We start from the raw sequence: 454,521 nt of genomic DNA, 5'->3' as shown, positions 1-454,521 counted from the left end.
GGCGCATCGCGGATCGTCGCGGGGGTGTCGATCAGGTCGAACATCGCCGCCATGTCGAGCGCACCCTGGCGGATGGTGCGGTACACCATCCCGAGCAGGTCGAGCGGGCGGAACAACTGTGCGAGCAGCGTGGAGACGAACACGACGTCGCCGGCGGACGCCAGCCCGCGGCTCCACCGCCACACCACAAATGACATGCCGCCCGCCAGCATCAGGTTGGTGATCGCGGCCTGGCCAAGGTTCAGCCAGGCAAGCGAATTCTCGCTCTTCACCGCAGCCTCGGCATAGGCGGCGATCGCGCCGTCATAGCGTTTCGCCTCGCGTTCCTCGGCGCCGAAATACTTCACGGTCTCGAAATTGAGCAGTGAATCGACCGCGTGCGCGACCGCGCCGGTATCGAGGTCGTTCATCCGTGCGCGCAGGGCGTTGCGCCAGTCGGTCACCATCCGCGTGAAGAGGATGTACCCGACCACCATCACCATTGTCGCGACGACCAGCGGCCAGCCGAACTTGGTCCAGAACAGGCCGAGCACCAGCGCGAGTTCGAATACCGTCGGGGCAATGTTGAACAGGAGGAAATACAGCATCGTGTCGATGCTCTTGGTGCCGCGCTCGACCACTTTGGTGACCGCGCCGGTGCGGCGCGAGAGGTGGAAGTCGAGGCTGAGCGCGTGGAGGTGGCGGAACACCTGCGCCGCCAGCCGCCGCGTCGCATCCTGCCCGACACGCTCGAACACCGCGTTGCGGAGGTTGTCGAACAGCGTGGTGCCGAACCGCGATGCCGCATAGCCGACCACCAGCAGCACGACGAGCGTCAGCGCGCTGCGATCGGTTCCCGCCATCCGGTCGACCGCGTATTTCAACGTGAACGCGGCGCCGAACACCTGGATCAGCTTCGACGCGATCACGAGCAGCATCGCGACGACGATGCGCGCCTTCAGCTTCGGCTGCCCCGCCGGCCACAGGAATGGCAGGAAGCGGCGCAGCGTCGGCAGCAGGGGCTGGTCGGCGCGGGTGGGGGTGAAGGTTTCGGGAGGCATCGGTTCACCCGATGTAGGCGCGGTCAAGCCCGGGCGAAAGCATTTGGGGGAACAATCCTGCCGTTTCGTCGCTTTTACAGGCAAGGGAGACGATCATGGAACCGCTGTTCTACGTCATGGCTATCATGGGTTGCGGCGACGGCAACGTCCAGTGCACCGAGGCCCGGATCGTCCCCGCGCGCTATGAGACGATGGCGCAATGTCGCGCAGCCCTGCCCGACCAGTTGGCGCAGAATACCGATGTTCCGTATCCAATGATCGGTGCGAACTGCCGGACCGCCGGGTCGCAGATTGCGAAGTCGGGTAAGGGCAAGACGCAGGGCTAACCTCCACGTCCGTCATGCCGGGCTTGTCCCGGCATCCAGAGCCGCGAGCGCTGCGTTCCGTAACCCTGGATCCCGGGACGAGCCCGGGATGACGGCGGTTATCTAGGACGGGTCCACAATTCAGGATCGCGCGGCGTCCGCGGATAGAGTTTTTCCCGCTGCGCAGCTTCGCGCGCCGCCGTCGCGATGAACACCAGTTTCTGCCACCCCGACGTCGTGACGCGGTGGTCCCACGCGTGTTCGCCGCGCGCGGCAACCTCTCGCCCGATCGCGCCGTAGATCCCCGCCGCCGACAGCACCGCCCAGGCCGAGCGGAACGACAGCGCCGGCGTACCCTGTCGTGCGCTCGCCTCGAACGCAGCGCCGCGTGCCGCCATGCGCTTGGTGAGCACCGCGAGCCGCGACCGGAACGGCGGTTTCATGTGCTGGCCGGGCGGAAAATCCATCTCGACCAGCCAGTCCTCGGGGACGTAGCATCGCCCGACGCGGTCGTCCTCCTCGATATCGCGCGCGATGTTGGCGAGCTGGAACGCCATCCCCAGGTCGCAGGCGCGATCGAGCGTGTCCTCGTCGTCGGGGTCGACGCCCATCACCACCGCCATCATGCAGCCGACGACGCCGGCGACATGGTAGCAATATTTGTAGAGGTCGTCTTCCGATCGCGGCCGCCATTCGCGCGCGTCGAGCGCGAAGCCCGCGATCAGGTCGCGCGCGAAGCGATGCGGCATGCGCGTCTCGGCGGCGACGATGCGCAGCGCGTCGAATGCGGGCTCGCCGACGATCTCGCCCGCCAGCGCCGCCTCGGTCATCGCCGACAGTCGCGCCAGACGCTCGGGCGCATCGTCGACGACGGTCATGCCGTGGCCGTGATCCTGGCCATCGGCGATGTCGTCGCACGCCCGGCACCAGGCGTAGAGCAGCCAGGCGCGTTCGCGGGTGGGCTTGTCGAACAGCCGGCTGGCGGCGGCGAAGCTCTTCGACCCGCGTGCGATCGATTCCTGCGCGGCGGCGACGATCGCGTCGCGCGAGGGGAGGGCGGTCACAGGTCCGACGCGTTCATCCGGATGATCGGCTGGGTCGGCACGTGCGCCCCCATGCGGTCGAGCAGCACATCGAGCGTGTCCGCGACGATCAGCAGGTCGCGGTGCTGCGCGCGGAGGAAGCCGACCTCGCCCATCTTTTCCCAGAACGCGATCAGGTGATCGTAATAACCCGCGGTGTTGAGCAGCCCGACCGGATCGGTGTGATAGCCAAGCTGTGCCCAGCTCAGCGCCTCCCACAATTCGTCCATCGTGCCGGTGCCGCCGGGGATCGTGACGAAGCCGTCGGCGAGTTCGGTGAACTTGGCCTTCCGGGTGTGCATGCCGTCGACGACGTGGAGTTCGGTGAGCCCGCGATGCGCGACCTCGGCATCGACCAGCGCCTGGGGGATCACGCCGATGACTTCACCGCCGGCCGCCAGCGCGCTGTCGGCGATCGCACCCATCAGCCCGAGCCGGCCGCCGCCATAGACCACGCCGATCCCGCGTTCGGCGAGCGTCCGCCCGATCTCCCGGGCGGCGTCGATATAGGTGGTATCGGCCGGCGTCGCCGACCCGCAATAAATGGCAAGTCTCTTCATGGCGTCAGCGCTACGCGACTGGGATAGCCTGCATCAAGGAAGAACTGGGTTCACGCGGAGACGCGGAGACGCGGAGGATGTTCCGCCCGGAACGGGCTGTACTCGTCCCAACGTTGGTTGGTGTGACGGTCGCTTCGCGACGAACGCAACACCTCCGCGTCTCCGCGCCTCCGCGTGAAAACCCTATCGTTCTTCCTCGAGCATAAGCCGAGCGGTCGCCTTCGCGCTGCCGACGACGCCGGGGATACCTGCGCCGGGGTGGGTGCCGGCGCCGACGAAATAGAGGTTCGGGATCGCCTCGTCGCGGTTGTGGACGCGGAAATAGGCACTCTGGGTCAGGACCGGTTCTAGCGAAAACGCCGACCCCAGATGCGCGTTCAGGTCCTGCGCGAAGTCGCTCGGCGCGTAGCTGAACTTGGTCACGATCCGCTCGTGGATGTCGGGGATCAGCCGGCGCCCAATCTCGTCGAGGATGCGCTTTTCGAGGATCGGGGCGATCTCGTCCCAGTCGACCGGGAATTTCCCCATGTGTGGCACCGGCGCCAGCGCATAGAAGGTCGAATGCCCCTCGGGCGCCAGGCTCGGGTCGGTCACGGTCGGGTGGTGCAGGTACAGCGAGAAATCCTCCGCCAGCACACCGTGGTCGTAGATGTCCTCGAGCAGCCCCTTATAGCGCGGGCCGAACAGGATCATGTGGTGCGGGATGCCGGGCCAGGTGCCCTTGATCCCGAAATGCACGACGAACAGCGACGGGCTGTACTTCTTGCGCTCCAGCGACGCCTTCTTGCGCTGCGAGCTGCGCGAGGTGGCGAGCAGGTCGCGATAGGTGTGCATGATGTCGCTGTTCGCGGCGATCGCATCGGCGGTTCCCGACCAGCCGCTCGCGCAGGTGACGCCGGTGGCGCGGTCGCCCAGCGTCTCGATCGAGGTCACCGGATCGTCGAGCCGCAGCACGCCGCCCAGCCGTTCGAACTGGGTGACCAGCGCCGCCACCAGCCGGTTGGTGCCGCCGCGCGCGAACCACACCCCGCCGTCGCGCTCCAGCTTGTGGATCAGCGCATAGATCGCGCTGGTCGTCATCGGGTTGCCGCCGACCAGCAGCGTATGGAACGACAGCGCCTCGCGCAGCTTCTCCGACTTCACATAGCTCGACACGATCGAATAGACCGACCGCCATGCCTGGTATTTGGCGAGGCTCGGCGCCGCCTTGATCATCGACCCGAAGTCGAGGAACGCGACATGGCCGAGCTTCTCATACCCCTCGCGGAATACGCCGGCGGAGTAATCGAGGAACTTCAGATACCCTTCCCAGTCGCCCGGATGCAGCTTCTCGATCTCCGAGCGCATCAGCGTGTCGTCGTTGGTGTAATCGAAATTGGTCCCATCGGGCCAGTTGAGCCGGTAGAACGGCAGCACCGGATCGAGCGTTACGTCCTCGGCCATGTCGCGCCCGCTCAGCGCCCAGAGTTCGCGCAGGCAGTCAGGATCGGTGATCACGGTGGGGCCGGCGTCGAAGGTGAACTTGCCTTCCTCGGTGTCGCGCTCCCAATAATATCCCCGCCCGCCGGGCTTGTCGCGGCTCTCGACGATGGTGGTCTGGACCCCGGCGGATTGCAGCCGAATCGCGAGCGCCAGCCCGCCGAACCCTGCACCGATGACGATGGCTGTCTTCATGATTGCATACTGCCTGCGATGGCGCGGAGCGCGCGCGAGATGGGGACGGGGGGCTTGCCGGTAAGGATTCGCGCCTTGTCCATCAGGGTCGACTCTCCGGCATAGAAGCGACCGATCAGACGGGGCGATAGCGTGTAGAAGCGTTCGAGCACCCGGTAGCGTTCCGCCGGTTCTGCCGCGCGGAACAACATCGTGTCGAGCATCCGGTAGAAGCCGCGTGCCGCCCATGTTTTCCGTGCCAGGTCGTGCGTCGCTTCGTATAGCGCGGCGCCCGAAAAATCGCGCCGATCGGCCAGTAGCGCGGCGGTTCGCACCGCATCGGGCAGCGAATAGCCGGTGGTCGGATGGAACAGCCCCGCGCGCATCCCGACCTTGGCGATCCGCGCGCCGCTCGACCGCCAATAGGCATCGAAATCGCCGCCCCAGACGACCGGCAGCACGCCCGCTTCGATCCGGCCTTCGCGCTCGACGCTCCAGCCGCGCGCGGCGGCATAGGCATCGATCCGGGCGGTCAGCGTCGCGACGTCGAGATCGGGCGTATCGCTATAGTAGGTGTCCTCGACGAACATCAGGTCGTCGGCGAACGGCAGGCAATAGACGAAGCGATAGCCGTCGATCTGTTCGACGGTCGCATCCATCACCCGCGGCAGTAGTGCCTGATGGGGGGCAGAGAGGGCCAGTTCGCGCCCGACGAACTTCTGCCAGCCGAGCGACAGCGTCGACAGGTCGCCCGGGCCGCGCGCGTCGATCACGCCTTTGGCCTCGATCCGGCCACCGTCCGCCAGCACCACCGCGGTCGCGCTTACCCCGAGCACCTTGCGCCCGAGCATCAGCGCGTGGTCGGGCAACGCCCGTCGCACCGCGGCGTCGAGTTTCTCGCTGCGGATCGAATAATAGGTCTCGTCGATCGTCCGCGCGTGAAGCGGGAAGGCGATGTCGTATCCGGTCCACGCATGCGCGACGAGCGGCGCGACGATCCAGCGGTCGGCGGCGGCGACGTCGCTGCCGAAGAACGACCAGATATGGTTGCCGCCGACGACCTCGCCCGCATCGACGATCCGCACGTCGAGGTCCGGGTGCTTGCCCTTCAGCGCCAGCGCGACCAGTCCGCCCGCAAGGCCGCCGCCGACGATCGCAACGTCGCAGGTGATCGTCGTTCCCATGCCTTCGACTATCGCAATCCGCGAACGTCGAGAAGACGTGCTTTTGCACCCTGGGACGTTTCGTCCAGGGGCGGATCTAGCCCTTCGGTTTCCAGGTGAGCACGCGCCAGCCATAGCCAACGACGATCACCACCATGATCGCGACCGCGACCGGGCCGACATAGCGATCGAGGTCGCCGAAATGCGCGCCCATAGCGATGCCGGCATAGGCGAGGATGGTGTTCCAGATCGCGGTGCCGGCCGCGGTCCACAGCAGGAATTTCCAGACCGGCATTCGAGTCATTCCCGCGGGCAGCGAGATCACGGTGCGGAAGGTCGGCATGAAGCGGAACACGAACACCACCCAGATGCCGTGCCGCACGAAGAACGCGTGGAGCCGCTCGACGTCGCGCCACTCCAGCGTCAGCCAGCGACCGTGGCGCGCGATGAACGGGCGGAAGCGTTCGTAGCCGATGTGCCGGCCGAGATAATACCAGAAGTAGTTGCCCGCGACCGAACCCGCGGTGCCCCAGGCGACCAGCGGTAGCAGCGCCATGTCGCCGCGCGCGACCGCCATGCCGCCAAGGCCCATGATGACTTCCGAGGGCACCGGCGGGACGATGTTCTCGAGCGCCATCAGCAGGAAGATGCCGATGTAGCCGCCCCAGGCGATCAGGTTGAGGATGAACTCGGTCATGTCGTCTTTTCCCCTCCCGCTTGCGGGAGGGGGCAGGGGGTGGGCTCGCGGTCTCGGCGGTAGCTGGTGTGGATGGCGCAAGCCCACCCCCTGCCCCTCCCGCGAGCGGGAGGGGGGAAGTTAGCCACGCACCTTCGCCTCGATCGCGTCCCAGATCATTCCCGCGACATCCGTCCCATCGAACTTCTCGATCGCGACGATTCCGGTCGGCGAAGTCACGTTGATCTCGGTCAGCCACTTGCCGCCGATCACGTCGATGCCGACGAACAACAGCCCGCGACGCTTGAGCTCCGGCCCGAGCACCCGGCAGATCTCGATCTCGGTCGCGGTCAGCACGGTCTTCTCGGCCGAGCCACCGACCGCGAGGTTCGATCGGATCTCGCCTTCGCCGGGCAGCCGGTTGATCGCGCCGGCGATCTCGCCGTCGATCAGGACGATGCGCTTGTCGCCCTTGGCGACGTCGGGAAGGAACGCCTGGACCATGTGCGGCTCGCGCCAGGTCATGTTGAAGACCTCGATCAGCGCGGACAGGTTGGCGCCGTCGGATTCGACCTTGAAGATCGCCTTGCCGCCATTGCCGTGCAGCGGCTTGACCACGATCGCGCCGTGCTCGGCGAGGAACGCACGCGCCTCGTCGAGGCTGCGGGTGACCAGCGTCGGCGGCATGAACTGCGGATAATCGAGCACGAACACCTTTTCGGGCGCGTTCCGGACCTGTGCGGGATCGTTGACGACCAGCGTCTTGCCGGCGATCCGCTCGAGCAGGTGGGTGGCGGTGATGTAGCCGAGGTCGAACGGCGGATCCTGGCGCATCAGCACGACATCGGCGTCGTCGCCGAGGTCGAGCTGGACCGGTTCGCCGAAGCTGTAGTGATCGCCGTCGACGCGCTGCACGGTGACCGGATGCGCCTTCGCCCAGACCCGGCCGTCGCGGTAGTTGAGGTCCTCGGCGCCGTAATGGAACAGCGCATGGCCGCGGGCCTGCGCGGACAGCATCAGCGCGAAGGTCGAATCGCCGACGATGTTGATGTCGGCGATCGGGTCCATCTGGACGGCGACGTTGAGGGGCATGGGCGTTCCTGTTCCTGCGTCGTCACCCCCGCCTTCGCTGCGGTGACGGAGATTTACGAGGGGGATGTAGGGTTGGTCGGTGTCGCTGTCACCCAGTCCTCACGGCTGCCACGCATTCTCGATATGTCGCGGCCGCGTGCCGGGCGCGAGCAGGATGACGTCGACGCGGATGTCGTCGCCGGGCCCGGCATAGGTCGGCATCAGATATTCCGCGGCAGCGGCAACGCGCGCGAGCCGGCGCTCGTCGATCGCGAAGTTGAGTTCGGCGGCGGTCGCGCGGGTCTTCACTTCGACGAACGCGACCAGATTGCCTTTGCGCGCGACGATATCGACCTCGCCTGCGGGCGTGCGCACGCGCCGGTCGAGGATCCGCCAGCCTTTGAGGCGTAGCCACCAGCCAGCGAGTCGCTCCCCACGCCGCCCCGCCGCCTCCGCCCTTTGGCGCGCGTCCGTACTTCGGGCGGGGCGGGGGCGCTGCATGCTGGGAGTGTGACGGGGCGGACGGTGATCGACAAGCGAGGTGTTCGGAACGGCGTACGTCCGCTATCGCCCAAAAGCGAACATTCACACCGCCCTTGCGGCATTCTACAACGGACGCTCATTCGTTATCCAAACCATCCGACTCGGAGTTGGTTCAAAGGGAGAGCCTCGGTGGCCAAGACGATCTTCGTGAACCTGCCCGTTGCTAACGTCGCCAAAGCGACGGCGTTCTACGAGGCGATCGGCATGACCCGGAACGAGCAGTTCTCGAACGAACAGGCGTCGGCAATGCGTTGGTCCGACGAGATCAGCTTCATGCTGCTCGCGCACGACTTCTATGCGACCTTCACGTCCAAGCGGATCGCCGACGCGCAAACCACCAGCGAGGTGCTGCTCTGCCTGTCACGTGATAGCCGAGCCGATGTCGATGCGATCGTCGAGGCGGCGTTGGCCGCCGGCGGCACTGAACCACGCCCGGTGCAGGACATGGGCTTCATGTACGGCCGCGCTTTCGAGGATCTAGACGGCCACGTCTTCGAGCCGATGTGGATGGACCCTGCCGCAACGGCGACGCCGAGCGAGCAGACGCAGCCAGCTGCGGTCTGATATTGTCGCCGCTGACCGCTAATCACCACTTTCGGCCGTTCGCTGACGTGGCCGGTTGAGCTCTGGCGGTGCGCAGCGGCACCAGCTCATCCCTTCATCTCAAGCGCCCGCGCGTAGAGCGTCTTGCGGTCTAGGCCGAGTTTCTTGGCGACTTCGCTGGCGGCCTGACCTGTCGAGAGCCGCGTCAGGGCTTCGGCGAGCGCGGTGTCGCCGTCTTCCTGGCTGGCGGGGGGGGCTTCGCCGGGGGGGGCGATGACGATGACGATTTCGCCGCGTGGCGGGATGTCGGCGTAGCGGGCGGCTAGCTGGGTAAGGGTGCCCGTCACCGCTTCCTCGAACTTCTTGGTGATCTCGCGCGTCACGGCGGCTTCGCGGTCGCCCAGGCCTTCGGCGAGGGCCAAGAGGCAGGCGGAGAGGCGGGGGCCGGATTCGTAGAGGACCAGCGTCGCGCGGATGGGGGCGATCTCGGCGATCGCTTCGGCGCGGGCGTGGGCCTTGGAGGGGAGGAAGCCGACGAACAGGAAGCGATCGGTGGGCAGGCCTGCGAGCGTGAGGGCTGCTACCGCGGCGCACGGGCCCGGGATCGTCACCACCAGATGCCCAGCGGCGCGGGCGTCGCGGACCAGCTTGAAGCCGGGATCGGAAATCAACGGCGTGCCGGCGTCGGAGACCAGCGCCACCGCCTCGGTCGCCATCCGTGCGATCAGGCCGGGGCGGACGCCTTCCGCGCTGTGGTCGTGGTACGGCGTCATCGGGCGCTTGATGCCGATATGGTGCAGGAGCTTTGCGGTGACGCGGCTGTCCTCGACCGCGATGACGTCGGCGCGCGACAGGATGTCGGCGGCGCGCGCGGTCAGATCACCGAGATTGCCGATCGGCGTCGCGACGATGTAAAGGCCGGGTTCGAGAGGATTTTGGGGGATGGTCATGGCAGAGGCATCGATATCGCAACGCGGGCGGGCCGTCACGTTCGGGGTCGCCACGTTGGGGATCGGGCGCTGGATGGTGATCGCAGCGGGCGGCCTGCTGGCGGCGTGCCAGACGATCGTGCCCAAGGGCCCGGTGTCGTCGTCGCAGCAGCGCCCGACGACGCGCCCCGCGGCGGACCGGCCGATCGGCGTCGAGGCCGGAATCCCGCGCGATGCCGAGCGTAACCGCGTCGCGCTGCTGGTGCCGCTGTCGGGTGGCAATGCCGGCGTCGGCACCTCGATCGCCAATGCGACGATGCTGGCGCTGATGGATACCCAGAACCAGCGCGTCCGGATCACCAACTACGATACCGCGACCGGGGCGGCGGCGGCGGCGCAGCGCGCGATCGCGGACGGTGCACAGCTGATCCTGGGTCCGTTGCTGGCCGACGACGTCCGTGCGGTCGCGCCGATCGCGCAGGCGGCGAAGGTGCCGGTGATCAGCTTCTCCAACGATACCGGGGTGGCGGGCAACGGCACGTTCCTGATGGGCTATGCGCCGACCCAGTCGATCTCGCGCGTGGTCGATTTCGCCAAGAGCCGCGGCGTCACCAACTTCGCCGGGCTGGTCCCGAACGGGCTGTACGGCGAGCGCGCGTCGACGGCGTTCCTGCGCGCGGTCGAGGGCGCGGGCGGGCAGGTGGTGTCGCTGCAGACCTATGCGCGCACCGCTGGTGGCGTTACCGGCGCGGCGACGCGGCTGGCGGCTAAGGCGCCCTACGATGCGGTGCTGATCGCCGACAGCGGCGCCACCGCGGCGCAGGCGGCGGGGCTGGTCAAGCGCGGCGCGGGTGCGTCGACGCGGGTGCTGGGCACCGAGCTGTGGAATTCGGAGAGCGGGCTTGCCGGCAAGCCGTCGCTGGCGGGGGCGTGGTATGCCGCGGTGTCGGACACGCTGTACCGACAATATGCCGCCAAATACCGCGCGCGGTTCGGCGCCGGGCCGTACCGGCTGTCGAGCATCGGCTATGATTCGGTGCTGCTGACGGTGCGGATCGCGCGCGACTGGCGGCCGGGGACGGCGTTCCCGGTCGGTCGGCTGCGCGATGGCGACGGGTTCTCGGGGATCGACGGCGCGTTCCGGTTCGGGCGCGACAGCATCGCCGAGCGCGCGCTGGAGGTGAAGGAGATTCGTGGGGGGACGACGACGGTGGTGTCGCCGGCGCCGAGCGGGTTTGGGGGGTAATCCTCTCTTTCGTCATCCCAGCGAAGGCTGGGATCTCGTGCGGCAGGGGCGCCGTTTGAACCGCAAGAGACTCCAGCCTTTGCTGGGGTGACGGGCGGGGGTAGCGCTTACCGGTCGCACCGTGGTCGGTTCTCCTGCGAAAGCAGGAGCCCAGGATCACGGGCGATGACGTTCGTTACCCTGGGCTCCTGCTTTCGCAGGAGAACGGCGCCCGTTAGGCGGTCACGATCTCCGGCAGGATCGCGTCCAGTAATAGCGCGCCGGCTTCGGTGACGCGGAGGCGGCCGGGGGTGTGGGCGATCAGGCCGAGCGCTTCCAGCCGCGCGATTGCGGCTAGGTCGACGGGCACCACGCCTTTGTTCAATCGCGTGATGCGGTCGAGGTCGACGCCTTCGGTCAGGCGCAGGCCCATCAGCAGCGCTTCGGTGGCGCGTGTCGCGGGGGTCAGCGGGTCCTCGACCTCGAGGCCGTGGCCGTTGCGCTCGACCGCGCCCAGCCAGTTTTCCGGCTTTTTCCGACGGACCGTGGCGAGCCCGCCGCGGCGGCCGTGCGCGCCGGGGCCGATGCCGGCATAATCCTGATAGCGCCAGTAAGCGAGGTTGTGCCGGCTCTCCGATCCCGGCCGGGCGTGGTTCGAGGTTTCGTACGCCGGCAGCCCGGCGGCGGCGGTTTCGGCGCGGGTCGCTTCGAACAGGTCGGCGGCGCTGTCGCCGTCGGGGATGGTGATGCGCCCGGCCAGCGCCTCGGTCGCGAAGCGCGTGCCGGGTTCGATGGTGAGCTGGTAGAGCGACAGATGCTCGGTGCCGAAGCCAATCGCGCGCGCCAGTTGCGCGCGCCAGTCGGCGATGCGCTGGCCGGGCAGCGCATAGATCAGGTCGAAGCTGACGCGCGGGAACACGCTCTGCGCGACGGCGAGCGCGGCCTGGCCCTCGTTCACGTCATGCGCGCGACCGAGGAACGCCAGGGCCTCGTCGTCGAGCGACTGCAGCCCGAGCGAGACGCGGTTGACCCCGGCGCGCGCGAGATCGGCGAAGCGCGCCGCCTCGACCGAGGACGGGTTCGCCTCCAGCGTGATCTCGATTCCGTCCGCGAACCCCCACGCCTTCTCCGCCGCGTCGAGTACCGCGGCAACCGTCTCGGGCGGCATCAGCGACGGCGTGCCGCCGCCGAAGAAGATCGACTGGAGTTTGCGGCCGGGCAGCACGTCGGCTTCATGCGCGAGGTCGGCGAGCATCGCGGTGCGCCATGCGGCCTGGTCGACGCTGTCCCGGACATGGCTGTTGAAGTCGCAATACGGGCATTTCGATACGCAGAACGGCCAGTGGACGTAGAGCGCCAGATCGGAGCGGGCGGGGTCGGAGCTTGGCGTTTGGGTGGAGACCATTATCTCGGGCATATGGTCGCGGTGGCCGGCGGAGGGAAGCGTGAAGGCTCTGGGACTGGTATTGGCCGCGGTGGCGTTGTCACTTGCGGGATGTGCGCAAGGGCCGGCGCGCGTGGTCGAGCCGCGCACGACGCAGGGTCCGGCGCCACGCGGGGCCGGGTTGCTGAAGGCCGCGATGATGCAGGGCCACAACGGCGCGCGGGCGGCAGTCGGCGTGGCGCCGCTGGTGTGGAGCGATACGCTGGCGGCGAGCGCGCTGGCCTATGCCGAGACGATGGCGCGAAGCGGGCGGTTCGAACATGCGGTGCAGCCGCTCGGCGCGGGGCGCGAGGGCGAGAATCTGTGGACCGGCACGCGCTATGCCTATGCGTACCCCGAAATGATCGGGCATTGGCTCGCCGAGCGGAAGGACTTCGTCAACGGCGTGACGCCCGCGTTCAGCCGAACCGGCAAATGGGAGGACGTCGCGCATTACACGCAGATCGTATGGCGCGACTCGACGCAGGTCGGGTGTGCGGTGGCGAGCAGCTTGACCGACGATTACCTGGTGTGCCGGTACTCACCGCCGGGGAATGTGGTGGGCGAGCGGACGTACTGATGCGTCGCGACGCGTAACGTGGTCCCCCCGTCATGCCAGCGAAGGCTGGCATCTCCCGCCTGAGCCGGGTGGGCTGCAGCGGGAGACCCCAGCCTTCGCTGGGGTGACGGGTAGAGTTCGCGGGCGAGGCTCTAGAACACTGCGGCTTCCATCAGCTTGAACGCGGCGTTGCGGTGGCTGATCTCATTCTTGGTCTCGTGCGGCAGCTCGGCATAGGTCTGGTCGTAGCCGAGCGGCTGGAACACCGGGTCGTAGCCGAACCCGACTTTCCCGCGTGGGGGCCAGACCAAAGTGCCGTCGGCGCGGCCTTCGAACCATTCGACATGGCCGTCGGGCCAGGCGAGCGCGAGCACGCTGACGAAATGCGCGCTGCGGCTCGCATCGGGGCCCTTGGCCTGGACCGCGTCCTCCACCTTCTGCATCGCCATCACCCAGTCGCGGCCGGTCGGCGTTTCGGCCCAGTCGGCGGTATAGACGCCGGGATCGCCGCCCAGCGCCTCGACGCACAGCCCGCTGTCGTCGGCGAGCGCGGGATAGCCCGACAGGTCGGCGGCGGCGCGGGCCTTCAGCTCGGCGTTGGCGAAGAAGGTGGTGCCGGTCTCGGCCGGCTCGGGCAGGTCGAGTTCGGCAGCCGAGACGACGTCGAGGCCGCGACCTTCGAGCAGCGCCGCGATCTCGCGGACCTTGCCCTGGTTGTGGCTGGCGATGACCAGCTTGCCGGGTTTCAGCTTGCGGATCGCCTGTGGCACGGCACCTTCGCCGCTCATGCCTTTACGGCCTTCTCCTGCGCGGCGAAGATGTCCGCACAACCGATGCGGGCGAGGCGGAGCAGGCGGAGCAGCGCTTCCTCGTCATAGGTCGCGCCCTCGGCTGTCGCCTGCGCCTCGGCGATGTTGCCGTTTTCGAGGAGCACGAAGTTCGCATCCGCATCAGCGCCCGAATCCTCGATATAGTCGAGGTCGAGCACCGGATTGCCCTTGTAGATCCCGCAGCTGATCGCCGCGACCTTTTGCGTCAGCGGGTCGGCGGTCAGCTTGCCGCTCGCCATCAACCCGTCGATCGCCAGCCGCAGTGCGACCCAGCCACCCGAGATCGACGCGGTGCGCGTGCCGCCGTCGGCCTGGATCACGTCGCAGTCGATCACGATCTGGCGCTCGCCGAGCAGCTTGAGGTCGACGACGGCGCGAAGGCTGCGGCCGATCAGCCGCTGGATTTCCTGGGTGCGGCCCGACTGCTTGCCCTTGGCGGCCTCGCGGTTGTTGCGGGTGTTGGTCGCGCGCGGCAGCATGCCGTATTCGGCGGTGACCCAACCCTCGCCCTTGCCGCGCATGAACGGCGGCACCTTTTCCTCGACGCTGGCGGTGACCAGCACCTTGGTATCGCCGAAGCCGATCAGGACGGAGCCCTCGGCATGCTTGGTGAAGCGCGGCTCGATCGTGATCGCACGCATCTGGTCTGGGGCGCGGCCGGATGGGCGCATAGTCTTATCCTAACGGGAGTGAGTGGTTGCCCGCTGCCTAGCCTTTCGTTTGGTCGCTCGCCAGCCTTCGCCCAGGATATCTCCGTCATCCTGACGAAAGTCAGGACCCAGGGTAACCGCAGACTGTCCTTTGTGGCTCTGGGTCCTGACTTTCGTCAGGATGACGGAGTGGGTGAGGTGACGCGGGATTCGGATTATCTCTTTTTGCGACGGTTGATCCGCCCTAGATCAAACGCATGGCCGCTCCCGTCACCGAACTGACCGACCGTGCGCGCGACATTTTTCGCGCGGTGGTCGACAGCTATCTCGCGAGCGGGACGCCGGTGGGATCGAAGACGATCGCGCAACTGACCGGGCTCAGCCTGTCGCCGGCATCGATCCGCGGCGTGATGGGCGAGCTGGAGGGGCTGGGTTTGCTCGCGAGCCCGCATACCAGCGCGGGGCGGATGCCGACCGACCGGGGCCTGCGGCTGTTCGTCGACGGGATGATGCAGGCGATGGAGCCCTCGATCGAGGAGCGCCAGACGATCGAAGCGCGCGCCGGTGCTGGCGGCCCGGTCGAGGAGGCGCTGGCGGCGACCACGCTGGCGCTGTCGGGGCTGTCGGCATGTGCCGGGCTGGTGATGGTGCCGAAGCGCGAATCGACGCTGCGGCAGATCGCATTCGTGCCGCTGTCGGCGGCGCAGGCGCTGGCGGTGCTGGTGAGCGAGGACGGCTCGGTCGAGAACCGCGTGATCGATCTGCCGCCGGGGATGAGCCCGTCGGCGTTGGTCGAGGCGGGGAATTTCATGACCGCGACGCTCGGCGGGCTGACGCTGGCGGAGGCGCGGGGACGGATCGAGCGCGAACTGGCGGACGGGCAGGCGGCGATCGACGGCGCGGCGCGGACGCTGGTCGAGCGCGGCCTCGCGGTGTGGAGCGAGGATGCCAACCGGCGCCCGGTGCTGATCGTGCGCGGGCAGGGGCGGCTGATCGATGCGGCGGCGTCGGCCGATCTCGACCGCGTCCGCGACCTGATGGACGACCTGGAGGGCAAGCAGGAAGTGGCGTCGCTGCTCGACAGTGCGCGGGCCGGCAATGCGACCCGGATTTTCATCGGCGCGGAGACCAAATTGTTCGCGCTTTCAGGGTCTTCGGTGATCGCGCGGCCGTTTCGCGGGCTCGACGGGCGAGTGGTCGGCGTGGTGGGCGTGATCGGCCCCACGCGGTTGAACTATGCGCGCGTCGTGCCCATGGTGGATTTCACGGCTGCAACGCTCGCCCGTTTGATGGGTTGAGCCGGCCAAGAGCATAGGGAAAACAATGTCCGATATCGACCAGAACGCGCCTGCCGACCTGCGTGACGAAACCGCGGAAGCCGCCCCCGAAGTGGCCGAACACGACCGCGTCGGCGAGCTCGAGAACCAGCTCGCCGAGGCCAAGCAGAACGTCCTCTACGCGCAGGCCGAGGTCCAGAACGTCCGCCGCCGCGCCGAGAAGGAAGCGCAGGACGCCCGCGCCTATGCCGCGACCGCGTTCGCCCGCGACATCCTGTCGGTCGCCGACAATTTGTCGCGCGGGCTGGCGGCTATCCCGGCCGAGCTACGCGGCGACGACAAGATGAAGGGCCTCGTGACCGGGCTCGAGGCGACCGGGCGCGAGCTCGACAGCGTGTTCCAGCGCCACGGCCTGACCAAGATCGCGGCGATGGGCGAGATGCTCGATCCCAACAAGCACCAGGCGATGCTCGAAATGCCGAGCGACCAGCCGCCGGGCACGATCGTCCAGGAAATGCAGACCGGCTACATGATCAAGGACCGCCTGCTGCGGCCGGCGCTGGTAGCGGTCGCCAAGGCGGGGTGAATGGCGGTGCGGCGTGCATGATCTGGTCGCGGCGCTAAGCGAGGCGCTGATCGAAGGCATGGGCGACGTCATGCCCGAGACACGCAAGTGGTTCTGGATCTGGTTGGCTGTGCTGGCGGTGGCGGTAGCGGGTATTGTCATCTTTCTCTGACGTTATCGATGCGACCGCCCACAGCCAGCTGGGAGGTTCGCGACCTGATGGTCTCCTGGAAGTCCGGGGTGACGAGGCGGTCGGGGCGGGGTAAGTCGAACCCATGAACCCCAACCTCACCGCCGACCGCGCGACGTTCGTCACGCATCTCGAATGCTCGATCACCGGCGAGCGGTACGAGGCGGACCAGTTGCACGGGCTGTCGCGCGCCGGGCGGCCGTTGCTGGTGCGCTATGACCTCGATGCGGTGCGCGGTGCGTTGCCGCGGCGGATGCTGGAGACGCGGCCGACCGATCTGTGGCGGTGGCGCGAAGTGCTGCCGGTGCGGCATACCGCGAGCATCGTCAGCCTCGGCGAGATCGAGACGCCGCTTGTCGCCATCCCCAGATCCGGCGGGCCGAACGTGCTGGTCAAGGACGAGGGGCGGCTGCCGACCGGCAGCTTCAAGGCGCGCGGGCTGGTGATGGCGGTGGCGATGGCCAAGGAGCTGGGTGTCACGAAGATCGCGATGCCGACCAACGGCAATGCGGGGGCGGCGCTGGCTGCTTATGCGACGCGGTGCGGGATCGAGACGATCGTGTTCTGCCCCGACGATACGCCCGAGATCAACGTCCGCGAGATCGCCATGCAGGGCGCCCGCGTGTGGCGCGTCAACGGCCTGATCGACGATTGCGGCGCGATCGTCGGCAAGGGCGCCGCGGAAGGGCGCTGGTTCGATTTCTCGACGTTGAAGGAGCCCTATCGGATCGAGGGCAAGAAGACGATGGGGCTGGAACTGGCCGCACAGTTCGGCTGGAAGCTGCCGGACGCGATCTTCTATCCGACCGGTGGCGGCACCGGGCTGATCGGAATGTGGAAGGCGTTCGACGAGCTGGAGCAGCTCGGCTGGATCGGGTCCGAACGGCCGAAGATGTTCGCGGTGCAGGCGAGTGGCTGTGCGCCGATCGTCAAGGCGTTCGAAGAGGGCAAGGACCATGCCGAGCGCTGGGAGGATGCGGCGACGGTCGCGGCGGGCATCCGCGTGCCGAAAGCGGTCGGCGACTTCCTGATTTTACGCGCGGTGCGGGAATCGGGGGGGCAGGCGCTGGCGGTCGGCGATCCGGCGATCCTGGCGGCGGTGGAGGGGTGCGCCAAGAAGGACGGGTTGCTGCTGTGTCCCGAGGGCGGTGCGACGCTGGCGGCCTATCATCAGGCGCTGAATGCCGGGCTGGTCGAGGAAGAGGACAGCGTCGTGCTGTTCAACTGCGCGACCGGGTTGAAATATCCGATGCCCGAAGCACCGCAGGCGCTCGACCGGACCCAGCCGATCGATTTCGACCTGCTATAGGTCAGGCTTCGGTTGGCCGCATCGGCGGTTGAATTCGACCCGCGTTGTCGGCAACGGGCGCCCTTCTTTACAAAAAGGGTATCCATGCAAAAACTCATCCAGGTCGTTTGTGTCGTTCTCATCGCCGCCGCGGTCATGTTCGGTGGCCGTTGGTACATGTACGTCGCGCGTGGCGAGAGCCCGTATGACGAGGTCGGGATCGCGCTCAACGGCTATGCGCCGGGGCCGATGCGGACATGGGGCTGCCACAAGATGCAGGCGCGCTTCCCGGGCCAGTTGCCGCCTTATGGCTGCGGCGGCGCGGATGGTCGGAGCTGGCTCTGACACACTGCCGTCATCCTGACGGAAGTCAGGATCCAGGGTAACTGGCGGTAACGTTCGTGGCTCTGGGTCCTGACTTTCGTCAGGATGACGGAGAAGGAGGGCGGAACGGGAGCAGCGTTTCGTATTGCGCCAGTGGCGGGGCGCCTGGCACCGTCGCACCCTGCCGCAGCAGGAAGGCGTGGCGCACGATCTCGCCCTGCTGCTCGATCCCGTAGCGGTGCAGCGCCACTCCAGGCCGGAACGCATAGTCGTACCGGCACCAGGGATGCCGGGCTAGCGGCAGGAATATTCCGCGCTGGTGCTGCCAGATGTGCACCATCTCATGGATGAACAGCCCCTGCAGCGTCAGGTTCGCGTGCGCGAAGTCTTCGCACCAAAGATCGCCCTTGGGGTGGAAATGGATACAGCCGCGCGGCGCCATTACAGTGTCGCGGGGCTGGAAGAACGCCCATTTGCGGCGCGCGAGACGGACCGGCGCATAGTCGATCGCGTCGCCGAAGACCGCAGCCGCGAGCGCGGTCTCGCCTTCGGTCAGCGCGCGGTTCACTTGGGCCCCGGGTCGCCCGCTTCGATCACGTCCGCGTTGCGCAGAATGCGCGTGCCGTCGGCGAACGAGAAGGTGAAGGTGAATTCGCTGCCACGCTTGATGCCCGGATTGACGCTGAACAGCATCACGTGGCGGCCACCGGGCTTGAACGCGATGTCGGTATTGGCGGGGATCTCGACGCGCTGCAGCGGCGTCATCTGGGACATACTGCCCTTGGTCATGGTCTCGTGCATCTCGGACTTGATCGCGACGTCGGTGGTGACCGAGATCAGCGTCGCCGGTGCGGGGCCGCCATGGACCGTGAAATAGCCCGCCGCGGGGCGTCCGGGGACTGCGGCGAGGCGGACCCAGGCGCCATCGACGGACAGCTCCCTCGGCTTCTCGCATCCGCCAAGAAGCGGCGCGAGTGCGGCCATGAGACCCAGTGCCAGAACGATACGCATAATCTGCTCCGCATTGCCTCTTGCGGTCCTTACGTGCGGTACAATCTTGCGACAAGCGCGACGCCACCTATATCGCGCCCATCACCGTCAATTGGTTCCGTCGCCGTAACGGGCTGGAACCAAGATTTTTTTCGTTTGCGAGGGGCTAGTTAGAACTCATGGCTAAAGTAATCGGCATCGACCTCGGGACCACCAACAGCTGCGTCTCGGTGATGGAGGGCGGCAAGCCCAAGGTCATCGAGAATGCCGAGGGCGCGCGCACGACGCCGTCGATCGTCGCGTTCGCCAAGGATGGCGAGCGGCTGGTCGGCCAGCCGGCAAAGCGCCAGGCGGTCACCAACGGCGACAACACCATCTTCGCAGTGAAGCGCCTCATCGGCCGCCGCTTCGACGATCCGATCACCAAGAAGGACACCGAGCTGGTCCCGTACAAGATCGCGCGCGGCCCGAATGGCGACGCGTGGGTCTCGGCCGGCGGCAAGGACTATTCCCCTTCGCAGATCTCGGCGTTCACGCTGCAGAAGATGAAGGAAACCGCCGAGTCGTATCTCGGCGAAACGGTCACGCAGGCGGTCATCACCGTGCCCGCGTACTTCAACGACGCACAGCGCCAGGCGACCAAGGACGCCGGCCAGATCGCCGGCCTCGAAGTGCTGCGCATCATCAACGAGCCGACTGCGGCTGCTCTGGCCTATGGCCTGGAGAAGCAGGACGGCAAGACCATCGCGGTCTACGATCTGGGCGGCGGCACGTTCGACGTCTCGATTCTCGAGATCGGCGACGGCGTGTTCGAGGTGAAGGCGACCAACGGCGACACCTTCCTGGGTGGCGAGGATTTCGACAACAAGCTGGTCGAATATCTGGTCGAGGGCTTCAAGAAGGACGAAGGCATCGACCTGTCCAAGGACAAGTTGGCGCTGCAGCGTCTTAAGGAATCGGCCGAGAAGGCGAAGATCGAGCTCAGCTCGGCGGCGTCGACCGAGGTCAACCTGCCCTTCATCACCGCCGACCAGAACGGCCCGAAGCATCTGGTCCGCAACATTACGCGTACCGATCTCGAGAAGCTGGTCGACGACCTGATCAAGCGCACCATCGAGCCGATGAAGAAGGCGCTCGCCGATGCGGGGCTCAAGACCGCCGACATCAGCGAAGTCGTGCTGGTCGGCGGCATGACCCGCATGCCCAAGGTGCGTGAAGCCGTGAAGGCGTTCTTCGGCAAGGAGCCGCACACCGGCGTCAACCCGGATGAAGTCGTCGCAATGGGCGCCGCGATCCAGGCCGGCGTGCTGCAGGGCGACGTCAAGGACGTGCTGCTGCTCGACGTGACGCCGCTGTCGCTCGGCATCGAGACGCTGGGCGGGGTGTTCACCCGGATGATCGATCGCAACACGACGATCCCGACCAAGAAGTCGCAGACCTATTCGACCGCCGACGACAACCAGGGCGCGGTGACGATCCGCGTGTTCCAGGGCGAGCGCGAGATGGCGGCCGACAACAAGATGCTCGGCAATTTCGATCTCGTCGGCATCCCGCCGGCGCCGCGCGGCGTGCCGCAGATCGAGGTCACGTTCGACATCGACGCCAACGGCCTGGTCAACGTGTCGGCCAAGGACAAGGGCACCGGCAAGGAGCAGCAGATCCGCATCCAGGCGTCTGGTGGTCTTTCGGACAGCGACATCGACCAGATGGTCCGCGATGCCGAGCAGTTCGCCGAGGAGGACAAGAAGCGTCGTGCGGGCGCCGAGGCGAAGAACAACGCCGAGAGCCTGATCCACACCACCGAGCGCCAGCTTGCCGATAACGGCGACAAGGTCGACGAGTCTCTGAAGACCGAGATCCAGACCGCGATCGATGCGGCGAAGGCTGCGGTCGAGGGTGGCGATCCGGATGCGATGACCGAGAAGAGCAACGCGCTCGCACAGGTCGCGATGAAGCTCGGCCAGGCGATCTACGAGAAGCAGGCGCAGGCCGATGCGTCGCCGGAGGCTGGTGCCGAGGCCAAGAAGGACGACGATGTGGTCGACGCCGAGTTCTCGGAAGTCGACGACCACAAGGCGTAACACTCAACTCCCTCTCCCCGTTGGGGAGAGGGCCGGGGTGAGGGGCCGCCACGAACGATAGCGCGTGTGGCTGCCCCTCACCCAACCCTCTCCCCGGAGGGGAGAGGGCTAAGAGGGCCGCTGATGAGTACCCAGACCGATTATTACGAACTGCTCGAATGCGAGCGGACCGCGGATGCGGGGACGATCAAGTCGTCCTATCGCAAGCTCGCGATGAAGTATCACCCGGACAAGAATTCGGGCTGCAAGGATTCCGAGGCGCAGTTCAAGGCGGTCAGCGAGGCGTATGAATGCCTCAAGGACCCGCAGAAGCGCGCCGCCTATGATCGTTTCGGCCATGCTGCGTTCCAGAACGGCGGCGGTGGCCAGCAGGGCGGCGGCCAGGGCTTCGGCGATTTCGGCGATATCTTCGAGAGCGTGTTCGGCGAATTCATGGGCGGGCAGCGCGGCGGTGGCCGTGCAGCGGCGCGACGCGGCGCGGACCTGCGCTACGACATGGAGGTCACGCTCGACGAGGCGTATCACGGCAAGGCGACCGAGATCACGGTCGACGTGTCGGCGCAGTGCGACACCTGCGACGGGTCGGGCGCGCGTGCCGGCACCCGTGCGAAAACCTGCCAGCATTGCGGCGGCCACGGCAAGGTCCGCGCGCAGCAGGGCTTCTTCGTGGTCGAGCGCGCCTGCCCGGTCTGCGGTGGCGCCGGCCAGGTTATCGCCGACCCCTGTCCCGATTGCCGCGGCGAGGGCCGTGTCGAGAAGACCAAGACGCTCAGCGTCAACGTGCCGCCCGGTGTCGACGAAGGCACGCGGATTCGTCTGTCGGGCGAAGGCGAAGCGGGTGCGCGGGGTGCACCGGCGGGCGATCTCTACATCTTCCTGCACATCGCCAAGCACCACCTGTTCGAACGCGAGGGCACGACGTTGTTCGCGCGCGCGCCGATCAGCTTCACGGTCGCGGCGCTGGGCGGATCGATGTCGATCCCCGGGCTCGACGGACGCAGCCACGAGATCAAGATCCCGGCGGGGATCCAGTCGGGCAAGCAGCTCCGCCAGCGCGGCGCCGGCATGCCGGTGCTGCAGGGCCGCGGACACGGCGACCTGGTGATCCAGATCGACGTCGAGACGCCGACGAAACTGTCGCTGCGCCAGAAGGAATTGCTCGAAGCGTTCCGCGAGACCGAGACGGGTGACGAGTGCCCGGCGAGCCAGGGGTTCTTCGCGAAGCTGAAGGGTGTGTTCGCGGGGGAATGATCAGGCGCGCGCCGCTGTAAGCAGGGCGCGCCCGTGTTGGTCACGTGATCGGTATTATCGGCACGCTGATCAGTTCTACGGTGCCCTTCTGACCCCGGGCGCCGTCCAGCCCGTCCGTCGCTGCGGCAGGCTGCGATCCTGCAGGTCCGCCATGACCACCGCCGCAATGGACGCTGCCATGTCCGCCGGGCCCGCCGCCCCCCGAACGTCCACCGCGGCCCGCGGTGCCGTTGCCGCCGCCCGAACCGCCCTGGTTGAGGATCGAGACATAGCCGAACTGGTTGATGCCAAGCGGCGTCGAGACGAAGGTGAGCGCTGCCCCGTCGCCACCCGTGCCACCGGAGCCGCCCGGTCCCCCGACGCCACCGTCGCCGCCGCGTCCGCCATCGCCGCCGCTATGCTTGCAGTCGAACAACCCATCGGATCCCTTGTGGCCCTCTGCGCCATCTCCGCCGTCGCCGCCCGCGCCGCCGCGACCACCATCGCCCCCGGTGATGCCGCGTAACTTCATCGACAGGCTGATCGACCGCGGCTTGGGGTCACTGGCGACCGAGAAGTGATCCACGACAAAATATACGTGCGGCAGCGTACGAGTTGTTCCGGTCCCGCCGGGTTGGCTCGGCGCTCCGGTGGCGCCTGGTCGCCCGGTGAAGTTCTCCTCGCCCTGACCGTTGGCACCACGCGCGCCATCCGGTCCGTCGCTGCCGTCGACTGCCTGCACGGCGGCGAAGCGGATCCGATAGCTTGACTGTGCGTCGGGGAACTTCACATCCCGGGCGGCGATGACGATGAAGGGCGCGCCGGTATCCTGCAGCACAAGTTCGCTGCCGGTCGCGAAGCTGATCACGTCGGCCTTGAGTACCGATCCCGCGAACGGTTCGGACCCATTGACCGGGAACAGCGACTGGACACTGGTTGCGCCAGCCAGCAATTGTCGCACTTCGGGAGGCAAGGCGGAGTCGAGCGACGGTCGCGATACCGGAACCTCGTCCTGCGCGTGTACCGGTAATACATAGAATGCCGATGTGAGCACGAGATGGCGCAGGCGCATATCCGTTCCTCCTGATGTCGCGGAGTTCGTCTCCGCGAACCGGGGAACAGTGCAGTCACACCGGGCGCGCGACCATCGGGATCGCGACCGTTTCAACCAGGGTAGGGAATGGACTGATCCAGTTCGGACCTGCCGGGATTAGCGTGGATGTGATCGCCAGCCTTGCCGCGCCCCCCGGTTAGAGGGGCGGGCGGGCGGGTAGATCAGAGGGTGGAAATGACCACTCCGACCACCAGCGCCTGGGCCGCGATTGCCAGCATGGTGCTGGACACGGTTTCGAACATGCGCATGGGTAGGTCTCCGATGCCGGCGACATATCCGGCAAGCGCTATGTGGGCATAGTTGCGGTTTGACGCAATTTTGTAACATGCTATCGCGATTGCACCAAATGCACGCAGAGGGGTGTGAGGCACCATTCCAGGTGCCTTGGCGGCGCGCGGAAGCGGCGCGGACTGCCTGAGCTTGACCCGGTGCTGCGACCGTGTTGATACCGCAGCCATGACCGATCGTATCGACCGCAAGCTCGAAGAGCTTGGCCTCACCCTGCCGCAGGCAGCCGCTCCCGTCGCCGCATACGTGCCGACCGTGCTCGCGGGCAATCTGCTCCACATCTCGGGCCAGCTGCCGTTCAAGGACGGCCAGCTCGTCACCGGACGCCTTGGCGACGGTGTCAGCATCGAGGACGGCCAGGAGGCCGCCAAGCTCTGCGCGATGATGGTCGTCGCGCAGGTCAAGGCGGCGCTGGGCGGCTCGCTCGGGCGGGTCGAGCGGATCGTCAAGCTCGGCGTGTTCGTCAATTCGACGGGCGACTTCACCGATCAGCCCAAGGTCGCCAACGGCGCATCCGAGTTCATGGTCGCGCTGTTCGGCGATGCCGGCAAGCATGCGCGCTCGGCGGTCGGCGTGCCGGTCCTGCCGCTCGGCGCCGCGGTCGAGATCGACGCGATCGTGCAGGTTTCGGCGTAACCCTCGACGACGGCTATTTTGAGCGACTCCCCGGCGGAGGCCGGGGCCCAGGTGGGAAGCCTCATTTGACTGTGGACCGCGCTTCGATACCGAAGCTTGCCAACTGGGCCCCGGCCTCCGCCGGGGAACGAAGTGCGCGGAAAGCTTTGCCTCGATGACACGTCACCCCATCTACGCCGCATGACCGCGCTCACCGCCCGCATCGCCCAGGGTGTCACCACCCTTTCTGCCGACGACTGGGACGCGTGCGCCGGCGCTGGCAACCCGTTCGTCGCCCACGCCTTCCTTGCGGCGCTGGAGGAGTCCTCCAGCGTCAATGGCCGATCCGGGTGGCAGGCGTTGCCGATCGTCATCGACGGCGACGACGGCCGCCCTGCGGGGATCGCGCCCGCCTATGCCAAGAGCCACAGCCAGGGCGAATATGTCTTCGACCAGGGCTGGGCTGACGCGTGGGAGCGGGCGGGGGGGCAATATTACCCCAAGCTGCAGATTGCGGCGCCGTTCAGCCCGGTTCCGGGGCCGCGCCTGCTGCTTCGCGACCCGGCCCTCGCGCCTGCGCTGATCGCGGCGCTGGAGGCGGTGACCGACCAGAGCGGGCTGTCGTCCGCGCATGCGACCTTCATCGCGCCCGCCGAGGTACCGCTGTTCGAAGCCGCAGGATGGCTGATCCGGCAGGGCACGCAGTTCCACTGGCACAATGACGGCTATGCCGGGTTCGACGATTTCCTCGCCGCGCTGTCATCGCGGAAACGCAAAGCGATCCGCAAGGAGCGTGCGGCGGCGGTCGAGGGGCTGACGATTCGCCATCTGACCGGCGCGGAGATCACGGCGGCGCACTGGGATGCGTTCTGGGTATTCTACCAGGATACCGGGGCGCGCAAATGGGGGCGGCCGTATCTGACGCGGCGGTTCTTCGACCTGCTGGGCGAGGCGATGGCGGACCGCATCCTGCTGATCTTCGCCGAGCGCGACGGCGTGCCGATCGCGGGTGCGCTCAACCTGATCGGCGACGATACGCTGTACGGTCGCTATTGGGGATCGACCGAGGAGGTGCCGTTCCTGCATTTCGAGCTGTGCTATTATCAGGCGATCGATGCCGCGATCGCGCGGGGGCTGAAGACCGTGGAGGCGGGGGCGCAGGGCGAACACAAGCTCGCGCGGGGGTATGCGCCGGTCGCGACCTACTCGGCGCACTACATCCCCGATGCGGGCTTCCGCAGGGCGATCGCCGACTATCTGGAGCGCGAGCGCGAGGCCGTCGCGGCGGACCGCGACTGCCTGCAGGAACTCACTCCGTTCCGGCGGGGCGATCCTCAACCCGGTTGACGCGGAACAGCGTGCTGGTGCCGTCGCGCCAGATCGGCGTGAGGTCGCGGACCAGCGCGGGATCGTAGGCGGGCGGCGTGATCAGCCAGACATAGTCGAACGCATCACGCGGAAACTGCCCCAGCGCCTTCGAGATCGGCCGCCACCACTGCCCGCGACAGGGGCGGTCGGTGACGATCTCCGACGGATCGTGCGCGAACCCGCCGGCGTCGTGATAGCGCGTCGTCATCAGCTGCGCGCCGGCCATCGACCATTGGTCGTTGGTGAACGCCATGCGCCGCTCGAGCAGCAGCGCCGGAACGTGCTCCAGCCGTGAATAGGCCCAGTCGTCGCGGCACCGCCGGCCGACGAACGAGACGACGCGGGCACGCTTCGGCACCTGGTCGATCGCCGCCAGCGCCTGGGTATAGGCGCGGTCGTAGATCAGGTAGCTGACCGTGGTCGCGGTCAACCGCGCCGCGAAGAAGCTGAACCCGATCGCGGCGATCACCGAGGCACCGCGCAGCGATACGCCCGGTCGTGGTCTCAGCGCGATCAATGCGAACGCCAGCATGAACGGCGCGAGCCGCATATCGGCATAGGCCGACCCGAACACGATCCGCGGCAACAGGATGTAGACGACCAGCAGGAAGGCGGCGGAGAGGCCCAGGTTGCGCGAATATTCGATCCGCTGATCGCGCACGCCGCGCAGCAGGATGACGAACAGCAACGTGACCGACGCGATGTCGAACGGCATCCAGCGATCGCGCAGGATCATCGTGATCCAGTTCATCTTCCAGCGCCAGTCGAACCAGTCCTGGGTCTTGCCGGTGACATGGTCGCCCGACCGCCACAGCACCATCAACACCATCGGCAACGCCAGCGGCAGGCAGTTGAGCCCGGCGCGGACGAACGCGTTGATCCAGCCGTGACGCGCGCCATTTCGACGAATGTCGTACTGGCGGATCAGCTCGGCCGAGAAGGCGAGGATGCCGAGCACGCCCCAGCCGAAGGTGTGGCAGAGCCAGAGCAGGCACGACAGCGGCACGAATACCGCGGCACGCAACCGCAACCGGTCGAGCCGCCCGAGCCGCAGCCACAGCGCGAACATGTTGAGCGCCAGCGCCATCCCCAACGCGAAATTCACGAAGCCGAACTGGAACGGATAGCTGTACGCCAGCGGCAGCGCGAACAGCGCGGTCGCCGGGATCCGGCCATGCACCTCGCGTGCGATCCAGAGCAGGCCGGATACGGTCAATGCGGGGATCGCCATCACGATCAGCTTGACCGCGAGTTCCAGCCCGAAAATCGGCGCCAGCGGTTCGATCAGCAGATCGACGCCCAGATTGCCGATCAGCGACCAGCGGAAATCATACCACTGCGACAGCCACGGATTGTCGCCGATCGCCAGCTGGACGCGGTAGCGACCCATATGCCCAGGCAGGTCGACCAGCGGCGGGATCTGCGGCCAGAGCAACGGTATGATCGACGCGAGCGCGACCGCGATCACGAAGCCCCGTGTCTGCCACCAGCGCAAATGCGCGCCGCCCGTCGTGTCCCCCTGTGTCGTCATGTCGCGGCGACCCTAGGGGCGGCGGGGCGGTCTAGACAAGGGCTGGTGCGACAAGTCGGTAACGTTCACTGCCATTGCCGGTCTGCGATTACGCCGCCTTCAGGCGTCCCGGCACGTCGCGGACCGACGCAAGCGCGGCCTGTGCGCCTTCTTCGCCCGCCTCGTGATATTCGGCGTCCTCGTTGACGGTCCAGATATCGTGGATGCGCGCGCCCGCCTGGATGTTGCGGACGGTCAGCATCGCCGTCATCATCGCATGATCCTGGTTGTTGTAGCGATGCATGCCGTTGCGCCCGACGCAGTGCAACGTCGGATGGCGCGCCTCGATCTCCTGGCGCAGCGCATCGACGTTGTCGCGGTAGTCCTCGTCATAGACGGGGTACGCCTTTTCCTGGCGCACGACGACGCCGCCGGTGACGTGCGCGCGGTCGCACAGCCCGAGGATCGCCATCTCCTGCGTCGCCAGCGCGACCAGGTCGGCATCGCTCGACGCCCACAGCCCGTCGCCCTCGAAGCAGAAATATTCGAGACCGACACAGGCGATGTCGGCGTCGGGGACCATTTCCGGGCTCCAGCTGCGGAAATTCTGGACGCGGCCGACCTTCACCTTCGAATCGTGGATGTAGATCCAGTTGTCGGGGAACAGATCGGGCGACTTGATCATCAGCGCGACGGTCAGGAAATCGCGGTAGCGCAGGGCGGCGGCCTGCGGCAGCGTCTGCGGCAGCGGGTGCAGCCGCCCGGCCAGCTCGCGCATCGGCGCGCTGCTGATCACGTGCGCCGCGTCGATCGTCACGATCTCGCCGTCCCGATCGGTCGCGGTGACGCGCCAGCGACCGGCGGAATCCTCGGCAAGCTGCTTCAGCGCATGGCCCATCAGGATGGTGTTGCCCTGGGCCAGCACCTTGTCGCGCGCGGCGTCCCACATCATTCCGGGGCCGAGCCGCGGGTAGCGGAAGCTTTCGAGCAGCGTCTTGGTCTGCATCCCGTCATTGGGCTTGCGATTGAGGCCGAGCGACCGCTTGAGCCCGTCGATCACCGCGCCGCCAAGGCTCAGGCCCTTGATGCGCTGCGCCGCCCAGTCCGCCGACATTGTGTCGCACGGCATGCCCCAGACCTTCTCGGTGTAGGTCTTGAAGAAGATCGAATACAGCTTGTGGCCGAACTGGTTGACGACCCAGTCCTCGAAGCTGCGGACGGTGTTCCGGGGTTGCAGCTTCGCTTTGGCGTAGCTCGCCATGCACAAGGTCGAGCGCCAGAGCCCGAGATTGCCGAGCGCCTCGAACGCGCGCAGCGGATAGCTGTAGAATTTGCCCTCGTAATAGATCCGGCTCATCCGCGGGCGTTCGATGAAGTCGTCGGGCAGGATCTCGTTCCAGAGGTCGACTACCGCCTGCGACTTCGAGAAGAACCGGTGACCGCCGATGTCGAAGCGGAAGCCGTCATGCTCGACCGTGCGGCTGATCCCGCCGACATAGGTCGGATCCTTCTCGATCACCGTGACGCTATAGCCGGCCTTGCCCAGCAGATAGGCGGCGGTGAGCCCGGCGGGGCCGGCGCCGATGATCGCTACGTCTACGGTGTCCGGCATTAGGAAATTCCCACAAGGTGCGGGATTTATGCGCGAAGATGCCTAAGGCGCGGTTAACGGGAGGGGGCACGATTTAATCCTCCCCTTTGAGGGGAGGTGGCGGGCCACAGGCCCGACGGAGGAGTAGCGCGCTATCGGCAGGACGATACCCCTCCGTCTGGCAAGCGCCAGCCACCTCCCCTTACAGGGGAGGATCGGCCGTCTCCGACCGCCCCTGCGAAGTAAAAGCCCTCAGATCTGGTCTCGCCGTCCGAGCAGGCGCAGGCGCAGGGCGTTGAGCTTGATGAAGCCGGCCGCGTCGCGCTGGTCGTAGGCGCCCTGGTCGTCCTCGAACGTCACGACCTTTTCCGAGTACAACGAGTTCGGCGATTTGCGGCCGACGACGTAGACGCCGCCCTTGTAGAGCTTCAGCCGGACGGTGCCCGACACCTTCAGCTGGCTGTGGTCGATCGCGGCCTGCAGCATCTCGCGCTCAGGGCTGAACCAGAAGCCGTTGTAGAGCAGCTCGGCATAGCGCGGCGCGAGCTCGTCTTTCAGATGTGCGGCGCCGCGGTCGAGCGTCAGCTGTTCGATACCGCGGTGCGCGAGGTGATAGATCGTGCCGCCCGGCGTCTCGTACATGCCGCGGCTCTTCATGCCGACGAAGCGGTTCTCGACGAGGTCGAGACGGCCGATACCGTGGCGGCGGCCGTAGCCGTTGAGGGTCTCCAGCAAGGTCGCCGGCGACATGCCCTCACCGTTGATCGCGACGCCGTCGCCGCGCTCGAAATCGATCGTGATGTATTCGGGGACGTCAGGCGCGTCCTCGGGGTTCACGGTGCGCGAATAGACGTAGTCGGGGACCTCGTCCCACGGGTTCTCGAGCACGAGACCCTCCGACGAGGTGTGCAACATGTTGGCGTCGGTCGAGAACGGCGCCTCGCCGCGCTTGTCCTTGCTGACCGGGATCTGGTGCTGTTCGGCGAACTCGATCAGCTTGGTGCGGCTGGTCAGGTCCCATTCGCGCCACGGTGCGATCACCTTGATATCGGGCGACAGCGCGTAATAGCCGAGTTCGAAGCGAACCTGGTCGTTGCCCTTGCCGGTGGCGCCGTGGCTGACCGCGTCGGCATTGACCATGCGGGCGATCTCGATCTGGCGCTTGGCGATCAGCGGCCGCGCGATCGACGTGCCGAGCAGGTAGAGCCCCTCGTACAGCGCGTTCGAGCGCATCATCGGGAACACGTAGTCGCGGACGAATTCCTCGCGCAGATCGTCGACGAAGATGTGCTCGGGCTTGACGCCCATCATCTCGGCCTTCGCGCGCGCCGGCTCCAACTCTTCGCCCTGGCCGAGATCGGCGGTGAAGGTGACGACCTCGCAGTTATAGGTCTGCTGGAGCCATTTCAGGATGACGCTGGTATCGAGACCGCCCGAATAGGCGAGCACGACGCGGTTGATGGAATCGCTCATGGTGCAGTCCTCGGGACAGTGAATTACGCCCGCGCCCCTATGCGCATGGGACCGCGCGTGCAACCGCGCGCGTTCATTGGGCGTACAAGCCGGCCGCGCTAGGCCCGCGCGCAGACCAATTGGAGACTATCGTGTTCCGTCAGACTTTCGCCATTCTCGCGCTCGCCGGCCTGGCGACTCCGGCACTCGCACAGGAAACCCGCGCGTCGGCTGCCGCCAAGTTCCAGAAGGAGTTCGCCGCGTCGGACACCAACAAGGACGGCGTCCTGACGCGCGCGGAAGTGCAGGCGCGGATCGGCCAGATGAAGAGCGGGCAGGGCCGCGTCGATCCGGTCCACGCCAAGCGGATGGCGGACCTGTGGTTCGCGTCGGCGGACAGGAACAAGGACGGTAAGGTCAGCCAGGCCGAGGCGCAGGCGCTGCTGGCGGCGACGTTCGCGAAATATGACGCGAATGGCGATGGCAAGATCGGCGGCGACGAGCGGGCCGCGGCGGAGAAGGGCGGGCGGTAAGGCCTCCACGTCATCCCGGGCTTGTCCCGGGATCCAGGGTTACAGGCGGTGTGCTCCGTAACCCTGGATCCCGGGACGAGCCCGGGATGACGGACTAGCCGCGAAACGCCTGCTCGGTTTCGCCGATATAGTCCCGCGTGAGGGGGACGGCGTAGCGGCTCTTCGCCAGCTGGACCTGGTAATTGACCATCCCCCCGGTCCGGAACGCCGCCGCCGCGCCGGCGAGGTAGAACGTCCACATCCGGTAGAAGCGCTCGTCATACAGCGCGACGATCGCGTCCTTGGCGGCGACGGTGCGGTCGTACCAGAGGTCGATCGTCATCGCGTAATGGACGCGCAGCACCTCGATATCGGTCGGGAACAGCTTGGTCCCCTCATACCCGCGGACGATCTCTGATAGCGCGGGGTTGTAGCCGCCCGGGAAGATGTACTTGGTCGTGAAGGTGTCGGTGACGCCCGGCACGCCCATCCGCCCGATGGTGTGGAGCAGCATCACGCCGTCGTCGCTCAGCAGTTCGCGGCATTTGCGGAAGAATGCCTTGTAGTGCGCCGGGCCGACATGCTCGAACATCCCGACCGAGACGATGCGGTCGAACTGGCCGGTCACGGCGCGGTAGTCGATCAGCTCGAACTTGACCTTGTCGGCGACCCCGGCCTCCTCCGCGCGGCGGCGGGCGACCTTCAGCTGTTCCTCGCTCAGCGTCACGCCCAGCACCTCGGCGCCGGTCTTGGCGTGCAGGTACAGCGCCATCCCGCCCCAGCCGCAGCCGATGTCGAGCACGCGCATGCCGGGTTTCAGCAGCAGCTTGGCGGCGATATGCGCCTTCTTGTCGTCCTGCGCCTGTTCGAGGCTGTTGTCCGGATCGGTGAAGTAGGCGCAGCTATACTGGCGGTCGGCGTCGAGGAAGAGGTCGTACAGCCGGTCCGACAGGTCGTAGTGATGCGCGACGTTCTTCTTCGACCGGCGGGCCATGTTGACGCGGTCGACGCGGTGGACGACCTTGTCGAGCAGCTTGATCGGCAGCGACGGCTTCAGCGCGTCGCCCTTTTCCCACGGCGTGTTGCCCTTCAGCAGCCGGACCAGATCGCGAATGTCGCCCTGGTCGATGACGAGGCGCCCGTCCATGAACGCCTCCGCCGCGCCGAGCGCTGGGTTGCGGACGATCGCGCCGGGAACGCCCTTGTCGGTGAAGCGCACCGCGACATCCGGCAGCGTCGCGTCGGGCGTCCCGAAGGTCTTGGTGGTGCCGTCAGCATAGGTGACGGTGATCTGTCCGCGCTTGACGAACCGGGCGAAGAAACGATCGATAAGGGCCATGCCGCGGGTGCTAACGACTGGTACGGAATTGCGCTAGCCTCGTGTGACGAGTGCGCGGCTAGATCCCGGCATACCAGTCGTAATCGACGTTATCCTCCCAATAGCCGCCCTTGCCCTTGCCGATCGCATCGAGGCTCCCGACCGCGTCGATCGCCATGACGTATTTGGCGTGCTTGTAGCCGAGCTGCCGTTCGACCCGCAGCCGGACGGGGGCGCCGTGCGCGACATCGAGGACCTGGTCGTTGAGCGCCCAGGCGAGGATGGTCTGCGGGTGGAAGGCGTCGATCAGGTCGATCGATTCGTAATAGGGCGTGCCGCGGTACAGGTCGGCGCAGGTGAACACGATGTAGCGTGCGCTATCGCGAATCTGCGCGGCCTTGAGCAGCGCACCGAGCTTTGGGCCCTGCCATTTGCCGATCGCCGACCAGCCTTCGACGCAATCGTGCCGCGTGATCTGCGCGCGCGCGGGCATCTGGCGGAGTTGGAGCAACGTCAGCGACAGCGGCCGGTCGACCAGCCCGCCGACCTTCAGCCGGTAATCGGCGAAGTTGTTGGCGACCATCGCGGTGTAGTCCGGCGTACCCGGATTGCTCGTGCCGTTCGACCGGAAGATCGGCGACATCTGCGCGGGGCTGAACTCGGGCGCGAGCGCGCTGCGGTTGGTCAGCGCACGCTGCAACCCGCGGTTCATGTCCTCGCCCATGAACAGGATTTTTCGCGCCGCCGGGGCCTGGGCGATCTTGTCGCAGCCGCTCAGCAGCAGGCCAGCACTGGCGGCCGCACCGCCGACCAGCGTGCGTCTGGTGACGATCATGCCGCGTCCTCCTCCGCTTGGGCAGGTACCGTCCAGCGCCCGGTGATCATCGACCGCACCTCGTTCCAGGCACCGGCCAGAATCACAAGCGCGAGATGGACGATGATGAACAGCACCAGCGCGGTCGCGGCGATGAAGTGGATCGACCGCGCCGACTGCCGGCCGCCGAACAGCTCGAGCAGCCACGGCCACGCCGCATCCATCCCCGGCGACATCGTCAGCCCGGTCAGGATCATTGCCGGGATCAGCACGAAGATCGTCGCGACATAGGAGAGCTTCTGCAGGATGTTGTACGCGCCGGGCTTGCGCGGATCGTGGAAGCGGAAGGCGAGATGTTCCTTGATGTCGTGCGCGACTTCGCGTGGTGCGAGGTCGGCGGCACGGACGCGGAGGTCGCGCTGGAAATGCTTGTTGATCAGGCTGACGATCATGAACCCGAGCAGCGCGAACGCGAGCACCAGCGCGAACAGCAGATGCCAGCGCCGCGAGATCGCGAGGTTGTAGCTCGCGGGGATCGTCAGCAGGTTGAGCAGGGTGATCACCCAGCCCGGCCACTGGTCCAGCGTGGTCCAGGCGGTGTCGAAATTCGCGCCGTACGTCCCCCAATACAGCCGCGGATGCGCTTTGAGGATGCCGATGCCGCTGCCGATCATGATGAACATCGTCACCACGGTCACCCAGTGCCAGACGCGGGTCGCCACGCGGTGGCGCTTGACGATAATGGGGGATCCGGGATCGTTCATGCTCGACCTTCGCTCTAGGCAGTCGACGCGTTCCATAGCAGGGATCAGTGCATGACCGAATGGCATTCTTACGACCCGGCGGACGGCCACCGGCTGCCGCACGATCCCCTCAACGCGATCGTCGCGCCGCGGCCGATCGGCTGGGTCAGTTCGCTGTCCGCGGACGGCGTCGCCAACCTGGCGCCGTACAGCTTCTTCAACCTGTTCAACTATCGCCCGCCACTGATCGGCTTCTCGTCGATGGGCTGGAAGGACAGCGTCGCCAACATTGCGGCGACCGGCGAGTTCGTCTGGAACCTCGTCACCCGCGACCTGGGCGACGCGATGAACGCGACGGCGGCGAACGTAGCCGCCGATGTGGACGAATTCGCGCTGGCGGGGATCGAGACGCTGCCGTCGCTGCACGTCAAGCCGCCGCGAGTCGCCGCCAGCCGTGCGCAGTTCGAATGCAAGGTGACGCAGATCGTCCGGCTGCAGACCAAGGAGGGGACCGAACTCGACCAGTGGCTGGTACTGGGCGAAGCGGTCGCGATCCATATCGATGCGGCGACGCTGGAGGACGGCGTGTACCAGACCGCGCGCGCACAGCCGATTTTGCGCGGCGGCGGGCCGGCGGATTATTTCGCGATCACCGAGGACGCGTTGTTCCAGATGCGGCGGCCTGGCTGAAGCCGGCCACTCCGTCACCCCAGCGCAGGCTCGGGTCTCGTGCGGCAAGCGCGCGCTGTGTAACGAGAGACCCCAGCCTTCGCTGGGGTGACGGGTTTGGCGGCGGGGTGCCGAGAACAAGTTCAGCCGTACGCCCGCCAGAAGAACACGATCGTCGTCGCGATCGTGACCAGCAGCGTCCACACCCGGATCACCCGCGCAGGCAGCACCAGCCCCAGTTTCGCGCCGAAATGTCCCCCGACGATCCCCCCGAGCAGCATCGGCACGCACAACGCCCAATAGACCATGCCGGTGGCGATGAAGATGATCGTCGCGGCGAGGTTGGCGACCGCGAGCATCAGCGTCCGCGGCGCGGCGAGTTCGGCGGGGCTGGCGCCCGACAACAGCCCCCAGGCGGCGGTCAGCATCAGCCCGACGCCGCCCCCGAAATAGCCGCCATAGACACCGAGCAGCGCCTGTACGCCGACCAGCGACTTTGGCCCGATCGCAACCCGCGACCGCAGCCACAACGACGCCTGCGTGCTGAACGCGATCGCCAGCGTCGCGAACAGCAGCAGCCACGGCACGATCAGGTCGAACGCGTGCGCGGACGTCGCGACCAGCAACAGGCTGCCGACCAGTCCGCCGATAAAGGTAACCCCCGCCATCGTCCGCATCCCGACGCCGGAGACCGGTGCGAGCCCGTGGCGATAGGCCCAGGCGCTCGCCATCGCGCCGGGCTGCAGCGAGACGTTGCTGGTGGCGTTGGCAAGCGGTGAGGGCAGGCCGAGCCCGATCAGCGCGGGCATCGTTGCAAAGCTGCCGCCGCCCGCCAGCGCGTTCATCGCGCCGCCGAACACGCCCGCTCCTGCTGCCAGCGCGATCGCGCCGAGATCAGGCAAGCGCGGCTTCGCGATCCAGCTGCGCGCGGCTCTTCTTCTCGGACGCGGTCTTCAGCTGCCCGCACGCCGCGTCGATGTCGCGGCCGCGCGGGGTGCGCACCGGCGCGGAGATGCCGGCGCCGAACACGATGCTGGAGAACGACTTGATCCGTTCCGGCGTCGAACACTCATAGTCCGCGCCGGGCCAGGGGTTGAAGGGGATCAAATTCACCTTCGCCGGCAGTTCGTATTTGCGCAGCAGCCGGACCAGCTCGCGAGCATCGTCGTCGGAGTCGTTCTTGTCCTTGAGCATCACATATTCGAACGTGATGCGGCGCGCGTTGTTGGTGCCGGGATAGTCGGCGCACGCCTGGAGCAATTCCTCGATGCCGTATTTGCGGTTGAGCGGCACCAGTTCGTCGCGCACCTCCTTGGTCACCGCGTGCAGCGACACCGCCAGATTGACGCCGATCTCGGCCCCGGCGCGCGCCATCATCGGCACCACGCCCGACGTCGACAACGTGATCCGGCGGCGGCTGAGCGCGAGGCCCGCACCGTCCATCACCAGCTTCAATGCGTCGCGGACGTTCTCGAAATTATACAGCGGCTCGCCCATCCCCATCATCACGATGTTGGTGAGCATGCGGCCCTCGGGCTGGCTCGGCCACTCGCCCAGCGAATCGCGCGCGAGCATCACCTGGCCGACGATTTCCGCTGGAGTCAGGTTCCGCACCAGCCGCATCGTGCCGGTGTGGCAGAACGTGCAGTTCAGCGTGCAGCCGACCTGGCTCGACACGCACAACGTGCCGCGATCCGCGTCCGGGATGAACACCATCTCGTAATCCTGCGCGTCGTCCGACCGCAGCAGCCACTTCCGCGTCCCGTCGGTCGACACCTGCGCCTCGACCACGTTGGGGCGGCTGATGACGAAGCGCTGCTCCAGCCATGGGTGCATCGTCTTCGAGATATCGGTCATCGCCGAGAACTCGGTCGCGCCGCGATTGTAGATCCAGTGCCACAGCTGTTTCGCTCGCAGCTTGGCCTGCTTCTCCTCGAGCTGCGACGTCTCCAGCGCCATACGCAGATCGGCGAGCGACAGCCCGAGCAGGTCGATGCGCCCATCGCTGCGCGGCACGAAGCTGCGGGGAACGGGCACGGGATCGATGTGCCCGGGGATGGGCATCAAATTGGCGGCGGACTGCATGGCGGCGGCCCTTAGCGGAATTTTCGTGATTTTTCTACTGGCTGCGGGATCGGGGTGTCGAGACACCGCAAACACGCCACCGCAAAATCCAGAACCAGCACCACCCCGGCGGAGGCCGGGGCCCAGTTTGGGGACGGAAGTAACGAAGCTCCGTCCGCCGTTACGACCACCTTTCCAACTGGGCCCCGGCCTTCGCCGGGGTGGTGGCCAACGGAAAGCGCTGCGCTGGAGAAACGTCAGCCTCCGCTACACGCTAGCATCGCCGCATCGATCGCCGTCGCGGCGCCGGCCAGCGCATAGACGTCGGCGAATGGGCGGCCACCGAGGCCGACCGCCTCGACGCTCATGCTGCGCGCGGATCGCATCGCGGCGACGATGGCGCGGTCGCTGGGGGCGTCGGCGGCCCAGGCGTCGAGGCCGGTGGCGACGAGCGCGAAGCGGCGCTCGCCGATGGTCAGCGTCACGCCGGCCGAGCGATCGCGTTCGCGGCTGAGGCGGATATGCAGCGAGCCGCGCAGCCCGCGCTTCGGCCAGTTCGCGACGCTGGCGAATCCGGTCGGTCTTCCGCCGGCCATAAGCGGTCGCGCGATCGCGTAGCAGCGCGTCGGCGTTGCATCGCGGAACGTGCCCCAGCGCTTGTAGATGCCGATCTGCTCGCGCGCCGCAGCCGGCGTCGCGATCAGCAGCAGCACCAACAGCGCCTTCATGCCGGTGCGATGCCGGTGCCGCGATGCGGAATGCTGGCGCGGCCGTTTTCGACCAGCGTCACCGACCCCTGCGGCAGGCTTTCGGCGATCGGCGCGCCGAGCAACGGATTTACCGGTGCGTCGGTCATCACGCCGAGCATCACCCGGCTCGAGATGCCGTGCATGATCACCAGCCGGTCGCCAGGATCGTCCGCGGTATCCGCCAGCCAGCCGCCGACCCGCGCCGCGATCTGCGGATAGGTCTCGCCGTCGGGCGCGCATTTCAATGCACCGCCGGGCAGGAGGATCGACCCGGACTCCGCCGCGATGTCGGCATAGGAGCGGCCGCCCCAGGATCCCATGCCGATCTCGACCAGTCGCGGATCGGTGCGGGCGCCGTGCCAGTCGAGCGCCAGATGCTCGGCGATGATCGCCAGCGTCTGCAGCGCGCGCCCGGTCGGCGATGCCCATAATGTCAGCGCGGGTCGGGCGCCGAGCAGCTGTCGCAACGCCCGGCCCATCTCGTCGGCCTGGGCGAATCCGGCGCGGGTCAGCGGGGTATGCGGCGCGTCACCCTGCAGCCGGCCGGCGGCGTTGAAGACGGTTTCGCCGTGCCGCGCGACGAAATCGCGACCATGGCGGCGGCCCGCGGAGGAGCCCGTGGACTCGGTTGGGCCGACCTCCGTTTCGGCTCGGCGCGGGCTTGGAATCATGGCCGTCGTTTCAACCCCCTGTGGCGCAAACGCAACGGATTTCGCTGTTTATCTGGGGTTCATGCAACGCCGGTGCGACTGGTCCATTGGGCCTGCGCGCTCCGCGTTAGGGGGCGCAGTCAACGAGTGGAGTATCCCATGCGTAAGCGTATCGCCCTGTTCCTGGTCGCCACCTCGGCAGTCGCCACCCCCGTGCTGGCGCAGAGCGCGCCGACCTTCACCGGCCCCCGCGTCGAAGCCACGCTCGGCTATGACCACACCGGCGCCGGCAGCAGCGTGTCGAACAACAACGGACGCGACGACCAGAAGATCGACGGGCTGCTCTATGGCGGCGGCATCGGCTACGACATCGCGACGTCGAGCAACGTCGTGCTGGGCGCCGAGGCCGAACTGACCGGTTCGACCGCGAAGAGCGACCGTAACGACTATACCAGCGATTTCGGCTTCGGCCGCGTTAAGCAGGGCCGCGACATCTATGTCGGCGCGCGTGCCGGCTATATCGTCGCCCCCGCGACCATGCTGTACGTCAAGGGCGGCTACACCAACGCCAAGCTGAACGTGCTGGCCGGCAGCACCAGCCAGACCACCGACACCAAGTTCAACCTCGACGGCTGGCGCGTCGGCGCGGGTGCCGAGCATGCGGTCGGTCCGAACAGCTACGCCAAGCTCGAATACCGCTATTCGAAGTACGAGCGCAGCAACATCGACTATGCGACCGGCGGCACCAGCAGCCGGTTCGACGTCGACACCGATCGCCATCAGGTCGTCGCGAGCTACGGCTTCCGCTTCTGAGCGGCCACTGATCGCCACTCATCGAGCGCGTTAACCACGCATTTACTGTGACACGCGAAGGGTCGGGGCGCTTGCTCCGACCCTTTGTTGTTGGGTAGGCTGTACGCGGATTGCCCCCAGCCCGAATCCGGCTGCGGTGGCGGGGGGAATTTTCATGAAGGCGACGATCGAACGCGCAACGCTCCTGAAGGGGCTGAGCCACGTCCAGTCCGTGGTGGAACGGCGCAACACCATTCCCATCCTTTCCAACGTGTTGCTCGAGGCGACGGCGGAGGGGACGTTGAAGCTGATGGCGACCGACCTCGACCTGCAGATCAACGAATCGGTCGCGGCCGCGGTCGACCAGCCCGGCGCCACGACGGTGTCGGCGCACACGCTGTTCGATATCGCGCGGAAACTGCCCGAGGGTAGCCAGGTCCAGCTTGCCGCCGCCGAGGGTCGCATGACGATCGTCGCAGGCCGTGCGCGCTTTTCGCTCGGCACGCTGCCGCGCGATGATTTCCCGGTGATCGCTGAGGGTGAGCTGCCGACCCAGTTCGAACTGCCCGCCGAGACGCTCAAGCAGATCATCGACAAGACGCGGTTCGCGATCTCGACCGAGGAAACGCGCTATTACCTCAACGGCATCTTCCTGCACGTCGCCGATGGCGACGGTTCGCCGGTGCTGAAGGCCGCCGCGACCGACGGCCACCGCCTCGCGCGCGTCACCTTGCCGCGTCCCGAGGGTGCCGAATCGATGCCCGACGTGATCGTGCCGCGGAAGTGCATCGGCGAATTGCGCAAACTGCTCGACGAGGTCGACGGCTCGGTCGGCGTGTCGCTGTCGCCGACCAAGATCCGCTTCGACCTGGGCAGCGCAATCCTGACCTCGAAGCTGATCGACGGCACCTTCCCGGATTACAGCCGGGTGATCCCGACCGGGAACGACAAGATCCTCCGGATCGACCCGAAAAGCTTCATGGAAGGCGTCGACCGCGTCTCGACGATCGCCACCGAAAAGACCCGTGCGGTCAAGATGGCGCTCGACCGCGACAAGATCACGCTGTCGGTGACCTCGCCCGAGAACGGCACCGCGGCCGAGGAAGTGCCCGGCGAATATGTCTCGCTGCCGTTCGAGATCGGCTTCAACAGCCGGTATTTGATGGACATCCTGGCGCAGGTCGACGGTGATATGGTCGAGGTCCACCTCGCCGACGCCGCCGCGCCGACGCTGATCCGCGAGAACGACAAGGCGCCGGCGCTGTACGTCCTGATGCCGATGCGGGTCTGATCGCGTCGGCAAGGTTGCCGACGTTCGAGGGGACTGTTTCGAGGGGACTGGGCGGGCGACCGGAACTTGGGGTAAAGGCCCCCGGTCGGCCCGCCATTTAACCTTTGGCTCGTCACCAAGGCGGGCCGGCACCGGTTGCAAATCAAGACCGGGATACTATCTAGGATTCAGAGCCGGACCCTCCCAAGTCGTCCTGGTTCGGCGCCCCGCTCAGCCGCACCCCCCCGTGCAGAGCGGGCGGGGCGTTTTCCCCTTTTACAACTGACCCTGCGCTACGACGCCTCGGCGATCAGCTTGGCCGCCGCTGGCGTGTTCCATTCATAGCCGCCGGTCATCCGCCACACTTCCTTGCCGGCCGAATCGTACAGGATCGTGGTCGGCAGATTGGCCTGATAGGCGAGGCTCAGGCCCAGCTTCGGGTCGAGATACGGCTTCAGGTTCGCGAACTTCTTGGCGGCGAAGAACGGCGTGACCTTGGCCGCGCCCTGAAGATCCTGGCTGACCGCGATCACCTGCACCTTTGGGGAGAGCGTGCCTGCGGCTGCATCAAGCGTCGGCATCTCGGCGACGCAGGGCGCGCACCAGGTCGCCCACATGTTGAGCAGCAGCGGCTTGCCCTTGAAGCTGGCGAGCGTCACCGACTTGCCGTCGGGCGCGGTGAACGCGACCGTTGGGCCGGTTTCGCCCTTGTGGCTGCGGTCGAGCTTGTCGACGGGGGTGGCCGGACCGGCGGTGACTTCGTCCGGCGCGGCTGCGACCTCGTCGGTGGCAACCACGTTGGCAGGCTGGGGTGCTTGCTCGGGAGCCGGCGATTTCCTATCGCAGCCCGTGACGGCGAGACCCAGGAGACAGACGATCAGCACGCGCGATACCATGGACGGGTCCAATGCGATGTGGGGTGGGCGCTTCGCCGAGGGGCCGGCCGCGGTCATGCGCGAGATAAACGCGTCGATCCCCTTCGACAAGCGGCTGTGGCGGCAGGATATCGCGGGATCCAAGGCGCATGTCGCGATGCTCGGTGCGCGCGGGATCGTCTCCGCGGAAGACGCCGCGACGATCGCAGCGGGGCTCGACCAGGTCGCTGCGCATTACGAAGCCAACGGTGTCGCCGAGGACATGGTCCTCGAGGATATCCACATGCAGACCGAGGCGCGGCTGGCCGAGGCGATCGGGCCGGTCGCCGGGCGGCTGCACACCGCACGCTCGCGCAACGACCAGGTCGCGACGGATTTCCGGCTGTGGGTGCGCGACGCGATCGACGAGATTCTGGCGGCGCTGCGCAATTTCCAGGCCGCGCTGCTGACCCGCGCCGACGAGCATGCCGCCAGCGTGATGCCGGGGTTCACCCATCTGCAGTCCGCACAGCCGGTGACGCTGGGGCATCACATGATGGCGTATCATGCGATGATCGCGCGCGACGTCGGGCGATTTGTCGATGCCCGTGCGCGGATGAACCGCTCGCCGCTGGGCTCGGCTGCGCTGGCGGGCACGGGTTTCCCGATCGACCGCGAGATGACCGCGACGGCGCTCGGCTTCGACGGGCCGATGACCAACTCGCTCGACGGGGTCAGCGACCGCGACTTCGCGATCGAGTTCCTGACCGCCGCGACGCAGGTATCGCTGCACCTGTCGCGGCTCGCCGAGGAGTTCGTGCTGTGGGCGTCGCAGCCGTTCGGCTTCGTCGCGCTGAGCGATCAATGGTCGACCGGCAGCTCGATCATGCCGCAGAAGCGCAATCCCGACGCGGCCGAGCTGGTGCGCGGGCATAGCGGCCGTATCCTCGGCTGCATGACCGCGCTGATGGTGACGATGAAGGGCCTGCCGCTCGCCTATTCGAAGGACATGCAGGACGACAAGCCGCCGGTGTTCGAGGCGCACGACCTGCTCGCGCTGTCGATCGCGGCGATGACCGGGATGGTCGAGAGCGCGACGTTCCGCACCGATCGGATGCGCGGGCTGGCCGAGAGCGGCTTTGCGACCGCGACCGATCTGGCCGACTGGTTGGTGCGCGAGGCGGGGCTGCCGTTCCGCGAGGCGCATCACGTCACCGGGCGCGCGGTCAAGCTGGCGGAGGAGCGGAAGGTCGCGCTCGACGTGCTGCAGATCGAGGACCTGAAGGCAATCGATGCGCGGATCGACGAACGCGTGTACGGCGTGCTTTCGGTCGACGCGTCGGTCGCCAGCCGGACCAGCTTCGGTGGTACCGCGCCGGACAATGTGCGTGCCGCGATCCGCGTTGCACGGGGAGACAAGGCATGAAGCGGCTGATCCTGATGGCGACCCTGGCGCTTGGCGGCTGCGGTGCGGCGGCTGGCCTGAAACCCGTCGAGGGCAAGGCGCTGCCGGTCGCGCCGTACGGGGCACGGACGACGCCGACGCCAACGCAGTTGCTGACCCCGACGACGCAGCAGCGGCCCGAACGCAGCGACGAGCTGCTCAAATCCTCGGTCCCGCGGCGCAGCGACGAATTCGACCTGCCGCCCCCCAATTGATGGCGGGTTTGATGGCCGATTGATCCTCCTTCAGAAGACACATCCATGAACCATTTCGACTACCGCGACGGTGTCCTCCACGTCGAGGACGTGCCGTTGCCGGTGATTGCCGAGGCGGTGGGTACGCCGGTCTATGTCTATTCGACCGCGACCTTCCGCCGTCATGCGCAGGTGTTCCGCGAGGCGCTGTCGGGCGCGGGCCGCGTCCACCTGGCCTATGCGATCAAGGCCAATCCCAACCTCGCGGTGCTGCGCGTGCTGGCCGAGGAAGGCTATGGTGCCGACGTGGTGTCCACCGGCGAAATGATGCGCGCGCTGGCTGCCGGGATCCCGGCGAAGGACATCGTGTTCTCGGGTGTCGGCAAGACCCGCGACGAACTGACGCGCGCGCTCGACGCCGGGATCGGCCAGTTCAACCTCGAGCTCGAGGAAGAGGGCGAAGTGCTCGCGGCGCTGGCGCATGCGCGTGGGCTGACCGCGCCGGCAGTGCTGCGGGTGAACCCCGACGTCGATGCCGGCACGCATGCGAAAATCTCGACCGGGCGCAAGGAGAACAAGTTCGGCGTCGCGATCGACCAGGCCCCGGCGATGTTCGACCGGCTGTCGAAGCATCCGGGGCTGAACCTGCGCGGCGTCGCGATCCATATCGGCAGCCAGCTGGCCGATCTCGCGCCGCTGGAGGCGGCGTATGCGCGGGTCGGCGAACTGGTCGCTGAGCTGCGCGCCGCGGGACATACGATCAGCCATGTCGATCTCGGCGGTGGCCTGGGCGTACCGTACAAGCCGGGCGACGTGCTGCCGAGCCCCGCCGACTATGGCGCGATGGTGGCGCGCGCGACGAAGGGGTGGGACGTCGAGCTGATGTTCGAACCGGGCCGCGTGATCGCGGGCAATGCCGGCGTGCTGCTGACCAAGGTCGTGTGGGTCAAGCCCGGGGTCGTGAACCCCTATGTGATCGTCGATGCGGCGATGAACGACCTGATGCGGCCGGCGATGTACGACGCCTGGCATGATTTCGTCGCGGTCGAACCGACCGGCGAACGCATGACCGCGAACATCGCCGGGCCGGTGTGCGAGACCGGGGATACCTTCGCGATGGGCCGCGACATCGACGTCGTGGCGAGCGACGACCTCGCGGTGTTCCGCACCGCCGGCGCGTACGGCGCGACGATGGCATCGATGTACAACAGCCGCGCGCTGGTGCCCGAAGTGCTGGTCGACGGCGACCGGTTCGCGGTGGTCGCCGATCGCATCGAGCCCGAGACGATCATGGCCGCCGAACGCATGCCGGAATGGCTGACGCGCCCCGATACCGACGCATGACGTTCCAGAGCCTGCCGCTGTTCGTGCGGCTGGCAGGCCGTCCGGTGATCCTGCTCGGCGAGGGCGAGGCGGCGGACGCCAAGCGACGGTTGCTGGAGCGGGCGGGGGCGACGATCGTCGGCGAGGATGCGCAGGCGGCGCTGGCGATCGTGGCGATCGACGACGAGGACGACGCGGTCGCGGCGGTCGCGCGGCTGAAGGCGCGCGGCGTGCTGGTCAACGCGGTCGACCGTTCGGCGCTGTGTGACTTCACCGTGCCGGCGATCGTCGACCGCGCACCGGTGCTGATCGCGATCGGGACCAGTGGGGTTTCGGCGGGACTCGCGGCGGCGTTGCGCCAGCGGCTGGAGGCGATCGTGCCGGCTAGGTTGGGCGCGCTGGCGACGGCGTTGCAGGATGCGCGGGGGCGGTTGCGCGCGGTGTTTCCGGAGGCTGCGTCCCGCCGCCGTGCGTTGGCGGATGCTATGGCTGAAAATGGCCCGCTCGACCTGCTCAGGGGTGATCCCGACGTCGACGCGTGGCTCTCCCCTCCCTGGAAGGGAGGGGCCGGGTTTGCTCTTGGTGGAACGACGGCCTTGCCCCAAGCCGACCCACCCCCGACCCCTCCCTTCCAGGGAGGGGAGCGCGTTAGCATTGGCCTGACGTCCCGTGATCCCGACGACCTGACGCTGCGCCAGGCGCGGACGCTCGCTTCGGCCGATCGCGTCTATCACCGCCCCGACGTGCCGGCGGCGATCCTCGATCGTGCGCGTGCCGATGCGGCGCGGATCGTTTGCGCTGTCATGCCCGTTGAGCCCGGCACCGGCCTGTCGGTCGACCTGGAGATGCGTGCATGAGTGGGTTCGGGTTTCGTATCACCGACGCCAAGGCGACCCGGATCGAAGTCAAGGAAGCGCTGACCTGCGATGCCGATCTGGTCTGGGTCCATCTGTCGACCACGGCCGAGCATGCGCAGAGCTGGCTGCGCGACGAGGCGAAGCTGCAGGACTATGTCGTCGATGCGCTGACCGCGACCGAGACGCGGCCGCGGTGCGAAGGCGTGGGGGACGGCGCGTTCCTCAACCTGCGCGGGCGATCGGACGAGACGCTCGACACCTCCGACCTGCTCGCGTCGGTGCGGATCTGGGCGGTGAAGGGGCATGTGTTCTCGGTCACGCGCAAGCCGCTGATCGCCGTCGCCGAGGTCGAAAAGATGGTCGAGCGCGGCGAGATACGCGATCCCGGCGACCTGATCGCGGCGTTCGCGACCGCGATCACGTCCGATCTCGATCCCGATGTCGCGGGGCTCGGCGACCAGCTCGACGATTGCGAGGAGCAGCTCGACGCCGAGCGCGTCTTCGAACTGCGCCGCACCGTCAGCAAGGTGCGGGTGGCGGCGATCGGCTACAAGCGCTTCCTCAACCCGCAACGCGCCGCACTCGAGAAGCTGGCGGCACTGCCCGGCGACTGGCTGGCCGACGACGACCGGCTGCACCTCGCGGCGGCGGCGGACCGGGCGGCACGGATGGCGGAGGAGCTGGAATCGATCCGCGAACGCTCCGCGCTGATCCACGAGACGCTGACCGACCTGCGCGCCGAACAGCTCGATACCCGCGGGCTGGTGATCTCGATCGCGGCGATGGTGTTCCTGCCGCTGACCTTCATCACCGGGCTGTACGGCATGAACGTCGCCAACTTGCCCTATTCTCAGGAGCCCTGGGCGTTCGACGCGATCTGCGGGATCTGCGCGCTGCTGTCGGCGGGCGTGGTGGTGTATTTCGTCCAGCGGCACTGGTTTAGGCGGTAGCCGACCCCCGCTCCGTCATCCTGACGAAAGTCAGGACCCAGAGCCCCAGACGTTTGCGTTCGTTACCCTGGGTACTGACTTTCGTCAGGATGACGGGCGAAGGGTAGCAGCCGCTAGTTGCTGATGCTGCGCCAAGCCTTGGCGATCTCGTCGAGATTGTCCGCGGTGTCGCGGAACGGTGCGGGGTCGTGGCCTAGCGAGGCGTTGATGATCGTGGTGCGGGCACCGGCGTACAACCGCGCCAGCGTGATCGCGACATCGCCGCCCTTGTCGAAATCCAGCCCCGCCTCGAGCGCGAACAGGATCGCGGTCGCGCGCGTGATTCGGTCGCTCTTGATCGCGTATTTGCGGTGCTCGGCGGCCCAGGCACTCGCGCGCAATGCGGCGACCAGTTCCTCGTAGAGCAGCTGGACCAGGCCCGCCGCGCTCGCGGTCGCGGACCGGCCGACGACGTCGATCTGACGATAGGTGGCGGCCGGATCGCGCGACAGGGTAGAGGCGTACTGCATCAGTTCTTGCCTGCGTTGTTCCAGGCGTCGATCTGCTGCGTCAGGAACGCCTGGGTCGACTTGTAGGCGGCGACAGCGGAATCCATCTTCGAGAATTGCGCGGTCATCCGCGTCTTGGTGACGGTGGCGAGATCGGCGGCCTTGCTCTGCGCATCGACGATGGCGGCCTGCGCGTCGGTCAGTCGCTTGGTCGATGCGTTGAGGCTCAGATCCTGGTCCGATACCGCGCTGGCGACCGTCGCCTGCCTGACGATCGCCGACAATGCGCCGGAAATGCCGTCATTGGCGGCACCGCCCTTGCCGAACGCGAACAGCGCCTCGACCGCGTCGGGATATTTGGTGATCGCGGCGGCGAGCTTGGTCGAATCGACCGACAGCGATCCGTCGCGGTTGGTGGTGACGCCGAGGTCGGCGAGCGTGTGCGGCGCCCCCGGTGCGGCCGGCGTCGCGAGGTTCGCGGTGGTGAGCTTGGCCAGACTGCGCGAGATCGCGGTCACGGTCGTATCGGTACGCAACACGCCGGTGAACGGATCGACATCGGTCGCGACGATCTTTTGCAGCTGGTTGAAGGTCGCGACGAAATCGTTGACCGCACCGCTGAGCGCGGTGGTCGGGGCGGTCGCGCCGAGCGTCACCGGCGTCGTCGATACCGCGTTGAGCTCCAGCTTCACGCCGGTGATCAGGTCGGTGACGGTGTTCGACGACCGGTGGAACGTCGCGCCGTCCAGCGTCACGCTGGCATCGGCTGCGCTGGTGCCGATCGTGGTGCCGGTCGCGCCGCGGCCGACGTCGAGCGTCGACAGGCTGGCGCCGGTCGCGGCGGGATCGGTGTCGGCGCCGGTCAGCGAGAACGCCTGCAACGCGCCGCTCGCACCCTTGATGGTCAGGCGCGCGCCGATGCCGTCGGTGACGACGGTCGCGGTGATACCCTTGTTCGCGGCGTTGATCTTGGCTGCGATGCCGTCGAGCGTCGCGTCGCCCGCACCGATCGCGATGTCGATCGGCGCGCCGCCACCGGGGTTGAAGGCCGTCACCGGCGGGGTTCCCGTCGTGGTGTCGGTGCCGAACCGCAGCGTCAGCGTACCGGCGTTGAACGCGGTGGTGCGCGGGATCGCGGTATTGGTGGTCGCGGCCTGAGCCGAGGCGAGCTGGTTGACGGTCAGCTGGCCCGATAGTCCGGCGAGCCGGGCGCCCGCGGTCGCGGTGACGTTGACGACGCCGGTGTTCGAACTGGTCGGCTGGGTGGTCAGCGACCCGCTCGTCACCAGCGACTTCAGCGCGCCGTCGAAATTGGTCAGTTCGCTCTTCAGCGCGGAAACCGCGGAGATCTGCGCGGTCAGCGTATCGGCCTTGGCGGCGAGCTGGCTGTTCTTGACCGCGAACTGCGCGTCGACCAGCTGCTGGACCAGCGTGACGGTGTCGACGCCCGATCCGCTGCCCAGCGTCTTGACGATCGACGCGACCGCCGACGTGGCTGCCGTCGCCGTCGTCGATGAGGTGGTGGCGGTCGTCGTGGTCATGCCGGGGCCCTTTGCGCGTTACGAGTCTTAACGACCGGTAAGGACCGATGTTTAGGGCGGGACGCATCATTTCCCCCGTCATCCCGGGCTCGTCCTGGGATCCAGGGCCGCAAGCGCCGTACTCTGTAACCCTGGATCCCGGGACGAGCCCGGGATGACGTGGTGTTTGGAATCACCCGACCTTCACCCCGTTCTCGTCGAAGCGGGCGCCCGGCGGCACTTCGATCGCGGGTAGCGGGGTGGTCCCGCCCATCTTCGCGTTGAGGCCGAATACGAAGGCGAGCACGGCGGCGATCGCGACGTACAGGTCGTCGCGGACCTCCTGGTCCTCGCGGCTGGTGTAATAGACCGCGCGGGCGAGCTGGGGGTATTCGAGCACCGGCACCGCATATTCGGCGGCGATCTCGCGGATCGCCAGCGCGGTCGCGCCGCGACCCTTGGCGACCACCACCGGCACCTGGTCGCGACCGCGATCGTAGCGCAGCGCGACCGCGAAATGCGTCGGGTTGGTCAGCACGACATGCGCCTCGGCGATCGCTTTGCGCGACCCGCGCCGCAACACCTCGCGCTGGCGCTGGCGGATCTGCCCCTTGGCCTCGGGCGAGCCTTCGCTCTCCTTGTGCTCGTCCTTCACCTCCTGCTTGGTCATCCGCAGCTTGCCGAGCAGGCGGAAGATCTGAACCGGCAGGTCGACGCCGGCGATCACGACGAGACCCAGCGACATCGCGACGAGGATGCCGATGAACGTCCCGCTCAGCGCCTTCATCGCCGATGGCAGGTCGGTTGCGACCAGCCCGATCGCCATGTGCTGCGCCTTCCAGAGCGCCCAGGCGCCGATCGCGGTGAGCAGCACGACCTTCAGCAGCGACTTGCCGAGCTCGATCCAGCCGGTCGGGCCGAGGATGCGCTTGAGGCCCGAGGCCGGGTTCAGCCGGTTGGGTTTCGGCGCCATCAGCTTGGCGTTGAAGGTCGGCGAGCCGAGCGTGACCTGGCTGAAGATCGCCGCAGCCATGCTGACGACGAGCAGCGTGATGATCGAGGGGGCGAGCTTCCACCCGGCTTCGGCGAGCGGGCGGAACGGCGAGAAGTCCTCGACGTCGGCGCGGCCGAAGCTGAAGCTCGCCGCCATCACCGCCTTGCACGCCGCGAGCAGCGAGGGGCCCGCGAAGATCAGCCAGCCGACCCCCGCCAGCACGACGAACGCGGTGGAAAAGTCCTTGGAGCGCAGGACATTGCCGTCCTCGGCCGCTTTCTTGCGCTTCTTGGGAGTTGGGGCTTCCGTCTTTTCGCCGAACTCGTCCGCCATCAGCCGAACACCAGCCGTTCGGTCGCAGCGAGGCTCTCGCGGACGATGACGAGCATGTAATCGCCCATCGCCGGGAACGCGATCGCGAGCGCGAGGACGCCGACCGCGAGGCTGGCGGGCAGGCCGATCGCGAACAGGTTGAGCGCGGGCGCGGCGCGGCTGATCATGCCGACGACGATGTTGAGCAAAAGCAGCAGGAACCCGACCGGCAGCGCGAGGAGTAGCCCGGCAAGGAAGGTGTAGCCGCCGAAGAACGCGATAGCACGCAGGCGATCCGCGCCGAGCCACGCATTGCCGACCGGCATCGCATCATAGCTGCGCACGATCATGTCGACGAGCATCAGATGGCCGTCGACCGACAGGAACAGCAGGGTCAGCATCACCGAGAAGAACTGGCCGAGCGCGGGCGTCGAGCGGCCGTTCTGCGGGTCGATCGCGCTAGCGAAGCCGAGGCCCATCGATCCGCCGATGATTTCCGCGGCGACCATCGGCGCGGCGAATCCAATCTGCAGGACGAAGCCTAGCGCCGCACCGACCAGCGCTTCGGCAGCGACCGCGAGCATGGTCGCGGTGCTGAAGATCTGTGCCGGCGGGGTGACGGGATGCGCGGCGAGCACGAGGAAGCCGATCGCACCGGCCAGCGTCACGCGCACGGTGACGGGCACGCCAACCGCGCCGAACACCGGGGCGGCCGCGAACGCGGCGCCGACGCGGATCATGACGAAGATCAGCGCCCACAGCTGCGGTTCGATCGAGAGGCCGAAGCCTAGCATTATTCTGCTCCCCTCCCGCCTGCGGGAGGGGTTGGGGGTGGGCTCGCGTTCTCGGCGGTAGCTGACGTGGATAGCGCGAGCCCACCCCCGGCCCCTCCCGCTTGCGGGAGGGGGGAAGAAGGAAGCTCATTTCACGAGATCCGGGATGCGTTCGAAGATGCTGATCGTGAAGTCGCTGAGCAACCCCAGGATCAGGCTCCCGAAGATCAAAATCGACACCGCCACCACGATTAGTTTCGGCACGAACGACAAGGTCGCCTCGTTGATCGAGGTCGCCGCCTGGATCATCCCGACGATCAGCCCCGAGACCAGCACCGGGATCAGGATCGGTGCGGAGGCCAGCGCCAGCACCCACATCGTCTGGTTGGCGATCGACAGGAAATATTGCGCGTCCACCGGCTTAGGTCCCGAAACTGCTGGCGAGGCTGCCCATCGTCAGTGCCCAGCCGTCGACCAGCACGAACAGTAGCAGCTTGAACGGCAGCGAGATGATCGTCGGGCTGAGCATCATCATGCCCAGGGCCATCAGCACCGTCGCGACCACCAGATCGATGACGATGAACGGCAGGAAGATCAGGAAACCGATCTGGAATGCGGTCTTCAGCTCGCTGGTGACGAACGCGGGCAGCAGCACCGAGAAGGGGATGTCGTTCGGCGACGCATAGGGGCCCGATTTCGCCATCTGCGCGAACATCGTGACATCCTTGATGCGGGTCTGCTTGATCATGAAGTTGTGCAGCGGCACGCCCGCCGTCGTGATCATCTGCGTGCCGGCGAGCTTGCCTTGCGCATAGGGCTGGATCGCCTGCGCGTTGATCTGGTTGATCGTCGGCGCCATCACGAAGAACGACAGGAACAGCGACAGGCCGATCAGCACCTGGTTCGGCGGCGTCTGTTGCAGCCCGAGCGCCTGGCGCAGGATCGACAGCACGATGATGATCCGCGTGAAGCTGGTCATCATCAGCAGGATCCCCGGCAGGATCGTCAGCAGCCCCATGATGATGAGGACCTGCAGCGACAGCGACAGCGAGCCGCTCTGCCCGGTGTTGCCCGACGCCTGGCCACCGAGCTGGCCGATCGCGCGGTCGACCGCATCGCCGACGCCGGGCGCGGGTGCCGCGGCGGGGGCGGCCTGCGCGAAGGCAGGCATCGCGATCAGCAGCGCGATCAGCACGGCTAGCAGGATCCATACGATCTTGGGCCACACGATCTTGGCGGGTCCGACACGCGGCCGGGTGGCGACCGCGTGGATCAGCGACGGGCCGGTACCGCGACGTGTCACGGTAATGCTCATGCGCCGACCCGGTCGACCAGGGTGACGCCGCTGCGTGCGACCGACACCAGCAGGCGCCGACCCTCGAACTCGATCACCGCGAGCTTCACGCCGGGCGAGATCATCATCGTTTCCTTGACCGCGATCAGCCGCGTGGTCGGCTTGCCGGGCATCCGCGTCTCGAACTTGCGCCACAGCAGCAGGCACCCGATCATCAGCCCGCACACCAGCGGCAGCATGATCGCGAGCTTCAGGATATAGGACCACATCATCGCTGGTCAGCCGCGCTTGTCGGGGGTGACGAGCTCGGTCATCCGCACGCCGAAGCGCTCGCCGACGGTGACGACCTCGCCGCGGCCGATCAGCGTGCCGTTGACGAACACGTCGAGCAGTTCGTTGGCATCGCGGTCGAGCTCGATCACGCTCGATTCGCCCAGCGCCAGCAGCTCGCGCAGCGTCAGGCTGGTCGAGCCGATCTCGACCGTCAGCTTGACGTCGACATCCTGGAGCAGCCGGAAATTGGCGGCGACTGCGCCGTCGACGGGGAATCCGCCGGTCATGTCGTTCATTGCATCTGTCCTTCGTCGATACGCGCGAATTGGGTGATCTGGATGGCGGCCCGGCCGTTGGAGGTGCCGACGGTGCCCGAGCCGAGCCGGTCGTTGCCGACCATGATCGGCACTTCGGTGCCGAAGCTGACCGGGATGACGTCGCCGGGCTTCAGGTTGAGCAGCAGCGACAGCGGGACGACCGGCTCGGCCAGCACCGACCGGATCTCGAACCGCACGTTCATCGCGGCGCGGGTCAGTGCGGTCTGCCAGACCGGATCGGGTTCGGCGGGCTTGCCGACGACCTTGCCGGTGAGCGAGGCGCCGTGCGGCTTCAGTGCCGCGACCGAATAGAGCAGGTCGACGAATACCGGCGCTGCCGTTCCCGCGACGATCCCGAAGCGGGTCACGATCACCGCATCCTCGCCGTCGATGTCCGCAAGCATCGCGGCGCTCGATTCGACATGGCCGGGTGCGAAGTCGATCTTCGCCAGCGGTTCCCACGTCGCTTTCAGCGGACCCTCGATCATCGATCCGATCCGCGCGACCATCGCTTCGCCTGCGGGCGAGAACTCGGTCGGCAGCGTCTGTGGCGCGGTACCGGTGCCGCCGAAGAACAGGTCGAGCAGTTCGAGGACGAACTTGCCGTCCATCACGCACAGCGCCTGGCCGTGCGCGACCGATCCCGCGGTGGTCATCGCCATCGGCAGCCACGCGGTCAGCCCCTCGGCGCGTTCGGCGCGGTAATCGGCAAAGCGCTGCACCACCAACGGCTCCGCCCAGCAGCGGATCTCGTCGCGCAGCAACGTTTCGAACACCCCGCGGACGCCGCGAGCCAGGCGTGCGGAAAGGTGCTGCAGCGTGTGGAGGTCGCCGAACGGATTGAGCTTGGCCGGACCCAGCACACCCTGATGGGATGCGCCGCTTCGCGATCGCGTACGCCGTTCGGGCGCCCTGGTGGTTGCGGGGTCGTTAACCATGCCTCATTGAACGACGAAACTGGTAAAGTAGACGTTACTAACCCCGCCGAATCCTTCCTTTTGCAGCAATGTATCGTTGATTGCCTTCACCAGGCGCGCCTGCAGCTTCTTTTTGCCCTCGCCGGTGAACACCTCGTCCTCGTTGGTGTCGCCCAGCGCGAGCAGGATCGCCGAACGAATCGCGATGTCGTTGGTCTTGAGGCCCGCGATCACCGAATCGTCGTACGGCGTCGACACCGCGACCCCGACCTGCACGAAATGCGTCGAGTTCTGCAGGTTGGCGGTGAAGTCCTTTTCCATCGGGTAGTAATTCGACGCGTATTTGTCGCCGCCGGGTCCGGTCGCGGGCGCGACGCTCGATCCACCCTCATGCCCCTCGCCGCTGCTGGCGTGCTTCTGCTCGCTCTTGGGGACGAGCTTCGGGCCGGTGTCGATCTTGGCATGGCCGCCGCCGATCAGCCCCGAATTGGCGGCGTACAGCCCGCCGCCGATCCCGCCGCCGATCAGCACGATCGCGCCCACGCCGATCACGATCAGCTTGCCCATCTTGCCCTTCTTCTTGGGCGTGTCTTCGGTCTTGTCGCTCATGGTCGGTCCTTATGCGATGCGGATGTCGTCGGGGGCGGCAGCGGCAGCGGCGGCGGTCGGCGTTGCGGCACGCTGCGGCTGCATTGTATGTATCGGGGTCTGGGGTCGTTGCTGCGAACCGCTATCGGACCCGACCGAGGTCTGGCCGAGGTTGATCCCGCGCGCGGCGGCGAGGTCCACCAGTTGCGGGCGGGCATCCTCGAGCAGCGCGCGCGTCGCGCCCTGTTCGGCGGCGAAATGCACGTGCACCGCCTCGCCGTCACGGCGCATCGTCACGTCGATCTGACCGAGCGCATCGGGGATCAGCCGGATCCGGGTGTCGTTGGCGTTGGCGTCGTCGCGCAGCTGCTCGATCCGGTCGATCATCTGGTGCGGGAAATTGCCATGACGCGTGTCGAGCGGCGCCTGCTGGACGTCGCCGGTCGCGAGCACGGCGTGACGCTGCGGCTCCAGTCCGACCGCGCCGATCGGCAGCGGACCGGTGTCGGCGGTGTCGCGGCGCGTCGTGGCATCGTCGTCCTTGCCGGTCGCCGCGCGGATCGCGGCGCCGAACACTTCGGCCGCCGGCGCTGCACCGCGCGGGGCAGGATCGGGGACCGCGGGAAGGACAAACGTATCGACCTTGGGCTCGACACTCTTCGACTCGGACGGTGGCGCATCGGCGACCGGCGTGCCGGTGGCTTCGATCGATGCGGCTTTCATGGTGGGCGGCGCGTCGGACACTAGCGCGAGCATCGGCGCAACCAGGGCCGGAGCGGCCGGTGGCAGGATCGCCGCTAGCGCGACCGGCGGTTGCGGCCGGGCATCGGCAACGGGCGGCGCAGTCGTGGCGGCCGGCGCGAGCTGCGCAAGCCAGGCGAGCGGCGGGGTCGGGGGTGCGGCGGGCTGATCCGGCAACGGCTTGCCGTCGGCGGCAGGATCGTCGTTGCCGGGCCTGGCCGCGACGGGCGGCGCATCGTCGCCGTCGCGCGCATCCAGGAAGGCCGCGAGCGACTGCCGGAACGTGCCCGCAGCGTCGCTACGCCGGGAATCGGTGCTGCGATCGGTAGGGGACGGGGGCCGGGGTGCAGTCGCGGACTGGATCATGCTTGGGGTCTCGACAGGGAACGCCCTCAACCTAGCAAGGATCGTGCCGGATTTTCCGTAGCGGTGGCGCTTCCTCCAGGCTGCGGATCGCCTTCAGCACCGCCTCGGCATCGGCGCGCGCCATCAGCTTCTCGACCGCGCTCTGGTCGCGCTTGGCCGAGCGGGTCGCTTCGGTCGCGCGGTTGGCCTGGTATTCGGCGGATTGCAGCCGGTCGCGCGCGGCCGCAGCGGACTGGTGCAGGCGCCCGCGGTAGTGCGCGGCGGCGGCTAGCGAGACGCCGGCGCCGGTCTCTTCGGTCGGCGCGATCGCGTCGGCGAGTTCGGCGATGCGGCGCCCGAGTTCGGTCTCGCTGGCGAATTTGTCGTGCGCGCGGGCTTCGTCGGCGCGGACCAGTCCCAGCTGCAAGGTGCGCACGCGATGAATGCGTGCGAGAACCTTCTTATCCATCGCCGAACACGCCGGTCAGTTCGGCGACCGCGTCGTGCAGCGGCACGATCGCGTCGGCGTCCTGGCGGATGAACTCCATCACCGCGGGGTGGCAGGCGATCGCGGCGTCGATCGCGGGGTCGGCGCCGGGACGATAGGCGCCCATCAGCACGAGGTCGCGATTCTGCTCATAGGTCGCAAGATGGCGTCGCAGCACACGCGCCGCGCGGGCATGCTCGGGGCCGACGATGTCGGTCATCACGCGGCTGACCGAGGGGCCGATGTCGATCGCGGGATACACGCCCTGTTCGGCGAGTGCGCGGCTCAGCACGATATGCCCGTCGAGGATCGAGCGCGCCGAATCGACCACCGGATCGTTGCCGTCGTCGCCGTCCGCCAGCACGGTGTAGATCGCGGTGATCGATCCGCCGGTGTGGACGTCGACGCCCGCGCGTTCGATGATGTTGGGCAGCATCGCGATCGCCGACGGCGGATAGCCGCGGGCCGAGGCCGGCTCGCCGAGCGCCAGCCCGATCTCGCGACCGGCGTGTGCGACGCGCGTGAGGCTGTCCATGATCAGCAGGACCTGCTTGCCCTCGGCGCGGAACGCTTCCGCGATCGCCGTGGCACGAAGCGCGCCGCGGATGCGGAGGACGGGCGAGTGGTTGGCGGGCACCGCGACGACGACGGCACGCTTGCGCGCTTCGCCTGCGACCTTGGTCTCGAGGAAATCGGCGACTTCGCGGCTACGCTCGCCGATCAGGCCGATGACGATGACGTCGGCCTGCGCGGCGCGGACGATCATGCCCAGCAGCACCGACTTGCCGACGCCGGATCCTGCCATGATGCCGATGCGCTGGCCCTGACCCACGGTCAGCAGGCCGTTGATCGCGCGGACGCCGACGTCGAGCGGCAGGCGGACGCGGCCACGATCGAGCGGGCTTTGCAGTTTGCCGGCGAGCGGCCAGCGACCGGCGCCGCGGATCGGACCGAGTCCGTCGATCGGCTTGCCCGCGCCATCGACGACGCGACCAAGCAGGCTTGCACCGACTTCCGCCTCGCCAGGCGCGCCGATCGGGCGCACCGGTGCGCGCGGCAGCAGCGCGGCGGGGCCGCCGAGGTTCATCAGCAGCGTGCGGCCGTTACGAAAGCCGATGACCTCCGCCTCGACCTTGGCGTCGTTGACGCCGCCGACCATGCAGACGGTACCGACCGGCAGGGTGAGGCCGACCGCCTCCATCAACAGCCCGTCGAACGAGGCGAGCCGCCCCGACACCTTTGGTGCGGGGGTGAAATCGGCCATGCCCAGGGTTTCAAGATAGTCGGTCGTGAACCGATTCAGCATGGGGTCGGCACCGAAATCCGGTCGATCGCCAGCGCCATCTGTTCGAGCCACAATTCGGGGCCGTCCTCGACGATCGTCGATGCCGATTCAAGGACGAAGCTGCCGCGCGCGAGGGTAGGGTCGCCGACCGGGAAGATCGCCTTGGGCAGATGCCCTTCGAGCAACGTCACGTCGTCGGGATGGACGCGTAGCAACGCCGATTCGGTCTTGTCGGCGAGCAGGTCGCTCGCGGTCTCGATCCGGGCGGCGAGCAGTTCGGGCGCGATGCCGATCTCGCCGACCAACTTGCCGACCAGATGCATCACGGTCTGGCGCAATTGCTGCGCGACGCGTTCGCGGTCGATGCGGTCGCCCGAACCCAGCGCTGCCGCAAGCGCGGTGCCGAAAGCCTGATCGCGCGCAGTCTCAGCAAGCGCGGCGGCTGCGGCCGCGGCAAGCCCCTCGGCATAGCCATTGGCGTGCGCGGCCGCGAGCGGGTCGATGAAGCTCGACTGCTCGGCGGCGGCATCCATCGGATCCCAGCCGGCGGTCGGGTTGAAATCGGGATCGGCCGGGCTGAAATGCCTCGGCCCGCTGCCCTGCGACTTGAACGGCACCGGGCCGCGCGTCGCGGCACGCAGCCGCAGGTCGGCCGGCGCAAAGGTCGCTGCGATCGGAAACGCCGTGCGCATCGCCAGCGCGGCGGCATCGTGACGCGCGGCGATACCCGCCACGAAATCAGACATAATCGTCGTCGCCCCCGCCCATCTGGATCGTACCGTCCTTGGCCAGCGCACGGGCGATCTGGATGATCGTCTTCTGCGCTTCCAGCACTTCGGCCAGCTTCATCGGCCCACGGGATTCCATTTCGTCGCGGATGCCGTCCGCGGCGCGTGCCGACATGCAGCCCAGGAAGCGTGCGCGTGCCGATTCGTCGACGCCCTTCAGCGCCTTGGTCAGGATCTCGCCATCGACGTTGCGGATCAGCATGCCCAGGTTCTTGTCGTCGAGCGACAGCAGGTTGTCGAAGACGAACATCGCCTCTTCGATCGCTTTCGCGACGTCCTTGTCGATCTTGAACAGCTTGGGCATCACCCGTTGCTCGGTCGCTTTCCGGGCGCCCTGCAGGATCTTCGCCGCTTCGCGCGTACCGCCTAGCGTAACACCGGCGCCGCCCGACGGGGTGGCGCTGCGGTTGGCGAGCAGGGTCTTCAGCGTGTCTACCGCCTCGGGGGTGATCGGTCCAAGCCGTGCGATGCGGTGGAGAATGTCGGGTTGCATCGCATCCGGCATCAGTTCGAGCACCTGGCCGGCGACCGCGGGGTCGAGATTGGCGATCAGCACGGCAGCGATCTGCGGATGTTCCTTCTCGATCATCGCCGCGATCTCCGAGGTGTCGAGCCAGTCGAGCAGTTCGAGTTCGCACGCGGCTTCGGGCGGGGTGATCCGCGCGAGCACGCTCTCGGCCTTTTCGCGACCCAGCGCGCGGTTCATCACCGCCTCGATCTTGGGACGCGGATCGAACCCGATCGCGGTGCGCTCGCGGGCGTGGGCGACGAAATCGTCGAGCACGTCCTCGACTTCCAGTTCGCTGACGTCGGCGACGGCGAACATCGCCTTGCCGAGCTGGCGGACTTCCTCGGGATCGAGCTTCTGGAGGATCGCCGCGGCTTCCTCCTCGCCGACCAGCATCATCAGCACGGCTGCGCGCTCGACCCCGGTATAGCTGCGTTGCGGTTCGGCCAAAGCGAGCGTCACTTGGCGTCCGCCTTGATCATGTCGCGGACCGCCAGTGCGGCGCGGGTCGGGTTGTCGCGCGTGAAGCCGCGCACCGCGCCGATGCGGTCGTCATAGCCACGGCTGTTCTCGAGCTGGTCGAGGCTGACGACGGGCGCGGTGGTGATCGCCTCCTCGCCGACGATCGGCACGCCGAGTGCGGGTCGATCGGTGGCGGCATCGTCGCGCTTCTTCATCAGTGCCTTTGCCAGCGGACGGACGCCGAGCAGTAGCACCAGCAGCGCGATCAGGATCGCGGTGACGTTGCGCGCGACGATCGGCAGCCAGCCGGCATCGTACCAGGGAGCCTTGTCGGCGACGACATCGGCGCCAGCGAACTTGCGGCTGATCACGGTGACGTTGTCGTTGCGTGCGGCGTCGAACCCGACCGCGCTCTTCACCAGATCGGTGACCTGGTTGATCTCCATCGCGGTGCGGCGGCCCTTGTCCGGATCGCGCAGCAGCACGGCGACCGAAAGCCGCTTGACGCCGCCGGGGGCTGCACGCGTGACCGATACTTCCTTGCCGAGGTCATAGGCGCGCTGGAAGCTGTCGGACTGCTTCATCGGGTCGGGTGCCGCGGCACCGGCGGCGGGCGCGGGCGATCCCGAGGTGCCGTTGGCGGCCTGCGGCGACTGCATCGTGCTGGACGCAGGCGGGGTGTTCGACAGCGCACCGGGGATGCCGCCGGTGGTGGCGCCGCCATCCTTCTGGTTGCCGGTCCACGATCCGGTTTCCGCGCGCAGTACGCCCGGCGCGTCGTATTTCTCGCGCGTCGCCTGGGTCTCGTTCAGGTCGACATCGGCCTGAACCTCGGCGGTGAAGTTGCCTGCACCGATCAGCGGGGTCAGCAGCTGGATCAGCTGGGTGCGATACTTGTCCTCGACGCGGCGCTGGAACTCGATGCGCTGGTCGTTGCCGGTATCGCTTGCGCCGCCGCCCGACTTGGTCAGCAGCGCGCCCATCTGGTCGACGATCGTGACGCTGTCGGGCTTCATCCCCGGTACCGACGACGCGGTCAGGTTGATGATCGAATTGACCTGCGCGTCGGACAGCGAACGGCCGCCCTGCAACTTCAGAATCACCGATGCGCTGGGACTGGCGTTGTCGCGCACGAACACCGATGCTTCGGGGACGGCAAGGTGGACACGCGCTTCGGCAACCGCGTCGATCTCCTCGATCGACTTGGCCAGCTCGGTCTCGCGTGCCTGGCGCAGGCGTTCGCCTTCGACCGCACGGCTGACGCCCATCGGCAACTGATCGAGGATCGCATAGCCGCCGGGTGCCGCCTTGGGCAGGCCCTGGCCCGCCAGCAACAGACGCGCCTTGCTGTAATCCTCTTCGTTGACCGTCAGTGCACCCGACCCGTCATCGATATGGCTCTTGATGTTTGCCTGCGTCAGCGCGGCGGTCACCGATGCCTTGTCCGAATCGGGCAGGCCGGTGAACAGCGTCTTCTGCGTCGGCGTCGACATCGTCGCCCAGGCCAGCGCGGCGGCGCCGATCAGGCCGATCATCATCGTCATCGGCAGCGACCGGCGCACGATCGGCTGGTCGAGCACGCCCTTGATCTGGCGCAGCGGGTTGGCGAAACGGTCCGGCAGAACCGGTGTGGTGGTCAGCGCATTGTTCATGTCATTACACCGGCATGCTCATGATGTCCTTGTAGGCGGACAGCAGTTTGTTGCGGACCTGCAGCGTCGCCTCGAAGCCGACACTGGCTTGCTGACGGGCCAGCATCACCTTGGCGATGTCGACGGTTTCACCGCGCTCGTAGCTTTCACTGATCTTGGCGGCCTGGGTCTGGCCCTCGTTCACCGACTTCAGCGCATCACCCAGCGTATCGGCAAAGCTGGTCGGCTGCGTCGATGCGGGGGCTGCGGCGCCGGCCGAAGCAGACGCATTGGCGCGGGTCAGCGCCTCGTTGCGTTCCAGGATCTGCGCGCGAAGCTGCATCACCCGGTCGACGCTCATGGCGCCGCCCACTCCGCCAATACTCATGCGGACACGGCCCGCGTGATATCCTCACCCTGCTCGCGCGCCTTGGCGAGCCGATAGCGCAGCGTGCGTTCCGAAATGCCGAGACGCCGCGCGGTCTCGATCCGGCTGCCGCCGCACGCCTGCAGCGTCTCGCGGATCGCGGCGAATTCGCTCATCTGGACGATGTTGCCCAGGGTCTCGGGCAGCGCCTCGGCGTCGTTGGTGTCGACGATGCGCAGGATCGGGGCAGGGGTGACGGCGCGGTCGAACACGATGTGCGCGGCGTCGATGGTGTCGCCGGCCGCGAACAGCAGCGCGCGCTGAATGACGTTTTCCAGCTCGCGGACGTTGCCCGGCCAGTCGTGGCGGCCGAGTGCGTCGATCGCCTCTGCGGTCGGCCAGGGAATCGTGGTGCGGTTGCCGGCATGCCGCAGGATCATCGTCGCGGCGAGCGCGGGAATGTCCTGGCGACGCTCGGCGAGTCGCTTGGTGGTCAGCGGGAACACCGCGAGACGGTAATAGAGATCCGAGCGGAAGCGGCCCGCGGCGACTTCGTCCTGCAGGTCGCGGTTGGCGCAGGCGATGATGCGGACGTCGATCCGCTGCGGCACCGACGCGCCGATCGGCACGACCTCGCGCTCCTGCAGCACGCGAAGCAGCTTGGCCTGCAGCTGGATCGGCATCTCGGCGATCTCGTCGAGCAGGATCGTGCCGCCGTCGGCGGCACGGAAGAAGCCCTCGCCGCCGGAAGACGCACCGGTGAACGCACCCTTCTGGTGACCGAACAGCAATGCTTCGAGCATCGTCTCGGGCAGCGCGGCGCAGTTGATCGCGATGAACGGCTTGCCGGCGCGGGCGGAGTTGTTGTGGATCGTGCGCGCCAGCACTTCCTTGCCGGTGCCGGTCGGGCCGTTGATCAGCACGGTGATGTCGGAGGCGGCGACTCGCTCGGCCAGCGCCAGCAGCGCCAGGCTCTCGGGGTCGGCAGCGGTCGGCAGATCCGGACCGGCAAGCATCGCGCGGGCAAAGCCGTTGCCGACCGCCGAATCGGCGGGACCATAGGACAGGCGTGCCGGCTGGCCATCGCGCGCTGGCACCACGATGCAGCCGGATTCGCCGACGATCATCGTCCGATTCGGCTCCGTCACCTCTTCGCCCTCGGCAACCAGCAGGTAATCGGTCGGTAGGGAAGAACTGTTGTCCAATCTAACCGTCACACCTTGGGCTCGCAAAGAAGAGAGCAGCGCATATTTGCGCTTGGTGATGGAATGGGACGGGTGGATCGAACGCATTTCTTGCTCCCTTGTTCCTCACCCAAATAGAGTTTGGTGGTAAACGCCGAGTTAAGTCGGCAGCCGGACCGGCAATATTTTTCCGGGCGCGCGTGCCGCCGCGTCACCCGCGCGCGAGGGCCTGCCCGTACACGCATGAGGGGCGGCAAAACCGGCAACGACCGGCAAGAAATGTCACCTTGCCGGCTAAATCCTGCCGGTTGCCGGCCGTTACTGCATTCAGCGGCTCGGTTCCAAAGCGGAAACGGGGGGACCGCAAAGAGCTAGATGGAGATCTGACATGACCGTTATCGCAAGCAATATCAGCGCACTGCGCTCGTCCAACGCCTCGACCAGCGCACAGATGGCGCTGTCGACCTCGATGCAGCGCCTCTCGACCGGCATGCGCATCAACAGCGCGAAGGACGATGCCGCCGGTCTCGCGATCAGCGCGTCGATGACTTCGCAGATCAAGGGCATGAACCAGGGTATCCGCAACGCCAACGACGGCATCTCGATGGCGCAGACGGCAGAAGGCGCACTCGACGAAGTCACCAACAACCTGCAGCGGATGCGCGAACTCGAAGTCCAGAAGTCGAACGGCACCTATTCGACCGACGACAAGGCGAACATCACCGCCGAGCAGGACGCACTGGCCGCACAGATCACCAACGTGCTGACCAACACCAAGTTCAACGGCACCCCGCTGTTCGCCGGCAGTGCGGGCACGAGCGGCAAGGTCTCGGTCCAGGCCGGCGCCAACACCGTCGACAAGATCGACCTCGACCTGGGCGGCAACCTGCTGACCACCTCCGGCGTCGAAGACGTGGTTGCTACCGGTGCGGCAAAGACCGGTGCGACGATCGAGAACTACGACACCGCGATCGGCAACATCTCGACGCGCCGTGCCAGCCTGGGTGCCAGCCAGAACCAGCTGCAGTCGGCGGTCAACAACCTGACGAGCAACGCGACCAACCTGTCGGACGCTCGCAGCCGCATCCAGGATACGGATTACTCGGCAGAGACGACCGCGCTCGCCAAGGCACAGATCCTGTCGCAGGCATCGACCGCGATGCTGAGCCAGGCCAACCAGAGCACGCAGAGCGTCCTAAAGCTGCTCCAGTAATCCGACGAGTTAGGCTCCGGCACCGGTTTCCCCCCGTGGGCGCCGGAGCCGCCCTTCCCACCGAAAGGAACGGTGGGCGAGCGGTGAAATCCCCGGCGGTCATGCGCCGGGGATTTTTCCCGTCGACCGGTCGCGTCGATTTTTCTTCTAAATGTCTGTCCCGCCCGGCCGTTATGGCTGGTGGCGGCTTGTCCTTTGCCTTGGGGGCGCCGGAGAGCTAGCCGAAATGGAGACCGGACATGACGGTAATTAATAGCAACATCAGTGCACTACGTGCGTCCAATGCCTCGACCAGCGCGCAGTCCGCGCTGTCGACCTCGATGCAGCGGCTGTCGACCGGCAAGCGCATCAACAGCGCCCGCGACGACGCCGCCGGCCTCGCGATCAGCGCGTCGATGACCTCGCAGGTCGCCGGCATGAACCAGGGCATCCGCAACGCCAATGACGGCATCTCGATGGCGCAGACCGCAGAAGGTGCGCTCGACGAGGTGACCAACAACCTGCAGCGGATGCGCGAGCTCGAAGTGCAGAAGTCGAACGGCACCTATTCGGCGACCGACATCCTGAACATCGCCGCCGAACAGAACGCGCTCGCGACCCAGATCACCAATGTGCTCACGAACACCAAGTTCAACGGCCAGGCGCTGTTCAACGGCACCGCAGGCGTCGCCAACGACGGCAAGGTGACGATCCAGGCGGGCGCCAACACGACCGATGCGATCGAAATGAATCTCGGCGGCGACCTGCTGACGACGGGCGGCGTCGAAGGCGTGCTGAGCGGTACCCCGCCCACCGCGACCGCGACCACGCTCGAGGCGTACGACACCGCGATCGCCAACGTCGTCAACCGCCGCTCCAGCCTCGGCGCGACGCAGAACCAGCTGCAGTCCGCGGTCAACAACCTGACCAGCAACGCGACCAACCTGTCGGACGCGCGCAGCCGGATCGAGGATACCGACTATTCGGCCGAGACCACCGCGCTCGCCAAAGCCCAGATCCTGTCGCAGGCATCGACCGCGATGCTGAGCCAGGCGAACCAGAGCACGCAGAGCGTGCTCAAGCTGCTCGGCCAGTAATTCCCGAATAAGTCCCGGCACCGCGCCCCCAAATTGGGGTGCCGGGCCGACCGGACCTGGTTTGGTCGAAACGAACCCTCGGTAGCGACATGCTGCCGGGGGTTCGGTGCGTTTCTACATATCGGCGCTGGGGGCGATGTCGGCGTAACGGTGCGTCAGCTTCGCCCGGGACGAGCGGGCGCCGCTGGCTTGGCCGCCTTCCGATCGATGAGCACCGCCTGCTGCCACTTGCTCGGCGGCTTGTCGGTGCGGTGGATGCAGCCCGCCCAGCAGCACGGCCGCGTCTTGCCATCGAGCAGTTGCTCGCGCGTTCGGCGAATGCGTCGCTCGCGCGTCGGCGCCTGTTTGGCGTCGTCCACCCAGCAGATGAATTCGTTGCGACTGAGGGGGGTAATGCTGTTCCACAGGTCGAGCGCGGCTGGATCGGCGCGCAACGCGGTCTGAAGATCCGCGGCCGCCTGATGGACGGTGCCGTGCTGGAACGCGTTCGTCATCGGACCTCCGCACCGTGCCTGCATCGTGACGATGGGCGGGGGACGGGGGGATGTCCAGCGTGGGGGGAACCGTCCCCGGATTCCGGGGAACGCCGCGGCACCAAGCCGCGGGAGATTTTACGTCGAAGGCGTCGCTGGCTCAGCGCTGGCCGGCGAGCGCCTTCTTCAACGCGTCATAGCCCTGTTTCTTGATCTGGCAGACGCGCGCCGCGCCGACGCCGAGGACCTGGCCGATTTCCTCGAGGTTCAGTTCGTCGACGTAATACATCTGGATCACCTGCGCGGCGCGGGTCGGCAGCGCGGCGATCGCGGCGATCAGCGCGTCGCGCATTTCGGAATCGGCGAGCTGGTCGAACGCGCTGGGGGTGTCGTCGGCGAACCAGGGCAGGTCGTCGGCGTAGAGATCGTCGACCGATTCGAACTTGATCGCATCGGCGGTCGCATAGTCGGCGCGCAGTTTCTCAACCGAGATGTCGAGCTTTTGCGCGAGCATCGCCTCGGTCGGCTTCTGCCCGCTCGGCCCGGTCAGCGCCTTGACCGCGGCGGCATAGGCGCGGCGTCGGCGCATCGCGCCGCGCGTCGTCGTCGCCTGGCGGCGGAGTTCGTCGATCATCGCGCCGCGCAACCGCTGCGAGACATATTGGCGGAAGGTCGCGCCGCCGCGATCCTCGAACGTTGCCGCCGCCTCGACCAGCGCGACCAGCCCGACCTGGACCAGATCGTCGACCTCGACCAGATTGCTCATGCTGCCGTGGACGTGCCATGCGATCCGGCGGACCAGCGGCAGATGCTCGCGGATAAGCGCGTTGGGATCGCCGCCGGCACGCTGGCCCGGGCGATAGGTGAGCGGTTGCCCGACGAGCTCCGGCACAAGTACGGGAGGCGGCGTCGCCAGCGGCTGGGCGTTCGCGAACGCGGACTGCATCGGCATCGCGCTCATGCCGCCAGCGCCATCGGCGTGCCGATAACGGCGACGACTTCGACGGCCTTTTCTTCGGGCACCTCGAAGAAGCTCATTACCGGCGTGTCCGGCAGGCAGGTCTTGACCAGCTTGCGGATCGCGACGCGGATCGCGGGCTGGACGACGAGCGCGAACGGCTTGGCGTCGGCGATCAGCGGTTGGGCTGCGCGCTGCAGCGCCTCGACGATGCGGCGGCCGAGATCGGGTTCGATGACGTGGCGGCGCGAGGTGTCGGCGCGCGCGGCCTGACCGAGCAGCCCTTCGAGCTGACCCTCCAGCGTCATCACGCGGAGCGGCTCGCGCACGCCGCACAGCTTCTGGATGATCAGCGCGCCGAGCTGCGGACGGATCAGCTCGACGATCTCGTCGGCATCCATCGTCTTTTGCGCGGCCACCGCGATCGCGGATGCGATCCGGCGGAACTCCTTCAGGGGAACATTCTCCACGAGCAGGCCCTTCAAGACTTGGGTGAGAGTGGTGAGCGGCAGGGGGGCGAGCGCGGCGACGAGCTGCGCGGCGCGTTCCTTGAGGCCGTCGAGCAGCGCCTGGACCTCGTCGGATCCGAGCAGATCGGCGGCGTTCTGGCCGAGCGCATGGTTGAGATGCGTCGCGACCACGGTGCCGGGATCGACCACCAGGAAGCCTGCACCGGTGGCGGCATCGGCATCGCCGGGCGCGATCCAGGTGGCGTCGAGCCCGAAGGTCGGGTCCTTCGCCTTCTTGCCGTAGAGTTCGCCGAACGCGGTGCCGGTATCGAGCGCGAGCATTTCGTCGGGCGAGACCACGTCCTCGCCGACGACGACGCCGTTGACGAGGATGCGGTAGAGGTGCGGCGGCAGGTTGATGTCGTCACGGATCCGCACCTGCGGTACGACGAAGCCGAGTTCCTTCGACAGCTGACGGCGCACGCCGGTGACGCGTCCCATCAACGGTGCGCCGCGGCGCTCGTCGACCAGCGGCACCAGGCCATAGCCGATGTCGATGTTGATCTGCATCGCGTCGCTGACCTCGTCCCAGCCGATCCGCGAGGGATCGACCGGCTCTGCGACGACGACCGGCGCGAGCACCGGGCGGGCGGCGATCTGGCGCAGCTTCCACGCGGCGAACCCGGCCAGCGCGGCCATCGGCAGGATCACGATATGCGGCATGCCGGGCATCAGCCCGAGCAGCCCGAGGATCACGGCGACCGGGGTCCAGGTGCGGGGCGAGCCGAACTGGCTGCCGATCTGGCCGGCGAGGTCGTGCGTCGAGGTGACCCGGGTGACGATCGCGGCGGCGGCGATCGAGAGCATCAGCGATGGCAGCTGGGCAACCAGCGCATCACCAATCGCCAGCAGCACGTAGTTATGCGCGGCGTCGCCGATCGACATGCCGTGGCTGACCGGACCGAGGATCAGGCCGCCGACGATGTTGGTCGCCAGGATCAGCAGGCCGGCGACCGCATCGCCCTTCACGAACTTCGACGAACCGTCCATCGAGCCGTAGAATTCGGCCTCGGTCGCGGTGTCGATGCGGCGCTGCTTGGCTTCGTCGGGGGTGATGAGGCCGGCGTTGAGATCGGCGTCGATCGCCATCTGCTTGCCCGGCAGCGCGTCGAGGGTAAAGCGCGCAGACACTTCGGAGACGCGGCCGGCGCCCTTGGTGACGACGATCAGGTTGATGATGATCAGGATCGAGAAGACGAACAGCCCGACGATATAGTCGCCGCCGATCAGGAAGGTCCCGAACGCCTCGATCACATGGCCCGCCGCTGCCTCACCCTCGTGGCCGTGGACCAGAACGACGCGGGTCGAGGCGACGTTGAGGCCGAGGCGGAACAGCGTCGCGAACAGCAGCACGGTCGGGAAGGCCGAGAAGTCGAGCGGCTTCTGCGCGTTCAGCGACACCATCAGTACCGCGAGGCTGATCGCGATGTTGGCGATGAAGAAGACGTCGAGCATCGCCGCCGGGATCGGCACGACCATCAGTACGACGAGCAGCAGGATCGCGATCGGCAGAGCCGCGGCGCGGAGATGGGAGAGAATGTTCACCGCCTCAGCCCCCCATGCTCGCGAGCATCATATAAGCGAGCCGCGCGGTGTCGGGGGTCGGGCGCATCAGGTTGGCGGCAGTCTGCTGCGGCGTCGCACTGGTCTTGAACCGGCCGATCGCGGCGCTGGCCCACGCCATCGCGTCCTGCGTGCTTTCGTTGCCGCCGGTGATCACGGTCGAATTGCCCATGTCGAAGCTGCGTGCGGCGAGTGCCGTCGCGGTGCCGGTGCCGGTGCCGCTATCGGCGGCGCCCGCGCCGAGCTTGGCGGCGAAGCGGCCATAGACGTCGGAGAGCGAACGCGGCTGGCCGTTGGAGGCGTAGAAGACGTTGCGGTTGGCGCCGGCGGCGGCGGGGAACAGCGCGGCGGCGGACTGGCCGGGCGACGACTGCAGCGCGCCGAGGAACTTCTTCGCGCCGCCAAGACCCAGGAAGTGCGCCATGTACAGATCGGTGCCGGTCGCGGTGCGGCCCAGCGTGTTCTCCAGCGCGACCTTGTTGTCGGCGGCGTGCTCGGCGGCCATCAGCGACGCCGCGTTGGGATCGTTGCGCAGCGCCAGGATCGCCTGCCGGGTGGCGGGATCGCTGACCGAGAGGCGGCCGTTGGTGCTGGTGATCGCGTTCGCCGCCCAGCCGAGACCGTGTTCGGCGCCGTGCTGCTTGACCACCGAGAGCCAGCTGCGCTCGATGAACTGGTACAGCCCCGATGCGGACGATGTCGCGGCCTTCGCGTTCGCCTGCAGCCCGGATTCGAGCTTCGCCTGGCCGAGCAGGTACGAGAAATCGATTCCCGTCTTGCTGCTCGCGGCGGCGATCGCCGACTGGACGCGGCTGGTAGTGATCGAGGAAACGGTCATGGTCGCGGATTGAGCCCCTGTTCGGAGCATCATTCAGCAAGGACCGTGCCAACTCCCGGTCGGGCGTGCCTTGCTCTTAGGCGTAGGCCCCGGCGGCACTGCGGCCATAGCCGGCACCGGCAGCGCCGGTCAGCATTTGCAGGCGGCGGCGGACATTTGCCGCCATCAGGTTGGTATAGATCCGGCAGGTCTCGTTGAGCCGGTTGGCCTCGTCGGCGAGCTCGCGGATATCGGGACCGGCAGGGCCGTCGCCGGCGGCGGCGATCATTTCGATCGCGGTCAACTTCTCACACGTCGCACGCTCCAGCGCGGCGACGTCGTTCGACTTCAGCGCAGCGATCTCGGCGTGGAGCAGGTCGATCACGCGGATCAGGGCGTCACGCCGGTTCATTGTTCGACTTCCATTCGAGGCGAAGGGCGATCAGGCTGTCGGCGATCCGCGCTGGCATGATCGGATACCGACCGTCCTTGATCGCCTGCTTGATCTGCGCGACGCGGTCGACGTCGACCGGCGGCGCCGCGGCCATGCCGGCGGCGAGTGTCGCACCGGTCTTGGCGGGAGCGGTTGCGGGTGCGGCAGCGGCGACGGCTGGCGTCTCGGACGTGGCGCGCACGGTCCGGACGGGTCCCGTCGTCAGCCTTGTCCCAATCGATTCTACCATGACCACACCCCTCGGATGACCCCGACATGGGTAGAAACGGCAGGGGGGGCGATTAGTTTAGCGGTTATTGACCCCAGCCGGGCAGCGTCGCGCGGCCATCAGCCATAGCGATCGCCTGCACCGGCGTGCGGGCGTCGCCGACCTTGACCAGGAACCGCGCGCCGACCGCGGCGTCGCCCATCGCAATGCCCTCGCGTGAGATCTGGAAGCCGTCGGCGGCAGCCTCGATCACCACCGGATCGCCGCGCTTGATCACCGGCGGACCCTTGGCGACCGGCATCGTCACGACGGTCGGTTCGCCCACCGCCACCGCAGGCGCGCGCATCGGCACATAGATCTTCCAGTCGGGCCCCGAGCAGGCGATCACGACGGCATCGTGCGCCGGCGTCCGCCACGACAGCGCGACCGTCGGACACTGCGCGAGCTTCAGCCGCGAATCGACCGGCGCACGCGCGCCGCCTTCCTCGCCGATCGGGTGGCCGGCAAAGGCGGATACCGCACGGTCGAGCCCGGCGGTGTCCTGAAACCCCGCGGCGAGCGCAGGTGTCGCCAGCAGCAGCAGCGGAAGCGCGCGAATCATCGGTTTCTCCATCATGGATTTGGCTCGGGGGGCGCACCGGCGAACCCCTGGTTGACCATCGCAGCGCGGCGGCCGGCATGCGTGGTGGTCGTGATCATCATCCGGCCCGCAGGCACTGCATCGGCGAGCGCGGCAGCGACGACGCGCGCGCGATCGGCGGCGAGCACCGCGCCGCTGCCGGTGGTGGGATCGACATCGCCGGACGATCCGTCGACCGAGCCGGTCACCGTCAGCATCACGCGCGGATCACGCGCCGCCTCGCGTGCCCAGGCGACGAGCCCCGCGGTGTCGCCCGGCAAGCTCGCCGATCCGGCGGCGAAGTTCATCATGCCCGCGGCGGCGACCGGGATCACCTGTTCGGTCTGCGCATCGGCGCCGAACCCGGCACGAAACCCGTCGGCGAGCGCACGGCGGTCGACATGCTGCGTCGCCTGCACCAGCACGAAGAAGCCGACCAGCAGGAGCGCGAGATCGGCGAGCGTGATCAGCCATAGCGGCCGTCCGGCCGGCGCGGCGGGAAAGTCGAATTCGGTCATGCGACGCTGGCCAGTGGTTGTGGGATGACCGGCGCGCGCGGCACCTCGCGGTTGGCCAGCGCCACCAGCGGCGCGACGATCCGCGCGCGCTCGAACGCTTCGGCGCGGGCGTTGGTCCTGAGCCGGTGCGCGATCGGCGCCGCGACCAGGTTCGCGATCAGCGCGCCGTACAACGTCGCGAGCAGCGCGATCGCCATCGCGCCCCCGATCGCCGACGGATCGCTCATCGTCGCGAACATCCGGGCCAGCCCGATCAGCGTGCCGACCATCCCCATCGCCGGGGCGACGTCGGCGGCGCCGGACCAGATGTCGGCGATCGCGAGGTGGCGTTCGACCCGCGCGCGGCGGCGATGGTCGATCAGGGTCTGCACCGCATCGCCGCCCGCGCCATCGACGATCGCGGCGATTCCCGCCTTGACGTCGGGATCGGTGATCACCGAGCGGTCGAGCGCCAGCGCGCCGTGGCGCTTGGCGATGCGGTCGAGCGCGGTGATCTGATGCAGCAGCGGTTCGGCATCGAAGCGACTGCGGCCGAGCGTTCGCAACGCGCCGACCGCGCGGGTCAGTTCGCCGAGCGGGCTACGCAACACGACCGCCAGGACGGTGCCGCCGCAGACGAGCGCGAGCGCGGTGGGATCGAGAAGTTCGCCGATCAACGCGAGAGAATCTGTGCTCATGCGTAGCGTTCAGCAAGATGCGGGCCAAACTTCGATCGGGGTTTCGTTCTCCTGCGAACGCAGGAGCCCAGGGTTCCTGGCGGTATCGTTCGTGACCCTGGGCTCCTGCGTCCGCAGGAGAACGGCGCCCCGCGTATTCGGCAACACCGGCAAGACCCGCGCTGCAACCGGCAATCGCTTGCCGCTGCTCCCTGCCGCCCGCCGCGCGCCCACCTTCCCCACGCCGCCGGCCGAAACTGGCACGACCATTGCTTATACCCCGGCAGGACATTCACGTAAGGAGCCACCCCGTGGCAGGAGACACGCTTTTCGGAGTTCATGGCGCAGCGCTCGAAGTGCGTTCGCAGCGCATGGGGCTGCTCGCGTCGAACATCGCGAACGCGTCGACGCCGGGGTTCAAGGCGAAGGATGTCGACTTCTCGACCGCGCTCGCCGCGATGGAAGGTAGCGACGACGGTTTCGCCAGCGCCGTGAAATACCGGGTTCCCAACCAGACCTCGATGGATGGCAACACCGTCGAGCTGAACCAGGAACAGACCGCGTTCGCCGAGAATGCGGTGCAGTACCAGACGACGCTGTCGTTCCTCAAAGGGCGCATCGGCACGATCACCCGCGCGCTGAAGGGCGAATAAGATGGCCGACCAGCCGATGACGATCTTCCAGGTCGCGGGGCGCGCGATGTCCGCGCAGCTCGTGCGGATGAACACCACCGCCTCCAACCTTGCCAACGCCGGCAGCTCGGCAGGTACCGAGGCCGCCGCGTACCGCACGATGAAGCCGGTGTTCCGCACCAGCTTCGACAAGGCGACGGGGATGTCGACGGTCGATGTCGAGCGGATCGTCAGCGCGGGCGAGGGTCCGGTCAAGCGCTACGACCCCGCCAACCCGATGTCGGACAAGGACGGCAACGTCTTCGACGCCGCGGTCGACCAGTCGCGCGAGCTCGTCGACATGATGGAGACCGCGCGCACCTACCAGAACAACGTCGAAGTCATGCAGACCGCGAAGTCGCTGATCATCGACACGCTGAAGATGGGCAACTGATAGATGAGCGATTTCGACTCCACCCTGGCCGGCCTGGGCATCTCGCGCAGTACGCCGACGCCGACGCCGGCCGCGGGCAACTCGCAGGGCCTGAACCAGTCCGACTTCCTCAAGCTGATGACCGCGCAGCTGAAGAACCAGGACCCGTTCAGCCCGGTCGACAACACCCAGATGGTTGCGCAGATGGCGCAGATGTCGGCGACCTCCGGGATCGCCGACATGAATTCTACGCTAAAGGCGATCGCCGCCAAGCTCAACGCGACCTCGTCGTCGGATGCGATGGGCTATGTCGGCAAGACCGTGCTGACCGAGGGTGGCACCGCCTATCCGCGGTCGAGCGGCGGGATCGCCGGTGCGGTCGAACTCGGCGCCGCGGCGACCGACGTCGTCGTCAACATCTCGGACGCCAACGGCGCGGTGCTGCGGACGCTGTCCCTCGGCGCGCAGACCGGCGGCACCGTCAACTACGACTGGGACGGCAAGACCGCGGCGGGCACCGATGCCGGCGCGGGCCCGTTCAAGGTGGAGGTCGCCGCCGCCAACAACGGCGCGACCGTCGCCGCCAAGTCACTGGTGTGGGCACCGGTCGAATCGGTTTCGACCCCCGCGACGGGCAACCCCGTTCTTTCCGTGACCGGCCTCGGCACGATCCAACTCTCCGCCGTTCGCTCGATCGGCTAAGCAGGAGCACGCTTCCATGACTTTCTACACTTCGCTGAGCGGGCTCCAGGCTGCACAGACCGACATGTCGGTGATCTCGCACAACATCGCCAACGTCGCGACCAACGGCTTCAAGAAGAGCCAGGCGACGTTCGCCGACGTCATCGCGTCGAACGTCGCGCTCGATCCGCGCCACATGGTCGGGTCCGGCGTCGTCGTGCAGGCCAACCGCCAGCAGTTCGGCGAAGGCTCGCTGACCGCGACCTCGTCCGCGCTCGATCTCGCCATCTCGGGCGACAGCTTCTTCACGGTCCGCTCGAACGGCGCCGGCGGCAACGTCAACTACACGCGCAACGGTGCGTTCCAGGTCGACCTGTCGCGCAACATCACCGACGCATCGGGCAATTACCTGCAGGCGTTTCCGGTCGATGCATCGGGCGGCGTCACCGGCACCACGCTGACCAACGTCCAACTGCCCGAGACCAGCGGGATGCCGGTGCCGACCAAGGCGATCACGCTCGCGACCAACCTGACCTCGGCCGCGAAAGCGCCGGCGACGACGACATTCAGCCGCCTCGACGCATCGAGCTATAACAACAGCACCGCGACGACGATCTACGACGCGGCGGGCAATGCAAAGACGATGACGAGCTATTTCGTCCGCGACCCCGCGACCGCGAATGCCGACGGCACCAGCACGCAGGTCAACGCCTGGACGATGTACAATTATGTCGGCGACACCGCATTGAAGGCCGGTGGCGCGGCCGGCGTGCCGGTCACCTTCGACGGCGCCGGCAAGATCGCCACGCCTGCCGCGGCGGTCGCGTTCGATCCGTTCACGCCGCTCGGCGGCACCGCGCAGACGATGTCGCTGAACCTCGCCGGCACGACCCAGCTGTCGTCGGCCTTCTCGGTCGCCAGCCGCAGCCAGGACGGCGCCAGCGTCGGCAAGCTGCAGAGCGTCGCGGTCGACGATGCCGGGGTGATCACCGCGAGCTTCTCGAACGGCGACAACCAGGCGCTCGGCAAGGTCGCGCTGGCGAACTTCACCGATCCGACCGGCCTGCGCCAGCAGGGCGACAATTACTGGACCGCGACCGGCATCTCGGGCGCGCCGACGATGGGCGGTTCGGGCGACAGCGGCTTCGGCAAGCTGCAGTCGAGCATGTTGGAGGGGTCGAACGTCGACATCACCGCGGAACTCGTCGCGCTGATCTCGGCGCAGCGCAACTTCCAGGCGAACAGCAAGGCGCTCGATACGCAGAACAAGATCACCGACACGATCTTCAACATCCAGGGCTGATAGAGCGGGGACGGGGGCTTTAAATGGACAAGCTGGTCTATACCGCGGCGACGGGTCTGAAGGCGTTGATGGCCGCGCAGGCCGTCACCGCCAACAACATGGCGAACGTGTCGACCACCGGATATCGCGCCGATCGCGTGGTGTTCGACCGGGTCGAGCTGAAGGGCGGCGGTGCGCTGGAGACACGCTCGCCGACCGCGGAGGAAGTGACCTCGTCCGACACCTCGCCGGGGGCGATCCAGCAGACCGGGCGTCCGCTCGATGTCGCGGTGAACGGCACCGACACCTGGCTCGCGGTGCAGGCTCCCGAAGGCGGCGAAGCCTATACCCGTCGCGGCGACCTCGAGGTCGCGCCGTCGGGCGTGCTGCAGACCGGCGACGGCCATCCGGTGATCGGATCGTCGGGCCCGATCACGATCCCGCCCTATACCTCGATCGCGATCTCGGGCGACGGCACGATCTCGATCGTTCCCGAGGGCGGCGACGCCAAGTCGCCGCAGATCCTCGACAAGCTGAAACTCGCCAGCACCAAGGGGTCGCTGACCTCGAAGGGGCTCGACAATCTGCTCCACGTCCAGGGCGGCGGTGCGCTGCCCGAGGATGCCGAGGGCAAGGTCGTCGGTGGCGCGCTCGAGGGATCGAACGTCAACATCACGCAGGCGCTGGTCGACATGATCCAGAACCAGCGGAATTATGAAGTCCAGGCCAATTTGTTGAAGTCGGCCAAGGACATGGACGAGGGCGGTGCATCGTTGATGCGCCTGCCGAGCTAGGGGATTTAGGTCATGAGCAGCGCAGCAATGCACATCGCACGTACCGGGCTCGACGCCCAGGACATGCGGATGCGCGTCATCTCGAACAACCTCGCGAACGTGAACACCACCGGGTACAAGAAGGACCGGGCGGCGTTCGAGACGCTCGCCTATCAGGTCGTCACCACGCCCGGCGCGCCGAGCACCGCCGAGACCAAATACGCCACCGGCCTGAACCTCGGCACCGGCGTCCGCGTCCAGGGCACCGAGCGGATCGACACCCAGGGGTCGCTGTCGACCACCGGCAACTCGCTCGACCTAGCGCTGGACGGCAACGGCTATTTCCAGGTCCAGCTGCCCGGCGGCGAGCTCGGCTATACCCGCGCCGGCAATTTCTCGCGCTCCGCCGAGGGCCTGATGGTGACGTCGGAGGGCTATCAGGTCCAGCCCGGCATCACCGTTCCCGAAGGCGCGACCGCGATCACGGTCGGCACCGACGGCACCGTGTCGGCGACCGTCGCCGGCCAGACCGAGCCTTCGCAGCTCGGCCAGATCCAGGTCGCGAGCTTCCCCAACGCGGCCGGGCTGCTGGCGAAGGGCGACAACTATCTGACCGAGACCGCAGCCAGCGGCGCGGCCAATCTGGGCATCGCCGGGCAGGAAGGCCGCGGCAACATCCGCCAGGGCATGCTCGAGGCGTCGAACGTCAACGTCGTCGAGGAACTGGTCGACATGATCGAGACGCAGCGCGCCTACGAGGTCAATTCGAAGATGATCTCGGCGAGCGACGACATGCTCAAGTACATCAACCAGAACATCTGATGGCCATTCGCACCCTCTCTTTCGCGCTTGCAGCCGGTACGCTGGTCGCCGTCGTCGTGTCGCCGGCCGATGCCGGGCTGTTCGGCAAAAAGGCACCTCCGGTCGATTTCTCGGCCGCGCACGCGCCGCTGGTCGCGCCGGCGCCGCCGCCCGCCAACGGGTCGATCTTCCAGGTCTCCGATGGCTATGCGCCGCTGTACGAAGGCTGGCGCGCGCGCCGGGTCGGCGATCCGCTGACGATCGTGCTGGTCGAGCGGACCGCCGCGAGCAAGTCGTCGGCGTCGAAGCTCAACTCGGACGGCAGCATCGGCGTGACTCCGCCGGTCTCGGGTCCGTTGTCGTTCCTGAAATCGGGTGCGCTGTCGGGCGGTGCGACGCGCGGCTTCACCGGGCAGGGCGCGGCCGACCAGTCCAATTCGCTGTCGGGCGAGATCACCGTGACGGTGGCGGCGAGCTATCCCAACGGTACCATGCTGGTGCAGGGGCAGAAGCGCGTGACGCTCAACCGCGGCGACGAATTCGTCCAAATCAAAGGGCTGGTCCGCACCGCCGACATCGACGCCAATAACCGCATCCTGTCGACCCGGGTCGCCGACGCGCAGATCGCCTATACCGGCAAGGGCGACGTCGCACGCGCCGGTCGCCAGGGGTGGCTCGGCCGCTTCTTCTCCGTCGTGAGCCCGTTTTGATGATTCGCTTTATTCTCGCGCTGCTCGCCACGCTGGCGCTCGCCGCGCCCGCGCAGGCCGACCGGATCAAGGATCTCGGCGGCTTCCAGGGCATCCGCGCCAACCAGCTGACCGGCTATGGCATCGTCGTCGGCCTGCCCGGCACCGGCGACGACAACCTCGAATACACCGTGCAGTCGCTGAAGGCCGTCGCCTCGCGCTTCGGGCTGCAATTGCCGCCCGGCGCCAATCCGTCGATGAAGAACGCCGCCGTGGTGCTCGTCACCGCGGAGCTGCCGCCGTTCGCTAAGCCCGGTCAGCGCCTCGACATCACCGTCGCGTCGATGGGGAAGGCGAAGTCGCTGCGTGGCGGCAGCCTGATCATGACGCCGCTGCTCGGCGCGGATAACCAGGTCTACGCGATGGCGCAGGGCAACCTCGCGGTCGGCGGGCTCGGTGCCGAGGGTGCCGACGGCTCCAAGATCGTCATCAACATCCCTTCAACCGGCCGCATCCCCGAGGGCGCGACGGTCGAGCGTGCGGTCGCCACCGGGTTCGACACGTCGCCGATGCTGACCTTCAACCTGCAGCGCGCCGATTTCACCACCGCGCAGAACGTCGCCGCGGCGATCAACCAGCGGCTCGGCTTCGGCACCGCGCAGGCGATCGACGCGGTCTCGGTCGCGGTCCGCGCACCGGCCGGCGCCGATGTCCGCGCGACGCTGATGAGCGAGATCGAGAATCTCGATGCCACGTCCGCCGAGGCATCCGCGAAGGTGATCGTCAACGCGCGCACCGGTACCGTCGTGATCAACTCGGCGGTGCGCGTCAGCCCGGCCGCGGTGACGCACGGCAAGCTGACTGTGCGGATCGACGAGAGCCAGCAGATCGTCCAGCCGGCGCCGTTCAGCCAGGGCCAGACCGCGGTGCAGCGCAAGTCCGGTGTCGCCGTCGAGGAGGAGAAGCGTCCGATGTTCCTGATCAATCCCGGCCCGAAGCTGTCCGACATCGTCAAGGCAGTGAACGCGATCGGCGCGTCGCCGGCCGATCTGGTCGCGATCCTCGAGGCGCTCAAGGTAGCCGGTGCGCTGCGTGCCGAGTTGATCGTCCTGTGAGCGGCGTGATCGGCGCCACCGGCGGGACCTCGGTCGACACGAGTCGCCTGAAGTCTTCGGAGAACCTGAAAAAGGCCGGGGAAAAGTTCGAGGCGGTGTTCGACGGCATGATGCTGAAGTCGATGCGTCAGGCGAAGCTCAGCGATCCGCTGTTCGATTCGAAGGCGATCGACACCTTTACCGAGATGCAGGATGCGCAGGTCGCGCAGTCGATGGCCGAGCATGCGCCGATGGGAATCGGCGAGGCGATGACCGCCTTCCTCGCGAAATCTCAATCCGATCTTAACGCTGTTCCGGCAAAGCCTGAACAATGAGCGACCTGCTGTCGATTGGAGCGAGCGGCGTCAACGCGTATCAGAACGCGCTGTCGACCGTGTCGGAGAACATCGCGAATACCGGCGTTGCCGGCTATTCGCGCCGTACGGTCTCGTTGAAGGAGGTCGCCGCATCCGGGACCAGCCTGACGTCGACCGCGCGTTCCAGCGGCAGCGGCGTCAACGCCACCAGCATCAACCGAGCCGCAGACGCTTTCCGCAATGCCGCGGTGCGGTCGTCGGGTTCCGACTTGGCGCGGACTGAGGCGGGATCGACCTGGCTCGACGGTATCCAGAACGCGCTGACCGGAAACCGGGTCGGCACGCAGCTCACCAGCTTCTTTAACTCGGCGACCGCGCTTGCCGCGGACCCTACCTCGACCGCGTCACGCGCGACGATGCTGGAGGGCGCGACCTCGCTCGCCGCGGCGTTCGGTGCGACCGGCGCGGCGCTCGGCGCGGTGGCGAGCAACCTCGATGCGACCGCCACGCAGGCGACGCAGAGCCTCGGTTCGCTGGGTGCCGCGCTCGCCAAGGTCAATGACGGGCTGGCGCGGACGCAGGCCGGGTCGGGCGCGGCGGCGGGACTTGCCGACCAGCGCGACCAGTTGCTCGAACAGATGAGCGCGATCGTCGATGTCAGCGTCACGACCGATGCGGCCGGGCGCGCGACCGTCAAGATCGGTGGCGATTCGGGCCCGGTGCTGGTCGCCGGCAGCGAAGCGGGCAGCGTCGCCTATGAACGCAGCAGTTCGGGCCAGGCCTCGTTCGCGGTGATCCGCGCGGGGACGGTTACGTCGATGACGCCCGGTGGCGGTGCGCTCGCCGGGATCGCGGACGGGGCGCAGCGGATCGCCGATGCGACCGCAGCCCTCGGCGATATCGCCACCAGTTTCACCAGCCAGGTCAACGCCGTGCAGACGCAGGGGCGCGACCTGGACGGCAATCCGGGGACCGCGCTGTTCGCGACCGGCGGCTCGCCGACCGATATCCGCGTCGCGCTGACCGACCCGCGCGGGATCGCCGCCGCCAGCGCGACCGGCAGCGCACGCGATGCATCCAACCTGACCGCATTGCAGGCGGTACGCACCAGCGGCGGGTTCGAGACCGGCACCACCGCGCTGGTCGCGACCAACGCCGCGGCGCTGTCGCAGCGCAAGACCGTCGCCGATGCGCAGAGTTCGATCCGCGACGGCGCGGTGAGTGCGCGCGACGCGGTGTCGGGCGTGTCGCTCGATACCGAAGCGGTCGACCTGATGCGCTTCCAGCAGGCGTATCAGGCGTCGAGCCGGATTATCCAGGTCGCGCGCGAGACCTTCCAGTCGATCCTCCAGATCCAGTGATGTTCCAGTCATGACCATGCAGATTTCGACCAGTATCTTCTATGACCGCGCCGCCAACGCGATCGGATCGACCGGTGGCAAGACCGACACGATCAACACGCAGATCGCGTCGGGGAAGAAGTTCCAGGCGCCGTCCGACGATTCGGTCGCGTATCAGCGGCTCGCAGGCCTGGCCCGCAGCACCGCCGACGGCAAGGCGTACGACGCCAACCTGACGATGGCGGGATCGTTGCTGCAACAGGCCGATACCACGCTGTCCGCAATCACGGTTCAGATGCAGAAGGCGTCCGAGCTTGCGATCCAGGCGAACAACGGCACGCTCAACGCGTCGCAGCGCGCGGTCATCGGCCAGCAACTGGCCGGCATCGCCGACACCATCGCCGGACTTGCCAACATTAAGGACCTGCGCGGCCAACCGCTGTTCGGGGGTGCCAATGGCGCCGCGGCGGTCACCAAGAATGCCGATGGCAGCTATGCCTATGCCGAGACCACGCCCTCGCCGATTCCGATCGGCGACGGGCAGACCGTGCAGGCGGGGGAGACCGCGTCGCGCGTGTTGAAGGTCGGCAACAAGGATACGCTGGGCGTCATCGCCGGGCTGGCGGCCGCGCTGCAGTCGGGCGCGGATCTCGGCACCACCGGTTCGACCGCGATCGACGACCTGTCGGCGGCGGGGACTCAGGTGACCGCGATGCAGGCTTCACTCGGGGCTCGTGCCGCGCGCGTCGATCTGCAGCAGGCGGCGCAAAAGGACATCGCCACCGATCGCGAGGATACCCGGGTCTCGATCGAGGACACCGATGTGGTCGCCGCGACCGTCGAGCTGCAGAAGCAGATGACGATCCTCAACGCCACCTCGGCGAGCTTCACCAAGCTCTCGTCGCTGTCGCTGTTCAATTATCTGAAGTGAGCCCGATTTTCTGAATCGAGGGGCTTGGTAACCGATTGGCTACCAAATCCGGTTAACGTCGCGCGTACCAGCCGATACCGCGCAGGGGGAATTCTGAACCATGTTTGCCGCGATCGGCCTCGTCGTCCTGCTCGTTATGGTGTTCGGCGGGTTCGCCTTCACCGGCGGTGCGCTCGGCCCCGTCATGGAGGCCATCCCGCACGAAATGCTGATCATCGGCGGCGCCGCGGTCGGCGCGCTGATCATCGGCAACTCGGCAAAGGAACTGAAGGCCGTCGGCGGCGGGCTCGCAAAGGTCTTCAAGGGCCCCAAATACACCAAGCAGGATTATCTCGACGTCATCTTCCTGGTGTCAAAGCTGATGAAGATGCTGCGGATGGACGGCCCGATGGCGCTGGAACCGCATGTCGAGGATCCGAACTCGTCGGCGATGTTCGCGGAATATCCGAAGCTGCTGAAGGACCATTCGCTGGTCAACCTGATCGCCGACACGCTGCGCCTGGTCGTGGTGTCGTCGGGCACGCTCGACGTGCACGCGGTCGAGGAAGTCATGGATAATGCGATCAAGACGCACCACCACGAGGTCGAGGGGCCGCACGGTACGCTGACCAGCCTGGCGGACGCACTGCCGGCGCTCGGCATCGTCGCCGCGGTGCTGGGTATCGTCAAGACGATGGGGTCGATCGACAAGCCGCCGTCGATCCTCGGCGCGATGATCGGATCGGCGCTGGTCGGCACGTTCATGGGCGTGCTGCTGGCGTACGGCATCGTCGGACCGCTCGCCAACCGGCTGAAGCAGGTGATCGATGCCGACGCCGCGATCTACGGCGTGGTCAAGCAGATCATCATCGCCTCGTTGCACGGCCACCCGCAGCCGCTGGTGATCGAGGCCGCGCGCTCGGGCATCGCGCACAGCAACCAGCCCGGCTTCGCCGAGGTGTTCGACGGGCTGAGGGGCCGCTGAGATGGCGCGCGCGCCGCACGGGGCGAACGTGCCGCCCAAGATCATCGTCAAGAAGATCTATATCGAAGGCCATGGCGGCCATCACGGCGGTGCATGGAAGGTCGCGTATGCCGACTTCGTGACCGCGATGATGGCGTTCTTCCTGCTGTTGTGGTTGCTGGGCGCGACCACCGAGAAGCAGCGCAAGGGTATCGCCGATTACTTCGCGCCGACGTTGCTCGACACCCGGTCGCTGGGTGTCGGCGGCGGCGGACTGTTCGGCGGCGAATCCGTCCTGAGCCAGAACAAGCTCGGTCCCAATGCCGGCCAGACCACGATGCAGTCGATCGCGCTGCCGGTGGCCGGGCAGGGCGGCGCCAAGAACGGCACCGGGGACAAGGGTTCGCTCAACAACCAGGCGCTCGCGGCCGAGGATCGCCAGAACTTCGAGACGATGCGGCGCAAGGTCCTGTCCGAGATCGCCAAGTCGCCGAAACTGGCGCGGCTATCGAGCCATGTCCGCTTCGTGCCGACGCAGGACGGCATGCGCATCGATCTGGTCGACGACGCGGACTATTCGATGTTCGCGATCGGCACCACGGCGCTCGACCCGCAGGCCAGCGAACTGATCGGGATGATCGCCGAGACGATCCGCAGCTCCGCCAACCCGATCATGATCCGCGGGCATACCGATGCGGTGCCGTACGGCGATCCGCGCGCGATGAACAACTGGATGCTGTCCTCGGGTCGTGCCGAGGCGACGCGGCGGCGGCTGTTGCAGGGCGGCACGCCCGAACAGCGGTTCGAGCGCATCGAAGGGGTGGCCGACCGCGAGCCGCTGATCACGGACAGCCCGACCGATCCGCGGAATCGGCGCGTGGCGATCACCTTGCTGTACCGACGGGGCAGTTTTCGCAGCTGAGCAGAGGCTGAGTTGGGGCGCGATCGGCGCGTAAATGTCGGACAAACAAAAAGGCCGGCGGGGAGTCCCCGCCGGCCCTTTTCGTCCGTTACGGATCAACGCGCTTATTCGGCGGTCGCCGCGGCCTTGCGCTTGCGTGGGGTCGGCGCGGCGGCTGCAGGGGCGTTTGCGGGGGCCGTATCTGCCTTGCGGGCGCCCGGCTTGCGACCGAGGCCGATCTTCTTGGCCATCGCGCGGCGGCTTTCCGAATAGTTCTCTGCGACCATCGGGTAGTCCGGCTTGAGGCCATAGCGTTCGCGGTACTCGGCGGGCGTCATGCCGTGCGTCGCCAGGTGGCGGCGCAAGGTCTTGTAGGACTTACCGTCGATCATCGAGATGATGTGATCCTTCGACGCCAGCGATTTGCGCGCGGTGACCGCAGGCGTGTACTCGGTCGGCGCTTCGACCGGTTCCGCTTCGACCGAAGTGTCGAGCAGCGACGACAGCGTGTCATGCATCTTGCCGAGGAACACCGGAACCTCTTCCGCCGAAATGCGGGTATTGGGGTTGCCCAGCCAAGCAATCGTCAGTTCGGTAGCGAGTTCGACGGCGCTGAGATCGGTGTTATCTTCGGACATGAGTCACTCCATTGGTTAGCCGAGCCCTAACCTCAAGAGAGTTGTCGTTCAACCAACAACTGGACTTGAAAAGCATTTTAAATGTAAAAAATTTGTCACAACCGCTACTAGTTAATTAAGCCACGGAAATTTAAGCAGATTATATCGATTTTGAATGTAGTTACGTTTCGACCACGCAGACGAAGCCATTCCGGATGAAGGTCGGAGGTAACAACGATGACCGAATAGGCTGGCGGCGGGAACCGTTGCGCGGCGACCCGCCGATCTTGGCCGTGACAGCTGCGAATTCGTCCTGATTTGCAGCAAGCGCCGTACCTATTTCCCGCGTGCGGCGTTCAACCGCGGTGCCTCCGTTCCCGAAAGCATAGTGATGAAGATGCCGTCGCCCGAGCAGCGTGCAGACCTGCTCGACCGTACCCGTGCGCTGAAGATGGCGCGGTCGGCGCATGCCTATGTGCGCGGCAATACCCGCAAATTCTACGAATGGCTGGCAGAGGAAAAGGCGTCGAAACGGATCCCCGCGGGGCCGGCGGTGTGGATCTGCGGCGACTGCCATCTCGGCAATTTGGGCCCGATCGTCGACCGTGACGGCAAGGTCGCGGTGCAGATCCGCGATCTCGACCAGGCGGTGATCGGCAATCCCGCGCACGACCTGATCCGGCTCGGCCTGTCGCTGGCGACCGCGGCGCGCGGCTCCGACCTGCCCGGCATCACGACGGCGCACATGGTCGAGGAAATGGTCGACGGTTATGGCGCGGCGATGCGCGATCCCGGCGACGATGCCGGCCCCGAGCCCGATGCGGTGCGCAGCGTGCGGCGGCGGGCGCTCGGCCGGCGCTGGCGGCATCTGGCGCGCGAACGGCTCGAAGACGTCGCGGCGACCATCCCGCTGGGCGCGAAGTTCTGGCCGCTCGAGGCGCGCGAGCGCGACGGCGTAGCGCGGCTGGTCGAGGACCGGCAGGTCGCGGACATGATCGTCGGTCTCGACGGCCGCTCGGGCGATCGGAAAGTCGGTCTGGTCGACGCGGCCTATTGGATGAAGGGGTGCAGCTCGCTCGGGCTGTTGCGGGTCGCCGCGATCGCGTCGCTGCGCGAGGGCAAGCGCGTCGACCATGCGCTGATCGACGTGAAGCAGGCGATCGCGCCGCTGGCACCGTCGGCGAAGGGCGCGGTGATGCCCGACGAGCCGGCGGAGCGCGTCGTCGCTGCCGCCCGCGCGCTGTCGCCGTATCTCGGTGGACGAATGGTCGCGGCGCGGCTGCTCGATCATTCGGTGTTCGTCCGCGAACTCGCGCCGCAGGATTTGAAGCTCGAAGTCGAACAGTTCAGCCGTGGCCAGGCGGTGAAGGCCGCGCGATATCTGTCGTTCGTCGTGGGCAAGGCGCATGCGCGGCAGATGGACGATGCGACGCGGCACGAATGGGCCGCCGCGCTCGATCGCGGTCGCAGCAGCTCGATCGATGCGCCGTCGTGGTTGTGGGACAGCATCGTCGCGCTCGCCGGGCGGCACGAGACCGGATATCTCGAACATTGTCGGCGCTATGCCGAGAGCAAGGTCAGCCGCTGATGGCACGCATACCCGAGCCGTTGCCGGTCGCACCTCTTGCCGCGCTGCTGATCGAACAGGCGGCGAACGGCGACGTGCTGTTCGCGAGCGTCGACGAACAGCGCGCGACCGCAGTGGCCGCGATCGCCGCGGCACTGGCGCCTGCGCTGACCGTCATACACCTGCCGTCGAGCGATGCGCTGCCTGGCGACGAGACGCCGGCGTCGCCCGGCAATATCGGTCGCCGGGTCGCGGCGCTGCGCCGGTTGCGCGCGGCGGTCGGTACCGCTACGGTGCTGCTGGTCACGACCGCAGAGGCCACCGCGGTCGCCTATGCCGAGCCCTCGGCGTTCGACACCGTGCCGCCGGGTATCCGCGTCGGTGACGGCATCGACCTGTCCGCCTTTGCCGAAACCGCGGCCGCGGTCGGCTATGTCGAGGACGACCGCGTCGACGAACCCGGCGAGGTCGCGATCCTCGGCAGCGTGATCGACATCTTTCCCGCCGACCATGATGAACCGGTGCGCATTTCGGTGGCGGACGGGCTGGTCACCGCGATCAACGCCTATGATCCGGTCACGCAGCTGACTACCGGACCGGTCGAGCGGATCGAGATCGGCCGCGCCAGCGAACCCGAGATCACCGCGGGCGTGTCGATCCTCGCACATCTGCCGGGCGCGGCGCTGGTATCCGATCCTGGTGCCGAGCTGCGGCGGACGCGGTTCCTGACGATTTCCGAGGAGGCGCGGCGGCTGCGCCAGGGCGGTGTGGCGATGCCGGTCATCGACGATGCGGCCTGGACCAAGGCTGGCGCTGCGCATGCGACGGTCACGCTGGACGCCCCGCCGCCACCGCCGCCGCGGTTCGCCGAGCGTCGCGATCCCGCGCGCGCCTTTGGCCGGTTCGCCAAGGGCGTGGTCGAGGATGGCCGGCTGCTGCTGGTCGGGTCGCCGCGCGACCTGCGCTTCATCGCGGCGCGGCTTGAGCGGGCGACAGGGATCGTCGCCGAGTCCGTCGCCAGCTTCACCGATGCGATCGCGGCACCCGTCGGTCGCGCGATGCTGCTGTGCGCACCGGCCGATCGCGGCTTCGTTCACCGCGACCTGACCGTCGTCGCGGGTGGCGACCTGCTCGGCGGACGGGCCGGCGAGGACGAGCGCGGCAGCGCGACCAGCGACGCGATGTTCGGCGAATTCGGCGAACTGCGGATCGGCGACGTCATCGTCCACGAGGATTTCGGCATCGGCGTCATCGCCGGGCTGGAGGCGCTGGCCGAGGGCGACGCGATCGCGCTCGATTACGCCAAGGGCGGTCGGCGGCTAGTGCCCGTGACCGAGGCGGATCGGATCTGGCGCTACGGTGCGGATGCCGACGCGGTGACTCTGGATGCGCTCGACGGATCGAGCTGGCAGAAGCGCCGCGGCGCGATCGACGCGGCGATCGCCGAAAGCGCGCGCGAACTGGCGGCGATCGCGGCAACGCGCGACGCCCGGACCACCGATCGGATCGAGCCCGACCCGTCGGTCTATGAGCGTTTCGCCAATGGCTTCGCGTTCACCGAGACACCGGATCAGGCGCGCGCGATCGCTGCTGTGCGCGACGACCTGGCCAGCGGCAAGCCGATGGACCGGCTGGTCGTCGGCGATGTCGGCTACGGCAAGACCGAGGTCGCGTTGCGCGCCGCGGCGCTGGTCGCGCTGGCCGGACGGCAGGTCGTGATCGCCGCGCCGACCACCGTGCTGGTCCGCCAGCACCTCGAAGTCTTCACGCGCCGGTTCGAGGCGACCGGCGTCGCGGTGGCCGGCTTGTCGCGGCTTTCGAGCCCGGCCGAGAAGAAGCGGGTCAAGGCGGGTCTCGCCGACGGGTCGATCGGTGTCGTCGTCGGTACCGGCGCGGTCGCGGGCAAGGGGGTCGAGTATCACGACCTCGCGCTGGTCGTGATCGACGAGGAGCAAAGGTTCGGGGCCGCCGACAAGGCAAAGCTGCACGGGCTGGGCGCGGGACATGTCCTGACGCTCAGCGCGACACCGATCCCGCGCACGCTGCAATCCGCGATGGTCGGGCTGCAGACGATATCGGTGATCGCGACGCCGCCCGCGCGCCGCCAGCCGATCCGGACGTCGGTCGCGACGTTCGACGATGCGACGGTGCGTACCGCGTTGCTGCGCGAACGCGGGCGCAGCGGCCAAAGCTTCGTCGTGGTGCCGCGGATCGAGGATATGGACCCGCTCGCCGAGACGCTGGCGCGGCTGGTCCCCGAACTCCGCATCGTCACCGCGCACGGAAAGATGCCGGCGGGCGAGCTCGACGATGCGATGGTCGCGTTCGCGGGCGGCCGCGGCGACGTGCTGCTCGCGACCAACATCATCGAGGCCGGGCTGGACGTCCCGCGCGCCAACACCATGATCGTCCACCATGCCGATCGCTTCGGGCTGTCGCAGCTGCACCAGTTGCGCGGGCGGGTGGGGCGCAGCGGAAGGCGCGGGCAGGTGTTGCTGACCACCGAGGCCGGCGCGACGATCGCCGACGCGACGCTGAAGCGGCTGCGTACGCTGCAGGCGTTCGACCGGCTGGGCGCGGGGTTCGCGATCAGCGCGCGCGACCTTGACCTGCGCGGCGCTGGCGACTTGGTTGGCGAAGCGCAGGCCGGGCACATGAAGCTGATCGGTACCGATCTGTACCAGCATTTGATGGCGCACGCGCTGCGGGCGGCACGGGGCGAGGCGGTCGACCTGTGGGTGCCCGAACTGCATCTCGAACTGTCGGGGTGCCTGCCGGAGACGTGGATTCCCGATCTGGGCGTGCGGCTGGCGCTGTACGCGCGGCTGGCGCGGTTGCCGGACGGGTCCGCGCTCGATGCGTTCGAGGCGGAACTGGAGGATCGGTTCGGTTTGGTCCCGGCGGCGGCGCGTGATCTGCTGGACGTCGCCCGCATCCGCGCAATGGCCCGCGCGATCGGCATCCGTCGGATCGACGCGGGGCAGGCGGCGATCGCGCTGACGCCGCGGACGCCGGGTGCTGCGGCGCCGACCGGGCTGGTCGAGAAGAACGGTCGCTGGCTGCTGACGGAGGCGATCGCCGATCCCGCCGAACGCGTCCGGCGGGTGCGGGACGTCCTGGAAGAGATCGAATAAACGGCAGCGTGGTCCCGGTGTTCATCAGAATTTAGCGACAAGCACCTGAAATAGAGTGCATGCTTTTGCGTGACGCGAACATCTATCCTATGTCCGTCTAGGCGCGGACGTAAATCGAACCTGCGGCCAATACGGATCAAGGAAACGATAGTGTCGCACGACCCATTGCCCGCGCTGGCGCTGACCGGCATCGCCGGGCTGGACGATATTCTCAACGGTGGGCTTACACCGGATCGGATGTACCTGATCGAGGGGACGCCCGGCACCGGCAAGACCACGCTCGGCCTTGGCTTCCTGCTCGCGGGCGCCGCGATCGGCGAGACCGGATTGTACATCACGCTGGCGGAGACCGAGGTCGAGCTGCGCGCGGTCGGCAAGACGCATGGCTGGTCGCTCGACAGCCTGACCCTGTTCGAGATGGTGCCCGCCGACGGCTTCGGTGAAGACCAGGAACAGACGCTGCTCCACCCCAGCGAAGTCGAGCTGGGCGAGACCGTGCGCGACATCATGGCCAAGGTCGACGAGGTCCGGCCCACGCGCGTGGTGCTCGACAGCCTGTCCGAACTCCGCCTGCTCGCGCAGAGCCCGATCCGCTATCGCCGCCAGATCCTCGCGTTGAAGCACTTCTTCTCGACCCGGCACTGCACCGTGCTGTTCCTCGACGACAAGACGACCACCGGCAACGACCTGCAGCTGCACAGCATCGCGCACGGCGTGATCTCGCTGGAACAGACGCTGGCTGGGTTCGGCGCGCAGCGTCGCCGCCTCCACGTCGTCAAGATGCGCGGCGTGCGGTTCCGCGGCGGCTATCATGATTTCGAGATCGAGCGCGGCGGGCTGTGCGTCTATCCGCGGCTGGTCGCGTCGGACCACGGCGTCGCCGATGGCGGGGGGCCGGTGACGAGCGGCTCGGTCGAGCTGGACGCGCTGCTCGGCGGCGGGCTGGTGCCCGGCACTGCGACGTTGCTGACCGGACCCGCCGGCGTCGGCAAGACCACAGCCTCGGTGCAGTGCATGGTCGCGGCGCTCAAGCGCGGCGAGCGGGCGACGTATTTCCTGTTCGACGAACGCCTGCCGACGCTGCTGAAGCGCAGCGCGGCGCTCGGCATGGACCTGAAGCCGTTTCTGGACACCGGCGATCTCGAACTGCGCGCGATCGACCCGGCGGAAATGTCGCCCGGCGAGTTCGCGAACGCGATCCGCAACGCGGTCGAGGATCACGGGTCCACGCTCGTCGTGGTCGACAGCCTCAACGCCTATCTGCAGGCGATGCCCAACGAACAGTTCCTGATCCTGCAGATGCACGAGATGCTGACCTATCTCGGTCAAAAGGGCATCGTCAGCCTGCTGATCCTGGGATTGCACGGCGTGATGGGCGATATCCGCTCCGACGTCGACCTCAGCTATCTGTCCGATACCGTCGTCCAGCTGCGCTATTTTGAGGCGCACGGCGAGGTGCGGCAGTCGATATCGGTGATCAAGACGCGCACCGCACGGCACGAAAGGACGATCCGGGAGTTTCAGATTGGTAGCAACGGGTTGCAGGTCGGCGAACCGCTTCGGCAGTTCCAGGGCGTGCTGACCGGCGCGCCGACCTTTTTGGGCGAGGGAACGACGTTGATGATCAGGCAGACGGACCGATGACGTCGCACGTTTAGAATGAAGGACCGGGTTCTCATTCTCGCACCGCGCGGTCGCGACGCCGCGATCGCATCCGACCTGCTGGCCCGCAACGCGATCCGGGCCGATATCTGCGACGACCTGCCCGCGCTGGTACGAGAGTTGGACGAAGCCGCTGGCGTCGTGATGCTTACCGAGGAATCGCTGGCGACCGTCGGCGTGACCGCACTGACCGACTGGGTCGCGAATCAGCCCGCATGGTCCGACGTTCCGTTCGTGGTGCTGGCCAATGGTTCGCGCGCGCCGCGTACCGTGGTCGCCTCGAACCGGCTCGCCGAACTCGGCAACGTCGTGCTGCTCGAACGGCCGCTCCATGCCGAGGCGATGCTGGGTGCGGTGCGATCGGCGGTGAAGGCGCGAAACCGGCAGTACGAGGTGCGGGATTCGGCGGTGACGCTGGAACGCGCTGTCGTCGAGCGGACCGCCGAACTCGAGGATGCGCGCGACAGCCTGGAGGTCGCGCTGGATGCGGCCGGCATGGGAAGCTGGGACATCGACTTCGCCAGCGGCGATGCCCGCCGTACGTCGCGCCACGACGAAATCTTCGGCTATGATGGCCCGCTCGATCACTGGGACGTCGACACGTTCCTGGAGCATGTCGATGCGGGCCAGCGCGACGAGGTCGCGGACGCCTTTGCCGCCGCGCTGAAGAGCGGCGCGCTCGACGTCGAATGCGGCATCACCGCGGCCGACGGCAGCCATCGCTGGATCGTCGCCAAAGGGCGCGTGCGTTACGACGGCGACGGAATACCCGCGCGGATGACCGGTGTCGTCTCCGATGTCACCGACCGCAAGGACGCCGACGCGCAACTCGCACAGGCGCAGAAGATGGATGCGATTGGCCAGCTGACCGGCGGTGTCGCGCACGATTTCAACAACCTCCTGACCCCGATCGTCGGCAGCCTCGACATGCTGCGCCGTCGCTACAAGGAGGATGAGCGCACCCAGCGGATGATCGCGGGTGCGTTGCAGGCGGCAGACCGCGCCGCGACACTGACGCAGCGGCTGTTGTCGTTCGCCCGCCGCCAGTCGCTGCAGCCGCGCGCGGTCGATATCGGCGCGCTGATCGACGGCATCGTCGACCTGGTCAGGCGCTCGCTGGGGCCGTCGATCGACGTGGTGCTCGACCTGCCCCGCGACCTGTCATCGGCGCGGGTCGATCCCAACCAGCTCGAACTCGCGCTGCTCAACCTGGCGATCAACGCGCGCGATGCGATGCCATCGGGCGGGCGACTGACGCTGGGTGTCAGCGAAGTCGCGGTCGATGCGCGCAATGCGGTGGGGCTTAAGGCGGGCCGCTATATCCGGTTGCTCGCCGCCGATACCGGGACCGGGATGGACCAGGAAACGCTGGCGCGCGCGACCGAGCCGTTCTTCTCGACCAAGGGCGTCGGCAAGGGCACCGGGCTGGGCCTGTCGATGGTCCACGGGCTTGCCGCGCAATCGGGCGGTACGCTGACGCTGACCAGCACGCCGGGAGCGGGAACCTCGGTCGAACTGTGGCTGCCCGCGACCGAGGAAGCGCCCGCCGAGACCGGCGAGCTGGTCGCCGAACCCGTCGTCGCGCGCCGCGCCGCGACCGTGTTGCTGGTCGACGACGAGGAACTGGTCCGCGCAGCCACGGCCGACATGCTGCGCGACATCGGCTATACCGTGATCGAGATGGGATCGGCGACGCAGGCGCTGGCGGCGGTTCGGTCTGGGCTCGACGCCGATGTGCTGGTCAGCGATTACCTGATGCCGGGCATGACCGGGGGCCAGTTGATCCACGAACTGCGCGCGACCGGGGTGCGGATCCCGGCGTTGTTGGTGACCGGCTACGCCGCCGCCGGCGAGGACGTTCCGGTCGACGTCCAGCGCCTAGCCAAGCCGTTCCGCCAGGTCGACCTGGCCTCCCGCGTCGACGACCTGCTCCGGCCGTCGCCGCAGGAGCGACCGCGGATGCCGCCTTCGCCGTGAGCCGGACAGAGGCAGGCAAGGGCCTTACGTCCGGCGCGAGACCCTGCCGATAAACCCTAGCGTCAGGATCGCGCCGGCAATCGCCACGCTGGTTCCGGGACGCGTCCGCATCGCCGTATACAGGCTGGGCCTGGCGATATGGCCGTGGGTGTCGCCCGTCGTCGTTGCAGGCGTGCCGGGCGTGTAGAGATTGTCGGGCCGATCGGCGGGGGCTTTGCGCGTCTTGAAGATCTGCCGCGCGAACAACGCCGCGCCCGCATCGGCGAGACCCGGCAGCATCTGCCCGAACACGCTGCCGAACCGCGCGGCGCCGCCGACGAACAGGTCGCGGACCGGATGTTCGGCGGCATACAGGATCGTCCGTGCGACATCCTCGGGCCGGTAGAACGGCGGCGGCATCGTCGCCTGACGGTCAAGCAGATTGCGCTGGTGCTGCAACACCGGCGTGGCGATCGGCGCGGGCTTGATCAGCGTCACCGAGATCGGGCGCGCATCCATCTTCAGTTCGATCCGGAGCGCGTCGGTATAGCCCTTGATCGCCGCCTTCGACGCCGAATACATCCCCATATAGGGCGCGGCGACATCCGACGTGAAGCTGCCCAAATTGATCAGCGCGCCACCCTGCCGTTCGAGATGCGGCAGCGCCGCGAGGCTGCCGTTGACGACGCCCCAGAAATTGACGTCGAACAACCGCCGCGCGTCGGCGAGCGGCAGGTCCTCGAGCCGGGCTGCGATCGCGACGCCGGCATTGTTGACCCAGGTATCGATCCGGCCGCAGCGTGACACCGCTTCCGTCGCCAGATGGGCGATCGATTCCGGGTCGGACACTTCACAAGCGATGACGACCGCATGGCCGCCGCTCGCCGCGATCTCTGCGGCGAGCGTATCAAGCGCATCCCGGCCGCGCGCGGCGAGCACCACGGTGGCACCGCAGGAGGCGGCCATCAGCGCGGTCGCGCGACCGATACCGCTCGACGCACCGGTGATGACCACGACCTGATCGCGGATCGGCTTCAGTTTCACAGCTATGGTCAGCCCGAACCGGGGTGCTTTTGTTCGTCGTCGTACGCCGCGTCGGTGCCGACTTTGCCGGTCGCCTCCGCGGCGGCGGTGCCGGACGTCTCCTCGACCGCGACGGTGCCGCCGTCGGTCTGCACGTCGCGATCAGCGGGTTCGGGCTGCGCAACGCCCGTGCTGCCGTCCACATCGCCGTCGCCGTTCGATCCGGTCACGGCGTTGGGCGCGCTGCCGCCGTCGTCTCCGGCCTGTCCGCCGCCATGATAGGCCATCTCGGTCTGCCCGCCATGGCCCATGAAGCCGCCGCCCTCGGGCGCCTTGCCGGTGTGCGGATTGGGATAGGCGCCGCCTTCGCTCTCCCCGCCACCCTTGCGGCCATCGATATCGCGGTCGGTGCCGCGCGGAGAGCCGGAGACGCCGTCCGGCGCCCCCTTGCTGTCCGGATTGCCGCTGACGGGGGTCGGAACCTTGTCTGTCATCGTGTCACTCCTCGGTTTGCAAGTCGGTTCAGGGACGCAGCACGACCTTGATCACGCCGTCTTCCTTGTCGCGGAATTTCCGATACATCTCCGGCGCATCCTCGAGGCTGGCGGGGTGCGTGACGACGAAGCTCGGGTCGATATCGCCCGCCTCGATCCGTGCGAGCAGCGGCTTGGTATAGGCCTGGACGTGCGTCTGCCCGGTCTTGATCGTCAGCCCTTTGTTCATCATCGCGCCGATCGGGATCTTGTCGCCCATCCCGACATAGACGCCGGGGATCGACACCGTGCCACCCATCCGGCAGCTCATGATCGCCTCGCGCAGCACGTGGACGCGGTCGGTCGCGAGGAAGGTCGCCGCCTTCACCTTGTCGATCACCGCATCGACCGCGCCGTGGCCCGATGCTTCGGCACCGACCGCATCGATGCAGCTGTCGGGACCGCGACCCTTGGTGCGGAACTGCAGTTCGTCATAGACGCTGTCGACTTCGGCGAAGTTGATCGTCTCGGCACCGCCAGCCTCGGCCATCGCCAGCCGCTCGGGCAGCTCGTCGATCGCGATGACGCGGCCGGCACCCAGCATCAGCGCCGAGCGAATCGCGAACTGGCCGACCGGTCCGCAACCCCAGATCGCGACGGTGTCGCCTTCCTCGATCTGTGCATTCTCGGCGGCCATGTAGCCGGTCGGAAAGATGTCCGACAGGAACAGCGCCTGTTCGTCGCTGACGTTGTCGGGCACCTTGATCGGGCCGATATCGGCCATCGGCACGCGCAGATATTCGGCCTGGCCGCCGCAATAGCCGCCCAGCATGTGGCTGAACCCGAACAGCCCGGCGGGCGAATGGCCCATCGCCTTGATCGCCAGTTCGGCGTTCGGGTTGGTACGCTCGCAGGCCGAGAACAGCCCCTTGCGGCAGAAGAAGCAGTCGCCGCAGCTGATCGTGAACGGCACCACGACGCGGTCGCCGATCTTCAGATTGGTGACTTCCGACCCCAGCGCGACGACTTCGCCCATGTTCTCGTGGCCGAGAATGTCGCCGGCCTTCATCGTCGGCTGATACCCGTCGAGCAGGTGAAGATCGGAGCCGCAGATTGCGCAGGCTGTGACCTTGATGATCGCATCGCGCGGATGCTGGATCTCGGGATCCTTGACGGTGTCCACGCGAACATCGCCTTTTCCATGCCAAACAAGTGCGCGCATCGGTTCGTCTCCGGAAGTCGGGGGCGGCGTGGGCGGTATGCGCCAGGCCTCTGCCACCCCGAACGTTCACGTGAGCGGAAAGTACCCGTCCGTTGACCTAAATTAACCAGTTAGCCGTGCCGCGGCCCGGTCAGTTGCCGGTCTTGACCCGCTCATACGGCACGAACGGCCCGAGGATGACGAAGCCGCGCTGGAAACGCGAGCCTCGGTCGATCAGGTTGACGGTATCGATGCTGCACAGTTGCGAGCCGATCGTGCGGGTGACGAGGATATCGTCGTCGTTCAGCGACTCCGCACCCGATCGGGGCGTGTTGACGTAGAGCCGGCTGCCGACGCGGTACACGATCGCCTTGCCGTCGATGATCTGGCTGGACTGGGTGCCGGACAGCGTGATGCAGTTGGTCGGCTTGCCGGCGACGCGACCCGCGAGCAGCTTGGTCAGTTGCTGGTCGGGCGTATCGCGCTTGGCGGCGATGGCGGGCGCTGCGACCATGATCGCCGCTAAGAACAGAGTACGTATCATGTCGTGTCCGTACCTTATCCGATGTGAACGCATCCTGACATAACAGTCGGTTACGCCGAACGATCCGGAACTCTGCGACCGACTCGCTCGCTGGTGGTGGCATCATCATGCGCGCACGCCGCCAACAAGGGAACGACCATGCCGATCACCGCGATACTCTACGACATCGACGGCACGCTGGTCGACAGCAACGAGATGCACGTGCTGGCCTGGGAAGAGGCGTTCGCGGGGATCGGCGCCAGCTTCGACCGACAGACGATCCACGACCAGATCGGCAAGGGCACCGATATGCTGGTCCCGACGCTGTTGCCCGACCTGGATGACGACGCGGTGGAGTCGCTCGGCGATGCGCATGGCGCGATCTTCAAGGCCAAGTATCTGAAGACCGCGAAACCCTTTCCCGGTGCGCACGACTTGCTCGCCCGCTCGCACGCCACCGGACAGCGCGTCGTTCTCGCCTCGTCGGCCTCCGCGGAAGAACTCGAGCATTATCTCGAATTGCTCGACGCGAACGCGCTGGTCGAGAAGACCACGAGCAGCGACGATGTCGAGAACACCAAGCCGGCACCCGATATCTTCGCCACTGCGCTGAAAAAGCTCGGCGACATCGATCCGGCCGAGGTGATGGTGGTCGGCGACACGCCGTACGATATCGAGGCTGCGGGCAAATGCGGGGTCGCGGCGATCGGCCTGCGATCGGGCAAGTTCGCCGACGACGTGCTGCGCGGTGCGGGTGCGGTCGCGCTCTACGACGATGTCGCGGCGTTGCTGGCGGACTACGACGCGTCGCCGCTGGGTAGCGCCGCGTAACGCGCGCCTACGTCCAGTACAGCACCCGCGCCGTCGGCATCGCCTCGCCGATCCGCCGTTCGAAGAAACCACGCAGCGCACGCATCGTGTCGGCGTCGTAGACCTGCTTCTCGGTGCCGAACTTGGTCCGCTTGGTCACCCGGTTGGCCCCGCTCATGTCGAGCGCCGAGCCGGGGTACCAGCTGTCGAGCACCGCTTTCGACCCCGGATTGTAGCGGTGGGTGATCAGCTCGATCGTCAGATCGAGCCCCGGCATATCCAGCATCGCCGCCGCATCGTCGATCAGCGCGCCATACGCCTGCTGCCATCCGTCTGCCGCAATGATCGGCGCGATCGTCAGCCCGATCGGATAGCCCGCCTCCGCCATCCGCCGCAACGCGCGCAGCCGCTCGGCAACCGGCGCGGTGCCCCCTTCGAACCGGGCAAAGGCGCGCGGGTTGATCGATGCGCGCATCCGCGTGCGCCCCTTGTGGTCGATCGCCAGCAACGGTTCGACGTTCGCGAACTTGGTCGTGAAGCGCAGCTGCGCCTCGGCCTCCCAGCGCCCGAACCACGCGATCGCCGCGGAGAGCGATCCGGTCACCGGCTCCAGCGCGAGCGGATCGGTGTAGCAGGAGGCCTCGAACGTCGTGCCCTCATGCGCCCGCGCCGCGCTGCGCGAGGTGATCGTGCCCTGGCCGAGATAGGCGGGCAGGGCGTCGAAGATCTCGTCGAGATTGGCATAGACGCGGGTGATCGGCGGCCCCTTCAGCGAGCCGGCGAGGTAGCAATAGCTGCAATGCGCGGGACACCCTTCGGCCAGGTCCATCCGCCAGTCCGCGCTGGGCGCGATCGGCTGGAACCGGCGTTTCGAAGGCGGCGCGACGACCACCGCCAGCGTCGCCTTGGCGTCGACATAGGCACGGCGCGGATCGTCCGCGGTCGGCAGGTTGAGCCGGTCGCCGCTGAGTTCGACGATCTCGACCCCGAGCGTCGCCGCCCGGTCGAGGATCGCGCGGCCGTGCGCGAAGCCCCGCGCCGACCGCGTTACCAGCAGGCGTTTCGGTGTCCAGCCGGCGGCACGCGGATCGGGAGTAATATCGAGCACAGCGACCGAACGACCGGCGCGTCTGCTTGTTCAGTGACCGCCTTCGACCCACGGCACCCCGGCGTCGCGAAATGCCTCGGCCAGCGCCGCCTCCAGGTCGAGCGACTCCCATTGCCGCAGCGGGTTCAGGTGCGCGACCAGATCGGGGAGCAACCGTATTCCGAACCGGGTCACCGCACGGCTCGCCCTGTACCCGGCCTTGTGCTGGTCGAACCGCCAGTCGGGATCGCGCGCGGTCTGGCCGACATACAGGCCGTCGGGCGTGCGCCGTCGCGGATCGTGCAACAGGATGACGTAGACGCAGTGTCGCGCGCCCGCCTCGCCCAACGTGGTCGCGCGCAGGGTCCGCGCCGCGCGGACCGCGTTCGACATCCAGGCGGGGTCGCTCATGCCGACAGAACGCGCAGCGACCGCGCCGCGTTGCGGTGGGCTGGCAAAAGCGCTAGGACGCTCGCATTCGCATGGACCCGGTGCAATTCCGGGTGGCTATTCCGGCCGCCGATCCGCCGGACAACGCAATTCGCATCCGCCACGCGCCGCCGAACGGCCCGCCTTTGCGAACTTCGCGGACTATCACCCCTATGACAAATACAGCGTTCGCTCGGTATCGTGCCGAGTGGTTCAGCGGCGCCGGGCCAGCGCGCCGCGACATCCTTGCCGGCATGGTCGGCACCTTCGCGTTGATCCCGGAGGTCATCGCCTTCTCCTTCGTCGCTGGCATCGATCCCGAAGTCGGTCTGTTCGCCTCGTTCGTGATCGGCATCGTCATCGCCTTTGCGGGCGGCCGCCCGGCGATGATCTCGGGTGCGGCGGGATCGGTCGCACTCGTCGTCGCCGCGCTCGTCCACGCGCACGGCCTGCAATACCTGCTTGCCGCGACGCTGCTCGCCGGCGTCTTCCAGATCGCGTTCGGGCTCGCCAGGCTCGACGTGCTGCTCCGCTTCGTCTCGCGGTCGGTGCGTACCGGCTTCGTCAACGCGCTCGCGATCCTGATCTTCTCGGCGCAGGTTCCGCAGATGCTCGGCGTGTCGTGGCACACCTATGCGATGATCGCCGGCGGGCTCGCGATCATCTATCTGGTGCCGCGGATCACCACCGCGATCCCGTCGCCGCTGATCTGCATCGTCGTGCTGACCGGAATCAGCATCGCGTTTCCGATGCCGATCCACACCGTCGCCGATCTCGGCCGGTTGCCGGCGTCGCTGCCGTCGTTCGCTTGGCCGGCGGTGCCGTTCGACTGGCAGACGCTGCGCATCGTCGCGCCCTATGCGTTCGCGATGGCGGCGGTCGGCCTGCTCGAATCGATGATGACCGCCAGCGTCGTCGACGAGATGACCGAGACCAGCAGTTCGAAGGCGCGCGAGTGCACAGGCCTTGGCCTCGCCAATTTCGCCGCCGGGCTGTTCGGCGGTATCGCGGGTTGCGGGATGATCGGCCAGACCGTCGGCAACGTCCGCTATGGCGGCCGCGGCAGGCTGTCGACTCTGGTCGCGGGCGTGTTCCTGCTCGTCGTCATGGTGCCGCTCCGGCCCTGGGTCGCACAGGTGCCGGTCGCCGCATTGGTCGCGATCATGATCATGGTGTCGGTCAGCACCTTCTCGTGGGGCTCTCTGCGCGATCTGGGGCGCCATCCGAAGGTGTCGGGCGTGGTCATGCTGGCGACGGTCGCGGTGACGGTCGCGACGCACGACCTGTCCGCCGGCGTCGCGGTCGGCGTGCTGCTCAGCGGGGTGTTCTTCGCCTACAAGGTCACGCGGCTGATGACCGTTGCCTCCACCTATGACGCGGCCAGCGACACGCGCACCTATACCGTCGCGGGGCAGGTGTTCTTCGCCAGTGCCGACATCTTCGCCGACCAGTTCGAGTTGCGCGACACCGCCGCCCGGGTCCGCATCGACCTGACCGCCGCGCATCTGTGGGACGTCACCGCCGTCGGTGCGCTGGAGGATGTGGTGGGCAAGATGCGCCGCCACGGCACCAGTGTCGACGTCATCGGCCTCAACGAAGCCAGCGCGATCCTGGTCGACCGCCACGCGCCGCTGCTTGCCCGTTAGGCCGAAACCTTGCGCGGGCTACGAGGCTTGGGAAGCGGCAAGGCCGCAGCGGTAATCCGCACCAGCTCCGACAGCCAATCATTGTCGTCCCAGCGATCGGGATCCACCACCAGGCACGGCTTCGCCCCGGGATAGGGCGGAGCCTCCTCGACGGTGCCTGCAAAGGCACGTCCGGGGACGGTCGGTTTCACGAACAGTCGATCGTCGCAGATCAGCGCGACCATCCTGCCATCGCAGTACAGGCCGTATTCGCCGAACATCGGTTTCGCCGACACGTCCGCCGCGGCCAGTTGGTCGACGATGAAGCCGACGGTTTTCGGGTCAGATGCCATGCCGCGGTATGGCGATGATCGGGGGGTGCCGCCAGCCCTGCAGTTCCCTGGCGGATTGGCCGCAACCTGCGCGGCATCGGTCGCAAGACCGTGTTTCGTCTGGGGAAAGGCCGTGCCTGTCCCCTGACGAAAAATGGTGCCCGGAAGAGGATTTAGCCCATACCTCCGTAAGCACATGAGAAACAACGATTAATTTATAGCGTCGGAACCGTTGTGTTAAGCCTTTGTACTAGCTGAGGCAAGGCAGGTAGCCCTAAGAATTGTGGACTACCGGAGTTGCAGGCACTTCCTCTTGCCACAAGATTTCCATAGGGGTCGCTGATCCGTTCTGACCTACTAGCATAAGGAATGCGGCTTTAATTTGGTCGGTCTTCACAGCCATACCCACCAGCCGGGCTGCTTCACGCGGAACACGACCGGGAAGTAGAGTCACTAGCTCTTGGCCCAGCGGAGTTAAAGAAATGATCTCGACTTTAACAGGGGTTTCGGGCATTCCAGTAAACATAACAATCAAGGGCTTTTCAATTAAGAATGCTCGTCCAGCTGAATCGGGAGTGAGGGTAACTTGTAATCCCATACCACTGGCACCTTGGATCAGGCCTGATGCCTCCATGGCCAAGAGATTACTTATATCCTTATCCGTCTTTATAAGCGCTTTAGGGGCAAGGCCGCCGAAGCTGTTCTGACAAAAGGCAGAAAACTCAAGCGCATCGGCTTGAGAAAATTCTGATAGAAAGCGAAGTGTTCGCATCCCATACTTGCCGGGTTTCCGTACCTCGCCCGCTAAAACTCGTCCCCATAGCTTCTGCATGCGCTCCGTCGATGCGTCCTCAGCATAACGCTCGAATACGTTAAGCCAGTCATCATCAATTACGGCAGATTCTTTGTTCTGTTCCGCTGAAATGTCCGGTTCGACGGGATTATCTCGCAAGTCATCGAGCATCGCGGCGCTAACCGCCTCTTTGTTGTCGAGCTGGCGATACGACTTGCGGACCAGATTATCTAAAGCTCTATCCGCAAATTGCTCATTGGCTTCGGCCTTAGTTGCCGCGGTTTTTGTTATTGCTCCGTCGATAGTCTTAAACGCTTCCGTCTTGCTAACGATTTTGGCCTTCTGGTATTCAAGCCAAGCGACCGGGATATCTACTGTCGCTCCGATTAACCGGTCTAGAGCTTTTACGCTGGCAGGGACAAGGGCAGCGGGGATGCCCGCTATCGCCGCCACGATTGGCGCGGGAAGGTTGCTGGCATCATCAGGTTTGCTCATCGGGTGAGGTTGGCATCTGCTACAGTGGCTGACAACTGCCTTACGGCCTGAAAATGGTGGAGACATGCGCGAGGGTAATTCTGACAAGAGTGAGCGGCTTTTACCCCGTATGCCCGGTCCGGCCCTCAGGCGATTATGACACGCCTAGCGCGACCTGCATTATCGCGCGTAGTCTCCATCCCTGCATGACGTGTCACAATCGCCATAGGACCGACCATGAAGAACCTAGCCCTAGCCGTCCTGCTAGCCATGGTCGTTTGGTTTGGCTTAGCCATCATCCGACTAGAGCGGTATCATTACGCGTCGATGCTCGGCATCTGCGAACGCAAGGCAAAGCCGGGGCAGCTAGAGCAACAGCGTTGCCTCAACACGATAGAGACTAGGACCAACCCACTATGGCATCTGGCCTATGGATTGCGGCTAATCTGAACTGTCCAGTATAACCTAACGAGCGTTTGACAATTATGGACATCGTTCGTATCTAGGGTTGGCAACAGGGAAGCCAGCCAATGCGAACCGTCACTTACTACCGTGTCTCGACTGCCAAGCAGGGCCGCAGCGGCTTGGGCCTAGATGCTCAGAAAGCTGCAATCGCCTCGTTCTTTCAGTCGCGGGATTGTCAGCCCCTTGCCGAGTATGTCGAGGTAGAGAGCGGCAAGCGGGATGATCGACCCGAGCTTATCAAGGCATTGCATCATGCCAAGGTGACAGGGGCTACCCTCGTGATTGCAAAGCTGGATCGGCTTAGCCGTAACCTTGCCTTCCTCGCCAAGCTACAGGATGCAGGAACCCGGTTCATTGCGGCCGACATGCCTGAGGCTAACGAGCTTACTATCCACATCATGGCGGCAATGGCCCAGGCCGAACGCAAGGCTATCAGCAAGCGGACGATCGAAGCCCTCGCCGCTGCTAAGGCCCGAGGCACCAAGCTAGGTAATCCATTGGGCGCGAAGGCGTTCGGGGAGAGCAAGGGCAACGGGGCAGCGGTAGAGGCGATCAAGGCTAAGGCTCAGGCGTTCGCTGGCGACGTTGCCCCGATCATTGAGGCGATCAAGGCTGACGGCCATACGAGCCTGAGAGCTATTGCCGGGGAGCTTAATGCTCGCGGGATCATCACAGCCCGAGGCGGCAAATGGGCGGCTCAGTCCGTTAGTGACGTGATGCGGTGTCACTCCCCAAGCTGATACCGGGCAGGCGATGGGAAGGGCCACGCATCCGCCATAGGAGGCCGCCAGACTCGATTAGGCCCTCCGGGTACTTGCCCAGCCTGATTGCCGTGGCAATTCTGAGAGGGGCTTATTCGGGGGCGGCAAAGTTTCGGATTACCTGTCCGGGTATTTCGGGACCGTATGGCAATGGAGCATTCTCCATATCTGTCGGCCCCGGTAATACTAAGGCCCAGATATAGCCGATCCTAAATCAGTACCGTTCTTGATATAGAAACTTTGAAATTGCCTAAGCTAGGAAGCCCTAGGACGTCTGACAGTACGATGACTGTAGATACCATAGCCAGCAATGGTTAGCCGGAAGGCGACGAGCGTGACGACTTTTAGGGTCAATGTCATGGGTATCGGACACCGGCAATGCAAGCGACGTATGATCTAACTCAAGATGATATCGCTGTAGTTGCTCCCCTAAAGTGCCTAATATATGGATATCTATCTGTAGAAGGAAGGACGAGGGGACGACCGGATACAGCTCAGTATTCACTAATCTAAGATGATAGTGGATAATATTATATCTATGTATGTATAATTGGTAATCTACGGTCATGACTCGTATTTGCCATAAGCATCCTTCAGATTGATCCAGTAAGCCATACCAAGGCAACCCCGAGTCTTCGTATTGCAACGGAATAGGCTACTCTGGTTATCGTCATTGGTCATCCAGACCCCTATCCGCTACTGGATCAATCCGAGGAATGTAGAAGCGTTGAACCTTGATAGGTCCGCTTCATGGCTAGCAGTATGTACGGCGCACTAGCTAGCCGCTCCTCCCCATATGCATTGCTCATAATCTGATGCCCATCGGCCTGAGCAATGCCAGCCTGTCATCTATTGCGTTGCCCCTGTTGGTAGATGGCAGGCTAACCCTTTTTCAGAACCAATATACCCTGTTCCGTTTTGCTTATGAGCAAGCGGGGCCTCTGTCTGTAATTTTTGCCAAAGTTACTCCATCCATTTGAAGGATCACCTATGAACCCCGTACCTGTTGACCTTAGTCGCCTCGATGATCCTCGCGTTGCTGCCCACATCGAACGGGTTGATAGCCGTATCACTGGCGGCTTCCGCCTAGCCCTTGAAGTCCTTGGCATCCCATTGCCGGAGTACGCCAAGCGTAAGCCCGCAGGCCGTCCGTCGATCGCCAAACTGATGGCTGCTGCCGATGCAGATACCGGCACAATCCATACCCGTCGCCACGAAAAGCTAAAGATCGGCGCATTCGCCCCTCGCTCCTAACCGACACAAATCTAACAAGGAAAACCAATGACACAAAATACCACGCTTGCAGATATCGCTACCGAAATTGAAGCTCTTGGGGCTGATCTATTGAAGGTCAACGCTACTATTGATCTGATCGGGAAGCCTGCCATTGATGCAGCCACTAAGATCGAAAAGGCGCTAGACGATGCAAAGGATCGCTTTACTACCGCTCTGGCGAACCAAGCTACCGAGGAACGGAACAAACGGCTTGGCCGCTTCTCCGATATCCGCGTTACCGTTAAGCCCGGTGAGAACTTGATTAGTACCGGATTTGTGATCCGTTATATTCAGGATGCGTGGGACGTTGCCCTAGGTCAGACTGTTCCAAAGCAGCATGAATGCAATGGCTTTGCTGCCCTTGCCGACGATGCCTACGAGTATCTGGTAGCTGAGAAGCCCGAGAACATTCCTGCTGTCATCATGGCGCTGGCACCGGGTAGGCCGTACGAGGCTATGTCGATCTACCTGCAAGCCAAGGCGCGGGGATACTTCAAGGGTCTGGCGGTCGCTTCCTAATGGGTGGCCTAGACGATCGGGGAACAGGGGAGGCACCAAAGCCGCCCCGTCCCGATTACGAACCCAAGTGGCACACCGAGCCGCAAACCCTAGTTGATCTGATGAAGCGAGCAGGTCCCTACGCCGATGCCACCAAGGAGTTTGTGGAATGGGGCGCTGTATCATTATGGCTGATGAAGGTTTGGCCTAACCCAGCCCTTGCTGCCGCCTTCATACCCGAGGAAACTGCTGGCCTGTCCGTACTTCTGACACGACAAGCTGTAGAGCGGGAAGCCGGATGGCCCCAGCTGTCAGACCGGGCCGTAACTCCCGCACTCTACGACCTCCCCGACGACGCCCAAGCAATCGCACGCCGTATGGCCGCTGAGGTTCACGCACTTTGGGAGGCCGCAGGCCGTCCGTATCTCGATAGCCGCCGCTTCAAAGACGCTCACCGCTTCCTCGTCGCCTGCATTCGCTCAGGCTCGATCCCGCCAGTCCCAACGATTGGCGATGTCCCCCAGCATACTTCTTAAAGGTAAGACCAATGACCGCACTAACTCCCCGTCAGGCCATCAAGGTCAAGGCGGCTCTTTCGCTGATCGCAGTACATGGGCACAATCCCCGCGCTGTCCAAAAGCAAGCTCAGGACGCAATGGCTAAGGGCCACCCCGCCAACATTGCTTACAAGAATGCGCTTGATGCCTTTACCGCTAGCGTCCCGGCATTGAAGGACACGCTAGAGATTGCTGTCGATCTAATACATAACAGCGACGATGCTACGGTATCTCTGTATGATAAGGCGTTGACGGCTTACAACAATAGCGGCGATGAAAGCCATCTAGATAACCTAGCCCCGATGATCCTAGAGGATGCGAAGGCTTTGGCTATCAGCAAGGGCGAAGTGACCGAGGCCGATGCCGCCAACTGGACCATTGATGACGCGCTTGGCAGTAGCAGCGAAGCCTATGCAGAAACGCCTGATGTTCCAGAGGCGTCTTCGATCCCACCCGGTGAAACCGTTAGAAGCTCATTCGCGTTCAACGGCCTTGGCCCGAAACCTACACAGCCCGCCCAGCAGTCCGCTCAGGCACCGCAGACGGGTCCGCAATGGATTATGGGTCCGACCGGCTACACCCTCGTAGCGCAGGCTCCCAGCGGCCCTATGACCGGGCAGAGCATGACCGGCTACGATCCCTACCGGGGCGGACAGGATGCGACCGGCATCCGGGTAGCTCAGACCGGGGACGCGGCGCGGCGCTCGCATGGTACCCCAGTGGGCGACGTGGCCTATATCCAGACCGGCATGGGATACCGCATCGCCCCGACCGGGGAGCAGGCCCGCCGAGAGGCTGGCGTCCCGCTTGGTCCCGATGCCTGACAGGCCGGTTAAGAGAGTCGCTGAGGGGCGCTAGCTAATCCGGCCACACAGATACCCGAACGCACACAATTGGCTCTGACAGGGCTGGCATGGGGTGCAATTCGGGTATCTGTGTGTTTGGCTTTATTGGTTCCCGATTTTCAGCCCCGGCACCCGATAGGATGCAATAGCGGCAACCATCACAGACATAGCCGGGGCGCTACCGTACTTGTCTGCAATGTCCTTACCGGCATGGCCTTGGAACTGGCGAGCTACACGCTCTGCCATTCCGACATTCACGGCATGAGTCTTCCACGTATGGCGTAGGCCATGAAAGACTTGCTTGTCAGATATCCCAAGCTCGCGCCTGTAAACCGTGAACCATTGGCCCCATTTATCGGTAAGGCGTTGCTTGATACCTACTCGCTTTAGTAACGGGAACACCTGTCCGGCTTGATCGGGTAGATTGGTAACGTACTCGACAAAGCCTAGCTCGATTAGCTTGGGATGCAGTGGCACAAGGCGACGACTATATGCGTTCTTAACGCGGTTCCCCGTATCGCCTTCATCGGTGATATCGAGGCACCAGACTTTATGCGGAATGCTATCAGTATCGAAATACTGTTCTTCCCTTACATCCTGAACCCGTAGCTGGCCTAGCTCTTCCCGACGCGCTCCCATGAACACAGCGAGTAGCGGCAACCAATATGCAGCTTCACCGCTAGCAAAGCCCTTAGGCCGCTTACCCTTGGCATGAACTGGCCCAGCGAACAGGAGGTTGAGGTCATTAACGCTCCAATCCTCCCGCTTAACCTGCTGATCCGTAAGCCGCATCCGCACGTCTCTTGCCGGATTATCGGGGATTACATCGTTTTGTGCGGCCCATTCGAGCAGGGTGCGGAGGTTCGCTAGCCGGTCTCTGACATTCACCTGAGAACGGGTCGGATCGTCTATCAGCTTGCGCTTGTAGGCCATCACATCGGCCTTGGTGAGTAGCCCCACGGACTTTCGACCCATGATCGTATGAAAGAGCTTCGCGTCTCGCTTGTACATATCGAGGGCGCTAGCTTCCGGCTCCCGCTCTGCTGCCCAGCCGTTTAAGATATCAGTATCTAGGAAGATGCCTTTGCCCTTGTCGGCGGCAGGCTGGCATTCAACGGCTTGATTTCGATCTTTCAACGGGCGGGCATTCTGTCCGTATCGGGCATGTAATTTCGATAGCAGGGCATCTCGATCTAGTGCGGCCTTGTCTCGTTCATGGATCAATTGCAGCCTAGCGGCCCTCGCTATGTCAGGGGCGGCGGCATCCGTTTCGATCCCTTCCGCTAGAGCATCCATGATCGGTTCTAGGCGCTCAATCTCCATGTCGGACGCGAGCAGATCGTTAGCGGCATGCTCGGCTTGCTCTTGCTCATGCTCCCATTGCTGCCGGTCCCGCTCGATTTGAGCAGCCGACCTTGGCGGCATTGCCTTGGGGGCGGGTTTTGCAGCGGTAGCCCTATCCCGCTTCGCTTGGTCGAGCAGGGCATGAGCGGCCTTGGTCATGTCCGGTATGACGGCCTTTGCAGCCTCCCGATCCTTTAGACCTAGAGAATGCTTTATCTCGCGCTTGCCAGACATGAATGCGCGCAGGTCCGCAGGGATGCCCATGCGAAAATAATAAACCCCGTTGGGCGCTCTATGGAGATAGGAACACATAGGCCTTCGTCCTCGTACCTTTGTACTAGACGCTTGTAAAAAGCCTTGTTTCTCAACATGTTCTAGGGTTTTCAAGCCCTTAGAACAAATGGTGCCCGGAAGAGGACTCGAACCTCCACGACCTTGCGATCGCCAGCACCTGAAGCTGGTGCGTCTACCAATTCCGCCATCCGGGCACGGGGTAGGAGGGCGCCTCTAGGGTAGGGTCTCGATGCTTGTCAACACGCCGTTCGCTCGGCAAGGGAGCGAAACGGTCATGGGACGGCCAAAAGGACGAAAACGATGAACGACAAGCTGGTGACGCTGATTGGTGGCGGGGGCTTTCTCGGCCGCTACGTCGCGCAAGGATTGTTGAAGGCGGGCGCCCGTGTCCGCATCGCGCAGCGCGATCCGCGACAGGCGTTTTTTCTCAAGACGCAGGGCGGCATCGGCCAGACCCAGTTCGTCGGCGCCGACATCACCAAGCCCGATACCATCGCCCATGCGGTGCAGGGCTGCGATGCGGTCGTGAACCTGGTCGGCGTGCTCGCGGGTAATTTTCACGGCGTCCATGTCGATGGCGCCGCCACCGTCGCAAGGGCGGCGGCTGCGGCCGGTGTCGAATCGCTGATCCATGTCTCCGCGATCGGCGCCGATACCGGCTCCGCATCCGCCTATGGCCGGTCGAAGGGCGAGGGCGAGGTCGCGGTCCGCGACGCGTTCCCCGCCGCGATCGTCCTGCGCCCGTCGATCGTGTTCGGGCAGGAGGATGCATTCCTCAACCGATTCGCCGGGATGATCGCCAAATCGCCGGTGGTCCCGGTGCTGCGGGCCTCGGCCAGGTTCCAGCCGATCTTCGCCGCCGACGTCGCCGATGCGATCGCCGCCGCGATCCGCACGCCGGAAGTATTCGCCGGCCGGACCTTCGAACTCGGCGGCCCCGACGTGATCACGATGGGCGCGCTCAACCGCTGGCTGGCCAAGACGATCGGCCGCAAGGTCTCGATCGTCGAGATCCCCGATGCGCTGGGCGCGCTGATCGCCCGCGGCGGCGCGCTGCCCGGTGCGCCGATCACCTGGGACCAGTGGCAGATGCTCCAGAGCGACAACGTCGTCTCGCCCGGCGCGGCGGGGCTGGAGGCGTTCGGCGTGGTCGGCACGCCGCTCGACGCGGTGGCACCGGGCTGGCTGGTTCGGTTCCGCAAGTCGGGGCGGTTTGGCCGTCGCGCCGAAACGCACGCCGCCTGATGAGCGATTTCCTCACCGTCATCCTGCTCGGCATCGTCGAGGGGATCACCGAATTCCTGCCGGTCTCGTCGACCGGGCACCTGATCCTCGCGACCCGGCTGCTCGGTTACGACGCCGGGCGCTGGGAGGTGTTCAACGTCGTCATCCAGCTCGGCGCGATCCTGGCGATCGTCGTGCTGTACTGGCGGACCTTCTGGGCGGTCGCGAGCGGACTGGTGAAGCGCGAGCCCAAATCCTGGCTGTTCCTGCGCAACCTGATCGTCGCGTTCATTCCGGCAGCAGTCATCGGGCTGGCGCTGCACAAGCATATCGAGGCGTTGCTGGGCAATGCGGAGGTGGTCGCGATCGCGCTGGTCGTCGGCGGCTTCGCGATCCTGGCGGTCGAACGCTTCGCCCCCCGCAGTACTGTCAGCGGGGTCGCCGACCTGCCGCTGAAGACCGTGATCGGCATCGGCTTCCTGCAATGCCTGGCGATGGTCCCGGGGGTCAGCCGATCGGGCGCGACCATTCTCGGTGCGCTCGCGCTGGGCGTCGAACGGCGCACCGCGGCGGAGTTCAGCTTCTTCCTCGCGATCCCGACCATGCTCGGCGCCAGCGCGCTCGAACTGGTCAAGAACCGTGCGGTGCTCGCCAGCGGGCAGGGCGTCGGGTTCGTCGCCATCGCGATCGGCTTCGCGGTCGCGTTCGTGGTCGCGCTGCTCGTCGTGAAATGGTTCGTCGGCATCGTCACGAAACACGGGTTCGTGCCGTTCGCTTGGTACCGGATCATCGCCGGATCTGCGGCGTTCCTCTGGCTCATTACTAAATAGGACCGTTTCAAACCTATTATTTGCGACTGCTGAAGTGCCTGCCCGAATCCACGAGAAATCTACCGAATAACGGGTAAGCAATACTGACATAACCGTCGATTTAGCAGTGACACAGGTGGTCTTGCGCAATAATGCCGGCTTCGGAGGGCATTATGGCGAACGATTCTATGCTGAAATTCGTGGATCGGGCGCAGTCCTATCCCGGCAAGCGCGATGCGGAGGCGCGGGCAGAGGATTTCCAGGAGATCGCCGATCGCTATGCGGTCCAGCCGGCCGAGGAGCAGGCTGGGCGCTGCTCGCAATGCGGGGTGCCCTATTGCTCGGTCCATTGCCCGCTCCACAACCATATTCCCGACTGGCTGCGACTGACCGCCGAGGGGCGGTTGCGCGAAGCCTATGAACTCAGCAACGCGACGTCGACGATGCCCGAGATCTGCGGCCGGATCTGCCCGCAGGATCGGCTGTGCGAGGGCAATTGCGTGATCGAGTTCACCGGCCACGGCGCGGTCACGATCGGTTCGGTCGAGAAGTTCATCACCGATACCGCCTGGGAGCAGGGCTGGGTCGAGCCGCTGGTCCCCGGGCGCGCACGTGGCCAGTCGGTCGCGGTGATCGGCGCAGGACCGGCCGGCCTCACCGCCGCCGAATACCTTCGTGGGCACGGCTATGACGTCCATGTCTACGACCGCCACGACCGCGCCGGCGGGTTGCTGACCTATGGCATCCCCGGCTTCAAGCTCGAGAAGCCGATCGTCATGCGCCGCGTCGATCGGCTGAAGGCCGCCGGCATCGTTTTCCACGAAGGCTTTGCGGTGGGCGCGGATGCGAGCCTCGACGAATTGCGCCGCCGCCATGATGCAGTGTTGATCGCGACCGGCGTGTACAAGGCGCGCAGCGTCGATGTCCCCGGCGGCGAGGCGAACGGCGTGGTCGGCGCGCTCGATTATCTGACCGCATCGAACCGCAAGGGATTCGGCGACGTCGTCCCCGCGTTCGACGACGGACGGCTCAACGCGGAAGGCCGCAACGTCGTCGTGATCGGCGGCGGCGACACCGCGATGGACTGCGTCCGCACCGCCATCCGCCAGGGCGCGACCTCGGTGAAGTGCCTGTACCGCCGCGACCGCGCCAACATGCCCGGCTCGCAGCGCGAAGTCGCCAATGCCGAGGAGGAAGGCGTCGAGTTCGTCTGGTTGTCTGGCCCGCAGAGTTTCGAAGGCGGCGATACGGTATCGAGCGTCAAGGTGCGGAAGATGCGACTAGGCGCCCCCGACGCCAGCGGCCGCCGCGCGCCCGAGCCTGATCCGGCCGGCGACTATGCGGTCGACGCCGATCTGGTCATTAAGGCGCTGGGCTTCGATGCGGAGGACCTGCCGACGCTGTTCGAGACGCCCGAGCTGGGGGTCAGCCGTTGGGGCACCGTGCTGGTCGACGGCAAGACGCTCATGACCTCGCTCGACGGCGTGTTCGCAGCGGGAGACATCGTCCGCGGTGCCAGCCTGGTCGTCTGGGCCATCCGCGACGGCCGCGACGTCGCCGCGACGATGCACAAATGGCTGAAGGCGAAGGCGGCAAGCGCGAAGGTGGCAGCATGAAATACGCCTATCTCGCCGCGGCCGCGCTCGCGCTGAATGCACCATCGGTCTTCGCGCAAACCGCGGCGGCGCCCGCCAGGCCATCTATCGCGCCACCCGCCGCCGCCATCGATCCGGCCCGGATCGCGGCGGCACGCGAGTTGATCGACCTGCTCATGCCGCCTGCGTCGCGCGCGCAGATGGTGGAGGGCATGATGACGCCGATGCTCATCAACATGCGGCGCGGTATGACGCAAAACCCCGATTTCGCGGCGGCGATGAACAGCAATCCGCGCGTGAAGGCGCTGTTCGACGCGTTCATGGAGCGTCAGCAGCAGCGCACGATGACGCTGTTGCGCGCCAGCCTGCCCGGCATGTCGGACGCGATGACCCGCGCGTATGCCCGTCGCTTCGATGTCGCGCAGATGCATGAGATCAAAGCGTTCTTCATGACGCCGACCGGCCGCATCTACATGCAGCAAGCCGCCACGATCATGGCCGATCCCGATGTCGGTCTCTGGCAGCAAACCATGATGACCAACGCGATGGGCAATGTGCAGGCCGACGTCGCCGAATTCGCCAAGCAAGTCGACGCGCTCGAACCGAAGAAGAAGTGACGATGGCTGAAATGGACACCGCCCATATGGACGCCGAACGCGCCCGCCTCGCCGAGCACGGCATGTATCGCCCCGAGTTCGAGGGCGATGCGTGCGGCGTCGGGCTCGTCGCCGCCACCGACGGCCGCGCCTCGCGCCGCGTGGTGCAGTCCGCGGTCGATGCGCTCAAAGCCGTGTGGCACCGCGGTGCAGTCGACGCAGACGGCAAGACCGGCGATGGCGCAGGCCTCCACATCGACCTCCCCGTCCGGTTCTTCGACGATGCGATCGCGTCGTCGGGGCACAAGGTCCGTCCGAACCGGCTCGCCGTCGGCATGATCTTCCTGCCGCGGACCGATCTCGGCGCGCAGGAGGCGTGCCGGACGATCGTCGAGAGCGCGATCATCGAGGAGGGCTACACCATCTATGGCTGGCGCCAGGTGCCGGTCGACGTCTCGGTGATCGGCATCAAGGCGCAGGCGACGCGTCCCGAGATCGAGCAGATCATGATCGCCGGGCCGATGCCCGAGGACCAGGACGCCGCCGAGTTCGAGAAGACGCTGTATCTCGTCCGCCGCCGCATCGAGAAGCGCGTGATCGCCGCGCAGATCCAGGGCTTCTACGTCTGTTCGCTGTCGTGCCGCTCGATCGTCTACAAGGGGCTGTTCCTCGCGGAGTCGCTGTCGGTGTTCTTCCCCGACCTGACCGACCAGCGCTTCGAGAGCCGCGTCGCGATCTTTCACCAGCGCTATTCGACCAACACCTTCCCGCAATGGTGGCTGGCGCAACCGTTCCGCTGCCTCGCGCACAACGGCGAGATCAACACGATCCGCGGCAACAAGAACTGGATGCTCTCCCACGAGATCCGGATGGCGAGCCTCGCGTTCGGCGACAATTCGGAGGACATCAAGCCGGTGATCCCCGCCGGCGCATCCGACACCGCCGCGCTCGACGCCGTGTTCGAGGCGATCTGCCGGTCGGGCCGCGACGCCCCCACCGCCAAGCTGATGCTGGTGCCCGAGGCGGTCCAGCCCGGCGGCGACGCGCAGCACGCTGCGATGTACCAGTATCTCGCCTCCGTGATGGAGCCGTGGGACGGCCCCGCCGCGCTGGCGATGACCGATGGGCGCTGGGCGGTCGCCGGCATGGACCGCAACGCGCTGCGCCCGCTGCGCTATACGCTGACGTCGGACAAGCTGCTGATCGTCGGCTCCGAGAGCGGCATGGTCGTGGTCCCCGAATCGACGATCGTCGCCAAGGGACGGTTGGGACCCGGCGAGATGATCGCGGTCGACCTAGACGAAGGCATCCTGCTCCAGGATCGTGCGGTCAAGGATCGCATCGCCGGTGAGGCCGACTATGCCGCGATGATCGGCGAATTCCACACGCTCGCCGACCTGCCCTCGGTCGACGACGCGATCGTCCGCTACGACCGCGCCGAACTCGCGCGCCGCCAGGTCGCGGCCGGGCAGACGATGGAGGACATGGAGCTGATCCTGTCGCCGATGGTCGAATCCGCCAAGGAAGCGATCGGGTCGATGGGCGACGACACCCCGCTCGCGGTGATCTCGGACAAGCCGCGGCTGATCAGCCAGTTCTTCCGCCAGAATTTCAGCCAGGTCACCAACCCGCCGATCGATCCGCTCCGCGAACGCCACGTGATGTCGCTGCGTACGCGGTTCGGCAATCTCGCCAACATCCTCGACGTCCGCGACCAGCGCGAGCGCGTGCTGGTGCTCGATTCACCGGTGCTTACCGGCGAGCATTGGTCGCGGCTGAAGGCGCATTTCGGTAACGCGGTCGCCGAGATCGACTGCACGTTCGACACCGGCGGCGGTCCCGAAAAACTCCGCGCCGCGATCCAGCGGATCCGCAACGAGGCGGAGCAGGCGGTCCGCCAGGGTAAGAGCGAGATTTTCCTCACCGACGAGGCGATCAGCGAAGACCGCGTCGGCATCGCCGGCGTGCTCGCGGTTGCCGCGGTCCACACGCATCTGGTCCGCCGCGGCCTGCGCTCCTACGCGTCGATCAACGTCCGCACCGCCGAATGCCTCGACACGCATTATTACGCGGTGCTGATCGGCGTCGGCGCGACCACGGTGAACGCCTATCTGACCGAAGCCGCGATCGTCGAGCGCCAGTCGCGCGGATTGTTCGGCGATCTGGAACTCGCCGAATGCCTCCGCCGCCACCGCGTCGCGGTCGAGGAGGGGCTGCTCAAGATCATGTCCAAGATGGGCATCGCGGTGATCTCATCCTACCGCGGCGGCTATAATTTCGAAGCCGTCGGGCTGTCGCGCAGCCTGGTCAACGACCTGTTCCCCGGCATGCCCGCGAAGATCAGCGGCGAAGGCTATGCCTCGCTCCACGTCAACGCGGTCGAACGCCACGACGCGGCGTTCGATGCCGGGATCGTCACGCTGCCGATCGGCGGCTTCTATCGCCAGCGCCACACCGGCGAGACGCACGCCTATTCCGCGCAGCTGATGCATCTGCTCCAGACCGCGGTCGCGACCGACAGCTACACCAGCTATCTGCAGTTCTCGCGCGGGGTGGCCGACCTGCCGCCGGTGTATCTGCGCGATCTGCTCCAGTTCAACTTCCCCGCGGAGGGCGTCGCAGTCGATCAGGTCGAGGCGATCACCGAGATCCGCAAGCGCTTCGTCACCCCCGGCATGTCGCTCGGTGCGCTGTCGCCGGAAGCACACGAGACGTTGGCGATCGCGATGAACCGGATCGGCGCGAAGGCCGTCTCGGGCGAGGGCGGCGAGGACAAGTCGCGCTTCGTACCCTACGCGAACGGCGACAACGCCAACTCGTCGATCAAGCAGGTCGCGAGCGGACGCTTCGGCGTCACCGCCGAATATCTGAACGCGTGCGAGGAGATCGAGGTCAAGGTCGCACAGGGCGCCAAGCCCGGCGAAGGCGGCCAGCTGCCCGGCTTCAAGGTCACCGAGTTCATCGCCAAGCTGCGCCATGCGACGCCCGGCGTGACGCTGATCTCGCCGCCGCCGCATCACGACATCTACTCGATCGAGGATCTGGCGCAGCTGATCTACGACCTCAAGCAGATCAATCCGCGCGCCCGTGTCTGCGTGAAGCTGGTCAGCTCGGCAGGCATCGGCACGGTCGCGGCGGGCGTCGCGAAGGCGCATGCCGATGTGATCCTGATCGCCGGGCATGTCGGCGGCACCGGCGCGTCGCCGCAAACCAGCATCAAATATGCCGGCACCCCGTGGGAAATGGGGCTGAGCGAGGTCAACCAGACGCTGACGCTCAACGGCCTGCGCGGGCGGATCAAGCTGCGCACCGACGGTGGCCTCAAGACCGGCCGCGACATCGTCATCGCCGCGATCCTTGGCGCCGAGGAGTTCGGCATCGGCACGCTCAGCCTGGTCGCGATGGGCTGCATCATGGTGCGGCAATGCCATTCGAACACCTGCCCGGTCGGCATCTGCACGCAGAACGACGCGCTGCGCCAGAAATTCGTCGGCACGCCGGAAAAGGTCATCAACCTGATGACATTCATCGCCGAGGAAGTTCGCGACATCCTCGCGCGGCTGGGGGTGAAGAGCCTCGACGACGTCATCGGGCGGACCGAGCTGCTGCGCCAGGTCAGCCGCGGCGCGGAGCATCTCGACGATCTCGATCTCAACCCGATCCTGGCCAAGGTCGACGCCGACGATTCGCAGCGCCGGTTCAGCCTGTCGACGTTCCGCAACGAGGTTCCCGACAGCCTCGACGCGCAGATCATCAAGGATGCCGCAGCGGTGTTCAGCCGCGGCGAGAAGATGCAGCTGACCTATTCGGTGCGTAACACCCACCGCGCGGTCGGGACGCGGCTGTCGAGCGAGATCACCCGGAAATTCGGCATGTCGACGCTGGCCGACGGCCATGTCACGATCCGCCTGCGCGGGTCGGCGGGGCAGAGTCTCGGCGCGTTCCTGTGCAAGGGCATCACGCTCGAGGTATTCGGCGACGCCAACGACTATGTCGGCAAGGGGTTGTCGGGCGGTACCATCATCGTCCGTCCCGCAGTCTCCTCGCCGCTCGCGAGCCAGGACAACACGATCATCGGCAACACCGTGCTGTACGGCGCGACCTCGGGCAAATTGTTCGCCGCGGGGCAGGCCGGCGAGCGCTTCGCGGTCCGAAATTCGGGCGCGACCGTGGTCGTCGAAGGCTGCGGCGCGAACGGCTGCGAATACATGACCAACGGCGTCGCGGTGGTGCTGGGCGAGGTCGGCGCCAATTTCGGTGCAGGGATGACCGGCGGCATGGCGTTCGTCTACGACCCCGCCGGCGTCTTCCCGACCAAGGCCAACCCGGAGAACATCACCTGGGCGCGGCTGCGGTCGCTGCACTGGGCCGACACGCTGCTCGACCTGGTACGCGACCATGCCGATGCCACCGACAGCAAATGGTCGAAGGGCCTGCTCCAGGATTGGGACCGCGTCGCGGGGCATTTCTGGCAGATCGTCCCGAAGGAAATGCTGACCCGGCTGCCCCACCCGCTCGACGACAGCGCGGAACTGGTCGCGGCGGAGTAAGCGGCGTCATACCCGCACCACCCCGGCGAAGGCCGGGGCCCAGTTGGCAAGGTCGCAGTAACGAAACGCCGCCCTTCGTTGACGCCGCCCCCAACTGGGCCCCGGCCTTCGCCGGGGTGGTGCTTGTGCGGGCGCCTGCTGCCTGCCTCTTGTTCTCCCGCGAAGGCGGGAGCCCAGTCTGGGTCCCCGCCTTCGCGGGGAAACATGCTTTGAACGGCGTTCGACCCGATACGCGCTAGTGACACGCCCCGTCCCCTCCGCCTAAACGGGGCCGATGTGGCAGCTGTATCAATTCCCCCTGTGTCCGTTTTCCCGGAAGGTCCGGTTGCTGCTCGGCGAGAAGGGCGTGGGGTATGAACTCGTCCGCGAATCGCCCTGGGATCACCGCGACGAATTCCTCGACATGAACCCCGCCGGCCAGACCCCGGTGATGGTCGACAAGGCGCGCGGCGTCGCGCCGCTGATCGATTCGATGGCGATCTGCGAATTCTTCGAGGAAACCGTCGAAAAGGCGGCGATGATCAACGGCACCGCGACCAACCGCGCCGAGACCCGCCGGCTGGTCACCTGGTTCGACACCCATTTCTACCGCGACGTGACCGGCCCGCTGCTCCATGAACGCATGGTCAAGCGCTTGGCCCACCGGACCGCGCCCGATGCCAAGGGCTTGCGCGAGGCGATGAAGGCCGCGGTCGGGCATCTTGACTACACCGATTACCTGCTCGACCACCGCAACTGGCTGGGCGGCGCGACGATGAGCCTCGCCGACCTCGCGGCGGCCGCGCAGATCTCGGTCACCGACTATCTCGGCGGGATCGACTGGAAGGGCCATGAGCAGACCGCGCGCTGGTATCGCGGCTTGAAGAGCCGTCCGAGCTTCCGCCCGCTGCTCAGCGAGCGGATGGAGATGATCAACCCGCCGGCGCATTACGACAATGTCGATTTCTGACCGAATCGTCTTCGACGACTTCGCCAAGGTCGACATCCGCGTCGGCACGATCGTCGAGGCCGAGCCGTTCCCCGAAGCGCGCAAACCCGCGATCAAGCTGCGGATCGATTTTGGGCCGGGGATCGGCGTGAAGCGATCGTCCGCGCAGATCACCGAGCATTACACGCCGGCAACGCTGCTCGGCCGCCAGGTCGCGGCGGTGGTCAACTTCCCGCCGCGGCAGATCGGGCCGGTGATGTCCGAGGTGCTGACGCTCGGCTTTCCGGATGCGGACGGCAAGGTCGTACTGATCGGCCCGAGTGAGCCGGTCCCCAACGGCGGCAGATTGTTCTAAACCCCCTCTCCCATCGGGGAGAGGGAAGGGGCCCGCGCCGCAGGCGTGGGAAGGGTGAGGGCACGGATGGTGGGCAAAACATGCCCTCACCCTCCCACCGCTTTGCGGCGGGCCCCTCCCTCTCCTCAAGGGGAGAGGGGATTACCCCTCCAAGCTCTTCGACGCCTGTTCGAACACGTCCTTCGACAGCCCCGGCGTCGCCACGATCCGCTCCAGCTCCGCACGCATCAGCCCCGACCGCGCCGCATCGAACCGCCGCCAGCGCCCCAGCGGCGGCAACAGCTTCGCCGCGGTCTGCGGATTGAGCCGGTCGAGCGCGATCAGCTGGTCCGCCAGCAACCGGTACCCGCTGCCGTCGGCGGCATGGAAGGCGCGCTGGTTCGCCGAGAACGCGCCGATCAGCGACCGCGCGCGGTTCGGATTGGTCAGCGTGAAGTCCGGATGCCGCGTCAGCTCGGCGACCACGGCGGCGGTATCGTCGCGCGGCGACAGCGCCTGTGCCTGGAACCATTTGTCGAGCACCAGCGCATTGTCGCTGTAGCGGTTGTAGAAGATGTCGAGCGCCGCGATCCGCTTGTCCGACGCGCCCGCGAGCAACGTCGTCAGCGCACCCTGGCGATCGGTCATGTTGTCCGCCGCCTCGAACTGCGCGAACGCCAGGTCGGCCGCATCCGCCTCGCCGCTCGCCGCGATATACCCGAGCGCCACGCTGCGCAGCCGCCGCAGGCCCTTCGCCTCGGGGGTGTACGCATAGGGTGCGCCGCCGCGCGCATAGAGCCGCCGCCATTGTGCATCGAGCCGCGTGCCCAGATCGCGCCGCAACGCCTCGCGCGCGCGGAAAATGGCGTCGGGGTCGACCACCGCCATCTGGTCGCCGATGAAGCTGTCAGACGGCAGCATCACCGCCTCGGCAATGAACGCCAGGTCGAGCGCATCGTCGTCCAGTGTGTTCGCGACCGCCGCGATCACGCCCTCATGGTCGGCGCGGCCGTTGACCGCACTCGCGACCAGCGTGTCGAGCATCAGCTGCTGCATCGCCTCGTACCGCGCGAACGGATCGTCGTCATGCGCGCTGAGGAAGGCGAGGTCGGCCGCCGAGCGGTCGCTCTCGACGACCACCGGCGCGGAGAACCCGCGATTGATCGACAGCAGCGGGCGTTCGTCGAGGCCTTCGAAGGTCATTGTGTCGGTCGCGCGATCGAACAGCACCAGCCGTTCCTCGGTCAGCGCCTTGCCGGTCTCCGCGCCGAACAGCTTGATCCGAAGCGGCAATACCATCGGCGCCTTGTGGCTCTGCCCCGGAGTCGGCGGCACCTGTTGCGCCAGCTTCAGCGTCGCGCGGCCGTTGGCATGGTCGAGCGTCGCGGACACCCGCGGCGTCCCCGCCTGCGCATACCACAGCCGGAACTGCGTCAGGTCGACGCCGCCCGCTTCCTCCATGCACGCGACATAATCCTCGCAGGTCGCGGCGGTGCCATCGAACCGGTCGAAATACAGGTCGGTCGCGGCGCGGAATTTCTCCGGCCCCAGGATCGCCGCCATCATCCGGATCAGCTCGGCGCCCTTGTTGTAGATCGTCGCGGTGTAGAAGTTTGAGATCTCCTGATACGCCTCGGGCCGCACCGGATGCGCGAGCGGGCCGGCATCCTCGGGGAACTGCGCTGCGCGCAAGCCCCGGACATCCTCGATCCGCTTGACCGCGCGACTGCCCTGGTCGGCGGAAAAGCCTTGGTCGCGGTAGACCGTGAAGCCTTCCTTCAACGACAGCTGGAACCAGTCGCGGCAGGTGATCCGGTTGCCCGTCCAGTTGTGGAAATATTCGTGCGCGACCACCGCGGCGATCGCGTCGTAATCGTAATCGGTCGCTGTATCCGGGTCGGCCAGGATATAGCGAGAGTTGAAGATATTAAGTCCCTTGTTCTCCATCGCCCCGAAATTGAAATCGTCGACCGCGACGATGTTGAACACATTCAGGTCGTATTCGCGCCCATAGACGCGCTCGTCCCATTCCATCGCCAGCTTCAGTGCGTGGAGCGCATGATCGGTCTTCGCCAGGTCGCGTTCGCGTACCCAGATCCCGAGCGTGACCTCTCGCCCCGACATCGTCGTGAAGCTGCCGCGGTTGACCGCCAGATTGCCCGCGACCAGCGCGAACAGGTAGCACGGCTTGGGGAACGGATCATGCCACTCCGCCCAGTGCCGCCCGTCCGCCAGATCACCCTGCGCGACCGGATCGCCGTTCGCGAGCAGCACGGGATACACGGCCTTGTCGGCGCTCATCCGCACCGAATAGATGCTGAGCACGTCGGGCCGGTCGGGGAAGAAGGTGATCCGGCGAAAGCCCTCCGCCTCGCACTGCGTGCACAGGTTCCCGCCCGAGGCGTAGAGCCCCATCAGCTGGGTGTTGCGGTCGGGCGCGATCTCGACCTCAGTCTCGACGACATGCGCGTCGCTCTTCAGCGGCACGACGAGCTGTTCGCCCTCGATCCGCCAGTCGTTGATCGCGACGCCGTCGACCCGCACCGACAGCGGCTGCTGGCCCGCGCCGTCGAGCCGCAGCGGCCGGCCGTGCGCGCCATTGCGCGTGATCTTCAGCGTCGCGCGAACTCGCGTCGCGGCGGCGGCGAGGGCGAAATCGAGCGCGATCTCCGGGACCAGCCAGTCGGGCGCGGCATAGTCCTCGCGGCGAATGACGGTGGGCTGGGCGAGGCTGGTATGGATATCGAGCATAGACCCCGAATATAGGCGCCGCGTCCGCGACCGCCAGCCAAAGCTTGCGGGCCCCTTCGTGTCTGCTAGTCCGATCCAAATTCCGTCATCCTGACGAACGTCAGGATCCAGGGTCGCAAGCGCTGCGCTCCGTAACTCTGGATCCTGGGTCGAGCCCAGGATGACGGGAAGAAGAGGATCCGAATGTACCGACCCTTAGGCGCACTCGCCGCGCTGGCAGTCGCAACCGCAGCTGTCGCCCAGAGTCTTCCAGCCGACCAGGCGGCGATGAAGGCGCACGTGATGTTCCTCGCGTCCGACGCGATGAAAGGCCGCGAAGCCGGCAGTCCCGAATTCGACATCGCCGCGCAATATGTCGCCGCGCAGTTCTTTGCCGCGGGTCTGCAACCGGGTGGCGAGGCGGGCGGCTATCTGCAGCGCGTGCCGCTGGTCCGCTACAAGGCCGCCGACCGGGGCGAGTTCGTCCTGACCGACGGTGCCGGCGCCAGACCGCTGGTCTTCGGTACCGATTACGTCCCCGCCGCCAACCCCGGCGTGGCCGAGACCCGCGTGTCCGCACCGGTCGTCTTCGTCGGCTATGGCATCGACGCGGCGCAGTATGGCCAGACCGATTACGCGGGTGTCGACGTCCGCGGCAAGATCGTCGCCGTTTTCGGCGGCGCGCCCGCACGGCTGGGCGGCGAGGAGCGCGCGTTTTTCGGCTCGCCGGGGACCAAGGCGCGCGCAGCCGCCGCGCATGGCGCAATCGCGACGATCACGCTCGAAAGCCCGGCCACGGCAAAGGCGCGTCCGTTTGCCCGGATCGCGGACTCCTTTGCACGTGAGCGCATGACCTGGGCGAAACCCGATGGCACCGGGACCGCGGACCCGATTCCGTCGCTCGGCACGCTCAGCCAGGCTGGCGCGGCCAAGCTGTTCGGTGCCGCCTGGCCGAAGGTCGCAAAGCTCGCCGGGAGTGCCAACGCCAAGTTCACGAGCCGCGCGCTGGCGGGCACGCTGACCGCAACGACCCACACCGGCTTCACCGCCGCCGCCAGCAGCAACGTCATCGGCCTGATCCCCGGCAGCGATCCCGTGCTCGCCGGACAGGTGGTCGTGCTCTCCGCGCATCTCGATCATATCGGCGTCACCGCACCGGTGAAGGGCGACGCGATCAACAACGGCGCGCTCGACAACGCAATCGGCATCGCCAGCCTGATCGAGGAGGCGAAGCGCTTCGCCGCGAGCGGCCAGCGCCCGAAGCGGACGATCCTGTTCCTGGCGGTCACCGGCGAGGAAAAGGGGCTGGTCGGCAGCGACTATTTCACCAACCACCCGACCGTCCCGCTGGCCGATATCGTCGCCGACGTGAACCTCGACATGCCGATCCTGACGTACAGGTTCGAGGACATGGTCGTGTTCGGCGCCGAACGCTCGTCGCTTGGTCCCGTGGTCCGCGAGGCGATCGCCACGCTGGGTGTCTCGCTGTCGCCCGATCCTACGCCGGAGGAGGGCATCTTCGTACGCTCCGACCATTTCCGCTTCGTGCAGAAGGGCATTCCCTCGGTGTTCCTGTGGCCGGGACCCAAGGGGCCGGGTCGGGCGGCCTCGGTCGCCTTCATGACGCGGTGCTATCACCGGCCGTGCGACGATCTGACCCAGCCGATCCTGTGGGACCAGGGCATCCGCTTCGTCGACGCCAACTACCGCATCGCGCGCGCGATCGCCGACGGCCCGGCGCGTCCCACCTGGAACGCGGGCGACTATTTCGGCACGCTCTACAACGGGCCGATGGCGCGATGAGCCGGCTGCTGGTGCTCGGCCTGGGCTATACCGCAGAGCGTATCGCCGCGCGCTTGGCGGGGGAGGGCTGGCACGTCGTCGGCACCACCCGCGACGGTCGCGAAGGCACCCTGCCGTTCGACGACACCCCCGCCGTGCTGGCGGAAATCGCCGCGGCATCGCACATCCTGTCCTCGGTCCCGCCCGCGGACGATGCCGACCCCGTGCTCGTCCGTTACGGCTCAACCCTGCAGCGCAGCCGGGCATGGCGCGGCTACCTGTCCTCGACCGGGGTCTACGGCGATGCCGGCGGCGCCTGGATCGACGAGACCGCGCCCACCGGTGGCCGTCGCCCGGCACGCACCCGCGCCGATGCCGACTGGCTGACGCTCGGTGCGCACGTCTTCCGCCTGCCCGGCATCTACGGCCCCGGCCGCTCCGCACTCGACCGCGTGGCGGAAGGCAAGGCGCACCGCATCGACCTGCCCGACCAGGTGTTCAGCCGCGTCCATGTCGACGATATCATTGCAGGCGTAGTCGCGGCATTCGACGCGCCCGCGGGCGCCTACAATCTCGCCGACGATCATCCGACGTCGCAGAACGATGTTGCCGCCTTCGCCGCGTCGCTGCTGAACCTGCCGCCGCCGCCGTTCGTCGCGCTCGACACGCTGTCGCCGATGGCGCGCAGTTTCTATGCCGAGAACCGCCGGGTCGCCAACGGCAAGGCGAAGCGCGTGCTGGGCTGGACCCCGGCCTTTGCCGACTACCGCGCCGGCCTGCGCGCCCTCAACGCGATGACCAGCCCGATCCCCGCCAGCACCGCCCCCGCGACCGCCAGCGTCGACCAGCGATAGCCCTCGAACACCGTCGACAGCAGCATCGCGATAACCGGCGTCAGCACGCCCGAATAGGCCGCCTTGGCCGGCCCGATCACGCGGATCACGCTGAAATACAGCGTGAACGCGATCGCCGACGCGAACACGCCGAGATACAGGATGCCGGCGATATAGCCGATCCGCATTTCGAACACCGGCGGTCCGGTCGTCGCGAACGCGAACCCCGCGTCCATCGCCGCGCCGATCAGCATCGCCACCGCCAGCATCGTCGCCATCGGATAGCGCCGCGCGCTGGCGGTGCCCTGCATGACGTTGGCGGTCGATGCCGACAGCACCGCGCACAGCGTGAAGCCGATCCCGATCAGCGCCGAGGTCGAGCCATGCGGATCGACCCGCGCCTCGTTGACGAACAGCAGCGCGACACCCGCCATCGCCACCGCGGATCCTGCGATGAACTGTCGCCCGACCTTCTGCGCCAGGAAGATGCGCCCGAAGATTGCGTTGGGCACTACCAGCAGCGCGAACACCACCGCCACCAGCCCCGATGTCACATAGGCCTCGGCGCGGTAGACGAAGTTGAAGTTGCACACGAACTGCGCGACCGCGAGGATCGCGGCGAAGCGCCAGCCGCGCGCATCCATCCGCAACCGTTCGCCCTTTGCCAGCGCGAACGCGGTCATCGTGATCCCGGCGACCAGGAAGCGATAGCTGACCGACCAGCTGATCGGCACCACCCCGATCTGGTCGCGGATAACCAGCCAGGTCGACCCCCAGATCAGCGTCACGATCCCGAGCGGAATCAGGATCGCCGGGCGCGTCGAATTGGGCGCGCCGTAAGTAGCGGGACCTGGGTTCAAAGCGCCGCTATCGCATCCGCGAGCAGGGCCACCGCGTCCGGCGCGCTGTCCCACGCCGTCACCAGCCGGATTTCGCCGTCCGCCCAGTCGTAGAAATCGAAACCTTTCGCCCGCAGTGCCGCAGCCTCGGCAGGCGTTGCGCGGAGGAACACCTCGTTCGCTTCGACCGGATGGATGACGCGGTCGCCACCCGCGGCGCCCAACGTCGTCGCCGCCGCATTCGCCGCGCGCGCGTTGTCGATCCACAGGTCGTCGTCGAGCATCGCGAGGATCTGCGCGGCCAGATAGCGCCCCTTCGACAGCAGCAGGCCGGCGCGCTTGCGGCGATACTGCGTCACCGCGGCAAGTTCGGGCTTGAAGAACACCAGTGCCTCCGCGCTCATCGCGCCGTTCTTGACGAACCCGAAGCTGAGCGCGTCGACGCCCGCGCGCCAGGTGATGTCTGCGGGCGAGCACCCCAGATGCGCGACCGCGTTGGCGAAGCGCGCGCCGTCCATGTGCAGCCCAAGCCCGCGGTCCCGCGCCAGCGTACCGATCGCGGCGACCTCTTCTACCGTGTAGACGCGGCCATATTCGGTCGCGTTGGTGATCGAGATTGCATGCGGCTGGACGCGGTGGACGTCGTTGGCGATCGCATCGATGACCGCCCGGATGGTGTCCGGCGTCATCTTCGCGCCCTCCCCCTCGGCCAGGAACAGCTTGGCGCCATGCGTGTAGAATTCGGGTGCGCCGCCCTCGTCGTTCTGGATATGCGCGTCGCGGTGGCAGACGATCCCGCCATGCGGCGGGCACAAAGCCGCCAGCGCGAGGCAGTTCGCCGCGGTCCCGGTCGGTACCCACAGCACCGCCACCTCGGTTTCGAACAGCGCCGACAGCCGCCCGCCGAGCTGCGCGCTCCAGCGATCGCCGGCATAGGCGGTATCGAGGACATCGGCGGCACCCATCGCGGCCATCACCTGCGGATGGACGCGCGCGGCATTGTCGGAGAAAAATCGCATGGACGATCAATGCTGCGACGCGGTGTGCGCGTCAACCGGACCCATACGCGGGTGGCAATTCTTACGAACTCCCCTCCCTGAAAGGGAGGGGCCGGGGGTGGGTAGGCCGGTGGTGTGCGCAGCGTTTCCTCTCGGGGCGACCCACCCCCGACCCCTCCCTTCCAGGGAGGGGAGACGCTTACCCAAATCCGTCACCCCAGCGGAGGCTGGGGTCTCCCGTTGGGAAGCGCGACGCCTGCCACAAGTAGATCCCAGCCTACGCTGGGATAACGAACGGGCGAGGTTAGAGAATCCGCTTTAATTCTCCTCGATCGGCCCGTCCTCTTCGGGCGGCCGTCGATCCTCGCGCTCGGTCGCCCGCCGGTCCTCCCGCTCGATGGGCCGCTCGTCGCGGTCGCGCGACGGGCCCACCGAGATCGTCCCATCAGGTCCCATCTTCAGGTTCAGCCCCATCCCCTCGATTTCGCCCTGTGGCAGCGCGAAATTACCCAGGTCGTCTGCGGGCAACGCATCGGGGTCGGCATCCTCGACCACCGGCTCGGGCGCCACCACCGGTGCGATGCCCAGCGCCGACTGCATGAAATCGCGCCAGATCCGTGCCGGGATGCCGCCGCCGGAAAGTCCGGGGTTGGAGGTGTTGTCGTCGTTGCCGACCCACACGCCGACCACCAGGTCCTTGGCGAAGCCGACGAACAGGGCATCCTTATTGTTAGATGTCGTCCCGGTCTTGCCATACGCGTCGACGGTGATCCCGGCGCCGCGCCCGGTGCCGTGGATCGAGGCGGAGAGCAGGTCGAGCATCTCGTCGTGCACGCTGTCGGGCAGCTTACTCGCGCCCCCGGTCAGCGACTGGTACCAGCCCTTTTCGCGGACATCGGCCAGCCCGCGCGGCTGCACCGGATATTGCGCGCGCGAAATCGCCGCATAGGCCGCGGTCAGTTCGAGCAGCGACACCGTCGACGTCCCCAGCCCGATCGTCGCCTCGTTCGCGATCGGCGTCGAGATGCCGAGGTCGCGCGCCGCCTTGATCACCGCCTTCACCCCGACCTTTTGCGTCAGCCGGGCGGCGGCGACGTTCGACGACCGCGCGAACGCCTGGCGCAGCGTGATCGTCCCCTGATAACGCCCGTCGCTGTTCTTCGGCGTCCAGTCGCCGATCGTCACCGGCTTGTCCTCGATCATCGAATCGGGCGTCATCCCGGCGCGCATCGCCGCCAGATAGACGAACAGTTTGAAGGTCGATCCCGGCTGGCGCCGCGCCTGCGTCGCGCGGTTGAACGGGCTCTTCGCATAATCCTTGCCGCCGACCATCGCGACGACGCGGCCGTCGGGCCGCATCGCCACCAGCGCAACCTGCGCCTGGCGCAGCCCGGCGCGGGCGACGACGCGTTCGGCGGCGCGCTGCAGGCGGCGGTCGAGCGTGGTCTGCACGGTGGTCTCGGTCTTGACCTCACCGGCCTGGTCGCGCGCCTCGGGCAGCACCCAGTCGGCGAAATAGGTGCCGTTCGGCAGTTGCGCCGGTGCGCTCGACAGCACGCGCTGCGGCTTGACCATGTCGCCCTCGCGCGGGGTCAGGAATCCGGCGGCGACCATCGCGCCCACCACCACCGCCTCGCGCCGCCGTGCGCCGTCGAGGTTGCTCGTCGGGGCAAGCCGCGACGGCGCCTTGACCAGCCCCGCCAGCATCGCCGCCTGACCGATGCTCAAATCCTGCGGCTTGCGCCCGAAATAATGCTTCGACGCCGCGGTGATGCCGTAGCAATTGTCGCCGAAATAGACGTTCGACAGATAGCGCGAGAGGATCTCGTCCTTCGACAGCCACGCCTCCAGCCACAGCGCGATCATCGCCTCGCGGATCTTCCGCGCCGCGGTGCGGTCCGAATCGAGGAAGGCATTCTTCGCGAGCTGTTGCGTGATCGTGCTGCCGCCCTGGCGCACGCCGCCCGATCCCATATTGGCCCAGGCCGCGCGCGCGATCCCGCGCGGGTCGATCCCCCAATGCGAATAGAATCGCCGGTCCTCGATCGCCAGGAACGCCTGCGTCACGTGGGGTGGCAGCTTCGCCGCATCGACCGGCGCGCCGATGATCGCGCCGCGCCGCGCGATCGGCGTGCCGTCGTCGGCGGTCAGCGTGATCGACGGCGGGGTCGGGGGCAGCAGCGATTTCGACAGCGGCGCGGTGATCGCCAGCCAGATGATCGCGACCACCAGCAGGACGATGCCGATCCCCAGGCCGCGCACGATCCAGCGCCCGACCGGCGTTTTCCGACGCGACGTCGTGACGGGATCGGGCGCAAGATCGTCGAGGTCCTGCGACACCAGCCGCTCGACCCGATCCTCGTCATACGCCGCACGAAGCCGTTCGCGCTCGCCCGCCGAACGCGAGGAGGGTGCCGGATCGGAAGAGGGGCGGGGGGTCCAGCGGTCGGCCATCAGCTGTGTTACTTCACTATAACAGTCGGTACAACACTGCGATAGCGCATCTTTGGGCCAGCTTCACAATCTTTCGCGCCGCACCCGGTTGTCTTCGCGGTCCGAAACGGGGAAGAGCAGGTGCGCAGCAACCAGGGTGATCGTGTGGCACTTCCTCTCGTCGTCGGCATCGGCGGCACCATCGGCGGCGTATCCTCGACCGAGCGCGCGTTGCGGATCGCGCTCGATGCGGTCGAGCGCGAAGGCTATCGGACGCGGATGTTCGGCGGCGCCGACATGGCCCGGCTGCCGCTCTACGATCCAAAAGCGACGACCCGGACTCCCGACGAGCGTGCGTTCGTCGACGCGGTCCGCGAAGCCTCCGCGGTGATCATCGCCAGCCCGGGCTATCACGGCAGCATCTCGGGCGTGGTCAAGAACGCGCTCGACCTGCTCGAGGAGACCGCACGCGACGAAGGCCGCGCCTATCTGGCGGACATGCCGGTCGGGCTGATCGCCACCGCGTATGGCTGGCAGGCGACCGGCAGCACGATCGCCGCGCTGCGATCCATCGTCCACGCGCTGCGCGGCTGGCCGACGCCGTTCGCCGCCGCGATCAATACGCAGATCACCAAGTTCGACGGCGAGGGCGGCGCGAACGACCCCGCGGTGCTCGAACAGCTGTGCCTGGTCGGACGGCAAGTCGCCCGCTTCGCTCCGCTGTCGGAACCGTCGAACTAACCGTCCAACGCGCCGTCATCCCGGGCTCGTCCCGGGATCCAGGGTTCCAAACGTTACCGCTCGTGGCCCTGGATCCCGGGACAAGCCCGGGATGACGGAAGGTTTGGGAACGACGGGTTACTTAAGCCCGCCGCCCATCGTGCTGCTCGGCGAGCTGTCGAACTAATGGTCCGTCATCCTGACGAACGTCAGGACCCAGGGTAACCCGCGCTGCGCTGCTTGGCTCTGGATCCTGACGTTCGTCACGATGACGGGGAGGGGGCGTTACTTCAGCCCGCCACCCAACGCCCGGTACAGCTCCACCGCATTGGTATCGTGCGTCAGCCGCGTCGCGAGCAGGCTCTGCTGCGCGGTATACAGCGCGCGCTGCGAATCGAGCGTGTTGAGGAACGGGTCGATCCCCGCCCGGAAACGCAGCTGCGAGAGGTTGAACGCGCCCGCTGCGTTGTCGCGCAACGACGTCTGTGCGCTCAGCTGCGCACCGATCGTGCCGCGTCGCGCCAACGCATCGGCGACTTCGCGAAACCCGGTCTGCACCGTCCGCTCATAGGTCGCGACCAGTTCGTCGCGCTGCGCCTGGGCGTAGCGCAGATTGCCTTTGTTGCGGCCGAAGTCGAACAGCGTCTGGCTGACGGTCGGTGCGACGGACCAGCTCTGGCTGCCGCTGCCGAACAGGTTCGAAAGCCCCAGGCTGAGCGTCCCGAACGCCGCGGTCAGCGAGATGTTCGGGAAGAACGCTGCGCGCGCCGCGCCGATATTGGCGTTGGCGCCGATCAGCTGGTGCTCGGCGGCGGCGATGTCGGGCCGACGCAGCAGCACCTCGGACGGCAGGTTCGCCGGCAGCGTGTCGAGCGTCGCCGGGCGGTCGAGCGCCGCCGGCAGCACCGCGTCGTCCAGCGTCGTGCCCGCAAGCAGGTTGAGCGCATTGCGGTCCTGCGCGATCAGCGTGGTCGCCTGCGCAATGTCCGACCGTGCCTGGTCGTAGGTCGTGCGCGCCTGGCGGACTTCCAGTTCGGACGCGATGCCGACGCGGAAGCGCTGCGCCGTCAGGTCGACGGTCTGGCCGAACGCCGCGGCGGTATCGCGGGCGATCTTCAGCCGGTCCTGATCCGCCGCCATCGTCAGCCACGCGGTCGCGACCTCCGCGATCAGCGCGACCTGCGCCGCGTTGCGGTTCTCTTCGGCTGCGAAGTAGAGTTCCTGCTGTGCTTGGGTCAGGTTGCGGACGCGACCGAACAGGTCGATCTCCCACGCCGAGATGCCCAGGTTCGCCGAATAGATATCGGTACGGCCGCTGCCGACCGCCGCGCCAGCGCCGCCACCCGTTCCGGTGCCGCCACCAACGCCACCGCCAACGCCGCCGCCAACGCCGCCGGTCCCCGTGCCGGTACCCGTCCCGCCGGTGACCTGCCCGAACGGCGACTTCTGATAGCTGGCGCTACCGGTAGCGCCCAATGTCGGGAACAGGTCGGCGCGCTGCACGCGGTACTGCGCGCGGGCCTGGGCCACGCGGGCGACCGAGATACGCAGGTCGCGGTTGTTGACCAGCGTGGTGCGGATCACGCCGCGCAGGCGGTCGTCGGTGAAGAACGTCTCCCACGCGGTGTCGGCGGGGATGATCGCCCCCACCGCGTCGGTGGCCGCATAGGCCGGACCCGACGGGGTCGCCGGTGGCACCGGCAGCTCGGGGCGGACGTATTTCGGTGCGAGGTTGCAACCGGCGAGCGTCAGCCCGGCGGCAAAGGTCAGGGCGATTTTGCGGGGGAACATCTTAAGCCTCCTGCGGCCGCTGCGGGCCGGGCACGTCGCCATTTACGGTTGGGTCGACGGCACGATTGGGGTCGGACGGCTTGTGCGCCTTGTCCTGCTTGAACGCGCGCTTCACCAGCAGGAAGAACATCGGCACGAAGAAGATCGCGAAGATCGTCGCCGTGAACATTCCGCCGACCACCGCGCGGCCGATCGCGTTCTGGCCACCGGCGCCTGCGCCGGTCGAGATCGCGAGCGGGAACACGCCGAAGATGAACGCCAGCGACGTCATCAGGATCGGTCGCAACCGCAGCTTGGCCGCCGCGATCGCCGCGTCGAACGCGCTCATGCCCTCGTTCATGCGCTCCTCGGCGAACTCGACGATCAGGATCGCGTTCTTTGCCGACACGCCGATCGTCGTGATCAGCCCGACCTGCAGGTAGATGTCGTTGCCAAGCCCGGTGAGCAGCGCTGCAAGCAACGCCCCGACCACGCCCAGCGGCACCACCAGCAGCACCGAGACCGGGATCGACCAGCTTTCGTACAGTGCTGCAAGGCACAGGAAGACGATCATCAGCGACAGGCCGTACAAGGCAGGCGCCTGGCCACCCGACAACCGCTCCTCATAGCTGAGGCCGGTCCATTCGAGCTCGGTACCCGGCGGCAGCTTGGCGTGGATCGCCTCCATCGCCGCCATCGCCGCGCCCGACGACACGCCCGGCGCCGGCGTACCCAGGATTTCCATCGAGGGCAGGCCGTTATAGCGGGTCAGCTGCACCGGAGCCTGCGCCCAGGTGGTCGTGGCGAACGAGCTGAACGGTGCCATCGTGCCGGATGCGCCGCGGACGTAGAAGTCGCTGAGGTTCTCCGGCGTCAGGCGATATTGCTGGTCCGCCTGGATATAGACGCGCTTGACGCGACCGCGGTCGATGAAGTCGTTGATGTACGAACCACCCCACGCGGTGCTGATCGTCTGGTTGATGTTGGCGAGGTCGAGCCCGAGGGCACGCGCCTTGTCGTGATCGACGTCGATTTTCAGCTGCGGCGCATCGTCGAGCGCGTTGGGACGCACGCCGACCATCGACTTGTCCTGCGATGCCATCCCCAGCATCATGTTGCGCGCCTCGAGCAGCTTGGCGTGCCCGATGCCGGTGGTATCGACGAGCTGCAGATCGAAGCCCGTCGCGTTGCCGAGTTCCTGGACCGCTGGCGGGACCACCGCGAAGATCAGTGCGTCCTTGAACTGCGACAGCGGACCCATCGCACGACCGGCGAGCGCAGGCGCCTTGTTCTCGGCACCCTTGCGGTCTTCCCAGCCCTTGAGCGGGATGAAGGCGATGCCGCTGTTCTGCCCGGCGCCGGCGAAGCTGAAGCCGTTGATCGTGTAGACGCCCTGGATGTTCTTCCCCTCGGTCTGGAGGAAGTGGTCGCGGACTGCGTTCAGGCCCTTCTGGGTGCGCGCGGTGGTCGAGCCCGACGGGCCCTGCACCAGCGCGATCATGATCCCCTGGTCCTCGTCGGGCAGGAACCCGGTCGGCAGGCGGACGAACATCACCACCATGCCGGCGACGATCAGCAGATAGACCAGCACCGACCGCTTCCAACCGTTGACGGTACCGCGCACGCCGCGCTCGTACTTGGCCTGGCCGCGGTCGAACTTGTCGTTGAACCAGCGGAAGAACCGCGCCAGCGGGCCGTTGCCCTCGGCCTTGCCGGGGTCGTGCGGCTTCAGGATGGTGGCGCACAGGGCCGGGGTCAGGATCAGCGCGACCGTGACCGACAACACCATCGCCGAGACGATCGTGATCGAGAACTGGCGATAGATCACGCCGGTCGAACCACCGAAGAACGCCATCGGCAGGAACACCGCGGACAGCACCAGGCCGATGCCGACCAGCGCGCCGCTGATCTCGGACATCGATTTCCGTGCGGCGTCCTTGGGACTGAGATGTTCGGTCTGGATCAGGCGTTCGACGTTCTCGACGACGACGATCGCGTCATCGACCAGCAACCCGATCGCCAGCACCATGCCGAACAGCGTCAGCGTGTTGATCGAATAGCCCGCGATCGACAGCACCGCGAAGGTGCCGAGCAGCACCACCGGCACCGCGATCGTCGGGATCAGGGTGGCACGGAAGTTCTGCAGGAACAGGAACATCACGAGGAAGACGAGCACGACGGCCTCGACCAGCGTCTCGATCACCTGGGTGATCGACAGCTTGACGAACGGCGAGGTGTCGTACGGGAAGATGACCTTGACGTCGGGCGGGAACTGCTTGGCGATTTCGTTCACGCGCGCCTTGACCGCGGTGACGGTATCGAGCGCGTTGGAGCCCGGCGCCAGCTTGATGCCGATGCCCGATGCCGGCTTGCCGTTCCATTCGGACGAGAAGCCGTAGTTCTCGGCGCCGATCTCGACCCGCGCGACGTCGCCCAGCCGGACGATCGAGCCGTCGGCGTTGCTCTTCAGGCTGATCTTGGCGAACTGGTCGGGGGTGTTCAGACGCGACGAGACCGAGACGGTCGCGTTGAGCATCTGCTCCTTGGGGGCCGGCTGCGCGCCGATCTGCCCGGCCGAAACCTGGGCGTTCTGCGCGACCACGGCGGCGGTGATGTCCGCCATCGTCAGCGCGTAATTGTTGAGCTTCAGCGGATCGACCCAGATGCGCATCGCATATTGCGACCCGAACACCTGCGTGTCGCCGACGCCGTTCACGCGGCTGATCGGATCCTGCAGCTTCGACACGATGTAATCGGCGAGATCGTCGGCGTTATGCGCGCCGTTCTCGGAATAGACGCCGACGAACAGCAGGAAGTTCTGCGTCGCCTTGGCGACCTGCAGCCCCTGTTGCTGGACCTCCTGCGGCAGCAGCGGGGTCGCCGCCTGCAGCTTGTTCTGGACCTGGACCTGCGCGATGTCGGGGTCGGTGCCCTGCTCGAAGGTCAGCGTGATCGTGACGGTGCCGGCCGAACTCGACGAGGACGAAAAGTAGCGAAGGTGGTCTAGCCCCTTCATCTGCTGCTCGATCACCTGCGTCGTGGTGTTCTCCAGCGTCGCCGCATCGGCACCCGGATAGGTCGCGATGATCGACACCGCGGGCGGTGCGATCGCCGGGAACTGCGCGATCGGCAGCGACCGGATCGCCAGGATGCCCGCGAGCATCAGGATGATCGCGATCACCCAGGCAAAGATCGGGCGTTCGATGAAATAGCGTGACATGAGCGGTTACTTACCCTGTGCCGGGGCGCCGGCGGCTGCCGGCTTCGCATTGGGGTTCCACGGGGTCGCCTTCACCTCCATGCCCGGGCGCAGCATCATGCCGCCTTCGACGATGATCTTGTCGCCCGGCTTGACGCCGCTCGTGACCAGCCAGTTGTCGCCCTGCGTCTGCGTGGTCTGCAGCGTGCGCGGTGCGATCTTGTTGTCGGCGCCGACGACCATCACGGTCGGGTTGCCGCGCTCGTCACGGCTGACCGCGCGCTGCGGGACCAGCATCGCCTTGGCCTGCGTGCCCTGCACCAGCTTCGCGCGGACATACATGCCCGGCAACAGCATCCCGGTGGGGTTGGGGAATTTCGCGCGCAGCGTCACCGCGCCGCTCGACTGGTCGACGGTGACTTCGGCGAACTGCAGGCGACCCTCGATCGGATAGGTCTGGCCGTTGGGCAGGATCAGCTGGACGCGTGCGCCCTCGCCGCCGCCGGTGATCTGGCCCGACTGCATCGCCGCCTTCAGGTCGAGCAGCTGCGCTGCCGACTGGGTGACGTCGACATAAACGGTGTCGGTGCGCTGGATCGTCGCGAGCGGATCGGCTTGGCCGGTCTGCACCAGCGCGCCGGCGGTAAACAGTGAGCGGCCGATGCGGCCCGAGATCGGCGCCTTGATCCGCGTGAAGTTCAGATTGACGCGGGCTGACTCGACCGCGCTACGCTGCGCTGCAACATTGGCGCGAGCCTGTGCGGCGGAGCCGGTGGCGTTGTCCGCCTCCTGCTTCGACACCGCGTTCAACTTGACCAGTTCGCCGTAGCGCTGGGCCTGCAGGCGGGTCGCGTTGATCTGGGCCTGCGCGGCGCCGAGCTGGCCCTGTGCGGTGCCGAGCGCGGCGCGGTACGGCGCGTCCTCGATCTCGTAGAGGGTCTGTCCGGCCTTCACCATCGAGCCCTCGGCGAACAGCCGGCGGCGGATCACGCCACTGATCTGCGGCCGTACTTCCGACGTCTCAACCGCGGTGATACGCCCCGGCAGCTCTGTCGACAGCGTCACCGACTGCTCGGTGACCTGCACGACGCCGACCTGCGGGGTCTGCGGCGGCGGCGCAGCCGGCTTGCTGCACGCGGCGACCAGGACGAGCGCGCCCAGAGCCATGGATCCTGTGATGTCCGATCGACGCATAGTTCGCTTTCCAACGTCCCCGCGACCATAAAGGTCGCGCGGAATGAACGTTCATTCCGCTTGCACCGCCGCTACGAACGTGCGACCGGCCCGTCAACACAAAACGTGTTTGGAGGTGTATTTTGGCTGCAGTGCAGCATGACATGTGTAGCCGCGATCGAATCGTGGCCGCTGCGCGCAAGCTGTTCTCTGCACGGGGCTTTCACCAGACCGCGATGTCCGAACTCGCACACGCCGCCGAAGTCAGCGTGGGCCAGATCTATCGCCTGTTCACCGGCAAGGAGGCGATCATCCAGGCGATCGTGAACCATGACGCCGAAAGCAAACGACTCGAACTCGCCAAGATCTGCGAAGAGGCGACGGCAGGACGCACGACGATCGAAGCGGCGTTCGTCGAACTGGCGAAACGCGCCTTGTCGAAGGGCGACGAGGCGCTGTCGTTCGAGATCATGGCCGAGGCGCATCGAAACGCCGTCGTCGCCGACGCGATCGGCGGGCTGTGCCAGGGTTTTCGCGACGTCATCAGCGAACTCGCCTGCGTCGCCAACCCGGCGCTGACCACGATCGAACTGGAGGGGGCCGAGGAACTCGTCCTCGCCTTCATGTTCGGCCTCGGCCACCGCACCCTGTCGCGCCCGCAACTGTCGGAAGACGAGACCGCGCGCCTGACCGGCCGGATGATGGTGGCGGCGGTGCGGGCGCTCTGACCGCGTCCGCCGCCCCATCCACTCCGTCATCGCACCCGCTCCGTCATCCTGACGAAAGTCAGGACCCAGGGTTACAGGCGTAGCGCTTGGGGCTCTGGGTCCTGACTTTCGTCAGGATGACGAGCCGAGAGAGGATATCCTCAAGCCGCCTTTCGCAACTCCAACCGGCCCCAGATCTCCACCAGCGCATCGGTCAGCTCGCGCATCATCTCTTCGGTATGCGCCGGCCCCGGCGTGAACCGCAGCCGTTCGGTCCCGCGAGGCACGGTCGGGTAGTTGATCGGCTGGACGTACACGCCGTATTCGGCGAGCAGCACGTCGGAAATCTTCTTCGCCTTGACCGGATCGCCGACCATCACAGGCACGATATGCGTGTCGCCGATCATCACCGGCAGCCCGGCCTCCTTCAGCATCGCCTTCAGCATCGCAGCGGACGCCTGCTGGCCCTCGCGCTCGACGCTCGACGCCTTCAGGTGGCGGACGCTCGCCAGCACGCCGGCGACCAGCACCGGCGACAGCGAGGTCGTGAAGATGAACCCCGGCGCGTACGACCGGATCACGTCGACGATGGTACGATCCGCGGCGATATACCCGCCCATCACGCCGAACGCCTTGCCCAGCGTGCCCTCGAGGATGGTGATCCGGTGCGCGACCTCGTCGCGCTCCGAAATGCCGCCGCCGCGCGCGCCGTACATCCCGACCGCATGGACTTCGTCGCAATAGGTCAGCGCGTTGTAGCGGTCGGCGAGATCGCACACCGCCGCGATCGGCGCGATGTCGCCTTCCATCGAATACACGCTCTCGAACGCGATCAGTTTCGGTGCAGCGGGGTCTTCCGCCGCCAGCAACTCTTCGAGATGCGCGAGGTCGTTGTGGCGGAACACGCGCTTTTCACAGCCCGAGTTACGGATACCCGCGATCATCGACGCGTGGTTCAGTTCGTCGGAAAAGATGATGCAGCCCGGCAGCACCTTGGCCAGCGTCGCCAGCGTCGCCTCGTTCGAGACGTACCCGCTGGTGAACAGCAAAGCCGCTTCCTTGCCGTGCAGGTCGGCGAGTTCGCCTTCCAGGTCGACATGGTAATGCGTGTTGCCGCCGATGTTGCGCGTGCCGCCCGAGCCCGCGCCGACGTCGTGCAGCGCTTCCTCCATCGCCGCGATCACCTTGGGGTGCTGGCCCATCGCGAGATAGTCGTTCGAGCACCACACCGTGATCGGCTTGGGTCCGTTATGCCCCGCAAAGCAGCGCGCGTTGGGAAACGCACCCTTGTTGCGCAGGATGTCGATGAAGACGCGGTAGCGCCCCTCGGCATGCAGCCGGTCGATCGCCTGCGTGAAGACGCGGGAGTAATCGACTCGGGGTCCAATGATCTGGGATCCGATGGTGTCCGTGCCGTGCACGGGCATGAGGCCGTCCGTATTCATGACTTGGGGCACTACGCCTCGCTTCCACTTCATTCCAGCGCAATCCCGTGGTTACGGTGATCGCTTCCCTCATCCCAGGTGCACATTGCCACAGCGCGCGCCGCGTTCAAGCGGACAGATTGTCCTGGGGTATCAAAGCTGTTCAAGCCGCGAGAAACCGCGGGCGGCCAGCGCGGGGGTCAGCGAGCGCTCGTCCTCGCCGAGTCGCGTGAACACCGCGGTGCCCGGCCCCGGCGCGTCGGGCCAGGCTTGTCCGGCGGTCAGATACGCGATCCGCCGCGCGATCCCGGGACCGCCATCGACGAACCGCACGCCCGGCGCCGCGGCGGCGAGCTGCGCCTCGACCAGCGGGAAATGCGTGCAGGCGTTGACGATCACGTCGATCCGCTCGCCGCCCGGCTGGCCGAACAGCCCGGCCAGCACCGCCGCGTAGCGATCGGCCTCGACCGGGCGGCCGTGCAGCGCCGCCTCCGCGATCTCGACCAGTTCGGCCGAGCCGTAGCGCAGCACCGTGCAGTCGCCCGCGAACCGCGCCGCGAGGTCGTCGACATAGGCCTGCCGCACCGTCGCCTGCGTCCCCAGCACGCCGATCGTCCGGGTGCGCGACAACGCGGCAGCCGGCTTGATCGCAGGCACGGTGCCGACCACCGGCAGGTCCAGCGCCGCGCGCACCACCGGCAGCGCGATCGTCGACGCGGTGTTGCACGCGATCACGATCAGCCGTGGGCGATAGCGTTCGGCAAGCCGCCCGAGCAGCACCGGCACCCGCGCCGCGATCTCCGCCTCGGACTTGGTGCCGTAAGGAAACCCCGCCGAGTCCGCGGCATAGACGAACTCCGCGGTCGGCAGCATCGCACGCGCCGGTGCGACGATCGACAATCCGCCCACGCCGGAATCGAAGAACAGGATCGGGCCGGTCGTCATCGGAGGAGGCCTTAGCGCCATCGCGGCCCTTCGTCATCCGGCTCCCCCGTCATCCCTCTTCTCCGTCATCCTGACGAAAGTCAGGACCCAGAGCCAAGCAGCGCAACGCCCGCGACCCTGGGTCCTGACTTTCGTCAGGATGACGCCAGGAGAGGTGGTGGCCGACACGGGGTGTTGGCGCGCGTACCCCGACGTCGTATATCGAACCCGAACGGGGGTATCTTGAAGACCGAAATTCTCTGGCTCGCGCCGACGCTGTCGCTCGTCCTCGGCTATCTGCCGGGGGCGATCCCGTTCGGCGTGATCCTGACGCGGCTCGCCGGCGCAGGCGATCTGCGGACGATCGGGTCGGGCAATATCGGTGCCACCAACGTGCTGCGTACCGGCCGCAAGGGCTTGGCGGCGGCCACCCTGCTGCTCGACATGGCGAAGGGTGCGGTCGCGGTGCTGCTGGTCGATCATCTGTTTCCCGGCAACGCGCTGCTGGCGGCTGCCGGGGCGTTCGTCGGCCATTGCTATCCGGTCTGGCTCGGGTTTCGCGGCGGCAAGGGGGTGGCGACGCTGATGGGCATCGTCGTCGCGCTCTACTGGCCGCTGGGGCTCGTCTATGCGGTCGCCTGGCTCGGATTGCTCGCGGTGCTCAGGATCTCGTCGGTCGCCGGCATGGTCGCGGCGATCAGCGCACCGGTCGCAGCCGCAGCGTTCGGGCGGTTCGACCTCGTGCTGCTATTGCTCGCGCTGGCGGCGATCGTGGTGTGGAAACACCGCGATAACATCGCGCGACTGTTGTCCGGCACCGAACCGCGCCTCGGCAAACCGCGTGGCTGACGCGGTCGCGCGGCTCCGTCTGCTGCGCACCACCGGCGTCGGCCCGGTCACCTATCGTCAATTGATCGCGCGCTTCGGCGATGCGGACGCCGCGATCGCTGCGTTGCCGATGCTGGCAGCGCGCGGTGGCGGGCTTGCGGCGCAGATCGCTGACCGCGCGACCATCGACCGCGAGATCGCCGCCACGACCAAGGCCGGAGGGCGCTATCTGTTCATCGACGACCCCGACTATCCGCGGCTTCTGGCCGAAACCGACACCGCTCCGCCTGCGTTGATTCTGCGGGGGGACGCTGCATTGATGGGCCGAACCTGCATCGCAGTGGTAGGCGCGCGCAACGCCTCTGCCGCCGCCTGTCGCTTCGCCCGCCAGTTGGGCCATGAACTGGCGGACGCCGGCGCGACCGTGGTCTCGGGGCTTGCCCGCGGGATCGATACCGCCGCGCACGTCGGCGCCATTGCCGGCGGCACCATCGGCGTGATCGCCAGCGGCATCGATATCGCCTTCCCGCCGGAGAACGCCGCGCTGCAAGAGGACGTCGCCACCCGCGGCCTGCTGATCGCCGAGCAACCTCCGGGCACCGAACCCCGCGCGCGCAATTTCCCGTCGCGCAACCGGATCATCGCCGGGCTCGCGATCGGTACTGTGGTGGTCGAGGCCGCACCGCGCTCGGGCTCGCTGATCACCGCCCGGATCGCGGCGGAGGCGGGGCGCGAGGTGATGGCGGTGCCCGGCAGCCCGCTCGACCCGCGTGCGCAGGGCTGCAATCTGCTGATCCGCGAGGGCGCGACGCTGGTGCAGAGCGCGGCCGATATCCTCGAACAGATCCGGCCGTTCGACCTGCGTTCGGTCCGCTCCCCGATCGATCCCTTCGATGCGGCGCCGCCGGAGGACGCCAGCGACGGCCAGCGCCGCAGCATCGTCGGCTTGCTGGGACCGGTGCCGGTCGGCATCGACGAACTCGTCCGCCAGTCGCATCTGTCGCCGGCGATCGTCCAGACGGTGTTGCTCGAACTGGAACTCGCCGGCCGCCTCGAACGTCATGCCGGCGGCCGCGTCGCGCTCGCCTGACTGTCCTACAGCGGGGGATCGTGGCATGGCCCCGGCAACGACCGACCACCGAGTCTCTGGTTGAAAACCGCGTTCCCGGTCTCAACGTTCTCAACATTCGCGGCCGCTTGACGAGTGGGGCGACACCCCGCCACCCTCGTACGCGTACACGTAAGGACCGACTTTCCCCATGCAGCTTGTCATCGTCGAATCGCCCGCCAAGGCGAAGACCATCGAGAAATATCTCGGCAGCGATTACCGCGTGCTGGCCAGCTACGGCCATGTCCGCGATCTGCCGCCCAAGGACGGCTCGGTCGATCCCGACGATGCGTTCGCGATGACGTGGGAGAATTACGCCGACAAGTCGAAGCAGCTGAAAGCGATCACCGACCTCGCCAAGACCGCCGACCGCCTGATCCTCGCGACCGATCCGGATCGCGAGGGCGAAGCGATTTCTTGGCACGTCCGTGAGGTTCTGCGTGCGCGGAAGGCGCTCCCCAAGGAGGTCGAGCGAGTCACCTTCAACGCGATCACCAAGGCGACGGTGACCGAGGCGATGAAGAACCCGCGCGAGCTCGACGACGACCTGATCGACGCCTATCGCGCCCGCCGCGCGCTCGATTACCTGGTCGGCTTCACGCTCTCGCCGGTGCTGTGGCGCAAGTTGCCCGGCGCCAAGTCGGCCGGCCGCGTCCAGTCGGTGTCGCTCCGCCTGATCGTCCAACGCGAGCGCGAGATCGACGTCTTCAAGCCGCAGGAATACTGGTCCGTCACCGCCGAGATGGAGCATGACGGCACCGCGTTCCAGTCGCGCCTGACGCAGTTCGAGGGCGCCAAGCTCGACCGCCTCTCGATCGGCAACGAAGGCGATGCCCTGCGCGCGAAACAGGCGGTCCTCGAAGGCAATTTCTCGGTCCAGTCGGTCGAGACCAAGCCCGCCACGCGCAACCCGCCGCCGCCGTTCACCACCTCGACCTTGCAGCAGGAAGCCTCGCGCAAACTCGGCTTCTCGGCGGATCACACGATGCGGATCGCGCAGGGCCTCTACGAGGACGGCGCGATCACCTACATGCGTACCGACGGCGTGCAGATGGACGGCAGCGCGATTTCGGCCGCACGGCTGGCGGTCGCGAACCGCTTCGACGCGAGCTATGTCCCCGACAAGCCGCGCCAATATCAGTCGAAGGCGAAGAACGCACAGGAAGCGCACGAAGCGATCCGCCCGACCGATTTCGGCAAGGACAAGGCTGGCGGCGGTGATCATGCGCGCCTCTACGACCTGATCTTCAAGCGCGCACTTGCCAGCCAGATGGCGTCCGCCCGCATGGAGCGCACCACGGTCGAGATGGCCGACGGCACCGGCCGCAACATCCTCCGCGCCACCGGGCAGGTCGTGCTCTTCCCGGGCTATCTGGCCTTGTACGAGGAGGGGTCGGACGACTCAGCCGACGAGGATGCCCGTCGCCTGCCACGGATGAAAGAAGGCGATTCGCCCGCCAAGAAGAAGGTCGATGCCGAGCAGCATTTCACGCAGCCGCCGCCGCGCTTTTCCGAAGCCTCGCTGGTCAAGCGGATGGAGGAACTCGGCATCGGCCGCCCGTCCACCTACGCGTCGATCATCAAGACGCTGAAGGATCGCGCCTATGTCCGGATCGAGAAGAACCGCTTCTTCGCCGAGGAATCCGGGCGTCTGGTGACGGCATTCCTCGAGCGCTTCTTCGAGAAATACGTCGGCTACGACTACACCGCCGAGCTCGAGGAAGAACTCGACGACGTCTCGGGCGGCCGCGCGCAGTGGCAGTCGGTGCTCGAAGCGTTCTGGCGCGACTTCAAGCCGCGCACCTCCGAGGTGATGGAGCAGCAGCCGTCGGCGATCACCGCCGAGCTCGACATCTTCCTAGCGCCCTATCTGTTCCCGGCGCAGGCGGACGGCGGCGATCCGCGGCTGTGCCCGAATTGCGGCGAGGGCCAGCTCGCGCTCCGCGGCGGCAAGTTCGGTGCGTTCATCGCCTGCTCGAACTATCCCGAGTGCAAATACACCCGCCGGTTCGCGCAGCCGGGCGGCGAGGCGGAGGCGGATGCCGGCCCGTCGACGCTGGGCGTCGATCCGGAAACCAACCTGCCGGTCGAGCGCAAGTCGGGACGGTTCGGCCCGTACATCCAGATCGGCGAGGGTGAGGCGCGGAAAATGGCGTCGATCCCGAAGGACATCGGCGAACTCGATCTCGAATGGGCGCTGAAGCTGCTGTCGCTGCCGCGCACCGTCGGCACGCATCCCGAGACCGGCGAACCGATCACCGCTGCGATCGGCCGCTATGGTCCGTATCTGAAGCACGCCAACAAATACGCCCGGCTGACCTCGACCGCGGACGTGTTCGAAACGGGCATGAATGCCGCGGTGGTGAAGCTCGCCGAGGCGGCAGCCGGCGGTGGTCGCCAGCAGCGCGGTACGCAGGCGCCGCTGAAGATACTCGGCAACCATCCGCGTACCGAAGCGGAGATCAAGCTGATGGAAGGGCGCTACGGCGCCTATGTCACGGATGGCACCACCAACGCGACGCTGCCGAAATCGATCGAGAAGGACAAGCTGACACTGGAGGAAGCGGCATCCTTGATCGACGCGCGGGCTGCGGCGGCGCCTGCGCCGAAGAAGAAGAAGGCGGCCGCTAAGAAGCCGGCAGCGAAGAAGGCGCCGGCCAAGGATGCGGCGGAGAAGACGGCGCCCGTTAAGAAGGCTCCGGTGAAGAAGGCTGCGGCAAAGAAGCCGGCGGCGAAGAAGGCGCCCGCCAAGAAGGTCGAAGCCTGAATCCCCCTCCCGCTTGCGGGAGGGGCTAGGGGAGGGCGCGACATAGCCGCGAGCAGGGCACATGAGGGCCAGGCCCTCCCCCAACCCCTCCCGTAAACGGGAGGGCAGTTACGCCGCCTTGCGCTGGGTCATGCCCAGCCAGTCGCGCGCGGCGCGCTGCGCCACCGAAATCTCGCGCGCGGTCATGTCCTCGGCGATCTCCGCGCGGCATTCCTGCGCCGCGACGTTGCCGGCGACCGCCGCCAGGTTGAACCATTTATGCGCCTCGATCATGTCGACGCAGATCCCCGAGGCGCCGGTCGAATAGACCATGCCGAGATCATAATAGGCCCGGTCGTCGCCCCGCGCTGCGGCGGCGAGCCTGCTTTCGATGACGAAATTCGCGGTCTTCGGTGTGCTTGCCATGGTCTGCCCCCAAGTTCGTGGACAGAACCTGCACCGAGTCGTGCTACGAAATGGTTAATGGGTTAACGGCGCTATCCGCCCGGCTCGATCGCGATGTTGTCGATCAGCCGCGTGCCGCCCATCCGTACCGCCGCAAGCAACCGCCGCGGGCGATCCTCCGCGGGGTTCTCGGCCAGCGTCTCGGCATCGGCGAGCGCGACATAGTCGATCCCGAACCCCGCGCCGGTCAGCATCGTCCGCGCATCGTCGAGCACCGCGTCGGCATCCTCTCCGCGGGTGATCGCGCGCGCCGCGACGCCCAGCGCGCGGGGCAGCGCGATCGCCTGGCGACGCTGTTCGTCGTCGAGATAGATGTTGCGCGACGACATCGCGAGCCCGTCGTCGTCGCGCTGCGTCGGCACCCCGACGATGTCGATCGGGAAGTCCAGATCGGCGACGAAGCGGCGGATGACCGCCAGCTGCTGATAGTCCTTCTCGCCGAAATAGGCTGCGTCGGGCGCGACCTGGTTGAACAGCTTCGACACGACCGTGGCGACGCCGTCGAAATGCCCGGGCCGCGACGCACCGTCGAAGCCGTCGCTGGCGCCGGTGACCTTGACCGTCGTCGCGAAGCCGGCCGGATACATCGTCTCGACCGACGGCAGCCAGAGCAGGTCGCAGCCCGCTTCGGTCAGCATGCGGATATCGGCCATCTCGCGCCGGGGATAGCGCGACAGGTCCTCGTTGGCGCCGAACTGGGTCGGGTTGACGAAGATCGACGCGACCACCTTGGTGCCGGGCCGTTTTGCTGCCTCGATCAGCGCGACATGGCCGGCGTGCAACGCGCCCATCGTCGGCACCAGCGCCACGCGCGTGCCCTCGCCGCGCAGGGCGGCGACGCTCTCGCGCAACGCATTAAGGTCCCGGACGACGTCCACGGCAAACTCCTACTCGATAAGTGCGGTCGCGGCTTCTATGAAGGGGGCCACGGACTATCAACCCATCATCGTCGCATAAGGAACCACGCGTTGGCCACGGGCCCCGATCAGACCTCAGCCCAGACCCCGCCGCAGACGCACGTGATCGTGTTCGCCAACGAAAAGGGCGGCACGGGCAAGTCGACCACCGCGGTGCATGTCGCGATCGCGCTCGCCGCGCGGGGCGCGCGCGTCGCCTGCCTCGACCTCGATCACCGCCAGCGCACCGTCGGCCGCTATCTCGACAATCGCGCGCAGACCGTGAAGCGGATCGGCGCCGCGTTGCCGATGCCGGTCCATGCGACGCTGTCGGAGCAGAGCGAGGATCAGTTCGAGGAGCTGTGGCACGGGCTGTCGGAGCAGGCGGATTTCCTGGTGGTGGATACGCCGGGTCGCGACGACCCGTTCGCGCGCACGGCGGCCGCACTGGCGAACACGCTGGTGACGCCAATGAACGACAGCTTCGTCGATTTCGATCTGATTGGACAGGTCGATCCCGAAACCTATCAGGTGACGCGCCCAAGCTTTTATTCCGAGCTGATCTGGGATGCGCGAAAACAGCGCGCGCGCGCCGACGGCACCACGATCGACTGGGTCGTGCTGCGCAACCGCCTCCAGCATATCGAGGCACGCAACATGCGCCGCGTGTCGGATGCGCTGGCGCAACTGGCGAAACGCGTCGGTTTCCGGATCATTCCGGGCCTCGGCGAGCGCGTGATCTACCGCGAGATGTTTCCCGCCGGGCTGACGATGATCGATTCGAAGGAGTTCGGGTCGATGGGTCTCGGCCACGTCGCCGCCCGCCAGGAACTGCGCGAGATGATGGCCGCGCTGCAACTGCCCGATATCGCGGTCGACCAGCCCGGCGTCGCGGCGTGAAGTTCATCGTCGCCGGCCTCTTCATCTGGCTGGCCTGGTATTATCTGCGCCCGAAACCGAAGGCGCGTCCGGTCGCGGACGAGGCGGAGGCGCGCGCGGTGCTGGGTCTCGAACGCGGCGCCGACGCGGAGGCGATCCGCACCGCGCACCGGCGGCTGGTGGCGAGCGTGCATCCCGACCGCGGCGGCTCGGCGGACCTGACGCGGCGAGTGAATGCGGCGCGGGACCTGCTGCTCAAGCGGCTCTGATCCCGTCGATATACGCCACCCCGGCGGAGGCCGGGGCCCAGTTGGGGGACAGGCGTGACGGTGCACAGCCTTTCGTTACATTGACCTTTCCAACTGGGCCCCGGCCTTCGCCGGGGTGGTATTGGAGTTGAGAGCGGCGCTCGCATGACCCATCATTTCGACCCCGAAATCCTTCGCGAATACGACGTCCGCGGTATCGTCGGGCCCGCACTTGGCAGCGCCGACGCGCACGCGATCGGCCGCGGCTTCGCTACCCGGGTCCGCCGCGCCGGCGGCACCCGCGTCGCGGTCGGCTATGACGGCCGCCTGTCGTCCCCCGCGCTCGAAGCCGCACTGGTCGCGGGCCTGACCGCGAGCGGCGTCGATGTCGTCCGGATCGGCCTGGGCCCCACGCCGATGCTCTATTTCGCCGAGGCGACGCTAGAAGTGGATGGCGGCATCCAGGTAACCGGCAGCCATAATCCCCGCGACTATAACGGCTTCAAGCTCGTCCACGCGCATGCGCCCTTTGCCGGCGACGACATCCAGGACCTCGCGCGCTTGGCCGCGATCGGTGACTGGGAGGACGGGGCCGGGGCCGTCACCACCGCCGATGTGCAGGATGCCTATGTCGACCGGCTGATGCTCGGCTATGCCGGCGGCAGCTACCGGATCGGCTGGGACCCCGGCAACGGCGCATCGGGCGCGGTCGTCGAGCAGCTGGTCCAGCGCCTGCCGGGTGAGCATCATGTGATCTTCGCCGATATCGACGGCAATTTCCCGAACCATCATCCCGATCCCAGCGTCGAAGCCAATCTGGCCGACCTCAAGCGCCTCGTCGCGGACAAGAACCTCCATTTCGGCCTCGCCTTCGACGGCGACGGCGACCGCATCGGCGCCGTCGACGCGCAGGGCCGCGTCCTGTGGGGCGACCAGATCCTCTCCATTCTGGTCGAACCGCAGCTGCGCGAGACGCCCGGCGCGACGATCGTCGCCGACGTCAAGTCGAGCCAGGGGCTGTTCGACCGGATCACCGCGCTCGGCGGTACGGCCAGCATGGCGCCGACCGGCCACAGCCTGATGAAGCGGCGGATGGTCGAGACCGGCGCGCCGCTGGGGGGCGAGCTCAGCGGCCACCTGTTCTTCGCCGGCGACTATTACGGGTTCGATGACGCGCACTACGCCGCGATCCGGCTGATCCGCGCGATCCATCTGTCGGGCCTGTCGCTGACCGCGCTGCTCGACGCGATGCCGCAGTTCGTCAACACGCCCGACCTGCGCTTCGCGGTCGAGGATGCGCGCAAATTCGCGGTGGTGGACGAGGTACTGGCGCGGCTCGAAGCCGAGGGTGCCATCGTCGACCGCACCGATGGCGCGCGGGTCACGACGCCCGACGGCTGGTGGCTGCTCCGCGCGTCGAACACGCAGGCGATGCTGACCGCGCGGGCCGAGGCGCGCGACCAGGCCGGGATCGACGCGCTGATCGGGCAGATCGACGCGCAACTCGCGCAGAGCGGCGTCGTCCGGACCGATTGACAGCCCGACGCGCTCGGCTACCGTCGCTGCTTTCCCAGGGAGTTACGCGTGGAGCGTTCGGTCGACGAATTCAGGTCCAGTACCACGCGCTGGCTGGTCGGCAGTTTCGCCGGATGGGGGACGCTGCTGACCTGCCTGGTGGGGGTCGGATTCGTGCTGATCGGCGTGCGCTGGCTGAAGAACCGCGCCGCGACCTACGAGATCACCGACCAGCGCCTGATCGTGAAGCGCGGCATCCTGTTCAAGACGATCGACGAGATCGAACTCTACCGGATCAAGGATGTCCGGCTCGGCTATTCGCTGCTCAACCAGATGGTCGACATCGGCACGATCATACTGACCTCGACCGACCGCACCACCGCGGGCGGCGAGTTCACCTTGCGCGACGTTCCGATGGCACGCGACCGCCGCGAAGGCATCCGCAAGCTGGTCGACCGCGCCCGCCAACGCCGCGGCGTGCGCGAGATCGATGTCGATCACGAGGGCGGGTATCTGGACTGACCTGAGCCGACATCACTCACCACACCCCCCCCGCGCCGTCACCCCAGCGAAGGCTGGGGTCTCCCTGTTGGAGAGCGCAGCACCCGCCCCGAGGAGATCCCAGCCTTCGCTGGGATGACGGAATATGGCGGTTATCGCTGGTAGATTGCTGGCATTTCTTCCCCCGAACGCCCACCTAGCCCTCGATGCCTCCAAAGCCCCAGCCCCAGATCATTCGCGTCGTCGACCTAGAGACGACCGGTGCCGCTCCTCCCGCGCACGGCGTGTGCGAGATCGGCTGGCAGGACGTCGCGCTGGGCGAGGACGGCCGTTGGGAGCTGTCGGGCGAGGGGGGCAGCATCCTGGTCAATCCGGGGCGTCCGATCCCGCCGGTCACGCAGGCGATCCACCACATCCTCGACGAACAGGTCGCAGACGCGCCGTTCTGGCACGACGTCGCGCGCCGGGTGCTCGATCCGTGGCCGCGGCGCATCGCGCTTGCCGCGCACCGGGCGGATTTCGAACAGCAGTTCTGCACCGCAACGCTGACCAAGGGGGCGGACTGGATCTGCACGTGGAAGTGCGCGCTGCGGCTGTGGCCCGATTCGCCGAGCTTCTCGAACCAGGTGCTGCGCTACTGGCGGCGGCCGCACGGCATCGACCACGAACGCGGGCTGCCGGCGCATCGGGCGTTCCCCGACGCGTACGTCACCGCGTTCCACCTGCGCGACCAGCTCAACGAGGCGAGCGTGGCGCAGTTGATCGAATGGTCGACCAACCCCGGGCTGATCCCGCGGGTCCGCTATGGCCCCGATCGCGGCAAGGACTGGCGCGAGATCGACCACGAATCGCTGATGGGGTTCCTGACCGATCGCGACCCCGACATCCGCTTCACCGCGAACGCCGAGATGGACCGTCGTACCGGCGGCGGCGCGGTCGGCCGGCCGAGCGCGCAGGACCTGTTGCTATAGTCCGTGCGCACCTATTCCAGGCGCCTGTGGAAGAACATTTAGTATACACCGTCGCTGGCGTTCCGGTCCTTGGAGCGCTAGCAGGCGGCGATGCCGCAGACCCGGACCAAGCTCGTCACGAACAACCGGCCGATCGGTCGCGTGCTGCTGACCTGCATGGTCCTCGGGTTCGCCAGCCTGATCGCCGCGGGGGTGGCCGCCGGCTGGCTGACCGGGCGTAACCAGGAGCATGTCCGCTGGGTCAACCACACCTATGAGGTCGAACTGGCGATCGCCAACGCCAGCATCGCGATCGAGCAGGGCGAGACCCCGCGGCGCGGCTATCTGATCACCCGCGCGCCGGTCTATCTCGAAACCTATCTGGCCAACCGCGCCAGGCAGCCGGCAATCCTGGCGCGCGTCGGGCAGCTGACCGCGGACAATCCTAGGCAGCGCGCCAATTATGCACGGCTGGTCACGCTCGTCGCAGACCTGCAGCGCCAGCGCGACCTGACCGTGTCGATGGTCCGGCAGGGCCGTGGGCGCGAGGCGATTGCCGCGTTCTTCGGCGAGACCGGGGCCAAGCGGATGAAGACGATCCGCAGCCTCGCCGCGCAGATGGCGGACGAGGAACGCCGCCTGCTGAAGATCCGCGACGCCGACCAGATGCGCAGCGTGCGCGCCTTCTACGGCGTGCTGGGGATCGCCGGGCTGATCCTGCTGGTCGTTGCGATCCTCTCGGTCGCGACGGTGATGCGCTACACCCGCGACCTGACGCGATCGCGCGACAGCCTCAACATGCTCAACGAGACGCTCGAGGACCAGGTCGCGACCCGCACCGCCGACCTCAGCCTCGCGAACGACGAGATCCAGCGCTTCGCCTATATCGTCAGCCACGACCTGCGCTCGCCGCTGGTCAACGTGATGGGGTTCACCGCCGAGCTTGCCGCCACGATCACACCGCTGGAGGAGCTGCTCGAACGCGCCGAGGCGATCGCGCCCGATATCGTCACCGAGGAGGCCCGGCTCGCGGTGCGCGAGGACCTGCCCGAGGCGGTCGGTTTCATCCGCACCTCGACGCAGAAGATGGACCGGCTGATCAACGCGATCCTGAAATTGTCGCGCGAAGGACGCCGCGTCATCACCCCGGAACCGCTCGACATCGCCGAGATCGTCGGTGCGATCCACGGGTCGATGCAGCACATCATCGAGGACCGCGGCGCGACCGTTTCCGTCGAGGGCGTCATTCCCGGGGTCGTCAGCGACCGCCTCGCGATCGAGCAGATCCTGTCCAACCTGATCGAGAACGCGACCAAATACCTGAAACCCGGTCGGCCCGGCGTCATCGTCGTATCGGGGCACGAGGAGCGCGGGCGGGTGATGGTGTCGGTGGCCGATAACGGCCGCGGCATCGATGCGCGCGATCATGCCCGGGTGTTCGACCTGTTCCGCCGATCGGGTGCGCAGGACCAGCCCGGCGAAGGGATCGGGCTCGCGCATGTCCGCGCGCTAGCCTATCGTCTGGGCGGCACCATCGACCTTAGCTCGGAACTCGGCGAAGGCGCGACGTTCCGTCTCAACCTGCCAAAGACACTGACCGTCCAGGATATAAAAGCATGAACGCACCGCAGACCGTCGGCATCGTGATGATCGAGGACGACGAGGGCCATGCCCGCCTGATCGAGAAGAACATTCGCCGCGCCGGTATCTCGAACGGGATTCGCCACTTCACCGACGGCACCACCGCGCTCGACTTCCTGTTCAACGCACCCGAAGGGCCGGCGCTGAACGGCCCCGCGCTGATCCTGCTCGATCTCAACCTGCCCGACATGAGCGGCACCGACATCCTGGTGCGGATCAAGGCGGAAGGCAGCCCGCTGCGCCGCACCCCGGTCGTCGTGCTGACCACCACCGACGACAAGATCGAGATCCAACGCTGCTATGATCTCGGCTGCAACGTCTACATCACCAAGCCGGTGAACTATGAGAGCTTCGCGACCGCGATCCGCCAGCTCGGGCTGTTCCTGTCGGTGATCCAGGTTCCCGAGATCGAGGCGTAGCAAAGGCGTGACGCGGGTCCTCTACATAGACGACGACGCAGGGATCCGCCGGCTGGCCGCGCGTGCGCTCGGCCGGCGCGGCTATGAGGTGACGGTTGCAGAGGGTGGCGCCGAAGGGTGCGTGCGCGCCGCCGCCGACCGCTACGACCTGATCGCGGTCGATCACTACATGCCCGGCATGGATGGGCTGGAGACGCTCGCCGAGCTCCAAAAGCTGCCCGATACCCCACCGATCGTCTATGTGACCGGATCGGAAGAAGGCCGCATCGCCGTCGCCGCGCTGAAGGCGGGCGCCGCCGATTACGTGGTGAAGACTGTCGGCAACGATTTCTTCGACCTGCTCGCCGCGACCTTCGAGCAGGTGCATGCGCGTGCGCTTCTCGAACAGGCCAAGACCGCGGCGGAAGCCGAACTGCGCGCCACCAACGCGCGGCTCGAGGCGCTGCTGGGCGAGGTCAACCACCGCGTCGCCAACTCGCTGCAACTCGTCTCGGCGATGGTCCGGCTGCAGTCGACCGCGCTGACCGATCCGTCCGCGCGCGAAGCGCTGGAGGATACCCAGCGCCGGATCCAGGCGATCGCGCAGGTCCATCGCAGGCTGTACACCACCAACGACGTCGAGAGCGTCGACATGCGCGAATATCTCGGCGCGCTGGTCGACGAACTTGCGGAGACATGGTCGACCGACGCGTTGCCGCGCGCGCTCAGCATCGCCGCCGAGCCGATCCGCCTGCCGACTGATCGCGCGGTGTCGCTGGGCATCATCGTCACCGAACTGGTCACCAACGCGTGCAAATACGCCTATCCGTCCGGCGGCGGCGAAGTCCGCGTCGCGCTTCGGGCGGATGGCGACGCGTTCTTGCTCGCGGTCGAGGACGATGGCTGCGGGATGCCCGCCGACGCCACCCCGCGTGGGACTGGCCTCGGCACCAAGCTGATCCGCGCGATGGCGCAGAGCCTGCAGTCGATCGTCGAATACGACCCGACCCATACCGGCGTCCGCGCCACGTTGCGCGCGGCGGTTCGATAGCGTCGACCCTGTTCGTCATCCCGGCGAAAGCCGGGACCCAGAGTAACACTGTGCAGCATCTGTAACCTTGGGTCCCGGCTTTCGCCGGGATGACGGAAAGAGCGGCGATGCGGGGGATCAGACCCGCGAGAGCACACCCTTCGCGATCACCGGCCCGGTCGGAAGCCCGGTCGGCGACCCGCCGGTCGGCTCCACCGAAATCGCCAGCACCGCGCCAGCGACGATCCGCGCGCGATTCGCCGCGGTCAGCCGCAGCGTCGCTGGCGCGGCTGCCAGCAGCGCCAGCGGATGCGGCACGCCGTCGCCGCCGATCGCCCACAACTGCGCGACCTTGCCCGAATCGACTGCCGGTGCCGCCGCGATCCGCAGCGACCCTGCGGCTGCATCGAATGCCGCCGCGACCGGTCCGGCTTCGCCCGCATCCAGCGTCGCGACCAGCAGGCTGGTCGGCCGTGCAGCGGGTACTGGCTGAGACACCGGTACGCTCGGTCGCGGATCGACGATGATAAACAGCAACAGGCACGCCGCGATCGCGCTGCTGACGATGGCCAGCACCGGCCACGCCAGTCGCCGCACCGGTGCGACGACGGCACCGTCGAGGGTCGCTGCGATCCGTGCCGCGACATGCGGTCCGGCTGCGACCTCGGGCCACAGGTCGAACAGCGCCGCGAACCGCTCACGCCACCATTCGACATCGGCGGCGAATCCCGGTTCGGCGAGGACGCGGCGCAGCGCGGCGGCGCGCTCGTCGCCTTCCAGCAAGCCGAGCGCCAGTTCGGCGGCCGTCAGATCGGCATGAAGTTCGGGGTCAGCCACGCAGGCAATCCTTCAGCCGCGCAAGGCCGCGGCGAACCCAGCTTTTCATCGTCCCGAGCGGCACCGCACGGGCTATCGCGAGCTCGGCATAGGTCACGCCGTCGAAGAATGCGGTACGGATCGCGTCGCGCTGTTGCCCGTCTAGCCCGTCCAGGCAATCGAGCAGACGCTGCGCATCCTCGTTGGCCAGCATCATGCGCTCGGCACCCTCGCCGGGGTCGGCGATGTCGGGGACGTCGTCGATCGGGCTGGTCCGCCGCACGCCCTGCGCACGCCGCCAGTCGATGGCGCGGTTGCGTGCGATCGTCGCCAGCCAGGTAATGGGGCTCGCCCGCCCCGGCTCCCAGCCGCTCGCGCGTCTCCATATCGTGATATAGACGTCATGCAGCACGTCCTCCGCGGCCTGTCGCTCACCACAGATACGCAGGGTGATCCCGAAAAGCTTCGCGTTGGTCAGCCGGTACAGTTCGTCGAACGCCGCACGGTCCTCCGTGCCGGTTCGCAACAGCATGTCCGCCAGATAGGCACGGGCGGTATCGGCGGTGGAGGAAGAGGGCGTCACAGGCACCAGCCTAGCGGCTGGATCATTTGCGGCAATAGCCTTCGCCGGGCTTCACCGTCAGGCATGTCGTCTTGCCCGCCAGATATTTGAGCCCGGTCGCATCGCCATCGGTCGGGCGCAGCGTTTCGCCGACGCCGTTGCGCTCGAACACGATCGTATCGCCCTTCGCCGTACCCTCGAACGTGCCTTTGTTGTCGAGGTCCCATTGCATGGCGAGACGGAAGCGTCCCGGTGTGCCGGCGGCCGTGATGTCGAGATACATGCCCTCCACGCCGACCCAGCGCCCGGCATAGTCGACCGGTGCGGCCGCAGCCTGCGCGACGTTCGCCGCGGGGCCCGGTTCGGGTAGCACGCTGTTGTCGATCGCGCCGGCCGAGGTCATGTTGCCGTCGCTGCGCGTCTCGGGCGCGGGGCCCGAACACGCTGCGAGCGCAAGCAGCAGGAGGACCGCCCCGTGTGCCCGTCCGCAATGACGGAAGATCTTTCGGCTATGCTCGGTACTTGCGGGAATTTGGGGCATGAAGCGGGTCCGCCTTAACCTGGGATGCCTCGACAACGGCTCGTCCCCTGACCGCGTTCCCCCGGCCCGAACGAACCGCGCGAACAGGTGTGGCATTCCCAGCCGCCTGCCGGTAAAGCCGCGAAGGTCCCGTCCGCCACAGGAACCCGCCCGATGCGCATCGCCATCGCGTCCGACCACGCCGCCTATTCGCTCAAAGCCACGCTTGCCGCCTGGCTGCGCGAGAGCGGTCACGACGTGCTTGACCTCGGCACCGACGGTACCGCCAGCGTGAACTATCCCGATTATGGTTTTGCCGTCGCCGCCGCGCTCGCGGACGGTCGCGTCGAACGCGGGATCGCGCTGTGTGGCTCGGGGGTCGGCATCGCGATCGCCGCCAACCGCAACCCGGCGTGCCGCTGCGCGCTGGTCTCCGAACCGTTGTCCGCAGCTCTGGCGCGCACGCACAACGACGCCAACGCCATCGCGCTCGGCGCCCGCCTGATCGGCGAGGAAATGGCGAAGGCCTGTATCGACGCTTTTCTCACCACCGACTTCGCCGGTGGCCGCCACCAACACCGAGTCGACATGCTAAGGGAATTCGCATGAGCACCCAGCCCCAGACCCTCACCGACGTCCAGCCGGACGGCTTCTTCACCCGCGACCTCGCCGACGCGGACCCCGCCGTCTTCGCGGGAATCGAACATGAACTCGATCGCGAGCAGACCCAGATCGAGCTGATCGCGTCCGAGAACATCGTCTCGAAGGCGGTGCTGCAGGCGCAAGGCTCGGTCTTCACCAACAAATACGCCGAGGGCTATCCCGGCAAGCGCTATTATCAGGGCTGCGCGCCGTCGGACGAGGTCGAGACGCTCGCGATCGAGCGCGCAAAGCAGATTTTCGGCTGCGGTTTCGCCAACGTCCAGCCGCATTCGGGGGCGCAGGCCAACGGCGCGGTGATGCTCGCGCTGGTCAAGCCCGGCGAGACGATCCTGGGCATGAGCCTCGACGCCGGCGGCCACCTGACCCACGGCGCGCGCGCGGCGATGTCGGGCAAGTGGTTCAATGCGATCCAGTACGGCGTCGACCCGGTCACGCACCTGATCGATTACGACCAGGTCGAGGCACTGGCCGTCGAACACCAGCCCAAACTGATCATCGCCGGCGGCTCCGCCTATCCCCGCACGATCGACTTCGCCCGCTTCCGCGCGATCGCGGACAAGGTCGGCGCGTATTTCATGGTCGACATGGCGCATTTCGCCGGGATCGTCGCGGCGGGCCTTCACCCGACCCCGTTCGGCCACGCGCATGTCGTGACCACGACCACGCACAAGACGCTGCGGGGCCCGCGCGGCGGCATGATCATGACCAATGACGAGGCGCTGGCGAAGAAGTTCAACTCGGCGGTGTTCCCGGGGCTGCAGGGCGGTCCGCTGATGCACGTCATCGCCGCCAAGGCGGTCGCGTTCGGCGAAGCGCTCCAGCCCGACTTCAAGAGCTACATCGCCGCCGTCGTCGAGAACGCCAAGGTGCTGGCAGCAACCCTCAAGGAGCGCGGTGCCGACCTCGTCTCGGGCGGCACCGACACGCATCTGGCGCTGGTCGATCTGACCCCGCTGGGGATCACCGGCAAGGATGCCGACGAAGCGCTCGAGCGCGCCGGCATCACCTGCAACAAGAACGGCATCCCCAACGATCCGCTCCCGCCGGTCAAGACCAGCGGCATCCGCGTCGGTTCGCCCGCGGGCACCACCCGCGGCTTCGGCCCCGCCGAGTTCCGCGAGATCGGCCACATGGTCGCCGACGTGCTCGAGGGGCTGCGTCAAAACGGCGAGCACGGGGACCCAGAGGTCGAGGCGGACGTTCGGACCCGTGTGCGTGCCCTGTGCGCACGCTTCCCCATCTACGAAGGATAATCCATGTCGAAGTTCGATGAGATCCAGAACGACGTGAAGAGCACCCCCGGGCTCGGCAAGAGCATGGCCAAGTGGAGCGCGCTGGGCGCGGTCGTGGCGATTCCGATCCCGGTGATCGGCCCGATCTTCGGCGCGCTCGCAGGCGCCGGTTACGCCTATTACAAGGGTAAGAAGTCGGTCTGAATGCGCTGCCCATTTTGCGGACATGAAGACAGCCAGGTAAAGGACAGCCGCCCCACCGAAGACGGGGCGGCTATCCGGCGCCGGCGCCAGTGCGAGGGGTGCGCCGCGCGGTTCACGACGTTCGAACGCATCCAGCTGCGCGACCTGTTCGTGCTGAAGAGCGAGGGCCGCCGCGAGGCGTTCGATCGCGAGAAACTGCTGCGTTCGCTGGCGATCGCGACGCGGAAACGCGCGATCGAGCCGGTACGGATCGAGAAGCTGGTGAGCGGCATCCAGCGCCAGCTCGAGACGCTGGGCGAGAACGAGGTGACGTCGAAGCGGATCGGCGAGATGGTGATGGACGGGCTCAAGGGGCTCGACTCGGTCGCGTACATCCGCTTCGCCAGCGTCTATCGCGACTTCAGCGAAGCGAAGGATTTCGAGGCGTTCGCCGGCAGCGTCGAAGAGGTCGGCCGCGAGTGACAACCGACACCCCCGCGTCGGACATGAGCGGCGCCGCAACTCTACCCCCCATCATCGTCATGGTCCGCCCGCAACTCGGCGAGAACATCGGCAAGGCGGCGCGCGCGATGCTCAATTTCGGGCTGGTCGAGATGCGTCTGGTCAGCCCGCGCGACGGCTGGCCCAACCCGTCGGCCGGCCCTGCCGCCAGCGGTGCCGACATCGTGCTCCAGAATGCGCAGGTCTATGACAGCGTCGCCGATGCGGTCGCCGATTGCGAACACGTCTATGCGACCACGGTCCGGAAACGCGGCGTCACCAAGCCCGTCGTCACGCCCGAAGTCGCCGGCACTGCGATCCATGCCGGCCCCGGCCGCTCTGCGATCCTGTTCGGGCCCGAGCGATCGGGGCTGGAGACCGACGACGTCGCGGTCGCGCGGACGATCATCACGGTGCCGATCAACCCCGAGTTCGGCAGCTTGAATCTCGCCCAGGCGGTGATCCTGGTCGCGTATGAATGGTCGAAGGGCGTCGCGCTGGCGCAACCACCCGAAGTCGAGATGCCGGTGCCGTCATCGCAGGACGAGCTGGACGGCATGATCGCGCAGCTCGACGGCATGCTGGAGGGGGCAGGCTATTTCTTCCCGACCGATCGCGGCCCTGCGCTGCGGCGGACGCTCAGAACCCTGCTCACCAAGCCCGCCTGGTCGTCGTTCGAGATCCGCACGCTGCGCGGCGTGCTCTCGGCGCTGGCTGGCAAGCGGCCGCGGCCTGCCCCCGTTCGTCAGCCTGACGAAAGTCAGGGCTCGGAGTAACAGGTCGCAACGACAAACAAGCCGCGCGCTACCGCCGGTCGAACGCCGCCAGTTCGTACGCGATCGATGCCTCGACCAGCGTCTCCCACAGGTCGCCGACTACGGCCTCGGGCACGCCAAGCGCCACGGCTTCGGCACGCGCATTCTCTATAACCTGCGCCTTGCGGTCTTCGTCGCGGACGGCGTCGCGGCCAGGCTTGATGCGTGCGGCCGCGTCCATGTACGAGAACCGACGCGCGAGCAGTGCGACCAGTTCGCGGTCGAGCGTGTCGACGCCGACGCGGACCTCGATCATCGTGGTGCAGGCGGGGCCGGGAAGGGGCGTTTCGGACATGGCGTTCCATAGCCCGGTGCTGCGTCATGTCCAGACCGGCGGCCTTTCGCAAAACCCCCGTTCTAAACCCACGCCCAAAACCACCCAGCCTGAAATTGAGCTGGGCATATCGAAATCAGTCAGTAGTATTTACTGATAAACCGGCGCGGTCGTCGCGCCGACATGATGAAAGTGCGCCCTTATGCTGATGCTGCTTGCTCTCGCGCTTCAGACCGCAACGCCGACGCCCGCTGTATCGTCCCCGGCGAAACCCGTGGTCGAAAAGCCGAAATGCCGACGACTGGACACCACCGGCAGCATCATGGGCGAGCGGACCTGCCACACTGCCGCCGAATGGAAGGCGATCGACGCCGCCAACGCCGCCAATGCCGACCGCTATCGTAACGATCGCGCGCACTGACCTTGACCTGCGCGCGCCTCTCTGCCAGAGGCCGCGGCTTCGCGACAGGCCCCGCACCCCGGTGAAGCGGCGGCCCTGCCGATCTTCGGATCCAAGCAGGCGATACCGGGAATGATCCGTGCCAGCGATGGCGCGGGTCCGTCGTTAGCTATTGCCAAGGATTATCTATGTCGAAGCGTCAAAGCGCGAAGTACAAACTCGACCGTCGCATGGGCGAGAACATCTGGGGTCGTCCCAAGAGCCCGGTCAACAAGCGTGAATACGGCCCCGGCCAGCACGGCCAGCGCCGCAAGGGCAAGGTCAGCGACTTCGGCATCCAGCTGCGCGCCAAGCAGAAGCTCAAGGGCTATTACGGCGACGTCACCGAGAAGCAGTTCCGCGCCTGCTACACCGAAGCCGCACGCATGAAGGGCGACACCGGCCAGAACCTGATCGGCCTGCTCGAGCAGCGTCTCGACATGATCGTCTATCGCGCCAAGTTCGCGCCGACGGTGTGGGCCGCGCGTCAGCTGGTCAGCCACGGCCACGTCCGCGTAAACGGCGTGAAGTGCAACATCGCATCGCGCCGCTGCTTCGTCGGCGACGAGATCACGCTGGGTTCGAAGGCGCAGGAAATGGCGCTGGTGATGGAAGCACAGAGCCTCGCCGAGCGCGAAATCCCCGATTACGTTGCTCCGGACGGCGCCGCGAAGATCACCTTCACGCGCGTCCCGACGCTCGACGAAGTGCCCTATCCGGTGAAGATGGAACCGAACCTGGTCGTCGAATTCTACTCGCGATAAGCGAGTAGAATTCGACGACCGGCCGGCGGTGCCCAGGCACCGTCCGACGACGCGGCTTAGCCGCGGCGCGGTCCAGAGATAGAAAAAGGGCGGTCCCGCGAGGGGCCGCCCTTTTTCGTGTCACATCTTCATCGCGGTGCGGAGGAAGTTGTCCGCCTTGTCGAGCAGGTCGGTCCGCGCGACATCGTCGTCGAGCTGGTGGTCGAGCCCCTTATATTCGACGAGTTGCACCGACTTGCCCGCGCCCTTCAAACGCGACGCCATCAACTGGCTTTCGCGGATCGAGACGTTCTGGTCGCGGTCGCCGTGGAATAGCAGCACGGGCGCCGCGAACCGGTCGGCATGGCGTGCTGGCGACCCCTCCTCAGCGGTGATGCGCGTCCCGAACGTCTGGTCGAGCGAGGCCGGCGTCGAGTCGCCCTTCCACTCTTCGCGCAGCATCTCGAAATCGGTGACCGGCGCGACCGCGACGATCGCCTTGAACAGAGTCGGGTCGACCGCGCCCGACTGCAGCGCGGCATAGCCGCCATAGGACCAGCCGACGATCGCCATCTTGGCGGGGTCGGCGATCCCCTGCTTTACCAGCCAGCGACCGCCATCGTCGATGTCGCCGACCGCGGTCTTCCAGGAGCGGAAGCCGTTCTGCTGGAACCAGCTGTCGCCGTAACCGGTCGATCCGCGGTAATTGGGCTGCAGCACGGCATAGCCGCGATTGGCGAAGAACTGCGGCAGCCAGTCGAAATTCCACTCGTCCCGCGCCCAGGGGCCGCCATGCGGCAGTACGACCGTGGGCAGGTTGCGCCCATCGCTGCCCGGCGGCAGCGTCAGATAGCCCGGGACCATCGTGCCGTCGGCGGCGGGAAAGCTGATCGGCTTGACCGTCGCCAGCTTCAAGCTCGCCAACTGCGGACGGATCGGCAGGATCTCCGCCAGCTTCTTGCTTGCCTTGTCGAACAGATAGAAGCGTCCCGGATCGGTATCGGCGCCGGCGAACATCACCAACTTCTGCTCGTCTGCGCTCGCATCGACGAAGCTCGTCAGCGGCGCGCCGGGCAACGCCTTGGACAGCGAGGTGGCGAATTGCTTGAGCGGGGGATCGAACATCGCGGTCTCGCGCTTGTCGGTGATCCAGCTGGCGCCGACGACGCGGCCCTGCCGGCCGACCTGGACCAGTTGATCGACGTCGGCGTCGGGGCGTTCGAACACCAGATTCTTGGTCATGCTGCCGTCGAGCGCGATGCTGTATACGCCGATGCGACCGCCGGACGAATCCAGCCCGTAGACGACGTCAAGATCGGGATCGACCGCCTCGGGCTCGAATCCCTTGGCGCGGCCGCCCGATATCGTCACCGTCGTCAGCGGCAGCCATTCGCGGCTGCCCTTGCGGCGATAGAGGAAATCATACCGGTCCTTGCTCTGCCCGAGCGTGGTGGTCGGGCGTCGCGCCATGATCCGCACCACGCCGCGACCATCCGTGATATACCCCGCGACGCCGCCGCGCGGCTGCTCGACGATCGTGCGGTCGAGCGTACGGGTGTCGACGCGTTCGACCGCCAGGCCTTCGCTAGTCTGCGCGGTCAGGTGCCCGGTCGTCATCTCGGGTACGACATAGCGCTGCATCAGCGCGCTGCCGTCGCCCTTCTCGCCCAGCCAGTCGATCACGCCGCCGCCGCCCAGCGCGATGCCGAGCGAATATTGGTTGGCGCGTGCGCTCAGCAGCTTCTGGTCGCTGCCGTCCGAATTGAGCGAGAACAGCCGGGTAAAGCCGTAGAACGACGTCCCGATCTGGTCGATGACGTACAGTCCGCACACCAGCCGCGTGTTGGTCGACCAGCGACAATATTGCAGCCGTTCCGGATTGCCGCTCGATCGCAGGATTGGTTTAAGCCCGGTGCTGCCGTCCATCGCGACGACCGACAGCACCGCGCCGCGCCCCGCGGTCGGCTGGATCACCGCCAGCGACTTGCCGTCGGGGGATATCGTCACCCCGATCACATTGTCGCGCGCGCCGAACCGCTTCGCCGCGTCGCTCGGCTCCGCGGCCTGCAGGCTGCCCGTCACTGTCGTCGTCATCGCGGTCGCCAGCAGCAACGCAGCCGGCGCCAACCAAGATTTAACCCTCACTGAATCCCCCTATTTTCAATCCCCTGCGAACAGTATCGCAGCCGGCCGCGCTTGCAATCGCTTGGATCGATTCTCGTGCCGGTTCGTGGACAAGTCCGAATCCCGATGCGAAAAGAGCGCACTCGTCCGACCGGAGACCGCCCGATGCGTTGCCTCATCCCCGCCTTGCTCATCTTGCCGATGCCGCTCGCGGCCCAGACCCGATCGGCGCCAGCTCCTGCCATTTCCGTCGAGACGCTGAAGGCGGTCACGCAGGAACTGTCGTCCGACGCCTATGAGGGCCGTGCGCCGACTACGCCTGCCGAGGACAAGACGGTCGCGTACATCGTCAAGCGCTTCCAGGCGGCGGGGTTGAAGCCCGGCAACAAGGGTGGATGGACGCAGGACGTGCCGATGGTCGAGCTCACCGCCGCCAACGTCGCGCCCTATGTCTTCACCGGCGGCAAGGCGCCCGTCAGCCTCGCCTATCGCACCGACATGGTCGCCGGCACCTACCGCGTCGCGCCCCGATCGGCGGTCGCGAACAGCGACGTCGTGTTCGTCGGCTACGGCGTCACCGCGCCCGAAAAGGGCTGGGACGATTATGCCGGCGTCGACGTGAAGGGGAAGACCGTCGTCATCCTGATCAACGACCCCGACTGGCAGACGATGTCGCGCGATGGCCCGTTCGAGGGTCGCGCGATGACGTGGTACGGGCGCTGGCCCTACAAGTTCGAGAATGCGGCGAAGCATGGCGCGGCCGCCGCGATCATCGTCCACGACACCGAACCCGCCGCCTATCCCTGGGCAGTGGTGCAGTCGTCCTGGACCGGGCCTCAGCTGGAGCTCGACGAAAAGGGCGACCATCTGGACCAGAGCCAGGTGATCGGCTGGATCCAGAAGGGCGCCGCCGAACGCGTCTTCGCCAGCGCCGGCAAGGACTATGCGGCCCTTGCTGCCGCCGCCAGGGTCAAGGGGTTCAAGGCGGTCCCGCTGGGCCTGAAGATGAGCGCATCGTTCGATACCGCGATCCGCCGCCAGGCGTCGAAGAACGTCATCGGCGTCCTTCCCGGCACCACCGCGCCCGGCGATACCGTATTGTACACCGCGCACTGGGATCACCTCGGCCGCTGCGACGCGGTCGATGGCGACGACATCTGCAACGGCGCGCTCGACAACGCGAGCGGCGTCGCCGGATTGGTCGCGCTCGCCGAGGCACAGGCCAAAGCCGGTCCCGCCAAGCGCTCGATCGCGTTCATGGCGGTGACCGCCGAGGAATCCGGGCTGCTCGGGTCGCGCTACTATGCCGAGCACCCGATTTACCCGCTCGCGCGCACCGTCGGCGGGGTCAACATGGACGGCCTCAACATCAACGGCCGTGCCAAGGACTTCGTGCTGGTCGGCGCGGGCAAGTCCGAGATCGAGGATCTGGTGAAGCCCTTCGTCACCGCCCAGGGCCGCGTGATCGGGACCGAGGCGAACCCCGAGCGCGGCAGCTATTACCGCTCCGATCATTTCAGCTTCGCCAAGCTCGGCGTGCCGATGCTCGACGGCGGCAGCGGCGAGGATCTGGTGGTCGGCGGCACCGCGGCGGGCCATGCCGCGCGCGAGGATTATGTCGCGCACCGCTATCACAAGCCGCAGGACCAGTATGACGCCAGCTGGAACTGGTCCGGCGCGATCGAGGACCTGACGATCTATTACGGCTTGGGTCGCACGCTCGCCGACGATACGACGCTCTGGCCGAACTGGTACAAGACCGCGGAATTCCGCACTATTCGCGACCGCGATCGCGCAGGAGCCAAATAAGTGACGATACCCCCCCCGGCCGAATGGGCGCACCACGAAGCCGTCTGGATCGGCTTTCCCAGCCACCCCGAATTGTGGCGCGAAGACCTCGACCCAGCGCGCGAGGAAGTCGTCGCGTTCGCGCGCGCCGTCCACGCTGATGGCGCGGGCGAGACCGTGATCCTCGTCGCCGCCGATGACGAAGCCGGCGAGGTCGCCGCGCGGCTCGCGCCGTTCGCGCAGGTGGTGGTCGAGCCGTTCGGCGATATCTGGCTGCGCGACACCGCGCCGATCATCGCCGGCGACGGCAGCGCGCGCGATTTCGAGTTCAACGGCTGGGGCGGCAAATACGACCTGCCCGGCGACGACAGCATCGGCCACCGACTGGCCACCACCCGCGACCTGTCGGTGCATGCCTGCGACTGGGTGCTCGAGGGCGGCGCGATCGACGGCGACGGCACCGGAGTGATGGTGACGACCCGGCAATGCCTGCTCAACGACAACCGCAACCCGACCCTGACCGAGGCCGAGATCAGCGCCCGCCTGCGCGACGACCTGGGGTTCACCACGGTCGTTTGGCTGGGCGAAGGGCTGCTCAACGATCATACCGACGGTCATGTCGACAATCTCGCGCGCTTCGTCGGCGAGGGCCGCGTCGCAATCCCGCAGGCGACCGAGAACGACCCGAACTGGCTGGTCTATCAGCACGCCAAGCGCGATGCAGAGGCCGCCGGGCTCGAAGTGGTGACGATCCCGTCGCCCGGCCGCGTGCTGCGCGACGACGAGATCGTGCCGGCCAGCTACATGAACTTCTACATCGGCAACGCCGCAGTCGTCGTGCCGCTTTACGGTGCGGAGAACGACGCCGCCGCGGTGGCGGCGATCCAGGCGCTGTTCCTCGATCGCACCGTCGTCGGCCAGCGCGCCGACCACATCCTGACCGGCGGCGGCAGCTTCCACTGCATCTCCCAGCAGATTCCGGGATGATGCTGCAGTTCGCGGTCCGTGCGATCCTGTCGGGGATCGTCGTCGCGCTGATCGCCCTCGTCGCGCGTCGCAATCCGGCATTCGGCGCGCTGGTCGCGTCGCTGCCGCTGCTGTCGGTGCTGGGCATGATCTGGCTGTGGCACGACACCGGCGACCGCGTCCGCCTGGCCGCGCATGCCGAGGCGACGTTCTGGTACGTGCTGCCGTCGCTGCCGATGTTTCTGCTGATCCCGGCGCTGCTGCGGCACGGCGTCGGCTTCGCGCTGTCGCTGGCTGCCGGTTGCGTCCTGACGATCGCACTCTATTTCGCGAGCGTTACCATCGCCGCGCGCTTCGGCGTGACATTGTAGGACCCGCATGACCCAGATCACCGTCGCCGCCATCCAAGCCGGCTTCACCCCCGACATCGACCGCAACATCGCGCACGTCTCGCGGCTGATCCGCGAGGCGGCGTCGCGCGGCGCGCAGGTGATCTTGCCGCCCGAACTGTTCGAGGGCGAATATTTCTGCCGTGTCGAGGACGAGGGGCTGTTCGCCAACGCCGCACCGGTCGGCGAGCACAAGGCGGTGCTCGCGATGCAGGCGCTGGCGGAAGCGCTGAAGGTCACGATCCCGACCAGTTTCTTCGAAGCCGACGGCCCGCATCACTACAACAGCCTGGCGATGATCGGCCCCGACGGCGAAGTGCAGGGCGTCTACCGCAAGAGCCACATCCCCGACGGCCCGGGATACGAAGAGAAATTCTACTTCCGCCCCGGCAACACCGGCTTCAAGGTCTGGCCGCATGCCTCCGCAACCGGCGCGGCCAAGCTCGGCGTCGGCGTCTGCTGGGACCAATGGTATCCGGAAACCGCGCGCGCGATGATGCTGATGGGTGCCGAGGTCCTGTTCTACCCGACCGCGATCGGCAGCGAACCGCACGACACCTCACTGGATACCGCCCGCCTGTGGCGCCGCGCGATGGTCGGCCACGCGGTCTCCAACGTCGTGCCTGTCGTCGCGGCGAACCGCGTCGGCGTCGAGCACGGCCAGACCTTCTACGGCACCAGCTTCATCACCGACGAGCGCGGCGACATCCTGGCCGAGCTAGGCCGCGAGGACGAAGGCGTGATCACCGCGACGATCGACCTCGACATCGTCAAGCGCCACCGCGCCGCCTTCGGCTTCTTCCGCGATCGCCGCCCGGACCTGTACGGCCGGCTGGTCCAGGACGTCTGACCGCACCGCCGGTCATCCGCTGCCCGTCATCCTGACGAAAGTCAGGACCCAGAGCCCCAAGCGCCGCGGCCTGTAACCCTGGGTCCTGACTTTCGTCAGGATGACGAAGAGGGGTGAAACGCCCCTAAACCGTCCCGCGCAACTCCACCGCCCGCGCGAACACCGCCGCAAACATCTCGGGCGTCAGTATCCCGGTGTTCTGATTATACCGCGAGCAGTGAAAGCTATCGATCAGCACCCGCCCATCGGGCATCCGGTGCTCCGCGCCATGCGCGAACCGCGCCTTGGGCAGCCGCCCGCCGAGCATCTTCACCGCCGACTGGTGCGCGACCTGGCCCAGCGCGATCCACACGCGCGCCGTCGGCAACGCGTCCGCCTGCGTCTCGAGGAACGGGCGGCACGTCCGGATTTCCTCCGGCGTCGGCTTGTTGAGCGGCGGCAGGCAGCGCACCGCGTTGACGATGATCGCGCCGTGCAGTGCCAGATCGTCCGGCGGGGTGTTGGCATAGGTCCCGCTCGCCAGCCCGAACGCGGTCAGCGTATCGTACAGCAGCGGCCCGCTGGCATCGCCGGTGAACGGCCGCCCGGTGCGGTTGGCGCCGTGCTTTCCCGGCGCAAGCCCGACGATGCCCAGCCAGGCCTCGGGATCGCCGAACGCGGGGACGGGCGCGTTCCACCAGTGCGGGAACTCAGCGCGCATCTCCTCGCGTACCGCGACCAGGCGCGGGCAGCGTGGGCAATCGCGTGGCGGCTCGCTGTCGGGCAAGGGAAGGGGCTGCGGAACGGGCAGTGCGACGTCCGGCGAAGAGAGTGTCAAATCCATCGTGGTGCGGTAGTCCGCCGGCATGCGCCCCGCAACCTGTGCCACGACCTACGCGATCGCGCTCGGATCGAACCGCTGGAGCCGCCACGGCGCACCCGCCGCGACGATCCGCTCTGCGCTGGTGGCGGTCGGCGGCATCGTCGCGGTTTCGCCGATCATCGCCAGCGCACCGCTCGGCCCCTCGATCCGCCGCTACGCCAACGCCGTCGCAATGATCGAGAGCACCGAAGACCCGGCCGCGCTGCTCGTCCGCCTGAAACGAATCGAACGCGCCTTCGGTCGCCGCAGAGGGCGGCGCTGGGGCAGCCGCGTGATCGATCTCGACATCGTGCTGTGGTCGGGCGGCGCGTGGATATCGCCCGGCCTGGCCGTGCCACACGCCGCGTATCGCGACCGTAACTTCGTCCTGGGCCCGCTGGTGACGATCGCCCCCGACTGGCGCGACCCGCGAACCGGCGAAACGATGCGTCACCTGGCCGCGAAGGTTGACCGACCGCGACCGCGCACCTAGGTGCGGCGCACGGTGGGGCCCATAGCTCAGTTGGTAGAGCAACGGACTTTTAATCTGTAGGTCTCGGGTTCGAGTCCCGATGGGCCCACCATTCACTCGATCGATAAGATTGGCGCGTCGGCGGCGGCGACGCTAACCGACCGCGATGCGTTCGCCCCCGTCGATCCTCGTCGTGCTGCACGATTTCGCGCTGGGCGGCACCGAGCGCGTCGCGGTCCGGCTCGCCACCGCGATGGCGGGCCAGGGCGCGGCGGTGACGATTTTTGCCGGGGCTGGATCGGGCCCGTTGCGCGCGATGGTCGGGCCGGACGTTGAGGTCGTCGTTGCCGATCCACCGATACCCCGGACGCGCGGTTCGCGTCGCAAACTGGCCCGTGCGGCGCGCGCGTTCGTCGACCGGCGGCGGTTCGACGGGGTGTTCGTCCCCGGCAATTTCCACTGGCCGGTCGCCGCGGCATTGGGCGGCAGCGGCATCCCCGTCGTCGCGCAGGTCAGCGCGGCGCTCGACAAGCCGCAGCGCGGCCGGGTGCGCCAATGGGCGTTCGAGACGCGAATGCGGCACCTGCTGCGCCGCGCCGATGCGGTGGTCGCGCTGTCGGATATCGCGCGTGATCAGGCGAACCGGATCCTCCGCCGTCCGGTCGCCAGCGTGATCGCGCTGCCCGCACTCGACGACGACCTCGCGCCACCGCTTGCCGTTCCCGACAGCCATCCCCCGATCGTCCTCGCAGCCGGGCGGCTGGTTCCTGAAAAGGGCTTTGCCCGGCTGGTCGAGGCGTTTGCCGATCTGCCCCCCGCTGCCGCACGCCTCGTGATCGTCGGCGATGGTCCGCAGGCCGGCGGGTTGCAGTGGCTGATCGAGGAGCTGGGCATAACCGACCGCGTCACGCTGGCCGGCTATGTCCCCGATATCCGCCCCTGGCTCGACTCCGCGCGGCTGCTGGTGCTGGCGTCCGATTTCGAGGGATTCCCCGCGGTGCTGGTCGAAGCGCTCGCAGCTGGGCGCCCGGTGGTCGCGACCGATTGTACCCCGGCGACACGATTACTGGTCGACGGCGCGGGGATCGTCGTTCCGCTGAACGACAGCGTGGCGCTCTCGCAGGCGATCGCGAACATCTTCGCGCAGCCGGCGCCCGATCCGGCCCTGCTGGCGGCGTCGGTCGCGCATCACCGGATCGGCGCGGTCGCGGGCGCCTATCTCGACCTGTTCGACCGGCTGCGGCGATGACCGCGCGCCCGATGCGGATCGCCTATGTGATCAACTCGGTCGAGGGTGGCGGCGCGGCGTCGCCGGTGCCCGCGATCCTCGACGTGCTGCGGCAAGGCGGCGCCGAGGTCGCGGTGTTCGCGCTCACCGCGCGTGACCGTCGCGGCGAACCGGCGATGCGCGCTGCGGGGATCGACGTCCGGGTCCGCGATGGCGGCGAGACCGACCACGTCGCCGCGATGCGCTGGCTCGATGCGACGCTGCGCGACTGGGCGCCGACGCATCTGTGGACCTCGCTGACGCGCGCCACGTTGCTTGGCCAGCTGGTCGGTCTCCGCCGCGGCTGGCCGGTCGTCAGCTGGCAGCACGCCGCGTTCCTGAAGCCCGCCAACCAGATCCTCCTGCGCGCGATGCAGCGGCTCTCGCGGCTCTGGGTGGGCGACTCGACGACCGTGACCCGCCTGACCGCGGATCGGCTCCACGTGCCACCCGAGCGCCTGACCCTATGGTCGATCTTCCGCGCCGATCCGGACGCCCCCCAGTCAATGCCCTGGCAGCCCGGCCAGCCGGTCCGGATCGGCAGCCTCGGGCGCCTGCATCCGGTGAAAGGCTATGACGTCCTGGTCGCGGCGCTCGCGTTGGTCGACACCGTCACGCCGTACGAGGTGGTGATCGCTGGCGACGGTGCCGAGCGCCTCGCGCTGCAGGCGCGCGCGGAAACGCTCGGTGTCGATCTGCGCCTGGCGGGCTATGCCGACGATCCCGCTACCTTCCTCGCGGGCTGCCACCTGTATGTGCAGCCGTCGCGTTCCGAAGGGCTCTGCGTCGCGGCGCACGAGGCGATGCAGGCGGGGCTGCCGGTGATCGCATCGGCGGTCGGCGAGCTGCCGGCGAGTATCGTCCCAGGCGAGACCGGCGCGACCGTGCCGCCCGGCGATCCGGTGGCGCTGGCGGCGGCGTTGTCGGCGGTGCTGGCCGATCCGGCGTCGCTAGCCGTCATGGGCCAGGCGGCGCGCGCCCGCGTGCTGGCGCTGTTCGGGCCCGACCGGTTCGCGGCGACGGGCCTGGCTATCCTCGCCCGGATGCGCGCGTTCGGATCCAGCGACCCAGCTTCCTGAGCTCGCGCACCGCTTCGATCGACAGCCCGTGCAGCGACAATTCGGTCCGCTTCATGTCGACCAGCGTCACCGGCCCCGCGGCCGACAGCGTGTGCAGCCCCTCCACGAACGGCGCCGCCGTGTCGGGTGCGGTCAGCCGCGCACCGGTCTCCGCCGCGAATGCCGTGCGGGTCAGCGTCGTCACGGTCAGCAGCCGGATCGCGCCGCCATAGGTCCGGGTGCAATCCTGCATCGGCAGCACGATCCGCCCGTCGACGATAACCGGCATGCCGCCGGGTCGCGCGCTGGCGACATCGACGCGGACCGGATTTGCCGGATGCGGCGTCCACGGCCCGGCCAGCCGCTCGGCATAGGCGACATGCAGCGAGCTCATCTTGTCGGCCTCGCGGTCCGCCGAGGTGTAGAACAGCCACCACAGTCCGTCCTTGAACACCGGCGTTGCATCGACCGCGACATGATCGAGATCGATCACGTGGTGCGCCTCCCACCGGTCCGGGAACGCGACCGCGCGGTACAGCGTCAGCCGCTTCGACCGGTGCGCCTCGGGCAGCATCCACGTCTCGCCCTCTGCCTCGAACACCAGCGGATAGGACAGATGCCACGGCTCGTTCAGGACCGGGCGGCGGTCGACCAGCTGGAACTCGGCGTCATAGACCAGCACCTCGATCGCGCCGATCCGGACGCGGTAGTCATAGGTCTCGACGAACACGTACAGCCGTCCGTCGCGCCACAACCCGAACGGGTCGGCGAGAAACCGGAAGCTGTCCATCGGCGGCAGCCAGACGCGCGCGAACCCGTCGATCGATCCGCGGGCGACGATCGCCTCGGCGGTCGCCATCACGATGGCGGGGCGCCAGATATCCTTGCGTAGAGCCACTGCTGCGTGTCGATCCTAGGGCGACGCCGTGCGGTGGCGCCTTGATGACCGGCCTTCTCGCGTCGCTTCAGGCTACGCGCAACCCTTCCGTGCCGGTGACGGCGTCCAGCTCGCGGTCGGGAAGGACGTGCGGGGTGGCCGTGCCGAGCACGCTCATCACCGCGCGCGCGGCGCGGACTGCGGAGCGTTCGGCGGTCAGTTCGAAGCTGCGCTGGAACAACGCGCGCTGCACCGGGCGATAGCGGTCGTGCAGCGCTGCCGCGCGGTCGATCGCGTCGCCGAGCTGTTCGGTCCCGGTCACGACCTCACCGGCCTGCCAATGCGCATAGTTGGCATCGCCTTCCCACTTGGTCGCATGCGCATCCAGGAACACGCAAGGCCGCGGCTGGTGGAGGAACTCGTACACCTGGCTGCTGACGTCGCCGAGGTAGATGTCCGCCGCCGCGGTGTAGGTCATGTCGGTCGATGCCGCGCTGCCCAGGTCGATATGGATGTTGGGCGCGTCGCGGAAACGCCGGTCGATCGTCCCGGCGCGGTCGACGCGGAACTTGTCGATCGTCAGCACGAACTTGCGGTGGAACAGCATGACGTGCGGCGCGAAGATCAGATTGTAGCGATCGTCGTGGAGGAAATGCTCGAGCACCGCGCGGCCCTGCGCGTACCACGATGACAGATGCGGCGACGGGTGCGGGTTGTAGAGCACCGTGGGTTTGCCGTTCGCCTGGAACGGCAGCCGCGGTGCGGGCTCGGGCATAAGGTCGAACTTGGGATAGCCGATCAGGCTCATCCGTTCGGGCGCCACGCCTGCTTCGGTCATCAGCCGCTGGCGGATCTTGCTGCCGGACACCAGCACATGGTCGAACATCGCGCTGTGCTTGTTGAAGCCGATCGCGCGGTCGCCGGCGCCGTGGCGGGTGTGGATGATCTTGAGATCGTCGAGCCCGTAGCGCGTCTTGAGTAGCAGCGAGGTCTTCTCGGCGACGACGAGTGCATCGAGCGAGCGGAAGAAATCGAGGTTGTCACGGTACACGCCGATCTTGGTGACCGGCACGCCCCATTCCAGCGCCCCCGCCAGCATCCGCGTCAGCGGCCGGCGCAGCCCGAGCTGGACCAGTGGTACCTCGACGTTCAGCCGCGCGCACAAGCGCCGCACCTCGGCGGTCAGCCGGTCGTTGGTGGTCGCGACGACGATCTCTGCCTGAGGATAGCCCTGCGCCATCGCCAGCGCGGTGGGCAGGGCGTGGGCGACCTGGTGGACCTGGTCGTGGTTGAACAGAAAGCCGATCTTCATGGCCGGTAGACGTCGAGCCCGGCGGCGATCCCCACTAATATTTCATCCTTGGAAGGAATTGCGGGAACTTTCCGGTCGTCGGCGATCCGGCGGGTGCGTAAGGGGCAGCGATGCGATCGTTCCTTCGCCGTTTCTCGTTGCCGCGGGACCCTCGCGCCGCGCCCGGCCGCTCGGGCTTGCGATTGGTGCTGGCCAATCTCGGGCACCTGCTCGGCGGCAAGGCGGCGGCCGGGCTGATGAGCCTGGTCTATCTCGTCATGGTGACCCACCGGCTCGGCGCCGCCGACTACGGCGTGCTGGTGCTGGTCAACGCCTATGCGGTGCTGGTCGGCAGCGTGGTCGCGTTTTCCGGGTTCCACGGCGTCGTCCGGTTCGGCGGATTGGCGCTGGAAAGGGGCGACCGCGCCGGGTTCGCGCGGATCGTGCGATCGATGGCGGTCGTCGAACTGGCGTGCGGCGTCGTCGCGGTGATCGTCGCGGCGGCCTGCGTCCCGCTGGTCGGCGCGCGGCTGGGCTGGTCGCCCGCCACCATTCGCCTCGCCGTTCCCTACAGCCTCGCGATTATCGCGACCGTTCGCGCGACGCCGCAGGGGCTGTTGCAGATCGCCGGCCGGTTCGACCTTATCGGGCTCCACCATGCGGTGTCGCCGCTGATCCGCCTGCTCGGCGCGACCGGGGTCTGGTTCGCAGGGGGCGGCCTGACCGGGTTCATCACGGTCTGGCTGGTCGCCGCGGTGGCCGAGGGGCTGGCGATGTGGGGCCTCGGGCTGATCGCGTGGCGGCGACTTGCGCAGGACCAGCCGTTGCGCGGGCCGTGGCGCGGCGCGATGCGCGATACCGACGGCATGACCCGGTTCGTGCTGATCACCAATTTCGACATCACGGTGCGCGAACTCGCGCCCAATCTGGCGCCGCTGACGGTCGGCTGGCTGCTCGGGCCGGCGGCGGCGGGGCTGCTGGCGCTGACGCAGCGCGCCACCGCGCTGCTCGCACAGCCGACCGCGCTGCTCAGCCAGGCGAGCTATGCCGTCCTTGCAGCTCAAGTGGCGCGCGGCGATCTGGCGGGATTGCGCCACACCGTCTGGCGCAGCGCCGGTGTCGCGCTGGCGGTGGCGATCCCGATCGTCCTCGCACTGGCAATCGGCGGTGAGCGGCTGCTCGTGCTGGTCGGGGGCGCGAGCTTTGCCGGCGGCACGGTGTTGCTGATCCTGGTCGCAGCCGCGCGTGCTGCCGGGCTGGCCAGCGCACCGCTCGCCGCCGGCCTCACCGCGCTCGGCCTGCCCGGCCGCTCGATGACGGTCGGCCTCGTTACCAGCCTGGCGCTCTACCCGGTGCTGCCGCTGCTGCTGTGGCTGGTCGGTACCGACGGCGCCGGATGGCATGCGCTGTTGCAGAGCGGCGTCGCGATCGTCGCGCTGGCGGCGATGGTCCGCACCGACGCGCGTGATCGCCCGGCATGACCGTCGGCGGCCTGCGCGCGGTCTTTCTCGCCGAACGGGCGATGTTGCTGCGGCTGCTGGTCGCGCGGCTCGGCAGCGTCGAGGAGGCCGAGGACGCGTTGCAGGACCTGTGGCTCAGGCTGGAGACGGTGACCGGCGGCCCGATCGCCGAACCGATCGGCTATATCTGCCGGATGGCGTCGAACATCGCGGTCGATCGCCGACGCCGCGGCACGCGCCGCGCCGATCGCGATGGCGGCTGGCTGCAGGCACAGGCCGGCGCCGCCGAACAGCCCGATGCCGAACGCGCGCTGATCGCCCGCGAACGGCTCGCACGGGTCGAGAAGACGCTCGCGGCACTGCCCGAACGCGTCGCCACCGCGTTCCGGCTCTACCGGTTCGAGGACCTGCCGCAAAAGGCGATCGCCGAGCGGATGGGCATCAGCGTCAGCGGCGTCGAGAAGCTGTTGCACCGCGCCTATTTGAGAATACACCTCCATCGACCGGTTTCGAGTGCGGAAAAGGTACAGGCAGGACGTCTCAGTCCTGAGGAGGACCAGCGCGATGGTCGATGAAGGGGCCGGCAAGGCGAGGAACGAGACCGGAAACGGGTCGGGGCGGGGCAACCGTGCGGCGGTGCAGGCGGTCGCCTGGCATCTCCGCATGCCCACCGCCGACGCGGCCGACTGGCGCGCGTTCACCGCCTGGCTCGAGGCCGATCCAGAGCATGCGCAAGCCTATGACGCGCTCGCCGTCGCCGATGCCGAGCTCGACGATGCGCTGACCCCGCCGACCTGGTCGAACGCCGCATTGCCGGTCGCCGCCAACGACGACCGACCCGCAATGCGCGGCCGGCGCGTCGCGATCGGCGCGGCGGTCGTGCTGGCCGCAGCGGGGATCGCCGGCGTGCTGCTGCCGATGGGCGACCGCGCCACCGCCGCGGTGCGGATCGTCGAGACGCCGGCGGGTGCACGCCGTGCGGTGGTGCTCGCCGACGGCAGCCGGATCGACCTGAACGGCGGCACCCGGCTGACGATCAACGACGGCGCGTCGCGGATGGTGACGCTGGAGCGCGGCGAGGCGGTGTTCCGCGTCACGCACGATTCCGCGCATCCGTTCGTGGTCCAGTCGGGGACGATGCGGTTGCAGGACGTCGGCACGGTCTTCAACGTCGCCCGCGTCGGATCGCATCTCGGCGTCCAGGTCGCGGAGGGTGCGGTACTGTTCCAGCCCGACCATGACCGCATCATGCTGACCGCCGGCGCGGCGCTGTCGCACGTCGATGGCGAACCGCCGCGGATGGCGGGCGTCGCGGTCGGCGACGTCGGCAGCTGGCGCAGCGGGCGGCTGGTGTTCCGCCAGGCGCCGGTGCAACTGGTCGCCGCCGCGCTCGAACGCAGCACCGGGACGGCCGTGGCGGTCGCGCCCGGGCTTGCCGACACCCCGTTCACGGGATCGATCGCGGTGACCGGCGGTGCCGACCGCATGATCCCGCATGTCGCCGCGCTGATCGGCGCGCGGGCCGAGCATGCCGGCGGGCGCTGGACGCTCGTGGGAGGTCATGCCGGTCCGTAACGCCCGCATCGCCGTATCGCTGTTCGCCGCCTCCTCGTTCGCGCTGTCGCTGCCCGCCCCCGCCCGGGCGGGCGAGCAACGGCCAATCGCGGTGCTGGCGGCGCCGCTCGATCGCGCGATCGCGGTCCTGGCGCAGCAGGCCGGGGTCGATATCGGCAGCGCGGAGCCGGGGCTCGCGCGTGTCATGGCGCGCGGTGTGCAGGGCCGGATGACCGCCGCCGCCGCGCTCGACCGGTTGCTGGCCGGAACGCCGTTCGTCGCGCAGCGGATCGACGCCGGGACCTTCCGTATCGTCCGCCGCGCGGTGGTGCGTCCCGTCCGCCACCCGGTCGAGCACGCCGCGCCGCCTCCGCCATCGACCGAAGCGCCACCCGAGGTCGTCGTGACCGCGACCAAGCGCAACACCTCGCAGCTTCGCTTTCCCGGCGCGTTCACCATCCTGCGGCCCGGCGCACCGCGCGGCGCGGGTGGCGCCGTCGCGGGCACGATGGACCAGGCGATCGCCGCCACCCCGATCCTGCAAGGCACCGCGCTGGGCGCGGGGCGCAACAAGCTGTTCATCCGCGGTGTCGCGGACAGCAGCTTCACCGGCCCGACCCAGTCGACCGCAGCGGTCTATTACGGCGAAGTCCCGGTCGCGTATAACGGCCCCGATCCCGGGCTGAACCTTTACGACATGCAGCAGGTCGAAGTCCTCGAAGGACCGCAGGGCACGCTATACGGCGCGGGGGCGATCGGCGGCATCGTGCGGCTCGTCCCGAACCCGGTCGATGTGTCGAGGGTCGCGGCGACCGCCGCCGTCGGCGCCAGCGCGACCCAGTCTGGCGGCCTCGGCGGCGACCTCGCCGGGATGATCAACCTGCCCGTCCTGGCCGGCGTCGTCGGGATGCGCGCGGTCGGTTATCATGTCGTCGAGGGCGGCTATATCGACGATGTCCGGCGCGGGGAGACCGACGTCAACCGGGTGACGACCACCGGCGGCCGCCTGGATCTTCGCGCCGAGCCGATCGACGGCTGGACGATCGACGCCGGGATCGTCGCCCAGTCGATCAAGGCCCCTGATTTGCAATATGCCGAACGCGGGATGCGCGGCCTGTCGCGCGCCTCGTTCCTGGCGCAGCCGTTCGACCAGCAATATCTGCTCGGCCGAATCGTCATCGACCGACGCTGGGACGACGGCCTGCATCTCGTCTCCGCGACCGGACTCGTGCGCCGCGACGCCGCCAGCCGGTTCGACGCCACCCGGCTGGCCGTGGCACCCGTGACGATCGCTTACGATACCGACGAGCGCAGCCGGCTGTTCTCGCACGAGACCCGGCTGTCGAGGAGCGGTGCGAACGGGGCGGGGTGGCTGGTCGGGATCGCGCTGGTCCACGCCCGCGACGCCTATGCGCGCCGCTATGGCCAACCCGACCGGCTGCGCGATATCGTCGGGGTGACCAACCGGACGCGCGATGTCGCGCTGTTCGGGGAGGCCGGGGTCGCGTTCGGCCCGGCGCTGACGATCACTGCCGGGGGGCGGCTCACCCACCAGCGCACCGATGGCGATCCGATCGCCAGCCTGCGCACGACCAATTATATCCGCGGGCGCAGCACGACGCAGTTCGATCCCACGCTCGGTGCGTCATGGCTGGTGGCGCCGGGGGTGGCGGCCTATGCGCGCTACCAGTCCGCGTTCCGGACCGGCGGGATCACGGTCGCGCCGGGCATCGGGCGGGTCGCCGATCTGGTCCCCGATACCATCCGCGTGGCGGAAATCGGCATCCGCAAGGATCGCCACGGTGCGTTGGGGGTTGCCGCGTCGGCGGGGCTGTCGCTGACCGATTGGCACCATGTCCAGGCGGACGTCATCGATCGCTTCGGCTTTCCCTACACCACCAATCTCGGCGACACCCAGTTTCACGGGGTCGAGGGCAATATCGACTGGGTGCCGGTACGCGGCCTGCGAATCGCCGCGGCGATGTTCCTGAACGATACCCAGCCGCCCGATCAGGATCCGGCGCGCCGCCGGCCGGGCGCCAGCGTGCCCAACACGCCGCGCGTCGCGGGATCGGGCAGCGTCGGCTATGACTGGAGCATCGGCGCCACCGCCACCGCCGGGATCGATACCGGGTTGCGGTACGTCGGTCGCTCGACGGTCGGCACGCAGGCGCCGCTGGACCTCTCGCAGGGCAATTACGCCGTCGCGCATCTCGGCGGGTACTGGACCCGCGGGTCGGTCCGGCTGACCACGACGATCGAGAATCTGTTCGACGGCAAGGGCGATCGCTTCGCCGGCGGCAACCCGTTCGCGCTCGCCACCCGCGACGAATACACGCCGTTGCGCCCGCGGACGATCAGGCTGGGCGCCGCGATCGCCTGGTAAAGCGCCGGATGTCGGTCGCCGCTAGCGACCGATCTCAGTGTACCGAATGGATCGGCGAAGCTGTCGTCGCCGCCGTCGCCGAAGACTGGCTCGCACCGCTGACGAAGGCCATCAGCAACAATCCGGTCACCAGCACAGACGCGCTGATCAGTCCGGTCAATCTATGCTTGTCCGACGCAACTCGATTTAGGTTTGCCATGCATCTCTCTCCTCATCGGCAGGTCATCCTGCTCGACGATTCTCAGTACATCATGGATCGGCGACGCTGCAAAGAGGAAACCGCCGCGCGCACCGATCAGGCATTCGATCAATAGGGATCCCAGTCATCGATCGCCCGGGTACGTCGCAAATAGCGCAGGCCCGGTGGGACCGCAGCAATCAGGACGAGTAGGAAATCCAGCACCAAATGCATCACGCTCTCCAGCGGCTCTAACGGCCGTTTGTTGGACAATACGCAGTCGAAACACGAGCGCAATGTAATTGTAAGAAATCTGCAACGGATGCGGAAAACGGCCAGGCGACGCTGCGGTCGAGCCTTGGCGACCCGCTCCCGCCGGGGGGGCGGGAGCGGGCCGGACTGCGGAAAATAAGGAAAAACCGCAGCCGGGACACAGATACGTCGACCGACCGGCTACGGCTTCAAATTGTACGAAAAAACATACCGTTATGGTTGGATCGGGCTGGTCTACCAAAAGCGGTCCGTGCGTTGGGCGCGGATGGACGAACGCACGCTATCGATCGTCGGGATCGACTTTCCCAATCCCGACAAGAGCGGGTCGAGCCGGCGGATGGAGTTCATGATGTGCCATCCGGGCAATTCGATCGAACTGCGCCCCGCGAACCCTTCTATCCCGACGAAGAGGGGTCGGAATGGGGAGCGTAGGCGATCGATCAGTATCGCGTTGCATCGGCCCCGATGGCATGACGCGGGCATGAAAGCATTCCGGTCATGACCGCCCATCCCGCATCATGGTCGCCGCTCGGCATCGGCGTCGGCACCTACGCCAATGGCGGGGGCAGGGGAGTCTGTGCGGTCGCGGACGGCTGGACGCTCGGCGACGTCTATCCCGGCGCGGTCAACGCATCCTTCGGGGTGTATGCGCACCGCTTCGACCTGCATTACCTGGTCGACGAACGCGATGATGGCGCGGTCGGGGTTCACCGCCACGGTCCGTCGGGGTGGCAATGCCTGGCGCACGTGAAAGTCGGTGGCTCCGCGCCCTGCCACGCCGCACTGAACCACGCGGAAACCTTGCTTGCGGTCGCCAACTACATGAGCGGCAGCGTGTCGCTGTTCCGGCTCGGCGCGGATGGCCTGCCGATCGCGCCATCCCAGGTCCACGCCAACACCGGCCACGGCCCCAATGCCGAACGCCAGGAGGCGCCGCATGCGCATTGGGTCGGGTTCAGCCCTGACGATCGCTGGCTGTTCCAGACCGATCTCGGCACCGACCAGATCCTTGCTTATCCAGTCGACAACGACCGCCTCGGGCCCGCGCGGGAAGCTTATGCCGCGCGGCCGGGATCGGGGCCGCGGCATCTGCTGCTCGATCCGCGCCACACCGGCCGCGCCTGGCTGGTCAGCGAACTGGCCAACACGCTGACCGTCCTCGACCGCAGCGACGCGAGATTCACCGCCGTTCGCACGCTGTCGACGCTGCCCGACGGGTGGCAGGGCGACAGCATCGTCGCGCACCTCGCCGCGAACCGTGCCGGCGACCGGCTCTACGTCTCCAACCGCGGCCATGACAGCATCGCCGTCTTCGCGCTCGACCCGGACGGTGATGCGACTCTGCTCCAGCACGCACCGACCGGCGGCCTGTCGCCGCGCTTCTTCCTGCTCCGTGAGGACGAACGCCGCGTCGTGGTCACGCACGAGAAGAGCCAGACCGTGACCGTGCTCGAAATCCGCGAGGATGGCCGCCTCGACGCCACCGGGATCAGCCTGGCGGTACCCGGCGCGGCGTTCGCATTCGATATGGACCCCGTCGCATGACGCAGCGGCGCGTTCCCCCGGTTCTCGCCGGCGCCTCGGTCGCGGCGATCGGCATCGTCCTGATCCTGCTCGTCGGCCTCGCGGTCGATCACTGGCCGTTCGCGTTCGATCGCTCGATCATCCTCGGGCTGCGCGCCTGGGGCGGTCCGTCATGGCTACCCAAGGTCGCAGCCGACGTTACCGCGCTGGGCGGTGGCATCGTCCTGACGATCGTCGTGGTGATCGTCGCCGGCCTGCTGATCGTTCAGCGGCTCTGGCTGACAGCGGCGGCGATCGTCGCGGCCAGCGTCAGCGGCAACATCGTCGTCGAACTGGTCAAGACGCACGTCGCGCGGCCCCGCCCCGACATCGTGCAGCACCTCGTCACGGTCACGCATATGAGCTTCCCCAGCGGGCATTCGGCGAACAGCGCGATCGTCTACCTGACGCTCGCCGGCCTCGCCTCGCAGGTGACCGACGACGGCGCGACCCGACGCTACATGCTGGTCGTCGCGATCCTGCTGGTCGGCGCGATCGGGTGCAGCCGGGTCTATCTGGGCGTCCACTGGCCCAGCGACGTGCTCGCCGGGTGGAGCTTCGGGACGCTGTGGGCACTCGCCTGGTGGCTGGCGACCGCCCGCGTGCGAACCTCAATCGGCGGCGAGCGCTAGCACCGCACGTGCCGCCTTCAAATGCGGCGCGTCGACCATCCTGCCGTCCATCTGCAGCGCGCCCGCGCCCGGGTTGGCGGCGAACAGCTCGACGATCCGCTGCGCATGATCGCGCTCCTCCGCCGAGGGCGTGAACGCGGCGTTGATCACGGGAACCTGGCTTGGATGGATCGCCATCATCCCCGTGAAGCCGTCGCGCCGCCCGCGCGCCGCATAGGCGGCGAGCCCGTCCAGGTCGCGGAAATCGGGGTACACCGTCTCGATCGCCGGCACGCCCGCGGCATGCGCGCCGAACAGCGTCAGCGACCGCGCGAGCTGGTACGGCGCGGTGTACGACCCATCCGCCTCGCGCGAGGTCGCCGCACCGATCGCGGCGGGCAGATCCTCCGCCCCCCAGGTCAGCCCGCACAACCGCGGCGTCACCCCGCCATAGCTGCCGAGCGCAAAGATCGCCGCCGGCGTCTCGGTCGCGATCGGCAGGATGCGGATGTCGCCACTGAGCATCGCGTCCAGCGCCGCCAGGCTCGCCGCCCCTTCGGCCTTGGGCAGCACGATCCCGTCCGGCCGACCCGGCAGCACCGCGGCAAGATCGTCAGCCGCGAGGCCCGAATCGAGCGGATTGATCCGCACGAACAAGGCGCGCGGGCGTGGCTCACTTAGGAACGCCGCAATCGCTTCCCGCGCCGCCGCCTTGGCGCCCGGCGCGACCGAGTCCTCGAGGTCGAGGATCAGCGCGTCGGCGTCGAGCGCCGCCGCCTTGACCATCCGCTCCGGCCGATCGCCCGGCACGAACAATAGCGACCGCAACCTCACCGCCCGCGCTCGGCCAGCACGCGCTCCCAGCCGAGCGCATCGCGCACGATCCCGTCGAGATCGGCATGTTTCGGCGTCCAGTCGAGCGTCGCCAGGATCGCGCGATTGTCGGCGACCAGCGCGGCGGGGTCGCCCGCGCGCCGCCCCTCGAGGCGTCGCTCGATTGTCCGGTTGGTGATCCGGTCGACCGCGTCCAGCACCTCGAGCACCGAGAATCCGCGGCCATAGCCCGCGTTGAGGATATGGCTCTTGCCGGGCTCCGCGACCAGCAGGTCGAGCGCGGCGACATGCGCGGCGGCCAGGTCGGTGACGTGGATATAGTCGCGCACCCCGGTCCCATCGGGGGTATCGAAGTCGGTACCGTAGACGCCGACCGCGTCGCGCTTGCCGGTCGCCGCCTCGACCGCGATCTTGATCAGATGCGTCGCGCCGATCGTCGACTGTCCGCTGCGTCCCTGCGGATCGGCGCCGGCGACGTTGAAGTAGCGCAGGGCGGCATAGTTGATCGGGTGCGCCGCGGCGACGTCGCGCAGCATCGCCTCGGTCATCAGCTTCGACATGCCGTACGGGTTGATCGGCACGGTCGGGTCGCCTTCCGCCACCGGGACCCGCTCGGGCGTGCCATAGGTCGCAGCGGTCGACGAGAAGATGAAATGCGCGACGCCCTCGGCTACCGCGCTCTCGATCAGGGATCGGCTCGCGGCGGTGTTGTTGCGGTAATATTTGAGCGGGTCGCTGACCGATTCGGGCACCACCACCGAGCCTGCGAAATGCAGGATCGCGCGCACGCCGTGCTCGCGGATCGCCCCGCGCACCGCGTCGTCGTCGGCGACGTTCGCCTGTACCAGCGCCGCGCGGCGGTCGACCGCCCAGTCGAATCCGGTCACCAGATTGTCGACCACCACCACCTGATGCCCAGCGTCGAGCAGCGCCAATACCGCATGGCTGCCGATATAACCGGCCCCGCCCGTCACCATCACCTTGCCGTCGATCACGCCCGTCTCCTCTTTGTCTCGCGGTAGCGGCTTCCTATCTTGGCGGAAAGGAGATCGTGATGACGGATTATGTAACGTTGGCCGGTGGCTGTTTCTGGTGCACCGAGGCGGTGTTCAAGGATGTGATCGGCGTGCAGTCGGTCGAAAGCGGCTATATCGGCGGGCATGTCCCCGACCCGACCTACAAGCAGGTCTGCGGCGGCGACACCGGCCATGCCGAGGCGATCCGGATCGGCTATGATGCAGATCAGCTCGCGCTCGGCGACCTGCTCGACATCTTCTTCGCGACGCACGACGCGACGACGTTGAACCGCCAGGGCAACGACGTCGGCACGCAGTATCGCTCGGCGATGTTCCCGGCCGACGACGCGCAACAGGCCGAGATGCAGGCCGCGCTCGACCGTGCTCAGGCGGGTAGCGACAAGCCGATCGTGACCACCATCGAGCCGATGGCGACCTGGTACCCGGCGGAAATCTACCACCAGGATTACTGGGAAACCTCGGGCCGCTCGAACCCGTATTGCATGGCGGTGATTCCCCCCAAGCTGCAGAAACTCCGCAAGAGTTTCGCCGCTCGGTCGAAAGCGGCGGTGAACGCTTAACGCCGACCGATAGCCGTTCCCCCGCGGACGCGGGGGCCCAGCTAAATACCGTAATCGGACCTGACTCCTGGACCCCCGCCTTCGCGGGGGAACAGGGGCTTAACGGTGCGCGGCGCGGCGGAGGCGATCGTTGATCGCTACGCCGATGCCGTCGGCTGGTATCGGAGCGACCGCGATCCGAGCCGACGCATTCGCATCCGCCTGATGCAGCAGGTCGAACAACTTCGCCGCGGCTTCGATCAGGTCTCCCGATGCTGACAGCGACACATCCCCGGCAATCGCGCCGAACCCGATCAGCCATTCGTCCGCCTCTGCTGCTACCGCATTCAACCGCAACAACTTCTTCGGCGCATAATGGCTGTCGAGTTGCCCCGGCGCCGTCACCCCAATCCCCCCCGGCGAAGGCCGGGGCCCAGTTGAGGGACGGTCATGATCGGCGTTGCGCGCAGTTACATCAGACGTTCCAACTGGGCCCCGGCCTCCGCCGGGGAACCGCATAGCCAGCGCCTCCCCCGTAACCGGCCCCGGCCGCAACACCGTCCGCCCCATCACGATCGTCGACTCCAGCCCCGCCTCGGTAGCCCCATCGTCGATGATCAGCGGCACGTTCCCGCCCAAACTCGCCGCAACATGCGCCGCGGTGGTCGGTGAAATCCCCCCGCTCGCATTCGCCGAAGGCGCCGCCAGTGGTCGCCCCGACGCCGCGATCAGGTCCTGCATCGCGCGGTGCCGCGGCACCCGGATCGCGATCGTGTCCAGCCCCGCCGTCACCAGCGAAGCGATCCCCGAATCCGCCCGCAGCGGCAGTACCAGCGTCAGCGGCCCCGGCCAGAACGCCGCCGCCAGCGCGCGCGCATCCGCATCGAACACCGCGATCCGTTCCGCCGCCGCCATATCCGCCACATGCACGATCAGCGGATTGAAGCTTGGCCGCCCCTTCGCCGCATAAATCCCCGCCACCGCCGCCGCATCGGTCGCATCCGCGGCGAGTCCGTACACCGTCTCGGTCGGCACCGCGACGAGTCCGCCGGCACGAATCACCGCGGCCGCCTGCGCGATCGCGGCCGTGCCGTAGGGTAAAATCAGGGGGTGTGGACGGGCCATTTCGAAGGCCTATAGCGGGCGCAAAGCGTAGCGATAAGAGGATGCGATGGCCTTCACCCCAGCGACCACCGAACAGCGTTTCCTGCTCGACCATGTCGTCCGGATCGACCAGCTCGCGGCGACCGAGCGGTACGCCGCCGCCAGCGACGATGTCGTCGACGCCGTGCTCGAAGGGGTTGGCCAGTTCGCCGCGGGCGAATGGGCGCCGCTCAACCGCGCCGGCGACACCGTCGGCGCGAAATGGACCCCCGACGGCGTCGTCATGCCCGACGGCTTCGCGCAGGCGTACAAGGATTATGTCGAGGGCGGTTGGGGCACGATTGGCGTCGAGGAAGAATGGGGCGGGCAGGGGCTTCCGTTCGCGATCCAGACCGCGGTGCTCGACACGCTCGGCAGCGCCAACATGGGCTTCGCACTCTGCCCGACGCTGACCGTCGGCGCGATCGAGGCGCTGGCGCACCACGGCTCACCCGAGCAGCAGGCGCTCTACTTGCCCCATCTCGCGACCGGCGAATGGACCGGCACGATGAACCTCACCGAGCCGCAGGCCGGCTCCGACGTCGGTGCCCTCCGCGCGACGGCGACCCCCCTCGGCGACGGCAAATGGTCGATCAAGGGCACGAAGATCTACATCTCGTTCGGCGATCACGACATGGCGCCGAACATCGTCCACCTCGTCCTCGCCCGCACCCCCGGCGCGCCCGCGGGGACCAAGGGCATCTCGCTGTTCCTCGTCCCCAAGTTCCGCCTCAACGAAGACGGCACGCCCGGCGCCTTCAACGACGTCCGCGTCGTCTCGATCGAGCACAAGATGGGGCTTCACGCGTCCCCCACCTGCGTGCTGAGCTTCGGCGACACCGACGATTGCGTCGGCGAACTGATCGGCGCCGAACTCGGTGGCATCCGCGCGATGTTCACGATGATGAACAACGCACGCCTCAACGTGGGACTGCAGGGCGTCCAGGTCGCGGAGGGCGCGACGCAGGCCGCTGTCGCCTACGCGCTCGACCGCGTCCAGTCGGCGCGCGCGGGCTCGGCCAGCCGCGATTCGGTCAAGATCGTCGAGCATCCCGACGTCCGCCGCATGCTGATGCGGATGAAGGCGCAGACCCAGGCGGCACGCGCGCTGGTTTATTACGCCGCCGGCCAGGTCGACCGCGCCAATCTCGGCGATGCCGCCGCGCGCAACCGGCTCGAACTCGTCACCCCGCTGGCAAAGGCGCACGGCACCGATCTCGGCAACGAAGTCGCCAGCCTCGGCATCCAGGTCCACGGCGGCATGGGCTATGTCGAGGAAACCGGCGCCGCGCAGTATTTCCGCGATGCCCGCATCACGCCGATCTACGAGGGCACCAACGGCATCCAGGCCGCCGATCTGGTCGGCCGCAAACTCGCGCTGGATAATGGCGGCGCGTTCGCCACGCTGATCGCCGACATCCGTGCCGAAGCGACCGACGCCAACCTGATCGCGCTGGTCGACGCCTGCGAAGACATCGGCCGCCGCCTCGCGACCTCGGACGCCGACGACAAGCTGGCGGCAAGCTACCCCTTCCTCACCATGCTCTCGGTCGCGACCTGTGGCTGGCTGATGGAACGCCAGGGCCGCATCGCCGCGAACGGTTCGGACGACTTCTCGCGTATGAAGACCGCCGCTGCGCGCTTCTATCTCGAACAGATCGTCCCCGAAGCGATGGGGCTGAAGGCGGCAGCGACGGCGAGTGCCGCGGTACTCTACTCGATATCGCCCGAAGCGTTCGCCGCCTGACCCCCACCACCCCCGTCATCCTGACGAAAGTCAGGACCCAGAGCCCACGAGCGCCACCGCCCGTAACCCTGGGTCCCGGCTTCCGCCGGGATGAGGGAGGGGGCGGTCCTCCATCGTTCCCGATCAGTCAGCCTTCCGCGCCCACCTCGAAAATTTCCTCGATCCGGCACCCGAACAGCGCCGCGATCTTGAACGCCAGCGGCAGCGACGGATCGTACCGCCCGGTCTCGATCGCATTTACGCTCTGCCGCGACACCTCGAGCCGTTCCGCCAGATCCCCCTGGCTCCAGTCGCGCTCGGCGCGCAGCACCTTCAGCCGGTTCTTCACGCCGTCCGCCGCATCGTCACGAGGTTGTAGCCCCAGCCCACCCACAACCCCGCGAACCAGAGCACCGCGGTGTAATAGGCGGCGAGGTGCGGAACGAGTCCGACACCCTCCAGAAACCCCCAGGCGGTGGTGATGCTCAGCATGAAGCCACTGGCGATCAAGGCCTGGCGGATCATCAGCATGCGCAGATATTCGTCGGTTTCCTCGACCATGTACCGTCCGAGCGCGAGGAACACGCCGATCAACGGCATCGCCGGCAGCAGCGCGACGAGATAGGCGATCGGTCCGTGGAGCGCCTGGTGCCGGAACAGATACACCATCGCTAACAGCAGCACGCCGTAAGCGGTGCTGAGGACCATCACCCGACGATTGTACCGACGGATCGCAGCATTGGTTAGCATGACAAGCTCCCTTTCGAATCAGTAAGGGAAGCTTTACATGCCGGGTGCCTGACTAGTCAAGCTTGCTTGTCATCCGACAGACTTGCGTCTGCATGACCTTTGCGACGTTCGGTCGTCAGATGATGTAATCCACCGTCTTCATCTGCGCCCGGTCCGCGCTGACCGCGCCGCGCTTGGCGACCATCTGGCGGTGGAGTTCGCGCACCGTGTCGCTGCCGCGCGTCTTGCAGAATGCGGGGATGAAGGCATGGACCAGCGCGCCGATCCCGCCCGCGATCATGGTCACGCCGAACCGGCCGGCGACGCCGAAATGCTGGGCATAGCTCTCGCCGACGGTTTCGGGGTGGTCGAGGAACAGGCGGCGGAACATCGGCGGTCTCCTTGGCCGCACCCTACCGCACGGCGAGAGTATCGACCATCCCCGCTGCCAGCGCGCTCAGACTGTCGTCCCGCGCGCCCATCACCACGATCCGGTCGCCCGGACGCGCCTCCGCAACAAGCGACGCCGCCGCCTCCGCCCGGTCGGCCACATAGCGCGCGTCGCGCGTCCCGGCCGCGACCTTCGCGACGATATCCGCGCTCGTCACCTCGCGGTTCACGGTCCCGCCATGATAGACCGGGTCGGGCAGCACCAGCACATCGCCGTCGCGCATCCGATCGACGAACGTCGTGACCAGCGCATCGCCCATCACTTTCAACGGGCCATAGCCATGCGGCTGGAACAGCAGCAGCAGCCGTCCCGGAAACGCATGCAGCGTGTCCAGCGTCGCCGCGATCTTGTCTGGGTTGTGCCCGAAATCGTCGATCACCGCGACGCCGCCGGCTTCTCCGACAAGGTCGAACCGCCGCCGCAGCCCGGTGAATCCGCCGATTGCGCGCACCGCGTCACGCAGCGAAACCCCCGCCGCGACCGCCGCGCCGATCGCGGCCAGCGCGTTCGACACATTGTGCCGCCCCGGTACCTGCAGCGTCACCGGCACCGGCGCATTGCCGCCCACGACCAGCGCGAAGTCGACCGCGAACGGCCGTTCCACCACGTCGCGCGCGCAGAAATCGGCGTCGCGATCGACCGCGAAACTCGTCACCCGCCGCCGCGGCAACCCCTCTGCCAGCGCCGCCGCGTCGGCATTGTCGATATTGACGATCGCGGTCTCGGCCTTGCCGATGAAGTCCGCGAACAGCACGCGCAGCTCGTCGAGCCCCTTGTGGTCCAGGCTGACATTGTTGAGCACCGCGATCCGCGGCGTGTATCCGGCGATCGACCCGTCGCTCTCGTCGACCTCGCTGACAAAGGCTTCCCCGCCCCCGACCAGCGCGCTGGCGAACGGCGCATCGGGCCCCGCGAAATTCTTCATCACCGCGCCGTTCATCACGGTCGGATCGCGGCCCGTCGCATGGAGAATCCAGCCGATCATCCCGGTCACGGTCGATTTGCCGCTGGTCCCGGCGATTCCGATCGGCAGGTCGCTCGCGTTGAACAGCGACGCCAGCATCGCCGCCCGCGTGATCTGCTCGCATCCCAGCGTCTCGGCCACCACCATGTCGGGCACGCTCGCCTCGATCGCGGCGGAGGCGATCACGATCTGGTCCTTCGACACGATCCCGCTGCCGTCCTGCGGGAACAGCGAAACGCCGCGCCGTGCCAGGTCGTCGAACTTGGTCGGCACGCGGCCCTGGTCGAGCCCGCGGTCCGATCCCGCCACGCGCGCGCCGCGCCCGGCCAGGATCATCGCCAGCGGCATCATGCCGGAACCGCCGATGCCGACGAAAAAGTAGGATTTGCCGTGTCGCATCGCGCCGCGCTATCGGCGGTTGTCCGACAGGGCAAGTTTGCAGATTGGGGAGACGGACAATCAGGATCGGAGTCCTCGCCGCATCGAGCCGCGCCAATGCCGACGCGATCCCGAAGATCGTCGCCTACGCCGCGGCGGCCTATCCGGAAGTCGAACTCGTCTTCCACCCGCAGTGCACCGCGACCGACGGCCATTTCGCCGGCTCCGACTTCGCGCGCGCCGCGGCGTTTCTAGAATACGCCAACGACCCGGCGTTCGACGCGCTGTGGTTCCTGCGCGGCGGCTACGGCGCCAACCGCATCCTCGCGATGACGATGCCGCATCTGACGCGCGCTGCGCATCACAAGGCGTATGTCGGCTATTCGGACGTCGGCTTCCTGCTCGGCGCGCTCTACGCCCGGCGGATCGGGCGGCCCGTGCACGGCCCGATGGTCAGCGACATCAACCGCCAGGACGGCGACGCCACCGTCGCGCGGACGTTAGGCTGGCTCGCGCGCCACGACCGTGCAGGGCTTGAGCCGGGGCTCAACGGCCAGCCGTCCGCAGCGTTCAACCTGACCATCCTGACCTCGCTGATCGGCACGCCGTGGCTGCCCGACCTCACCGATCACGTGCTGATCGTCGAGGAGGTGTCGGAACCGATGTACAATGTCGACCGCATCCTCTTCAAAATCGCCAACGCCACCCAGCTCAAGGGTATCGCCGGCCTCCGCCTCGGCGCGGTCAGTGCGCTGAAGCCCAACGATCCGCCCTGGGGCGAGACGCTAGACTACATGATGGTGCGCTGGAGCCGCGATATGGATGTGCCGTATCTCGGGCGCGCGGAGATCGGCCATACGCAGACCAACCACGTCGTACCGTTCGGGATCGTCTGAAGTCCTGCCCCGTTCCGACGCGCCCTCCTTCGTCATCCCGGGCTTGACCCGGGACCCAGGGTAACGAACGCCACCGCCTGTAACCCTGGGTCCTGACGTTCGTCAGGATGACGGCGATAGTGTCCAAGACACCCGCCTTGCCTATATACCCTTAGCGACGGCATAAGCCCCGCTCTCAACGCCTCCATGAAAGCCTTTCCATGTCCGCCATGTTCCGCATCACGCTGCCCGACGGTTCCGTCCGCGAGGTTGCGCCGGGGACTACCCCTGCGGATGTGGCCGCCGCGATCGGCCCGGGTCTCGCCAAGGCCGCGCTCGCCGCGCGTATCGACGGACAGGTCCGCGACCTCAACCGCCCGTTCGAGGGCGACACGCAGCTTGCCCTCGTCACCGCGCGCGACGAGGCTGATGCGCTCGAACTCGTCCGCCACGATCTCGCGCACGTCATGGCGGAAGCGGTGCAGAACCTGTTCCCCGGCACCGAGATCACCTTCGGCCCCGCGACCGACGACGGCTTCTACTACGACTTCGCGCCGAAAGAGCGCCAGTTCACCGACGACGACCTGCCCGCGATCGAAGCCGAGATGCGTGCGATCATCGCCCGCAACGAACCGTTCACGCGCGAAGTCTGGAGCCGCCAACAGCTCATCGACCGCTGGACCCAGCAAGGCGAGCGCTTCAAGGCCGAATGGGCCGCCGAACTGCCCGAGGGCGAGGAACTGACGATCTATCGCCAGGGCGACTGGCTCGACATGTGCCGCGGCCCGCACATGGTCTCGACCGGCAAGCTCGACCCGGCCGCGTTCAAGCTCACACGCGTGTCCGGCGCCTACTGGCGCGGGGACCAGAAGAACGCGATGCTAAGCCGCATATACGGCACCGGCTGGCTCAACAAGAAGCAGCTCGATCAGCACCTCTTCCGCCTTGAGGAAGCCGCCAAGCGCGACCATCGGAAGATCGGGCAGGAGATGGACCTGTTCCACCTCCAGTCCGAGGCGCAGGGCTCGGTGTTCTGGCACCCCAAGGGTTTCGTCCTGTGGCGCCAGCTCGAGGCGTATATGCGCCGCCGTCTCGACGCCGCCGGCTATGAGGAGGTGAAGACCCCGCAGCTGATGGACGCGCGCCAGTGGGAGCAGTCCGGCCACTGGGGCAAGTACCGCGAGAACATGTTCGTGGTGCCCGACGAAATCCCGGGTACCGAGGACGACGCCGCGATCTTCAGCGGCACCGCCGACCTGATGGCGCTGAAGCCGATGAACTGCCCCGCGCACGTCCTGATCTTCCGCCAGGGGATCAAGTCGTACCGCGACCTGCCGATGCGCCTCGCCGAATTCGGCTGCTGCCACCGCAACGAGCCGCACGGCGCGCTGCACGGCATCATGCGCGTTCGCCAGTTCACCCAGGACGACGCGCATATCTTCGTCCGCGAGGACCAGCTGGTCGAGGAAGTGCAGAACTTCTGCGAACTGCTCGACAGCGTCTACCGCGACCTCGGCTTCGAGGATTACGCGGTGAAGCTCGCGCTGCGCCCCGACCAGCGCTTCGGCAGCGAGGACATGTGGGACAAGGCCGAGGGCGAACTCCGCGAGGCGGTGATGAGCTCCAACCTGTCCGACGCGATCAAGGAAAAGTTCGAGGAACTGCCGGGCGAGGGCGCGTTCTATGCACCCAAACTCGAATTCCACCTGACCGACGCGATCGGCCGGACCTGGCAGGTCGGCACGATCCAGTCGGACCGCGTGCTACCCGACCGCCTCGACGCGTCGTATGTCGGCCAGGACGGCGAGCGCCATCGCCCGGTGATGCTCCACCGCGCGATCCTCGGGACGTTCGAACGCTTCATCGGCATCCTGATCGAGCACCATGCCGGGCGCTTCCCGCTCTGGCTGGCGCCGGTGCAGGTGGTGGTCGCGACGATCGTCTCGGACGCCGACGATTATGCGGAAACCGTTGCCGCGGCGCTGCGCAAGGCCGGGCTCCGCGTCGAGACCGACCTGCGCAACGAGAAGATCAACTACAAGGTCCGCGAGCACAGCCTGGCCAAGGTCCCCAACCTGCTCGTCGTCGGCAAGCGTGAGGCCGAGGAGGGCAAGGTCGCGCTGCGCACGCTCGGCAGCCAGGCACAGACCATCCTGACGCTGGACGAAGCGGTCGAACGCCTGCGGACCGAAGCGATCGCACCCGATTTGGCTGCACAGCCCGGCCTGAACGCCTGAACGGGCGACCCCCGCGATGGCGCGGGGGTCGCCGAAACGATCTCAGAGCGGCTTGCCCGAATCCTTCCACCGGTCGAGCACCTGCGACGCCGGTGGCAGGTTGTCGGAGGCCGCTGCGGCCGGCGGGGTCACCTGCGGTGTATCGCCACGACCGTAATCGGACTGTACCAGCGGCAGCGTCGGCACCGTGGCCGACACTGCTGCCAGCGTCAGCGGCGTAACCGGGGCAACCGGCAGATGCGGCCCCGGCACCGGCTCACCACCCAGATAGCGCTGCGAAAACGCCGAGGCGGTGCCCCAGAACCCCTTCCACCGATGGAAGAAATGCGCGCCGACCACGTCGGTCATCACCAGGCTGCGGTTCCACGCCGGGGTCACCGCATAGGTGTGGTAATGCGTCGCAAGGCCTACCCCGGCGAACACATAGCCCGCCAGCGCCGCACCCGCGACGCGCTCCGCCCGCAGCCACGCAGTACGCGACGGAACCCGCGCCATCGCGCCGTCGCAGGCGAAGCTGAACTGGCAGACCGTCCGTTCCGACCCCTGGTACACCACGCCGCACACCGTTGCCGGAAACGCAGGGTGCCGAACGCGGTTGAGGATCACCTGCGCCACCGCCTGCTGCCCGGGATCGGGTTCCGACGCCGCCTCGTAATAGATCGCCGCGGTCAGGCACTGCACCGCGCGGGCGCGATCGGCCGCGCTTGCCCGCGCCATCGAAAACGGCGGTGCGGTGGTAATGCCGACATCGGACGCGACGATCCGGTCGGCGGCGGCGGCCGACATCGGCAGGTCGGGCAGCGCGATCGTCCCGGTCACGCCGATCGCCGGCGCCGCCGTACCGGCTATGGCCGGGCGATCCGCATAGATCAACGCGGCACCCGGAAAATGCTCGTCCGCCTCATACCCGCGGCGGGCATCGGCCACCGTCGTCACGGCCTCATGCGCATCCATCGCGCGCAGCGCGGCATGCGCCGACATCCCCGCGGCCACGACCAGCCCGACCGCGACCAGCGCAGCCCAGATGCGGCCCATCAGCCGGAGTGTCGTCAACCGAACGCGCAAAAGCCCATACCTTCTCGGCCAGCGGGCCGCCTCTAGCCAGCGCCCGCCACCTGCCATAGCCGATCGGGTGCTACCGTTCCGCTACCAATATGCCGCCGTCCTGCAGTGGGACGAAACCGCGATCCGGCAACGATTGCGCAGGAGTCCGCGGCCCTATTTCAACGTCGCGCTATCCAGCTTCAGCGCCGCCTCCGGAATCACCTCGACGTTCGGATAGGCCTTCCGCAGCGGCGCGATGAACTGCTTCGCGTCGCCGACCACGACGATGCTCGCCGCCTTCGGATCGAGCAACGCCGCCGCGGCAGCCTGCGTCGCTGCCGGATCGACCGCCCCGACCGCCTGTATGTAGCGCTGCAGCTCGGACAGCGGGACCCCCTGCATGACGTAGTTGCCCAGGATCCCGGCGACGCCATCGGTGGTCTCGATGGTGCGACCGAAGCCGCCGACCAGCACCGCCTTGCGCGTTTCCAGTTCCGCGGCCGGCACCGGCTCGCGACCCATCCGCGTCATCTCGGCCTCGATCAGCGTCACCACCTCGGCCGCGGTCGGGTTCTTGGTCTGCGTCCGCGCCGCGACGATGCCGGGCAGGCGCCGCGCCTGCACCCCGCTCGATGCGCCATAGGCCAGACCGCGCTTGATCCGCACTTCCTGGTTCAACCGCGACGAGAAGCCGCCGCCGAGCACGGTGTTGGCGACCGCCAGCGGATAGAAGCGCGAATCGGTCCGCGCGATACCCGGCCGTGCGACCACCACGCCGGCTTGGCCGGCATCGGGCATGTCGACGACGATGACGCGAGGCGCCGGAACCGGACCGGCCGCAGGGGTAGCGGTCGCACCCGAAGCGGGCGCCTTCCAGCGGCCGAAATCGGCCTCGGCCAGGCGCTTCGCCGCTGCCGCCGTGATGTCGCCGACCACTACCAGGGCAGCACCGTCGGGCCGCCAGGTCCGCGCGTACGATGCGGTCAGGTCGGTCCGGGCGATCGCCTTCAGCGACGTCGCGGTTCCCTCCAGCGCCATGCCGTACGGCGCTGCGCCGAACACCGCGCGGTTGGCGACCAGCCCGGCAAGCTGCGCCGGGTCCTTCATCGTCAACGTGACGCCGTCGATCGCCTGCGCGCGGGCGCGCTCGATCTCTTCGGGGGCGAACACCGGGTTGATCGCGACATCGGCGAGGATCGCCATCGCCGGGACCAGCTGGTCGGACTTCACCGTCACGCCGACCGACGCGCCATCGCGGTCGGCATCGCTGCCGATCGATCCGCCGAGCGATTCGATCGCGCGCGCGATCTCGGTCGCCGATCGCGTCTTGGTCCCCTTGGTCATCAGGTCGGCGGCCAGGCTTGCGGCCCCCGCACGCGTTGCCGGGTCGGTCGCGCCGCCGCCGTTCGCGATCAGCGCCGCGGTGACGATCGGCAGGTCGTGGCGCTCGACCACGATCAGCCGCATGCCGTTGGCGAGGCGCATCTCGACCGGTTGCGGAATCGCCGCGGCGATCGGCTGCGCGGGGGCGGGGGGCTTGACCCGGTCCGCCTCGCTGGCCGGGGTAACGATCTCGACGTTGGCCGGCGCCGCCAAGTCCGCGACGCGCACCGTCGGGGCCAGCGCGATGGTGTCGCCGCTGCCCTGCTTGGCGGCCAGCGGCAGATAACGGATCGTCGCCGCCTGGTTGTCGGCCAGATAGGCGCGGGCGACATGCTGCACGTCCGCGGCCGTCACCCGGGCGATCGCCGCGAGCTGCTGGTCCGCCGCACGCGGATCGCCATCGACGATCACCGACGACGCCAGCGTGCTCGCCTTGCCTTCGGCGGTCTCGCGGCTCTTGATCGTCGCGGTGAGGATCTCGTTCTTGGCCTCGCTCAGCTCCGCCGCCGTCACCGGCGCATCGCGCAACCGGGCGACCTCGCGCTTCAGCGCCGCCTCGCCCGCTTCCGCGGTCTTGCCGCCCGCCAGGATCGCATAGACCACCAAATTGCCGGTCGACTGCTTGGTATCGAGGAACGCCTCGGCCGACTGCGCCAGCTGGTCGCGGTAGACCAGGCTCTCGTACAGCCGCGAACTCTCGCCGGTCGCCAGCACCGCCTTCAGCACGGTCAGCGCGGGGATGTCGTCATCGCGGTCGGCGGGCACGTGATAGCTGATCAGCACCGCGGGCAGCGGCGTGTTGGGCTCGTACACCGTTCGCGTGACCGCGACGGTCCGCGGCGGCTCGGCGACGGTGACGCGCGGGATCGGCCCGGCCGGCCGCGCGATCCCGCCGAAATACTGCGCGACCCAGGCGTCGAGCTGCGCCGGATCGAAATTGCCCGATACCACCAGCACCGCATTGTCGGGCCGGTAATAGGTCGCATGGAAGGCGCGGACGTCGTCGATGCCCGCGGCTTCGAGGTTCTCCAGGCTGCCGATCGTGCCGCGCGCATAGGGATGCGTGGTATAGGCGAGCGCCGGCATATAGACCGAGAACAGCTTGCCGTACGGCCGCGACAGCGTGCTCTGGCGCAGCTCCTCCTTCACGACGTCGCGCTCGGAGGCGAAGCTCTTGGGCTCGACCACCAGGCTCGCCATCCGGTCGGCTTCCGCGAACAGCAGCCGCTGCAGGTGGTTGGCCGGCACCACCTCGTAGTAATTGGTGTAATCGTCGTTGGTCGACGCGTTGTTATAGCCGCCGACGTCCTCGGTCAGCCGGTCCATCTGCTCCGACACCAGGTTGCGCGTCGATTTGAACATCAGGTGTTCGAACATGTGCGCGAAGCCCGACTTGCCCTTCGGGTCGTCCTTCGATCCGACGTCGTACCAGACCTGCACCGATACGTTCGGGGTCTTGGTATCGCGGATCGCATAGACGCGCAGGCCGTTCGCCAGCGTCTTCTCGGTGAACGCGATCGGTTTGACCGCAACCGCGGGCGTCGGCGCTGGCTTCTGCGCCGCTGCCGCCAAGGGAATGAGTGCCGCGGTGAGCAGCAAGGCGGAGCGGAGCAGGCGCATCCTTACTTCTTCGAACGCGGGCGGTTGGCGTACAGCACGGCGCCGGCGATCGCTGCCGATCCGATCCCGACCCCAAGGCCGATCGCACCCAGCGGCCAGCTCTTCGCCTTGTCGACCGCGGTCTTGGCGGCGGCTTCGGCGTGGTCCTTGGCTTCCTTCGCCGCGGCGAGGATCTCGTTCGGGGCGTCGTGGGTCGGCTTGGTCATGATGTACTCCTACACTTTTGCTCTACAGCACCTTGGCTTTACAGCACTGGGCGTTTGTAGCGCAGGCGGAATTGGTCCGCATACGCTTTCAATGTCCCGCCCGCGATCGCCGCGCGCAGATCCGCCATCAGCGTTTCATAGAACCAGATATTGTGTTCCGTCATCAACATCGCACCCAGCATCTCGCCGGCGCGGACCAGATGATGCAGATAGGCGCGGCTCCACGTCGCACAGGTCGGGCAGGGGCAGGCGGCATCGATCGGCGCCTGGTCCTCGTTGAACTTCGCGTTGCGGATGTTGATCGGCCCGTCGCGCGTGAACGCCTGGCCGGTGCGCCCCGACCGCGTCGGCATCACGCAGTCGAACATGTCGATGCCGCGCTCGACCGCGCCGACGATGTCGTCGGGCTTGCCGACCCCCATCAAATATCGCGGCTTGTCGGCGGGCAGCTGCCCGGGCGCGAAGTCGAGGCAGCCGAACATCGCGTCCTGGCCTTCGCCGACCGCGAGCCCGCCGACCGCATAGCCGTCGAAGCCGATATCGGTCAGCGCCGCTGCGCTGTCGCCGCGCAGCGTGCGGTCGAGCGCGCCCTGCTGGATCCCGAAGATCGCCGCGCCCGCCGCATGCTCCTCGCCGCCGTCGAACGCCACGCGGCTGCGCTTGGCCCAGCGCATCGATCGCTCCATCGCCGCCGCCTGGACCTCGCGGGTGCTGGTGGTCGGCACCAGTTCGTCGAACGCCATGACGATGTCGGAGCCGAGCAATCGCTGGATTTCGATCGACCGTTCCGGGCTCAGCAAATGGCGGGTGCCGTCGAGGTGCGACTTGAACGCGACCCCCTCCTCCGACCGCTTGGTCAGGTCGGCCAGGCTCATCACCTGGTATCCGCCCGAATCGGTCAGGATCGGCCGGTTCCAGCCCATCAAGCCGTGCAGCCCACCGAGCCGATCGACGCGCTCGGCGCCCGGCCGCAGCATCAAATGATAGGTGTTGCCCAGGATGATGTCGGCGCCCGCCGCCTCGACGTCGCGCGGCTTCATCGCCTTGACGGTGGCGGCGGTGCCGACCGGCATGAACGCAGGCGTGCGGATCGTGCCCCGGCGCATCTCGATCGCGCCGGTACGCGCGGCGCCGTCGATAGCGGCGATGGTAAAGGCGAAGCGTGGGGTCATTTCGGTTTCCCGCCCGGCTTGCCGCCGGGACGCACGGGGGTGGTCGGGCCGTTCGCGTCGATCGGCCGGGTCTTGAACGTCAGCAATTCGGACCGCGCCAGTTCGCCGTCGTGATTGACGTCCCAGCGCGAGAACAGCCGGTCGAACTGGCGCTGCATCTCGGCCAGCGTGATCCGGTTGTCGCCGTCGCGGTCGACGTCATAGGGTGCGGGCAGCGCGGTCCGGTCGCCCAGCCACCGCAACGCCCAATCGGAATAACCCAGATACCCGAGCGATCCGGCCTTCGCGGTGTCCGCTTCCGCAAAACCGCGCGCGACGCACGCCGCCAGTTCGGCGCGGGTGACCATCGCATCGCCGTTCCCATCGCACGCCGCCGCGAACATCGCCGCCGGCTCGACCACGATCGTCGCGGGAGTCTGCGGCGTCGCCTTCCCCGGTGCGGTCACGAATACCTCGACCTGCAGCAAAGCCAGTGCGAGCAGGATCATGGCAGCAGCAACGATGCGTCGCCGTAACTGTAGAACCGATAGCGTTCGGCGATCGCATGCGCGTACGCCGCCTGCATCCGTTCGCGCCCCATCAGCGCCGAAACCAGCATGAACAGGGTCGATCGCGGCAGGTGGAAGTTGCTTATCAGGCCGTCGATCCCGCGAAAGCGATACCCGGGCGTGATGAAGATCGCGGTGTCGCCTTCGAACGGCTGGATCACGCCGTCGGCATCGGTCGCGCTTTCGATCAGGCGCAGCGACGTCGTGCCGACCGCGATCACGCGGCCGCCGGCGGCGCGGACCGCGTTCAGCTGGTCGGCGGTCGCTGCGTCGATCCGGCCCCATTCGGCGTGCATGCGGTGGTCGACGGTGTCGGTCGCCTTGACCGGCAGGAACGTCCCCGCGCCGACATGCAGCGTCAGCGTCGCCCGGCCGATGCCTGCGGCTTCGAGCGCCGCCATCAGCGCCGGAGTGAAGTGCAGCGCGGCCGTGGGGGCCGCGACCGCGCCCGGTTCGGCGGCGAACATCGTCTGGTAGTCGGCGGCGTCACGCTCGTCGGTCGGGCGCTTGCCGGCGATATAGGGCGGCAACGGCATGTGCCCGGCGCGCTCCAGCAGCAGTTCCACCGGTTCGTCGCCGACGAATTCCAGCGCGAAGCTGCCGTCGTCCTCGCGGTCGACTGCCGCTGCGGATACGCCCGATCCGAAGTCGATCACATCGCCGTCGCGCAGACGCCGTCCGTTGCGGATGAACGCACGCCAGCGCCGCGGCCCCTCGCGCTTGTGCAGCGTCGCGCCGATCCGCGCATCGCCGCGCTGGCCATCGAGCTGCGCCGGAATCACGCGGGTATCGTTGAACACCAGCATGTCGCCCCGCCTGAGCAGCCCGGGCAGATCGGCGACCCCCGCATCGCGAGTCGCATCGCCGTCGAGCACCAGCATCCGCGCCGCATCGCGCGGCGACGCGGGGCGCAGCGCGATACGGTCGTTCGGGAGGTCGAAGTCGAAAAGGTCGACGTTCACCGGATCACGTCTTCGCAGGCGCCTTCTTGGAGGCCGGCTTTGCGGGCGCCAGCTTGGGCTTAGCGACATCCGGACCGGTCTTGGTACCGGGCAACGTCACCGGGGCGCCGAGATTAGCCGCTGCCGCCGGCGCGCCAGCGACATAGGCCGGCGGGTTGTCCGCGGCGATAAAGGCATGGACGATCCGCGACGGGTTCGCCGGCGGCTCGCCGCGCTCGATCGCGTCGACATATTGCATGCCGTCGATCACGCGGCCGAACACGGTGTATTTCTTGTCGAGCGCCAGCCGCGGCTGGAAGACGATGAAGAACTGGCTGTTGGCGCTGTCTTCCTTGTCCGACCGCGCCGCCGACACCGCGCCGCGGACATGAGGCAGATAGTTGAACTCGGCCTTGACGTCGGGGAGCTTCGATCCGCCGGTGCCGTCGCCCTTGGGGTCGCCGCCCTGCGCCATGAAGCCGTCGATCACGCGGTGGAACGCGAGCCCGTCGTAGAAATGCTCGCGGGTCAGCGTCTTGATCCGATCGACCATCAGCGGCGCGACGTCCGGCCGCAACCAGATCGTCACGCGGCCGCCGGTCGACAGGTCGAGCAACAGCAGGTTCTGCGTATCGGTGATCAGCGGCGGCGTCTTGCGGACCGCGGAATTCGGGTCGGTAATCTGGGCGCTGGCCGGCACCGCGATCAGGCAACCGAGCATCGCAAACATAGCGGCGAAAAAGCGCATCAAATCTACACTCGCATTAGGATGTCGCCGCTTAGAGCAAATCGGGGGTTGCGCCAATCTGAACGTGACGGGCCCGGTCTAGCTGCCTTTGCGGCCGATCGACGCAACCCGCGCGATCACTTCGGCACTGACCGCATCGGGTACGAACTTGCCGATGTCGCCGCCATACAGGGCGATTTCCTTGACCAGCCGGCTCGCGATCGGCTGCAACGCGACATCGGCCATCAGGAACACGGTCTCGACCCGCGGATTGATCTGCTGGTTCATCCCGGCCATCTGGTATTCGTACTCGAAGTCGGCGACCGCGCGCAGGCCGCGGACGATGACCTTGGCGCCCTCGCGCTCGGCAAAGTCCATCAGCAGCGAATCGAATGCGACGACCCGGATGTCGCCGCCGATCGGCGCGACCTCGCGACGGACCATCGCCAGCCGCTCGTCGAGCGTGAACATCGGCGACTTGGAGGCGTTCGTGGTGACGCCGACGACCAGCGTGTCGACCAGCTTCGCACCGCGCCGGATGATATCCATGTGACCCAGCGTCACGGGATCGAACGTTCCGGGATAGACACCAATACGCGTCATGGCCTGTTCCTAGCGATCGCGTTCGAGGACGAAGCGCGCGATATCGCGCAGCAGGTCGGCTTCCTTGCCATAGCTGTGCAGGTGCGCGATCGCCTGGTCGACCAGCATCCGGGCCTGCGCGCGCGCACGGTCGGGGCCGAGCAGCGTCAGGAACGTCTCCTTGCCGGCGACCTCGTCCTTGCGCAGCTTCTTGCCCGCCAGCGCCTCGTCGCCCTCCGCGTCGAGCAGGTCGTCGGCGATCTGGAAGGCGAGCCCCAGATCGTGCGCATAGCCGCGAAGGCCGACCCGTCCTGCCTCAGGCACGCGACCCAGGATCGCACCCGCCTCCACCGATGCCGCGATCAGCGCGCCGGTCTTCATCTGCTGCAACCGCGTGACGGTTGGCAGGTCGAACCGCGAGCCATCCGCCTTCAGGTCCATCATCTGCCCGCCGGCCATCCCCGCCGGACCGGCCGCGCGCGCGAGGTCGAGCACGAGGTCGGCACGGACGAACGGATCGGGATGCGTCGCAGGGTCGGCCAGCAGCTCGAACGCCAGCGCATGCAGGCAGTCCCCCGCCAGGATCGCGCACGCCTCGCCGTACACCTTGTGCACGGTCGGCTTGCCGCGGCGCATGTCGTCGTCGTCCATCGCCGGCAGGTCGTCGTGGATCAGCGAATAGACGTGGATCGCCTCCAGCGCGGTCGCGGCGCGCGCGGCGCAATTGCGCTCGACATCGAACAAGGTCGCGGTGGCGAACACCAGCAGCGGGCGCAACCGCTTGCCGCCGGCCATCGCCGCGTGGCGCATCGCCCGGTACAGGTCGGCGCGGGGATCGTCGGGGATCGCGAGCAGCAGGTCGAACTGGTGGTCGATCTCGGCCGAAACCTCGGCGATCGCGGCGTCCAGCGTGACGGGCATCGTGGTCATCTCAGCCCGCCGCGAACGGGCGGACGCCGACGGGCTTGCCGTCGCTGTCCAGCCGGATCGACTCGATCCGCGCCTGCGCCGCGTCGAGCCGTTCGGCGCAGCGCAGCCGCAAGCGGTTGCCGCGCTCATAGAGTTCGATCGCCTGCTGCAGCGGCGTGTCGCCGCTTTCCAGTTGCCCGACGATCGTCTCGAGGTCTTTCAGTGCATCCTCGAACGAGAGGTCTTCGATCGGCGTTTCCATGGCGCCGCTATGGCGCAGGCGCGCAACGAGGGTCAAGGCGCGCTGTGGCGCGCAGTTACCGAAGCCGGTCGACGGTCCAGGTGTAGAGGATCGAGACGCCGACCAGCCCGAAATCGACCGCCGCACGCATCTGGTGCGGCGAGGGATCGCGGACGTCATGGGTGATCAGGCGGAGATCCGCGGTCGGATGCCGGGCCGCGAGCGCCAGCACGCCCAGCACCACCAGACCCACGACCATTTTCCGATTGGCTGCCATCTCGATTACTCCCCGGCGCCACGAATGCCGTACGGTCGCAGCGTTTGCAAGCTCAGGCGGCAAGGCTCAGGCGGCGAGGCTGTGGGCGTCGCGAACGCGGTCGCGCCCGCCCGCCTTGGCCGCGAACAATGCGCGGTCGGCGTCGCAATACAGCCGCTTCCAGTCGGCTTCGCGCAGCATCGGACCGATGCAGGTGCCGATGCTCGCGGTGACGGCGATGTCGTACGGCATGCGCGCGCGGCGCAGCGCCGCGAGGATCGTCTCGGGTGCCAGCCGCGACGATTCGTGCGCGACGATCGCGAATTCCTCGCCGCCGATCCGGGCGACGAGGGCATCGACCGGGGCCGCGAGGCGCAGCGCGCGGGCGACGACGCGCAGCACTTCGTCGCCGCCGTCATGGCCGATGGTCTCGTTGACCGCCTTGAAATGGTCGATGTCGATGATCAACAGCGCCTGGTCGCCGTTCCGCCCGATCGCGCCCGCCAGGAACGAGCGGCGGTTGAGCAGCCCGGTCAGCGGATCGGTGTCGGCGAGCAGCCGCGCCGCGCTTTCCTGGACGCGTGCCTCGTCGCGTTCGCGGCTCAGCAGGCGGATGCGATAGGCTATCGCGACGCTCGACAGCAGCGCCTCGAACATCATCGAGATCGTCGTCGACTGGTCGAGCCAGAAATTCCACGGGATCAGGTTTGCCGCGCTGGCGATCCGCAGGCTGGCAAACGCGATCGGCGCACCCCAGGCAAGCGCGAACAGCCACAGATAGGTGCTATGCTGGCGCCACGCGCGCACCAGCACCGCGATCACCAGCATCGGCAGCAGCAGATAGGTCAGCAGGACGACGTGATCGAGCAGGACGATCCGCGTCGGCGCGAACGTGACATAAACCATCGTCGTCGTCGCCAGCCCGACGATCACCATATCGGCGGCCCGACCGAGCCAGCCGTGGAACACCCGTTGTTCGAAGAACGCGCGGGCGAACACCACCGCCGCCATCGCCGACGCCGCCAGCAACACCGCGTTGACCCGCAGCCGATCGTTGTTGTCGAAGTCCGGCAGCCATCGTCCGAGCGCGCCCGACGAGCTGATCGCATAGCCGAGCAGGCAGAGCAGCAGCACGCAATAGGCCGGCTGGAACGACTGGCGCAGCGCCCCCCACAAAGCGAGGTTGTAGATGATCAGCGCGATCGCCATCCCGGCGAACGCGCCATACAGCACCGCCAGCACCATGTCGGACTCGGTCTGTTCGGCGTCGCTGGCCAGCGATGCGCCGAGCAGGATGCCGCGCATGTTCGCCGCGCCCTCGACATGCCACAGCAGCCGCACCGGTCTGGCGTCGTAGGCGGGCACCGACAGCGCCAGCGTCGCACCGAGGCGCAAGTGATGCCCGGCATTGGCGCTGGTGAAGCCGGTGCGGGCGATATGGCCGTCGGCATACAGCACGTACAGCGTCACCGCGTCCTGCCACAGGCTCGCCATCCCGGCGTTCAGGCCGTGCATCGCGGTGTCGTTCGGCAGCGGCTGGGACATCGCCCAGAAGTCGCCGGACCCCAACCGGTTTTGCGAGGTCGTGCAATCGAAGCGTTCGGGATGCGCGAACAGCGCGCGGGGGGCGTCCCCGGCGGACGATGGCGCGATGCAGACCGTGATCGGAGTCCTCGCGACCGCGGGCGATGCGGACAGCGCAAACGCCACCGCCAGCATCGCCATCGCGGCCAACCTCATCAACGCCCGTCGCCACTTCATGGGGTAACGCTAGCGTAACGAACCCGAACGAAGGGTAAACGCCGGAACGATTATCCCCGGAATGGTTCCATCTTGTAAAAATCTTTCGGCCAGCGCCATCGAGGGCCGATCCGATGCCCAAACACGTGCCAAGAAAAAGGCCCGGCTGCATCGCAACCGGGCCTCTTGATCACTCCGCCTCGACGGGCTCGGTCTTGCCCTTCTTCTTCGGCTTCTTGGGCGCCGCCGCCTCGATCGCGAACGACAGCGCGCCGTCCTTCATCTTCACGGTCACCTCGCCGCCGTGCACCAGCTTGCCGAACAGCAGTTCCTCGGCGAGTGGTTGCTTGATCTTCTCCTGGATCAGGCGGCCCATCGGCCGTGCGCCGTACAGCTTGTCATAGCCCTTCTCGGTCAGCCAGGCGCGCGACTCGTCGTCGAGCTGGATGTGCACGCCGCGGTCGGCCAGCTGCAGTTCGAGCTGGAGGATGAACTTGTCCACCACCCGCGCGACCACCGTGGTCGGCAAATATCCGAACGGCACGATCGAATCGAGCCGGTTGCGGAATTCCGGCGTGAACATCTTCTGCACCGCCTGCTCGTCCTCGCCTTCGCGGCTCAGATTGCCGAAGCCGAGCGTCTCGCGCGCCATGTCGCTGGCACCCGCATTGGTCGTCATGATCAGGATGACGTTGCGGAAATCGACCGACTTGCCGTGCTGGTCGGTCAGGCGGCCGTTATCCATCACCTGCAACAGGATGTTGAACAGGTCGGGATGTGCCTTCTCGATCTCGTCGAGCAACAGCACGCAGTGCGGCTGCTGGTCGACCGCGTCGGTCAGCAAGCCACCCTGGTCGAACCCGACATAGCCCGGGGGCGCACCGATCAGCCGGCTGACCGAATGCCGCTCCATGTATTCGGACATGTCGAAGCGCTGCAGCGGAATACCCAGGATCGTCGCCAGCTGGCGTGCGACCTCGGTCTTGCCGACGCCGGTCGGACCGGTGAACAGATAGTTGCCGATCGGCTTGTCGGGATCGCGCAAGCCAGCACGGCTCAGCTTGATCGCCGAGGACAGCAGCTCGATCGCCTTGTCCTGCCCGAACACCACCCGCTTGAGATCGGTCTCGAGGCTGGCCAGGCTCTTCTTGTCGTCGGTCGACACGCTCTTCGGCGGGATGCGCGCCATCGTCGCGATGACGAGCTCGATCTCCTTCGGCGTGATCGTCTTCTTGCGCTTGTTGAGCGGCACCAGCATCTGCATCGCGCCGACCTCGTCGATCACGTCGATCGCCTTGTCGGGCAGTTTCCGATCGTTGATGTAGCGTGCCGACAGCTCGACCGCCGCCTTGATCGCGTCGGGCGTGTACTTGACCGAATGATGGTCCTCGAACGCGGAGCGCAGCCCCGCCAGGATCTTGATGGTATCCTCGATCGTCGGCTCGTTGACGTCGATCTTCTGGAAGCGCCGCAGCAGCGCGCGGTCCTTCTCGAAGTGGTTGCGGAACTCCTTGTAGGTCGTCGATCCGATGCACCGGATGGTGCCGCCCGACAGCGCGGGCTTGAGCAGGTTCGACGCATCCATCGCGCCGCCGCTGGTCGCGCCGGCACCGATCACGGTGTGGATCTCGTCGATGAACAGCACCGCATCGGGCAGCTTCTCGAGCTCGTTGACGACCGCCTTCAGCCGCTCCTCGAAATCGCCGCGATACCGCGTACCCGCCAGCAGCGCGCCCATGTCGAGCGAATAGATCACCGCAGGCTTCAGCACGTCGGGGACGTCGCCCTCGACGATCTTCCGCGCCAGGCCTTCCGCGATCGCAGTCTTGCCGACGCCGGGATCCCCGACATAGAGCGGGTTGTTCTTCGACCGGCGGCACAGGATCTGGATCGTGCGATCCACTTCCGGGCCACGGCCGATCAACGGATCGACCTTGCCGTTCTTGGCCTTCTCGTTGAGATCGACCGTGAACTGCTTGAGTGCGCTTTCCGTCTTGCCCTTCTCCTGTCCCTTGACCGGCTTCTCTTCGTCGGCACCCTTGGGCGTCGAGGCTTCGGTGGTGGCTCCGCCCTTGCCGACACCGTGGCTGATGAAGCTCACCGCATCGAGGCGGCTCATGTCCTGCTGCTGCAGGAAATAGACGGCATAGCTTTCGCGCTCGCTGAACAAGGCGACGAGCACGTTGGCGCCGGTGACTTCGTCGCGGCCCGAGGACTGGACGTGCAGGATCGCGCGCTGGACGACGCGCTGGAACCCGCTGGTGGGGGAGGGGTCGGTCGCCGCATCGACCTTCAGAGCGTCGAGTTCGGTGTCGAGGTAATGCGCGACCGTGGTCTTCAGCTCGCCGACGTCGACGTTGCAGGCGCCCATCACCTTCGACGCATGTTCGTCGTCGATCAGGGCGAGCAGCAGATGTTCGAGCGTCGCATATTCGTGGCGGCGCGACGACGCGGCCTCGAGCGCCTTGTGCAGCGTGGTCTCGAGGGCGGGTGCAAATGAAGGCATTTACAATACTCCAGTCGGGCCGCGCGACCGCGAGCCCTTTACGTCCATGTCGTGATTGTCATCGCGCGCATCAAGCACTTGAAACCGGCATCGGTCCCGCCTGGCGTGTGGCCGGGCAGATGCCGCGCCGCTCACCGTCGGAACAGCTCGTCGGCACTGGCGCGGTGGGTGACGGCGCGATCCTTCTTCTGCTGGCAGCGCGCGATCTCGCCCTGCAGCACGGTGATCCGCGCATCCAGCTCGGCGACCGACAGCGGATCGAGGTCCTGGCGTACCAGGGCATCGAGCAGGTCGTCGGGACGCGATAGGGTGTCGTCCGGGTCCATCGTGCCTACAACGTTGACCCGCACCGGGCGCATGTCAATAAGGCCCCCGATCATACAGGGTAAATCGCGCCGATGACCGTAGACCAGCAGAGCTTGCCCAATACAATGAAGGCGATCGATCCCGCGGAGCCCGGCGGTCCCGAGGTGCTGGTACTGGTCGACCGCCCGGTGCCGCAGCCCGCGGCCGGCGAGGTCCTGATCAAGGTGGCGGCGGCGGGCGTCAACCGCCCCGACGTGCTGCAGCGCAAGGGTGGCTATCCGCCGCCCAAGGGTGCGCCGTCGATCCCGGGGCTCGAAGTCTCGGGCGTGATCGTCGCGGTCGGCGAGGGCGTTGGCTCCGAGCAGCTCGGCCAGAGCGTCTGCGCGCTGCTCGCCGGTGGCGGCTATGCCGAATATGTCGCGGTCGCGGCGGGCCAGTGCCTGCCGGTCCCCGAAGGCATGTCGATGATCGAGGCCGCGGCGATACCCGAGACTCTGTTCACCGTGTGGACCAACCTCTTCGAGCGCGCCTATGCGACCGAGGGCGACACCGTGCTCGTGCACGGCGGCACCAGCGGAATCGGCACGATGGCGATCGCGCTGTGCGGGCTGTTCGGAATCGATATCATCGTCACCGCCGGCTCGGACGAGAAATGCCAGGCCGCGCTGGGGTTGGGCGCGACCCACGCAATCAACTACAAGACCAGCGACTTCGTCGAACGCGTGAAGGAGATCACCGAAGGCCGCGGCGTCGCGGCGGTGCTCGACATGGTCGGCGGCGACTATCTGCCGCGCAACCTCAAATGCCTCGCCGAGGACGGCCGGCACGTCTCGATCGCGGTCCAGGGCGGCCCGACCGCGACGATCGAGATCTTCGACATCATGCGCCGTCGCCTGACGCTGACCGGATCGACGCTGCGCCCGCGCGATACCGCGTTCAAGTCGCTGGTCGCCGACGAACTGGCGCAGACCGTCTGGCCGCATGTCGAGGCCGGCAAACTGAAGCCGGTGATGGACCGCAGCTTCCCGTTCGCCGAAGCACCCGCCGCCCACATGCGGATGGAGGCGGGGGATCATGTCGGCAAGATCGTGCTGACGATGGGGTGACGCTGCGGCCCGCGGCCTAGCGGTTGGGTCGGGCCTCAGTACGACCAGATTGTCGAGGCTGAGGTCGCGGCGCATCGTCAGGTTGACGATGACGACGCAGGTATCGCCGGTGCGCGCCAGGTTCGGCAGGCGGATCATACGCTTGCTCGCCAGATAGGCGGCGTCGACCCGCGTCCTGAGCGTCCGCGCGCTATCGACCACGCGCCAGCCGACGACCGTCGCCGCCAGATGCGCGGCGTCCCGAACCGTCGTCGTCGCGTGGCGCACATGGCCGCGCAGACGGTCGGCCAGCGGCACGTGTTCGAACACCGAGACGTCGGTACCGCGCCATGCGACGCGAAACCCATCCGGTACCGCGTGCCAGCTAGGCGGCCCCGAAGACGAACAGACCAGGTCGCACTGGCAGCGCCGACACCGGCTGAACAGGAACCCCTGATTCTCGATCACGACGGGTGCGGCGCGGTGTGGTGACAAGGTGCAGGGAAGCGGCATTGCGGGCATCCTTCGGGGAGGGCTTATGGGAAGGCGGGGTCATGTGGAGCGTGGCGAGCATGGCGAGGTCGGCGGGGCCCTGTTCGAGCACCTGGTCGAGGTTCCAGATCTCGAAATGATCCCCCATGCCGACCAGCAGGGCGCGTTGGGGGGCAGTGCGGCGGGCGCACATCCACGGCGCGATCGCGATCCGCCCCCGGCCGTCGAGCCGGGTCGGTGCGACGAACCCGAACGCGCGACGTCGTGCCGCATCGCTGGCCTGTGCGTCGTCGTCGGGGCGTTGCGCACGGTCGAGGCGATGACGCTCGACGATGCCGGCCCGATCGTAGACGACCATGCACGGTGCCTCGTCGTGCAGTCCGACGAACAGATGGTCGTTCATCGCCCGCGACTGGATTGAGATACAGAAGGCATCGTGCAGGGCAAGGCTGCCGCGAACACCGTTACTGGACAGAGCACTGCCAATGAAGAAATCATGCACTAGATATTGTCCGCCAAAACGAACGATGCCGGTAATTACGCCGATCAACTGTTCAGGATCCGGAATGCTTCGTCGAGCCGTTGCCGAGTCCACCGATGAGTCGCTAATTAAGACCGACAACTTTGCAGTAAAGCGCTGATTAACCATACCAAATTAAGAAAACTGGATAATAACCATTATTATTCCGGTTATCGCTGATTTTCCAAGGTCTTGCAGTTTACCCAGCCGGTACCAAAAAAATCGATCACCAAAACGGGTTGCGCGCGGCGTGTGTGCCGATCCAGGCGGCGAGCGGATGCCACAATGCCGTGCGCGCGCGCGTGCCGACGATCATGCCGACATGGCCCAGCGCAAGGTCGCGACGCTCGGGCAGGCCGATCGCGGTCGCGGCAGGAACGATGCGATCGGTCAGCGAGACGAACTCGATCGCCGGGCAGCCGAGTCGCATCGGATCGACGATCGCGTCGCCGACAGGCCACCGCCCCGCACCGGGGCTGTCCTGTGCGATACACTCCTCGAACAGCGTCCTTGCGGCGGCATGGGGGAGGGGGGCGCCGGTATTCGCCCAATCCTCCAGCCGGACGAACGCACGGGCGGCGGCGCCCTCGGGTGGCATCGCGCCGAACGCTGCGTATTTGGCGATCGTGCGGGCGGGGTCGAGCTGCCAGAAGCCGGCCTGCAGCACCTCGATCGGCAGCATCCCCAGCGCCGCCGATACCGGCGCCGCCGCCGCCCACATCGCGGCCATCGCGGCCTGGGACTGCACGCCATAGCCGCTGAAATGCCACGGTGCGGCGATCGACACGAGCGCTGCGACCGGCGTCCGTGCCGCGGCCGCGACCGCCAGCGTACCACCCAGGCAATAGCCGACCAGCACCGGTGGCTCGCTCAGGCTCAGCAGCAGCGGTACGAGCAGCGTCTCGACATGATCGGTCAGATCGAGGTCGCGATCCTCGGCCCCCAGCGTTCCCCAGTCGACCAGCAACGGACGCATCCCCTGCGTCGCGAGCCAGCGCAGCAGCGACGTCTCCGCCGACAGATCGAGGATGCCGGGCGGATTGATCAGCGAGGGCACGAACACCACCGGGCGACCCGATCCGCCGTAATCGCGCAGCGTCGCGCGGCCAGCCTGCGCGACGGCGGGCATCGTCGGCATCGGCGCCTCGCGGGGGGCATCCTGATACGCGCGCAGCCCGGCCAGCGCGCGCGTCAGCCGGGCCGGATCCGCCGCGGTTTCGCTGCGCAGCATCGCCAGGAACAGCGGCAGCGGCCGAGGGCCGTGGGTGCCGCCGTGTTGCGGTGCGTCATCAAAGATTGTACTCATCGGCATAAAGACAAAAAAGGGGGATCCATGAAAAAGCAACCGGCAGCGGATGGCATCGTCATCATCAAGAAATACGCCAATCGGCGGCTCTACAATACCGAAACATCGTCCTACATCACGCTAGAACACCTCGCCGCGATGACGCGCGAGGGTCGCGAATTCAAAGTGCTCGACGCCAAGACCGACGAGGACATCACGCACAATGTCCTGACCCAGATCATCATGGAAGAGGAAAGCCGCGGCGAGACGATGCTGCCGGTCAAGTTCCTGCGCCAGCTGATCGCGATGTACGGCGATTCGATGCAGGCGATGGTACCGGGGTATCTGGAGGCGTCGATGGACAGCTTCCGCCGCAACCACGACCAGTTCAAGTCCGCGGTCGAGGGCGCGTTCGCCAACTCGCCGTTCGCCGAGATCGCCAAGCGCAACATGGCGATGTTCGAAACCGCAACCCAGGCGTTCGCCACCCCCGGCGCTGCGGAACCGGCTGCTGCTGAAGCGCCGAAACCGGCCGCCACGCAGGACGACGAGATCGCCGCGCTGCGCGACGAACTCGCCAGCCTGAAGGACAAGGTCGAGAAGCTCAGCCACTGATGCATGCGGTGTTGTGGAGCGTGAGTGCCGCGTTCGGCGCGGTTGCGGTCGCCGCCGGGCTGGGCGATCGCCGGCGGCGTCGTAGGAACGATCCCGACGCGGTCGGCTGGGTCGACTGGCCGACGGTGCAGATGCTGGCGCTGATCGCGCTCGCGGTCACTGCCGGCCTCGCGTTCAAGGCCTGACGAAACGGCGGTCGCGGCGCAGATAGACGACCGTATGCCAGCTGGCGCGCGGCACGGTGAAGACGACGCGGTAGTCGCGGGCCAGCGCCGCCTTCATCACCCGCAGCGTGGCGAGATTGTAGATGGAGGACCGGCGGTCCGACGTGACCACGACCGGCGGGCGGTTCGCCATGATCCGGCGGACTTCGGCGGTCTGGTCGATCCCGATCGCGCCCTGTTCGGTCGAATAGGCGAGCAAATTGGGGAAGGCGTAGGGCGTCGGTACGCAGGCGTGCGCCAGGTGATAGATGATCGACTGGCCGACGAACACGTACGGGCATTCGTCGCCGATGTTGGCCGCGACCACCGCGGACACCGCGCGTGCGCCGGCCCGCTCGTCCGGCTTGATCACACGGTCGGCAACCAGGATTACCGCGGGCAGGACCAGCGCGAACGCGAGCATGCGGCGCGACCGGCCGAGCGTGGGTGCGGCGAGGATCGCGAGCGGCGCCACTAGCGGCAGGCCGTAATGATCGAAGAACGTGCCGATGATAAAGAACCCGACCAGCGCCGCCGCGGTCCACGCCACCGCGACCGTCACGACCTGCGCGGCAAGACCTTCGCGCTGCCGGTAGCGCCAGGTGATCGCGGCGGCGATCAGCAGCGGCAGCAGCTGCCCGGCGATGGTCAGCACGCGACCGGCAAGCTGGCCGAATTGATAGCCGGGACGCAGGCCGATTGAGGTGACGTTGGCGAACCAGAACGCGTCGAACGCGGCGGGCCCCTTGGCGAGGTACCAGCCGATCGCCGCCAGCGTCGGCGCCAGCCCCATCGCGATCCACAGCGACGCGGCGCCGACGATCGTCCCGACACGCGCACCGGCGCGGCGCAGGAACCAGCAATGCGCGAGACCGAAGAACGCGCCTTCGAACATCGGCGTGTATTTCAGCTGGATCGCGATGCCGGCGAGCAGGCAGGCGATAATCCCGGTGCCGATGATCGCGCCGATCTGTCCGTGCGCTGCCCTGGCCGGCAACTGCAGCGTCAGTAGCGCCGCCACTGCCATCGGCAGATTGTAGAACACCGGCGCCTGGCCGCCGCCACCGCTCAGCAGCGACAGCCCGGTGAGATAGACCACCCCCGCGGCAATCGCCCCGCGCCGGTTCGCGCCCAGCGTCTCCGCCGCCACCGCGACGACCAGCGCGGTCGCCCAGGCGCAGGCGGTCGCGACGAGCTGATAGGCGAGGATGCCGTCGCCGGGCAGCATCCGCATTGCCGCGAACAATGCGAACAGGCCGATCGGCTTGCGATCCCACAGGTCGATATACGGCACCGCGCCGTGCAGCACGTGGTCGCCGACCAGCAGATAATATTGCTCGTCGACATCGATCGACGGGTTGCCGAAGTCCCAGGCGCGGATCGCCAGCGCGACGAGCAGCAGCAGGACCGCGATCCCGCGGCGACCGGGTAAGGTAAGGGTCAATAGAAGCTCCGCAACGTCAGGGGTCTGACCGTGCCGTCGCACCCGGCGAGCCGGACGATCCGGCCTGGTTTGCCGACCGCCCAGCTGGCGAGCGGGCTGGTCGGATAGTCGGCGGGGATCGGCACGCCATCGACCGCGCAGATCGTGTCGCCGTCCTTCCATCCACTCGCGGCGGCGGGTCCGCCGCGCATCACGTGGAGGATCTTCAGCCGGTCGCGCTCGACGCCGACCAGCAAGCCGCTCGTCGAGCGTAGCGGCGGCGTGCCGGCCCTGGCGCCCGGCGCGAAGATCATCCGGCGCGCGCCCGGGTCGAGCAGCACGCGGTAGTCCTGCAGGAACCCCGATCCGATCCGCCCGGCGGCGCCGATCGCCTGCGAGAACCCGCCCGGACCCTCGATTCGCACCTCGACCGCGCGCGCAGTCAGCTCGCCGAGGCGGATCGTCGGGACGATCGCGAGGCCACTGACCGCCGCGCCCGCTAGCCCGAACGCGATCGTCGTGGTGGTCGGCAACCGGGTCAGCCTCGCCGCCTTCCAGCCCGCGTCGGTGACGGTGATCGACGATCCGTCGCCGGTATCCACGATCAGCGGCGTCAGCAGATGCCCGCCGAGCGTCGCCGCGCTCTCATAGACCTGGCGTTTGGCGGAGATGGTCAGCGGCGCGGTCTCGCCGGTGAACGGCATCCGGCCCGATTTGAGCAGGCGGAAGCGCCGCCCAGCATAATCGATGTCGAGCGCATAGGCGGCGATCAGGTCGCGGCCGACCAGCAGGTCGACCGCATCCGCGCTGCCGGTGGCGATCGCGGGCAGGTCGGCGACGGTGACGCCGCCCCCGATGCGACTGACTCCGCCGATCGTCAGCGTGCGCGTCGGCATCCATTGCAGCGCGACCGATCCGCCGATCGCAGTCGCGGTCCCCCCCGCGACGACCTTGCCGGGCCGGATCGCGGGCGAGGTCTTCGCGAGCAGCGTGAAGCTGACGCCGGTATCGAGGATCGCGGTGACGTCGCGGCCGTCGATCTGCATGGTGAAACGAATCTGGTTGCCGGGGGTAAGGTCGAACGGCACCCACCGCGTCTCGCTGTCCGCGGCCAGTCGCGCGACACCGGGGTCTCGCGCGCCGGGACCGACCGGGTCTGGCGCGGCTGCGCTCAGCAGTACGAGAGCGAACAGGAGGGCAAAGCGCATGGCGCCGCCTAGCGGGTTGGCGAGACGGCGTTAAGCCCTACCCCGTCATGCCGGACTGGTTCCGGCATCCAGGGTTCCGCGCGCTTCGCAGGTCTGAGTTCACCCCGGAACACGTCCGGGGAGACGGACGCCCCTTAGAGGCACGCCTCCAGATACGCCTGGTCGAACCCGAACTGCCGCGCCTTGTCGAGTGTGTACGGCCGCAGCCCCATCGAGCGGTATTCGCCGACGATCTTGCCGTCCGCGCTCTCGTCGAGATATTCGAACTTGAACAGCTCCTGCGTGACGATCACCGGGCCTTCCATGCCGATCACCTCGGTGATGTTGGTCACGCGCCTGGACCCGTCGCGCAGGCGCTTCACCTGGATGATCAGCTCGACCGAATCGGCGATCTGGCGGCTGATCGCTTCCTTCGGCACCTTGATGTCCGACATCATCACCATGTTCTCCATACGCGCCAGCGCCTCGCGGGGAGAGTTGGCGTGGAGCGTACACATCGATCCGTCGTGACCGGTGTTCATGGCGGCGAGCATGTCGAAACACTCGCTGCCACGAATTTCGCCCAGGATGATGCGATCCGGGCGCATACGCAGCGCGTTCTTGACGAGATCGCGGATGCTGATCTCGCCCTGGCCCTCCAGGTTGGCCGGACGCGTTTCGAGCGGCAGCCAGTGCGGCTGCTGCAGCCGCAATTCGGCGGCGTCCTCGATCGTCAGCACGCGCTCGCCCGGGTCGATCATCTTCGACAGCGCGTTGAGCATCGTCGTCTTGCCCGAACCGGTACCGCCGGAAATCACGACGTTGAACCGCGACGCGCCGGCAATCTTGAGCGCGGTCGCCATCTTCGGCGACATGCTGCCAAACCCGGCCATCATGTCCAGCGTGATCGGTTTGGCCGAGAATTTACGGATCGAGATCGCGGTGCCGCGCAGCGACAGCGGCGGGACGATGACGTTGACGCGGCTGCCGTCCTTGAGGCGGGCGTCGGCGAGCGGCGTGGTCTGGTCGACGCGGCGACCGACCGAATTGACGATCCGCTGCGCGATCTGGAACAGGTGTTCCTCGTCGCGGAACTGGATCGGCGCGAGCTCCAGCTTGCCCTTGCGCTCGACATAGGTCTGCTCGGGACCGTTGACCATGATGTCGGTGATGTTCGGATCGGACAGCAACTCCTCGAGCGGTCCCAGGCCCAGCAACTCGTCGACCAGCACCTTTTCCAGCGCGAACTGTTCGCGGCGGTTGAGCGTCAGCTTCAGTTCGGCGAGGACTTCGCCGATGATCGGGCGGAATTCTTCGGCCAGCTCGTCCTTGCCCAGCGTCGCCGCCGCTTCGGGATCGACGCGTTCGAGCAGGCGCGGAAGGACCTGTTCCTTGATCTTGTGGATCGACTGCTCGAAGCCCTCGACGCGGCTGTTGCCGGCCTCGCCGCTGGCGTTCTGTCGATCCGACAGTCGCTGCATCGCATCCATCGCGCCCGACGGCATGCTGGTGGGCATGGCGCCCGACTGCGTGTCGAGTTCGCCGGGAAGCGGCAGCGATTCGATGGGCGGAAACTGGCTGCCACCCTCCGATTCGGGGCGCGGCGCGGCGGCCCCGCCTTGCATTGGTCGCGCCACGCCGAACGCCGGCCGTGCCGGTGCTCCGCCATTTATCCCATTCCGACGCCCGAACGCACTCATGCCTAGTCCCTCATGGTTGCCACGGGGGTAGGGGCGAAGGGTTGATATTCCATAAACCAGTTCTCCCGGTGCAGGGCGCAGGGTAGGGGACGGCGATGATCGTCCGGCTGCTTCTCCTTCTCGCCGTCCTGCTCGGACTCGCGGCGCCCGCGAGTGCCGACGACATCTCGGCGGCGGGGCGCGGGGTGGTGCGGATCGTCACGATCGCGGTGGTCGACGGCCAGGTGGTCGGGTTCGGCCATGGCAGCGGCTTCGCGATCACGCCCAACCGCATCGTCACCAACGCGCATGTCGTCGACCTTGCGGAGCGCTATCCCGACAATGTCGTGATCGGCGTGGTCCCGTCGGAGGGCGACAAATCCTATACCGGCCGCGTCATCGCCTATGATTCGCAGGCCGATCTCGCGCTGATCGAGTTCACCGGGGCCCGCCTGCCGCCCGCCGCGCTCTATACCGGGCCAGTGACCGAGGGTGATCCGGTGGTCTCATTGGGCTTTCCCGGCAACGTCGACCTGGCGACCGCACGATCGGCGGCGGATTATATCAAGCCGATGTCGCCGGTGCGCTCGGAGGGGGTGTTCTCCGGCCGACGCACGCTGACCAACGTCGAGGTGCTGCTGCATACCGCCAGCATCGCGCGCGGCAATTCGGGTGGTCCGCTGCTCGACCGGTGCGGACGCGTGATCGGGGTCAATTCGGCGATCACCCGCGGCGAAGAGGGCGATGCGACGTTCGGATTCGCAATCGCCGACACCGAACTCAGCAGTTTCCTGCGCGAGGCCAAGCAGCCCTACGCCTCGGTCGGCACGCCGTGCACCTCGATCGAGGATCGGCTGCGGCAGGACAGCGACGCCGATGCGCGCGCGGTGACCGACGCTGCCTCCGCCCGGCGCGACGCCGCGACGCAGGCCGGGCTGCTCCGCGAGGCCGCGCTCGAAAAGGCGCGCGCGACCGCCCAGCACAGCCGCGAGAACGTGATGGCGGTCGCGGTGCTGCTGCTGGTCGCAGGCGCGCTCGCGATCGGCGGGGCGGGGCTGTTCGAGACGCGGAACGAGCGGCGCCGTGGGGTCTGGGCGCTGGGTGGCGGCCTCTTCGGCGTGGTCGCGGGCATCACCGTGTTCGTGCTGCGCCCATCCGGCGAGATCGATCTCCCCGCGGCACCGGCGGCACAGGCGGCGATCGTCGCCAACGCGGCGCTCGGCAAGCTGGTCTGCCGGCTGGTCCCCGAACGCAGCCGGCTGACGGTATCGTCCAGCGAGGACGTGCCGCTGACCTGGGGCAAGGGCGGCTGCATGAACGGCAAGACCCAATATGTCCCGACCGCCGGGCGTTGGGAGCGCGTGCTGGTGCCCGATGGCGAGCAGGCGGTGTCGGTGCTGGCGTTCGACCCGGCGACGCGGACCTATGCCAACACCCGCTATCTGATGTCCGCGGCGGGGATGGCGGCGGCGCGGACCGCGCGCGGCGAGGTCACGAAGACCTGCACCGGCGACGAGGCCGCGCTCGCAAGGCTGGGCGCCGCGCAGGCCGCGGTGCGCGCGACATTGCCGCCGCTGCCGAACGAGAAACTGGTCTATTCCTGCAGCTCGGCGCGCTGAGCCTCGGTCGCGAGCAGCGCGCGCTTGCGGTCCAGGCCGTACGCATAGCCGCCCAGCGCACCGCCGATTCGCTGCGCACGGTGGCACGGCACGATGATCGACACCGGGTTCTTGCCGCACGCGCTGCCCGCCGCGCGCACTGCGGCGGGGTTGCCGGCGATCGCGGCGAGTTCGCTATAGGTGCGGGTTTCGCCGAGCGGGATCGTCCGCAGCGCCTGCCAGACCGCCTCCTGGAACGCGGTGCCGCGGACATCGAGCGGCAGGTCGCAGTCGAGACCCGGCGTTTCGACCTCGGCGACGACCTGCGCAGCCAGCGTCGCCAACGCTTCGTCGGCCTCGGCGATCGTGGCGTTGGGGAAGCGCGCGCGCAGCGCCGCGGCATCCTCGTCGAACGACACCCGGCACAGCCCCTTGTCGGTCGCAGCGACCAGCATCGGGCCCAGGCTGGTATCGGCGACCGTCCAGCGGATCGTCACCCCTTCGCCGCCCCGCACCCATGCGCTGGGGGCCATCCCTAGCCGCTTGGCGGCGTTGGCATAGAAGCGGCTGGGGGCGGTGTAGCCGGCGTCGTAGATCGCTTTGGTCACGGTCGTCTCCTCGGTGAGCGCATCGGCGGCGCGTGTACTGCGCAGCGCGCGGGCGTAAGCGGCGGGGGTGACGCCGGTGGCGCGCTTGAACAGCCGGTGGAAATGATGCGGCGCATACCCGACCTGTGCGGCCAGCGTGTCGAGGTCGATGCGGTCCTCGGCGGCGTCGAGTATCGCCAGCGCCGCCGCCACCGCAATACGGTCGCGACCCACTTCGTCGGGCTTGCACCGCAGGCAGGCGCGATACCCCGCCTCGCGCGCCTGCGCAGCGTCCGCATAGAAGCTGACGTTGCGGCGATGCGGATGGCGCGCCGGGCAGCTCGGCTTGCAATAGATCTGCGTGGTCCGGACCGCGACCACGAACCGCCCGTCCTGCGCACGGTCTCGCGCGGAAAAGGCGGTCCAGGCGGTGTCGGGATCGGGGGTCATCACCACGGTCTAGAATGGATTCGCGGCGGCCGCATCCCGCCGCTTGCTGTCAATGTCGCGTATGGTGAACGGCATTCCGACCCCTTCGAACCGGGTTTCGGCATGGCGTCGCGGACCGGTCGGGCCCACCCGGGTTGCATCCACGGCAACCCGATGCTACCCGCGCCGCTTCCCGTGGAGAGGTGCTTTCGCGCCCTCTTTCCCCATGGTCTAATTCGTTGCAGGCGAGGATTACAGCTTCCGTGGAGACATCCGGCGGTATTCAGGCGAGCTTAGGTGGACGTTATGCGCTCGCCCTGTTCGAACTCGCGCGTGACGCGAAGGCGATCGATACGGTCGAGGCCAGCCTCGCCACCGTGCGCGATGCATTGGCGGAGTCGGCTGACTTCCGTGCGCTGACGACGAGCCCGATGGTCTCGCGCGGCGCCGCGGCCAACGCCGTGTCCGCCGTCGCGGAGTCGCTCGGGATCGACCCGACGACGCGCAACTTCCTCGGCGTGCTCGCCGAGAACCACCGGCTCGGCGCGCTGCCGAAGATCATCCGCGCGTTCCGCGAACTTGCTGCGCAGCATCGCGGCGAGGTGAGCGCCGAAGTCGCCTCCGCGCATCCGCTGTCCGACGACCAGGTGATCGAGCTGAAGCATCAGCTCCGCCAGCGCGTCGGCCGTGAAGTTTCCGTCGACCTGTCGGTCGATCCCACGCTGCTGGGCGGACTTGTCGTCCGCGTCGGCAGCCAGATGATCGATTCGTCGATCAAGACCCGTTTGAACACGCTCGCGCAGGCGATGAAAGGCTGACCATGGATATCCGCGCCGCAGAAATCTCGAAGATCATCAAGGATCAGATCGCCAATTTCGGTACCGAGGCCCAGGTCAGCGAGACCGGCCAGGTGCTGTCCGTCGGCGACGGCATCGCGCGCATCTATGGACTCGACAACGTCCAGGCCGGCGAGATGGTCGAATTCTCGAACGGCGTGCAGGGCATGGCGCTCAACCTCGAGGCCGATAACGTCGGCGTCGTGATCTTCGGGAGCGATTCCGAGATCAAGGAAGGCGATATCGTCAAGCGCACCGGCACCATCGTCGACGTGCCGATCGGCAAGGAGCTGCTCGGCCGCGTGGTCGACGGCCTCGGCAACCCGATCGACGGCAAGGGCCCGATCCACACCACCGAGCGCAGCCGCGTCGAAGTGAAGGCACCGGGCATCATCCCGCGCCAGTCGGTCAGCGAGCCCGTCCAGACCGGGCTCAAGGCGATCGACGCACTCGTCCCCGTCGGCCGCGGCCAGCGCGAGCTGATCATCGGCGATCGCCAGACCGGCAAGTCCGCCGTCGCGATCGACGCGTTCATCAACCAGAAGATCGCCAACGCCGGCGACGACGAGTCGAAGAAGCTGTATTGCGTGTATGTCGCGATCGGCCAGAAGCGCTCGACCGTCGCGCAGCTGGTCAAGACGCTCGAAGAGAACGGCGCGATGGAATATACCATCGTCATCGCCGCGACCGCGTCGGACCCCGCACCGCTCCAGTATCTCGCACCGTACACCGGCGTCGCGATGGGCGAGTATTTCCGCGATCGCGGCATGCACGCCCTGATCTGCTACGACGATCTGTCCAAGCAGGCCGTCGCCTACCGCCAGATGTCGCTGCTGCTGCGTCGTCCTCCGGGCCGTGAAGCGTATCCGGGCGACGTGTTTTATCTCCACAGCCGCCTGCTCGAGCGTGCAGCGAAGATGTCGGACGCGAATGGCGGCGGCTCGCTGACCGCGTTGCCGATCATCGAGACGCAGGCGGGCGACGTTTCGGCATACATCCCGACCAACGTGATCTCGATCACCGACGGCCAGATCTTCCTCGAAACCGACCTGTTCTTCTCGGGTGTGCGTCCGGCGATCAACGTCGGCCTGTCGGTGAGCCGCGTCGGTTCGGCGGCTCAGACCAAGGCGATGAAGAAGGTGTCGGGCTCGATCAAGCTCGAGCTGGCGCAGTACCGCGAGATGGCGGCGTTCGCGCAGTTCGGGTCGGATCTCGATGCGTCGACGCAGAAGCTGCTGAATCGTGGTGCTCGTTTGACCGAGCTGCTGAAGCAGGCCCAGTTCTCGCCGCTGCCGTTCGAGGAGCAGACGGTGTCGATCTTCGCCGGCACCAGCGGCTATCTCGACAAGGTGCCGGTCGCCGACGTGACCCGCTACGAGCAGGCGCTGCTGGCCGACATGCGCGCGAACCATGCCGACGTGCTGACGCTGATCCGCGATACCCGCGATTTGGGTAACGAGGCGAAGGACAAGCTGAAGGCAGCGCTCGAAGCGTTCGCTAAGACCTTCGCATAATTAACTCCCTCTCCCCTTCGGGGAGAGGGCTGGGGTGAGGGGTCGTACCGCGAGGTACCGCCCGGAATTGCCCCTCACCCCGACCCTCTCCCCGCTGGGGAGAGGGAGCAGGAAAAGAAGATGGCATCACTTAAGGCCCTCAAGATCCGCATCGGCTCGGTGAAGTCGACGCAGAAGATCACCAAGGCGATGAAGATGGTCGCCGCTGCGAAGCTGCGCCGTGCGCAGGACGCGGCGGTCGCCGGGCGTCCGTATGCCGAGCGTTTGGAAGCGGTGATGGCGAGCCTCGCGGGGCGCGTCGGCATCGCGCCGGGCGCATCGCCGCTGCTCGCGGGCACCGGCAAGGATCAGGTCCACCTGATCGTCATCGCGACGTCGGAGCGCGGCCTGGCCGGTGCGTTCAACACCAACATCGTCCGGGCAGCGCGGCGGAAAGCCGAGGAGCTGATCGCGGCGGGCAAGACCGTGAAGTTCTACGTCGCCGGCAAGAAGGGCCGCGTGATCAAGCGCTTCTTCCCGAACGACATCCTCGCCGACCACGAGATGAGCCAGATCAAGAAGCTCGCGTTCAGCGACGCCCAGGAAGTCTCCGATGACCTGATCAAGCGCTTCGGCGAAGGCCAGTTCGACGTCGCGCACCTGTTCTATTCGAAGTTCGTCTCCGCGCTCGTGCAGATCCCGACCGGGATCCAGATCATTCCCGTGCCGCTCTCGACCGTCGCGGGCGCGGAAGGCAAGTCGAACGCTGCCGAAGCCGTGACCGAGTATGAGCCGAGCGAGGAAGCCATCCTCGCCGACCTGTTGCCGCGCAACGTAGCGATCCAGATTTTCCGCGCGCTGCTCGAAAACGCCGCGTCGGAGCAGGGCTCGCGCATGAACGCGATGGACAACGCCACGCGCAACGCCGGCGACATGATCACGCGCCTGTCGATCCAGTACAACCGCACGCGTCAGGCCGCGATCACGACCGAGCTGGTCGAGATCATCTCGGGTGCCGAAGCGCTGAAATGAGGGCGGCGATCGCCTTTATTGCGGTTGCGACGCTGGCTGGCTGCGGCAAGCCGGCGCCGTCGGTGCGCGAGCAGGAGGCGGCGCAGGTCGCTTCGGTTCGGACGCTGTCGGGCTGGGACCGGCTGTTCGCCTCCCCGCCGGAAACGATCGGCGCGATCAACCAGGCCGGGTTCGCGCTCGGCGCGTACGCGGCGAAGGGCGACGGCTATGCCGCCAGCGGTCAGCCGCGGATGTATTCGAACTCCAACGCGAAGGCGCCGAACACCGTCGCCGTCGCGCTGAAGGGCACGGAGGCCGCGATCGACACCGTGACCTATGCGTTGTCGCTGAGCGATCCGGACGACGCCACGACCGCACGGATGCGGCTGGCGCAGACCGTCGGCGAGTTCCTCGGCCGCTTCAAGATCAAGGCCGATCCGGCGCTGCTGCGGGCGATCCGCCTCGGCACGCCGCTCGACCAGCCGCCCGCGCACGTCGCGCTGGTACCGGCTAGCAAGGATGCGCCAGCGCGCATCGACGTGACTTTTACCCGTTCTCCGGCTACCAGCCCGGCCAACAACAAGACCCAAGGATAGTGTGATGGCAACCGCCGCTGAAGACATCCGCCCGACCGAGGGCAGCCCTGCTACGAACAACACCGGCCGCATCTCGCAGGTCATCGGTGCCGTCGTCGACGTGCATTTCCCCGACAATTTGCCCGCCATTCTGTCGGCGCTCGAAACCGACAATAACGGCAACCGGCTCGTGCTCGAAGTCGCGCAGCATCTCGGCGAGAACACCGTTCGCACGATCGCGATGGACGCCACCGAGGGCCTGACCCGCGGCCAGACCGTCACCGACACCGGCTCGCAGATCCGCGTGCCGGTCGGCCCGAAGACGCTCGGGCGCATCCTCAACGTCATCGGCGAGCCGATCGACGAGCGCGGCCCGGTCGGCGCAGAGACGACCGCCCCGATCCATGCCTCGGCACCGCTGTTCGTCGACCAGTCGACCGAGAGCGCGATCCTGGTCACCGGCATCAAGGTCATCGACCTGCTCGCACCCTATGCGAAGGGCGGCAAGATCGGCCTGTTCGGCGGCGCCGGCGTCGGCAAGACCGTGCTGATCCAGGAGCTGATCAACAACATCGCCAAGGGCCACGGCGGCACCTCGGTGTTCGCCGGCGTCGGCGAGCGTACCCGCGAGGGTAACGATCTGTACCACGAGTTCCTCGATGCAGGCGTCATCGCCAAGGATGCCGACGGCAATCCGCAGTCGGAGGGCTCGAAGGTCGCGCTGGTATTCGGCCAGATGAACGAGCCGCCAGGCGCCCGCGCCCGCGTCGCGCTGTCGGGCCTGACGATCGCCGAGTATTTCCGCGACGTCGAGGGCCAGGACGTGCTGTTCTTCGTCGACAACATCTTCCGCTTCACGCAGGCGGGCGCAGAGGTTTCGGCACTGCTCGGTCGTATCCCGTCGGCGGTGGGCTATCAGCCGACGTTGTCGACCGACATGGGTGCGCTGCAGGAGCGCATCACCTCGACCAACAAGGGGTCGATCACCTCGGTGCAGGCCGTGTACGTTCCCGCGGACGATCTTACCGATCCGGCACCGGCAACGTCGTTCGCTCACTTGGACGCCACGACCAACCTCAACCGCGCGATCTCGGAGCTGGGCATCTACCCGGCAGTCGATCCGCTCGACTCGACGAGCCGTCTGCTCGAGCCACGCGTCGTCGGCCAGGAGCATTACGACACCGCACGTGCCGTCCAGTCGACGCTGCAGAAGTACAAGTCGCTGCAGGACATCATCGCGATTCTGGGCATGGACGAGCTGTCGGAAGAAGATAAGCTCACCGTCCAGCGTGCGCGGAAGATCCAGAAGTTCCTGAGCCAGCCGTTCCACGTCGCCGAGGTCTTCACCGGCATCAGCGGGAAGTTCGTCCAGCTTGAGGATACCGTCCGCTCGTTCAAGGCGGTGGTCGAGGGCGAGTATGATCACCTCCCCGAGGCGGCGTTCTACATGGTCGGCGGCATCGACGAAGCCGTCGCCAAGGCCGAGAAGATGGCTTCCGAGGCTTAAGCTAAACTGCTCTCCCTCCCGCAAGCGGGAGGGGGCTGGGGGGTGGGCACCCGCCCTCCATGTCGCGCGACGCCGATGGCGCGAGCCCACCCCCGGCCCTTCCCGCATGCGGGAGGGGAGTGAGACCCAGACATGCTGCATTTCGAACTCGTCACGCCAGAAAAGCTCGTCCGCTCGGAAGAGGTCTACATGGTCGTCGTCCCCGGCACCGAAGGCGATTTCGGCGTCCTCGAAGGCCACGCCCCCTTCATGTCCACCGTCCGCGACGGCGCCCTCCAGCTCTTCCGCACCCAGGGTGCCGCAGCCGAAACGATCGCGATCCGCGGCGGCTTCGCGGAGGTCAACGCATCCGGCCTGACCGTCCTGGCGGAAAGCGCGGGCGAGTAAGCGGACCTAAGTTTGTTTCCCCGCGAAGACGGGGACCCAGACTGGGCTACCCGCCTCACACTTCGTCCGTCATCCTGACGAAAGTCAGGACCTAGAGCCACGAACACCACCCCCAGTTACCCTGGGTCCTGACTTTCGTCAGGATGACGAAGGGTGGAGTGGTGGCGGCCAGCTCTACCACCCCCAGCCCTACAGAAAATTATACGGGTCGACGTCGACCGTCACCCGCGCCTTCGACGGCCAGTCGAGTTTCCCCAACCACTCCCGGATCACGTCCTGCACGTCGAGCGCGCGTTTCGCATGGACCAGCAGCCGATACCGATGTCGCCCGCGCAACATCGCCAACGGCGCCGGCGCCGGCCCATAGACGTGCATCCCGTCGACCTCCGGCGCGCTGCGCCCGACCAGCTTGGCGATGTCGTGCGCGCAACCCTGGTCCTCCGACGACACGATGATCGCCGCATAGCGCCCGAACGGCGGCGCCCCGGCATCGCGGCGCGCCTCGGTTTCCGCCGCATAGAACGCATCGGCGTCGCCGGTGATCAGCGCCTGCATCACCTGCGCCTTGGGACTGTGCGTCTGGATGAAGACATGGCCCGGCTTCTCGCCGCGCCCCGCACGCCCCGAAACCTGGCGGATCTGCTGAAACGTCCGTTCGGCTGCGCGCAGATCGCCGCCGTCGAGCCCCAAATCCGCATCGACCACGCCGACCAAGGTGAGGTTCGGAAAGTGATAGCCCTTGGTGACCAGCTGCGTGCCGACGACGATGTCGATATCCCCCGCCTCCATCCGCCCGACGAACTCCGCCGCCTTGGCCGGCGACCAGATCGTGTCGGAGGTCACCACCGCGGTCTTGGCGGCGGGGAACAGTGCGGCGACCTCGTCGGCGATGCGTTCGACGCCGGGGCCACAGGCGACCAGCGTGTCCTCGCCCTTGCATTCGGGGCAGACGCGCGGGGTCGGCTCGATATGCCCGCAATGATGGCAGGCGAGCCGCCGCGTCAGCCGGTGCTCGACCATCCACGCGGTGCAATTCGGGCACTGGAACCGATGCCCGCAGGTCCGGCACAAGGTCAGCGGCGCATAGCCGCGGCGGTTGAGGAACAGCAGCGACTGCTCGCGCTTCTCCAGATTCGCCTCGAGCGCCTTGACCAGCCGCGGTGCCAGCCAGCGGCCACGCTCCGGCGGTTCCTGGATCAGGTCGATCGGCTCGATCGTCGGCATCTCCGCGACCCCGAACCGCCCGGGCAGCTTCAGTTCGGCATAGCGGCCGGTCGCGACCTGTTGCCGCGTTTCGATCGCGGGCGTGGCGGAGGCGAGAATCACCGGGCATTCCTCGAACAGCCCGCGCATCACCGCGACGTCGCGCGCGTGATAATGGACGCCGTCCTCCTGCTTGAAGCTGGTCTCGTGCGCCTCGTCGACGACGATCAGCCCCAAATTCGCATAGGGCAGGAACAGCGCCGATCGCGCGCCGACGGTGACCAGCGCCTCGCCGCTCGCGATCGCCCGCCACGCGCGGCGGCGCTGGGTCGAGCGCAGCCCCGAATGCCACGCCACCGGCTCGCAGCCGAAGCGGTCGTGGAAGCGTTTTAGGAACGGTTCGGTCAACGCGATCTCGGGGAGCAGCACGATCGTCTGTCGGCCATCGCGGATCGCCTGTGCCACCGCCTCGAAATAGACCTCGGTCTTGCCCGACCCGGTGACGCCGTCGAGCAGGGTCGGCTTGAAGACGTGATCGCGGACCCCGTCGACCAGCACGTCCGCGGCGGCCTGCTGGTCGGCGGACAGCACCGGCTGGTGGTGGTCGGGATCGGGCACCGGATAGGGACTGTCGATATCGACCTCCACCGCCTCGATCGCGCCCGACTTGACCAGCCCGCGGATTACCGCGTCGCTGACGTCGGCGATGGTGGCGAGCTCGCGGACGATGCCCTGGCGATCGGCGATCCGCTCCAGCGCCTGTTCGCGTTGCGGGGTAAGGCGGGGCGGCACCACGCCGGTCGCGCGATACTCGATCGCGGTGCGCGCGCCCTCCAGTGCGGAGGTCGAGGCCAGCGTCATCCGCAGCACCGACGCCGGCGCGGCGAGGTAGTAATCCGCGGTCCACTCCACCAGCCGGCGCAGCGGCGCGCGGATCGGCGGCGCGTCGGCCACCGCGAGCAGGTTGCGCAGCCGGTTGTCGCCGACCTCTGCGTCGGACGGCATCCGATCCGCCTCCCACGCCACGCCGAGCAACTGCCGCGGGCCCAGCGGCGCGACCACGATCGAGCCGGGCTCGACCGTCATCCCGACGGGCACGCGGTAGTCGAGCGGCCCGAGGGCAGCGTTGAGGATCAGGATACGGGCGCGGGACATGTGCGCCGTATATGGGGGCGGATCGTCGCCGGGTGAACCTTAGATCGCGCCCGCCCCGATGCTACGCCGCATCGAGCCTTTCCGGCCGGCGGCGCTCGCCGATCCGCGCACGCTTTGCGGCATAGAGGATGGTGTCGGCGTGATGGACGAAGTCGCGGATGCTGTGGAAATCCCCGTCGAACGCCGCGATCCCGACGGTGCCCGCGCTGACCAGCAACAGCCCGTCGGCCTCGACCGGCACGCACAGTGACGCCTCGATCAACGCGACGAGCCGCGCGGGGTTGGCGGCCAGGTCGGGATCGTCGACGATCACCGCGAACTCGTCGCCCCCCAGCCGCGCCGCGACCGATCCGTTCAGCCACGGCGCGCGCAGGCTGCGGCCGACGCCGCGCAGCACGTCGTCGCCCGCGGTATGGCCGAGCGTATCGTTGATCGTCTTGAACCCGTCCAGGTCGACCAAGGCGAGCAGCAGCGGCACACCGTCTGTGCGGGAACGGTCCATCGCCGCCTCGAGCACGCGTTCGAACGCGGCACGATTGGCGAGGCCGGTCAGCGAATCGGTATCGGCCGAAAGCCTGAGCTGGGTTTCGAGCGCGTGGCGTTCGGTGACGTCCTGGAACACCCCGACCAGCGCGACCGCGACGCCGTCGATCGTCTCGCGCTCGCCGAGCACGCGGACTCGCCGGAGTTCACCCTGCGCGGTGAGGAAGTCGACTTCGAGTTCGAACGCGGTGCCCTGCTCGATCGCGCGCGTTACCGCGTCGTTCACCTGGACGCGGGCATGCGGCGGATAGAAGTCCATCGCGTCTTCCATCGACGGCCGGCGTCCGACCGGCAGGCCGTGGATGCGGTAGACGCCGTCGGACCATTCGACGTCATGGTCGGCCAGCGACATCCGCCACGATCCGATCGCCGCCATCCGCTCCGCCTGGCGAAAGATGCGATCCTGGCGCCACAATATCGCCGCCTGGCGATCGGCGATGGTGGCGATCGTCAGCGCCTCCTGGGCGGCGCTGCGCGCGGTGATCGACGCCTCGGCCAGCGTCGCCAGATGCGTCAGCGCCTTGCGATCGTCCGAACGCAGCGATCGCGGGGTGTGATCGAGCACGCAGATCGCGCCGATCGGCTGGCGTACGCCTTCGCTGTCGACCGCATGGATCGGCGCGCCGGCATAAAAGCGCATGCCGTTTTCCTGCGTCACCAGCGGGTTCTGCGCGAACCGCGCGTCCTGCGTCGTGTCGCCGACGATCACCGGGACTGCGCCGCGGATGGTATGGTCGCAGAACGCGATGGTTCGGGGGATCTCGCGGGCCTCGAACCCCTTGGCCGCCTTGATCCACTGGCGGTCGCGGTCGATCAGCGTCAGCAGCGCGGTGGGCGCGTTCAGCACCTGCGCGGCGAGGGCGACGATCGCATCGAACTCCTGTTCGGGGTCGGTGTCGAGCAGCGCCAGCGCATCGAGCGTGGCCAGCCGGCGCTCTTCGTCGATGTGCGACTGTTCGCCGGGTTCGGGTGCGGTCATCATAGCGGCGTATCGACCCCGAGTTAATTTTCTTTCCGGCCGACAGGCGCTAGCATGGTGCGATGGAAAATGCCGCATCGGACCTGCCTGCGTCGATGATCTGGGCCGAGCATCTGGCGCGCGACCGGCGCCGCTCGGTGCATACGATCCGCGCGTATCGCGCATCGGCAGAGCGGCTGGTGGCGTTTTTCGGCGCGCATTGGGGCGAACGGATCGATCGCGCGACGCTGGCGAGGGCGACCGCGGCCGACCTGCGCGCCTATCTCGCGCACCGCCGGGGGCAGGGGCTGGGCAATGCCTCGGCGGCACGCGAATTGTCGGCGGTGCGTGGGTTCCTCGCCTGGGCGAATGCTGATGCCGAGGCGCCGCGATTGCGGGGACCGCGCGTGAAGCCGGGCGTGCCGCGGCCGATCTCGCCGGCCGAGGCGATCGCGCTCGCCGAGGAGGTCGCGGACGACGCCGCGGAACCGTGGATCGGCGCGCGCGACTGGGCGGTGTTGCTGCTGCTGTACGGCGCCGGGCTGCGGATCGGCGAGGCGACGGCGTTGACCGGTGCGGTGTTGCCGCTCGGTGCGACGATTGCGGTAACGGGCAAGCGCGCCAAGACCCGCATCGTGCCGTTGCTGCCGCAGGTGCGCGCCGCGATCGAGGCCTATGCCGCGCAGGTGCCATGGCCAATCGACCGCGATACAGCGCTGTTCCGCGGCGCGAAGGGCGGGCCGTTGTCGGCAGGGGTGGTGCGGCGATCGGTGCAGGCGGCGCGTGGGCGGCTGGGGCTGGGCGAACGGACCACGCCGCATGCGCTGCGGCACAGTTTCGCGACTCATCTGCTCGGGCGTGGCGCAGACCTGCGCGCGCTGCAGGAACTGCTGGGGCATGCCAGCCTGAGCTCAACGCAGGTCTATACCGCGGTCGATGCGGCGCATCTGATGGACGTCTATCGCAACGCGCATCCGCACGGGTGACTGCTTGGGGAGGGGCGCTGCCGCCGGTCGGACAGTCCTCCCGTTGTGGTAATTCCGTTACGGCTCCGCCTGATTCCGATCCCGGTCGGCGCACCCGGGGTAGTACTGTGCGGGGGGAGGGCTATGGGGGTATCAACGATGTGGCACGGGATGTTTTTCCCCGGTTCATATCGGAGGGCCCAAGGGGGGCTTGGCTGATACCCGCTGGTCGCAACCTGCGGCGTCACGAGCGATATGGGGCAATTATGGCTTTGAACTCCGGTTTCGCGGCACCGACCGCAGGTTGGCGCACGGTTTCCACGCGCACGCCGGCGCGGCTCGCCGCGTTCGGCTTGCTCGCAACGACGCTGATCGGCGCGGCACCGGTCGGGCGGCTCGATATCGTCGTCGGCAACCTGCGCTCGGCCAAGGGGCTGGTGCGCGTTTGCTTGACCGCCGATCCCGACAATTTCCCCGCCTGTGTCGACGACGCCCGCGCCGTCACCCGCAACGTGCCTGCGCGTGAGACGACGATCGACATCGGCGGCCTGCCACACGGCGAATACGCCTTTGCCGTCATCCACGACGAGAACAGCAATTCCCGGCTCGACACGTTCGCCGGCATCCCGCGCGAAGGTTTCGGCTTCTCGCGCAACCCCGCCTCGACCTTTGGCCCGCCGCGGTTTGCCGCCGCGCGGTTCGCGCTCGATAGTGATGCCGAAAAGCAACAGGTCCGGATGCGTTACATCTTCTGATCCGATTGTTGCGGACCGAAAGGCAATTACCTGCGTTGCGTCGGGGAACCTTTTTCCCCGGAGCGAAACTTTGCGCGCATTCAGCCTAGCCCTATCCGTTGCCGTCCTGGCCAGCGCGTCGCCCGTCCTCGCGCAGAACGCACCCAACGCCGCGCCCCCGGGCGTCGACGGCAACACCGCTCCGGACAACAACCGCCTGACGATCGGCATCGGCGCTGCGACGCTCCCCGATTACGAGGGTGCCGACAGCAACTCGATCACCCCCGGCGCAGTCGCGATCGGCGTCGTCGGCGGCCACGACTTCTTCACGCGCGGCACCCAGCTTTACGTCAACCTGCTCAAGTCGCAGCCCGGTCCGGTGCTGAACTACGAGATCGGCGTGATCGGCGCGGCGCGGTTCCAGCGTACCGGCAAGGTCGACAATCGCCAGGTTCGCGCGCTCGGCGAGATCGACAGCGCCTACGAGGTCGGCGGCTATGCCGGCGTATCGAAGACCGGCGTCATCACGAGCGAGTACGACACGCTGACCGCGCGCGTTGCCTATGTCCACGACGTGTCGAACACGCACGACAGCTATGTCATCACGCCGCAGATCAACTACACCACGCCGCTCTCAATCCGCACTCTGGTGTCGATCGGTGCGTCGGCGGATTATGTCGGCAAGGGCTATGGCCGCACCTATTTCGGCGTCTCGCCGATCGGTACCCGCCTCAGCGGCCTGCGCACCTATGACATCAACGACAGCGGCTTCAAGAATTTCAACGTCTCGGCGTTCGTGCTGCAGAGCCTGTCCGGCGACATCCGCCACGGCTGGGGCCTGGGCGCCGGCGTGCTCTACGGTCGCATGCTCGGCAAGTACAAGAACAGCCCGCTGGTCCGCGACGTCGGCGATGCCGACCAGCTCGCCGCGGCAGCAGGGCTTACCTATACTTTCTAACCTGATGGTTGCGCTGGATTAGGCGCGCTGTTGTTCAAAATATTTTACCCGTCCGGATGCGTCCGGACGGGTTTTTCGTGCGTATCTGACTTTGGACGGAGATGTCAGTACCGGCCAGAGTACAACGACAGTTTCGACCGGCATATCCGTGATCAAACAAAAGGGGAGGACCCTGACATGACTGAGAGCGTGCACCTTATTGAAGCACTCGACGCGCGCGTCGAGCGGCGCAACGAACGCCGCGACTTCTTCAAGGCCGTTGTAGGCACTGCCGCCGTCGGCGCAGGGGCTTTCGCCTTCGCAAGTGCAGCACAAGCGCAGGCCGTTACCGACAACGACGTGCTGAACTTCGCGCTGAACCTCGAATATCTCGAGGCGAACTTCTATTACTACGCCGTGTTCGGCACGCCGATCCCGGCCGCTTCGACGACTGGCGTCGGTACGCCCGTCCTCACCACGTCGCTGGCGCTCAACGCCGGTGCCCGTGCCGTCACCTTCACCGACCCGGTCGTCGCGCAATATGCGCGCGAAATCGCGGCGGACGAACTGGCGCACGTCAACTTCCTCCGCGCCGCACTGACCAGCGCAGCGGTCGCGCAGCCTGCGATCGACGTCGGCATCACGCCGAATGGTGCATTCAGCAGCGCAGCGCGTGCCGCAGGCCTGATCGGTGCCGGCACTGCCGCTGCTCCGACGTTCTTCGATCCGTACGCGTCGGACGAGAATTTCCTGCTCGGCGCGTTCATCTTCGAGGACGTCGGCGTCACCGCATACAAGGGTGCGGCCCCGCTGATCACCAACAAGACCTACCTCGAGGCTGCCGCCGGCATTCTCGCGGTCGAGGCGTATCACGCCGCGATCGTCCGCACCGTGCTGTACCGCAAGGGCATGGGCACGCCGGCGTTCGGCACCACGGCCGCGGTTGCCGCACAGCCGGCGCTGCTCACCAGCGCCGACAAGATCTCGGACGCGCGCGATTCGCTCGATGGCACGACCGATCTGGACCAGGGCATCTCGCCGATCACCACCGGCACGGGCCTCCAGTCGAACATCGTGCCGCTCGATCCGAGCGGTCTCGCCTACAGCCGCAGCGCGGCGCAGGTGCTGAACATCGTCTATCTCAACAAGGCGGCGGTTACCCTGGGCGGATTCTTCCCGGCGGGCGTCAATGGCAGCATCAAGACCAGCGCGAACAACGCCTGATCCGAGCAGAGGACAAGTAAGATGATCCAGAACAATCTGATGCTCGAGATCCTCGAGCGTTCCGACGAGCGTCGCAATGCCCGCCGCAAGTTCATGAAGTTCGCTGGCGGCGGCATCGCCGCTACTGCGGGCATGTCGCTGCTGTCTGCATGCGGACAGGACGACGGCGAGAACCTGCCGACGCCGACCCCGACGCCGACCGCGACTGCGCCGGTTCAGACCGACGTCGACGTGCTGAACTTCGCACTGAACCTCGAATATCTCGAGGCGACGTTCTACTCCTACGCAGCGTTCGGCGCGCCGCTTTCGCCAGCTGTCACCAACGGCGTCGGTACCGCGGGTACCGTCACCGGCGGTCGTGCGGTGAACTTCACCGATCCCGTCGTGCAGCAATATGCGCGTGAGATCGCCGGCGACGAAGTCGCGCACGTCAACTTCCTGCGCAACGCACTGGGCAGCGCAGCGGTCGCTCTTCCGGCCCTCAACATCGATGGCGGCGCAAACGGCGCCTTCACCGCGGCAGCACGCGCTGCCGGGCTGGTCCCCGCAACCGGCACCTTCGATGCCTACGCGAGCGACGAGAACTTCCTGCTCGCAGCGTTCATCTTCGAGGACGTCGGCGTCACCGCGTACAAGGGTGGTGCCGCACTGCTGACCAGCAAGGTCTATCTCGAAGCGGCAGCGGGCCTTCTCGCGGCCGAGGCCTATCACGCCGGCCTGATCCGCACCGTCCTGTACGCAAAGGGTGTCCAGACCCCGTCGCTGCGGACCTCGGCGGATGCGATCTCGAACGCCCGCGATTCGCTCGATGGCGCATCCGACCTCGACCAGGGCATCACCGGAACGGGCACCGGCCTGACCGGCACGTCCAACATCGTGCCGACCGACGCCAGCGGCATCGCGTTCAGCCGGACGGTCGCTCAGGTGCACAACATCGCCTACCTGACCAACACCGCCAAGATCGGCGGCGGGTTCTTCCCGTCGGGCACCAACAACCGCACCGACGCCCTGCGGACCAGCGGCGCGAACTGATCCTTCGCCTTGCTTAAAAAGGGCCGTACCGGGCAACCGGTGCGGCCTTTTTCATTTGTAGTGCTGCGCCTTGCGCCTATGCTCGCTTCATCCCCGGGGGGCTGCTTCGTCGCAGCTGAGAGGAAGGCCGCAGCCTTCGACCCGCTGAACCTGATCCGGCCCCATGTACTGGGCTTACCGGCGTAGGGAGGGAGCGGTGTCCGCCCGGAGCCCGTTTTCTCCCATAGATGGAGAACAGACGTGGCCGACATCGAAAGCATCATCGAGCGCACCCCGACCCCGCAGCCGGCGGCTCAATCCTCAATCGGCGTCACCACCGGCCCGATCCGCGGATCGCGCAAAATCCACGTCGCGGTGCCCGGCAGCCCGGACGTCCGCGTCGCGATGCGCGAGATCGTGCTCGACCCATTGTGCAGCGAACCCCCGTTGCGCGTCTACGACACCAGCGGCCCCTACACCGATCCCCGCGCGACGATCGACATCGACGCCGGCCTGCCGCCGATCCGCAGCGGCTGGATCGCCGCACGCGGCGACGTCGAGAGCTACGAACCCCGCGAAATCCGCCCCGAGGACAATGGCCAGCTCGGTCCCGACCGTTCGGGCGGCGTCCCCCAATTCCCCGGCGCCCACCGCCGTCCCTTACGCGCCAAGCCCGGCCTCAACCTCAGCCAGATGCACTACGCGCGCCGCGGCATCATCACGCCCGAGATGGAATACGTCGCCACCCGAGAGAACCTCGGCCGCGCAATGCTCAAGGACTACAAGCGCGACGGCGAGAGCTTCGGCGCGTCGATCCCGGACTACGTCACCCCCGAATTCGTCCGCGACGAAATCGCCCGCGGCCGCGCAATCATTCCCAACAACGTCAACCACCCCGAATCCGAACCGATGGCGATAGGCCGCAACTTCCTGGTCAAGATCAACGCCAACATCGGCAACTCCGCGGTCGCCAGCAACGTCGCCGCCGAAGTCGACAAGCTCGTCTGGTCGATCCGCTGGGGCGCGGACACGGTGATGGACCTCAGCACCGGCCGCAACATCCACGACACCCGCGAATGGATCCTGCGCAACTCGCCGGTCCCGATCGGCACCGTCCCGATCTACCAGGCGCTCGAAAAGGTCGGCGGCGTCGCCGAGGACCTCACCTGGGAGATCTTTCGCGATACCCTCATCGAGCAGGCCGAGCAGGGCGTCGATTACTTCACGATCCACGCCGGCGTCCGCCTCGCCTATGTGCCGATGGCGGCCAAGCGCGTCACCGGCATCGTCAGCCGCGGCGGCTCGATCATGGCGAAATGGTGCCTCAGCCACCACAAGGAGAGCTTCCTCTACGAGCGCTTCGACGAGATCACCGAGATCATGAAGGCGTACGACATCGCCTACAGCCTCGGCGACGGCCTGCGCCCCGGCAGCATCGCCGACGCCAACGACGAAGCGCAGTTCAGCGAACTCTACACGCTAGGCGAACTTACGCATCGAGCGTGGAAGAGCGACGTCCAGGTCATGATCGAAGGCCCCGGCCACGTGCCGATGCACAAGATCAAGGAGAACATGGACAAGCAACTCGAAGTCTGCGGCGAAGCACCCTTCTACACGCTAGGGCCGCTCACAACCGACATAGCCCCCGGCTACGACCACATCACCAGCGGCATCGGCGCCGCGATGATCGGCTGGTACGGCACCGCGATGCTCTGCTACGTCACCCCCAAGGAGCACCTGGGCCTCCCCGACCGCGATGATGTAAAGGTCGGCGTGGTCACCTACAAACTAGCCGCCCACGCCGCCGACCTGGCAAAGGGCCACCCCGCCGCCCAGATGCGCGACGACGCCCTCAGCCGCGCCCGCTTCGAGTTCCGCTGGCGCGACCAGTTCAACCTCTCGCTGGATCCCGATACCGCGGAGCAGTACCACGACCAGACCCTCCCCGCCGAAGGCGCCAAGACCGCGCACTTCTGCTCGATGTGCGGCCCCAAATTCTGCTCGATGCAGATCAGCCAGGAAGTCCGCGACTTCGCGGCGAAGCAGAACAGCCCTGCGGACACGTTCCTGGCGGCCGACAACGCCACCCAAGGCGACACCGACCGCGCGCTCTTTGCCAAAGGTGCACATGCGGACGCGAAAAAGGGCATGGCCGCGATGAGTGAGGTGTTTAAGGAACGCGGCGGCGAGATCTACCTGCCTACTGCCTAGGCAGGTTCACAATTAACGATCTTTACCTTCGCGCCACCAAAGCATATTTGTCGGGGGTAGCTTGTAGTTCGGGCTATCCCGAGGACATCGGAACGCCCAAATTACGCCTCGAAGCGACAACATCAGGCAGGAAGATGCTAGGATGATTTGGGCGGGATCGCTGAACATTCGAAGCATCCTAAAACGGAATATCATCATCAAAGTCGCTACCCTTGTGGGCGATCCACTGCGGTAGAATACTTTCCGGCTCATCCTGCGAAGCAACGGCCTTAAACTTACTCCAACTTGCCCTCAGCCGGTTCCGAATCAGGCTTTCTTCGGTCAGGTCCCATTCCCAGTCACCTTGATGATTGTATCGTCCGCGCCAAATGTATCCATTTTCGCGAATTAAGCGCCAGATCATCTGTTCTTCATGAGTAAGTAGGTTTGGTGCCGCAAGTGATAAAGCAACTACCCGGTCTGCCTCATCTACATGCCACAGAATGGGAGCAAGATTCTTCAAACTCTGATTGCCAGAGGACTCTAAAGTATCGCGATCATTTATATTAATATTTCCTAGTGCTTCAGCAACAGCCCATTCTATGAAACTGCTTTTTGTTCGGCGCTTAGCACGGGATGCGAGTTCGCATAAATAGTTTAGCTTTGGATCTAGGCGGACCGTTACAGTCTCTGACCTATTCAGCTTACCACCCCCCTTTTTTACTACGAGGTCAATTTCCTGCTTGTCGATCTGAGAAGTAGCGCCTCGCAAAATCCAGGCATTCGCATCACCATGGGCGGCACATCCAAAGCAATGGAAAAAACCCTTTTCGTCGTTAACATAAAAGCTGGGCGTCGTTTCTTGATGGAATGGACAAAGACCTTTCCACTCTTTCCCCGTTTTGGTGAGCTTAACGGTTTCCCGAATCAAACTCGATAGAGGGACCGAAGGGGACTGAGACGATCTATCTGGCATGGCAGTGTGGTAACACCGCTATTATGTGCTGTAAAGCAACACAATCGAGGGTTCACTGTTTGGTCCAAATTTCAGCCTACCTGCAACGCCGCCAACACCCCCGGAAACCGAATCAGCTTAGGATAGGTCCCGCCGACCTCCTCGGCTAAACCCTGTGCGATCAGTTCGTTGAGATTGTTTGCAGCCCCCTGATACGTCACCCCCAGCGCCTCTGCGAAGTCGGAGATCGACCGAACCGGCCGCTCGAACGCCAGATCGATGATCCGCAGCATCAACGCCGATCGTCGCGCGGTCTGGAACTGGTCACGATACGCGCGCTGCAGGTCCTGCAGCCGCTCAACGACTGCGATCGTTTCCTCCGCCGATACGGCCACCGCTTCCAGGAAGAACGCGATCCAGTCCTCCCACGCGCCATCGCGCGACACCGCATACATCAGGTCGATATAGCGATCCTTATGACGTTCCAGATACGGGCTCATATACAGCAGCGGCTGCGGCAATGTGCCGTTTTCGATCAGCATCAGCGTGATCAGCATGCGTCCGACGCGGCCATTGCCGTCGGCAAAGGGATGGATCGCTTCGAACTGATAATGTGCCAGAGCGGCATCAATCAGTGGCGACGCGCGCACCTCGCGATTGACGAACCCCATCAGGCTGTCGAGCGCACGCGGCGTCTCCGCCGGGGGTGCCGGTATGAAGCGTGCACTATCGATCCGTCCGCGCCCGCCGATCCAGTTCTGGTCGCGTTTCAATTCGCCGGCCTCTACGGATGCACCGCGATTGTTTGCGACTCCACTCAGCAAAACGCGATGTGCGTCACGGATCAAACGCGTCGAGATGGGCAGTATATCAAGGCCATCGATCGCCCCTTCCAGGGCGCGCACGTAATTCAACACCTCGCGGTTATCGCCACGAGTTGCCGCTTCCCCCGCACCGGCTTCGAACAGAAACAGGTCGGTCAGCGTCGTGTACGTGCCCTCCATGCTCGACGAGGACACGGCTTCGCGTCGTTGCAACGGGCGGATCAGCAACAGCGGGTTGGGCACGCTGCGACCGATGCCCTTGAGTTCACCAACGGCTTGGGTCGCCCGCGACAGTTCGGGCAGGAACCGTTCGACAGATACCATCGCCGGCGGCAGGGCGTTGGGCACGAACGCCTTTCGTGCGCCGATCGTCGGCATCAAAATGCCGGTAGCCTTCGTGCCGAAACCGTTCTTGTCCATTGCACGGAACTACAAAGTGTCCGCGGCACTTTCAACGAAAAGGTGGTTTCGTGAAAAGTGGTTGCTGGAGTTTCCACATCCGTACAAAGTCCCCCGATGCGCATCCTCCCCTACACCGACGCCCTCGCCCCCGCGTTCCACACCATCAACGCCGCCTGGATCGCGGACATGTTCGTGCTCGAGCCGCACGACCACCACGTCCTGTCGCATCCGCGCGAAGCGATCGTCGACCGCGGCGGCACCATCCTGTTCGCGCAGGCGGACGATGGCGGGGACGGCGGTGCGATCATCGGGACCGGCGCGCTGATGCCGAGCGATCCCGGCGCGGTCGAGCTGACCAAGATGGGTGTCCTCCCCGCCGCGCGCGGCACCGGCGCCGGCCGCGCGCTGCTCGCGGCGCTGATCGACGCGGCGCGTGCGATGCCCGGAATCGACACGCTCTATCTGCTCACCAGCCGCAAATCCGCCACCGCGATCCACCTCTACGAAGCGGCGGGCTTCGTCCACGACGCCGACATCATGGCCCGCTACGGCGCCGGCTATGCGCGCTGCGACGTCGCGATGCGCTACCCGCTCTAGGCGGTGGCGTACCTCGCCCACGTCACGCTCGTCGTCCCCGACTACGACGCCGCGCTCGCCTTCTACATCGGCAAGCTCGGCTTCTCGCTGGTCGAGGACACCGCGCTCGACGACGCCCCTCACGGCAAGCGCTGGATCACGATCCGCCCGCCCGGCGCAACCGGCGCCGATGCGGGGGAGGGTGCCACCATCCTCCTCGCCCGCGCCGCCACCCTCGACCAGCACGCCGCGATCGGCAACCAGACCGGCGGGCGGGTCGCGTTCTTCCTAGCGACCGACGATTTCGCGCGCGATCATGCCGCCTACACCGCCGCGGGAGTCGAATGGGTCCGCGCGCCGACACGCGCCGCGTACGGCATCGTCGCGGTATTCCGCGATCCGTTCGGCAACCTCTGGGACCTGATCGAGCGTGACCGCGGCGAGCGGAGCTAAGCGGGACTCGAACAAGAAAAGCCTGTCCTACACTCGCACGGCATGATCCAAACTCGCGGATGACAGACTCGCCCGACTCCCTCCGCGTCGTCCCGCACCAGCCACTGGTCCCACCCCGCGCGCGCCGCGCAACGTGGACGCCGGCGAAGCAGCGCATCTTCCTCGCCGCGCTGCTGGAGGGCGGCAGCGTCGCGGGTGCGGCGCGCGCGGCGGGCATGTCGCGGTCGAGCGCGCACCGGCTGCGGACACGGCTCGCCGGTACGCCGTTCGTCCGGATCTGGGACCGCGTGCTGGCGGCGCACGCGCAAGCGCTCGCCGATCCGTTCGCGGCGCCTGGCATCCCCCCGGCGCCCGCACCCGTTGCACCGCAGGCGCGATCGTGACGCCGCGATGCCCGCTACCGTCGCGCACCAGTCGCGGCGCAGGCGCGTCGGCGGCGCATCCCGGCCGCATCGGCGGCGCCTCCGCGGAAAAACCGCGCTACCGCCTTAACATCCGTCGGATCAGAATAACCCCGGCACCTCGCGCTGCGGCGTCGTCGGCCGCTCCGGCGTCAGCAGCTCGCGCGGTGCCTCGCTCGGTGGCAGCGCGACACTGTGGTCGATCGACGCAGCACGGTTGGCCGCCGAGGTCGCGGTCGCACCGATCCGCGTGCAGCTCCGTCCCGCCAGGAAATCGAGCGCGGCGCGGGTCGATGCCTCGCGCGTATCGCCCAGCGGATAGCCGATATCGTCGTTCGCGCGGCAGCTCGCCTCGACCGTGCCCGCCAGCCCGTCGAAGTAATTGCCGCCCCGCGCCGCGTTCTGCGTCGCGAACGCGATCACCCGCAGCCGGTCGTCGCACGCCGCCTGGTCGAGCGCGATCTGCCCGACCGGCTTGCCATAGGTGTTGCCCCCGATCAGCCCGGCATTGCCATGCAGATAGGGGATGAACGCGTTGATCACGAGCTCGCTCGCCGATGCGGTACCGCCGGTGCCGATGAAAGCGACCCGCGTCGGCGCCACCGATTCGGGCTGCGGCGCGAAGAACTTGGTGTCGTTCTCCACCGCCTTTTCGGGCCGGAAATTGGTGTAGCTGAACACTTCCGCGGTCGACCGGTTGGCGCCCATCAGGTCGCCGACCAGCTCGGCCACCGACACCAGCCCGCCGCCATTGTAGCGCAGGTCGACGATGATGTTGGTGATGCCCGCGGCGCGGAACCGCGCGAACGCGGCACGCAACGGCGCCTCGGCCGGCGTGATGAAGGTCCGCAGGTTGACGTAGCCCACCTGCCGCCCGCCATCGTTCAGGATCAACGCGCCGTACCGGCTAGACACCGGGTTCAGCGCAAAGTCGGTCTTGGCCAGCGTCACCGTCCGGGTGCCGGCGGCATCGCTGATCCGCAGCACCCGCGTCGTGCCCGCAGTGTCCGGCCCCAGCGCATTGGTCAGCCCGGCGCTCCCTTCGGCGGCGACGATCGCGGTCACGGTGCGCAGGTTGGCAGCGGTGGTGCCGATCGCGACGATCTCCGCGCCGCGGTCGACCCCGCCGTTCAGCGCCGGCGCACCCTCGAACGCCTCGGTGATGAACAGGCGCTGCCCGGTCTGGTCCAGTGCCAGCCGGATCCCGAACCCGGCGCTCTGCCCCGACGCGTAGTAGGCGTCCTCCTCCTTGATCGAGGTGACATAGGTGAAATACCGGTCGCGCCGCTGGCTCCGTGCAGTCGCGGTCAGCGCGTCGACATAATCGCCGACGGTGCCGTACGGCGTCGGGTCGAGCGTGCTCGGCAGCGTCTCGGGGAACAGATACCATTCGCGCAACTGCGCCGCCGCCCAGTCCTGCCGCTCGCGCAACGAACAGCCTGCGACGGCGGTCGGTGTCGGCGTGGGGGAGGGGGCGGGTGTCGACCCCGCGCCGGGGCTCGCTGCAACCGTGCCGGACCCGCCCCCACCGCCGCCGCATCCCGCCAGCAACGCCGCCAACCCGACGATCGCACCCCAACTCCGCCGCATACATCGTCCCCGCTTTTTCAGCAGCTTATGCAGCGATTGCGGGGTTGTCAGTCGAAATACGACATCGGTGTTACAAGGCTCGTCGTCGTCAACGCAGGGCGGCGCACGTCACCGCTTCCGCACGAACTCCGCGCGCAGCACCAGCCCCTTGATACCCTCGTACCGGCAGTCGATCTCCTGCGCGTCGCCAGTCAGCCGGATCGACTTGATCAGTGTCCCGCGCTTCAGCGTCTGCCCGGCACCCTTGACGGTCAGGTCCTTGATAAGCGTCACTTGGTCGCCATCCGCCAGCACATTGCCGACCGAATCACGCACTACCACAGCATCGTCGCCCGCGGCTGCGGCATCCTTCGCGGGACCCCATTCGCCGGTCGCTTCGTCGTAGACGTATTCGTCAGTCATACCGTGTCGCTTTCAAGCTCGGGCAGCGCCCAGTCGATCGGCGACCGGCCATGGTCCACCAGGAACGCGTTCGCCTTACTGAAGGGGCGCGATCCAAAGAACCCCCGGCGTGCCGACAGCGGCGAGGGGTGCGGCGACGCCAGCACCAGATGCCGGCCGCCCAGCCCGACATCGTCGATCAGCGCCGCCTTCGCCTGCGCATGTGCACCCCACAGGATGAACACCACCGGCTGCGGCTGTGCGTTGACGGCGCGGATCGCTGCATCGGTCAGCGCCTCCCAGCCACGCCCGCGGTGCCCGTTCGCCTGCCCCATTGGCACCGACAGCACCGCATTCAGCAACAGCACGCCCTGCGTAGCCCAATGCTCGAGGAACCCGTGACGCGCCCGCGGCACGCCTAGGTCGGTCTCCATCTCGGCATAGATGTTGGCCAGGCTGCGCGGCACCGCGACGCCCGGCCTGACCGAAAACGACAGCCCGTGCGCCTGGCCTTCGCCGTGATACGGGTCCTGCCCCAGGATCACGACGCGGACCTGGTCGAGCGGCGTCAGTTCGAAGGCACGGAACCGGTCCACGGCGGGCGGGAACACACGGACTCCCGCGGCTTCCTCGGCCGCCACCATGCGCTCCAGCGCCGCAGTCGCCTCGCGGTCGGCTGCCAGCGCCGGCACCCAACTCGGATGCATCATTTGATCGTCGTCATCTCCACCGCCTTGCCCTTGGTGGTCGGGTTGGACGCGTTCGCCTTGGGTGCCTTTTCGGCCTTGGGCTTGCGCACTTCCTTGTTGGTCTTTTTCTGGCTCTTGGCCATGACGGTTCCTCGTGCGGCCGGAAGGGCCGGGCGCCACGCTACACATCTTGGCGCTCACGCACCCCTATTATCTGAGCAGCGCCAGCGTCGCCGGATCGTCGGCCCCACCGAAGAACCGGTCCAGCGCCGCGCGGAACGGCGCGGGATCGTCCGCGACCGCGGCGAACAGCGTCATCGACGACCGCAGCTTCACCGCATCGATCCCACCCATGATCGCCTCCGCAGAGCCGTTCGCCGCGGTCACCGCCTGAGTCGCCTCGATCAGCCGCGGCCCGAGCACCGGATGCGCGAGATAGGCGCGCGCTTCGTCCGCCGATCCGATCGCATAGGCCTGCGCCATCGCGCTGCGCGCCAGCCCGGCGATCTGCGGAAACACGAACCACATCCAGTGGCTGGTCTTGGCGCCGCGCCGTAATTCGGCGAGCGCTTGGCGGTACACACCGTCCTGTGCGGCGACGAAGCGGTCGAGGTCATGGTCCATTCTGACAAAATGGTCGTATGCTCCGGCACGCGCAACCGCCGCCGTGGCGACGCGTTGGATGGCAAACGAAAAGGGACGACATGCGCCTGATCATGCTGGGAACCGCATTGCTGCTAGCAGGGTGCAGCGGCGAGAAAGCCGACACCGCGCTCGCCGCGAGCAATTTCACGCCGCCCGCGACGCAATTGCCGAAACCCATTCCCGGCCAGGCGCAGACCACGCCGATCTCGGCCTATGTCGGCAAATACCCGCATGACGCGGTCGGCGGGGTCGGATTCTTCGATCGCACCGATGTCGCCAATGGCCTGATCGCGGCGGTCGGCGACGAAAAGATGCGGCGGCTCGTCCGGGATCGCTCCGGTCCCGAAACCCCGATCTTCATGCACGGCAAGCAGGTCGCGGCCTGGGGCTGCGAGGCGCATAATTGCGGCGACCACAACTGGACCGTGCTGGTCGACCCCACCGGCGGCAAGACCGAAGTCTGCCATCACGACACCGCGACGATGGGTGACCGCAGTCGCTGGTATGCCGGTGCCGCACCCGTCCTGCGCGCCGGCGCCTGTCCCACGGAGAGCTGATCATGCTGGAACACATCCCCGCCTGGCTGGGCAAGGCGATGAGCGGTCTGCGCGCCGGATCCGACAAGCTGTCGATCGTCCAGCTCGGCCAGCATTTCGACACCATCGACCTCACCAGCCCGGCCTTTGCCGCCGGTGCGCGCCTGCCCGAACGCTTTACCGCAGACGGCGACGGCATTTCGCCACCGCTGACCTGGGGCACTCCGCCCGAGGGTACGGCGACGTTGGTGCTGATCGTCGAGGATGCCGACGCCCCCGCGCCGCAACCGCTGGTGCATGCCATCGTCTGGGGCCTCGCTGCCGATGCCGGCCGGCTGGCGGAGGGCGCGATCGTCGCCGACGGCGCCGGCACCCCGGCGGGCGATGTCGGCCGTAATTCGTATCTGCGCGAAGGCTGGCTACCGCCCGATCCGCCGAGCGGTCATGGCCAGCATCACTATGCGTTCCAGCTGTTCGCCGTGGGGCCTGGGGCAGGCGATCCGGGTGACACGCCCGGTCGGGCTGCCGTGGTGGAGGCGATCAGCGGCCACGTACTCGCGGCTGGATTGTTGATCGGGACCTATTCGCGCGACGAACCGGCACCGGTCGGGCCGGTCGGGGTCGCCGCGCCGGCGTGATCAGGCGAGCGCGGTACTGGCGTGCGTGACGATGAGGAGGATGGTCGTCGAGAAGGCGGCTAGGCCGATGAGCAGGCTGCGCATGGAAAGGCTCCTTGTAGCGCCGGTTGTAACGCCGGTCAGGCGATTGGCAGGACGGGAACAGCTGCGCTGACGGCGAGGCCGGCGAAGATCAGTGCGCCGACGAACGAGAGGGTGAAGCGTTGGGCGGAAGCGAAACGGATCGACATGGTAGAGTCCTTTGGTTGGCGGCGTCCGGACCATCCGTCCGCCGATACCAGGACATTTGCAGGACGCGTGCCAGTTTCAGACCGCGTTGATATTGCTCGATTTAGTTTTTGAGCCGGCAGCGGGTTGGCATTCGATGCCATTCTCCGCTGCAAATTCCGCCATAATCCGGCGTCAGGCGGCCGACACTTGGTCCCGGCCGCTGTTCTTGGCGGTGTAGAGCAGCCGATCGGCGCGCGCGAACGCGGTTTCCACGGTGTCGCTTACCTGGATCGCCGTGATTCCGGCGGAAAAGGTGATCTGCCCCATCGGGGCGTCGCTGTCTCGGTTGCGGAAGCGCTTGGCTGCAACCGTCGCGCGCACGTTGTCGAGCAGGTCTGCGGCCTCGACCAAGTTCATCCCGCGCAGCAGCACCGCGAACTCCTCGCCGCCGTGGCGCACCACCAGATGGGGCGAGCATTCGGCGGCGATCGCCTGGCCGATCGCGCTCAGCACGCGGTCGCCGACGCCGTGGCCGAATTCGTCGTTGATCCGCTTGAACCGGTCGATGTCGCACACCGCCAGGCAGTAAGGGCCGGCATCGGCATCGCGCTCGGCGAACGCTTCCTCGAAGGCGCGACGGTTGGGCAGTCCGGTCAGCGTGTCGCGCCGCGCGGTCTCGCGCGCTTCGACCAGCTTGGTGCGCAAAGCATCCGCCTCTTCGGTCGCCTGCGCCAGCCGGACCTCGCTGTCGTGGATCCGGGCGATCATCCGCGTCGTGATGCTCGCGATCGCATCGATCTCGGCGATCTGCGGCACCCGAAAGATCGCCGCGGCGCTGCGTTCCAGGTCACGCCCGAACCCTTGAGTCTCGGCGCGCATGTCGCGCACCATCTTGGCGAACCCGTCGACTTGGTTTTGCGTTTCCTCGACGAGTTCGGCGGCGCGGTCGTCGATCGGATCCGCTTCCGGCCGAGCTAGCTCGACCGCCCCGTCACCGACGACGCGTCCGCCGAGCATCTCGATATCGAGCCGCTTGAGCCGCACACCCCCCTGCGTCAGTTCGGCGACGCGCCGCGCGAGCGCGCTGCCCGGCGCCGAGACCACCGCGAACGCAAAGCAATAATGCACCGGGTCGGGGCTGAGGTGATGCGCATCGAGAAACGCACCGACCTGATCGAATAGCCTCCCGGTCCTCATCGGCGCGAACTGCGCATCCTGCATCATACCCTCCGTCCCCGAGTCGGCTTAGACCCGAAACCGTTAGGATAAGGTCACCAGAACCGGTGCGAATAGCGACGAATTATTTCGTTCCCGCCATCTTCTGCACCGCGGCCAGCGTCATGCTGACATGGTCTGCCGGATTCATGTCCGAATGGACGAAGCCGATCGTGCCGTTCTTTGCGATGACATAGCTGGTCCGGCTGGTGACGCTGCGGCCCTTGACCTGCTGCGGCAGCGCGACGTCGTAGCCGCTGACGACCGCGGGGCCGGCGCTGGCCACCGCGAACTTGCCGGCGCACTTTTCGGCGGAGAATTTGGCGAGCGTGTCGACGGTGTCCGCCGACATCCCGATCACGGTCGCGCCGGCCTTGGTGAACGCCGGGATCGCCTCGGCAAAGGCGTGGGCTTCGGCGTTGCAGCCGCCGGTATACGCCGCCGGGAAGAAGTAGAGCACGACCGGCCCTTTCTTCAGCTGCTGCGCCAAATGCACGGTGAACACCTTGCCCGCGATTGCGCCACGCGTCGTGAAGTCCGGCGCCTTTGCACCCGGTGCCAGCGTCGCGGCGGCGGGGGCGGCAAGAGGTACGGCGGCGACGGTCAGGGCGGCGGCGATCGTGAGCATGCGGCGCATCGGTATTTCCTCTTCCTAATCTACGCCCGTCCTAGCGCGACGTAACGGTCTGCGATAGGTCGGCGTCATGCCTGTGACCCAAGCCGATATCGACCTCGCCCACCGCCTCGCCGACGCTGCGGGCGATATCATCCGCCCCTATTTCCGCCACGAGTTCGGGCTCGAGATCAAGGACGACCGCTCGCCGGTGACGCTCGCCGACCGCGAAGCCGAGACCGCGATGCGGCGCCTGCTCGATGCCGAACGCTCGGGCGACGGCGTGATCGGCGAGGAGCATGGCGAAAAGCTTGGCGTCACCAATCGCAAATGGGTGCTCGATCCGATCGACGGCACCCGCAGCTTCACCGTCGGCCGCGCGATATTCGGAACCCTCATCGCACTAGTCGAGGACGGCTGGCCGGTGCTCGGCATCATCGACCAGCCGGTGCAGCGCGAACGCTGGGTCGGCGTCGCGGGGCGTCCGACGACGTTCAACGGCGTCCCCGTCCGCACCCGGACCTGCGCCGCGCTCGACGGCGCGGTCATCGCTACCACGAGCCCGCATCTGTTCGACGAAGGCGACGTCCAGCCCTTCCTCGCGCTGGTCGCCGCGGTGTCGGGCGGCAATCCGCGCCAGGGTCCGGTCTATGGCGGCGACTGCTATAATTACGGACTGCTCGCGAGCGGGCACCTCGATCTGGTCTGCGAATCCGGCCTGAAGCTTTACGATTTCGCCGCGCTGGTGCCGATCGTCGAGGGTGCCGGCGGGCGGATGTGCGACTGGAACGGCGAACCTTTGACGGCCGCGAGCGAAGGCCATGTCCTCGCGATCGGCGACGCCGCGCGGATGGATGACGTGCTGGAGGCGATGCACGGTGTGCAGGGGCATGACCATTACGGGCACGACCATGCGGATCACGACGGCCACGATCACTGACCCCATCGGCCGCGCGCTCATCCGTCACCCCAGCGAAGGCTGGAGTCTCCCGAAGGATAGCGCTCACCTAGCCCCGGGAAGATCCCAGCCTTCGCTGGGATGACGAGCGGCTAGTCCGTCGTCCAACCCACTCCGTCATCCTGACGAAAGTCAGGACCCAGGGTTACCGGCGCTGCGCTCAAGGCTCTGGGTCCTGACTTTCGTCAGGATGACGGAAGTCCAGACTTTCGCCAGGATGACGGAGCGCGCGATCAGAAGATTCCCAGGAACTTCTTCTTCTGCCCCTTCTTCTCCTCGGCGCTCGCCTTGCCGTTCTCGGCCTTGGCGGTCGTCCCATGTCCGACGTCGTCGCGTGGCTCACCCTTGGTGGTGCGTTGGGCGTTGGCCGTCGCGCCGGCCAGCACCGGCCCGCAGGCGGTCGACTTCGCATCGCCGACGTCGACGAACGCCAGCACGCCGGCGATCGGGGTCGCCACCAGCGCGAGGCCCAGGCCACTCCCCACGCGGGCCAGCAGGTCCTTGCTGACGATCCGCAACCCGGGTGCCGCGAACACGCCGTCGATGCCGACCGGCGATTGTCCCGCAAACAGGCTGAACTTCTTCGAATCGGCGCGGAAGGCGAGGTCGATCGCTTCGTTGCGGAAGCTGAACCCGCCGCGCGCGACGATCACGTTCTTGGAGGTATCGATCAGCACCGGGTCGGCAGCTGCGACGCCGTTGCGGACGGTAAAGCCGATCAGCCCGCAATTGACCTGCACCGGCTGGTTCAGCTTGCCCTGGAACATGCGCTGCGCGAACGTGCCGATATCGAGTTCGGCAAGCTGCACGTTGCGCACCGACAGCGCACCCGACGGCATCACGAACGCGATCCGGCCGGTTGCGGTCGACAGCGAATCGTGGATCGAATCGCCGCGACCCTTCAGTTCGATCCGACCCTTGATCGTGCCCGTCGTGCCGCTTTCGACCAGGCCATAGCCCCGCAGCAGCCGTCCCATCGGGGTCGGTGCCAGCCGGATATCGTACGACACCGCGCTCGGTCTCGCGCGCGTGTCGAACACCACGTCCGACGACACGTTGCCGCGCGCCATCGCAAAGGTCAGCGGCGACAAGGCGAGCCGCCCGCGCTCCAGGTCCAGCGTCAGGTCGACGTTCGAGATCGGGATGTTCTTCGATTTGACGACGCCGATCGTCCATTTCAGGTCGGCATCGAACAGCCGCATCGTCTCGATCGGCAGGTTCGCGTCGGGCATCAGCCGTTGCGGCGCGGCGCCGGTCGCGGCGGCGGCGGCGACGGCGCCCTTCGCTTCGACGATATCGGGATTATACCCGATGAACGGCGCCGCATCGACGATATCGAGGCTCTTGGTCGCGAGCACCGAATCGAGATGGATCCGTTCGCCATTCGTGATCGTCAGCTTGCCCGCGAGATCGGTATTGCCCGCGATGCCGGTCAGATGCGTGAAGCGATACTCCTCACCGTGTTTCACCAGCTGACCGCGCAGGCGATAGGTCCGCGTGTTCGGGATCGCGACGTCGATGATCCCGAGCAGCGTCGACAGGTTGGCGCCGCGCGCGGTCACCGCCAGCGGCACGTTCTCGACATCGGCGATGCTCGGCAGCGTGCCGGCGACGTCGATCACATTGCCCGCCGCGCGCATCCGCGCGACCAGCTTGTTCTGGCCGCGATTGGCGGTCGCATCGGGCGACAGGAGTTGCGCGGTGACGGTGAACGGCGTCTCGCGCAGCCGACCCGTGCCGGTCAGCCCGACCGCACGCCCGATCTGCGCGTCGACCGATCGGATGTCGGCGACCTTCAGATCGGCGAGCACCCGCATCCGCGGATCGAGGTAGCGGACCGTCGTACCGGTCACCGTCGCGACGTCGATCCGCGGGAATTCCAGCGGCTTGCCGCCCTTCTTGCCGGTGTCGAACGTCCAGGTATTGGCGCTGTGCGCAGCGTTCCATTCGAGGTCGACCGCGCCGTTCGCTAGGTCGAGCCAATATAGCCGCCGCTTGCCTAAGATCAGCGACAGTGGCGCGATCCGCGTGTCGAGCCGCGTCGCCTGGAACAGGTTCGGTCGCGTCGCCCAGTCGGGGTTCGAGATCGTGAAGTTCTCGGCGTAGAATTTGATGCGGAACGGCGCGAAATAGAGCTGGAAATCGCCGCCCACCGTGACGGTGCGGTGGGTCTGCGCGCCGACGAAGCGCTCGAATGTGTGTTTGAGGAACCGCCCCTTGGTGATGTACAGCACCAGCCACGCCGCGAAGATCGCTCCCACGATTCCCAGGATCGTGTTGCGGATGATCCGCCGTTGCCGGGCGCGTCGCTCCTCGGTGGGGGCAGGCACGGGGGCGGGGGGCGCCGCGGGGGGCTCGGTCTGTGCGGTCGCATCCATGCAAGGCGTATCGCATGGGCGCCCCGGCGGTTCCACCATGGTTGATATGCCGCATTAATGCGGCTATGCGCGCCGCTTCCTCGAAAGGTTCGCGCCTTACGAATCGCCCGGCCAGTGTGGGCTGCCGCGGCGGTTTCAGCGTTCCCTTCGTCAACCGAAAGGATCGAAATGCCCAAGCTGAAGACCAAGAGCGGCGTCAAGAAACGCTTCAAGCTCACCGCCACCGGCCTGCTCAAGCACGGTGTCGCCGGCAAGCGCCACCGTCTTGCCCACCACAACGGCAAGTACATTCGTCAGAACCGCGGCACCAAGCTGCTGTCCAAGGCAAGCACCGCAGCGGTTAAGGCCTGGGCGCCTTACGGCCTGAGCTGAGAGGAATTAGAGAATGGCACGCGTAAAACGGGGTGTAACCACCCGCGCCAAGCACAAGCGTATTTTGGTTCAGGCGAAGGGCTATTATGGCCGTCGCAAGAACACCATCCGCATCGCCCGCCAGGCCGTCGAGAAGGCCGGCCAGTACGCTTACCGCGACCGCAAGGTTAAGAAGCGCACGTTCCGCGGCCTGTGGATCCAGCGCATCAACGCCGGCGTCCGCGCCGAGGGTCTGACGTATTCGCAGTTCATGCACGGCGTGAAGCTTGCGGGTATCGAGCTGGACCGCAAGGTCCTGGCCGACATCGCCATGCACGAGGGCGCTGCATTCAGCGCGATCGTCGCCCAGGTGAAGGCGGCTCTCCCCCAGGCCGCGTAATTCGCGACCGAGGTGCGTTTCGGGAGGGCGTCGGTGGTATCCACCGGCGCCCTTTCTGCGTTCGGGGTTTATCCTTGCCGCCTCGAGCCGTCATTCCCGCGGAGGCGGGAACCCATAAACTCCGAACCGTTGTGATTGCCCCGAACGTCCGCCAGTATGGGTTCCCGCCTCCGCGGGAATGACGGATGAGGACAGCGGATGGACTGGCAGCCCTGCGTCTACATCCTTGCCAGCGGTCGCCACGGCACGCTCTACATCGGTGTCACTTCGAACCTGCTCGGCCGCATCCATCAGCACCGCGAAGGCTTGATCAAGGGCTTCACCTCCCGCTACGGCGTCCACAGGCTGGTGCACTACCAGGTCGCCGACACGATGGACGCGGCGATCACGCGCGAAAAGCAGCTCAAGAAGTGGAACCGCGACTGGAAGCTGCGGCTGATCGAAGAGGGCAATCTGGACTGGGGCGATCTCGCGATCGGTCTGGGATTCGCCCCGCTCGGTCATTCTCGCGGAGGCGGGAACCCATAGCCGCAACGCCAATAATGGCTATCAGGGATGTGTATGCCTTTCGCAGGGGCGACGACCGAATTTAGGATGGCGAAACAGTGACCGAAGACCTGAATCAGATGCGCGAACACATGCTGACCGCGATCGCCGCGTCGCCGGGCCTCGACGCGCTTGAGGCGTGCCGGGTCGAGGCGCTCGGCAAGCAGGGCAGCATCACCGCGCTGCTGAAGACGCTCGGCAAGATGACGCCGGACGAGCGCCTCGTCCAAGGCCCGCTGATCCAGGGCCTCCGCGAAGCCGTCGCCAACGGCATCGCCGAGCGCAAGGCCACGCTCGAACGCACCGCGCTCGACGCGCGCCTCGCCAGCGAAACGCTCGACATGACGTTGCCCGCCGACGGTGCCGTTGCGGGCACGATCCATCCGGTGTCGCAGGTCATGGACGAACTTGCCGAGATCTTCGCCGACTTGGGCTTCGCGGTCGCGACCGGTCCCGAGATTGAGACCGACTGGCATAATTTCACTGCGCTCAACATCCCCGAGACGCACCCCGCGCGGGCGATGCACGACACCTTCTACCTCCAGCAGGGGATCGACGCGAAGGCCGCTGGCACCGCCGACGAGAAGAACACCTTCTCGCTGCTCCGCACGCATACCTCGCCGGTCCAGATCCGCACGATGTTGTCGCAGAAACCCCCGATCCGCATCATCGCGCCGGGCCGCACCTACCGCTCGGACTCTGACGCGACGCACACGCCGATGTTCCATCAGGTCGAGGGCCTCGTGATCGACAAGGGCATCACGCTCGGCCATCTGAAGTGGACGCTCGAGACGTTCGTGAAGGCGTTCTTCGAGCGCGACGACATCGTGCTCCGCCTGCGCCCCAGCTACTTCCCGTTCACCGAGCCGTCGGTCGAGATCGACGTCGGCTACACGCTGGTGAAGGGCAAGCGCGTCGTCGGCGGCGCCGAACCCGATGGCTGGCTCGAGATCCTCGGATCGGGGATGGTCCACCGGAAAGTCATCGAGGCCTGCGGGCTCGACCCCGACGAGTGGCAGGGCTTCGCGTTCGGCTGCGGGATCGACCGCCTCGCGATGCTCAAATACGGCATGGACGACCTCCGCCCGTTCTTCGACGGCGATATCCGCTGGCTCAAGCATTACGGCTTTTCAAGCCTCGACGTCCCCACCTTGTCCGGCGGAGTCGGCGCATGAAGTTCACCCTCAGCTGGCTCAAGCAGCACCTCGAAACCACCGCTACGCTCGACCAGATCGTCGAGGCGCTGACCCGTATCGGCCTCGAGGTCGAAGGCGTCGAGAACCCCGGCGAGAAGCTGGCCGCGTTCAAGATCGCCAAGGTGCTCAGCGCCGAGCGCCACCCGCAGGCCGACAAGCTGCAGGTGCTGTCGGTCGACGCCGGCAACGGTCCGCTGCAGGTCGTCTGCGGTGCGCCCAACGCCCGCGCCGGCCTGGTCGGCGTGTTCGGCGCGCCCGGTGCCTACGTCCCCGGCCTCGACGTGACGCTCAAGCTCGCGAGCATCCGCGGCGTCGAATCCAACGGCATGATGTGCTCGACGCGTGAGCTGGAACTCGGCGAGGATCACGACGGCATCATCGAACTGCCCGCCGACGCTCCGATCGGTACGCCGTACCCCGACTATGCCGGCCTCACGGACCCGGTCATCGACGTCGCGATCACGCCCAACCGCCAGGACTGCATGGGCGTCCGCGGCATCGCCCGCGACCTCGCCGCCGCCGGTCTCGGCACACTTACGCCACTGACGTTCAACGCGTTCACGAGCGAGGGCGCGGGTCCAGACGTCCGCACCGAAGACACCGACGGCTGCCCCGCTTTCTTCGCACAGACCGTCACCGGCGTGACCAACGGCGAATCCCCCGAATGGATGCGCCGCAGCCTCATCGCGATCGGCCAGAAGCCGATCTCCGCACTGGTAGACATCACCAACTATCTGATGATCGATCTCGGCCGCCCGCTCCACGTCTACGATCGCGCGAAACTCTCCGGCGGCCTCGTCGCGCGGAAGGCCAAGGACGGCGAGCAGGTCGTCGCCCTCAACGGCAAGACCTACACGCTCGACGCGACCATGACCGTCATCGCCGACGACGCGGCCGTGCACGACATCGGCGGGATCATGGGCGGCGAGCATTCGGGCGTCTCCGCGGACACCACCGACGTGCTGATCGAATGCGCGTATTTCGATCCCGACCACATCGCCCGCACCGGCCAGAAGCTCACGCTCACCTCCGACGCGCGCAGCCGCTTCGAACGCGGCGTCGACCCGGCGTTCCTCGAAGACGGCCTGGCGATCGCCACCGCGCTCGTGCTCCACATCTGCGGCGGCACGGCCAGCGAGATTACCCGTTCGGGCGAGCCCCCGCTCGAGTCGCGCGTAATCCACTACGATCCGCGCTTGAGCGCAGACCTCGGTGGCCTCCACGTCGCCCCCGAACGCCAGGCGCGGACGCTGTTGTCGCTCGGCTTCACGATCGGCGCGATCAAGTCCGCCGACGCGTTCAGCGACGCGTTGTTCTCGACGATCGAGGGCAAATGGCCCGTCACGGTCCCGACCTGGCGGCGCGACGTCGACGGCCCCGCCGACCTTGTCGAGGAAGTCGTCCGGATCGAGGGCATCGACAACATCCCCTCGACGCCGCTCCCCCGCATGCCCGGCGTCGCCAAGCCGACCGCCACGCCCGAGCAAAAGCTCGAACGTAGGGCGCGTCGCGCGGCGGCGGCCCGAGGGCTCGACGAAGCGGTAACCTGGAGCTTCCTCTCCGACGCCGAAGCCGCGCCTTTCGGTGGCGGCGCGTGGACGCTCGCCAACCCGATCAGCGAAGACCTCAAGGTCATGCGCCCGTCGCTGCTCCCCGGCCTGCTCGCAGCGACCGGCCGCAACCTCAAGCGCGGGGCACAGAGTGTCCGCCTGTTCGAGATCGGCCGCCGATATCTGGCGGAGGCCGAGCGCGCCACTTTGGGTGTGGTCCTTGCAGGCGACCGCCGCCCACGCGGCTGGCGCGACGGTAAGGCAGCCAGCTTCGATGCCTACGACGCGAAGGCCGAGGCGCTCGCGCTTCTCGCCGCATCGGGTGCGCCCGTCGACAACCTCCAAGTGATGGGCGAGGCGGGCGACGCATGGCACCCCGGCCAGTCCGGCACGCTCCGCCTCGGGCCGAAGACCGTGTTGGCAAGCTTCGGCATGCTCCACCCGTCAGTGCTGAAAGCGTTCGATCTCGATGGTGCCGTCGCCGCGGTAGAAGTCTACCTCGACGCCATCCCGCCCAAGCGCGCCACCGGCTTCGCGCGTCCGGCCTACACGCCGCCGGCGCTGCAAGCCGTCCGCCGCGACTTCGCGTTCCTGGTGCCGGCAGCGCTCGCCACCGACACGCTGGTCCGCGCGGTCAAGGGGGCGGACAAGGTCGCGATCGTCTCGGCCCGCGTGTTCGACGTGTTCACCGGGGCAGGGGTCGAGGACGGCCACAAGTCGGTCGCGGTCGAAATCGTCCTGCAGCCGACCGCCAAGAGCTTCACCGACGAGGAACTGAAGGCGATCGCCGACAAGGTCGTCGCCGCCGCCGCCAAGCAAGGCGCGAGCTTGCGCGTCTAAGCGTGCCCTCACCCTTCCCACGGCCAAGTGGCCGCGGGCCCCTTCCCTCTCCCCGAGGGGGAGAGGGAGAGACGCCGAAGGCGGCGAGGGTGAGGGCACGACCTAAGAAGGAAGGAACTCCATGACCGACCTGATCACCATCGCCAACGACCACCTCACCGCGCAGATCAACCCGCACGGCGCCGAGCTCACCCACCTCCACGACGCCGACGGCCGCGAACTGATGACCAACGCCGACCCGGCCTATTGGACCGGTCACGCGCCGATCCTCTTCCCCGTCGTCGGCGTCGTCAACGAAGGCGTCATCCGCCTCGACGACCAGGCCTACCCGATGCAGAAGCACGGCTTCGCCCGCCACTCGACCTTCGACGTCGTGGCGCAGTCGGAAACCTCCGCCACCTTCCGCCTGACCGACAACGAAGAGACGCGCGCCGCGTACCCCTTCGCGTTCGCGCTTGATATCGTCTTCACGCTCGACGGTACGACGCTTGGAATCGAAGCGCGGATCCAGAACCGCACCGACGCCGCCATGCCGGCAAGCTTCGGCTTCCACCCTGCCTTTGCCTGGCCGCTGCCGTACGGCGAGCCCCGCGCGGATCACCGCATCACGTTCAACGCCGACGAGCCCAACAAGCTGAAAGCGATCAGCCCGGATGGCCAGATCGCGGTCGACGAACGTCCGTCGCCGGTAGAGGACCGCGTGATCGCTCTCCGCGACGAACTCTTCGCAAAGGACGCACTGGTCTGGGACCCGATCCACTCCGACGCCGTCACCTACGGCGCAAAGACCGGCCCGCAGTTGAGGATCGCCTTCCCCGACACGCCGAAACTCGGCATCTGGACCAAGCCCGGCGCGGCCTATGTCTGCGTCGAGCCTTGGCACGGCATTGCCGACCCAGAAGGCTATACCGGCGACTATCGTGATAAGCCCGGTGTGTTCGAGGTTGCTGCGGGCAACACGAAGAGCATCACCATGAGCGTGACGCTGGTGGCTACCGCTCGCTGAAGTATTTCCACTGTTCTCCCGCGAAAGCGGGAGCCCAGGGTCTCAGCCGTTACGTTCGCTACCCTGGGCCTCCGCCTCCGCGGGGGAACGGAGAAGAACGGAGCGGTCTCGGCTGGAACCAGTGCTGTCGAAGCGCCACTGTCCTCCACGCCCTACATCTGCCAAGAGCGCGCATCCTCTTTTCCCGAGCCGGTCACCCGCGCTCCCCGGACCCTCGCCATGACCCAATTTCCCCGCCGCACCTTCGCGATCATCTCGCATCCAGACGCCGGCAAGACCACGCTGACCGAGAAGCTCCTGTATTTCGGCGGCGCGATCCACCTCGCCGGCGAGGTGAAGGCGCGCGGCCAGACCCGCCGCGCCCGCTCCGACTGGATGAAGATCGAGCAGCAGCGCGGGATCTCGGTCACCTCGTCGGTGATGACGTTCGAGCGCCAGGGCATCACCTTCAACCTGCTCGACACCCCTGGCCACGAAGACTTCTCCGAGGACACCTACCGCACGCTCACGGCAGTCGACTCGGCCGTCATGGTGATCGACGCCGCGAAAGGCATCGAGCCGCAGACGCGAAAACTGTTCGAGGTCTGCCGGCTGCGCAACGTGCCGATCATCACCTTCGTCAACAAGGTCGACCGCGAGGGGCGCGATCCGTTCTCGCTGCTCGACGAGGTGGCCGAGATGCTCCAGCTCGACGTCTGCCCGATGAGCTGGCCGGTCGGCATGGGCGGCGAGTTCGAGGGCGTCTACGATCTCTACGCCAACACGCTGAGCCGCCCCGAAGGCGACAGCCGCGAGTTCATGGGCAAGGCGATCCCGTTCACCGGCATCGACGATCCCGAACTCGCCAAGATCCTCAGCCCCGAAGCGATGATCCGCCTGAACGACGAGGCCGAACTCGCCCAGGGCGGCTATTCGACCTTCGACCCGGAAGCCTATCGCGCGGGCAACCTGACCCCGGTCTATTTCGGCTCGGCGCTCAAGGACTTCGGCGTCGCCGAACTGATCGCCGCGCTCGCCGACTATGCGCCGCCACCGCGCGCGCAGCCCGCCGAGCCCGCCCCCATCTCGCCCGACGAACCCGAAGTCACCGGCTTCGTGTTCAAGGTGCAGGCCAACATGGACCCCAATCACCGCGACCGGATCGCGTTCATGCGGCTCTGCTCGGGCGTCTTCAAGCGCGGCATGAAGCTGACGCCGACGGGCCACGGCAAGCCGATCGCGGTCCACTCGCCGATCCTGTTCTTCGCGCAGAACCGCGAGCTGGCGGACGAGGCGTTCCCCGGCGACATCATCGGCATCCCCAACCACGGCACGCTGCGGGTCGGCGATACGCTGAGCGAGAAGGCCACGATCCGCTTCACCGGCCTGCCGAACTTCGCGCCCGAAATCCTGCGCCGCGTCGTGCTTAAGGACTTCACCAAGACCAAGCAGTTGCGCAAAGCCCTGGACGACATGGCCGAGGAGGGGGTGACTCAGGTGTTCTATCCCGACATCGGCTCGAACTGGATCATCGGCGTGGTCGGCCAGTTGCAGCTCGAAGTGCTGCTGTCGCGGCTGGATGCGGAGTACAAGGTCGCCGCCGGGCTCGAGCCTGCGCCGTTCGACACCGCGCGCTGGATCAGCGCGGCCGACCCCGCCGACCTGAAGGCGTTCATGGAGATCAACCGCGGCGCGATGGCCAAGGACCGCGACGGCAACCCGGTGTTCCTGGCAAAGAGCGCGTGGGAGGTCGGCTACATCGCCGACCGCTATGCCAAGGTGAAGTTCGCCGCCACCCGCGAGCGGTAGGTTCTTCTCGGTTGATCCTCCCCTGCAAGGGGCGGTGGCAGTCCGCAGGATTGACGGAGGGGTGTCGCGCTATCGAGAGGGTGTCATCCCTCCGTCGGGCAAGCGCCAGCCACCTCCCCTTGCAGGGGAGGATCCTGAGGACTAGTCCGCAGCCAGCGCCGCAGCGAGCAGGTCACGGATAGCGCGCAGAGCCACCATCGGCGACTCGGCCTGCGCGACGATCTCCCCCGGTCCCGGGATCGCAGGTGGGCCCTTCTCGGCCGCCAGCAGTTGCTGGACGCCGCGCACCGTATAGCCCTCGCGGTTCAGCAGCGTGTCGATCCGCCGGACCAGCGCGGCATCCTCCGCCCGGTAATAACGCCGGTTGCCCGCCCGCTGCAGCGGCCGCAGCTGGGGAAAGCGGGTCTCCCAATAGCGCAGGATATGCTGGGGCAGCCCGGTCTCGCGCGACAGTTCGCCGATCGTGCGGAACGCGGTGCCGGTCTTGCCGCCCGCTTCGCCGTCGGGCGTATCCGGCACCCCGATCAGTCCGCGCCGACGATGCGTTCGCGCATCATCTGGCTGGCGCGGAACGTCAGCACGCGGCGCGGTGCGATCGGGACTTCGATGCCGGTCTTGGGGTTGCGACCGACGCGCTCGCCCTTGTCGCGCAGCACGAAGGTGCCGAAGCCGGAGATCTTCACGTTCTCGCCGCGCGACAGCGCGCCGCACATCTCGGCCAGGATCTGCTCGACGATCTTCGAGGAATCCGCGCGCGACAAACCGACTTCGCGGTGCAGCGATTCAGCGAGATCGGCGCGTGTCAGCGTCCCAGTGGTCATCGGTAACTCCCCGGCGTGAAACTCAACCTACACAAGGCCGTACCGGACCGAAAGTGCTTTATGGACCGCGCTAGAACCGGACTACCGCAGCGCCCCAGGTGAAACCGCCGCCCATCGCCTCGAGCACGACGATCTGGCCCTGACGGATGCGCCCGTCGCGCACCGCGACGTCGAGCGCCAGCGGGACCGATGCAGCGGAGGTGTTGGCATGCTGGTCGACCGTCACGACGACGCGCTCGGGGGCCAGCCCTAGTTTGCGCGCGGTCGCATCCAGGATCCGCGCATTCGCCTGGTGCGGCACGACCCAGTCGACGTCAGCCGCCTCGATTCCCGCCATCGCCAGCGATTCGGTCATCACCGCGGCAAGGTTGGTCACGGCGTGGCGGAACACCTCGCGGCCCTTCATGCGCAGCTTGCCGACGGTCCCGGTGGTCGAGACGCCGCCATCGACGTACAGCAGTTCGTTGTGGCGGCCATCGGCGTGCAGCTTGGTGGTCAGGATGCCGCGACCGCCTTCGTCCGCGGTATCCTGCGCCTCGAGCACGATCGCGCCGGCGCCGTCGCCGAACAGCACGCAGGTGGTGCGGTCTTCCCAGTCGAGGATGCGGCTGAAGGTCTCGGACCCGATCACCAGTGCGCGCCTGGCGACGCCGCTGCGGATCATGCTGTCGGCGACCTGGACCGCGTAGAGGAAGCCCGAGCACACCGCCGCGACGTCGAACGCCACGCAGTCGTCGATACCGAGCATCGCCTGGACCTTGGTCGCGGTGCTCGGGAAAGTCTGGTCGGGGGTCGCGGTGGCGAGCACGATCAGGTCGATGTCCTGTGCCGCGCAGCCTGCCGCCGCCAGCGCCGCCTTCGACGCATCATAGGCCAGCGTGCCCGTGGTCTCGTCGGGGCTGGCGATGTGGCGGAAGCGGATACCGGTGCGTTCGACGATCCACTCGTCGCTGGTCTCGACCGTCTGTGCGAGTTCGGCGTTCGATACGCGGCGCGCGGGGAGGGCGGAGCCGGTCCCGGTGATGACGCTGCGGATCATGCTGCCTTCTCGAGCGTGCCCAGATCGTCGGCGATACGCCGGATCAGGTCGTTGTTGACCATCTTGGCGGCGTTGCCGATCGCGGTCGCGACGCCGCGCTCGGTGGCGCCGCCATGGCTCTTCACGACGATGCCGTTGAGCCCCAGGAAGACCGCGCCGTTGTGGTTGTTGGGGTCGAGGTGATCGCGCAGCAATTCGGTCGCGGGGCGCGAGATCAGGAAGCCGAGCTTCGATCGCACCGAACTGCGGAAGGCGCGCTTGAGCAGGTCGGCGACGAACCGCGCGGTACCCTCTGCGGTCTTCAGCGCGATGTTGCCGGAGAAGCCGTCGCAGACGACCACGTCGACTTCGCCGCGCGACAACCGGTCGCCCTCGACGAAGCCGTTAAACTGCATGTCGACCGCCGCCATCGCGCGCAGCTGCGCCGCCGCATCGCGGATCTCGTCGGTGCCCTTCATGTCCTCGCTGCCGATGTTGAGCAGCGCGACGCGGGGGTGCGCGATGTCGAGCGCGGTGCGGGCATAGGCGGCGCCCATCACCGCGAACTGGACCAGGTTGCGCGCGTCGCACTCGGTGTTCGCGCCGAGGTCGAGCATCACCATGTCGGTATCGCCGAGTGTCGGCAGCCGCGCCGCCAGCGCCGGCCGGTCGATCCCCGGGAGCATCCGCAGCGACAGCTTCGCCATCGCCATCAGCGCGCCGGTATTGCCCGACGACACCGCGGCTGCGGCTCGACCCTTTTTGACGAGGTCGATCGCGATCCCCATCGATGTCGTCTTGGCACGACGGATCGCCTGGCTCGGCTTGTCGCTCGAGCCAACGACCTCGGGGGCGTGGACGATCTCGGAATGCTGCGACAGGTTCGGATGGGCCTTCAGCCCTTCGCGAATCGCCGTCTCGTCGCCGACGAGCAGGAATCGCATGCCCGCGAATTGCTTGCGCGCGAGTGCGACCCCGGCGAGCATCACTGCCAGCCCGTCATCGCCACCCATCGCATCGACCGCGATCCAGCCGCTGTCGGGCATGCTACGTCCTTCGCAAGTACTTAGAGGCTTCGGAGACGCACGACATCGTACGTCCTGCGGCAGCGGTGTCCCTCAACGGGCAGCCGCCACCGCGTGTTCCAAAAGCCGCTTAGCCCTGGACCGAGACGATTTCGCGACCGTTATAGTGGCCGCAGGAATTGCACAGATTGTGCGGGCGCTTCAGTTCGCCGCAGTTCGGGCATTCCTGGAACGACGCGATGGTCAGCGAGTCGTGACCACGGCGCATGCCGCGCTTGGAGGGCGATGTTTTTCTTTTGGGGACGGCCATTTCGGCACCTTGTTCTTCTAAAAGGTCGGGGCTCCGATACGCCCGGACGGGGAACTCGGCAACCGACGAGAATGTCGGCCGCGTGAGCTACCATACGGCCGGACACATCGCGAAGCGTGGCGCTATAGCGAGAATCGCCCGCGTTGCAAGGGTGCGCGGGGCGTGGCAGGTCACCGTTTCCCCCACAGCCTCTCATATCCAGGGCCACGCATGCTCCGCTACGCCATCATGCTTGCTGCCGCCACCGGCGCGACCGCCGCCGTCGCGCAGGACCCGCCCGCCCGCCTGTCCGCCGACGTGAAGACGCTCGCGTCCGATTCGTTCGAGGGTCGTGCCCCCGGTACGCCCGGCGAAACCAGGACGGTCGACTGGCTGGTCGCACGCTTCAAGGCGCTCAAGCTCGCGCCCGGCGGTCCGAACGGCGCATGGACGCAACCCGTCCCGCTCGTCCACACCCGGATCGGCAAAGGCATGATCGGCGCCGGCGTGCCGCTTACGCAAGGCCGCGACGTCTATGTCAGCACGGTCCGCCCGGTCGCTCATGTCGCGATCGCCGACGCGCCGATGGTGTTCGTCGGCTACGGCGTGACCGCGCCCGAACGCGGCTGGGACGACTTCAAGGGCGTCGACCTGCGCGGCAAGATCGCGGTGTTCCTGGTCAACGATCCCGATTTCGAAGCGACCCCCGGCGATGATTCGGCGGGAAAGTTCGGCGACCGCCGGATGACCTATTATGGCCGCTGGACCTACAAGTTCGAAGAGGCCGCGCGGCGTGGCGCGATCGGCGCGCTGATCGTCCACGACACGCCCGGCGCCGGCTATGGCTGGGCGACCGTGACTGCACCGGCCGGCGAGAATTACGATATCGTCCGCAACGACCCGGCGTCGCGCGTCCTGCTGCAGGGCTGGATAGAGGGCAGCGCCGCCACCCGGCTGTTCGCCGCCTCCGGCCTCGACCTCGCGGCACTTCGTAAAGCGGCACGACGCAGCGACTTTCGCCCGGTTGCGCTCAAACAGGCCTTCTCCGCCGACCTGCCGGTCACTGTCGAGCGCGCCGAGAGCCGCAACGTCCTCGCCAAGCTCCCCGGCCGCGGCCACCCGGACGAGGTCGTGATGTTCGGCGCGCACTGGGACGCTTACGGAAAGGGCTCACCCGACGCGCAGGGGCGCACGATCCGCCCGGGGGCCAACGACGACGGCCTCGGCGTCGCCGGCGTGCTCGAACTCGCAGGGACCTTTGCCGCTGGGCCGCGCCCCGATCGCAGTCTCGTCTTCGCGCTGTGGAGCGGCGAGGAACGCGGACTGCTCGGCTCGGAAACCTATGCCGTGAATCCGGTCTATCCCGCCGCGAAGACCGTCGCGAACCTGACGCTCGATATCCTGCAGACCGCGGGCCCCGCGCGCGACGTGATGCTGGTCGGCGCCGGCCAGAACGATCTCGAAGACATGCTCGCCGATGCTGCCAAGGCGCAGGGCAGGGTGGTCACGCCCGAAGCGCTCCCCGAACGCGGGCTGTTCTACCGCGCCGACCATTTCTCGGTCGCACGCCGCGGCGTCCCGACGCTGCTGCTGATGGCGATCAGCGGGGCACCCGACCTCGTCGCCGGCGGCCGCGCCGCGGGGCAGGCGTGGCTCGACGGCTACATGAAATGCTATCACCAGACCTGCGACACCTGGGATCCGAGCTGGGATTTGCGCGGCGCTGCACAGAACGTCGGCCTGTTCGCGACGATCGGCGGCAAGCTGGCGAACAGCCGCATCTGGCCGCAGTGGCGCGACGGCTCGGAGTTCAAATCTGTGCGGGCCGAGACGGTGGGGGAGCGGCGCTAACCCCCCCCCACCGTCATGCTGAACTCGTTTCGGTACCCACTACTCCCCGACGACAGCACCCGGGGGTCGGTGGACCCTGAAACAAGTTCAGGGTGACGGAGCATTGGCGATCGACGATCGGCCAAGCGTAAAATCCTCCCCTGCAAGGGGAGGTGGCTGGCGCAGCCAGACGGAGGGGTGACACCCTCCAATTGGCGTGGACACCCCTCCACCATCCTGCGGATGGTCCCCCTTCCCTTGCAGGGGAGGAATGGCCCTACGCCGCCATCGCCCGGTCGCTGACGAACATATTAGTCGCCCGCTCATGCCCGAACGTGCTCGCCGCGCCGTGCCCGGGGATGAACGTCGTGTCGCTCCCCAGCGGCCACAGCTTCTCCACGATCGACGTCAGCAGCACTTGGTGATTGCCGCCCGGCATGTCCGATCGCCCCACCGAACCCTGGAACAGTACGTCGCCGACCTGCGCGAATTTCGAGGGTGCATGGTGGAAGATCACATGTCCCTCGGTGTGCCCCGGCGTCTCGTACACGTCGAGCGACAGGTCGCCGACCGTCACCGTATCGCCCTCGACCAGCCAGCGGTCGGGTTCGAAATTGACTCCGGTGATGCCGTATTTCGGGCCGTCCTCATCCAGCCGCTGCAGCCAGAACCGGTCGGCCTCGTGCGGTCCCTCGATCGGTACGCCCAGATCGTCGGACAGCGCCTTTGCCTCGCCGGCGTGATCGATATGGCCGTGGGTCAGCAGGATCTTCTCGACGGTGACGCCGGCCTGCGCGACCGCGGCCTTGATTCGGGGCAGGTCGCCGCCGGGATCGACGATCGCCGCCTTCATCGTGGCGGTGCACCAGATCAGCGTGCAGTTCTGCTGGATCGGCGTGACGGGGACGATGGTGGCGCGAAGCGGGGTGTCGGTCATGACGGCAAAATAGGCATCCCCGCGGTTTCCGGCAATCGTCGCTTGCGGTTACGGGTTCCTCGCGTGCATCTGGCACCATGCTGACCGCGCCTTTCGTGTTGCTGGACGACGCCCGGGCGGGGGGCGCACCGCCGCGACTCTACCGTGATCCGGTGCGGATCGTCCGCGCCGATACGTCCGCACAGGTCGGCCCCGCGCTCGAAGCGCTGCGCACCGCCCGTGCCGACGGGCTCCACGCCGCCGGCTACCTGACCTACGAAGCGGGCGAAGCACTGGCGGCGCGCGCCGTCGGCATGGCGCAGGACGGCCCGCTGCTCTGGTTCGGGCTGTTCCGCGGTTATGACAGCCCCGCCGATATCCACGCGCTGCTTCCCGATCCGGCAGGGGCTCGCGCCGGCCTGCCGAGGTCACAACTCGACGATGCCGGCTACGAAGTCGCGTTCGCGCGCGTCGCGGATCTCATCGCGGCGGGCGACATCTATCAGGCCAACCTGACCTTCGCCGCGGAGATCCCGTTCGTCGGCGATGCCTTCGCGCTCTACGCCAGGCTCCGTGCCCAATCGCAGGCCGGCTATGGCGCACTGATCGACACCGGCGAGCGTCGCTTCCTGTCGCTGTCCCCCGAACTGTTCTTCGCGCTCGACGGCGCCACGCTCACCTGCCGCCCGATGAAGGGGACCGCGCGGCGGGGCGACACGCCGGACGAGGATCGCGCGCTGGCGGCGGCGCTCGCCACCGACCCCAAGCAACGCGCCGAAAACCTGATGATCGTCGACCTGATGCGCAACGACCTGTCGCGCATCGCGAAGGAGGTCGCGGTCCCCGAACTGTTCACCGTCGAGCGTTACCCGACGGTCCACCAGATGACCTCGACGATCACCGCGACGCTGGACCCCGGCCGCGACGCGATCGACGTGATCGCGGCGCTGTTTCCCTGCGGATCGATCACCGGCGCCCCCAAGCAGCGCGCGATGGAGGTGGTCGCCGAGGTCGAACGCGCCCGCTGCCGCGGGCTCTACACCGGATCGATCGGCCGCCTCGACCCCGGTGGCGACGCGATCTTCAACGTCGCGATCCGCACGCTGGAGGTCGACGGTGTTCACGCGGCGATGGGTCTTGGCTCTGGCATCGTCGCCGACAGCGAGCCGGGCGAGGAGCGCCGCGAATGCCTCGCTAAGGCGGCGTTCGTCACCGCCGGGCAGCGCATCGTCGACCTGATCGAGACGATGGCGTTCGATCCCGAGACCGGCATCCCGCTGCTCGAACGCCATCTCGCGCGGATGAAGGCGAGCGCGGACATCCTAGGCTTCGTGTTCGACCGCCACGCCGCGCGTAACGAACTCCAGGCCGCGACTTTCCGCCTGCGTACGCCGAGGCGGGTCCGCCTGCTGCTGGCGGCGTCGGGTGCGCTCGCGATCGAGGTTGCGCCGATCCCCATATCGCCCGCGCTGGCGCAGGTCGCGATCGTCCCGCTGCCGGTCGCCGCGAGCGACTATCGCCTGCGCCACAAGACCAGCGACCGCGCCTTCTACGACGCAGCGCGCGCCGCCGCCGGCACCTTCGAAATCCTGTTCGAAGACTCCGACGGCGGGCTGACCGAAGGCAGCTTCACTTCGCTGTTCGTGCCCCGCGGCGACATTCTGGTGACGCCGGCCGCCGGCCCGCTGCTGCCCGGCATACTCCGCGCGGAACTGCTCGCGACCGGCCGCGCGGTCGAGGGACGGCTGACCCGCGCCGACCTGACCCACGGATTCCGTATCGGAAATGCGCTCCGTGGGCTGATCCCCGCAGTTGTTGCGGTTGCGAAATAGCGCTCGGTCGCGCATAGCGCCGCCGCCCCTACCGCAAAGGTTTCGCCATGCACGCCTCCGCCGCTCTCGGCCGCATCAGCCCGTCGCCCACGCTCGCCATCACCAGCCGCGTGCTCGAACTGAAGCGCGCAGGGGTCGACGTGATCGGCCTGGGTGCGGGCGAACCCGATTTCGATACCCCCGATTTCGTCAAGGACGCCGCGATCCAGGCGATCCGCGACGGCAAGACCAAATACACCAACGTCGACGGCACCCTCGAACTGAAGCAGGCGATCGTCGCCAAGTTCGCGCGCGACAACGGCCTGACCTACACCACCGACCAGATCAGCGTGAACGTCGGCGGCAAGCACACCTTGTTCAACGCGATGGTCGCGACGATCGATCCGGGCGACGAGGTCGTCATCCCCGCGCCGTACTGGGTCAGCTATCCCGACGTCGTGCAGTTCGCCGGCGGCGTGCCTGTGATCGTCAAGGCAGGTCCCGAGGTCGGCTACAAGCTCGACCCCGCCACGCTGGATGCCGCGATCACGCCGAAGACCAAGTGGGTGATCCTCAACTCGCCGTCCAACCCGACCGGCGCCGGCTACACGATCGATGAGCTGAAGGCACTCGGCGCGGTGCTCGCGCGCCACCCGCACGTGTGGATCCTCGCCGACGATATGTACGAGCACATCGTCTATGACGGCTTCAAGTTCGCAACCATCGCCGAGGCCTGCCCGGATCTGTTCGAGCGTACGCTGACCGTCAACGGTTGCTCCAAGGCGTATGCGATGACCGGCTGGCGGATCGGCTATGCCGGCGGCGCGTCGTGGCTGATAAAGGCGATGGCCAAGCTCCAGTCGCAGTCGACCTCGAACCCGTGCTCGATCGCCCAGGCCGCAGCCGTCGCCGCCCTCAACGGCGACCAGTCGTTCCTCGCCGGGCGCAACACCGCGTTCCAAGGGCGCCGCGACCTGGTCGTGTCGATGCTCAACGCCATCGACGGCATGCACTGCCCGACGCCGGAGGGTGCGTTCTACGTCTATCCATCGTTCGCCGAGCTGATCGGCAAGACCACGCCGAACGGCCGGTTGATCGATACCGACGAGGCGATGGTCGGCTATCTGCTCGACGACGCCAAGGTGGCCGTCGTGCAGGGCGCGGCGTTCGGCCTGTCGCCGGCGTTCCGGATCAGCTATGCGACCTCGGACGTGCTGCTCCGCGAAGCATGCACGCGTATCCAGACCGCCTGCGCGGCGCTCCGCTAAGGTATCGCTACGGTGAACGGACGGCTCACGCCGCGTTCACCCTAGTGTTTCTAAAAACGACATTGTGAGACGGCACGATCGGTACGATCTGCCGTTACGGTATCGGCGTGGTTCTTGGGACGACGCCGGTGGAGATATTCAAGGGACGCATCATGCGGAGCATCATCAAGTCGAGTTTCCTGTGGCAGTTCAGCGGCGGCTTCGTGCTCGGCGCGCTCGGCCTGATCGCGCTGCAGCCCGCCGCCGAGACGCAGGCGCTGCGTGCCCATGTCGCCAGCGTCGCCCACGCACGCTGACCTTGGCGGGGGACGGTCGCGTCCCCATATCCGGTCCATGAAAAAGACTCTCGTAACAACCGCTTGCGCCGTCGGCATCCTCGGCATCGCGCTCTCCACGGGGATGGCGCAGGCCGAGCGTGCGGTCGTCATTCCCGCCGTCAAGGCGGACGTGCCCGCAGCCCGCGGCATGCAGACCGCGATCCTCGCCGGTGGCTGCTTCTGGGGTCTCGAAGCGGTCTTCGAGCATGTGAAGGGCGTGAAGTCGGTAACCGCAGGCTATGCCGGCGGAACCCGCGCCACCGCCACCTATGACCAGGTTTCGACCGAGACCACCGGCCATGCCGAGGCCGTGAAGATCACCTACGATCCGACCCGCGTCAGCTACGGTACGCTGCTTCGCGTTTATTTCTCGATCGCGCACGACCCCACGGAATTGAACCGCCAAGGTCCCGACAGCGGCCCAAGCTATCGGTCGGCAATCTTCCCGCAGACGCCGGCCCAGGCACAGGTCGCTCGCGCCTATATCGCGCAGTTGGGCCAGACCCACGCCTATCCCCGCCCGATCGTGACCAAGCTGGAGACCGGCGGCTTCTATCCAGCCGAGGCGTACCACCAGAATTTCTTCGATCGGAACCCGACGCATCCGTATATCGTCGCGTGGGACAAGCCGAAGGTCGCTGCGTTCCGGAAGGCGTTTCCGACCATAGCGAGCTGAATGTTCCCCTGACGGGGGAACGTCAGGCCGCGACTGGAAACCGCAGCATGCGGTCGGCGACCGGCACCAGCGCCTCCGCTCCGGTGCCGACTGCGCGGACGATCTCCGGATGGTCGACGTCGAGCCCACCGGTCAGCGATCCGAACGCCGGCAGGATAAGCTTCGTCGCGGTCGCCACGAAACACCGTCGCGCGACCTGCTTGCCCCGCACGCGTACCCGCAACTTCGGGTGGAAATGTCCGGACAGTTCGGGCCGCGGTTCGGTCCGGTCGGCTTCGTGGCGCAGCACCAGGCCATCGACCAGCGCCTCGTCGACCACCTCGCCGCCGCAGCGATCGAGGATCTCGCGGTCGTGATTGCCGGTGATCCAGGTCCAGCGCGTCGCATCCGTCAGCGCACGCAGCATATCCTGCGCCCGCTGCGGCAATCGCGCGCAGCCTTCGCTGTCGTGAAACGAATCGCCCAGGCACCAGACCTCGTCCGCGCCGGTCGCGGCGACCAGCGCGGTCAGGTCGGCGAGCGTCGCGATCGAGTCATAGGGCGGCAGCATCTGCCCGCGCAGCGCAAACCAGCTCGCCTTCTCGAAATGCAGATCGGCGACCAGCAACGCACGGCGATCAGGCCAGAATAATGCCCCCTGGGGCAGCGCGAGCAACTGATGTCCGCCGAACGAAAAGGGAACCATTCACCGCCCATGCGGCGAGGGGGCTTTCGAATCAAGCTCTTGTGCGCCGCCGCAATCGGCGTAAAGCGCGCCGTCATCCGTGGAGGAGCGCTTTTCGCGCCATGTCGTCCGTCGCCGGAATATCCGTTCATCCAAACGCCACCGCATCGTCCGCGGGGCATGTCCACGCACATCCTGCGTTGCTGGCGCTCACCATCGGTGCGATCGGCGTCGTGTTCGGCGATATCGGCACCAGCCCGCTCTACGCGTTCCGCGAGGCGCTGGGCCAAACCGCCGGCGACGGCATAGACCCGTCCGAGATCCTCGGCGTGCTAAGCCTGGCGCTCTGGTCGCTCTTCCTGGTCGTCACGGTCAAATACGTCCTGTTCCTGATGCGCGCCGACAACCAGGGCGAGGGCGGCGTGCTCGCGCTCGCGGCGCTGGCTCGACGCGCGACCGGGGTGCGGCCGCGCGTCGCGATCGTGCTCGGCGCGGCCGGTGCGTCGCTGTTCTACGGCGACGCGATCATCACCCCGGCGCTGTCCGTGCTGTCGGCGATGGAGGGGCTGCGCACCATCCCGAGCGCGGCGCATATCTTCAATGAAGGCATGGTCCGCACCCTGACCATCGCGATCCTGGTCGGGCTGTTCCTGATCCAGTCGCGCGGCACCGCGCAGGTCTCGAAACTGTTCGGCCCGGTCTGCATCCTGTGGTTCTTCGCGATCGGCGGCTTGGGGCTGTGGCATATCGCCGACGAACCCTCGATCGTCCGCGTCTTCCTGCCGACCTATGGCATCATGTTTCTCGCGACCCACGGCGTGCTCGGGCTGTTCGTGCTCGGCGCCGTGTTCCTGACCGTGACCGGTGCGGAGGCGCTGACCGCCGACATGGGCCATTTCGGCATCAAGCCGATCCGGCTCGGCTGGTTCCTGCTGGTCTTCCCGGCGCTTGCGCTCAACTATCTGGGGCAGGGGGCGTTCGCGCTGTCGCGGCTCGAGGATGCGGCCCGGCGCGGCGTGCCGTTCGTCAACCAGGACTGGTTCTTCCTGATGGCGCCCGAGCCGATCCGGCCCGCGCTGGTCATCCTCGCGGGCCTTGCCACCGTCATCGCCAGCCAGGCGGTCATCACCGGCGCGTTCAGCCTGACCCAGCAGGCGATCCAGCTCGGCCTGCTGCCCCGCCTTCGCATCCGCCAGACCTCGGCGAACTTCGCCGGCCAGATCTACCTGCCTGCGATCAACTGGCTGCTGCTGCTCGGCGTGCTGGTGCTGGTGGTGCAGTTCAAGACATCGTCCGCGATGGCCGCTGCGTACGGCATCGCGGTGACCGGCACGATGGTGGTGACGACGCTGCTGGCGTATATCGTCGTGCGGCATCGCTGGAACTGGTCACGGCCGCTCGCGCTCGCCGCGATCCTGCCGTTCCTGACGCTCGACCTGATCTTCTTCGGCGCCAACATTCTCCGCGTGGTCGAGGGCGGCTGGGTCCCCTTGGTCGTTGCCGCTGCGATCGGGCTGATCATCTCGACCTGGGTCCGCGGCAAGAAGATCGTCCGCGCGTTCGAACAGCGCCAGAGCATCCCGCTGGTCGATCTCGCCGCCGCGCTCGAGAAGCGTCCGCCCGAGCGCGTTGCTGGCACCGCGGTGTTCCTGACCGGCAACCCGCACGCCACGCCGGGCGCGCTGCTCCACAATCTCAAGCACAACAAGGTGCTGCACGCGCGCAACCTGATCGTCAGTGTTCGCACCGCCGACCGTCCGTTCGTCGCCGACGAGGACCGCGCGCAGGTTGAGCGGGTAAACGACGACTTTTCCAGCGTCGTTTTGACCTATGGATTCATGGAATCGCCCGACGTGCCGCGCGACCTGGGGGTCGGCAGCAAGAGCGAGCAGCTCGGGCTGGACCCGATGCGCACCTCGTTCTTCATCGGCCGCAACACGCTGAAGCCCGACGCGGAGAAGGGCATGCCGCCGTGGCAGGACCGCATCTTCATGTTCCTGCAGCGCAACGCCAGCGACCCCACCGACTTCCTGAAGATTCCGCCGGGCAAGGTGCTGGAACTGGGCGAACAGGTCACGGTGTAAGGCGTCTCACCCCGCATACGCCTTCACCAGGTCGAACAGGTAATCGCGCCCGGTGTAAAGCGACGCGATCCGGATCCGTTCGTTCAGGCCGTGGATGCCGCCGAAGTCCTTCTCGATCATGATCCCCGGCGCGCCGTAGACCGGGATGCCGATCGCCTCGAAGAAGATCCCGTCGGTGGCCCCGGTCGACATCAGCGGCAGCAGCGGCAGGCCGGGGAAATATTTCGCCGCTACCTTGGTCGCGGGCCCGGTGATCTTGGGATCGAGCGTCGGCGGGATCGCGGTGGGCCGCACCGGCTGATTGGCAGTCACCGTCACCTTGGCACCGGCCAGCGTCTTCAGCTTGGCGAGCGTCCCGTCGACCGTCTCGCCCGGGAAGATCCGGCAGTTGATGTTCGCGGTCGCGCGCTGCGGCAGCGCGTTCTCGGCATGGCCCGCGTTCAGCAGCGTCGCGACGCAGGTCGTGCGCAGCGTCGAATGCAGCGCCTTGTCGCGGCTGACGATCGCGTCGGCGGCCTTGTCCTCGGGGTTTGCCAGCAACCGCGTGATCGCGGTGCCGGTCTCGCCCGGGCTGCCCTTCGCGGTCGCCGCGAAGAACGCGCGTGTCGTGTCGGTAAACTTCACCGGAAACTCGTAGCCCTGTACCGCCTTCACCGCGTCCGCGAGCTCGTAGATCGCGTTCGCCGGGGTCGGCTGCGAGCTGTGCCCGCCGGGGTTGGTAGTCAGGAACGTATAGTTCTGCGCGGCCTTCTCGCCGACCTGGATCGCCAGCAGCTGCGGCTTGCCGTCGTCGCCGAGGCGCCCGCCGCCGCCTTCGTTCAACGCGAATTCCGCCGCGATCAGGTCGGGCTTGTTCGCCGCCAGATATTGCGCGCCGTTCCACGCAAAGGTGGTTTCCTCACCGCAGGTCAGCGCCAGCTTGATGGTGCGCCTGGGCTTGTACCCGCCGGTCTTGAAGCGGATCATCGCATCGGACCAGATCGCCGCCTGCGCCTTGTCGTCGACCGCGCCGCGCGCGTAATAATAGCCGCCTTCCTCGACCAGCGTGAACGGATCGCGCGCCCAGTCCTCGCGCTTGGCCTCGACGACGTCGAGATGCGCGAGCAGCAGCATCGGCTTGATCGACGGATCCGATCCCTTGAGCACGGCAACCAGCCCGCCGTCCTTGGGATGCTCGGGGACCGAGAAATAGGTGAGGTCGGCGTCGGCATAGCCCGCCGCCTTCAGCCGCGCGCCGATCTGCGCCGCGGCCTGCGTGCAGCTGCCGACCGACAACGTCGTGTTGGTCTCGACCAGTTCCTTGTAGAGCCCGAAGAACGCCTTCTGGTCCGGCCGCGACTGCGCGGTCGCAGCAGCAGGGATCGCGACCAATGCGGTCGCTGCCATCAGCGCAGTTCGGATCTTCATATCGGTCGCCCCCATCGTGGCCGCCGAATAGAGCGGCAATCGCAGGGGTGCGCAACGGGTGTTCACCTACGCCTCCGTCATCCCGGGCTTGTCCCGGGATCCAGGGTCGCAAACGTTGCGCTCCGTTACCCTGGATCCCGGGACGAGCCCGGGATGACGAAGGGCGGGGTCTAGATTCCGAAGCGCGTCGGCGCCCTGCCGCTGCGCGGCACGGTGAAGCGGATCTCGCGGTTGGCGAAATCGATCTGCACCACGCGGAACAGTCGCAGCATGTCCATGCCCATCATGATCGCAGGACGGTTGTCGAGCCGGAAGCGGTGGAATGGCGCGACCTCGGCGAACGCGATCGGGACGTCCGAAAAGCCGATTCCGCCCAGCGTGACGTCGTCGACCGCATGGCCGTCGGCGACCAGCGTCTCTCCGGTCGCGGAGATCACGCTGATCGGTCCGATAGCCCTGGCCCGCTTGCCGATCGCCGTGCGCAGCGCCGCGTTGCCGATCGTCACCGGCGAACCGGTATCGATCACCACCGCGATCCGGGTGTTCCGCCAATGCGCGTCGGTGACGATCAGCTGGCCGTACAGCGACCGCGCAGTGACGACGATCTCGTCGGGGGTGCCGCGCGATACGCTGCGCCGCTTGACCGACGGCTGCAGCGTCATCTGCTTGCGGTCGAAGTCGATCCGCACCTTGTGCCCCTGCAGCACGTCGATCCCGAGCATGCCCAGCGCACCCATGTTGCGCGCCTCCAGCGCGGGCGCGCGGATCGTCGACTGCGTGATCGTGCTGACCGACAAAGCGGGGACCATCGTGGTGCCGACCACCGACGTACCGGTCATCGTAATCACTCGCACCGCGCCGCCCGACGCCAGCCCCAGCACGCCGGCCAGCTCGCGCGCGATCACGGTGCGTTCGGCGCCGGTATCGACCACGAACGGCCACGGCCCGCGCGTACCGATCGTCACCGGCACCGTCATCCGCGTGCCGACATCGCCCAGCAGCAGCACGCTCTCGTCGGTCAGCGGCAAAGGCGGCGGCGTCGGCGGCGGAATGACAAGCTGCGCCGACGGCGATCCGACGGCAAGCAACAGGGCGATCAAGGCCTTCATCGCGAGAAGCTGCGCCCGATCCGGCCCCTTGGCAAGCGGTGCGGGCTTGTGCTCCTGCGGAGGCAGGAGCCCAGGGTTCCAGACGTAACGCCCGTTACCCTGGATTCCTGCGTTCGCAGGAACACCACGCTCTAGTCTACCCGCATCGCCTCCGCCGCCAGCGCTTCCGCCTCGACCAGCAGCGCATCGTCGGCGTTCCCGGTGGACACTTTCTCGCGCCCGATCAGCGTCAGCACCGGCACCGCCAGCGGCGTGATCCGCTCCAGGTCGACGTGCAGCATCGTATCCGCGGCGCGGTCGAGCAGGTTCGCCAGCCGCCCGACATCGGTCATCCGCGCGCGCGCATCCGCCCATGCCGCCTCCAGCAACAGGTGCGTCGGCTCGTATTTGCGCAGCACGTCGTAGATCAGGTCGGTCGAAAACGTCACCTGCTTGCCGGTCTTGCGCTTGCCCGGATGCTGCCGCTCGACCAGTCCGCCGATCACCGCGACCTCGCGGAACGCGCGCTTTAGCAGATGCGATTGCTGCACCCACTCGACGAACTCGTGCTCCAGGATGTCGGACGAGAACAGCGACGCGGGATCGGTGATCTTCTCCAGTCCGTACACCGCGATCGCATAGTCGTTGGCGACGAACCCCAGCGGCTTCAGCCCCTGCGTCTCCATCCGCCGCGTGATCAGCATGCCGAGCGACTGGTGCGCGTTCCACCCCTCGAAACTGTAGGCGACCATGTAGTGCCGCCCCTCGCGCGGAAAGGTTTCCACAAGCAGCTGGCCGGGTTTGGGCAGCACCGATCGATACGCCTGGAACTCCAGCCATTCCCGCACATCGTCAGGGAAACGCGCCCAGTCGTGCGGGCTCGCCAGGAACCCGCGGACGCGGTCGGCGAGGTTGGTCGACAGCGGCATCCGGCTGCCGCCATAGGTCGGGATCCGTGCCGGCCTCGATGTCGCGCGGACGATCAGATCCTCGGTGTCGATCTTCATCACCTCGAGACTGAGCCCCGCGAAGAAGAAGGTGTCGCCGTGCGACAGGCTGGCGGCGAACGCCTCCTCGACCTTGCCGAGCTGCCGGCCGTTGGCGAACCGCACCTGCAGCATCGTCGCCTCGACGATGATCCCCGCGTTCAGCCGGTGCTGGCCGATGAATTTCGGATGGCTGACGCGCCAGCTGCCGTCCTCATCCTGAGTCAGCCGCTTGAACTTGTCATAGGCCTTGAGGCTGTAGCCCCCGTCGCGGATGAACCCGAGTACGCGCTCGAACGTGTCGGTCGGCAGTGCGGAATAGGGCAGCGCGGAGCGGATCTCGTCGAGCAGCGCATCCTGGTGGAACGGCGCCGCGCACGCGCACGCCATCACATGCTGCGCCAGCACGTCGAGCGCACCCTCGCGAAAAATGTCGGCATCGAGCTCGCCCGCGTCGACCGCATCCAGCGCCGCGCGCGCCTCCAGATACTCGAATCGGTTGCCGGGCACGACGATCGCCTCCGACGATTCGTCGAGCCGGTGGTTGGCGCGCCCGATCCGCTGCAACAGCCGCGACGACCCCTTGGGCGCGCCCATCTGGATCACGCAATCGACATCGCCCCAGTCGACCCCGAGGTCGAGGCTGGCGGTCGCGACCAATGCGCGCAGCTTGCCGTCGGCCATCGCCCCCTCGACCTTCTGCCGCGCCTCCTTCGCGAGACTTCCGTGATGCACGCCGATCGGGAGCGAGTTCACATTGGCCTTCCACAGATCCTGGAAGATGAGTTCCGCCAGGCTGCGGGTGTTGCAGAACACGATCGAGGTGCGGTGCGCCTCGATCTGCGCCATCACCTGTTCGGCGGCATAGCGCCCCGAATGCCCCGACCAGGGTATCCGCCCCTCCGGCAGCAGGATCGCGATGTTGGGTTCGGCGCCGGCCTCGCCCTGGACGCTCGCGACCTGGTCGATATCGCCATCGGGTGCCAGCCAGGCGCGATAGCCATCGGCATCCGCCACCGTCGCCGACAGCGCCACCCGCCGCATCCCCGGCGAGATCCGCTGCAGCCGCGCCATGCACAGCGACAACAGGTCGCCACGCTTGCCGGTCGCGAACGCGTGGACCTCGTCGACGACGATCGTGCGGATCCCCTCGAACATCGTGAAGCTGTCGGGATAGCTCAGCAGCAGCGACAGCGATTCGGGCGTGGTCAGCAGGATCTGCGGCGGTGTCACCCGCTGTCGCGCCTTCTTGTCACTCGACGTGTCGCCGGTCCGCGTCTCGACCCGAATATCCAGCCCCATCTCCTCGATCGGGGTCAGCAGATTGCGCTGCACATCGACCGCCAGCGCCTTCAGCGGCGACACGTACAGCGTGTGCAAGCCTTCGGTCGGGTCCTCGACCAGCTCGGCGAGCGTCGGCAGGAACCCCGCCAGCGTCTTGCCCGCGCCGGTCGCCGCGACCAGCAGGGCATGATGCCCTGCGCGCGCTTCGGCGAGCATCTCCTGTTGATGCCGCCGCGGTCGCCAACCCCGTGCGGCGAACCAGTTTTCCAGGATGGGGGGAAGGTCGGTCACGGCCTGTTCACGCATCATCGCAATATGGGGGCGCCACGTCGGACCGCCATGGACGCGCGCATCGCATCCTGTTTTTGGCATCCCGACCCGTTCGAAAGGCTATCCGTGCAGCTTCGCTACTGTCTTCTCCCCTTGCTCGCCGTGTTGCCGTTCGCGAGCGTCGATGCCGCGACCAAATCCTTCGTCGGCGCGGGCGGGCGGGTGCGGCTGTCGCACCCGGCCAACCTCAACCCGACGCGGACCTTTTCCGGTCGCGCGCTGATGACCGGCGGCTGGCGGCTGATGTGGGACGGCACGCCTGTCGGCCGCGGCGTCGGCGTCGCACGCTTCTGGCAGGTCGCCAAACCGCGCGACGGCGCCGGGCAGGTCATCGAGATGGTCCAGATCGGCTTCAGCCGCGACGCCGCGGTGGTCGCGCGCTGCGGCACCGATGGCGCAAAGGGCGGCAGCGGACGGCGCCTGCCCGACCGCATGCTCGGTGGCCATCGCTGGACGGTGTACGTTAACGGCGACGCCGGGATGAGCCAGAGCGTCGCCGCCACCGACCTGCGCACCGTCGTCGAAGGCACGTGCTACGCGGTCGACCGCGTGACCTATGCGGTCAAGGCGGGGTCCGCGCCATCGCGCACCGCCCCGACCCAGGCGGTCGCCGCGGCTAACATGGACGCTATCCTCGCAACGATCCACGTAGGGCGGCGGCGCTAACGCAGATCCTCCCCTGGAAGGGGAGGTGGCAGCCCGCAGGGCTGACGGAGGGGTGTCGCCCTGTCGATAGCGGGCCACCCCTCCGTCCGGCTGCGCCAGCCACCTCCCCTTGCAGGGGAGGATCGAATTGGCACCCAACCCACCCCCCGAGCGTACTACCTCAATGGCAAAGCTCGGCGACTGGCTCGAACCCCACCCGCACGGCATTCTCGTCAAGCCGATCGACGCGTGGATCGACCCCTCGATCCCGGTCGCACGCGCGCTCGTGACGCATGGCCACGCCGATCACGCCCGCGGCGGTCATGAGGCGGTCTGGGCCACGTCCGAGACGCTCGCGATCATGGACGCGCGCTATGGCCCACAAGCCGGCAATCCGGTCGCGTACGGCGAGACGATCCGGATGGGGGAGGTGGATATCGGCTACGTCCCTGCCGGGCATGTCCTCGGCTCGGCGCAGATCGTGCTCGACTATCGCGGCGAGCGGATCGTCGTCTCGGGCGACTACAAGCGCCGCGCGGATCCGACCTGCACGCCGTTCGAACCGGTCAAATGCGACGTCTTCGTCACCGAGGCGACCTTCGGGTTGCCGGTGTTCCGCCATCCCGACACCGGCGACGAGATCGACAAGCTGATCGCCGCCTTGCACGCCAACCCGGATCGCTGCGTCGTCGTCGGTGCGTATGCGCTCGGCAAGGCGCAGCGCGTGATCGCCGAACTGCGCGCGCGCGGGCACGACGCCCCGATCTACATCCACGGCGCGCTGCAACGGCTGTGCGACCTGTATGTCGAACACGGCGTCCGTCTCGGCGAACTGATCCCGGTCGGCGACACCAAGAAGGCGGAGATGGCGGGGCATGTCGTGATGTGCCCGCCCGGCGCGCTCAACGACCGCTGGTCGCGTCGCCTGCCCGACCCGATCACCGCGATGGCGAGCGGCTGGATGCGCGTCCGCCAGCGCGCGGTGCAGAAGAACGTCGAACTCCCGCTGATCCTGTCGGATCACGCTGACTGGGACGAACTCACCGCGACGCTGACCGAGATCTCGCCGAAGGAAGTCTGGGTCACCCACGGTCGCGAGGACGCGCTCGTCCACTGGTGCATGACCCGCCAGATCAAGGCGCGCGCGCTCGCGTTGGTGGGGTTCGAGGATGAGGATGACTGATTTTCACGCAAAGCCGCGAAGGCGATAAGAGAAGTAGGGGTTTCACGCGGGGGCGCGGAGACGCGGAGAGAAGTAGAAGGGTGGGGCGCGCAGAGCCGCAGAGGACGCAAAGGTGTCTTGTCCGCGTCAGCGGACCTTATCGAAACATCGTTGAAGTCTGAAAGCCGCTGCGCGGCAGACGCATCGCCTCAGCGTCCTCTGCGCCTCTGCGCGCAAAAACCTCTTCTCTCCGCGTCTCCGCGCCTCCGCGTGAAACCACCTTCTTCTCTTAGCGTCTTCGCGGCTTAGCGTGAATCAAGCCCCCTCAAGCGCCCGCGACCGACGCCGCTGCACGGAGCTCCCGATCCCCAAAGCCTCACGGTATTTCGCCACCGTCCGCCGAGCGATGTCGAACCCCTTCGCGTTCAGCAGTTCGACCAAAGTATCGTCGGACAGGATCTTCGCCCCCTCGGTCGCGATCAGCCCGCGGATCGCCGCCTTGACCGCCTGTGCCGACACCGCATCGCCGCCATCCGCCGCCTGGATCGCCGAGGTGAAGAAGTATTTCAGCTCGTACAGCCCACGCGCGCAGCTCACATACTTGTTGCTCGTCACCCGGCTTACGGTCGATTCGTGCATTTCGATCGCATCCGCCACCTGGCGCAGCGTCAGCGGCTTCAGATGCGCGACGCCCTTCAAAAAGAACGCCTCCTGCTGCTTCACGATCTCGGTCGCGACCTTGATGATCGTGCGCTGGCGCTGGTCGAGCGCCTTCACCAGCCAGTTCGCGCTAGCCAGGCACTCCGACAGCCACGCCTTCGACGCCTTGTCCTGCTGCCCGCCCGCCAGTTCGGTATAATAGCTGCGGTTGACCAGCACGCGCGGCAGCGTCGCGGTGTTGATCTCGATGCCCCACCCCGCCTTGGTCCGCGCCACGAACAGGTCGGGCACCACCGCCTGGGCCGGCTCGCCACCATAGCGGCAGCCGGGCTTCGGATCATAGCCGCGCAGTTCGCGGATCATGTCCGCCATGTCCTCGTCGTCGACCTCGCAGATCCGCTTCAGTCGAGCCAGTTCCCCGCGCGCGAGCAGGTCGAGATTCTCGATCAGCCGCGCCATGCAAGGATCGTAGCGATCCGCCTCCCTGGCCTGCAGCATCAGGCATTCGGCAAGATCGCGCGCGCCGACCCCGGTCGGGTCGAAACTGTGGACGATCGCCAGCACACCCTCGACTCGCGCCAGCGGCACCCCCAGCCGCCCGGCGATGTCGAGCAGCGAGGCGCTCAGATACCCCGCCTCGTCGATCAGGTCGATCAGATGCGCGGCGATGAACGCGTCCTCCTGCGCCACCACCGGCCCCGCCTGCGCCATCAGATGATCGGCTAGACTGAGCGCGGTATCGGCGAACGCATCCAGGTCCGGCCCGTCCTCGCCGCCGGCGCCGCCCGCGCTCGCCCCGGTCATCGACAGCGCGCCGTCGTTGCCGCTGCCGCCATCGGCGACGCTGTCCTGCTGGTGGCTCTCGGTCGCGTAATCGACGTCGAGCGCAGGCTCCGCCGCGTCGCCCGCGCCGGACAGCAGTTCGTCCGCCGCGACCCGCTCGTCGCGGACCTCGGCGACGGGTTCGCGATCGGGGATGTCGCCGTCTTCGGCGGGCGTTGCCTCTAGCAGCGGATTACGCTCGACCTCCTCGGCGATGAACCCTTCGATCTCCAGGTTCGACAGCGCCAGCAGCTTGATCGCCTGCTGCAGCTGCGGCGTCATCACCAGCGATTGCGCTTGGCGCAGGTCGAGACGCGGGGCGAGACTCATGAACTCAACCCACCAAACACCGTCACCCCGCCCCATACCGTCACCCCAGCGCAGGCTGGGGTCTCGTGCGGCAAGGGCGCGCCCTCCAACCGGGAGATCCCAGCCTTCGCCGGGATGACGGGAGGGGGGGCGTCGGTCCCCATAGCCCTAGAGCGAGAACCCCTCGCCGAGATACAGCCGGCGCACGTTGGCGTCCGCGACCAGCTCGGCGGGCGATCCGGAGAACAGCACGCGCCCGTCATAGATGATGTATGCGCGGTCGACGATTTCCAGCGTTTCGCGGACGTTGTGATCGGTGATCAGCACGCCGATGTCGCGTCGCTTGAGGTCCTTCACCAGGTCGCGGATGTCCGCGATGGAGATCGGGTCGATCCCCGCGAACGGCTCGTCGAGCAGCATGATCGACGGATCCGCCGCGAGCGCCCGCGCGATCTCAGCCCGGCGCCGCTCGCCGCCCGACAGTGCCATCGCCGGCGCGGTGCGCAACCGGGTCAGCCCGAACTCATCGAGCAACGTGTCCAGTTTCCGTTCGCGCGCGGCCTTGTCCGGCTCCGACAGTTCCAGCACCGTCAGGATGTTCTTCTCGATGTTCAGTCCGCGGAAGATCGAGGTTTCCTGCGGCAGATAGCCGAGCCCGAGGATCGCGCGCCGGTACATCGGCAGCTTGGTGATATCCTCGCCGTCCAGCATGATCCGGCCCGAATCGGGCTTCACCAGCCCCATCACCGAATAGAAGCAGGTGGTCTTGCCCGCGCCGTTCGGGCCCAGCAGCCCGACCACTTCGCCGCGCCCGACCGACACCGACACGTCGGTCAGCACGGTGCGCTTGTCATAGGATTTGGCGATCGACACGACCTGCAGGCCGTGCGCCACCGGGGCCTCGACGATCGGCGCCGCCGCGGGTCCGTCGATCGGGGGCAGGGTGGTCGCGTCCATCGCCTCAAGCCTTGCAAGAAAAAGGGGTGATCCGGTCCGCGGACGGACCGGCGAAAGTCTAGTTGCGCTTGGGTACCGAGAAGGTGCCCGTGACGCGCCCGCCGGTCTGCGTCACGCCGGTGGCGCCGCTGCCGCCCGCACCGCTGCTGCCGGCGACCGACGATCCGTCGATCACCGCCCGTCCGGTATCCAGGTTCATCGTCAGCCGGCCGCCGTTGACGGTATTGCCCTGCTGGGTCAGCGTCACCGCGCCCAGCATCGTGATCACGCGGCGGTTGAGATCGTAGATCGCATATTGGCTGCGCGCGGTCTGGTCCGGCCGCCGCACGGTGACGCCGCCGCTGGCATCCAGCCGCGAGACCTGCGGGTTCCCGCCGACGACTTCGCCGGTATAGGCGACCGTCATCCGCGCCGAATTCAGCGTCATCTCGGCCTGCTTGACCGACACGTTGCCCGACAGCACGGCGCGGTTGGCCTTGTCCTGCAGTTCGATATGATCCGCGCCGAAATCGATCGGCGCGTTGGAATTATGCGCCTTTTGCGCAACGGCGCCGGTCGCGGTCAGCGAAACGAGCAGGGCAGCCGACAGCACGGCGGGGATGGACGATCGCATCTGCGCTATTTCGCCCCTCTGGGCACGATCCGCAAGCGCGCATTGCCATCGAGCCTCACGGTACGTCCCTCCAGGTCGGCGCGCAGCATGTTGGCGCTGAACACCCCCTGCGGCACGGTGCCCTTGACCGCGCCGCCGCTCTGTAGCGTGCGGTTGGCCAGATCGAGCGTCGCATCGTTGGTCTTCATGTCGTAGCCGCCCGCCGCGGTGAAGTTCAGCGGGCCGTCCAGCTGCACCTTCTGCGTGTCCATGTCGTAGCGCCCGGTATTCGCGCGGATCTGCGCCGGACCATCGGTCAGCTGGATATGCGCGTCGAGCTTGCTCAGCTGGACGATCGGCTCGGCCGAGCTCTTCTGGATCGCCGACCCAGCATCGAGCTTAAACGCCTGGCCCTTGGAATCCTGGCCGCGATATTGCGCCGACTGCAGCTTCAACCGCTCGCTGGCGACATCGACCTTCTTCTTGTCGAGCACGAACGACACGTCGCCGCCCGCGGTCAGCGGCGCCATCACCAGGAACGCCGCCAGCACGCCGATCGCGGTCGGCAACCCGACGCGCGCGATCGCGATCAGCCGGTCATAGGTCCCGCCGGGCGCGGCCCAAAGCTGGCGCTTCGATCGCGCGCGGCGGGCGACCGCCGAAGGAGGCACCAGCGATGCCATCAGGCGTGCGCGAAGATGTCGATTTCGGGCCAGCCCGCGAGGTCGAGCGCGGCGCGGGTCGGCAGGAAGTCGAAGCACGCCTGTGCCAGCTCCATCCGGCCTTCGCGCACGAGTCGCAGGTCGAGTTCGTCCTTCAACCGGTGGAGGAAGCGGACGTCGGACGCCGCATAGTCCTTCTGCGCCTCGCTCAGGCTAGGGCTGCCCCAATCCGAGGATTGCTGCTGCTTGGAAATGTCCTGCCCGAGCAGCTCGCGGACCAGTTCCTTGAGGCCGTGGCGGTCGGTATAGGTCCGTATCAGCCGCGACGCGATCTTAGTGCAATAGACCGGCGCGGCGACGACGCCGAGATAATGCTGGACCGCGGCGATATCGAAGCGGCCGAAATGATAGAGTTTCAGGCGCGCGGGGTCGGCCAGCAGCGCCTTCAGGTTGGGCGCGTCATAGCCGGCACCGGCGGCGAATCGGACCAGATGCTCGTCGGGGCCGCCATCCGACAGCTGCACCAGGCACAGCCGGTCGCGCGGCGTGATCAGGCCCATCGTCTCGGTATCGACCGCAATCGATGCGCCGGGAGCGAACAGGTCGGCGGGAATATCGTGTTCGTGCAGATATACGGTCATCCATCGGCCCTAGCGCCCCCGGCACCCCCGCTCAAGCCGTGTATCGCGCACCTCACACACATCCCTACGCCGTTCCCTACTTCCGTCATCCTGACTTCCGTCATCCTGACGAAAGTCAGGACCCAGAGCTCCAAGCGACTCAGCTGGTAACCCTGGGTCCCGGGTCGAGCCCGGGATGACGACGTGTTGCAGCATCCCCCAAACCACGCGTTCCGTGCCTTCCGTGCCACGCTTCGGCCATGATTCATCGGAATCGATGGGATTCCGACAAGATTCTGTTCGCGACGGCTTGCATTCTGCGCTAAGGGTACTGGTAAGGCGCAAAAGGTTTCGCGCCGGAAAACCTGCGTTCGTCGTCCGGCACGCACGTTTTTGGAGAGATTTGCGGGCGAACCGGGAAGACGATCAGAGCTTATGGGTTTCGATAAAGGTGGCCGCGGGAACCGTGGCGGGCGTGGCCGCGACAAGCGGGACAGCTTCGGCGGCGGTGACGAAGGCGGCTTCGGCGGCGGCGGCAGCAGCTTTGGCGGTGGTGGCGATCGCTTCGGCGGCGGCGGCAGCAGCTATGGCGGCGGCGGCAGCAGCTACGGTGGCGGCGGTGGCAGCAGCTACGGCGGCGGCGGCGGTGGCGGCGATCGCTTCGGCGGCGGCGGCAGCGGCGGTGGTTTCCGCAGCGGCGGCGGCGGTGGCGGCGGCTTCTCGGGCGGTGGCGGCGGCGCAGGCCGCGGCATGCCCCCCCAGGTCGTTGGCGAAGGAACCGGCGTGGTCAAGTTCTTCAACGCACAGAAGGGCTTCGGCTTCGTCGTTCGCGATGACGGCGGCGAGGACGTGTTCGTTCACATCAGCGCAGTCGAGCAGGCTGGCATGACCGGTCTGGCCGAGGGTCAGCCGCTTGGCTTCACCCTGGTCGACCGCGGTGGCCGCATCTCGGCAACCGAGCTCAAGATCGACGGCGAGCCGATGGCCGTCACCGACCGCGGCCCGCCGCGCGACCGTGACGAAGCCCCCCGCGGCGGTGCCGGTGGCGGCGCTCCTGCAGGTGGCGGCGCACAGCGCCAGCTGACCGGCGAGAAGGCGACCGGAACGGTCAAGTTCTTCAACGCGATGAAGGGCTTCGGCTTTATCCAGCGCGACGACGGACAGCCCGATGCATTCGTGCACATCTCGGCCGTCGAGCGCGCCGGCATGGCGACGCTGAACGAGGGCGACAAGCTCGAGTTCGAGCTCGAGGTGGATCGTCGTGGCAAGTACGCCGCGGTCAACCTCAGCGCAGGCGGCTGAGCCGACTCCTGATCCGGATCCGTCCGTGATCGGAAAAGTCATGATTGCGGTCGGTCTCGCTTTGGCGGGGCCGGCCGTTTTCGTGCGCGCGGGGGATGCGGGGCAGGGCACACCTGCCGCCGCGCCCGCAGCCGCTCCCGCAGCCTCACCTACTACCGCACCCGTGCCGATGCTGACCGCGACGGTCGTCGCGCGCTATCCCCACGACACCACTGCCTTCACCGAAGGCCTGCTCTGGCATGACGGCGCGCTCTACGAGAGCACCGGTCAACCGGGCGCCTCGGATGTCCGCCGCGTTCGCCTCGCCGACGGCAAGACGCTCGCCAAGGCCACAATCCCCGCCGCGCAGTTCGGCGAAGGCCTCGCCTTATGGGCCGGCCAGCTCATCAGCCTGACCTGGCACGACGGCATCGCGCATCGCTGGGACGTCCGTACGCTCAAGCCCAAGGGGCAACTCCGCTACACCGGCGAGGGCTGGGGCCTGACCGCCGATGCGACCTCGCTGATCCAGTCCGATGGCTCGGCCGCGTTGATCGTCCGCGATCCGGTCACGCTCGCCGAACGCCGCCGCGTCCCCGTCACGATCGACGGCCGACCGCTCCGCGACATCAACGAACTCGAATATGTTCGCGGCGCGGTGCTAGCCAATGTCTGGCGCACCGGCTTCCTGGTCCGCATCGACCCCGCCACCGGCCGCGTCACCGCGATCGTCGACCTGCGCCCGCTGGTCGCCGAGATCGGCCCGACCGGGACCGATTCGGTGCTCAACGGCATCGCCTGGGATGCGAAGGGCGACCGCCTGTTCGTCACCGGCAAATACTGGCGCACCCTGTTCGAGATCAGGATCGACGAACCGCGTCGCTAGCCGAAATTCCGGCATCGCAGTGAAGGACCCGTCGATGCCCGTTACCCGCCCCCTTTACTGGACCGACCTCGGCCTGTCGCCGATCGCGCTGCAACTCGGCCCGCTCGCGATCCACTGGTATGCGCTCAGCTACCTCGCGATGATCCTCCTCGGCTGGTGGTATCTGCGGCTGCTGGTGCGCCAGCCGGATGCGCCGATGACCGCAGACCAGGTCGACGACCTCGTCCCGATGGTGACGCTCGGCGTCATCCTTGGCGGGCGGCTCGGATACACGTTGGTCTATCGCCCCGACATCTGGCGCCATCCGCTCGACGTGCTGAAGCTGTGGGAGGGCGGGATGTCGCTGCACGGTGGCCTGGTCGGCGTGCTGGTCGTGCTCGCGCTGTTCGCCCGCCGACACCGTATCGACCTGCTCCGCCTCTGTGACTACGTCGCCTGTGCGACGCCGTTCGGGCTGATCCTCGTTCGCATCGCGAACTTCGTGAACGGCGAACTCTGGGGGCGCCCGACCGACCGTCCCTGGGGCATGGTATTCCCCGGTGCGGGCGACGGGCTGCCCCGCCATCCCAGCCAGCTCTACGAAGCGGGACTCGAGGGCGTGGTGATGCTGGTCGTACTTGCCGTGCTGTTCTGGCGAACCGGTGCGCGCCGCCGACCCGGGCTGCTGCTTGGCGTCGGGTTGCTGATCTACGGTCTCGCGCGGTTTTCGCTCGAATGGTTTCGCCAGCCCGACCGCGGGTTGGAGCATCTGTGGTGGGGACTGACGATGGGACAGACGCTGAGCGCACCGATCCTGGTGGCCAGCGTGTACCTGCTGCTGCGGACGATACCGGCCTCGGCGCACAGGCCGGCGTGAATCTGGCGCGTTTCCTCCGATTTCTGTTCGGCGTAAGGCTGAACCACGCATCCTTTAAGATGACAGAAAGTTCATGTTCGGGCTAACGGCCCCCGAGATCAACCAGTGAAAGGCGCGTACGAATGAGGAAGTTCAAGGATCTGATCGACGGCTATTACCGCTTCCGCGGCAACGAATGGATCGACGAGCGCGAGAAATGGACCGAGCTGGCCGGCGGCCAGACCCCCAAGGTGATGGTGATCGCCTGCTCCGACAGCCGCGTCGATCCCGCGACGATCTTCGGCACGCGCCCGGGCGAAGTGTTCGTGGTCCGCAACGTCGCCAATCTGGTCCCGCCGTTCGATCCCAGCGGCGGCCTGCACGGCGTCTCGGCCGCGGTCGAATTCGCCGTCACCGCGCTCAAGGTCGAAGAGATCCTCGTGCTCGGTCACGGCCAGTGCGGCGGCGTGAAGGCCTCGCTTTCGGGCGCGCTGCGCGATGCAAAGCCGGGCGAGGGCGGTTTCGTCGCGGAATGGATCAAGCTGCTCGACGGCGCCCGCGAGAAGGTGGTGGCGGAGGTCGGCACCGGTGCCGAGGGCCAGACCGCGCTCGAGAAGGAAGGCGTGAAGGTCTCGATCGAGAATTTGAAGACCTTCCCGTTCGTCCAGGCCGGCCTCGATGCCGGCACGTTGAGCATTGAAGGCGCAGTGTTCGCGATCGACGACGGCAAGCTGATGGTGCTGGGCGAAGACGGCAATTTCGCCGCGGCCTGATGCGGCGATCCTCCCCCTCCGGGGGGAGGATTTCGCTGTCCTACACGCGCCCGATCGGCAAGGCTTCGCGCCGGTCTTTGAAACCGTGAATGCCTCCTGCTCCGATCCGGAACACTAGGCCTCGGGCGTGACTTTTGTGACCTTTGGCGGGCAGATCAGACGATCATCCGCCGCAGTGTCTCGATCCGGTCGGCTTCCGCGGCCGGCTTGTCGGTCCGGATCCGTGCGATCCGGGGAAACCGCATCGCGACGCCGGATTTGTGCCGCTTCGACTCGTGCAGCGAATCGAACGCGATCTCCAGCACCAGCGTCTTCTCGACCTCGCGCACCGGGCCGAACCGGTTGAGCGTGTTGCGCCGCACGAAGCTGTCGAGCATCTTCAGCTCCTCGTCGGTGATCCCCGAATAGGCTTTCCCGACCGGCAGCAGCTCGCCCTCCTCGGTCCAGCAGCCGAACGTATAGTCGGAATAGAACGACGATCGCCGCCCGCTGCCGCGCTGCGCATACATCATCACGCAGTCCGCGGTCAGCGGATCGCGCTTCCATTTGTACCACAGCCCGACTCGCCGCCCGCCGACATAGGGTGAATCGCGCCGCTTCAGCATCACCCCCTCGATCGCCGCATCGCGCGCGCCGGCGCGAATCGCTTCCAGTGCGGTGAAATCCTCCGCCTCGATGACCTGGCTCAGATCGAAGCGTTCCGGATCCAGCCGCGGCATGAAGGCTTCCAGCCGCGCCCGCCGATCGGTCCAGGCCAGTTCGCGCAAATCCTCGGCGCCATCGAACAGGATGTCGTAGAGCCGGACGAACGCCGGATACTCCGCCTGCATCTTGGCCGACACCACCTTGCGGCCCAGCCGCTGCTGCAACGCGTTGAAGCTGGCCGCACCGCCGCCATCCTCCAGCGCGCCGCCCTGATGCTCGCCCTTCACCAGCAATTCGCCGTCGACCGCACCGGGCGTGTTGAACGCCGCTGCGACCTCCGGGAAGCTGCCCGTCACATCGTCGCCGGTCCGGCTGTACAGCCGCGTCTGCCCGGCGACATGGACGATCTGCACGCGGATGCCGTCCCATTTCCATTCGGCGGCATAGTCGGCCAGGTCGACGCGGTTATCCTCCAGGCCGTGGGCGAGCATGAACGGCCGGAACACCGGCACGTCGGCCGGCGTCGGCTGCGCGCCCGTCCCGGCGCCCCAGGCGAACAGGCTTTCATAGGGCGGGGCGAGGCCATGCCAGACCTCCTCGACCGCATCCACCTCGAGCCCGAACGCATTCGCCAGCGCGGTCTTGGCAAGCCGCGCCGACACCCCGATGCGCAGCGCCCCGGTCGCCATCTTGAGCAGCGCGAACCGCTCCTCGGCATCCGATCGGTCGAGCATGCCGGCCAGCACTCCCGGCGCGTCGGACCGGGAAAGATGCATCAGGCCATCGACGACCTGGCTGACCGACAGCGGCGCGGGGTCGACCGGGGTCACCGGTTCGGGCCACAGCAGCGCGACCGTCTCGGCGGTATCCCCGACATAGTCGCGGCTCATTCGGAACAGCACGGGATCGACCCGCGACTCGATCAGCGCGCGGATCATCGCCGGCTTCACCCCCGGCAGGTCGAGATCACCCGTCAGCGCCGCCATCGCCCAGCCCCGATCGGGGTCCGGCGTCGCCAGCAGGTAATCGGCGATCAGCTTCAGCTTGGCGTTGCGCGACCGGGTATAGATCAGCGAATCGAGCAGGGCCGCGAACGCGTGCATGCTATCGAGATCAGTCGATCGCGTTCTTGATCCCCTTGCCCGCGAGCAACCCGAGCACGAGGAAGATCACGAACAGCGCGATCGCGATGAAGAACAGGATCTTGGCGATCCCGATGAACGCTCCGCCCACGCCGCCGAAGCCGAGCAACGCCAGCACGAGGCCGATGACGAGAAAGGTGACGGCGAGCTTGAGCATTGTTTGTCTCCTGTTCCACCCTCAACCGGCGGCGCGCGCGTCCGTTCCGTCGACCGGATCGCGCGGTCAGATCAGGCCGAGCGCACCAAGCCCGAGGATCGCTCCGGCGAGCAGGAAGGCGATGCCGATCCCGATTCGCAACGGCTTCAGCGGTAGCCGGGTCCAGGCGGTCTCGCCCATCAGTGCGGCGGGGACCACCACCGCCATCGACCCGATCGTCGCGCCGACCGCGGCCAGCGCCGGCACCGGGCTGCGCGCGGCGATCGTGACGACGATGAACTGCACGCCGTCGCCGAACGCGAGGATGAACAGTCCGAGCGCGGCGGTGGCCAGCGCGCCGATTCGCCAGCGTTCGAGCCGCTCGGGTGTCTTGATCGGGAACAGCGCGCCGCCGCCCTGCAACAGGATCGCCAGCGCCAGCATCAACTGCTTGGCGTTGGGCGCCAGCATCGGCCCCAACAGCGTGCCGGCAAACGCCGCCGTCCCGCTCGCGGCCAGGATGGCGAGCGCCGCCATCGCGATTACGCGGGCCGCGCCGTAGCGGTCCGCAAGGATCGCCGCGAGCCACGCGGTACGATCGCCGACTTGCGCCAGCGCGGCGGCGACCAGCGCCGCCATCAACGCATCCACTATCCGGCCAGCCGCACCGAACACGCCGCCGCGAACGCATGGCAGGCCTGCACGTCCTGCCGCTCGCTGACGATCGCATCGCCGAGCAACGTCAGCCAGCCATGGACCAGCGCGCCGTGTTCCCCGCGCGACAGGGCCGAATCGACGAAATGCGCGACCGTGACCGCCGGGTTCAGCCCGTTGCGGTGCGCGATGATCCGGATCGCGTCGATCGCGGGGGCCAGTTCGCACGCTCGGGAATAGGGCGCCCGCACGTCGATCGCGGCGATGCGTGCCGCAAGGTCGGCCTTCACCTCGCCCAGCTCCTCGAAGTGTCCCAGTACTTGCCCCAGCATCTGCCCCATGGTCGCATCCTTTATCCTATGCGCGCATGGTGCGCCCAGGGTGGTAAACACGCGGTTTCCGACGCCGAAGAGTTGACTTGGCCGCACCGATGCGCCATGCGCCGCCACTGATAGAGCGGCGGCGTTGCCCGCCGCTTTCGCATTTTTACAGCTTTAGGGATTGGGCGCATGGCCAAGCCGACTACCGTCAAGATCAAGCTCGTCAGCACCGCGGACACCGGCTTCTTCTACGTCACCAAGAAGAACCCGCGTACCAAGACCGAGAAGCTCTCGTTCTCGAAGTACGATCCCGTCGTGCGCAAGCATGTCGAGTTCAAGGAAGCCAAGATCAAGTAATCCGCACGGCGCCCCCGGGCGCCGTCCGCATTACCGGCGATCCAGAGCCGCGGGCGCCTGCGCCCGCGGCTTTCTCGCGTCTGCGCTAGTCCGATGCTCACCCTCTCCGTCACCTCAGCGAAGGCTTGGGTCTCCCGGTAATAGGTCGCACCCTCGCCGCACGAGACCCCAGCCTTCGCTGGGGTGACGGAGGCTGTCAGACCAGCGCGCCTACCGCATCCATGAACCGCGCCAGGCTGATCGGCTTCGACACATACGCATCCGCCCCCGCGGCGCGGATCCGCTCCTCGTCGTCGCGTCCGGCATAGGCGGTCACCGCCATCACCGGGATCGCCTGCAACGTCGCATCGGCCTTTAGTTCCAGGATGATTTCGTACCCGGTCACGTGCGGCATCTGGATGTCCATGACGATCAGGTCCGGCGCGAAGTCGCGGGCCCGCGCCACCGCCTCGCGGCCGTCGCGCACCGGTTCCGCGGTGAAGTCGTGTGCCCTCAGCAAGTCACAGAAAAGTTTGAGGTTCAGTTCGTTGTCCTCGACAACGAGCACCTTCTTTGCCACCCGAGCGGTCCCTTCGATAAGAGGCGACGATAGGCAATGCGGACGCGCGATTCAAACGAAGTCGCCAATCGCGACGATGCGGAAGGCCTGGCGCTACGCGCGCTGGTCTGGACGCTCGCCGAGCAGGACCGCGCGGAGCGGCTGCTCGCGGTGACCGGCCTCGATCCCGACGACCTGCGCGCCCGCGCCGGTGAACCCGCGGTACTGTCCGAAGTGCTCGGCTTCCTCGAAAACTACGAACCCGACCTGATCGCCTGTGCGGAATCGCTGGGGGTGAAGCCCGAGATGCTGGTCCGCGCCCGCGCGCTGATCGACGGGTCCGGCATCGACGAAGCGGGGTTCGACGCATGAGGCCGCTGCTGATCTCCGACTGCGACGAGGTGCTGCTGCACATGGTCCGGCATTTCGGCACCTGGCTGGGCGAGCGCCACGATATCGATTTCGCGATGAAGCATGGCGACTTCTCCGACGCGATGACGCGCCGCGACGGGGGGCTGCCGCCGACCCGCGAAGAGATGTGGGCGATGCTCGGCGAGTTCTTCCCAGGCGAGATGCACCGCCAGACGCTGGTCCCGCACGCGGTCGATGCGCTCCGGCGGCTCGGCACGGTCGCCGACATCGTCATCCTGACCAACCTGCGGGACGAGTGCCAGCAGCCCCGGGTCACGCAGCTGGCACAGTTCGACATCAACCACCGCGTGGTCTGCAACCAGGGCGGCAAGGGCACGCCGGTGGCCGATCTGGTCGCCGAATATGACGCATCGGTCACGGTGTTCGTCGACGACCTCGCGGTTCATCACGCCTCGGTCGCGAAGCACGCGCCCGGCGTCCACCGGCTGCACATGGTCTCCGAACCGACGCTGGCGGTACACGTGCCGAAAGCTCCGGAGGCGCATGCGCGAATCGACGACTGGCAGGAAGCCGCCGACTGGATCGCCGCGCGGTTCGCGGACGGAGTGCCCGCCCGCGCCTGATCGCCTTAGCCGAAGACCCGCGCGAAGATCGTGTCGACGTGCTTCAGGTGATAGCCGAGATCGAACTTGTCCTCGAGCTCGGCGTCCGACAGCGTGACCTCGGGATCGGCCTTGAGCAGTTCGAGCAGCGACAGCGCGCCGTCGGAATCCCACACCTTCATCGCGTTGCGCTGGACCAGGCGATACGAGTCCTCGCGGCTCACGCCGGCCTGGGTGAGCGCGAGCAGCACGCGCTGTGAATGGACCAGGCCGCCCATCTTGTTGAGGTTCTTGAGCATCCGCTCGGGGTAGACGACCAGTTTGTCCATCACCCCGGTCAGCCGCGCGAGCGCGAAGTCGAGCGTGATCGTCGCATCGGGACCGACATAGCGCTCGACCGACGAGTGCGAGATGTCGCGCTCATGCCACAGCGCGACATTCTCGAGCGCGGGCGTGACATAGCCGCGGACCATGCGCGCAAGGCCGGTGAGGTTCTCGGTCAGCACCGGGTTGCGCTTGTGCGGCATCGCCGACGAACCCTTTTGCCCGGGCGAGAAATATTCCTCGGCCTCGAGGACTTCGGTGCGCTGCAGATGGCGGACTTCGGTGGCCAGGCGCTCGATCGAGCTGGCGATGACGCCCAGCGTCGCGAAGAACATCGCGTGGCGATCGCGCGGGATGACCTGGGTCGAGACGGGTTCGACCGACAGGCCGAGCTTCTCGGCGACATAGCTTTCGACGAACGGATCGATGTTGGCGAAGGTGCCGACAGCGCCGGAGATCGCGCAGGTCGCGACGTCGTCCTTGGCGGCCACCAGCCTCGCGCGGTTGCGGGCGAACTCGGCATAGGCCTGCGCCATCTTGAGCCCGAAGGTCACGGGTTCGGCGTGGATGCCGTGGCTGCGCCCGATCGTCGGGGTCATCTTGTGCTCGATCGCGCGGCGCTTGAGCACCACCAGCAACGCGTCGATGTCGGCGATCAGGATGTCGCTCGCCTTGGCGAGCTGCACCGCGAGGCAGGTGTCGAGGACGTCGGACGAGGTCATGCCCTGGTGCATGAAGCGCGCCTCGGGTCCGACATGCTCGGCGACGTTGGTCAGGAAGGCGATGACGTCGTGCTTGGTCTCGCGCTCGATCTCGTCGATGCGGTCGACCTCGAACGCGCCCTTGGCCCAGATCGCCGCGGCGGCTTCCTTTGGCACCACGCCCAGTTCGGCGAGCGCGTCGGTGGCGTGCGCCTCGATCTCGAACCAGATCTGGAAGCGCGCTTCGGGCGTCCAGATCGCGACCATGTCGGGGCGGGAATAGCGGGGGACCATGGGTTACCTCTGGGACGCGGGGAAGGGGTGGGCGCGACCAGAGGCCGGACCCGTCCCCGCCGGGTAGCAGGCCCGCGGCACGGGCACAAACCAGGCGGGTGGGAACCTATTGGGCGAGTCGAAGGTTTGTTCCGTCGCCTGCTCGAAAGATCGCGTCTGTGATATTCGAGTAACGGGTCCGATAAAAACGGAGAGACGCAATGTTGAAGTATGTCCTGCTGGCTGGTGCCATGACAATCGCCGCTCCCGCGATTGCGCAGACCGCACCGCAGACCGGCGCGAATTCTACACGGTCCGCCACGACCGGTGCCGTTGCTCCTGCAACCCCCGCGACGACTGCCGACGCGGCACCCGCAACGCCGCAAGCGGCAACCGATCCCTCCACGGCAACGGCTCAGACCACCGCGCCGACCGAGCAGGTCGCGACCGGCAGCCAGGTGGCGCAGGTCGTCGAGGCCGAGTTCCCGACCTACGACAAGGACGGTGACGGCAAGCTGAGCCAGACCGAATTCAGCGCTTGGATGATCGCGCTGAAGACGAAGACCGATCCAAGCACCAAGGCAACCAGCGCCGAGACCAAGAAGTGGAACACGGCCGCCTTCGCGCAGGCCGATACCGACAAGAGCAAGTCGGTGACCAAGGAAGAACTCACCGGGTTCCTCTCGAAGGGCTGAAGTCCGCCTCGTCACGCGGAGAACGCCGCCGGGTTCGCGCCCGGCGGTCTTTTTATGACTGCTTCGGACAGATGGAGCGGCCGCCTAGATCAGCCCCTGCGCCCTAAGGCTCGTATAGCCGCCGGTGCCGATGATGATGTGGTCGTGCACCGCGATCCCCAGCCGCTTGCCGGCCTCGGCGATCGAGCGGGTGATCTCGATGTCGGCGCGGCTTGGGGTCGGGTCGCCGCTGGGGTGGTTGTGGACCAGGATGATCGCGGCCGATCCGGTCTCCAGTGCGCGGCGGATGACTTCGCGGACATGGACCGCGGCCTGGTCGATCGACCCCTCGCTCATCACCTCGTCGCGGACCAGCATGTTCCTGGTGTTGAGATGCAGCACGCGGAAGCGTTCGATGGTGTGGTGGGCCATGTCGGCACGTAGGTAATCCAGCAGCGCCTGCCAGTTGGCGAGAACCGGCCGCGCGGCGACATCGGCCTGGACCAGGCGGATCGCCGCGGCGTGCGCGATCTTGATCGCGGCGGTCGCGGTCTCGCCCATGCCCGGGACCCTCGCCAGCGCTTCGCCGTCGGCGGTCAGCACGCCTCCGATCCCGCCGAACTCGCGCAACAGTGCATAGGCGAGGGTCTTGGTATCGCGGCGGGGAATCGCGAGTGCGAGCAGATATTCGATCAGTTCGTGATCGAGCAGCGCGTCGCCGCCTTGCGCCAGCCGCTGGCGCAACCGGGCGCGGTGGCCGGTCTTGTCGTCGGGGACGTCGCCATCGGCCATGATCCGATGCTAGCAGCGCCCGCGCGCCATGCAATTGCTGTCGCGGATGGTCCCGCCTATGCTCGGGGTACGCGTAATGGAGTGGATGGGTGAGCGAGACGAGCGATACAGGGGTCGTCCCTCGCCGTCGGCGTTTGCGGATCCTGCTCGGCACATCGCTGCTCGTCCCCGTAGCGCTGGGATCCATGTGGGTGGCGCGGCGGCCGATCGCCGAAGGATTCATCGACCGCGAACTGGCCAAGGCGGGCGTGCCGGCGCGGTACGGCATCGCCGATTTCGGGCTGGCGGGGCAGCGGCTCACCAACGTCGTGCTGGGCGATCCGGCGAACCCCGACTTGGTCGCGGACTGGGTCGAGACGCGGACCGGGATCGGCCTGTCGGGCCCCTATCTGATCGGTGTGCGCGCGGGGCATGTCCGGATGCGCGGGCGGCTGGTCGATGGGCATGTGTCGCTAGGCGCGATCGACCGGTTGCTGCCGGCGCCGTCGGGCAAGCCGTTCGCGCTGCCCGCGCTCGACGTCGATGTCGCGGATGCGCGGATGCGGCTGGAGACGCCGCAGGGGCTGGTCGGGTTGAAGCTGTCGGGATCGGGCGTGCTGAACGACGGGTTTCGCGGGACCCTGGCGGCGGTGAGCGATCGGCTGGCGCTGGGCGGGTGTGCAGCGTCGCAGCTGTCTGCGGCGGTGCGGCTACGCGTGGACTCGGACAGGCCGAGCATCGTCGGGCCGGTCCGTGCGGCGAAATTTGCTTGCGGCACGACGCAGGTTTCGGGCTTGGCGGCGAACATCGACCTCGGGCTGTCGGCGGCGCTCGATCGCTGGCGGGGGACTGCGCAGATGGCGAGCGGTGCGGTGCGGGCGTCCGGCGTCGCGGCGGGCGGGGTGCGCGGGACGGTCGGGTTCGACGGCACCGCGGCGGCGACCGGCGGTACGCTCGATCTGACCGGGGTCGGCGTAAGAGCGGACGCGGGGCGGGCCGCGCAGGTGCAGTTCGCCGGCGCCTATCGAATCGATGCGGAGACGCGCTTCGACGGCACCGTGCGGGCCACCGGCGCGGCGGTCGCGCCGGCGATAGTGGCGCGGGTCGCCAAGTCGGGTGCGGCGGCGGCGGGCACGCCTGTCGCGCCGCTGGCTGCGGCCGCGACGGATGCGCTGGCGTCCGCCGCACGCGACTTCGGCGGCGACGGCGCGGTATCGGTTCGGATGCGGGGCAACACCGGCTCGGCGGTGCTGTCGCGGCTCGCGCTCGCATCTCGAAGCGGCGCGCGCGTGGGGCTGTCGGGTGGTAGCGGGGTCACGATCGGCTGGCCTGCGGGGAGCGTCCGGGTCGATACCGCGATCACGATGCAGGGCGGCGGGCTGCCCGAGGCTTGCGTGTCGCTGGCGCAGTCGCGGGCGGGCGCGGCGATCCGCGGGGTGGCGCGGATGGCGCCCTATGCGGCGGCAGGCGCGCGGCTGGCGCTGACGCCGGTGACGTTCGATGCGACCCCGGGTGGCGCGACCGCGATTCGCACGACGGCGACGCTGAGCGGCCCGATCGGCGCCGGCCGGGTCGAGGACCTGTCGCTGCCGGTTGCGGCGACCTGGGACGGCGGCGCGCGGATCGTCGTCAACACCGCGTGCGCGCCGCTGGCGGTGCGACGGCTGATGCTGTCGGGACTGGTGCTGGCGCCCGCACGGCTGACGCTGTGTCCGGTCGACGGCGCGCTGGTGCGGGTCGAGAATGGGAGGATCGGCGGCGGGTTCAGGGTGGCGGCGACCACGCTGTCGGGCACGCTGGGCACCACGCCGGTCGCGCTGACCGCCGCAGGTGCGACGCTGCGGTTGGCCGATCGCGGGTTCGTGGTGGAGGGCATCGGCACCCGGATCGGCGCGCCAAACCGGATGACCCGACTTGACTTTGCGCGGGTCGAAGGACGGATCGGCGCGGGCGGTCTGGCGGGCAGCTTCGCGGGCGCCGCGGGGCAGATCGCCAACGTGCCGTTGCTGCTGGATGCCGCCCAGGGCGACTGGACGCTGGCCAACGGCGCGCTGAAGCTTGCGGGGGCGATGACGGTGTCCGACGCCGCCGCCAGCGCGCGGTTCAAGCCGCTCTCGGCGCGGACCGTGACGCTGGCGCTCGCCAAGGGCAGGATTACGGCGGGCGGCACGCTGTTCGAGCCCGCCACCAATGCCAAGGTGGCGGATGTGACGCTGGTCCATGATCTGGGCGCAGGCGCGGGGCATGCCGACCTTGCGGTACCAGGGATCGCTTTTGCCAAGGGGGCACTGCAACCGGAGGCGCTGACGCCGCTGACGTTTGGCGTGATCGCCGACGTCAACGGCACGGTTTCGGGCGAGGGGCATATCGACTGGTCCGCGGCGGGCGTGACCAGCACCGGCGTGTTCCGCACCGCGGGCACCGATCTGGCGGCGGCGTTCGGACCGGTGACGGGGATCGCGACCGAGATCCGCTTCACCGACCTGCTCAATCTGCAGAGCGCGCCCGGGCAGGTCGCGACGATCAGGACGCTCAATCCGGGTATTCCGGTCAACGACGGGACGATCCGCTACCAGACGCTGCCCGGCGCGCGTGTGCAGGTCGAAGGCGGGCGCTGGCCGTTTGCCGGCGGCACGCTGACGCTGGATTCCACGCTGCTCGATTTTTCCGCGCCCAAGGAACGGCGAATGACGTTCCACGTCGCCGGCATGGCCGCGGACCAGTTCTTGCAGCAGTTCGATTTCAAGAATTTGAACGCGACCGGCGTGTTCGACGGTGTGCTCCCGATGATCTTCGACGAGACCGGCGGACGGATCGAGGGCGGCGACCTGAAGGTGCGCCCTGGTGGCGGGACGATCGCCTATGTCGGCGATCTCAGCCAGAAGGACCTGGGGTTGTGGAGCAACATCGCGTTCCAGGCGCTGAAGTCGCTCCGCTACAAGTCGCTGCGCGTCGGCATGAACGGACCGCTGGCCGGTGAAATGGTCACCGACGTGCGCTTCGAAGGTATCAGCCAGGGCGTCGGCGCGAAATCCAATTTTCTGGTCCGCCGGCTGCAGAAGCTGCCGTTCGTGTTCAACATCCGCATTACCGCGCCATTTCGCGGGCTGCTGGATTCGGCGCAAAGCTTCTACGATCCGAAACGGCTGCTCAGACGGCCGCCGGCGTCGCCCGTCATTCCCCCCGACATTCAGCCCACCGAAAGCAGAATCGTGCCATGACCGAAACAGGATTGCAGAAGTTGGAGAGGACGCCGATCTTGGGTCGGATGACGAGGATGATCATCGTGTCGGTTCTGGGTGCGGCGAGCCTGTCGGGGTGCGTCAACGTCTCGGCGCCCGACAAGCCGATCGAGATCAACCTCAACATCAAAGTGACTCAGGACGTCGTGGTTCGGCTCGATGGCGAGGCGAAACAGGTGATCCAGCAGAATCCGGGGATTTTCTGATGAACGCGTTCAGCAAGAACAGGGTCTTTGTCATGGTTGCCGCCGCCGTGGCCCTAGGCGGCCTGTCGACCGCGGCGATCGCGCAGCGCGACCCGGCCTATGCCGCAGCGCGTGCCGGCGGTGAGATTGGCGAGCAGCCCGACGGGTATCTGGGGCTGGTCGGGGCAGCGAGCGGCGAGCTTCGCGCGCTGGTCAACAACATCAATATCCAGCGCAAGTCGGCCTATACCGCAAAGGCGCAGGCGAGCGGCGCGACCGTCGAGCAGCTGGCGTTCACCAGTGGCTGCAACCTGATCCTGCAGACCAGTGCTGGCGAGAAGTACAAGACGCCCGAGGGTGTGTGGAAGACGCGGACGGGTGCAGCGCCCGAGCGCGATTCGCGGTGTGTGTGACGCCATAGCCGTCATCCCAGCGTAGGCTGGGATCTCGTGCGGCAAGCGCGCGCTCGGTTACGGGAGGCCCCAGCCTTCGCTGGGGAGACGGGTTTTTTGGGAGGCGCGCTCGCGTACGCGTACCTCCCCGGCATGACAGTCCCGTCACACCGGTTGACTTGGCCACCCCCCCTTTCTAAACGGACCGCGCCTTGGCGGGATCGCTCGTCGCTGCGCGTTTCTCCCCGGTCGATAACAGGTGGAGGGGCTTGCGTGGCGGAGATCGAACCCGGACAGGACCCCCAGGGTGTCGAAGATCCACGGTTTTCCGCGCTCGACGAGCGATTGCGGGAAGCCCGCGGTCGAGAGGCGCTCAATACGGGGCAGGGAGGACCGGACGCCGAGCGAGGCTATTCGCAAGGCAATCGCGTCATCTCCGCCCTGATCGGGAGTCTCGTCGGCAGTGCGCTGATCGGCTGGTTGATAGACCGCTGGTTCGGCACCGCGCCATGGGGGCTGATCGTGTTGCTGTTCCTCGGAATAGCGGTCGCGTTCAGGCAGATCATTCGAATTTCAGGCGAACGCCCGGAGTAGCCGGGCGTTTGTCGTTTCAAGACGGCAGGGATTCCACGTGGCGGCAGAACAGGGCGGCAAGATCGATCCGATGCACCAGTTCCTGATCGAGCCGGCGTTCGGCTCGCACTGGATCGTGGGTGGCTATGACCTGTCGTTCACCAATTCCGCATTGTGGATGGTGGTGACGCTGGCCGCGCTGTGGGCATTCATGATCGGCGGCATGAAGCGCGATCTGGTGCCCGGGCGCTGGCAGATGGCGGTCGAGGGCTTCACCGGGTTCATCTCGGGCATGCTGACGCAGAACATCGGTCCCGACGGCAAGCGCTTCGTGCCCTATGTCTTCTCGCTGTTCATGTTCATCCTGTTCGCGAACATCATCGGCCTGCTCCCGTTCGGCATCGTTCCCGGCGTGCACCCGTTCACCGTGACCAGCCACATGACCGTCACCGGCGTGCTGGCGCTGATCAGCTTCGGGATCGTCCTGCTCGTCGGTTTCGGCAAGCACGGCTTCCACTTCTTCTCGCTGTTCGTACCGAGCGGCACGCCGGCGCTGATGATCCCGCTGATCTTCGTGGTCGAGCTGATGTCGTTCCTGGTGCGGCCGTTCTCGCTCGGCCTGCGACTGTTCGTGGCGATGACCGCGGGGCATATCCTGCTCAAGGTGCTCGCGGCGTTCGTGATCAACGGCATCAACATGGGGCCGGGCTATATCGCGATCGTCAGCCTGCCCAGTTTCGTGCTGATGGTCGGGATCACGCTGCTCGAGCTGCTGGTCGCCGCGATCCAGGCCTATGTGTTCGCGTTGCTGACGTCGGTCTATCTGAACGACGCCGTGAACCTTCACTAAGTTTCCTCTTCACTACTGATTTTCCAAGGGAGTTTTCGACATGGACGCACAAGCAGCAAAGATGATCGGTGCCGGCCTCGCAGCGATCGGCATGGGCCTCGCCGCACTCGGCGTGGGCAACGTGTTCGCCCAGTTCCTCGCCGGCGCCCTGCGCAACCCGGGCGCCGCCGACAGCCAGCAGGGCCGTCTGTTCATCGGTTTCGCAGCCGCCGAGCTTCTCGGCCTGCTCGCCTTCGTGACGATGATCATCCTGGTGTTCGTCGCCTAACACCCGTTGTTTCGGCCGGGCGACCCTCGTCCGGCCGTACCAACAAGGACTGCCAATGCCCCAGATTTCCCAGATAGCCGCCACCTACGCGTCGCAGATCTTCTGGCTGCTCATCACCTTCGGCATCCTGTATTTCGGGATCGGCAAGGCGATGGTACCCAAGATCGTGTCCACGGTGGACGCGCGCGAAGCGCGGATCGCGGGCGATCTGGCGGCGGCCGAGGCTGCACGGGCTTCGGCCGACAAGGTCCAGGCCGACTGGCAGGCCGAGATGGACGGTGCCCGCGTCGCGGCGCAGGCCGAAACGGCTGCCGCCGCAAAGCGGGCGACCGCGACGTTCGAGCAGCAGGTCCATGCGGCCGATGTCGAACTGGCCGAACGCCTGGGCCATCACGATCTCGCGGTGGCGAACGCCAAGGCGGAGGCGCTGTCGAACCTGTCGGGTGTCGCTGCCGAGGTCGCACAGCAACTGACCGCCAAGGTCGCCGGACTCCAGGTCAGCCTGGATGCGGCGAGCGATGCGGTGCGTAGGACGACGGCGCATGGCTAATCCAGATTCGGCCGCAAAGGTCATCCACGGCGAGGGCATGGCGCCCGAGGGCGCGATCGACAACCAGGGTATCCAGGGTCACACGACCGCGCCCGGCGGCGTCGAGCATGTGCCCGATCCGACCGCGCTTGGCCTGACCTCGACCGGTTGGGTCGCGGTGGCGATGATCGTCGTGATCCTGCTGATGCTGTGGAAGAAGGTGCCCGGGATGATCGGGCGCATGCTCGACGGCCGCATCGCGACGATCCGCACCCAGCTCGACGAGGCCAAGGCGCTGCGCGCCGAGGCCGAGGCGTTGCGCGCGGAATATGAAGCGAAGGCGAAGGCTGCGCACGGCGAGGCCGAAGCGATGCGCGCGCATGCGCACCACGACGCTGCGGCGATCATCGCCAAGGCCAAGGCGAGCGCCGAGGACCTGATGCAACGCCGCGCGAAGATGGCCGAGGGCAAGATCGCCGCCGCCGAACGCGCCGCGATCGCCGAGGTCCGCGCGCGGGCTGCGGATGCGGCTGCCAAGGCGGCGGGCGTGCTGATCGCCGAGCATCTTGGTGCGGACGCGGACCGGGCGATGATCGATCGCTCGATTTCGGGGCTTGGTCGCCCGAACTGATCTGACGATGCCCCCGCGACCGCGGGGGCAGATCCTTTTCAATATCGACGGCCGTCTCTTCCCGGGTTTCCGGCGGTCGTATCTCCAACCTGAGCCCGTTGGAGATCTGTGTGTCCTGGCTTATCCTCGCCGTTGCCGTCGTTACCGAAATCTGCTGGGCGCTCAGCCTCAAATGGGCCGCGACGATCGCCACCTGGCAAGCGTCGAGCGTGCCGATCATCCTCAGCTTCGTGAACATGGGCCTCCTCGCGCTTGCGATGCGCGGACTGCCGGCGGGGACCGCCTATGCGATCTGGACCGGCGCGGGCGCGATCGGCGTGATCATCGGTGGCGTGATCCTGTTCGGCGACAAGGTCAGCGGCGTGCAGGCGTGTTTCATGGCGGTGACCGTGGTCGGTATCGTCGGAACCAAAATCTTCGCGCAGGCCTGACCGCTCGCAGGGCGAAGATTGATTCACGCAAAGCCGCAAAGGCGCGAAGAGAAGGTGATTCACGCGGAGACGCGGAGGTTGCTGCGTTTCGGACTGCGGTGCCGGACCACTGCAAGCTGATTCGGGCCTTCGGCGGTTTCGGGCAAACGCTGCCCCACCCAATCTTCTCTCCGCGTCTCCGCGTCTCCGCGTGAATCAAACTTCTCTTCGCGTCTTTGCGGCTTCGCGTGAAAACCACTCCTGCCTGAGGCAAAGACGATCGCTGGCATAAGCCCTCCGCACTCCCTAGATTCCTCAGCAATGTCGTCCCCCAATTCCCCCGACCGGTTCAACGAAGACAAATCCACGTTCGCCGTCCGCGGTGGAGGCGAGGCGCCGGACATCCAGGCGGGCGTCGCTGCGATCCGCAACGTGCTCGACACGTTGCCGGTGCGGCCAGGGGTGTACCGGATGCAGGATGCGCGTGGGGACGTGCTGTATGTCGGCAAGGCGCGCGCGCTGAAGAACCGCGTGGCGAATTACGTCCAGGTCGATCGGCTCACCAAGCGGCTGCAGCGAATGGTCGCGCAGACCCGGTCGATGACGATCGTCACCACCAACAACGAGGCCGAGGCGCTGCTGCTCGAATCGCAGCTGATCAAGCGGTACCGTCCGGCGTACAACGTGCTGTTGCGCGACGATAAGAGCTTTCCGTTCATCCTGCTCCGCGACGACCATGACTTCCCGCGGGTGCAGAAGCATCGCGGCGCGCGGCGGGCGAAGGGCAATTATTACGGTCCGTTCGCCAGCGCGGGATCGGTCAACAACACGCTGAACGCATTGCAGAAGCTGTTCCTGCTGCGGTCGTGCACCGACAGTTTCTTCAAGACCCGCGACCGGCCATGCCTGCTTTATCAGATCAAGCGGTGTTCGGCGCCGTGCGTCGGGCGGATCGACGCGGGCGGCTACAACGAGCTCGTCGAGGATGCCAAGGCCTTCCTCGGTGGCAAGTCGACCGGGGTGCAGGCGAAGCTCGGCGCGCAGATGCAGGCCGCCGCGGAGAACATGGATTTCGAGCTGGCCGCGCTGCTGCGCGACCGGCTCCGCGCGCTGACCTTCATCCAGGGTACGCAGGCGATCAACGCGGAGGGTGTCGGCGACGCCGATATCTTCGCGATGGCGTGCAAGGACGGCCTCATCGGCATCCAGGCGTTCTTCATCCGCGGCGGGCAGAACTGGGGGCATCGCAGCTTCTTCCCGCAGCACACCAACGACGTTCCCGAGGACGAGGTGCTGACGAGTTTTCTCGGCCAGTTCTATGAAGAGGTGCCGCCGCCGAAGCAGATTCTGCTCGACCGCGAACTGCCCGAGGGCGCGTTGCTGGTCGAGGCGCTGGGCGAGCGCGCCGGCTACCGGATCGCGCTGCAGGTGCCGCAGCGCGGCGATCGCGCGCGGTTGATGGATCAGGCCAAACGCAACGCGATCGAGGCGATCGAACGGCGCCAGGCGGAGAGTACGACGCAGGCCAAGCTGCTGCGCGAAGTCGCCGATCTGTTCGACCTGCCCGAACCGCCCAACCGCATCGAGGTCTACGACAACAGCCACATCCAGGGCACCAACGCGGTCGGTGCGATGGTCGTCGCGGGGCCCGAGGGATTCAGGAAGGGCCAGTATCGAAAGTTCAACATCAAGAACAAGGACACCGTGCCGGGCGACGATTTCGGCATGATGCGCGAGGTCTTCACGCGGCGGTTCGCACGCGCGCAGGCCGAGGACCCCGATCGCGACGGCGGCGAATGGCCCGACCTGGTGCTGATCGACGGCGGCAAGGGACAGCTCAACGCGGCGCGCGCCGTGCTGGAGGATCTGGGGATCGAGGACGTCAATCTGGTCGGCGTCGCCAAGGGACCCGATCACGGCCGCGAGGGGCGCGAGATCTTCCACATGCTCGACGGGCGGGATTTCCAGCTGCCGGTCAACGCACCGGTGCTGTTCTACCTCCAGCGGCTGCGCGACGAGGTCCACCGGTTCGTGATCGGCGCGCACCGCGACAAGCGCAGCAAGGCGATCGGCGCGAGCCCGCTAGACGAAGTGCCGGGGATCGGTCCGGCGCGAAAGAAGGCTTTGCTGATGCACTTCGGCACAGGGCGCGCCGTGCGCAATGCGAGTCTGCAGGATCTGCAGCAGGCGCCCGGTGTATCCGCGGGTGTCGCGCAACAGGTGTATGATTTCTACCATTCGCGGTGAGGGCTGTAGCGGCGTGCGCTGACCGGCAAGCGGGGGAAGGCGTTGAACGCGGCGGTTTTTAAAAATCGCGCAACGCAATTTTCATTCCGGGCTGCTAGCCAAGAGCCGGTGGCCACCCCCGTATTCCTGACGGTCGATACCGAATTCGCCTGGCGCTATCATGCCGCGGGGTATGATCTCGATACGATCTACATGCGGTCGCTGGAGCCTGCAGGCGTCGGGCTCACCTATCAGCTGGGCGAACTTGCGCGGTATGGGCTCAAGGCGTGCTTCTTCGTCGACCCGATGCCGGCGGTGCTGTTCGGTCTCGATCCGGTTCGTCGGATGGTCGATACGATCCTGGCCGCGGGGCAGGAAGTGCAGCTGCATCTCCACGCCAACTGGACCGGTGCGACACGCGGCGATCACGGCGCCACGTTCGGGCATTTCGCGCTCTACAAATACAGCCTGGCGGAGCAGGTCGATCTGCTGGTCCAGGCGCGCGACCTGCTGATCGCGGCGGGGGCGCCGGCGCCGATCGCGTTTCGTGCGGGCAGCTATGCCGCGAACGACGACACGCTGACCGCGCTCGCCTCGCTCGGGTTCGTCTATGACAGCAGTCACAACGGCGCCGAGGCGCCGGAGATGAGCCGCATCGGACTGTCGCCGCGTCAGGTTGCACCGATCGAGCGTAGGGTGATCGAGGTGCCGGTGACGGTGATCGAGGACAGTCCGGGCAGGCTGCGGACGTTCCAGCTCTGCGCGCTGTCGGTCGGCGAAAGCTATGATGCGCTGGAACACGCCGCGGTGTCGGGGCATGCGGCGGTGACGATCGTCAGCCACGGCTTCGAGCTCGCCAACCGCCGCGGGACGCGGGCCAATATGGTGCATGTCCGGCGGTTCCGCGCGCTGTGCGCCAACCTGGCGGAGATGCGCGACGTGCTGCCGACGGCGCATTTCGCCGATCGCCCGGATCTGCCGCTGGACCGCGCCGATGAGCCGCTTGCGCCCGACCGGTTGCGCAAACGTTGGCGGCAGGCGGAGCAGCTCTGGTCGAACTGGGTCGCGGAACGGGCATGACTCCGGTGGTGCCGTTGCGGTTCCAGGTCGGCGCGCGGACCTTGGCCGCGGTTCCTCGGCGGCTGGTGCGGATGGCGCTGTCGCTCGACGCGGTGCTGGCAGCGGCGGTGCCGGCCTTGCCGCGGTTGCCGGACGATGCCGATGGGTTTCTGGTGACGTCGGTGCCCGAGGCAGCGATCGACGGCTTCGTGCCGGCCGGGCTGCTGTGCGCCGTCCGGCAGCGGTATGTTCGGTATCACATCGATTTCGGGGTCGGTGTCGAGGCCTGGCTGGCTGGGCTGTCAGGCAGCGCGCGATCCGGGCTGAAGCGGAAGGCGAGGAAGCTGGCGGCGGCGTCCGGCGGAACGCTCGATATCCGGGCCTATCGTACGGTGGAAGAGATGCGCACGTTCCATCCGCTGGCACGGGCCGTGTCTGCGACCACGTACCAGGAGCGGCTGCTTGGGGCCGGGCTGCCGGAGGATGTTGCGTATTGCGTGGAACTGGCAGCGGAGGACCGGATACGCGGCTGGCTGTTGTTCGTCGGCGACGCCCCAGCGGCCTATCTGTGCTGCACGGCGGAGGGGGAGTCGCTGCGCTACGATCATGTCGGGCATGATCCCGCGCATGACACACTGTCGCCAGGTGCGGTGCTGCAGATGGAAGCGATGCGCGCACTGTTCGACGACCGTTTCGCGCGGTTCGATTTCACCGAGGGAGAGGGGCAACACAAGCGCCAGTTCGCGACTGGCGGAACCGCATGCGTCGACCTGCTGTTGCTGCGGCCGACACTGTCGAACCGCGCGATCCTCGCAGCGCTAGGGGCGTTCGACGGCGCGGTGGCGTGGGCAAAACGGGCCAGTGCGCACCCGGCGCTGCAGCCGCTGGCAAAGCAGGTGCGGCGATAGGCGTTCGCGCTATAGTCCCGCCATGCACCTGCGCACCTCCGCCATCGTCGTCGCCGTTCGCCAGCATGGCGAACACGGTGCGGTCGTGCGGGCGTTGACACGGGACGATGGGGTGCAGCCTGGCTATGTCCGCGGCGGACGGTCGCGGCAGCTGCGGCCGGTGCTGCAGCCGGCGAATACCATCCAGGGCGAATGGCGTGCGCGGACCGGCGAGCAGCTCGCGGCGCTGACGGTCGAGCTGATCCACAGCCGCGCCGCGCTGCACGGCGAGCCGCTCGCCGCCGCGGCGCTGGAATGGACGACCGCGCTGACCGCGACCGCGCTGCCCGAGGCGCAGGCCTATCCGCGGGTGTACGGTGCGCTGGGCGGGGTCCTCGATGCGATCGAGGCGGCGCCGTCGGCGCGGGGATGGGCGGCGGCGCTGGTGCGCTACGAGCTGTTGCTGCTTGCGGAACTCGGGTTCGGGTTGGACCTGGAGACCTGCGTGGCGAGCGGATCGACCGCGGATCTCGATTTCGTCAGCCCCCGCAGCGGGGCCGCGGTCGGGCGCGGCGCGGCGCACGGGTATGAGGCCAAGCTGCTGCCGCTGCCGGCGTTCGTGCGCACCGGCGGGGCGGCCGAATGGGACGATATCTTCGACGGGCTGCGACTGACCGGGCATTTCCTGGCGCGCGACATTCTGGTCGATCGACGCGCCGAGACGCTCGCGGCACGCGACCGGCTCGTGGATCGGTTGAAAAGGGCGGTTGCGTGACGCAGGTTCCCCCGGCACAGGCGGCCGCGAGGAGATCATCATGCCCCTGATCGCGATACTCGCCGGCGACGGCATCGGCCCCGAAGTCACCGCGCAGGCCCGCCGCGTGCTGGACGCGCTGGGCCTCGACCTCAGCTATGAGGAGGCGCTGGTCGGCGGCGCGGCGTATCATGCCGAGGGCCATCCGTTGCCGCCCGCGACGCTGGCGCTGGCGCGGCGGGCGGATGCGATCCTGTTCGGCGCGGTCGGCGATCCGAGCTGCGACGCGCTGGAACGGTCGCTGCGTCCGGAGCAGGCGATCCTCGGGCTGCGCAAGGAACTCGGGCTGTTCGCGAACCTGCGCCCGGCGACGCTGTTCAAGGGCCTCGAAGACGCCTCGGCACTGCGTCCCGAAGTCGCCAGCGCAATCGACCTGGTCATCGTCCGCGAGACCAATGGCGATGTGTATTTCGGCGAGAAGGGGTTCCGGACGACCGCCGCCGGTCGCCGCGAAGGCTATGACGTGATGTCGTACGACGAGGACGAGGTCACCCGTATCGCCCGTGTCGGGTTCGAAACCGCGCGGACGCGAAACCGCCGGCTGTGCTCGATCGACAAGGCCAACGTCCTGGAAACCTCGCAACTGTGGCGCGATGTCGTCACCGCGCTGTCCGCCGACTATCCCGATGTCGAACTCAGCCACATGTATGTCGACAATGCCGCGATGCAGCTGGTGCGCAATCCGGGCCAGTTCGACGTGATCGTGACCGGCAATCTGTTCGGCGACATCCTGTCGGATCAGGCGAGCATGTGCGCAGGGTCGATCGGGATGCTGCCGTCGGCGACGCTGAACGGATCGGGGCAGGGGCTGTACGAGCCGATCCACGGGTCGGCGCCCGACATCGCCGGGCAGGGCAAGGCCAATCCCTGCGCTGCGATCCTGTCCGCGGCGATGCTGTTGCGGCATTCGCTGGGGATGGAAGAGCCCGCCGCGCGGATCGAGGCGGCGGTTGCGGCGGCGATCCTGGCCGGCGCGCGGACGCCCGACCTCGGTGGCACGCTGTCGACCGCGGCGATGGGCGATGAGGTGCTGGCACGGCTTTGACCAGGCCCGACCTTCTCGAACTCGCGGTCGTCATCCCGACGTTCAACGAGAAGGCGAACGTGCCCACGCTGATCGCGAAGCTGGACCAGGCGCTGGTGGGCGTGAACTGGGAGGCGATCTTCGTCGACGACGATAGCCCCGACGGCACCGCAGCCGAGGCGCGCGAGATCGGCCGGCTCGATCCGCGGGTTCGTGTGATCCAGCGGATCGGCCGGCGCGGGCTGTCCTCGGCGTGTATCGAGGGGATGTGCGCGACCGCGGCGCCGGTGGTCGCGGTGATCGACGGCGATCTGCAGCATGACGAGACGCTGTTGCCGGCGATGCTCGACCTGTTGCGTGGCGACGACCTCGACGTGGTGGTCGGCTCGCGGTTCGTCGCGGGCGGCGGCACCGGCGCCTGGGACCGCGACCGGGTGGCGAAGTCGGCGCTGGCGACGCGCCTGTCCCGCCGCGTGCTGAAGGCGGACCTGAGCGATCCGATGTCGGGCTTCTTTGCGATCCGGACGCAGGTGGTGCGCGACCTGACGCCGCAATTGTCGGCGATCGGGTTCAAGATCCTGCTCGACCTGCTGACCGCCTCGCCCAAGCCACTGCGCTTCGTCGAGCTGCCCTACACGTTCCGGGTGCGGACCGAGGGCGAGAGCAAGCTCGATCACGTCGTCGCGATGGAATATCTGATCGCGCTGTACGACCGGATGTTCGGACGGATCGTGCCGGTGCGGTTCGCGATGTTTTCGGCCATCGGCGTGCTCGGCGTCGGCGTCCACATGAGCGTGCTGACCGCGCTGTATCTCGGCCTGGGCGCGTCGTTCCTGGCGGGCGAGATCGTCGCGACGCTGACGGCACTGACGGTCAATTTCTTCCTCAACAATGCGCTGACCTATCGCGACCGGCGGTTGAAGGGCTGGCGGCAGTTGCTCGACGGGTGGGTGTCGTTCGCGCTGATCTGCGCGGTCGGTGCGGTCGCCAATGTCGGTGTCGCGGCGTTCATGCACACCGTCGAGAACGGCGCCTGGGCGGCATCGGCGTTGATCGGGGTGCTGATCGGCGCGGTCTGGAACTACGCGCTGTCGTCGAAATTCACTTGGGGGCGGTATTGAGGCTCTGCCCAGAGCGACCCAAGAAAGCGTTGACGGAAACTACCAATAGTTAGAACATGATCTCAAATGATGCGGCGGTGCGAGGCGCAGCGACTGCACGCTGGAGAGACCATGACCGATACCGCGATCAGCCGCCGCACGTTCATTTCGAGCACCGCGCTGGCGGGCAGTCTGGCGGCGATACCGGCGGCGGTCGACGCGGCGCCAGCGATCGCCAAGGGCGACAGCGATGCGCGGTGGCTCGACGGTGCGCCGCTCAGTCACGAGGGGCAGAGCTGGGGTCAGCCATGGCCGCGCGGCACAAAGCTGGCGAAGGGTTATCGGCTCGGCGACGACGCGGTGCAAAGCTGGCCGATGGCGTATTGGCCCGACGGTTCGATTAAATGGACCGGCCACGCGATCGCCGCCGATGCGGGCCGCACGGATGCGCTGGTCGTGCGGCCGGGTACGGTTGCGAAATCGGCGATACCGGTAGCGGTCCGCGAGACGACGGATACCGTCGAGGTCGCGGTGGGACCGCGGAAGTGGGTGATCGGGCGGCGCGGCGAGGCGCTGATCGTCTCGGCCAGCGTCGGCGCGCGCGAGACGCTGCGCAACGTCCGCTTGGTCGCGACGATGCAGGACGGGCCGGACGAGGACGATGGCGCCACCCCTGCAACGACGCGCGCGACGGGGACGATCGATGCGGTGACGATCGAGCAGCGCGGACCGGTGCGCGCGGTGATCAAGATCGATGGGCATCACGGCGCGGGTGCGATGCCGTTTTCGCTCCGGCTGTATTTCCATGCGGGGGCGCAGTCGGTGCGGATCGTCCACAGCCTGGTGTTCGACGGCGATCCCGCGAAAATGTTCGTGCGCGGGCTGGGGCTGACCGGCGACGTCCCGATGGGCGATGCGCCGCACGACCGCCATGTCCGGTTCGCGGGCGAAAAGGGCGGGTTGTGGGGTGAGGCGGTGCGGCCGCTAACCGGTCTGCGTCGCGATCCGGGCAAGGCGTTCCGCGACGCACAGGTCGCGGGCGTGCGCACCCCCGCCGAAGCCGCGATGCCGGCCCACGTGCGCGGCGAACTGCGCTACATCCCGGCCTGGGGCGACTTCACGCTGCGCCAGCCGAACTCGGACGGGTTCACGATCACCAAGCGGACCAAGCCGGGGCATGGCTGGATCGATGTCGACACCGCCGGGCGCGCGCCGGGGCTGGGCTATGTCGGGGGCGTGAGCGGCGGCGTGGCGTTCGGGATGGGCGATTTCTGGCAGCGCCCGCCGGTGCGGCTCGATATCCGCGACGCCGCGACGGACACCGCGCGCTTCACGATCTGGTACCACGCGCCCGACGCACCGGCGATGGACCTGCGCTTCTATCACGACGACATGGCGATGACGGATTACACCCGCCAGAACCAGGGCCTCGACATCACCTATGAGGATTTCGAGCCGGGCTGGGGCGACTCGCTCGGGATCGCACGGACGACCGAGTTCCGGCTGTGGGCGCTGGAGGCGACACCGGCGCGCGATCGCCTGGTCGAGATGGCGACGCTGGTTTCGCACCCGCCGCGGCTGGTCGCGACGCCGCAGCGCATCCACGAGGCCGGGCTGTTCGGCATCTGGGCGCCCGACAAGACCGGCGGCGGCGCGGCGCAGGCGGCGATCGAGCAGCGGAGCGGCCGCGAACTCGATTTCTATGTCGGGCAGGTCGAACAGCGGCGCTGGTACGGCTTCTGGAACTACGGCGACGTCATGCACAGCTATGACAACGACCGGCATGTCTGGCGCTACGACATCGGCGGGTTCGCGTGGGACAATAGCGAGCTCTCGACCGACCTGTGGCTGTGGTACGCGTATCTGCGCACCGGCCGCGCCGACCTGTTCCGCATGGCGGAGGCGATGACGCGGCACACCAGCGAGGTCGATGTCTATCATGTCGGCCGCTTCAAGGGGCTGGGGACGCGCCACGGCGTCCAGCATTGGGGCGACAGTTCGAAGCAGCAGCGCGTCTCCAACGCCGCGTTCAAGCGCTTCTATTACTACATGACCAGCGACGAGCGGTGCGGCGACCTGATGCATGCGCTGGTCGACAGCGACTATGCGTTGCAGACCGTCAACATCGGCCGGAAAGTCGGCGCGCGGGACGAGGGCTCGCTGCCCCCCGGCGGCGCCTCCGCGGTGGCGACGACGGCGGCGCTGCCCGCAGGCCAGGTGTTCGTGCAGTTCGGGACGGTCTGGGGATCGATGCTGGGCGCATGGCTGACCGAATGGGAGCGCACCCGCGACACCCGCTGGCGCGACCGGATCGTGGCGGGGATGGAATCGATCGCCGCGCTGCCCAAGCAATGGTTCACCGGCGGTGCGCCGTTCGACCTCAAGACCGGGCGGTTCGTGGGCAATGCCGATCAGGTCAGCCTCAGCCACCTGAACGGGGTGTTCGGGGTGTTCGAGATCACCGCCGAGCTGTTGCAGCTGGTCGACGTCCCCAAATACCGCGAGGCGTGGCTCGATTATTGCGCGTTCTACAACGCGCCCGATGCCGCGTTCCGCGCGAAGACCGGATCGGGCGGCAAGGGACGCGGTTTGCGCCAGGCACATTCGCGCTTCACCGCTTATGCCGCGCGCGAACGGAAGGATCCGGCCTTGGCGCGGCGAGCGTGGGCGGAGTTCGTCGGACCGGGCGACCGCGAGGGTCGCGACCAGTCGCGCGCGTCGCACCGGGTCGAGGGCGCCTCCGTGCTCAAGCCGGTCGACGAGATCACCGAGGTCTCGACCAACGACGCCGCGCAATGGGGGCTGACCGCGACCGCGAACCTGGTGCTGCTCGCCGATGTGATGGATAGCGCACCGTGACACGGTGGGCCGTGCTCGGCTTGCTAGCCTGCGCAGCAGCGGGTGACGCGCGCGGTGGCCTGGCCCAGTGGCGGGTCGAGGCGGACAAGGGAAGCGCGCACGTCTCGATCCGCGACGGCGTGCTCGACGTCGACTCCCCCGATGGCGTGACGCTCTGGTACCGCCAGCGACTGAGCGGTCCGGTGCGGATCGACTATGACGTGATGGCGGTCTCGGCCGGCGGCGCCAACGACGCGGTCAGCGATGCCAACGCGTTCTGGATGGCCCGCGACCCGGGAAAGCCGACCCTGCGCCCGCGCGACGGCGCGTTTGCGAGCTATGACGATCTCGAAACCTATTATGTCGGGATCGGCGGCAACCGGAATACGACGACGCGGTTCCGCCGCTATATCGGCCGGCCGGGGAATCGGCCGCTCAGGCCTGAGGACGACCGCCAGGCACCGGCCGACATGCTGAAGCCCAATGTCTGGATGCACGTGCGGCTGATCGCCGATGGCGGCCGTATCGCGGTGGAGCGTGACGGCAAGCCGCTGTTCGCGCTGACCGACGCCGCGCCGTACACCAGCGGCTGGTTCGGGGTGCGCACGACCAAGAGCCATCTGCGCATCCGCAACGTCCGGATCACCGCACTCGAGCGCTGAACCCGAAAAAAAGGCCAGGCACGCGGCCTGGCCATAGCGAACGGCTGCACGTCGGGGTGTCGGCAGCCGCGACATGCCCGGTCCGTCGGGACCGGGCACGATCTCGATTAGAACTTAAGCTGGTACGATGCGAAGAAGCGCTGGCCGGCGTAATAATATTCGATCGGTCGCGCCTTATCGATGTAGCTCTTCGACGATTCCTTGTTGATGTTCGAAATCTCCATCGACAGCTGGCTGTGCAGATCCGGCAAGCGGAACGTTACCTTCGCATCGATATAGCCTTCGGCGCGGCGATAGATCGGGCTGTTGTCGAAGTTGACGTCTGCTACCGTTGTCAGCCAGTTCGACCGGTAATTGTAGTTGACGCGGATGTTGAGCCAATCCTTGTCGTAGAAGAAGCTGGCGTTCGCGGTCCATTTCGACAGACCGGGATAGTCGTTGAGCGGCAGGCCGGTCGCGACGTTGGTCAGGTTGGTGCGGATTGCGCGCGCATAGGTGAAGTTGCCGCTGGCGCCGAAGCCGTCGAACGGCGCGGGCAGGAAGGTGAACGCGGTCTGCGCACTGCCCTCGATACCGTCGAGCAGCGCGCCGAAGCCGTTCGCCGGTTGCCGGATCGTGAACAGGTTGCCGTCCTTGAAGAGATCGACGTCGTTGCGGACGATGTTCTGGACGACGAAGCTGGCCTCGTATTTCTTGAAGTAACCAAGGCTGAGCGCGGTGTCGCGGTTGGGGAACCAGCCGAGGTTCACTTCCCACTGGTCCGCCCGATAGGGTACGAGATCGGGGTTGCCGCCGACGCAGGCATCCTGGGCGCCGGTGATGTCGGTGACGTCGTCGACGCAGTTGACGTTGGGTACGAGATCGGTCGGCTTCGGGCGCGCGAGATTCTTGGCCCAGTTGGCGCGGAACGTCAGGTTCGGCGTAATCTCGAGCGCCGCGTTGAACGCCGGCAACCAGTCGGTGTAGCTGTTCTTGAGCGACAGCGAGTTGGCGCCGAGGATGACCGTCTCGATCACGGCCGGGATGCCGGCAACGCCCGTACCGGGGCGGATGCGGGTCGTGCGGCTGATGTTGGTACCGGTGCCCTCGTCGCTCGTCTTGACGTAGCGCAGACCGGCGTTGCCGGTGAGGCGCATGCCAAGAAGGTCCTGTTCGAAGTCGCCCTGGATATAGGCAGCGGCGACCTTCTCCTTGATGAACACCGCCGGGATCTGCGACAGGCCGTCGGCACTGCGGACCAGATCCTGATCGAAGCCCGACAGGTCGTAGACCTGGCCAAGGCGATCATAGTTGATCGTCGGGACGGAAAGCTGCGACGGCAGTCCGTCCGGCGCGCCCTTTAGGCCGCTGAACAATGGAGCACCCGGCAACTGGCCGGTGTTGGCGGCGATGAACGTCGCGTACTGCGCCTGCGTCATGTAATAGGTATTGGGCGCGCGCACCGCCGGCGGTGTGTTGGTGACGACCGTGGTGTACGACACGTTGGCGCTGGTCTGATAGACGGCAGCGACCGCCGGTGCACCGGTCGACGGATTGGCCGATACCGCAGGCGTCAGCAGTCGCGTGCCGCCGCCGGAATAGTTCTTGTACTGCTGCCAACGGAACTGGCCGCCGTATTCGATGGTCGTCAGGAACGGCAGATTGGTCTCGAAATCTGCATCCAGCTTCAGCTGGTCTTCCTTGTTGTTGTTGTCGGTCGGACGATACTGGACGGTCGGGCCAGCCTGGCGACCGTCGGCGTTCACGCCGCCGGGGCGCACATAGGCACCGGTCGAATTGGGGTCGAAGTTCTCGGGAAAGACGAAGACGGGAATGCCGAGGCCGTTACGGCGATCGATGGTGATGCCGCTGATACCGGTCGAATAGGCTACCAGATTGGTGTCGCCCACGGTGCGGCCGGTCGAATGCGAGGCGAGCGCCTTCACCTTCAGACGGTCGAGCGTCCAGTCGAACCCGGTCAGGTAATAACGCGTGGTCTGGTCGTACGAGAAGTCGCGGCGCTGCACGCCCAGGATGTTGCTGGCACCGTTCCAGACGGGCGCGGCGGCGGTGCCGACGTTGACCGAGTTGAGCGCGGTCAGCGCGCTGGTGACGACGTGGTTCTCGCTCGTCGAGGTGCCGGCCGAGATCTGCGGACGCGAGGTCGCGCCGTTGAGCCCGGCGGGCAGCGCCGCGTCATAATTGAAGCGTTCGAACCGCGCGAGGTCGAGCGAGTAGTTGACGTCGTTGAGTTGCTGGTTGCGGTTGTTGACCACGGCTTCGGCATAGGCGCGGAAATTGGGCGCGAACTCGTACTGGACCTGGAAGTCGCCCGAGATGCGCTTATCGTTGATCCGGCGCTGGCGCAGCCGGGGAACGGTCGGGACCCAGTCGAAGAACTGCGTCTCGCAGGCGAGACGGCGTGCGGTCGCCGCAGCGGTATTCGCGCCGCCGACGCCCGCGCAGCTGGCATAGGTGTTGAAGTTGGCATAATCGGGATTGGCGACGGTCTTCTCGTTTGACCGGTCGAAATCGGCGATCCGCTTCCAGTTGGTGTTGCTGATGTAGTCCTGGCGAAGCTGCTTGTTCTCATACGTCACGTTGGCGAGGACGCCGAGCCCGTCGATCAGGAAGTGCGGCGTCCCGATGAGAGCGGTAATGCGCGGGCGCCAATTCTCCGTCGTGTCGAGATGCTGCCCGGAGACGACCAGCGACCCGAGCGCCTTTTTCAGCTCGAGCGGACGCCGCGTTTCGATGCTGACGGTGCCGCCCAGACCACCTTCGGTGAGGTTTGCGGAATAGCCCTTGTAGACGTCGATCGACTTGACGAGTTCGGTGGCGAGTTCGCGAAAATCGCCCGAACGGCTGCCGTCGGCGCTGGCCTGGGTGACGCCGTTGACTTCGACACGGTTGAGATCGGGCTCGACGCCGCGGATCGAGACCTTGGTGCCTTCGCCGAAGTCGCGATCCAGCTGGACGCCGGTGACGCGGGCGAGCGAGTCGCCGACGTTCTTGTCGGGGAAGCTGGCGATGTCGTCGGCGACGATCGAGTCGACCACGGTGCCGGCGTTGCGCTTGCGCGCGATCGCGGACTGCAGCGAGGCGCGGGTGCCGACGACGATGACGTCGGCATCGTCGGCTGCGTCTGGGGTTGCGACGGACGACGGCGATGCCAGTGCGTCGGCTTGTGCCGGTGCGGTCTCGGGCTGCGGCTGCGTTGCGGGTGCGGCTTGCGGCGACACCTTGGGGGCGTCAGTCGGGGCCGCGGTCTGTGCGCTGGCGATGCCGCAGGCCAGGACGATCGCCATCGACGACGTCGTGGCACGGACGGCGCGCGACAGGCGGCGGGTCGGGGAACCGGATACTGGAATACGCTGAATGTCGGCCATGTCTGTCCTCACCTGGACGCCGTGCCCGAACCGTCGGGGGGCGCTGACCCGCATGTCTGGCGACGCGGTATGGCCGGTGATTAAGTTGCCAACATGTGGAATGCAATAATATAGATTGGAAAAATGACAGATCTGATATGATATGCCAGTTGATGTGACATAAATGCACACGAGGAGTGGGACAGGATGACGATCGGACTCAAGGGGCTATGGCTGGCAAGCGCATGCATCGCGCTGGCGCCGGCTGTGGCAGGCGCGCAATCGGTTGCCCGCGTCACGGAGCGACTCGATCGCGGCGTGGTCGCGGTGCCCGCACAGGGCGGCGGGGTGCTGGTCAGTTGGCGGTCGCTGCAGGCCGACCCCAAGGCGGCCCGGTTCGACGTCTACCGCGACGATCGCAAGATATCGACCACGCCGGTGACCGATTCCACCAACTTCGTCGACGCCAAGGGTGACGGGACCGGCCGCTATTCCGTGCGCATGGCAGGCACGAAGGCATCCGCCGGGTCGGCGACGGTGTGGAAGGCCGGCTATCTGTCGATCCCGCTGGTGCCGCCAGCGGACGGCGTGACGCCGTCGGGCGAGCGCTACAGCTACAATGCCAACGATGCGAGCGTCGGCGATCTGGACGGCGACGGACGGTACGAGATCATCCTGAAATGGGATCCGACCAACAGCCACGACAACAGCCAGGCGGGGTACACCGGCGACGTCTATGTCGATGCCTATACGCTGGAGGGCAAGCGGCTCTGGCGGATCGACCTCGGTCGCAACATCCGTGCCGGCGCGCATTATACCCAGTTCCAGGTCGCGGATTACGACGGCGACGGCCGTGCTGAGGTGGCGATGAAGACCGCCGACGGCACCGTCGACGGCGGCGGCAAGGTGATCGGCGACAAGAACGCGGACTGGCGCGGGCGCGAAGGCGAGGTGCCGCAGCGCGATCGCACCGGCGCAAAGGTGCTGCCTAACGGCACCAAGGTGGCACCGCTCGAAGGACGCATCATCAAGGGCCCCGAGTTCCTGAGCGTGTTCGACGGACGTACCGGCCGCGCGCTGGCGACCGCACCCTATGATCCGCCACGCTCGGCCAGCCTGAACCCGAGCTATGACGAGATGGATCGCGTCTGGGGCGACGGGTATGGCAACCGCGTCGACCGGTTCCTGGCCGGCACCGCCTATCTCGACGGGCACCTGCCGAGCATGGTGTTCGGGCGCGGCTATTACGCGCGCACCGTGGTCGCCGCCTGGGACTATCGCGGCGGCAAGCTGACGAAACGCTGGACCTTCGACACGTCCGCACCGGGCAATGCCGACTATGCCGGGCGCGGCAACCACCAGTTGAGCATCGCCGATGTCGACCATGATGGTCGCGACGAGGTGATCTATGGATCGATGGCGATCGACGACACCGGCAAGGGGCTGTGGACCGACCCGCTGTTCCACGGCGACGCGATGCATGTCGGCGACCTAGACCCGTCGCGTCCGGGTCTCGAGAAGTTCGGCGTCCACGAGGAGGTCAAGCGCAACGGCGGGATCGGCTCGGCGTTGCTCGATGCTCGCACCGGCGAGATCCTGTGGACCAAGCCGGCCGAGACCGACACCGGACGCGGCCTGTCGGCGGATATCGACCCGCGGCATCTCGGCGAGGAGATGTGGGGATCGAACTCGCCCGACCTGTTCGACGTCCACGGCAAGGCGATCGGCCCGCATCCGCGCCAGACCAACTTCGCGATCTGGTGGGACGGCGACCGCCTGCGCGAGCTCCTCGACGGCACCACGATCAGCAAATGGGACTGGCGTACCGGCACCACGACCACGCTGCTGAAGGCGGAGGGGATGGCGTCGGACAACGGCACCAAGTCAAACCCGACGTTGCAGGCCGACCTGATCGGCGACTGGCGCGAGGAAGTAGTGTGGCGCAGCGCCGACAATCGCGAGCTGCGGATCTACACCACGCCGATCCCGACCACGCATCGCTATGTCACGCTGATGCAGGACCCGGTCTATCGCGCCGGGATCGCGTGGCAGAACACCGCGTACAACCAGCCGCCGCATACCGGGTTCTATCTGGGCGAGCCGACCGAGACAGAGGACGTGAAATAGGGGCGGGTTGAGGGCACGCCGCTACACTCTCGTCATCCCAGCGCAGGCTGGGATCTCCCGGTTCGGGTCGGAAGCCCTGCCGCATGAGACCCCAGCCTGCGCTGGGGTGACGAGTGGTTGGGCTAGGGCCGTACTTTCAACCCATGCCGTCCCGCAAAGACGAGATACTGCTGGAGCCACACATTCGCGCTGCCGTCGGGCTTGAGTAGCGGCGCGCCGTGCCCGCCCTTCTCGATGATGTAGAGCTCCGACGGGATCGCCGCGGCTTGCAGCGCCTCGAACATCCGGATGCTGTTGGCGGCCTTGACGGTGGCGTCGTCGGCGGCGTGGCCGAGCAGCGTCGGCGGCATGTCCGCGGGCAGGTCGTTCTCCGCCGAATAGCGCGCGGCGGTGGCGTCGTCGGGGTTCGTCCCGAGCAACTCGCGCCGCGATTGCGGATGCGCGAGCGGTCCCATCATCGTGATCACCGGGAACATCAGCCCCGCGGCGACCGGCCGTGCGGACAGCCGGTCGGCCGCGTCGACCGGCGCGTAGGTGGCGAGCGACGCCCGCGACGCGAGCCGCGCGGCGACGTGGCCGCCGGCCGAGAAGCCGATCGTCGCGACCGAGGCGGGATCAATTCCCCAGGTCGCCGCGCGAGAGCGGATGACGCGCATCGCGCGCTGCGCATCCTGCAACGACGTGTCCGGGCCGGCCGCCCAGTGATCGTGCGGCAGGCGATACAACAGCTCGAACGCGGTGATGCCCTGGCTGGCGAACCAGCGCGCGACCGTCGACGGCTCGCGCCCGATCGCGACCCGCGAATAGCCGCCGCCGGGGATCATCAGCACCGCGCCGCCGGTCGGCGCGGCCGCCGGAGAAACCGTCAGCATCGGCGTCGCAACGTGCGGCCAAGCGATGTCGTCGGCAGCGCCGGTCGGCGATCGCTTGACGAAGGCATCGACCACCGCGGGTGTCGGCATGCCGGGCGCGGCACCCGGCCAGATCGGGAACCGCGCGGCGGCGGGCGCAGCGCTTGCCGACCGAGCGATGGACGCGGCGAGCGTCGCGGCGACGGGGGCAGCGATGAGGGTGCGGCGGTCGATCATCTCAGCAGGCCGGTCCGCCGGCGGGGTCGGCGCGGGTCAGCGCCGGTCGGCCGCCATGGACGTGCGCGGCGATCGGCAGTTTCAGCTCGCTGAGCGAGGTCGCCACGATGTCCGCGATGCGACGCGCGCCGAGTTCGCTGAAATGCGTGTCGTCGTCGACGCCGTTCGGATAGCCGGGGGCACCCGCCGCGCCCTTGTAGTGCAGATAATATCGCGCCGAGTCCTCCGGGCCGACCCCCTCGATCCAGCGTTCGGACAGGGCGGCGAGGTCGATGATCGGCGTACCCGTCTCCGCCGCGACGCGTTTTGCGGCGTCCGAATAGGTCGGGAAGCTGCGCGTGGGATGACCGCCTGCGAAGGCGCGGCGCGTGACCGGCGTCAGCAGCACCGCGCGCGCTCCTGCGGCGGTGGCGACGCCGATGAAGCGCTTCAAATTGGCCTCGTAATCCGGGATCGGGGTATAGCGTTCGGGCTTTGCCGTGTTGGCGTCGTTGTGTCCGAACTGGATCAGCAGCGTGTCGCCCGCGCGGATATCGCGCGCGATGCCGTCGAGCCGACCTTCGACCATGAAGCTCTTGGTACTCCGTCCCCCGATCGCGCGGTTCTCGACGATTATGCCCGGGTCGACTGCGCAGCGCAGCATCGTGCCCCAGCCCGACTGCGGATATTTGTCGGGCTTGTAATCCTGCGCGGTGGAATCGCTGGCGATGAAGATCCGCGGTGGCGTAGGTGCCTGCGCGATCGACGGCGTCACGGCGACAGCGGCGAGCAGGGCGGCGGCAGTGCGGAGTCCGAAGTTACGCATGGGCATCCTATTCGACGAAGGGTTCGACCTGAACGTGGCGCCCGCGGAGGAAGGCGTCGGCGACCAGCCGCAACGGCGCGATATCGACATCCGACGTACCGGCGCGGACGATCTCGGCGAATCTGGCATAGAGGCCAGGGTATTCCCCGTGCAGCGCGGTGCCAACCGGAGTCTCGCCATCCGGCAGCGAAAGCTCGCCGCCGCCCTTGGCCAGCGTCAGCGTGCCGGCATCGGTCTCGACGACGATGTCCCAGCTTTGCGGACCCTCCTGGCGGAAATCGAGGTCCATCGCGATCGCGGTCCCCTGCGTATCGCGGAAATCGACCCGTGCCGCGATCGGCGCGGCGCAATTGGCGGGCACGTCCAGTTCGGCCTGCTCGACGAAAAAGGCATGCGGCAGGATCTGCGTGGCGATCGACAGCGCGTTGATCCCCGGATCGAACACGCCGAAACCGCCCGGTTCCCAGATCCAGTGCTGCCCGGGATGCCAGGCGCGGACGTCCTCGCGCCACGTGATCGTCGCCTTGGCGATCGTGCGGTCCGCGAGCCAGGCACGCGCGGGCTCGACACCGGCGGCGTAGCGCGAGTGCCAGCTGGCGAACAGGCTGATCCCCGCGGCGTCGGCCGCATCGCAAAGCGCGACGACCTCGGCGAGCGTGGCGCCCGGCGGCTTTTCGAGGAAGACGTGCCAGCCCTTGGCGATCGCGGTCATCGCGATCGCGCGACGCACCTGCGGGGGCGTGCAGAGCGCGACGGCATCGACCGCTACGCCGCTGGCCGCAAGCTCATCGATCGTCTTGAAGAACGGCAGGCCATCGGTCGCCTCGCCGCTGCGGCTGACGGTCGCGACCAGTTCGAAATCTGGATTGGCGGCAATTGCGGGCAGATGCTGGTCGTGCGCGATCTTGCCCATGCCGATCACTGCGAGGCGGATCGGGTCGCTCACAGCGCGCGCACGGTGACGGATGCAGCGGGTGCGAACGCGAGCGTGTTGCGCAACGGCAGCGTGAACGGCGCGGCCTCGATCTCGAAGACGTCGCCAGCTTGTGTCTGGATACCGTCGGCACAGGACAGCGTCGCGGTTCCGAAGAAGTGGACATGGACGTCGCCCGGGCGGCGGAACGGCGCGTATTTGAAGTGATGGCCCTCCAGGTTGCCGAGCGCGTGCGACATGTTGTCCTCGCCGGTCAGGAACGGCTTTTCCCACAGGGTCGCGCCGTCGCGAACGATGCGGCTGGTGCCGCGCACGTCGGCGGGGGGCGTGCCGAGCAGCAGTTCGGGCCCAAGCGAGGCCTGGCGCAGCTTCGAATGCGCGAGCCACAGATAGTTGTGGCGTTCGGTGACGTGATCGCTGAACTCGTTGCCGAGCGCGACGCCGAGGCGGAACGGCGTGCCGTCCGCGCCGATCAGGTAGATGCCGGCGAGTTCGGGTTCCTCGCCGCCGTCGAGCGCGAAGGATGGTGCATTGAGCGGTGCTTCGGGGGCGACCAACGACTGGCCGTCGCCCTTGTAGAACCATTCGGGCTGTGCGCCGGTCTCGCCGGGCGCAGGGCGGCCGCCGTCCATGCCCTCGAGGAAGAGGCGCATCGAATCGGTCTGCTTGCCCTCTGCCGCGGCCTTGTGCATCGCGTCGCGACCGGAGGCCGAGCCGAGATGCGTCAGCCCGGTGCCGGCGAGCATCAGCCGCGCGGCATCGGGGTGATCGATCGCGGGCAGCAGGCGACCGGCGGCGAGTTCGGCGACAAGGTCGACCGTCTCGTCGGTCAACCGCGCCTGTGCGGCTTCCGCCAGTGTCGTGCCCTCGGCAATCGCGATACCGGCGAGCGCCAGCGTCGTCTCTACACCCGACACGACATGCGCGGCGTCGCCATCGGCAAAGATCACCCGGCGCGTACCTGCGGCATCACGGTGTTGGATCAGGCGTTGGGCCATCACACGAGCTCCTTCAGCGTGTCGACATACCGTTGGGCATCGCGTGCGACATCCTGCGCGGACTTGCCGACGCGGTACAGGTTGGAACCGAGGCCGAAACCGTCGGCACCGGCGTCGCGCCAAGCCTGCATCGTCTCGGGGGTGATGCCGCCGACCGCGAGGACCTTGGCATCCTTCGGCAAGACCGCGCGCTGCGCCTTGAGATAGGCGGGCGCCGCACCCTCGGCGGGGAACAGCTTCAGACCATGCGCGCCGGCGGCGAGGGCTGCGAAGGCTTCGGACGGCGTGTAATAGCCGGGCAGCGAGATCAGGCCGGCGGCGACGCTGGCGCGGATCACGTCGACGTCGGTGTTGGGCGACACGATCAGGGTACCGCCGGCGTCGGCGACGCGCTGGACGTTGGCGGTGGTCAGCACGGTGCCGGCACCGATGATCGCGCGGTCGCCCAGGCGCTTGGCGAGCAGCGCAATGCTCTCGAACGGATCGGGTGAATTGAGCGGCACTTCGATCAGCGTGAAGCCGGCTTCGACCAGCGCGTCGCCGATCGCGGGCGCTTCCGCCGGGGTCAGGCCGCGCAGCACCGCGACCAGGGGGCAGGCGGCAAACGCCTTTTCGAATTCGGCGGCAGGATCGGTCATCGGGTCAGTCCCCAGATTGCGTGGATGCCGGCAAGGAAGCCGGCCTGGTTGTCGACCGCGATCACGCGGCCGCCGCGCGCGGTGATCGCCACCGCGTAGAGATCGGCGAGCGGTCCGCTCGCGAGCAGGTGGACGTCTCGGTCGCGCAGGTCGCGCGCGCCGACATCGGCACCGATCAGGACGCCGCTGGCGAACGCCGCGGCATCCTCGGCGGGCAGTGCGCCGAGCAGAACGGCGGCGCGCACTTCGAACAAGGCGACGGTCAGGTCGGTCGCGCCAGCACCGCGGGCGATGCCGTCGCGAAAGGCGGTGCCGTCGGCGACCGCGCCGTCCAGCATGCCCTTGAGAACGCCGTTGTCGCGGAGCAGCGCGAACAGCTCGCCGGTCATCGCGGTCGAGACGTCGACGATCCTGCCGCGCTCGACGTGAACCCATTTGTTATGCGTGCCGGGCTGGCAGAACAGCGCATCGGCCGGCGCCAGCCTCGCGGCGATCGCGCCGAGCACCTGGGCTTCTTCGCCGCGCATCACGTCGCTGCGCGGTCCGGTGAGGCAGACCCCGGGCACGATCAGGACGTCCTCATCCTGCACAGTCGCGCATGCGGCGGTCAGCGCGGCGAGGTCGGCCGGACAGGGCACATAGGGCGCGTCGACCCAGCCGCGGGTCGATCCGATCATCCCCGCGGCGATGACCGGCAGCGCGCCGAGCCGGTCGCGCAACCCGGCGATTTCCTTCGGATAGTCCGACCGTTCGATCGCGAGCACGCCGCGATCGTCGCGGACGGTGTCGAGTACCGCGCCGTCCGCATCGATCAGATAGGCGCGGCGATTGGTGGTGCCCCAATCGACCGCGATATAGGCTCCGGTCGCTGCGCCGTTCACGCAGGCGTGCCGTCGACCAGCTTAGGTCCTGCAGCACCATCGCGCACGTCCGCGGGCAGCAGCGACGCGGGGAGGTCCTGATAGCAGACCGGGCGCAGGAAGCGGTCGATGGCGAGGCTGCCGACCGATGTCGAGCGGCCGTCCGAGGTCGCCGGGAAGGGACCGCCATGGACCATCGCGTGGCTCACTTCGACGCCGGTGGGCCAGCCATTGACGAGGATGCGACCGACTTTCCGCTCGAGCAGCGGCACCAGTTCGGCGGCGGCGTCATGGTCGCCCGCGTCAAGCTGGATCGTCGCGGTCAGCTGACCCTCGAGCGAGCGCAGCACCTGCTTCACTTCGTCCAGGTCGCGGCAGCGGATGACCAGCGACGAGGCGCCGAACACCTCTTCACCGAGCGCGGCGTCGGCCAGGAAGGCGCTGGCGTCGGTGGTGAACAGCCGCGCCATCTCGCGGGCGATGCCGTCGCCTTCCAATCCGGCCGCGACCTGCTTGACCGCGGGGTTCGCCGCGAGCGCCGCAGTACCGGTGGCGAAGGCTTCGCGGATGCTGCCGGTCAGCATCGGCTGCGGGTCGTGGCCCGTCATCGCGGCAACCGCCGCGTCGACGAACGACGAGAGGCCGTCGCCCTCGATCGCGAGCACGAGGCCGGGATTGGTGCAGAACTGCCCCGACCCCATCGTCAGCGACCCGACGAACGCGGTCCCCAGCGCCGCGCCGCGTGCGGCGAGTGCGGCGGGCATCAGCACGACCGGGTTGATGCTCGACATCTCGGCATAGACCGGAATCGGCACGGTGCGCGCCTGTGCGAGCTGGACGAGCGCGAGGCCGCCGCGGCGCGAACCGGTAAAGCCGACCGCGGCGATCCGCGGGTCCTGCACCAATGCGGTACCGAGATCGTTGCCGGGGCCGCGGACATGGCCGAACACGCCGTCGGGCATGCCGGTACGCGCCGCCGCGGCGCGGATCGCGCCGGCGACCATCTGGTCGGTGCCGGGGTGCGCAGGGTGTCCCTTGACCACCACCGGGCAGCCTGCGGCGAACGCGGCCGCGGTGTCGCCGCCCGCGGTCGAGAAGGCGAGCGGGAAGTTGGACGCGCCGAACACCGCGACCGGGCCGAGCGGGATCATCCGCATCCGCAGGTCGGACCGCGGCATCGGCGCCCGGTCGGGCAGCGCGCTGTCGAGCCGCACCTGGCGCCAGAGGCCGGCGCGGACGACGTCGGCGAACAGCTTCAGCTGGCCGACGGTGCGACCGCGCTCGCCGGTGAGGCGGGCCAGCGGCAGGCCGCTCTCGCGGTGCGCGGTCTGAAGCAGCTCGTCACCGAGCGCGACGATCTCTTCGCCGATCGCCTCGAGGAAGGTGGCGCGGGTGTCGGCATCGGTGGCGCGGTAGGCGTCGAAGGCGGCATCGGCGGCGGCACAGGCGGCCGCGACATCGTCGAGCGTGCTGACCGAATAGGCGGCGATCGGCTTGCCGGTAAGCGCTTCGATCGCGTCGAATTGCGTGTTGGTACCGTCGGTCATCGCTCTCACCTGTTCTGTCTGACTAATCATCGGCTATAGGCAGTCGCCACGCCGCCATCAATATGGGCACGAACGGTTCGACGAGGAGAGGGTAGATGGAAAACGCAGTCAGGACGGTCTGGCAGGGGGGCATGATGCTCGGCGAGGGGCCGGTCTGGGATGGTGCCGCGGGCCAGTTGTGGTTCGTCGATATCAAGCAGCACCGCGTCCACCGGCTCGATCCCGCCACCGCCGCGGTCGAGACCTGGCCGGCGCCTGCGCAGATCGGCTGGGTGCTGCCTGCTGAGGGCGGCAAGTTGATCGCCGGGCTGCAGAGCGGGCTGGCGACGTTCGACCCCGAGACCGGCGCGTTTACCCCGCTGGCCGAGGTCGAGCCCGACCTGCCGGGCAATCGGCTCAACGATGCGACGGTCGGTGCGGACGGGACGATATGGTTCGGGTCGATGGATGACGGTTGCGAACTGGCGACCGGCCGGCTGCACCGCTTCGACGGCACTGCGGTGACGGCCACCGCGCTGCCGCCGGTGCCGATCACGAACGGCCCGGCCTTCGCCCCCGATGGCGGCACGCTGTACCATGTCGATACCGCTGGCGGGGTGCTGCACGCGGTGACGATCGACGCCGACGGCGAGCCGGGCGCGATGCGTGACTTCGTGCGGATCGATCCCGATCACGGCAACCCGGACGGCGCGATCACCGACAGCGAAGGCAATGTCTGGGTCGGTATCTGGGGCGGCTGGTGCGCGCGCTGTTATGCGCCCGATGGCAGTTTGCTGCGCGAGGTGCGGTTCCCCTGCGCCAACGTCACCAAGATCGCGCTGGGTGGGCCGGACCTGAAGACGGCCTATGCGACGACGGCGAAGGGCGATCTGACCGACGCCGAACTGGCGGAGCAGCCCGAGGCGGGGAGCGTGTTCACGTTCGCGGTCGAGGTGCCCGGGAACGCGGTACCGATCGCGCGGCTCGCGAGCCGCTAGTCGCCGCCTGATCCGTCATCCCCGCGAAGGCAGGGATCTCCCGGTTCGAGCCGCGTGGCCCGTCGCGGGAGACCCCAGCCTTCGCTGGGGTGACGGCGTTTTGGGTAGGGTAACGGGATTGGCGAGGGCGTGTGGCCCTAGCCCTGCGCGCCCCGCACCACCGGCTTCGAGCCCCACAGCGCGTAGAACAGGATGTAGAGTTCGCACACGGCGGTCAGGAAGAACGACGTCTGCAGCCCGTAGCTGTCGGCGAGCCACCCCTGCACCACGACCAGCGCGCCACCGGCGATCGCCATGATCAGCAGCCCCGAGCCTTCCTCGGTCAGCGGCCCCAGGCCACGGATGCCGAGGGTGAAGATCGTCGGGAACATGATCGAGTGGAACAGCCCGACCGAGATCAGCGCCCACATCGCGACATGGCCGGTGGTGACCGCGGCGATCAGCATGACGATCGTCGCACCGACGCTGGCGACGGCAAGCGCATGCCCGGCATCCATCTTCTGCATCACGAACGCGCCGACCAGGCGGCCGACCATCATGCCGCCCCACAGCAGGAACAGATAGTTCGACGCCTGCTGGTGCGTCAGGTTGCCGATCTGGGGCTGCGAGACGAAGTTGATGAACAGGTTGCCGACGCCGATCTCGGCGATCAGGTAGATGAAGATCGCGGGGATGCCGAACACCAGGTTGCGGTGCGCCCAAAGCGAATGGCCCTTGCGGTCCGCCTTGGCGTGGCGCTGCGTGGCGGCACCCATCGCCGGCAGCGGGAAGCGCGCGATAATCACGGCGAGCACCGCCAGGATCACAGCGACGATCACGTAGGGGAGCACCACCGACTGCGCATCGGCGAGCTTCTCCGCAGGCGTCAGTGCCGCGGCCCCCGCCATCGCGGTGCCCGAGGTGGTGCGGCCGAGGATCAGGTACCCGCCGAACAGCGGCGCGAGCGTCGCGCCGGCGGAGTTGAACGCCTGGACCAGGTTGAGCCGCGACGAGGCTGTCTCGGGCTTGCCGACCACTGCGACATACGGGTTGGCCGCGACCTGCAACAGCGTGATGCCGCTGGCGATGACGAACAGCGCGAACAACGTGACGCCATAGGACGGCAGCCGCGCCGCCGGCACCATGACCAGCGCGCCGACCGCCATCATCGCCAGGCCGATGACCATCGAGCGCTGATAGCCGACGCGTTCGATCAGCTTGGCCGACGGAATCGAGGCGAAGAAATAGGCGATGAACCACACCGATTCGATCAGCGTGGTCTGTGTGTAGGACAGGTCGAACACGCTGCGCAGATGCGGCAGCAGCGTGCCGTTGATGACCGTGATGAAGCCCCACATGAAGAACAGGCTGGCGAGCAGGGTCAGCGCCGACCGGTACGAGGTCGGTGCATCCCCAGTGGGAGCCGTGCCCGTCGGGGCGGCAGTCAGCGGGGGTCCGGCCATCAGTGTCTCCTTGGTCGCAGGCGGCACTTCGTCGCGCTTGCGTTCTTTCCATATGTCTGACTAAATTTACCGCGACCGGTCAACGGAAAATCATCGACGCACAGGAGTGGGATCATGAGGGGTATCGCTACCACGGTTTCGTGGGCGCTGGTCGCGAGCGCGCTGCTCCCGGCAACCGCGGCACACGCCGCCAAGGCCGAGCGTGCGCCCTGGGGCAAGCTTGCGGACGGTACCGCGGTCGAGGCGGTGACGCTGACCGGCGCGGACGGGGTCAGTGCGCGGATCGTCAGCTATGGCGCGCTGCTGCAAGCGTTCAACACGCCCGATCGCACCGGCAAGATCGCCGACATCACGCTCGGCTATGATCGGCTGCAGGACTATCTGGATCATCCGAACTACTGGGGCCAGACCATCGGCCGCTATGCCAACCGCATCGCCGGGGGCAGCTTCACGCTGGACGGCAAGGTCTATCAGCTGACCAAGAACGACAAGACCAACGCGCTGCACGGCGGCCCCAAGGGGTTCGACAAGCAGGCCTGGAAGGTCGTGTCGATCATGCAGGGTGCGCAGGCCAGCGTCACGCTCGCGCGCACCAGCCCGGCGGGCGAGGAGGGGTATCCCGGCACGCTGAAGGTGCAGGTGACCTATAGCCTGGACGATCACGGCGCGCTGACGATCGATTACGCCGCGACCAGCGACGCGCCGACGGTGGTCAACATGACCAACCATGCGCTGTTCAACCTGGGCGGCGAGGGCGCACCCGTCGACGTGCTCGCGCACCGGCTGACCATTCCCGCCGCGCGCTACACGCCGGTCAACGAGCGGCTGATCCCGACCGGCGAGCTGAAACCGGTGGCAGGCAGCGTGTTCGATTTCACCCGCGGGCGCATCCTGTCGGACGGCGTGCGTGACGGGCGCGATCCGCAGATCGTGTTCGGACATGGCTACGATCACAATTTCGTGCTCGACAAGGGCCTCACCAAGACCCCGGAGCTGGCCGCGCGGCTGGAGGATCCGGCGTCGGGCCGCGTCCTCGAACTGCTCACCACCGAGCCGGGCGTGCAGGTCTATACCGGCAATTTCCTCGACACGACGCTGATCGGCAAGCAAGGCCATCTGTACCGGATGAGCGACGGCATCGCGCTCGAACCGCAGAAGTTTCCGGATACGCCCAACCAGCCGGCGTTCGGATCGGCACGCGTCGACCCGACGCATCCCTATCACCATCGCCTGATCTTCCGCGTCTCGACGACGCGCTGACCTGACCTTCCGGAGCTTTTAGTAATGACGACCCCCCCGCGTAAACTGCGCAGCAGCGCCTGGTTCGACAACCCCGACAATATCGACATGACCGCGCTGTATCTTGAGCGCTATCTGAACTTCGGGCTGAGCCTGGAGGAACTCCAGTCGGGCCGCCCGATCATCGGGATCGCGCAGACCGGCAGCGACCTCAGCCCCTGCAATCGCCATCACCTGGTGCTCGCCGAGCGCGTGCGCGAGGGCATTCGCGAGGCGGGGGGCATCGTGCTCGAATTCCCGGTCCATCCCATCCAGGAAACCGGCAAGCGGCCGACCGCGGGTCTCGACCGCAACCTGGCGTATCTGGGGCTGGTCGAAGTGCTGTACGGCTATCCGCTCGACGGCGTCGTGCTGACGATCGGTTGCGACAAGACCACGCCCGCCGCGCTGATGGCGGCGGCGACGGTCAACATCCCGGCGATCGCGCTGTCGGTCGGGCCGATGCTCAACGGCTGGCACAAGGGCGAGCGGACCGGTTCGGGCACGATCGTGTGGAAGGCGCGCCAGCTGCTCGCCGCGGGCGAGATCGACGATGCGGAGTTCATCCGACTGGTCGCGTCGTCGGCGCCGTCGACCGGCTATTGCAACACCATGGGCACCGCGACGACGATGAATTCGCTGTGCGAGGCGCTCGGCATGTCGCTGCCGGCGTCGGCGGCGATCCCGGCGCCGTACCGTGACCGCCAGGAATGCGCGTACCGAACCGGCAAGCGCATCGTCGAGATGGTCGCCGAGGACCTGAAGCCCTCCGACATCCTGACCAAGCCGGCGTTCCACAACGCCATCCGCGTCAATTCGGCGATCGGCGGATCGACCAACGCGCCGATCCACCTGTCCGCGATCGCACGCCATATCGGTGTCGACCTGCCGCTCAAGGACTGGGAGACCGAGGGCCACAAGGTGCCGCTGCTGGTCAACCTGCAGCCCGCCGGGGAATATCTGGGCGAGGATTATTACCGCGCCGGCGGCGTTCCCGCGGTGGTCAACCAGCTGATCGAGCAGGGCCTGATCCATGAGGACGCGCTGACCGTCAACGGCAAGACGATGGGCGACAACTGCCGCGGCGTCGCGATCGAGGACGAGAAGGTCATCCATCCGTTCGACAAGCCGCTGGTGGTCGATGCCGGGTTCATCGTGCTGTCGGGCAATCTGTTCGACGCCGCGATCATGAAGACCAGCGTGATCGGACTCGAATTCCGCGAACGCTATCTGTCCAATCCCGACGACCTCGACGCGTTCGAGGGGCCTGCGGTCGTGTTCGACGGGCCGGAGGATTACCACCACCGGATCGACGATCCCGCGACCGGGATCACTGCCGAGACGCTGTTGTTCATGCGCGGCGCCGGCCCGATCGGCTATCCGGGCGCGGCCGAAGTCGTCAACATGCGGCCGCCGGCCTATCTGATCACCGAGGGCATCCACGCGCTGCCGTGCATCGGCGACGGGCGGCAATCGGGGACCAGCGGCAGCCCGTCGATCCTCAACGCCAGCCCTGAAGCCGCAGCGATGGGCGGGCTCGCGCTGCTCAAGACCGGTGACCGGGTGCGGATCGATCTCAACAAAGGCACCGCGGACGTGTTGATCCCGGACGCGGAACTGGCACAGCGCCGCGCCGACCTGATCGCCGCGGGCGGCTATCGCTATCCGGCATCGCAGACCCCGTGGCAGGAAATCCAGCGCGCGGTGGTCGGGCAGATGGATACCGGCGCGATCCTCGAAGGTGCGGAGAAGTACCAGCGGATCGCGCAGACGATGGGGTTGCCGCGCGACAATCACTGATCGCGGCTCGCTGGCTCTGAAGCCTTAGCTCCACCCCGGCGAAGGCCGGGGCCCAAATGGGCGGCGGCGGTAACGAAGGACCGTACGTCGTCACTTGGGCGTTCCCAATTGGGCCCCGGCCTGCGCCGGGGTGGTGTGCAGCCCCAGTTGTCATACATGCCGCCTTGTCGCTCTATCCACATAGCGATATGCCTGTTCATTATCTGGCGGCAGAGACCGCGATGAACGGGAGAGCGATGATGAGGCTGTTCGCCATACTGCCGCTGCTGATGGCCAGCGCGGCTTCGGCACAGGTATCGCCGAGTGTTCCGGCAGTGTCCGCACCAGCGCGGCCCGACCTGGCGTTCGATGCTCGGCGCGTTCCCGATGCGCGTCGGGTGCTGGCATTGCTCGACTATACCGCAGCGATGCAGATTGCCGAGCTGCGCGCGCGGCCGATGACGTTGAAGGGCGACGTCGTCCGCCCGCTCACCGCCAACTGGATCAGCGCGGCGTTCCTGACATCGCTGACCCGACTCACGCGGGTATCCGATGCGTCGGGTGGCAATGCGTTCATGCGCGACGCCGCGGAGCATTTCAATTTCGCGCTGCAAGGCGGCGCACGGCCCTATGCGATGCTCGACGCCGACAACATGGCGCTCGGCGAGACTTATGAGGAACTGTACGCGCGCAGCGGGCAGGAGCCGGAGATCGCCGCGACCCGCGCGCGGCTCGATTATGCGCTGCCGTATCTGACGCTCGACCCGGCGCCGCGGCGGCTGGTATGGTGGTGGTCCGACGCGCTGTTCATGGCGCCGCCGGTACTCGCGCGGATGTCGGTGCTGACCGGCGACCCGGCTTATCTGCGCGCGGCCGACACATCGTGGTGGCGGACGCACGACGCGTTGTGGGCGCCCGCCGAAGGGTTGTATCTGCGTGATGCGCGGTTCGGGACGCGCTTTGCGAAAAACGGCAAGCGTGTGTTCTGGTCGCGCGGCAATGGCTGGGTGGTCGGCGGTATCGCGCGCGTGCTCGAATCGATGCCCGCCGACTATCCGTCGCGTCCGCGTTACATCGAGACGTTGCGCACGATGGCGACGAGCCTCGCCAAGCTGCAGCGCGACGACGGCCTGTGGCCCGCGAACCTGCTCGACCCGCAGGATCCGGCGGGTGCCGAGACATCGGGGTCGGCGTTCTTCGTCTACGGGATGGCGTGGGGGATCAACCACGGCGTCCTCGATCGGAAGACCTATCTACCGGTGGTGCTGCGTGGCTGGGCGGGGCTGACCAAGGCGATCCAGCCGGACGGCCTGCTCGGCCATGTCCAGCTGCCGGGCGACCAGCCCTGGCCGACCAAGGCGGACGACCATGCGATGTACGGTTCCGGCGGACTGATCCTGGCGGGGCTGGAGATGATGCGGCTCGGCGGACCGGTGACGCCGTTGCCGATCGCCGAACCGCCGCACGATTCGATCAAGCCGGCGGGGCCCGTCCAGCGGCCTGAGCCGGCAGGGCTGACGGCGGAGCAAAAGGCGGCATTCGCGCGACGTAACGCGGAACATCAGGCGGTGTCGGATCTCGGCTTCGACCCGGCGCGCGATGACGCTGCAGCACCCCCGCGCGCCGACGGCGTCGTCAATCCGCGGATCTCGCTACCGCTGTCGCCACCACCGGCCGAACAACGCGCGCCGCGCGCGAGCGTGAAGTTCGCGCCCTATCGCTACGACGATATCCTGTGGGAAAACGATCGCACCGCGCATCGCATCTACGGCCCTGCGCTCGAGGCGTACGAGCCGCCCTCGACCTCCGGGATCGACGCTTGGGGCAAGATCGTGCCGTGGCCGTTCATGGAACGTCAGCTCAAGACGGGCAAGCAGCACGATTTCCACGGCGAGGGCATCGACTTCTACAACGTCAACACGTTCCGCGGCGCGGGGGGGCTCGGCGTCTGGCAGGACCATAAATTGTGGACATCGCGCAACTGGGCGAAGCATCGCATTCTCAAGGATGGCCCTGACGTCGCCGATTTCAGCGTCGACTATGCGCCCTGGCCGGTCGGTACGGATCGGAAAGTGTGGGAGACGCGGCGCTTTACGCTGCCGCTGGGGACCAACTTCACACGGATGGTGTCGACACTCTCGTCCGATACGACCGAGCCGCTGCTGGTCGGCATCGGCATCCAGAAGCGGCCGACCGCACCCGCCGCGGGCACGCTGACCGCCGATGCCAAGACCGGGCGGTTCAGCTTCTGGGGGCCGACCGATCCCGACAAGGGTGCGATGGCGGTCGCGCTGATGGTCGATCCGGCGATGATCGCCGAGGTGACCGAGGACGCCGACAATTACCTCGTCATCCTGAAGGTCATGCCGGGCAAGCCGTTCGTCTATTATATGGGCGCAGCGTGGAGCAAGGGACGCGAGTTCCACGACCGCGCGACATGGGAAACCTATGTCCGCGGCCAGTCGCCCAGCTTCGCGGTGCCGAAGTGAGGCGCGCTCTGATCGGCCTGTTGCTCGTCACGACCGCAGCGTCGGCGTCGGCCCAGGAGACGGTGCGCGTCGACGCCGCCGCGCCGCCGCCCGCGCTGCGGAGCGAGCACTTGCACATGGGTACCGGGACCGGTCCTGGAGGCCGCATCGGAATCAACAGCCAGTATCTGACACGCGACGGTCGGCCGTGGCTGCCCGTGATGGGCGAGTTCCATTTCACGCGGACCCCCGCGGCGGAGTGGGAGGCCGAGATCCTCAAGATGAAGGCGGCGGGCGTCACCATCGTCTCGAGCTATGCGATCTGGAACCAGATCGAGCTGGCGCCGGGGCGGTTGGACTGGACCGGCGACCGCGACCTGCGCCGGTTCGTCCAGCTCTGCGCCAAGCACGGCATGCTGTTCTTCCTGCGTCCCGGCCCGTGGGCGCACGCCGAGGCACGGTTCGGCGGCATCCCCGACTGGGTGGTGGCGCGCACCCGGCCCCGCAGCGACGATCCCGCCTATCTGGCCGAGGTCGAGCGCTTCTGGACCGGAATGTACGCGCAGGTCCGCGGGCTGCTGTGGAAGGACGGCGGGCCGATCGTCGGGATGCAGATCGAGAACGAGTATAATCTCGACGGGCCGGGGCAGGGCCGCGGGCATATCGCGACGCTGAAGGCCCTCGCGCGACGCATCGGCTATGACGTGCCGCTCTACACGGTCACCGGCTGGGACCATACGATCTATCCGCGCGGGCAGGTGGTGCCGGTGATGGGTGGGTATGTCGACGAACCCTGGTCGGCCAAGACCGGGCCGCTCGGCCCCAAGGAAAATTACCTGTTCCGCTTCCGCAGTCGGGTGAGCGGCGATCTGGGTGCGCAGACCCGGGGGGCGAAGGTCGGCGACGCCGAGTCCGACACCGCGGACACGCCGTTCCTGGGTGCGGAATATGGTGCGGGGGTGCCCGTGATGTACCGGCGGCGGCCGTTGCTCGATCCGATCGACGTATCCGCGGCGATCACCGCGCAGCTCGGGTCGGGGGTCAATCTGCTCGGCTATTACATGTTCCACGGCGGCGCCAACCCGCTGGTCGATGGCCGCGCGATCGAGGAAACGCAGGCGACCGGCGGCTATAACGACGTGCCGCAGATCGGCTACGACTTCCAGGCGCCGCTCGGCCAATATGGCGAGGTCGGCGCCGTCAGCGGGGCGCTGCGGCCGTTGCATTATTTGCTCGAGGCGTATGGCGACCGGCTTGCGACGATGACCGCGCGCGAACCGTCGGCGGTGCCTAGCGGCAACGCCGACCTGGCGACGCTGCGCTGGTCGGTGCGCTCTGACGGAACCGCCGCGTTCCTGTTCGTCAACAACCATGTCCGGCAGTCGGCGATGCCGGCGCACCGCGACGTGCGGTTCGAGGTGGCGTTGAAGGGCGGCACGGTGCGATTGCCGCCGACCGACATCGCGGCGGATGCGAGCTTCGTATGGCCGATCAACCTGGACCTGGACGGCGTGCGGCTGGCTTACGCGACCGCGCAGCCGCTGACCCGGCTGTCCGATGGCGGGGGAGCGATCCATGTGCTGGCGGCTACCGGCCCCGGCGCGGTGGAGCTCGCCTTCGCGCCCGGAACGACCCTGTCGGTGCCGTCGCGGCGCGACGCCGCGGGGCAGGTGCTGGCGAGCGTGACGCCGTCGCCGAGCCGCACGATCACCGCCACCGGACGAGACGGACGCCGCGTGCGGTTGGTCGTGCTCGATCAGGTTTCCGCGCGGAGGGCGTGGGTGGGCAACGTGTTCGGCCAGCGCCGGCTGGTGCTCACCGATGCGGATCTGTTCGTCGACGGCGATCGGCTCGTACTGCGTCAGCGCGGCAATGCGCGGTTCGCCTTTTCGATGATGCCGCAGGCGTCGCTCTCCGTGGCGCAGGCGCGCGCTGGCGATTACGCGGCGACGGTAGGGACGTCGCGCGGGCAGGAGATTGCGGTGTCGTCGCTACGGCCGGCCGGCGAGGCGCCACCGATCCAGGTCGGTGGCCCGGCCAAGGCGGCGATGCAGCCGTTGCCCGAAGCACACCGTGCCGCCGCGGCGTGGTCGTTCACGGTGCCGCGCAGCGCGCTGCCCGCCGGGGGCGATGCGTTCCTGGAGATCGAGTATCGCGGCGACATCGGTCGGCTGTTCGACGGCGACACGATGCTCGACGATGCGTTCTGGGACGGGCGGGTCTGGCGGATCGGGCTGCGGCGCTTCGCCGACCGTCTAGGCAAGCCCTGGACGATCACGGTAATGCCGTTGCGCGCCGACGCACCGATCTACCTCGACGAGCGCGCGCGGAAAATCCTGCCGGCAAAGGCGCAGGTCGCCGAGATCCGCAGCGTGAAGTTGGTGCCGGAACACGAGCTGGTAGTCACCGCGCGCTAGCGTCGTTCACGACGGAACGCCCTGCGCACGAAAAAAAAAGGGGGGGACGGGTTGCCCCGTCTCCCCCCTTTTCGTTGCGATACCGATCAGAACTGCAGGTTTGCGCCGATCGTGAAGGTGCGGCCGATCCGCGTCTGAAACAGCGTGTCCTGACGCTTGCTGTCGATATAGATACGGTTCTGTTCGTCGGTCAGGTTGGTGCCCTCGACCAGCAACTTGATGTTGTCGGTGAGGTTGTACGACGCCGAGGCATCGACATACATCGTCTTCGCGTTGACCTGGACGTCGCTGCCCGGCGATGCTGGCACGCCGCGGAGGAACGGATCGCGGTAGTTGACGGTGCCGCGCAGGCTGAACTTCTTGTCCTCGTAATACGCGGTGCCCGACGCGGTGTTCTTCGACAGGCCGAGCAACGCCGCCTGCGTCGTCGCGGACACGACGCCGTTCGACGTTGCGGTGATGTACGTGATCTTCGACGTGACGTGCGTGTAGTTCGCCAGCACGCCGAAATTCTTGAGGAACGGCGACGATAGGAAGGTGAACGGGATCTGCGCGTTGACTTCGACGCCGTTCAGCTTGCCGCCCGGCGTGTTGGAGGGCTGCGAGATCACGAACAGCTCGGTCGGCGCCGTGTTGGAGCCGGCGAGCAACGCGTCCGGCAGGCCCAGCGTATTGTATGCGACGGTCTGCGGCACGTTCTGGACGAAGGTGCTTATGTTCTTGTGGAAATAGGCGACCGACAGCAGCGAACCCGGACGGAAATACCATTCGGCTGCGGCGTCGAACGTCTTGGCGCTGATCGGCTTGAGGTTCGGGTTCTGCAGGCTGCCCGACCGCGTAACCGGGTTGATCGTGACCGACGGCGTGAGCGCGGCCAGTTCCGGCCGTGCGATGACCTTCGACGCGGAGAAGCGCAGCAACAGGCTCTTCATCGGCTCGATGACTAGGTTACCCGACGGCAGCCAGTTGTCATACGAACGGTCGGCGTAGTTGTACTGGCCGGTGACGCCGGTGGGCGAAGAGGCCAGTGGCGCCGGGATGATCGCGCTCGAGGCCTGGTCGGTGTGGACGTAGCGGACACCGAAGTCGCCGCGAACGCCGACGGGCAGGCGATCCTCGAGATCGAACGTGCCCATCAGATACCCGCTCTTCTCCTCCTCGAGCACACGCGACAGGCCGGTGCCGCACGAGATGCCGCAGGTGCGCGCGGTGTCGAGACCCGCCGCCGAGATCAGCTTGGCCGGATCGAGCGACGCCCAGCTTGCCGGTGCGGCATGGCCCCACAGGTCGTTCACACCATCGATCTGCATCGAGAGGCTCGCCAGCGTGACGCCGGCGGGCAGCGATTTGGTGGTGATGTCGGCGGTGTAATAGCCGGTGCCGAGCGTGGTGAAGTTGGCGCGACGATATTGCGCGCCGGTCTTTACCGTGAAGAAATCGGCGACCTTCCAGTTGAGGTTGGTCTCGCCAGTCAGCCCGGTGGTCTGGTTGTAGCGCGGTGCGCCCTGGAAGCTGAAGCCGCCAAGTACGGTGCCGTCGGCAAGCCCAGGTGCGTAGTTGAAGTTGGCCGGGTTCGCGACATCGAAGCCGAAGCCGAGATCGGGCGTGGTCGCGCCGTTGTACGCGAAGGTGAACGGCTTATCGATCGCGTCCATGTAATACTGGAAGCGCTGCTTGGTCTGCAACCGCGACTTGTTCATCCCGAACAGCGTCGTGACGGTCAGCGCGTCCGAGAAGTCGTGCTTGAAGTTGATGTTCGCCTGCTTGAACGTCGAGACGAAATTGTCGACCAGACCCTCGGACCGCACGTCGACGCCGTCATAGCTGGCGCTCTGCACCGAGCCGAGGCTGTCGAGCGTCAGGTCCTTGATCGAGGTGTTCGGCATGCCGTTGTTCGACGCCGACCGCGCGAACGAGATCGCTTCGATGTAGTTGTCGCGGCGCACGACGTGGAAGCGCGAATAGAGCAGGTCGATCGAGATGTCGGTCTTCTCGTCCGGCTGGAACTGCAGCGTCGCGGTGCCCCCGATACGTTCCTGCTTCTGTTCCGAGTTCAGGTAGCGCGGGATGCGTGGGAAGAACGCGCCGCTGCCCGGCGTGTTCGGCAGGTCGGGACGACGCGCGGCCTGCACGGCGTTGTAGGCCGCGACCGAACCGGTGCGCGGATTGCCGGGGTAGCAGGTCGTGGCCGTCGCGCCCTTCGACCCGACTGCGGGGACCGACGGCGTCACGCCGACTGGCGAACAGAACCCGCCATTGGTGTTCGACGACAGGATGTCGACCGCCGAATAGCCGACTTCGCGGATGTTACGCTTCTGGTAGGCGAGCGAGCCGAGGATGCCCCAGCGGCCGTCGTCGAACTTCTTGGCGACGAGCAGCGAACCGCGCGGGTTGGTCTTCTTGGAGACTTCGTTCCACAGGCCCTTGACGGTCGCGCTGACGACGAAGTCCTTCGACTGGCCGAGCGGCTTCGGCGCGGTCAGGTCGACGGTGGCGCCCAGCGAGCCTTCCTCGACATCGGCCGACGGCGTCTTGCGCACGGCGAGACCGTTGAAGATCTCGGTCGGGAAGACGTTGAAGTCGAAGCTGCGGCCGCTGTTCTGCGCGCCGTAGATGTCGGAGGCGCCGGTCTGCGCGGTACCTTCCATGCCGTTGATGCGGACGCGGGTGAAGCCGGCGCCGAGGCCGCGAACCGAGATGTTCTTGCCTTCGCCACCGTCACCGCGCGCCAGCGCGACGCCGGGGATGCGCTGCATCGATTCGGCCAGGTTGCTGTCGGGGAACTTGCCGATGTCCTCGGCGACGATGCTGTCGATCGCGGCGGTCTCGCGGCGCTTGGCGCTGAGCGCGCTGTCGAGCGAGGCGCGGAAGCCGGTGACGACGATGTCCGCTTCCGGTGCCGCGTCGGCCTGCGGATCGGCGGCCTGGGTCGCGGCGGGCTCCGTCGTGCCGGGCTGGGTGGTCGACGGCTGCGTCGAGGCGGGCGGGATCGGCGCGTTCTGCGCCAGCGCCTGCGTCCCGAATGCGGTCAACGCGAGTACGGCGAGCGATGCGCCCCCACGGATCGACGACCGGATATGCGAATGGTTCACTAAAAACTCCCCTAAAGCACGTACCGATCTTATCGCCGGTTTCAATATGTGGAACGTAGTCCCGTTTATCGCACTTTTGATCGAAAATGGAAGCTATTTTTGATCCAAAGCAAGTTCAGGTGGCGGAGCGGTCAGTCGACCAGCACGACATGGAGGAATCGCGGGCCGTGCGCGCCGCGGACATAGGTGCCCTCGATGTCGGTGGTACCCGACACGCCCGTCACCCAGTAATGCGCGCGCGGCTGCAGACCGCCGAGCATCGCGTCTTCGAGCTGCGCGACGATCCGGGGCACGACGACGATGTGGTGCAGCGCCAGGAAATTCGGCAGCATCGGTGCCTTCGGACTGGTCTCGAACACCAGCGATCCGGTCTCCGCGACACCGCAGCGGGCAAAGGCGAGGACCGCGTTTTCGTCCGGCGCGACCTGTTCGTGCAGCGTCATCGTCGACCAGTCGCCCGCAGCCACGCGCGGATCGGGCGGGACGCACAGGCGGGGCGGCAGGCTTTGCGCGGCGAGATAGCGCGCGACCGCGTGGGGCAGGTCGTCGAGCGACGCGATCCGGTCGACGGTCGCGGCCACGCTCGGCAGCGTCAGCATCGCCAGGAACGTCTCCTCCAGCCTGGCCGGATCGACCCGCGGTCGTTCGGGGGCGATGAGCAGCGCAGCAGCTTCGCTGTCGATCGCACCGATCGTGGCGGTTCCGCCGAGCCGCGAGAGAATGGCGTCGCGCGGGCTCACGACCGGCGTCCCTTCTTGTACTGCGACATGAAGCTTTGCGCGGCGGGCTTCGGCATGTCGCGGTGCTCGGTCCAGGCGCCGGCGAGCGGCAGTTTGCTCAGCCAGCCGCCGCGTCCCATCAGCCGCATCGCGCGCAGCGCCGACGCGGTCGCCGCACGGTACAGCGCGGGCCGCCGCGCGAACCACGCCCAGGTGCCGAGACCGGCGCGCAGACTGGTCGGCTCCAGACCCTCGCGCCAGCTCTTCTCGCGCCAGCCCCGCAACAGCGTCGGCAGCGGGATGCGCACCGGGCACACCTCCTGGCACTTGCCATTGAGCGTGCACGCATTGGGCAGGTCGCGGTTCTTCGCGAGGCCATCGAACGCCGGGGTCAGCACCGCGCCCATCGGTCCCGGATAGGTGCCGCCATAGGCATGGCCACCGATCTGGCGGAACACCACGCAGTGGTTCATGCACGCGCCGCAGCGGATGCAGCGCAGCATCTCGGCCAGCCCGGTCTCGCGCATCATCGTGCGGCCGTTGTCGACCAGCACGATGTGCATTTCCTCGGGGCCGTCGCGGTCGCCGGGGCGGCGCGGACCGGTGTAGAAAGTGGTGTACTGGCTGAGCGCGGCGCCGGTCGCCGAGCGCGACAGCATCCGCAGCATGTGCACCGCATGCCCCATCGACGGCACGATCTTCTCGATCCCCGCGGTGACGATGTGGACGCGCGGCGGGACGAGGGAGAGTTCGGCATTGCCTTCGTTGGTGACGGTGCACACCGCGCCGCTGTCGGCGACCAGGAAGTTCGCACCCGAAATGCCGACATCGGCGGCGAGCATGCCTTCGCGCAGGTGGCGGCGGGCGCTTTCTGCCATCGCCGCGATCGTCTCCTCCTGGTGCGGATCGCGGTGCTTGGCCTTGAACAGCACCGACACCTGCTCGCGAGTCTTGTGCATCGCCGGCCAGATGATGTGCGAGGGGCGCTCGTCCGCCAGCTGGATGATGTGCTCGGCGAGGTCGGTCTCGATCCGGGTGATGCCGGCCTGCTCCAGCGCGTGCGGCAGGCCGATCTCCTCGCCCAGCATCGATTTCGATCGCGCGACGCTCTTCGCGTTCGCCGCCTTGCAGATGCCGACGACGATCTCGCATGCTTCGTCGGCGGTGCGCGCCCAGTGGACTTTCGCACCGGCCGCGACGGCGTTTGCCTCGAAGCGTTCGAGATACAGGCCGAGATTGGCGATCACGTGATCCTTGATCGCCGCCGCCCGGTCGCGGGCCTGTTCGAAATCCGGAAAGGCGTCGATCGCGATGGTGCGCTTGGCTTCGGCGGTCCCGGCGGTGCGCTCGACCGCGATTTTCAGGTTGCGGTCGGCGAGTGCGGTGTCGGCGCGGTCGGTGAAGCTGCTCATGCCTCTTCGCCGATCGCGGGGCCGTCGCCCATGCCGGCGAGCAGCTCGATGGTGTGGAACGCGCGGACCTTCGAGCCCTCGCGGTTGAGCTTGCCCGCCATGTTCATCAGGCACCCCAGATCGCCCGCGAGCAGCAGGTCCGCACCGCTGGCGTCGATCGAGGTCGCCTTCTCCGCGACGATCGCGTTCGAGATCGCGGGATATTTGACGCAGAACGTGCCGCCGAATCCGCAACAGGTCTCGGCACCGGCAAGCGGCTTGAGGCTGAGGCCGTCGATAGCCGCGAGCAGACGGCGGGGCTGGCGCTTGATGCCGAGCTCGCGCAGGCCCGAGCAGCTGTCGTGATAGGTGCCGGTCGCGTCCAGCGCGACGCCGTCGGGTTTCCACCCGCGGACCTCGTCGAGATAGGCGAGGATCTCGTAGGTCCGTGCCGCCAGCGCGACGGCGCGCGGGCCCCATTCGGGATCGTGTTCGAGGATCTCGGGATAGTGCACGCGCATCGTCGCCGCGCACGATCCGGACGGGATGACGACATGGTCATAGGGTTCGAGCATCGCGATCGCCCGGCGCGCCAGGTCGGCGGCGGTGTCGCGGTCGCCCGAATTGAGCGCGGGCTGGCCGCAACAGGTCTGTGCGTCGGGGACGATCACCTCACAGCCTGCCGCCTCCAGCGCGCGGATCGCGGCGAAGCCGATCTGCGGGCGGATCAGGTCGACCAGGCATGTCACGAACAGGGCGACGCGTGGCGGCATGGAGGTCATACGCCGTGCCTCGCGAGAAAGCGAAGATAGGCGTCGGACCAGCCGCTCGCCGCGGGGGCCCTGGGGCCGATCCCGAAGCCGTGCCCGCCGGCTTCGTACAGCTGGCATTCGACCGCGCCGCCCTGCGCGCGGAGGGCCGCCGCCATCACCAGGCTGTTCTGGTAGGGCACGGTCTTGTCGTCGAACGCATGCGCGAGGAAGATCGGCGGCGGCGAGGGCATCACGGTGTCTTCCATCGAATAGGCGGCGATCCGGTCGGCGGTCGCATTGGCGCCCAGCAACTGCTCGCGCGACCCGGCATGCGCAAGCGGATCGCGCAACGTGACCACCGGATACATCAGCGCCGCGGCGGCAACGCCGAGCGGCTGGCGGTCGACCGCATCGATCGCGGCATAGGTTTCGCGGGGTGCGCGGGTCGACAGCCAGGCGGCGAGATGGCCACCCGCCGAAAAGCCGATAGCGCCGACCCGCGCGGGATCGAACTTTTCGCGAGTCGCCAGGCTGCGCACCAGGCGCAACCCGCGCTGTGCGTCCTGCAACGGCGTGTCGGCGCCCGCCGCCCAGCCGTCGGCCGGCATCCGATAGCTCAGCACGAAGCAGGTATAGCCGGCGTCCGCGAACCGTCGTGCGATCACATAGCCTTCTAGCCCCGTCGATACCCGACGATAGCCGCCGCCCGGGATCAGCAGCAGCGCCGCGCCGTTCGGGCGTTTCGCGCGCACCATCGTCAGCGTCGGGGTGACGACATGGTCCTGGTACAGCGTGTCGGTCCCGAGTTCGGGGTAGCGCAGCGCCGACACTTCGGTGACGCGGACGCCAGCGCCGCCGGGGGCCGCGCCGGGCCAGAGCGGCATGCGCTCGAAGCCATCGGGCAGCGGGATCGCCGCTTGTGCGAAGCTCGGGAACGCGGTTTCAACGCCCAGCGCTGCCCCGAATGCGACGGCGCCCGCCAGGACGCTCCTGCGATCCATGATCATCCGCTTTTCCTCTGCCCGGACCGAGTCTGCGTTTGACGCGGCCATTCTCATCAAGTAACGAACTATCCCATAAAGTGAGATAAAGTAAACAGCGCCGACGCCGCTCGCTTCCCGTTCGAGGAGGTGGCGGGGAGGGGAATGAGGAGCTTATAGTGGCGATCGTGTCCTTGCCTAAGATCAAGCACGTCCGGGCGTTCGTCGTCCGTGGCGGTGGCGCCGACTATCACGACCAGGGTGCCGGCCACTGGATCGACGACCACATCGCCACGCCGATGAGCCGATATCCCGAATATCGCCAGTCGCGTCAGAGCTTTGGCATCAACGTGCTGGGCACGCTGGTGGTCGAGATCGAGGCCGAGGACGGCACGATCGGCTTCGCGGTCACCACCGGCGGCGAACCCGCGGCGTTCATCGTCGAGAAGCACCTCGCGCGCTTCCTCGAAGGGCGCAGCCCGACCGAATACGAGAAGATCTGGGACCAGATGTACTTCTCGACGCAATATTACGGCCGCAAGGGGATCGTCGTGAACGCGATCTCCGGCGTCGACCTTGCGCTGTGGGACCTGCTCGGCAAGCTGCGTCAGGAGCCGGTCTATCACCTGCTCGGCGGCGCGGTGCGCGACGAACTGCAATTCTATGCGACCGGCGCGCGGCCCGACATCGCCAAGGAACTCGGCTTCATCGGCGGCAAGATGCCGCTTCACCACGGTCCCGCCGAAGGGCCGGAGGGGATGAAGAAGAACATCGCGATGATCGCCGACATGCGGGCGAAATGCGGCGACGATTTCTGGCTGATGCTCGATTGCTGGATGGCGCTCGACGTCGATTACGCCACGCGCTTGGCGATCGCCGCGCACGAACATGGTCTGAAATGGATCGAAGAGGCGATCAGCCCCGACGATTATTGGGGCTATGCGGAATTGAAGCGTAACGTCCCCAAGGGGATGCTCGTCACCACCGGCGAGCATGAAGCGACGCGCTGGGGTTTCCGCATGCTGCTCGAAATGGATTGCTGCGACATCATCCAGCCCGATGTCGGCTGGTGCGGCGGCGTCACCGAGCTGCTCAAGATCAGCGCGCTGGCCGATGCGCATGGCAAGATGGTCGTCCCGCACGGGTCGAGCGTCTACAGCTATCACTTCGTGATCACGCGCCACAATTCGCCGTTCGCCGAGTTCCTGATGATGCATCCGGGACCGACCGAGGTGGTGCCGATGTTCCATCCGCAGCTGATCGGCGAGCCCGTCCCGCAGAACGGCCGCCTCAAGGCCAGCGCGCTCGATGCGCCGGGCTTTGGCGTCGAGCTCAATCGGGATATCCCGATGCACCGTCCCTATACTCACTGATAGTCGAAAGCCCTTTCCATGAAATTGTGCCGCTACGGTCCGCTGGGCCAGGAAAAGCCGGGTCTGGTCGATGCCGATGGTCGCATCCGGTCGCTCGCCGACCATGCCGACTTCACGCCCGAGACGCTCGCACCCGACGCGCTGGCCAAGCTCGCCGAGATCGACGTGACGTCGCTGCCGCTGGTCGAGGGTACGCCGCGCTACGGCGTGCCGATCGCCAATGTCGGCAAGATCGTCGCGATCGGGCTGAACTACCGCGATCACGCGATCGAATCGAACCTGCCGATCCCGGTCGAGCCGATCATGTTCGGCAAGGCGCTGTCGAGCCTGACCGGTCCCAACGACCAGGTCGTGCTGCCCAAGGACTCGACGCACAGCGACTGGGAAGTCGAGCTGGGCGTCGTGATCGGCACCACCTGCCGCTATGTCGAGGAAGCCGACGCGCTGAACCATGTCGCGGGCTATGTGCTGGCGAACGATGTGTCGGAGCGCTTCAACCAGAAACAGCGCGGCACGCAGTGGAGCAAGGGCAAGGGCCACGACACCTTCTGTCCGGTCGGCCCCTGGCTGGTGACCGCGGACGAGGTCGGCGATCCGCAGACGCTCGACATGCATCTCGACGTCAACGGCGCGCGGATGCAGACCGGCAACACCGCGACGATGATCTTTTCCGTCAAGGAAATCATCGCCTATGCCAGCCAGTATGTGACGCTGTTCCCCGGCGACATCATCATCACCGGCACCCCGCCGGGCGTTGGTGAAGGCAAGAAGCCGGACGCGATCTATCTGAAGGCCGGCGACGTGATGGAACTGGGCATCGCCAAGCTCGGCACGCAGCGCCAGGACGTCGTCGCATGGCGTCACCTGGGCGCGGGCAAGCTCGCATGAGCGTCTATGCAGGACGTTTCGACGGTCGCTGCGCGATCGTCACCGGCGGCGCATCGGGTCTCGGCAAGGATGTCGCCCGGCGCATCGTCGCCGAGGGCGGCACGGTCGTGCTCTGGGACCTGAACGCCGACGCGCTGGCAGCGGCGAAGGATGAAGTCGGTGCGACGCACGTCGTCGCGCTCGACGTATCGGATCAGGCCGCGGTCGAGGCCGCCGCCGCGGCGAGCCTCGAGGCGCTCGGCAAGATCGACATCCTGGTCTGCTCGGCCGGCATCACCGGCGCGACCGGACCGGTGCACGAATACCCGCTCGACAGCTGGCGGCGGGTGATCGACATCAACCTCAACGGGCTGTTCTATTGCTGCCGCGCAGTGGTGCCGCATTTGCTGGCGAACGGCTATGGCCGGATCGTCAACCTGGCGTCGGTCGCGGGCAAGGAAGGCAATCCCAACGCATCGGCCTATTCGGCATCGAAGGCGGGCGTGATCGGGCTGACCAAGTCGCTCGGCAAGGAACTGGCGACCAAGAACATCATCGCCAACGCGCTGACCCCGGCGACGTTCGAGAGCCCTATCCTGGCGCAGCTGCCGCCGAGCCAGGTCGATTACATGCGCGGGAAGATCCCGATGGGTCGCCTTGGCGAGATCAGCGAATCGACCGCGATGGTGTGCTTCATGGCGTCGGAGGAGTGCAGCTTCACGACGGCGTCGACCTTCGACACCTCGGGCGGCCGGACCACGTTCTAAACGCAACGCTCCCCTTCCTTGTTCTCCCGCGAAGGCGGGAGCCCAGTCTGGGTCCCCGCCTTCGCGGGGAAACAAGGGAGGGACGGGCACCGCCCGTAATTTTCAGCCGCAGTCGTCCGCTAGAGACGACGCAGCGCCAAACCCTGGAGGGGCACGCATGATCCCGTTCGTCGATGCCCATATCCACCTCTGGGACCTGGCCCACATCCGCTACGCGTGGCTTACCCCGCCGTTCGCCGAGGACGGCCCCAACGGCAGCGTCGCGGGGATCGCGAAGGATTACGGGCTCGCCGACTACCGCGCCGACGTGGCGAAGTGGAATGTCGTCGGCGCGGTCCATATCGATGCCGGCGCCGACGCCACACAAGCGCTCGACGAAACCCGCTGGCTGGAGGGGCTGGGCGATGCGTTGCCGACCGGCATCGTCGCCTATGCGCCGCTCGACGATCCTGAGGTCGAAGTCCAGCTCGCCGCCCAGGGCGCGTTCCCGCGGGTCCGCGGCATCCGCCAGATCGTCAACTGGCATGCCGACCCGCTGCGCACCTACACGCCGCACGACCTGACGCGGAACGACCAGTGGCAGGCCGGGTACGTACGGCTTGCTGCGCACGGCCTGTCGTTCGACCTGCAATGCTACCCCGCGCAGATGCCGGGCCTTGCGTCGTTGATCGCGCGCAATCCCGACATCCCCGTCATCATCAATCATCTCGGCATGCCGGTGCTGAGCGATCCCGACGGCATCGCCGAATGGCGCGCCGGGCTTCGTGCTCTCGCCGCGATCCCGCATGTCGCGATCAAGCTGTCCGGGCTCGGATTCATCGCGCGCGACTGGACGCTGGATCAGGTCCGCCCGTTCCTGCTCGAGGCGATCGACTTGTTCGGCACCGATCGCTGCCTGTTCGCGAGCGACGCGCCGACCGACAAGCTGTTCGCGCCGATCGATCGCTATCTCGAAGCGTATCATGCGATCACCGCCGAATTCGCCGAGGACGAACGTCGCGCGATGTTCGGCCGCAACGCCGTCCGCATCTATCGTCTGGGGCTAGACATATGAATCCATTGGTCGGCGTGATGTATCACTGGCTCGGGGGGCTCGCCTCGGCGAGCTTCTACGTGCCGTTCCGCGGCGTGAAGCGCTGGTCGTGGGAGATCTACTGGCTGACCGGCGGGATCTTCTCGTGGCTGTTCGCGCCGTGGTTCTTCGCCAGCCTCCAGACCAACGACCTGCTCGGCGTGCTCGGCCACGCGCCCTCGACCGCATTCTGGTGGCCGATCGTGTTCGGGTTGCTCTGGGGCTTCGGCGGCCTCGGCTATGGGCTGACGATGCGCTATCTCGGGCTGTCGCTGGGGATGGCGGTGGTACTGGGGCTATGCACCGTGTTCGGGACGCTGATCCCGCCGCTGTTCACCGGCGAATTCCACGAAAAGCTGCTGGCGACCAATTCGGGACGGATCGTGCTGGCCGGCATCGCGCTGACCTTGGTCGGGATCGTCATCGTCGCCTTTGCCGGCGCGAAGAAGGATGCTCTGCTGACCACGGAGCAGAAGGCCGAGGTGGTCGCCGAGTTCGATTTCAGGAAGGGCATCCTGGTCGCGATCGGCGCAGGCATCATGTCGGCGTGCTTCGCGTTCGGGCTGGCCGCGGGCGAGCCGATCAAGGCGCTGTCGGCGGCGGCGGGCACCGGGCCGCTCTGGACCGGCTTGCCGGTGCTGTGCCTGGTGATGTTCGGCGGCCTGATCACCAACGGGCTGTGGTGCGCGTTCCTGATCGCAAAGAACCGTAGCGCCGGCCAGTGGGCAGGACGCACCACCGACGGAATCCGCCCGCCGCTGCTCGCCAATTTCGCACTCAGCGCGCTCGCCGGCGTCACCTGGTATTTCCAGTTCTTCTTCTACACGATGGGCGAAAGCCAGATGGGGCGCCTCGGCTTCTCCAGCTGGACGCTGCACATGGCGAGCATCATTATCTTCGGCACGCTCTGGGGCTTCGCGTTCCGCGAGTGGCGTGACGCGGGCGCGAAGATCAAGGCGATCGTGTGGAGCGGGATCGGCGTCCTGGTCCTCGCCACCGTCGTGATCGGCTATGGCAACAGCCTCGCGGTCGCAGCGTGAAGGCAGCGCTGCTGGCGGGGTTGCTCGCGCTCGCCGGCGCCGCGCCCGCGCGGCCGGTGGTCGACGCGCCGCTGGTGCTGACCGCGATGCACCTGCACGATCCGTGGATCGTCGCGGACAAGGCGACCAAGACCTATCACTTGTTCACGCGCAACGAAGTCGCGATGACCGGCGACAAGCGGCTCGGCACGATGGTGTATACCAGCCGCGACCTGAAGCATTGGAGCAAGCCCAAGCTCGCCTTCGTGCTGCCCGCCACGGTCTGGGCGAAGGCCGGCAGCTGGGCGCCCGAGGTGCATGCGTGGAAGGGGAAATGGTACCTCTTCACGACCTTCCACGATTCCGCCGCGCCACTTGGACGCAACGGTGCGCGCGCGACCTATCGCCGCGGTACCGTGCTAGCGGTCGCGGACCGGATCGATGGACCGTACACGTTGGTGCGGGGCGGCGAGCCGATCGCGCCGAAAGCGTTGATGACGCTCGACGGGTCGCTCTACGTCGATCCGAAGGGCAAGCCCTGGCTCGTCTACGCACATGAATGGTGGCAGACGACGGTCGGCACGATGGAGGCGATCCCGCTGACCGACGACCTCGCCGCCGCCGGACCGCCCCGCGTGCTGTTCCGCGCCAACGAGGCGCCATGGGTGGTCGGCCAGAAGCAACCCGACGGCGACACCGTGTACGTCACCGACGGGCCCGAACTCTATCGCAGCAAGACCGGCAAGCTGCTGATGCTGTGGTCCAGCTACGGCAAGAAGGGCTATGTCGAGGCGCAGGCGCGGTCGATTTCGGGTGGGCTCGAAGGACCCTGGGAACAGCTCGGCACGCTGGTCGAGCGCGACAGCGGGCACGGCATGCTGTTCCATACATTCGAGGGCAAACTGATGATGATCGTCCACCGGCCGTTCAACTATGCGCTGGGGAAACTCTACGAGATGCGCGACGATGGCGACCGGCTGGCGGTGGTGCGCGAGGCGACCGAGCTCGACGGCGAGGCCTATCCGACGCACCCGTGCGTGCCGGGGCATTCGTCGTTCGACGGCGCGGCACCGGGGTGTTGAACATGCTCGGAGCCGATAGCGTCTGGCCATTGTGGGACGACGCGGTCGCGGTCACGTTCGACGATCCCGCCGCTGCACCGGACGCTGCAGTCGTGTCCGCGGTCGATGCGCCGGTACTGCTCGGGTTTCGCCCGCGCACGCCCAACGGCCGCGCTATGCTGGTGCTGGGTGGGGGCGGCTACACCGCGCTGATGGTCGGGCGCGAGGGCGTCCAGGTGGCGCGCTGGCTGACCGGCCTTGGCTATCATGCCTATGTCCTGATCCACCGCTTCCCCAACGCCGCCAACGGGCCGTCCGCCTCGCTCGACGACGCGATCGAGGCGATGCGGTTGATCCGCGCGCACGAGAACGTCCCGGTCGGCGTGGTCGGCCTGTCGTCGGGCGGGCATCTCGCTGCCTGCCTCGCGGCGGAGTATCCCGCCGACTGGACCGCGCGATCCGAGGCGCTTCGTCCGGACCTGTTCGTCATCGGCTATGCGCCGATCTCGACCAATGCGAAGGGGCGCACGATCGTCGCGGACAAGCCGGCGCTACCGCCGGTCGAGAAACAGGCGATGTACGACCGGTTGCAGCCCGACGCGCAGTTGCTGCCGTCGCCGCCGCCGGCGTTCATCGTCTATGCGGGCAACGATTCCGTGGTGCCGGTGGAGAATGCGCGGCGACTGCATGCCGCTTGGCAGCAGGCGGGCGGCGCAGCGGAACTGCACGTGTTCGGCGACGCGCCGCATGGCTTCGCGCTCGATACGAAGGACATGCCGGTGTCGGTGTGGCCGACGCTGTGCGAAGCATGGCTACGGCAGGTGGGGTTCCTATAACCCCCCCCGTCATGCCGGACTTGTTCCGGCATCCATCTATCCGCGAACCCAAAGGCCGTTGGTTACGCGGCACCATGGACCCCGGAACAAGTCCGGGGTGACGGGCGGTTCACGGTTGTCCCAGCACCACTTCGGTTGGCGCGTCCCGGTCGATCGAAACCACCCCGTCCCTCTCGCGAAGCTCGGCGATCTGCAGCACGCTGCGGCGATGCCATTGCAGATCGGTCGCGGCGCGCGGTTCGCCAGATTGCTGGACGAAATAGACGATGTACGCGCGGTCGCCCGCGACGATCACGTCGGGATGCTGGCCCTTGGCGCGATCGGTCTCGGCCTTGCCGGCGTCGGCGAGCAGGTAGCCCGGCTGGCGGGTCCAGCTGGTGCCGTCGGCGGAGCGCATCAGCAGCAAGCCCTTCCACGCGTCCGACACCAGCCACCAGCGACCCCGCCAGCGGAACGCCTTGGGGCCTTCGCCGGGCGTGTCGGTCAGCCGCGCTCCGACGGTCCAGTGGACTAGGTCGGTGCTGTCGGCGGTGCGGATCGCCTTGTTCATGCGCTCGTCGTTGAAGAACAGCCGGTACCCGCCCTCGGGCAGCGCGACGACGCTGGCGTCGATCACGCGGTCCGAATCCAGCTCGACGCGCTCGCCGCAGCGCCAGCGTTTCAGATCGCGGCTGGTCAGGTGGACCAGGAAGCGCGGCGCGTTCCAGTCACGGAAGACGCCGGGGACGACTGTCACCCACATATGCCAAAGCCCGCCGAACCGCTCGACATCGGGCGCCCACAAGGTCGCGCCGGTGCAGGCGACCGGGATCGCCGCGACGCCGCCGTACCGCCAGTGCGCGCCGTCCTTCGACCGTGCGGTGCCGATTGCGGTACCGTGCACCCAGCGGACGTCCTTGGCGTCGTCCATCGGCAGGTCCGCACGACGGTTGGTGTAGAACATCACCCATTCGCGCGTGCGTGGATCATAGACCGTCGATGGATCCGCGGCACCGTCGTGCACCGGATCACGGAACAACGGCTTGGGCGCGACCGGCGCAGGCGCCGCGAGCAGCGCGAGCGCCAGGCCGATCACTTGGGCTGCGCCTCCGCCACCGGGTTGTTGCCCCACAGCCGGTCGTACGACCAGCCCGACAGGTCCTCGACCACGCGGGCATTCTCGGGTGTCGTCGGGGTCCGCGCACCGCCGCGGAAATGCTCGATCTCTTCGAGCAGGATCGCATGCGTGCGCGGCGTCAGACGGAACCGCGTCGAGACGAGCACGCCGAAGATCAGCATCGCGATCGTGCCCACGCCGAGCACGCCGACGATCGCGGCGATCGCGGTCGGGCTCTGCGTCGGTGCCTTCGACAGGAAGCCCGACGCCTGCATCACCTGGCCGACCAGGATGACGGCGAGCGCCTGGCTCATTTTCCGCACGAACGTCATCACGCCGGCGAACGCGCCCTCGCGACGGCGGCCGGTGACGATCTCGTCGACATCGGCCATGTAGTTGTAGGTCGCCCAGGGGATGTAGTTGAGCGCGCCGCGGCCAAGCCCGGCGAACACCACCGGCAGCCAGAACAGCGCCGAGGTGGCGGTATAGCCCGCGCCGTACATCGCGAGGAAGATCACGACGCCGATCGCGAAGCTGAGCGCCGCGAAGCGATACGCGGCGGCGGGCGACAGGCGGAGCGCGAAGTTGATCGCCAGCACGACGGCGACGAGCTGGACGATATAGGTCACGCCGACCAGCTTCGCGACGATCGCGGTCGATCCCGCCAGCGCGAAAATCACGAAATAGGTGAAGGCCGCGTTGTAGATGTCCTGGCTGATATAACCGCCCAGATACATGCCGAGATGCAGCCGGAACGCGCGGATCCGCAGCGTCGAGAACAGGTTGCGGTACAGCGCCTTGAACGCCGCACCGAGCGTCGGGCGCTCCTCCGCGTCCTCGAGTTCGTCGAGGCCCGGCGGCCGCTGGCGCTCCCAGCTGAACGCATAGAGCAGCCCCGCCGCGCCCATGAACAGCACCGAGAAGATGATACCCATGTACAGATAGGTGTCGGGCGAATCCGGCCCGAGATACGCGATCAGCCACCCCGGCAGGAACGCCGCGCCGATCGCAGAACACTGGCCGAGCAGGATGCGCGCGCCGGCGAACTTGGCCTTGGTCTTGTAATCGGTCGCCATTTCGGAGGCGAGCGTCTCGTACGGAATGATCTCCATCGCGTAGACCATCTCGAACAGCACGTAGGTGACGAGATAATACCAGAAGTTCTGGCCCGCGACCCACATGATCGCGAACGACGGCAGCAGCGGGATCGCGGCGAGGATGAAGAAGCGGCGGCGGCCGAATTTCCGGCCGAGCCAGCTACGCCCGAGATTGTCCGACAGGTGCCCGATGGTCGGGCTGGTGATCGCATCGAGCACGCGCGCGGTGCCGAAGATGATCGTCGCTTCGCCCGCCGACAGCCCGCAGAAGCTGGTGTAGAAGATCAGGATCCAGGTGCTGATCACCGCCATAGACCCCGCGCCGAGCACGTCGTTCGACCCGTAGGCGAGCAGATTGTACCAGCGCACCGGCCGCGCGGGCGCAAGCGGCAGCGCCGGGCTGGCGGCGATCGGATCAGTGGCCATGGGGCAGTCCTTGGGTGGGTACGGGGTCGAAGCGGAGCGCGTCGAGGATCAGCGCAGGATCGTCGAGCGTGACGGAAATGGTGTGACGGCCGCCGCCAAGCGGGGTCGGCAGCGCGAGGTCGATCTGATTGTCGAGCACAGCGCGCGCCCAGGCAGGGTCGCCGGTGCGACGCTCGGCGGACACGCGCACCGGCGCGGTGCCGTCGATGGTTAGCGACAGCACGAGCCCGGTGCCTTCGATCGTTGGATAGGTCGGCAGCACTTGTGCGGCCAGGCGCCAGCTGCCGGGGGGGAGGGAGACCGCGTAGGAAAGCGTCGCCGAAGTGGTCGCTGCGACTGCGGTACCGTTGCGGCCGAGACCGTCGATTACGCGCCAGTTGCCGCGCGGCGATTGCGTTGCCTCGGCCTCGACGAGGATCGATGTCGTTGCCAGCCCCATCCCCCCCGGCGAAGGCCGGGGCCCAGCTGGGGTAGCGTTTCGGTTCAGTCGGGGACCTTCCCAATTGGGCCCCGGCCTACGCCGGGGAGGTGCGGAGGAGGGAAGCGGTAGGGCCGCCGCGGCCGGCAGGATCGGCGGCGTCAGGCGATAGCGGCGCCACTGGCCGTCCGCAGGCTCGACCGCCATCATCCCGCGCCACTTCCCGCCCGCGATCTCGTTATTGTAGCGGCGGGTAAGCGCGGCCAGCGCGGTGTCCGCAGCCCGCGCCCGTTCCCCTGCGACAGCGGCACCTGCAGGATCGGTATCGCGCAGGCGATCATAGGCCTCGGCCTCGAACACCCGCGTGTTGGCGAGCGCGGCGGCGCTGACCGGATAGTCGACCAGTTCGAAGAACGCATCGCGCCGATCGGCCGCCACCCGGGGCGCGATCGTGCGGACGCGCGCGGTGAGCGCATCGAACGCGGCGAGCCGGGTGGCGACCGCGTCCGGCGTCAACGCGCTCGCCTTCGATAGCTCGCCCGGCAGCCACCATTGCAGATGCTCTGGCCGACGCGCGAAGTTGAGTCGGTGATGTTCGGCCAGGATCGCTGCGACTTCGGGGCCGAGATCGCGGCCGACGGTATCGCTCGCCCAGTCGCTTACCACCGCATCGACCGGCTGTGCGCGCGTCCCCGGCACGTCCCAGGCCAGCCGCAGGAAATAGTCCGTCGCGAGTTCGGCGGGCTTGAGGTCGCCGACATTGGCGACCCACATCTGCCGCGCGCCGGCGTCCCATGCCCGACCCATTTCCTCGCGGACCAGCGCCGGCGGGGTCGTCGACAGCCAGATGTAGGACAGCGGCGCCCCGAGGTAGGACAGATGGTAATAGATGCCCGAGCCCCCCGGCCGCGCGCGTTCGGCGGGATCGGGAAGGTGGCGGATGTAGCCGAAATTGTCGTCCGGCCACATCAACGTCACGTCCGCGGGCACCTTCAGGCCGCCGCGATAGACGTCGAGCACTTCCTTGTACGGCGTGAACACCTGCGGCGCGCCCTTTGGCAGCATCGCGCGCTGGTCGGCGAAAATCCGTTCGAGCAATTGCCGGCGGCCATCGTCGGTGGTCGGGCCGACGATCCCGCTGTCGTGGATGCCGCGCATGCCGAGCGTCCAGACGCTTTCATAGCCGCGGTTGGAACGGACCCGGTCGGCCCAGTATTTCGCGACGCCCTTCGGATTGGCGAGGTAGTTGAAATCCTCTGCCGGCGCTTTCCATTCGCCGACATTGTTGCGCAGTATGGGCTCGGCATGGCTCGATCCCATGACGATGCCATAGCGGTCGGCGAGCGCCGCGTTTGCGGGGTTCGCGTTGAACGGCGTCGTCACCTTGTGCATAGCCGGCCACAGCAGATTGGCCTTCAGCCGCAGCATCAACTCGAACAGCTTCGCATAGGTCTTCGGCCCGATCGTGCCGGCCTCGGGTTCGAAACTGTTCGCGGCCCAGGGTTCGAGACCCCAATCCTCGTCGTTGAGGAAGATACCACGATATTTGACCGAGGGCGGGCCGAAGCGGTGGAGGTCCGCCGCCGCGGAGATCGTCGCGTGATGTTCGGGCGCGACGTCCGCCCACCAGTGCCATGGCGACACGCCGATGGCGCGCGACAGTTCGTACGCGCCGTACGCCGCCCCGCGGCGGTCGCTGCCGACGATCACCAGCGCCGAGGCGACCCCGGGAGCCGGCTGATCGACGGTGGCGATGACGAAGCTTTCCCATGCGCCGCGCAGGCGCGAGACGTCGAGCTTGCCGCTGCGCACCAGCCGGTCGATCTGCGCGCTGCGACCGAGCGTCCCGAGCCAGATCTGCGTGCCGTTGTCGGCGCTCGCCCCCGACACCGCGGCAAGGTCGCGGCGCAGGTCGGCCGCGGCGATCCCGACGACCGGGAAGTCGCCGGGCGCCGTGACCACTCGCGCCACGCCCCGCGCGTCCGCCAGCGCGAGGCCGCCGGTGTCGAACGTCACCAGCGGCCCGGCGAGCGCCGGCGTCGCGCACCACGTCGCGACGATGGCGACCGCCCGCAAGACGCGCGGCAGGATCAGATGTACGACCGCAGGAATTCGGCGAGCGCCACCATCGCCAGGCTCTGGCCGTACGGCATAGAGGTCAGGCGGATGTCCTTGTAGAACTGCATCGTGTCGCCCATCGCGGTGCCGAAGCTGGTCTGCTGCAGCTCGCCGGCGTCGTCGATGTTGGCGAGCACGCCGCGCACCGCCTTGATCCCGACCTGCTCGTATTCGCGCGGCAGATAGCCCTTCCGGACACCCTTCAGGATGCCGTACGCGAAGCCCGCGGTCGCCGACGCCTCGAGATAGCTGGTCGGATCGACGATCAGCGTGTGCCACAGCCCGGTCTCGGCATCCTGCGTCTCGGCGAGCGTCTTGACCTGCGCCTTGAGCGTGTCGACCAGGAACATCCGCAGCGCGTCGCCCTCTGGCAGGTCGAGGATCTCGATGATCTCGGGGATCGCGATCGTCACCCAGCAATTGCCGCGCGCCCACAGGGCTTCGGCAAAGTTGTGGCGGCCGTTGAAGTCCCAGCCGTGGAACCAGAGCCCAGTCTTCTTGTCGAACAGGTATTTGATATGGATGAGGAACTGGCGCTTGGCCTCCTCGACATACTGCGGCCGGTTCAGCAGCAGGCCGATCTTGGCGAGCGGCAGCACCGACATCATCAGCGTGTCGTCCCACATCTCGCCGGGATTCTCGTCGTTGAAGACGATGTGCTGGAAGCCGCCTTCCTCGGTCTTGGGCAGGCCGTCCGGCGCCATCAGCCACTCGGCCCAGGTGTCGAGATACGGGATGTAGCGCGGGTCGGGCTCGTGCTCGTACAGGTACGCAAGCGTGATGAACGGGGCCATCGTGTTGATGTTCTTGGTCGGCGTGCCCTCGGCGAAGCGATCCTCGAACCACTGCTTGATGATCGCCAGCGCGGCTTGGTCGCCGGTCTGCTCGTAATAGCGCCACATCCCGAACAGGCCGACGCCGTGGGTCCATTCCCAACCGGCCCAGCCCTTGGTGTCGATGATCCGGCCGTCCTCGAGGTGGAGCAGGAACTCGCCGGTCTCGTCCTTGATGTTGACGAGGTTGTCCATCAGCTTGGCGATCGCGTCGGTGACTTCGACGCGGGGAATGTCGTGCGTAAGGGCAGCCATTAGAGTCTCCTGAGGGGTGTTTGCGCGATGCCGTAGTCACGGGCCATCGTGCGATAGATATCGATGAACTTGGGGTCGGCGTCGTAACGGCCGCCATGATCTTCCTTGGCGCGCGGCGGCGGGGGCGCCGTACCCGGAACGCCGCCCGGTGCCTCGGCGGCGTTGCGGCCCTGCGAGATCAGTTCGGGCTTCGGACCACCGCCGGCGTTGCGGCCGTCATAGGTGAAGATCGCTTCCTCGTAGCGGGTCGGCTCCCAGATGAAGCTGCCCCAGCCCCGTGGCTGAGCATGGACCAGATCGTTGAGGTAGCGCTTGCGCGACGAATATTCGATCGCGAGGAAGCCGAGCTTGGGATAGCGGCGCGTGAATTCGGTGAAGGTGCGCTGCCAGTCGCCCTGCGCCGCCTGCTGGTAACAGGAGAAGGCCACCGCATCGGGACGCACGCCGCGCGCGAGCAACTGGTCGGTCCAGTGCTGCACGATCGGCCAGTGGCGGCCGAGGTGATTGTGGATGACGATTTTCGTGTCCGGCGCCTGTTTCCGCACGCCGTCGATCCCGGCTTTAAGAAGGGCTGCGAACTTGTCGTAGCCGCCGGCGTTGGCGACGTTCAGATTGACCTTGTCGGTATCCGGGTTGCCGGTCGGGATCGTCAGCGGCACGCGCCCGTCGGGCCACAGGATGCCGAACGTCGCCTCGTTGCCGATCACCGCGAACTCGGGGAGCACATCGGCCGCCTTCAAGGCCGCGAACGTGTCCAGCGTGTAACGGTGCAGCGCGTCGACAAGCTTCGGGAACGGCAGTGCCGCCCAGGCCGCGGGCTTGTCCTGATGCTGGGGGTCGGCCCAGCCATCGGCGTAATGCAGCGACAGCGAGAAGCGGAACCCCGCCGCCTTGATGCGTTTTGCGAACGCGATCGTCTGCGCGAGGCCTCCCCAAGGGCCGCCCGGCTTGCCCTTCGAATAGCCGTCCTCGGGGTTGACGAACAACCGCAGCTTCAGCGCGTTGAAGCCCGCGTCCCGCAGGATCTCGAGCGGATCCTTGCGCACGCCATCCTGGTAATAGGTCGCGCCCGAGGCCTCGTCCTCGGGGATCCACGTCACGTCGGCGCCGATCATGTACGCCGACCGCCGATCGCCCGACGCGGCCTGCGCGGCCGGCATCAGTCCCATCAGCCACGCCGCCCCCGCGCTCTGGCCAAGGCCCCGCCGCGTGATCATGGCCGTGCGCCCTTCAGTTCGGACGGCAGCGTCGGTGCGGCGACCATCGTCACCGGCACGCCGCCGCTGACGTTGTGCAGCGTCACCAGCTTGACCGCTTCGAGTGCATCGCCCGGCGCGCCGTCCGACATCACCGCGAGCGACACCTGGTTGGTGCCGCCGTGGTTCAGGATGCCCTCGGGGATCGGGAACACGCGCTGCGGGCCGACATGCGCGATGAACTGGCCCATGTTCCAGCCGTTGACGAACATCGACACGCGGTACTGCGCGACCGATCGTGGGCTGGCGGTGTCGCCGAACGCGAGGCCGATCGTCGCGTCCTGGCCCTTTGGCACTGCGAGGTCGAAGCGGGTGCGGTACCAGGTCGTGCCGGCGGTCGCGGTCGCGGCCGGCAACGTTGCCGCCGACCAGCGGCGATCGTCGAACCCGGGCAGGTACCAGCCGGCACGCTCACCATATTGGCCGCCGTTATTGGCGGGGCCACGGACCGGATCGGCCAGATCCTCGCCGCCCTGCTTGCCCTGGATCTTCCACGCGATCGGTACGCCGAAGCTGCGCCCGCCCGGTGCCGCGATCGAGACCGAGATCAGCCCACGCGCTTCCTTGTGGAAATCGTCGGCGTCGAGGTCCCAGTTATGGCCGTTGTTGCGGACGATGACGCTCAGGACATGCTCGCCGGCCGCCTGCGCGCCAGCGGGCAGCGCGAAATTCGCCAGCGCGGTGGTGATCGGGCGGGGCAGGCCGACCGGCAGCTCGTGCTGCCCGACGAACTTGCCGTCGAGCCAGACCTGCAGCATCCCGGCGCCACCGCCGCCGTAGAACAGCGCGATCGATTTCGCATCGGGCGTGCCGGTGAAGCGCCCGCGGTACCAGACGTCGCCGTCGTGGAAGCCGTAGGAGTCCATCGTCAGATTGGGCTGGCCGTCGGGTTTCGCGGTGATGCTGGCGCTGCCGCGGGTGTCGACCGTCTGCCAGCGCGAATTGTCGAAGGCCGGGTCGGCCTCGGGTGATCCCTTCGCCATCCGCCAGTCGGTCAGTGCGGGAAGGACGATCGCCGACGGGCCGGGCAGCGTGCCGGTCCGGCTGCCGACCGCGGAGGTCGCGAGCGCGAGCGGCGTGCCGTTCCAACGGACCGATCGGGCCGAGGCCGGCGCCCAGATCTCGATCGGCGTCTGCGCATCGGTGTCGCCGGTCAGCGCGAGCGCACCGCTGGTTGCGGTCGCGTGGCGGAGCAGAACCGGCCCGCGCACCAGCGTGCTGCCGTCGTGCCAATAACGTACCGCTTCATCCTCGTCGGCGAGGATCAGCGTCGCCGTGGGGCGGCCGCCGCCTTCGATCCGGACCACTGCGCGGCCGCGATGCGCATAGTCGAGCTTCAGGTCGCCCTTCGCGGTGTCGAACGCGCTCGTCACGGTGCCTTCGAGCACGGTGACTTTCGGCGCGCTGGTGTAGCGCAGCACCGTCTCGCCGGGCTCGCCCGCGCGGCCATAGAGCAGCATCAGGTCGCCACCGTCGATCGTCAGCGCAGCCTGCAGCTCTGAGGTCGAATAGACCAGCCGCTGCCCGCCGAGCGTCACACCCGCGACCAGCCACTTCGCATCGAAGCCGTTGAGCCGCATCGGCAGCGTGTAGCGGCCGTCGGGCAGATTCGCTGCGACCGTGAAGCTGTCGTCGGTCCGGCCGTTCGACGGCTTGTGCGTCACCATCAGGAAGCGGGCGTCGCTCTCCGGGTTCCGGTTGTGATAGACCTGCACGTTGGGCGACGAGACCTGCACCGGCGCGGCCGGCACCATTCCGGCGAGATCGGGCACCGCCGCGATCAGCCCGCCGAGCTGCTTCATCTCCTGCGCTTTTTGCCGGATGCCGCGCTCTTCGGAAATCGCCGAGCCATAGTCGTAGCTGGTGAACACCACCGGCCCCGGCTGCCAGCCCCAGCTGGTGCCACCATAGCCCATATAGACGCTGTGGATGTCGATGCCGTTGGCCAGGTTGGTGCCATAGAACACCCGCTGGAACCGTTTGCCGCGCTGGACCGCGTTGCATTCGTAGCCGCCGTTCGACCCCCAATAGTCGAACCAGCCGCCGCCGAATTCGGCGAGGAACGCGGGCGTGTCGGGCGAAGCGCTGGCGCCCCCCTTTGCGCCGCCGGGGCCGTAGAAGCCCCAGTCGGGCGCGGCGCTGCCGCGCGTCGGCTTGCCCTCGACGGTGCAGGTGCCGCCGGGATAGCCATCGAACGCGTAGAGGTCGTTCGGCCCCTTCACGACGTTTTCGACCTTGGAGCTTTCCGGCACCCAATAGCCGTTGCGGCCCTGGTCGTTGTGGAAGATCGGGACCGTGATGCCGTCGGCGCGCGCTTTGGCGTAGAGGTGGTCCATGTAGCGGCGCTGTGCGGGGGTCGTGACCGAGAGCTCGTTCTCGATCTGGTGAAGGATCACGCCGCCGTTGCTCGGGCCCTTGCCCTTGGCATCGGTGTTGATCTGGTGGCGCGCGATGATCGCGTCGATCTTCGTCAGCCACTCGTCCGCCGCCGCCATATAGGCCGGGTCGTCGGTGCGCGCGCGACCGCGCTGGTTGACCAGCCAGCCCGGAAAGCCGCCGCGCGACAGCTCGGCATTCACATACGGCCCGGCGCGGGTGATGACGTAGAGCCCCTCGTCCTGCGCCATCTGCAGCGCCCGCTCTACGTCGCGGACACCGGTGAAGTCGTACACGCCCTGTTTGGGGCTGTGATAACCCCAGTCGAAATAGATCGCGACGGTGTTGAACCCACTCGCCTTCAGCTTCTGCAGGATGTCGCGCCACAGGTCTGGGCTGGGCAGGCGGAACGGGTGGAGCTCGGCGGACCAGATCACCTGGCGCTTGCCGTCGATCATCAGCGAACGCGCATCGTACGACACCCGGCCAAAGGTCTTCACCGGCGCGGACAGGTTCTCCGTCGGCCGCGCGACCTGCGCATGCGCGGGGATCGCCAGTACGGACGCCATCACGGACGACAGCAGGGCGGCAGTGAGCAGGCGACGCACGGCGATCAATCCTGGTGGAACAGCAGGGGGAGCGGCCATTCCTTCGGGCGGTTGTCGGGTTCGACCTCCATCAGCGGCGCCATATGGTCCCACCAACGCTTCATCACCGGATGATGCGGCAGCGCCTCTCGCGTGTTCGGCTCGCGCAGTTTCAGCACCGCGAACAGCGACAGCGTATCCTCGTCGAGGAAGATCGAGTAATCGTGAATGCCGCTGTCGGTCAGCAGCGCGGTCAGTTCGGGCCAGATCTCGTCGTGGCGCTTGCGATATTCGTCGATAACGCCGGGCTTCAGCTGCATCTTGAATGCATGAATCGTCATCCCGGCTCTCCCATACCCATTATGTGGTATTTACCTGTATTATTTGGTACAGGCGTGGGCGGCAGACGTCAAATCCTAACCACGCCCTAACTTCGCCATAGCGGCGTTCGCGTGACGTGGACGTCGGCGACGTCCTCCGAAACGAACGGCGGGCGGGCGTCCGGCGTCGTCGTAGACAGCTCCAGCCCGTCGATCCGCATGCCGCGCGCTTGGCGCATCCACAGGCCCCAGGCCGGCAGCACGCCGAACATGCTCGGTTCGGGATAGGCCGCGGCATGCTCTTCGGGCCTGCGCGCCGCATCGCCCGCAGTGCCGCCGCCGCGATAGGACAGGCGGATATCGGTCAGCGACACATCCTCGATCGGGTGGTCAGGCAGACCGGCGATCCCGGCGGCGTAGCGATGGTCGATCCCGGTCGCGACGATCTGGCTGAGGTGCACGCCGCGGATCGCGCCGATCGCGGTGCCGGTGGGACCGCGCCGGCGGTCGCCCAGCCGCAGGAAGATCGGCGCGGTGGTCACGTCCTGCATCGTCAGCCGCCGTGCGACGACATTCTCCATCACGCCGCCGTCGACCGTCTCCAGCGCGAGCCCTCGGCAATGCGTGAAGCTGCAATCCTCGATGAGGATGTTGCGGTACCCGCCGTTGCTTTCGGTGCCGAGCTTGATCCGGCCGGTCGGGCGGTCGCGATCGGGCGCGAGAAGCTGTGTCGTGCCGCGCATGCCATCGAGCATCGTGCCGAGGTCGAAGCCCGAGACCGCGCAGTTGCGGACGACGATGTTCTCCGCGGCGACGTTGCGCCCCAGCGCGTAGCTCGCCTTGACGACGATGGCGTCGTCGTTGGGCGTGTTGACGCGGCACCGCTCGACCACGACGTCGCGAACGCAATCCAGGTCGATGCCGTCACGGTCGGTGTCGATCGAGAGGTCGCGGATCGTCAGTCCCTGCGTTCCGGTCGCCAGGATCGCGAAATGCCCGCATTTGAGCATGGCGAAGCCGGACAGGTGGATGTTGCGGCCGTTCTTCAGCGCGATCGCCTTGTTGCCGCGCCCGCGCATCGCCGCCGCATCGGGTTCGAGCTTGCCGATGTCCTGCGCCGACATGCCCCGCATCGACAGCGGGCGTTCGCCGGTCTGTGCCTTCCACCGCGCGCCGGGTCCGTCGCGGGTCAGGCCGACGCCGTGGATCATCCCCGATCCGACGATCGCGACGTCCTGGACGTCGTCGCCCCAGATCAGGCTGTTGCGCCAATGGCTGTGGCCGAAGTCCTGGTAAAGCTGCTCGATGTCCTCGGGCATGTCGTAGCCAAGGCCCTCCGCCGCCTCGATCACCGCACCCTTGGCAAGGCTGAGCGTGACGCGGCTGCGTAGCCGGATCGAGAAGCAGCGATAGCGGCCGGCGGGCACCAGTACGGTGCCACCGCCGGGGCGGCTCGCGGCAGCGGCGATCGCCGCGTTGATCGCGGTGCTGTCGATCGCCTTGCCGTCGCCGCGTGCGCCGTGCGTCCGCACGTCGATCACGGTCGCGGCATGCGCAGGGAAGGGGAAAGCGATGCCGGCGAGGATGCCGGCGCCGAGTTCGCGTCGTGTAAGCTCGTGCATCGCTTGCCCCCTTCGCCCTGGATTCCGTCACCCCGGCCTTCGCTGGGATGACGGACACGGCCTATTGCAGGTTCACATACGCCCCGCCGTCGACCAGCAGCGATGCGCCGGTGACGTAGTTGGCAAGGTCGGAGGCCAGGAACACGGTCGGGCCGACCAGATCGTCGGGCTGGCCCAGGCGTCCCAGCGGGATGCGGCCTTCCATGTACGTGCGCTTGCCCTCGTCGGCGAGGTCTTCCTTGTTGATGTCCGTCAGGATCGTGCCCGGGAACAGCGAGTTGCAGCGGATGCCGTATTTGCCGAGCGCGATCGCGACCGACTGCATCAGCGAATGCAATCCTGCCTTGGTCGGGGTGTAGTGCGTCTGGTATTCGCCGCCGACCAGCGCCGAGATCGACGACATCGCGATGATCGATCCGCCATCGCCCTGCTTGACCATCTGGTTCGCGGCCGCCTGGACCATGAAATAGGCGCCGTGCAAATTGACCTTCATGGTCCGCTCGAACGTCTCGACCGGCATGTCCAGGAACGCGTGGAACGGGCAGATGCCGGCATTGTTGACGAACACGTCGACGCGGCCGAGCGCTTCGGTCGCACGCGATACGAAGTCCTTGGCGGTCGCAGGGTCGGCGACGTCGCCCTGGATCGCGATGCCCTTGCGGCCGAGCGCCTCGATCTCGGCGACGGCGCTTTCCGCCCCGGCGACATCGCGTGCGAAATTCAGCGCGACGTCGGCGCCGTGGCGTGCGCAGCCGATCGCGACGGCGCGGCCGATGCCGGCGGATGCGCCGGTGACGAGCACGGTCTTGCCCTGAAGCAACATGGTCTTCTCCTTGGTAATCGAAAGGTCAGCGAGCAGTCGGCTCGTGGCCGAGTTCGCGGCTGATCGCGGCGGCGGTATCGCGGACCTCGTCGGTCAGCGCGGTCATGCGGTCGTCGCTCATATACTGTGCGGCACTTGAAACGCTGATCGCCCCAACAATCTTCCCCCCCGCGTCGCGGATCGGGGCGGAGACGCAGCGCACCTGATCCTCGTTCTCCTCGAGATCGAACGCGCGCCCGCATGCGGCATACCCCGCCATCCGCTCATGCCACACCGCGGCATCGACCTTGAAACTGGTGGCGGCCTGCTCGGCGGTGAAACGGTCCTTCCAATAGGCCGGGCTGTGATCGAGCATCAATGCCTTGCCGAGGCCGGTCGAGGTCAGCGGCTGGCGATCGCCGACGCGGCTGGAAATGGTGATGCGCCGGCGACCGGGCACCTTGTCGAGATACAGCGCGGCGTCGCCGTCGAGGATACCGAGGTGCACGGTATCCTCGGTCGAGGCGGACAGGTCCTCCAGATAGGGTCGCGCGACCTGCACCAGATCGGCCTGCGCCTGCGCCAGCGTTCCCAAGAGCAACAGCTTCGGCCCCAGCCGGTATCCGGCGCGCGGCGTGAACGCGAGATATCCGCGATCGACCAACGCGCTCAACAGGCGGTGCGTGGTGCTCTTGGTCAAGTCGAGCTTGGCCGCGAGTTCGCTGAGCGTCATCACCTCGTGGCTGACCGCCTCGATCAAATCGAGCCCGCGCATCAGCGTCTGGCTGCCTGCGCCGACAGAGCTGCTGGCGGTTTCGTTCTGTTCGGCGGCGGCCGTGGATGTGGTCATGCCCATATCTTACGGCCGCCTTCTGCATGCTGGCAATCGGGGATTGCGTCGGCGGTCACGGTGCGACCTTCAATGCGGTCGTTCCGGCTTTCAGTCCCGGCGCGGTGACGCGGATCGTGACCGGCGCCGTGCCCGCATCCGCGAGCACCATCAGCAGCGCGCGACCGTCCTGAGCCGTGCGAGTCGGGCTGGTGAACGCGGTGTGGTCGGTAATGCTGCCATTGTCGAACGCGGCGAGCGTACCGTGGGTCACGGTCGCCTCCAGCAAGGGAGCTGCATCGGGGACGGGGACGCCCTTCGCATCGACCACCGCAACCTCGACGAAGCCGACGGCGTCGAAGCCGTGGCCGATCGTCGGGGTCGCCGAGGTCAGCCGGATCGCCGCCGGGGCGCCCGCGGTGGTCAATTCGTCGCGCGCCACGACGCGCTTGCCGTCATAGCCGACCGCGCGGATCGTGCCGGGGACGAACGGCACGGTCCATTGCCGGGCCTTGTCGTCGGCATTGCGCGGCTTGCGGCCGAGCGATCGACCGTTGACCGACAGCTCGACCTCGGGCGCGTTGCTATAGACCTCGATGGTCTCGTCGTGCGCCGCGCGGTTGGCCGGCGACCAGTCGGCCAGCGCTCCCGGACCCTTGGGCTGCGGCACCGCGATGCCGACCATCGTCGGCATTTCGCTGACGTCCACCACCTTGGTCACGCGGCGGGCGATCCTGACCACCGGCTTGGTCGACCACCAGCTCTGGCGTTCCCAGCCGATCGGCTTCACCGCGTCGATGCGGTCGACCAGGCCTGACGGGTTGCTGATTGCCGGCCAGCCGATCCGGTCGGCCTCGCCGAGGTAATCCGCACCGGTCCACAGGAACATCCCCGAATAGGCCGGGTCATCGCGAATCACGAGCCAGCTTTCGCGGTTCTTGCTGTTCTCGGTGCCGATGATGATACGGCTCGGCTTGTCGGCGTGCGCCTTGGCCAGTTCGGTCTCGCGGTAGTTCTGGCCGACCACGTCGAGCATGTCGGCGGTGCCGTTGTCGTAATCATGCGTGGTGTTGGGGCGGAACAGCGCCATCGTCACCGGGCGCGTAGGATCCTCCTCGTGGAAGATCGCCTTCAGCCGCGCGATGATCGACTGCGTGACGACCGGATAGGCGGTGTCGTGGATCTCGTTGCCGATCGACCAGAGCGCGATGCTGGGGTGGTTGCGATCGCGGCGCACGAACGCGCGCGCATCGATCGACGACCAGTCGGTGAAGAACAGATGATAGTCCTGCGGGTTCTTGCCGACCGTCCACATGTCGAACGGCTCGTCCATCACGATCAGCCCGAGCCGGTCGCACAGGTCGAGGAATTCGGGTGGGAACGGGTTGTGCGCGGTGCGGACCGCGTTGACCCCGAGCGCCATCAGCCCGCGCAGGCGGCGTTCGTAGAACGCGAGCGGCACCGCATTGCCGAACGCGCCGCCATCGGCGTGGATCGCGACGCCCTTCAGCTTGACGTTGCGGCCGTTGAGCCAGAACCCGGTCGCGGCCTCGAACTTCGCCTCGCGAACGCCGAAGCGGACCTGCTCGTCGTCGAGCGACCGGCCGTCCGCCGCCAGCACGCGGACGCGCGCGGTGTAGAGTGCGGGATCGGCGATGTCCCAGCGGCGCGGACGGGGCAGGGTCAGGGTGACGCTGCCCGCGCTCGCCCGGCCGGCGGGCAGCGACAGCGCCGCGCTCTCGCCGTGGGCGGCCACCTTGCCGTCCGGCGCGACCAAGTCGACCGCGATGCGTGCGGTGGCCGTCGCATCGGACTGGTTGAGGATGCTGGTGTCGACGTTCACGGTCGCCGACGCAGCGGTGATCGCGGTCGCGCGGACCACGGTCGCGTCGGCGTCGAGATGCACGGGATCGGTGACGATCAGCCGGACATGACGATTGATCCCGCTGCCGGCATACCAGCGCGACGCCGGCTGGCTGGCGGTATCGGCACGAACCGCAAGCACATTGTCGCCGTCGCGCAGGAATGGTGTCAGTTCGTAGCGCAGCGGCAGCGATCCGTTCGGGCGATAGCCGAGGTGCATGCCGTTGAGCCACACGCCGGATCGCTCCATCACGCCGTCGAACTGGACGAACACGCGGCGCCCGCGCCACCCGGTGGGCATGCTGAGGTGCTTGCGGTACCAGGCGATCCCGGTCGGCAGGAACGCGCCCGACCCGGTTGCCGCGGCCTTCTCGTCGAACGGCCCGGCGATCGCCCAGTCGTGGGGCAACGCGACCTGCTGCCAGGCCGCATCCGCCAGCGCAGGCGTCTCGGCGTCCTTCACGTCGCCCTTGGCGAACAGCCAGCCGCTATCGAACGGCAGCGTCTCGCGCGGCGCGGCGTGCGCCGTCGTCGCCATCAGCAGCGCGACGATTGCAAAGGCACGATTCATCGCGCGGCCTTGGCGACTTCGGCGGCATAGATCTTGGTCTTGCCCTCGATATTCGCGCGGAAGATCAGCCATTTGCCATCGGGCGAGAAGCGCGCATTCGGCTCCAGCTTGTAATCCTGCTTGCCGAAATCGACGATCTTCTCCTCGTCCATCCTGCCCGAAGCGATCAGGCTGGCGGCATTGTCGGCATGGATGCCGGCGACGTCGGGGATCGTCTGTGGCTTGAACAGATACAGCCACTTCGCATCGGGTGCGCGCGCGACCATCTCGCTGTCGCCGCCGTCGCCTGAGAAGATCTTCTGGTCGGCGGACACATTGTAATGCACCGACCACTGGTTGCGCTCGAGGTGGTATTGCGTGCGCTTGCCGGTCGCGACGTCGTAGCCCGCAAGCCAAAAGCTCTCGCCGCGCGGGCGCTGCAGATCGTACCAGATCGTCTTGCCATCCGGAGACCAGAACTCGTGGCCCGCGATCTCCATGTTCATGGTGCGCGCATGGACCTTGGTCATCTGCGTGCCGTCGGTGCGGATCGTCCAGATCCGGTCGACCTTGTGCCACGGCCCCTCGTGGCAATACATCAGCAGCGTCGGGTCGGTCGGCGAGAACTGCAGGTGGTTGAGCCAGTCGGTTGCCGTCAGCACCGACCGCCGCTCGCCGGTCTTCACGTTGAGCGTGAAGATCTCCATCGGGATGCGCGCGTCGAGCCGTTGGTTGAGGCGGTATTCCTTGGCATCGGCATAGGTCATCGGCGTGCCGTCGGGCCAGTTGGCGGCATAGGCGGTCATCCCGCCGACCGGGGGCCCGGCGCTCGGCTGCAACGGCATGTCGCGCTCGGCGACCTGTCCGGCGAGCAGCGTCTCGTCGGCATTGATCGTGTCGATCCGGCTGCCCTTGGGCACTTTCGCGATCAGGCGGACCGCACCGGTGTCGATATCGGCGGCATAGATCGTGATCGGCGCGTTGGCGTCGCCCGCTGCCTGTTCCGAGAAATAGGCGGACCGCGTCTTGTGCCCCGCGAACAGCACATGCGCGCCGGGTCGCTTGAGCAGCGTCGTCACCTTCCAGCTCTTCATGTCGAGCCGCGAGATGCCGTCCCTGGTCTGGAAGATCATCGTGTCGCCGTTGGGCGTGTACGCGTTGTAGTTGAAGTACAGCGCATAATTGCCCGGCGCGTCGGATATCACATGGATGCGATGGCCGGTCTTTGCATCGACCCAGTCGGTGCGTTCACCTGTGGGGGCGGCAGCGACGGCCGGCGCCGCGGCGGCGAAGGCCAGGGGGATGGCAAGCCGGAGGGCGAGTGAGCGCATGCGATATCCTCGTTTCATCAATTGCCGTCCGGTTTGACGTACGGTTGCGCCGCACTCGCGGCCAAGCGGAAGGTCGCGGGGTCGGGCGGGCTGCCCGGATCGAACGCGCCCAGGTCGTCGCGCAGATGCGAAGCGAGCGGCAGCTTCGCCTCAGCAATCCCCGCCGCGATCGATCGCGCGAGCACCCAGGCGCCGTAATTGTCGTGGTGCGTCGCGTCTTTGCCGCCGTCGCTGAATGCGAGCGGCGCGCGGGCTGGCCCCAGCGCTTCATAGACCCGGATGCTGGCGGCATTGAGGTCGATCACCGGCACCTTTTCCTCGGCGCCGACCGCGCGAACCGCGGCGGCATAGTCGGCGAGCGTCGGCTTGATCTTCGCGCCGATCCAGTTGCTGCGTTCGGGCGAACTGACCAGGATCGGCGTCACGCCGCGCCGGCGGAATTCGGCGATGAAAGTGCGAAGATAGTCGCGATAGGTGGTCTCGGCGGCGGCATAGGTCTGCGGCCACTGCGCCTTCTGGTCGTTGTGGCCGAACTGGATCAGCGCGACGTCGCCGGCCTTCACGAGCTCCAGCACTTTGGCGAAGCGTAGTTCGGAGATGAACGACTTCATCGTCTCGCCGCTTTCGGCGTGGTTCGCGACCGCGATGTCGGGCTTGAAGAACGCGGTCAGCATCTGGCCCCAGCTCGCGCCGGGCTCGGTCGGCTGGTCGGTCACGGTCGAATCGCCGAGCAGGAAGACGGTCGGCACCGCGACCGGCTCGATCGCGATCGCGGTGACGCCGGGGTTGGCGCCGAGGATTTCGAGCGTGAGCTTGTCGTCCCAGGTGAAGGCGGTCTTCTCGCGTGGCTTCAGCAGCACGGAGGCACCGCCCGGCGCGTTGAGCGGCGGCGGGACCAGCGCGGCGTCGCGGACGTTGACGATGAAGCTGCGCGTGACGTGGCGTCCGGCGGGGACCCTGACCGCGTCGAGCATGAGTCTGCGGTTCTCGGCCTTCAGCGTGGTTTCCGTGGCGCTCTTCGGCAGGCCGAGCGTGACGGTGACGCGGTAGTTGCCGGGCGCTGTGCGGACCGAGAAGAGGGTCGGGCGGCTCGGTTCGAACCCATATCCGTCGGCATAGACGTGATCGGAAGCGACCGCGACCGCACCTGCGTCGGCCTTGGTCGGCCCGAACGCGAAGCGTCGGGCCTGCGCGCTGGCGGAGGTGGAGAACAGCGTCGCCATCGTCGCGGCGCCCGCGATCAGCGCCCGCTTGGTGGCGACCCTCATCATCCTATCCCTCGACGTTGTGCCGTATTGTGCAACGTCATCCTATAAATAGAGACGATAGTCGAGCGATATCGAATCTCAGGATGCGATCTGTTCGGTCCGGTTGCGGCCGTCTGCCAGGACCCGGCGACGATAGGCGATCAGGTCCGCGCCGCGCCTACTCTGCGCGCCGTCGGCGATGGCCAGCCAGGCGACCGCGTCGGCGAGGCGCGTGGCGGGTTCGAGCGGGATGCGCGCGAGTTCGACGTCGAACGGCGCGAAATAGCCGGGTTCGCCCATCCAGGTCTGGAACCGCATGCGTGCCTCGCCCAGCGACCAGCCGCGCACATGGATGCCCAGGTCGACGAGCGCGCGCGAAACACGGAACAGCAGCCAATGGACATGGCCGAGCTGCGACAGCGGATCGGGACAGGCATCGGCCGCGATCTGTTCGGCATAGATGCCCCAGCCTTCAGGGAAGGAGGACGCATAGTCGACGCGCAGGGGATGCGGCGGGCGGACGCCTTCGAGACCGAGCTGGATCATGTGCCCGGGCAGCAGTTCGTGCGCGACGACGCTGGGCAGCGTCCAGCGCGGGCGGCGGCGGATATCCTTCAGGTCGACGATATAGGCGCCGGGCTTGGTCGGGGTCGGCGCCTCGCGGTATCCCTGGCGGCCGGCGGCCATCTCCTCGGGCGACAGCGACCGGGTGGTGACGTCGAGCGTCCAGGCGGGCACCTCGCCAACGAGTGCGGGGACGCGCGAACGGATGGTGGCGAGCGTCGCGTTCATATCGGCGACCGCGCTGGCGCGACCGGGATCGCTGTCGGGATAGAGATAGCGGGGGTCGCGCCACAGCGTGGAATAGCGTTCGGCGACGGTGCCGTTGATCATGCCGATCTGCGTGAAGAGCGTGGCGGCGCGCGCGGTCTGGCGGTCGAGTTCGGCCAGCAGCCGTGCCTCGACGGCGGCGGGCGTGTGGCCGTTGCCGACCGCGCGGTTGAGCAGCAGCGTGTACAACGACGCGCCATCGCGCAGCCGCCCGATGCCCGGCTGCGACGGGGCGGTGTCGCGCTGGCTCGCCAGAACCACGAGCTGGCGGTCGATCGCCGCGGCGATGTCGGGGCGGGCGGTGGCGCGCGCGGCCTGCAGTGCCGCCATCGTGCGGTCGAGCGAGGCGAGGGGCAGCAGGATTCCTGCCTCGGCGTCGGATCGCAGGCCGTCAGAGTCCGCGTCGATCGCGGCTGAATTCTTCGCAGCCTTCCACGCGCCCGTCAGCGGGGTAACCCGGTACGCGGTTCGCCGGCCGAAATCGCGCAGCAGCATCGCGTCGATCGCCAATCCGGCGCGTGCTGCGGTGAGATCGAGCCGGTCGGCGCCCTGCAACATGGCCGCGTCGAACCCTGCGAGGGTCCGCAACGCCGTCTCCGGACTCTCCGTCGTCGCGCGGTCTAGCGCGTCTCGCAAGGAGTCCGGGGCAGCGCGCGCCAGCGTCGGCCACGCGAGCGCAGCCCCGATGCCGCCTATCACTGCCCGGCGGTGCGGGCGGATCATGGCAGTGTCACGCTGTTGTTCGCCTGCGTTATCTCCGGCGCATCGTCGGGCAGGGCAACGCGGACCGAGAGTGGCGCGCGTGCTCTGCCTGGGATCGCGAGCTTCACGGTCGTGGTGCGAGGACGCAGGTCGATCGGCGCGGCGAGTGGCGGGATGGTGGCGCGGGCGACGATCGATCCGGCGGCGTCGACCAGCATCGCTGTGCCGCCCTTGGTGTCGCGCGCGCCCAGGCTGTGGACGGTGACGGTGACCGACCGGCCCTTCACGACGACGTCGTCGGTACCGACGCCGAGGTCGGCGCGGGTATCGACCGGGGTGCCGGGCGTCACCAGCGTGAAGTCCAGCACCGTCGTCGTGCCGGGCGCGAAGGCGACTTCCGTACTCGCGCTGCGTTCCAGGGAAAGGTTCTGCGCGGCGCCGGCGGGGACCAGCGTCTTGCCCTCGTCGACACTGGTCGACCTGCGCATCGACCAGCTGCCGGCGGTGACGTTCCAGGTCGACATCATCGCTCGCTGTTCGGTCGCGGTCATGTTGTAGGCGATCACGCGGAACCGGTCGCGGGTCGCGCCGGGGACCAGGATCGCGACGCCCTGCGCGGCCTCGGGATCGTCGAAACGCCAGCTGACCGTGTTGCCCGGCCAGGTCTGGTTGCGGCGCAGCGCGATCCCGCCGAGCCGTTCGCGCTGCAGGATCTCGTTGGGCTGCTCGACGCGGTCGGACCACCAATGACCCTCGGTGTACATGTATTCGTGCTGCGCCTTGTCGGCGATCGCGTCGGCGTGAAGCGCGGCGAGCGGCGCGGTGTCGCCGGTCGCGGCCCAGGCGGCGTAGCGGGCGAACGGATCTTCAGATTTCGCCTTGGCGAGTTTCGCGCGCGCTTCGGCGCCACCGGGCATCAGGTCGAAGCCGTTCTCGTTGAACTCGGCGATCGCGTTCGGCCCCTTGGCGACGCGGCCCTGGATCGGGCGGAGGTAGCGGTCGTCGCCGGTGAAGCGCCACGACGCCCAGGCGCCTTGCAACGGCGTCGACACGCCGCCGCCGTCGCCTGTGCGCGTTGCATCGGTGCGCCAGTTGATCTCGTTGGGATAGCTCCAGCTGCCGTCGGCGGCCTGCTTGCCATGCGCCATCCAGCCGTCGATCACGCCGGTCACCAGCCCGCGCGCGGCGGGGTTGGCGTTGTACAGCCCGACCAGGATCGGCGCGTGCAGCACGGTGAACGAATACGGCTTCTGCCACTCCCACGCGCCCTCGCGGTAAATTTTCCGCGCGCCGTACCAGTTGCTGGCGAAGTGCATGTGCCCGGCGGGATTCTTCAAAATGACGGACTGGAGCGCCCGCGCGGTATCCATCAGGCGTTCGACGCTGCGGGGTTCGCCCCAGTTGAGATAGAGCCGCTCGGCGTTCGAATTCAGCCCCTCCTCATAGGCATGGAGCTCGTCCGTCGTGATATAGCCGAGGCCGTTCACGATCATGCCGTTCTTGTAGACCGCATCGGACAGCGCGCGCAGCGACGCGTTGATCTTGTCGGGGTCGACGCCCATCAGCGCAAGGCCGGGCCATTGCTCGGTCAGGTCGACATCGTCCGAGATGCCGCCGCCGAAATCGCCATACGGGACCTGGCGCTGGTCGATCCACCAGTTCACGAAATGGCGGACGCGCTTCAGGTCCTCGAGCTGGCGGAACGCCCATAGCGGCACGCCTGCAGGCGCGACCGGCTGGACGAACGCCGGCAGGTTCTCGGGCCGGTAGTTGATGTCGGCCCAGTAGGCGCGGGCTTCGATGTTGTCCGGATCGACGCGGAGCAGGTCGGAGATGTCGGCGAACAGGCGGCGATATAGGCCGGCGCGCTTCGACGCGGTGTGTTCCTCGACCAGGAAGCCCCAATTGTCCTTCACCTGCGCGAACCGGTCCGCGACATGCTCAGGCAGCGCGGTGGCGCGGGGCTTAAAGACCAGGCGGATCCTGGCGCCGTCCAGACTCTGCGCGGAGCAGTCTGGCGCGGCGCTGGCGATGGTCAGGTACAGGCTGGCGTCAGGCAGGATGCGGTCGCGCAGGTCGAGCCACAGCGTCCGCGCCTCGTTCGGCCGCACCGACACCGACAGGTCGATCATGTCGCGACCCGGCCACAAGGGGTCCTTCACGCGGATGTTGAGCGGGATCAGCCCGGCGGCATTGGGCTTCACGCCGAGCGCGGGGATGTCGATCGCGATCCCGTCGAGCCCGTCATGGACGTTCTGCCAGCCATAATCGAACGCGCGGGCCAGCGGCCGGTCGGGCAGCGCGTCGCCGAAGCTGGCGGGGATCAGGACGTGCACGATCGGTGCGGCGTCGGCGCGGCGCGCGACGGCGGCCCCGGTTACGCCGGTGCCGGCGCCCACTGCTGCCTTCAGTCCCGACGCCGGCATCGCGACGACGGTGCTGCGCTCGTCGGGCGCGAACCGGCCGGCGATATAGGTGTTGAGGTCGCCCAGCGCGGCAAGGTCGGTCGCGGTGGCGGCGTTGACGACATAGGAGAGCTTGAAACTGCCGGCAGGCTCGGTGCCGGCGCCGATATCGTAGGCCCAGATTTCCTGGATCGGCTGTTCCTGCATCACGTTGGTGAAGCTCAGCCGCCCGCCGGTGCGGGGCGCGATGCTGTCGACGCTGCGGACCACGCCCTGCGGGCGCTTCGCGAGCGACACGGACTTCGCGCCGTCGCTCCAGTCGAGACTGCCGTACGCCGCGCCGCGGATCTCGACGCGGTTGACGCGCTCGCCGGGCGGGATCGTCAGGTCGTAGCGCTTGCCGCCTTCGACATAGGTGTTCCAGTCGGGCAGCTCGAAATAATCGTCGCGCCCCGGCAGCCGCGAGCGGTTGTAGACGCCCGGCCAGGTGGTCTCTGCGATCCCGTCGACGCCCTTCCACATCCACTGTTTCAGGTCCTTCGCATCCGCGAACTCGACTTTCCGCACACGGGTTACGGCGGCGTCGAGGACGGGGGGCGAGGCGCGGTCCCAGCCATAGCGGTGGAGCCATGCCTTGCGCTGTGCCGCCATGTCGACCGGTGCGGCAGCCGCAGGGTCGCGTTTGTCTGCTAACGCAGCGACATCGGTCGCAGCGAGCATATGGTCATAGACGCGAATCTCGTCGAAATCGGATCCGCGCATGAAATTGTAGCGGCTCTGCACCTGATGCGGCGACAGTACGCGGCCGGCGAGACCGAACTGGTCGAGCCCGCTGTCGAGGTCGGCCGGCTGGTCCTTCCGCGCCACTTCGCGGCCGTCGACGTACAGCCGCACGCCCGCGGTCTCGTCCCAGGCGAACGCCATGTGCCGCCACGCATCGGCGGCGGGGAGTTGGTCGATCCGCCACGACACCCGGACGCGCGACAAATTGGCGTCGGTGACGAAGGCGTCGAACCCGTGGCCGTTCCAGTCGATCCGCAGGAACGCCATGTCCCAGCTCGAATGATCCGCGAAGCCGACCCGGAACAGCACGAACGGTGCTTCCCCGACCGGCTGGCGCGGTCGCCAGAAGAACGACAGCGTGCCGCGTTCGGCGCGGATGTTCCCGGGCGCATTCCACGAGACATAGCCGTCGTCCGCCCACTTCGCCGCCCCGCCGATCGCGCCGTCGGGCACGATATCGACGTTGCTGCGGAAATTCGGCACCGGATCGCCCGCCGCGACGTCCGCGGTCAGGCTCTTGTCCGCCGACATCCGGAACAGGAGCCCATCCTGTGCCGCGGCGGGTGTCGCGCTGGCGATCGCCAGCGCGAGCAGGGACGTCTTGGCCTTCACGTCATTCCCTCCTTGTGCCGGCGCGGGGTGATCCCCGTCTGTTCGGCGATGTCTTTTCAGCTCTGTCTTAGCGTGCCTCGACCCGTGCCAGCTTCGGCGACAACAGGTGCACGACCGCGATCGCGATCAGATAGGTGCTGCCCGCGACCGCGAAGATCAGCGTGTAGCTGCCGGTCGTCTGCAGCACGTAGCCGGTGAACTTCGCCATCATCATGCCGCCGATCGCACCGACCGTGCCGCCGATCCCGACCACCGACCCTACCGCGCCGCGCGGGAACATGTCCGACGGGATGGTGTAGAGATTGGCCGAGAACGCCTGATGCGCTGCAGTCGCCAAGCCGACGATGCCGACCGCGAGCCACAGATTGTCGACATATTGCGCAAAGAAGATCGGCATCACCAGGAACGCGCAGACCAGCATCACGATTTTCCGCGCGAAGTTGGCGCTGTAGCCGCGACGCATCAGCTTCGACGACGACCAGCCGCCAGCAACGCTGCCGATATCGGAGATCAGGTAGATCGCGACAAGCGGCGGGCCGAAGCTCTTGAGATCGAGATGATAGGTCTTGGCGAGGAAGTCGGGTGTCCAGAACAGGAACAGCCACCAGATCGGGTCGATCAGGAACTTACCGAGCGCGAACGCCCAGGTTTCGCGGTAGCCGAGCAGTTTGAGCCAGCCGATCTTCTCGGCGGGGTCGGCGGGATCGCTCTCGATAAAGGCGAGCTCGGCGGCCGAGACCTTGGTGCTCTCGCGCGGGCGACGGTACATCGCGATCCAGAACACCAGCCAGATCAGGCTGAACGCGCCGGTGATGACGAACGCCATGCGCCAGCCGAGGCCCATCGTCACGACGATGAACGGCACCACCAGCGGCGTGATGATCGCGCCGATGTTGGCGCCGGCGTTGAACACGCCGGTCGCGAGCGCGCGTTCGCGCGCCGGAAACCATTCGGAGACCGCCTTGATGCCGGCGGGGAAGTTGCCCGACTCACCGATCCCGAGCAGCGCGCGTGCCGCGGAGAACTGGAACGCGTTGCCGGCGAACCCGCATAGCGTGTGGCCCAGCGTCCAGATTACGAACGCCACCGAATAGCCGATTCGCGCGCCGAGCACGTCGACGATCTTGCCGAAGCTCAGATAGCCGATCGCATAGGCGGCCTGGAACCAGAAGATGACGTCGGCATAGGTGGTTTCGTCCCAGCCGAGATCGGCCGAGATGGTCGGCTTTAGCACCCCGATCATCTGCCGGTCGACATAGTTGAGCGCGGTCGCCGCGAACAACAGGCTGCAAATCACCCAGCGGTATCGCCCGACCCGGCCGGCCGCGCCGGCGACCTCCGGCATGTCCATGGTTGCCATTGGTCTTCTCTCCAGTTGGGGCCTCTAGCGGGCCTTGATCGTGCAGGTGACGGCGAACCGCCCGTCGAATTTCGCCTCGACGCGGTCGCCGATCGCGACCTCGTGGACGCCGGTGACGGCGCCGCTCGATATCCACTGGCCGGGCGTCAGCGCGATCCCGCGTGCCGCCATGTGCTCGAACAGATAGCGCGCTGCGCCGAACGGGCCGTCGAGCATCGTCGCCGACGTCGCGGCGCCGATACGCTCGTCGTTGATCCAGAGTTCGATCGGCCAGGCATTGATATCGCCATCGCGCCAGCCCTCGGCTTCCGCACCGACGACCAGTCCGTTGTTGTTGCCGAAATCGGAGATCGTCGCGGTGGCGCCGTTGGTGTTGATGCCGGGAAAGGGCGAACTGGCGATCTCGATGCCGACGTGCACCGCGTCGATCAGGTCGCGCGCCTCCGCGATCGTGTACTGCGTCTTGGCGGGATCGGGGGCGGTGCCGATGCGGAGCAGGAACTCGGCTTCGGCGGCGGCAAACCCGTCGGCGAACACCGGCATTGCGACCGGGGGTTCGGCCTGATCGTGTACCGAACCCGCGAAGATCGGGCCGCTCAGGCGGTCGATGCCGTCGATCGGCGGGTTGATCCGTCCGACCTTCCAGCCGACGACCTCGCCCTCGGCCAGCGACAGCGCATCGTCCTGCACGGCATAGGCTTCGGTCAGCGTGGTCGGCAGCGTGCCCGGATAATCCGGCACCGCATGCCCGTTGCGCCGCGCGTCCACGAAAGTGCGCGCGATCCGCATCGTGTTGTCGGTCGTGTTCGGCCGTTCGCCCAAGAACCCCTCCTCTATTCTGTTTTGCCGGTGCGTAATGGAAACCGGTGTCAGTGACAAGGATCAGCCAAACAACCTGGCCCAGTTTCCTGCATGCGCATCGGTCGCGGCCTCCTGCAGCGCGGCGACCAGCGCCGCATCCGCGGCGACCGCGGTGGGAATGCCGAGGCCCTGGCGGGCCAGCGCAGCGACGACGTCGGCGGGGCTGCCCTCTGCCGCGATCGATGCCAGCGTGGCGCCGGCGGGATCGACGATCGCGGTGCCGGCGCGCGCCTGGCGGATCAGGAACGCCACCCAGCAGCCGATCGCCGCGACGACGTTGGCCGGCATCCTGCCTGCCTGGCGGTTGGCGACCAGCGTGTCGCCCAGGCGATAGGGGAGCTTCTGCGACCCATCCTGCGCGATCTGGTCGAGCCGGTGGACGATCACCGGGTTGCGGAACCGCTGCAGCACCGCGGCGCGATACGCATCGATGTCGAGCCCGCGCACGACCGGCAGCATCGGCACGATGTCGCGGACGATCATCGCATCGACGAAGCCGGCCAGCGCGTCGTCGCGCATCGCGTCGGCGACGCTGGTCGCGCCGCGTAGCAGCCCGGCATAGGCGAGCGTCGAATGCGCGCCGTTGAGGATCCGCAGCTTGGCCTTTTCGTATCCGCCGACATCGTCGGTGATCGTCGCGCCCGCTCCGGCCAGGTCGGGGCCGAGCGGTTGGCCGATGTCTTCGATCACCCACTGCGCGAAGGATTCGCGTTGCACCGCGGCTTCGTCGCGGAGCCCGATTGTGGCTTCCACATCGTCATAGAGCGCCGCGTCGCTGGCGGGCGTGATCGAATCGACCATCGTCGAGGGAACGCGGACCTCGCCCGCGATCCAGTCGGCGAGGTCCGCGTCGCGCTGGCGCGCGAATGCGACGAGCGCCGCGTGCAGCTTTGCGCCGTTGCTGGCGAGATTGTCGCACGGCATCGGCACGAACGGCGCGATGGCCGCCGCCTTGCGGGCACCGAGCCCAGCGACGAGCCAGCCGATCAGGCTGCGCGGCGTGTCCGTGCCGGCGAGATCATGGACGATGTCGGCATGGTTCATGTCGAGCGTGCCGTCGCCAGCCAGGCAATAGCCCTTCTCTGTCACGGTCGACGTCACGAGTTCGACCGAGGGATCCGCGAGCAGCGCATGGATGCGTGCGGCATCCTCTGGTCCCAGGAACTCGCGGTGCGCGCCGATCACGCGCATCGACGATTCGGTGTCGCGGATCGCCAGCGTGTAGAGTCCGTCCTGGGCGGCCAGCGCTTCGACCGTGCCGCGCGAGCGCATCGACACCGCGGCGATCCCCCAGCGCGGATCGTCCGCGAGGACCTGGTCGATATAGGCGGCCTGGTGCGCGCGGTGGAACGCGCCGGGGCCGAAATGCACGATCCCGACATGGGGTTCGGTACGCCCAAGCGGGCTCGGCACGGTCACGCGACCCAGCGTCGCCATCGTCAGTCGGGGTGCGGTCAAAGTGTAACGCCTCGTTTCCAGATTGCGATTTCGCGTTCGCCATTGCGTTCGGCGGCGGTCTCCGCCCCCGATGCGACCGCCATGATGCGCGCCAGCAGCGCCTCTTCGGCGGCCGGGAATCCGTCGACCAGCACCGCGCCGGCGTCGAAGTCGATCCAGCCGGGTTTCCGAGCCGCGAGGTCGCTGTTCGATGCGATCTTGATCGTCGGCACCGGGAAGCCGAGCGGCGTGCCACGCCCGGTCGTGAACAGGATCGCGGTCGCGCCCGCCGCCGCTAGCGCAGTCGACGACACCGCGTCGTTGCCCGGCGCCTCCAGCATCGTCAGCCCGTCATGCGAGACGCGGTCGCCATACGCGATGACGTCGGCGACGGTCGCGCGCCCGGCCTTCTGCACCGCGCCCAGCGACTTTTCCTCCAACGTCGTGATCCCGCCCGCGACGTTGCCGGGGGAGGGGTTCTCCGACACCGGCTCGCCGTGATCGATGAAGTACTGCTTGAAGTCGTTCACGACGTGGACGATGCGGTCGAAGATCCCGGCATCGGCGGCGCGGTTCATCAGCAGCTGTTCGGCACCGAACACTTCCGGAATCTCGGTGAACACCGCGCGTCCGCCCGCTGCGGTGACGCGGTCGCTCATCCGCCCGACCAGCGGGTTCGCGGTCAGCCCCGACAGCCCGTCCGACCCGCCGCACTTGACGCCCAGCACCAGCCGGTCGAGCCCCACGGTCGTCCGCGGCGTCGCCGCCAGTGCGGCAAGCTCGGCGACCAGCGCGCAGCCTTCCTCGACCTCGTCGCCGCTCAGCTGCGTCGTCAGCGTCCGGATCATCGCGTGGCGCTCGGGCGGGATCGTCGCCATCAGCGCCTTGATCTGGTTCTCCTCGCAGCCGAGCCCGACGATCAGGACGCCGCCGGCATTGGGGTGGCAAGCGAGGCTCGCCATGATGCTGCGGGTGCCGCCCAGATCCTGGCCGAGCTGCGAACAGCCATGCGGATGCGTGAAGGCGTGGACGCCGTCGACGGTGTCGCCGACCAGCGCCGCGGCCCTGGTCGCGATCCGCTCTGCGGTGCGTGCGACGCAGCCGACCGTCGACAGGATCCAGATCTCGTTGCGCGTGCCGACGCGGCCATCGGCGCGGACATAGCCCTCGAACGTCGCCGTCGACGCGGCGGCCGGCAAGACCGTCGGCACTGGATCGAACCGATACGCCAGTGTCCCGGCAAGCCCGGTCTTCAGGTTGTGCGCATGGACGTGCTCGCCCGCCGCGATGGCCATGGTCGCCTGGCCGATCGGAAATCCATATTTCAGCACCGGCGCGAAGGCGGGGATCGGACCCAGCGCCATCTTGTGTCCGCGCTGGATGTCGGACGATGCGGTGACGACGGACCCGCCGACCTCGACGCGGTCGCCGCTATGGACGTCGTCCAGCAGCGTCGCGACGCTGTCGCCCGGATCGACTCTCAGGGCCCTCGCCATCGCATCCTCTTATATATTGGGAACCGGTGTCAGATCATGCGCGCGCGGCTGCCCCGGTGCAAGGCTGTTCGTTCGCGTGCGACACCGCTATGCCTTAGCGTCATGCAGAAGACCGGCCAACCCACGATCAACGATGTCGCCCGCCTGGCGGGGGTATCGAAGAAGACGGTCAGCCGCGTCATCAACCGGTCGCCGCTGCTGAATGGCGACACCCGCAAGCGCGTCGAGGATGTCATCGGCGAGATCGGCTACATCCCCAATCCGCAGGCGCGCGGGCTGGCGCTCAGGCGCAATTTCCTGATCGGGCTGGTCCACGACAACCCCAATGCGCAGACCGTGATGAACGTGCAGCAGGGCATGCTCGAGGCGTTGCGCGGCAGCGAGTTCGAGATGGTGGTGCGGCCGCTCGATCGCGGGTCGGCGACGATGCTGCAGGACCTGCGGCATTTCCTCGAACGCCAGCGGCTGTTCGGGGTGCTGCTGATGCCGCCGATCAGCGAGAACGACTCGGTCGCGGCGCTTTGCGACTCGATCGGCTGCCGCTACGTCCGGATGGGCTCGGTCGCGCTCGACGACACCGATCGCATGGTCGCATCGAACGACCGTGAGGCGGTCTGTGCGGCAACCGAGTATCTCATTTCGCTGGGGCACAAACGGATCGGGCTGGTCGGTGGGCCGCACGGCTTTCGATCGGCGCGCGAACGCCGGCTGGGGTTCGAGGACGCGCTGGCGAACGCGGGCATCGCCTTGCCGCGCAGCATGATCGCGGATGGCAACTATACCTTTGATTCCGGACTGGTCGCGGCCGAGCGGCTGCTCGACCTGACGCCGCGACCGACCGCGATCTTCTCGTCCAATGACGAGATGGCAGCCGGGGTGATCCACGCGGCGCGGCAACGCGGGCTAGATATCCCGCGCGACCTGTCGATCATCGGTTTCGACGACACGCCGATCGCCGCGCATGTCTGGCCGCCGCTGACCACGGTGCGCTGGCCGATGACGTCGATGGCGCGATCGGCGGCGTTGAAACTGATCGCCGGCGAGGACGGCATGGCGGCCGAGGTCGAGGAGCCGTCGCTGTTCCTGTCGACGCTGATCCGCCGTGCGTCGGTCGCGCCGCCGCCGGATTGATCCTGCCTTGCGCGCAATCCTGACACCGCTTACCAGCGGCACCGTTACCGCACGGGCGACGCGCCCGGCACGAGAGGACGAATGATGGCACGGCCACTGGAACTCCATCCGGACCGACTGTTCCCGGCTGATCCCACCACGCGCGACATCGCCCGCGCGCTGTATGCGGAGATCGCCGCCCAGCCGATCGTCAGCCCGCACGGCCATGTCGACCCGGTGTGGTTCGCCGACAATGCCGCCTGGACCGACGCGACCAGCCTGCTGCTCGCGCCCGACCATTATCTCTACCGCATGCTCTACAGCCAGGGCATCGCGCTCGACGATCTCGCGATCCCGCGGTTGAGCGGCGTGCCCGCGACCGATCCGCGTGCGGCGTGGAAATTGTTCGCGCAGAACTATACGCTGTTCCGCGGTACGCCGTCGCGGCTGTGGCTCGACCATGTGTTTTCGGACGTGTTCGGCTTCGACGTCGCGCTGGAAGACGCCACCGCCGACCTGTATTTCGACACCATCACCGAGAAGCTCGCGACGCCTGAGTTTCGCCCCCGCGCGCTGTTCGAGCGGTTCAAGATCGATTTCCTCGCCACCACCGAGGGCGCGCACGACGATCTCGCCGCGCATGCGCGGATCCGCGAATCGGGATGGCAGGGCAGGGTCGTCACCACCTATCGTCCCGACGGCGTGATCGACGTCGAGCATGAGGCGTTCACGCCGGCGATGGCGCGCTTCGCCGAGCTGACCGGCGAGGACGTCTATAGCTGGACCGGCTATCTCGCCGCGCATCGCAAGCGTCGTGCCGCATTCCGCGCCGCCGGCGCCACCGCAACCGACCACGGCCATCCGACCGCAGCGACCGCGAACCTGTCCGCGGTCGAGGCCGAGGCGCTGTTCGCCAAGGTGACGCGCGGCGACTGGACCCCGGCCGATGCCGAGCTGTTCCGCGCGCAGATGCTGACCGAGATGGCGGCGATGTCGGCCGACGATGGCATGGTGATGCAGATCCACCCGGGTTCGTCGCGCAACCACAATGCCGGGCTGTTCGCGAGCCACGGCCGCGACAAGGGTGCCGACATCCCGACGCGCACCGATTATGTCCATGCGCTGCAGCCGCTGCTCGACCGGTTCGGGACCAGCACCACGCTGTCGATCATCCTCTTCACGCTCGACGAAAGCACGTACGCCCGCGAGCTCGCGCCGTTGGCGGGCCATTATCCGTGCCTGAAGCTGGGGCCGTCCTGGTGGTTCCACGACAGTCCGGAGGGGATGCGCCGGTTCCGCGAGCAGACCACCGAGACCGCCGGGTTCTACAATACCGTCGGCTTCAACGACGACACCCGCGCCTTCCTGTCGATCCCGGCGCGGCACGATGTCGCGCGGCGGGTCGATTGCGGGTTCCTCGCGCGGCTGGTCGCCGAGCACCGCATTGCCGATTGGGAAGCCGCCGAACTGGCGTATGAGCTGACCACCGGCCTCGTCCGTCGTGCCTATCGGATCGACGAAAAGACGGTGGGATAGCATCCCATTATATGTAATTGACCGCTTACCCCATTCCCGGACGCCCGCATGCGGCGCGTCGCATCGACCGGAGCTGACCATGTACGAGCGCACCTATTACGCCACGCACCCCGACATGATGGAGTGCGTCTCGAACGACGAACTGCGCGACCGCTATCTGATCCAGGACCTGTTCCGCGACGGTGAGTGCGTGCTGAACTACACCCATGCCGACCGCATGGTCATCGGCGGCGTCGCCGTGAGCAGCGGCAGCGTCGCGCTGCCGCACCAGACCGAGCCGGCATCGGCCGCGGGTCACCCCTTCCTCGAGCGTCGCGAACTCGCGGTCGTCAACGTCGGCAGCATCGAAGGCACCGTGACCGTCGACGGCGAGACGTTCACGCTCGGCAACAAGGACTGCCTGTACGTCACGATGGGCGCGACCGACGTGTCCTTCTCCGGTGACGGCGCGCGCTTCTATCTGGCGTCGTGCCCGGCGCACAAGGCGTTCACCACCCGCGTCGTCTCGGTCGCGCAGTCGACCACGCTCGAGCGCGGCAGCCTCGAGGAATCGAACGAGCGCACCATCCACCAGATGGTCATCCCCGGCATCTGTGACAGCGCACAGCTGGTCATGGGCCTGACCGTCCTGAAGCCGGGCTCGGTGTGGAACACGATGCCTCCGCACATCCATGAGCGGCGTTCGGAAATCTATTTCTACTTCGAGCTCGACGGCCCGAACGACCGCGTGTTCCATTACATGGGCGAAGGCGAAGCGCTGCGTCACATCGTGATCGCCAATGAGGAGGCCGTGATCAGCCCGCCCTGGTCGGTGCACATGGGTTCGGGGACCAAGGCCTATGCGTTCATCTGGGCGATGGCTGGCGAGAACCAGGATTATACCGACATGAACGTCCTCGACATCTGCCAGCTGGCTTAAAACCCCCCTCCCGCTTGCGGGAGGGGCTGGGGGAGGGCCTGTCCTCCCGCGGCGTCTCCCGACAGGCCCTCCCCTAACCCCTCCCGCAAGCGGGAGGGGAATGAGGTATCCAATGACCAATCCCTTCGATCTGACCGGCAAGGTCGCCATCGTCACCGGTGCGAACACCGGCATCGGCCAGGCGATCGCCGTCGCGCTCGCCGAAGCCGGCGCCGACGTCGCCTGTGTCGGCCGCACCCCCGCCGAGGATACCGTCGCGAAGATCCGCGCGCTCGGCCGCAAGGCGGAGATCGTCTCGGCCGACCTGTCGACGATCGAACCGGTCCAGCGCGTCGTCGACGAAACCGTCGCGAAGCTCGGCGGCCTCGACATCCTGATCAACAACGCCGGCATCATCCGCCGCGCCGACGCGGTCGACTTCAGCGAGGCGGACTGGGACGCGGTAATCGACACCAACCTCAAGTCGGTGTTCTTCCTGTGCCAGGCCGCAGGGCGCCACATGATCGCCAATGGCGGCGGCAAGATCGTCAACATCGCGTCGATGCTGACCTTCCAGGGCGGCATCCGCGTGCCGAGCTATACCGCGTCCAAATCGGGCATCGGCGGGCTGACCAAGCTGCTCGCCAACGAATGGGCGACCAAGGGCATCAACGTCAACGCGATCGCGCCCGGCTATATCGCCACCAACAACACCGCGGCGCTGCAGGCGGACGAGAGCCGCAACAAGTCGATCCTCGACCGCATCCCCGCGGGCAAATGGGGCGACGCGAGCGACCTCGGCGGCGCGGCGGTGTTCCTGTCGTCGGCGGCAGCGAACTACGTCCAGGGCCATATCCTCGCCGTCGACGGCGGCTGGCTGGCGCGCTGATGGGCCAGACCGCCAAGCGCCTGCTCGCCTTCGGAGAGATCATGCTCCGGCTGTCGCCGCCGGGGCGCGAGCTGCTGCTGCAGACGCCAAAGCTCGACGTCTGGGTGGCGGGCGCCGAGGCCAACGTCGCGACGCAGCTCGCCAAGCTCGGCCACGATGTCGGCTTTGCGAGCATGGTGCCCGACAATGACCTTGGTCGTTCGGCCATCACGACGCTGCGTGGTCACGGCGTCGACACCACCGGCATCACGCTCGGCGGCGAGCGGATGGGGCTCTATTTCGTCACCTCGGGTGCCGGCATGCGCGCCACCGAAGTGATCTACGACCGCGCCTGGTCGTCGTTCGCGCAGGCACCGACCAGCGCCTGGGACTGGGACACGCTGCTGGACGGCGTCGACCGGCTGCATCTGTCGGGGATCACGCCCGCGCTGGGTCCGGTGCCCGCAGGGAGCGCGCTCGCTGCGGTGCGTGCCGCGACCGAACGCGGGATCGCGGTGTCGTTCGACGGTAACTGGCGTGGCAAGTTGTGGGAGCGCTGGGACGCCAATCCGCGCGCGATCCTGACCGAACTGGTCGAGCATGCCGATCTGATGTTCGGCAACCACCGCGACATCGCGCTGCTGCTCGGCCGCGATTTCCCGAGCGGTGCCGAGGACCGGCGGCGCGAGGCGGCGGAGGCGGCGTTCGCGGCATTCCCGAAGCTCCAGACGATCGCCTCGACCGCGCGGCATGTCGAGCATGTCGACCTGCACCGGCTGTCGGCGCGGATCGATACGCGCGACGGCCATGCGCAGACCGACGAGGTCGTCCTGGCGGGGATCGTCGACCGGATCGGCGGCGGCGATGCGTTCGCAAGCGGCGTGCTGCACGGCCTGCGCTCGGGCGAGGACAGCGCGGGGGCCGCGCGGACCGGGCTCGCGCTTGCCGCGCTGAAGCATTCGCTGCCCGGTGACGCCTCGTTGTTCAGGCAGGGCGATATCGACGCGTATCTCGCCGGCGGGCTGGATGTCCGCCGCTGACGGCTGGACCCGGCGCGCGACGCTTGGCGGCGTCGGCGCGGCACTGATCGCCGCGCGCGCGTCCGCCGCGCCCGTGCAAACGAAGGCGGGCGGGTTCGCGGGTATCACCGAAGGCGGCGTCACGCGCTTCCTCGGCATCCGCTACGGCCGCGCGCAGCGGTTCAAGGCGCCGGTCTCCGAACCGCGCGCGACCGGCGTCGTCCGGGCCACCGCGTTCGGCCCGGTCGCGCCGCAGGGTGGCGCCTATGCCCCGCAGTCCGAGGATTGCCTGTTTCTCAACATCTGGACTGCGCACGCGGACGCGCGCGCGAAGAAGCCGGTGCTGCTCTACATCCATGGCGGCGCTTATTCGAACGGCAGCGTCACCGATCCGCTCAACGACGGGCAGGCGCTGGCGGCGCGCGGAGATTGCGTCGTCGTCACCGTCAACCACCGGCTCAACGCGCTCGGCTATCTCTATCTGGCGCGGTTGTCGTCGGCGTTTCCCGACAGCGGCAATGCCGGACAGCTCGACCTGATCCTCGCGCTCAAATGGGTCCGCGACAACATCGCCGCGTTCGGTGGCGACCCCGACCGCGTGATGGTGTTCGGCCAGTCCGGCGGTGGCGCCAAGATTGCGACGATGATGGGGATGCCCGCCGCCGCCGGCCTGTTCCAGCGCGCCGCGACGATGAGCGGACAGCAGGTCACCGCGTCGGGCCCGCTCAACGCGACCACGCGTGCGCGCGGCTATCTCGCCAAGCTGGGCGTGAGGGAAAACGATCTGGCGAAGCTGCTCGCGATGCCGGTCGAACGGCTGGTCGAGGGTCTGTCGACGACCGATCCGATCCTCGGTGGCGGGATGTATTTCGGGCCGGTGCTCGACATGAAATGGCTGACGCGGCACCCGTTCTGGCCCGACGCCAACCCGCAATCGCGCCACATCCCGATGATGCTCGGCAACACCCACCGCGAGACCGGCGGGTTCCTGGGGCCCGACACGCCCAAGGTGAAGGGGCTCGACTGGAGCAACCTCGTCGAGCGGATGGCGCCCGAGCTGAAGATCGACATCCTCCCCGAATGGGTCGTCGCGCAATATCGCGCGCGCTATCCGGACTGGACGCCGACCGATGTGTTCTACGACGCGACCACCGCCGGGCGCAGCTGGCGCGGGCAGGTGATCGAGGCCGAAGCGCGTGCCGCCGCGAACGCGCCGACCTGGGTCTATCAGGTCGATTTCGCATCGCGCACCGACCCGCGGCGCGGCGCGTTCCATACGATGGACATCCCGCTGGTGTTCGGCACGCTGGGCGCGGCGGGATCGCAGACCGGGACGGCGGCCGATGCACGCAGCGCGTCGAAGGCGATGCAGGACAGCTTCGTCGCGTTCGCTGCTACCGGCGATCCGAACCATGCCGGCCTGCCGCGTTGGCCGCATTACGACACGCGCACCCGCGCGACGATGCTCTTCGACACGCGCAGCCACGTCGAGAATGATCCGCGGAGCTGGCAGCGCGAGCTGTTCGCGCGCGTCCCGTACATTCAACCCGGCACCTGACGCAGCTCTAAAGCGGAGAGTTCTGCGCCCGCTCGCGACGACGGGATATTGACACTCACGCGATCCCGCAGCATGGCTGACACCGGTTACCTGCTTCGGTAGGAATCGGTGGGCACGACCGGGAAACCCGGCAGCCCAGGAGGGGATGAACTGCAGGACATGCGACCACGCTGTCCCCTTCCGCACACCGCGCCGGTTCGTCCGTAGCACGCAGGGCAAAACGGTTTCGGCCGAAGGGGAGTGGATAGATGACGGACTTTGCAACGGCCTCGCGGCGGGTTTCCCGCCTTTCCGGCGTATCGGGCACGGCCCTGGCGCTGTCGCTTCTACTCCCCGCGAGCGCGTTCGCGCAGGCGGCGGCGATTCCGCAGGCGGTGACCCCGGGTACACCCGCACAGACCGATCCTTCGCCAGCGCAGACCGCGATCGCGCCTGAACAGGCCGCGGATCCGGCGGCGACCACCGCGCCGCAGGCCGCCGATGCCGCGCCGGCACCCGCCGCCGATGCCGAGATCATCGTCACCGGTTTCCGCCGTTCGCTCGACGCCGCGCTCAACGTGAAGCGCCAGTCGGTGGCCGCGGTCGATGCGATCGTCGCCGAGGACATCGCGAAATTCCCCGACCAGAATCTCGCCGAATCGCTGCAGCGCATCCCCGGCATCTCGATCCAGCGCGACGCCGGCGAAGGCCGCGCGATCACCGTGCGTGGTCTGGGCGCGCAGTTCACCCGCGTCCGCGTCAACGGCATGGAAACTGTGGCAACGTCGACCGACGGCGCCAGCGCCAACCGCGACCGCGCGTTCGATTTCAACGTGTTCGCCTCCGAGCTGTTCAACTCGATCGTCGTCCACAAGACCGCCGAGGCCTCGCTCGACGAAGGCTCGCTGGGCGCGGTGGTCGATCTGAACACGGGCAACCCACTGGGCGGCAAGGCCGGCTTCACCGCGGTCGCGTCTGTCCAGGCGAGCTACAACGACCTCAGCAAGAACACGCGACCGCGGCTCGCCGGGCTGCTGTCGTACAAGTCACCGGATGGCACGTTCGGCGCTTCGGTGTCCGCGGCCTATTCGAAGACCGAAAATCTCGAACTCGGCAACAACACCACGCGCTGGGCGCAGGCGCGATTCGATTCGGTGAACGGCACGCCGTGCTTCTACAATTCCAACGCCGGTGCGACGCCGGTCAACAACGCCGGCGGCTTCTACCGGCCGAGCGCGGCGTGCGACAAGGCGGCGCTCGCCTTCCACCCGCGCATCCCGCGTTACGGCGAAATCTTTCACGGTCGCGAGCGGCTCGGCATCACTGGCAGCGTGCAATGGTCGCCGAGCGATGCGACCAAGGTGTCGATCGACGGCCTGTATTCGCGGTTCAAGGAAACCCGCGAGGAGAAATGGGGCGAGGTCCTGCTGCGCTCCAACGAACGCTCGATCGACCTCAGCAACGTCCAGTACGACAACAACAACAACCTGATCGCGGCGACGCTGAACGACGCCTATGTCCGCACCGAGCATTATCTGCGCAAGTCGAAGACCGAATTCTATCAGCTCGGCGGCAGCTGGGACCAGGACGTCACCGACCGCCTGCGCTTCACGCTGATGGGCGGGTTCTCCAAATCGACCGCAAGCATCCCGGTCGAAACCACCTTCGTGTTCGATAACCGCAGTGCGTCCGGCTACAGCTACGATTATACCGACTCGCGCAGCCCGCTGCTGACCTTCGGGACCAGCGTCACCGATCCGGCCAATTTCCAGCTCGCCGAAATCCGCGATCGCCCGTCGGAAACCGTCAACAAGTTCCGCACCGCACAGCTGCGCACCGAATATGACGTCGCCGAGGGCTACAAGCTGAAGCTCGGCGCGCTCTATCGGAAGTTCACGTTCGATACCCAGGCTTACACCCGCGATGCCGTCGTCTGCCCGGCGGCAGGTCGCGACGTCGTGCTCGGCACGGTCACCTGTTCCGCCGCGTCGCTGTTCGGGCCGACCGCGGTCTATGGGTATCCGGCTGGCAATCTCGGCGAGACCTTCACGGTCGGCGACGCCGGTCAGCCGAGCGGCAACACCAACACCTTCCTGATCCCCAACATCGATGCGGCTGCCGCGTTCACCGGGCTGTACAACCGCCCCAAGGTCGTCGATGCCGGCAACATCCGCAGTGTCAGCGAAGAAGTCACCGGCGGTTACGGCGAAGTCGACGTGAAGGGTTCGGTCCTCGGCCTCGACTATGCCGCCAACGCCGGCGTCCGCTATGTTCACACCGCGCAGAGCTCGACCGGGCTCAACAACGGTCTCGCGGTGACGATCGCGCGCAGCTACGACGACTTCTTGCCCGCAATCAACGTCGCGCTGTTTCCGACCAGCAAGGTCATCCTCCGCGGCGCGATCTCGAAGGTGCTGACCCGCCCGACCCTGGGCAACCTGACGCCGGGTGGTTCCGTCGACGGCTTCAACTACCGCGTCACCTTCGGCAATCCGCAGCTCGATCCGTTCCGCGCGACGGCATTCGACCTGGCGGCGGAGTGGTATTTCGCACCGCAGTCGATCTTCTCGGTCGCAGCGTTCAAGAAGAAGGTCGAGAGCTTCCCGGTGTCGCAGTCGGTCAGCGGGTCGTTCGAATCGACCGGGTTGCCGCGCTCGGTGATCCCGCCTTCGAGCCCGGCCGCGCTGCCGCAGAATGCCGACCTGCTGTACACGATCACGTCGCCCGTCAACGGGTCGGGCGCGTCGCTGAAGGGCGTCGAGATTGCGCTGCAGTCGACGTTCCGGTTCCTGCCCGGCTTCCTCAAGAATTTCGGTGCGATCGCCAACGCGACGTTCATTGGCTCCACCGCGACCTATACGGTGCAGGGACCAACCGTGAATCCGTGCGTTGCCGGTGCCACGGCTGCGGCGGCGTGCACGTTCGGACCGAACGTGTCGGTGTCGCGGACGGGCACGCTGTTCGGCCTCTCGAAGCGTCAGTATAACGGCACGCTCTATTACGAGGATACCAAGTTCTCGGCCCGCAGTTCGATCAGCTATCGCGGGCCCTATGTCGATCAGAACAGCGCGACCGGGAACGTCTTCGAAGGGTATAACTCGACGATCAACGTCGATGCGTCGGTGCGCTACAAGCTGACGCCGGGCCTGGAGGTTTCGCTGGAAGGGACCAACCTGACCGACGAATATCGCGATCGCTACACCGATCTCGACGCCAACCGGAACTACGAGAACAATCACTTCGGCCGCACCTTCCTGGCCGGCGCGCGCTTCAAGATGTAGGTGGGCAGCCCGGCGCGGCGGGTGTTCGTGCCCGTCGCAACCGGCGTTGCGACTACGCCAGATGGCCGCCGCGTATCGGCGCGCGATGGTTCAATTGCTTGCATCATCCCGATCGTATAGCCTCGTCGGCAAACACTTCCCAGGCAGGCTTGGGAACTACGGTCTCGTTGCGGGAGTGATGCTGCTTGAACGTGATGCTGTCGCTGCAAAGCTTTGCCGGAGCCGTCGGCGAGGAGTTCTCGCTCGATCTCGGGGCCGCGTCTATGGCGCTCGCGCTGGTCGAGGCAAAACCACTATCCCATCGCGCGGGTGGCATGCGACAACCCTTTTCGTTGGTATTTCGCGCGACATCGCCGGTGGTCCTGCCGCAGAAAATCTATCCGCTGGCGAACGCTACACTCGGGCGACACGGGATTTTCCTGGTACCGATCGGCCGCGATCGGGGAGGCGTACTGTATCAGGCGGTGTTCAACTGATCCGCCAGATCATGCGCCGGTGCGTGTCCGGAGTGTCGTGGCCATCTCCGGCAACTGGAACGAAGCCGTGCCGCGCATAGAGCGAAGCGGCGCGCGGGTTGGTGACCAGGACATGGAGATCGATGCCGCTGGCGCCGTCGTCGCGGGCGCATCCTTGTAGCCAGTCGATCAGCGTCGAACCCGCGCCGCGCCCCTGTGCTGCGGATCGCAGGCTGATCTCGACCAGCCGCCAGAGCGAAGCACCGCGTCGCACATACAATCGCCCCGCGGCCTCGCCGCCAATTTCGACGATCCAGAAATCGGTGGTGACGCCGGCCGTGGTGAAATGACGGTGCTGGAGCGCGAACTGGCTGGCCAGGAACGCCGCCTTGGCGGCATCGGTCCACGGCGTGAAGGCGAGTTCGTCGGATCGCGTTTCACCGTACAGGCGCTGCAGAAACGCGGCATCCGCATCGTTCGCCGGACGCAGCGCAATCCCAAGCGCTGCGGGACGCAGCGCGGGCCCCTTCACGTGCAGCGACGCGCCGGGACCCCTTGTGTGCAGTCGCGCGTCAGGCGGCGTGGGCGTCACGGACGACGGCCGGCGTTCAGCCGAATTGCGGAAAGACGCCGGTGAGCGCGACCGAATAGTTGAGTCCCAGAAAGGGCTGGGTATTCGGGTGCGCGGCGCCATTCCCCGCCGTGCCGATCGCGTTCGAATTCAGCGCCACGGTGCTGCTCGGCGTCGCGAACGCGGCAAATCCGTCATTGGCGGCGTAGCCGATCGCGGACGACGCGGTCGGCACGGCAGTTTGGGTGCCGGCCGGGACATAATCGGAAAAGGCGTGATTGTGCATCGGCATCTCGTCGCTGGTCAGCGCAATGCCATAGCTGCCGAAGGTTTCGCCTATCGTTCGCTTTTGCGTCCCCGGACCCTGGCCCGCGCCGCAGTTCTGGCGTCCTGCAAGGTTCGGCAGGCCAAAATTGTTCACCCCGTCGCCGCCGAAATTGATCCCGTATAGCGAGAACAACCCGGTGTACTGCCGGAGCGGCATCATCTGCCCCGCCGCGAACGCCCAGTTCAGCGGAGCGAAGGAAAACCCGAAAACCTGGATTTCGCCGATATACGGTTCGGTCATGGTCATGTCCTCGATGGGATGGCGGACGACGCGCGATCGGTACGCGGCATGTCGGGGTCGGTTCGGATCAGGGCCGGTTCGGATCAGAGGGGCGTCGGATCAGGGCGGGGTCGGATAAATCCCTAAGGTCGCGATGCAATATTGCAGCGTCAGTGTGGGCGCCGTGTTGTCATGCGGCTGGTTGCCGCCTGCGGGTCGAACCGCCGATGCGGGGAATGGCGTGGCCGTCGCGCCGGCGATCGATGGCGTATAGAATTGCTCGCCCACACTCGCCGGCACCGCGGCCAGCACGAAGTTCGTCGGCGTGATCGAGGTGCCGACGTCGGTCGACGCCAGCATGAAATGCACGTGCGGGGACATTTGCTGGACGGTGAGCGTAATCGATTCGTCGCCGCTGACCTGCCCGATAGGCCTGGGGCTCATGCCGCCTCCGGTGCCCTGATGGATCGGCACGCGCCCGCGCAGGTCGGGAACGGCGAACGTCGCCTGGCCATCGCCGCCATAGGTGGTGCCGATCAAGTTGAACAACACTTCGTAGTCGCTCGTCGACAGCAGCGAGCCATCGCAGAGCTGCCACCCCAACGGTGCGCCGCGCGCATAGGGGATGATCCGGATTTCGCCCACATAGCACTCGCTCATCGTCCATTCCTTCCTGCCGGCGCGTCGCCGGAATTCGGTATCGTCGGCACCCGACATCGCCGCACCACGCCGCGCTCGGCTAGCTGCGCGTGGGATAGATCCCGGACATCGCGATGTTGAAGCTGATCACCGAGAATGGTTGCATGTTGGGGTGCTGCGCACCGTTTCCCGCGCTCGTCGATGGACCGCCGCCGAGCGGGACGAGATGCGTGGGGGCGCCGTACAACGTCGCGCCATTGGTGACCTGGCCGAGCAGCTCGTTGCTTTCGAGGAACGTGCTGCCCGATGCCGCCTCCGTCCCCGCAAAACCGTGGGTGTGCGCGCCGTTGTGGGGCGGCATCAGCGTCACCGCCTCGGTGCCGCCGATCACCCCCAGCGGCGCCGCCGGCGGTTGCCAGTCGCCGCCTTCCGAGACGAACCCGCCACCGATCGGCGTGCGCCCGCGAAGATCGGGCAGCGCGAACGTCACGACGCCGTCGCCGCCGTAAACCGTCCCGAGAAGCGAGAAGAGTGCGGAGTTCTGGGAGACCGCGACGATCGCACCGTTGCACTGCGCAAAACCTCTCTGCGCGAATGCAAAGCCCGTCATCATGACCTGACCCATGTAGAAATCCGACATGCCGACCCTCCCTTTGATTCAGGTGTACGCTCTTATTACCGGCCTCGGATCAGTATAATGCCTTCGACGATAATCTAACGATGGCCTACGTCGATCCGACTCACAAGTGTAAACAGAGTCGGAAATCCGATAGAATCCGTGATACTCGATTGCTAGTATTGGGAATGATACGGCTACCCCGCTGCTATTGTACGTTTAGTCATCAAAAATGATCGATTATCGATCGATGAGGTGGATTAGTTGCTGCGCGACAGCTATTGATGCGGCGTCGTGAAAAATGCGGGGGCAGGCGCGACATAGGGGGACCAGAGGGTGTCGGGCAGCGGGGCGTCGGCCGAAGAGCCGCAGGGCAATGCAACACGGACAGTGATGGTTGCGGTTCGCCGGATCGTGACGGTTCTGGTCTTGGCATGGCTCGCGCTCGCGGGCGCTTCGGCGGCGCAGGCGCAATCCTGTACGCTGGTGTACGGCGCTGGTGGTCCGGGGTCGGGGACGCTCAACACACTGCGAGTCGATGTCGGCGTCACCAAGCGCGTTGCCGGCCTGGCAGAGGGCGATGTCGACAGTCCGGCGGCGGCCTGCGGCGGCGCCCTGATCACGTCGAATACCGACAACACCCGGATGCGCATCACCCGCGATTCCGACAGTTCCATTGCCGTCATCTCCGGCGCCTACACCATCACCTATGACGATGGCGGGGTCCTCGAGTATTCCGGTACGGCCGGTGCCTTCTACAGCTACACCGCGCCCTCCGGCTCGGGAGGAACCCAGCGCTTCAGCACCAGCCACGGCGTGCTGACCGCCAGCACCAGCGCTGCGGTTCCGGCCGGCAGCACCGGGACCTTCCAATTGTATGTCGGCACGCCGGCGACCGCCACTGCGCCGACCGGAGTCGTCAACCTGCGGTTCGACGTCCTTTCCGCCCTGACGATCACCGGCCTCTCTCCCACCAGCGGCCCGACGACCGGCAGCGCAGTGACGATAGCCGGCACCGGGTTCAGCACCGCGGGTAACACGGTGACCTTCGGCGGGACCGCGGGCGCGATCACCGCGCAATCCTCGACATCGATCACCGTCACCGCGCCGGCGCATGCGGCGGGCAGCGTCACGGTGATCGTCTCGACGGCGCAAGCTCAATCGGCGACCAGCGCCACCAGCTACACCTATATCGCGGCGCCGACGGTGACCGCGGTCGCGCCCTCGACGGGCCCGGCGACCGGGCAGACCACCGTCACCCTCACCGGAACGGGTTTCATCGCCGGCAGCACGGTGCTGTTCGGGACGACTGCGGCGACCGCCGTGACCATCAACAGCGCGACCCAGATCACGGCGGTCTCGCCGGCGGGCACCGGGACGGTCGGCGTCAGCGTGGTCAATACCGGCGGCACGGGGACGCTCGCTGCCGCCTTCACCTATGCCAATCCACCGACGGTCAGCGCGGTGACGCCGGCGTCGGGGCCGGCGTCAGGCAATGCCAGCGTCGTGATAACCGGCACCAACTTCACCGGCGCCACAGCCGTGACGTTCGGCGCGACTCCCGCCACCGGCTTTACCGTCAACAGCGCGACCCAGATCACCGCGGTCGCCCCGGCGGGTAGCGCGGGGGCAGTGCCGGTCGGGGTGACGACGCCGAGCGGCAGCGCGAGCCTGGCCAACGGCTATACCTATGTGGTCGCACCAACGGTCTCGTCCGTCGCGCCGTCCTCGGGACCGATCGCCGGCGGTACCGCGATCACGATCACCGGCACGAACTTTACCGGCGCGACCGCAGTGACGGTCGGCGGCGTACCTGCGACCGGTGTCACGATTACCAGCGCGACGCAGATCACCGCGACGACCCCCGCGGCACCGGGGAATGCGGCGGGTGCCGTCGCTGTGGCGGTCACGACCGGGGGCGGCACCGGCGCGCTCGCGGGTGGTTTCACCTATGTCGCGACGCCGACGGCGGCGGCGCGCAGCGTCTCGACCGCGTACAACCAGCCGGTGACGGTCGATCTTTCGAGCTCGATCACCGGCAGCTATACCGTCGTCAATCTCGTCACCGGTCCGGCGCATGGGACGCTGGCGCCCGGCGCGCCGGGCAATTACCAAAGCGCGGTCTACCAGCCGACCGCAGGGTATGTCGGACCCGACAGCTATACCTACACCGCGACCGGCGCGGGCGGGACCTCGACCCCGGCGATCGTTTCGATCACGGTCGGCGCTCCGACGATCGCGATCACCCCGGCGACTTTGCCGGCGGGGCAGGCGGGGGCGGCCTATAACCAGATCCTGGCCGCGTCCGGCGGTGCAGCCCCGTACGCCTTCTCGGCGACCGGTTTGCCGACCGGGCTGACGCTGTCGGCAGGCGGCGTGGTGTCGGGGACGCCGACCCAGGCGGGCAGCTTCACGGTGACCGTGACCGCCCAGGACAGTTCGACTGGCGCGGGACCGTTCACCGGATCCCGGACCTACACGCTGGTGATCGCGGCGCCGACGATCACGCTGGCGCCGCCGACATCGCCGTCCGCAACCGTCGGTGTCGCTTACAGCCAGACCATCAGCGCCGCCGGAGGCGCAGCGCCGTACGAGTTCGCGATTACAGCAGGTGCGCTGCCCGCGGGGCTGACGCTCGCCGCCGCTGGCGCGCTGTCCGGCACGCCGAGCGCGGGAGGCAGCTTCGCTTTCACCGTCACCGCGACCGATGCGACCGCGGCGGGCAGCGGCGGGCCCTATACCGCGTCGCGTTCCTATAGCCTGACCGTGGCGGCACCGAGCGTGACGCTGACGCCAGCGACCCTGCCGGGGGGTGAGGCCGGGGTCGCGTACAGCCAGGCACTGACCGCAGCCGGCGGCACCGCACCGTACGGCTATGTGGTCAGCGCAGGTGCGCTACCCACCGGTCTGACGCTGTCCGCAAGCGGCACGCTGTCCGGCGCGCCAAGCGCGAGCGGCAGCTTCGCCTTCAGCGTCACCGCGACCGACAGTTCGGGTGGTTCCGGACCCTATGCCGTCACGCGCAGCTACACGCTGGCGATCGGCGCACCGACGCTGACGCTGGCCCCGACAACGCTGGCCGGCGCGACGGTGGGCGCAGCGTACAGTGCGAGCATCACCGCCACCGGCGGCACCGCGCCTTACGGCTACGCGATCACAGCAGGCGCGCTGCCGGCCGGGCTGACGCTTGCTGCCAACGGCACGCTGGCTGGAACGCCCATTGCGGGCGGCAGTTTCGCCTTCACGATCACCGCGACCGACGCGACCCCGGCGGGCAGTGGCGGACCCTATACCGCAGCGCGCTCCTATAGCCTGACCGTCGCGGCACCGAGCGTGACGCTGACGCCGGCGACCCTGCCGGCGGGTGAGGCCGGGATCGCGTACAGCCAGGCGCTGAGCGCCGCTGGTGGCACCGCGCCATACGCCTATGCGATTACCGCGGGCGCGTTACCCACCGGTCTGACGCTGTCCGCAAGCGGCACGCTGTCCGGCGCGCCAAGCGCGAGCGGCAGCTTCGCCTTCAGCGTCACCGCGACCGACAGTTCGATCGGCTCCGGACCCTATGCCGTCACGCGCAGCTACACGCTCGTGATCGGTGCACCGACGCTGACGCTTGCTCCAACGACGCTGACCGGCACGACGGTGGGCGCAGCGTACAGTGCGAGCATCACCGCCACCGGCGGCACCGCGCCTTACGGCTACGCAATCACTGCAGGCGCACTCCCGGCCGGGTTGACGCTTGCCGCTGACGGCACGCTTGCGGGGACATCAAGCGCGGGCGGCACCTTCACCTTCGCGGTTACTGCGACCGACGCCACCCCGGCGGGCAGTGGCGGACCCTATACCACGGCACGTGCTTATAGCCTGACCGTGGCGGCACCGAATGTGACGCTGTCGCCAGCGACCCTGCCGGCGGGGCAGGCCGGCACTCCGTACAGTCAGGCGCTGAGCGCAGGTGGCGGTACCGCGCCGTACGCCTACGTCGCCAGCGCAGGTGCGCTACCCGCCGGTCTGACGTTGTCGGCGAGCGGAACACTGTCCGGCACGCCCAGCGCGAGCGGCAGCTTTGCCTTCAGCGTGACCGCGACCGACAGTTCGGGCGGCTCCGGACCCTATGCCGGCACGCGCAGCTACACGCTCGTCATCGGTGCGCCGACGCTGATACTGGCCCCGACGACGCTGACCGGCGCGACGGTGGGTAGCGCGTACAGCGCCAGCATCACCGCCACTGGTGGCACGGCACCGTACGGCTACGCGATCACCGCGGGTGCACTGCCCGCGGGGCTGTCGCTCGCGGCCAATGGCACGCTTGCAGGTACGCCAAGTGCGGGCGGCAGCTTCGCCTTCACGGTCACCGCGACTGATGCCACCGCAGTCGGCAGCGGCGGGCCCTATACCGCGTCGCGTTCCTATAGCCTGACCGTTGCGGCACCGAGCGTGACGCTCTCGCCGGCGACTCTGCCAGCTGGCCAGGCGGGAACTGCGTACAGCCAAGCGCTGAGCGCTGCTGGCGGTACCGCGCCGTACGGCTATGCGGTCACTGCGGGTGCGCTACCGGCCGGAGTGACGCTGTCGGCGAGCGGGACGCTCGCGGGCACGCCCAGCGAGAGCGGCAGCTTCGCCTTTAGCGTGACTGCGACCGACAGTTCCAGCGGCAGCGGGCCCTATGCCTCCACGCGCAGCTACACGCTCGTTATCGGTTCACCGACGCTGGCACTGGCCCCGGCATCTCTCATCGGCGCCACAGTGGGGGCCTCGTATAGCGCCAGCATCACCGCCATCGGCGGGACCGCACCGTATGGCTATGCAATTACCGCGGGCGCACTGCCGGCCGGGCTGACGCTCGCCGCAGGTGGCACGCTGTCCGGCACACCGAACGCAGGCGGGAGCTTCGCTTTCACGGTCACCGCGACCGACGCGACGGCCGCCGGCAGCGGCGGACCCTACACCGCGTCGCGCTCCTATAGCCTGACCGTAGCTGCGCCGAGTGTGGCGCTCTCGCCGGCGAGCCTGCCGGCGGGTCAGGCCGGGATCGCGTACAGCCAGGCGCTGAGTGCAACCGGCGGCACCGCGCCGTACGGCTATGCAGTCACCGCGGGTGCGCTACCGGCCGGCGTGACGTTGTCGGCGAGCGGGACGCTGGCGGGCACGCCCAGCGCCAGCGGCAGCTTCGCCTTCAGCGTGACCGCGACCGATAGTTCGGGTGGCTCCGGACCCTATGCCGGTACGCGCAGCTACACGTTCGTCGTCGGCTCACCGACGCTGACGCTGGCCCCAACCACGCTGTCCGGCGCGAGCGTAGGTGCGGCGTACAGCGCGAGCATCATCGCCACGGGCGGGACCGCGCCGTACGGCTATTCGATTACCGCGGGGGCGCTCCCAGCGGGACTGACGCTCGCCGCCAACGGCACGCTTGCAGGGACCCCGACCGTAGGCGGCAGCTTCGCCTTCACGGTCACCGCGACCGATGCCACCGCCGTTGGCAGCGGCGGGCCCTATACCGCGGCGCGTGCCTATAGCCTGACCGTGGCAGCACCAAGCGTGACGCTCTCACCGGTGAGCCTGCCAGCGGGTCAGGCCGGGATCGCGTACAGCCAGGCGCTTAGTGCAACCGGCGGCACCGCGCCGTACGGCTATGCAGTCACCGCGGGTGCGCTACCGGCCGGCGTGACGTTGTCGGCGAGCGGGACGCTGGCGGGCACGCCCAGCGCAAGCGGCAGTTTCGCCTTCAGCGTGACCGCGACCGACAGTTCCGGCGGCACCGGACCCTATGCCGGCACGCGCAGCTACACGCTCGTCATCGGTTCACCGACGATGTTGCTGGCCCCGGCAACGGTGGCTGGTGGCACGGTTGGTGCTGCCTACAGCGCCAGCATCCTCGCGATCGGCGGCACCGCGCCGTACGGGTTCGCGATTACCGCGGGCGCACTGCCGGCCGGGGTGACGCTGGCCGCCAACGGCACGCTGTCCGGTACGCCGAGCGCCGGCGGCAGCTTCGCCTTCACCGTCACCGCGACCGACGCCACCCCGGCGGGCAGCGGTGGACCCTATACCGCGTCGCGCGCCTATAGCCTGACCGTCGCGGTACCGAGTGTGACGCTCTCGCCGGCAAGCCTGCCAGCCGGTCACGCCGGGACAGCGTACAGCCAGACGTTGAGTGCAGCCGGCGGCACCGCTCCCTATGGCTACGCGCTCGGCGCAGGCGCGCTTCCGGCCGGTCTAACGCTCGCTGCCGGCGGCACGCTGGCCGGTACGCCGACCACGAGCGGCAGCTTTACCTTCAGCGTGACAGCGACCGACAGCTCGGGCGGTACCGGGCCCTATGCGGGCACACGCAGCTACACGCTCGTCATCGCTGCACCGACATTGGCGTTGGGCCCGGCGGCAGGGCCGTTGCCCAGTGCCGCGGTCGGATCCGCGTACAGCCAGCTGTTCGGCGCCACCGGCGGGACCGGGCCTTATAGCTTCAAGCTATCGGGCGGCGCGTTGCCGACAGGGCTGGCGTTGGCCAGCAACGGCACGGTGTCGGGTACGCCCACCGTGTCGGGCAGTTTCGGTTTCGATGTCACGCTTACCGACGCTGGTGGACCAGGGGCGGGGACGACGCAGCACTACACGCTTGCCGTGCTGGCACCGACGATCATCCTCGCGCCGGCAACGCTGGCGTCCGCGACCGTGGGAACGGCGTACGACATCACGCTTGCCGCATTGGGCGGGATCGCGCCGTACAGCTATGCGGTTACCGGCGGATCCCTGCCCGCTGGGCTCGGTCTGGACGGTACGGGACGCCTGGCGGGGACGCCGGTCGCGGGGGGCAGCTTCACGTTCACCGTCACGGCCACCGACGCCTCGACCGGGAGCGGGTCGCATGCCGGAACGCGCACTTACAACTTGACCGTCGGCGCCGCGGGGATCGCCTTGACGCCGCCCGCGCTGTCCGACGGCATCAAGGAAACCGCCTACCGCCAGGCGTTCACCGCGAGCGGGGGGACGGCGCCCTATACGGTGGCGGTGACCGCCGGCACGCTGCCAGCCGGGCTGGTGATGGGACCGGATGGTGTCCTTGCCGGCACGCCCACGACGATCGGCAGTTTCGCGTTTACCGTCACGGCCGTCGACGCTTCGACCGGCAGCGGCCCCTATTCCAAGGCGCAGGCCTATTCCGTCCGGATCGGCGCGCCTGCGGCGCCGACCGCGGGCGATACCAGCCTGACGGTCGCGTACGGGGCCGGGCCGACACCGACACCGCTGAAGCTTGGCGGGCCGGCGACGACGTATGTCGCGCTAGCGAGCAAGCCGGAGCACGGCATTGTCGCCGTATCGCGGATGGCGATGACCTACGCGCCGGCCGCCGGCTATGTCGGAGGCGACAGCTTCTCCTACACCGCCGCGAACGAGGGCGGGGCATCGACGCCCGCGATCGTGACCGTCATCGTGACTCCGCCCGCCGCACCCACCGTCGCGGGGCGCGCGGTCGCTACCGCCTATGGCACCGCGACCGCGATCGACCTGTCGGGTGCGATTACCGGCGTGCACGCCACCGTGACGGTAACCACCGCCCCCGCACACGGGACGACGAGCGTCGCCGGCGACGTGGTCACCTACACACCGGCGGCGGGCTATTTTGGCGCGGACAGTTTTCCGTATGTCGCAGTCGGCGCCGGCGGGACCTCGGCGCCCGCAACCGTGACCATCACGGTCGGGACTCCGCCTGTGCCGATCGTCGCAAACCGCGCGGTCACGACTGCTTACGGTGCCGCAATATCGGTCGACCTGGCTGGTTCGATCACCGGCGTCCACGGTTCGGTGACCGTCGCCAGCGGCCCTGCTCATGGGACGACGAGCGTCGCCGGCGACGTGGTCACCTACACACCGGCGGCGGGCTATTATGGCGCGGACACCGTCGGCTACACCGCGACCGGCCCCGGCGGGACGTCCGCTCCGGCGACGGTCACGATCACGGTGGGGACTCCGCCTGTGCCGACGGTCGCCGACCGCGCGGTGTCGACGGCGTACGGCGCCGCGGCCAGCATCGACCTGACGGCCGCGATCCTGGGCGTCCACACCAGTATCGCGATCGCGAGCAACCCCGCACACGGTACCACCAGCATCAGCGGGGACGTCGTGACCTACAGCCCGGTCGCCGGATATTATGGCCCTGACAGCTTCACCTATGCCGCAACCGGTCCCGGCGGGACATCGGCACCAGCGACGGTTACCGTGACGATCGCGGCGCCGACGATCGTGATCGCGCCGGCATCCTTGCCGGCTGGGCAACAGGGCACGGCGTACACCGCGGCATTGTCGGCAAGCGGCGGTGCGGCGCCGTACCGGTATGCGGTCACCGGCGGGGTACTGCCGACCGGATTGACGCTGACCGCGACGGGTGCGCTCGCCGGAACGCCGACGCAGAACGGCAGCTTTGCTATCACGATCACCGCGACCGACAGCTCGACCGGGGCGACGCCGGCTTCGGCGGCGCGCAGCTATACGCTTGTGATCGCTGCGCCGGCGCCGCCGGTGATCGCCGGCACCGCCGTGACGGTGACGACGCCCGCGGGCGGCACGAAGACGGTCGACGTCACGCTGTCCAATGGGGTCAGCGGCGACTGGACGGCCATCGAAATCGCCAGCCAGCCGGCGCACGGTACGGTCACGCTGACGTCATCCGGCGCAGGCGCGGGCGGGCACCCGGTCGTGATCGCGAGCTACACGCCGATATTGGGCTATCGCGGGCAGGACGGCTTCACGGTCGTGGCCACTGGCCCGGGTGGACGGTCCGCACCGGCGACCGTGGCGGTCACCGTGTTGGGATCGGCTCCGGTCGCCGCCACGCTGAGCGCGAGCACCGGGCAGAACGTACCGGTGACGATCGATCTCACCACGCAGGCACGCGGCGCCCCGTACACCGCGGCGGCGATCGTCTCGGTCGGTCCTGCCGCCGCGGCGACCGCTGCGCTGATCGAAGGCGGCAGTGTCGACAACCGCACCTACCAGCTGCGGATCACGCCGGACTCGCGCTACAGCGGCACGATCGTCGTCACCTACACGCTGAGCAACGCGGTCGGCGCGTCCGCGGCTGCAACCGCGACGGTGACCGTGACGGCACGCGCGGATCCTGCTGCCGACCCGACGGTACGTGGCCTGATCGCCGCGCAGGCCGAGGCGACGCGCAGTTTCGCCGCCACGCAGCTCGGCAATTTCGCGCGGCGTAACGAAACGCTGCACGGGGGCGGCGCGGGCAGCACCGGACGGCCGTTCGGGGTGCGCGTGGCGAACGGGCTCGGCCTGGTCGGCGGCAACTATGGCGGCTATCGGCCGAGCGCCGTGGACCACGAGACCGCGCTCAAGATGGAGCACGCGACCGAAGTCGCCGGCGCAGAGGGCGCGTCCGGCCGCTACAACTCGCTGCGGACCGGCGCGATCGACGACGGATTTGGATCGGACGATGGCGCCGGACTCGGCACGGCCGGCGGCTTTGGCGATCGGGGAACCAACCATCAGTCCGACAGCACGCGACCGGGCATGGCCGGGTCCGCGACCGGTTCCCCATCGGCATCGACCGGCGAGCGCAGCGTCGGCTCGATCGCGATCTGGAGCGGCGGCGCGATCACGGTCGGGTCGCGCGATGCCACGACTCGGCGCGTCCATCTGGACGTCACCAGCGGCGGTCTCAGCGCGGGCAGCGATATCAAGCTCGCCGATGCCCTGACGGTCGGCATCGGCGGCGGCTATGGCAGCCAGCGGACACGGATCGGCGACGGCGCCGCGCGGCTCGACGGCGATAATTGGGTCGGCGCGCTCTACGGCAGCCTCGCGCCGATCCCGGGCGCGTTCATCGACGGCGTGATCGGCTATGGCGGGGTCGATTTCGACAGCCGGCGGCTGGCCGCAAATGGCGAGGTCGGGGTCGGCCACCGCAACGGCACGATGCGGTTCGGTTCGATCGCAACCGGGCTCGACCGCCACGGTCCGAGCGGCATGGTCTCGGCATACGGCCGCGTCGAATATCTGTCGGCAACGCTGGACGGCTACCGCGAGACCGGTGCCGGGCTGTACAACCTGGCCTATGGCCGCCGCGAGCTCGACTCGCTGTCGAGCGTGCTCGGCGGACGCGGCGCGCTGTACCGTGCGATCGACTTCGGCGTGATCAGCCCGCGCGCACGCTTCGAATGGCGCCACGAATATCGCGGACAAGGCGGGCAGCTGCTCGACTATGCCGATCTCGGCGGGCTGACGCGCGTCGTCGAGGGCGATCGCTGGTTGCGCGACGAATATAGCCTCGAGCTCGGCATCGGATTGCAGACCGACACCGACTGGACCTTCGGCATCGATTTCGGCGGTCGGCTGGGGAGCGACAGCCGGGTCGGGACAGCGCGCGCGATGATCGGCAAGAAGTTCTAGGCGGCCGGTTCGCGCCGGTACCACAGCTTACGATTGCATTTAGTGCAACTGCGATCGGATGCATTGCACTTGCGAGATGGCGTGCTGCGCTACAAAAGGAGTGTGCCTTTCAGGCATCCTCTCCTAAAAACTTATGGCTGGTCTCACGACCGGCCTTTTTTTTTGATCCGAGTTGCTGCATGCCCCGGTTGCTGTCGCTCGCCGTGATAAGAACAGAAACGTGCAGGAGTGGTGCCGCCGGTAAAACCGGCAACGGCCGGACGATTGCGCGGGGGATGAGCGAGACGCTCTCCCCCGCACTGCCCCCTATCAAACGCAATCATGGCCTGTGCCGATCAGCCGCTATCGTCCTTTACCATCGCGCAAGCCTCTGCGATCGTCGCGTGAACCCGGTCCAGATCCCGATCGGTGATGCAATAGGGCGGCATGACGTAGACCGTGTTGCCAAGCGGCCGCAGCAACAGGTCGCGGTCACGGAAGAAGGCGAGCAACCGCGGACCGAGTTCCGACAGATATGCAGCAGTGCCGCCGATCTCCAGCGCGATGATCGTGCCGAACGCGCGTGCGTCGGTGACACCGGGCTGCGTCGCCAGCGTCGCCAGCCCCGCCTTTTGCCGCGTTGCCAGGTCCGCGACCCGGTCGAGGACCGGCTCGTCGCGCCAGATCGCCAGGTTCGCATTGGCCGCCGCGCACGCCAGCGGGTTCGCGGTGTAGCTCGACGAATGAAAGAACATCCGCGACCGGTCGGTGCTGTAATGCGCGTCGAAGATCGGCTCGGTCGCCATCGTCACGGCCAGCGGCACCGCGCCGCCGGTCAGCCCCTTTGACAGGCACAAAATATCCGGCACCACGCCGGCCTGTTCGCACGCCAGCAACGTGCCGGTCCGACCCCAGCCGGTCATCACCTCGTCGGCGATGAACAGCACGCCCGCCGCCGCACAGATCGCCCGCATCTCGGCCAGTACCCGTGGCGGATAGAACAGCATGCCCCCCGCGCCCAGCACCAGCGGTTCGACGATGAACGCGGCGGCGCCCGCCGCGCAGGCGCGTTCGAGCGCGTCGAAGGTCGCCTGTTCGCGACCGGGGGCGGGGAAGGGGATTGTGGCGACGTCGAACAGCAACGGCGCATAGGCCTGGTTGTAGACCCCCCGCGCGCCGACCGACATCGCGCCGATGGTGTCACCGTGATAGCCGTGTTCGAGCACCAGGATGCGGTGGCGTGGTTCGCCGCGCGCGGTCCAGTAGCCGAGCGCCATCTTCAGCGCGACCTCGACGCTGGTCGATCCGGAATCGGAAAAGAACACGCGGGTCAGAGCCGGCGGCATGATCGCGCGCAACCCCTCTGCGAGGTCTTCGGCGGGGCCGTGCGTCCAGCCGGCGAAGATGATCTGGTCGAGCCGCTCCGCCTGTGCCTGGATCGCGGCGACGATGCGCGGATGGCAATGGCCATGCGTGGTCACCCACCAGGACGAGATCGCATCGACGATCCGCCGGCCGTCGGCGGTATGCAGGATCGCGCCTTCGCCGTGCGTGACCTGCGGGATCGGCTCGCCGAGCCCGTGCTGCGTGAACGGGTGCCAGACCGCGCTCATGCGAAATCCGCCAGATCGAACGCCTCGGCAAACGCCGCGCCGAGCGTCTTCGGGTCGAGCGGCGCAAGCCGGGGCAAGCGGCCCAGACGGCGCACCCCGCCGATCGCCGCGATCGTCGCCTCGCTATCCTCGACGGCTTCGCCGATAAAGGCGATGCCGAGGATCGGGACGTCGCGCACTCGCAGGGCCTCGATCGACAACAGGCTGTGGTTGATCGTGCCAAGCCCGGTCCGTGCGACCAGCACCACCGGTTGCCGCCAGCGCGCGAACAGGTCGGCGAACAGCAGGTCGCGGGTGACCGGGACCAGCACGCCGCCAGCACCTTCGACGACCAGCGCGCCGTCGACCGTCGGCAGTGCCAGCCGTGCAGGGTCGATCGCAATGCCATCGATTTCCGCAGCACGGTGCGGCGAGCAGGGGGTTTGCAGGACATAGGCGCTCGGCAGGATCTGCTCCACGCCAAGCCGCGCGACCCTGTCGGCATCGCTGCCATCGTCCAGTCCCGCCTGGATAGGCTTCCAGTACGCCGCACCCAGTGCGCCTGCGAGCCCCGCGGCAAAGACGGTCTTCCCGATATCGGTGTCGGTCCCGGTGACGATGATGGTCCGGCTCATCGAAGTGTCTCCAGCGTATCCGCCAGCGCGGTTATATCGGCCTCCGTGACGTTCAGCGTCAGCGAAATGCGCAGCCGCGATGTCCCGATGGGGACCGTCGGCGGGCGGATGCCGCGCACGTCGAACCCGGCGGCCTGCAGTGCGCCGGCCAGCCGCATCGTCGCGGCGTCGTCGCCGATCACCAGCGGCAGAATCTGCGATCCGCTGGCTGCGACCCCGCAGCGCGCAAGCGTGCGTTCGGCGAACGCGACCAGCGCCGACAGCCGCGTCCGCCGCTCGGGCTCGTCCGCGACGATCCGCAACGCCGCGCGGACCGCGCTCGCCATCAGCGGCGACGGCGCGGTCGAAAAGATGAAGCCGCGCCCGCGATTGACCAGGAAGTTCCGCATCACCGCCGGGCCGCACAGCAGCGCGCCCTCGCACCCGAGCGCCTTGCCCGCGGTGTGCAGGGTGATGATGTTTGCGCGACTCGGCAGTGCGGCGGTCAGGCCGCGGCCGTCGGGTCCGAGCACGCCGGTCGCATGCGCCTCGTCGATCAGCAGCACCGCGTCGTGGCGCTCGGCGACTGCGGCCAGATCGGCGAGCGGCGCGCGGTCGCCGTCCATGCTGTACAGGCTCTCGACCGCGATCCACGGCGTGCCGGTCCCACCGGCGCCGCGCCAGGCGAGGATCGCGTCCTCAACCGCACCGGCGTCGTTGTGCGCGGCCGCGACGCAGGTGGCACGGCCCAACCGCATGCCTTCGTGTGCGCTCGCGTGGATCAGCGCGTCGTACACCACCAGGTCGCCGGTCTGCGGCAGCGTCGCGAACAGCGTGGTGTTGGCTGCAAAGCCGCTCGCGAACACCAGCGCCGCCTCGCTGCCGAAAAACCGCGCCGCCTCGTCCTCCAGCGCTTCATGCTCGTCGCAATTGCCGCGCAGCAGCCGCGACCCGCCCGATCCGACGGGCACACCGCGCGCCAGCGCATCGGCCACCGCGGCCCGCAGACGCGGCGAACCGGCCAGCCCGAGATAATCGTTGGACGAGAAATCCACCCCCTGTCGGGGCTTGAGCGTGCGCAGCCGATCCCGCGCCTCCAGCGCAGCCAGATCGTCGCGGTGCGGGTCGAGTGTTGCCATCTTCGGCTCCCTAACCGCATCCATGCGCCCTGCCGACCCGTAATTGATTGGCGGGGAGTTCGGCGCGCCAACATCCGGTTAACCTCCTCAGGGTAGCATCGCTGCATGGAACACTCTGTCAGGTCGACAGGCCGGACGGCGATCATCGTCGCCGTATATCTTGCAACCGCGGTCGCAGCGGTGGCCACGACGCGGTTCGGTGGCGGAGTCGCCTGCGTCTGGATCGCCACCGCGGTGCTCGGCTCGGCGCTGGTCGTGCGTCCACGCAGCGAATGGCCTCTGCTCTGCGTCGGCTGTGGGCTTGCCGGTGGCATTGCCACCGCGGCGTTCGGGCTTGGGCCGTGGGCTGCGCTGCCGCTCGGCCTGCTCAATGTGGTAGAGGCGGTGATCGGCGCGGCAATCCTGCGCTGGTTCGAACGGCGGCACGAAGCCCGCGATCCGGTCGGCCGCATGGCGATACTCGTCCTCGCGACCGCCGTCGTCGCCCCCGCCATCTGCGCGACGGGGGGCGCGGGAGTCGCCGCATGGCTTGGCAGCGGCGGCTATTGGATGAACTGGAGCCGTTGGTATGCCGGCCATGCGCTGGGTACGCTGACGTTCATGCCGGTCTTTGCGATGTTCCTGTCGGGGGATGCGCAGCGAGCGTTTGCCGCAGCGACCCGCGGCCAGGCGATCGAGAGCGTCGGGCTGCTGATCCTGGTGATCCTGACGACGCTCGCGGTGTTCCTGCAGGACACCTTGCCGCTGCTGTTCGTGCCGATCCTGCCGGTGATCCTGGCGACGTTTCGGCTGGGGCGATTGGGGGCGGCGCTGTCGATCGTCTGCGTCGCCGCTATCGGCGGCGTGCTGACGCTGAAGGGGTACGGCCCGGTCAACCTGATGGAGGGCAATATCGTTGCCCGCACCCAGTTCTTCCAGTTCTACCTGGCCGCCACCGTGATGACCGCGCTGCCGGTCTCGGCCGACCTCGCGCGGCGTGACCGGTTGTACGAGCGGTTGCGCGACAGCGAGGCGCGCTATCGCCTGCTGACCGACCATTCGACCGACATCGTCATGAGCCTGCAGACCGACGGCACGATCCGCTATGCCTCGCCATCGATTACCCAGATCGGTGGTTATGCCCCCGATCGGATCGTCGGACGCAACGCTATCGATCTCGTCCTCGAAGCGGATCGACCGGCGGTCGCGGCCGCCCACCGCACCGCGCTGGCCACCGCCGACGCCACCCCGATCGTCGAGTTTCGTGCGCGCACCGGCGACGGCACGCTGCGCTGGTTCGAAGCGCATTCGCGTGCGGTGCGCGATTCCGGCGGACGCGCCATCGGACTGGTCAATACGGTCCGCGACGTGTCGCACCGCAAGTCGCTCGAGGCGGAACTGACCAACGCGGCGCTGACCGATCCGCTGACCGGGCTCGCCAATCGCCGCCAGTTCGATATGCAACTCGCCGAGATTCAGCGCAGCGACGCAGGCGGGTGCCTCGCGATCTTCGACGTCGATCACTTCAAGACCGTCAACGATCAGCACGGACACCAGGGCGGCGATCATGTCCTCAAGGCGTTCGCGACGATCGCACGGGCGTGCATGCGCGACGGCGATCTGGTCGCTCGACTGGGGGGCGAGGAGTTCGGCGTGGTGCTGCCGGGGGCGAGCATCGACCAGGCTAAGCTGGTGTGCGAGCGTCTGCGGGCGACCGTCGCGGGCACCGTGTTCGCGCTGGCCGACGGCCAGGCGCGGATCACCGTCAGTGCGGGCATCGCCCCGCTTGGTCGTGACGCCGAAGCGGTGCTGAAGGCTGCGGACGCTGCGCTGTACCAGGCGAAGCACGAGGGCCGGAACCGCCTGCGGCTGGCTGCGTAAAGCTTCTGTCGGAACACGGGTGATCGCTGCCGGCTTTGCCGCTAAGGCGACCCGATGACCGCCTCCGATCTTCAGTCCCTGCTCGTCACCACGCTGATGCGCGAGCATGGCGGCGACCGCCGACGTTGGCGGCTCGTGCTCGGCGAGGTGAAGGTCTACAGCCTGGCCACGCACCCGCATTGCAACTGGTCGGTGACGCCGTCGGGCGCGTTTGCCGATATCGACGCGGTCGAGACGCTGGTCGACCAGGTCCGCGCACAGCATCCGATCGTCACCACGCGCTGACTTGGCAAATCGGCCGACACGCGGCAGGGCACCCGGCAAAGGAGCGATACATGGCAAAGCAGTTCTGGGCACAGCTGATCGAATTGGACGAAGAGATCGAGGCCGCGAGCATCTCGGGTGCGACCGATCACGAAGAGGCCGCCGAATCGCTGGTCGCGGATTTCGTCGGCCAGATGGGCGGCGAGATCACCAAGGGTGCGGTCCGCGTCTGGGTCGAGGGCGGGGCGGAAAAGGTCTATGACTGGCAGGCCGACTTCACGATCCCCGAGGATGCCGGCGACGACGAGGACGAGATCGAGGTCGAAGGCGAGATCGAACTGCGCGAACGCCTCTAACGTCCGGCGCCTGTAACGTCCGGCGCCTCTGACGCCGGGTGCCTCTGATGGGCGGACGTTAGCGCTCGCCCGGGCGCAGGTGGGTTGACGTCGATGCGGAATGCGGGATCAGCATCACGCGCTGCGTCGGCGTCCAGACGAAGCCTTACCGGATGTTCCAATTGATGCGCTTTCCCCGCTTGTTCGGCCTGCCCTCCAACGACATGGCGATCGACCTCGGCACCGTGAACACCGTGGTCTATCTGCGCGGCCAGGGCATCGTGCTGAACGAGCCTTCGGTGGTCGCGATCGAGACCCGCGACGGCGTCGAGCGTGTCCGCGCGGTCGGCGCCGAAGCCAAGCTGATGATGGGCAAGACGCCCGAGGGCATCAAGACCATCCGGCCGATGCGCGACGGCGTGATCGCCGATCTCGACGTCGCCGAACAGATGATCAAGGTGTTCATCGACAAGGCGCATGGTGGACCCAGCCGGTTGCCGCGCCACCCCGAGATCGCGATCTGCATCCCGTCGGGCGCGACTCCGGTCGAGCGTCGCGCGATCCGCCAGGCCGCGACCAGTGCCGGGGCCAAGAAGGTGTATCTGATCGAGGAGCCGATGGCGGCCGCGATCGGCGCCGGGCTGCCGGTCACCGAACCGGTCGGCGCGATGATCGTCGATATCGGCGGCGGCACCACCGAGGTCGCGGTGCTCAGCCTGCGAGGGCTTGCCTACAGCACCTCGGCACGGGTCGGCGGCGACAAGATGGACGACGCGATCGCGTCCGCGATTCGCCGCAAATACAATCTCATGATCGGCGAGGCCACCGCGGAGCGCATCAAGCTCGAGATCGGTACTGCGAAGATGCCCGACGACGGTCGCGGCAAGGTGATGCGCGTCAAGGGCCGCGACCTGCGTGCGGGCGTGCCGACCGAGATCGAGGTCAGCGAGGCCGACATCGCCGCTTCGCTCGCCGACCTGGTCGGGCAGATCGTCGAGACCGTGCTGAACGCGCTGGAGATGACCGAGCCGGAGCTTGCGGCCGACATCGTCGACCAGGGTATCGTGATGACCGGCGGCGGTGCGCTGCTGTCGCGGATCGACGAAGTGCTGTCGGAAGCGACCGGCCTGCCGGTGATCGTCGCCGAGAACGCGCTGACCTGCGTTGCGATCGGGGCCGGGCGGGCGATGGAAGAGCCGATCTACCAAGGCGTCATGGACGAGCTCTAGGGGGCCTCACTTAGCGCCGCGGTTCAACATTACAGAAATGACACTAACATAAATCATATTTTTAGCGTTATGATGTAGTTAGTCATCAATCGTCTTTGATCCGATGGGACCGGCCATGACCACGCCGCCGAACAGCGACCTTCCCGCCGCGCTCCACCACCTGAACTGCGCGCTGGCGATTCTCGACGGGACGACCGAACCAGTCATCGCCGCCAAGGTGTCCGACGTCATCGACCTGCTGAGCACTCGCCTTCCCACGCCCGAAGGCTGAGTCGGCCAGAGACCAAGGTCAGCCTACGAAGGCGCGTTCGATCACGAAATCGCCCGGGTTCGCGTTGGACCCTTCGTTGAAGCCGCTCGCTTCGAGCAGTTCGGCGAAATCACGGATCATCGCGTTGCTGCCGCATAGCATCACGCGATCGGTCGCAGGATCGAGCTTCGCCGGACCCTTCAGGGGCGCTGCAAACACCGTGCCGTCGTCGATCAGCGCACCGATCCGCGCATGGTTGCGGAACGGTTCCTGCGTGACCGTCGGCACATAGATGAACTGCGCCTTGGCTTCGTCGGCGATCAACGGATCGTCGGCCAGCAGCGCTTCGAGCTCGTCGTGGTAGGCGAGGTCGCTGACCCGCCGAACGCTGTGCACCAGCACGATCTGATCGAACCGCGCATAGACGTCGGGATCGCGCAGCAGGCTGAGGAACGGCGCAAGGCCGGTGCCGGTCGCCAGCAGGAACAGCCGGCTGCCCGGCAACAGCGCGTCGCACACCAGCGTACCGGTCGGCTTCTTGCCCAGGTACAATTGGTCGCCCGGCTCGATCTGCTGCAGCCGCGAGGTCAGCGGACCATCGGCAACTTTGATCGAAAGGAATTCCAGCTCGTCGGCATAGGCCGGGCTGGCAATCGAATAGGCGCGCATCAGCGGCTTGTTGTCGCCCGGCATGCCGATCATCACGAACTCGCCCGAGCGGAACCGCACCGACGCCGGGCGCTCGATCGCGAAGCTGAACAGATGTTCGTTCCAGTGGCGTACCCAGGTGACGGCCGCGGACAGGAAGGCGGCGTGCTCGGGGATCAGCGCAGGCGGGCGGGTCGACACGGTCATGGACGAAGTTCCGGAATTGGGATGGCGGCAAACAGCCGACCGGGTTGCGGGGCGCTATATCGGCGACGACCGCTCCGCGCACGACAAAATAACGTGGGGCAGGGATGGTTCCGCTTGCGCCCTCACTTCAGCCGCACGCTTGGATCGACATTACCGACCCCTCGACAATCGCGACGCGTGGTTCGACACTCGCAGGCCCCTGCAGAGAGTGCACCGATGTCCCATTACGGCGATTACCAGAACCTGCTCTACGGCGCTGGCCTCGCCGGCGTGCTGCCGAAGGTGCCGGTCGACTTCGCGACGCTGGAGGGGCAGGCCTGTGCCGCGTTGCCGCCGTCCGTCCGCACCTATGTCCAGGGCGGGTGCGGCGACGAGCATACCCAGCGACACAATGCCGACGCGTTCCGGCATTGGGGCCTGACCCCGCGGATGATGGTCGATTGCCGGCAGCGCGATCTGTCGATCGACCTGTTTGGGATGCGCCTGCCGAGCCCGATCTTCATGGCGCCGATCGGCGTCACCGGAATGTGCACGCAGGACGGCCACGGCGATCTGGCCGCCGCGCGTGCGTCCGCGGCGACGGGCGTGCCGCTGATGGCGTCGACGCTCTCCAACGACCCGCTCGAGGCGGTGGCCGGCGCATGCGGCGATACGCCGGGCTTCTTCCAGCTCTATACCCCGAGGCACGAGGGGCTGACCGAAAGCCTGATCCACCGCGCCGAGGCGGCGGGCTACAAGGCGATCGTCGTGACGCTCGACACCTGGGTGACGGGCTGGCGGCCGCGCGATCTCAACACCGGCAATTTCCCCCAGCTGCGCGGGCATGTGCTGGCGAACTATTTCAGCGATCCGGTGTTTCGCAGCCTCCTCGACAAACCGCCGGAGCAGGATGGCCCGGCAGCTGTCGGCAAATGGGCCAGCCTGTTCGGGCGCGTGCTGACCTGGGACGACATGCCGTGGCTGCGGTCGCTGACCACGCTGCCGCTGATCCTGAAGGGCATCTGCCACGGCGACGATGCGCGCCGCGCGATCGATTCGGGGGCGGACGCGATCTATTGCTCCAACCATGGCGGGCGGCAGGCGAATGGCGGGATCGCCGCGATCGACCTGTTGCCGGGCGTCGTTTCAGCCTCGGGCGATACCCCGGTGCTGTTCGATTCGGGCGTGCGATCGGGCACCGACGTGGTCAAGGCGCTGGCAATGGGCGCGACGGCGGTCGGGATCGGGCGACCCTATTGCTACGGCCTCGCGCTCGATGGTGAAGCAGGCGCGGCGCACGTGCTGCGCTGCATCCTCGCCGAGGCCGACCTGCTGATGGCGGTGAACGGCTATCCGACGATCGCCGCGGTGCGCGAAGCCGGGGTCGACCGACAGCGCTAGAGCGCGGCGACGATCTCCGCAGCGATCTCCGCTGGCGGCCGCGACGCGCCGTCCGCGACCGTCGAAACCCTCAGCCAGTCGCCGAGGATGCGCGCCTCGACCATCGCCGCATAATTCGCGCGGACCCGGTCCTGCAGCCCGCTATCCGCCTCGTACGCATCGAACGCATCGTCGGTATAGGACCGCTTGCGCTTCTTGAGGATGAGCCCGCGGGCAATCGCCGCCGGCGTATCCAGATAGATCGACAGGTCGGGCGCCGGCAGTGCGAAGGCACCGGTCTCCAGCGCGGCGATCCAGTCCATCATCGCGGCCGCCTCGTCCGCCGCCACCTGCGCTGCCTGATACGCCATGTTCGACGCGATATAGCGATCGAACACCACGATCTCATGGGTATCGAGCGCGGTCATCAGTACGTCGCGCGACTCCATCCGGTCGAGCGCATAGAGCGTCGCCGCCGCCTTTGGGGATACCGGCCGGGGCAGGGTGCCCGCCAGCATCGCGCCGAGCGCCCAGCCACCGACCGTCTCGGTATAACGCGGGAAGGAGATCACGCAGGCGCTGCGCCCGGCGGCGAGCAACTGCTCGACCACCAGCGCCGATGCGGTCGCCTTGCCGGCGCCGTCGGCGCCCTCGATCGCCAGCAACATGCCCATCAGGCCTGCAGCCGTTCATGATGCCGGATCACTTCGTCGATGATGAAGCGCAAGAACTTCTCCGAGAATTCGGGGTCGAGCTGGGCGTCTTCGGCCAGCCGGCGCAGCCGGGCGATCTGGCGTTCCTCGCGGCCCGGATCGGCGGCGGGCAAGCCGTGCGTCGCCTTGTGGCGGCCGACCGCCTGCGTCACCTTGAAGCGTTCCGCGAGCATATGGATCAGCGCCGCGTCGATATTGTCGATGCTCTGGCGATAGCCGCGTAGCAGGTCGTCCGTCATGCCAAACCCTTCGTTTCGCCGTCGCGCGCCTTTTGCGTGCGTCCGCGCCGCCCGGCAAGACTTGCTTTGCGAGGGCGATGCGGTCACAGGCTCGGGGCAGATGAGCGCCACTATCCACCGCCTCGATCCCGCCCGGCCAAACCCGTCGCTCGACCCGATGGTCAAGCTGGTCACGGGCGACATGAATCTGGTCAACGCGGTCATCCTCGGCCGCATGCAGTCCGACATCCCGCTGATCCCCGAACTCGCCGGTCACCTGATCGCGGGTGGCGGCAAGCGGATGCGGCCGATGCTGACGCTCGCAAGCGCGCGGCTGATCGGCTACACCGGCAGCCGCCATCACCGCCTCGCCGCGGCGGTCGAGTTCATCCACACCGCGACGCTGCTGCACGACGACGTCGTTGACGGCAGCGACATGCGACGCGGCAAGCGCGCCGCCAACCTGATCTGGGGCAACCCCGCCAGCGTTCTGGTCGGCGATTTCCTGTTCAGCCGCAGTTTCGAACTGATGGTCGAGGACGGCAGCCTCAAGGTGCTGAAGATCCTGTCGTCGACCAGCGCGATCATCGCCGAGGGCGAGGTCAACCAGCTGACCGCCGCGCGGCAGGTCGACATCGCCGAGGAACGCTATCTCGACATCATCATCGCCAAGACCGCCGCGCTGTTCGCCGCCGCCTGCCGCATATCGGCGGTCGTCGCGGAACGGCCCGAAGGCGAGGAGGCGGCGCTCGATGCGTATGGCCGCAACCTCGGCATCGCGTTCCAGCTGGTAGACGATGCGATCGATTACGTCTCCGACGCGGGGACGATGGGCAAGGATACCGGCGACGATTTCCGCGAGGGCAAGATGACGCTGCCCGTCATCCTCGCCTATGCGCGCGGCAATGCCGAGGACCGGAAATTCTGGAAGGACGCGGTTGAGGGTCGCCGCGATACCGACGCCGATCTCGCGCATGCGATCGACCTGATCCGGTCGACCCGTGCGGTCGACGATACCTTGGCGCGGGCGCGGCATTACGGCCAGCGCGCGATCGATGCGATCGGCGGGTTCGCCAACGGCGCCGCCAAGGACGCGATGATCGAAGCGGTCGAGTTCGCGGTCGCCCGCGCATACTAAAACGGCGACCGGGTCGCCCCGGTCGCCGTTCTCATCGCTTAAGCCGGTTCAGCTCAGCGGCACTTCACGTTGCCGCGATCGACCGAACGGCCGAGCAGTGCGCCGCCACCGGCCCCCGCCAGCGTCCCAAGCGTCCCGCCGCCGATCAGGTTGGCGAGCACGCCGCCACCCAAGGCGCCGATCACCAAACCGGTCGAACCATCGTTGCGCTTGCAATAGGCGCGGCCGTCGCGACCACGATAGATGCGGTCGTTGCGGCTCAGACGGCGCTCGCGGTAATTGCCCTGGCGATAGCTGTCGGAGGGGTTCCAGTCGCGGTTGTCGCGGTCGCCTTGCCAGCGGTTGTCGCGGCCGCGATCACGGTCGCGATTGTCCCGGTCGCGGTCATAGCGCTGCGCCGTAGCTGCGACGGGAATCATGGCGGGGGCCATGACGGCCACCGACATCAGTGCCGCGATGATCTGCTTCTTCATGGTGTTCACTCCTGATCTTGCCTCAGGTTAACGGACACCCGCCGGTAAAGTTCAAACCGTGTCAGGCGCCGCCATCGAGCAATCCTGTCCGGTCTCGACCTGCAGCGTCGCATGACCGATCCCGAACGTCTCGTGCAGCATCGCGCGCGCTTCGCTCAGGAACGCATCGCCGGGCTGGCCGGCGGGCATCACCAGATGCGCGGTCAGCACCGGCTCGGTGGTGCTCATCGGCCAGATGTGAAGGTCGTGGATCCGCGCCACGCCCGGCAGCGCCATAAGCGCACTCTCGACCTGGTCGAACTCGATTCCCCGCGGCACCGCGGCCAGCGCCATCTCGACGGTCTCGCGCAGCAGCCCCCAGGTCTGCCAGAAGATCAGGATGGCGATGACGATGCTCACCGCGGGGTCGATCCAGGTCACCCCGGTCCGCCAGATGATCAGCCCGGCGATCACCACGCCGGCCGACACCGCCGCATCCGCCGCCATGTGCAAATACGCACCGCGGATGTTGACGTCGCCCTTGCGCCCGCGCGCGAACAGCAGCGCGGTCGCGACGTTCACCGCGATGCCGATTCCCGCGACCAGCGAGACGGTCAGCCCGGCGACGGGGGCGGGATCGGCGAACCGCTGCGACGCCTCCAGCACGATCGCGCCGAGTGCCACCAGCAGCAGCAGCGCGTTGGTAAGCGCGGCGAGGATCGTCGAGCCCTTCAGCCCATAGGTGAACCGCTTGGTCGGCGCGCTACGGGCGAGCGTCGCGCCGCCCCAGGCGACCGCGAGGCCGAGCACGTCGGACAGATTGTGCCCGGCGTCGGCAACCAGCGCGACCGAATCGATCCGCAGCCCGACCACCGCCTCGACCACCACGAACACGATATTGAGCCCGATACCGATCGCGAACGCGCGGTCGAACGATGCGGGGGCGTGGCTGTGGCCATGGCCGGCGTGCGAATGCCCGCCATGCGCGTGGCCGTGGTCGTGATGATGTCCGCTCAAGGTCGATGCTCCGATACTTGCGGCACCGCGTAGCATCGGGCGTGCGTGTGATACTAGGACGCGCGCCTATCCGTTTCGTCATCCCGGGATGACGGTTAAGCGGAGGTCTCTCCGGCCAGCCCCTTCAACCGGTACAGCGCATCCATCGCCTCGCGCGGGCTCATCGCATCGACGTCCAGTGCAGCCAGGTCGTCGCGCAAGGCATCGCGAACCTCGACGTCCACCTGCGCCGCAGCCGCGAACAGCGGCAAATCGTCCAACCCCGCCGCCAGCCCGCCGGTCTTGGCGCGTCCCGCCTCCAGTTTCGCCAGCACCGATTTCGCCCGCGCCACCGTCGCCGGCGGCATCCCCGCGAGCCGCGCGACCGCCAGGCCGTAACTCCGATCCGCCGGCCCATCGGCAAGCTCGTGAAGCAGCACCAGCTCGCCCTTCCATTCCCGCGCGCGGACATGGTGCAGCGACAGCGCGTCGCACCGCTCCGCCAGCCGGGTCAGCTCATGGTAATGCGTCGCGAACAGGCACCGGCACCGGTTGTCCTCATGGATCGCCTCGACCACCGCCCAGGCGATCGCGAGCCCGTCATAGGTCGACGTCCCGCGCCCGACCTCGTCGAGGATCACGAACGACCGCGGCGTCGCCTGCGCCAGGATCGCCGCGGTCTCGACCATCTCGACCATGAAGGTCGACCGCCCGCGCGCGAGGTTGTCCGACGCCCCGACGCGACTGAACAGGCGGTCGACCAGCCCCAGCGTCGCCTTGCTCGCGGGCACGTACGAACCCGCCTGAGCGAGCACCGCTATCAGCGCGTTCTGCCGCAGGAAGGTCGACTTGCCGCCCATGTTCGGGCCGGTGACGAGCCACAACCGCGACGATTCGGACAGGTTGCAGTCGTTCGCGACGAAGCGGTCGCCCGACTTCGCCACCGCCGCCTCGACCACCGGGTGTCGGCCGCCCTCGATCTCGAAACAGGCGTGATCGACCAAAGCCGGCCGCGCCCAATTCCCCTCCGCCGCGCGCTCGGCAAGCCCCGCCGCGACGTCGATGCGCGCCAGCGCATCCGCGGTCGCCGCGATCGCCTCGCGGTCGGCCAGCGCGGTGGCGGTCAGCTCCTCCAGATGCGCCGCCTCCGCCGCCAGCGCATGCGCGCCCGACTGGCTGACGCGCGCCGCGACCTCGTGCAGCGCGGGCGTATTGAAGCGCACGACACCGGCCAGCGTCTGGCGATGCGTGAAGCCGCTGTCCGCCGCCATCAGCACATCGGCGGACTTGGCCGGCACCTCGACATGATAACCGAGCACGCCGTTATGGCGGATCTTCAGCGCCGCGATGCCGGTCTGCGTGCGGAACTCCGCCTCCAGCGCGGCGATCGCCCGCCGGCCGCCCGCGCCCGCGTCGCGCAGATCGTCGAGCGCGGCGTCGTAGCCTGCAGCGATATAGCCGCCGTCCGATGCCTCGATCGGCGGCGACGGCACCAGCGCGCGCTTGAGCAGGTCGATCAGCGCGCCATGCCCGCGCAACCGCGGCGCCAGGTCCGCGAGCAGCACCGGCGGATCGGCGATCCCGTCGAGCCGCTCGCCGAGATGCCACGCACCGTCCAGCCCATCGCGCAACTGCCCCAGATCGCGCGGCCCCCCGCGTCCCGCCGCCAGCCGCCCCAGCGCCCGCCCGATATCGGGCAACGCGCGTAACGTGCCCCGCAACCGCTCGCGCGCGGCCTGGTCGTCATGGAACAGCCGGACGAGGTCGAGCCGCGCATCGACGCGCGCGCGCTCCATCAACGGCGCGCCGAGATCGGCCGCCAGCAGCCGCGCACCCGCGCCGGTCACGGTGCGGTCGACCGCATTGAGCAGGCTGCCTTTCCGCACGCCCCCCGCCGCGCAGGTCAGCTCCAGGCTCTCGCGCGTCGCCGCGTCGATCGCCATCGCCTCCGCCGCGCGCGCGATCCGCGGCGGTCGCAGGAAGGGCAGAGAGCCCTTCGCATTATGCTCCAGATACGCGACCAGTCCGCCCGCCGCGGCCAGCCCCGCGCGCCCGAACTGGCCGAAGCCGTCCAGCGTCGCGACTCCGTAGATCCGCTTCAGCCGCGCCTCGCCCGCATTGCTGTCGAAATCGCCACGCGGGCGCAGCGTGGTCGCGGCCTCCGCGAACGCGCTGGTTTCGGCCGCGACCACCTCGGCCGCGCCCAGCCGCGCGAGTTCGGCGCCGACCGCGTCGGCCGCGACCTCGACGATCTCGAACCGGCCGGTCGACACGTCCGCCGCCGCGATCGCCACGCCGCCTGCTGCTTCGCCGATCGCGCAGCACCAATTGTCGCTGCGCGAATCGAGCAGCGCCTCCTCGGTCAGCGTCCCCGCCGTCACCACCCGCACGATCGCCCGCGCGACCAGCGTCTTGCCGCCGCGCGCCTTGGCTTCCGCCGGGCTCTCGACCTGCTCGGCGATCGCGACGCGGTGGCCGGCTTTGATCAGCCGCTGCAGGTACGCGGTCGCGGCATGCACCGGCACGCCGCACATCGGGATGGGCTTGCCGTCATGCTCGCCGCGCGCGGTCAGCGCGATGTCGAGCACCGCAGCCGCGGTCCGCGCATCGTCGAAGAACAGCTCGAAGAAATCGCCCATCCGGTAGAACAGCAGGCAATCGTCGGCTTCCGCCTTTAGTCCAAGATATTGCGCCATCATCGGAGTCGGCGCCGAGGGCGGGGCAGGGGGCGTCGCAGGGGTCGTCATAGCATGCGCGACTAGCCGGGTTTGCGCTCGGCGTCAGCCGCGACGTGGCGCAAGGGGTGACGAAAGCGGCTGGCTTCCGTAAAGGCATCTGCATTCCCCGATTGCCCCAGATTGCCGAGGTTGCCCGCATGGCCGATGAAAACACGCTCCAGTTCTCCGAACGCGAAGCGCTGCTGTTCCATTCGGAAGGCCGCCCGGGCAAGATCGAGATCATCGCCTCCAAGCCGATGGCGACGCAGCGCGACCTCGCGCTCGCTTACTCGCCCGGCGTCGCGATTCCCGTGAAGGCGATCTACGACGATCCCGCCACCGCATACGACTACACGGCCAAGGGCAACCTGGTCGCGGTGATCTCGAACGGCACCGCGATCCTCGGCATGGGCAACCTCGGCGCGCTCGCGTCGAAGCCGGTGATGGAAGGCAAGGCGGTGCTGTTCAAGCGCTTCGCCGACGTCGATTCGATCGATATCGAGCTGAAGACCGAGGACGTGAACCGCTTCATCGACGCGGTCGAGCTGATGGAGCCGACCTTCGGCGGCATCAACCTCGAGGACATCAAGGCGCCGGAATGCTTCATCATCGAGCAGACCCTGCGCGAGCGCATGAACATCCCGGTGTTCCATGACGACCAGCACGGGACCGCGATCATCGTCGCCGCCGGGCTGATCAACGCGTGCCTGCTGACGGGGCGGAAGCTCGGCGAGATCAAGATGGTCGTCAACGGCGCGGGCGCCGCGGCGATCGCCTGCACCGAGCTGATCAAGGCGATGGGCGTGCGCCCGGACAACGTCGTGATGTGCGACAAGACCGGCGTGATCTACCAGGGCCGCGACGACGTGAACCAGTGGCAGTCGGCGCACGCGACGACCAGCGCCGCACGCACGCTGACCGAGGCGCTGGAAGGCGCCGACGTGTTCCTCGGCCTGTCCGCCGCGGGTGCGCTGAAACCCGAGATGGTCAAGGATATGGCCAAGGCGCCGATCATCTTCGCGATGGCCAACCCCGAACCCGAGATCCGCCCCGAACTGGCGATGGCCGCGCGCCCCGACGCGATCGTCGCGACCGGGCGTTCGGATTATCCGAACCAGGTCAACAATGTGCTCTGCTTCCCGTTCATCTTCCGTGGCGCGCTCGACGTCCGCGCGACCGGCATCAACGACCAGATGAAGATCGCCGCCGCCAACGCGATCGCAGAACTCGCCCGCCAGCGCGTGCCGGAAGAAGTCGCGCTCGCCTACGGCGTGTCGCACAGCTTCGGCCCCGCCTACATCATCCCCGCGCCGTTCGATCCGCGGCTGATGGAGGTCGTCTCCAGCGCGGTCGCCAAGGCGGCGATGGACTCGGGCGTCGCGACCAAGCCGATCCTCGACATGGAGGCGTATCGCCAGCGCCTGCGCGCGCGGCTCAACCCGACCACCTCGGTGCTGTCGATGGCCTATGAGGGCGCGCGGGCGCATCCCAAGCGCGTCATCTTCGCCGAGGGCGAGGAGGAAGTCGTGCTCCGCGCCGCGATCCAGTTCCGCGAGGGCGGCTACGGCACCCCGGTGCTGGTCGGCCGCGACGACGTCCCCGATCGCCTTCGTGCATTGGGCGTCACCGATCCCGAGAGCTTCGAGCTGCACAACAGCCGCCGCTCGCCGCTGGTCCCGAAGATGGTCGACCTGCTCTATGCCCGGCTGCAGCGCCGCGGCTATCTGCGCCGCGACTGCGAGCGGATGGTCAACCAGGATCGTAACATCTTCGGCGCGCTGCTGCTGCAGCTCGGCGAGGGCGACGCGATGATCACCGGCATCACCCGCACCTATGGCGAGACGATGCGTCAGATCTACCGCGTGATCGATCCGGCAGCGGGCAAGACCCCGTTCGGCATCCACCTCGTGGTCGGGCAGAGCCACACCGTCTTCATCGCCGACACCGCGATCAACGAGCGGCCGACCGCGGAGCAGCTCGCCGATTTCGCCGAACAGACCGCCGCCGTCGCGCGCCGGATGGGCCACGAACCGCGCGTCGCGTTCCTCAGCTATTCGAACTTCGGCAACCCGAAGGGCGAATGGATCGACAACATCCGCGACGCCGTGACCGTGCTCGACGGCCGCCAGGTCGGCTTCGAATATGAAGGCGAGATGGCGCCCGACGTCGCGCTCAACCCGAAGCAGCTCAAGAACTACCCGTTCGCGCGGCTGTCCGGCCCCGCCAACGTGCTGATCATGCCGGGCCTCCAGTCCGCGCACATCTCGGCCAAGCTGCTCCGCGAACTGGGCGGCGATTCGGTGATCGGCCCTATGCTGATCGGCATGGAAAAGCCGGTCCAGGTCGCGCCGATGACCAGCACCGCAGGCGAACTGGTGACGCTGGCAGTGTTGGCGGCCGGCGGGATCGCGCGTTAGGTTCGGCCTGTGGCAGGTGGATAGGTCGGCCTGAACCAAGTCCCGTCATGCTGAACTTGTTTCAGCATCCACCCGGCGGCACACTCCGGCAATGCCGAGGGACCGCCAACCCTGCGTCTACATCCTCGCAAGCGGGGTTCGCGGTACGCTGTATATTGGCGTGACTTCGGACCTCGCAGCGCGGCTGCACCAGTATCGCCACGGCACGACGAAGGGGTTCGTGACCCGCCATGCCGTCTTTCGTCTCGTCCGCTACGAAATGCTCGATGACATGGACAATGCGATCAGTCGCGAAAAGCAGCTGAAGCGCTGGCACCGCGCGTGGAAGGTCAACCTCGTCGAATCGCAAAATCCAGCGTGGAACGATCTGGCGCCAGGCTTAGGCTTGGCCGAACCGCTGTCGCCAAGGGAATAGGTGGATCCTGAACCAAGTTCAGGATGGCGACGTGGGGGACGCCCGTCATGCTGAACTCGTTTCAGCATCCACCGTGTGGCACATCCCGTTGCTGCCGAGGGGACGTCCCTCGCCTACCGTCTCGACAACTACCCGGCCGGCGACGCATCTGCCGGCACGCCCCTACGCGTCGATCGACGTTCCCAAACTCGCATGGACCAACCCGCCGTCGACCGTGATCGTCTCGCCGATCACATAGTCCCCCGCACGGCTGGCAAGGTAGATCGCGGCGCCGGCCATGTCTTCGTCGACGCCGACGCGCTTTGCTGGAATGCCTTGTGCCACCGCGGCGCCGTGGTCGCGCGCGGCCTTGTTCATGTCGCTTGCGAACGCGCCGGGTGCGATCGAGGTGACGTTGATGGCGTCGCGCACCAGCCGCGCCGCCATCCGCTTGGTCAGATAGATCAGCGCCGATTTCGACGCATGATAGCTGTATGTCTCCCAAGGGTTGAGCCGCTGCCCGTCGATCGAGGTGATGTTGATCACCTTGGCCGGCCGCCCGCGCGACCCCGCCGCCTTCAGCGCCGCGTAGAGCGCCTGGGTCAGGAAGAACGGCGACTTGACGTTCAGGTCCATCACCTTGTCCCAGCCGACTTCGGTGAAGTCCTCGAACGGCACGCCCCAGGCTGCGCCGGCGTTGTTGACGAGGATGTCGAGCTTCGGCTCGACCGCGGCGAACTGTTCGGCGAGTGCCTTGCACCCGGCGACCGTCGAGACGTCCTGCGGCAGCGCAAAGCAGTTCGGGCCCAGTTCAGCCGCCGCGGCCTCGCAGGCATCCGCCTTGCGCGACGAGATATAGACCTTGGCGCCCTGGGCGATGAAGCCGGCGGCGATCATCTTGCCAATCCCGCGGCTGCCGCCGGTGATCAGCGCAACGCGGCCGTCGAGCCGGAACAGGGTCGTGGTATCCATCGGGCATCCTCCATTATCGTTTGCCCACTTGCTATAGCGCCCCCTCGATGGTGGCAAATCGGCACCCTTGCTGACGCTTATGGGGGTTCATCGGCGGCGAAACACGGTTCGTCGGATATGGTTCCCGCGCGGGTTTCAATTAATTTTGGCCGCGGTTAGCCACACTCAACGAACGGATTGTAGCCCGGGGGCTTTCGATGAATTTCAAGGCGTTGGCAGCGCGTTTTGCGCTGGTGGTATCGTGCGGCCTGATGACGGCAACCCCCGCGGCAGCGCAGTTCTGGCAGTGCGTGACCTTCGCGCGCTCGGTGTCGGGTATCGAAATCCGCGGCAACGCCAACACCTGGTGGGGCCAGGCCGAGGGTCGCTACGAGCGCGGCCACACCCCGAAGGCCGGTTCGGTCCTCGCGTTTGCCGCCACCTCGCGGATGCGCGTCGGCCACGTCGCGATGGTCAGCCAGGTCGTCAGCGACCGCGAAGTGCTCCTCACCCACGCCAACTGGTCGCGCCCCGGCGGCATCGAGACCAACGTCCGCGCGGTCGACGTATCGTCGGCCGGCGACTGGAGCATGGTCAAGGTCTGGTACGGACCGCAGGGCGGCCTCGGCACCTCGGCCTATCCGACCAAGGGCTTCATCTATTCGGGTCATGCACCCAAGACCGACACGTTCGATACGCAAGCCCAGCCCGCCTACGAGATCGCCAGCGCCAAGGTCCCGAACGCGGCGCAGCTCGCCAACGTCGCACAGCTGAAGGCGATGACGACCCAGCACGGCCCGACCGATCCGCGCGGGATCTTCACGCTGGTGAACGACGGGGAATAATTCCTCCCGTCATCTCGGCACGAGCCCGGGATGACGTTACGAGTAGGCCGGCGCCGTTATGCCGCCTTGAACGTCATCGCCGCGCCGTTCATGCAATAGCGCTTGCCGGTCGGCTTCGGGCCATCGTCGAACACATGGCCCAGATGCCCGCCACAGCGGCGGCAATGCACTTCGGTCCGTGCCATCCCCAGCGTCGAATCGACCCGAGTCCGCACCGCGTTGGGCAACGGCGCCCAGAAGCTCGGCCAGCCGGTCCCGCTCTCGAACTTGGTCTTCGACGAGAACGCCGGTAGCGCGCATCCGCCGCACGAGAATATTCCCGCACGATGTTCGCCATTGAGCGGGCTCGAATACGGTGTCTCGGTGCCTTCCTTGCGCAGCACCGAATAGGCCGCCGGCTTCAACCGTGCCCGCCACTGCGCGTCGGTGTAGGTGACCTCGAAGCGCTCGGCGGCGTGCGCCGGCTCGGACGTGCATCCCCACAGCGCGGCGCCGGCGACGCTCGCGCCGGCCAGGGTCAGGAAGGTGCGGCGGTTGGTCTGTGTCATGGTCATGATGTAGGTACGAACCGCCAAACAAATAGAGGCGGCTCAGCCCACCTTCGCGCGCCGCCAGAACGGTTTCGCACTACCCGATTGCAGCACGCCCCGCCGGAACATCCGCGCGCCGACGCTGATGAAGATCGTCACCCACAAAGCCTGCCACGCCAGCGCCGCGAGATGCGGCCACAGGTCGGGCGAATTGGCGGCATGCCCGGCCATCGCGAACGGCGACGACAGCGGGAACAGTTCGGCGACCGTGGCGACCCAGCTGCCAGGCCGCGCCGCCGCGGCGGACGATAGCGCGAACATCGCCACCTGCAGGATCGTGATCGGCAGCGACAGCATCTGGATCTCGCGCATCGTCGAGGCCTGCGCGCCGACCCCCAGGAACACCGCGCCAAGCAACAGGTACGCCATCGTGAAATAGGCGCCGAACAACAGCACGAACATCGGCGTGCCGACCGCGGGCGCGAGATCGCCGAACCCCGCCGCCATCTGCGGCGGCAGCAACGATCCGACCTGGCTGACGACCGTTCCCCAGAACGTGACGAACAGCACCGCGACGCCGAACATCCCGAGCAGCTTGCCCAGGAACACCGATTCCAGCGGCACCGCGGCCGCCAGCACCTCGATCACCTTGCTGTTGCGCTCCTCGGCCATCGTGCCGACGACCTGCCCGGACAGGAACAGCGTCAGGAAGAAGATTCCGAACACCGCGAAGAACGCCGACTGGTGCTGGCCGCCGATCGAACTGCCACGACGCTGGATCGCGGTCTTGGTCGCCGCGACCGTCGGCAGCGCCCCGCCCAATCGCTCCGCCGCGATCGACGTACCGGCGAGCAGCGCCAGGTAGTCCGCCGCGCGGTCACCGCGGGGGCCGTACAGGATCTGTGGCCGATCCAATGGCCCATAGAGCACCGCCGCCGCGTCGAGATCCTTGCGATCGAACGCCGCGCGCGCCTGTGCGGCGGGGTCGGCAGCGGGCGCAATGACGGTCAGCGTCGGAGGCGCCTCATCGGCCCGGAATACCGCACGCAGCCGGGCGTCGGTCTGCGCGATCGGACGGGCGAGCGTCGCGGGCACGATCGCCAGGATCCGCACCTTGTCCTGCGCGCCATCGGCGGCACTGGCTGCGCCCAGCCCACCGATCGCGCCGAACGATCCCATGATCACCGGCGCGAACAGGAACAGTAGGAAGATGGGCGTGAACACCGTCGCGATGAAGTCGCGGCGCGCGATCGTCAGCGTCTGGCGTAGCGTCCGGCGAAAACGGCTCATGACCGCGCCTCCTGCTCGCCGACGATGCGGACGAATGCCTCGTGGAGTCCGGGGCGTTCGATCGACAGGCCGGAGATGCCGTGACCCGCGTCGATCAGGCGGACCAGCAGGTGCTCGATCCCCTCGCGCGGCAGTTCGAACCGCCAGCCGGGGCCGTCGGCCACCGCGTCCGCCGGCAGGATCGCCGCGATCGCCGGATCGGGGTGATGCGGCGTGTAGCGCACCCGCTGCGGCAACAGCCCGCGGGCGTCGTCGACGGTGCCCTCGAACCGGCGCTTGCCGCCGGCGATGATCGCCAGCCGGTCGCACAGCCGCTCGGCATGGCTCATGATGTGCGTCGAGAACAGCACAGTCGCGCCGCGGTCGCGTTCTGCAAGGATAAGTGCTTCGAGCTGTTCCTGGTTGACCGGGTCGAGCCCCGAAAACGGCTCGTCGAGCACCAGCAGATCGGGCTGGTGCACCACCGATCCGAGCAGCTGGACGAGCTGCGCCATGCCCTTCGACAATTTGCGGATCTTCTCGTCGACCGCATGGCCGAGTCCCGCGCTCTCCATCAGCGCCGCAGCGCGCACGCGACCGGTCTTGAGGTCGAGGCCGCGCAGCGCACCCATGAACGCGATCGCCTCGCGCGCCTTCATCCCCGGATACAGCCCGCGCTCCTCGGGGAGATAGCCGACCCGGTCGCTGGCGTCGCGCGGCGCATCGAACCCCAGCAGGGTGCGGCTGCCGGCGTCGGGCTCGATGATGCCCAGCAGCATGCGCAGCGTGGTCGTCTTGCCCGCGCCGTTGGGGCCGAGCACGCCGTAGATCGAACCGGTCGGCACGCGGATATCGACGCCGTCGACCACCCTGCGCTCACCGAACCGCTTGACCAGGCCATCGGCGGTGACCGCCCATTCCCCGGACCCTGATGCCCCGGATCCCAATGCTTCACGCAACGCCGATCTTCCTTCCAGGCCGAGCCGCGTGGTAGCGGGTCGGCGTGGCACAAGACAAGCTGGAACGGCGGGGTCCTTTGGAAGACCGCATCCGCGCGAAAGCCGCCGAACTCGGGTTCGGGGCGTGCGGGATCGCGCGCGCCGACGCCGCGCCGCTGGCGGGCGAGCGCCTGCACCAGTGGCTTGCCGACGGCCGCCACGGCGACATGATCTGGATGGAGGAACGCAAAGGGCAGCGCGCCAGTCCGGCGGGATTGTGGCCCGAGGTCCGCAGCGTCATCGCGCTCGGCCTCAGCTATGCGCCAAAGGACGATCCGCTGCGGCTGGAGGACGAGGGCGGGGTAGGGCGGATCTCGGTCTATGCCCAGGGCGGCGACTATCACGACGTGATGAAGCGCGCGCTGAAGGCGCTCGGCCGCTGGCTGGCGCAGGACGCCGGTCGCGACCTGCCCGCCTTCGACATGAAAGTCTTCGTCGACACCGCGCCGGTGATGGAAAAGCCGCTCGCCGAGGCCGCCGGGCTCGGCTGGCAGGGCAAGCACACCAACTTGGTCAGCCGGACTCACGGCAGCTGGCTGTTCCTCGGTGCGATCTACACGACGCTGGACCTTGCTCCAGATACGCCTGGCTCGGACAGCTGCGGCAGCTGCACGGCCTGCCAGAGCGCATGCCCGACCGACGCTTTCCCCGCGCCGTATCAGCTCGATGCGCGCCGCTGCATCTCGTATCTGACGATCGAGCATGCCGGCCCGATCCCGCACGAATTCCGCCGCGGCATCGGCAACCGCATCTATGGTTGCGACGATTGCCTGGCGGTGTGCCCGTGGAACAAGTTCGCGGCGTCGGCCCATGCCAACCTCTCCTTCGCACCGCGCGCCGAACTCGTCGCGCCGGAACTCGCCGACCTGCTCGCATTGGACGATGCGGGGTTCCGCCAGGTGTTCGCCGGTTCCCCGATCAAGCGCATCGGCCGGACCAAGATGATCCGCAACGCGCTGATCGCGGCGGGCAACAGCGATGACCCGGCGCTGGTGCAGGGGGTGGTCGCGTTGCTTGCGGACCCGGCGCCGGTGGTGCGCGGTACGGCGGTGTGGGCATTGGGCCGGCTCGACCCGAACCGCCTGGCCGCCGAGCGCACAAGGCGTGTCCCGACGGAAACCGATCCCGCGGTTCTTGCGGAATGGCGCACCGTCTTTGCGTGATCGGTCGTCATGCGCTTGCGGCGGAACGTCTTCGTCCGACGGCCCAGGCTCCAAGGATCAACGGCACCGTGCCGGCCAGGATCAGGCCTGACACGATCGCAAACAGTTCCAGGGCGCTGCTAAGCGATGCCCGGCGGACGACCTGGTTTCTCCAAAAGAATATCGACCGTTGCGGATCGGTCCTGTCATAGATGATGGGGACGGTGCTGGTCGAAGCGACGTATTGATATTCGACGTTCGGCCTGGATCTCGTCCCATAGGGTAGCCTAACGACTCCCTCTATCGGCTGGAACCGATCCACCGGTACGAAGCGATATTCGACCGCGATGTTGCAGCCTGCCCTTCCGCACTCCCGATCGAACGCGCGTACCAGCTTCGCCTGCACGGGAATGCCGTTTTTCATCATTTGAGAGGCGCGCAGATAATCGCGACTGATGAAGAAGCCCGCGATCGCCATGCCGGTCAGCGCTGTAGCGACAAACACGGCCATACTCGGATCGGGACGTGCGTTGCCCACCCGATCACCCCGAAAACCCGAACGCGCGGCGAGCCCTGTCGCCAGCACCATCAGCGTCGTGCAAACCGCCGTGGGGATGGCCAGGCCACCGCGGAGATCGGCGACGACGTGACCTCGGTCGAACAGCAGCCGAGCAGCCATCACGCCGAACGCAGCCACGCCCATGCCGAGCGCCACGCTGACGATCCTCCGATACGATCCTTTCTCGCCAAGGATGCGGTGCCCGTCGCCACGCTCAGACATCCGCGACCCTCCTGACGCGCTCGGTCAAGGTCGACACGGCGCGATTTCGGTTATCGTTCTAAGCTGGCATCCCGTACGCAGGATAGTGGTTTGAGACCCAATGGTCGGCCTGATTAGGCAAATTCAACCTCGACCGCGGCACGAGGTGCCCAAACGAAAAAGGGCCCCGAACCAGCGGTTCGGAGCCCTTCCTTCGGAACAGTCGTCGCGCTTAGAAGTGCGCGATCACGCCGGCCATCGGACGGACGGTGTGGAAGTTGCCGGTCGTCGAGATTTCGGTGCGGAAGCGCACGCCTTCCTTCTTGACCAGGCCGTCGAGGCCGAGCGTCTTCAGGCCGACTTCGCCGCCGATGCCGTACGACACGCTGCCATAGTCGCGGTTACCCGCGGAGTTGCGGTCGAAGTTGACCCAGCGATAGCCGACCTTGCCGTAGAACAGCCCGGTCTCGCCAGCGCGGACGCCGACGCGGCCATGCACGCCGTATTCCCAATCGACCGAGCCCTTGAAGCCCTTGGCTGCGTTGCCTTCGACGCCGACGAAGATCGGGCCGAGCGGCACGTTGACGCCAGCGACGCCCTCGACCAGGCCGGCCTTCATGCGGTTGCCCGGGCGCGACGACGGGATGCCGGCGCCGGGGTTGCTGTCGAAGCCCTCGTAACCGCCCATCACGCCGACATAAGGCTCGATCCCGAATGCACGCGAACCGTCTTCGGTCGTGGCGGGGGTCGTGTCCTGAGCGGACGCAGCAACGGGGACCAGGAACGCGGTCGCAACCGCTGCAAGAAGCAGCTTCTTCATGTACTAAACCTTCTTCGGAACGGCGGCCCCGTATGGGCGGCCTCACCGTAGAAACCCCCAGGGCCGCCGTGGGTTTCCCGATCGGTTGCAAAACGCTCCGGGTGTTGCATTGCAGCAACGGTCGATCTGGAACCCCTTACCGCCCGCCGTCGCGTCGGGTCAGCGCCGCGACGCAGCTCGCGCGGTCGATCGTGCTGCCGTCGGGTTCGCGCGCGTCGACATAGGTGACCTTCGGCGCGTCGGACCCCTTTGGGTACAGATACGCGTCAAGCACACAGATCCCGCTTTCGAACTGCAGCTTGCGCGCACCGCCTTCGCGGACATCGGCATCGGGCTGGCCGAACAACCGGATCAGACCCGCCGCGTCCTGGCCCAGCACGCGTTCCAGGCCGACGCTGGTAAACGGGATCACCGCGGTGCCGACCGCCGGCCGCGCCGCCGGAACCGCGCAGCCGGCCAGGCCCAACCCCAGGCTGCCCGCCAGTGCCAGACGCGTCGAAAACCGCTTCATACCGTGTTCCTGTGGAAGAGATGCGTCGCCATCGCCGCGCCCAGAACCGGGGCGGCGATGTTGAGCACCGGAACCACGAACAGCCCGGTGTTCGCAAGACCCAGCAGGAAGCGTCGGCCCTTGGTCGTCGCACGCCAGCCCCGCATCGCCGCCGCATCCATGTGGCGCGCCGCGACCATATCGCCCAGATCGCGACCGAGCAGCCAGCCGTTGACGACGAAGAACGCCGCGGCGGTGCCGACTCCCGTCACCAGCAGCGCGATATAGACCGGGAGCATCAGCACATTGACGCCGACCACGCGCGCCGCGGAGGTCAGCCCCATCGTCAGCGCGCGGTGGAAAGGCACCGGGCGAGCGCTGGCGAGGGCTTCGGGATAATGCCGTGCCTCGACCGCGGCGACGACGTCGTCGGCAAAGATGCTCACCACCGCGATCGCGACCGCGCGGAACAGCAGCCAGAGCGCGAGCACCGATCCCGCGATCGCCACCGCTGCGGCAACCCCGTCGGCGCCGAGCGTTGCGCGGGTCGCCCACCATATGCCGACGCCAAGCCCCGCAAAGACGAGCAGCGTCACTGCCATCGACTTGGCGAACACCCGCAGCACCGGCGGATCGCCAAGCTGGCCGAGCGAAAGGAGGAAGGCGCGGATCATCCGGCAGGGATGCCGCCCGCTCCGGCAGGCGTCAACGACCTCCCGGCAGTTGCGCGGTCGTCCGCGGCCAATTACGGCAAGACTTTCCCGCTGCACCGGAGCACGCCCCCTTGAGCACCCCCACCTATGACGTCGTCGCGATCGGCAATGCCATCGTCGACATCCTCAGCACCTGCGACGACGCCTTCATCGAAGAGATCGGTGTCACCAAGGGGTCGATGCAGCTGATGTTCTCGCCCGAGGAAGCCGACGCGCTCTATGCCAAGATGGGTCCGGGTCGCGAAGTCTCGGGCGGGTCGGCTGCCAACACCGTCGCCGGCATCGCCGCGCTCGGCGGCAAATGCGGGTTCATCGGCCAGGTCGCCGACGACCAGCTCGGCCAGGTGTTCGCGCATGACGTCCGCAGCGTCGGTATCCGCTTCGATACCGCAGTCCGCGCCGGCGACCCGACCACCGCGCGCTGCCTGATCTTCGTCACCCCCGACGGCCAGCGGACTATGAACACCTTCCTCGGCGCGTCGCAGTTCCTCCCCGCCGCAGCACTCGACGCCGACCTGATCGCCGACGCCGCGATCCTGTATCTCGAGGGCTATCTGTGGGATCCGGAAGAGCCGCGCGCGGCGATGCGCGCTGGTATCGACATCGCCCGCAAGGCCGGGCGCAAGGTCGCCTTCACGCTGAGCGACACCTTCTGCATCGGCCGCCACGGCGACGATTTCCGCGCACTGATCGCCGATGGTCTGATCGATATCATGTTCGCGAACGAGGCAGAACTGACCGCACTCGCGCAGACCGAGGATTACGAGGCGGCGCTGGCGAAGATCGCGGCTCAGGTCCCGACGCTAGTAGCCACCCGCGGCGCGCACGGCGCCTGCGCGGTGCAGGGCGGCACGCGGGTGTCAGTCAAGGCGCAGCCGATCGACAAGGTCGTCGACACCACCGGCGCGGGCGACCTGTTCGCGGCGGGCTTCCTGCATGGGCAGGCGCAGGGCAAGACGCTCGAGGAGTCACTGACGCTGGGAGCGATCTGCGCCGCCGAGATCATCTCGCATTACGGCGCGCGGCCGAACGTCGATCTGAAGGCGCTGGCGGCCGACAAGCTGGGCTGATCAGCCTGCCACCCAGATAAGAAAAGGGCCGCTGGCGGTGCGCCAGCGGCCCTTTTTTCGTGTCGCGCAGGGCCGCCTCAGTCGAGCGGCTTCGCCAGTTCCGGCTGCATGTCCGGGTCGCCCGAATTGTCGTCGAGCCCGCGTCCGACATGGCTGCGGCTGCGGCTGTAGAGGAAGTAGATCATCAACCCTATCGCGCCCCAGCCCGGGAGCACGAGCTTGGCGGTCAGTGGCAGCGACAAATACAGCCCGATGCAGCCGATAATGGCGAGCGGCGCGACGATGTACACCGCCGGCGTGCGGAACGGGCGCTTGCGGGCGGGGTCGGTCTTGCGCAGCACCATCACCGAGATCGCCACCATCATGAACGCGAACAGCGTGCCCGCGTTCGAATAATCGGCGAGCTTGCCGACCGGCAGCACCGCCGCCGCGACCGCGGCGGCGATCCCGGTCACGACCGTGACGACATGCGGCGTCCGGAATTTCGGATGGATCGACGCGAGGCGTGCCGGCAGCAGGCCGTCGCGCGCCATCGTGAAGAACACCCGGGTCTGGCCGAACATCATCATCAGGACGACCGACGGCAGCGCCAGCACGGCAGCGAGGCCGACCAGGCGACCCATGATCGGCCAGTTGATGACCTGAAGCACATGGACCAACGCTTCCTTCGAGCAGACCAGCGGCTCCATCGCGCCACCGGCGACGATCGCGGCACAACGCCCGGCCATCTCGGCCGAACCCGGCGCCAGCACGCCGCCATCGGCGCTCGTCACCGGGTTCGCGCCGATCGCACCGATCGCGCCCGAGGCGACGAGCAGGTAGAACAGCGTACAGATGGCAAGGCTCGCGATCAGCCCGATCGGCACGTTGCGTTGCGGGTTCTTGGTTTCCTCGGCTGCGGTCGAGACCGCGTCGAAGCCGACATAGGCGAAGAAGATCGAGGCCGCGGCCCCCAGCACGCCGACGCCCGACGAGCTCAGCGGGTTGCCGACGCCGTACGGCAGGAACGGATGGAAATTATCCGCCTTGAGCACCGGAATGGTCAGCGCGATGAACGCGGTCAGCGCGGCGATCTTGATCAGCACCAGCACCGCGTTGACGCGCGCGCTCTCGGTCGTGCCGACCACCAGCAGCCACGTGACGAGCGCGATGACGATGACGGCGGGCAGGTTCATGAAGCCACCGACGGTCATCGCGGTCTGCAGATCGGCGTTGGGCGTGGCACCGAATGCGACCTGGACGTGCGCCATCAGCGCGTCGGCGTTGCGCAACCCGTTGGGGATGTGGAAGCCGATCCCGTCGAGCAGCCCGGCCAGATGGTTCGACCACCCCACCGCGACCGCACTCGCGCCGACCGCATATTCGAGGATCAGCGCCCAGCCGACCATCCAGGCGAGCAGCTCGCCGGTCACCGCATAGGTGTAGGTATAGGCAGAGCCCGACACCGGCACCATCGAGGCAAGCTCGGAATAGCAGAGTGCTGCGACCGCGCACACGAAGCCCGCGACGATGAAGCTCAGCAGCATGCCGGGACCCGCCTTTTGCGCGGCCTCCGACGTCAGCACGAAGATACCGGTACCGATCACCGCGCCGACGCCCAGCAGGGTCAGCTGGAACGCCCCCAGCGATCGGTGCAGCCCCTTTTTCTCAGCGGTTGCCAGAATGGCATCCAGCGACTTTACGCGACCAAAGATCAAAGCGGTTCCCCTGGGGATGTATGCGGGGCCGCGATCGACCCCAGGCTTATTCCCTTCGAGCCTAATGGCAATTTTATTACGCGCAATCCTTTAGTGGCGCGAAGCTGGGCTATCGCGACAGCATCGGCCCGAGCGGAGCCCCGCCAAAGACATGGACGTGCAGATGCGGCACCTCCTGGTGTCCGTCGTGTCCGACGTTGGCGAGCAGGCGATAGCCGGGTTCGACTAGCCCCGCGGCACGCGCCACGGTACCGACCGCGCGGACGAAACCGGCGATCTCCGCATCCGAGCCGCGCGCGGAAAAATCATCCCACGAGACGTAGGCGCCCTTGGGGATCACGAGCAGATGGGTGGGGGCCTGCGGCGCGATGTCGTGGAAGGCGATCGCGAAGTCGTCGTCATAGACGCGCTTCGACGGGATCTCGCCGCGCAGGATCTTCGCGAAGATGTTCTGGTCGTCGTAAGGCTGGGTGGCGTCGATCGGCATGGATTCCCCTCCCGCTCGCGGGAGGGGTTAGGGGAGGGGCTGTCCTCCATTCCCAGCGGCGTCGCGGTCGGACATGCCCTCCCCCGACCCCTCCCGCAAGCGGGCGGGGAGTCAGGCGGTGCGGCTGGCTTTCTCGTCGTGACCCGAGACGCCCTCGCGCCGCGCCAGTTCCGCACGGACGTCGTCCAGGCTCAGACCCGCGTCCGCCAGCAGGACGGCTAGGTGGAACATCAGGTCTGCCGCCTCGGGAACGATGCTCGCATCGTCGCCGGAACAGGCCGCGATCACCGTCTCGACGGCTTCCTCGCCGAGCTTCTGCGCGATTTTCGCGCGGCCCTTGGCGAACAGACTGGCGGTGTAGGAGGTGTCCGCAGGGGCGTCGCGCCGCGTGCGGATCGTCGCCTCGAGGCGGTCGAGAACAGGATCGGACATTCCGGTCTGCTGGCGCAGCGCCGGGCTGGGGTCAATCCTTGTCGCCCCTGGCCTTGTCGCTGGGGCCCTTGGCGAACCGCCGCCGCATCGCGCGCCGGACGAACCAGATCGCCGCGACCGCGACCACGAACAGCGCGATATCGGACAGCTCGGGGGCGGTGCGCGGGTGGACGATACCGCTATGCCCGGAGGTGGCGGCAAGGGCTGGGGTGGGGATCACGCCGCCGGCTTAGCGCGGCGCGGCTCGCGGCGAAAGCAGGCCGCCAATGGCTCGCCCTCGGCCGGCGGCTCGGAACGGACGGCGACGTTCCACGGTTGCGTCCACCATGCTGCACCTGCGAAGGCCCCGTGATGACTGTTAAACCCGTACACGCCGTCAATCCACGGTACGCATTGCTCGCTCTCGCGGTCGGTGGCTTCGCGATCGGCACCACCGAATTCGCCGCGATGAGCCTGTTGCCGCAATTCTCCACCGGTCTCGGCATCGACGAGCCTACCGCCGGGCATGTGATCAGCGCATATGCACTGGGCGTAGTGATCGGCGCGCCGACCATCGCCGTACTGGCGGCGCGGATCGAGCGGCGGACGTTGCTGATCGCGCTGATGGCGGTGTTCGGGATTGCCAACGGGCTGTCGGCGATGGCGCCGACCTATCACTGGATGCTCGCGTTCCGGTTTCTCAGCGGGCTGCCGCACGGCGCGTTCTTCGGCGTCGGCGCGCTGGTCGCGGCATCGCTGGTGCCGCATGCGGAACGCTCGCGCGCGGTGTCGCGGATGATGCTGGGGCTGACCACCGCGACGATCCTCGGTGTCCCGCTGGCGAACGGCATCGGGCAGTGGATCGGCTGGCGCTGGGGCTTCGGACTGGTCGCGGTGCTGGCGGCGGCGACGATCGGCATGCTGCTGCGGTTCGCCCCGGTGCTGCGCCCTGCGGAGGGCGCGACGCCGCTCGGGGAACTGGCGGCGCTGCGCAAGGTGCAGGTCTGGCTGACGCTGGCGGTCGGCGCGATCGGCTTTGGCGGGATGTTCTGCGTCTATACCTACCTCGCCTCGACGCTGACCGAAGTGACGGGCGTGTCGACCGCGTTCACGCCGGTCGCGTTCGCGCTGTTCGGGGTCGGGATGACGATCGGGACGCTGGTCTGCGCGAAGGCAGCGGACGTCGCGCTGATGCCGGCGGCGGGGGCGACGTTGCTGTTCGGCGCGGCGGCGCTGGCGCTCTATGCCTGGGCAGCGCCGCAGTTGTGGACGATGCTGCCCGTGATCGTGCTGATCGGCTGTGGCGGCGGGCTCGGCAGCATCCTGCAGACCCGGCTGATGGATGTGGCAGGGGAGGCGCAGACGCTGGCCGCCGCGCTCAACCATTCGGCGTTCAATACCGCCAATGCGCTGGGGCCATGGCTCGGCGGCCTGGCGATCGCGGCGGGGTATGGCTGGACCTCGACCGGGTGGGTCGGGATGGCGCTTGCGCTCGGCGGCCTGCTGGTGTGGGCGTTTTCGTGGTGGCTGGAGCGGAGAGGATAACGCCGGGTCCCTTCGTCGTGCCGGACTCGTCCCGGCATCCAGGGTAACGGACGGTGTCGCCCGTTACCCTGGATCCCGGGACAAGCCCGGGATGACGGAAGCGCTCAGCGTACGATGTTACGCTTCGCCAGTTCCTTGTTGAGCCCGAGCGCGATCAGCGTGAACACGGCGCCCGAGAACAGATAGGCGCCGCTCGCGCCGAGCCCGAAGCGGCTCGACAACAGCAGTGCGGCGAGCGGGGCGAAGCCTGCGCCGAACAGCCAGGCGAGATCGGTGGTCAGTGCCGACCCGGTGTAACGATGCTTCGGCGCTAGGCTGGAAGCGACCGCGCCCGAGGACTGGCCGAACGACAGGCCGAACAGCACGAAGCCAATGCCCATGAACAGCCGCTCGCCGATGTCGCCGCCCGACAGCAGCATCGGTGCCGCGATCGCGAATATCGCGATCAGCACCGCGATGGTGCCGAGCAGGGTGCGACGGCCGAAGCGATCCGCGAGCAGCCCGGAGACCAGCGTCGCACCGAGACCGATCACGGCGCCGATCATCTCGATCACCAGGAAGCGGCCTGGTGCCTCGCGGGTGAACAGCAGGATCCACGACAGCGGGAACACCGTGACCATGTGGAACAGCGCGAAGCTGGCGAGCGGCGCGAACGAGCCGAGCCAGATCGTGCGCCACTCGGCCTGCACGGTCTCGACCACGGCCGCAGGCTGCAGTTCGCGGCGCAGGTACAGGTCCTCGAATTCCGGGGTCACGACCAGGCGGAGCCGCGCGAACAGCGCCACCACGTTGATCGCGAACGCGACGAAGAACGGATAGCGCCAGCCCCACGAGAAGAAGTCGACGGTCGGCAGCGTGGTCACGAAGAACGCGAACAGGCCGCTCGCCACCAGCAGCCCGAACGGCGCACCGAGCTGTGGCAGCATCGCGTACCAGCCGCGATATTTCTCCGGCGCATTGAGCGACAGCAGCGAGGCGAGGCCGTCCCAGGCGCCGCCCAGCGCGATACCCTGGCCGATCCGGAGCAGCGCGAGCAGCGCGATCGCCCAGTAACCGACCGAGTCGTAGCTCGGCAGGAAGCCCATCGCCACCGTCGAAGTGCCGAGCAGGAACAGCGCGATCGTCAGCTTGACGCTGCGACCATAGACCCGGTCGACGCCGATGAAGATCAGCGTCCCCAGCGGGCGGGCGATGAACGCCAGCGCGAACACCGCGAACGAATAGAGCGTGCCCTGCAACCGGTCGACGAACGGGAAGATCAGCGTCGGGAACACCAGCACGGACGCGATCGCATAAACGAAGAAGTCGAAGAACTCCGACGTTCGGCCGATCACGACGCCGATCGCGATCTCGCCCGACGAGATCGCCTTGCCATCTGCGTGGATATCGCGGGCGTCGTCCTCGAACGACTGGGTAACCGTGCTTGCGCTCATGCTTCAACTCACTGCCAGGGTGGCGAACCCGCTGATACGCCTTTCCGGGGGATCGTGGCAGGCCCATTCGCACGGGCGCTGCGTTATAGTCCAATGAACTATGTTGCAGTGCAGCGCCCATTGGACAAATTGTCCACTATGGCTGTGCGTCCGACAGGCGTAGGGGACCCGCATGATTGCTGACGCACCGACTCCCAAGATCGACGGGGCCAAGACCTGGCTCCCGCGCCTCGCCGCGCTTCCCCTCGCGCTGGCGGTCAGCGGCTGCGACTGGGTCGTGATGTCGCCATCGGGCGATATCGCCGTCCAGCAGCGCGACCTCGTCCTGGTCTCGACCGGGCTGATGCTGCTGATCATCGTGCCCGTGATCGCGCTGACGCTGTTCTTCGCGTTCCGCTACCGCGCGTCCAACCCCGATGCACGGTACGAGCCGAAATGGGATCACTCGGTCGGGCTGGAGCTGCTGATCTGGGGCGTCCCGCTGCTGATCATCATCGCGCTGGGGGCTATCACCTGGACCAGCACGCATCTGCTCGATCCGTATCGCCCGCTCGCGCGGATCAAGCCGGAGGCGCAGACCACGGGCACCAACGTGCCGGTCGGTGCGCTCGGCGGCACCCCGCAGCAGATCAAGGGCGGTACCGGCAACCCGCTGGAAGTCGACGTTGTCGCGCTCGACTGGAAGTGGCTGTTCATCTACCCCGAATACGGCATCGCTACGGTCAACGAACTGGCCGCGCCGGTCGATCGTCCGATAAAGTTCAAGCTGACATCGTCGTCGGTGATGAACGCGTTCTACATCCCTGCGCTGGCCGGCATGATCTATACGATGCCGGGCATGGAGACGACGCTGCACGCGGTCATCAACAAGCCCGGTAACTACGAGGGCTTCTCGTCCAACTATAGCGGCGCCGGCTTCTCGGGCATGCGCTTCCGGTTCCACGGCGTGTCCGATGCCGATTTCGCCGGGTGGGTCTCGCGGATCAAGAGCGGCGGCGGCGGTCTCGACCGTGCCAAGTACATGGCGCTCGAAAAGCCGTCGGAGAAGGTCCCGGTGATGCGCTTCGGCGCGGTCGATGCCGGCCTGTTCAAGGCGATCGTCGAGCAGTGCGTGCAGCCCGGCAAGCCGTGCATGTCCGAGCTGATGGCGCATGACGCCAAGGGCAAGATGGCGATGCCCCAGGTCAATGGCGGCCGTGGTCCCCAGGAAGCCGAGGTCCGGCCCGAAGGCGCCCTGATGAAGGACGGCGACGAGAAGGGCAGCGGCAAGCACTGGTCCGCGCCCGCCGATATAAAACGCGACGGCGGCAACAAGACGCCGGGTCAACCCGACAATCGCGATCACACCATGCTGGCACCCCTAACCCTGCCGGGCTCGCGCCCCGTAGCGGTCGGCTAGAGAAACATCATGTCCGATACATTGCTGAAGACCATCTTCGGCCGCCTCACCCTGGAATCGCTGCCCCTGCACGAACCGATCGTGATGGGCACGTTCGCCGTCGTCGCCATCGGCGGCCTCGGGCTGGTCGCGGCTCTCACCTATTTCAAGCTGTGGGGCTATCTCTGGAACGAGTGGTTCACCAGCGTCGACCACAAGAAGATCGGGATCATGTACATGATCCTCGCGGTCGTCATGCTGCTGCGCGGGTTCTCCGACGCGCTGATGATGCGCGCGCAGCAGGCGATGGCGTTCAACGGCAACGAAGGCTTCCTGCCCGCGCATCACTATGACCAGGTGTTCACCGCACACGGCGTGATCATGATCTTCTTCGTCGCGATGCCGATGGTGACCGGCCTCATGAACTATGTCGTGCCGCTGCAGATCGGCGCGCGCGACGTGTCGTTCCCGTTCCTGAACAACTTCAGTTTCTGGATGACCGCGTCCGGCGCGGTGATCGTGATGATGAGCCTGTTCATCGGCGAGTTCGCACGCACCGGCTGGCTGGCGATGCCACCGCTGTCGGGGATCGCGTTCAGTCCCGATGTCGGCGTCGACTATTATATCTGGTCGTTGCAGATCGCCGGTGTTGGAACCTTGCTGTCCGGCGTCAACCTGATCGCGACCATCGTCAAGATGCGCGCGCCGGGGATGGGCTTCATGAAGATGCCGATCTTCTGCTGGACCGCGTTGTGCACCAACGTCCTGATCGTCGCGGCCTTCCCGGTGCTGACCGCGGTGCTCGCGCTGCTCAGCCTCGACCGCTATGTCGGCACCGCGTTCTTCACGAACGAAGCCGGCGGCAACCCGATGATGTACGTCAACCTGATCTGGATCTGGGGCCACCCCGAGGTCTACATCCTGGTCCTGCCGGCGTTCGGCGTGTTCTCCGAAGTTACCTCGACCTTCGCGGGCAAGCGGCTCTTCGGCTACAGCTCGATGGTCTATGCGACGCTGGTCATCACCATCCTCGCCTATCTCGTCTGGCTGCACCACTTCTTCACGATGGGCTCGGGCGCGAGCGTGAACTCGTTCTTCGGGATCACCACGATGATCATCTCGATCCCGACCGGGGCCAAGATCTTCAACTGGCTGTTCACGATGTACAAGGGCAAGATCCGCTTCGAACTGCCGATGATGTGGACCATCGCCTTCATGGTGACGTTCACGATCGGCGGCATGACCGGCGTGCTGCTCGCGGTACCGCCTGCCGATTTCGTGCTGCACAACTCGCTGTTCCTGGTCGCGCATTTCCATAACGTGATCATCGGCGGCGTGCTGTTCGGGATGTTCGCAGGGATCAACTACTGGTTCCCGAAGGCGTTCGGCTTCAAGCTGAACCAGTTCTGGGGCAAGGTCAGCTTCTGGTGCTGGGTCGTGGGCTTCTACCTCGCCTTCATGCCGCTCTATGTGCTCGGCCTGATGGGCGTGACCCGCCGGATGCGCTATTTCGACGATCCCAACCTGCAGGTCTGGTTCGTGATCGCCGCGATCGGCGCGGCGCTGATCGCAGTCGGCATCGGTGCCTTCCTGCTCCAGATCTTCGTCAGCGTCCGCAATCGTGAAGCGCTTGCCGATCATACCGGCGATCCGTGGAACGGCCGTACGCTCGAATGGTCGACCTCGTCGCCGCCGCCCGAGTACAACTTCGCGTTCACCCCGGTCATCCACGACCTGGATGCGTGGTACGACATGAAGGACCGCAAGTTCGCGCGGCCGACCACCGGCTTCAAGGCGATCCACATGCCCAGCGGCACGGGGACCGGCGTGATCCTGGCGGGCTTCAGCGTGGCGTTCGGGTTCGCGATGATCTGGTACATCTGGTGGCTGGCGGCGTTGTCGCTGCTCGGCATCATCGGCGGAGCGATCTTCCACACCTTCAACTACAAGCGTGATTTCCACATTCCGGTGGAAGAGGTGATCGCCACCGAAAACGCCCGGACGCGCCAGCTCGCGGCGCAGGAGGCCTGACGATGTCGACCCAGACCCTGAAGACGGACGACGGCGAGCCCGTCAGCTTCTACGTCCTCGACGAGCACGACCATCCGGAGGGCGGCAGCACGATGCTGGGCTTCTGGATGTACCTGATGAGCGATTGCCTCATCTTCGCGGTGCTGTTCGCGACCTATGGCGTACTCGGCAGCAGCTATGCGGGCGGCCCCGGCCCCCGCGAGCTGTTCGAGCTGCCGCTGGTCGCGGTGAACACCGCGATGCTGCTGTTCTCGTCGATCACCTACGGCTTCGCGATGCTGGCGATGGACGAGGGCAAGGTCCGCAGCATGCAGTTCTGGCTGGTGCTGACCGGGCTGTTCGGCTTGGCGTTCCTGTCGATCGAGCTCTACGAATTCTCGAACCTGATCCACGAAGGCGCAGGGCCGACCCGTAGCGCGTTCCTGTCGTCGTTCTTCGTACTGGTCGGGACCCACGGGCTCCACGTCACGATGGGCCTGGTCTGGCTGACCACGCTGATGGTCCAGGTTGGCAAGCACGGCCTGATCGCGGCGAACAAGCGCCGGCTGCTGTGCCTCAGCATGTTCTGGCATTTCCTCGACGTCATCTGGATCGGCGTCTTCACCTTCGTCTATCTGATGGGCATGCTTCGATGACCGACCCCCACGCATCCACCCCGGCGCACGGCGACGGCAGCGCGCACGGCGAAGATCATGCGCACGGCGACACCGCGTCGCACGGCTCGCGCGGCAGCTACCTGAAGGGGTTCTTCCTTTCGGTGTTCCTGACCGCGGTGCCGTTCTGGGCGGTGATGACCGGCGCGTTCAAGGATCCGTCGACCGCGGTGCTGGTCGTCATGCTGTTCGCGGTGGTCCAGATCGTCGTGCACATGATCTACTTCCTCCACATGACCACCAAGTCGGAGGGCGGCTGGACGATGATGGCGCTGATCTTCACGATCATCCTGGTCGTCATCACGATGGCCGGATCGATCTGGGTGATGTTCCACCTCAACAGCAACATGATGCCCGCGGCGCAGGCCATGGCGGATATGTGATGCGGATGCGGCCGGGGATGATCGCAGCGGGGCTCGCCGCGCTGCTGATCTTCGCCGGCTTCGTCGCGCTCGGCGTGTGGCAGGTCCACCGCCGCACCTGGAAGCTCGCGCTGATCGAACAGGTCGACGCGCGTGCGCATGCCGCCCCGGTGCCGCCGCCGGGTCCGCCATACTGGGCGTTCATCGACGCCCGCCAGGCCTATCGCCGGATCCGGCTCGAGGGCATCCTCGACAACGACCACGAGACATTGGTCCGCGCGGCGACCACGCTTGGCAGCGGCTATTGGGTGATGACCCCGCTGCGGACCGGGTACGGCTTCACCGTGCTGGTCAACCGCGGCTATGTGTCGCCCGAACAGCGCACCAACCACAGCAAGCCAACGGGACCGGTGACGATCACCGGCTATCTCCGCGTCACAGAACCCGGTGGCGGCTTCCTGCGCCACAATGATCCCGCCGCAGGTAACTGGTATTCGCGCGACGTCGCCGCGATCGCGTCCGCGCGAGGCCTGACCAACGTCGCTCCGTATTTCGTCGATGCCGACCGGGGCTCCGGTACCGCAGCCCCGGTCGGCGGGCTGACCGTGATCGCGTTTCCGAACAACCACCTCGTCTACATGCTCACCTGGTTCGCGCTGGCGGGGCTGACGCTGGTCGGCTTCGGCGTGTTCGTGGCACAGGACCGACGGAAGGCGAGGGCATGAGGCGCGTTCCTCCGCAGCAAAACCCCCTTCGTCATGCCGGGCCCGTCCCGGCATCCAGGGTTCTGCGGTCCACTGGACTAAGGGTGCGGAACCCTGGACCCCGGGACGAGCCCGGGGTGACGAAAGGGGTGTGGCGCTTTTCGAACCAGCGTCCGGCTATGCCCGCATGACCGAAGCCCGCCAAGTCTGGCAGGGCTGGCTCACGCGGGCCAGTGCGCTGACCGATGCCACCGGCAGCGCGAACATGCGCCAGCTGGTGACGCTGCGCTGGATCGCGGTGGCGGGGCAGCTGCTGACGATCCTGTTCGTGCGGTTCGTGCTGCATTTCGACCTGCCGCTGGTGCCGATGGGGCTGGCGATGGCGGCGGCGGTGGTGCTCAACCTCGCGAGCATGCCGCTGTACGGCTGGCAGAAGGGGCCCAATGCGCAGCTGTTCTGCGCGATGCTGTTCGATGTCGGGCTGCTGACCGTCCAGCTCTATCTCAGCGGCGGCGCGACCAACCCGTTCATCGCGCTGTATCTGTTGCAGGTGGTGCTCGGTGCGGTGCTGCTCGATCGCTGGTCGAGCTGGACGATCGTCGGTGTCACCGCCTGCTGTTTCGCCGCGCTCACGGTGCGCTACCGCCCGCTCGCGCTGCCCAGCGGCTATGGCGGCAGCTTCTTCGAACTCTACACGATCGGCTCGCTGCTCTGCTTCGCGCTGATCGCGACGTTGCTCGTGATGTTCATGACCCGCATCACCGCTAACCTGCGCGGCCGCGACACGCATCTGGCGGATCTGCGACAGCAGGCGGCCGAGGAGGATCATATCGTGCGGATGGGGCTGCTCGCGTCGGGCGCCGCGCACGAACTCGGCACGCCGCTCGCCTCAATCGCGGTCATCCTGGCGGACTGGCGACGGATGCCCGTGCTCGCGCGCACCCCCGGCCTGCTGGCCGAGATCGGCGAGATGCAGGCCGAGGTGCAGCGCTGCAAGGCGATCGTCACCGGCATCCTGCTCGCGGCGGGCGAAGCGCGCGGCGAAGCGCCCGAGATCGTCTCGCTGCACCGCTTCCTCGACGGCATCGTCGACGACTGGCGCGCGGTGCATGCCGGGGTCGAGGTCGAATATGTCGCGCGGGTCGGGGACAATCCGCAGGTCGTCTCCGACCCTGCGCTGAAGCAGGTGATCGCCAACATCCTCGACAATGCCGCCGAAGCCTCGCCCGACTGGATCGGCTTCCGTGGCGAGCGTAGCGGCGACCAGCTCGTGCTGACCGTGCGCGACCGCGGCCCGGGCTTCTCGGCCGAGCGCATCGCGGGGTTCGGCAAGCCTTATCAGTCGACCAAGCAGGAGCCGGGGCACGGCCTCGGGCTGTTCCTGGCGGTCAACGTGGTCCGAAAACTCGGCGGGACCGCGTCGGTCGCCAATCGCGACCGCGGCGGCGCGGAGGTCACGCTGACGCTGCCGCTGTCGGCGATCGCGCTGGGGGAACCGGTATGAGCACGCCAGGCCTGTTGTTCATCGTCGAGGACGACGAGGTGTTCGCCCGGACGCTGCGCCGCTCGTTCGAACGCCGCGACTACACCGTGATGCAGGCGGCCAGCCACGACGAACTGCTCGTCCTGCTCGCCGAGGCCACCCCGCGCTATGCGGTCGTCGACCTCAAGCTCGGCGGCGCATCCGGGCTGGTTTGCGTGCAGACGCTGCATGCGCACGACCCGGCGACGTTGGTGGTGGTACTGACCGGGTTCGCCAGCATCGCCACCGCGGTCGAGGCGATCAAGCTCGGCGCATCGCACTATCTGGTGAAGCCCTCGAACACCGACGATATCGAGGCGGCGTTCGATCGTACCGAGGGCAGCGTCGACGCGCAGGTGTCGCAGCGGCCGACCTCGATCAAGACGCTAGAATGGGAGCGGATCCACACCACGCTGGCCGAAACCGGGTTCAACATATCGGAAACCGCGCGCCGGCTCGGCATGCACCGCCGCACGCTGGCGCGGAAGCTCGAGAAGCGCCCGGTCAAATAGCAACGCAGCGTTGCCGAACGCGGTATGTCGCGTCGGCAGGCGCGCACCTAGATATAGCGGATGACGACGCCCTCCACCGATACATCCGTCCGCCAGCCCAGCCTGTTCATTCCCCATGGCGGCGGGCCGTGCTTCTTCATGCCCGACCCCGCCGGTACCTGGACGGGCATGGCGGCGTATCTGCGCGGTCTGGCTGCCAGCCTGCCGGCGCGACCTGCCGCGATCCTGGTCGTGTCCGGTCACTGGGAAACCCGCGGCTTCGCCTTCACCGGCAGTACCACGCCGCCGCTTATCTACGACTATGGCGGCTTTCCTCCGTACACTTATGATCTGCGCTACGACGTGCCGGGCGCGCCGGATCTAGCTGCCCGTGCGGCAGAACTGATCCAGGGGGCAGGGATGGCCGCGGCGGTCGACCCGCAGCGCGGGCTCGACCACGGCGTGTTCGTGCCGCTGAAGGTTGCGTTTCCCGACGCCGATATCCCGGTGGTCGAGATGTCTGTCGACCGCGACCTCGACCCCGCGCTGCATATCGCCGCGGGTCGTGCGCTTGCGCCGCTGCGCGACGCGGGCGTGCTGATCGTCGCGTCGGGGATGAGCTTCCACAACATGCGCGGCTATGGCGACCCGCGCTTCACCGCACCGTCGCAGCAGTTCGACACCTGGCTGACGGCGGCGGTGTCGCAGCCTGCGGACGAACGCGCGGTCGCGCTGAACGGCTGGGCCGATGCGCCCTCAGCGCGCCTGTCGCACCCCCGCGCGGAACATCTGCTTCCGCTTATGGTGGCGGCGGGCGCATCGAACGCGCCCGGCACGCATGATTACAACGAACTGGTGATGCAGACCGCCATCTCCGGCTATCGCTTCGCCTGAGGAGTTTGCATGACCCGTTCCGTTTCCCGCCAATATCCCGCCCAGCGCGACGACATCGCCGATCTCGTCACGCGCCGCCCGGTGCCGGGCCCTGGGCTGGCGCAGGTCGATCCGTTCCTGTTCCTCAACCATCACGGTCCGCAGACCTATCCGCCGAACAACCACGGCCTGCCGTTCGGCCCGCATCCGCATCGCGGGTTCGAGACCGTCAGCTTCATCCTGACCGGCGAGATGGCGCACCGCGACAGCGGCGGCCATGACAGCGTGATCCGCGCCGGCGGCATCCAGTGGATGACCGCGGGGTCGGGGTTGATCCATGCGGAGATCTCGCCGGACTCGTTCAAGCGTGCGGGCGGTCCGCTGGAGATCCTGCAGCTCTGGGTGAACCTGCCCAGCCGGCTCAAGATGACCAAGCCCGCCTATACCGGCCTGCAACGCGAGGACATTCCGGCGATCGCGGTCGATGGCGGCGTCGTCAACCTGATCGCGGGCGAATTCGGCGGCGTCTCGGGCCCGATCGCCTCGCTGACCGGGGTGGCGATGATGACGGTGACGCTCGACGCCGGTGGCCATGTCGAGCTCCCGGCGCCGCAGGGCAGGGCGGTATTCTTCTACACCGTCGCCGGCAGCCCTACCGTCGGCGGGACGCGGATCAAGCCGTATCACCTCGCGACCTTCAACGACGACGGGGACACGATCGCGGTGACGGCCGAGGCGCCGGTCACGCTGCTCTACGGCCATGCCGACCCGATCGACGAGCCGGTGGTCGCGCATGGCCCCTTCGTGATGACCACGCGCGAGGAGATCGGCGAGGCGATCCGCGACTACCAGGCGGGACTCTTCGGCTCCGCACCGGCAGTCTAGGGCGTCCGGCGAACCGGCGGCATCGCATTGCAGATATCGGCCCCGCCCGCCGGCACCGTGAAGAACGGCGGCGACCGGTTCTCGCGCGATACGATCCACGCGGCAAAGCGCGGATTGCTCGTCGCGCGATACTGGAAATGCGGTCGCGTTGCGGGCGGCAGCTCGCTCGCCAACCGCGCCGACACGATCGGACTATATTCCGCGGGAGTCATGTAGAACCCCAAATCGCCCGTGCCGCGTGGCAAAGAAGACAGCCACTCGATCCCGTCGATCACGCGGCCGACCACCGCGATGTTGCGGTCGAGCGCGCGGGGCCCGTGGCCGATCACGGTATAGAGTTCCGCGCCGCTGCCCGTGCTGGGCGCCATGTCGCGCCCGACCCCGACCATCCCGTAGCAATGCGGCAGCCACTCGCGCTTGCCGATCCCCGCCAGCGGCCAGCCGTCGCGGCTATACCCGGCCCATTCGGCATAGGGATCGCGCCGCCCCAGCCGTGCGACCGCGGTCGGGCCGGCATGGTCGTATTCGGGTGCCGGGTTCGCGACGACCCCCGCCGCCAGCGGCTTCTTCTCGGTCGCGTCGCCCCATTGCGCGACATAATTGTCCTGCAGCCGGTAGACGCTCGTCCCCGCATCCCACCAGCGCGCCGCCGCCAGCTTGCGGATATTGGCGACGTGCACCGGCGCGTAGCCATCGGCCAGCCGCACCGTCACGGTCTTGCCGCTCGCCAGCGTGAAGACGAGCAGCTGGTCGTCGGAGATCGCGACCCAGTCTGCCGGCGAGGGATCGGACGGCAGCACCGCCGCGGGGGCGGCTTGCGGGGCAGCGGGTGCAGCGGCAGGAGCGGCCGCGGCGAGGAGCAGGGCATGGATCATGTCGCGAGACTGCCCTAGCCCGCCGCGACACGCAATCGCTTGCCTCCGCGCCGCTGTCGCTCTAGGTCGACCACGTCCAGAGCAATGCGGAGCGGTGGCCGAGTGGTCGAAGGCGCTCGCCTGGAAAGTGAGTATACGTCAAAAGCGTATCGAGGGTTCGAATCCCTCCCGCTCCGCCATTTAGTCCCAGTTACGCAATATCGCTCGCGAGATTAGATGGAAACGGCGCAGTTCTGCGCGATTCTCAGATGATACCGGCCCGCAGAGATTTTGGGTTGTCCAACAATCCGCGGACTTGGCGCCGGATTTTCCGAGGCTATTGACGGCAGTACCAAACCAATATCTGACGATATTGCACCGGCACCCGGCCACGCTGCTCGGACGTGGCCGCTCATTAATTTCGCTGATCCGAGGGCTAGACCGCTCGCTTGATGAAGCGGTCCTGTCTGCGCAGCATATTGTCCGGAGTGGGGGTCGAAGGATTCGTCCCTGCGCGCACTGCCTCCTGACGTTTGCGCGGGAGAGCTGCGGCCACAGGCGTGGCCGAAACACGAAAGCGCGTCGATGGGATGGCGGCGGTGCTGATCGAGACCAGTTGCGAGCCAAGGAGGTCGATCGGCGCGCCCTTTGCGATCACTTGGCGGAAGCTGACGGGACTGTGTCGACCGGCAACCAGGGTTCCATGATCTCCGACGAGGGACGTATGCCCGCACGAACCGCAGCGGTGTCCGCCGTTCGGGTTACCGTAGGGCAGCCCGGCCCGGGTCAGACTTCGTAGCCTTGGCCGTTGATCCAGAGATATTAGCCACGATCGTCGTTCCCGGCTCGAACGTCGCCATTTGACGCGACCTCGATGGTGGCGCGTCTGTTGTGGTTACCGCCCTTGGGCGCTGGTACGTCGCCGTCAGATCCGCGCCCGCTCGGGTGGGCGAGAGCGTGAGCACGCGACGCCTAGCAGCGATAAATATCGTACCATCCGATGGCGGCCTTTAGGTGGAACGGCATAGTTCACGCTTGCCTAACTAAGCGGGAGGGCAACAATGATCCGCGTTCAGGCTGAACGAACCTCCGAAGGAGGGGGCGCTGGCAGCCCTGAGTGTCGAAGTGGGTCGTGCACGCCTGGGCCTCCATAACCCGCGCTGGAATCGCACGACGCCCACTTTGTATGTCGGACCGATCAACTCGATTTCCGCAGTCGTAAATGCTAGTCACCTCCCAGCGCCATCAGGCGCACGGAGAGTAGAATGCAGCGAAGGGCCGTAAAGTCCGCGATGCGCACGTTCGAGGTGCTGGAACTTTTTGCGGAGCGTCGTCGTCCGATGGCGCTCAATGAGATCTATTCCGAACTGGGATACCCCCAATCCAGCACGACCAACCTCCTCAAGAGCATGGTTCTGCTCGGCTATCTCAATTACAATCGGACCAAGCGTACATACCTGCCGACGATGCGGTTGAATCTGCTCGGGAACTGGTTGGCGGGCTATATCCAATCGGAGGGAGGATTCCGCGAACTGGTCGACGAGATGCAGCGCCGTACCGACGAGACGGTGGGCCTGTCGACGCAGAACGACCTGTTCGTCCAGTATCTGTTCCTTCACGGACCCGAACACGAGTTCAAGAACATGCCGCCCGACGGCACCATGCGCTTGCTGGTGGATTCAAGCGGCGGCCGCGCAATGATGGCGCGAATGGGTGACCGCGCGATCGACAAATTATGCCGCTACACCAACCATTACGAGATGAAGAACGACCGGGTAAGCTATAGCGAAATCATGAAGGACATCGGTTGGATCCGGCATGTCGGGTATTGCTATTTTCCCAACTGGCCTACGCCCGACGTGTCGTCGATCTCGATCGCGCTGGACGCCGAGCTTCATGGTATTCCGCTGGCGATCGGCGTCGGCGGACTGGCGGACCGAATATCGCGCAACAAAGCCGATATTCTGGCAATCATGCGCGAGATGATCGCAGAGTTCAACGAACGCCAGCACGCCGTGCTGGCTGCTACCGCCGACGATGTGCCAGAAGCGGCGGGCACCTCTCTGTAAGAATGCCACGCGATCCGCATATGTGATTTTCACACCGATCGATGGCTTTGCGATGCGCTTTGCCGACTGCCCGCCGCAATGATCGCTTCACACGCTTGAATGTGGAGAGGTTTGAATGTTGGGTGACGTAAAGGAGCGGCTGCAGGCGGCATCCGGTGAACCCGTGACGCTGGACGCCGTGGTTGTCGGGGCCGGGTTCGGCGGCATGTATGCGACCTATGCGTTGCGCGAACGCGGCATGGTGGTGGTCGGGATCGAGGCCGGCGGGGATGTCGGCGGGGTTTGGTACTGGAACCGCTATCCCGGCGCGCGCTGCGACCTGATGTGCGTCGACTACAGCTATTCCTTTTCCGAGGAAATCCAGCAGGAATGGACCTGGAGCGAGCAGTTCGCGGGGCAGCCCGAGATCATCGCCTATGCCAGTTTCGTCGCCGACAAGCTCGATCTGCGCAAGGATTTCCGGTTCGAGACGCGCGTGACGCGCGCGGCATGGGACGACGCCCGCCGGCTATGGATCGTGACGACCGATCGCGGCGACCATTTCGAGGCTACCTATTGCATCATGGCGACCGGGCCGCTGTCGATTCCGAAGGATCCGGAGATCGCCGGGCTGGAGACCTTTGCCGGGGCCATCTATCGTGCGCAGAAATGGCCGCATGAGGAGGTCGATTTCTCCGACCGGCGCGTCGGCCTGATCGGGACGGGATCGAGTGGTATCCAGATTGTCACCGAGGTCGGCAAGGCGGTCGGCGAGTTGTACGTCTTCCAGCGCACGCCAAGCTTCACGATGCCGATGCGCAACGCGAAACTCGGGTCCGACGACATGCAGGAAATCAAGGATCATTATCCGAGCCTGCGCGCAGCCGCGCGGGCCAGTGCGTTGGGCGGGGTCCGCCCGGCCGGCAACCGCGCGTTCTTCAGCTTGCCCAAGCAGCAGCGGCTGAGCCTGCTGGAGGATGCGTGGAAGAATGGTGGGCACGCGGTGCTCGGCACCTTTTCCGATCTGCTGGTCAATTCGGATGCGAATGAACAGGTCGCCGATTTCGTCCGCGACAAGATCGCGGAGGTGGTGACGGACCCGAAGACAGCCGAGGCGCTCAAGCCGCGCGGCTATCCGATCTTCGCGCGGCGGCCGTGCCTCGACACTGAATATTACGAGCAGTTCAACAAGCCCAACGTCCATCTGGTCGATCTGTTCGAGGATCCGATCGAGGCGATTACGCCGACCGGTGTAAAACTGCAGAGCGGGGAGGTGCCACTCGACGCGCTGATCCTCGCGACGGGTTATGACGGGCTAACGGGGGCGCTGATGGCCTTCGAGGTGCTGGGCCGCGATGGGCAGGATCTCCGCGAGAAATGGCAATATGGCGCGCAGTCCTGGCTCGGGCTGATGCTGGCGGGGTTCCCGAACCTGTTCATGGTGTGCGGCCCGAACGGGCCGGCGGCGCTCGCCAACATCATCTCGATCGACGAGCAGAATGTCGATTGGATCACCGCGCTGATGACTCACATGGAAGAGAACGGCCTGGCGACCGTCGAGGCCACGCTTGATGGCGAGGAGCGCTGGATGGCAATCGTCGCGGACCTGGCCGAGAAGACGATGCTGTCCAAGGCCAACACCTGGTACACCGGCGGCAATGTCGAGGGGAAGACGCGCGGGCTGACGATGTTCACCGGCGGGTTCGCCAAATATAACGAGCACTGCCAGGCGGCGGTCGACGGCGGCTATGCCGAACTCGTCTTTGAGCCCGAAGGCGCGGTGGTCGGCGCCTGATTGGATAAGGGCGGGGCGAGCGTTTCGAGCTTGCTCCGCCAATCATCAGGCAGCGGCGTCGGACGCCGGTTGGCGCGATCGACATAGACATGGGTGAAGGCTGCCTCCGCGATGGGCTCATCCTCGCCGATGCGGAAGGCACCGAGTTCGTAGACCACGCTGGAACTGCCCAGCCGCCCGAGCGCGAGGCCGATCTCGACGGGCTCGGGATAGGCGACCGAGCGCGCATAGCGGCAGCGCGTCTCGACGACGAGGCCGATCGGGTCGCCATGCGCGATGTCGAGCAGTCCCGCCGCGATCAGCCACGCGTTCACCGCGGTGTCGAACCAATGGTAATAGATGGCGTTGTTGACGTGGCCATACGCGTCGTTGTCGCTCCACCGCGTCGTTATCGGCGTCCAGGCCACATAATGTGCGCGGGGGCGGAGGGGCATCTGGGGCATCACGGTCCTTCTGGTCTGCGTCTCGTCGTATAAGGGCGGGACGGCGTTGCTGGCACCCCGGCAGCGAATATCCGTCATGCGATTTTGTCGTTCTCGCGCGCGTCATGCTTATTTCCCCTTGGTCGATCGCGCGCCAGCGGGAATGATGGGTTCATGAAGATCAAAGCTGCCGTCCTGCGCACCCGTGGTGCCAGCCTGCCCTATGCCGAAAGCCGCCCCATGCGGATCGAGACGCTCGATCTCGACCCGCCCGGCAAGGGCGAGGTGCTGGTTCGCATCGCCGCGGCGGGCCTCTGTCATTCCGATCTGTCGGTGATCAACGGCGACCGGCCCAGGCCGCTGCCGATGGCACTCGGGCATGAGGCGGCGGGGGTGGTCGAAGCGCTGGGCGCGGACGTCGCCGATCTCGCGGTCGGCGATCATGTCGTGATGATCTTCATGCCGAGCTGCGGGCATTGCCTGCCCTGCGCCGAGGGCCGGCCGGCCCTGTGCGCGCCGGGTGCGGCGGCGAATGGAGCGGGGACTTTGCTGGGCGACGGGGTTCGCCTGCACGACGAGGACGGCAGCGTACATCATCATCTGGGTGTATCGGCCTTCGCCAGCCATGCCGTGGTGTCGCGCCGATCGCTGGTGAAGATCGATTCCGAACTGCCGCTGCACGAGGCCGCCCTTTTCGGCTGCGCGGTGCTGACCGGCGTCGGCGCGGTGGTCAACACCGCCGACGTCAAGGCGGGGCAGACCGTCGCGGTGATCGGGCTTGGCGGCGTCGGGCTGGCGGCGGTACTAGGCGCGATCGCGGCGGGTGCGGCGCAGGTGATCGCGGTGGACCTGGCTGACGACAAGCTCGCGCTGGCGACGGAACTCGGCGCGACCGCCGTAGTAAAGGCGGGCGCTGATGCGGTCGCCACTGTGCACGCACTGACCAATGGCGGGTGCGACGTGGCGCTGGAAATGGCGGGCTCTGTCCGCGCACTCGAAAGCGCGGTCGCGATGACGCGGCGGGGCGGCATCACCGTGACCGCCGGCCTGCCGCCGCCCGATGCGGCACTTGCGGTCAATGTCGTGGCGCTGGTGGCCGACGAGCGCACGCTGAAGGGGAGCTATATCGGCACCTGCGTGCCGACCCGCGACATCCCGCGCTATGTCGCGTTGTACCGCGCCGGGCGGCTGCCGGTGGACAGGCTGGTCAGCGGATACCTGACGCTGGCCGACATTAATGCAGGGTTCGACGAACTTCACGCCGGGCGCGCGGTGCGCCAGGTCATCCGCTTCGATTAACCGATGCCGCCGAGATGCTCGCGGTAGCGCGCGCGCAGTTCGGTCTTCAGTAGCTTGCCGGTCGCGGTGTGCGGCAGGTCGTCGACCACCAGCACGTCGTCGGGCAGCCACCATTTCGCGACATGCCCCGCAAGATGGTCGAGCATAGCCGGCTTCTCCACGCTCTCGCCCGGATGCAGGCGCAGCAGTAGCAGCGGGCGTTCCTGCCAGCGCGGATGGGGCACACCAATGACCGCCGCTTCCGCTACCGCCGGATGCGCGGTCGCGGCATTTTCCAGGTCGATCGAGCTGATCCATTCTCCGCCGGACTTGATGACGTCCTTCGCGCGGTCGGTGAGGTGCAGGAAGCCGTCGGCATCGATCTTCGCCACGTCGCCGGTGTCGAGCCAGCCCTTCGCGTCGACGTCTGCATCGGCTGGATTGCCGTAATAGGCGCTTAGGACCCATGGGCCGCGCACCTTGAGCAGCCCGGACTCCGCGCCGTCATGCGGCAGTGCATCGCCCGCCGCATTCTCGATCCGCAATTCTATGCCAAACACCGCGCGGCCTTGTGTCGCCAGCACGTCGGTCAACGCGTTGCCCGTCAGGTGTATCTGCGACGCGAGCGGCTGGCAGACGGTGGAGACGGGGCTCGTCTCGGTCATGCCCCAGGCCTGGTTGGCCTTTGTGCCCAGCAGGTCGCGGAACAGCTCGATCAGCGCGCGGGGCGTGGCGGCGCCACCCATGAAGACGCGGTTTAGCTTCAATGCCGCGCGGTCCGTCTCGCTCACGTTGCGGGCGATATAGTCGAGCACGGTGAACCACAGCGTCGGCACGCCGAGCGAGAAGGTGACGCCTTCGTCGTGCAGCAATTGATGGATCGAGGCGCCGTCCATTGCCGATCCCGGCATTACCAGCTTCGCGCCGACCATCGCCGAGGTGAAGGGCAGACCCCAGGCATTGACGTGAAACAGGGGCGGCGCGAGCAGCACGGTGTCGCGCGCCGACAGCGCCATCGAATCCGCCGCGCAGGCCGCATAGGCGTGCAGCACGGTCGAGCGGTGACTGTAGAGCACGCCCTTCGGATTGCCGGTCGTGCCGCTGGTGTAGCACAGGCTGGAGGCGGTGCTCTCGTCTAGCGCGGGCCATTGGGCGAGGGGCTCTGCGGCGGCGACCAGATCGTGATAGGCGATCAGGCCGGGAATCTGGCTGTCGGGCATATCGGAGCCAGCGGACAGCACGATAATCGCCTCGATCCGGGGCAGGTCGGCGATGACGGGCTCCAGGATTGGCAGCAGGTCCGGGTCGATGCACAGGATCTTGGCGCCGCCATGATCGACGATGTAGCGGATCTGGTCGGCGAACAGGCGCGGGTTTACGGTATGCAGAACCATGCCCGCGGCCGTCACGCCGTAATAGAGCTCGAGGTGAGGAAGGCGATTCCATGCGAGCGTCGCGATGCGGTCGCCGGGCTCAGCGCCCAACGTTGCGAGCATCGTCGCGACCTTGCGCGAGCGTGCGCCCACCTCGGCCCAGGTCGATCGCTCCAGCTGCCCGTCGGGTCGGCGCGAAACGATTTCCGTGCGCCCATGCGCGCGCGCGGCGTGGTCGATCAGCGATCCGGTGGTCAATTGCTGCTGCTGCATCAGGCCCAACATGCCCGTTCCCCTCTATTCAATTCGGTTAGATGGCTGCCGCCGCGTCCTCGCGGTGGACCAGCCGGGTCGCATGGATGAACATCACGCCGCTCAACAGCATCGGCGCGCCGACCAGCGCGATCGCGTAACGCAGACCCGAAATCGCGCCGAACCAGCCGGTGAACAGGTCGCTCATGACGCCGACGAACAGGGGCCCGAGCGCAAGACCGATCAGGTTCACGAACAGGATCTGGATCGCCACCGCCATGCCGCGCATGCGCGGTTCGGCAACGGTCTGGATCGCGGCGTAGACCGGCCCGTAGCTCATCGTCTGGCAGAACAGCGCGGCGCCGAACAAACCGAGCGACACACGCATGTCGGGCGCCAATGCCACCAGCGCGAAGAGCGGCGCGGCGGCGGTGATGGCGACGGCGCAGAACAGGACGTAATTGGCGATGCTCGCCTTCGCTACGCGGTCCGACAGGAACCCGCCCAGAAAGGTGCCCAGCCCCCCGCAGATGCCGACCATCAGCCCGAGCATAATACCTAGCATCGCGGTCGGCGCCATGCCGGCGCTGCGCGCCAGCGTACCCAATTGCTCGGGATGCGTACGAATGTAGAGCGACCCGGAAAAGGCGCTGAGACCGTAGAAGGCGAACGCCGAGAAGCCTGAGGCGACGCAGATATAGGCGAAGGAGCGTTTGCGCCACAACGTCGCTAGCCCCTCCCGCAACGGAATAGCGACGGCATCGGCCGCCACGCTCGCGATACGGCGCGGCTCCTTCATTGCGAACGGCACGATCACGGCGAGCACCAGTCCGGGCGCACCGGCGATAAAGAACGCCCAGCGCCAGCCGAGCGTGGAGGCAAGGATGCCGCCGACGACCAGGCCCGTCAGCGACCCTAGCGGCACGCCCATCTGGTACATGGCGAGCGCCAGCGCGCGGCGGTTGCGTGGCACGTAATCGGTGATCAGGCTGTGCGCCGCGGGGGTGCATCCGGCTTCCCCGACACCAACGCCGACGCGCGTCAGCAGCATCTGGCCGAAGCCGCGCGTGAAGCCACAGGCGATCGTGAAGACGCTCCATACCACGAGCGCGCCAGAGATCATGTGCACGCGGTTGGTCTTATCGGCGAGGCGGGCGAGCGGCAGGCCGGCGGCAGTGTAGAGCAGTGCGAAGGCAAGGCCGCTGATCGCGCCGATCTGGCTGTCCGACAGATGCAGGTCCGCCTTGATCGGCTCGACCAGGATGGTCAGGATTTGCCGATCGAAGAAGTTGAGCGTGTAGATCAGCATCATCAGCAGCATGACACCGATCGGGAAGACCTTCGGGCTATCGCCCGCGATCGGCGTAGCGGTCTGGCCGGCGGGGAATGCGACATCGGGAAATTCGGCGACGACCACACCGTCCGGAGTAGTAAGTGGGAACTGTCTGATAACCTGATCGGTCACACGGTCTCTCCTGCCATCCGGTCTGGCGCCGGGGCTGGTCGCGACGATAGGCGCAGGCGGGATCATGTTGATCCCCTGAAAAGACGTCGGCCGATTATCACCTATGTAAATTGCTGCGCCGGTGTTGCGCGATAGCGGTTTTCATCAACCATGCGCGCCACTCTGCCTCTTGCGATAAAGAGGAGAGGCTTTGCATGATCCGGCGCATCGACGCCCATCATCACCTGTGGGACGCGGACAGCGGCCATCATCCGATGCTGTCGACGGCGCCGGTCGCACGCTTCTGGGGCAATAGCGGCGAACTGCCCAGACACTATGCGATCGACGCGTTTGCCAAGGATGCGCGCGCGGCGGGGGTGGTCGCGTCGGTACATGTCGAGGCCGCATTCACGCCACCTGAGGGCGAAGCCGCGGCGATGCAGGCGGTGGCCGATGCGCATGGCTTTCCGCAGGCGTTCCTGACGCGCGTCGACCTGGTGTCGCCCGATGCCGCGGCGCGGATCGCGGCGGATGCGGCGTTCGCGAATTGGCGCGGGATCCGTATCACCGCCGAATGGCCCGGCGATCCAGCGCTGAACCGGCCGGCGCGCACGCCGTTTGCCGATGTGGACTGGTTGAAGGGATATGCCGCGCTCGGTGCGGCGGGCGGGGTCGCCGATCTGATGGTCTGGCCGGAGCAACTGAAGGCGGTCGCGGGGTTGGCTCGCGCGCATACCGACACGCAGATCGTAATCGAACATTTCGCGCTCGGGGAGGGCGGGGCGCCGTGGGATGCGGGCATGGCCGAGTTGGCTGACTCCCCCAATGTCGCGGTGAAGCTGTCAGGACCGGGGCTGGTGCGGCGCGACTGGTCGGCGGCCACGATACGCCCGATGATCCTGCGGTTGATCGCTCTGTTTGGCTGCGACCGACTGATGATCGGCAGCAACGCGCCGGTCGATCTGGTGATGGCGGATTACGCGACGATCGTCGCGCGCTTCGATGCCGCGATCGGCGATCGCAGCGACGCGGAGAAGCAGGCGCTGTGGCACGACACGGCCGCGCATATCTATCGCATCCCCGGAGCGCGGTGATGGAGATCGCCTTTTTCGGCACGCATCGCAACAAGCTCGGCGAGAGCCCGGTTTGGGACGATGCGCGGCAATGCCTGTGGTGGGTGGATTCGCTCGTCGGGCGTATCCATGCGGCGGCACCGGAAGGCACAGCGATTGCGACCTTCGTGCAGGATCAGGCGGTCGGCAGTATCGGACTGGCCAAGGGCGGGCTTGTCGCAGCGCTCGCCGATGGCTTTTACGCGATCGACGGCGAGACGGGCGCGGCAACGCCGATCGTCGTCCTGCCCGCCGATGCGACGTTGCGCCTGAACGACGGCAAGGCGGACCGCGCGGGTCGGTTCCTGAGCGGGCAGATGCAACTTCATACGAACGGTGAACCCTCCGACGCCTCGCTCTGGCAACTGAGCGGTGGCGAGGCGACGGCGCTGGCCGACGGGCTGAGGCTCACCAACGGCATCTGTTTTTCGCCCGATGGCGCGACGTTGTACTTCGCCGACAGCCTGGAGGGCGTGATCCGTGCGCACGACTATGACGCCGCAACGGGGGCGATCGGGCCGCGTCGCGATGTCGTGGACTGCGCGGCGTTCGGATCGGGGCCGGACGGCGCAACGGTGGACACGGACGGCAATCTCTGGGTCGCACTGGTACTGGCCCAAGCGGTCGCATGCATCGCGCCCGACGGCACTTTGCTGCGCAGCATCGCGATGCCCATTCCCTATCCTGCATGTCCGGCGTTTGGCGGCCCCGACCTTGATACGCTGTACGTGACGAGCATCGCCGACTCCGGCGGGCGTCTGATCAGCGATCACGTCGATGCCGGGCGGATCGTCGCGATCACCGGGCTCGGCGTCACCGGCATCCAGGAAGGCCGATACCGGGACAATCACATCCGCGAATAATCCCGCGCCTGCGTCAACGAAATTGCCCGGTCCGGCACAGCGCCTAACCCGTGACGCCAAGAGGATGATGGAAGAACAGCATGAACCTGGATTTCGACGCCGCCGATGATGCGTTCCGCGATGAGGTGCGGGAATTCTTCGCGACCGGTATTCCCGAGGGCTGGAAGACCAAGGTCCGCGCCGGTCTGCGGTTGCAGCCCGAGGACCTTGTCCAGTATCAGCGCCGCCTGCACGATCGCGGCTGGGGCGCGCCGACCTGGCCCAAGGACTATGGCGGCACCGGCTGGACCGCGACGCAGCAATATATCTTCTGGAGCGAAGCCGCCCGCGCGGATGCGCCAGCACAGTTCCATCAAGGGCTGGAACTGATCGGCCCGATCATCTTCACCTATGGAACGCCCGAGCAGAAGGCACAGTATCTGCCGCGTATCCTGACCCTGCAGGACTGGTGGTGCCAGGGCTATTCGGAGCCGGGCGCCGGATCGGACCTCGCTGCGCTGCGTACCCGCGCGGACCGTGACGGCGACCGTTATGTGCTGAACGGGCAGAAGATGTGGACGAGCTACGCGCATGTCGCGAGCCATGTCTTCGTCCTCGCGCGCACGTCGCAGGAGCCCAAACGGCAGCAGGGCATTTCGCTGATATTGGTCGACATGAATACGCCGGGCCTGCGCGTGCAGAAGATCGCGACGATGGACGAGAAATATCACACCAACGAACTGTTCCTGGACGACGTCCGCGTGCCGGTCGCCAACCTGATCGGCGAGGAGGGCAGGGGCTGGGGATATGGCAAGGTGCTGCTCGACCGCGAACGCATGGTCAGCGCGGCGACGGCAATCTTCCTGACGCAGACGGTGCGCGGCATCCGCGAAGCGGCGACGCGACGGCGGATCGGCAATATGCCGTTGATCGAGACGCCGGGCTTTGCCGCGAAGCTGGCGCAATATGAGATCGAGGTCATTGCGCTCCAGACGATGGTGCTGCGCCTGATGGACGACGCCTCGCGCGGCGAGGATTCGGGGCCGCGCGGATCGATGGTGAAGCTGCGCTGGTCGCAACTGACGCAGGCGGGGACGGCGCTTTGGGTCGAGGCGCTTGGGCCGGAGGCGGCGCATTTCTCCGCAATCGGCGAAGCGGGTCTCGGCCAGGACATGCCCTATCCGTTGCAGGGCGCTCTCTATTCGCGCGTCACCTCGATCTACGGCGGGTCGAGCGAGATCCAGCACAACATCATCGCGCGCCGCGCGCTTGGCCTGTAAGGAGGGCCCGTCTCATGGACTTCGTCTATTCCGACGAACAGCAGATGCTGCGCGACAGCGTCGATCGCTACGGCGCCGAGAAGTGGGCGGCATCGGACCGCCTGAAGATCCTTGCCGCCGGCCCCGAGGCGGCGAAACGGCGCTGGGCCGAGATGGCTGAACTCGGCTGGCTGATGCTGCCGATCGCCGAGGCCGATGGCGGGCTTGGCGGCGGGCCCGTAGAGGTGATGGCGGTGATGGAGGGCATTGGGCGCCACTTGATCACCGTTCCCTTTACGACGAGTTGCGTGCTGGTCCCGGCGCTGATCGCGGGGAGTGACGCCGGGGGCGAATTGCTCGAACGCATCGGGCTCGGCGAGACGCTGGCGGCGGCTGGCTTCCTCGAGACGGACAGCGGTTACGACCTGCACCGGGTCGCGACGCGCGCGGAGCAAAGTGCCGACGGTTGGCGGGTGTCGGGCGCGAAGGTTCATGTCGAGGACGGGGCGGATGCGGACTGGTTCGTCATCTCGGCGCGCACGGCGGGTGGGACCGACGAGCGCAACGGCATCGGCCTGTTCCTGATCCCGCGTACCGGCGACGGCGTCACCGTCGAACCGTTCCGCGCGATCGACGGTCATCGCCACGCACGGTTGAAACTCAACGGTGTCGCGGCGGTACCGATCGGCGACACCGAAGGGGCTCTGCCGGGTATCGAAGCGGCCGTGGACCGCGCGATCGCCACCCAGCTGGCCGAGGCGGTCGGGTCGATGGAAGCTGCGTCGGATGCGACGCTCGACTATCTCCGCACCCGCCAGCAGTTCGGCGTGCCGATCGGCAGCTTCCAGGCCTTGCAGCACAGGATGGTCGACATGGTCGTCGCCGGCGAAGAGGCGCGGTCGATGGCGTATCACGCGACGCTGAACCTCAACCGCGACGCGGTCGAACGCGCGCGCGCCGTTTCCGCCGGCAAGGTTCGGGTCAGCGAAAGTGGCATCTATGTCGGACAGCAGGCGGTGCAGTTGCACGGCGGCGTCGGCATCAGCGAGGAACTGATCGTCAGCCACCATCTGCGCCGCCAGATGATGCTGGGCCTCGCCTTCGGACCCGCCGAACATCATCGGTCGCGCTTCGCGCTGATCCCGGCTTGAGGAGAAACCCATGACGCTCCAGGACCTGATCGACCGCGAGGCGATCCGCGACTGCATGTTCCGCTATTGCCGGGGCATCGACCGCGTCGACGAGGCCGCGCTGCGATCGGCCTATTGGCCGGACGGTACCGACAATCACGGCCAGTATGAAGGCAGCGCCAAAGGGTTCTGCGACTGGGCGATGAGCGTGTTGCCGAAGATCGATCGCGGTATTCACCAGCTCCACAACATGCTGATCGAACTGCGCGACGACGGCGCGGCGGTGGAAACCTACTTTTCCGCCTTCCAGCGCCAACCGGGCTCCGACGGGTTGCAGCAATGGGACTTGAAAGGTCGCTACATCGACTGGTTCGAGAAGCGCGGGGACGAGTGGCGGATCAAGACGCGCACCGTGATCTATGACTGGGTCGAGGAGATGCCGTTGCCGCCGGGTGACGAGGACGAACGTTTCGGCAAGCGCAAGCCGGTGGGCGGGCGCCACCCGCACGATCCCGTCTATGCGCTGTTCGCCTGAGGTGAAGACCGCGCTCGTAACCGGCGGCGCGCGCGGCATCGGCGCGGCGATCACGGCGACGTTGGCGGATGCGGGCTGGCGAGTGGTTGCCGCCGATATTGACGCGCGGGCTATCGACAAAGCCGAGCGGGACTGGGGGGATGCACCGATCACGGGCGCGGTGCTCGACGTGACCGATCGCATCGCGGTTTCGGGGCTGATGGACGCGCACGGGCCGTTCGACGTCGTGGTCAACAATGCCGCGATCCCGGCGGACATGCTGCCGTTCGCGGAACTAACGCCGGAGCATTTCGCACAAGCGCTGAAGATCAACGTGCAGGGCAGCTTCATCGTCGCGCAGGAAGCGGCGAGGCGGATGGCTGCGGGTGCGATCGTCAACATCGCGTCGCGCGGCTATCTCGGCGGCATCGGCGGCGCGCATTATGTCGCGTCCAAGGCGGCGGTGGTGGGCATGACGCGCGCTATGGCGGTGGAACTGCGCTGGCGCGGCATTTCGGTGAACGCGGTCGCGCCGGGGATGGTCGAGACGCGGATGATCGAGGGGTTTTCGTCCGCGATGCGTGAGAAAATGACGGAGATGGAGCCTGAAGGCGGGCCGCTTGACCCGGCCGTAATCGCGGGCGTGGTCGCCTATCTCGCTTCGCCGGCCGGGCGGTCGATGACGGGGCAGGTGTTGCTGGTCGATGGCGGCAAGACCATCGGCACGGGGCTGTATTGAGGATGGCAATGATCGAACCGCACCGCCTGCTGATCCTCGGCGCGGGCGACGGGGTTGCCGCCGCGATCGGTGCGCGGCTGATCGCAGATGGTATCTGCGTCGCGGCGAATGATGCGGTCGATGCCGTGCTGATCGACGGCATGGACGCGAGCGGGGACACGCCATTCCTTGAGCTGGACGATGCGGCGTTCTCGGCACAGGTGATCGATGCGACGCTCGACCGCGTCGGACTGCTGCAATCCGCTTTTGCGCGGCTCGGGCCCTCGGCGAGCATCGTGGTGCTGGGGTCGGATGCGCATCTCGGGCGCTGGCATGGGACGGGGCAGGCGGCCGCGAGCGCTGCGCTGGTCGGCATTATGCGTAGCGTTGGAATGGAATATGCGCGGCGCGGCGTGCGGGCCAACATGATCGCGCTGCCGCTCGGTACTGGTGCCGACGAAGACCGGATGATCGGTGATGCGGCGCGGCAGGCTGCGACGCTGTTCAGCGCGGAGTCGATTACGGGCGAGACGATTCTGATCGATGGCGGCGGAAATCTGAAGATGCGCCAGGCGAAGCGACGCTAGGGCTGGCCGTCTACGTCATTCCGGATGTACACCCCGCCTTCGCCGGAGAGGGTGTGCACGTGGACCCCGCGCTTCAGGCGACTACCCCGAGTTCCGCCATCGCGATTTCCAGCGCCCGGCGATAGTCGCTCTTGCCGCTCGCATGCCGGGGCAGTTCGTCGAGGACGATGATCCGCCTGGGCAGCTTGTACGCCGCCAGATCGCCGAGCATCGACGTGCGCGCCGCCGCCTCGTCATATCCCTCCGACACCGTCGCCAGCCCGATCACCGTCTTGCCCCAAGTCGGATCGGGGACGCCGACGATGATCGCGTCCTCGATGGCGGGCGCGCGCTTCATCGCCTCTTCGACTTCCTCGGCGAAGACCTTCTCGCCGCCGGTGTTGATGACCATGTTGCCGCGCCCGATCAACCGCAGCCGGCCGTCGGCCTCGCGGGCCGCCATGTCGCCTGGGATCGCGAGCAACTCGCCGCCCACCATGCGGTACACGCTGGCGGTCTTCGCCGGATCGCCGTGATAGCCGAGCGCAAACGGCGGACGCCGCGCGAGCCAGCCTTCGCCGGGCTGGTCGGCCTCCAGAATGCGGTCGGTTTCGAGTTCCACGATGACGGTCTGCCGGCCAGGCTCGAAATAGCCGGTCGGCGTTTCGCTGGTCGCGGTCGTGACGGCATAGCCGAAGCCAGACGCTTCCGACGCGCCCAGGATATCGACCAAGGTCACCTGAGGCAGGTGCTGGACGAGGATTTGCTTGACCTCGCGGCTCCACATCAGCCCGGCGGACGAAATGACGCGCATCGCCGACAGGTCCCAGCGACCGGGAAATTTCTGCAACGCCTGCGCCATCGGCCGTGCGAAGACGTCGCCGACTATTAGGATGCGTGTCGCGTTGCTGCGTTCCGCCTCATCCCACAATTCCTCGGCATCGAAGCGGGTGTTGGGCAACAGGATCGCGGTGCCGCCGCCGACGAGTTCGGCCATCGAACTGTTGAGCCCCGCGCCGTGCATCAGTGGGCAGGCGGGAATGACGCGGCCGGGCGCGGTGTTGGCGGCGACCATCGCGACATGATCCGCCATGTCGCGCACGACCGTCTTGATCGTCGGCGCTTCGAGTTGCGACGTGCGCGCATCGCCCGATCGCCACATTACGCCCTTGGGCTTGCCGGTAGTGCCGCCGGTGTAGAGCAAATAGCCGTCGTCGGGCGAGCGCCGAATGTCTAGCGGGCTGCCGTCGCCCTTCGCCGCCATCGCCGCATAGGGACCGCCATCATCAATCTGCACATCGAGCGTCAGGTCGGGCAGAGCGCCGAACAGCGGCGCCACGAGTGCCGCGAATTCGCCCTGATAGAACAGCGCGTGTGCCTGGCAGTCGGCGAGGACGTAGTCGATCTCGGCGGTCGTGTAGCGATAGTTGATGTTGACGTGGGACAGCCGTGCCTTGAACGCGGCACAGGCGATCTCGATGAATTCGGGGATGTTGCGCGCGAGGATGGCGACGCGCGCGCCGACCGGCAGCCCCGCTGCCAGCATCGCGCGGGCGACGCGGTTGGTGCGTGCGTCGAACTCCGCCCAGCTGACGACGGTATCGCCCCGGATCAGTGCCGGGCGGTCCCCCGGCACGGTGGCGGCAGTGGCGTCGAGCAGATCGCCAAAATTCCAGTCCATCGCCGTTGGGCGCGCCGCGCTTCCCGTCGTGCCCGCGTCGTGCATGGCGTCAGCGCCCCTTGAAGACGGGCTTGCGCTTCTCGACGAACGCCGCGACCGCTTCCTTCGAGTCCTCCGACTGCGCGAGCTTCGCCGTGTTGCCCTGTTCGTAGATATAGCCGTCGCGCAGCGTCATGTTCTCGATCGTCCGCATGCTGTCCTTGGCGAGGCGCGTGGCGAGAGGGCTCTTCGACGCGATGTTATGCGCCATCTCCATTGCGAACGGCATCAGTTCGTCGTGCGGCAGTGCCGCCTCGATGATGCCGCGACGATACATTTCCTCGGCGGTGGCGCGGTATCCGGTCAGCATCATACGACGCGCGAGCGAATGCGGAATGATCCGCGCGGCATGCTTGCCGCCACCCATCAGGCCGACATCGACCTCGGGCAGGCCGAACACCGCGCGTTCCGACGCAACGATGATGTCGCAGGCGGTAACGAGCCCGAGCCCCGCGCCCAGCGCCGCGCCGTTGACCGCCGCGATCGTCGGCTTGGCATTGTCGGCGATGCAATAGCCGACCTCGCGAACCCAGCGGTTGCGGCCCGAGCGCGCGCCCGGCGCAGACAGGTCCATGCGGTTCTTCAGTTCGGCGCCGGCCGAGAAGCACTTGCCAGCCCCCGTAAGCACGACGCAGCGCACGTCGTCGCGGTCGTTGAACGTGTCGAAGATCGCGATCAGTTCCTGGATGAATTCCATCGGCTGCGCATTGACCGGCGGATTGTCCATGGTCACGACGGCGACGTAATCGGCGACTTCCAGCTTGATCAGGCTCACAGCGCTCACTCTCCCGTTTCGATTTTTCGTAGGTCGGGTTTGTATCCGAACCGGCGGAGCGCAAAGCCGGGTGCGGCAAGGGCGCCGGCAAAATCCCATACGCGATTTGCCGCGCAGCATTATGCCCGCCTCCCAAATCCCGGTTGTGATTTTCGGGGACGGACCTCTCTCGCCGATTGAGAAATGGCCGGATCGGCGACGACAACGGGGGGCCGAACAGCACGGACGGGGTGATCGGACGCCTCACATGACGCTGGAACGCCAAGATCAAATGCGCACGCAACGACGTGCGACGAGGCGCTTAGGGAGGATATCAGGAATGCACGTTACCCGTACGAAGAGCGTTCTGCTGATCGGCAGCGTCATCGCGATGTTCGGCCCGTTGTCGACCGCCATGGCCCAGACGACCCCGGTCCAGGCGACCCCGGCCCAGACCGCTCCAGCCGCCGCCGACACGCCCGAGCAACAGTCGAACGAAGTGAAGGATGACAAGGGCGGCCTCGCCGAGATCATCGTGACGGCCAGCAAGCGTGGTCAGGCCGAGAGCGTGCAGGACGTGCCGTTCGCCGTCACCGCGTTCGGCACCGACCAGCTCGACGAACAGCATATCCGCACCATCGCCGGGCTCAGCTACGACATTCCGAACGTGCAGCTGACCGAACTCGGCACCGCGCCGGGTTACGCCAATTTCTCGATCCGCGGGCTCGGCATCAACAGTTCGATCCCTTCGATCGACCCGACCGTCGGCACCTTCGTCGACGGCATCTATCTGGGCATCGGCGGCGGTGTCGTGCTCGACACGTTCGATCTGGCCGGCGTCGAGGTGCTGCGCGGGCCGCAGGGGCTGCTTTTCGGACGCAACGTGACCGGCGGCGCGGTGGTGATCCGGTCGACCGTGCCCAGCAACACGCTGCATGTCGACGTCAAGGCGGCGCTGTCGACGGGTCTGGAGAAGAACCTGAGCGGCGTAATCAGCGGCCCGATCGTTACCGACAAGATCCAAGCGAAGCTCGGCATCTATTACGACAAGGACAATGGTTGGTTCACCAACCGCTTCAACAGCAATCATAATTTTGGCAAGATGGAGACGATGATCTTCCGTCCGGCGGTGCGGTTCACGCCGACCGACACGGTCGAGGTAATCGCCCGCTACGAGCACGGCCACCAGATCGGTGACGGCGCCCGCCCGACTAATTTCGGCCTGTTCGGGCGCGACACGTTCAAGATATCGGTCAACGAGGAAGGGCTGTCCCGCAACAACTGGAACATGGCGAGCCTGGAGACGAACGTCGATGTCGGCTTCGGCGGCGGCAAGATCACCAACATCGCCGGCTATCGCAATTTCCAGGGTGACCTGATCACCGATCTCGATGCATCGCCGGCGACGGCCTATCACTTCTACACGCGCACCGAGCAGAACCAGTTTTCCAACGAACTGCGCTATGCAGGCACCTTCGGTAAGGTCGATGTGACGACCGGGCTTTATTACTTCGGGCAGCAGATCAACTATCTCGAAAAGCGCCTGCTGTCGGGCGGAAACCTGACGATCGCGGGCGGCGGCGTACAGAACCAGCACAGCTATGGCGCATTCGCGTCGTTCGACGCGCACGTGACCGACAAGATCACGTTGAACATCGGCGGTCGCTATACGACCGAGGACAAGAAGGTCCGCATCGCCAACATCATTGCCGGCGGCTGCAATTTCGATGCGAGAACCTGTAACTACACCTTCTTCAGCAAGAAGGACTGGAACGGCTTCACCCCGCGCGTGGGTGTCCAGTACAAGCCGACCGATGCGACCCAGCTCTACACCTTCTGGGCCAAAGGTTTCCGCAGCGGCGGCTATAACCTGCGCAGCATCAACACCGCGGTGGCGCCGGGCCCGTTCGACCAGGAAACGCAGAATTCGTTCGAGGTCGGGTTGAAGCAGGAATTCGGCCGCATCGCCCGGTTCAACATCGCCGGCTTCTACAACAAGGTCGACAATGTGCAGCGCGAGATCGTGACCCCGGTCGCAGGCGTCGGCGCTCTGCAGGTGGTGGCGAACGCCGCCAACGTGACGATCAAGGGCATCGACGCAGAGGCCGTGCTGATGCCGGTCAAGGGCCTGACACTGACCGGCCAGCTCGGCTTCACCGACGGGAACTACGACGAGATCTTCGCGGACCTGAACAACGACCGGGTGATCGATGCGAAGGATTTCGCACTGGTGCTGCCGCGCCTGTCGCGATGGACCTATGGCGGATCGATCGCCTATACGACGGCAGCCGGCGAGGGCACGGTCGACGGCCGCGTCGCCGCCAATTACCGCAGCATCGCCTATTACAACGAGCTCAACAACGGCATTTTACCAGCCGCGACGATGGTCGATGCGAACCTCGCGTACAGCCGCGGTCCGTACAAGCTGTCGTTGTTCGGCACCAACCTGCTGAACGAAGTGACCTACGGTATTTCGGGGCCAACGCCGTTCATTCCGAACGGCACCTTCTCGGTGCTGAACAAGGGCCGCGTGCTCGGCATCGAGTTGCAATATAAGTTCTGATGGTCCGGACGGAGCGGCCCGTGCCGCGCCCGTCGGGACATTCTCGCCGACCTGGGGCGCCGGTCTTGCGATCGGCGCCTTTTTTCGCGGATCAGTCGGCGGCCGGGCCGACATCGCCATAAGCATTGTAGCCGCCGTCGACGGCATAGGTCATGCCGGTGACATAGGATGCGGCGTCGGAGGCGAGGAACGCGACGCTCTCGGCGATCTCCGCCGGGTCGCCTAGCCGGCCCATCGGTATACGGCGGCGAACCGCCTCGAGATCGCGGTGGCCATCGCTCTGCAACGCCAGCAGGCCGGGTGTCGCGATATAGCCCGGCGCGACCGCGTTGACGCGGATCCCGTGCACCGCCCATTCGCACGCGAGACTCCTGGTCAGCATCGTGGCGGCCGCCTTGGCTGCGCAATAGGCGTTGCGACGGGGCATGCCGGCGGTCGCGACGATCGAGGACAGGTTGACGATGGCACCGCCCATGCCGTGAGCCACCATCGTCCGTGCGACCGCGCGTGCGACGATCATCGTGCCGGTCAGGTCGACGTCGAATACCCGGCGGAAATCGGCGAGGCTCTGATCGACGGTGGCCGCGAATGTGTCGGCGATGCCGGCATTGTTGGCGAGAACCGCGATCGGTCCGATCGTTGCCGCGATGGCCTGCACCGCCGCCTCCACCGCGGCCTCGTCGGTCACGTCGAGGACG

General features: G+C 67.2%; 422 protein-coding genes, 3 tRNA genes, 1 pseudogene, 1 riboswitch and 1 other annotated feature (2 of these 428 only partly in view). Of the genes and pseudogenes, 214 read left to right on the top strand and 212 right to left on the bottom strand.

Going from position 1 to position 454,521, the window contains the following annotated elements:
- Window positions 1–1,040: the 5' portion of an ABCB family ABC transporter ATP-binding protein/permease gene (locus tag SJY20_RS17440; protein WP_380788393.1), read on the bottom strand. It extends 781 nt beyond the left edge of the window; the window shows 1,040 of its 1,821 coding nt (coding positions 1–1,040); the start codon lies at window positions 1,038–1,040; its stop codon lies beyond the left edge, outside the window.
- A gap of 95 nt (window positions 1,041–1,135) precedes the next feature.
- On the opposite strand from SJY20_RS17440, the gene SJY20_RS17435 reads away from it, so the two are divergent.
- Window positions 1,136–1,366 carry a hypothetical protein gene (locus tag SJY20_RS17435; RefSeq protein WP_380788391.1) on the top strand — a complete coding sequence of 77 codons (231 nt, stop codon included), beginning with the start codon at window positions 1,136–1,138 and terminating at the stop codon, window positions 1,364–1,366.
- A 98-nt stretch (window positions 1,367–1,464) separates the two neighbouring features.
- Here SJY20_RS17435 and SJY20_RS17430 read toward each other — a convergent pair whose 3' ends face one another.
- From SJY20_RS17430 to SJY20_RS17400, 7 genes are all read right to left on the bottom strand, one after another.
- Window positions 1,465–2,409 (bottom strand): phytoene/squalene synthase family protein, encoded by a 945-nt coding sequence (locus tag SJY20_RS17430; protein WP_380788390.1) that lies wholly within the window; start codon window positions 2,407–2,409, stop codon window positions 1,465–1,467.
- Complete coding sequence (locus SJY20_RS17425; protein WP_380788388.1) at window positions 2,406–2,987, bottom strand: TIGR00730 family Rossman fold protein; 582 nt, start codon at window positions 2,985–2,987, stop codon at window positions 2,406–2,408. Before SJY20_RS17425 ends, SJY20_RS17430 begins: the two co-directional genes overlap by 4 nt.
- A gap of 183 nt (window positions 2,988–3,170) precedes the next feature.
- Window positions 3,171–4,661 (bottom strand): phytoene desaturase, encoded by a 1,491-nt coding sequence (locus SJY20_RS17420; RefSeq protein WP_380788386.1) that lies wholly within the window; start codon window positions 4,659–4,661, stop codon window positions 3,171–3,173.
- Window positions 4,658–5,824, bottom strand: a complete 1,167-nt coding sequence (gene crtY, locus SJY20_RS17415; protein ID WP_380788384.1) for a lycopene beta-cyclase CrtY — start codon at window positions 5,822–5,824, stop codon at window positions 4,658–4,660. The genes SJY20_RS17420 and crtY overlap by 4 nt, the downstream gene beginning before the upstream one ends.
- Before the next feature lie 76 nt (window positions 5,825–5,900).
- A complete protein-coding gene (locus SJY20_RS17410; RefSeq protein ID WP_380788382.1) occupies window positions 5,901–6,500 on the bottom strand; it encodes a DedA family protein in 600 nt (199 codons plus the stop codon).
- A gap of 120 nt (window positions 6,501–6,620) precedes the next feature.
- Entirely contained in the window at window positions 6,621–7,571 is a 951-nt protein-coding gene (gene gshB / locus SJY20_RS17405) for a glutathione synthase (RefSeq protein WP_380788380.1), read from the bottom strand.
- A gap of 99 nt (window positions 7,572–7,670) precedes the next feature.
- Window positions 7,671–8,051 carry a YraN family protein gene (locus SJY20_RS17400; protein WP_380788378.1) on the bottom strand — a complete coding sequence of 127 codons (381 nt, stop codon included), beginning with the start codon at window positions 8,049–8,051 and terminating at the stop codon, window positions 7,671–7,673.
- Between the two features lie 171 nt (window positions 8,052–8,222).
- Between SJY20_RS17400 and SJY20_RS17395 the strand changes: the two genes are divergently transcribed.
- Window positions 8,223–8,657, top strand: coding sequence for a VOC family protein (locus tag SJY20_RS17395; protein ID WP_380788376.1), 435 nt, complete (start codon window positions 8,223–8,225; stop codon window positions 8,655–8,657).
- An 86-nt stretch (window positions 8,658–8,743) separates the two neighbouring features.
- Here the strand turns inward: SJY20_RS17395 and rsmI are convergent, their stop codons facing one another.
- The gene (rsmI, locus tag SJY20_RS17390; RefSeq protein ID WP_380788374.1) at window positions 8,744–9,586 is read right to left on the bottom strand and encodes a 16S rRNA (cytidine(1402)-2'-O)-methyltransferase; all 843 of its coding nucleotides are present in this window, start codon (window positions 9,584–9,586) and stop codon (window positions 8,744–8,746) included.
- A gap of 73 nt (window positions 9,587–9,659) precedes the next feature.
- On the opposite strand from rsmI, the gene SJY20_RS17385 reads away from it, so the two are divergent.
- Window positions 9,660–10,811: a penicillin-binding protein activator gene (locus SJY20_RS17385; protein ID WP_380788769.1), complete on the top strand. Its 1,152-nt coding sequence runs from the start codon at window positions 9,660–9,662 to the stop codon at window positions 10,809–10,811.
- A 214-nt stretch (window positions 10,812–11,025) separates the two neighbouring features.
- Here SJY20_RS17385 and hemW read toward each other — a convergent pair whose 3' ends face one another.
- The gene (gene hemW / locus SJY20_RS17380; RefSeq protein ID WP_380788373.1) at window positions 11,026–12,195 is read right to left on the bottom strand and encodes a radical SAM family heme chaperone HemW; all 1,170 of its coding nucleotides are present in this window, start codon (window positions 12,193–12,195) and stop codon (window positions 11,026–11,028) included.
- Window positions 12,196–12,235: 40 nt separating this feature from the next.
- Between hemW and SJY20_RS17375 the strand changes: the two genes are divergently transcribed.
- Window positions 12,236–12,793, top strand: coding sequence for a CAP domain-containing protein (locus tag SJY20_RS17375; RefSeq protein ID WP_380788371.1), 558 nt, complete (start codon window positions 12,236–12,238; stop codon window positions 12,791–12,793).
- 131 nt (window positions 12,794–12,924) lie between these two features.
- Here SJY20_RS17375 and rdgB read toward each other — a convergent pair whose 3' ends face one another.
- Both rdgB and rph read right to left on the bottom strand, forming a co-directional pair.
- Entirely contained in the window at window positions 12,925–13,560 is a 636-nt protein-coding gene (rdgB, locus tag SJY20_RS17370) for an RdgB/HAM1 family non-canonical purine NTP pyrophosphatase (protein ID WP_380788369.1), read from the bottom strand.
- A complete protein-coding gene (gene rph / locus SJY20_RS17365; protein WP_380788367.1) occupies window positions 13,557–14,273 on the bottom strand; it encodes a ribonuclease PH in 717 nt (238 codons plus the stop codon). The genes rdgB and rph overlap by 4 nt, the downstream gene beginning before the upstream one ends.
- Before the next feature lie 236 nt (window positions 14,274–14,509).
- On the opposite strand from rph, the gene hrcA reads away from it, so the two are divergent.
- From hrcA to SJY20_RS17340, 5 genes are all read left to right on the top strand, one after another.
- Window positions 14,510–15,550 carry a heat-inducible transcriptional repressor HrcA gene (gene hrcA / locus SJY20_RS17360; protein WP_380788365.1) on the top strand — a complete coding sequence of 347 codons (1,041 nt, stop codon included), beginning with the start codon at window positions 14,510–14,512 and terminating at the stop codon, window positions 15,548–15,550.
- A gap of 25 nt (window positions 15,551–15,575) precedes the next feature.
- Entirely contained in the window at window positions 15,576–16,115 is a 540-nt protein-coding gene (grpE, locus tag SJY20_RS17355) for a nucleotide exchange factor GrpE (RefSeq protein ID WP_380788363.1), read from the top strand.
- Between the two features lie 13 nt (window positions 16,116–16,128).
- On the top strand, window positions 16,129–16,266 hold the full coding sequence (locus SJY20_RS17350) for a hypothetical protein (RefSeq protein ID WP_380788361.1): 138 nt from the start codon (window positions 16,129–16,131) through the stop codon (window positions 16,264–16,266).
- 103 nt (window positions 16,267–16,369) lie between these two features.
- Entirely contained in the window at window positions 16,370–17,593 is a 1,224-nt protein-coding gene (locus SJY20_RS17345) for a threonine synthase (RefSeq protein WP_380788359.1), read from the top strand.
- An 84-nt stretch (window positions 17,594–17,677) separates the two neighbouring features.
- The gene (locus tag SJY20_RS17340; RefSeq protein WP_380788357.1) at window positions 17,678–17,917 is read left to right on the top strand and encodes a hypothetical protein; all 240 of its coding nucleotides are present in this window, start codon (window positions 17,678–17,680) and stop codon (window positions 17,915–17,917) included.
- A gap of 79 nt (window positions 17,918–17,996) precedes the next feature.
- Here the strand turns inward: SJY20_RS17340 and SJY20_RS17335 are convergent, their stop codons facing one another.
- Both SJY20_RS17335 and SJY20_RS17330 read right to left on the bottom strand, forming a co-directional pair.
- On the bottom strand, window positions 17,997–18,464 hold the full coding sequence (locus SJY20_RS17335) for a vgr related protein (RefSeq protein WP_380788355.1): 468 nt from the start codon (window positions 18,462–18,464) through the stop codon (window positions 17,997–17,999).
- The gene (locus tag SJY20_RS17330; RefSeq protein WP_380788354.1) at window positions 18,461–18,907 is read right to left on the bottom strand and encodes a copper chaperone PCu(A)C; all 447 of its coding nucleotides are present in this window, start codon (window positions 18,905–18,907) and stop codon (window positions 18,461–18,463) included. The genes SJY20_RS17335 and SJY20_RS17330 overlap by 4 nt, the downstream gene beginning before the upstream one ends.
- A gap of 158 nt (window positions 18,908–19,065) precedes the next feature.
- On the opposite strand from SJY20_RS17330, the gene dnaK reads away from it, so the two are divergent.
- Both dnaK and dnaJ read left to right on the top strand, forming a co-directional pair.
- Window positions 19,066–20,967: a molecular chaperone DnaK gene (dnaK, locus tag SJY20_RS17325; RefSeq protein ID WP_380788353.1), complete on the top strand. Its 1,902-nt coding sequence runs from the start codon at window positions 19,066–19,068 to the stop codon at window positions 20,965–20,967.
- Between the two features lie 123 nt (window positions 20,968–21,090).
- Window positions 21,091–22,218, top strand: a complete 1,128-nt coding sequence (gene dnaJ, locus SJY20_RS17320; protein ID WP_380788351.1) for a molecular chaperone DnaJ — start codon at window positions 21,091–21,093, stop codon at window positions 22,216–22,218.
- A gap of 40 nt (window positions 22,219–22,258) precedes the next feature.
- Here the strand turns inward: dnaJ and SJY20_RS17315 are convergent, their stop codons facing one another.
- Window positions 22,259–23,158: a hypothetical protein gene (locus SJY20_RS17315; protein WP_380788349.1), complete on the bottom strand. Its 900-nt coding sequence runs from the start codon at window positions 23,156–23,158 to the stop codon at window positions 22,259–22,261.
- 314 nt (window positions 23,159–23,472) lie between these two features.
- Entirely contained in the window at window positions 23,473–23,769 is a 297-nt protein-coding gene (locus SJY20_RS17310; protein ID WP_380788347.1) for a hypothetical protein, read from the bottom strand.
- Here SJY20_RS17310 and SJY20_RS17305 point away from each other — a divergent pair.
- Together SJY20_RS17305 and SJY20_RS17300 are read left to right on the top strand one after the other, a co-directional pair.
- Window positions 23,768–24,235, top strand: a complete 468-nt coding sequence (locus SJY20_RS17305; protein WP_380788345.1) for a RidA family protein — start codon at window positions 23,768–23,770, stop codon at window positions 24,233–24,235. The genes SJY20_RS17310 and SJY20_RS17305 overlap by 2 nt on opposite strands.
- 180 nt (window positions 24,236–24,415) lie before the next feature.
- Window positions 24,416–25,561 carry a GNAT family N-acetyltransferase gene (locus SJY20_RS17300; protein ID WP_380788343.1) on the top strand — a complete coding sequence of 382 codons (1,146 nt, stop codon included), beginning with the start codon at window positions 24,416–24,418 and terminating at the stop codon, window positions 25,559–25,561.
- Here the strand turns inward: SJY20_RS17300 and SJY20_RS17295 are convergent.
- From SJY20_RS17295 to SJY20_RS17285, 3 genes are all read right to left on the bottom strand, one after another.
- Window positions 25,524–27,113: a hypothetical protein gene (locus SJY20_RS17295; protein ID WP_380788341.1), complete on the bottom strand. Its 1,590-nt coding sequence runs from the start codon at window positions 27,111–27,113 to the stop codon at window positions 25,524–25,526. The two genes, SJY20_RS17300 and SJY20_RS17295, sit on opposite strands and share 38 nt — an antisense overlap.
- 88 nt (window positions 27,114–27,201) lie before the next feature.
- Window positions 27,202–28,704, bottom strand: a complete 1,503-nt coding sequence (locus tag SJY20_RS17290; protein ID WP_380788339.1) for an NAD(P)/FAD-dependent oxidoreductase — start codon at window positions 28,702–28,704, stop codon at window positions 27,202–27,204.
- 231 nt (window positions 28,705–28,935) lie between these two features.
- Complete coding sequence (locus SJY20_RS17285; RefSeq protein WP_380788337.1) at window positions 28,936–30,156, bottom strand: argininosuccinate synthase; 1,221 nt, start codon at window positions 30,154–30,156, stop codon at window positions 28,936–28,938.
- A 131-nt stretch (window positions 30,157–30,287) separates the two neighbouring features.
- Here SJY20_RS17285 and SJY20_RS17280 point away from each other — a divergent pair, with 131 nt between their 5' ends.
- The gene (locus SJY20_RS17280) at window positions 30,288–30,668 is read left to right on the top strand and encodes an EF-hand domain-containing protein (protein ID WP_380788335.1); all 381 of its coding nucleotides are present in this window, start codon (window positions 30,288–30,290) and stop codon (window positions 30,666–30,668) included.
- A gap of 94 nt (window positions 30,669–30,762) precedes the next feature.
- Here SJY20_RS17280 and SJY20_RS17275 read toward each other — a convergent pair whose 3' ends face one another.
- From SJY20_RS17275 to SJY20_RS17265, 3 genes are read right to left on the bottom strand one after another with little or no spacing between them, the layout of a single operon-like run.
- Window positions 30,763–31,986, bottom strand: a complete 1,224-nt coding sequence (locus SJY20_RS17275) for a class I SAM-dependent methyltransferase (RefSeq protein ID WP_380788333.1) — start codon at window positions 31,984–31,986, stop codon at window positions 30,763–30,765.
- A gap of 58 nt (window positions 31,987–32,044) precedes the next feature.
- The gene (locus SJY20_RS17270) at window positions 32,045–32,800 is read right to left on the bottom strand and encodes a molybdopterin-dependent oxidoreductase (RefSeq protein WP_380788331.1); all 756 of its coding nucleotides are present in this window, start codon (window positions 32,798–32,800) and stop codon (window positions 32,045–32,047) included.
- The gene (locus SJY20_RS17265; RefSeq protein ID WP_380788329.1) at window positions 32,797–33,543 is read right to left on the bottom strand and encodes a cytochrome b/b6 domain-containing protein; all 747 of its coding nucleotides are present in this window, start codon (window positions 33,541–33,543) and stop codon (window positions 32,797–32,799) included. The genes SJY20_RS17270 and SJY20_RS17265 overlap by 4 nt, the downstream gene beginning before the upstream one ends.
- Before the next feature lie 51 nt (window positions 33,544–33,594).
- On the opposite strand from SJY20_RS17265, the gene SJY20_RS17260 reads away from it, so the two are divergent.
- Entirely contained in the window at window positions 33,595–34,212 is a 618-nt protein-coding gene (locus SJY20_RS17260) for a flavin reductase family protein (RefSeq protein ID WP_380788328.1), read from the top strand.
- A 122-nt stretch (window positions 34,213–34,334) separates the two neighbouring features.
- On the opposite strand, the gene SJY20_RS17255 is transcribed toward SJY20_RS17260, so the two are convergent.
- The 4 genes from SJY20_RS17255 to SJY20_RS17240 form a co-directional block, all read right to left on the bottom strand.
- Entirely contained in the window at window positions 34,335–35,093 is a 759-nt protein-coding gene (locus tag SJY20_RS17255) for a sulfite exporter TauE/SafE family protein (protein ID WP_380788326.1), read from the bottom strand.
- On the bottom strand, window positions 35,086–36,276 hold the full coding sequence (gene rlmN / locus SJY20_RS17250; protein WP_380788324.1) for a 23S rRNA (adenine(2503)-C(2))-methyltransferase RlmN: 1,191 nt from the start codon (window positions 36,274–36,276) through the stop codon (window positions 35,086–35,088). Before rlmN ends, SJY20_RS17255 begins: the two co-directional genes overlap by 8 nt.
- A gap of 236 nt (window positions 36,277–36,512) precedes the next feature.
- On the bottom strand, window positions 36,513–36,983 hold the full coding sequence (locus tag SJY20_RS17245; protein ID WP_380788322.1) for an invasion associated locus B family protein: 471 nt from the start codon (window positions 36,981–36,983) through the stop codon (window positions 36,513–36,515).
- Window positions 36,980–37,675, bottom strand: coding sequence for a histidine phosphatase family protein (locus SJY20_RS17240; RefSeq protein ID WP_380788320.1), 696 nt, complete (start codon window positions 37,673–37,675; stop codon window positions 36,980–36,982). The genes SJY20_RS17245 and SJY20_RS17240 overlap by 4 nt, the downstream gene beginning before the upstream one ends.
- Before the next feature lie 138 nt (window positions 37,676–37,813).
- On the opposite strand from SJY20_RS17240, the gene SJY20_RS17235 reads away from it, so the two are divergent.
- Complete coding sequence (locus SJY20_RS17235; protein ID WP_380788318.1) at window positions 37,814–38,467, top strand: outer membrane protein; 654 nt, start codon at window positions 37,814–37,816, stop codon at window positions 38,465–38,467.
- A gap of 154 nt (window positions 38,468–38,621) precedes the next feature.
- Window positions 38,622–39,737 (top strand): DNA polymerase III subunit beta, encoded by a 1,116-nt coding sequence (gene dnaN / locus SJY20_RS17230; protein WP_380788316.1) that lies wholly within the window; start codon window positions 38,622–38,624, stop codon window positions 39,735–39,737.
- Window positions 39,738–40,009: 272 nt separating this feature from the next.
- Here dnaN and SJY20_RS17225 read toward each other — a convergent pair whose 3' ends face one another.
- The gene (locus tag SJY20_RS17225; RefSeq protein ID WP_380788314.1) at window positions 40,010–40,513 is read right to left on the bottom strand and encodes a TlpA family protein disulfide reductase; all 504 of its coding nucleotides are present in this window, start codon (window positions 40,511–40,513) and stop codon (window positions 40,010–40,012) included.
- Window positions 40,514–40,628: 115 nt separating this feature from the next.
- On the opposite strand from SJY20_RS17225, the gene argH reads away from it, so the two are divergent.
- From argH to SJY20_RS17200, 5 genes are read left to right on the top strand one after another with little or no spacing between them, the layout of a single operon-like run.
- The gene (argH, locus tag SJY20_RS17220; protein WP_380788767.1) at window positions 40,629–41,996 is read left to right on the top strand and encodes an argininosuccinate lyase; all 1,368 of its coding nucleotides are present in this window, start codon (window positions 40,629–40,631) and stop codon (window positions 41,994–41,996) included.
- Entirely contained in the window at window positions 41,993–42,229 is a 237-nt protein-coding gene (locus tag SJY20_RS17215; protein WP_380788312.1) for a hypothetical protein, read from the top strand. Before argH ends, SJY20_RS17215 begins: the two co-directional genes overlap by 4 nt.
- A 45-nt stretch (window positions 42,230–42,274) precedes the next feature.
- Window positions 42,275–43,552, top strand: coding sequence for a diaminopimelate decarboxylase (gene lysA / locus SJY20_RS17210; RefSeq protein ID WP_380788310.1), 1,278 nt, complete (start codon window positions 42,275–42,277; stop codon window positions 43,550–43,552).
- The gene (locus tag SJY20_RS17205) at window positions 43,549–44,388 is read left to right on the top strand and encodes an NAD(P)-dependent oxidoreductase (protein ID WP_380788308.1); all 840 of its coding nucleotides are present in this window, start codon (window positions 43,549–43,551) and stop codon (window positions 44,386–44,388) included. The genes lysA and SJY20_RS17205 overlap by 4 nt, the downstream gene beginning before the upstream one ends.
- Window positions 44,385–45,338: a zinc transporter ZntB gene (locus SJY20_RS17200; protein ID WP_380788306.1), complete on the top strand. Its 954-nt coding sequence runs from the start codon at window positions 44,385–44,387 to the stop codon at window positions 45,336–45,338. The genes SJY20_RS17205 and SJY20_RS17200 overlap by 4 nt, the downstream gene beginning before the upstream one ends.
- A 113-nt stretch (window positions 45,339–45,451) precedes the next feature.
- On the opposite strand, the gene fliS is transcribed toward SJY20_RS17200, so the two are convergent.
- From fliS to SJY20_RS17110, 18 genes are all read right to left on the bottom strand, one after another.
- Window positions 45,452–45,847 (bottom strand): flagellar export chaperone FliS, encoded by a 396-nt coding sequence (gene fliS, locus SJY20_RS17195; protein WP_380788304.1) that lies wholly within the window; start codon window positions 45,845–45,847, stop codon window positions 45,452–45,454.
- On the bottom strand, window positions 45,847–47,367 hold the full coding sequence (gene fliD / locus SJY20_RS17190) for a flagellar filament capping protein FliD (protein ID WP_380788302.1): 1,521 nt from the start codon (window positions 47,365–47,367) through the stop codon (window positions 45,847–45,849). The genes fliS and fliD overlap by 1 nt, the downstream gene beginning before the upstream one ends.
- Before the next feature lie 172 nt (window positions 47,368–47,539).
- A complete protein-coding gene (locus SJY20_RS17185) occupies window positions 47,540–48,673 on the bottom strand; it encodes a flagellar biosynthesis protein FlhB (protein WP_380788300.1) in 1,134 nt (377 codons plus the stop codon).
- Window positions 48,673–49,446, bottom strand: a complete 774-nt coding sequence (fliR, locus tag SJY20_RS17180; protein ID WP_380788298.1) for a flagellar biosynthetic protein FliR — start codon at window positions 49,444–49,446, stop codon at window positions 48,673–48,675. The genes SJY20_RS17185 and fliR overlap by 1 nt, the downstream gene beginning before the upstream one ends.
- Window positions 49,447–49,572: 126 nt before the next feature.
- On the bottom strand, window positions 49,573–49,842 hold the full coding sequence (fliQ, locus tag SJY20_RS17175; RefSeq protein ID WP_147083703.1) for a flagellar biosynthesis protein FliQ: 270 nt from the start codon (window positions 49,840–49,842) through the stop codon (window positions 49,573–49,575).
- Between the two features lie 4 nt (window positions 49,843–49,846).
- Window positions 49,847–50,740 (bottom strand): flagellar type III secretion system pore protein FliP, encoded by an 894-nt coding sequence (fliP, locus tag SJY20_RS17170; RefSeq protein ID WP_380788296.1) that lies wholly within the window; start codon window positions 50,738–50,740, stop codon window positions 49,847–49,849.
- Window positions 50,737–50,988, bottom strand: a complete 252-nt coding sequence (locus SJY20_RS17165) for a flagellar biosynthetic protein FliO (RefSeq protein WP_380788294.1) — start codon at window positions 50,986–50,988, stop codon at window positions 50,737–50,739. The genes fliP and SJY20_RS17165 overlap by 4 nt, the downstream gene beginning before the upstream one ends.
- Before the next feature lie 9 nt (window positions 50,989–50,997).
- Window positions 50,998–51,288, bottom strand: coding sequence for a flagellar motor switch protein FliN (gene fliN, locus SJY20_RS17160; RefSeq protein WP_332780947.1), 291 nt, complete (start codon window positions 51,286–51,288; stop codon window positions 50,998–51,000).
- On the bottom strand, window positions 51,285–52,247 hold the full coding sequence (locus SJY20_RS17155) for a FliM/FliN family flagellar motor switch protein (RefSeq protein ID WP_380788292.1): 963 nt from the start codon (window positions 52,245–52,247) through the stop codon (window positions 51,285–51,287). Before SJY20_RS17155 ends, fliN begins: the two co-directional genes overlap by 4 nt.
- Before the next feature lie 3 nt (window positions 52,248–52,250).
- The gene (gene fliL / locus SJY20_RS17150) at window positions 52,251–52,835 is read right to left on the bottom strand and encodes a flagellar basal body-associated protein FliL (RefSeq protein WP_380788291.1); all 585 of its coding nucleotides are present in this window, start codon (window positions 52,833–52,835) and stop codon (window positions 52,251–52,253) included.
- A gap of 9 nt (window positions 52,836–52,844) precedes the next feature.
- The gene (locus tag SJY20_RS17145) at window positions 52,845–53,921 is read right to left on the bottom strand and encodes a flagellar hook-length control protein FliK (protein ID WP_380788289.1); all 1,077 of its coding nucleotides are present in this window, start codon (window positions 53,919–53,921) and stop codon (window positions 52,845–52,847) included.
- Between the two features lie 31 nt (window positions 53,922–53,952).
- On the bottom strand, window positions 53,953–54,369 hold the full coding sequence (locus SJY20_RS17140) for a hypothetical protein (protein WP_380788287.1): 417 nt from the start codon (window positions 54,367–54,369) through the stop codon (window positions 53,953–53,955).
- Window positions 54,362–55,693, bottom strand: a complete 1,332-nt coding sequence (locus SJY20_RS17135; RefSeq protein ID WP_380788285.1) for a FliI/YscN family ATPase — start codon at window positions 55,691–55,693, stop codon at window positions 54,362–54,364. The genes SJY20_RS17140 and SJY20_RS17135 overlap by 8 nt, the downstream gene beginning before the upstream one ends.
- On the bottom strand, window positions 55,687–56,418 hold the full coding sequence (locus tag SJY20_RS17130) for a FliH/SctL family protein (protein WP_380788283.1): 732 nt from the start codon (window positions 56,416–56,418) through the stop codon (window positions 55,687–55,689). Before SJY20_RS17130 ends, SJY20_RS17135 begins: the two co-directional genes overlap by 7 nt.
- Window positions 56,411–57,430, bottom strand: a complete 1,020-nt coding sequence (gene fliG, locus SJY20_RS17125) for a flagellar motor switch protein FliG (RefSeq protein ID WP_380788281.1) — start codon at window positions 57,428–57,430, stop codon at window positions 56,411–56,413. The genes SJY20_RS17130 and fliG overlap by 8 nt, the downstream gene beginning before the upstream one ends.
- The gene (fliF, locus tag SJY20_RS17120) at window positions 57,427–59,082 is read right to left on the bottom strand and encodes a flagellar basal-body MS-ring/collar protein FliF (RefSeq protein ID WP_380788279.1); all 1,656 of its coding nucleotides are present in this window, start codon (window positions 59,080–59,082) and stop codon (window positions 57,427–57,429) included. Before fliF ends, fliG begins: the two co-directional genes overlap by 4 nt.
- Before the next feature lie 4 nt (window positions 59,083–59,086).
- Entirely contained in the window at window positions 59,087–59,449 is a 363-nt protein-coding gene (fliE, locus tag SJY20_RS17115) for a flagellar hook-basal body complex protein FliE (protein ID WP_380788277.1), read from the bottom strand.
- Window positions 59,446–60,720 carry a sigma-54 interaction domain-containing protein gene (locus SJY20_RS17110; RefSeq protein ID WP_380788276.1) on the bottom strand — a complete coding sequence of 425 codons (1,275 nt, stop codon included), beginning with the start codon at window positions 60,718–60,720 and terminating at the stop codon, window positions 59,446–59,448. Before SJY20_RS17110 ends, fliE begins: the two co-directional genes overlap by 4 nt.
- Window positions 60,721–61,000: 280 nt before the next feature.
- Between SJY20_RS17110 and SJY20_RS17105 the strand changes: the two genes are divergently transcribed.
- Window positions 61,001–61,825, top strand: a complete 825-nt coding sequence (locus SJY20_RS17105) for a flagellin (protein ID WP_380788274.1) — start codon at window positions 61,001–61,003, stop codon at window positions 61,823–61,825.
- A 239-nt stretch (window positions 61,826–62,064) separates the two neighbouring features.
- Window positions 62,065–62,901, top strand: coding sequence for a flagellin (locus SJY20_RS17100; protein WP_380788273.1), 837 nt, complete (start codon window positions 62,065–62,067; stop codon window positions 62,899–62,901).
- Window positions 62,902–63,056: 155 nt separating this feature from the next.
- Here the strand turns inward: SJY20_RS17100 and SJY20_RS17095 are convergent, their stop codons facing one another.
- From SJY20_RS17095 to SJY20_RS17055, 9 genes are all read right to left on the bottom strand, one after another.
- Window positions 63,057–63,395, bottom strand: coding sequence for a YdeI/OmpD-associated family protein (locus SJY20_RS17095; RefSeq protein WP_380788271.1), 339 nt, complete (start codon window positions 63,393–63,395; stop codon window positions 63,057–63,059).
- Between the two features lie 139 nt (window positions 63,396–63,534).
- Entirely contained in the window at window positions 63,535–64,335 is an 801-nt protein-coding gene (locus tag SJY20_RS17090; RefSeq protein ID WP_380788269.1) for a sigma-70 family RNA polymerase sigma factor, read from the bottom strand.
- A complete protein-coding gene (flhA, locus tag SJY20_RS17085; protein WP_380788267.1) occupies window positions 64,332–66,386 on the bottom strand; it encodes a flagellar biosynthesis protein FlhA in 2,055 nt (684 codons plus the stop codon). Before flhA ends, SJY20_RS17090 begins: the two co-directional genes overlap by 4 nt.
- A 4-nt stretch (window positions 66,387–66,390) precedes the next feature.
- Window positions 66,391–67,242: a lytic transglycosylase domain-containing protein gene (locus SJY20_RS17080; RefSeq protein WP_380788266.1), complete on the bottom strand. Its 852-nt coding sequence runs from the start codon at window positions 67,240–67,242 to the stop codon at window positions 66,391–66,393.
- Window positions 67,243–67,318: 76 nt separating this feature from the next.
- Window positions 67,319–67,633: a flagellar protein FlgN gene (locus SJY20_RS17075; protein WP_380788264.1), complete on the bottom strand. Its 315-nt coding sequence runs from the start codon at window positions 67,631–67,633 to the stop codon at window positions 67,319–67,321.
- Complete coding sequence (gene flgM / locus SJY20_RS17070; RefSeq protein ID WP_380788262.1) at window positions 67,620–67,904, bottom strand: flagellar biosynthesis anti-sigma factor FlgM; 285 nt, start codon at window positions 67,902–67,904, stop codon at window positions 67,620–67,622. Before flgM ends, SJY20_RS17075 begins: the two co-directional genes overlap by 14 nt.
- A 64-nt stretch (window positions 67,905–67,968) precedes the next feature.
- Window positions 67,969–68,484, bottom strand: coding sequence for a flagella basal body P-ring formation protein FlgA (locus tag SJY20_RS17065; protein ID WP_380788260.1), 516 nt, complete (start codon window positions 68,482–68,484; stop codon window positions 67,969–67,971).
- Window positions 68,485–68,495: 11 nt separating this feature from the next.
- Window positions 68,496–69,020 (bottom strand): flagellar motor protein MotB, encoded by a 525-nt coding sequence (locus SJY20_RS17060; RefSeq protein WP_380788258.1) that lies wholly within the window; start codon window positions 69,018–69,020, stop codon window positions 68,496–68,498.
- On the bottom strand, window positions 69,017–69,697 hold the full coding sequence (locus SJY20_RS17055) for a motility protein A (RefSeq protein ID WP_380788256.1): 681 nt from the start codon (window positions 69,695–69,697) through the stop codon (window positions 69,017–69,019). The genes SJY20_RS17060 and SJY20_RS17055 overlap by 4 nt, the downstream gene beginning before the upstream one ends.
- Before the next feature lie 290 nt (window positions 69,698–69,987).
- Between SJY20_RS17055 and SJY20_RS17050 the strand changes: the two genes are divergently transcribed.
- The 13 genes from SJY20_RS17050 (at window position 69,988) to SJY20_RS16990 (ending at window position 80,493) form a co-directional block, all read left to right on the top strand.
- On the top strand, window positions 69,988–70,329 hold the full coding sequence (locus SJY20_RS17050; protein ID WP_380788254.1) for a flagellar basal body rod protein FlgB: 342 nt from the start codon (window positions 69,988–69,990) through the stop codon (window positions 70,327–70,329).
- 1 nt (window position 70,330) lies between these two features.
- On the top strand, window positions 70,331–70,741 hold the full coding sequence (flgC, locus tag SJY20_RS17045; protein ID WP_380788252.1) for a flagellar basal body rod protein FlgC: 411 nt from the start codon (window positions 70,331–70,333) through the stop codon (window positions 70,739–70,741).
- A 3-nt stretch (window positions 70,742–70,744) separates the two neighbouring features.
- A complete protein-coding gene (locus SJY20_RS17040) occupies window positions 70,745–71,422 on the top strand; it encodes a flagellar hook assembly protein FlgD (RefSeq protein WP_380788250.1) in 678 nt (225 codons plus the stop codon).
- Between the two features lie 16 nt (window positions 71,423–71,438).
- Entirely contained in the window at window positions 71,439–72,704 is a 1,266-nt protein-coding gene (locus tag SJY20_RS17035; protein ID WP_380788248.1) for a flagellar hook protein FlgE, read from the top strand.
- 23 nt (window positions 72,705–72,727) lie between these two features.
- The gene (locus SJY20_RS17030) at window positions 72,728–73,477 is read left to right on the top strand and encodes a flagellar basal body rod protein FlgF (protein ID WP_380788246.1); all 750 of its coding nucleotides are present in this window, start codon (window positions 72,728–72,730) and stop codon (window positions 73,475–73,477) included.
- A gap of 12 nt (window positions 73,478–73,489) precedes the next feature.
- Window positions 73,490–74,278, top strand: coding sequence for a flagellar basal-body rod protein FlgG (gene flgG / locus SJY20_RS17025; protein ID WP_380788244.1), 789 nt, complete (start codon window positions 73,490–73,492; stop codon window positions 74,276–74,278).
- Entirely contained in the window at window positions 74,278–74,967 is a 690-nt protein-coding gene (locus SJY20_RS17020) for a flagellar basal body L-ring protein FlgH (protein WP_380788242.1), read from the top strand. Before flgG ends, SJY20_RS17020 begins: the two co-directional genes overlap by 1 nt.
- Window positions 74,967–76,061 (top strand): flagellar basal body P-ring protein FlgI, encoded by a 1,095-nt coding sequence (locus SJY20_RS17015; protein ID WP_380788241.1) that lies wholly within the window; start codon window positions 74,967–74,969, stop codon window positions 76,059–76,061. Before SJY20_RS17020 ends, SJY20_RS17015 begins: the two co-directional genes overlap by 1 nt.
- Window positions 76,058–76,375 (top strand): rod-binding protein, encoded by a 318-nt coding sequence (locus SJY20_RS17010; protein WP_380788239.1) that lies wholly within the window; start codon window positions 76,058–76,060, stop codon window positions 76,373–76,375. Before SJY20_RS17015 ends, SJY20_RS17010 begins: the two co-directional genes overlap by 4 nt.
- Window positions 76,372–77,718: a flagellar hook-associated protein FlgK gene (gene flgK, locus SJY20_RS17005; protein WP_380788237.1), complete on the top strand. Its 1,347-nt coding sequence runs from the start codon at window positions 76,372–76,374 to the stop codon at window positions 77,716–77,718. The genes SJY20_RS17010 and flgK overlap by 4 nt, the downstream gene beginning before the upstream one ends.
- 10 nt (window positions 77,719–77,728) lie before the next feature.
- Window positions 77,729–78,628 (top strand): hypothetical protein, encoded by a 900-nt coding sequence (locus SJY20_RS17000; protein WP_380788235.1) that lies wholly within the window; start codon window positions 77,729–77,731, stop codon window positions 78,626–78,628.
- A 100-nt stretch (window positions 78,629–78,728) separates the two neighbouring features.
- Entirely contained in the window at window positions 78,729–79,592 is an 864-nt protein-coding gene (gene motA / locus SJY20_RS16995; RefSeq protein ID WP_380788233.1) for a flagellar motor stator protein MotA, read from the top strand.
- Between the two features lies 1 nt (window position 79,593).
- Window positions 79,594–80,493, top strand: coding sequence for a flagellar motor protein MotB (locus SJY20_RS16990; protein ID WP_380788231.1), 900 nt, complete (start codon window positions 79,594–79,596; stop codon window positions 80,491–80,493).
- A 104-nt stretch (window positions 80,494–80,597) separates the two neighbouring features.
- On the opposite strand, the gene SJY20_RS16985 is transcribed toward SJY20_RS16990, so the two are convergent.
- Window positions 80,598–81,110: a MucR family transcriptional regulator gene (locus SJY20_RS16985; protein WP_380788229.1), complete on the bottom strand. Its 513-nt coding sequence runs from the start codon at window positions 81,108–81,110 to the stop codon at window positions 80,598–80,600.
- 370 nt (window positions 81,111–81,480) lie between these two features.
- Between SJY20_RS16985 and SJY20_RS16980 the strand changes: the two genes are divergently transcribed.
- From SJY20_RS16980 to SJY20_RS16965, 4 genes are all read left to right on the top strand, one after another.
- Window positions 81,481–82,677: a DUF2252 family protein gene (locus SJY20_RS16980; protein ID WP_380788227.1), complete on the top strand. Its 1,197-nt coding sequence runs from the start codon at window positions 81,481–81,483 to the stop codon at window positions 82,675–82,677.
- The gene (locus SJY20_RS16975; protein ID WP_380788225.1) at window positions 82,677–85,790 is read left to right on the top strand and encodes a helicase-related protein; all 3,114 of its coding nucleotides are present in this window, start codon (window positions 82,677–82,679) and stop codon (window positions 85,788–85,790) included. The genes SJY20_RS16980 and SJY20_RS16975 overlap by 1 nt, the downstream gene beginning before the upstream one ends.
- Window positions 85,791–85,940: 150 nt before the next feature.
- Window positions 85,941–87,434, top strand: coding sequence for an ATPase domain-containing protein (locus SJY20_RS16970; RefSeq protein WP_380788223.1), 1,494 nt, complete (start codon window positions 85,941–85,943; stop codon window positions 87,432–87,434).
- Between the two features lie 15 nt (window positions 87,435–87,449).
- Window positions 87,450–89,429 carry an ATP-binding protein gene (locus tag SJY20_RS16965; RefSeq protein WP_380788221.1) on the top strand — a complete coding sequence of 660 codons (1,980 nt, stop codon included), beginning with the start codon at window positions 87,450–87,452 and terminating at the stop codon, window positions 89,427–89,429.
- Between the two features lie 24 nt (window positions 89,430–89,453).
- Here the strand turns inward: SJY20_RS16965 and SJY20_RS16960 are convergent, their stop codons facing one another.
- From SJY20_RS16960 to SJY20_RS16945, 4 genes are all read right to left on the bottom strand, one after another.
- Entirely contained in the window at window positions 89,454–90,452 is a 999-nt protein-coding gene (locus SJY20_RS16960) for an SDR family oxidoreductase (protein ID WP_380788219.1), read from the bottom strand.
- Between the two features lie 8 nt (window positions 90,453–90,460).
- Window positions 90,461–90,925 carry a hypothetical protein gene (locus SJY20_RS16955; protein ID WP_380788217.1) on the bottom strand — a complete coding sequence of 155 codons (465 nt, stop codon included), beginning with the start codon at window positions 90,923–90,925 and terminating at the stop codon, window positions 90,461–90,463.
- 28 nt (window positions 90,926–90,953) lie between these two features.
- Entirely contained in the window at window positions 90,954–92,126 is a 1,173-nt protein-coding gene (locus tag SJY20_RS16950) for a zinc-dependent alcohol dehydrogenase (protein ID WP_380788215.1), read from the bottom strand.
- A gap of 130 nt (window positions 92,127–92,256) precedes the next feature.
- Complete coding sequence (locus tag SJY20_RS16945) at window positions 92,257–92,649, bottom strand: hypothetical protein (protein ID WP_380788213.1); 393 nt, start codon at window positions 92,647–92,649, stop codon at window positions 92,257–92,259.
- A gap of 138 nt (window positions 92,650–92,787) precedes the next feature.
- Here SJY20_RS16945 and SJY20_RS16940 point away from each other — a divergent pair, with 138 nt between their 5' ends.
- Window positions 92,788–93,459, top strand: coding sequence for an HAD family hydrolase (locus SJY20_RS16940; RefSeq protein ID WP_380788211.1), 672 nt, complete (start codon window positions 92,788–92,790; stop codon window positions 93,457–93,459).
- A 7-nt stretch (window positions 93,460–93,466) separates the two neighbouring features.
- On the opposite strand, the gene SJY20_RS16935 is transcribed toward SJY20_RS16940, so the two are convergent.
- Together SJY20_RS16935 and SJY20_RS16930 are read right to left on the bottom strand one after the other, a co-directional pair.
- Complete coding sequence (locus SJY20_RS16935) at window positions 93,467–94,546, bottom strand: radical SAM protein (protein ID WP_380788209.1); 1,080 nt, start codon at window positions 94,544–94,546, stop codon at window positions 93,467–93,469.
- Window positions 94,547–94,576: 30 nt separating this feature from the next.
- Window positions 94,577–94,936 carry a GIY-YIG nuclease family protein gene (locus SJY20_RS16930; RefSeq protein WP_380788207.1) on the bottom strand — a complete coding sequence of 120 codons (360 nt, stop codon included), beginning with the start codon at window positions 94,934–94,936 and terminating at the stop codon, window positions 94,577–94,579.
- 70 nt (window positions 94,937–95,006) lie between these two features.
- Window positions 95,007–95,062: a sequence feature (sul1 is cis-regulatory element that is thought to sense ions involved in sulfur or methionine metabolism; They are found in Alphaproteobacteria), on the top strand.
- A 65-nt stretch (window positions 95,063–95,127) separates the two neighbouring features.
- Here SJY20_RS16930 and SJY20_RS16925 point away from each other — a divergent pair.
- Window positions 95,128–96,600 (top strand): SulP family inorganic anion transporter, encoded by a 1,473-nt coding sequence (locus SJY20_RS16925; protein ID WP_380788205.1) that lies wholly within the window; start codon window positions 95,128–95,130, stop codon window positions 96,598–96,600.
- On the opposite strand, the gene SJY20_RS16920 is transcribed toward SJY20_RS16925, so the two are convergent.
- Together SJY20_RS16920 and SJY20_RS16915 are read right to left on the bottom strand one after the other, a co-directional pair.
- Window positions 96,597–96,932, bottom strand: a complete 336-nt coding sequence (locus SJY20_RS16920) for a TfoX/Sxy family protein (RefSeq protein ID WP_380788203.1) — start codon at window positions 96,930–96,932, stop codon at window positions 96,597–96,599. The two genes, SJY20_RS16925 and SJY20_RS16920, sit on opposite strands and share 4 nt — an antisense overlap.
- 253 nt (window positions 96,933–97,185) lie before the next feature.
- A complete protein-coding gene (locus SJY20_RS16915; protein ID WP_380788202.1) occupies window positions 97,186–98,199 on the bottom strand; it encodes a DUF2806 domain-containing protein in 1,014 nt (337 codons plus the stop codon).
- Window positions 98,200–98,708: 509 nt separating this feature from the next.
- On the opposite strand from SJY20_RS16915, the gene SJY20_RS16910 reads away from it, so the two are divergent.
- From SJY20_RS16910 to SJY20_RS16890, 5 genes are all read left to right on the top strand, one after another.
- On the top strand, window positions 98,709–99,383 hold the full coding sequence (locus SJY20_RS16910) for a recombinase family protein (protein ID WP_380788200.1): 675 nt from the start codon (window positions 98,709–98,711) through the stop codon (window positions 99,381–99,383).
- Window positions 99,384–100,219: 836 nt separating this feature from the next.
- Entirely contained in the window at window positions 100,220–100,384 is a 165-nt protein-coding gene (locus tag SJY20_RS16905) for a hypothetical protein (protein ID WP_380788199.1), read from the top strand.
- Window positions 100,385–100,394: 10 nt separating this feature from the next.
- A complete protein-coding gene (locus SJY20_RS16900; RefSeq protein ID WP_380788197.1) occupies window positions 100,395–100,658 on the top strand; it encodes a hypothetical protein in 264 nt (87 codons plus the stop codon).
- Window positions 100,659–100,685: 27 nt separating this feature from the next.
- Window positions 100,686–101,198: a hypothetical protein gene (locus tag SJY20_RS16895; protein ID WP_380788195.1), complete on the top strand. Its 513-nt coding sequence runs from the start codon at window positions 100,686–100,688 to the stop codon at window positions 101,196–101,198.
- A 526-nt stretch (window positions 101,199–101,724) separates the two neighbouring features.
- The gene (locus tag SJY20_RS16890; RefSeq protein WP_380788193.1) at window positions 101,725–102,558 is read left to right on the top strand and encodes a hypothetical protein; all 834 of its coding nucleotides are present in this window, start codon (window positions 101,725–101,727) and stop codon (window positions 102,556–102,558) included.
- Between the two features lie 123 nt (window positions 102,559–102,681).
- Here the strand turns inward: SJY20_RS16890 and SJY20_RS16885 are convergent, their stop codons facing one another.
- Both SJY20_RS16885 and SJY20_RS16880 read right to left on the bottom strand, forming a co-directional pair.
- Window positions 102,682–104,235 (bottom strand): DUF6538 domain-containing protein, encoded by a 1,554-nt coding sequence (locus SJY20_RS16885; RefSeq protein ID WP_380788191.1) that lies wholly within the window; start codon window positions 104,233–104,235, stop codon window positions 102,682–102,684.
- An 89-nt stretch (window positions 104,236–104,324) separates the two neighbouring features.
- A tRNA-Leu gene (locus SJY20_RS16880) sits at window positions 104,325–104,411 on the bottom strand.
- Between the two features lie 106 nt (window positions 104,412–104,517).
- On the opposite strand from SJY20_RS16880, the gene SJY20_RS16875 reads away from it, so the two are divergent.
- The 7 genes from SJY20_RS16875 (at window position 104,518) to SJY20_RS16845 (ending at window position 114,274) form a co-directional block, all read left to right on the top strand.
- The gene (locus SJY20_RS16875) at window positions 104,518–105,462 is read left to right on the top strand and encodes a complex I NDUFA9 subunit family protein (protein WP_380788189.1); all 945 of its coding nucleotides are present in this window, start codon (window positions 104,518–104,520) and stop codon (window positions 105,460–105,462) included.
- A complete protein-coding gene (locus SJY20_RS16870; protein WP_380788187.1) occupies window positions 105,462–106,271 on the top strand; it encodes an undecaprenyl-diphosphate phosphatase in 810 nt (269 codons plus the stop codon). The genes SJY20_RS16875 and SJY20_RS16870 overlap by 1 nt, the downstream gene beginning before the upstream one ends.
- Window positions 106,272–106,423: 152 nt before the next feature.
- Window positions 106,424–107,866: an NAD(P)-dependent oxidoreductase gene (locus SJY20_RS16865; protein WP_380788185.1), complete on the top strand. Its 1,443-nt coding sequence runs from the start codon at window positions 106,424–106,426 to the stop codon at window positions 107,864–107,866.
- Window positions 107,824–108,462 carry a DUF2059 domain-containing protein gene (locus SJY20_RS16860; RefSeq protein ID WP_380788183.1) on the top strand — a complete coding sequence of 213 codons (639 nt, stop codon included), beginning with the start codon at window positions 107,824–107,826 and terminating at the stop codon, window positions 108,460–108,462. The genes SJY20_RS16865 and SJY20_RS16860 overlap by 43 nt, the downstream gene beginning before the upstream one ends.
- A gap of 11 nt (window positions 108,463–108,473) precedes the next feature.
- Window positions 108,474–112,991, top strand: coding sequence for a glutamate synthase large subunit (gene gltB, locus SJY20_RS16855; protein ID WP_380788181.1), 4,518 nt, complete (start codon window positions 108,474–108,476; stop codon window positions 112,989–112,991).
- Between the two features lie 274 nt (window positions 112,992–113,265).
- Window positions 113,266–113,940, top strand: a complete 675-nt coding sequence (locus SJY20_RS16850; RefSeq protein ID WP_380788179.1) for a glutathione S-transferase family protein — start codon at window positions 113,266–113,268, stop codon at window positions 113,938–113,940.
- Window positions 113,927–114,274 (top strand): tRNA-binding protein, encoded by a 348-nt coding sequence (locus SJY20_RS16845; protein ID WP_380788177.1) that lies wholly within the window; start codon window positions 113,927–113,929, stop codon window positions 114,272–114,274. The genes SJY20_RS16850 and SJY20_RS16845 overlap by 14 nt, the downstream gene beginning before the upstream one ends.
- Window positions 114,275–114,415: 141 nt before the next feature.
- Here SJY20_RS16845 and pepN read toward each other — a convergent pair whose 3' ends face one another.
- Window positions 114,416–117,004 (bottom strand): aminopeptidase N, encoded by a 2,589-nt coding sequence (gene pepN, locus SJY20_RS16840; protein WP_380788175.1) that lies wholly within the window; start codon window positions 117,002–117,004, stop codon window positions 114,416–114,418.
- 183 nt (window positions 117,005–117,187) lie between these two features.
- Between pepN and SJY20_RS16835 the strand changes: the two genes are divergently transcribed.
- On the top strand, window positions 117,188–118,786 hold the full coding sequence (locus SJY20_RS16835) for a M28 family metallopeptidase (RefSeq protein WP_380788173.1): 1,599 nt from the start codon (window positions 117,188–117,190) through the stop codon (window positions 118,784–118,786).
- Window positions 118,783–119,619 (top strand): NAD(P)-dependent oxidoreductase, encoded by an 837-nt coding sequence (locus SJY20_RS16830; protein WP_380788171.1) that lies wholly within the window; start codon window positions 118,783–118,785, stop codon window positions 119,617–119,619. Before SJY20_RS16835 ends, SJY20_RS16830 begins: the two co-directional genes overlap by 4 nt.
- On the opposite strand, the gene SJY20_RS16825 is transcribed toward SJY20_RS16830, so the two are convergent.
- The 3 genes from SJY20_RS16825 to SJY20_RS16815 all read right to left on the bottom strand — a co-directional run bounded on the left by SJY20_RS16825 (window position 119,529) and on the right by SJY20_RS16815 (window position 123,889).
- Entirely contained in the window at window positions 119,529–120,458 is a 930-nt protein-coding gene (locus SJY20_RS16825) for a DMT family transporter (protein ID WP_380788169.1), read from the bottom strand. The genes SJY20_RS16830 and SJY20_RS16825 overlap by 91 nt on opposite strands.
- Window positions 120,455–121,456 (bottom strand): threonine aldolase family protein, encoded by a 1,002-nt coding sequence (locus SJY20_RS16820; RefSeq protein ID WP_380788167.1) that lies wholly within the window; start codon window positions 121,454–121,456, stop codon window positions 120,455–120,457. Before SJY20_RS16820 ends, SJY20_RS16825 begins: the two co-directional genes overlap by 4 nt.
- A 297-nt stretch (window positions 121,457–121,753) precedes the next feature.
- Entirely contained in the window at window positions 121,754–123,889 is a 2,136-nt protein-coding gene (locus tag SJY20_RS16815; RefSeq protein WP_380788165.1) for a transglycosylase domain-containing protein, read from the bottom strand.
- A gap of 144 nt (window positions 123,890–124,033) precedes the next feature.
- On the opposite strand from SJY20_RS16815, the gene SJY20_RS16810 reads away from it, so the two are divergent.
- On the top strand, window positions 124,034–124,609 hold the full coding sequence (locus SJY20_RS16810) for an NADPH-dependent FMN reductase (RefSeq protein WP_380788164.1): 576 nt from the start codon (window positions 124,034–124,036) through the stop codon (window positions 124,607–124,609).
- 264 nt (window positions 124,610–124,873) lie between these two features.
- Here SJY20_RS16810 and SJY20_RS16805 read toward each other — a convergent pair whose 3' ends face one another.
- From SJY20_RS16805 to SJY20_RS16795, 3 genes are read right to left on the bottom strand one after another with little or no spacing between them, the layout of a single operon-like run.
- Entirely contained in the window at window positions 124,874–126,379 is a 1,506-nt protein-coding gene (locus SJY20_RS16805) for an efflux transporter outer membrane subunit (protein WP_380788162.1), read from the bottom strand.
- Between the two features lies 1 nt (window position 126,380).
- Window positions 126,381–129,578, bottom strand: coding sequence for an efflux RND transporter permease subunit (locus tag SJY20_RS16800; RefSeq protein WP_380788160.1), 3,198 nt, complete (start codon window positions 129,576–129,578; stop codon window positions 126,381–126,383).
- 6 nt (window positions 129,579–129,584) lie between these two features.
- Window positions 129,585–130,751 carry an efflux RND transporter periplasmic adaptor subunit gene (locus SJY20_RS16795; protein ID WP_380788158.1) on the bottom strand — a complete coding sequence of 389 codons (1,167 nt, stop codon included), beginning with the start codon at window positions 130,749–130,751 and terminating at the stop codon, window positions 129,585–129,587.
- Between the two features lie 164 nt (window positions 130,752–130,915).
- On the opposite strand from SJY20_RS16795, the gene SJY20_RS16790 reads away from it, so the two are divergent.
- A complete protein-coding gene (locus SJY20_RS16790; protein ID WP_380788156.1) occupies window positions 130,916–131,458 on the top strand; it encodes a helix-turn-helix domain-containing protein in 543 nt (180 codons plus the stop codon).
- 140 nt (window positions 131,459–131,598) lie between these two features.
- On the opposite strand, the gene hemA is transcribed toward SJY20_RS16790, so the two are convergent.
- Both hemA and murI read right to left on the bottom strand, forming a co-directional pair.
- The gene (gene hemA / locus SJY20_RS16785; protein WP_380788765.1) at window positions 131,599–132,864 is read right to left on the bottom strand and encodes a 5-aminolevulinate synthase; all 1,266 of its coding nucleotides are present in this window, start codon (window positions 132,862–132,864) and stop codon (window positions 131,599–131,601) included.
- Between the two features lie 150 nt (window positions 132,865–133,014).
- Window positions 133,015–133,806 carry a glutamate racemase gene (murI, locus tag SJY20_RS16780; protein ID WP_380788154.1) on the bottom strand — a complete coding sequence of 264 codons (792 nt, stop codon included), beginning with the start codon at window positions 133,804–133,806 and terminating at the stop codon, window positions 133,015–133,017.
- A 222-nt stretch (window positions 133,807–134,028) separates the two neighbouring features.
- On the opposite strand from murI, the gene plsY reads away from it, so the two are divergent.
- The 3 genes from plsY to topA all read left to right on the top strand — a co-directional run bounded on the left by plsY (window position 134,029) and on the right by topA (window position 138,488).
- Entirely contained in the window at window positions 134,029–134,634 is a 606-nt protein-coding gene (plsY, locus tag SJY20_RS16775) for a glycerol-3-phosphate 1-O-acyltransferase PlsY (protein ID WP_380788152.1), read from the top strand.
- Window positions 134,627–135,703, top strand: coding sequence for a DNA-processing protein DprA (gene dprA / locus SJY20_RS16770; protein WP_380788150.1), 1,077 nt, complete (start codon window positions 134,627–134,629; stop codon window positions 135,701–135,703). Before plsY ends, dprA begins: the two co-directional genes overlap by 8 nt.
- Window positions 135,704–135,872: 169 nt before the next feature.
- The gene (gene topA, locus SJY20_RS16765; RefSeq protein WP_380788148.1) at window positions 135,873–138,488 is read left to right on the top strand and encodes a type I DNA topoisomerase; all 2,616 of its coding nucleotides are present in this window, start codon (window positions 135,873–135,875) and stop codon (window positions 138,486–138,488) included.
- A gap of 108 nt (window positions 138,489–138,596) precedes the next feature.
- Here the strand turns inward: topA and SJY20_RS16760 are convergent, their stop codons facing one another.
- Both SJY20_RS16760 and panC read right to left on the bottom strand, forming a co-directional pair.
- Complete coding sequence (locus SJY20_RS16760) at window positions 138,597–138,893, bottom strand: hypothetical protein (RefSeq protein WP_380788146.1); 297 nt, start codon at window positions 138,891–138,893, stop codon at window positions 138,597–138,599.
- 71 nt (window positions 138,894–138,964) lie between these two features.
- On the bottom strand, window positions 138,965–139,810 hold the full coding sequence (gene panC / locus SJY20_RS16755; RefSeq protein ID WP_380788144.1) for a pantoate--beta-alanine ligase: 846 nt from the start codon (window positions 139,808–139,810) through the stop codon (window positions 138,965–138,967).
- Between the two features lie 90 nt (window positions 139,811–139,900).
- On the opposite strand from panC, the gene SJY20_RS16750 reads away from it, so the two are divergent.
- The 8 genes from SJY20_RS16750 to SJY20_RS16715 all read left to right on the top strand — a co-directional run bounded on the left by SJY20_RS16750 (window position 139,901) and on the right by SJY20_RS16715 (window position 147,011).
- A complete protein-coding gene (locus SJY20_RS16750) occupies window positions 139,901–140,728 on the top strand; it encodes a division plane positioning ATPase MipZ (protein ID WP_380788142.1) in 828 nt (275 codons plus the stop codon).
- On the top strand, window positions 140,725–140,976 hold the full coding sequence (locus SJY20_RS16745) for a J domain-containing protein (protein ID WP_380788140.1): 252 nt from the start codon (window positions 140,725–140,727) through the stop codon (window positions 140,974–140,976). Before SJY20_RS16750 ends, SJY20_RS16745 begins: the two co-directional genes overlap by 4 nt.
- 144 nt (window positions 140,977–141,120) lie before the next feature.
- Window positions 141,121–142,491: a phosphoglucomutase/phosphomannomutase PgmG gene (gene pgmG / locus SJY20_RS16740; protein WP_380788138.1), complete on the top strand. Its 1,371-nt coding sequence runs from the start codon at window positions 141,121–141,123 to the stop codon at window positions 142,489–142,491.
- A gap of 48 nt (window positions 142,492–142,539) precedes the next feature.
- A complete protein-coding gene (locus SJY20_RS16735) occupies window positions 142,540–142,992 on the top strand; it encodes a PH domain-containing protein (RefSeq protein ID WP_380788136.1) in 453 nt (150 codons plus the stop codon).
- 185 nt (window positions 142,993–143,177) lie between these two features.
- Complete coding sequence (locus SJY20_RS16730; RefSeq protein ID WP_380788134.1) at window positions 143,178–143,942, top strand: exonuclease domain-containing protein; 765 nt, start codon at window positions 143,178–143,180, stop codon at window positions 143,940–143,942.
- A gap of 90 nt (window positions 143,943–144,032) precedes the next feature.
- Window positions 144,033–145,541, top strand: coding sequence for a CHASE3 domain-containing protein (locus SJY20_RS16725; RefSeq protein ID WP_380788132.1), 1,509 nt, complete (start codon window positions 144,033–144,035; stop codon window positions 145,539–145,541).
- The gene (locus tag SJY20_RS16720; RefSeq protein WP_380788130.1) at window positions 145,538–145,981 is read left to right on the top strand and encodes a response regulator; all 444 of its coding nucleotides are present in this window, start codon (window positions 145,538–145,540) and stop codon (window positions 145,979–145,981) included. The genes SJY20_RS16725 and SJY20_RS16720 overlap by 4 nt, the downstream gene beginning before the upstream one ends.
- Before the next feature lie 7 nt (window positions 145,982–145,988).
- Window positions 145,989–147,011: a sensor histidine kinase gene (locus SJY20_RS16715; RefSeq protein WP_380788128.1), complete on the top strand. Its 1,023-nt coding sequence runs from the start codon at window positions 145,989–145,991 to the stop codon at window positions 147,009–147,011.
- A 117-nt stretch (window positions 147,012–147,128) separates the two neighbouring features.
- Here the strand turns inward: SJY20_RS16715 and SJY20_RS16710 are convergent, their stop codons facing one another.
- Genes SJY20_RS16710 through SJY20_RS16700 form a run of 3 tightly spaced genes read right to left on the bottom strand, consistent with a single transcriptional unit; the run spans window position 147,129 to window position 148,909 of the window.
- Complete coding sequence (locus SJY20_RS16710) at window positions 147,129–147,827, bottom strand: anti-sigma factor domain-containing protein (protein WP_380788126.1); 699 nt, start codon at window positions 147,825–147,827, stop codon at window positions 147,129–147,131.
- Window positions 147,820–148,389: a sigma-70 family RNA polymerase sigma factor gene (locus tag SJY20_RS16705; protein WP_380788124.1), complete on the bottom strand. Its 570-nt coding sequence runs from the start codon at window positions 148,387–148,389 to the stop codon at window positions 147,820–147,822. Before SJY20_RS16705 ends, SJY20_RS16710 begins: the two co-directional genes overlap by 8 nt.
- Before the next feature lie 22 nt (window positions 148,390–148,411).
- Window positions 148,412–148,909, bottom strand: a complete 498-nt coding sequence (locus SJY20_RS16700; protein ID WP_380788123.1) for a hypothetical protein — start codon at window positions 148,907–148,909, stop codon at window positions 148,412–148,414.
- A 153-nt stretch (window positions 148,910–149,062) separates the two neighbouring features.
- Here SJY20_RS16700 and rpiB point away from each other — a divergent pair, with 153 nt between their 5' ends.
- From rpiB to SJY20_RS16675, 5 genes are read left to right on the top strand one after another with little or no spacing between them, the layout of a single operon-like run.
- On the top strand, window positions 149,063–149,497 hold the full coding sequence (gene rpiB / locus SJY20_RS16695) for a ribose 5-phosphate isomerase B (RefSeq protein WP_380788121.1): 435 nt from the start codon (window positions 149,063–149,065) through the stop codon (window positions 149,495–149,497).
- Window positions 149,494–150,804, top strand: a complete 1,311-nt coding sequence (gene glyA / locus SJY20_RS16690; protein WP_380788120.1) for a serine hydroxymethyltransferase — start codon at window positions 149,494–149,496, stop codon at window positions 150,802–150,804. The genes rpiB and glyA overlap by 4 nt, the downstream gene beginning before the upstream one ends.
- Window positions 150,805–150,807: 3 nt before the next feature.
- Window positions 150,808–150,987 carry a hypothetical protein gene (locus SJY20_RS16685; protein WP_380788119.1) on the top strand — a complete coding sequence of 60 codons (180 nt, stop codon included), beginning with the start codon at window positions 150,808–150,810 and terminating at the stop codon, window positions 150,985–150,987.
- On the top strand, window positions 150,988–151,449 hold the full coding sequence (gene nrdR, locus SJY20_RS16680) for a transcriptional regulator NrdR (RefSeq protein ID WP_380788117.1): 462 nt from the start codon (window positions 150,988–150,990) through the stop codon (window positions 151,447–151,449). It abuts the gene before it with no gap.
- Between the two features lie 23 nt (window positions 151,450–151,472).
- On the top strand, window positions 151,473–152,243 hold the full coding sequence (locus SJY20_RS16675; protein WP_380788763.1) for an RNA methyltransferase: 771 nt from the start codon (window positions 151,473–151,475) through the stop codon (window positions 152,241–152,243).
- A 28-nt stretch (window positions 152,244–152,271) separates the two neighbouring features.
- Here the strand turns inward: SJY20_RS16675 and SJY20_RS16670 are convergent, their stop codons facing one another.
- The gene (locus tag SJY20_RS16670; protein WP_380788116.1) at window positions 152,272–152,577 is read right to left on the bottom strand and encodes a chorismate mutase; all 306 of its coding nucleotides are present in this window, start codon (window positions 152,575–152,577) and stop codon (window positions 152,272–152,274) included.
- A gap of 187 nt (window positions 152,578–152,764) precedes the next feature.
- On the opposite strand from SJY20_RS16670, the gene SJY20_RS16665 reads away from it, so the two are divergent.
- Together SJY20_RS16665 and rpsD are read left to right on the top strand one after the other, a co-directional pair.
- The gene (locus SJY20_RS16665; protein ID WP_380788114.1) at window positions 152,765–152,977 is read left to right on the top strand and encodes a hypothetical protein; all 213 of its coding nucleotides are present in this window, start codon (window positions 152,765–152,767) and stop codon (window positions 152,975–152,977) included.
- A gap of 167 nt (window positions 152,978–153,144) precedes the next feature.
- On the top strand, window positions 153,145–153,759 hold the full coding sequence (gene rpsD, locus SJY20_RS16660) for a 30S ribosomal protein S4 (protein WP_380788112.1): 615 nt from the start codon (window positions 153,145–153,147) through the stop codon (window positions 153,757–153,759).
- 120 nt (window positions 153,760–153,879) lie between these two features.
- Here rpsD and SJY20_RS16655 read toward each other — a convergent pair whose 3' ends face one another.
- The gene (locus SJY20_RS16655) at window positions 153,880–155,865 is read right to left on the bottom strand and encodes an alpha/beta hydrolase family protein (RefSeq protein WP_380788110.1); all 1,986 of its coding nucleotides are present in this window, start codon (window positions 155,863–155,865) and stop codon (window positions 153,880–153,882) included.
- Window positions 155,866–156,063: 198 nt separating this feature from the next.
- On the opposite strand from SJY20_RS16655, the gene SJY20_RS16650 reads away from it, so the two are divergent.
- The 4 genes from SJY20_RS16650 to aguB are packed head-to-tail and all read left to right on the top strand — an operon-like array spanning window position 156,064 to window position 159,855.
- Complete coding sequence (locus SJY20_RS16650) at window positions 156,064–157,671, top strand: M28 family peptidase (RefSeq protein WP_380788108.1); 1,608 nt, start codon at window positions 156,064–156,066, stop codon at window positions 157,669–157,671.
- A complete protein-coding gene (locus tag SJY20_RS16645; RefSeq protein ID WP_380788106.1) occupies window positions 157,672–158,637 on the top strand; it encodes an agmatine deiminase family protein in 966 nt (321 codons plus the stop codon). It abuts the gene before it with no gap.
- Complete coding sequence (locus SJY20_RS16640; protein WP_380788104.1) at window positions 158,637–158,987, top strand: DUF3147 family protein; 351 nt, start codon at window positions 158,637–158,639, stop codon at window positions 158,985–158,987. Before SJY20_RS16645 ends, SJY20_RS16640 begins: the two co-directional genes overlap by 1 nt.
- Before the next feature lie 7 nt (window positions 158,988–158,994).
- Entirely contained in the window at window positions 158,995–159,855 is an 861-nt protein-coding gene (gene aguB, locus SJY20_RS16635) for an N-carbamoylputrescine amidase (RefSeq protein ID WP_380788102.1), read from the top strand.
- Window positions 159,856–159,979: 124 nt separating this feature from the next.
- Here aguB and SJY20_RS16630 read toward each other — a convergent pair whose 3' ends face one another.
- A complete protein-coding gene (locus SJY20_RS16630) occupies window positions 159,980–160,678 on the bottom strand; it encodes a uracil-DNA glycosylase (RefSeq protein ID WP_380788099.1) in 699 nt (232 codons plus the stop codon).
- Between the two features lie 22 nt (window positions 160,679–160,700).
- Between SJY20_RS16630 and folK the strand changes: the two genes are divergently transcribed.
- From folK to SJY20_RS16610, 4 genes are all read left to right on the top strand, one after another.
- Entirely contained in the window at window positions 160,701–161,189 is a 489-nt protein-coding gene (gene folK, locus SJY20_RS16625; RefSeq protein ID WP_380788095.1) for a 2-amino-4-hydroxy-6-hydroxymethyldihydropteridine diphosphokinase, read from the top strand.
- A gap of 15 nt (window positions 161,190–161,204) precedes the next feature.
- Window positions 161,205–161,280 (top strand) — tRNA-Lys (locus SJY20_RS16620).
- 54 nt (window positions 161,281–161,334) lie between these two features.
- The gene (locus SJY20_RS16615) at window positions 161,335–162,417 is read left to right on the top strand and encodes a glycosyltransferase (protein WP_380788093.1); all 1,083 of its coding nucleotides are present in this window, start codon (window positions 161,335–161,337) and stop codon (window positions 162,415–162,417) included.
- Window positions 162,414–163,514, top strand: coding sequence for a glycosyltransferase family 4 protein (locus tag SJY20_RS16610; RefSeq protein WP_380788091.1), 1,101 nt, complete (start codon window positions 162,414–162,416; stop codon window positions 163,512–163,514). The genes SJY20_RS16615 and SJY20_RS16610 overlap by 4 nt, the downstream gene beginning before the upstream one ends.
- Here the strand turns inward: SJY20_RS16610 and SJY20_RS16605 are convergent.
- Both SJY20_RS16605 and SJY20_RS16600 read right to left on the bottom strand, forming a co-directional pair.
- The gene (locus SJY20_RS16605; protein ID WP_380788089.1) at window positions 163,465–164,391 is read right to left on the bottom strand and encodes a formyl transferase; all 927 of its coding nucleotides are present in this window, start codon (window positions 164,389–164,391) and stop codon (window positions 163,465–163,467) included. The genes SJY20_RS16610 and SJY20_RS16605 overlap by 50 nt on opposite strands.
- Before the next feature lie 67 nt (window positions 164,392–164,458).
- Entirely contained in the window at window positions 164,459–165,682 is a 1,224-nt protein-coding gene (locus SJY20_RS16600) for a hypothetical protein (protein ID WP_380788087.1), read from the bottom strand.
- Window positions 165,683–165,792: 110 nt separating this feature from the next.
- Here SJY20_RS16600 and SJY20_RS16595 point away from each other — a divergent pair, with 110 nt between their 5' ends.
- The 7 genes from SJY20_RS16595 (at window position 165,793) to SJY20_RS16565 (ending at window position 173,707) form a co-directional block, all read left to right on the top strand.
- Window positions 165,793–167,142, top strand: a complete 1,350-nt coding sequence (locus SJY20_RS16595) for a lipopolysaccharide biosynthesis protein (protein ID WP_380788085.1) — start codon at window positions 165,793–165,795, stop codon at window positions 167,140–167,142.
- Entirely contained in the window at window positions 167,139–167,696 is a 558-nt protein-coding gene (locus SJY20_RS16590) for an RNA polymerase sigma factor (protein ID WP_380788083.1), read from the top strand. The genes SJY20_RS16595 and SJY20_RS16590 overlap by 4 nt, the downstream gene beginning before the upstream one ends.
- Window positions 167,686–168,696: a FecR family protein gene (locus SJY20_RS16585; RefSeq protein WP_380788081.1), complete on the top strand. Its 1,011-nt coding sequence runs from the start codon at window positions 167,686–167,688 to the stop codon at window positions 168,694–168,696. The genes SJY20_RS16590 and SJY20_RS16585 overlap by 11 nt, the downstream gene beginning before the upstream one ends.
- Window positions 168,683–171,061, top strand: coding sequence for a TonB-dependent receptor (locus tag SJY20_RS16580; RefSeq protein WP_380788079.1), 2,379 nt, complete (start codon window positions 168,683–168,685; stop codon window positions 171,059–171,061). The genes SJY20_RS16585 and SJY20_RS16580 overlap by 14 nt, the downstream gene beginning before the upstream one ends.
- Window positions 171,062–171,069: 8 nt before the next feature.
- On the top strand, window positions 171,070–171,375 hold the full coding sequence (locus SJY20_RS16575; RefSeq protein ID WP_380788077.1) for a hypothetical protein: 306 nt from the start codon (window positions 171,070–171,072) through the stop codon (window positions 171,373–171,375).
- A 635-nt stretch (window positions 171,376–172,010) separates the two neighbouring features.
- Window positions 172,011–173,057: a lactonase family protein gene (locus SJY20_RS16570; RefSeq protein WP_380788075.1), complete on the top strand. Its 1,047-nt coding sequence runs from the start codon at window positions 172,011–172,013 to the stop codon at window positions 173,055–173,057.
- The gene (locus SJY20_RS16565) at window positions 173,054–173,707 is read left to right on the top strand and encodes a phosphatase PAP2 family protein (RefSeq protein ID WP_380788073.1); all 654 of its coding nucleotides are present in this window, start codon (window positions 173,054–173,056) and stop codon (window positions 173,705–173,707) included. The genes SJY20_RS16570 and SJY20_RS16565 overlap by 4 nt, the downstream gene beginning before the upstream one ends.
- On the opposite strand, the gene SJY20_RS16560 is transcribed toward SJY20_RS16565, so the two are convergent.
- Together SJY20_RS16560 and galE are read right to left on the bottom strand one after the other, a co-directional pair.
- Window positions 173,687–174,520 carry an HpcH/HpaI aldolase/citrate lyase family protein gene (locus SJY20_RS16560; RefSeq protein WP_380788071.1) on the bottom strand — a complete coding sequence of 278 codons (834 nt, stop codon included), beginning with the start codon at window positions 174,518–174,520 and terminating at the stop codon, window positions 173,687–173,689. The genes SJY20_RS16565 and SJY20_RS16560 overlap by 21 nt on opposite strands.
- Window positions 174,517–175,515, bottom strand: coding sequence for a UDP-glucose 4-epimerase GalE (gene galE / locus SJY20_RS16555; protein WP_380788069.1), 999 nt, complete (start codon window positions 175,513–175,515; stop codon window positions 174,517–174,519). The genes SJY20_RS16560 and galE overlap by 4 nt, the downstream gene beginning before the upstream one ends.
- A gap of 59 nt (window positions 175,516–175,574) precedes the next feature.
- On the opposite strand from galE, the gene msrA (SJY20_RS16550) reads away from it, so the two are divergent.
- Entirely contained in the window at window positions 175,575–176,117 is a 543-nt protein-coding gene (gene msrA, locus SJY20_RS16550; RefSeq protein ID WP_380788067.1) for a peptide-methionine (S)-S-oxide reductase MsrA, read from the top strand.
- A 99-nt stretch (window positions 176,118–176,216) separates the two neighbouring features.
- Here msrA (SJY20_RS16550) and SJY20_RS16545 read toward each other — a convergent pair whose 3' ends face one another.
- On the bottom strand, window positions 176,217–177,221 hold the full coding sequence (locus SJY20_RS16545; protein ID WP_380788065.1) for an L-threonylcarbamoyladenylate synthase: 1,005 nt from the start codon (window positions 177,219–177,221) through the stop codon (window positions 176,217–176,219).
- A 46-nt stretch (window positions 177,222–177,267) separates the two neighbouring features.
- Here SJY20_RS16545 and SJY20_RS16540 point away from each other — a divergent pair, with 46 nt between their 5' ends.
- Entirely contained in the window at window positions 177,268–178,986 is a 1,719-nt protein-coding gene (locus tag SJY20_RS16540; protein WP_380788063.1) for an acyl-CoA dehydrogenase, read from the top strand.
- 127 nt (window positions 178,987–179,113) lie between these two features.
- Here the strand turns inward: SJY20_RS16540 and SJY20_RS16535 are convergent, their stop codons facing one another.
- The 4 genes from SJY20_RS16535 to murC all read right to left on the bottom strand — a co-directional run bounded on the left by SJY20_RS16535 (window position 179,114) and on the right by murC (window position 181,508).
- The gene (locus tag SJY20_RS16535) at window positions 179,114–179,314 is read right to left on the bottom strand and encodes a helix-turn-helix transcriptional regulator (protein WP_380788061.1); all 201 of its coding nucleotides are present in this window, start codon (window positions 179,312–179,314) and stop codon (window positions 179,114–179,116) included.
- Window positions 179,311–179,715: a hypothetical protein gene (locus SJY20_RS16530; protein WP_380788059.1), complete on the bottom strand. Its 405-nt coding sequence runs from the start codon at window positions 179,713–179,715 to the stop codon at window positions 179,311–179,313. The genes SJY20_RS16535 and SJY20_RS16530 overlap by 4 nt, the downstream gene beginning before the upstream one ends.
- A gap of 115 nt (window positions 179,716–179,830) precedes the next feature.
- Window positions 179,831–180,085: a DUF6356 family protein gene (locus SJY20_RS16525; RefSeq protein WP_380788057.1), complete on the bottom strand. Its 255-nt coding sequence runs from the start codon at window positions 180,083–180,085 to the stop codon at window positions 179,831–179,833.
- Window positions 180,086–180,107: 22 nt separating this feature from the next.
- Window positions 180,108–181,508, bottom strand: coding sequence for a UDP-N-acetylmuramate--L-alanine ligase (gene murC / locus SJY20_RS16520; RefSeq protein WP_380788055.1), 1,401 nt, complete (start codon window positions 181,506–181,508; stop codon window positions 180,108–180,110).
- A gap of 59 nt (window positions 181,509–181,567) precedes the next feature.
- Here murC and SJY20_RS16515 point away from each other — a divergent pair, with 59 nt between their 5' ends.
- Entirely contained in the window at window positions 181,568–182,383 is an 816-nt protein-coding gene (locus SJY20_RS16515; RefSeq protein ID WP_380788761.1) for an LD-carboxypeptidase, read from the top strand.
- A gap of 200 nt (window positions 182,384–182,583) precedes the next feature.
- Window positions 182,584–184,599, top strand: a complete 2,016-nt coding sequence (gene thrS / locus SJY20_RS16510; RefSeq protein ID WP_380788053.1) for a threonine--tRNA ligase — start codon at window positions 182,584–182,586, stop codon at window positions 184,597–184,599.
- 42 nt (window positions 184,600–184,641) lie between these two features.
- On the opposite strand, the gene SJY20_RS16505 is transcribed toward thrS, so the two are convergent.
- The 14 genes from SJY20_RS16505 to SJY20_RS16440 form a co-directional block, all read right to left on the bottom strand.
- A complete protein-coding gene (locus SJY20_RS16505) occupies window positions 184,642–185,634 on the bottom strand; it encodes a cell wall hydrolase (RefSeq protein WP_380788051.1) in 993 nt (330 codons plus the stop codon).
- A 183-nt stretch (window positions 185,635–185,817) separates the two neighbouring features.
- Window positions 185,818–188,646 carry a M16 family metallopeptidase gene (locus tag SJY20_RS16500; protein WP_380788049.1) on the bottom strand — a complete coding sequence of 943 codons (2,829 nt, stop codon included), beginning with the start codon at window positions 188,644–188,646 and terminating at the stop codon, window positions 185,818–185,820.
- Between the two features lie 2 nt (window positions 188,647–188,648).
- Entirely contained in the window at window positions 188,649–188,852 is a 204-nt protein-coding gene (locus tag SJY20_RS16495; protein ID WP_380788047.1) for a hypothetical protein, read from the bottom strand.
- Between the two features lie 38 nt (window positions 188,853–188,890).
- Complete coding sequence (gene tgt, locus SJY20_RS16490; RefSeq protein WP_380788045.1) at window positions 188,891–190,024, bottom strand: tRNA guanosine(34) transglycosylase Tgt; 1,134 nt, start codon at window positions 190,022–190,024, stop codon at window positions 188,891–188,893.
- Complete coding sequence (locus SJY20_RS16485) at window positions 190,021–190,512, bottom strand: EF-hand domain-containing protein (RefSeq protein WP_380788043.1); 492 nt, start codon at window positions 190,510–190,512, stop codon at window positions 190,021–190,023. The genes tgt and SJY20_RS16485 overlap by 4 nt, the downstream gene beginning before the upstream one ends.
- On the bottom strand, window positions 190,509–191,534 hold the full coding sequence (queA, locus tag SJY20_RS16480) for a tRNA preQ1(34) S-adenosylmethionine ribosyltransferase-isomerase QueA (protein ID WP_380788041.1): 1,026 nt from the start codon (window positions 191,532–191,534) through the stop codon (window positions 190,509–190,511). Before queA ends, SJY20_RS16485 begins: the two co-directional genes overlap by 4 nt.
- A gap of 4 nt (window positions 191,535–191,538) precedes the next feature.
- Window positions 191,539–192,261 (bottom strand): peptidylprolyl isomerase, encoded by a 723-nt coding sequence (locus tag SJY20_RS16475; protein WP_380788039.1) that lies wholly within the window; start codon window positions 192,259–192,261, stop codon window positions 191,539–191,541.
- 78 nt (window positions 192,262–192,339) lie between these two features.
- A complete protein-coding gene (gene coaD / locus SJY20_RS16470) occupies window positions 192,340–192,843 on the bottom strand; it encodes a pantetheine-phosphate adenylyltransferase (protein ID WP_380788037.1) in 504 nt (167 codons plus the stop codon).
- A gap of 9 nt (window positions 192,844–192,852) precedes the next feature.
- Window positions 192,853–193,752 (bottom strand): polyprenyl synthetase family protein, encoded by a 900-nt coding sequence (locus SJY20_RS16465; RefSeq protein WP_380788035.1) that lies wholly within the window; start codon window positions 193,750–193,752, stop codon window positions 192,853–192,855.
- Between the two features lies 1 nt (window position 193,753).
- Window positions 193,754–193,993 carry an exodeoxyribonuclease VII small subunit gene (locus SJY20_RS16460; protein WP_380788033.1) on the bottom strand — a complete coding sequence of 80 codons (240 nt, stop codon included), beginning with the start codon at window positions 193,991–193,993 and terminating at the stop codon, window positions 193,754–193,756.
- A 55-nt stretch (window positions 193,994–194,048) separates the two neighbouring features.
- Window positions 194,049–194,249: a hypothetical protein gene (locus tag SJY20_RS16455; RefSeq protein ID WP_380788031.1), complete on the bottom strand. Its 201-nt coding sequence runs from the start codon at window positions 194,247–194,249 to the stop codon at window positions 194,049–194,051.
- A 66-nt stretch (window positions 194,250–194,315) separates the two neighbouring features.
- Window positions 194,316–195,968, bottom strand: coding sequence for a diguanylate cyclase domain-containing protein (locus SJY20_RS16450; RefSeq protein WP_380788029.1), 1,653 nt, complete (start codon window positions 195,966–195,968; stop codon window positions 194,316–194,318).
- Window positions 195,969–196,158: 190 nt separating this feature from the next.
- The gene (gene clpA / locus SJY20_RS16445) at window positions 196,159–198,474 is read right to left on the bottom strand and encodes an ATP-dependent Clp protease ATP-binding subunit ClpA (protein ID WP_380788027.1); all 2,316 of its coding nucleotides are present in this window, start codon (window positions 198,472–198,474) and stop codon (window positions 196,159–196,161) included.
- A 131-nt stretch (window positions 198,475–198,605) separates the two neighbouring features.
- Entirely contained in the window at window positions 198,606–198,800 is a 195-nt protein-coding gene (locus SJY20_RS16440) for a DUF1192 domain-containing protein (RefSeq protein WP_380788025.1), read from the bottom strand.
- A 105-nt stretch (window positions 198,801–198,905) separates the two neighbouring features.
- Between SJY20_RS16440 and SJY20_RS16435 the strand changes: the two genes are divergently transcribed.
- A complete protein-coding gene (locus tag SJY20_RS16435; RefSeq protein ID WP_380788023.1) occupies window positions 198,906–199,886 on the top strand; it encodes an NAD(P)H-quinone oxidoreductase in 981 nt (326 codons plus the stop codon).
- Window positions 199,887–200,250: 364 nt separating this feature from the next.
- On the opposite strand, the gene SJY20_RS16430 is transcribed toward SJY20_RS16435, so the two are convergent.
- Complete coding sequence (locus SJY20_RS16430; protein WP_380788021.1) at window positions 200,251–201,006, bottom strand: hypothetical protein; 756 nt, start codon at window positions 201,004–201,006, stop codon at window positions 200,251–200,253.
- Window positions 201,007–201,103: 97 nt separating this feature from the next.
- The gene (locus SJY20_RS16425) at window positions 201,104–202,183 is read right to left on the bottom strand and encodes an alpha/beta hydrolase (RefSeq protein WP_380788019.1); all 1,080 of its coding nucleotides are present in this window, start codon (window positions 202,181–202,183) and stop codon (window positions 201,104–201,106) included.
- A gap of 27 nt (window positions 202,184–202,210) precedes the next feature.
- Between SJY20_RS16425 and phaR the strand changes: the two genes are divergently transcribed.
- The gene (phaR, locus tag SJY20_RS16420; protein ID WP_380788017.1) at window positions 202,211–202,777 is read left to right on the top strand and encodes a polyhydroxyalkanoate synthesis repressor PhaR; all 567 of its coding nucleotides are present in this window, start codon (window positions 202,211–202,213) and stop codon (window positions 202,775–202,777) included.
- 20 nt (window positions 202,778–202,797) lie between these two features.
- A complete protein-coding gene (locus tag SJY20_RS16415) occupies window positions 202,798–202,962 on the top strand; it encodes a hypothetical protein (protein WP_380788015.1) in 165 nt (54 codons plus the stop codon).
- On the opposite strand, the gene SJY20_RS16410 is transcribed toward SJY20_RS16415, so the two are convergent.
- From SJY20_RS16410 to SJY20_RS16400, 3 genes are all read right to left on the bottom strand, one after another.
- Entirely contained in the window at window positions 202,952–204,424 is a 1,473-nt protein-coding gene (locus tag SJY20_RS16410) for a hypothetical protein (RefSeq protein WP_380788013.1), read from the bottom strand. The genes SJY20_RS16415 and SJY20_RS16410 overlap by 11 nt on opposite strands.
- Window positions 204,421–205,611 (bottom strand): hypothetical protein, encoded by a 1,191-nt coding sequence (locus tag SJY20_RS16405; protein ID WP_380788012.1) that lies wholly within the window; start codon window positions 205,609–205,611, stop codon window positions 204,421–204,423. The genes SJY20_RS16410 and SJY20_RS16405 overlap by 4 nt, the downstream gene beginning before the upstream one ends.
- A gap of 134 nt (window positions 205,612–205,745) precedes the next feature.
- Complete coding sequence (locus SJY20_RS16400) at window positions 205,746–207,290, bottom strand: CpaF family protein (RefSeq protein ID WP_380788010.1); 1,545 nt, start codon at window positions 207,288–207,290, stop codon at window positions 205,746–205,748.
- 95 nt (window positions 207,291–207,385) lie between these two features.
- Here SJY20_RS16400 and SJY20_RS16395 point away from each other — a divergent pair, with 95 nt between their 5' ends.
- Window positions 207,386–208,888 (top strand): S1C family serine protease, encoded by a 1,503-nt coding sequence (locus SJY20_RS16395; RefSeq protein ID WP_380788009.1) that lies wholly within the window; start codon window positions 207,386–207,388, stop codon window positions 208,886–208,888.
- Here SJY20_RS16395 and ada read toward each other — a convergent pair.
- Window positions 208,864–209,904: a bifunctional DNA-binding transcriptional regulator/O6-methylguanine-DNA methyltransferase Ada gene (ada, locus tag SJY20_RS16390; protein WP_380788007.1), complete on the bottom strand. Its 1,041-nt coding sequence runs from the start codon at window positions 209,902–209,904 to the stop codon at window positions 208,864–208,866. The two genes, SJY20_RS16395 and ada, sit on opposite strands and share 25 nt — an antisense overlap.
- A gap of 242 nt (window positions 209,905–210,146) precedes the next feature.
- On the opposite strand from ada, the gene SJY20_RS16385 reads away from it, so the two are divergent.
- The 6 genes from SJY20_RS16385 (at window position 210,147) to SJY20_RS16360 (ending at window position 215,692) form a co-directional block, all read left to right on the top strand.
- Window positions 210,147–210,701: a F0F1 ATP synthase subunit delta gene (locus tag SJY20_RS16385; protein ID WP_380788005.1), complete on the top strand. Its 555-nt coding sequence runs from the start codon at window positions 210,147–210,149 to the stop codon at window positions 210,699–210,701.
- 2 nt (window positions 210,702–210,703) lie between these two features.
- On the top strand, window positions 210,704–212,233 hold the full coding sequence (gene atpA / locus SJY20_RS16380; protein ID WP_380788003.1) for a F0F1 ATP synthase subunit alpha: 1,530 nt from the start codon (window positions 210,704–210,706) through the stop codon (window positions 212,231–212,233).
- Between the two features lie 120 nt (window positions 212,234–212,353).
- On the top strand, window positions 212,354–213,244 hold the full coding sequence (locus tag SJY20_RS16375; protein ID WP_380788001.1) for a F0F1 ATP synthase subunit gamma: 891 nt from the start codon (window positions 212,354–212,356) through the stop codon (window positions 213,242–213,244).
- Complete coding sequence (locus tag SJY20_RS16370) at window positions 213,241–213,819, top strand: hypothetical protein (RefSeq protein ID WP_380787999.1); 579 nt, start codon at window positions 213,241–213,243, stop codon at window positions 213,817–213,819. The genes SJY20_RS16375 and SJY20_RS16370 overlap by 4 nt, the downstream gene beginning before the upstream one ends.
- Before the next feature lie 4 nt (window positions 213,820–213,823).
- Window positions 213,824–215,305 carry a F0F1 ATP synthase subunit beta gene (gene atpD, locus SJY20_RS16365; RefSeq protein WP_380787997.1) on the top strand — a complete coding sequence of 494 codons (1,482 nt, stop codon included), beginning with the start codon at window positions 213,824–213,826 and terminating at the stop codon, window positions 215,303–215,305.
- Window positions 215,306–215,437: 132 nt separating this feature from the next.
- On the top strand, window positions 215,438–215,692 hold the full coding sequence (locus SJY20_RS16360) for an ATP synthase F1 subunit epsilon (RefSeq protein ID WP_380787995.1): 255 nt from the start codon (window positions 215,438–215,440) through the stop codon (window positions 215,690–215,692).
- A 189-nt stretch (window positions 215,693–215,881) separates the two neighbouring features.
- Here SJY20_RS16360 and SJY20_RS16355 read toward each other — a convergent pair whose 3' ends face one another.
- Together SJY20_RS16355 and SJY20_RS16350 are read right to left on the bottom strand one after the other, a co-directional pair.
- Window positions 215,882–218,050: a primosomal protein N' gene (locus SJY20_RS16355; RefSeq protein ID WP_380787993.1), complete on the bottom strand. Its 2,169-nt coding sequence runs from the start codon at window positions 218,048–218,050 to the stop codon at window positions 215,882–215,884.
- A gap of 61 nt (window positions 218,051–218,111) precedes the next feature.
- Window positions 218,112–219,572 (bottom strand): diguanylate cyclase domain-containing protein, encoded by a 1,461-nt coding sequence (locus SJY20_RS16350; RefSeq protein ID WP_380787991.1) that lies wholly within the window; start codon window positions 219,570–219,572, stop codon window positions 218,112–218,114.
- A gap of 62 nt (window positions 219,573–219,634) precedes the next feature.
- On the opposite strand from SJY20_RS16350, the gene SJY20_RS16345 reads away from it, so the two are divergent.
- The 6 genes from SJY20_RS16345 to thiC all read left to right on the top strand — a co-directional run bounded on the left by SJY20_RS16345 (window position 219,635) and on the right by thiC (window position 226,633).
- Window positions 219,635–220,537, top strand: coding sequence for a tyrosine recombinase XerC (locus SJY20_RS16345; protein ID WP_380787989.1), 903 nt, complete (start codon window positions 219,635–219,637; stop codon window positions 220,535–220,537).
- Window positions 220,538–220,782: 245 nt separating this feature from the next.
- Complete coding sequence (locus tag SJY20_RS16340) at window positions 220,783–221,271, top strand: DUF2141 domain-containing protein (protein ID WP_380787987.1); 489 nt, start codon at window positions 220,783–220,785, stop codon at window positions 221,269–221,271.
- 70 nt (window positions 221,272–221,341) lie between these two features.
- Window positions 221,342–222,208 carry a MipA/OmpV family protein gene (locus SJY20_RS16335; RefSeq protein WP_380787985.1) on the top strand — a complete coding sequence of 289 codons (867 nt, stop codon included), beginning with the start codon at window positions 221,342–221,344 and terminating at the stop codon, window positions 222,206–222,208.
- 177 nt (window positions 222,209–222,385) lie between these two features.
- Complete coding sequence (locus SJY20_RS16330) at window positions 222,386–223,411, top strand: ferritin-like domain-containing protein (RefSeq protein WP_380787983.1); 1,026 nt, start codon at window positions 222,386–222,388, stop codon at window positions 223,409–223,411.
- 21 nt (window positions 223,412–223,432) lie between these two features.
- The gene (locus SJY20_RS16325; protein WP_380787981.1) at window positions 223,433–224,443 is read left to right on the top strand and encodes a ferritin-like domain-containing protein; all 1,011 of its coding nucleotides are present in this window, start codon (window positions 223,433–223,435) and stop codon (window positions 224,441–224,443) included.
- Between the two features lie 84 nt (window positions 224,444–224,527).
- A riboswitch (TPP riboswitch) is annotated at window positions 224,528–224,649 on the top strand.
- Between the two features lie 34 nt (window positions 224,650–224,683).
- Window positions 224,684–226,633 (top strand): phosphomethylpyrimidine synthase ThiC, encoded by a 1,950-nt coding sequence (gene thiC / locus SJY20_RS16320; protein ID WP_380787979.1) that lies wholly within the window; start codon window positions 224,684–224,686, stop codon window positions 226,631–226,633.
- Window positions 226,634–227,392: 759 nt separating this feature from the next.
- Here thiC and SJY20_RS16315 read toward each other — a convergent pair.
- Both SJY20_RS16315 and SJY20_RS16310 read right to left on the bottom strand, forming a co-directional pair.
- Window positions 227,393–227,588, bottom strand: a pseudogene (locus SJY20_RS16315) (CHC2 zinc finger domain-containing protein); the annotation flags it as partial.
- A gap of 71 nt (window positions 227,589–227,659) precedes the next feature.
- On the bottom strand, window positions 227,660–228,811 hold the full coding sequence (locus SJY20_RS16310; RefSeq protein ID WP_380787977.1) for a Fic family protein: 1,152 nt from the start codon (window positions 228,809–228,811) through the stop codon (window positions 227,660–227,662).
- A gap of 96 nt (window positions 228,812–228,907) precedes the next feature.
- Here SJY20_RS16310 and SJY20_RS16305 point away from each other — a divergent pair, with 96 nt between their 5' ends.
- Genes SJY20_RS16305 through SJY20_RS16295 form a run of 3 tightly spaced genes read left to right on the top strand, consistent with a single transcriptional unit; the run spans window position 228,908 to window position 230,205 of the window.
- A complete protein-coding gene (locus SJY20_RS16305) occupies window positions 228,908–229,390 on the top strand; it encodes a GNAT family N-acetyltransferase (RefSeq protein WP_380787975.1) in 483 nt (160 codons plus the stop codon).
- A 3-nt stretch (window positions 229,391–229,393) separates the two neighbouring features.
- Window positions 229,394–229,822 carry a VOC family protein gene (locus SJY20_RS16300; RefSeq protein WP_380787973.1) on the top strand — a complete coding sequence of 143 codons (429 nt, stop codon included), beginning with the start codon at window positions 229,394–229,396 and terminating at the stop codon, window positions 229,820–229,822.
- Window positions 229,823–229,881: 59 nt separating this feature from the next.
- Window positions 229,882–230,205 carry a LysR family transcriptional regulator gene (locus SJY20_RS16295; RefSeq protein ID WP_380787971.1) on the top strand — a complete coding sequence of 108 codons (324 nt, stop codon included), beginning with the start codon at window positions 229,882–229,884 and terminating at the stop codon, window positions 230,203–230,205.
- Between the two features lie 120 nt (window positions 230,206–230,325).
- Here the strand turns inward: SJY20_RS16295 and SJY20_RS16290 are convergent, their stop codons facing one another.
- From SJY20_RS16290 to SJY20_RS16270, 5 genes are all read right to left on the bottom strand, one after another.
- A complete protein-coding gene (locus tag SJY20_RS16290) occupies window positions 230,326–231,813 on the bottom strand; it encodes a S41 family peptidase (protein WP_380787969.1) in 1,488 nt (495 codons plus the stop codon).
- A gap of 108 nt (window positions 231,814–231,921) precedes the next feature.
- Entirely contained in the window at window positions 231,922–232,215 is a 294-nt protein-coding gene (locus SJY20_RS16285; RefSeq protein WP_380787967.1) for an alkylphosphonate utilization protein, read from the bottom strand.
- Window positions 232,212–232,904: a uracil-DNA glycosylase gene (ung, locus tag SJY20_RS16280; RefSeq protein WP_380787965.1), complete on the bottom strand. Its 693-nt coding sequence runs from the start codon at window positions 232,902–232,904 to the stop codon at window positions 232,212–232,214. The genes SJY20_RS16285 and ung overlap by 4 nt, the downstream gene beginning before the upstream one ends.
- Entirely contained in the window at window positions 232,901–233,026 is a 126-nt protein-coding gene (locus tag SJY20_RS16275; RefSeq protein WP_277872726.1) for a hypothetical protein, read from the bottom strand. Before SJY20_RS16275 ends, ung begins: the two co-directional genes overlap by 4 nt.
- A 67-nt stretch (window positions 233,027–233,093) precedes the next feature.
- The gene (locus SJY20_RS16270) at window positions 233,094–233,507 is read right to left on the bottom strand and encodes a DUF1810 domain-containing protein (protein WP_380787963.1); all 414 of its coding nucleotides are present in this window, start codon (window positions 233,505–233,507) and stop codon (window positions 233,094–233,096) included.
- An 80-nt stretch (window positions 233,508–233,587) separates the two neighbouring features.
- Between SJY20_RS16270 and SJY20_RS16265 the strand changes: the two genes are divergently transcribed.
- Together SJY20_RS16265 and SJY20_RS16260 are read left to right on the top strand one after the other, a co-directional pair.
- Window positions 233,588–234,085, top strand: coding sequence for a hypothetical protein (locus SJY20_RS16265; protein ID WP_380787961.1), 498 nt, complete (start codon window positions 233,588–233,590; stop codon window positions 234,083–234,085).
- Between the two features lie 2 nt (window positions 234,086–234,087).
- Window positions 234,088–234,702, top strand: coding sequence for a YbhB/YbcL family Raf kinase inhibitor-like protein (locus tag SJY20_RS16260; RefSeq protein WP_380787959.1), 615 nt, complete (start codon window positions 234,088–234,090; stop codon window positions 234,700–234,702).
- Window positions 234,703–235,104: 402 nt separating this feature from the next.
- Here SJY20_RS16260 and SJY20_RS16255 read toward each other — a convergent pair whose 3' ends face one another.
- Together SJY20_RS16255 and SJY20_RS16250 are read right to left on the bottom strand one after the other, a co-directional pair.
- Window positions 235,105–236,133 carry a GGDEF domain-containing protein gene (locus SJY20_RS16255; protein ID WP_380787957.1) on the bottom strand — a complete coding sequence of 343 codons (1,029 nt, stop codon included), beginning with the start codon at window positions 236,131–236,133 and terminating at the stop codon, window positions 235,105–235,107.
- A gap of 79 nt (window positions 236,134–236,212) precedes the next feature.
- A complete protein-coding gene (locus SJY20_RS16250) occupies window positions 236,213–236,764 on the bottom strand; it encodes a peroxiredoxin (protein WP_380787955.1) in 552 nt (183 codons plus the stop codon).
- 67 nt (window positions 236,765–236,831) lie between these two features.
- On the opposite strand from SJY20_RS16250, the gene SJY20_RS16245 reads away from it, so the two are divergent.
- Entirely contained in the window at window positions 236,832–237,680 is an 849-nt protein-coding gene (locus tag SJY20_RS16245) for an inositol monophosphatase family protein (RefSeq protein ID WP_380787953.1), read from the top strand.
- Between the two features lie 251 nt (window positions 237,681–237,931).
- Here the strand turns inward: SJY20_RS16245 and SJY20_RS16240 are convergent, their stop codons facing one another.
- Window positions 237,932–240,076 carry an AsmA family protein gene (locus tag SJY20_RS16240; protein WP_380787951.1) on the bottom strand — a complete coding sequence of 715 codons (2,145 nt, stop codon included), beginning with the start codon at window positions 240,074–240,076 and terminating at the stop codon, window positions 237,932–237,934.
- Window positions 240,077–240,244: 168 nt separating this feature from the next.
- Between SJY20_RS16240 and rpmI the strand changes: the two genes are divergently transcribed.
- From rpmI to SJY20_RS16205, 7 genes are all read left to right on the top strand, one after another.
- The gene (rpmI, locus tag SJY20_RS16235; protein ID WP_147083819.1) at window positions 240,245–240,448 is read left to right on the top strand and encodes a 50S ribosomal protein L35; all 204 of its coding nucleotides are present in this window, start codon (window positions 240,245–240,247) and stop codon (window positions 240,446–240,448) included.
- Between the two features lie 13 nt (window positions 240,449–240,461).
- On the top strand, window positions 240,462–240,827 hold the full coding sequence (gene rplT, locus SJY20_RS16230) for a 50S ribosomal protein L20 (RefSeq protein WP_056054375.1): 366 nt from the start codon (window positions 240,462–240,464) through the stop codon (window positions 240,825–240,827).
- Window positions 240,828–241,025: 198 nt separating this feature from the next.
- Window positions 241,026–241,355, top strand: a complete 330-nt coding sequence (locus tag SJY20_RS16225) for a GIY-YIG nuclease family protein (protein WP_380787950.1) — start codon at window positions 241,026–241,028, stop codon at window positions 241,353–241,355.
- A 98-nt stretch (window positions 241,356–241,453) separates the two neighbouring features.
- A complete protein-coding gene (pheS, locus tag SJY20_RS16220) occupies window positions 241,454–242,548 on the top strand; it encodes a phenylalanine--tRNA ligase subunit alpha (RefSeq protein ID WP_380788759.1) in 1,095 nt (364 codons plus the stop codon).
- The gene (gene pheT / locus SJY20_RS16215) at window positions 242,545–244,959 is read left to right on the top strand and encodes a phenylalanine--tRNA ligase subunit beta (protein ID WP_380787948.1); all 2,415 of its coding nucleotides are present in this window, start codon (window positions 242,545–242,547) and stop codon (window positions 244,957–244,959) included. The genes pheS and pheT overlap by 4 nt, the downstream gene beginning before the upstream one ends.
- 121 nt (window positions 244,960–245,080) lie before the next feature.
- Window positions 245,081–245,965 (top strand): aldose 1-epimerase family protein, encoded by an 885-nt coding sequence (locus SJY20_RS16210; protein WP_380787947.1) that lies wholly within the window; start codon window positions 245,081–245,083, stop codon window positions 245,963–245,965.
- Between the two features lie 219 nt (window positions 245,966–246,184).
- Complete coding sequence (locus SJY20_RS16205; protein WP_380787945.1) at window positions 246,185–247,753, top strand: peptide chain release factor 3; 1,569 nt, start codon at window positions 246,185–246,187, stop codon at window positions 247,751–247,753.
- Window positions 247,754–247,894: 141 nt separating this feature from the next.
- Here SJY20_RS16205 and SJY20_RS16200 read toward each other — a convergent pair whose 3' ends face one another.
- The 5 genes from SJY20_RS16200 to rpmF form a co-directional block, all read right to left on the bottom strand.
- The gene (locus tag SJY20_RS16200) at window positions 247,895–248,278 is read right to left on the bottom strand and encodes a MerR family transcriptional regulator (protein WP_380788757.1); all 384 of its coding nucleotides are present in this window, start codon (window positions 248,276–248,278) and stop codon (window positions 247,895–247,897) included.
- A complete protein-coding gene (locus SJY20_RS16195; RefSeq protein WP_380787944.1) occupies window positions 248,278–248,574 on the bottom strand; it encodes an integration host factor subunit alpha in 297 nt (98 codons plus the stop codon). Before SJY20_RS16195 ends, SJY20_RS16200 begins: the two co-directional genes overlap by 1 nt.
- A 70-nt stretch (window positions 248,575–248,644) precedes the next feature.
- Entirely contained in the window at window positions 248,645–249,613 is a 969-nt protein-coding gene (locus SJY20_RS16190; RefSeq protein ID WP_380787942.1) for a beta-ketoacyl-ACP synthase III, read from the bottom strand.
- Complete coding sequence (gene plsX, locus SJY20_RS16185; protein WP_380787940.1) at window positions 249,610–250,638, bottom strand: phosphate acyltransferase PlsX; 1,029 nt, start codon at window positions 250,636–250,638, stop codon at window positions 249,610–249,612. Before plsX ends, SJY20_RS16190 begins: the two co-directional genes overlap by 4 nt.
- 109 nt (window positions 250,639–250,747) lie before the next feature.
- The gene (rpmF, locus tag SJY20_RS16180) at window positions 250,748–250,927 is read right to left on the bottom strand and encodes a 50S ribosomal protein L32 (protein ID WP_147083830.1); all 180 of its coding nucleotides are present in this window, start codon (window positions 250,925–250,927) and stop codon (window positions 250,748–250,750) included.
- 210 nt (window positions 250,928–251,137) lie between these two features.
- Between rpmF and SJY20_RS16175 the strand changes: the two genes are divergently transcribed.
- Entirely contained in the window at window positions 251,138–252,757 is a 1,620-nt protein-coding gene (locus SJY20_RS16175; RefSeq protein WP_380787938.1) for a M28 family metallopeptidase, read from the top strand.
- A 256-nt stretch (window positions 252,758–253,013) separates the two neighbouring features.
- Here SJY20_RS16175 and SJY20_RS16170 read toward each other — a convergent pair whose 3' ends face one another.
- Window positions 253,014–253,673, bottom strand: coding sequence for an MBL fold metallo-hydrolase (locus SJY20_RS16170; RefSeq protein WP_380787936.1), 660 nt, complete (start codon window positions 253,671–253,673; stop codon window positions 253,014–253,016).
- Between the two features lie 77 nt (window positions 253,674–253,750).
- Here SJY20_RS16170 and pabB point away from each other — a divergent pair, with 77 nt between their 5' ends.
- The 4 genes from pabB (at window position 253,751) to msrA (SJY20_RS16150) (ending at window position 257,724) form a co-directional block, all read left to right on the top strand.
- On the top strand, window positions 253,751–255,484 hold the full coding sequence (gene pabB, locus SJY20_RS16165; RefSeq protein WP_380787934.1) for an aminodeoxychorismate synthase component I: 1,734 nt from the start codon (window positions 253,751–253,753) through the stop codon (window positions 255,482–255,484).
- A 47-nt stretch (window positions 255,485–255,531) separates the two neighbouring features.
- The gene (locus SJY20_RS16160; RefSeq protein WP_380787932.1) at window positions 255,532–256,731 is read left to right on the top strand and encodes a pyridoxal phosphate-dependent aminotransferase; all 1,200 of its coding nucleotides are present in this window, start codon (window positions 255,532–255,534) and stop codon (window positions 256,729–256,731) included.
- A gap of 152 nt (window positions 256,732–256,883) precedes the next feature.
- On the top strand, window positions 256,884–257,027 hold the full coding sequence (locus tag SJY20_RS16155) for a hypothetical protein (RefSeq protein WP_380787930.1): 144 nt from the start codon (window positions 256,884–256,886) through the stop codon (window positions 257,025–257,027).
- Window positions 257,028–257,064: 37 nt separating this feature from the next.
- Window positions 257,065–257,724 carry a peptide-methionine (S)-S-oxide reductase MsrA gene (gene msrA / locus SJY20_RS16150; RefSeq protein WP_380787929.1) on the top strand — a complete coding sequence of 220 codons (660 nt, stop codon included), beginning with the start codon at window positions 257,065–257,067 and terminating at the stop codon, window positions 257,722–257,724.
- Window positions 257,725–257,746: 22 nt separating this feature from the next.
- On the opposite strand, the gene pdeM is transcribed toward msrA (SJY20_RS16150), so the two are convergent.
- On the bottom strand, window positions 257,747–258,409 hold the full coding sequence (gene pdeM / locus SJY20_RS16145; RefSeq protein ID WP_380787928.1) for a ligase-associated DNA damage response endonuclease PdeM: 663 nt from the start codon (window positions 258,407–258,409) through the stop codon (window positions 257,747–257,749).
- Window positions 258,410–258,510: 101 nt separating this feature from the next.
- Between pdeM and SJY20_RS16140 the strand changes: the two genes are divergently transcribed.
- Window positions 258,511–260,472, top strand: coding sequence for a potassium transporter Kup (locus SJY20_RS16140; protein ID WP_380787927.1), 1,962 nt, complete (start codon window positions 258,511–258,513; stop codon window positions 260,470–260,472).
- 6 nt (window positions 260,473–260,478) lie between these two features.
- Here the strand turns inward: SJY20_RS16140 and SJY20_RS16135 are convergent, their stop codons facing one another.
- From SJY20_RS16135 to SJY20_RS16125, 3 genes are all read right to left on the bottom strand, one after another.
- Window positions 260,479–261,879, bottom strand: coding sequence for a M20/M25/M40 family metallo-hydrolase (locus SJY20_RS16135; RefSeq protein ID WP_380788755.1), 1,401 nt, complete (start codon window positions 261,877–261,879; stop codon window positions 260,479–260,481).
- Between the two features lie 170 nt (window positions 261,880–262,049).
- Window positions 262,050–262,988, bottom strand: a complete 939-nt coding sequence (locus SJY20_RS16130; RefSeq protein ID WP_380787926.1) for an aspartyl protease family protein — start codon at window positions 262,986–262,988, stop codon at window positions 262,050–262,052.
- Window positions 262,989–263,119: 131 nt separating this feature from the next.
- Entirely contained in the window at window positions 263,120–265,543 is a 2,424-nt protein-coding gene (locus tag SJY20_RS16125) for a ligase-associated DNA damage response DEXH box helicase (RefSeq protein ID WP_380787925.1), read from the bottom strand.
- Window positions 265,544–265,669: 126 nt separating this feature from the next.
- On the opposite strand from SJY20_RS16125, the gene SJY20_RS16120 reads away from it, so the two are divergent.
- Window positions 265,670–266,233 carry a hypothetical protein gene (locus tag SJY20_RS16120; protein WP_380787924.1) on the top strand — a complete coding sequence of 188 codons (564 nt, stop codon included), beginning with the start codon at window positions 265,670–265,672 and terminating at the stop codon, window positions 266,231–266,233.
- Between the two features lie 163 nt (window positions 266,234–266,396).
- Window positions 266,397–267,395, top strand: coding sequence for a ligase-associated DNA damage response exonuclease (locus SJY20_RS16115; RefSeq protein ID WP_380787923.1), 999 nt, complete (start codon window positions 266,397–266,399; stop codon window positions 267,393–267,395).
- A gap of 294 nt (window positions 267,396–267,689) precedes the next feature.
- Here the strand turns inward: SJY20_RS16115 and rpoN are convergent, their stop codons facing one another.
- From rpoN to SJY20_RS16090, 5 genes are all read right to left on the bottom strand, one after another.
- Window positions 267,690–269,186, bottom strand: a complete 1,497-nt coding sequence (rpoN, locus tag SJY20_RS16110) for an RNA polymerase factor sigma-54 (RefSeq protein WP_380787922.1) — start codon at window positions 269,184–269,186, stop codon at window positions 267,690–267,692.
- Window positions 269,187–269,333: 147 nt separating this feature from the next.
- Window positions 269,334–270,122: an LPS export ABC transporter ATP-binding protein gene (lptB, locus tag SJY20_RS16105; protein ID WP_380787921.1), complete on the bottom strand. Its 789-nt coding sequence runs from the start codon at window positions 270,120–270,122 to the stop codon at window positions 269,334–269,336.
- Window positions 270,123–270,180: 58 nt separating this feature from the next.
- Window positions 270,181–270,735 carry an LptA/OstA family protein gene (locus SJY20_RS16100; RefSeq protein WP_380787920.1) on the bottom strand — a complete coding sequence of 185 codons (555 nt, stop codon included), beginning with the start codon at window positions 270,733–270,735 and terminating at the stop codon, window positions 270,181–270,183.
- A 5-nt stretch (window positions 270,736–270,740) separates the two neighbouring features.
- Window positions 270,741–271,397, bottom strand: a complete 657-nt coding sequence (gene lptC, locus SJY20_RS16095) for an LPS export ABC transporter periplasmic protein LptC (protein ID WP_380787919.1) — start codon at window positions 271,395–271,397, stop codon at window positions 270,741–270,743.
- Window positions 271,397–272,017, bottom strand: a complete 621-nt coding sequence (locus SJY20_RS16090) for a ribonuclease D (protein WP_380787918.1) — start codon at window positions 272,015–272,017, stop codon at window positions 271,397–271,399. The genes lptC and SJY20_RS16090 overlap by 1 nt, the downstream gene beginning before the upstream one ends.
- A 414-nt stretch (window positions 272,018–272,431) precedes the next feature.
- Between SJY20_RS16090 and SJY20_RS16085 the strand changes: the two genes are divergently transcribed.
- From SJY20_RS16085 to SJY20_RS16070, 4 genes are all read left to right on the top strand, one after another.
- A complete protein-coding gene (locus SJY20_RS16085) occupies window positions 272,432–273,298 on the top strand; it encodes a cold-shock protein (protein ID WP_380787917.1) in 867 nt (288 codons plus the stop codon).
- 25 nt (window positions 273,299–273,323) lie between these two features.
- Entirely contained in the window at window positions 273,324–274,163 is an 840-nt protein-coding gene (locus SJY20_RS16080; RefSeq protein WP_380787916.1) for a glutaminyl-peptide cyclotransferase, read from the top strand.
- Window positions 274,164–274,197: 34 nt separating this feature from the next.
- Window positions 274,198–275,019 (top strand): prolipoprotein diacylglyceryl transferase, encoded by an 822-nt coding sequence (lgt, locus tag SJY20_RS16075; RefSeq protein WP_380787915.1) that lies wholly within the window; start codon window positions 274,198–274,200, stop codon window positions 275,017–275,019.
- Between the two features lie 122 nt (window positions 275,020–275,141).
- On the top strand, window positions 275,142–275,771 hold the full coding sequence (locus SJY20_RS16070; protein ID WP_380787914.1) for a carbonic anhydrase: 630 nt from the start codon (window positions 275,142–275,144) through the stop codon (window positions 275,769–275,771).
- 155 nt (window positions 275,772–275,926) lie between these two features.
- Here SJY20_RS16070 and SJY20_RS16065 read toward each other — a convergent pair whose 3' ends face one another.
- The 4 genes from SJY20_RS16065 to SJY20_RS16050 form a co-directional block, all read right to left on the bottom strand.
- The gene (locus tag SJY20_RS16065; protein WP_380787913.1) at window positions 275,927–277,519 is read right to left on the bottom strand and encodes a cisplatin damage response ATP-dependent DNA ligase; all 1,593 of its coding nucleotides are present in this window, start codon (window positions 277,517–277,519) and stop codon (window positions 275,927–275,929) included.
- 10 nt (window positions 277,520–277,529) lie between these two features.
- A complete protein-coding gene (locus tag SJY20_RS16060) occupies window positions 277,530–277,715 on the bottom strand; it encodes a DUF1328 domain-containing protein (RefSeq protein ID WP_056054463.1) in 186 nt (61 codons plus the stop codon).
- A gap of 66 nt (window positions 277,716–277,781) precedes the next feature.
- Complete coding sequence (locus SJY20_RS16055; RefSeq protein ID WP_380787912.1) at window positions 277,782–278,333, bottom strand: TMEM165/GDT1 family protein; 552 nt, start codon at window positions 278,331–278,333, stop codon at window positions 277,782–277,784.
- A gap of 11 nt (window positions 278,334–278,344) precedes the next feature.
- Window positions 278,345–278,689 carry a hypothetical protein gene (locus tag SJY20_RS16050; protein WP_380787911.1) on the bottom strand — a complete coding sequence of 115 codons (345 nt, stop codon included), beginning with the start codon at window positions 278,687–278,689 and terminating at the stop codon, window positions 278,345–278,347.
- A 168-nt stretch (window positions 278,690–278,857) separates the two neighbouring features.
- On the opposite strand from SJY20_RS16050, the gene rpmG reads away from it, so the two are divergent.
- Window positions 278,858–279,025: a 50S ribosomal protein L33 gene (rpmG, locus tag SJY20_RS16045; protein WP_017977469.1), complete on the top strand. Its 168-nt coding sequence runs from the start codon at window positions 278,858–278,860 to the stop codon at window positions 279,023–279,025.
- 196 nt (window positions 279,026–279,221) lie between these two features.
- Here rpmG and SJY20_RS16040 read toward each other — a convergent pair whose 3' ends face one another.
- Complete coding sequence (locus tag SJY20_RS16040; protein ID WP_380787910.1) at window positions 279,222–279,584, bottom strand: response regulator; 363 nt, start codon at window positions 279,582–279,584, stop codon at window positions 279,222–279,224.
- A gap of 36 nt (window positions 279,585–279,620) precedes the next feature.
- Here SJY20_RS16040 and SJY20_RS16035 point away from each other — a divergent pair, with 36 nt between their 5' ends.
- Both SJY20_RS16035 and SJY20_RS16030 read left to right on the top strand, forming a co-directional pair.
- Entirely contained in the window at window positions 279,621–279,935 is a 315-nt protein-coding gene (locus SJY20_RS16035) for a DUF3572 domain-containing protein (protein WP_380787909.1), read from the top strand.
- Window positions 279,932–280,558: an HAD family hydrolase gene (locus SJY20_RS16030; protein WP_380787908.1), complete on the top strand. Its 627-nt coding sequence runs from the start codon at window positions 279,932–279,934 to the stop codon at window positions 280,556–280,558. The genes SJY20_RS16035 and SJY20_RS16030 overlap by 4 nt, the downstream gene beginning before the upstream one ends.
- Before the next feature lie 5 nt (window positions 280,559–280,563).
- Here the strand turns inward: SJY20_RS16030 and purB are convergent, their stop codons facing one another.
- The gene (gene purB / locus SJY20_RS16025) at window positions 280,564–281,856 is read right to left on the bottom strand and encodes an adenylosuccinate lyase (RefSeq protein WP_380787907.1); all 1,293 of its coding nucleotides are present in this window, start codon (window positions 281,854–281,856) and stop codon (window positions 280,564–280,566) included.
- Between the two features lie 200 nt (window positions 281,857–282,056).
- Between purB and SJY20_RS16020 the strand changes: the two genes are divergently transcribed.
- Complete coding sequence (locus SJY20_RS16020; RefSeq protein WP_380787906.1) at window positions 282,057–282,530, top strand: EF-hand domain-containing protein; 474 nt, start codon at window positions 282,057–282,059, stop codon at window positions 282,528–282,530.
- A gap of 84 nt (window positions 282,531–282,614) precedes the next feature.
- Here SJY20_RS16020 and radC read toward each other — a convergent pair whose 3' ends face one another.
- Window positions 282,615–283,301 (bottom strand): DNA repair protein RadC, encoded by a 687-nt coding sequence (gene radC, locus SJY20_RS16015; protein ID WP_380787905.1) that lies wholly within the window; start codon window positions 283,299–283,301, stop codon window positions 282,615–282,617.
- A gap of 89 nt (window positions 283,302–283,390) precedes the next feature.
- On the opposite strand from radC, the gene SJY20_RS16010 reads away from it, so the two are divergent.
- The 17 genes from SJY20_RS16010 to SJY20_RS15930 all read left to right on the top strand — a co-directional run bounded on the left by SJY20_RS16010 (window position 283,391) and on the right by SJY20_RS15930 (window position 300,970).
- Window positions 283,391–286,501, top strand: coding sequence for a YdbH domain-containing protein (locus SJY20_RS16010; protein ID WP_380787904.1), 3,111 nt, complete (start codon window positions 283,391–283,393; stop codon window positions 286,499–286,501).
- A gap of 47 nt (window positions 286,502–286,548) precedes the next feature.
- Window positions 286,549–286,728, top strand: coding sequence for a YnbE family lipoprotein (locus tag SJY20_RS16005; protein WP_147083857.1), 180 nt, complete (start codon window positions 286,549–286,551; stop codon window positions 286,726–286,728).
- A gap of 32 nt (window positions 286,729–286,760) precedes the next feature.
- A complete protein-coding gene (locus tag SJY20_RS16000; protein ID WP_380787903.1) occupies window positions 286,761–287,120 on the top strand; it encodes a YdbL family protein in 360 nt (119 codons plus the stop codon).
- Between the two features lie 252 nt (window positions 287,121–287,372).
- Complete coding sequence (locus SJY20_RS15995) at window positions 287,373–287,693, top strand: AtpZ/AtpI family protein (protein WP_380787902.1); 321 nt, start codon at window positions 287,373–287,375, stop codon at window positions 287,691–287,693.
- A 70-nt stretch (window positions 287,694–287,763) separates the two neighbouring features.
- Window positions 287,764–288,522 carry a F0F1 ATP synthase subunit A gene (locus SJY20_RS15990; RefSeq protein WP_380788753.1) on the top strand — a complete coding sequence of 253 codons (759 nt, stop codon included), beginning with the start codon at window positions 287,764–287,766 and terminating at the stop codon, window positions 288,520–288,522.
- Window positions 288,523–288,562: 40 nt separating this feature from the next.
- The gene (locus SJY20_RS15985) at window positions 288,563–288,790 is read left to right on the top strand and encodes a F0F1 ATP synthase subunit C (RefSeq protein WP_055873230.1); all 228 of its coding nucleotides are present in this window, start codon (window positions 288,563–288,565) and stop codon (window positions 288,788–288,790) included.
- Window positions 288,791–288,845: 55 nt separating this feature from the next.
- The gene (locus SJY20_RS15980) at window positions 288,846–289,340 is read left to right on the top strand and encodes an ATPase (protein ID WP_380787901.1); all 495 of its coding nucleotides are present in this window, start codon (window positions 288,846–288,848) and stop codon (window positions 289,338–289,340) included.
- 37 nt (window positions 289,341–289,377) lie between these two features.
- The gene (locus SJY20_RS15975) at window positions 289,378–289,950 is read left to right on the top strand and encodes a hypothetical protein (RefSeq protein ID WP_380788751.1); all 573 of its coding nucleotides are present in this window, start codon (window positions 289,378–289,380) and stop codon (window positions 289,948–289,950) included.
- A 110-nt stretch (window positions 289,951–290,060) separates the two neighbouring features.
- Window positions 290,061–290,381: a DMT family transporter gene (locus SJY20_RS15970; protein ID WP_380787900.1), complete on the top strand. Its 321-nt coding sequence runs from the start codon at window positions 290,061–290,063 to the stop codon at window positions 290,379–290,381.
- 300 nt (window positions 290,382–290,681) lie between these two features.
- The gene (gene uvrC / locus SJY20_RS15965; RefSeq protein ID WP_380787899.1) at window positions 290,682–292,607 is read left to right on the top strand and encodes an excinuclease ABC subunit UvrC; all 1,926 of its coding nucleotides are present in this window, start codon (window positions 290,682–290,684) and stop codon (window positions 292,605–292,607) included.
- Between the two features lie 108 nt (window positions 292,608–292,715).
- Entirely contained in the window at window positions 292,716–293,666 is a 951-nt protein-coding gene (locus SJY20_RS15960) for a polysaccharide deacetylase (RefSeq protein WP_380787898.1), read from the top strand.
- Complete coding sequence (locus SJY20_RS15955) at window positions 293,663–294,553, top strand: GNAT family N-acetyltransferase (RefSeq protein ID WP_380787897.1); 891 nt, start codon at window positions 293,663–293,665, stop codon at window positions 294,551–294,553. The genes SJY20_RS15960 and SJY20_RS15955 overlap by 4 nt, the downstream gene beginning before the upstream one ends.
- Before the next feature lie 22 nt (window positions 294,554–294,575).
- Complete coding sequence (gene recO / locus SJY20_RS15950; protein ID WP_380787896.1) at window positions 294,576–295,307, top strand: DNA repair protein RecO; 732 nt, start codon at window positions 294,576–294,578, stop codon at window positions 295,305–295,307.
- A 40-nt stretch (window positions 295,308–295,347) separates the two neighbouring features.
- The gene (gene leuB, locus SJY20_RS15945) at window positions 295,348–296,391 is read left to right on the top strand and encodes a 3-isopropylmalate dehydrogenase (protein ID WP_380787895.1); all 1,044 of its coding nucleotides are present in this window, start codon (window positions 295,348–295,350) and stop codon (window positions 296,389–296,391) included.
- Window positions 296,388–297,491, top strand: coding sequence for a glycosyltransferase family 2 protein (locus SJY20_RS15940; RefSeq protein ID WP_380787894.1), 1,104 nt, complete (start codon window positions 296,388–296,390; stop codon window positions 297,489–297,491). Before leuB ends, SJY20_RS15940 begins: the two co-directional genes overlap by 4 nt.
- 111 nt (window positions 297,492–297,602) lie before the next feature.
- A complete protein-coding gene (locus SJY20_RS15935) occupies window positions 297,603–300,329 on the top strand; it encodes a Tat pathway signal sequence domain protein (protein WP_380787893.1) in 2,727 nt (908 codons plus the stop codon).
- Complete coding sequence (locus SJY20_RS15930) at window positions 300,326–300,970, top strand: DUF6250 domain-containing protein (protein WP_380787892.1); 645 nt, start codon at window positions 300,326–300,328, stop codon at window positions 300,968–300,970. Before SJY20_RS15935 ends, SJY20_RS15930 begins: the two co-directional genes overlap by 4 nt.
- A 107-nt stretch (window positions 300,971–301,077) precedes the next feature.
- Here SJY20_RS15930 and SJY20_RS15925 read toward each other — a convergent pair whose 3' ends face one another.
- The gene (locus SJY20_RS15925) at window positions 301,078–304,338 is read right to left on the bottom strand and encodes a TonB-dependent receptor (protein ID WP_380787891.1); all 3,261 of its coding nucleotides are present in this window, start codon (window positions 304,336–304,338) and stop codon (window positions 301,078–301,080) included.
- Window positions 304,339–304,524: 186 nt separating this feature from the next.
- On the opposite strand from SJY20_RS15925, the gene SJY20_RS15920 reads away from it, so the two are divergent.
- Window positions 304,525–306,444: a rhamnogalacturonan lyase gene (locus SJY20_RS15920; RefSeq protein ID WP_380787890.1), complete on the top strand. Its 1,920-nt coding sequence runs from the start codon at window positions 304,525–304,527 to the stop codon at window positions 306,442–306,444.
- Window positions 306,445–306,566: 122 nt separating this feature from the next.
- Here the strand turns inward: SJY20_RS15920 and SJY20_RS15915 are convergent, their stop codons facing one another.
- Genes SJY20_RS15915 through SJY20_RS15885 form a run of 7 tightly spaced genes read right to left on the bottom strand, consistent with a single transcriptional unit; the run spans window position 306,567 to window position 313,314 of the window.
- Window positions 306,567–307,532, bottom strand: a complete 966-nt coding sequence (locus SJY20_RS15915) for an alpha/beta hydrolase (RefSeq protein WP_380787889.1) — start codon at window positions 307,530–307,532, stop codon at window positions 306,567–306,569.
- A 1-nt stretch (window position 307,533) separates the two neighbouring features.
- Window positions 307,534–308,337 (bottom strand): rhamnogalacturonan acetylesterase, encoded by an 804-nt coding sequence (locus tag SJY20_RS15910; RefSeq protein WP_380787888.1) that lies wholly within the window; start codon window positions 308,335–308,337, stop codon window positions 307,534–307,536.
- 7 nt (window positions 308,338–308,344) lie between these two features.
- On the bottom strand, window positions 308,345–309,283 hold the full coding sequence (locus tag SJY20_RS15905; protein ID WP_380787887.1) for a Gfo/Idh/MocA family protein: 939 nt from the start codon (window positions 309,281–309,283) through the stop codon (window positions 308,345–308,347).
- Window positions 309,280–310,269, bottom strand: coding sequence for an AraD1 family protein (gene araD1, locus SJY20_RS15900; protein WP_380787886.1), 990 nt, complete (start codon window positions 310,267–310,269; stop codon window positions 309,280–309,282). Before araD1 ends, SJY20_RS15905 begins: the two co-directional genes overlap by 4 nt.
- Window positions 310,269–310,907 carry a 2-dehydro-3-deoxy-6-phosphogalactonate aldolase gene (locus SJY20_RS15895; protein WP_380787885.1) on the bottom strand — a complete coding sequence of 213 codons (639 nt, stop codon included), beginning with the start codon at window positions 310,905–310,907 and terminating at the stop codon, window positions 310,269–310,271. The genes araD1 and SJY20_RS15895 overlap by 1 nt, the downstream gene beginning before the upstream one ends.
- Window positions 310,904–311,788 (bottom strand): 2-dehydro-3-deoxygalactonokinase, encoded by an 885-nt coding sequence (locus SJY20_RS15890; protein ID WP_380787884.1) that lies wholly within the window; start codon window positions 311,786–311,788, stop codon window positions 310,904–310,906. Before SJY20_RS15890 ends, SJY20_RS15895 begins: the two co-directional genes overlap by 4 nt.
- Entirely contained in the window at window positions 311,785–313,314 is a 1,530-nt protein-coding gene (locus tag SJY20_RS15885; RefSeq protein WP_380787883.1) for an aldehyde dehydrogenase (NADP(+)), read from the bottom strand. Before SJY20_RS15885 ends, SJY20_RS15890 begins: the two co-directional genes overlap by 4 nt.
- Window positions 313,315–313,409: 95 nt before the next feature.
- Between SJY20_RS15885 and SJY20_RS15880 the strand changes: the two genes are divergently transcribed.
- Window positions 313,410–314,291, top strand: a complete 882-nt coding sequence (locus SJY20_RS15880; protein WP_380787882.1) for an SMP-30/gluconolactonase/LRE family protein — start codon at window positions 313,410–313,412, stop codon at window positions 314,289–314,291.
- A gap of 137 nt (window positions 314,292–314,428) precedes the next feature.
- Here SJY20_RS15880 and SJY20_RS15875 read toward each other — a convergent pair whose 3' ends face one another.
- Entirely contained in the window at window positions 314,429–315,733 is a 1,305-nt protein-coding gene (locus SJY20_RS15875) for a sugar MFS transporter (RefSeq protein WP_380787881.1), read from the bottom strand.
- 114 nt (window positions 315,734–315,847) lie between these two features.
- Between SJY20_RS15875 and SJY20_RS15870 the strand changes: the two genes are divergently transcribed.
- The 4 genes from SJY20_RS15870 to SJY20_RS15855 all read left to right on the top strand — a co-directional run bounded on the left by SJY20_RS15870 (window position 315,848) and on the right by SJY20_RS15855 (window position 323,675).
- Window positions 315,848–316,993: an aldose epimerase family protein gene (locus SJY20_RS15870; RefSeq protein WP_380787880.1), complete on the top strand. Its 1,146-nt coding sequence runs from the start codon at window positions 315,848–315,850 to the stop codon at window positions 316,991–316,993.
- A gap of 24 nt (window positions 316,994–317,017) precedes the next feature.
- On the top strand, window positions 317,018–318,811 hold the full coding sequence (locus SJY20_RS15865) for an IlvD/Edd family dehydratase (RefSeq protein ID WP_380787879.1): 1,794 nt from the start codon (window positions 317,018–317,020) through the stop codon (window positions 318,809–318,811).
- Between the two features lie 239 nt (window positions 318,812–319,050).
- A complete protein-coding gene (locus tag SJY20_RS15860; RefSeq protein ID WP_380787878.1) occupies window positions 319,051–321,279 on the top strand; it encodes a glycoside hydrolase family 88 protein in 2,229 nt (742 codons plus the stop codon).
- A complete protein-coding gene (locus SJY20_RS15855; RefSeq protein ID WP_380787877.1) occupies window positions 321,276–323,675 on the top strand; it encodes a beta-galactosidase in 2,400 nt (799 codons plus the stop codon). Before SJY20_RS15860 ends, SJY20_RS15855 begins: the two co-directional genes overlap by 4 nt.
- An 86-nt stretch (window positions 323,676–323,761) precedes the next feature.
- Here SJY20_RS15855 and SJY20_RS15850 read toward each other — a convergent pair whose 3' ends face one another.
- From SJY20_RS15850 to SJY20_RS15830, 5 genes are all read right to left on the bottom strand, one after another.
- Window positions 323,762–326,767, bottom strand: coding sequence for a TonB-dependent receptor (locus tag SJY20_RS15850; protein WP_380787876.1), 3,006 nt, complete (start codon window positions 326,765–326,767; stop codon window positions 323,762–323,764).
- Window positions 326,768–326,898: 131 nt separating this feature from the next.
- Window positions 326,899–327,507, bottom strand: a complete 609-nt coding sequence (locus SJY20_RS15845) for a lactate utilization protein C (protein WP_380787875.1) — start codon at window positions 327,505–327,507, stop codon at window positions 326,899–326,901.
- Entirely contained in the window at window positions 327,504–328,898 is a 1,395-nt protein-coding gene (locus SJY20_RS15840; RefSeq protein WP_380787874.1) for a lactate utilization protein B, read from the bottom strand. The genes SJY20_RS15845 and SJY20_RS15840 overlap by 4 nt, the downstream gene beginning before the upstream one ends.
- Window positions 328,895–329,650 (bottom strand): (Fe-S)-binding protein, encoded by a 756-nt coding sequence (locus SJY20_RS15835; RefSeq protein WP_380787873.1) that lies wholly within the window; start codon window positions 329,648–329,650, stop codon window positions 328,895–328,897. Before SJY20_RS15835 ends, SJY20_RS15840 begins: the two co-directional genes overlap by 4 nt.
- Before the next feature lie 5 nt (window positions 329,651–329,655).
- Window positions 329,656–330,636, bottom strand: a complete 981-nt coding sequence (locus SJY20_RS15830; protein WP_380787872.1) for an alpha/beta hydrolase — start codon at window positions 330,634–330,636, stop codon at window positions 329,656–329,658.
- 161 nt (window positions 330,637–330,797) lie between these two features.
- On the opposite strand from SJY20_RS15830, the gene rhmD reads away from it, so the two are divergent.
- From rhmD to SJY20_RS15795, 7 genes are all read left to right on the top strand, one after another.
- Window positions 330,798–331,982, top strand: a complete 1,185-nt coding sequence (rhmD, locus tag SJY20_RS15825) for an L-rhamnonate dehydratase (protein ID WP_380788749.1) — start codon at window positions 330,798–330,800, stop codon at window positions 331,980–331,982.
- A gap of 18 nt (window positions 331,983–332,000) precedes the next feature.
- Entirely contained in the window at window positions 332,001–332,870 is an 870-nt protein-coding gene (locus tag SJY20_RS15820) for a fumarylacetoacetate hydrolase family protein (RefSeq protein ID WP_380787871.1), read from the top strand.
- Complete coding sequence (locus tag SJY20_RS15815) at window positions 332,867–333,616, top strand: SDR family NAD(P)-dependent oxidoreductase (protein ID WP_380787870.1); 750 nt, start codon at window positions 332,867–332,869, stop codon at window positions 333,614–333,616. The genes SJY20_RS15820 and SJY20_RS15815 overlap by 4 nt, the downstream gene beginning before the upstream one ends.
- A 157-nt stretch (window positions 333,617–333,773) precedes the next feature.
- A complete protein-coding gene (locus SJY20_RS15810; RefSeq protein ID WP_380787869.1) occupies window positions 333,774–334,670 on the top strand; it encodes an amidohydrolase family protein in 897 nt (298 codons plus the stop codon).
- Entirely contained in the window at window positions 334,667–335,728 is a 1,062-nt protein-coding gene (gene rhaT / locus SJY20_RS15805) for an L-rhamnose/proton symporter RhaT (RefSeq protein WP_380787868.1), read from the top strand. Before SJY20_RS15810 ends, rhaT begins: the two co-directional genes overlap by 4 nt.
- Entirely contained in the window at window positions 335,725–336,789 is a 1,065-nt protein-coding gene (locus SJY20_RS15800; protein ID WP_380787867.1) for a glycoside hydrolase family 43 protein, read from the top strand. The genes rhaT and SJY20_RS15800 overlap by 4 nt, the downstream gene beginning before the upstream one ends.
- Window positions 336,790–336,791: 2 nt before the next feature.
- Window positions 336,792–337,604 carry an alpha/beta hydrolase gene (locus tag SJY20_RS15795; protein WP_380787866.1) on the top strand — a complete coding sequence of 271 codons (813 nt, stop codon included), beginning with the start codon at window positions 336,792–336,794 and terminating at the stop codon, window positions 337,602–337,604.
- 109 nt (window positions 337,605–337,713) lie between these two features.
- Here the strand turns inward: SJY20_RS15795 and SJY20_RS15790 are convergent, their stop codons facing one another.
- The 19 genes from SJY20_RS15790 to SJY20_RS15700 all read right to left on the bottom strand — a co-directional run bounded on the left by SJY20_RS15790 (window position 337,714) and on the right by SJY20_RS15700 (window position 367,117).
- Window positions 337,714–338,679: a glycoside hydrolase family 43 gene (locus tag SJY20_RS15790; RefSeq protein WP_380787865.1), complete on the bottom strand. Its 966-nt coding sequence runs from the start codon at window positions 338,677–338,679 to the stop codon at window positions 337,714–337,716.
- A complete protein-coding gene (locus SJY20_RS15785) occupies window positions 338,676–340,223 on the bottom strand; it encodes an MFS transporter (protein ID WP_380787864.1) in 1,548 nt (515 codons plus the stop codon). Before SJY20_RS15785 ends, SJY20_RS15790 begins: the two co-directional genes overlap by 4 nt.
- Window positions 340,213–342,717, bottom strand: a complete 2,505-nt coding sequence (locus SJY20_RS15780) for a glycosyl hydrolase 115 family protein (protein ID WP_380787863.1) — start codon at window positions 342,715–342,717, stop codon at window positions 340,213–340,215. Before SJY20_RS15780 ends, SJY20_RS15785 begins: the two co-directional genes overlap by 11 nt.
- A gap of 14 nt (window positions 342,718–342,731) precedes the next feature.
- The gene (locus SJY20_RS15775; protein ID WP_380787862.1) at window positions 342,732–343,847 is read right to left on the bottom strand and encodes a glycoside hydrolase family 105 protein; all 1,116 of its coding nucleotides are present in this window, start codon (window positions 343,845–343,847) and stop codon (window positions 342,732–342,734) included.
- Window positions 343,847–345,064 (bottom strand): glycosyl hydrolase 53 family protein, encoded by a 1,218-nt coding sequence (locus SJY20_RS15770; protein WP_380787861.1) that lies wholly within the window; start codon window positions 345,062–345,064, stop codon window positions 343,847–343,849. Before SJY20_RS15770 ends, SJY20_RS15775 begins: the two co-directional genes overlap by 1 nt.
- Window positions 345,061–348,048, bottom strand: a complete 2,988-nt coding sequence (locus tag SJY20_RS15765; RefSeq protein ID WP_380788747.1) for a beta-galactosidase — start codon at window positions 348,046–348,048, stop codon at window positions 345,061–345,063. The genes SJY20_RS15770 and SJY20_RS15765 overlap by 4 nt, the downstream gene beginning before the upstream one ends.
- Window positions 348,049–348,092: 44 nt before the next feature.
- A complete protein-coding gene (locus tag SJY20_RS15760) occupies window positions 348,093–348,407 on the bottom strand; it encodes an L-rhamnose mutarotase (protein WP_380787860.1) in 315 nt (104 codons plus the stop codon).
- Window positions 348,408–348,493: 86 nt separating this feature from the next.
- Entirely contained in the window at window positions 348,494–350,008 is a 1,515-nt protein-coding gene (locus tag SJY20_RS15755; RefSeq protein WP_380787859.1) for a glycoside hydrolase family 28 protein, read from the bottom strand.
- A 61-nt stretch (window positions 350,009–350,069) separates the two neighbouring features.
- A complete protein-coding gene (locus SJY20_RS15750; RefSeq protein WP_380787858.1) occupies window positions 350,070–350,831 on the bottom strand; it encodes an SDR family NAD(P)-dependent oxidoreductase in 762 nt (253 codons plus the stop codon).
- Window positions 350,832–350,856: 25 nt separating this feature from the next.
- On the bottom strand, window positions 350,857–351,660 hold the full coding sequence (locus SJY20_RS15745) for an IclR family transcriptional regulator (RefSeq protein ID WP_380787857.1): 804 nt from the start codon (window positions 351,658–351,660) through the stop codon (window positions 350,857–350,859).
- Between the two features lie 55 nt (window positions 351,661–351,715).
- Window positions 351,716–354,073: a glycoside hydrolase family 2 TIM barrel-domain containing protein gene (locus SJY20_RS15740; RefSeq protein WP_380787856.1), complete on the bottom strand. Its 2,358-nt coding sequence runs from the start codon at window positions 354,071–354,073 to the stop codon at window positions 351,716–351,718.
- A complete protein-coding gene (locus SJY20_RS15735; protein ID WP_380787855.1) occupies window positions 354,070–355,383 on the bottom strand; it encodes an oligogalacturonate lyase family protein in 1,314 nt (437 codons plus the stop codon). Before SJY20_RS15735 ends, SJY20_RS15740 begins: the two co-directional genes overlap by 4 nt.
- 17 nt (window positions 355,384–355,400) lie before the next feature.
- Window positions 355,401–356,651 (bottom strand): rhamnogalacturonan acetylesterase, encoded by a 1,251-nt coding sequence (locus tag SJY20_RS15730; protein WP_380787854.1) that lies wholly within the window; start codon window positions 356,649–356,651, stop codon window positions 355,401–355,403.
- A 78-nt stretch (window positions 356,652–356,729) separates the two neighbouring features.
- Complete coding sequence (locus tag SJY20_RS15725; protein WP_380787853.1) at window positions 356,730–358,184, bottom strand: DUF885 family protein; 1,455 nt, start codon at window positions 358,182–358,184, stop codon at window positions 356,730–356,732.
- Complete coding sequence (locus tag SJY20_RS15720) at window positions 358,181–361,963, bottom strand: LamG-like jellyroll fold domain-containing protein (protein WP_380787852.1); 3,783 nt, start codon at window positions 361,961–361,963, stop codon at window positions 358,181–358,183. The genes SJY20_RS15725 and SJY20_RS15720 overlap by 4 nt, the downstream gene beginning before the upstream one ends.
- A gap of 67 nt (window positions 361,964–362,030) precedes the next feature.
- Window positions 362,031–363,323: an MFS transporter gene (locus tag SJY20_RS15715; RefSeq protein WP_380787851.1), complete on the bottom strand. Its 1,293-nt coding sequence runs from the start codon at window positions 363,321–363,323 to the stop codon at window positions 362,031–362,033.
- 24 nt (window positions 363,324–363,347) lie between these two features.
- Entirely contained in the window at window positions 363,348–364,112 is a 765-nt protein-coding gene (locus SJY20_RS15710) for a 2-keto-4-pentenoate hydratase (RefSeq protein WP_380788745.1), read from the bottom strand.
- A 93-nt stretch (window positions 364,113–364,205) separates the two neighbouring features.
- A complete protein-coding gene (locus SJY20_RS15705) occupies window positions 364,206–365,642 on the bottom strand; it encodes a mannitol dehydrogenase family protein (RefSeq protein WP_380787850.1) in 1,437 nt (478 codons plus the stop codon).
- Window positions 365,639–367,117, bottom strand: a complete 1,479-nt coding sequence (locus tag SJY20_RS15700; RefSeq protein ID WP_380787849.1) for a UxaA family hydrolase — start codon at window positions 367,115–367,117, stop codon at window positions 365,639–365,641. The genes SJY20_RS15705 and SJY20_RS15700 overlap by 4 nt, the downstream gene beginning before the upstream one ends.
- A gap of 102 nt (window positions 367,118–367,219) precedes the next feature.
- Here SJY20_RS15700 and SJY20_RS15695 point away from each other — a divergent pair, with 102 nt between their 5' ends.
- From SJY20_RS15695 to SJY20_RS15660, 8 genes are all read left to right on the top strand, one after another.
- Window positions 367,220–368,248, top strand: coding sequence for a LacI family DNA-binding transcriptional regulator (locus SJY20_RS15695; protein WP_380787848.1), 1,029 nt, complete (start codon window positions 367,220–367,222; stop codon window positions 368,246–368,248).
- A gap of 84 nt (window positions 368,249–368,332) precedes the next feature.
- Entirely contained in the window at window positions 368,333–369,763 is a 1,431-nt protein-coding gene (uxaC, locus tag SJY20_RS15690) for a glucuronate isomerase (protein WP_380787847.1), read from the top strand.
- Between the two features lie 79 nt (window positions 369,764–369,842).
- Window positions 369,843–370,682 carry a 5-dehydro-4-deoxy-D-glucuronate isomerase gene (gene kduI / locus SJY20_RS15685; protein WP_380787846.1) on the top strand — a complete coding sequence of 280 codons (840 nt, stop codon included), beginning with the start codon at window positions 369,843–369,845 and terminating at the stop codon, window positions 370,680–370,682.
- Window positions 370,683–370,794: 112 nt separating this feature from the next.
- On the top strand, window positions 370,795–371,550 hold the full coding sequence (gene kduD, locus SJY20_RS15680; protein WP_380787845.1) for a 2-dehydro-3-deoxy-D-gluconate 5-dehydrogenase KduD: 756 nt from the start codon (window positions 370,795–370,797) through the stop codon (window positions 371,548–371,550).
- Entirely contained in the window at window positions 371,550–372,569 is a 1,020-nt protein-coding gene (locus SJY20_RS15675; protein WP_380787844.1) for a sugar kinase, read from the top strand. Before kduD ends, SJY20_RS15675 begins: the two co-directional genes overlap by 1 nt.
- The gene (locus SJY20_RS15670; protein ID WP_380787843.1) at window positions 372,556–374,106 is read left to right on the top strand and encodes a carboxylesterase/lipase family protein; all 1,551 of its coding nucleotides are present in this window, start codon (window positions 372,556–372,558) and stop codon (window positions 374,104–374,106) included. The genes SJY20_RS15675 and SJY20_RS15670 overlap by 14 nt, the downstream gene beginning before the upstream one ends.
- A gap of 248 nt (window positions 374,107–374,354) precedes the next feature.
- The gene (locus tag SJY20_RS15665; protein ID WP_380787842.1) at window positions 374,355–377,366 is read left to right on the top strand and encodes a TonB-dependent receptor; all 3,012 of its coding nucleotides are present in this window, start codon (window positions 374,355–374,357) and stop codon (window positions 377,364–377,366) included.
- Window positions 377,367–377,560: 194 nt separating this feature from the next.
- A complete protein-coding gene (locus SJY20_RS15660) occupies window positions 377,561–377,842 on the top strand; it encodes a DUF6916 family protein (RefSeq protein WP_380788743.1) in 282 nt (93 codons plus the stop codon).
- On the opposite strand, the gene SJY20_RS15655 is transcribed toward SJY20_RS15660, so the two are convergent.
- The 4 genes from SJY20_RS15655 to SJY20_RS15640 all read right to left on the bottom strand — a co-directional run bounded on the left by SJY20_RS15655 (window position 377,835) and on the right by SJY20_RS15640 (window position 380,218).
- Window positions 377,835–378,413, bottom strand: a complete 579-nt coding sequence (locus tag SJY20_RS15655; protein WP_380787841.1) for a GNAT family N-acetyltransferase — start codon at window positions 378,411–378,413, stop codon at window positions 377,835–377,837. The genes SJY20_RS15660 and SJY20_RS15655 overlap by 8 nt on opposite strands.
- A 16-nt stretch (window positions 378,414–378,429) precedes the next feature.
- Window positions 378,430–378,960, bottom strand: a complete 531-nt coding sequence (locus tag SJY20_RS15650; protein ID WP_380787840.1) for a phage tail protein — start codon at window positions 378,958–378,960, stop codon at window positions 378,430–378,432.
- Window positions 378,961–379,059: 99 nt separating this feature from the next.
- Window positions 379,060–379,599 carry a phage tail protein gene (locus SJY20_RS15645; protein ID WP_380787839.1) on the bottom strand — a complete coding sequence of 180 codons (540 nt, stop codon included), beginning with the start codon at window positions 379,597–379,599 and terminating at the stop codon, window positions 379,060–379,062.
- Window positions 379,600–379,678: 79 nt separating this feature from the next.
- Window positions 379,679–380,218, bottom strand: coding sequence for a phage tail protein (locus tag SJY20_RS15640; protein WP_380787838.1), 540 nt, complete (start codon window positions 380,216–380,218; stop codon window positions 379,679–379,681).
- 390 nt (window positions 380,219–380,608) lie between these two features.
- Here SJY20_RS15640 and SJY20_RS15635 point away from each other — a divergent pair, with 390 nt between their 5' ends.
- Window positions 380,609–390,598 (top strand): putative Ig domain-containing protein, encoded by a 9,990-nt coding sequence (locus tag SJY20_RS15635; protein WP_380787837.1) that lies wholly within the window; start codon window positions 380,609–380,611, stop codon window positions 390,596–390,598.
- A gap of 335 nt (window positions 390,599–390,933) precedes the next feature.
- Here SJY20_RS15635 and SJY20_RS15630 read toward each other — a convergent pair whose 3' ends face one another.
- The 3 genes from SJY20_RS15630 to SJY20_RS15620 are packed head-to-tail and all read right to left on the bottom strand — an operon-like array spanning window position 390,934 to window position 393,922.
- Window positions 390,934–392,190, bottom strand: a complete 1,257-nt coding sequence (locus SJY20_RS15630) for an adenosylmethionine--8-amino-7-oxononanoate transaminase (protein ID WP_380787836.1) — start codon at window positions 392,188–392,190, stop codon at window positions 390,934–390,936.
- On the bottom strand, window positions 392,187–392,804 hold the full coding sequence (gene bioD / locus SJY20_RS15625; RefSeq protein ID WP_380787835.1) for a dethiobiotin synthase: 618 nt from the start codon (window positions 392,802–392,804) through the stop codon (window positions 392,187–392,189). Before bioD ends, SJY20_RS15630 begins: the two co-directional genes overlap by 4 nt.
- A complete protein-coding gene (locus tag SJY20_RS15620) occupies window positions 392,801–393,922 on the bottom strand; it encodes an 8-amino-7-oxononanoate synthase (RefSeq protein WP_380787834.1) in 1,122 nt (373 codons plus the stop codon). Before SJY20_RS15620 ends, bioD begins: the two co-directional genes overlap by 4 nt.
- A 105-nt stretch (window positions 393,923–394,027) precedes the next feature.
- Here SJY20_RS15620 and SJY20_RS15615 point away from each other — a divergent pair, with 105 nt between their 5' ends.
- From SJY20_RS15615 to SJY20_RS15595, 5 genes are all read left to right on the top strand, one after another.
- The gene (locus SJY20_RS15615) at window positions 394,028–395,782 is read left to right on the top strand and encodes a diguanylate cyclase (RefSeq protein ID WP_380787833.1); all 1,755 of its coding nucleotides are present in this window, start codon (window positions 394,028–394,030) and stop codon (window positions 395,780–395,782) included.
- Window positions 395,783–395,836: 54 nt separating this feature from the next.
- Window positions 395,837–396,067 carry a hypothetical protein gene (locus SJY20_RS15610; protein ID WP_380787832.1) on the top strand — a complete coding sequence of 77 codons (231 nt, stop codon included), beginning with the start codon at window positions 395,837–395,839 and terminating at the stop codon, window positions 396,065–396,067.
- Between the two features lie 50 nt (window positions 396,068–396,117).
- Window positions 396,118–396,402, top strand: coding sequence for a hypothetical protein (locus tag SJY20_RS15605; RefSeq protein ID WP_380787831.1), 285 nt, complete (start codon window positions 396,118–396,120; stop codon window positions 396,400–396,402).
- A gap of 164 nt (window positions 396,403–396,566) precedes the next feature.
- The gene (locus SJY20_RS15600) at window positions 396,567–397,610 is read left to right on the top strand and encodes a rod shape-determining protein (protein ID WP_380787830.1); all 1,044 of its coding nucleotides are present in this window, start codon (window positions 396,567–396,569) and stop codon (window positions 397,608–397,610) included.
- Between the two features lie 115 nt (window positions 397,611–397,725).
- The gene (locus SJY20_RS15595) at window positions 397,726–397,881 is read left to right on the top strand and encodes a hypothetical protein (protein ID WP_380787829.1); all 156 of its coding nucleotides are present in this window, start codon (window positions 397,726–397,728) and stop codon (window positions 397,879–397,881) included.
- An 18-nt stretch (window positions 397,882–397,899) separates the two neighbouring features.
- Here the strand turns inward: SJY20_RS15595 and SJY20_RS15590 are convergent, their stop codons facing one another.
- Window positions 397,900–398,715: a ferredoxin--NADP reductase gene (locus SJY20_RS15590; protein ID WP_380787828.1), complete on the bottom strand. Its 816-nt coding sequence runs from the start codon at window positions 398,713–398,715 to the stop codon at window positions 397,900–397,902.
- Between the two features lie 216 nt (window positions 398,716–398,931).
- Between SJY20_RS15590 and SJY20_RS15585 the strand changes: the two genes are divergently transcribed.
- On the top strand, window positions 398,932–400,095 hold the full coding sequence (locus SJY20_RS15585) for an alpha-hydroxy-acid oxidizing protein (protein WP_380787827.1): 1,164 nt from the start codon (window positions 398,932–398,934) through the stop codon (window positions 400,093–400,095).
- Here SJY20_RS15585 and SJY20_RS15580 read toward each other — a convergent pair.
- Window positions 400,092–400,742: a thymidylate kinase gene (locus SJY20_RS15580; RefSeq protein WP_380787826.1), complete on the bottom strand. Its 651-nt coding sequence runs from the start codon at window positions 400,740–400,742 to the stop codon at window positions 400,092–400,094. The genes SJY20_RS15585 and SJY20_RS15580 overlap by 4 nt on opposite strands.
- Window positions 400,743–400,747: 5 nt before the next feature.
- Window positions 400,748–401,026 (bottom strand): chorismate mutase, encoded by a 279-nt coding sequence (locus SJY20_RS15575; protein WP_380787825.1) that lies wholly within the window; start codon window positions 401,024–401,026, stop codon window positions 400,748–400,750.
- A 100-nt stretch (window positions 401,027–401,126) separates the two neighbouring features.
- Between SJY20_RS15575 and SJY20_RS15570 the strand changes: the two genes are divergently transcribed.
- On the top strand, window positions 401,127–402,143 hold the full coding sequence (locus tag SJY20_RS15570) for a polyprenyl synthetase family protein (protein ID WP_380787824.1): 1,017 nt from the start codon (window positions 401,127–401,129) through the stop codon (window positions 402,141–402,143).
- A gap of 53 nt (window positions 402,144–402,196) precedes the next feature.
- Here the strand turns inward: SJY20_RS15570 and SJY20_RS15565 are convergent, their stop codons facing one another.
- From SJY20_RS15565 to mutS, 3 genes are read right to left on the bottom strand one after another with little or no spacing between them, the layout of a single operon-like run.
- Complete coding sequence (locus SJY20_RS15565; protein WP_380787823.1) at window positions 402,197–402,616, bottom strand: hypothetical protein; 420 nt, start codon at window positions 402,614–402,616, stop codon at window positions 402,197–402,199.
- Between the two features lie 51 nt (window positions 402,617–402,667).
- Window positions 402,668–403,648 carry a cation diffusion facilitator family transporter gene (locus tag SJY20_RS15560; RefSeq protein ID WP_380787822.1) on the bottom strand — a complete coding sequence of 327 codons (981 nt, stop codon included), beginning with the start codon at window positions 403,646–403,648 and terminating at the stop codon, window positions 402,668–402,670.
- A 59-nt stretch (window positions 403,649–403,707) separates the two neighbouring features.
- A complete protein-coding gene (mutS, locus tag SJY20_RS15555; protein WP_380788741.1) occupies window positions 403,708–406,290 on the bottom strand; it encodes a DNA mismatch repair protein MutS in 2,583 nt (860 codons plus the stop codon).
- 176 nt (window positions 406,291–406,466) lie between these two features.
- Between mutS and SJY20_RS15550 the strand changes: the two genes are divergently transcribed.
- Window positions 406,467–408,725, top strand: coding sequence for an NADP-dependent malic enzyme (locus SJY20_RS15550; RefSeq protein ID WP_380787821.1), 2,259 nt, complete (start codon window positions 406,467–406,469; stop codon window positions 408,723–408,725).
- A gap of 160 nt (window positions 408,726–408,885) precedes the next feature.
- Entirely contained in the window at window positions 408,886–409,140 is a 255-nt protein-coding gene (locus SJY20_RS15545; protein WP_380787820.1) for a GIY-YIG nuclease family protein, read from the top strand.
- Between the two features lie 162 nt (window positions 409,141–409,302).
- Here SJY20_RS15545 and SJY20_RS15540 read toward each other — a convergent pair whose 3' ends face one another.
- Entirely contained in the window at window positions 409,303–410,091 is a 789-nt protein-coding gene (locus SJY20_RS15540) for an SDR family oxidoreductase (RefSeq protein ID WP_380787819.1), read from the bottom strand.
- A gap of 197 nt (window positions 410,092–410,288) precedes the next feature.
- Between SJY20_RS15540 and SJY20_RS15535 the strand changes: the two genes are divergently transcribed.
- Window positions 410,289–410,915: a CHAP domain-containing protein gene (locus SJY20_RS15535; RefSeq protein ID WP_380787818.1), complete on the top strand. Its 627-nt coding sequence runs from the start codon at window positions 410,289–410,291 to the stop codon at window positions 410,913–410,915.
- Between the two features lie 56 nt (window positions 410,916–410,971).
- On the opposite strand, the gene msrB is transcribed toward SJY20_RS15535, so the two are convergent.
- Genes msrB through SJY20_RS15520 form a run of 3 tightly spaced genes read right to left on the bottom strand, consistent with a single transcriptional unit; the run spans window position 410,972 to window position 413,673 of the window.
- Window positions 410,972–411,469, bottom strand: coding sequence for a peptide-methionine (R)-S-oxide reductase MsrB (gene msrB / locus SJY20_RS15530; RefSeq protein WP_380787817.1), 498 nt, complete (start codon window positions 411,467–411,469; stop codon window positions 410,972–410,974).
- Between the two features lie 36 nt (window positions 411,470–411,505).
- Window positions 411,506–412,735, bottom strand: coding sequence for an ABC transporter permease (locus tag SJY20_RS15525; RefSeq protein ID WP_380787816.1), 1,230 nt, complete (start codon window positions 412,733–412,735; stop codon window positions 411,506–411,508).
- The gene (locus tag SJY20_RS15520; RefSeq protein ID WP_380787815.1) at window positions 412,732–413,673 is read right to left on the bottom strand and encodes an ABC transporter ATP-binding protein; all 942 of its coding nucleotides are present in this window, start codon (window positions 413,671–413,673) and stop codon (window positions 412,732–412,734) included. The genes SJY20_RS15525 and SJY20_RS15520 overlap by 4 nt, the downstream gene beginning before the upstream one ends.
- A gap of 44 nt (window positions 413,674–413,717) precedes the next feature.
- Between SJY20_RS15520 and queG the strand changes: the two genes are divergently transcribed.
- Window positions 413,718–414,875, top strand: coding sequence for a tRNA epoxyqueuosine(34) reductase QueG (queG, locus tag SJY20_RS15515; RefSeq protein WP_380787814.1), 1,158 nt, complete (start codon window positions 413,718–413,720; stop codon window positions 414,873–414,875).
- A gap of 7 nt (window positions 414,876–414,882) precedes the next feature.
- Here queG and SJY20_RS15510 read toward each other — a convergent pair whose 3' ends face one another.
- From SJY20_RS15510 to SJY20_RS15495, 4 genes are all read right to left on the bottom strand, one after another.
- Window positions 414,883–415,635, bottom strand: a complete 753-nt coding sequence (locus SJY20_RS15510; protein ID WP_380787813.1) for a hypothetical protein — start codon at window positions 415,633–415,635, stop codon at window positions 414,883–414,885.
- Window positions 415,636–415,846: 211 nt separating this feature from the next.
- A complete protein-coding gene (locus SJY20_RS15505) occupies window positions 415,847–416,434 on the bottom strand; it encodes an opacity protein (protein WP_380787812.1) in 588 nt (195 codons plus the stop codon).
- Between the two features lie 136 nt (window positions 416,435–416,570).
- On the bottom strand, window positions 416,571–416,945 hold the full coding sequence (locus SJY20_RS15500) for a hypothetical protein (RefSeq protein WP_380787811.1): 375 nt from the start codon (window positions 416,943–416,945) through the stop codon (window positions 416,571–416,573).
- Complete coding sequence (locus tag SJY20_RS15495; RefSeq protein WP_380787810.1) at window positions 416,942–417,598, bottom strand: EI24 domain-containing protein; 657 nt, start codon at window positions 417,596–417,598, stop codon at window positions 416,942–416,944. Before SJY20_RS15495 ends, SJY20_RS15500 begins: the two co-directional genes overlap by 4 nt.
- 110 nt (window positions 417,599–417,708) lie before the next feature.
- Here SJY20_RS15495 and SJY20_RS15490 point away from each other — a divergent pair, with 110 nt between their 5' ends.
- Window positions 417,709–418,707, top strand: a complete 999-nt coding sequence (locus tag SJY20_RS15490; protein WP_380787809.1) for an adenosine kinase — start codon at window positions 417,709–417,711, stop codon at window positions 418,705–418,707.
- A gap of 77 nt (window positions 418,708–418,784) precedes the next feature.
- Here the strand turns inward: SJY20_RS15490 and SJY20_RS15485 are convergent, their stop codons facing one another.
- The 4 genes from SJY20_RS15485 to SJY20_RS15470 all read right to left on the bottom strand — a co-directional run bounded on the left by SJY20_RS15485 (window position 418,785) and on the right by SJY20_RS15470 (window position 421,543).
- Window positions 418,785–420,404: an amino acid permease gene (locus SJY20_RS15485; RefSeq protein WP_380787808.1), complete on the bottom strand. Its 1,620-nt coding sequence runs from the start codon at window positions 420,402–420,404 to the stop codon at window positions 418,785–418,787.
- 109 nt (window positions 420,405–420,513) lie between these two features.
- Window positions 420,514–420,891, bottom strand: coding sequence for a histidine triad nucleotide-binding protein (locus SJY20_RS15480; RefSeq protein WP_380787807.1), 378 nt, complete (start codon window positions 420,889–420,891; stop codon window positions 420,514–420,516).
- A gap of 111 nt (window positions 420,892–421,002) precedes the next feature.
- Window positions 421,003–421,323 (bottom strand): phosphoribosyl-ATP diphosphatase, encoded by a 321-nt coding sequence (locus tag SJY20_RS15475; RefSeq protein ID WP_380787806.1) that lies wholly within the window; start codon window positions 421,321–421,323, stop codon window positions 421,003–421,005.
- A 31-nt stretch (window positions 421,324–421,354) separates the two neighbouring features.
- Window positions 421,355–421,543: a hypothetical protein gene (locus SJY20_RS15470; protein WP_380787805.1), complete on the bottom strand. Its 189-nt coding sequence runs from the start codon at window positions 421,541–421,543 to the stop codon at window positions 421,355–421,357.
- A gap of 131 nt (window positions 421,544–421,674) precedes the next feature.
- Here SJY20_RS15470 and SJY20_RS15465 point away from each other — a divergent pair, with 131 nt between their 5' ends.
- Window positions 421,675–422,847, top strand: coding sequence for an MFS transporter (locus SJY20_RS15465; protein WP_380787804.1), 1,173 nt, complete (start codon window positions 421,675–421,677; stop codon window positions 422,845–422,847).
- A 104-nt stretch (window positions 422,848–422,951) separates the two neighbouring features.
- Here SJY20_RS15465 and SJY20_RS15460 read toward each other — a convergent pair whose 3' ends face one another.
- On the bottom strand, window positions 422,952–424,280 hold the full coding sequence (locus SJY20_RS15460; RefSeq protein WP_380787803.1) for an MFS transporter: 1,329 nt from the start codon (window positions 424,278–424,280) through the stop codon (window positions 422,952–422,954).
- A gap of 172 nt (window positions 424,281–424,452) precedes the next feature.
- On the opposite strand from SJY20_RS15460, the gene SJY20_RS15455 reads away from it, so the two are divergent.
- The 9 genes from SJY20_RS15455 (at window position 424,453) to SJY20_RS15415 (ending at window position 433,179) form a co-directional block, all read left to right on the top strand.
- Complete coding sequence (locus SJY20_RS15455) at window positions 424,453–425,679, top strand: COX aromatic rich motif-containing protein (protein ID WP_380787802.1); 1,227 nt, start codon at window positions 424,453–424,455, stop codon at window positions 425,677–425,679.
- A 9-nt stretch (window positions 425,680–425,688) separates the two neighbouring features.
- The gene (gene cyoB, locus SJY20_RS15450; protein ID WP_380787801.1) at window positions 425,689–427,689 is read left to right on the top strand and encodes a cytochrome o ubiquinol oxidase subunit I; all 2,001 of its coding nucleotides are present in this window, start codon (window positions 425,689–425,691) and stop codon (window positions 427,687–427,689) included.
- Between the two features lie 2 nt (window positions 427,690–427,691).
- The gene (gene cyoC / locus SJY20_RS15445; protein ID WP_380787800.1) at window positions 427,692–428,324 is read left to right on the top strand and encodes a cytochrome o ubiquinol oxidase subunit III; all 633 of its coding nucleotides are present in this window, start codon (window positions 427,692–427,694) and stop codon (window positions 428,322–428,324) included.
- Complete coding sequence (gene cyoD, locus SJY20_RS15440) at window positions 428,321–428,725, top strand: cytochrome o ubiquinol oxidase subunit IV (RefSeq protein WP_380787799.1); 405 nt, start codon at window positions 428,321–428,323, stop codon at window positions 428,723–428,725. Before cyoC ends, cyoD begins: the two co-directional genes overlap by 4 nt.
- On the top strand, window positions 428,725–429,429 hold the full coding sequence (locus SJY20_RS15435) for an SURF1 family protein (protein ID WP_380787798.1): 705 nt from the start codon (window positions 428,725–428,727) through the stop codon (window positions 429,427–429,429). The genes cyoD and SJY20_RS15435 overlap by 1 nt, the downstream gene beginning before the upstream one ends.
- A 166-nt stretch (window positions 429,430–429,595) precedes the next feature.
- On the top strand, window positions 429,596–430,912 hold the full coding sequence (locus SJY20_RS15430) for an ATP-binding protein (protein ID WP_380787797.1): 1,317 nt from the start codon (window positions 429,596–429,598) through the stop codon (window positions 430,910–430,912).
- Complete coding sequence (locus SJY20_RS15425; protein ID WP_380787796.1) at window positions 430,909–431,442, top strand: response regulator transcription factor; 534 nt, start codon at window positions 430,909–430,911, stop codon at window positions 431,440–431,442. The genes SJY20_RS15430 and SJY20_RS15425 overlap by 4 nt, the downstream gene beginning before the upstream one ends.
- 60 nt (window positions 431,443–431,502) lie before the next feature.
- Complete coding sequence (locus SJY20_RS15420) at window positions 431,503–432,315, top strand: DODA-type extradiol aromatic ring-opening family dioxygenase (RefSeq protein ID WP_380787795.1); 813 nt, start codon at window positions 431,503–431,505, stop codon at window positions 432,313–432,315.
- A 9-nt stretch (window positions 432,316–432,324) separates the two neighbouring features.
- On the top strand, window positions 432,325–433,179 hold the full coding sequence (locus SJY20_RS15415; RefSeq protein WP_380787794.1) for a pirin family protein: 855 nt from the start codon (window positions 432,325–432,327) through the stop codon (window positions 433,177–433,179).
- On the opposite strand, the gene SJY20_RS15410 is transcribed toward SJY20_RS15415, so the two are convergent.
- Window positions 433,176–434,054 carry a peptidylprolyl isomerase gene (locus SJY20_RS15410; protein WP_380787793.1) on the bottom strand — a complete coding sequence of 293 codons (879 nt, stop codon included), beginning with the start codon at window positions 434,052–434,054 and terminating at the stop codon, window positions 433,176–433,178. The genes SJY20_RS15415 and SJY20_RS15410 overlap by 4 nt on opposite strands.
- Before the next feature lie 88 nt (window positions 434,055–434,142).
- Here SJY20_RS15410 and SJY20_RS15405 point away from each other — a divergent pair.
- Window positions 434,143–434,233: transfer RNA gene (locus SJY20_RS15405), tRNA-Ser, on the top strand.
- A gap of 236 nt (window positions 434,234–434,469) precedes the next feature.
- Here the strand turns inward: SJY20_RS15405 and SJY20_RS15400 are convergent.
- Complete coding sequence (locus tag SJY20_RS15400) at window positions 434,470–434,691, bottom strand: hypothetical protein (protein WP_380787792.1); 222 nt, start codon at window positions 434,689–434,691, stop codon at window positions 434,470–434,472.
- A gap of 634 nt (window positions 434,692–435,325) precedes the next feature.
- On the opposite strand from SJY20_RS15400, the gene SJY20_RS15395 reads away from it, so the two are divergent.
- Together SJY20_RS15395 and SJY20_RS15390 are read left to right on the top strand one after the other, a co-directional pair.
- A complete protein-coding gene (locus SJY20_RS15395; RefSeq protein ID WP_380787791.1) occupies window positions 435,326–436,102 on the top strand; it encodes an IclR family transcriptional regulator in 777 nt (258 codons plus the stop codon).
- Between the two features lie 115 nt (window positions 436,103–436,217).
- Complete coding sequence (locus tag SJY20_RS15390) at window positions 436,218–437,876, top strand: flavin-containing monooxygenase (protein ID WP_380787790.1); 1,659 nt, start codon at window positions 436,218–436,220, stop codon at window positions 437,874–437,876.
- Here the strand turns inward: SJY20_RS15390 and SJY20_RS15385 are convergent.
- Window positions 437,828–438,319, bottom strand: a complete 492-nt coding sequence (locus SJY20_RS15385) for an acyl-CoA thioesterase (protein ID WP_380787789.1) — start codon at window positions 438,317–438,319, stop codon at window positions 437,828–437,830. The genes SJY20_RS15390 and SJY20_RS15385 overlap by 49 nt on opposite strands.
- A 153-nt stretch (window positions 438,320–438,472) precedes the next feature.
- Between SJY20_RS15385 and SJY20_RS15380 the strand changes: the two genes are divergently transcribed.
- Entirely contained in the window at window positions 438,473–439,597 is a 1,125-nt protein-coding gene (locus tag SJY20_RS15380; RefSeq protein WP_380787788.1) for a zinc-dependent alcohol dehydrogenase family protein, read from the top strand.
- Here SJY20_RS15380 and SJY20_RS15375 read toward each other — a convergent pair.
- Window positions 439,594–441,234 (bottom strand): long-chain fatty acid--CoA ligase, encoded by a 1,641-nt coding sequence (locus tag SJY20_RS15375; protein WP_380787787.1) that lies wholly within the window; start codon window positions 441,232–441,234, stop codon window positions 439,594–439,596. The genes SJY20_RS15380 and SJY20_RS15375 overlap by 4 nt on opposite strands.
- Before the next feature lie 25 nt (window positions 441,235–441,259).
- Window positions 441,260–442,666: a spinster family MFS transporter gene (locus SJY20_RS15370; protein WP_380787786.1), complete on the bottom strand. Its 1,407-nt coding sequence runs from the start codon at window positions 442,664–442,666 to the stop codon at window positions 441,260–441,262.
- Between the two features lie 194 nt (window positions 442,667–442,860).
- On the opposite strand from SJY20_RS15370, the gene SJY20_RS15365 reads away from it, so the two are divergent.
- The 7 genes from SJY20_RS15365 to SJY20_RS15335 all read left to right on the top strand — a co-directional run bounded on the left by SJY20_RS15365 (window position 442,861) and on the right by SJY20_RS15335 (window position 448,807).
- A complete protein-coding gene (locus SJY20_RS15365) occupies window positions 442,861–443,739 on the top strand; it encodes an amidohydrolase family protein (RefSeq protein ID WP_380787785.1) in 879 nt (292 codons plus the stop codon).
- Window positions 443,739–444,620 (top strand): SMP-30/gluconolactonase/LRE family protein, encoded by an 882-nt coding sequence (locus SJY20_RS15360; RefSeq protein WP_380787784.1) that lies wholly within the window; start codon window positions 443,739–443,741, stop codon window positions 444,618–444,620. Before SJY20_RS15365 ends, SJY20_RS15360 begins: the two co-directional genes overlap by 1 nt.
- Window positions 444,621–444,700: 80 nt before the next feature.
- Entirely contained in the window at window positions 444,701–445,879 is a 1,179-nt protein-coding gene (locus SJY20_RS15355) for an acyl-CoA dehydrogenase family protein (RefSeq protein WP_380787783.1), read from the top strand.
- A 14-nt stretch (window positions 445,880–445,893) separates the two neighbouring features.
- Window positions 445,894–447,009: an acyl-CoA dehydrogenase family protein gene (locus SJY20_RS15350; protein ID WP_380787782.1), complete on the top strand. Its 1,116-nt coding sequence runs from the start codon at window positions 445,894–445,896 to the stop codon at window positions 447,007–447,009.
- 10 nt (window positions 447,010–447,019) lie between these two features.
- A complete protein-coding gene (locus SJY20_RS15345) occupies window positions 447,020–447,523 on the top strand; it encodes a nuclear transport factor 2 family protein (RefSeq protein ID WP_380787781.1) in 504 nt (167 codons plus the stop codon).
- The gene (locus tag SJY20_RS15340) at window positions 447,507–448,241 is read left to right on the top strand and encodes an SDR family NAD(P)-dependent oxidoreductase (protein WP_380787780.1); all 735 of its coding nucleotides are present in this window, start codon (window positions 447,507–447,509) and stop codon (window positions 448,239–448,241) included. Before SJY20_RS15345 ends, SJY20_RS15340 begins: the two co-directional genes overlap by 17 nt.
- 2 nt (window positions 448,242–448,243) lie before the next feature.
- Window positions 448,244–448,807, top strand: coding sequence for a hypothetical protein (locus tag SJY20_RS15335; protein ID WP_380787779.1), 564 nt, complete (start codon window positions 448,244–448,246; stop codon window positions 448,805–448,807).
- Between the two features lie 73 nt (window positions 448,808–448,880).
- Here the strand turns inward: SJY20_RS15335 and SJY20_RS15330 are convergent, their stop codons facing one another.
- Window positions 448,881–450,512 carry an AMP-binding protein gene (locus tag SJY20_RS15330; RefSeq protein WP_380787778.1) on the bottom strand — a complete coding sequence of 544 codons (1,632 nt, stop codon included), beginning with the start codon at window positions 450,510–450,512 and terminating at the stop codon, window positions 448,881–448,883.
- 4 nt (window positions 450,513–450,516) lie between these two features.
- Window positions 450,517–451,281 (bottom strand): enoyl-CoA hydratase/isomerase family protein, encoded by a 765-nt coding sequence (locus SJY20_RS15325; protein WP_380787777.1) that lies wholly within the window; start codon window positions 451,279–451,281, stop codon window positions 450,517–450,519.
- Window positions 451,282–451,600: 319 nt separating this feature from the next.
- Here SJY20_RS15325 and SJY20_RS15320 point away from each other — a divergent pair, with 319 nt between their 5' ends.
- Complete coding sequence (locus tag SJY20_RS15320) at window positions 451,601–453,823, top strand: TonB-dependent receptor (RefSeq protein ID WP_380787776.1); 2,223 nt, start codon at window positions 451,601–451,603, stop codon at window positions 453,821–453,823.
- A 91-nt stretch (window positions 453,824–453,914) separates the two neighbouring features.
- Here SJY20_RS15320 and SJY20_RS15315 read toward each other — a convergent pair whose 3' ends face one another.
- A protein-coding gene (locus tag SJY20_RS15315) for an SDR family oxidoreductase (protein ID WP_380787775.1) crosses the window boundary here: on the bottom strand, window positions 453,915–454,521 show its 3' portion. The gene runs 944 nt beyond the window's last position; the window shows 607 of its 1,551 coding nt (coding positions 945–1,551); its start codon lies beyond the right edge, outside the window — the gene reads right to left on this strand; it ends in the stop codon at window positions 453,915–453,917.

The sequence above is a fragment of the Sphingomonas sp. R86521 genome (genome assembly GCF_042466235.1).
Taxonomy (GTDB): domain Bacteria; phylum Pseudomonadota; class Alphaproteobacteria; order Sphingomonadales; family Sphingomonadaceae; genus Sphingomonas.
This window is presented reverse-complemented; position numbering and strand designations above follow the sequence as displayed.

Bases quoted from the DNA above. Each gene is read 5' to 3' on its own strand.
- SJY20_RS15535 (WP_380787818.1), top strand. From the start codon at position 410,289: ATGAATTTCAAGGCGTTGGCAGCGCGTTTTGCGCTGGTGGTATCGTGC.
- SJY20_RS16400 (WP_380788010.1), bottom strand. From the start codon at position 207,290: ATGAGTGCGTTCGGGCGTCGGAATGGGATAAATGGCGGAGCACCGGCA.
- kduI (WP_380787846.1), top strand. From the start codon at position 369,843: ATGTACGAGCGCACCTATTACGCCACGCACCCCGACATGATGGAGTGC.
- pgmG (WP_380788138.1), top strand. From the start codon at position 141,121: ATGACCCATCATTTCGACCCCGAAATCCTTCGCGAATACGACGTCCGC.
- cyoD (WP_380787799.1), top strand. From the start codon at position 428,321: ATGACCGACCCCCACGCATCCACCCCGGCGCACGGCGACGGCAGCGCG.
- SJY20_RS16020 (WP_380787906.1), top strand. From the start codon at position 282,057: ATGTTGAAGTATGTCCTGCTGGCTGGTGCCATGACAATCGCCGCTCCC.
- SJY20_RS15650 (WP_380787840.1), bottom strand. From the start codon at position 378,960: ATGACCGAACCGTATATCGGCGAAATCCAGGTTTTCGGGTTTTCCTTC.
- SJY20_RS17290 (WP_380788339.1), bottom strand. From the start codon at position 28,704: ATGCCGGACACCGTAGACGTAGCGATCATCGGCGCCGGCCCCGCCGGG.
- SJY20_RS15745 (WP_380787857.1), bottom strand. From the start codon at position 351,660: ATGACCACATCCACGGCCGCCGCCGAACAGAACGAAACCGCCAGCAGC.
- topA (WP_380788148.1), top strand. From the start codon at position 135,873: ATGCAGCTTGTCATCGTCGAATCGCCCGCCAAGGCGAAGACCATCGAG.
- SJY20_RS15860 (WP_380787878.1), top strand. From the start codon at position 319,051: ATGAGGCTGTTCGCCATACTGCCGCTGCTGATGGCCAGCGCGGCTTCG.
- SJY20_RS17400 (WP_380788378.1), bottom strand. From the start codon at position 8,051: ATGCAGCGCCCCCGCCCCGCCCGAAGTACGGACGCGCGCCAAAGGGCG.
- SJY20_RS16225 (WP_380787950.1), top strand. From the start codon at position 241,026: ATGGACTGGCAGCCCTGCGTCTACATCCTTGCCAGCGGTCGCCACGGC.
- SJY20_RS15785 (WP_380787864.1), bottom strand. From the start codon at position 340,223: ATGGCCACTGATCCGATCGCCGCCAGCCCGGCGCTGCCGCTTGCGCCC.
- SJY20_RS16730 (WP_380788134.1), top strand. From the start codon at position 143,178: ATGCCTCCAAAGCCCCAGCCCCAGATCATTCGCGTCGTCGACCTAGAG.
- SJY20_RS16440 (WP_380788025.1), bottom strand. From the start codon at position 198,800: ATGGACCCGGACGACACCCTATCGCGTCCCGACGACCTGCTCGATGCC.
- lysA (WP_380788310.1), top strand. From the start codon at position 42,275: ATGAACCATTTCGACTACCGCGACGGTGTCCTCCACGTCGAGGACGTG.
- SJY20_RS15480 (WP_380787807.1), bottom strand. From the start codon at position 420,891: ATGCCGATCGACGCCACCCAGCCTTACGACGACCAGAACATCTTCGCG.
- SJY20_RS16325 (WP_380787981.1), top strand. From the start codon at position 223,433: ATGATCCAGAACAATCTGATGCTCGAGATCCTCGAGCGTTCCGACGAG.
- SJY20_RS15335 (WP_380787779.1), top strand. From the start codon at position 448,244: ATGGCAATGATCGAACCGCACCGCCTGCTGATCCTCGGCGCGGGCGAC.
- SJY20_RS16270 (WP_380787963.1), bottom strand. From the start codon at position 233,507: ATGGACCATGACCTCGACCGCTTCGTCGCCGCACAGGACGGTGTGTAC.
- SJY20_RS16630 (WP_380788099.1), bottom strand. From the start codon at position 160,678: ATGGATTTGACACTCTCTTCGCCGGACGTCGCACTGCCCGTTCCGCAG.
- clpA (WP_380788027.1), bottom strand. From the start codon at position 198,474: ATGCCTTCATTTGCACCCGCCCTCGAGACCACGCTGCACAAGGCGCTC.
- SJY20_RS15580 (WP_380787826.1), bottom strand. From the start codon at position 400,742: ATGTTGCTGGCGATCGAGGGCGCCGACGGCGCCGGCAAGGCGACCGCA.
- SJY20_RS16900 (WP_380788197.1), top strand. From the start codon at position 100,395: ATGAACCCCGTACCTGTTGACCTTAGTCGCCTCGATGATCCTCGCGTT.
- SJY20_RS17090 (WP_380788269.1), bottom strand. From the start codon at position 64,335: ATGAGCGCGATGCCGATGCAGTCCGCGTTCGCGAACGCCCAGCCGCTG.
- SJY20_RS17030 (WP_380788246.1), top strand. From the start codon at position 72,728: ATGGACAAGCTGGTCTATACCGCGGCGACGGGTCTGAAGGCGTTGATG.
- SJY20_RS16465 (WP_380788035.1), bottom strand. From the start codon at position 193,752: ATGACCACGATGCCCGTCACGCTGGACGCCGCGATCGCCGAGGTTTCG.
- atpA (WP_380788003.1), top strand. From the start codon at position 210,704: ATGGATATCCGCGCCGCAGAAATCTCGAAGATCATCAAGGATCAGATC.
- SJY20_RS16835 (WP_380788173.1), top strand. From the start codon at position 117,188: ATGTACCGACCCTTAGGCGCACTCGCCGCGCTGGCAGTCGCAACCGCA.
- SJY20_RS16925 (WP_380788205.1), top strand. From the start codon at position 95,128: ATGACAAATACAGCGTTCGCTCGGTATCGTGCCGAGTGGTTCAGCGGC.
- SJY20_RS17310 (WP_380788347.1), bottom strand. From the start codon at position 23,769: ATGGCTGCGGTATCAACACGGTCGCAGCACCGGGTCAAGCTCAGGCAG.
- SJY20_RS16530 (WP_380788059.1), bottom strand. From the start codon at position 179,715: ATGCTAACCAATGCTGCGATCCGTCGGTACAATCGTCGGGTGATGGTC.
- hemW (WP_380788373.1), bottom strand. From the start codon at position 12,195: ATGGTCTCCACCCAAACGCCAAGCTCCGACCCCGCCCGCTCCGATCTG.
- SJY20_RS16340 (WP_380787987.1), top strand. From the start codon at position 220,783: ATGGCTTTGAACTCCGGTTTCGCGGCACCGACCGCAGGTTGGCGCACG.
- SJY20_RS15645 (WP_380787839.1), bottom strand. From the start codon at position 379,599: ATGAGCGAGTGCTATGTGGGCGAAATCCGGATCATCCCCTATGCGCGC.
- gshB (WP_380788380.1), bottom strand. From the start codon at position 7,571: ATGCCCCTCAACGTCGCCGTCCAGATGGACCCGATCGCCGACATCAAC.
- rpmF (WP_147083830.1), bottom strand. From the start codon at position 250,927: ATGGCCGTCCCCAAAAGAAAAACATCGCCCTCCAAGCGCGGCATGCGC.
- SJY20_RS16850 (WP_380788179.1), top strand. From the start codon at position 113,266: ATGTGGCAGCTGTATCAATTCCCCCTGTGTCCGTTTTCCCGGAAGGTC.
- SJY20_RS16675 (WP_380788763.1), top strand. From the start codon at position 151,473: ATGAGCGGCGCCGCAACTCTACCCCCCATCATCGTCATGGTCCGCCCG.
- fliL (WP_380788291.1), bottom strand. From the start codon at position 52,835: ATGAGCGACAAGACCGAAGACACGCCCAAGAAGAAGGGCAAGATGGGC.
- SJY20_RS15630 (WP_380787836.1), bottom strand. From the start codon at position 392,190: ATGAGCGCGGTCTGGCACCCGTTCACGCAGCACGGGCTCGGCGAGCCG.
- SJY20_RS15465 (WP_380787804.1), top strand. From the start codon at position 421,675: ATGACTGTTAAACCCGTACACGCCGTCAATCCACGGTACGCATTGCTC.
- SJY20_RS16725 (WP_380788132.1), top strand. From the start codon at position 144,033: ATGCCGCAGACCCGGACCAAGCTCGTCACGAACAACCGGCCGATCGGT.
- SJY20_RS15735 (WP_380787855.1), bottom strand. From the start codon at position 355,383: ATGCGCTCACTCGCCCTCCGGCTTGCCATCCCCCTGGCCTTCGCCGCC.
- SJY20_RS16975 (WP_380788225.1), top strand. From the start codon at position 82,677: ATGGCACGCATACCCGAGCCGTTGCCGGTCGCACCTCTTGCCGCGCTG.
- SJY20_RS16910 (WP_380788200.1), top strand. From the start codon at position 98,709: ATGCGAACCGTCACTTACTACCGTGTCTCGACTGCCAAGCAGGGCCGC.
- SJY20_RS17060 (WP_380788258.1), bottom strand. From the start codon at position 69,020: ATGACCGAATTCGACTTTCCCGCCGCGCCGGCCGGACGGCCGCTATGG.
- SJY20_RS16395 (WP_380788009.1), top strand. From the start codon at position 207,386: ATGATCGTCCGGCTGCTTCTCCTTCTCGCCGTCCTGCTCGGACTCGCG.
- SJY20_RS16350 (WP_380787991.1), bottom strand. From the start codon at position 219,572: ATGACCGCACCCGAACCCGGCGAACAGTCGCACATCGACGAAGAGCGC.
- SJY20_RS16500 (WP_380788049.1), bottom strand. From the start codon at position 188,646: ATGCGCCTGCTCCGCTCCGCCTTGCTGCTCACCGCGGCACTCATTCCC.
- folK (WP_380788095.1), top strand. From the start codon at position 160,701: ATGCGCCCCGCAACCTGTGCCACGACCTACGCGATCGCGCTCGGATCG.
- SJY20_RS17075 (WP_380788264.1), bottom strand. From the start codon at position 67,633: ATGAACCGGCGTGACGCCCTGATCCGCGTGATCGACCTGCTCCACGCC.
- araD1 (WP_380787886.1), bottom strand. From the start codon at position 310,269: ATGGCCCAACGCCTGATCCAACACCGTGATGCCGCAGGTACGCGCCGG.
- SJY20_RS16370 (WP_380787999.1), top strand. From the start codon at position 213,241: ATGAGGGCGGCGATCGCCTTTATTGCGGTTGCGACGCTGGCTGGCTGC.
- SJY20_RS16525 (WP_380788057.1), bottom strand. From the start codon at position 180,085: ATGTTCCGCCGCCTGTTCCTCGACCACCCCGAAACCGTCGGCGAGAGC.
- SJY20_RS15375 (WP_380787787.1), bottom strand. From the start codon at position 441,234: ATGTTGGGCCTGATGCAGCAGCAGCAATTGACCACCGGATCGCTGATC.
- SJY20_RS17135 (WP_380788285.1), bottom strand. From the start codon at position 55,693: ATGCTGAATCGGTTCACGACCGACTATCTTGAAACCCTGGGCATGGCC.
- uxaC (WP_380787847.1), top strand. From the start codon at position 368,333: ATGGCACGGCCACTGGAACTCCATCCGGACCGACTGTTCCCGGCTGAT.
- SJY20_RS17425 (WP_380788388.1), bottom strand. From the start codon at position 2,987: ATGAAGAGACTTGCCATTTATTGCGGGTCGGCGACGCCGGCCGATACC.
- SJY20_RS15815 (WP_380787870.1), top strand. From the start codon at position 332,867: ATGAGCGTCTATGCAGGACGTTTCGACGGTCGCTGCGCGATCGTCACC.
- SJY20_RS17410 (WP_380788382.1), bottom strand. From the start codon at position 6,500: ATGACCGAGTTCATCCTCAACCTGATCGCCTGGGGCGGCTACATCGGC.
- phaR (WP_380788017.1), top strand. From the start codon at position 202,211: ATGAAAAAGCAACCGGCAGCGGATGGCATCGTCATCATCAAGAAATAC.
- SJY20_RS15460 (WP_380787803.1), bottom strand. From the start codon at position 424,280: ATGAGCGCAAGCACGGTTACCCAGTCGTTCGAGGACGACGCCCGCGAT.
- SJY20_RS15775 (WP_380787862.1), bottom strand. From the start codon at position 343,847: ATGGCTGCCCTTACGCACGACATTCCCCGCGTCGAAGTCACCGACGCG.
- SJY20_RS16920 (WP_380788203.1), bottom strand. From the start codon at position 96,932: ATGGCATCTGACCCGAAAACCGTCGGCTTCATCGTCGACCAACTGGCC.
- rpmI (WP_147083819.1), top strand. From the start codon at position 240,245: ATGCCCAAGCTGAAGACCAAGAGCGGCGTCAAGAAACGCTTCAAGCTC.
- SJY20_RS15925 (WP_380787891.1), bottom strand. From the start codon at position 304,338: ATGGCCGACATTCAGCGTATTCCAGTATCCGGTTCCCCGACCCGCCGC.
- SJY20_RS15710 (WP_380788745.1), bottom strand. From the start codon at position 364,112: ATGCGGATCGCGCGCACTTTCGTGGACGCGCGGCGCAACGGGCATGCG.
- SJY20_RS15990 (WP_380788753.1), top strand. From the start codon at position 287,764: ATGCACCAGTTCCTGATCGAGCCGGCGTTCGGCTCGCACTGGATCGTG.
- SJY20_RS15570 (WP_380787824.1), top strand. From the start codon at position 401,127: ATGAGCGCCACTATCCACCGCCTCGATCCCGCCCGGCCAAACCCGTCG.
- SJY20_RS15660 (WP_380788743.1), top strand. From the start codon at position 377,561: ATGCTGTCGCTGCAAAGCTTTGCCGGAGCCGTCGGCGAGGAGTTCTCG.
- SJY20_RS15525 (WP_380787816.1), bottom strand. From the start codon at position 412,735: ATGAGCCGTTTTCGCCGGACGCTACGCCAGACGCTGACGATCGCGCGC.
- SJY20_RS16685 (WP_380788119.1), top strand. From the start codon at position 150,808: ATGTCGAAGTTCGATGAGATCCAGAACGACGTGAAGAGCACCCCCGGG.
- SJY20_RS17140 (WP_380788287.1), bottom strand. From the start codon at position 54,369: ATGGATAAGAAGGTTCTCGCACGCATTCATCGCGTGCGCACCTTGCAG.
- SJY20_RS15835 (WP_380787873.1), bottom strand. From the start codon at position 329,650: ATGCCGCCACGCGTCGCCCTGTTCGTGACATGCCTGGTCGACCTGATC.
- SJY20_RS16050 (WP_380787911.1), bottom strand. From the start codon at position 278,689: ATGGGGCAGATGCTGGGGCAAGTACTGGGACACTTCGAGGAGCTGGGC.
- SJY20_RS15410 (WP_380787793.1), bottom strand. From the start codon at position 434,054: ATGATCCATGCCCTGCTCCTCGCCGCGGCCGCTCCTGCCGCTGCACCC.
- SJY20_RS15435 (WP_380787798.1), top strand. From the start codon at position 428,725: ATGCGGATGCGGCCGGGGATGATCGCAGCGGGGCTCGCCGCGCTGCTG.
- SJY20_RS16260 (WP_380787959.1), top strand. From the start codon at position 234,088: ATGCTGGAACACATCCCCGCCTGGCTGGGCAAGGCGATGAGCGGTCTG.
- SJY20_RS16570 (WP_380788075.1), top strand. From the start codon at position 172,011: ATGACCGCCCATCCCGCATCATGGTCGCCGCTCGGCATCGGCGTCGGC.
- SJY20_RS15350 (WP_380787782.1), top strand. From the start codon at position 445,894: ATGGACTTCGTCTATTCCGACGAACAGCAGATGCTGCGCGACAGCGTC.
- SJY20_RS16640 (WP_380788104.1), top strand. From the start codon at position 158,637: ATGCTGCAGTTCGCGGTCCGTGCGATCCTGTCGGGGATCGTCGTCGCG.
- hemA (WP_380788765.1), bottom strand. From the start codon at position 132,864: ATGCCCGTGCACGGCACGGACACCATCGGATCCCAGATCATTGGACCC.
- SJY20_RS15675 (WP_380787844.1), top strand. From the start codon at position 371,550: ATGGGCCAGACCGCCAAGCGCCTGCTCGCCTTCGGAGAGATCATGCTC.
- SJY20_RS15615 (WP_380787833.1), top strand. From the start codon at position 394,028: ATGGAACACTCTGTCAGGTCGACAGGCCGGACGGCGATCATCGTCGCC.
- SJY20_RS16795 (WP_380788158.1), bottom strand. From the start codon at position 130,751: ATGCGTCGATCGGACATCACAGGATCCATGGCTCTGGGCGCGCTCGTC.
- SJY20_RS15700 (WP_380787849.1), bottom strand. From the start codon at position 367,117: ATGGCGAGGGCCCTGAGAGTCGATCCGGGCGACAGCGTCGCGACGCTG.
- lptB (WP_380787921.1), bottom strand. From the start codon at position 270,122: ATGGACGCGACCACCCTGCCCCCGATCGACGGACCCGCGGCGGCGCCG.
- SJY20_RS17065 (WP_380788260.1), bottom strand. From the start codon at position 68,484: ATGATTCGCGCGCTTCCGCTGCTGCTGCTGGCGACACCTGCGCTCGCC.
- SJY20_RS16800 (WP_380788160.1), bottom strand. From the start codon at position 129,578: ATGTCACGCTATTTCATCGAACGCCCGATCTTTGCCTGGGTGATCGCG.
- thrS (WP_380788053.1), top strand. From the start codon at position 182,584: ATGTCCGCCATGTTCCGCATCACGCTGCCCGACGGTTCCGTCCGCGAG.
- SJY20_RS16205 (WP_380787945.1), top strand. From the start codon at position 246,185: ATGACCCAATTTCCCCGCCGCACCTTCGCGATCATCTCGCATCCAGAC.
- SJY20_RS16590 (WP_380788083.1), top strand. From the start codon at position 167,139: ATGACCGTCGGCGGCCTGCGCGCGGTCTTTCTCGCCGAACGGGCGATG.
- SJY20_RS15810 (WP_380787869.1), top strand. From the start codon at position 333,774: ATGATCCCGTTCGTCGATGCCCATATCCACCTCTGGGACCTGGCCCAC.
- SJY20_RS16295 (WP_380787971.1), top strand. From the start codon at position 229,882: ATGACAGACTCGCCCGACTCCCTCCGCGTCGTCCCGCACCAGCCACTG.
- SJY20_RS15935 (WP_380787893.1), top strand. From the start codon at position 297,603: ATGACCGATACCGCGATCAGCCGCCGCACGTTCATTTCGAGCACCGCG.
- SJY20_RS16885 (WP_380788191.1), bottom strand. From the start codon at position 104,235: ATGTGTTCCTATCTCCATAGAGCGCCCAACGGGGTTTATTATTTTCGC.
- SJY20_RS17035 (WP_380788248.1), top strand. From the start codon at position 71,439: ATGACTTTCTACACTTCGCTGAGCGGGCTCCAGGCTGCACAGACCGAC.
- SJY20_RS17305 (WP_380788345.1), top strand. From the start codon at position 23,768: ATGACCGATCGTATCGACCGCAAGCTCGAAGAGCTTGGCCTCACCCTG.
- SJY20_RS15320 (WP_380787776.1), top strand. From the start codon at position 451,601: ATGCACGTTACCCGTACGAAGAGCGTTCTGCTGATCGGCAGCGTCATC.
- SJY20_RS17015 (WP_380788241.1), top strand. From the start codon at position 74,967: ATGATTCGCTTTATTCTCGCGCTGCTCGCCACGCTGGCGCTCGCCGCG.
- atpD (WP_380787997.1), top strand. From the start codon at position 213,824: ATGGCAACCGCCGCTGAAGACATCCGCCCGACCGAGGGCAGCCCTGCT.
- SJY20_RS16160 (WP_380787932.1), top strand. From the start codon at position 255,532: ATGCACGCCTCCGCCGCTCTCGGCCGCATCAGCCCGTCGCCCACGCTC.
- SJY20_RS15385 (WP_380787789.1), bottom strand. From the start codon at position 438,319: ATGCCCCAGATGCCCCTCCGCCCCCGCGCACATTATGTGGCCTGGACG.
- cyoC (WP_380787800.1), top strand. From the start codon at position 427,692: ATGTCGACCCAGACCCTGAAGACGGACGACGGCGAGCCCGTCAGCTTC.
- SJY20_RS16195 (WP_380787944.1), bottom strand. From the start codon at position 248,574: ATGACCACTGGGACGCTGACACGCGCCGATCTCGCTGAATCGCTGCAC.
- SJY20_RS16720 (WP_380788130.1), top strand. From the start codon at position 145,538: ATGAACGCACCGCAGACCGTCGGCATCGTGATGATCGAGGACGACGAG.
- SJY20_RS15665 (WP_380787842.1), top strand. From the start codon at position 374,355: ATGACGGACTTTGCAACGGCCTCGCGGCGGGTTTCCCGCCTTTCCGGC.
- SJY20_RS17110 (WP_380788276.1), bottom strand. From the start codon at position 60,720: ATGCGTTCGATCCACCCGTCCCATTCCATCACCAAGCGCAAATATGCG.
- SJY20_RS16955 (WP_380788217.1), bottom strand. From the start codon at position 90,925: ATGACAGACAAGGTTCCGACCCCCGTCAGCGGCAATCCGGACAGCAAG.
- SJY20_RS16310 (WP_380787977.1), bottom strand. From the start codon at position 228,811: ATGGACAAGAACGGTTTCGGCACGAAGGCTACCGGCATTTTGATGCCG.
- SJY20_RS16135 (WP_380788755.1), bottom strand. From the start codon at position 261,879: ATGAAGATCCGAACTGCGCTGATGGCAGCGACCGCATTGGTCGCGATC.
- SJY20_RS17055 (WP_380788256.1), bottom strand. From the start codon at position 69,697: ATGAGCACAGATTCTCTCGCGTTGATCGGCGAACTTCTCGATCCCACC.
- pheS (WP_380788759.1), top strand. From the start codon at position 241,454: ATGCGCGAACACATGCTGACCGCGATCGCCGCGTCGCCGGGCCTCGAC.
- SJY20_RS15975 (WP_380788751.1), top strand. From the start codon at position 289,378: ATGGCGCCCGAGGGCGCGATCGACAACCAGGGTATCCAGGGTCACACG.
- fliE (WP_380788277.1), bottom strand. From the start codon at position 59,449: ATGAGTATTGGCGGAGTGGGCGGCGCCATGAGCGTCGACCGGGTGATG.
- SJY20_RS16275 (WP_277872726.1), bottom strand. From the start codon at position 233,026: ATGGCCAAGAGCCAGAAAAAGACCAACAAGGAAGTGCGCAAGCCCAAG.
- SJY20_RS15550 (WP_380787821.1), top strand. From the start codon at position 406,467: ATGGCCGATGAAAACACGCTCCAGTTCTCCGAACGCGAAGCGCTGCTG.
- purB (WP_380787907.1), bottom strand. From the start codon at position 281,856: ATGGTCCCCCGCTATTCCCGCCCCGACATGGTCGCGATCTGGACGCCC.
- bioD (WP_380787835.1), bottom strand. From the start codon at position 392,804: ATGAGCCGGACCATCATCGTCACCGGGACCGACACCGATATCGGGAAG.
- SJY20_RS16265 (WP_380787961.1), top strand. From the start codon at position 233,588: ATGCGCCTGATCATGCTGGGAACCGCATTGCTGCTAGCAGGGTGCAGC.
- SJY20_RS15820 (WP_380787871.1), top strand. From the start codon at position 332,001: ATGAAATTGTGCCGCTACGGTCCGCTGGGCCAGGAAAAGCCGGGTCTG.
- SJY20_RS15725 (WP_380787853.1), bottom strand. From the start codon at position 358,184: ATGATCCGCCCGCACCGCCGGGCAGTGATAGGCGGCATCGGGGCTGCG.
- SJY20_RS16345 (WP_380787989.1), top strand. From the start codon at position 219,635: ATGGAAAATGCCGCATCGGACCTGCCTGCGTCGATGATCTGGGCCGAG.
- SJY20_RS15585 (WP_380787827.1), top strand. From the start codon at position 398,932: ATGTCCCATTACGGCGATTACCAGAACCTGCTCTACGGCGCTGGCCTC.
- SJY20_RS16305 (WP_380787975.1), top strand. From the start codon at position 228,908: ATGCGCATCCTCCCCTACACCGACGCCCTCGCCCCCGCGTTCCACACC.
- SJY20_RS15340 (WP_380787780.1), top strand. From the start codon at position 447,507: ATGCGCTGTTCGCCTGAGGTGAAGACCGCGCTCGTAACCGGCGGCGCG.
- rplT (WP_056054375.1), top strand. From the start codon at position 240,462: ATGGCACGCGTAAAACGGGGTGTAACCACCCGCGCCAAGCACAAGCGT.
- SJY20_RS16820 (WP_380788167.1), bottom strand. From the start codon at position 121,456: ATGCGATTTTTCTCCGACAATGCCGCGCGCGTCCATCCGCAGGTGATG.
- msrA (WP_380787929.1), top strand. From the start codon at position 257,065: ATGAAAAAGACTCTCGTAACAACCGCTTGCGCCGTCGGCATCCTCGGC.
- fliR (WP_380788298.1), bottom strand. From the start codon at position 49,446: ATGCTAGGCTTCGGCCTCTCGATCGAACCGCAGCTGTGGGCGCTGATC.
- rdgB (WP_380788369.1), bottom strand. From the start codon at position 13,560: ATGAGCGGCGAAGGTGCCGTGCCACAGGCGATCCGCAAGCTGAAACCC.
- SJY20_RS16430 (WP_380788021.1), bottom strand. From the start codon at position 201,006: ATGGTTAATCAGCGCTTTACTGCAAAGTTGTCGGTCTTAATTAGCGAC.
- SJY20_RS15505 (WP_380787812.1), bottom strand. From the start codon at position 416,434: ATGAAGAAGCTGCTTCTTGCAGCGGTTGCGACCGCGTTCCTGGTCCCC.
- SJY20_RS16595 (WP_380788085.1), top strand. From the start codon at position 165,793: ATGCGATCGTTCCTTCGCCGTTTCTCGTTGCCGCGGGACCCTCGCGCC.
- SJY20_RS16990 (WP_380788231.1), top strand. From the start codon at position 79,594: ATGGCGCGCGCGCCGCACGGGGCGAACGTGCCGCCCAAGATCATCGTC.
- SJY20_RS15475 (WP_380787806.1), bottom strand. From the start codon at position 421,323: ATGTCCGATCCTGTTCTCGACCGCCTCGAGGCGACGATCCGCACGCGG.
- coaD (WP_380788037.1), bottom strand. From the start codon at position 192,843: ATGACGCGTATTGGTGTCTATCCCGGAACGTTCGATCCCGTGACGCTG.
- SJY20_RS15885 (WP_380787883.1), bottom strand. From the start codon at position 313,314: ATGACCGACGGTACCAACACGCAATTCGACGCGATCGAAGCGCTTACC.
- SJY20_RS16980 (WP_380788227.1), top strand. From the start codon at position 81,481: ATGAAGATGCCGTCGCCCGAGCAGCGTGCAGACCTGCTCGACCGTACC.
- SJY20_RS16100 (WP_380787920.1), bottom strand. From the start codon at position 270,735: ATGCGATCGTCCATCCCCGCCGTGCTGTCGGCTGCCCTGCTCGTTTCG.
- SJY20_RS16055 (WP_380787912.1), bottom strand. From the start codon at position 278,333: ATGGCGGCGCTGGTCGCCGCCGCGCTGGCGCAAGTCGGCGATCGTACC.
- SJY20_RS16140 (WP_380787927.1), top strand. From the start codon at position 258,511: ATGTCGTCCGTCGCCGGAATATCCGTTCATCCAAACGCCACCGCATCG.
- SJY20_RS16930 (WP_380788207.1), bottom strand. From the start codon at position 94,936: ATGAGCGACCCCGCCTGGATGTCGAACGCGGTCCGCGCGGCGCGGACC.
- fliP (WP_380788296.1), bottom strand. From the start codon at position 50,740: ATGAGCATTACCGTGACACGTCGCGGTACCGGCCCGTCGCTGATCCAC.
- SJY20_RS17420 (WP_380788386.1), bottom strand. From the start codon at position 4,661: ATGAAGACAGCCATCGTCATCGGTGCAGGGTTCGGCGGGCTGGCGCTC.
- SJY20_RS16435 (WP_380788023.1), top strand. From the start codon at position 198,906: ATGAAGGCGATCGATCCCGCGGAGCCCGGCGGTCCCGAGGTGCTGGTA.
- SJY20_RS15980 (WP_380787901.1), top strand. From the start codon at position 288,846: ATGCCCCAGATTTCCCAGATAGCCGCCACCTACGCGTCGCAGATCTTC.
- rpiB (WP_380788121.1), top strand. From the start codon at position 149,063: ATGCGCATCGCCATCGCGTCCGACCACGCCGCCTATTCGCTCAAAGCC.
- SJY20_RS15715 (WP_380787851.1), bottom strand. From the start codon at position 363,323: ATGGCAACCATGGACATGCCGGAGGTCGCCGGCGCGGCCGGCCGGGTC.
- SJY20_RS16945 (WP_380788213.1), bottom strand. From the start codon at position 92,649: ATGATACGTACTCTGTTCTTAGCGGCGATCATGGTCGCAGCGCCCGCC.
- SJY20_RS17340 (WP_380788357.1), top strand. From the start codon at position 17,678: ATGCAAAAACTCATCCAGGTCGTTTGTGTCGTTCTCATCGCCGCCGCG.
- SJY20_RS16890 (WP_380788193.1), top strand. From the start codon at position 101,725: ATGACCGCACTAACTCCCCGTCAGGCCATCAAGGTCAAGGCGGCTCTT.
- recO (WP_380787896.1), top strand. From the start codon at position 294,576: ATGCACCTGCGCACCTCCGCCATCGTCGTCGCCGTTCGCCAGCATGGC.
- nrdR (WP_380788117.1), top strand. From the start codon at position 150,988: ATGCGCTGCCCATTTTGCGGACATGAAGACAGCCAGGTAAAGGACAGC.
- rsmI (WP_380788374.1), bottom strand. From the start codon at position 9,586: ATGACCATCCCCCAAAATCCTCTCGAACCCGGCCTTTACATCGTCGCG.
- kduD (WP_380787845.1), top strand. From the start codon at position 370,795: ATGACCAATCCCTTCGATCTGACCGGCAAGGTCGCCATCGTCACCGGT.
- mutS (WP_380788741.1), bottom strand. From the start codon at position 406,290: ATGATGGCGCAATATCTTGGACTAAAGGCGGAAGCCGACGATTGCCTG.
- SJY20_RS16965 (WP_380788221.1), top strand. From the start codon at position 87,450: ATGAAGGACCGGGTTCTCATTCTCGCACCGCGCGGTCGCGACGCCGCG.
- SJY20_RS16875 (WP_380788189.1), top strand. From the start codon at position 104,518: ATGAACGACAAGCTGGTGACGCTGATTGGTGGCGGGGGCTTTCTCGGC.
- rhaT (WP_380787868.1), top strand. From the start codon at position 334,667: ATGAATCCATTGGTCGGCGTGATGTATCACTGGCTCGGGGGGCTCGCC.
- SJY20_RS17215 (WP_380788312.1), top strand. From the start codon at position 41,993: ATGAAGCGGCTGATCCTGATGGCGACCCTGGCGCTTGGCGGCTGCGGT.
- SJY20_RS16460 (WP_380788033.1), bottom strand. From the start codon at position 193,993: ATGGAAACGCCGATCGAAGACCTCTCGTTCGAGGATGCACTGAAAGAC.
- SJY20_RS15985 (WP_055873230.1), top strand. From the start codon at position 288,563: ATGGACGCACAAGCAGCAAAGATGATCGGTGCCGGCCTCGCAGCGATC.
- SJY20_RS15590 (WP_380787828.1), bottom strand. From the start codon at position 398,715: ATGACCGTGTCGACCCGCCCGCCTGCGCTGATCCCCGAGCACGCCGCC.
- SJY20_RS16090 (WP_380787918.1), bottom strand. From the start codon at position 272,017: ATGACCGTATATCTGCACGAACACGATATTCCCGCCGACCTGTTCGCT.
- SJY20_RS17435 (WP_380788391.1), top strand. From the start codon at position 1,136: ATGGAACCGCTGTTCTACGTCATGGCTATCATGGGTTGCGGCGACGGC.
- SJY20_RS16615 (WP_380788093.1), top strand. From the start codon at position 161,335: ATGCGTTCGCCCCCGTCGATCCTCGTCGTGCTGCACGATTTCGCGCTG.
- murC (WP_380788055.1), bottom strand. From the start codon at position 181,508: ATGCGACACGGCAAATCCTACTTTTTCGTCGGCATCGGCGGTTCCGGC.
- SJY20_RS15840 (WP_380787874.1), bottom strand. From the start codon at position 328,898: ATGAGCAGCTTCACCGACCGCGCCGACACCGCACTCGCCGACCGCAAC.
- SJY20_RS17205 (WP_380788308.1), top strand. From the start codon at position 43,549: ATGACGTTCCAGAGCCTGCCGCTGTTCGTGCGGCTGGCAGGCCGTCCG.
- SJY20_RS17275 (WP_380788333.1), bottom strand. From the start codon at position 31,986: ATGGCCCTTATCGATCGTTTCTTCGCCCGGTTCGTCAAGCGCGGACAG.
- fliF (WP_380788279.1), bottom strand. From the start codon at position 59,082: ATGAACAATGCGCTGACCACCACACCGGTTCTGCCGGACCGTTTCGCC.
- SJY20_RS16330 (WP_380787983.1), top strand. From the start codon at position 222,386: ATGACTGAGAGCGTGCACCTTATTGAAGCACTCGACGCGCGCGTCGAG.
- SJY20_RS15760 (WP_380787860.1), bottom strand. From the start codon at position 348,407: ATGACGATTCATGCATTCAAGATGCAGCTGAAGCCCGGCGTTATCGAC.
- aguB (WP_380788102.1), top strand. From the start codon at position 158,995: ATGACCCAGATCACCGTCGCCGCCATCCAAGCCGGCTTCACCCCCGAC.
- SJY20_RS17265 (WP_380788329.1), bottom strand. From the start codon at position 33,543: ATGAACGATCCCGGATCCCCCATTATCGTCAAGCGCCACCGCGTGGCG.
- SJY20_RS15600 (WP_380787830.1), top strand. From the start codon at position 396,567: ATGCGCTTTCCCCGCTTGTTCGGCCTGCCCTCCAACGACATGGCGATC.
- SJY20_RS16000 (WP_380787903.1), top strand. From the start codon at position 286,761: ATGGTTGCCGCCGCCGTGGCCCTAGGCGGCCTGTCGACCGCGGCGATC.
- SJY20_RS15875 (WP_380787881.1), bottom strand. From the start codon at position 315,733: ATGGCCGGACCCCCGCTGACTGCCGCCCCGACGGGCACGGCTCCCACT.
- cyoB (WP_380787801.1), top strand. From the start codon at position 425,689: ATGTCCGATACATTGCTGAAGACCATCTTCGGCCGCCTCACCCTGGAA.
- SJY20_RS15765 (WP_380788747.1), bottom strand. From the start codon at position 348,048: ATGGCGTCCGTACTGGCGATCCCCGCGCATGCGCAGGTCGCGCGGCCG.
- SJY20_RS16815 (WP_380788165.1), bottom strand. From the start codon at position 123,889: ATGGCCGACCGCTGGACCCCCCGCCCCTCTTCCGATCCGGCACCCTCC.
- msrB (WP_380787817.1), bottom strand. From the start codon at position 411,469: ATGACCATGACACAGACCAACCGCCGCACCTTCCTGACCCTGGCCGGC.
- SJY20_RS17000 (WP_380788235.1), top strand. From the start codon at position 77,729: ATGACCATGCAGATTTCGACCAGTATCTTCTATGACCGCGCCGCCAAC.
- SJY20_RS15795 (WP_380787866.1), top strand. From the start codon at position 336,792: ATGCTCGGAGCCGATAGCGTCTGGCCATTGTGGGACGACGCGGTCGCG.
- SJY20_RS16915 (WP_380788202.1), bottom strand. From the start codon at position 98,199: ATGAGCAAACCTGATGATGCCAGCAACCTTCCCGCGCCAATCGTGGCG.
- SJY20_RS16545 (WP_380788065.1), bottom strand. From the start codon at position 177,221: ATGGCCCGTCCACACCCCCTGATTTTACCCTACGGCACGGCCGCGATC.
- SJY20_RS16130 (WP_380787926.1), bottom strand. From the start codon at position 262,988: ATGAAGGCCTTGATCGCCCTGTTGCTTGCCGTCGGATCGCCGTCGGCG.
- SJY20_RS16240 (WP_380787951.1), bottom strand. From the start codon at position 240,076: ATGGATGCGACCGCACAGACCGAGCCCCCCGCGGCGCCCCCCGCCCCC.
- SJY20_RS15395 (WP_380787791.1), top strand. From the start codon at position 435,326: ATGCGCACGTTCGAGGTGCTGGAACTTTTTGCGGAGCGTCGTCGTCCG.
- SJY20_RS16940 (WP_380788211.1), top strand. From the start codon at position 92,788: ATGCCGATCACCGCGATACTCTACGACATCGACGGCACGCTGGTCGAC.
- SJY20_RS17020 (WP_380788242.1), top strand. From the start codon at position 74,278: ATGGCCATTCGCACCCTCTCTTTCGCGCTTGCAGCCGGTACGCTGGTC.
- SJY20_RS15640 (WP_380787838.1), bottom strand. From the start codon at position 380,218: ATGTCGGATTTCTACATGGGTCAGGTCATGATGACGGGCTTTGCATTC.
- pabB (WP_380787934.1), top strand. From the start codon at position 253,751: ATGCTGACCGCGCCTTTCGTGTTGCTGGACGACGCCCGGGCGGGGGGC.
- SJY20_RS16035 (WP_380787909.1), top strand. From the start codon at position 279,621: ATGCGGACGCGCGATTCAAACGAAGTCGCCAATCGCGACGATGCGGAA.
- SJY20_RS15740 (WP_380787856.1), bottom strand. From the start codon at position 354,073: ATGAATCGTGCCTTTGCAATCGTCGCGCTGCTGATGGCGACGACGGCG.
- SJY20_RS17295 (WP_380788341.1), bottom strand. From the start codon at position 27,113: ATGACGACACAGGGGGACACGACGGGCGGCGCGCATTTGCGCTGGTGG.
- SJY20_RS15430 (WP_380787797.1), top strand. From the start codon at position 429,596: ATGACCGAAGCCCGCCAAGTCTGGCAGGGCTGGCTCACGCGGGCCAGT.
- SJY20_RS15910 (WP_380787888.1), bottom strand. From the start codon at position 308,337: ATGCGTAACTTCGGACTCCGCACTGCCGCCGCCCTGCTCGCCGCTGTC.
- lptC (WP_380787919.1), bottom strand. From the start codon at position 271,397: ATGGCATCGCTGGTGCCTCCTTCGGCGGTCGCCCGCCGCGCGCGATCG.
- SJY20_RS15560 (WP_380787822.1), bottom strand. From the start codon at position 403,648: ATGCTACGCGGTGCCGCAAGTATCGGAGCATCGACCTTGAGCGGACAT.
- SJY20_RS16650 (WP_380788108.1), top strand. From the start codon at position 156,064: ATGCCGCTCGCGGCCCAGACCCGATCGGCGCCAGCTCCTGCCATTTCC.
- SJY20_RS15415 (WP_380787794.1), top strand. From the start codon at position 432,325: ATGACCCGTTCCGTTTCCCGCCAATATCCCGCCCAGCGCGACGACATC.
- rpmG (WP_017977469.1), top strand. From the start codon at position 278,858: ATGGCCAAGCCGACTACCGTCAAGATCAAGCTCGTCAGCACCGCGGAC.
- ung (WP_380787965.1), bottom strand. From the start codon at position 232,904: ATGATGCATCCGAGTTGGGTGCCGGCGCTGGCAGCCGACCGCGAGGCG.
- SJY20_RS16665 (WP_380788114.1), top strand. From the start codon at position 152,765: ATGCTGCTTGCTCTCGCGCTTCAGACCGCAACGCCGACGCCCGCTGTA.
- fliD (WP_380788302.1), bottom strand. From the start codon at position 47,367: ATGACCACGACGACCGCCACCACCTCATCGACGACGGCGACGGCAGCC.
- SJY20_RS16155 (WP_380787930.1), top strand. From the start codon at position 256,884: ATGCGGAGCATCATCAAGTCGAGTTTCCTGTGGCAGTTCAGCGGCGGC.
- SJY20_RS15870 (WP_380787880.1), top strand. From the start codon at position 315,848: ATGAGGGGTATCGCTACCACGGTTTCGTGGGCGCTGGTCGCGAGCGCG.
- SJY20_RS16670 (WP_380788116.1), bottom strand. From the start codon at position 152,577: ATGTCCGAAACGCCCCTTCCCGGCCCCGCCTGCACCACGATGATCGAG.
- SJY20_RS15880 (WP_380787882.1), top strand. From the start codon at position 313,410: ATGGAAAACGCAGTCAGGACGGTCTGGCAGGGGGGCATGATGCTCGGC.
- SJY20_RS16125 (WP_380787925.1), bottom strand. From the start codon at position 265,543: ATGCGTGAACAGGCCGTGACCGACCTTCCCCCCATCCTGGAAAACTGG.
- SJY20_RS16245 (WP_380787953.1), top strand. From the start codon at position 236,832: ATGCCTGTGACCCAAGCCGATATCGACCTCGCCCACCGCCTCGCCGAC.
- SJY20_RS16290 (WP_380787969.1), bottom strand. From the start codon at position 231,813: ATGCGGCGGAGTTGGGGTGCGATCGTCGGGTTGGCGGCGTTGCTGGCG.
- flgG (WP_380788244.1), top strand. From the start codon at position 73,490: ATGAGCAGCGCAGCAATGCACATCGCACGTACCGGGCTCGACGCCCAG.
- SJY20_RS15575 (WP_380787825.1), bottom strand. From the start codon at position 401,026: ATGACGGACGACCTGCTACGCGGCTATCGCCAGAGCATCGACAATATC.
- SJY20_RS17240 (WP_380788320.1), bottom strand. From the start codon at position 37,675: ATGATTCCAAGCCCGCGCCGAGCCGAAACGGAGGTCGGCCCAACCGAG.
- SJY20_RS16250 (WP_380787955.1), bottom strand. From the start codon at position 236,764: ATGCGCCGCATGCTCACGATCGCCGCCGCCCTGACCGTCGCCGCCGTA.
- SJY20_RS16425 (WP_380788019.1), bottom strand. From the start codon at position 202,183: ATGAGTACAATCTTTGATGACGCACCGCAACACGGCGGCACCCACGGC.
- ada (WP_380788007.1), bottom strand. From the start codon at position 209,904: ATGACCCCCGATCCCGACACCGCCTGGACCGCCTTTTCCGCGCGAGAC.
- lgt (WP_380787915.1), top strand. From the start codon at position 274,198: ATGCCCGTTACCCGCCCCCTTTACTGGACCGACCTCGGCCTGTCGCCG.
- SJY20_RS17105 (WP_380788274.1), top strand. From the start codon at position 61,001: ATGACCGTTATCGCAAGCAATATCAGCGCACTGCGCTCGTCCAACGCC.
- hrcA (WP_380788365.1), top strand. From the start codon at position 14,510: ATGGCCGCTCCCGTCACCGAACTGACCGACCGTGCGCGCGACATTTTT.
- SJY20_RS16190 (WP_380787942.1), bottom strand. From the start codon at position 249,613: ATGATCCGCAGCGTCATCACCGGGACCGGCTCCGCCCTCCCCGCGCGC.
- flgM (WP_380788262.1), bottom strand. From the start codon at position 67,904: ATGGTAGAATCGATTGGGACAAGGCTGACGACGGGACCCGTCCGGACC.
- SJY20_RS16060 (WP_056054463.1), bottom strand. From the start codon at position 277,715: ATGCTCAAGCTCGCCGTCACCTTTCTCGTCATCGGCCTCGTGCTGGCG.
- SJY20_RS17155 (WP_380788292.1), bottom strand. From the start codon at position 52,247: ATGGTTAACGACCCCGCAACCACCAGGGCGCCCGAACGGCGTACGCGA.
- SJY20_RS15920 (WP_380787890.1), top strand. From the start codon at position 304,525: ATGACGATCGGACTCAAGGGGCTATGGCTGGCAAGCGCATGCATCGCG.
- tgt (WP_380788045.1), bottom strand. From the start codon at position 190,024: ATGACCCCACGCTTCGCCTTTACCATCGCCGCTATCGACGGCGCCGCG.
- murI (WP_380788154.1), bottom strand. From the start codon at position 133,806: ATGACGACCGGCCCGATCCTGTTCTTCGATTCCGGCGTGGGCGGATTG.
- flgK (WP_380788237.1), top strand. From the start codon at position 76,372: ATGAGCGACCTGCTGTCGATTGGAGCGAGCGGCGTCAACGCGTATCAG.
- SJY20_RS17100 (WP_380788273.1), top strand. From the start codon at position 62,065: ATGACGGTAATTAATAGCAACATCAGTGCACTACGTGCGTCCAATGCC.
- SJY20_RS16085 (WP_380787917.1), top strand. From the start codon at position 272,432: ATGGGTTTCGATAAAGGTGGCCGCGGGAACCGTGGCGGGCGTGGCCGC.
- SJY20_RS17270 (WP_380788331.1), bottom strand. From the start codon at position 32,800: ATGATCGTCACCAGACGCACGCTGGTCGGCGGTGCGGCCGCCAGTGCT.
- rpsD (WP_380788112.1), top strand. From the start codon at position 153,145: ATGTCGAAGCGTCAAAGCGCGAAGTACAAACTCGACCGTCGCATGGGC.
- SJY20_RS16210 (WP_380787947.1), top strand. From the start codon at position 245,081: ATGACCGACCTGATCACCATCGCCAACGACCACCTCACCGCGCAGATC.
- rlmN (WP_380788324.1), bottom strand. From the start codon at position 36,276: ATGCAGTCCGCCGCCAATTTGATGCCCATCCCCGGGCACATCGATCCC.
- fliN (WP_332780947.1), bottom strand. From the start codon at position 51,288: ATGAACGACATGACCGGCGGATTCCCCGTCGACGGCGCAGTCGCCGCC.
- SJY20_RS17040 (WP_380788250.1), top strand. From the start codon at position 70,745: ATGAGCGATTTCGACTCCACCCTGGCCGGCCTGGGCATCTCGCGCAGT.
- SJY20_RS17130 (WP_380788283.1), bottom strand. From the start codon at position 56,418: ATGTCTGATTTCGTGGCGGGTATCGCCGCGCGTCACGATGCCGCCGCG.
- SJY20_RS16585 (WP_380788081.1), top strand. From the start codon at position 167,686: ATGGTCGATGAAGGGGCCGGCAAGGCGAGGAACGAGACCGGAAACGGG.
- SJY20_RS16455 (WP_380788031.1), bottom strand. From the start codon at position 194,249: ATGGCAGCCAATCGGAAAATGGTCGTGGGTCTGGTGGTGCTGGGCGTG.
- SJY20_RS17145 (WP_380788289.1), bottom strand. From the start codon at position 53,921: ATGATCCAGTCCGCGACTGCACCCCGGCCCCCGTCCCCTACCGATCGC.
- SJY20_RS17095 (WP_380788271.1), bottom strand. From the start codon at position 63,395: ATGACGAACGCGTTCCAGCACGGCACCGTCCATCAGGCGGCCGCGGAT.
- grpE (WP_380788363.1), top strand. From the start codon at position 15,576: ATGTCCGATATCGACCAGAACGCGCCTGCCGACCTGCGTGACGAAACC.
- flgC (WP_380788252.1), top strand. From the start codon at position 70,331: ATGGCCGACCAGCCGATGACGATCTTCCAGGTCGCGGGGCGCGCGATG.
- glyA (WP_380788120.1), top strand. From the start codon at position 149,494: ATGAGCACCCAGCCCCAGACCCTCACCGACGTCCAGCCGGACGGCTTC.
- SJY20_RS16950 (WP_380788215.1), bottom strand. From the start codon at position 92,126: ATGCGCGCACTTGTTTGGCATGGAAAAGGCGATGTTCGCGTGGACACC.
- SJY20_RS17245 (WP_380788322.1), bottom strand. From the start codon at position 36,983: ATGAAGGCGCTGTTGGTGCTGCTGCTGATCGCGACGCCGGCTGCGGCG.
- SJY20_RS16580 (WP_380788079.1), top strand. From the start codon at position 168,683: ATGCCGGTCCGTAACGCCCGCATCGCCGTATCGCTGTTCGCCGCCTCC.
- SJY20_RS15830 (WP_380787872.1), bottom strand. From the start codon at position 330,636: ATGATCATGGATCGCAGGAGCGTCCTGGCGGGCGCCGTCGCATTCGGG.
- SJY20_RS15865 (WP_380787879.1), top strand. From the start codon at position 317,018: ATGACGACCCCCCCGCGTAAACTGCGCAGCAGCGCCTGGTTCGACAAC.
- SJY20_RS16170 (WP_380787936.1), bottom strand. From the start codon at position 253,673: ATGACCGACACCCCGCTTCGCGCCACCATCGTCCCCGTCACGCCGATC.
- SJY20_RS17080 (WP_380788266.1), bottom strand. From the start codon at position 67,242: ATGACCGTTTCCTCGATCACTACCAGCCGCGTCCAGTCGGCGATCGCC.
- SJY20_RS15510 (WP_380787813.1), bottom strand. From the start codon at position 415,635: ATGTCTGAGCGTGGCGACGGGCACCGCATCCTTGGCGAGAAAGGATCG.
- SJY20_RS16610 (WP_380788091.1), top strand. From the start codon at position 162,414: ATGACCGCGCGCCCGATGCGGATCGCCTATGTGATCAACTCGGTCGAG.
- dnaJ (WP_380788351.1), top strand. From the start codon at position 21,091: ATGAGTACCCAGACCGATTATTACGAACTGCTCGAATGCGAGCGGACC.
- SJY20_RS16600 (WP_380788087.1), bottom strand. From the start codon at position 165,682: ATGAAGATCGGCTTTCTGTTCAACCACGACCAGGTCCACCAGGTCGCC.
- SJY20_RS16175 (WP_380787938.1), top strand. From the start codon at position 251,138: ATGCTCCGCTACGCCATCATGCTTGCTGCCGCCACCGGCGCGACCGCC.
- SJY20_RS15770 (WP_380787861.1), bottom strand. From the start codon at position 345,064: ATGATCACGCGGCGGGGCCTTGGCCAGAGCGCGGGGGCGGCGTGGCTG.
- SJY20_RS15915 (WP_380787889.1), bottom strand. From the start codon at position 307,532: ATGATCGACCGCCGCACCCTCATCGCTGCCCCCGTCGCCGCGACGCTC.
- rpoN (WP_380787922.1), bottom strand. From the start codon at position 269,186: ATGAGTCTCGCCCCGCGTCTCGACCTGCGCCAAGCGCAATCGCTGGTG.
- SJY20_RS17165 (WP_380788294.1), bottom strand. From the start codon at position 50,988: ATGTGGTCCTATATCCTGAAGCTCGCGATCATGCTGCCGCTGGTGTGC.
- SJY20_RS17200 (WP_380788306.1), top strand. From the start codon at position 44,385: ATGAGTGGGTTCGGGTTTCGTATCACCGACGCCAAGGCGACCCGGATC.
- SJY20_RS15755 (WP_380787859.1), bottom strand. From the start codon at position 350,008: ATGCACGAGCTTACACGACGCGAACTCGGCGCCGGCATCCTCGCCGGC.
- SJY20_RS15330 (WP_380787778.1), bottom strand. From the start codon at position 450,512: ATGCACGACGCGGGCACGACGGGAAGCGCGGCGCGCCCAACGGCGATG.
- SJY20_RS15610 (WP_380787832.1), top strand. From the start codon at position 395,837: ATGACCGCCTCCGATCTTCAGTCCCTGCTCGTCACCACGCTGATGCGC.
- rph (WP_380788367.1), bottom strand. From the start codon at position 14,273: ATGCGCCCATCCGGCCGCGCCCCAGACCAGATGCGTGCGATCACGATC.
- pepN (WP_380788175.1), bottom strand. From the start codon at position 117,004: ATGCTCGATATCCATACCAGCCTCGCCCAGCCCACCGTCATTCGCCGC.
- SJY20_RS17235 (WP_380788318.1), top strand. From the start codon at position 37,814: ATGCGTAAGCGTATCGCCCTGTTCCTGGTCGCCACCTCGGCAGTCGCC.
- SJY20_RS15955 (WP_380787897.1), top strand. From the start codon at position 293,663: ATGACTCCGGTGGTGCCGTTGCGGTTCCAGGTCGGCGCGCGGACCTTG.
- SJY20_RS15695 (WP_380787848.1), top strand. From the start codon at position 367,220: ATGCAGAAGACCGGCCAACCCACGATCAACGATGTCGCCCGCCTGGCG.
- SJY20_RS16495 (WP_380788047.1), bottom strand. From the start codon at position 188,852: ATGACCAAGCCGACCCACGACGCCCCGAACGAGATCCTCGCCGCGGCG.
- SJY20_RS15895 (WP_380787885.1), bottom strand. From the start codon at position 310,907: ATGACCGATCCTGCCGCCGAATTCGAAAAGGCGTTTGCCGCCTGCCCC.
- SJY20_RS15420 (WP_380787795.1), top strand. From the start codon at position 431,503: ATGACGACGCCCTCCACCGATACATCCGTCCGCCAGCCCAGCCTGTTC.
- SJY20_RS15380 (WP_380787788.1), top strand. From the start codon at position 438,473: ATGAAGATCAAAGCTGCCGTCCTGCGCACCCGTGGTGCCAGCCTGCCC.
- SJY20_RS16860 (WP_380788183.1), top strand. From the start codon at position 107,824: ATGGCTGAAGGCGAAGGCGGCAAGCGCGAAGGTGGCAGCATGAAATAC.
- SJY20_RS15595 (WP_380787829.1), top strand. From the start codon at position 397,726: ATGACCACGCCGCCGAACAGCGACCTTCCCGCCGCGCTCCACCACCTG.
- SJY20_RS16760 (WP_380788146.1), bottom strand. From the start codon at position 138,893: ATGGCAAGCACACCGAAGACCGCGAATTTCGTCATCGAAAGCAGGCTC.
- SJY20_RS15500 (WP_380787811.1), bottom strand. From the start codon at position 416,945: ATGAAGCGGTTTTCGACGCGTCTGGCACTGGCGGGCAGCCTGGGGTTG.
- SJY20_RS16285 (WP_380787967.1), bottom strand. From the start codon at position 232,215: ATGACTGACGAATACGTCTACGACGAAGCGACCGGCGAATGGGGTCCC.
- SJY20_RS16355 (WP_380787993.1), bottom strand. From the start codon at position 218,050: ATGTCCCGCGCCCGTATCCTGATCCTCAACGCTGCCCTCGGGCCGCTC.
- pdeM (WP_380787928.1), bottom strand. From the start codon at position 258,409: ATGGTTCCCTTTTCGTTCGGCGGACATCAGTTGCTCGCGCTGCCCCAG.
- SJY20_RS16540 (WP_380788063.1), top strand. From the start codon at position 177,268: ATGGCCTTCACCCCAGCGACCACCGAACAGCGTTTCCTGCTCGACCAT.
- SJY20_RS17285 (WP_380788337.1), bottom strand. From the start codon at position 30,156: ATGAGCGATTCCATCAACCGCGTCGTGCTCGCCTATTCGGGCGGTCTC.
- SJY20_RS16700 (WP_380788123.1), bottom strand. From the start codon at position 148,909: ATGCCCCAAATTCCCGCAAGTACCGAGCATAGCCGAAAGATCTTCCGT.
- uvrC (WP_380787899.1), top strand. From the start codon at position 290,682: ATGTCGTCCCCCAATTCCCCCGACCGGTTCAACGAAGACAAATCCACG.
- SJY20_RS16895 (WP_380788195.1), top strand. From the start codon at position 100,686: ATGACACAAAATACCACGCTTGCAGATATCGCTACCGAAATTGAAGCT.
- SJY20_RS16005 (WP_147083857.1), top strand. From the start codon at position 286,549: ATGACGAGGATGATCATCGTGTCGGTTCTGGGTGCGGCGAGCCTGTCG.
- radC (WP_380787905.1), bottom strand. From the start codon at position 283,301: ATGGCCGATGGCGACGTCCCCGACGACAAGACCGGCCACCGCGCCCGG.
- SJY20_RS16575 (WP_380788077.1), top strand. From the start codon at position 171,070: ATGTCGGTCGCCGCTAGCGACCGATCTCAGTGTACCGAATGGATCGGC.
- SJY20_RS16870 (WP_380788187.1), top strand. From the start codon at position 105,462: ATGAGCGATTTCCTCACCGTCATCCTGCTCGGCATCGTCGAGGGGATC.
- SJY20_RS15390 (WP_380787790.1), top strand. From the start codon at position 436,218: ATGTTGGGTGACGTAAAGGAGCGGCTGCAGGCGGCATCCGGTGAACCC.
- dnaN (WP_380788316.1), top strand. From the start codon at position 38,622: ATGAAGGCGACGATCGAACGCGCAACGCTCCTGAAGGGGCTGAGCCAC.
- SJY20_RS16255 (WP_380787957.1), bottom strand. From the start codon at position 236,133: ATGCAGGATGCGCAGTTCGCGCCGATGAGGACCGGGAGGCTATTCGAT.
- SJY20_RS15750 (WP_380787858.1), bottom strand. From the start codon at position 350,831: ATGTTGCTTCAGGGCAAGACCGTGCTCGTCACCGGCGCATCCGCCGGC.
- SJY20_RS15670 (WP_380787843.1), top strand. From the start codon at position 372,556: ATGTCCGCCGCTGACGGCTGGACCCGGCGCGCGACGCTTGGCGGCGTC.
- SJY20_RS16830 (WP_380788171.1), top strand. From the start codon at position 118,783: ATGAGCCGGCTGCTGGTGCTCGGCCTGGGCTATACCGCAGAGCGTATC.
- gltB (WP_380788181.1), top strand. From the start codon at position 108,474: ATGGACACCGCCCATATGGACGCCGAACGCGCCCGCCTCGCCGAGCAC.
- SJY20_RS16805 (WP_380788162.1), bottom strand. From the start codon at position 126,379: ATGTTCCCCCGCAAAATCGCCCTGACCTTTGCCGCCGGGCTGACGCTC.
- SJY20_RS17330 (WP_380788354.1), bottom strand. From the start codon at position 18,907: ATGCGTATCGTTCTGGCACTGGGTCTCATGGCCGCACTCGCGCCGCTT.
- dnaK (WP_380788353.1), top strand. From the start codon at position 19,066: ATGGCTAAAGTAATCGGCATCGACCTCGGGACCACCAACAGCTGCGTC.
- SJY20_RS15345 (WP_380787781.1), top strand. From the start codon at position 447,020: ATGACGCTCCAGGACCTGATCGACCGCGAGGCGATCCGCGACTGCATG.
- SJY20_RS17300 (WP_380788343.1), top strand. From the start codon at position 24,416: ATGACCGCGCTCACCGCCCGCATCGCCCAGGGTGTCACCACCCTTTCT.
- msrA (WP_380788067.1), top strand. From the start codon at position 175,575: ATGACGGATTATGTAACGTTGGCCGGTGGCTGTTTCTGGTGCACCGAG.
- SJY20_RS15365 (WP_380787785.1), top strand. From the start codon at position 442,861: ATGATCCGGCGCATCGACGCCCATCATCACCTGTGGGACGCGGACAGC.
- SJY20_RS15565 (WP_380787823.1), bottom strand. From the start codon at position 402,616: ATGAAGAAGCAGATCATCGCGGCACTGATGTCGGTGGCCGTCATGGCC.
- SJY20_RS15730 (WP_380787854.1), bottom strand. From the start codon at position 356,651: ATGAGGGTCGCCACCAAGCGGGCGCTGATCGCGGGCGCCGCGACGATG.
- SJY20_RS16115 (WP_380787923.1), top strand. From the start codon at position 266,397: ATGGCAAAGCTCGGCGACTGGCTCGAACCCCACCCGCACGGCATTCTC.
- crtY (WP_380788384.1), bottom strand. From the start codon at position 5,824: ATGGGAACGACGATCACCTGCGACGTTGCGATCGTCGGCGGCGGCCTT.
- SJY20_RS17345 (WP_380788359.1), top strand. From the start codon at position 16,370: ATGAACCCCAACCTCACCGCCGACCGCGCGACGTTCGTCACGCATCTC.
- SJY20_RS16030 (WP_380787908.1), top strand. From the start codon at position 279,932: ATGAGGCCGCTGCTGATCTCCGACTGCGACGAGGTGCTGCTGCACATG.
- SJY20_RS16505 (WP_380788051.1), bottom strand. From the start codon at position 185,634: ATGGGCCGCATCTGGGCTGCGCTGGTCGCGGTCGGGCTGGTCGTGGCC.
- SJY20_RS16360 (WP_380787995.1), top strand. From the start codon at position 215,438: ATGCTGCATTTCGAACTCGTCACGCCAGAAAAGCTCGTCCGCTCGGAA.
- argH (WP_380788767.1), top strand. From the start codon at position 40,629: ATGTGGGGTGGGCGCTTCGCCGAGGGGCCGGCCGCGGTCATGCGCGAG.
- SJY20_RS16405 (WP_380788012.1), bottom strand. From the start codon at position 205,611: ATGCGCTTTGCCCTCCTGTTCGCTCTCGTACTGCTGAGCGCAGCCGCG.
- SJY20_RS15620 (WP_380787834.1), bottom strand. From the start codon at position 393,922: ATGGCAACACTCGACCCGCACCGCGACGATCTGGCTGCGCTGGAGGCG.
- SJY20_RS16485 (WP_380788043.1), bottom strand. From the start codon at position 190,512: ATGATCCTGCTCGCACTGGCTTTGCTGCAGGTCGAGGTATTCGTGACC.
- SJY20_RS16065 (WP_380787913.1), bottom strand. From the start codon at position 277,519: ATGCACGCGTTCGCGGCCCTGCTCGATTCGCTGATCTATACCCGGTCG.
- SJY20_RS15540 (WP_380787819.1), bottom strand. From the start codon at position 410,091: ATGGATACCACGACCCTGTTCCGGCTCGACGGCCGCGTTGCGCTGATC.
- SJY20_RS15360 (WP_380787784.1), top strand. From the start codon at position 443,739: ATGGAGATCGCCTTTTTCGGCACGCATCGCAACAAGCTCGGCGAGAGC.
- SJY20_RS16565 (WP_380788073.1), top strand. From the start codon at position 173,054: ATGACGCAGCGGCGCGTTCCCCCGGTTCTCGCCGGCGCCTCGGTCGCG.
- SJY20_RS16375 (WP_380788001.1), top strand. From the start codon at position 212,354: ATGGCATCACTTAAGGCCCTCAAGATCCGCATCGGCTCGGTGAAGTCG.
- SJY20_RS16845 (WP_380788177.1), top strand. From the start codon at position 113,927: ATGTCGATTTCTGACCGAATCGTCTTCGACGACTTCGCCAAGGTCGAC.
- SJY20_RS15455 (WP_380787802.1), top strand. From the start codon at position 424,453: ATGATTGCTGACGCACCGACTCCCAAGATCGACGGGGCCAAGACCTGG.
- pheT (WP_380787948.1), top strand. From the start codon at position 242,545: ATGAAGTTCACCCTCAGCTGGCTCAAGCAGCACCTCGAAACCACCGCT.
- SJY20_RS17260 (WP_380788328.1), top strand. From the start codon at position 33,595: ATGACCGAATGGCATTCTTACGACCCGGCGGACGGCCACCGGCTGCCG.
- SJY20_RS15605 (WP_380787831.1), top strand. From the start codon at position 396,118: ATGGCAAAGCAGTTCTGGGCACAGCTGATCGAATTGGACGAAGAGATC.
- SJY20_RS16070 (WP_380787914.1), top strand. From the start codon at position 275,142: ATGAGGAAGTTCAAGGATCTGATCGACGGCTATTACCGCTTCCGCGGC.
- SJY20_RS15495 (WP_380787810.1), bottom strand. From the start codon at position 417,598: ATGATCCGCGCCTTCCTCCTTTCGCTCGGCCAGCTTGGCGATCCGCCG.
- fliS (WP_380788304.1), bottom strand. From the start codon at position 45,847: ATGCAGTACGCCTCTACCCTGTCGCGCGATCCGGCCGCCACCTATCGT.
- motA (WP_380788233.1), top strand. From the start codon at position 78,729: ATGTTTGCCGCGATCGGCCTCGTCGTCCTGCTCGTTATGGTGTTCGGC.
- SJY20_RS16475 (WP_380788039.1), bottom strand. From the start codon at position 192,261: ATGCGCTTTTTCGCCGCTATGTTTGCGATGCTCGGTTGCCTGATCGCG.
- SJY20_RS15425 (WP_380787796.1), top strand. From the start codon at position 430,909: ATGAGCACGCCAGGCCTGTTGTTCATCGTCGAGGACGACGAGGTGTTC.
- SJY20_RS17385 (WP_380788769.1), top strand. From the start codon at position 9,660: ATGGTGATCGCAGCGGGCGGCCTGCTGGCGGCGTGCCAGACGATCGTG.
- SJY20_RS17185 (WP_380788300.1), bottom strand. From the start codon at position 48,673: ATGGCGGACGAGTTCGGCGAAAAGACGGAAGCCCCAACTCCCAAGAAG.
- SJY20_RS16450 (WP_380788029.1), bottom strand. From the start codon at position 195,968: ATGAGGTTGGCCGCGATGGCGATGCTGGCGGTGGCGTTTGCGCTGTCC.
- leuB (WP_380787895.1), top strand. From the start codon at position 295,348: ATGCCCCTGATCGCGATACTCGCCGGCGACGGCATCGGCCCCGAAGTC.
- SJY20_RS16985 (WP_380788229.1), bottom strand. From the start codon at position 81,110: ATGTCCGAAGATAACACCGATCTCAGCGCCGTCGAACTCGCTACCGAA.
- SJY20_RS16905 (WP_380788199.1), top strand. From the start codon at position 100,220: ATGCCCATCGGCCTGAGCAATGCCAGCCTGTCATCTATTGCGTTGCCC.
- plsX (WP_380787940.1), bottom strand. From the start codon at position 250,638: ATGCCCGACAGCGGCTGGATCGCGGTCGATGCGATGGGTGGCGATGAC.
- SJY20_RS15355 (WP_380787783.1), top strand. From the start codon at position 444,701: ATGAACCTGGATTTCGACGCCGCCGATGATGCGTTCCGCGATGAGGTG.
- SJY20_RS16865 (WP_380788185.1), top strand. From the start codon at position 106,424: ATGGCGAACGATTCTATGCTGAAATTCGTGGATCGGGCGCAGTCCTAT.